The sequence below is a fragment of the Janthinobacterium sp. EB271-G4-3-2 genome (assembly GCF_020858035.1).
GTDB classification, from domain to species: Bacteria; Pseudomonadota; Gammaproteobacteria; order Burkholderiales; family Burkholderiaceae_D; genus Janthinobacterium; species Janthinobacterium aestuarii.
Map to the genome: position 1 here is coordinate 217,616 of NZ_JACYMG010000001.1, position 461,373 is coordinate 678,988.

The 461,373-nt window shown below is 64.5% G+C and carries 364 protein-coding genes, 3 tRNA genes and 5 pseudogenes (2 of these 372 only partly in view); 199 read left to right on the top strand and 173 right to left on the bottom strand.

Annotation, left to right across the window (positions count from 1 at the left end):
- Both IGS55_RS00955 and IGS55_RS00960 read left to right on the top strand, forming a co-directional pair.
- Positions 1-12,834, top strand: partial view of a hemagglutinin repeat-containing protein gene (locus IGS55_RS00955; RefSeq protein WP_230516581.1) — the 3' portion only. It extends 5,055 nt beyond the left edge of the window; only the last 12,834 of its 17,889 coding nucleotides appear in the window; the start codon falls outside the window, past its left edge; the stop codon is at positions 12,832-12,834.
- A 3-nt stretch (positions 12,835-12,837) separates the two neighbouring features.
- Positions 12,838-13,188, top strand: a complete 351-nt coding sequence (locus tag IGS55_RS00960) for a hypothetical protein (RefSeq protein WP_230516580.1) — start codon at positions 12,838-12,840, stop codon at positions 13,186-13,188.
- Between the two features lie 280 nt (positions 13,189-13,468).
- Here the strand turns inward: IGS55_RS00960 and IGS55_RS00965 are convergent, their stop codons facing one another.
- The gene (locus tag IGS55_RS00965; protein ID WP_230516579.1) at positions 13,469-14,398 is read right to left on the bottom strand and encodes a transposase; all 930 of its coding nucleotides are present in this window, start codon (positions 14,396-14,398) and stop codon (positions 13,469-13,471) included.
- Between the two features lie 105 nt (positions 14,399-14,503).
- Between IGS55_RS00965 and IGS55_RS00970 the strand changes: the two genes are divergently transcribed.
- The 3 genes from IGS55_RS00970 to IGS55_RS00980 are packed head-to-tail and all read left to right on the top strand — an operon-like array spanning position 14,504 to position 15,891.
- Positions 14,504-14,986, top strand: coding sequence for a hypothetical protein (locus tag IGS55_RS00970; protein ID WP_230516578.1), 483 nt, complete (start codon positions 14,504-14,506; stop codon positions 14,984-14,986).
- A 56-nt stretch (positions 14,987-15,042) separates the two neighbouring features.
- Entirely contained in the window at positions 15,043-15,534 is a 492-nt protein-coding gene (locus tag IGS55_RS00975; RefSeq protein WP_230516577.1) for a DNA/RNA non-specific endonuclease, read from the top strand.
- 9 nt (positions 15,535-15,543) lie between these two features.
- Positions 15,544-15,891 (top strand): hypothetical protein, encoded by a 348-nt coding sequence (locus IGS55_RS00980; RefSeq protein ID WP_230516576.1) that lies wholly within the window; start codon positions 15,544-15,546, stop codon positions 15,889-15,891.
- Positions 15,892-16,650: 759 nt separating this feature from the next.
- Here the strand turns inward: IGS55_RS00980 and IGS55_RS00985 are convergent.
- A complete protein-coding gene (locus IGS55_RS00985; RefSeq protein ID WP_230516575.1) occupies positions 16,651-17,043 on the bottom strand; it encodes a GtrA family protein in 393 nt (130 codons plus the stop codon).
- Entirely contained in the window at positions 17,040-17,975 is a 936-nt protein-coding gene (locus IGS55_RS00990) for a glycosyltransferase family 2 protein (RefSeq protein WP_230516574.1), read from the bottom strand. Before IGS55_RS00990 ends, IGS55_RS00985 begins: the two co-directional genes overlap by 4 nt.
- A gap of 175 nt (positions 17,976-18,150) precedes the next feature.
- On the opposite strand from IGS55_RS00990, the gene IGS55_RS00995 reads away from it, so the two are divergent.
- The 3 genes from IGS55_RS00995 to IGS55_RS01005 all read left to right on the top strand — a co-directional run bounded on the left by IGS55_RS00995 (position 18,151) and on the right by IGS55_RS01005 (position 21,310).
- Positions 18,151-19,959: an ArnT family glycosyltransferase gene (locus IGS55_RS00995; protein WP_230516573.1), complete on the top strand. Its 1,809-nt coding sequence runs from the start codon at positions 18,151-18,153 to the stop codon at positions 19,957-19,959.
- A gap of 318 nt (positions 19,960-20,277) precedes the next feature.
- Positions 20,278-20,442, top strand: coding sequence for a hypothetical protein (locus tag IGS55_RS01000; RefSeq protein ID WP_230516572.1), 165 nt, complete (start codon positions 20,278-20,280; stop codon positions 20,440-20,442).
- Between the two features lie 517 nt (positions 20,443-20,959).
- On the top strand, positions 20,960-21,310 hold the full coding sequence (locus tag IGS55_RS01005; RefSeq protein WP_230516571.1) for a hypothetical protein: 351 nt from the start codon (positions 20,960-20,962) through the stop codon (positions 21,308-21,310).
- 149 nt (positions 21,311-21,459) lie between these two features.
- On the opposite strand, the gene IGS55_RS01010 is transcribed toward IGS55_RS01005, so the two are convergent.
- The gene (locus IGS55_RS01010; protein WP_230516570.1) at positions 21,460-21,993 is read right to left on the bottom strand and encodes an ankyrin repeat domain-containing protein; all 534 of its coding nucleotides are present in this window, start codon (positions 21,991-21,993) and stop codon (positions 21,460-21,462) included.
- Positions 21,994-22,220: 227 nt separating this feature from the next.
- Between IGS55_RS01010 and IGS55_RS01015 the strand changes: the two genes are divergently transcribed.
- Positions 22,221-22,580, top strand: coding sequence for a cupin domain-containing protein (locus IGS55_RS01015; protein WP_230516569.1), 360 nt, complete (start codon positions 22,221-22,223; stop codon positions 22,578-22,580).
- A 23-nt stretch (positions 22,581-22,603) separates the two neighbouring features.
- Here the strand turns inward: IGS55_RS01015 and IGS55_RS01020 are convergent, their stop codons facing one another.
- The gene (locus IGS55_RS01020) at positions 22,604-23,803 is read right to left on the bottom strand and encodes a YbfB/YjiJ family MFS transporter (protein WP_230516568.1); all 1,200 of its coding nucleotides are present in this window, start codon (positions 23,801-23,803) and stop codon (positions 22,604-22,606) included.
- Between the two features lie 264 nt (positions 23,804-24,067).
- Between IGS55_RS01020 and IGS55_RS01025 the strand changes: the two genes are divergently transcribed.
- From IGS55_RS01025 to IGS55_RS01045, 5 genes are all read left to right on the top strand, one after another.
- Positions 24,068-24,742: a CsgG/HfaB family protein gene (locus IGS55_RS01025; RefSeq protein ID WP_230516567.1), complete on the top strand. Its 675-nt coding sequence runs from the start codon at positions 24,068-24,070 to the stop codon at positions 24,740-24,742.
- 8 nt (positions 24,743-24,750) lie between these two features.
- Positions 24,751-25,119, top strand: a complete 369-nt coding sequence (locus IGS55_RS01030) for a DUF4810 domain-containing protein (protein ID WP_442908127.1) — start codon at positions 24,751-24,753, stop codon at positions 25,117-25,119.
- Positions 25,116-25,778 carry a DUF799 domain-containing protein gene (locus IGS55_RS01035; protein WP_139091932.1) on the top strand — a complete coding sequence of 221 codons (663 nt, stop codon included), beginning with the start codon at positions 25,116-25,118 and terminating at the stop codon, positions 25,776-25,778. Before IGS55_RS01030 ends, IGS55_RS01035 begins: the two co-directional genes overlap by 4 nt.
- A 254-nt stretch (positions 25,779-26,032) precedes the next feature.
- A complete protein-coding gene (locus IGS55_RS01040; RefSeq protein ID WP_230516566.1) occupies positions 26,033-26,698 on the top strand; it encodes a response regulator transcription factor in 666 nt (221 codons plus the stop codon).
- Positions 26,692-28,002: an ATP-binding protein gene (locus IGS55_RS01045; protein ID WP_230516565.1), complete on the top strand. Its 1,311-nt coding sequence runs from the start codon at positions 26,692-26,694 to the stop codon at positions 28,000-28,002. Before IGS55_RS01040 ends, IGS55_RS01045 begins: the two co-directional genes overlap by 7 nt.
- Positions 28,003-28,058: 56 nt before the next feature.
- Here IGS55_RS01045 and IGS55_RS01050 read toward each other — a convergent pair whose 3' ends face one another.
- Both IGS55_RS01050 and IGS55_RS01055 read right to left on the bottom strand, forming a co-directional pair.
- A complete protein-coding gene (locus IGS55_RS01050; RefSeq protein WP_230516564.1) occupies positions 28,059-28,697 on the bottom strand; it encodes an NAD(P)H-dependent oxidoreductase in 639 nt (212 codons plus the stop codon).
- A 123-nt stretch (positions 28,698-28,820) separates the two neighbouring features.
- Positions 28,821-29,822 (bottom strand): aldo/keto reductase, encoded by a 1,002-nt coding sequence (locus IGS55_RS01055; protein WP_230516563.1) that lies wholly within the window; start codon positions 29,820-29,822, stop codon positions 28,821-28,823.
- A 101-nt stretch (positions 29,823-29,923) separates the two neighbouring features.
- Here IGS55_RS01055 and IGS55_RS01060 point away from each other — a divergent pair, with 101 nt between their 5' ends.
- Positions 29,924-30,808 (top strand): LysR family transcriptional regulator, encoded by an 885-nt coding sequence (locus IGS55_RS01060; RefSeq protein ID WP_230516562.1) that lies wholly within the window; start codon positions 29,924-29,926, stop codon positions 30,806-30,808.
- Here the strand turns inward: IGS55_RS01060 and IGS55_RS01065 are convergent, their stop codons facing one another.
- Positions 30,809-31,894, bottom strand: a complete 1,086-nt coding sequence (locus tag IGS55_RS01065) for an ATP-binding protein (protein ID WP_230516561.1) — start codon at positions 31,892-31,894, stop codon at positions 30,809-30,811. It lies immediately after the preceding gene.
- A complete protein-coding gene (locus IGS55_RS01070; protein ID WP_230516560.1) occupies positions 31,894-32,643 on the bottom strand; it encodes a response regulator in 750 nt (249 codons plus the stop codon). Before IGS55_RS01070 ends, IGS55_RS01065 begins: the two co-directional genes overlap by 1 nt.
- Before the next feature lie 134 nt (positions 32,644-32,777).
- On the opposite strand from IGS55_RS01070, the gene IGS55_RS01075 reads away from it, so the two are divergent.
- Genes IGS55_RS01075 through IGS55_RS01085 form a run of 3 tightly spaced genes read left to right on the top strand, consistent with a single transcriptional unit; the run spans position 32,778 to position 38,478 of the window.
- Positions 32,778-33,941 carry an efflux RND transporter periplasmic adaptor subunit gene (locus IGS55_RS01075; RefSeq protein WP_230516559.1) on the top strand — a complete coding sequence of 388 codons (1,164 nt, stop codon included), beginning with the start codon at positions 32,778-32,780 and terminating at the stop codon, positions 33,939-33,941.
- Positions 33,942-33,967: 26 nt separating this feature from the next.
- The gene (locus IGS55_RS01080) at positions 33,968-37,114 is read left to right on the top strand and encodes an efflux RND transporter permease subunit (protein WP_230516558.1); all 3,147 of its coding nucleotides are present in this window, start codon (positions 33,968-33,970) and stop codon (positions 37,112-37,114) included.
- Positions 37,114-38,478: an efflux transporter outer membrane subunit gene (locus IGS55_RS01085; RefSeq protein WP_230516557.1), complete on the top strand. Its 1,365-nt coding sequence runs from the start codon at positions 37,114-37,116 to the stop codon at positions 38,476-38,478. Before IGS55_RS01080 ends, IGS55_RS01085 begins: the two co-directional genes overlap by 1 nt.
- 9 nt (positions 38,479-38,487) lie before the next feature.
- Here IGS55_RS01085 and IGS55_RS01090 read toward each other — a convergent pair whose 3' ends face one another.
- Positions 38,488-39,057 (bottom strand): Hcp family type VI secretion system effector, encoded by a 570-nt coding sequence (locus IGS55_RS01090; protein ID WP_230516556.1) that lies wholly within the window; start codon positions 39,055-39,057, stop codon positions 38,488-38,490.
- Between the two features lie 21 nt (positions 39,058-39,078).
- A complete protein-coding gene (locus tag IGS55_RS01095) occupies positions 39,079-39,426 on the bottom strand; it encodes a DUF6150 family protein (protein ID WP_329958188.1) in 348 nt (115 codons plus the stop codon).
- Positions 39,427-39,560: 134 nt separating this feature from the next.
- Here IGS55_RS01095 and IGS55_RS01100 point away from each other — a divergent pair, with 134 nt between their 5' ends.
- The 9 genes and pseudogenes from IGS55_RS01100 (at position 39,561) to IGS55_RS01140 (ending at position 47,897) form a co-directional block, all read left to right on the top strand.
- Positions 39,561-41,210, top strand: coding sequence for a DUF4394 domain-containing protein (locus tag IGS55_RS01100; RefSeq protein ID WP_230516554.1), 1,650 nt, complete (start codon positions 39,561-39,563; stop codon positions 41,208-41,210).
- Positions 41,211-41,327: 117 nt separating this feature from the next.
- Positions 41,328-42,608 (top strand): arsenic transporter, encoded by a 1,281-nt coding sequence (locus IGS55_RS01105; RefSeq protein ID WP_230516553.1) that lies wholly within the window; start codon positions 41,328-41,330, stop codon positions 42,606-42,608.
- A 59-nt stretch (positions 42,609-42,667) separates the two neighbouring features.
- Positions 42,668-43,252, top strand: coding sequence for a TetR/AcrR family transcriptional regulator (locus IGS55_RS01110; RefSeq protein WP_230516552.1), 585 nt, complete (start codon positions 42,668-42,670; stop codon positions 43,250-43,252).
- 74 nt (positions 43,253-43,326) lie between these two features.
- A complete protein-coding gene (locus IGS55_RS01115) occupies positions 43,327-44,427 on the top strand; it encodes an alkene reductase (protein ID WP_230516551.1) in 1,101 nt (366 codons plus the stop codon).
- Between the two features lie 31 nt (positions 44,428-44,458).
- Positions 44,459-44,842 carry a nuclear transport factor 2 family protein gene (locus tag IGS55_RS01120; protein WP_230516550.1) on the top strand — a complete coding sequence of 128 codons (384 nt, stop codon included), beginning with the start codon at positions 44,459-44,461 and terminating at the stop codon, positions 44,840-44,842.
- Positions 44,843-44,900: 58 nt separating this feature from the next.
- The gene (locus IGS55_RS01125; protein ID WP_230516549.1) at positions 44,901-45,530 is read left to right on the top strand and encodes an NAD-dependent dehydratase; all 630 of its coding nucleotides are present in this window, start codon (positions 44,901-44,903) and stop codon (positions 45,528-45,530) included.
- 47 nt (positions 45,531-45,577) lie between these two features.
- A pseudogene (locus IGS55_RS01130) lies at positions 45,578-46,000 on the top strand (GNAT family N-acetyltransferase); the annotation flags it as partial.
- Positions 46,001-46,003: 3 nt separating this feature from the next.
- A complete protein-coding gene (locus IGS55_RS01135; RefSeq protein ID WP_230516613.1) occupies positions 46,004-46,612 on the top strand; it encodes a flavin reductase family protein in 609 nt (202 codons plus the stop codon).
- Entirely contained in the window at positions 46,596-47,897 is a 1,302-nt protein-coding gene (locus IGS55_RS01140) for a glycosyltransferase (RefSeq protein ID WP_230516548.1), read from the top strand. Before IGS55_RS01135 ends, IGS55_RS01140 begins: the two co-directional genes overlap by 17 nt.
- A gap of 9 nt (positions 47,898-47,906) precedes the next feature.
- Here IGS55_RS01140 and IGS55_RS01145 read toward each other — a convergent pair whose 3' ends face one another.
- The 8 genes from IGS55_RS01145 to IGS55_RS01180 form a co-directional block, all read right to left on the bottom strand.
- Positions 47,907-48,854, bottom strand: coding sequence for a DUF2145 domain-containing protein (locus IGS55_RS01145; protein ID WP_230516547.1), 948 nt, complete (start codon positions 48,852-48,854; stop codon positions 47,907-47,909).
- Positions 48,851-49,282 (bottom strand): hypothetical protein, encoded by a 432-nt coding sequence (locus IGS55_RS01150; RefSeq protein WP_034754765.1) that lies wholly within the window; start codon positions 49,280-49,282, stop codon positions 48,851-48,853. Before IGS55_RS01150 ends, IGS55_RS01145 begins: the two co-directional genes overlap by 4 nt.
- 92 nt (positions 49,283-49,374) lie before the next feature.
- Positions 49,375-50,172 (bottom strand): HDOD domain-containing protein, encoded by a 798-nt coding sequence (locus IGS55_RS01155; protein WP_230516546.1) that lies wholly within the window; start codon positions 50,170-50,172, stop codon positions 49,375-49,377.
- 169 nt (positions 50,173-50,341) lie between these two features.
- Positions 50,342-51,439, bottom strand: a complete 1,098-nt coding sequence (locus IGS55_RS01160; protein ID WP_230516545.1) for an acyl-CoA dehydrogenase — start codon at positions 51,437-51,439, stop codon at positions 50,342-50,344.
- Positions 51,440-51,500: 61 nt separating this feature from the next.
- Complete coding sequence (locus tag IGS55_RS01165; RefSeq protein ID WP_230516544.1) at positions 51,501-53,057, bottom strand: FAD-dependent monooxygenase; 1,557 nt, start codon at positions 53,055-53,057, stop codon at positions 51,501-51,503.
- 286 nt (positions 53,058-53,343) lie between these two features.
- Positions 53,344-53,958, bottom strand: coding sequence for a glutathione transferase GstA (gene gstA, locus IGS55_RS01170; RefSeq protein WP_230516543.1), 615 nt, complete (start codon positions 53,956-53,958; stop codon positions 53,344-53,346).
- A 112-nt stretch (positions 53,959-54,070) separates the two neighbouring features.
- Complete coding sequence (locus IGS55_RS01175) at positions 54,071-54,211, bottom strand: hypothetical protein (RefSeq protein ID WP_230516542.1); 141 nt, start codon at positions 54,209-54,211, stop codon at positions 54,071-54,073.
- A 405-nt stretch (positions 54,212-54,616) separates the two neighbouring features.
- On the bottom strand, positions 54,617-55,477 hold the full coding sequence (locus IGS55_RS01180) for a LysR substrate-binding domain-containing protein (RefSeq protein ID WP_230516541.1): 861 nt from the start codon (positions 55,475-55,477) through the stop codon (positions 54,617-54,619).
- Positions 55,478-55,624: 147 nt separating this feature from the next.
- Between IGS55_RS01180 and IGS55_RS01185 the strand changes: the two genes are divergently transcribed.
- The 6 genes and pseudogenes from IGS55_RS01185 to IGS55_RS28005 form a co-directional block, all read left to right on the top strand.
- On the top strand, positions 55,625-57,136 hold the full coding sequence (locus tag IGS55_RS01185; protein WP_230516540.1) for an MFS transporter: 1,512 nt from the start codon (positions 55,625-55,627) through the stop codon (positions 57,134-57,136).
- A 47-nt stretch (positions 57,137-57,183) separates the two neighbouring features.
- A complete protein-coding gene (locus tag IGS55_RS01190) occupies positions 57,184-57,978 on the top strand; it encodes a TOTE conflict system archaeo-eukaryotic primase domain-containing protein (RefSeq protein WP_230516539.1) in 795 nt (264 codons plus the stop codon).
- Between the two features lie 116 nt (positions 57,979-58,094).
- A pseudogene (locus IGS55_RS01195) lies at positions 58,095-58,913 on the top strand (transposase); the annotation flags it as partial.
- A gap of 220 nt (positions 58,914-59,133) precedes the next feature.
- A complete protein-coding gene (locus IGS55_RS01200) occupies positions 59,134-59,424 on the top strand; it encodes a hypothetical protein (protein WP_230516538.1) in 291 nt (96 codons plus the stop codon).
- A 138-nt stretch (positions 59,425-59,562) separates the two neighbouring features.
- Entirely contained in the window at positions 59,563-60,804 is a 1,242-nt protein-coding gene (locus IGS55_RS01205) for a hypothetical protein (protein WP_230516537.1), read from the top strand.
- 226 nt (positions 60,805-61,030) lie between these two features.
- Positions 61,031-61,129: pseudogene (locus IGS55_RS28005) on the top strand (DUF7014 domain-containing protein); the annotation flags it as partial.
- A 116-nt stretch (positions 61,130-61,245) separates the two neighbouring features.
- Here IGS55_RS28005 and IGS55_RS01210 read toward each other — a convergent pair.
- Positions 61,246-62,307: an NAD(P)H-dependent flavin oxidoreductase gene (locus IGS55_RS01210; protein ID WP_230516536.1), complete on the bottom strand. Its 1,062-nt coding sequence runs from the start codon at positions 62,305-62,307 to the stop codon at positions 61,246-61,248.
- A gap of 87 nt (positions 62,308-62,394) precedes the next feature.
- Between IGS55_RS01210 and IGS55_RS01215 the strand changes: the two genes are divergently transcribed.
- Both IGS55_RS01215 and IGS55_RS01220 read left to right on the top strand, forming a co-directional pair.
- Positions 62,395-63,270, top strand: coding sequence for a LysR family transcriptional regulator (locus IGS55_RS01215; RefSeq protein ID WP_230516535.1), 876 nt, complete (start codon positions 62,395-62,397; stop codon positions 63,268-63,270).
- Positions 63,267-64,397: a YbfB/YjiJ family MFS transporter gene (locus IGS55_RS01220; protein ID WP_230516534.1), complete on the top strand. Its 1,131-nt coding sequence runs from the start codon at positions 63,267-63,269 to the stop codon at positions 64,395-64,397. Before IGS55_RS01215 ends, IGS55_RS01220 begins: the two co-directional genes overlap by 4 nt.
- A 3-nt stretch (positions 64,398-64,400) precedes the next feature.
- Here IGS55_RS01220 and IGS55_RS01225 read toward each other — a convergent pair whose 3' ends face one another.
- Genes IGS55_RS01225 through IGS55_RS01235 form a run of 3 tightly spaced genes read right to left on the bottom strand, consistent with a single transcriptional unit; the run spans position 64,401 to position 67,254 of the window.
- Complete coding sequence (locus IGS55_RS01225) at positions 64,401-65,444, bottom strand: serine hydrolase domain-containing protein (RefSeq protein ID WP_230516533.1); 1,044 nt, start codon at positions 65,442-65,444, stop codon at positions 64,401-64,403.
- Complete coding sequence (locus IGS55_RS01230; protein ID WP_230516532.1) at positions 65,435-66,241, bottom strand: alpha/beta fold hydrolase; 807 nt, start codon at positions 66,239-66,241, stop codon at positions 65,435-65,437. The genes IGS55_RS01225 and IGS55_RS01230 overlap by 10 nt, the downstream gene beginning before the upstream one ends.
- Positions 66,238-67,254, bottom strand: coding sequence for a M14 family zinc carboxypeptidase (locus IGS55_RS01235; protein ID WP_230516531.1), 1,017 nt, complete (start codon positions 67,252-67,254; stop codon positions 66,238-66,240). Before IGS55_RS01235 ends, IGS55_RS01230 begins: the two co-directional genes overlap by 4 nt.
- Before the next feature lie 209 nt (positions 67,255-67,463).
- Between IGS55_RS01235 and IGS55_RS01240 the strand changes: the two genes are divergently transcribed.
- The 12 genes from IGS55_RS01240 to IGS55_RS01295 all read left to right on the top strand — a co-directional run bounded on the left by IGS55_RS01240 (position 67,464) and on the right by IGS55_RS01295 (position 93,988).
- A complete protein-coding gene (locus tag IGS55_RS01240; protein ID WP_230516530.1) occupies positions 67,464-68,207 on the top strand; it encodes a hypothetical protein in 744 nt (247 codons plus the stop codon).
- On the top strand, positions 68,204-68,779 hold the full coding sequence (locus IGS55_RS01245) for an RNA polymerase sigma factor (protein ID WP_230516529.1): 576 nt from the start codon (positions 68,204-68,206) through the stop codon (positions 68,777-68,779). Before IGS55_RS01240 ends, IGS55_RS01245 begins: the two co-directional genes overlap by 4 nt.
- An 8-nt stretch (positions 68,780-68,787) precedes the next feature.
- On the top strand, positions 68,788-69,759 hold the full coding sequence (locus IGS55_RS01250; RefSeq protein WP_230516528.1) for a FecR family protein: 972 nt from the start codon (positions 68,788-68,790) through the stop codon (positions 69,757-69,759).
- Between the two features lie 153 nt (positions 69,760-69,912).
- Positions 69,913-82,512, top strand: a complete 12,600-nt coding sequence (locus tag IGS55_RS01255) for a filamentous haemagglutinin family protein (RefSeq protein WP_230516527.1) — start codon at positions 69,913-69,915, stop codon at positions 82,510-82,512.
- Positions 82,509-83,213, top strand: coding sequence for an RNA polymerase sigma factor (locus tag IGS55_RS01260; RefSeq protein ID WP_230516526.1), 705 nt, complete (start codon positions 82,509-82,511; stop codon positions 83,211-83,213). The genes IGS55_RS01255 and IGS55_RS01260 overlap by 4 nt, the downstream gene beginning before the upstream one ends.
- 76 nt (positions 83,214-83,289) lie before the next feature.
- A complete protein-coding gene (gene paoA, locus IGS55_RS01265; protein ID WP_230516525.1) occupies positions 83,290-83,949 on the top strand; it encodes an aldehyde dehydrogenase iron-sulfur subunit PaoA in 660 nt (219 codons plus the stop codon).
- A complete protein-coding gene (locus IGS55_RS01270) occupies positions 83,946-84,905 on the top strand; it encodes an FAD binding domain-containing protein (protein WP_230516524.1) in 960 nt (319 codons plus the stop codon). Before paoA ends, IGS55_RS01270 begins: the two co-directional genes overlap by 4 nt.
- A 4-nt stretch (positions 84,906-84,909) precedes the next feature.
- Positions 84,910-87,108, top strand: coding sequence for an aldehyde oxidoreductase molybdenum-binding subunit PaoC (gene paoC / locus IGS55_RS01275; protein WP_230516523.1), 2,199 nt, complete (start codon positions 84,910-84,912; stop codon positions 87,106-87,108).
- 116 nt (positions 87,109-87,224) lie between these two features.
- Positions 87,225-88,862 carry an ATP-binding response regulator gene (locus tag IGS55_RS01280; RefSeq protein WP_230516522.1) on the top strand — a complete coding sequence of 546 codons (1,638 nt, stop codon included), beginning with the start codon at positions 87,225-87,227 and terminating at the stop codon, positions 88,860-88,862.
- A complete protein-coding gene (locus IGS55_RS01285) occupies positions 88,859-89,887 on the top strand; it encodes an ABC transporter substrate-binding protein (protein ID WP_230516521.1) in 1,029 nt (342 codons plus the stop codon). The genes IGS55_RS01280 and IGS55_RS01285 overlap by 4 nt, the downstream gene beginning before the upstream one ends.
- A 10-nt stretch (positions 89,888-89,897) precedes the next feature.
- Positions 89,898-92,414, top strand: a complete 2,517-nt coding sequence (locus tag IGS55_RS01290; RefSeq protein ID WP_230516520.1) for an ATP-binding protein — start codon at positions 89,898-89,900, stop codon at positions 92,412-92,414.
- A 296-nt stretch (positions 92,415-92,710) separates the two neighbouring features.
- Positions 92,711-93,988, top strand: a complete 1,278-nt coding sequence (locus tag IGS55_RS01295; RefSeq protein ID WP_230516519.1) for an OmpA family protein — start codon at positions 92,711-92,713, stop codon at positions 93,986-93,988.
- Between the two features lie 72 nt (positions 93,989-94,060).
- Here IGS55_RS01295 and IGS55_RS01300 read toward each other — a convergent pair whose 3' ends face one another.
- From IGS55_RS01300 to IGS55_RS01310, 3 genes are all read right to left on the bottom strand, one after another.
- Positions 94,061-96,475 (bottom strand): TonB-dependent siderophore receptor, encoded by a 2,415-nt coding sequence (locus tag IGS55_RS01300; RefSeq protein WP_230516518.1) that lies wholly within the window; start codon positions 96,473-96,475, stop codon positions 94,061-94,063.
- 62 nt (positions 96,476-96,537) lie between these two features.
- On the bottom strand, positions 96,538-97,494 hold the full coding sequence (locus IGS55_RS01305) for a FecR domain-containing protein (protein WP_230516517.1): 957 nt from the start codon (positions 97,492-97,494) through the stop codon (positions 96,538-96,540).
- Between the two features lies 1 nt (position 97,495).
- Entirely contained in the window at positions 97,496-98,008 is a 513-nt protein-coding gene (locus IGS55_RS01310) for a sigma-70 family RNA polymerase sigma factor (RefSeq protein ID WP_230516516.1), read from the bottom strand.
- A gap of 185 nt (positions 98,009-98,193) precedes the next feature.
- Between IGS55_RS01310 and corA the strand changes: the two genes are divergently transcribed.
- A complete protein-coding gene (gene corA / locus IGS55_RS01315; RefSeq protein ID WP_230516515.1) occupies positions 98,194-99,180 on the top strand; it encodes a magnesium/cobalt transporter CorA in 987 nt (328 codons plus the stop codon).
- Positions 99,181-99,189: 9 nt separating this feature from the next.
- Here corA and IGS55_RS01320 read toward each other — a convergent pair whose 3' ends face one another.
- Positions 99,190-99,888, bottom strand: coding sequence for an alpha/beta hydrolase (locus tag IGS55_RS01320; RefSeq protein WP_230516514.1), 699 nt, complete (start codon positions 99,886-99,888; stop codon positions 99,190-99,192).
- Positions 99,889-100,120: 232 nt separating this feature from the next.
- Here IGS55_RS01320 and IGS55_RS01325 point away from each other — a divergent pair, with 232 nt between their 5' ends.
- Positions 100,121-100,498 (top strand): c-type cytochrome, encoded by a 378-nt coding sequence (locus tag IGS55_RS01325; RefSeq protein ID WP_217494666.1) that lies wholly within the window; start codon positions 100,121-100,123, stop codon positions 100,496-100,498.
- 57 nt (positions 100,499-100,555) lie between these two features.
- Here the strand turns inward: IGS55_RS01325 and IGS55_RS01330 are convergent, their stop codons facing one another.
- The 9 genes from IGS55_RS01330 to IGS55_RS01370 form a co-directional block, all read right to left on the bottom strand.
- Positions 100,556-101,020, bottom strand: coding sequence for a hypothetical protein (locus IGS55_RS01330; RefSeq protein WP_230516513.1), 465 nt, complete (start codon positions 101,018-101,020; stop codon positions 100,556-100,558).
- On the bottom strand, positions 101,001-101,741 hold the full coding sequence (locus IGS55_RS01335; protein ID WP_230516512.1) for a hypothetical protein: 741 nt from the start codon (positions 101,739-101,741) through the stop codon (positions 101,001-101,003). The genes IGS55_RS01330 and IGS55_RS01335 overlap by 20 nt, the downstream gene beginning before the upstream one ends.
- A 75-nt stretch (positions 101,742-101,816) precedes the next feature.
- A complete protein-coding gene (locus IGS55_RS01340) occupies positions 101,817-102,662 on the bottom strand; it encodes a universal stress protein (RefSeq protein WP_230516511.1) in 846 nt (281 codons plus the stop codon).
- 35 nt (positions 102,663-102,697) lie between these two features.
- The gene (locus IGS55_RS01345; RefSeq protein ID WP_230516510.1) at positions 102,698-104,503 is read right to left on the bottom strand and encodes a PHA/PHB synthase family protein; all 1,806 of its coding nucleotides are present in this window, start codon (positions 104,501-104,503) and stop codon (positions 102,698-102,700) included.
- Between the two features lie 62 nt (positions 104,504-104,565).
- A complete protein-coding gene (locus IGS55_RS01350) occupies positions 104,566-108,063 on the bottom strand; it encodes a PAS domain S-box protein (RefSeq protein ID WP_230516509.1) in 3,498 nt (1,165 codons plus the stop codon).
- Positions 108,060-109,202: an FIST signal transduction protein gene (locus IGS55_RS01355; RefSeq protein WP_230516508.1), complete on the bottom strand. Its 1,143-nt coding sequence runs from the start codon at positions 109,200-109,202 to the stop codon at positions 108,060-108,062. Before IGS55_RS01355 ends, IGS55_RS01350 begins: the two co-directional genes overlap by 4 nt.
- Before the next feature lie 14 nt (positions 109,203-109,216).
- On the bottom strand, positions 109,217-110,275 hold the full coding sequence (locus IGS55_RS01360; protein WP_230516507.1) for an HD domain-containing phosphohydrolase: 1,059 nt from the start codon (positions 110,273-110,275) through the stop codon (positions 109,217-109,219).
- A 52-nt stretch (positions 110,276-110,327) separates the two neighbouring features.
- The gene (locus IGS55_RS01365; RefSeq protein WP_230516506.1) at positions 110,328-110,831 is read right to left on the bottom strand and encodes a chemotaxis protein CheW; all 504 of its coding nucleotides are present in this window, start codon (positions 110,829-110,831) and stop codon (positions 110,328-110,330) included.
- 60 nt (positions 110,832-110,891) lie between these two features.
- A complete protein-coding gene (locus IGS55_RS01370; protein ID WP_230516505.1) occupies positions 110,892-111,794 on the bottom strand; it encodes a GGDEF domain-containing protein in 903 nt (300 codons plus the stop codon).
- A gap of 356 nt (positions 111,795-112,150) precedes the next feature.
- On the opposite strand from IGS55_RS01370, the gene IGS55_RS01375 reads away from it, so the two are divergent.
- Complete coding sequence (locus IGS55_RS01375) at positions 112,151-112,384, top strand: hypothetical protein (protein WP_230516504.1); 234 nt, start codon at positions 112,151-112,153, stop codon at positions 112,382-112,384.
- On the opposite strand, the gene IGS55_RS01380 is transcribed toward IGS55_RS01375, so the two are convergent.
- Entirely contained in the window at positions 112,381-113,283 is a 903-nt protein-coding gene (locus IGS55_RS01380) for a LysR substrate-binding domain-containing protein (protein ID WP_230516503.1), read from the bottom strand. The genes IGS55_RS01375 and IGS55_RS01380 overlap by 4 nt on opposite strands.
- Positions 113,284-113,408: 125 nt before the next feature.
- Here IGS55_RS01380 and IGS55_RS01385 point away from each other — a divergent pair.
- A pseudogene (locus IGS55_RS01385) lies at positions 113,409-113,953 on the top strand (glutathione S-transferase).
- 18 nt (positions 113,954-113,971) lie between these two features.
- Complete coding sequence (locus IGS55_RS01390; RefSeq protein ID WP_230516502.1) at positions 113,972-114,997, top strand: LLM class oxidoreductase; 1,026 nt, start codon at positions 113,972-113,974, stop codon at positions 114,995-114,997.
- Between the two features lie 6 nt (positions 114,998-115,003).
- Here IGS55_RS01390 and IGS55_RS01395 read toward each other — a convergent pair whose 3' ends face one another.
- From IGS55_RS01395 to IGS55_RS01430, 8 genes are all read right to left on the bottom strand, one after another.
- On the bottom strand, positions 115,004-116,290 hold the full coding sequence (locus tag IGS55_RS01395) for a DUF445 domain-containing protein (RefSeq protein ID WP_230516501.1): 1,287 nt from the start codon (positions 116,288-116,290) through the stop codon (positions 115,004-115,006).
- A gap of 59 nt (positions 116,291-116,349) precedes the next feature.
- Positions 116,350-117,747, bottom strand: a complete 1,398-nt coding sequence (locus tag IGS55_RS01400; RefSeq protein ID WP_329958127.1) for an amino acid permease — start codon at positions 117,745-117,747, stop codon at positions 116,350-116,352.
- A gap of 211 nt (positions 117,748-117,958) precedes the next feature.
- On the bottom strand, positions 117,959-119,752 hold the full coding sequence (locus IGS55_RS01405; protein WP_230516500.1) for an MFS transporter: 1,794 nt from the start codon (positions 119,750-119,752) through the stop codon (positions 117,959-117,961).
- A 38-nt stretch (positions 119,753-119,790) separates the two neighbouring features.
- Positions 119,791-120,885 (bottom strand): N-acetylglucosamine-6-phosphate deacetylase, encoded by a 1,095-nt coding sequence (gene nagA / locus IGS55_RS01410; protein ID WP_230516499.1) that lies wholly within the window; start codon positions 120,883-120,885, stop codon positions 119,791-119,793.
- A gap of 3 nt (positions 120,886-120,888) precedes the next feature.
- A complete protein-coding gene (locus IGS55_RS01415) occupies positions 120,889-121,656 on the bottom strand; it encodes a DeoR family transcriptional regulator (RefSeq protein ID WP_230537130.1) in 768 nt (255 codons plus the stop codon).
- 35 nt (positions 121,657-121,691) lie between these two features.
- Positions 121,692-123,035 carry a D-tagatose-bisphosphate aldolase, class II, non-catalytic subunit gene (locus IGS55_RS01420; RefSeq protein WP_230516611.1) on the bottom strand — a complete coding sequence of 448 codons (1,344 nt, stop codon included), beginning with the start codon at positions 123,033-123,035 and terminating at the stop codon, positions 121,692-121,694.
- Positions 123,036-123,040: 5 nt separating this feature from the next.
- The gene (locus tag IGS55_RS01425) at positions 123,041-123,988 is read right to left on the bottom strand and encodes an ROK family protein (protein WP_230516497.1); all 948 of its coding nucleotides are present in this window, start codon (positions 123,986-123,988) and stop codon (positions 123,041-123,043) included.
- Positions 123,975-125,135, bottom strand: a complete 1,161-nt coding sequence (locus tag IGS55_RS01430; RefSeq protein WP_230516496.1) for an SIS domain-containing protein — start codon at positions 125,133-125,135, stop codon at positions 123,975-123,977. Before IGS55_RS01430 ends, IGS55_RS01425 begins: the two co-directional genes overlap by 14 nt.
- A gap of 116 nt (positions 125,136-125,251) precedes the next feature.
- On the opposite strand from IGS55_RS01430, the gene IGS55_RS01435 reads away from it, so the two are divergent.
- From IGS55_RS01435 to IGS55_RS01460, 6 genes are all read left to right on the top strand, one after another.
- On the top strand, positions 125,252-125,446 hold the full coding sequence (locus tag IGS55_RS01435; RefSeq protein WP_230516495.1) for a hypothetical protein: 195 nt from the start codon (positions 125,252-125,254) through the stop codon (positions 125,444-125,446).
- A gap of 37 nt (positions 125,447-125,483) precedes the next feature.
- Positions 125,484-128,834 (top strand): TIM-barrel domain-containing protein, encoded by a 3,351-nt coding sequence (locus IGS55_RS01440; RefSeq protein ID WP_230516494.1) that lies wholly within the window; start codon positions 125,484-125,486, stop codon positions 128,832-128,834.
- Between the two features lie 99 nt (positions 128,835-128,933).
- Positions 128,934-131,879, top strand: a complete 2,946-nt coding sequence (locus IGS55_RS01445; RefSeq protein ID WP_230516493.1) for a TonB-dependent receptor plug domain-containing protein — start codon at positions 128,934-128,936, stop codon at positions 131,877-131,879.
- A 493-nt stretch (positions 131,880-132,372) separates the two neighbouring features.
- On the top strand, positions 132,373-135,414 hold the full coding sequence (locus IGS55_RS01450) for a TonB-dependent receptor (RefSeq protein ID WP_230516492.1): 3,042 nt from the start codon (positions 132,373-132,375) through the stop codon (positions 135,412-135,414).
- A gap of 66 nt (positions 135,415-135,480) precedes the next feature.
- The gene (locus IGS55_RS01455; protein ID WP_230516491.1) at positions 135,481-136,872 is read left to right on the top strand and encodes a Gfo/Idh/MocA family protein; all 1,392 of its coding nucleotides are present in this window, start codon (positions 135,481-135,483) and stop codon (positions 136,870-136,872) included.
- Positions 136,873-137,001: 129 nt separating this feature from the next.
- Positions 137,002-138,321 carry a DUF3472 domain-containing protein gene (locus IGS55_RS01460; protein WP_230516490.1) on the top strand — a complete coding sequence of 440 codons (1,320 nt, stop codon included), beginning with the start codon at positions 137,002-137,004 and terminating at the stop codon, positions 138,319-138,321.
- 10 nt (positions 138,322-138,331) lie between these two features.
- On the opposite strand, the gene IGS55_RS01465 is transcribed toward IGS55_RS01460, so the two are convergent.
- Positions 138,332-138,844 carry a hypothetical protein gene (locus IGS55_RS01465; protein ID WP_230516489.1) on the bottom strand — a complete coding sequence of 171 codons (513 nt, stop codon included), beginning with the start codon at positions 138,842-138,844 and terminating at the stop codon, positions 138,332-138,334.
- Positions 138,845-139,093: 249 nt separating this feature from the next.
- Here IGS55_RS01465 and IGS55_RS01470 point away from each other — a divergent pair, with 249 nt between their 5' ends.
- From IGS55_RS01470 to IGS55_RS01480, 3 genes are all read left to right on the top strand, one after another.
- Positions 139,094-139,606 (top strand): sigma-70 family RNA polymerase sigma factor, encoded by a 513-nt coding sequence (locus IGS55_RS01470; protein WP_230516488.1) that lies wholly within the window; start codon positions 139,094-139,096, stop codon positions 139,604-139,606.
- The gene (locus IGS55_RS01475; RefSeq protein ID WP_230516487.1) at positions 139,606-140,580 is read left to right on the top strand and encodes a FecR domain-containing protein; all 975 of its coding nucleotides are present in this window, start codon (positions 139,606-139,608) and stop codon (positions 140,578-140,580) included. Before IGS55_RS01470 ends, IGS55_RS01475 begins: the two co-directional genes overlap by 1 nt.
- Before the next feature lie 85 nt (positions 140,581-140,665).
- Positions 140,666-143,128: a TonB-dependent siderophore receptor gene (locus IGS55_RS01480; protein WP_230516486.1), complete on the top strand. Its 2,463-nt coding sequence runs from the start codon at positions 140,666-140,668 to the stop codon at positions 143,126-143,128.
- A 15-nt stretch (positions 143,129-143,143) separates the two neighbouring features.
- Here IGS55_RS01480 and IGS55_RS01485 read toward each other — a convergent pair whose 3' ends face one another.
- Entirely contained in the window at positions 143,144-143,521 is a 378-nt protein-coding gene (locus IGS55_RS01485) for a SirB2 family protein (protein WP_070223635.1), read from the bottom strand.
- Positions 143,522-143,606: 85 nt separating this feature from the next.
- Entirely contained in the window at positions 143,607-144,053 is a 447-nt protein-coding gene (locus IGS55_RS01490; RefSeq protein ID WP_230516485.1) for a GNAT family N-acetyltransferase, read from the bottom strand.
- Between the two features lie 288 nt (positions 144,054-144,341).
- Here IGS55_RS01490 and IGS55_RS01495 point away from each other — a divergent pair, with 288 nt between their 5' ends.
- The 3 genes from IGS55_RS01495 to IGS55_RS01505 all read left to right on the top strand — a co-directional run bounded on the left by IGS55_RS01495 (position 144,342) and on the right by IGS55_RS01505 (position 147,734).
- The gene (locus tag IGS55_RS01495) at positions 144,342-145,586 is read left to right on the top strand and encodes an MFS transporter (protein WP_230516610.1); all 1,245 of its coding nucleotides are present in this window, start codon (positions 144,342-144,344) and stop codon (positions 145,584-145,586) included.
- The gene (locus IGS55_RS01500; protein ID WP_230516484.1) at positions 145,583-146,980 is read left to right on the top strand and encodes a NarK family nitrate/nitrite MFS transporter; all 1,398 of its coding nucleotides are present in this window, start codon (positions 145,583-145,585) and stop codon (positions 146,978-146,980) included. The genes IGS55_RS01495 and IGS55_RS01500 overlap by 4 nt, the downstream gene beginning before the upstream one ends.
- 61 nt (positions 146,981-147,041) lie before the next feature.
- Positions 147,042-147,734 carry a carbonic anhydrase gene (locus IGS55_RS01505; RefSeq protein ID WP_034751250.1) on the top strand — a complete coding sequence of 231 codons (693 nt, stop codon included), beginning with the start codon at positions 147,042-147,044 and terminating at the stop codon, positions 147,732-147,734.
- Positions 147,735-147,860: 126 nt separating this feature from the next.
- On the opposite strand, the gene IGS55_RS01510 is transcribed toward IGS55_RS01505, so the two are convergent.
- A complete protein-coding gene (locus IGS55_RS01510) occupies positions 147,861-148,232 on the bottom strand; it encodes a ribonucleotide reductase subunit alpha (protein WP_099376993.1) in 372 nt (123 codons plus the stop codon).
- A 245-nt stretch (positions 148,233-148,477) separates the two neighbouring features.
- Here IGS55_RS01510 and IGS55_RS01515 point away from each other — a divergent pair, with 245 nt between their 5' ends.
- The 9 genes from IGS55_RS01515 (at position 148,478) to IGS55_RS01555 (ending at position 161,116) form a co-directional block, all read left to right on the top strand.
- The gene (locus tag IGS55_RS01515; protein ID WP_070305906.1) at positions 148,478-152,176 is read left to right on the top strand and encodes a nitrate reductase subunit alpha; all 3,699 of its coding nucleotides are present in this window, start codon (positions 148,478-148,480) and stop codon (positions 152,174-152,176) included.
- A gap of 1 nt (position 152,177) precedes the next feature.
- Entirely contained in the window at positions 152,178-153,728 is a 1,551-nt protein-coding gene (gene narH, locus IGS55_RS01520; protein WP_230516483.1) for a nitrate reductase subunit beta, read from the top strand.
- Between the two features lie 9 nt (positions 153,729-153,737).
- Positions 153,738-154,406 (top strand): nitrate reductase molybdenum cofactor assembly chaperone, encoded by a 669-nt coding sequence (gene narJ / locus IGS55_RS01525; RefSeq protein ID WP_230516482.1) that lies wholly within the window; start codon positions 153,738-153,740, stop codon positions 154,404-154,406.
- Positions 154,407-154,433: 27 nt separating this feature from the next.
- Positions 154,434-155,120 carry a respiratory nitrate reductase subunit gamma gene (gene narI, locus IGS55_RS01530; RefSeq protein WP_230516481.1) on the top strand — a complete coding sequence of 229 codons (687 nt, stop codon included), beginning with the start codon at positions 154,434-154,436 and terminating at the stop codon, positions 155,118-155,120.
- 104 nt (positions 155,121-155,224) lie between these two features.
- Positions 155,225-155,971: a peptidylprolyl isomerase gene (locus IGS55_RS01535; RefSeq protein ID WP_230516480.1), complete on the top strand. Its 747-nt coding sequence runs from the start codon at positions 155,225-155,227 to the stop codon at positions 155,969-155,971.
- 102 nt (positions 155,972-156,073) lie between these two features.
- Positions 156,074-157,060, top strand: a complete 987-nt coding sequence (moaA, locus tag IGS55_RS01540) for a GTP 3',8-cyclase MoaA (RefSeq protein WP_139091857.1) — start codon at positions 156,074-156,076, stop codon at positions 157,058-157,060.
- Positions 157,061-157,182: 122 nt separating this feature from the next.
- Positions 157,183-159,084, top strand: a complete 1,902-nt coding sequence (locus IGS55_RS01545) for a type IV pili methyl-accepting chemotaxis transducer N-terminal domain-containing protein (protein ID WP_034751230.1) — start codon at positions 157,183-157,185, stop codon at positions 159,082-159,084.
- A 23-nt stretch (positions 159,085-159,107) separates the two neighbouring features.
- Entirely contained in the window at positions 159,108-159,770 is a 663-nt protein-coding gene (locus IGS55_RS01550) for a response regulator (protein ID WP_034751227.1), read from the top strand.
- Positions 159,771-159,904: 134 nt separating this feature from the next.
- Positions 159,905-161,116, top strand: coding sequence for an NnrS family protein (locus IGS55_RS01555; RefSeq protein ID WP_230516479.1), 1,212 nt, complete (start codon positions 159,905-159,907; stop codon positions 161,114-161,116).
- Here the strand turns inward: IGS55_RS01555 and IGS55_RS01560 are convergent.
- The 8 genes from IGS55_RS01560 to IGS55_RS27935 all read right to left on the bottom strand — a co-directional run bounded on the left by IGS55_RS01560 (position 161,113) and on the right by IGS55_RS27935 (position 172,315).
- Entirely contained in the window at positions 161,113-164,556 is a 3,444-nt protein-coding gene (locus IGS55_RS01560; protein ID WP_230516478.1) for a response regulator, read from the bottom strand. The two genes, IGS55_RS01555 and IGS55_RS01560, sit on opposite strands and share 4 nt — an antisense overlap.
- A 57-nt stretch (positions 164,557-164,613) precedes the next feature.
- Positions 164,614-166,305 (bottom strand): sensor histidine kinase, encoded by a 1,692-nt coding sequence (locus IGS55_RS01565; RefSeq protein WP_230516477.1) that lies wholly within the window; start codon positions 166,303-166,305, stop codon positions 164,614-164,616.
- Between the two features lie 122 nt (positions 166,306-166,427).
- Entirely contained in the window at positions 166,428-167,939 is a 1,512-nt protein-coding gene (locus tag IGS55_RS01570) for a response regulator (RefSeq protein ID WP_230516476.1), read from the bottom strand.
- A complete protein-coding gene (locus tag IGS55_RS01575; protein ID WP_230516475.1) occupies positions 167,936-168,298 on the bottom strand; it encodes an Hpt domain-containing protein in 363 nt (120 codons plus the stop codon). Before IGS55_RS01575 ends, IGS55_RS01570 begins: the two co-directional genes overlap by 4 nt.
- Before the next feature lie 45 nt (positions 168,299-168,343).
- Positions 168,344-168,970 carry a response regulator gene (locus IGS55_RS01580; RefSeq protein WP_070306043.1) on the bottom strand — a complete coding sequence of 209 codons (627 nt, stop codon included), beginning with the start codon at positions 168,968-168,970 and terminating at the stop codon, positions 168,344-168,346.
- A 74-nt stretch (positions 168,971-169,044) separates the two neighbouring features.
- Positions 169,045-169,959, bottom strand: coding sequence for an HDOD domain-containing protein (locus IGS55_RS01585; RefSeq protein ID WP_230516474.1), 915 nt, complete (start codon positions 169,957-169,959; stop codon positions 169,045-169,047).
- Positions 169,956-170,582: a hypothetical protein gene (locus IGS55_RS01590; RefSeq protein ID WP_230516473.1), complete on the bottom strand. Its 627-nt coding sequence runs from the start codon at positions 170,580-170,582 to the stop codon at positions 169,956-169,958. The genes IGS55_RS01585 and IGS55_RS01590 overlap by 4 nt, the downstream gene beginning before the upstream one ends.
- Positions 170,583-170,635: 53 nt before the next feature.
- On the bottom strand, positions 170,636-172,315 hold the full coding sequence (locus IGS55_RS27935; protein ID WP_329958126.1) for a methyl-accepting chemotaxis protein: 1,680 nt from the start codon (positions 172,313-172,315) through the stop codon (positions 170,636-170,638).
- Between the two features lie 789 nt (positions 172,316-173,104).
- On the opposite strand from IGS55_RS27935, the pseudogene IGS55_RS28010 reads away from it, so the two are divergent.
- The 3 genes and pseudogenes from IGS55_RS28010 to IGS55_RS01610 form a co-directional block, all read left to right on the top strand.
- Positions 173,105-174,226 (top strand): annotated as a pseudogene (locus IGS55_RS28010) (outer membrane protein assembly factor BamB family protein); the annotation flags it as partial.
- Positions 174,227-174,317: 91 nt separating this feature from the next.
- Positions 174,318-175,079, top strand: a complete 762-nt coding sequence (locus IGS55_RS28015; RefSeq protein ID WP_329958128.1) for a hypothetical protein — start codon at positions 174,318-174,320, stop codon at positions 175,077-175,079.
- A gap of 110 nt (positions 175,080-175,189) precedes the next feature.
- Positions 175,190-175,801, top strand: coding sequence for a hypothetical protein (locus IGS55_RS01610; protein ID WP_230516472.1), 612 nt, complete (start codon positions 175,190-175,192; stop codon positions 175,799-175,801).
- Positions 175,802-176,013: 212 nt separating this feature from the next.
- On the opposite strand, the gene IGS55_RS01615 is transcribed toward IGS55_RS01610, so the two are convergent.
- The gene (locus IGS55_RS01615; RefSeq protein WP_230516471.1) at positions 176,014-179,472 is read right to left on the bottom strand and encodes a DUF748 domain-containing protein; all 3,459 of its coding nucleotides are present in this window, start codon (positions 179,470-179,472) and stop codon (positions 176,014-176,016) included.
- A gap of 239 nt (positions 179,473-179,711) precedes the next feature.
- Between IGS55_RS01615 and IGS55_RS01620 the strand changes: the two genes are divergently transcribed.
- The 4 genes from IGS55_RS01620 to IGS55_RS01635 all read left to right on the top strand — a co-directional run bounded on the left by IGS55_RS01620 (position 179,712) and on the right by IGS55_RS01635 (position 184,924).
- Positions 179,712-181,856: a TonB-dependent siderophore receptor gene (locus IGS55_RS01620; protein WP_230516470.1), complete on the top strand. Its 2,145-nt coding sequence runs from the start codon at positions 179,712-179,714 to the stop codon at positions 181,854-181,856.
- Positions 181,857-181,911: 55 nt separating this feature from the next.
- Positions 181,912-182,307 (top strand): DUF2946 domain-containing protein, encoded by a 396-nt coding sequence (locus tag IGS55_RS01625; RefSeq protein WP_230516469.1) that lies wholly within the window; start codon positions 181,912-181,914, stop codon positions 182,305-182,307.
- A 93-nt stretch (positions 182,308-182,400) separates the two neighbouring features.
- Entirely contained in the window at positions 182,401-184,479 is a 2,079-nt protein-coding gene (locus tag IGS55_RS01630) for a TonB-dependent receptor (protein ID WP_230516468.1), read from the top strand.
- Positions 184,480-184,702: 223 nt separating this feature from the next.
- Positions 184,703-184,924, top strand: a complete 222-nt coding sequence (locus IGS55_RS01635; RefSeq protein WP_230516467.1) for a hypothetical protein — start codon at positions 184,703-184,705, stop codon at positions 184,922-184,924.
- 43 nt (positions 184,925-184,967) lie between these two features.
- On the opposite strand, the gene IGS55_RS01640 is transcribed toward IGS55_RS01635, so the two are convergent.
- Positions 184,968-185,156: a hypothetical protein gene (locus IGS55_RS01640; protein WP_139142897.1), complete on the bottom strand. Its 189-nt coding sequence runs from the start codon at positions 185,154-185,156 to the stop codon at positions 184,968-184,970.
- A 288-nt stretch (positions 185,157-185,444) separates the two neighbouring features.
- On the opposite strand from IGS55_RS01640, the gene IGS55_RS01645 reads away from it, so the two are divergent.
- Genes IGS55_RS01645 through IGS55_RS01655 form a run of 3 tightly spaced genes read left to right on the top strand, consistent with a single transcriptional unit; the run spans position 185,445 to position 188,558 of the window.
- On the top strand, positions 185,445-186,776 hold the full coding sequence (locus tag IGS55_RS01645; protein WP_230516466.1) for a D-serine ammonia-lyase: 1,332 nt from the start codon (positions 185,445-185,447) through the stop codon (positions 186,774-186,776).
- Between the two features lie 20 nt (positions 186,777-186,796).
- Positions 186,797-187,699: a DNA-binding transcriptional regulator DsdC gene (gene dsdC, locus IGS55_RS01650; RefSeq protein ID WP_230516465.1), complete on the top strand. Its 903-nt coding sequence runs from the start codon at positions 186,797-186,799 to the stop codon at positions 187,697-187,699.
- A 43-nt stretch (positions 187,700-187,742) separates the two neighbouring features.
- The gene (locus tag IGS55_RS01655) at positions 187,743-188,558 is read left to right on the top strand and encodes a ferritin-like domain-containing protein (RefSeq protein ID WP_230516464.1); all 816 of its coding nucleotides are present in this window, start codon (positions 187,743-187,745) and stop codon (positions 188,556-188,558) included.
- A 6-nt stretch (positions 188,559-188,564) separates the two neighbouring features.
- On the opposite strand, the gene IGS55_RS01660 is transcribed toward IGS55_RS01655, so the two are convergent.
- On the bottom strand, positions 188,565-191,948 hold the full coding sequence (locus IGS55_RS01660) for a hypothetical protein (protein WP_230516463.1): 3,384 nt from the start codon (positions 191,946-191,948) through the stop codon (positions 188,565-188,567).
- 263 nt (positions 191,949-192,211) lie between these two features.
- Here IGS55_RS01660 and IGS55_RS01665 point away from each other — a divergent pair, with 263 nt between their 5' ends.
- The gene (locus IGS55_RS01665; protein ID WP_230516462.1) at positions 192,212-192,442 is read left to right on the top strand and encodes a hypothetical protein; all 231 of its coding nucleotides are present in this window, start codon (positions 192,212-192,214) and stop codon (positions 192,440-192,442) included.
- Here IGS55_RS01665 and IGS55_RS01670 read toward each other — a convergent pair.
- Positions 192,396-193,511, bottom strand: a complete 1,116-nt coding sequence (locus IGS55_RS01670; RefSeq protein WP_230516461.1) for a DNA topoisomerase IB — start codon at positions 193,509-193,511, stop codon at positions 192,396-192,398. The genes IGS55_RS01665 and IGS55_RS01670 overlap by 47 nt on opposite strands.
- 92 nt (positions 193,512-193,603) lie before the next feature.
- Between IGS55_RS01670 and IGS55_RS01675 the strand changes: the two genes are divergently transcribed.
- Positions 193,604-193,987, top strand: a complete 384-nt coding sequence (locus IGS55_RS01675; RefSeq protein WP_046685558.1) for a YkvA family protein — start codon at positions 193,604-193,606, stop codon at positions 193,985-193,987.
- On the opposite strand, the gene IGS55_RS01680 is transcribed toward IGS55_RS01675, so the two are convergent.
- The 4 genes from IGS55_RS01680 to IGS55_RS01695 all read right to left on the bottom strand — a co-directional run bounded on the left by IGS55_RS01680 (position 193,984) and on the right by IGS55_RS01695 (position 198,005).
- A complete protein-coding gene (locus tag IGS55_RS01680; RefSeq protein WP_230516460.1) occupies positions 193,984-194,163 on the bottom strand; it encodes a hypothetical protein in 180 nt (59 codons plus the stop codon). The two genes, IGS55_RS01675 and IGS55_RS01680, sit on opposite strands and share 4 nt — an antisense overlap.
- A 91-nt stretch (positions 194,164-194,254) precedes the next feature.
- Entirely contained in the window at positions 194,255-195,433 is a 1,179-nt protein-coding gene (locus IGS55_RS01685; protein ID WP_230516459.1) for a serine hydrolase domain-containing protein, read from the bottom strand.
- Between the two features lie 109 nt (positions 195,434-195,542).
- Positions 195,543-196,838 (bottom strand): cation:proton antiporter, encoded by a 1,296-nt coding sequence (locus IGS55_RS01690; RefSeq protein ID WP_230516458.1) that lies wholly within the window; start codon positions 196,836-196,838, stop codon positions 195,543-195,545.
- Between the two features lie 51 nt (positions 196,839-196,889).
- Entirely contained in the window at positions 196,890-198,005 is a 1,116-nt protein-coding gene (locus IGS55_RS01695) for a mechanosensitive ion channel family protein (protein WP_230516457.1), read from the bottom strand.
- 259 nt (positions 198,006-198,264) lie between these two features.
- Here IGS55_RS01695 and IGS55_RS01700 point away from each other — a divergent pair, with 259 nt between their 5' ends.
- The 3 genes from IGS55_RS01700 to IGS55_RS01710 are packed head-to-tail and all read left to right on the top strand — an operon-like array spanning position 198,265 to position 203,134.
- Positions 198,265-200,529 carry an alpha,alpha-trehalose-phosphate synthase (UDP-forming) gene (locus IGS55_RS01700; protein ID WP_230516456.1) on the top strand — a complete coding sequence of 755 codons (2,265 nt, stop codon included), beginning with the start codon at positions 198,265-198,267 and terminating at the stop codon, positions 200,527-200,529.
- Positions 200,529-201,296 carry a trehalose-phosphatase gene (otsB, locus tag IGS55_RS01705; RefSeq protein ID WP_230516455.1) on the top strand — a complete coding sequence of 256 codons (768 nt, stop codon included), beginning with the start codon at positions 200,529-200,531 and terminating at the stop codon, positions 201,294-201,296. Before IGS55_RS01700 ends, otsB begins: the two co-directional genes overlap by 1 nt.
- The gene (locus tag IGS55_RS01710; RefSeq protein WP_230516454.1) at positions 201,293-203,134 is read left to right on the top strand and encodes a glycoside hydrolase family 15 protein; all 1,842 of its coding nucleotides are present in this window, start codon (positions 201,293-201,295) and stop codon (positions 203,132-203,134) included. Before otsB ends, IGS55_RS01710 begins: the two co-directional genes overlap by 4 nt.
- Before the next feature lie 176 nt (positions 203,135-203,310).
- Here the strand turns inward: IGS55_RS01710 and IGS55_RS01715 are convergent, their stop codons facing one another.
- Positions 203,311-203,487 (bottom strand): hypothetical protein, encoded by a 177-nt coding sequence (locus tag IGS55_RS01715; RefSeq protein ID WP_230516453.1) that lies wholly within the window; start codon positions 203,485-203,487, stop codon positions 203,311-203,313.
- Positions 203,488-203,624: 137 nt separating this feature from the next.
- Here IGS55_RS01715 and IGS55_RS01720 point away from each other — a divergent pair, with 137 nt between their 5' ends.
- Positions 203,625-204,530 carry a hypothetical protein gene (locus IGS55_RS01720; protein WP_230516452.1) on the top strand — a complete coding sequence of 302 codons (906 nt, stop codon included), beginning with the start codon at positions 203,625-203,627 and terminating at the stop codon, positions 204,528-204,530.
- 155 nt (positions 204,531-204,685) lie between these two features.
- Positions 204,686-204,871: a hypothetical protein gene (locus tag IGS55_RS01725; protein WP_230516451.1), complete on the top strand. Its 186-nt coding sequence runs from the start codon at positions 204,686-204,688 to the stop codon at positions 204,869-204,871.
- A 124-nt stretch (positions 204,872-204,995) separates the two neighbouring features.
- Here IGS55_RS01725 and IGS55_RS01730 read toward each other — a convergent pair whose 3' ends face one another.
- Positions 204,996-205,913 carry a LysR family transcriptional regulator gene (locus IGS55_RS01730; protein ID WP_230516450.1) on the bottom strand — a complete coding sequence of 306 codons (918 nt, stop codon included), beginning with the start codon at positions 205,911-205,913 and terminating at the stop codon, positions 204,996-204,998.
- Positions 205,914-206,032: 119 nt separating this feature from the next.
- Here IGS55_RS01730 and mdcA point away from each other — a divergent pair, with 119 nt between their 5' ends.
- Genes mdcA through mdcH form a run of 9 tightly spaced genes read left to right on the top strand, consistent with a single transcriptional unit; the run spans position 206,033 to position 213,323 of the window.
- Positions 206,033-207,706 carry a malonate decarboxylase subunit alpha gene (gene mdcA, locus IGS55_RS01735; protein WP_230516449.1) on the top strand — a complete coding sequence of 558 codons (1,674 nt, stop codon included), beginning with the start codon at positions 206,033-206,035 and terminating at the stop codon, positions 207,704-207,706.
- Positions 207,707-207,723: 17 nt separating this feature from the next.
- Positions 207,724-208,593 (top strand): triphosphoribosyl-dephospho-CoA synthase, encoded by an 870-nt coding sequence (locus IGS55_RS01740; RefSeq protein ID WP_230516448.1) that lies wholly within the window; start codon positions 207,724-207,726, stop codon positions 208,591-208,593.
- On the top strand, positions 208,580-208,888 hold the full coding sequence (locus tag IGS55_RS01745) for a malonate decarboxylase subunit delta (RefSeq protein WP_230516447.1): 309 nt from the start codon (positions 208,580-208,582) through the stop codon (positions 208,886-208,888). The genes IGS55_RS01740 and IGS55_RS01745 overlap by 14 nt, the downstream gene beginning before the upstream one ends.
- Entirely contained in the window at positions 208,885-209,739 is an 855-nt protein-coding gene (locus IGS55_RS01750; protein ID WP_230516446.1) for a biotin-independent malonate decarboxylase subunit beta, read from the top strand. The genes IGS55_RS01745 and IGS55_RS01750 overlap by 4 nt, the downstream gene beginning before the upstream one ends.
- The gene (gene mdcE / locus IGS55_RS01755; RefSeq protein WP_230516445.1) at positions 209,736-210,548 is read left to right on the top strand and encodes a biotin-independent malonate decarboxylase subunit gamma; all 813 of its coding nucleotides are present in this window, start codon (positions 209,736-209,738) and stop codon (positions 210,546-210,548) included. Before IGS55_RS01750 ends, mdcE begins: the two co-directional genes overlap by 4 nt.
- A gap of 55 nt (positions 210,549-210,603) precedes the next feature.
- Positions 210,604-211,023 (top strand): malonate transporter subunit MadL, encoded by a 420-nt coding sequence (gene madL / locus IGS55_RS01760; RefSeq protein WP_230516444.1) that lies wholly within the window; start codon positions 210,604-210,606, stop codon positions 211,021-211,023.
- Positions 211,016-211,780: a malonate transporter subunit MadM gene (madM, locus tag IGS55_RS01765; protein ID WP_230516443.1), complete on the top strand. Its 765-nt coding sequence runs from the start codon at positions 211,016-211,018 to the stop codon at positions 211,778-211,780. Before madL ends, madM begins: the two co-directional genes overlap by 8 nt.
- The gene (locus IGS55_RS01770; protein WP_230516442.1) at positions 211,780-212,388 is read left to right on the top strand and encodes a malonate decarboxylase holo-ACP synthase; all 609 of its coding nucleotides are present in this window, start codon (positions 211,780-211,782) and stop codon (positions 212,386-212,388) included. Before madM ends, IGS55_RS01770 begins: the two co-directional genes overlap by 1 nt.
- A complete protein-coding gene (gene mdcH, locus IGS55_RS01775) occupies positions 212,385-213,323 on the top strand; it encodes a malonate decarboxylase subunit epsilon (protein WP_230516441.1) in 939 nt (312 codons plus the stop codon). The genes IGS55_RS01770 and mdcH overlap by 4 nt, the downstream gene beginning before the upstream one ends.
- Here the strand turns inward: mdcH and IGS55_RS01780 are convergent.
- Together IGS55_RS01780 and IGS55_RS01785 are read right to left on the bottom strand one after the other, a co-directional pair.
- Positions 213,320-215,623 carry a TonB-dependent receptor domain-containing protein gene (locus IGS55_RS01780; protein WP_230516440.1) on the bottom strand — a complete coding sequence of 768 codons (2,304 nt, stop codon included), beginning with the start codon at positions 215,621-215,623 and terminating at the stop codon, positions 213,320-213,322. The genes mdcH and IGS55_RS01780 overlap by 4 nt on opposite strands.
- Positions 215,624-215,921: 298 nt before the next feature.
- On the bottom strand, positions 215,922-217,169 hold the full coding sequence (locus tag IGS55_RS01785; protein ID WP_230516439.1) for a PepSY-associated TM helix domain-containing protein: 1,248 nt from the start codon (positions 217,167-217,169) through the stop codon (positions 215,922-215,924).
- Between the two features lie 249 nt (positions 217,170-217,418).
- On the opposite strand from IGS55_RS01785, the gene IGS55_RS01790 reads away from it, so the two are divergent.
- The 5 genes from IGS55_RS01790 to IGS55_RS01810 all read left to right on the top strand — a co-directional run bounded on the left by IGS55_RS01790 (position 217,419) and on the right by IGS55_RS01810 (position 221,530).
- Complete coding sequence (locus IGS55_RS01790) at positions 217,419-218,249, top strand: alpha/beta fold hydrolase (protein ID WP_230516438.1); 831 nt, start codon at positions 217,419-217,421, stop codon at positions 218,247-218,249.
- An 11-nt stretch (positions 218,250-218,260) separates the two neighbouring features.
- Positions 218,261-219,796 carry a hybrid sensor histidine kinase/response regulator gene (locus IGS55_RS01795; RefSeq protein WP_230516437.1) on the top strand — a complete coding sequence of 512 codons (1,536 nt, stop codon included), beginning with the start codon at positions 218,261-218,263 and terminating at the stop codon, positions 219,794-219,796.
- A gap of 25 nt (positions 219,797-219,821) precedes the next feature.
- Positions 219,822-220,343: a hypothetical protein gene (locus tag IGS55_RS01800; RefSeq protein ID WP_230516436.1), complete on the top strand. Its 522-nt coding sequence runs from the start codon at positions 219,822-219,824 to the stop codon at positions 220,341-220,343.
- A gap of 13 nt (positions 220,344-220,356) precedes the next feature.
- Positions 220,357-220,761, top strand: a complete 405-nt coding sequence (locus IGS55_RS01805; RefSeq protein ID WP_230516435.1) for a hypothetical protein — start codon at positions 220,357-220,359, stop codon at positions 220,759-220,761.
- A gap of 67 nt (positions 220,762-220,828) precedes the next feature.
- Positions 220,829-221,530 carry an aspartate/glutamate racemase family protein gene (locus IGS55_RS01810; RefSeq protein ID WP_230516434.1) on the top strand — a complete coding sequence of 234 codons (702 nt, stop codon included), beginning with the start codon at positions 220,829-220,831 and terminating at the stop codon, positions 221,528-221,530.
- Positions 221,531-221,643: 113 nt separating this feature from the next.
- Here the strand turns inward: IGS55_RS01810 and IGS55_RS01815 are convergent, their stop codons facing one another.
- The 3 genes from IGS55_RS01815 to IGS55_RS01825 form a co-directional block, all read right to left on the bottom strand.
- Complete coding sequence (locus IGS55_RS01815) at positions 221,644-222,192, bottom strand: NADPH-dependent FMN reductase (protein WP_230516433.1); 549 nt, start codon at positions 222,190-222,192, stop codon at positions 221,644-221,646.
- 75 nt (positions 222,193-222,267) lie between these two features.
- Entirely contained in the window at positions 222,268-223,815 is a 1,548-nt protein-coding gene (locus IGS55_RS01820; RefSeq protein WP_230516432.1) for a GMC family oxidoreductase, read from the bottom strand.
- A 127-nt stretch (positions 223,816-223,942) separates the two neighbouring features.
- Entirely contained in the window at positions 223,943-225,052 is a 1,110-nt protein-coding gene (locus tag IGS55_RS01825) for an NAD(P)-dependent alcohol dehydrogenase (protein ID WP_230516431.1), read from the bottom strand.
- Between the two features lie 160 nt (positions 225,053-225,212).
- Between IGS55_RS01825 and IGS55_RS01830 the strand changes: the two genes are divergently transcribed.
- Positions 225,213-226,193 carry a LysR substrate-binding domain-containing protein gene (locus IGS55_RS01830; RefSeq protein ID WP_230516430.1) on the top strand — a complete coding sequence of 327 codons (981 nt, stop codon included), beginning with the start codon at positions 225,213-225,215 and terminating at the stop codon, positions 226,191-226,193.
- A 97-nt stretch (positions 226,194-226,290) separates the two neighbouring features.
- On the opposite strand, the gene IGS55_RS01835 is transcribed toward IGS55_RS01830, so the two are convergent.
- The gene (locus tag IGS55_RS01835; RefSeq protein ID WP_230516429.1) at positions 226,291-227,508 is read right to left on the bottom strand and encodes an MFS transporter; all 1,218 of its coding nucleotides are present in this window, start codon (positions 227,506-227,508) and stop codon (positions 226,291-226,293) included.
- 443 nt (positions 227,509-227,951) lie between these two features.
- Between IGS55_RS01835 and IGS55_RS01840 the strand changes: the two genes are divergently transcribed.
- Positions 227,952-228,410, top strand: coding sequence for a DUF421 domain-containing protein (locus IGS55_RS01840; protein ID WP_230516428.1), 459 nt, complete (start codon positions 227,952-227,954; stop codon positions 228,408-228,410).
- Between the two features lie 9 nt (positions 228,411-228,419).
- Here IGS55_RS01840 and IGS55_RS01845 read toward each other — a convergent pair whose 3' ends face one another.
- The 3 genes from IGS55_RS01845 to IGS55_RS01855 form a co-directional block, all read right to left on the bottom strand.
- A complete protein-coding gene (locus tag IGS55_RS01845) occupies positions 228,420-228,893 on the bottom strand; it encodes a DUF6328 family protein (RefSeq protein ID WP_128139403.1) in 474 nt (157 codons plus the stop codon).
- A 73-nt stretch (positions 228,894-228,966) separates the two neighbouring features.
- Positions 228,967-229,674, bottom strand: a complete 708-nt coding sequence (locus IGS55_RS01850; protein WP_230516427.1) for a hypothetical protein — start codon at positions 229,672-229,674, stop codon at positions 228,967-228,969.
- Positions 229,675-229,783: 109 nt separating this feature from the next.
- Positions 229,784-229,996 (bottom strand): hypothetical protein, encoded by a 213-nt coding sequence (locus IGS55_RS01855; RefSeq protein WP_034751103.1) that lies wholly within the window; start codon positions 229,994-229,996, stop codon positions 229,784-229,786.
- Between the two features lie 291 nt (positions 229,997-230,287).
- On the opposite strand from IGS55_RS01855, the gene IGS55_RS01860 reads away from it, so the two are divergent.
- The gene (locus IGS55_RS01860) at positions 230,288-230,674 is read left to right on the top strand and encodes a YidB family protein (RefSeq protein WP_230516426.1); all 387 of its coding nucleotides are present in this window, start codon (positions 230,288-230,290) and stop codon (positions 230,672-230,674) included.
- Between the two features lie 50 nt (positions 230,675-230,724).
- On the opposite strand, the gene IGS55_RS01865 is transcribed toward IGS55_RS01860, so the two are convergent.
- Positions 230,725-231,750, bottom strand: coding sequence for a LacI family DNA-binding transcriptional regulator (locus IGS55_RS01865; protein ID WP_230516425.1), 1,026 nt, complete (start codon positions 231,748-231,750; stop codon positions 230,725-230,727).
- A gap of 238 nt (positions 231,751-231,988) precedes the next feature.
- Complete coding sequence (locus tag IGS55_RS01870) at positions 231,989-234,043, bottom strand: Ig-like domain-containing protein (RefSeq protein ID WP_230516424.1); 2,055 nt, start codon at positions 234,041-234,043, stop codon at positions 231,989-231,991.
- Positions 234,044-234,222: 179 nt separating this feature from the next.
- Here IGS55_RS01870 and IGS55_RS01875 point away from each other — a divergent pair, with 179 nt between their 5' ends.
- The 5 genes from IGS55_RS01875 to IGS55_RS01900 all read left to right on the top strand — a co-directional run bounded on the left by IGS55_RS01875 (position 234,223) and on the right by IGS55_RS01900 (position 238,711).
- On the top strand, positions 234,223-235,473 hold the full coding sequence (locus IGS55_RS01875; protein WP_230516423.1) for an Hsp70 family protein: 1,251 nt from the start codon (positions 234,223-234,225) through the stop codon (positions 235,471-235,473).
- A gap of 39 nt (positions 235,474-235,512) precedes the next feature.
- Positions 235,513-236,142 carry a 3'-5' exonuclease gene (locus IGS55_RS01880; RefSeq protein ID WP_230516422.1) on the top strand — a complete coding sequence of 210 codons (630 nt, stop codon included), beginning with the start codon at positions 235,513-235,515 and terminating at the stop codon, positions 236,140-236,142.
- Positions 236,143-236,318: 176 nt separating this feature from the next.
- Positions 236,319-237,707 (top strand): tetratricopeptide repeat protein, encoded by a 1,389-nt coding sequence (locus IGS55_RS01885; protein ID WP_329958125.1) that lies wholly within the window; start codon positions 236,319-236,321, stop codon positions 237,705-237,707.
- A gap of 102 nt (positions 237,708-237,809) precedes the next feature.
- Positions 237,810-238,286, top strand: a complete 477-nt coding sequence (locus IGS55_RS01895) for a DUF4262 domain-containing protein (RefSeq protein WP_230516421.1) — start codon at positions 237,810-237,812, stop codon at positions 238,284-238,286.
- Entirely contained in the window at positions 238,283-238,711 is a 429-nt protein-coding gene (locus tag IGS55_RS01900; RefSeq protein ID WP_230516420.1) for a DUF6386 family protein, read from the top strand. The genes IGS55_RS01895 and IGS55_RS01900 overlap by 4 nt, the downstream gene beginning before the upstream one ends.
- A gap of 18 nt (positions 238,712-238,729) precedes the next feature.
- On the opposite strand, the gene IGS55_RS01905 is transcribed toward IGS55_RS01900, so the two are convergent.
- Both IGS55_RS01905 and IGS55_RS01910 read right to left on the bottom strand, forming a co-directional pair.
- The gene (locus IGS55_RS01905; RefSeq protein ID WP_230537131.1) at positions 238,730-239,698 is read right to left on the bottom strand and encodes an IS1595 family transposase; all 969 of its coding nucleotides are present in this window, start codon (positions 239,696-239,698) and stop codon (positions 238,730-238,732) included.
- A gap of 105 nt (positions 239,699-239,803) precedes the next feature.
- Positions 239,804-241,591 (bottom strand): GGDEF domain-containing protein, encoded by a 1,788-nt coding sequence (locus IGS55_RS01910; protein ID WP_034751085.1) that lies wholly within the window; start codon positions 241,589-241,591, stop codon positions 239,804-239,806.
- Positions 241,592-242,005: 414 nt separating this feature from the next.
- Between IGS55_RS01910 and IGS55_RS01915 the strand changes: the two genes are divergently transcribed.
- Complete coding sequence (locus IGS55_RS01915; protein WP_230519359.1) at positions 242,006-244,204, top strand: prolyl oligopeptidase family serine peptidase; 2,199 nt, start codon at positions 242,006-242,008, stop codon at positions 244,202-244,204.
- Between the two features lie 84 nt (positions 244,205-244,288).
- On the opposite strand, the gene IGS55_RS01920 is transcribed toward IGS55_RS01915, so the two are convergent.
- The 6 genes from IGS55_RS01920 to IGS55_RS01945 form a co-directional block, all read right to left on the bottom strand.
- Positions 244,289-245,185 carry an STM4011 family radical SAM protein gene (locus tag IGS55_RS01920; RefSeq protein ID WP_230519358.1) on the bottom strand — a complete coding sequence of 299 codons (897 nt, stop codon included), beginning with the start codon at positions 245,183-245,185 and terminating at the stop codon, positions 244,289-244,291.
- The gene (locus IGS55_RS01925) at positions 245,179-246,558 is read right to left on the bottom strand and encodes an STM4012 family radical SAM protein (protein ID WP_230519357.1); all 1,380 of its coding nucleotides are present in this window, start codon (positions 246,556-246,558) and stop codon (positions 245,179-245,181) included. Before IGS55_RS01925 ends, IGS55_RS01920 begins: the two co-directional genes overlap by 7 nt.
- Positions 246,555-247,397, bottom strand: a complete 843-nt coding sequence (locus IGS55_RS01930) for an STM4013/SEN3800 family hydrolase (protein WP_230519356.1) — start codon at positions 247,395-247,397, stop codon at positions 246,555-246,557. The genes IGS55_RS01925 and IGS55_RS01930 overlap by 4 nt, the downstream gene beginning before the upstream one ends.
- Complete coding sequence (locus tag IGS55_RS01935) at positions 247,390-248,466, bottom strand: STM4014 family protein (protein WP_230519355.1); 1,077 nt, start codon at positions 248,464-248,466, stop codon at positions 247,390-247,392. Before IGS55_RS01935 ends, IGS55_RS01930 begins: the two co-directional genes overlap by 8 nt.
- 6 nt (positions 248,467-248,472) lie before the next feature.
- Complete coding sequence (locus tag IGS55_RS01940; protein ID WP_230519354.1) at positions 248,473-249,399, bottom strand: STM4015 family protein; 927 nt, start codon at positions 249,397-249,399, stop codon at positions 248,473-248,475.
- A gap of 91 nt (positions 249,400-249,490) precedes the next feature.
- The gene (locus tag IGS55_RS01945; RefSeq protein WP_070218654.1) at positions 249,491-250,066 is read right to left on the bottom strand and encodes a helix-turn-helix domain-containing protein; all 576 of its coding nucleotides are present in this window, start codon (positions 250,064-250,066) and stop codon (positions 249,491-249,493) included.
- Positions 250,067-250,284: 218 nt separating this feature from the next.
- Here IGS55_RS01945 and kbl point away from each other — a divergent pair, with 218 nt between their 5' ends.
- The 3 genes from kbl to IGS55_RS01960 are packed head-to-tail and all read left to right on the top strand — an operon-like array spanning position 250,285 to position 253,941.
- Complete coding sequence (gene kbl, locus IGS55_RS01950) at positions 250,285-251,508, top strand: glycine C-acetyltransferase (protein ID WP_230519353.1); 1,224 nt, start codon at positions 250,285-250,287, stop codon at positions 251,506-251,508.
- 20 nt (positions 251,509-251,528) lie between these two features.
- Positions 251,529-252,494: an NAD-dependent epimerase/dehydratase family protein gene (locus IGS55_RS01955; RefSeq protein ID WP_230519352.1), complete on the top strand. Its 966-nt coding sequence runs from the start codon at positions 251,529-251,531 to the stop codon at positions 252,492-252,494.
- Positions 252,495-252,540: 46 nt separating this feature from the next.
- Positions 252,541-253,941 carry an L-serine ammonia-lyase gene (locus IGS55_RS01960; RefSeq protein ID WP_230519351.1) on the top strand — a complete coding sequence of 467 codons (1,401 nt, stop codon included), beginning with the start codon at positions 252,541-252,543 and terminating at the stop codon, positions 253,939-253,941.
- 127 nt (positions 253,942-254,068) lie between these two features.
- Here IGS55_RS01960 and IGS55_RS01965 read toward each other — a convergent pair whose 3' ends face one another.
- A complete protein-coding gene (locus tag IGS55_RS01965; protein ID WP_230519350.1) occupies positions 254,069-254,809 on the bottom strand; it encodes an AAA family ATPase in 741 nt (246 codons plus the stop codon).
- Between the two features lie 269 nt (positions 254,810-255,078).
- On the opposite strand from IGS55_RS01965, the gene thrC reads away from it, so the two are divergent.
- The 3 genes from thrC to IGS55_RS01980 are packed head-to-tail and all read left to right on the top strand — an operon-like array spanning position 255,079 to position 258,051.
- A complete protein-coding gene (gene thrC / locus IGS55_RS01970; RefSeq protein ID WP_230519349.1) occupies positions 255,079-256,560 on the top strand; it encodes a threonine synthase in 1,482 nt (493 codons plus the stop codon).
- Positions 256,560-257,786, top strand: a complete 1,227-nt coding sequence (locus IGS55_RS01975) for a molybdopterin molybdotransferase MoeA (protein ID WP_230519348.1) — start codon at positions 256,560-256,562, stop codon at positions 257,784-257,786. The genes thrC and IGS55_RS01975 overlap by 1 nt, the downstream gene beginning before the upstream one ends.
- A 10-nt stretch (positions 257,787-257,796) precedes the next feature.
- Positions 257,797-258,051 (top strand): MoaD/ThiS family protein, encoded by a 255-nt coding sequence (locus tag IGS55_RS01980; protein ID WP_230519347.1) that lies wholly within the window; start codon positions 257,797-257,799, stop codon positions 258,049-258,051.
- A 46-nt stretch (positions 258,052-258,097) separates the two neighbouring features.
- On the opposite strand, the gene IGS55_RS01985 is transcribed toward IGS55_RS01980, so the two are convergent.
- On the bottom strand, positions 258,098-258,331 hold the full coding sequence (locus IGS55_RS01985) for a hypothetical protein (RefSeq protein WP_230519346.1): 234 nt from the start codon (positions 258,329-258,331) through the stop codon (positions 258,098-258,100).
- A 152-nt stretch (positions 258,332-258,483) separates the two neighbouring features.
- Here IGS55_RS01985 and IGS55_RS01990 point away from each other — a divergent pair, with 152 nt between their 5' ends.
- Positions 258,484-259,734 (top strand): TIGR03862 family flavoprotein, encoded by a 1,251-nt coding sequence (locus tag IGS55_RS01990; RefSeq protein ID WP_230519345.1) that lies wholly within the window; start codon positions 258,484-258,486, stop codon positions 259,732-259,734.
- Here the strand turns inward: IGS55_RS01990 and IGS55_RS01995 are convergent.
- From IGS55_RS01995 to hpnC, 6 genes are all read right to left on the bottom strand, one after another.
- The gene (locus tag IGS55_RS01995; RefSeq protein ID WP_230519344.1) at positions 259,721-260,527 is read right to left on the bottom strand and encodes a head GIN domain-containing protein; all 807 of its coding nucleotides are present in this window, start codon (positions 260,525-260,527) and stop codon (positions 259,721-259,723) included. The two genes, IGS55_RS01990 and IGS55_RS01995, sit on opposite strands and share 14 nt — an antisense overlap.
- 10 nt (positions 260,528-260,537) lie before the next feature.
- Complete coding sequence (locus IGS55_RS02000; protein ID WP_230519343.1) at positions 260,538-261,326, bottom strand: DUF1700 domain-containing protein; 789 nt, start codon at positions 261,324-261,326, stop codon at positions 260,538-260,540.
- Between the two features lie 28 nt (positions 261,327-261,354).
- Positions 261,355-261,510, bottom strand: coding sequence for a hypothetical protein (locus IGS55_RS02005; protein WP_161781480.1), 156 nt, complete (start codon positions 261,508-261,510; stop codon positions 261,355-261,357).
- Between the two features lie 124 nt (positions 261,511-261,634).
- Complete coding sequence (hpnE, locus tag IGS55_RS02010) at positions 261,635-262,993, bottom strand: hydroxysqualene dehydroxylase HpnE (protein ID WP_329958186.1); 1,359 nt, start codon at positions 262,991-262,993, stop codon at positions 261,635-261,637.
- 7 nt (positions 262,994-263,000) lie between these two features.
- A complete protein-coding gene (gene hpnD / locus IGS55_RS02015; protein WP_230519363.1) occupies positions 263,001-263,834 on the bottom strand; it encodes a presqualene diphosphate synthase HpnD in 834 nt (277 codons plus the stop codon).
- A 46-nt stretch (positions 263,835-263,880) separates the two neighbouring features.
- Positions 263,881-264,762, bottom strand: a complete 882-nt coding sequence (gene hpnC, locus IGS55_RS02020; RefSeq protein ID WP_230519341.1) for a squalene synthase HpnC — start codon at positions 264,760-264,762, stop codon at positions 263,881-263,883.
- Positions 264,763-265,050: 288 nt separating this feature from the next.
- On the opposite strand from hpnC, the gene IGS55_RS02025 reads away from it, so the two are divergent.
- The 3 genes from IGS55_RS02025 to IGS55_RS02035 all read left to right on the top strand — a co-directional run bounded on the left by IGS55_RS02025 (position 265,051) and on the right by IGS55_RS02035 (position 269,576).
- Positions 265,051-266,214, top strand: a complete 1,164-nt coding sequence (locus IGS55_RS02025) for an efflux RND transporter periplasmic adaptor subunit (RefSeq protein ID WP_230519340.1) — start codon at positions 265,051-265,053, stop codon at positions 266,212-266,214.
- On the top strand, positions 266,211-269,309 hold the full coding sequence (locus IGS55_RS02030) for an efflux RND transporter permease subunit (RefSeq protein ID WP_230519339.1): 3,099 nt from the start codon (positions 266,211-266,213) through the stop codon (positions 269,307-269,309). Before IGS55_RS02025 ends, IGS55_RS02030 begins: the two co-directional genes overlap by 4 nt.
- 184 nt (positions 269,310-269,493) lie before the next feature.
- Positions 269,494-269,576, top strand: a tRNA-Leu gene (locus tag IGS55_RS02035).
- 59 nt (positions 269,577-269,635) lie between these two features.
- Here the strand turns inward: IGS55_RS02035 and IGS55_RS02040 are convergent.
- Both IGS55_RS02040 and IGS55_RS02045 read right to left on the bottom strand, forming a co-directional pair.
- A complete protein-coding gene (locus tag IGS55_RS02040) occupies positions 269,636-271,183 on the bottom strand; it encodes a hypothetical protein (RefSeq protein WP_230519338.1) in 1,548 nt (515 codons plus the stop codon).
- A 14-nt stretch (positions 271,184-271,197) separates the two neighbouring features.
- Positions 271,198-271,380: a hypothetical protein gene (locus tag IGS55_RS02045; protein WP_230519337.1), complete on the bottom strand. Its 183-nt coding sequence runs from the start codon at positions 271,378-271,380 to the stop codon at positions 271,198-271,200.
- Positions 271,381-271,981: 601 nt separating this feature from the next.
- Between IGS55_RS02045 and tig the strand changes: the two genes are divergently transcribed.
- The 8 genes from tig to IGS55_RS02085 all read left to right on the top strand — a co-directional run bounded on the left by tig (position 271,982) and on the right by IGS55_RS02085 (position 281,284).
- Complete coding sequence (gene tig / locus IGS55_RS02050) at positions 271,982-273,322, top strand: trigger factor (protein WP_139092814.1); 1,341 nt, start codon at positions 271,982-271,984, stop codon at positions 273,320-273,322.
- 84 nt (positions 273,323-273,406) lie between these two features.
- The gene (gene clpP / locus IGS55_RS02055) at positions 273,407-274,024 is read left to right on the top strand and encodes an ATP-dependent Clp endopeptidase proteolytic subunit ClpP (protein WP_374106865.1); all 618 of its coding nucleotides are present in this window, start codon (positions 273,407-273,409) and stop codon (positions 274,022-274,024) included.
- Between the two features lie 200 nt (positions 274,025-274,224).
- The gene (clpX, locus tag IGS55_RS02060; protein ID WP_034787303.1) at positions 274,225-275,493 is read left to right on the top strand and encodes an ATP-dependent Clp protease ATP-binding subunit ClpX; all 1,269 of its coding nucleotides are present in this window, start codon (positions 274,225-274,227) and stop codon (positions 275,491-275,493) included.
- A 273-nt stretch (positions 275,494-275,766) separates the two neighbouring features.
- Positions 275,767-278,178, top strand: a complete 2,412-nt coding sequence (lon, locus tag IGS55_RS02065) for an endopeptidase La (protein ID WP_086138046.1) — start codon at positions 275,767-275,769, stop codon at positions 278,176-278,178.
- Between the two features lie 204 nt (positions 278,179-278,382).
- On the top strand, positions 278,383-278,655 hold the full coding sequence (locus IGS55_RS02070) for an HU family DNA-binding protein (RefSeq protein WP_010398442.1): 273 nt from the start codon (positions 278,383-278,385) through the stop codon (positions 278,653-278,655).
- A 125-nt stretch (positions 278,656-278,780) separates the two neighbouring features.
- A tRNA-Asp gene (locus tag IGS55_RS02075) sits at positions 278,781-278,857 on the top strand.
- Positions 278,858-278,874: 17 nt separating this feature from the next.
- Positions 278,875-278,951 (top strand) — tRNA-Asp (locus IGS55_RS02080).
- A gap of 410 nt (positions 278,952-279,361) precedes the next feature.
- A complete protein-coding gene (locus tag IGS55_RS02085; RefSeq protein ID WP_268992073.1) occupies positions 279,362-281,284 on the top strand; it encodes a SurA N-terminal domain-containing protein in 1,923 nt (640 codons plus the stop codon).
- A 167-nt stretch (positions 281,285-281,451) separates the two neighbouring features.
- Here IGS55_RS02085 and IGS55_RS02090 read toward each other — a convergent pair whose 3' ends face one another.
- Positions 281,452-282,141 carry an arylesterase gene (locus IGS55_RS02090; protein ID WP_329958170.1) on the bottom strand — a complete coding sequence of 230 codons (690 nt, stop codon included), beginning with the start codon at positions 282,139-282,141 and terminating at the stop codon, positions 281,452-281,454.
- Between IGS55_RS02090 and IGS55_RS02095 the strand changes: the two genes are divergently transcribed.
- A complete protein-coding gene (locus tag IGS55_RS02095) occupies positions 282,140-282,892 on the top strand; it encodes an ABC transporter ATP-binding protein (protein ID WP_268992072.1) in 753 nt (250 codons plus the stop codon). The genes IGS55_RS02090 and IGS55_RS02095 overlap by 2 nt on opposite strands.
- Positions 282,893-283,009: 117 nt before the next feature.
- Here IGS55_RS02095 and IGS55_RS02100 read toward each other — a convergent pair whose 3' ends face one another.
- Positions 283,010-284,554 carry an NAD(P)H-hydrate dehydratase gene (locus tag IGS55_RS02100; protein WP_230519335.1) on the bottom strand — a complete coding sequence of 515 codons (1,545 nt, stop codon included), beginning with the start codon at positions 284,552-284,554 and terminating at the stop codon, positions 283,010-283,012.
- Between the two features lie 132 nt (positions 284,555-284,686).
- Between IGS55_RS02100 and IGS55_RS02105 the strand changes: the two genes are divergently transcribed.
- Entirely contained in the window at positions 284,687-288,259 is a 3,573-nt protein-coding gene (locus IGS55_RS02105) for a hydantoinase B/oxoprolinase family protein (RefSeq protein ID WP_230519334.1), read from the top strand.
- On the opposite strand, the gene IGS55_RS02110 is transcribed toward IGS55_RS02105, so the two are convergent.
- A complete protein-coding gene (locus tag IGS55_RS02110) occupies positions 288,241-289,188 on the bottom strand; it encodes an AraC family transcriptional regulator (RefSeq protein ID WP_230519333.1) in 948 nt (315 codons plus the stop codon). The two genes, IGS55_RS02105 and IGS55_RS02110, sit on opposite strands and share 19 nt — an antisense overlap.
- A 179-nt stretch (positions 289,189-289,367) precedes the next feature.
- Between IGS55_RS02110 and IGS55_RS02115 the strand changes: the two genes are divergently transcribed.
- The 3 genes from IGS55_RS02115 to IGS55_RS02125 all read left to right on the top strand — a co-directional run bounded on the left by IGS55_RS02115 (position 289,368) and on the right by IGS55_RS02125 (position 293,938).
- Positions 289,368-290,414, top strand: coding sequence for an NAD(P)-dependent alcohol dehydrogenase (locus tag IGS55_RS02115; protein WP_230519332.1), 1,047 nt, complete (start codon positions 289,368-289,370; stop codon positions 290,412-290,414).
- 444 nt (positions 290,415-290,858) lie between these two features.
- On the top strand, positions 290,859-293,285 hold the full coding sequence (locus tag IGS55_RS02120) for a membrane-bound PQQ-dependent dehydrogenase, glucose/quinate/shikimate family (protein WP_230519331.1): 2,427 nt from the start codon (positions 290,859-290,861) through the stop codon (positions 293,283-293,285).
- An 11-nt stretch (positions 293,286-293,296) separates the two neighbouring features.
- Complete coding sequence (locus IGS55_RS02125; RefSeq protein WP_230519330.1) at positions 293,297-293,938, top strand: TetR/AcrR family transcriptional regulator; 642 nt, start codon at positions 293,297-293,299, stop codon at positions 293,936-293,938.
- Positions 293,939-294,281: 343 nt separating this feature from the next.
- Here IGS55_RS02125 and IGS55_RS02130 read toward each other — a convergent pair whose 3' ends face one another.
- The 3 genes from IGS55_RS02130 to IGS55_RS02140 all read right to left on the bottom strand — a co-directional run bounded on the left by IGS55_RS02130 (position 294,282) and on the right by IGS55_RS02140 (position 297,228).
- The gene (locus tag IGS55_RS02130) at positions 294,282-295,748 is read right to left on the bottom strand and encodes an aminotransferase-like domain-containing protein (protein WP_230519329.1); all 1,467 of its coding nucleotides are present in this window, start codon (positions 295,746-295,748) and stop codon (positions 294,282-294,284) included.
- Positions 295,749-295,757: 9 nt separating this feature from the next.
- Positions 295,758-296,342 carry a LysE family translocator gene (locus tag IGS55_RS02135; protein WP_230519328.1) on the bottom strand — a complete coding sequence of 195 codons (585 nt, stop codon included), beginning with the start codon at positions 296,340-296,342 and terminating at the stop codon, positions 295,758-295,760.
- A 166-nt stretch (positions 296,343-296,508) separates the two neighbouring features.
- Positions 296,509-297,228 carry an aspartate/glutamate racemase family protein gene (locus IGS55_RS02140; RefSeq protein ID WP_230519327.1) on the bottom strand — a complete coding sequence of 240 codons (720 nt, stop codon included), beginning with the start codon at positions 297,226-297,228 and terminating at the stop codon, positions 296,509-296,511.
- Between the two features lie 89 nt (positions 297,229-297,317).
- Here IGS55_RS02140 and IGS55_RS02145 point away from each other — a divergent pair, with 89 nt between their 5' ends.
- The 5 genes from IGS55_RS02145 to IGS55_RS02165 all read left to right on the top strand — a co-directional run bounded on the left by IGS55_RS02145 (position 297,318) and on the right by IGS55_RS02165 (position 301,801).
- Positions 297,318-298,130 carry a helix-turn-helix domain-containing protein gene (locus IGS55_RS02145; protein WP_230519326.1) on the top strand — a complete coding sequence of 271 codons (813 nt, stop codon included), beginning with the start codon at positions 297,318-297,320 and terminating at the stop codon, positions 298,128-298,130.
- Between the two features lie 462 nt (positions 298,131-298,592).
- A complete protein-coding gene (locus IGS55_RS02150; RefSeq protein ID WP_230519325.1) occupies positions 298,593-298,895 on the top strand; it encodes an HNH endonuclease in 303 nt (100 codons plus the stop codon).
- A gap of 213 nt (positions 298,896-299,108) precedes the next feature.
- Positions 299,109-300,077: an IS1595 family transposase gene (locus IGS55_RS02155; protein ID WP_230537132.1), complete on the top strand. Its 969-nt coding sequence runs from the start codon at positions 299,109-299,111 to the stop codon at positions 300,075-300,077.
- A 56-nt stretch (positions 300,078-300,133) separates the two neighbouring features.
- On the top strand, positions 300,134-300,634 hold the full coding sequence (locus IGS55_RS02160) for a MarR family winged helix-turn-helix transcriptional regulator (RefSeq protein WP_230515777.1): 501 nt from the start codon (positions 300,134-300,136) through the stop codon (positions 300,632-300,634).
- Positions 300,635-300,706: 72 nt separating this feature from the next.
- Positions 300,707-301,801, top strand: a complete 1,095-nt coding sequence (locus IGS55_RS02165) for a S41 family peptidase (protein WP_230515778.1) — start codon at positions 300,707-300,709, stop codon at positions 301,799-301,801.
- A gap of 180 nt (positions 301,802-301,981) precedes the next feature.
- Here the strand turns inward: IGS55_RS02165 and IGS55_RS02170 are convergent, their stop codons facing one another.
- A complete protein-coding gene (locus tag IGS55_RS02170) occupies positions 301,982-303,607 on the bottom strand; it encodes a tetratricopeptide repeat-containing response regulator (RefSeq protein WP_230515779.1) in 1,626 nt (541 codons plus the stop codon).
- A gap of 352 nt (positions 303,608-303,959) precedes the next feature.
- Between IGS55_RS02170 and IGS55_RS02175 the strand changes: the two genes are divergently transcribed.
- Complete coding sequence (locus IGS55_RS02175) at positions 303,960-305,024, top strand: GGDEF domain-containing protein (RefSeq protein ID WP_230515780.1); 1,065 nt, start codon at positions 303,960-303,962, stop codon at positions 305,022-305,024.
- Positions 305,025-305,217: 193 nt separating this feature from the next.
- Positions 305,218-309,267, top strand: coding sequence for a phosphoribosylformylglycinamidine synthase (gene purL / locus IGS55_RS02180; protein WP_230515781.1), 4,050 nt, complete (start codon positions 305,218-305,220; stop codon positions 309,265-309,267).
- A gap of 136 nt (positions 309,268-309,403) precedes the next feature.
- Here the strand turns inward: purL and IGS55_RS02185 are convergent, their stop codons facing one another.
- Both IGS55_RS02185 and IGS55_RS02190 read right to left on the bottom strand, forming a co-directional pair.
- Positions 309,404-311,815 (bottom strand): P-loop NTPase fold protein, encoded by a 2,412-nt coding sequence (locus tag IGS55_RS02185; RefSeq protein ID WP_230515782.1) that lies wholly within the window; start codon positions 311,813-311,815, stop codon positions 309,404-309,406.
- Positions 311,816-311,938: 123 nt separating this feature from the next.
- Positions 311,939-312,526, bottom strand: coding sequence for a lipid II flippase family protein (locus IGS55_RS02190; RefSeq protein ID WP_268991823.1), 588 nt, complete (start codon positions 312,524-312,526; stop codon positions 311,939-311,941).
- Positions 312,527-312,888: 362 nt separating this feature from the next.
- Here IGS55_RS02190 and IGS55_RS02195 point away from each other — a divergent pair, with 362 nt between their 5' ends.
- Positions 312,889-313,344 carry a tellurite resistance TerB family protein gene (locus IGS55_RS02195; RefSeq protein WP_035818589.1) on the top strand — a complete coding sequence of 152 codons (456 nt, stop codon included), beginning with the start codon at positions 312,889-312,891 and terminating at the stop codon, positions 313,342-313,344.
- Positions 313,345-313,376: 32 nt separating this feature from the next.
- Here IGS55_RS02195 and IGS55_RS02200 read toward each other — a convergent pair whose 3' ends face one another.
- The 5 genes from IGS55_RS02200 to IGS55_RS02220 form a co-directional block, all read right to left on the bottom strand.
- Positions 313,377-313,901 carry a hypothetical protein gene (locus IGS55_RS02200; protein WP_230515783.1) on the bottom strand — a complete coding sequence of 175 codons (525 nt, stop codon included), beginning with the start codon at positions 313,899-313,901 and terminating at the stop codon, positions 313,377-313,379.
- Positions 313,902-313,996: 95 nt separating this feature from the next.
- Positions 313,997-314,440: a hypothetical protein gene (locus IGS55_RS02205; protein WP_230515784.1), complete on the bottom strand. Its 444-nt coding sequence runs from the start codon at positions 314,438-314,440 to the stop codon at positions 313,997-313,999.
- Positions 314,437-314,856 carry a hypothetical protein gene (locus tag IGS55_RS02210; RefSeq protein WP_230515785.1) on the bottom strand — a complete coding sequence of 140 codons (420 nt, stop codon included), beginning with the start codon at positions 314,854-314,856 and terminating at the stop codon, positions 314,437-314,439. The genes IGS55_RS02205 and IGS55_RS02210 overlap by 4 nt, the downstream gene beginning before the upstream one ends.
- A 51-nt stretch (positions 314,857-314,907) precedes the next feature.
- Positions 314,908-315,357: a hypothetical protein gene (locus IGS55_RS02215; RefSeq protein ID WP_230515786.1), complete on the bottom strand. Its 450-nt coding sequence runs from the start codon at positions 315,355-315,357 to the stop codon at positions 314,908-314,910.
- A gap of 185 nt (positions 315,358-315,542) precedes the next feature.
- Complete coding sequence (locus IGS55_RS02220; protein WP_230515787.1) at positions 315,543-316,277, bottom strand: helix-turn-helix transcriptional regulator; 735 nt, start codon at positions 316,275-316,277, stop codon at positions 315,543-315,545.
- 276 nt (positions 316,278-316,553) lie between these two features.
- On the opposite strand from IGS55_RS02220, the gene IGS55_RS02225 reads away from it, so the two are divergent.
- The 5 genes from IGS55_RS02225 (at position 316,554) to IGS55_RS02245 (ending at position 323,031) form a co-directional block, all read left to right on the top strand.
- The gene (locus tag IGS55_RS02225; protein WP_230515788.1) at positions 316,554-317,237 is read left to right on the top strand and encodes a vWA domain-containing protein; all 684 of its coding nucleotides are present in this window, start codon (positions 316,554-316,556) and stop codon (positions 317,235-317,237) included.
- Positions 317,238-317,240: 3 nt separating this feature from the next.
- Positions 317,241-318,008, top strand: a complete 768-nt coding sequence (locus IGS55_RS02230) for a PP2C family serine/threonine-protein phosphatase (RefSeq protein ID WP_230515789.1) — start codon at positions 317,241-317,243, stop codon at positions 318,006-318,008.
- A 74-nt stretch (positions 318,009-318,082) separates the two neighbouring features.
- Positions 318,083-320,326, top strand: a complete 2,244-nt coding sequence (locus tag IGS55_RS02235; protein ID WP_230515790.1) for a hypothetical protein — start codon at positions 318,083-318,085, stop codon at positions 320,324-320,326.
- A 9-nt stretch (positions 320,327-320,335) separates the two neighbouring features.
- A complete protein-coding gene (locus IGS55_RS02240; RefSeq protein ID WP_230515791.1) occupies positions 320,336-321,682 on the top strand; it encodes a toxin-antitoxin system YwqK family antitoxin in 1,347 nt (448 codons plus the stop codon).
- The gene (locus tag IGS55_RS02245) at positions 321,667-323,031 is read left to right on the top strand and encodes a toxin-antitoxin system YwqK family antitoxin (protein WP_230515792.1); all 1,365 of its coding nucleotides are present in this window, start codon (positions 321,667-321,669) and stop codon (positions 323,029-323,031) included. The genes IGS55_RS02240 and IGS55_RS02245 overlap by 16 nt, the downstream gene beginning before the upstream one ends.
- 480 nt (positions 323,032-323,511) lie before the next feature.
- Here the strand turns inward: IGS55_RS02245 and IGS55_RS02250 are convergent, their stop codons facing one another.
- From IGS55_RS02250 to nadB, 4 genes are all read right to left on the bottom strand, one after another.
- The gene (locus IGS55_RS02250) at positions 323,512-324,075 is read right to left on the bottom strand and encodes a hypothetical protein (protein ID WP_230515793.1); all 564 of its coding nucleotides are present in this window, start codon (positions 324,073-324,075) and stop codon (positions 323,512-323,514) included.
- A gap of 127 nt (positions 324,076-324,202) precedes the next feature.
- Positions 324,203-325,000, bottom strand: a complete 798-nt coding sequence (locus tag IGS55_RS02255) for a hypothetical protein (RefSeq protein ID WP_230515794.1) — start codon at positions 324,998-325,000, stop codon at positions 324,203-324,205.
- A gap of 274 nt (positions 325,001-325,274) precedes the next feature.
- Entirely contained in the window at positions 325,275-325,787 is a 513-nt protein-coding gene (locus IGS55_RS02260; protein ID WP_230515795.1) for a hypothetical protein, read from the bottom strand.
- Between the two features lie 32 nt (positions 325,788-325,819).
- Entirely contained in the window at positions 325,820-327,433 is a 1,614-nt protein-coding gene (gene nadB, locus IGS55_RS02265) for an L-aspartate oxidase (RefSeq protein ID WP_230515796.1), read from the bottom strand.
- Between the two features lie 206 nt (positions 327,434-327,639).
- Between nadB and IGS55_RS02270 the strand changes: the two genes are divergently transcribed.
- The 6 genes from IGS55_RS02270 to IGS55_RS02295 all read left to right on the top strand — a co-directional run bounded on the left by IGS55_RS02270 (position 327,640) and on the right by IGS55_RS02295 (position 334,759).
- Complete coding sequence (locus IGS55_RS02270) at positions 327,640-329,028, top strand: TIGR03013 family XrtA/PEP-CTERM system glycosyltransferase (RefSeq protein ID WP_230515797.1); 1,389 nt, start codon at positions 327,640-327,642, stop codon at positions 329,026-329,028.
- Complete coding sequence (gene prsK / locus IGS55_RS02275; protein WP_230515798.1) at positions 329,028-331,076, top strand: XrtA/PEP-CTERM system histidine kinase PrsK; 2,049 nt, start codon at positions 329,028-329,030, stop codon at positions 331,074-331,076. The genes IGS55_RS02270 and prsK overlap by 1 nt, the downstream gene beginning before the upstream one ends.
- A 12-nt stretch (positions 331,077-331,088) precedes the next feature.
- Entirely contained in the window at positions 331,089-332,459 is a 1,371-nt protein-coding gene (gene prsR, locus IGS55_RS02280; protein ID WP_230515799.1) for a PEP-CTERM-box response regulator transcription factor, read from the top strand.
- A gap of 90 nt (positions 332,460-332,549) precedes the next feature.
- Entirely contained in the window at positions 332,550-332,993 is a 444-nt protein-coding gene (locus IGS55_RS02285) for a hemerythrin domain-containing protein (RefSeq protein WP_230515800.1), read from the top strand.
- Positions 332,994-333,029: 36 nt separating this feature from the next.
- The gene (locus IGS55_RS02290) at positions 333,030-333,989 is read left to right on the top strand and encodes a hypothetical protein (protein WP_230515801.1); all 960 of its coding nucleotides are present in this window, start codon (positions 333,030-333,032) and stop codon (positions 333,987-333,989) included.
- A 206-nt stretch (positions 333,990-334,195) separates the two neighbouring features.
- Positions 334,196-334,759, top strand: a complete 564-nt coding sequence (locus tag IGS55_RS02295; RefSeq protein WP_230515802.1) for a DUF1439 domain-containing protein — start codon at positions 334,196-334,198, stop codon at positions 334,757-334,759.
- A gap of 1 nt (position 334,760) precedes the next feature.
- Here IGS55_RS02295 and IGS55_RS02300 read toward each other — a convergent pair whose 3' ends face one another.
- Positions 334,761-334,997, bottom strand: coding sequence for a DUF7661 family protein (locus tag IGS55_RS02300; protein ID WP_230515803.1), 237 nt, complete (start codon positions 334,995-334,997; stop codon positions 334,761-334,763).
- A gap of 144 nt (positions 334,998-335,141) precedes the next feature.
- On the opposite strand from IGS55_RS02300, the gene IGS55_RS02305 reads away from it, so the two are divergent.
- The gene (locus tag IGS55_RS02305; RefSeq protein WP_230515804.1) at positions 335,142-335,909 is read left to right on the top strand and encodes a hypothetical protein; all 768 of its coding nucleotides are present in this window, start codon (positions 335,142-335,144) and stop codon (positions 335,907-335,909) included.
- Positions 335,910-336,028: 119 nt separating this feature from the next.
- Positions 336,029-338,062 carry a M13 family metallopeptidase gene (locus IGS55_RS02310; RefSeq protein ID WP_230515805.1) on the top strand — a complete coding sequence of 678 codons (2,034 nt, stop codon included), beginning with the start codon at positions 336,029-336,031 and terminating at the stop codon, positions 338,060-338,062.
- 32 nt (positions 338,063-338,094) lie between these two features.
- Here IGS55_RS02310 and fdx read toward each other — a convergent pair whose 3' ends face one another.
- The 3 genes from fdx to lpxO form a co-directional block, all read right to left on the bottom strand.
- Positions 338,095-338,427 carry an ISC system 2Fe-2S type ferredoxin gene (gene fdx / locus IGS55_RS02315; protein ID WP_230515806.1) on the bottom strand — a complete coding sequence of 111 codons (333 nt, stop codon included), beginning with the start codon at positions 338,425-338,427 and terminating at the stop codon, positions 338,095-338,097.
- Between the two features lie 61 nt (positions 338,428-338,488).
- Complete coding sequence (locus IGS55_RS02320) at positions 338,489-338,887, bottom strand: DUF6331 family protein (RefSeq protein ID WP_230515807.1); 399 nt, start codon at positions 338,885-338,887, stop codon at positions 338,489-338,491.
- Between the two features lie 86 nt (positions 338,888-338,973).
- The gene (gene lpxO, locus IGS55_RS02325; protein ID WP_230515808.1) at positions 338,974-339,873 is read right to left on the bottom strand and encodes a lipid A hydroxylase LpxO; all 900 of its coding nucleotides are present in this window, start codon (positions 339,871-339,873) and stop codon (positions 338,974-338,976) included.
- Between the two features lie 143 nt (positions 339,874-340,016).
- On the opposite strand from lpxO, the gene IGS55_RS02330 reads away from it, so the two are divergent.
- The 3 genes from IGS55_RS02330 (at position 340,017) to IGS55_RS02340 (ending at position 342,921) form a co-directional block, all read left to right on the top strand.
- Entirely contained in the window at positions 340,017-340,451 is a 435-nt protein-coding gene (locus IGS55_RS02330) for a hotdog fold thioesterase (protein ID WP_072453709.1), read from the top strand.
- A gap of 270 nt (positions 340,452-340,721) precedes the next feature.
- Positions 340,722-342,302 carry a methyl-accepting chemotaxis protein gene (locus IGS55_RS02335; protein ID WP_230515809.1) on the top strand — a complete coding sequence of 527 codons (1,581 nt, stop codon included), beginning with the start codon at positions 340,722-340,724 and terminating at the stop codon, positions 342,300-342,302.
- 82 nt (positions 342,303-342,384) lie between these two features.
- On the top strand, positions 342,385-342,921 hold the full coding sequence (locus IGS55_RS02340) for a hypothetical protein (RefSeq protein WP_230515810.1): 537 nt from the start codon (positions 342,385-342,387) through the stop codon (positions 342,919-342,921).
- On the opposite strand, the gene IGS55_RS02345 is transcribed toward IGS55_RS02340, so the two are convergent.
- Positions 342,903-344,402: an MFS transporter gene (locus IGS55_RS02345; protein WP_230515811.1), complete on the bottom strand. Its 1,500-nt coding sequence runs from the start codon at positions 344,400-344,402 to the stop codon at positions 342,903-342,905. The two genes, IGS55_RS02340 and IGS55_RS02345, sit on opposite strands and share 19 nt — an antisense overlap.
- Positions 344,403-344,510: 108 nt before the next feature.
- Here IGS55_RS02345 and IGS55_RS02350 point away from each other — a divergent pair, with 108 nt between their 5' ends.
- Together IGS55_RS02350 and IGS55_RS02355 are read left to right on the top strand one after the other, a co-directional pair.
- Complete coding sequence (locus IGS55_RS02350; protein WP_230515812.1) at positions 344,511-345,404, top strand: LysR family transcriptional regulator; 894 nt, start codon at positions 344,511-344,513, stop codon at positions 345,402-345,404.
- Positions 345,401-346,045, top strand: a complete 645-nt coding sequence (locus IGS55_RS02355) for a DUF6000 family protein (RefSeq protein WP_230515813.1) — start codon at positions 345,401-345,403, stop codon at positions 346,043-346,045. Before IGS55_RS02350 ends, IGS55_RS02355 begins: the two co-directional genes overlap by 4 nt.
- A 43-nt stretch (positions 346,046-346,088) precedes the next feature.
- On the opposite strand, the gene IGS55_RS02360 is transcribed toward IGS55_RS02355, so the two are convergent.
- Positions 346,089-347,096 (bottom strand): serine hydrolase domain-containing protein, encoded by a 1,008-nt coding sequence (locus IGS55_RS02360; RefSeq protein WP_230515814.1) that lies wholly within the window; start codon positions 347,094-347,096, stop codon positions 346,089-346,091.
- A gap of 3 nt (positions 347,097-347,099) precedes the next feature.
- Positions 347,100-347,231, bottom strand: coding sequence for a hypothetical protein (locus tag IGS55_RS27845; protein ID WP_268991825.1), 132 nt, complete (start codon positions 347,229-347,231; stop codon positions 347,100-347,102).
- Positions 347,232-347,548: 317 nt separating this feature from the next.
- On the opposite strand from IGS55_RS27845, the gene IGS55_RS02365 reads away from it, so the two are divergent.
- The 9 genes from IGS55_RS02365 (at position 347,549) to IGS55_RS02405 (ending at position 359,422) form a co-directional block, all read left to right on the top strand.
- Positions 347,549-350,569 (top strand): calcium-binding protein, encoded by a 3,021-nt coding sequence (locus tag IGS55_RS02365; RefSeq protein ID WP_230515815.1) that lies wholly within the window; start codon positions 347,549-347,551, stop codon positions 350,567-350,569.
- Positions 350,570-350,660: 91 nt separating this feature from the next.
- Positions 350,661-352,847, top strand: coding sequence for a type I secretion system permease/ATPase (locus tag IGS55_RS02370; protein WP_230515816.1), 2,187 nt, complete (start codon positions 350,661-350,663; stop codon positions 352,845-352,847).
- Complete coding sequence (locus tag IGS55_RS02375) at positions 352,844-354,190, top strand: HlyD family type I secretion periplasmic adaptor subunit (RefSeq protein WP_230515817.1); 1,347 nt, start codon at positions 352,844-352,846, stop codon at positions 354,188-354,190. Before IGS55_RS02370 ends, IGS55_RS02375 begins: the two co-directional genes overlap by 4 nt.
- Entirely contained in the window at positions 354,180-355,556 is a 1,377-nt protein-coding gene (locus tag IGS55_RS02380) for a TolC family protein (protein WP_230515818.1), read from the top strand. Before IGS55_RS02375 ends, IGS55_RS02380 begins: the two co-directional genes overlap by 11 nt.
- 81 nt (positions 355,557-355,637) lie before the next feature.
- Positions 355,638-356,135: a VOC family protein gene (locus IGS55_RS02385; RefSeq protein ID WP_268991826.1), complete on the top strand. Its 498-nt coding sequence runs from the start codon at positions 355,638-355,640 to the stop codon at positions 356,133-356,135.
- A 105-nt stretch (positions 356,136-356,240) separates the two neighbouring features.
- A complete protein-coding gene (purT, locus tag IGS55_RS02390; RefSeq protein WP_230515819.1) occupies positions 356,241-357,470 on the top strand; it encodes a formate-dependent phosphoribosylglycinamide formyltransferase in 1,230 nt (409 codons plus the stop codon).
- 42 nt (positions 357,471-357,512) lie between these two features.
- Complete coding sequence (locus IGS55_RS02395) at positions 357,513-358,226, top strand: DUF6058 family natural product biosynthesis protein (protein ID WP_230515820.1); 714 nt, start codon at positions 357,513-357,515, stop codon at positions 358,224-358,226.
- Positions 358,223-358,669, top strand: coding sequence for a DUF6678 family protein (locus IGS55_RS02400; protein ID WP_230515821.1), 447 nt, complete (start codon positions 358,223-358,225; stop codon positions 358,667-358,669). Before IGS55_RS02395 ends, IGS55_RS02400 begins: the two co-directional genes overlap by 4 nt.
- Positions 358,670-358,684: 15 nt before the next feature.
- The gene (locus IGS55_RS02405) at positions 358,685-359,422 is read left to right on the top strand and encodes a hypothetical protein (protein WP_230515822.1); all 738 of its coding nucleotides are present in this window, start codon (positions 358,685-358,687) and stop codon (positions 359,420-359,422) included.
- Here IGS55_RS02405 and IGS55_RS02410 read toward each other — a convergent pair.
- The 6 genes from IGS55_RS02410 to IGS55_RS02435 are packed head-to-tail and all read right to left on the bottom strand — an operon-like array spanning position 359,409 to position 364,122.
- Positions 359,409-360,110: an ABC transporter permease gene (locus tag IGS55_RS02410; RefSeq protein WP_230515823.1), complete on the bottom strand. Its 702-nt coding sequence runs from the start codon at positions 360,108-360,110 to the stop codon at positions 359,409-359,411. The genes IGS55_RS02405 and IGS55_RS02410 overlap by 14 nt on opposite strands.
- Positions 360,107-361,411 carry a glycosyltransferase gene (locus tag IGS55_RS02415; protein WP_230515824.1) on the bottom strand — a complete coding sequence of 435 codons (1,305 nt, stop codon included), beginning with the start codon at positions 361,409-361,411 and terminating at the stop codon, positions 360,107-360,109. Before IGS55_RS02415 ends, IGS55_RS02410 begins: the two co-directional genes overlap by 4 nt.
- Complete coding sequence (locus IGS55_RS02420) at positions 361,405-362,292, bottom strand: hydrolase 1, exosortase A system-associated (RefSeq protein ID WP_230515825.1); 888 nt, start codon at positions 362,290-362,292, stop codon at positions 361,405-361,407. The genes IGS55_RS02415 and IGS55_RS02420 overlap by 7 nt, the downstream gene beginning before the upstream one ends.
- Complete coding sequence (locus IGS55_RS02425) at positions 362,289-363,146, bottom strand: hydrolase 2, exosortase A system-associated (protein WP_230515826.1); 858 nt, start codon at positions 363,144-363,146, stop codon at positions 362,289-362,291. Before IGS55_RS02425 ends, IGS55_RS02420 begins: the two co-directional genes overlap by 4 nt.
- Positions 363,143-363,388, bottom strand: a complete 246-nt coding sequence (locus IGS55_RS02430) for an acyl carrier protein (protein ID WP_230515827.1) — start codon at positions 363,386-363,388, stop codon at positions 363,143-363,145. The genes IGS55_RS02425 and IGS55_RS02430 overlap by 4 nt, the downstream gene beginning before the upstream one ends.
- Positions 363,367-364,122, bottom strand: coding sequence for a GNAT family N-acetyltransferase (locus IGS55_RS02435; protein WP_230515828.1), 756 nt, complete (start codon positions 364,120-364,122; stop codon positions 363,367-363,369). The genes IGS55_RS02430 and IGS55_RS02435 overlap by 22 nt, the downstream gene beginning before the upstream one ends.
- 209 nt (positions 364,123-364,331) lie before the next feature.
- Here IGS55_RS02435 and IGS55_RS02440 point away from each other — a divergent pair, with 209 nt between their 5' ends.
- From IGS55_RS02440 to IGS55_RS02450, 3 genes are read left to right on the top strand one after another with little or no spacing between them, the layout of a single operon-like run.
- A complete protein-coding gene (locus tag IGS55_RS02440) occupies positions 364,332-365,924 on the top strand; it encodes an acyl-CoA ligase (AMP-forming), exosortase A system-associated (protein ID WP_230515829.1) in 1,593 nt (530 codons plus the stop codon).
- On the top strand, positions 365,921-367,180 hold the full coding sequence (locus IGS55_RS02445) for a pyridoxal-dependent decarboxylase, exosortase A system-associated (RefSeq protein ID WP_230515830.1): 1,260 nt from the start codon (positions 365,921-365,923) through the stop codon (positions 367,178-367,180). The genes IGS55_RS02440 and IGS55_RS02445 overlap by 4 nt, the downstream gene beginning before the upstream one ends.
- On the top strand, positions 367,177-369,120 hold the full coding sequence (locus IGS55_RS02450; RefSeq protein WP_230515831.1) for an asparagine synthetase B family protein: 1,944 nt from the start codon (positions 367,177-367,179) through the stop codon (positions 369,118-369,120). The genes IGS55_RS02445 and IGS55_RS02450 overlap by 4 nt, the downstream gene beginning before the upstream one ends.
- Here the strand turns inward: IGS55_RS02450 and IGS55_RS02455 are convergent.
- Together IGS55_RS02455 and IGS55_RS02460 are read right to left on the bottom strand one after the other, a co-directional pair.
- Positions 369,029-369,964 (bottom strand): polysaccharide deacetylase family protein, encoded by a 936-nt coding sequence (locus tag IGS55_RS02455; RefSeq protein WP_230515832.1) that lies wholly within the window; start codon positions 369,962-369,964, stop codon positions 369,029-369,031. The genes IGS55_RS02450 and IGS55_RS02455 overlap by 92 nt on opposite strands.
- Complete coding sequence (locus IGS55_RS02460; RefSeq protein WP_230515833.1) at positions 369,961-371,259, bottom strand: putative O-glycosylation ligase, exosortase A system-associated; 1,299 nt, start codon at positions 371,257-371,259, stop codon at positions 369,961-369,963. The genes IGS55_RS02455 and IGS55_RS02460 overlap by 4 nt, the downstream gene beginning before the upstream one ends.
- A gap of 138 nt (positions 371,260-371,397) precedes the next feature.
- Here IGS55_RS02460 and IGS55_RS02465 point away from each other — a divergent pair, with 138 nt between their 5' ends.
- From IGS55_RS02465 to IGS55_RS02495, 7 genes are all read left to right on the top strand, one after another.
- Positions 371,398-373,482 carry a glycosyltransferase gene (locus IGS55_RS02465; RefSeq protein ID WP_230515834.1) on the top strand — a complete coding sequence of 695 codons (2,085 nt, stop codon included), beginning with the start codon at positions 371,398-371,400 and terminating at the stop codon, positions 373,480-373,482.
- A 15-nt stretch (positions 373,483-373,497) separates the two neighbouring features.
- Complete coding sequence (locus tag IGS55_RS02470; RefSeq protein ID WP_230515835.1) at positions 373,498-374,979, top strand: oligosaccharide flippase family protein; 1,482 nt, start codon at positions 373,498-373,500, stop codon at positions 374,977-374,979.
- A 2-nt stretch (positions 374,980-374,981) separates the two neighbouring features.
- The gene (locus IGS55_RS02475) at positions 374,982-376,055 is read left to right on the top strand and encodes a glycosyltransferase family 4 protein (protein WP_230515836.1); all 1,074 of its coding nucleotides are present in this window, start codon (positions 374,982-374,984) and stop codon (positions 376,053-376,055) included.
- On the top strand, positions 376,045-377,601 hold the full coding sequence (locus tag IGS55_RS02480; protein WP_230515837.1) for an MBOAT family O-acyltransferase: 1,557 nt from the start codon (positions 376,045-376,047) through the stop codon (positions 377,599-377,601). Before IGS55_RS02475 ends, IGS55_RS02480 begins: the two co-directional genes overlap by 11 nt.
- Positions 377,602-377,603: 2 nt before the next feature.
- A complete protein-coding gene (locus IGS55_RS02485; protein WP_230515838.1) occupies positions 377,604-378,794 on the top strand; it encodes a hypothetical protein in 1,191 nt (396 codons plus the stop codon).
- Between the two features lie 28 nt (positions 378,795-378,822).
- Complete coding sequence (locus IGS55_RS02490; RefSeq protein ID WP_230515839.1) at positions 378,823-380,016, top strand: hypothetical protein; 1,194 nt, start codon at positions 378,823-378,825, stop codon at positions 380,014-380,016.
- 88 nt (positions 380,017-380,104) lie between these two features.
- Complete coding sequence (locus IGS55_RS02495) at positions 380,105-381,109, top strand: 2-hydroxyacid dehydrogenase (RefSeq protein WP_230515840.1); 1,005 nt, start codon at positions 380,105-380,107, stop codon at positions 381,107-381,109.
- Here IGS55_RS02495 and IGS55_RS02500 read toward each other — a convergent pair.
- Positions 381,098-381,460 carry a TfoX/Sxy family protein gene (locus IGS55_RS02500; RefSeq protein ID WP_230515841.1) on the bottom strand — a complete coding sequence of 121 codons (363 nt, stop codon included), beginning with the start codon at positions 381,458-381,460 and terminating at the stop codon, positions 381,098-381,100. The two genes, IGS55_RS02495 and IGS55_RS02500, sit on opposite strands and share 12 nt — an antisense overlap.
- Positions 381,461-381,557: 97 nt before the next feature.
- Between IGS55_RS02500 and IGS55_RS02505 the strand changes: the two genes are divergently transcribed.
- The 3 genes from IGS55_RS02505 to IGS55_RS02515 all read left to right on the top strand — a co-directional run bounded on the left by IGS55_RS02505 (position 381,558) and on the right by IGS55_RS02515 (position 382,596).
- A complete protein-coding gene (locus tag IGS55_RS02505; RefSeq protein WP_230515842.1) occupies positions 381,558-381,791 on the top strand; it encodes a hypothetical protein in 234 nt (77 codons plus the stop codon).
- Positions 381,788-382,255: a MepB family protein gene (locus tag IGS55_RS02510; protein WP_230515843.1), complete on the top strand. Its 468-nt coding sequence runs from the start codon at positions 381,788-381,790 to the stop codon at positions 382,253-382,255. The genes IGS55_RS02505 and IGS55_RS02510 overlap by 4 nt, the downstream gene beginning before the upstream one ends.
- 140 nt (positions 382,256-382,395) lie before the next feature.
- On the top strand, positions 382,396-382,596 hold the full coding sequence (locus tag IGS55_RS02515; RefSeq protein ID WP_230515844.1) for a hypothetical protein: 201 nt from the start codon (positions 382,396-382,398) through the stop codon (positions 382,594-382,596).
- A 168-nt stretch (positions 382,597-382,764) separates the two neighbouring features.
- Here IGS55_RS02515 and IGS55_RS02520 read toward each other — a convergent pair whose 3' ends face one another.
- The 14 genes from IGS55_RS02520 to IGS55_RS02585 all read right to left on the bottom strand — a co-directional run bounded on the left by IGS55_RS02520 (position 382,765) and on the right by IGS55_RS02585 (position 399,826).
- Positions 382,765-383,118, bottom strand: coding sequence for an RES domain-containing protein (locus IGS55_RS02520; RefSeq protein WP_230515845.1), 354 nt, complete (start codon positions 383,116-383,118; stop codon positions 382,765-382,767).
- Positions 383,057-383,482, bottom strand: a complete 426-nt coding sequence (locus IGS55_RS02525) for a hypothetical protein (RefSeq protein WP_230515846.1) — start codon at positions 383,480-383,482, stop codon at positions 383,057-383,059. Before IGS55_RS02525 ends, IGS55_RS02520 begins: the two co-directional genes overlap by 62 nt.
- An 84-nt stretch (positions 383,483-383,566) precedes the next feature.
- The gene (locus IGS55_RS02530; protein ID WP_230515847.1) at positions 383,567-386,002 is read right to left on the bottom strand and encodes a glycosyltransferase; all 2,436 of its coding nucleotides are present in this window, start codon (positions 386,000-386,002) and stop codon (positions 383,567-383,569) included.
- Complete coding sequence (locus IGS55_RS02535; protein WP_230515848.1) at positions 385,999-387,222, bottom strand: TIGR04063 family PEP-CTERM/XrtA system glycosyltransferase; 1,224 nt, start codon at positions 387,220-387,222, stop codon at positions 385,999-386,001. Before IGS55_RS02535 ends, IGS55_RS02530 begins: the two co-directional genes overlap by 4 nt.
- A 4-nt stretch (positions 387,223-387,226) precedes the next feature.
- Positions 387,227-389,179, bottom strand: a complete 1,953-nt coding sequence (locus IGS55_RS02540) for an XrtA/PEP-CTERM system amidotransferase (RefSeq protein ID WP_230515849.1) — start codon at positions 389,177-389,179, stop codon at positions 387,227-387,229.
- 10 nt (positions 389,180-389,189) lie between these two features.
- On the bottom strand, positions 389,190-390,392 hold the full coding sequence (locus IGS55_RS02545) for a TIGR03088 family PEP-CTERM/XrtA system glycosyltransferase (protein WP_230515850.1): 1,203 nt from the start codon (positions 390,390-390,392) through the stop codon (positions 389,190-389,192).
- Positions 390,382-391,956, bottom strand: coding sequence for an exosortase A (gene xrtA / locus IGS55_RS02550; RefSeq protein WP_230515851.1), 1,575 nt, complete (start codon positions 391,954-391,956; stop codon positions 390,382-390,384). The genes IGS55_RS02545 and xrtA overlap by 11 nt, the downstream gene beginning before the upstream one ends.
- A complete protein-coding gene (locus IGS55_RS02555) occupies positions 391,953-393,242 on the bottom strand; it encodes a TIGR03087 family PEP-CTERM/XrtA system glycosyltransferase (protein ID WP_230515852.1) in 1,290 nt (429 codons plus the stop codon). Before IGS55_RS02555 ends, xrtA begins: the two co-directional genes overlap by 4 nt.
- Positions 393,243-393,256: 14 nt before the next feature.
- A complete protein-coding gene (locus IGS55_RS02560) occupies positions 393,257-394,351 on the bottom strand; it encodes a FemAB family XrtA/PEP-CTERM system-associated protein (RefSeq protein ID WP_230516151.1) in 1,095 nt (364 codons plus the stop codon).
- Complete coding sequence (locus IGS55_RS02565) at positions 394,351-395,202, bottom strand: XrtA system polysaccharide deacetylase (RefSeq protein WP_230515853.1); 852 nt, start codon at positions 395,200-395,202, stop codon at positions 394,351-394,353. Before IGS55_RS02565 ends, IGS55_RS02560 begins: the two co-directional genes overlap by 1 nt.
- Positions 395,199-395,921, bottom strand: a complete 723-nt coding sequence (locus IGS55_RS02570; RefSeq protein ID WP_230515854.1) for a UDP-N-acetyl glucosamine 2-epimerase — start codon at positions 395,919-395,921, stop codon at positions 395,199-395,201. The genes IGS55_RS02565 and IGS55_RS02570 overlap by 4 nt, the downstream gene beginning before the upstream one ends.
- Positions 395,922-395,933: 12 nt before the next feature.
- Positions 395,934-397,463 carry a TIGR03016 family PEP-CTERM system-associated outer membrane protein gene (locus IGS55_RS02575; protein ID WP_230515855.1) on the bottom strand — a complete coding sequence of 510 codons (1,530 nt, stop codon included), beginning with the start codon at positions 397,461-397,463 and terminating at the stop codon, positions 395,934-395,936.
- A complete protein-coding gene (locus IGS55_RS02580; protein WP_230515856.1) occupies positions 397,447-398,280 on the bottom strand; it encodes an XrtA-associated tyrosine autokinase in 834 nt (277 codons plus the stop codon). The genes IGS55_RS02575 and IGS55_RS02580 overlap by 17 nt, the downstream gene beginning before the upstream one ends.
- A 16-nt stretch (positions 398,281-398,296) precedes the next feature.
- Complete coding sequence (locus tag IGS55_RS02585; protein WP_230515857.1) at positions 398,297-399,826, bottom strand: XrtA system polysaccharide chain length determinant; 1,530 nt, start codon at positions 399,824-399,826, stop codon at positions 398,297-398,299.
- A gap of 254 nt (positions 399,827-400,080) precedes the next feature.
- Between IGS55_RS02585 and IGS55_RS02590 the strand changes: the two genes are divergently transcribed.
- Entirely contained in the window at positions 400,081-400,704 is a 624-nt protein-coding gene (locus IGS55_RS02590) for an XrtA/PEP-CTERM system exopolysaccharide export protein (RefSeq protein WP_034748384.1), read from the top strand.
- 200 nt (positions 400,705-400,904) lie between these two features.
- Entirely contained in the window at positions 400,905-401,651 is a 747-nt protein-coding gene (locus IGS55_RS02595; protein ID WP_230515858.1) for an N-acyl amino acid synthase FeeM domain-containing protein, read from the top strand.
- Positions 401,652-401,655: 4 nt separating this feature from the next.
- Here IGS55_RS02595 and IGS55_RS02600 read toward each other — a convergent pair whose 3' ends face one another.
- Genes IGS55_RS02600 through prsT form a run of 3 tightly spaced genes read right to left on the bottom strand, consistent with a single transcriptional unit; the run spans position 401,656 to position 407,693 of the window.
- Positions 401,656-402,432, bottom strand: coding sequence for a S1 family peptidase (locus tag IGS55_RS02600; protein WP_230515859.1), 777 nt, complete (start codon positions 402,430-402,432; stop codon positions 401,656-401,658).
- Positions 402,429-404,906, bottom strand: coding sequence for a hypothetical protein (locus IGS55_RS02605; RefSeq protein WP_230515860.1), 2,478 nt, complete (start codon positions 404,904-404,906; stop codon positions 402,429-402,431). The genes IGS55_RS02600 and IGS55_RS02605 overlap by 4 nt, the downstream gene beginning before the upstream one ends.
- A gap of 3 nt (positions 404,907-404,909) precedes the next feature.
- Positions 404,910-407,693: an XrtA/PEP-CTERM system TPR-repeat protein PrsT gene (prsT, locus tag IGS55_RS02610; protein WP_230515861.1), complete on the bottom strand. Its 2,784-nt coding sequence runs from the start codon at positions 407,691-407,693 to the stop codon at positions 404,910-404,912.
- A 235-nt stretch (positions 407,694-407,928) separates the two neighbouring features.
- On the opposite strand from prsT, the gene IGS55_RS02615 reads away from it, so the two are divergent.
- Together IGS55_RS02615 and IGS55_RS02620 are read left to right on the top strand one after the other, a co-directional pair.
- A complete protein-coding gene (locus tag IGS55_RS02615; RefSeq protein WP_230515862.1) occupies positions 407,929-409,251 on the top strand; it encodes a nucleotide sugar dehydrogenase in 1,323 nt (440 codons plus the stop codon).
- Positions 409,251-410,519 (top strand): SDR family oxidoreductase, encoded by a 1,269-nt coding sequence (locus IGS55_RS02620; protein ID WP_230515863.1) that lies wholly within the window; start codon positions 409,251-409,253, stop codon positions 410,517-410,519. Before IGS55_RS02615 ends, IGS55_RS02620 begins: the two co-directional genes overlap by 1 nt.
- A gap of 98 nt (positions 410,520-410,617) precedes the next feature.
- On the opposite strand, the gene IGS55_RS02625 is transcribed toward IGS55_RS02620, so the two are convergent.
- From IGS55_RS02625 to IGS55_RS02635, 3 genes are read right to left on the bottom strand one after another with little or no spacing between them, the layout of a single operon-like run.
- On the bottom strand, positions 410,618-412,108 hold the full coding sequence (locus IGS55_RS02625) for a SpoVR family protein (RefSeq protein ID WP_230515864.1): 1,491 nt from the start codon (positions 412,106-412,108) through the stop codon (positions 410,618-410,620).
- Positions 412,105-413,322 (bottom strand): DUF444 family protein, encoded by a 1,218-nt coding sequence (locus tag IGS55_RS02630; RefSeq protein WP_230515865.1) that lies wholly within the window; start codon positions 413,320-413,322, stop codon positions 412,105-412,107. Before IGS55_RS02630 ends, IGS55_RS02625 begins: the two co-directional genes overlap by 4 nt.
- 2 nt (positions 413,323-413,324) lie before the next feature.
- The gene (locus tag IGS55_RS02635) at positions 413,325-415,280 is read right to left on the bottom strand and encodes a serine protein kinase (RefSeq protein WP_230515866.1); all 1,956 of its coding nucleotides are present in this window, start codon (positions 415,278-415,280) and stop codon (positions 413,325-413,327) included.
- Positions 415,281-415,536: 256 nt separating this feature from the next.
- Here IGS55_RS02635 and IGS55_RS02640 point away from each other — a divergent pair, with 256 nt between their 5' ends.
- Both IGS55_RS02640 and IGS55_RS02645 read left to right on the top strand, forming a co-directional pair.
- Entirely contained in the window at positions 415,537-416,718 is a 1,182-nt protein-coding gene (locus IGS55_RS02640; RefSeq protein WP_230515867.1) for a S1 family peptidase, read from the top strand.
- Between the two features lie 166 nt (positions 416,719-416,884).
- Positions 416,885-417,217 carry a hypothetical protein gene (locus IGS55_RS02645; RefSeq protein WP_230515868.1) on the top strand — a complete coding sequence of 111 codons (333 nt, stop codon included), beginning with the start codon at positions 416,885-416,887 and terminating at the stop codon, positions 417,215-417,217.
- An 86-nt stretch (positions 417,218-417,303) separates the two neighbouring features.
- On the opposite strand, the gene IGS55_RS02650 is transcribed toward IGS55_RS02645, so the two are convergent.
- The 7 genes from IGS55_RS02650 to IGS55_RS02680 form a co-directional block, all read right to left on the bottom strand.
- Positions 417,304-418,740, bottom strand: a complete 1,437-nt coding sequence (locus IGS55_RS02650; protein WP_072453664.1) for a catalase — start codon at positions 418,738-418,740, stop codon at positions 417,304-417,306.
- Positions 418,741-419,022: 282 nt separating this feature from the next.
- Positions 419,023-419,715 carry a tetratricopeptide repeat protein gene (locus IGS55_RS02655; protein WP_230515869.1) on the bottom strand — a complete coding sequence of 231 codons (693 nt, stop codon included), beginning with the start codon at positions 419,713-419,715 and terminating at the stop codon, positions 419,023-419,025.
- Between the two features lie 56 nt (positions 419,716-419,771).
- Complete coding sequence (locus tag IGS55_RS02660; RefSeq protein WP_230515870.1) at positions 419,772-421,868, bottom strand: bifunctional 2',3'-cyclic-nucleotide 2'-phosphodiesterase/3'-nucleotidase; 2,097 nt, start codon at positions 421,866-421,868, stop codon at positions 419,772-419,774.
- 83 nt (positions 421,869-421,951) lie between these two features.
- Positions 421,952-422,407: a TlpA family protein disulfide reductase gene (locus IGS55_RS02665; RefSeq protein WP_230515871.1), complete on the bottom strand. Its 456-nt coding sequence runs from the start codon at positions 422,405-422,407 to the stop codon at positions 421,952-421,954.
- A complete protein-coding gene (locus IGS55_RS02670) occupies positions 422,404-422,871 on the bottom strand; it encodes a DUF3299 domain-containing protein (RefSeq protein WP_230515872.1) in 468 nt (155 codons plus the stop codon). Before IGS55_RS02670 ends, IGS55_RS02665 begins: the two co-directional genes overlap by 4 nt.
- Before the next feature lie 12 nt (positions 422,872-422,883).
- A complete protein-coding gene (locus IGS55_RS02675; RefSeq protein WP_230515873.1) occupies positions 422,884-424,062 on the bottom strand; it encodes an ABC transporter permease in 1,179 nt (392 codons plus the stop codon).
- Positions 424,059-424,721 carry an ABC transporter ATP-binding protein gene (locus tag IGS55_RS02680; protein WP_230515874.1) on the bottom strand — a complete coding sequence of 221 codons (663 nt, stop codon included), beginning with the start codon at positions 424,719-424,721 and terminating at the stop codon, positions 424,059-424,061. The genes IGS55_RS02675 and IGS55_RS02680 overlap by 4 nt, the downstream gene beginning before the upstream one ends.
- Positions 424,722-424,857: 136 nt before the next feature.
- Here IGS55_RS02680 and zigA point away from each other — a divergent pair, with 136 nt between their 5' ends.
- The 4 genes from zigA to IGS55_RS02700 are packed head-to-tail and all read left to right on the top strand — an operon-like array spanning position 424,858 to position 428,450.
- Positions 424,858-426,084, top strand: coding sequence for a zinc metallochaperone GTPase ZigA (zigA, locus tag IGS55_RS02685; protein ID WP_230515875.1), 1,227 nt, complete (start codon positions 424,858-424,860; stop codon positions 426,082-426,084).
- Between the two features lie 19 nt (positions 426,085-426,103).
- The gene (locus IGS55_RS02690) at positions 426,104-427,102 is read left to right on the top strand and encodes a CobW family GTP-binding protein (RefSeq protein ID WP_230515876.1); all 999 of its coding nucleotides are present in this window, start codon (positions 426,104-426,106) and stop codon (positions 427,100-427,102) included.
- Positions 427,099-427,887, top strand: a complete 789-nt coding sequence (locus IGS55_RS02695; RefSeq protein WP_230515877.1) for a HoxN/HupN/NixA family nickel/cobalt transporter — start codon at positions 427,099-427,101, stop codon at positions 427,885-427,887. Before IGS55_RS02690 ends, IGS55_RS02695 begins: the two co-directional genes overlap by 4 nt.
- A gap of 44 nt (positions 427,888-427,931) precedes the next feature.
- Positions 427,932-428,450: a GNAT family N-acetyltransferase gene (locus IGS55_RS02700; protein WP_230515878.1), complete on the top strand. Its 519-nt coding sequence runs from the start codon at positions 427,932-427,934 to the stop codon at positions 428,448-428,450.
- Positions 428,451-428,456: 6 nt separating this feature from the next.
- Here IGS55_RS02700 and IGS55_RS02705 read toward each other — a convergent pair whose 3' ends face one another.
- From IGS55_RS02705 to IGS55_RS02745, 9 genes are all read right to left on the bottom strand, one after another.
- Positions 428,457-428,882 carry a Fur family transcriptional regulator gene (locus tag IGS55_RS02705; RefSeq protein WP_070218730.1) on the bottom strand — a complete coding sequence of 142 codons (426 nt, stop codon included), beginning with the start codon at positions 428,880-428,882 and terminating at the stop codon, positions 428,457-428,459.
- Between the two features lie 103 nt (positions 428,883-428,985).
- A complete protein-coding gene (locus IGS55_RS02710) occupies positions 428,986-430,335 on the bottom strand; it encodes an alpha/beta hydrolase (protein ID WP_230515879.1) in 1,350 nt (449 codons plus the stop codon).
- A gap of 108 nt (positions 430,336-430,443) precedes the next feature.
- Positions 430,444-431,322 carry a peptidase gene (locus IGS55_RS02715; protein WP_230515880.1) on the bottom strand — a complete coding sequence of 293 codons (879 nt, stop codon included), beginning with the start codon at positions 431,320-431,322 and terminating at the stop codon, positions 430,444-430,446.
- 91 nt (positions 431,323-431,413) lie between these two features.
- Entirely contained in the window at positions 431,414-432,223 is an 810-nt protein-coding gene (locus IGS55_RS02720) for a transglutaminase family protein (RefSeq protein ID WP_230515881.1), read from the bottom strand.
- A complete protein-coding gene (locus tag IGS55_RS02725; RefSeq protein WP_230515882.1) occupies positions 432,223-433,167 on the bottom strand; it encodes an alpha-E domain-containing protein in 945 nt (314 codons plus the stop codon). Before IGS55_RS02725 ends, IGS55_RS02720 begins: the two co-directional genes overlap by 1 nt.
- On the bottom strand, positions 433,161-434,615 hold the full coding sequence (locus tag IGS55_RS02730; RefSeq protein ID WP_230515883.1) for a circularly permuted type 2 ATP-grasp protein: 1,455 nt from the start codon (positions 434,613-434,615) through the stop codon (positions 433,161-433,163). Before IGS55_RS02730 ends, IGS55_RS02725 begins: the two co-directional genes overlap by 7 nt.
- Before the next feature lie 174 nt (positions 434,616-434,789).
- Positions 434,790-435,917 carry a sensor histidine kinase gene (locus IGS55_RS02735; RefSeq protein ID WP_230515884.1) on the bottom strand — a complete coding sequence of 376 codons (1,128 nt, stop codon included), beginning with the start codon at positions 435,915-435,917 and terminating at the stop codon, positions 434,790-434,792.
- A gap of 83 nt (positions 435,918-436,000) precedes the next feature.
- Positions 436,001-436,876 (bottom strand): hypothetical protein, encoded by an 876-nt coding sequence (locus IGS55_RS02740; protein WP_230515885.1) that lies wholly within the window; start codon positions 436,874-436,876, stop codon positions 436,001-436,003.
- 97 nt (positions 436,877-436,973) lie between these two features.
- A complete protein-coding gene (locus IGS55_RS02745) occupies positions 436,974-439,181 on the bottom strand; it encodes a TonB-dependent receptor (protein WP_230515886.1) in 2,208 nt (735 codons plus the stop codon).
- 232 nt (positions 439,182-439,413) lie between these two features.
- Between IGS55_RS02745 and IGS55_RS02750 the strand changes: the two genes are divergently transcribed.
- Complete coding sequence (locus IGS55_RS02750; protein WP_230515887.1) at positions 439,414-440,091, top strand: hypothetical protein; 678 nt, start codon at positions 439,414-439,416, stop codon at positions 440,089-440,091.
- Positions 440,092-440,403: 312 nt separating this feature from the next.
- Positions 440,404-441,354 (top strand): 2-hydroxyacid dehydrogenase, encoded by a 951-nt coding sequence (locus IGS55_RS02755; protein WP_230515888.1) that lies wholly within the window; start codon positions 440,404-440,406, stop codon positions 441,352-441,354.
- Positions 441,355-441,369: 15 nt separating this feature from the next.
- On the opposite strand, the gene IGS55_RS02760 is transcribed toward IGS55_RS02755, so the two are convergent.
- The 4 genes from IGS55_RS02760 to IGS55_RS02775 form a co-directional block, all read right to left on the bottom strand.
- Positions 441,370-451,914, bottom strand: coding sequence for a LysM peptidoglycan-binding domain-containing protein (locus IGS55_RS02760; RefSeq protein ID WP_230515889.1), 10,545 nt, complete (start codon positions 451,912-451,914; stop codon positions 441,370-441,372).
- A 67-nt stretch (positions 451,915-451,981) separates the two neighbouring features.
- Positions 451,982-453,481, bottom strand: a complete 1,500-nt coding sequence (locus tag IGS55_RS02765) for an endonuclease/exonuclease/phosphatase family protein (protein WP_230515890.1) — start codon at positions 453,479-453,481, stop codon at positions 451,982-451,984.
- On the bottom strand, positions 453,478-457,158 hold the full coding sequence (locus IGS55_RS02770; protein ID WP_230515891.1) for a hypothetical protein: 3,681 nt from the start codon (positions 457,156-457,158) through the stop codon (positions 453,478-453,480). The genes IGS55_RS02765 and IGS55_RS02770 overlap by 4 nt, the downstream gene beginning before the upstream one ends.
- Positions 457,159-457,340: 182 nt before the next feature.
- Positions 457,341-457,718: a hypothetical protein gene (locus IGS55_RS02775; RefSeq protein ID WP_230515892.1), complete on the bottom strand. Its 378-nt coding sequence runs from the start codon at positions 457,716-457,718 to the stop codon at positions 457,341-457,343.
- Positions 457,719-457,809: 91 nt separating this feature from the next.
- Between IGS55_RS02775 and IGS55_RS02780 the strand changes: the two genes are divergently transcribed.
- The gene (locus tag IGS55_RS02780; protein WP_230515893.1) at positions 457,810-458,130 is read left to right on the top strand and encodes a hypothetical protein; all 321 of its coding nucleotides are present in this window, start codon (positions 457,810-457,812) and stop codon (positions 458,128-458,130) included.
- A gap of 46 nt (positions 458,131-458,176) precedes the next feature.
- On the opposite strand, the gene IGS55_RS02785 is transcribed toward IGS55_RS02780, so the two are convergent.
- Positions 458,177-458,722: a hypothetical protein gene (locus tag IGS55_RS02785; RefSeq protein WP_230515894.1), complete on the bottom strand. Its 546-nt coding sequence runs from the start codon at positions 458,720-458,722 to the stop codon at positions 458,177-458,179.
- Between the two features lie 81 nt (positions 458,723-458,803).
- Between IGS55_RS02785 and IGS55_RS02790 the strand changes: the two genes are divergently transcribed.
- A complete protein-coding gene (locus tag IGS55_RS02790; protein ID WP_230515895.1) occupies positions 458,804-459,994 on the top strand; it encodes a low temperature requirement protein A in 1,191 nt (396 codons plus the stop codon).
- Positions 459,995-460,001: 7 nt separating this feature from the next.
- Here IGS55_RS02790 and IGS55_RS02795 read toward each other — a convergent pair whose 3' ends face one another.
- Positions 460,002-460,532: a GNAT family N-acetyltransferase gene (locus IGS55_RS02795; protein WP_230515896.1), complete on the bottom strand. Its 531-nt coding sequence runs from the start codon at positions 460,530-460,532 to the stop codon at positions 460,002-460,004.
- A gap of 80 nt (positions 460,533-460,612) precedes the next feature.
- Between IGS55_RS02795 and IGS55_RS02800 the strand changes: the two genes are divergently transcribed.
- Complete coding sequence (locus tag IGS55_RS02800) at positions 460,613-461,179, top strand: helix-turn-helix domain-containing protein (RefSeq protein ID WP_230515897.1); 567 nt, start codon at positions 460,613-460,615, stop codon at positions 461,177-461,179.
- Positions 461,180-461,181: 2 nt separating this feature from the next.
- On the opposite strand, the gene IGS55_RS02805 is transcribed toward IGS55_RS02800, so the two are convergent.
- A protein-coding gene (locus tag IGS55_RS02805) for a LysR family transcriptional regulator (protein ID WP_230515898.1) crosses the window boundary here: on the bottom strand, positions 461,182-461,373 show its 3' end. Its footprint extends 705 nt past the window's final position; only the last 192 of its 897 coding nucleotides appear in the window; its start codon lies beyond the right edge, outside the window; the stop codon is at positions 461,182-461,184.

Sequence of the window (461,373 nt, forward strand, 5' to 3'; positions counted from 1 at the left end):
GCCAAGCTGACGGGTGCCACGCTCGACATCGGCGGCAGCCAGACCAGCGCCGCCAACATCGGCCTGATGGCAACACAGGGCGATGTCAGCACGAACAAGGCGGTCGTCACGACGCCAGGCACGTTGACTGTGACGAGCGCCGCGACCCTGCATAACACGGATGGCACTTTGCAGGCAGGCCAGCTCGACCTGCACGTGGAAAATCTGGACAATGCCAAGGGCACGGTGCTGCAGACGGGCACGGGCGATACGAGCATCGTTACCGGCAATCTGGACAATACAGCTGGGCGCATCGCTGTCAACAGCACAAACTTGAACATCGATGCCGTCAAGGTCACGAACCAGGACGGCAAGATCGAGCACGCGGGTGCGGGTACGTTGAATCTGCAAGCAGGCGTGTTGGACAACAGCAAGGGCCGCATCACGTCCGCTGCCTCGGCCGATATCGTCAGCAAGGGTGTACTGAATAACACCGAAGGCGTGATTGCCGCCACGCAGGCGCTGCAGTTGACGGGTATTGGGCTCGACAATACCCGAGGCGTGTTGCAGGCAGGCAATTTACGTCTGGATGCCGTTACCTTGCTGAACCAGCAGGGCACGCTCAGCGCCGGCACGGACCTGACGGCCAAAATCAGTGGTGACCTGAACAATTCCGGCCTGCTGTATGCGGGCCGCAACCAGCAATTGACGGTCGGCGGCTTGCTGAACAACACGGGGTCGATTGCCTCCGTCAACAACACCCATGTTACGGCCGGCAAAGTGACCAGCAGCGGTTTGCTGGGTGCCGGCGTGAAAGCCGATGGCAGCCTGGGCACGGCGGGCGATCTGACCATCAATAGCGATGGCGTGCTGCAAGCGAGCGGGCAGAACCTGGCGGCGGGCAGTGCCATGCTGACGGGGGCCAACGCGGACCTGTCTGGCAGTCAGACGGGCGCTGGCAATATCGCCATCACCGCGCGCAGCGGCGATGTCATCACCAACAAGGCAGTGATTTCCGCCAGCAATTTGCTGGCCATCACGGCGAATGCAAACAACGCCCAGTCACTGGTGAACAACCAGGGCCAACTGGTGGCGGGGCAGTTGCAGCTGAACGTGGCCAACCTGAACAACGCCAGCGGCGACATCGTGCAGACGGGCACCGGCGACACCGTCATCACGACAGGCAAGTTGGACAACACGGCCGGCCGCATCGCCGTCAACAGCAATAACCTTGCCCTGAACGCGACCGTCTTGACGAACATGAATGGCAAACTGGAACACGCGGGTGCCGGCATCTTGGCCATCAACGCGGGCCGGTTCAACAACCAGTTCGGCAAGATCACGGGCAATGGCAAGCTGGACATCACGGCAGTCGCCTTCGACCACCGCAATGCGACGACGGTGGCGAATCAGCTGACGGTCAACGCCGGCACGCTGGATAACCGCAGCGGCAGTCTGGCGCAGACGGGCACTGGCTTGATGACGGTGGCGGCTACCGGCCAGCTGGACAATACGGGCGGCAAGATCGAAGGTAACGGCGATGCGCTGGTGAAGGCAAACACTTTGCTGAACAATGCGGGCCGTATCGTGGCGGCGCAGGATGCCGAGCTTACAGGGGGCAGCCTGGATAATACGCAAGGCACGGTGGCGGCAGGGCGCAACCTGGCATTGAGCAGTGGCGATATCAACAATACCAAGGGTCAATTGCAAGCCGTGACCGGCAATGCCAGCTTGACCGTGGCGAACTTGAACAACACCGCAGGCAACGTGTTTGCCGGCGCCAACCTGAACGCGACATTGGCCAGTCTGAACAATACGGGCAGTCTGTATGCGGCCGGCAACCAGACCTTGACCGCCAGCGGCGCCATTGTGAACACGGGTGTCATCGCGGCGCAGGGCAACACCAGCCTGACGGCGAAAACCCTCGACAGCAGCGCAAGCAGCTTGCTCGGCGCCGGCATGCAGGCTGATGGGAAGCTGGGGGCGGCCGGCGACCTGACGATCAGCACTACACAAACGCTGGCCGCGCATGGCCAGAACCTGGCGGCGGGCAAGGCGACCCTGACAGGAGCCAGCGTGGATCTGGCCGGTAGCCAGACCAGCGCGGCGAATATCGGCCTGACGGCAACACAAGGTGACGTCAGTACGAACAAGGCGGTCGTAACGACGCCAGGCGCGCTCAACATCACGACCAATGCCGCCTTGCACAACACGGAAGGTACTTTGCAGGCAGGCCAGCTCGATCTGCACGTGGGCAACCTGGACAACAGCAAAGGCACCGTGATACAGACGGGCACGGGCGATACCGTCATCGAGACAGGCAAACTGGACAACAGCGCCGGACGCATCGCCGTCAATAGCAATCACCTGACCCTGGGCGCGGCCATCTTGACGAATGCGGGTGGCAAGATCGAGCATGCGGGGGCCGGCACCCTGTCCATCACGGCTGCGAGCTTACAGGGCGCAGGCGGCAACATCATCGGCAACGGCGCCGTTGATCTCAAGGCCGGCATGCTTGACCACGCCAACGCGACCACCACGGGACGGTCCCTGAACGTGCAGGCTGACAGCCTGAGCAACCGGGGCGGCCATTTGCTGCAGACGGGCGCGGGTGGCATGACGGTCGCCGTTACCGGCCAGCTCGATAATACGAGTGGGGAAATCGCTGGCAACGGCGTGTTGTCGGTGCAGACCGGCAGCCTGGACAATACCAAGGGCAAGATCACCTCGGCCACTTCCGCCGACATCGTCAGCACCGGCGCACTCGTCAATACCGACGGCGTGATCGCGGCGGCGACGGATCTGCACTTGGGCGGGGCCATCGACAATACGCGCGGCTTGCTGCAGGCAGGCACGGGCGCCTTGAGCCTAGATGCGGCCAGCCTGCGCAATGCGCAGGGCACGCTCAGCGCGGGTACGGATATCACGGCCAAGGTCGCCGGCGACGTGCTCAACGCTGGCGTGCTGTATGCGGGGCGCAACCAGAGCCTGGAGATCGGCGGCTTGCTCAGCAATACAGGCTCGCTGGCCGCGCTGGGCAATACGACGATCACGGCGGGCAGTCTGAGCGGCAACGGCCTGCTGGCAGCGGGCATGCGCGCCGATGGCAGCTTTGCCTCGGCTGGCGACCTGACGGTGAAAACGGCCGGCGCCTTGCAAGCTGGTGGCCAGAACATGGCGGCGGGCCAGTTGCAATTGACGGGCGCATCGGTCGACGTGACCGGCAGCCAGACCAGCGCGGCGAATATCGGCTTGACGGCCATGGCGGGCAATGTGACGACCAGCAAGGCCGTCGTGTCGACCAACGGCTTGCTCTCCATTACGGCCAATGCCGCCAATGGCCAGGCACTGGTGAACCAGGGCGGCAGCCTGAGCGCGGGGCAACTGGCCCTGCGCGTGGCTAACCTGGACAACGCCAAAGGCACCGTGATCCAGACGGGCACGGGCGACACCGTCATCGAAACGGGCAAGCTGGACAATACGGGCGGGCGCATCGCCGTCAACAGCGCCAACCTGCGCCTGCAGGCGGGCGACTTGACGAATATCGATGGCAAGATCGAACATGCGGGCAAGGGTGTGCTGGACATCCGCGCCACGAATCTGTATGGCCAACGTGGCCAGCTGACGGGCAATGGCGCGCTGCAGGCGGCGGCCAATTACATCGATCATCGCAACGCCAGCCTGCTGGCGCAGCAGGTGAACGTCTCCGCCGGCATCCTCGACAATCGCCAGGGACAGATCACGCAGTTGGGCACGAGCGCGGCAACCGTGCTGGCCAGCACGCGCCTGGACAATAGCGGCGGCAAGATCGAGGCAAATGGCAATGTGCGCGTGGAAACGGGCGCCTTGCTGAACGACCATGGCCGTATCGCGTCCGCGCAAGATGTCAGCGTGGCAGCGACGGGCAAGCTGGACAATACCAGCGGCGTGCTCATTGCCGGCCGCGATTTGACCGTGGCCGGCGGCAAGGTAGACAACACCTTGGGCCAGTTGCAGGCAGCGGGCGGCAATGCGCAATTGACTATGGACGAGCTGCTCAATGAGCAGGGCAGCATCGTTGCCAGCGGCAATCTGACGACGACGGTGGGCAGCGTGCGCAACAGCGGCAGCCTGTTTGCCGGCACAGAACAGGTACTGACCGTGACGGGGGCGCTGGAGAATGCCGGCGTGATCCTGGCCCAGGGCAACAACACGATCAGTGCCAAGAGTATCGATAGCGGCGCGGCCAGCCTGATCGGCGCGGGCGTGAAAGCCGACGGCAGCCTGCAGGCGAGCGGCAACCTGCAAGTCACGGCGCAGCAGGCATTGGGAGCGCATGGGCAAGTGCTGGCGGCAGGCAATGCCGTCGTGCGCGGTGGCAGCGTCGACCTTGGCGGCAGCCGCAGCAGCGCCGGCAATATCAGCCTCACGGCGACGACAGGCGATGTCAGCACTAGCGGCGCCGTGGTCACCACGCCGGGCGTCCTGACGATCACGGCCGGTGCGAATAGCCAGACCTGGAACAACCAGCGCGGCGATATCAGTGCCGGCCAGCTGAATGTTGGCGTGGGCAACCTGAACAACCAGCAAGGCAGCATCGTGCAGACGGGTGCCGGCAATACGGCCATCGAACTGACGGTGCCAGCGGGCGTGCTGGACAACACGGGTGGACGCATCGCCGTCAACAGCGCCAACTTGACCCTGAAGGCAGCCACGCTGACGAATACGGATGGCAAGATCGAACACGCGGGCAGCGGCACCTTGAGCCTGCAAACCACGCAGCTCAACGACTTGCGCGGACAAATCACGGGCAATGGCGCCCTGGTCGTCACAGCCAATGTCATCGACCACCGCAACGCCAGTACCATCGCGCAACAATTGAGCGTGACGGCCGCTACCCTGGACAATGGGGGAGGCAACCTGACGCAGCTGGGTAAAGGTGATACCAACATTCAATTGACGACCAGCCTGGATAACCGTGGCGGCACGATCGCCAGCAATGGCAACACGACGATTGTCGCCCCGAGCCTGAACAACCAGGGGGGCAAGCTGCAGGCGGCTGGCACGGCCAACCTGACGGTGACGGCAAGCAATGTGCTCGACAACCGCCATGGCGGCGCCATCGCCGGCGGCGGCAATGTCGTGCTGAGCGCAGGAAATCTGCTGAACCAGGGCGGCAGCGCCACGGCGGGCGGGCAGCTGACAGCGAACGTGGCGCAGGCATTGAGCAATGCGGGCGGCTTGCTGGCGGCCACAGACAATATGACCGTGAACGCAGCCAGCGTCGACAACAGCGCCGGCGGCAAGCTGGCCTCGGTACAGGGCCAGTTGCAAGTGATCTCCACGGGTGCGACCATCAACAATGGCGGCACCCTGCAAGCGGGTGGCGACATCATCCTGCGCAATGGCGGCCTGTGGAACGGGCAAGGCACCATTGCGGGCGCGAACGTCACGCTCGACACGCACGGCCAAGTCTTCAACAACACCCAGGGCACCTTGGCGGGCACGGGAAGCGTCAACTTGCAGACAGGCATCCTGGACAACGATGGCGGCTTGCTGCAGTCGGGCGGCGCCATGACCATCGATACGCACGGCAACGCCTTGCTCAACACCAATGCGGGCGCGTATGCGGTGCGCCATCCGGGCAGCGCTGGCGGCATCAGCAGCGGTGCCGGATTGACCCTGCAAACGGGCAGCTGGAACAATGCAGGCGGTTACCTGGGCGCTGCCGGCAACATCACGGGCAGCGTCGGCCAGCTGGATAACCGTGGCGGCCAGGTCGTCGGCAAGTCGGCGCTGGACCTGGCCCTGAGCGGCTTGCAGAACCAGGGCGGGCAAATCCAGGTGCTGGGCAATATCGGCTTGAACGCCGGTGGCGGCAGTATCAACAACCAGCAAGGCTTGATCCGCTCCGGCGCGGCCGTCACCGTGAGCGGCGGCGCGATCGACAATGCCAGCACCATGGGCGCCAACCAGGGCATCGAAGGCATCCATGTGACCCTGAACAGCGCCAATGTCAGCAATGTGCAGGGCGCGGTGCGCGCCGATGGCAACCTGGCGATCAACAGCGCAGGTATTATCAACAACACACTGGGCATGCTCAGCGCCGGCGGCGCGCTGGCGCTGCAGGACACCGGCCCCGGCCGTGGCCTGGCCATCACCAACACGGGCGGCACCATCATCGGCGGCCAGCGCACCGACATCCGCGCAGGCAGCCTGAGCGGCGACGGCAAGGTGCTGTCACAACAAGATATGGCGCTGGACCTGGCCGGCAACTTTACGCTGAACGCGGGCGCCGAGATTATGGCCAATGGCAATGCCGGTATCACTATCGGCGGATTGCTGACCAATGCTGGCAAGATCCAGGCGCGCAGCACCCTGACTCTGGGCGCCGCGAATTTTGAAAATACGCTCACGGGCGACATCAACGCGGGTACGACGCGCGTCAACGTCGGCGGAGTATTGAACAACCGTGGCGTGATCGATGGCATCAACACGGAACTGAACGTGGGGACGCTGAACAACATGGGCACGGGCCGCATCTATGGCGACCATCTGAGTATCGGTGGCGGCACCGTCAACAACGACGTGGAAGGCGGCGTGGCGGCCACCATCGCGGCGCGCGAGCGGCTCGATATCGGCGTCACGACACTCAATAACCGCGAACACGGCCTGATCTTCAGCGGCGGCGACCTGGCCATCGGCGGCTACCTGGACGGCAACCGCATCGCCACGGGCTGGGCTGGCTCGGTGACGAATGCCAGCGCGACGATCGAGGCGTTGGGAAATTTGGATTTGGCTGCGGGGCAGTTCCGGAACTTGAATGTGCCATTCCGTATCGAGAAGCTCGATAGCGGATCTGAAACAGTGGTTGAGTATTCTGTATTGGGGGCAGGGGACGCGGATAAGCGTTATCGTTCTGATGATCCCAATTTCTCCTTTAGCAACGGTTATCCCGTCATTAATGGGTTTGCGCAGAAAGAATATAAAAAATACGAAATTACTCGTACTTTCCGCAAAGATACTGTTGTTGCCTCCGATGCAGCAAAGCTGGTCGCGGGTGGTAATTTGACAATACATTCATATGATGCTCTTAATCAGCAAAGTCACGTTATTACGGGAGGCAAGCTAACAGTGCTAGGAACGACCCTCGTCAATCCGGTACTGGAGCTGGAAACCTACTTCCAAGAAACGGGAACGGTCACGAACTACCTGTATGTGCCTTCGGGGCCATCCGGCGGCTTTATCAACAAACCAGTCACGATGAGATACGAACCAGTTGAGAAGCGTTCCAAAGACCTTGTCAACCAGGTTTATGAAAGAAAGACCTATACTTTGCCCTCGGCAACTGGAGCAGGCGGAGTCAAGGTCGGCACCAGCGCTGCTGGGGGCGCAAGTGTCGACATGCTGCAGACCTCGGTAAGCAAGACCCCCGGCGAGATTGCTGGGGTGCATGCAGCCGGTGGGAACGGCGCGAAGACGGCGAGTGGAACCGGCCCGCTTGATGGTGCCAGCGGTATCGCTGGCGTAGGACCGGCCGGCCGCGTTGATGCAGTTATCGGGACAGCGCTTGTCGCTGCCAGCGGCAACGGCGTTAAAACATCGTCGCCTGGCGTCGGCGGCAATGGCGTTAAGGTTGGCGTTAATGGTCAAAGTGTCACTGCGGTTTCTGGCGGAACGGAACAGAGTGGCAGTGCTCGCCTTGGAAATGCGGGCAAGATGGCAGCGCACGATGGTGTGCAAGGCGGCGCCATCGATACCATTCATAGGGACGGTACTGCAAATGGAATCGATGCGGGGTTGCTGGCCACGGACTTGCAGGGACATTCTCAGTTAGTCGTCGGCGGTGATGGCGTATCAGACAGTAGCCGGCTTGGCGGAGCGGCTCAAACGGCATGGCATCAGGCCGTGCAGGGCGATGCGGTTGGCGCTGTCAATGGAACCGGCGCTGCGGGTAAGGTCGATGCGGGCTCGCTGGCTACCAACCTGCAAGGAGTTTCACGGACAGTGGGCGGTAGCGGAGGCTTGCAAGGCAGCGACCGTGCAGGGAATGCGGGCCAGGCTGTCAATCTTTGGGACGTGGCAAATGTGACTGTGGGGAATGCAAGCGGTCCAGGTGCCATGGCGCCAGCAGACATGGCAGCGCCAGGCAGCACGTCTGTCTCGCAGGCCATGGGCAAAGCGTCGCGCGTTACCAGTGCAGGTGGTGCATCGCAGGCCAAGATGAACGAGTTTGCTCAAGTGGCACTGAGTAATCCTGGTGGCCGTGCACAAGTTGTGCGTACGGCGTCGCCTTCAATGCAGTTGCCCAACGCCAGCCTGTTTCGCACCAGTCCAGCTCCTTCGTCGCGCTTTCTCGTTGAAACCGACCCCCGGTTTGCCAGCTACCGTGATTGGACAGGCTCGGACTACCTGACCAGCAAGGTTCAGTTGGACCCGGCAGTGACACAGAAGCGCTTGGGTGACGGCTTCTATGAGCAACGCCTGGTGCGGGAGCAGATTGCCGAGCTGACTGGCCAGCGGTTTGTCGGCGACTACAGCAATGATGATCAACAGTATCGGGGTCTGATGGATGCCGGGGCGGCGTATGCCAAGACGTGGGATATTCGGCCTGGCGTTGCATTGACCCCGGAGCAGATGGCAGCATTGACCAGCGACATCGTCTGGCTGGTGGAGCGGGAGGTGGCACTGGCCGACGGTAGCACGCAGAAGGTACTCGTGCCGCAAGTATATGTGCGTGTGCGGGAGGACGACCTTGATGGATCGGGCAGTTTACTTTCCGGTAAAGAAATTGATATCAGCCTGTCTGGTGACTTGATCAATGGCGGCACGATCGCCGGCCGCGAGCTTGTCAGGCTCAATGCGGAGAACGTCGAGAACCTGCAAGGCCGCATTCACGGTGATGCAGTTTCGGTGGCGGCTAAAAATGACCTGAATAACGTGACAGGCACGATTTCGGCAAATAGTACATTGTTGGTTTCCGCTGGCCGCGATATCAATATAAAGAGCACCACCGCAACGACATCCTCGCAATATAACTATACGAATTCATCAAGCACTGCAGTCGATCGTGTTGCAGGACTTTATGTCACCGGCGACGGGGCAAGTGGCGGTGGCACGCTGTTGGTCACTGCTGGACGAGATTTGACTATGGTTGCGGGGGTCATCGGAAATGCTGCCAGCGGTGGTGCAACGCTTGTTCAGACCGGTCGCGATATACAGCTCGGGACGCTTGCAGTGGGCAGCAGCGAAAATACGCTGTACGACACCGATAATTTTTTCAAGAAGAACAGCACTAATGAAGTAGGTAGCCAGATTGTGGGCGAAGGCCATATCACTGTTCAGGCGGGCAACAACTTGGTAGCCAAGGCCGCCAGTATCCAGGCCAGCGAGACCTTGACACTAACGGCGGGTCATGATGTTAGTCTGATCAACGGTGTATCGACGTCAAGTTACGATAATGCCGTCAAGCACGAATCGAGAGGTCTTCTTTATAGCGTCACCACGACGACGCGCGACACGCTAGAGTCAAGCGGAACTATAGGCACCAGTGTAGGCGGGAAGACGGTGGTGATAAAGGCTAATAATGATGTGCATGTGACGGGATCGGATGTGCTTGCCGATCAAACGGTCAGCATACTGGCTGGTAATAACTTGACTATTGATGCCGCTGTCAATACCAGCCGTGAGACGCATTATAGAAAAGTTGACGAAAACGGTCTTCTGGGAGGGGCGGGATTTGGCTTCACTTACGGTAAGCGCACGACCACTACAGACCAGGAGCGTGATGCGCAGACCCAGAGTGGTTTGGCAGTCAGTAAAGTGGGAGCGATCGGCGGCGACCTCGTATTGAGCGCAGGCAATGCGATCAAGATAAGTGGTAGCGAGGTGATGGCAGGCCAGGACATGAATTTGATCGGCCGTAGCGTAACGGTAGATCCGGGCAAGGACGATGTCAAAGGCAAGTTTGAGTCCAAGATGACGCAGGATGGCTTTACGGCGGCCTTGGGTGGAAGTGTGGTCAGTGCCTTCCAGACCCTGCAAACCATGAGTTCTGCGGCCAGTACGGCCAAGGATGGCCGCGTCACAGCCATGGCGGCGGCGACCACGGCCATGGCCGCCAAGGACGCTGCCAAGGACATGATGAAGGAAGGCGGTCCAAGCATCAGCATCAGCCTGACGGCGGGCCATTCGGAAAGCATCCAGACGCAAACGACGGCCAGCACCACGCATAGCGGCAGCGTATTGACAGGCAATAATATCAATATCACGGCCATGGGCGGCGGCAGGGATAGCAACATCAATATCCTGGGCAGCGACCTGAACGCGAAAAATGATATTCGCCTGCATGCCGATAACAACGTCAATCTGCTGGCCGCGCAGGACACGGAAAGCCAGCACAGCAAGAGTTCGAGCCTGAGTGCGTCGGCAGGCGTGGCGGCCAGTGTCAGCAGCAAGGGCATGTCTTTCGGCTTCACGGCCAGCGTCAGCGGCAGCAAGGGGCATGAGGACGGAGATGGCACGACGCAGCTCAACACGCATGTGAATGCGGGCGACAAGCTGGTGATCAGCAGTGGCGGCGATACCAACATCAAGGGCGCCGTAGCCAGCGCCAACCAGGTAATTGCCGACATCAAGGGCAACCTGAACCTGGAAAGCCTGCAGGACACGGCCAAGTTCGACAGCAAGAGCCAGAGTTTCTCCGCCAGCGGCACGGTCGGCTATGGCGCCAGTTTCAGCGCCAGCTATAGCCAGAGCAACATGCACAACGACTATGCCAGCGTGCAGGAGCAAAGCGGCATCAAGGCGGGCGACGGCGGCTTCCAGATCAAGGTGGGCGGCAATACGGACTTGAAGGGCGCCGTCATCAGTGCCACCGAGGCGGGTAAGCTTGACAGCAGCTTGGTCACGGCCACCTTGACGCATAGCGATATCGCGAATCATGCGATATCGAAGGGGAGCAGTGTGGGGGTGTCGGGTGGCATGTCCTTTGCTGGCACGGGAACACGAAATGAGAACCTGACGGATGTCGCTGGCAAAAAAGATGCTACGACAGTGGGCCTGCCAGCTATCGTTTCCCTCAGTGAAAATTCCACCAGCACGACCCGCAGCGGCATCAGCGGCGGCACAATCGTCATCACAGATGATGCGGCTCAGCGCGCGGCGACGGGCAAGGGAGCGGATGAAGCTATCGCCGATCTGAACCGCGATGTGACGACTGGAGTGGATTCCAGCGGTAAGATTGGCAATAATTTTGACAAGGCTGCGCTGCAGGCGTCAATGGATGTGACGGCGGCGTTTGCGGCAGCGGCGGCAAAGGAGGTAGGAGACTATGCCTCCGCTAAGCTGAAAGAGGCGGCACTGTTAGAGCGTAAATCGGGTGAGCTTAGTCAATCTGATCCTGAGAGAAGCAAAGAGTTAAAGCGTCAAAGTGACGAGATCAGGAATAACTGGAAAGAGGATGGGCTAGCGCGAGTGGCCTTGCATGCAGCGGTTGGTGGGCTTGCCGGCGGTACCGACGGTGCTTTGGGCGCAGGTGCCGCGGCGTTGTCGACGGATACTATTGCCAAGCAACTTAAGGAATTGGACATGCCGGAAACGCTGCGTAGTGCGCTGACATTGGCAGCGGGTGCAGCGGTGGGGGGCGCAGCTGGCGGTGCGACGGGAGCGGCTAGTGCAGCGAATGAAGTGGCGAATAATTACCTTAAACATGAAGAAATATTAAAACTAGAAAAGAAAAATTCTGAGTGTATGGCAGGAAAAGCTTCTTCGTGTACTGAACGAGATGAGTTGCAAGCAGAGAGTGAGCAGCGAGACCGTATCCTGGATGACTGTCGAGGAAATGCAAGTGCCTATTGCAATGGAAAAAGGCAGGAGGTACGTTTTGCATACTCAGAAATCATTCGAAAATCTGATGATGTATTTGGAACGTTTGGCGTGCCGAGACTTACGTATTCTATTGAGGCAGGAAATACTCAAAATCAGGCTAATTCGACATTCGGACGATTGGACTTGTTGAGGGCAAGAAATTCTGGATTCGCTGATAATATTCTGGATGGTGCTATATATTCGTTTAAAACTTTTCTTACGACACTCAATGCCTTAACTTTTGATGTTGATGCTCAAAAGAGGGTTATGGATTCAGCATCTGGAATTTTTGAGGCGGCAACCAATCCAGAGAAAACGTTCTCAGAATTGGGGAAATCCATTCGGGCACGAAATAATGAACTTGCATTGGCTTATGAACGGGGGGATGTCGAGACAATTGGAAGAATTGGAGGCGGGAAGGCAGGTGATTTTGTCGGGCTCTTCGTTGGATCGGTAGGGAAGGCAGGTAAGGTAGAGAAGGCACTTGATGATACGTTGAAATCGGCTGGAAAATATGAGCAGACTCTACTGCGAAATGCAGATGGTTTTTTGGAGACAGAGGTTAGAGTTACGCCGTTAGATGCCCAGAAAAAACTTAATACCAAGGATGTTTTGGGGAATGGTGGGTTTAAGCCAACCGAGGCAGCGATGGCTGCCCAGTTAGAGTCTGTGTTGGGTACAATGGATCGCTATCCGGTTCCAGCAGGGGGAAGGGGAGGAAAGTCTCCAGATTTTGTCATTTTAGATGGTCCTAATGCAGGAAAAACTGTTGATGCAATGTATACGACTGACAGGTTGACGGCCAAGGAGATCGATGGCCTGAATAAGTTTTATGAAAAATCTTTTAAATCAGGTAGTGCGCAAATTGGAATTATGGAACATTTGTCGAAGGCGGATTTTGTTCCTATTGATTTTAGAATTTTGAATTCTGAAAATCAAAAGATATTTATGGATTACGCTAAGACTTTACCTATTGATTCGCGTAAAAAAATTATTATAGTGAGGTGATTTATGGGTGTTATTATTGTTGGTTTTGTTGACCCGGAGAAGCCGGTGTCGGTAGAGAATTTATCTTGGGCTAGTATAAATGATTCTATCTGGAGTGTTTTTGGTGATATTTTTGATGAGGTTTTGATTTTCAATAATCGGATATTGTCTAACGTGAAGAGTGAAGAGTTTATTTATCAGGAGGCTTATTCATTTCAGATGCTTGATCGGGATGACTTTATTTTGTTGGTCGAAATTATGCGTGATTATTTTTCCAAGCTTGAGGGCGGGGGAGGTGCTAGAGAAATAGCGGCGGAAATATGGGTGAGTGATATTGAACCTTTGATTGTTAAGGATTTTAGATATATGGAATGAAAACATAATGGTTTAATTCGGGTTGTTACTAATATCTGAGTAATTTTATATAGTGACTGTCTAGCTAGGGAGTCTAGGGCCAGATACCGTCTTGAATGGAAAGTCCTTTTTCAAAATAATGCGCATCAAAGGGCTTGTCAGTATGGATCACGCTTTAGATCAGATGTGTTAGTTTGTGCGTGAGCGCGCCAATCACGGCTTTTTTCCCATGTCCGTTGGGCAGGATCGTGGAGCCGGGGTCATGTGGGGCCGGGGTCAGGTCCGCTATTTGTACACGATCTCAGCCTTGACCGTATCGATTTGCAGCAAGTTGCGCCTTATTAAATGCCGATACGGCTCGACTGACTGTCTTGCTCGAGACGTGAAAAGCGGCGGCGATATGGGACATGGTAAAAGCGGTAGACAGATACGCGCGTGCCATTGCCTCGTCTCTGTCTGCATAGCGGGCCTGATATTGCGCGAGTGACAGTGTGACTGCGCGGCGCTGCTGCCTTGGCGTATCTTTGAATGCATTGGAACGCTGCGATTGCTGATGTGCCGAAACGAAGGTGTCATCGCCCAGTAGCACTTGGTGGCAGGTATGGGCGAGCGGACTAGTTTCGCCCATCCCGGCCGCGACAAACCGAGCATAGTTGGCGACCGCCTCGTCGCGCGTGGCGCCAAATTGGCTCAAGAGCCAGTCACGCGCCAACCAGCATGGAGGCACTGCTTCGTCCAAAACGTAGTGATGGCTGCTCCAGTGCCAGTCGTCGGGTGATGCCACCATGTGCGCCCGGACTGGATTCAAGACGCTGTAGCGGGCCAATTCCAACAGATACTTTTCTTGCTGCACCAAGATGGCTTGATAGCGGCCTTGCAATACGTGCCCGACAAGCTTGTGGCGCCGATTGAAATGCTGGGTATAAACGCCATTCAGTTGGCGCATGCCCTGCGACAGATTCGCTTCCGCCGTTTCAACGAGTAGATGATAATGATTGCTCATCTGGCAGAAACTGTGCACGACAAAATGGTGCCGTTCACACACATGTTCTAATACTTCTTGCCAAACAAAGCGATCAGTATCGTCCCGATAAATTGCGCCACGCCGGTCACCGCGCGAAGTAACGTGGTAGAGGGCACCGGCGAACTCAAGTCTTAGTGGTCGCGTCATGCGGTAGACGATACCTGAGCTATGTGCATTGGCGCTGAGATTGCGCAGAGGTTTGGACATTGGCATGGCTGAGGTCGTGTCTGAATACTGGACCTGACCCCATCCCCCGACCCCATCCCCCGTGTGGAGCAAACTCTTTTGGGGGCGGTGGCGTCACCAGGCGACGTGGGGGAGTATGACTATTCGCCAGACAATGCTCAGCCGAATGTTTTCCTGGGGACCAAGGTCATTGATAAGGGGACGCAGGGCGTCGGCGAGGTGGTCACCAAAATTGGGAAGTTGATCGATAGCAATATCGGTGCAAAGTATACCCTTGAAGCGCTTGATTTTGCGTCTGGGGCGATCATTTATGGCGTCAATAAAATACCAGCAGTGGAGAAATTGAAAAATCAAGCTGCGGATCTGGTTAGCTCTTTCTTCGGTGAAGGTTTCAAAGACGCGGGATATGGCCAGTCGGGGATTGATAACGGTGCAGTTGGTGGTACGTCGATTTCGATGGTTGGGCTGGGCGGATTTGCTGGCATGATAAAAAATGCCGGGAAGATAGCCAAAGTTTTCCCCAATACCCATGTAAATCTGAAAGATGGGGCCCCAGATGTCCCGGCGCCACATAAGGGGGCAGCGAAAAGCCACATGAAAATAAAGTAGTCAATGAAAAGGCTGGGAATCCGAATGCAAATAATTCGGAAAATCCCAATAAGAATTTGGAGATTGATGCCAGGCCGGTCAAGGATATAGAATCAGGAAAAAAAGGTGAGTGGAACAAGGAGTTGAATAAGCCTCAGCCAAATACCGTTTATGTGGTGGATTCAAATCATACCTATCGTACGGATGAATTTTCACGCGTTGTCCATGTCGAGGGTGAACTTACCCTGAACAAACATGATAGGAATGGATATCAGCAGTGCAAGGCAGGCAAGTGTGGCGTTGCTGGTGATGAAGGCGGGCATCTGATTGGCGCACAATTCGATGGCGCAGGGGAGAAAATTAACCTTGTGCCAATGAACTCGAGTTTGAATCAAGGTCAATGGAAAGCCATGGAGCAGACATGGGCTGTTGCGTTAAAAGACGGAAAGAAAGTAAGTGTTGATATTCGGCCTACGTATGTGGGTGCTGACGCTAGACTCACCTCGTTTATGGTAGAATATAAGGTGGATAATGTGAGGTGTAAAGTTATTTTTAATAATAAGGCTTAAGGATAAAAAATGGAATCGAAAGATATTGAAATATCTAAAGAAGTTGGAAAATATTTATATAATATCGCTCCGGAAGATGCAAAAATAATTTTGATGATTGCAGTCCTTTCTCCTGAAGGTGATGTTGGTCGATTTGAGTTTTATTCAAATAACGGAGTCGCCGAAAGCAATTTCTCCATCAGTGATTTGGAGAATCAGAAACTTCTTGATTTGGTTGGTGAACATCAGCAATTCATGGTCAGCAATAATCAGCCTGCATGGACACGTTGCGAATTTACGGTAAATGTTGATGCCGGTAAATTCTCTATGGATCTGGGTTATGAGGGGGATTTATTTAAAGAAGGTTCGTTGCGATAATCGATAGGTGATTTTTCATCGGTATGGTGAGGTTTCGTCGAAATGGCGAAGCCTCATTCCGTCCGTGAAATTGTTACTGATCCTGGGTACCGCAACACCGGGGCACCTCAAGCCGCCGTACTCAGGAGCGGGTTCCGATCCGCCATTTGGATACGATCTCAGCCTTGGCCGTTGCGATCTGCAGCAAGGTGCCCTTTATTAAATGCTGATACGGCTCGACTGACTGTCTAGCTCGAGACGTGAAAAGCGGCGGTAATGTGGGGCATGGTAAAGCGGTAGATAGATAAGTGCGTCCCATTGTTTCGACTTTGTCGCTATAGCGGGCGTGATATTACGCGAGTGACGGTGTGACAGCGTGGCGCTGAAGATCGGCGTATCCTTAAATTTATCGGAGCGCTTCGATTGCTGCTGTGCTGAAATGAATGCGTTCTCGCCCAGAAGAATCGGATGACAGGTGCGAGCAAGCGGACTGGTGTCTCCTATCCCGACCGCGACAAACCGGCAGTAGCGGATTTTGTAGGTGAGGGTATTTTTTGAGGGTATCGGTAACTGAATAGTTTGGAAATCACCGAAAAATCAACCGCTTAGCCACCTCGTTGACCATCGAGTGGGAATAATTTCCCGTCCGGCACCAAACGTGGCGCCGGGCTAAGAAGCAACCAAGCTCCTGATATTTTTTTCAGAGGCTTTTTTGTCCGGCATGTCCTGCGGTAAAGTGGCGGGCATTGGACCGCATCAGGCAGCTTCGTCCCGTCTGCATCAGTTGCCGGACGATTTCGGCCGGTACAGCAAACGAGATAGCGTAAAATTAACTCCCAGGGCGGCAATGGAACCTGCCGCTACCGCGGCCCATGGCTGCGCCCGTGCGTACGCCACTGTGGTGATGCACAGGGCATATATCGCGTAGTTGACCAGTGCGCCCAACGCCATCAGGCAGATATAATGCAGCCATTCGGCGGGGCTGGCTAGGCTGGCGGTGCGGAAGGTGTAGTGCCGGTTGCAAAACCAGGTGAAACTGGCGGCCGCCAGGAACGAGAAAATGCGCGCCTTGTATGGATTAGTGGCAACCGTCTGCAGCAATAATTGCAGCACGCCCGCATCGATGACGAAGCCCAGCGCACCGATCAGGCAAAAGCGGACGAATTGGCTCATCGCGGGCGTTGTGGTGGGGCGATTTGCAGGTAGATCAGACGTTTGATTTCCTGGCGGCCACGGGTGACGGTATCGAGTATGAGTCCACAGGCGACCGATAGCGCTGCCGTGATACCCATGCCCGTTACCAGCACGGCGGTTGGGAAGCGCGGCACCAGGCCCGTTTCCGCGTAGGTGACGAACAAGGGTATGGCCAGCATGGTCGCCAGTACTGCCAACAGCGCGGCGATGCCGCCAAAGAATGCCAGTGGGCGCTCTATACGGAACAGCTTGACGATCATCAGCAGGATGCGCACGCCGTCGCGATAGGTGTTCAATTTGCTGTGCGAGCCAAGGGGGCGCGATTTGTACGCGGAGGCGATCTCATCTACCGACATGCGCAGTTCAAGCGCGTGCACCGTCAGTTCGGTCTCGATTTCAAAACCGTTGGCGAGGGCAGGGAAGGACTTCACGTAGCGCCGTGAAAACACGCGGTAGCCGGACAGGATGTCGCTGAAGGAACGGCCAAACAGGCGCGCCACGCACTCGGTCAGCAGCCAGTTGCCGAGCCGGTGTCCGGCCCGGTACGCCGCAGTTTCTTTGGTGATGCGGCGCGCCACCACCATGTCGAGCTGATTGGCGAACAGGCTGTGCAGCATTGCCGGTGCGCTCGCGGCCGCGTAGGTGTCGTCGCCGTCGACCAGTACGTAGGCGTCCGCTTCGATGTCGGCAAACATGCGCCGCACCACGTTGCCCTTGCCTTGCAGGGGCACGCTATACACCACCGCACCATTTTCCCTGGCAATTTCGCTGGTGCGGTCGCTGGAGTTATTGTCGAAAACATACACGGTAGCGCTGGGGAGGGCCGCAACAAAATCACGGACCACGGCACCGATGGCGACTTCTTCGTTGTAACAGGGAATGAGTACTGCGATTTGCTGCTGGTGGATCATTAAGTTGTTCCTGTGGGGGATAGCCATGGGGCGAAAGCGTACCGAGGGAAGCCGGCCAGTGTGCGAGGGCATCGTGCACCGAGCTTGACGCGATGATACGCATCATCAATAATTATAGTTGATAATTTTAGTGTATTGGTGAGCATACGATGACCCATCTAGTTGTGGCACATTCATGATGGACAAAATCGGCTATGCCGCCCTGCATTACCTGACGCTGCTGGCCTTCCTGTTCTCAAGCTGGGGTTATGGCCATTTCCTGCTGCGGCGTTTCACGCGACCGTCATCGCCATCGATACCGGCCTCCGAATCAACCGTTTCTGATGCCCCCTTCCTGCACGCGTACAGCGCTATGATCGGCATCGGCATTTCGATCTGCTTCTTGCAATGGCTGGCAATTGCCGGTCAATTTCGCCAAGTGCCAGCGCTCGGCATCGTACTGACTGGCGCGTTGATGGGTGCCGTGCAGCTAAGTGCGCTACGCCCATTGGCCTGGCCGTCATGGGGCAAGCGCTGGCGCGACGCCAGTTGGCCCTTGCGTGGCGCCGGACTGATCATCGCATTGCTGCTGTTGCCCACGCTGATCGCCCCCCTGTGCCCGCCACTGGAGTGGGACGAAGTGATGTATCACTTGCCGCATGCCCAGCAGTGGGTACTCAACGGCAAACTCACGGTCAACGCGTGGCTGCGCTATCCATGGTTTCCCTACAATATCGATGTGCTGTATGCCGGCGGCATGCTGATGCAGGACGACGTGATACCACACATGCTCAACGCGCTGATGGGCTGGCTGACCACCTTCCTGGTGTACCAGACCGGCAAGCGTCATGGTGGCGCCGGACTGGCTTGCCTGGCAACCATCATTTTCCTGTTACTGACGCGCTGGGACTATGACAGCGCGATGATCGACCTCGGCGTGACAGCCTTCATGTTTGCCGGCTGCCTAGGCTTTGTGCGCTGGATGGAACAGCAGCGGCAACTTGGCTGGCTGGCCAGCGCGGCATTTCTGTTCGGCGTCGCAGTGGGCGCAAAATATCAGTCGCTGATGGTGCTGCTGCCGCTGGCCGTGGCCTTGCTGTTGCGGACCCGCAAGCCCGGGGCCTGGATGGTTGTCAGCATCAGCCTGCTGCTACCTTGCATTTACTGGTACGTCCGCAATTATCTGATGACGGGCGATCCGTTCGCGCCTGTCGGCGGCAAATTGTTCGGCTTCACGGACTGGAACCCGGGGGATTATGCCGGACAATTCAACGACCTCAAGATGCATGCGAACTGGCCGCACTTCGTGCTCTGGTCAGCCTTGCTCGCGCCCCTGATTCCCGGCCTGCGGCAATTGCCTGCGGCGCGCGCGGCAATGATGCTGAGCGCATATGCGATGGTGGTCTGGTATCTGACATCGCATTATGCGCGCTATCTGATGTCGTATTTCCCGATCCTTGCATTGCTCGCGGCGGCCGTGTGGCGCTGGCTGTTCATGGCCGGACTTGAGAAGATCGGCGGGCTGGCAAGATCGCCGGCACCTGCGCGCATCGCTAATATTCAGCGCCGCGCGGCTGCGACCCTGGCGGTGTTGACGCTGCTGGTGTTGCTGCCGAATGTCGCCAACAAATGGGCGGGCAACTGGGCTCTGATCGCACCGACCCCTGCGTCGCGCGAGGCGATCCTGGAGCGCAAGATCACCGGCTATCCTGTGCTGGCGTATTTGCGCCAGCATCCGATGCTGAAAACTTACCAGTTCGGTCTGGAAGATGCGCTGTACTACGCGCCACTGCAGACGTCGGGTGACCATTTCGGGCCGGGCCGCTACCGCGATTTCGCCACGCTGGCACCCGCGGCCTTGGCGGCAGCTTTGCGCGAGCGCGGCAACGACAGCATGCTGGTGCATGTCACGCGCTGGCCGGGCATTACCACCCAGGCGGGCTTCGGCCAGTCGTTTGCGCTGGTGTATCAGGACGGGCCGGTGGCGCTGTATCGAATTTTATAGGTCTTCAAAGCCTTAGCCTGGCGCTTGATTGTCCAGTTCTTTCTTTGCGGTGCACGCGGTGCGCAAGTCAGGGCTGGGACTAACAGGCCGGCGCAGGGCCAGGCCATGTGGCATCCATGAGCATACGGATTACGCTTCGCTTTTGCCTTCCAACCTTTCAATGAGCGCCTTGCGGCAGGCCATCTTCGCCTGGCCGCCGCGCGAATCGCGAGCGCGCATTCTGCACGGCCAGCCGCTGATCGAGCGCACGGCCACCACCCTGATGCACGTGGATGCGCTGCTGCTGTGCCTCGCAACAGTGCGCGGAGTTGGCTACCAGTGTCGGATCCGGAAGACGCTTCCGGCGTGTGTGTGGTGGTGGCGCCCGTGTCCGATATCGACGGCTTTCCCATCGCTGGCCTCGGCGTGGCCGCATCCGTCTGGCAGACCAGCTTTCAGCAGTTCGAGATAACACCGTCGCCACCGCGCAGCAGGCCACGTTGACCCCGGATGAGGCGCTGCAGGCAACGGGGGGGGCTATGCCTACATTGTGGCCCAGTAATTGCAGCATGAGTACGGTCGCACACGAGGATGTGGCCATCATCGTGGGGATGGTGGCGGCTGCACATCGTTTTCACGGCATGGCTGACGGCCCGTTCGCGCAGCCGCACGGCCAGTGGACGCTTTGGCCAAGGCCAGGCGTGGAGCGATAAGAGCCGCGGGCGTTCCCTATGCGCTGTCGGTGATGCACTATTGATGCAGGCGCGCGACGGCATGCAGGACCTGATGCTGGCCATGCTCTGGCGCAAGAAAATAGCTGAGCCAGGAATGTCGCTACATTGACTACCCGCCAAAGCCCGGGCATTGCAGGTTTTTAAATGCCTGCGGCGCCTCTTGGAAGTCGCCGGCACTTTTAATGCGCTGCAGAATTTCAAACAGAGCAAGGGTATGGACGCATCCGCTTCTGAAATACATATTGGCGCATTGTTGCAAGATTGAACAGCGAACCGGAGGACGAAGCGTGGAATCGAAAGACATTGAAATATGCAAGGAACTTGCCCTGTATTGGTACAGTATCGCGCCAGGCAAGGCCAAGATCATTTTGCTGATCGTGGCACTTTCGCCGGTAGGGGATGTCGGTCAGCAGGAATCGTATTTACACGACGTTGTCAAGGAAGAGCAATTTTTTACGAGGGATGAGGAGATGATGAATATGTATAAATTGCTGAGCTCGCATCAGCCGTTGATGGTCAGCCAGAGTCAACCCGCGCGGAAGCGCTGCGATTTCACGGTCGCAGTTGCAACTGGAAAATTCTCCATGCAATTGGGGTATTTGGACAATATGTTCAGCGGGGAATCGTTGCGCGCATGACATGAACAAGTTGCAGACATAATCAGTTTATAGGAGGCTATGGCATGCTCGCACTTGCACTGTGGTGCGGCGGCATGCACCGCCGCGCAGTAAGACCGATCAGGGCCATGCCACGGCAATAATGCCAGGTTGCCAGCGGGGCGCGAAGCCTAAGCCGTCTGCCCCAAGCTGATCAGCCGGGCCAAGGTTTCCTGCGCATTCATGCTCTTGGCCAGCTTGACGGCGGTCATGCCCCGGCTGTCCACGGTATCGATGCGGGCGCCGTGTTGCAGCAGCAGGTCGAGGATGGCGAGGCGGTTGAACATGGCGGCCATCATCAACGGTGTCTTGCCATCCGGGCTGGCGCCTTCCACATTCGCGCCGTGCTTGAGCAGCAGTTCGGCGATTTCCAGGTAGCCCTTGTAGGCCACGCCGGCCAGCGGCGTCTGGCCCTGGTCGTTGGGGACGTTGGCGTCGGCGCCCGCTGCGAGCAGCAGGCGTGACGTTTCCAAGTGGCCATGGTAGCTGGCCAGCATGATCAGGCTGTCGCCTTTTTCGTTGCGGAAGTTGACCGGCACGCCTTGGGCAAGCATGGCGCCCAGTTGCTGCGTATCGCCTTCGCGCACGAGGGCAAACAGGCCCTGGATGAATTCCAGGGTTTCGGCATCCATCGTTGGCGGGAGTTTTCGTGGATCGGTGTTCATCGTGTTCTTTCTGCGAAGGTTAAGTGGATATTGAAGTAGTGGTCGGGAAGTGTCAATTGTACGAGTCCGGCTTCTCACTTGAGGTAAATGCAACAAGGTGCCTCGCTTGTAAATTTCCATTATTAATCTATATTGGAAAATGATGTGATTTTTATATCATGTCAGTTATTCCGATTCGGAATTGAATACTTCCAGAAAATCCAAAGGGGGGACGAGTCATGAGTGCAATGTTAGAAAAGAAATCCATCGATACGCCGGACGAAGTGCGCCCATTCAAGGACGGGGCAGGCCGGATGGCTGTCTTTACGCTAGGCGAGCAGACCATGGGGCGCGGCGAATTTGAGCCTGGCTGGCGCTGGAGCCTGCATGTCAAACCGATTGCGGGAACCGATTCGTGCCAGGCGGCGCATACCGGCATGGTCCTCGAGGGGCGGATGGTGGTACGGATGAATGATGGCGCCGAAATGGAGTATGGACCGGGTGACGTCTTCTATATGCCACCGGGACATGATGCCTGGGTGGTTGGAAACCAGCGTTGTGTCCTGTTCGATGTCACCGGTGTCGCAAGATATGCCAAACCGCAATAAGGGCGGCAACTGAAGACAGCCGCTCACGCGCCCGCCGCCAGCGCCTTTTGCCGCGATGCCAATGCGGCGCCGATGAAGAGGGCGATGGCCGAGGCGATCAAGCCCCGTTCCAGTCCGGCGGGGCCGTCGGCGATCCAGCCGACGACGATGGGGCCGACGATCTGGCCCAGCGCGAACACCGTCGTATAGGCGCTGATGCCGGCCGTCCAGGATTGCTGCGGCAAATTATGCCGCACCAGGGCCGTGGTCGAGGCCACCACCGACAGGAACACGGCGCCGAAGACCAGGCCGGAGATGAACACGACGGGCACAAAGCTCGTCAGTGCGGGCAGGATGGTCACCGCGCCCAGCACGCCATTCAATATCGCCAGCGATTCGCCGCCCTTGTAGCGGTCGAGCATGCGCGCCCAGATGCGGGACGACGCCACCACCGCCAGTCCCAGCAAGGTGTAGAACACGGTGATGAGCGTGGGCGTCATGCCTTGCTGCTTGAGCAGGGCGATGACGAAGGTCATGTAGCCGATGTAGCCGACGCCAAACATGAAGTAGCCGGCCAGGCTGGGTGAAAAGTCGCGCCAGGCGAAGCGCCGCGGCGTGTCGACGGCGCGCGGCGCTTCGCCGATCGCCTTCGCCGGCACGGCCATGATGGCGGTGGCGGCCAGGCAGGCGATGCCGAGCGCCAGCCATGGCCATTGCCAGGCATGTGCGGCGCCGTGGTCTTGCGCGGCGGCCAATGCTGCCGGCACCAGCAGGGCCGACAGCGCGATGCCGAAGCCCGTGCCGCCGTAATACAGGCCGATGTAGAAGCCGGCGCGCTGGCTGTGCATGGAACCGAGCCGCGCCGCCAGCACGCCGCCGGCGATGAAAATGAAGGCGCTGGCCACGCCCGCGCATACGCGCTGCAGGAACAGGGTAGCCGTACCGCTGACCAGGCCCGACATCAGCATGAAGATGCTGGCCAACACGGAACCGGCGATCAGCAGGCGCCACACGCCCAGGCGGCGCATCAGCGCCGGCGTGGCCAGGGCGCCGAGAAAATAGCCGAGCGCATTGAATGTGTTCATGGCCCCGGCCAGCAGGTAGGACCAGCCCAGGTCGTCACGCATGGGCGGCAGCAGCAAGCCATAGGAAAAGCGCGACAGGCCCAGGGCGATGGCGGCGCCCAGCGACAGCGCCAGCGCGGTGAACAGCGGATGGGACGGGGAGTGATCGTGTGTCGGCATGGCCTGAGACCCATCCTGGTTGGGGAAAGCGTACGGTGGCAGTGGCGCTGGCGGCACGCTTTTTTGCTACCAAGTTAATGAATTGGGCGTGGGAAGTCAAGCCGGGCCGCACTTGTATGTGGCAGGCAACAATGCAATCTTTATCATCGTTACTTTTGGAGAGAATTGTGAGACATGCAATCCCATATAATTGCAATTAGGAAATTAACTTGCCAAAATTCAATTTTGCGGGTTGCTCCTGATCCTCCATATCTTAAGGGCACTATGAACAAGAATAAACCTGGCGCGTTGTTGATTGCAGCGCTGATTGGTGCGGCGTTGGCTGGCTGCGCTTCCGAATCGTCGCAAGCCGTGGCTGTTCCCACAGTCGCCAGCGCGGCCCGACCTTACGTTGGCCCACGTACCCTGATCGCTGTCGGCAAGTTCGACAACCGTTCCAGCTTCATGCGCGGCATCTTTTCCGATGGCGTCGATCGCCTGGGCAGCCAGTCGAAAACGATCCTGATTGCGCACCTGCAGACGTCCAACCGTTTCAACGTCCTCGACCGCGACAACATGGCCGAGCTCAAGCAGGAAGCCGACTTCAAGAAACAAGGCCAGAACATCAAGGGCGCGGACTTCGTCGTCACGGGCGACGTGACCGAATTCGGCCGCAAGGAAGTGGGCGACAAGCAATTGTTCGGCATCATGGGCCGCGGCAAGACGCAAGTGGCGTATGCCAAGGTCACCTTGAACCTTGTCAACATCGCTACGTCTGAAGTCGTGTTTTCGGCCGGCGGCGCCGGCGAATACAGCCTGTCGAACCGTGAAGTGCTGGGTTTTGGCGGCACCGCCAGCTATGACGCCACCCTCAACGGCAAAGTCCTGGACCTGGCCATGCGCGAAGCTGTCGAGCGCCTGGTGGCCGGCGTCGAAGCGGGCGCATTGCGCAAACAATAAGGTATCCCATGAAAACAATGATGAACAAGGGCGCAGCCCTGCTGGCCCTGCTCGCCTGTGCCGCCCTGACCGGTTGCGCCACGCAATCGAAGACCCTGTACCAATGGGAAGGCTACCAGCCGCAAGTGTACGAATACCTGAAGGGCGAAAGTCCGGAGCAGCAGATGGCCGCCATGGAAAAAGACTTGCAAGTGATCGCTGCGAAAGGCAATCATGCGCCGCCGGGCTTCCATGCCCACCTGGGCATGCTGTACTCGATCGCCGGCAAGCCGGAGCAGGTTGCCGCGCAATTCGAAGACGAGAAAAAACTTTTCCCGGAATCGACGCCGTACATGGACTTCCTGTTGGGTAAATTGAAAAAAGGCGAGAAATTATGATGTCGCGCATGTTGAAAATGGCCCTGTGCCTGGGCCCCGCCATCTTCATGGTGGGCTGTGCCACCAAGCAGGCCGCGTATGACTATACGGCCTTCAAGGCGGCCAAGCCCCGCTCGATCGTGGTCTTGCCACCGTTGAACAACTCGCCGGAAGTCAATGCCGGCAACAGCGTCTACGCGCAAGTGACGTATCCGCTGGCCGAAGCGGGCTACTACGTGCTGCCGGTGGCCGTGGTCGGTGAAACCTTCAAGCAGAACGGCTTGACGAACGCCGCCGATATCCACGGCGTCGATGCGAAAAAGCTCAATGAGATCTTTGGCGCCGATGCGGGCCTGTACGTGACGATCTCCAAGTACGGCACGACGTACGCCGTGATCGACAGCGTGACGGTGGTGTCGGTCGATGCCAAGCTGGTCGATCTGAAAACGGGCGCCTTGCTGTGGCAGGGCGCCGCCAGCGCATCTAGCAATGAAGGCAACAATAACAGCGGTGGCGGCCTGATCGGCGCCCTGGTGACGGCGGCGGTCAAGCAGATCATCAACACCAGCACCGATGCCAGCCATCCTATCGCCGGCACGGCGAATGCGCGGCTGCTGTCGGCCGGCGTGCCGAACGGCCTGCTGTACGGTCCTCGTTCGGAACGCTACCTGGCGCAGTAAGCGTCCTGCCGCACCCGCACAGGCCCTGCATCCGCCAGGGCCTGTCGCACGCCTGCCAGGCCCGTGTCGAAAGGCATGCCTGGCAGCGCCGAACCGTTCGTCCACGATCATCACATCCCGACCGGCCTGCGCGATGCGCACCCCGACATGACGCAGCCCGCAGTCCGCGGGGCCTGTGAGACTTCGACTGGCCCCAGCCCACTTTCCCCAGCCACGTTAAGATAACGGTATTTTCAAGACTGCGAGAGGCCCAGGTGCGCGTGTTGCTGGTGGAAGACGATCCGATGATCGGGGAAAGCCTGGTCGAGGGCTTGCGCGGCGAGTGCTATGCCGTGGACTGGGTGCGCGACGGCCACGATGCGGAGCTGGCGCTGGCCGGTTTCGCCTACGATTTGATGCTGCTGGACCTGGGCTTGCCCGGCAAGCAGGGCATGGATGTGCTGCGCGCCATGCGTGCGCGGGGCGCCGAGTTGCCCGTGCTGATCATCACGGCGCGCGACGGCACGCCGGCCCGCGTGGAAGGGCTCGACAGCGGCGCCGACGATTACCTGGTCAAGCCGTTCGACCTCGACGAGTTGCTGGCGCGCATACGTGCGCTGCTGCGGCGCCGGGTCAGCCGTTCGCGCTCCGTCATCGAGCATGGCGCGCTGATCCTCGATTTGGCCAGCCACGACGTGACGTTCGAGGGGGAACTGATCAAATTGCCGCCGCGCGAGTTTTCCGTGCTGCGCGCCTTGCTCGACCATCCGGGCAAGGTGGTGTCGAAGCGCCAGCTGAGCGAAAAACTGTATGGATGGGATTGCGAAGTGGAAAGCAATACCGTCGACGTGTACGTGTACCAGCTGCGCAAGAAATTCGGCGCGGACTGCATTCAGACCGTGCGCGGCGTGGGCTACAAGATGCGGGTGGCGGCATGCTGACCATCCGCCGCCAGTTGCTGCTCGGTTTGCTGGCCGCCACCTTGCTGTGCGTGCTCGGCGCCGGCATTTCGCTATTCCGCTCGCTGCTGGAAGAAACCAATGAACTGGCCGACTTGCAATTGCGCCAGCTGGCCGTGGCCTTGCCAGACGAGTTCGAGCCGCAGGCGGGCCTGGTCGCCGCGCAAGACCCGGAAGAAGCGTTCGTGCTGCAGGCGTGGGACGAGAACGGCCAGCCATTGCCCGTGCTGCAGGGCCAGCCGGCATTGCCGCGCTATGCGCTGGCCGGCTTTGCCGATGTCGCGCTGCACGGCGAGGACTGGCGCCTGTACGGCGAAACGCGGCGCGGCCGCTACGTGCAGGTGGCGCAGGCGCAGGCCGTGCGCGACCAGCTGGCCTGGCAGATGACCATGCGCGCCGGCGCACCGCTGCTGGTGTTCGCGCTGATCCTGGCGCTGCTGATCGTCGTCGTCGTGGGGCGCGCGCTGGCGCCGCTGCACCGGCTGGCCGAATCCGTGGCGGGACGTTCGCCGGATACATTGACGCCGCTGGCGGCCGACGACATGCCGCCCGAACTGCGGCCAGTGGCGCTGGCGCTCAACAGTCTGATGGGGCAGTTCGAGGCGGCGCTGACGGCGCAGCGTACCTTTGTCGCCGATGCCGCGCACGAATTGCGTTCGCCGCTGACGGCGTTGAAACTGCAGCTGCAGGTGGCCGAGCGGGCCGGCAGCGAGGAAGAACGCCGCGTGGCGCTGGCGCGGCTGCACGAACGGCTGGACCGCAGCACGCACCTCGTGCGGCAACTGCTCAGCCTGGCGCGCCATGAAACGGCACTGACGGCCAGCCAGCTGCACACGGTGGACCTGGGACAGTTGCTGGAAGCGGCCGTGGCCGACCACAGCGCTCTGGCCGATAGCCGCGACATCGACCTGGGCGTGGTGGACGCCCCGCCGGCCAGAGTACTGGTGCAAGCCGATCCAGACGGCCTGCAAGTGTTGCTGAATAACCTGATCGACAACGCCTTGCGCTACACGCAGCAGGGCGGCAGGGTCGATTTACAGGCGGCGCTGGAAGAGGGCAGACCGCTGCTGCGGGTGTCCGACAACGGCCCGGGCGTGCCGCAACAGCACCATGCGCGCCTGTTCGACCGCTTCTTCCGTCCCGACGGCAACGACGCCTGGGGCTGCGGCCTGGGCCTGTCCATCGTGCGCCACATCGCCGAGCACCACCAGGCCGACATCGCGCTGGACGAAGGCGAGGCGGGACGGGGACTGCAGGTGACGGTGCGTTTTCCGCAGGCGGCCTGACAGAAAAAAAGCGGATGCCGGTCAAGGCATCCGCTTTTCAGTCACGGGCGAAGCGCTTAGGCCAGCTCGGTGATGAATTGCGCGCGCGCGGGGCGCACTTTTTTCAGGTCCACCAGCCAGTCGCCTTCGCCGGCGCGGTAGCCGAGCGGCAGCATGACGACGGAACGCAGGCCTTTTTCGCGCAAGCCCAGGATCTCGTCGACCTTGGCCGGATCAAAACCTTCCATCGGCGTCGAATCGACTTTTTCCTGCGCCGCGGCGATCAGGGCCGTGCCCACGCCGATGTAGGCCTGGCGCGCCGCGTGCTGGTAGTTGGTTTCCGCATCGCGCTGCGGGTACGTGGCGAGGATTTGCTGGCGGTACGCTTCCCAGCCTTCATTCTTGAAGCCGCGCACGGTGTTGACCAGGTCAAACATCTTGTTGATGCGCTCGACCGTGTAATTGTCCCAGGCGGCAAACACCAGCAGGTGCGAGGCGTCCGTCACTTGCGACTGGTTCCACGCATGCGGCTTGATCTGCTCGCGCAGGGCCGGATTCGTCACGACGAAGACTTCGTAAGGATGCAGTCCGCTGGAGCTGGCCGTCAGGCGCACGGCTTCCAGAATGCGCTCGACCTTGTCTTGCGGCACCGTTTTCGTCGGGTCCATTTTCTTGGTGGCGTAGCGCCATTGCAGTGTTTCGAGCAAATCGGACATGTAAATCCCTTTCATAATGAATAGTTCAGACTGGAAATGATAGCGGATTCCGCCATTTCAAGTGCGCCGGGCCAAAAACAACTGGTATAGCGTACTCAACTTAGCGCACGCATGACGCCTTGTCTACAGGCCAACCATGGCAAGCTCCACGTCCGGGTAGCGCGCGCCTTGCACGCTGGCGGGGGCGATGGCGGCGCCGATGGCGGCCAGCTCGGTGTCGCTCAGTTTGATTTGCGCGGCGGACACATTCTCTTCCAGATGCACCAGGCTGCGGGCGCCCGGTATCGGCACGATGTCGGTACCTTGCGCCAGCAGCCAGGCCAGCGCCAATTGCGCCGCCGTGGCGCCGCGCGCGGCCGCCAGACGCTGCAGTTCGGCAACGAGATGCCCGTTGGCCGCCATCGCGGGCGGCTGGAAGCGGGGCAGGCTGTGGCGGTAGTCGTCTGGCGCCAGCGCGGCGCTGGAGTTCAGCTGGCCCGTCAGGAAGCCCCGGCCCAGCGGGCTGTAGGGCACGAAACCGATGCCGAGCGCGCGGCAGGCGGGCAGCACGTCCGCTTCCACGTCGCGGCTCCACAGCGAATATTCGGACTGCACGGCCGCGATCGGGTGCACGGCATGGGCGCGACGCAGGGTGGCGGCCGACACTTCCGACAGGCCCAGGTGGCGCACCTTGCCGGCCCGCACCAGATCCGCCATGGCGCCCACCACGTCTTCGATGGGCACGGCGGGGTCCACGCGGTGCTGGTACAGCAAGTCGATGCACTCGATGCCCAGCCTCGACAGCGACGCTTCCACGGCCTGGACGATGTGCTCGGGGCGGCTGTCGACGCCCGCCATGCGTTCCACGCCTTGGCCGTGGGGCAAGATCTTGAAGCCGAACTTGGTGGCGATGTGGACCTTGCCGCGCAGTTCCTTCAGGGCGCGGCCGACTAAGTCCTCGTTGGCGTAGGGGCCGTAGACTTCCGCCGTATCGATCAGGGTCACGCCCAGTTCCACGGCGCGGTGCAGCACGCGCAGCGAGGTGGCCTCGTCCGCGCCGCCGTAGGCAAAGCTCATGCCCATGCAGCCCAGGCCGAGGGGGGCGACGCGCAAGCCGGAGTTGCCCAGTGTTCTGTGATTGTCCATTGCATTCCTCGTTAATAGTTGGAACACAGAGTATGGGCGGACGCACAGCATGCGATAAGATAGCTTATCCTGCATGTATTGCTGAATGAATCTCATGAATAATGGCTGACCTCAATGAATTGACGGCCTTTGCCGCCGTCGCCCGCCTGCGCAGTTTTCGCAAGGCGGCCCTGGAACGGGGCGTGTCCGCCTCCGCCCTCAGCCATGCGCTGCGCGCGCTGGAAGAGCGGCTGGGCGTGCGCCTGCTGAACCGCACCACGCGCAGCGTCACGCCGACGGAGGCGGGGCAGATGCTGCTGGCGCGGCTGGCGCCGGCCATGCGCGAAATCGATGATGCCTTGCTGGACCTGAGCACCTTGCAGGATGTACCTGCAGGCAAGCTGCGCCTGAACGTGCCCCGTCCCGCCGCCCGGCTGCTGCTCGCGCCCATGCTGGCCAGTTTTGTCGCCCGTTATCCGCGCGTGCAGGTGGAAGTGGTGACCGATGACGGCATGATCGATATCGTGCGCGATGGTTTTGACGCGGGCATCCGCTTCGGCGAGCAGGTGGCGGCCGACATGATCGCCGTGCCTGTCGGCGCGCCGCAACCGTTCGTGGTGGTGGGCTCGCCCGCTTACCTGGCCGTGCATGGCGCACCAAGCACGCCGCGCGCGCTGCTGAGCCACGCCTGCATAGGCCGGCGTTTTCCCAGCGGGCGCCAGTATGCGTGGGAGTTCGAGCAGGCAGGCGAGGGCTTCAGCATCGCCGTCGGCGGGCCGCTCGTGTTCGACGACGATGAATTGATGCTGCGTGCGGCCCGCGATGGCGCGGGGCTGGCGTATGTGTACGAAGCCGATGCGCGCGCCGATATCGCGGCGGGCCGCCTGGCGTGCGTGCTGGCGCGCTGCATGCCGCCGCCGCCCCGTTACTTCCTGTACTACCCGAGCCGGCGGCAGATGCCGGCCGTCCTGCGCGCCTTTGTCGACATGCTGCGCGCGCCGGCGTAGTCAGCCGGCGGGCGGCGGCGCCGCATGTTCGACCGGCCACTTGATGGTGAACAGGCTGCCACCCGCCTTGGCGCGTGTGCAGACGGCGCTGCCGCCGTGCGCGCGCGCGATGGCTTCGACGACGGCCAGGCCCAGGCCGCTGCCCGCATTCAGGTCGACCCTGGTGCTGTCGCCGCGGCGGAATGCTTCGAACACGTGCGGCGCCAGGTCTTCCGCGATGCCGGGGCCCGCGTCCTCGACGCTCAGGTAGTACTGGCCGGCCAGCACGCGGGTGCGCACGCGCAGCAGGCCCGGATGCGCATAGCGGCGCGCGTTGTCGAGCAGGGCCAGCACGATTTGCCGGATGCGCGCCGCGTCGCAGCAGACGGGATGGTCGGACAGGTGCAGCTGCAAGGTAAAACCGGCCGCTTCCATTTCCTGCGCCAGCAACCGGCCCACTTCCTCGATTTCCAGGGTCAGGTCCGTCCACGCCATGCGCAGCTGCATGTGGCCGCTGTCGGCCAGGCTCAGGGTGCGCAAGTCCTCGATCAGGCGGCCCAGGTCCTCGACTTGCGCCAGCAGGCTGGAAAACGGCACTTCCTCGGGCTTGAAGACGCCATCGACGACGCCCTGCAAGGTGCCGCGCAGGATGGTCACGGGCGTGCGCAGTTCGTGCGCGATGGCCGCATTCCACGTTTCGCTTTCCTTGGCGCCCCGCTGCAGGCGCTCGGCCATGCTGTTGAAGTTGTCGACCAGCATGGCCGTTTCGCCCAGGCTGCGGTCGCCGGCAAACGCGCGCGCGGACAGGTCGCCATGGGCCACGCGGCGCACGCTGTCCATCACGGAATTGATCGGTTTGAGGATGCGCGCGGCCAGCTTGAGGGCGAAAAAGGCCGCCAGGCCCAGGCCGAAGATGGTGATGGCGAAGATCCATAGCCATTCGACCGTGCTGGGCGACCAGTCGTCGGGCTCGGACAGCATGCCGGGATCGATCTTGAAGGCGATGGCGAAGAAGGTCCAGGAACCGATCCAGATGATCAGGATGCTGCACACCATCAGCACGGACATCGACAGGATGATCTGCCGGTTCAGGCCAGTGAAGCGCATCAGAGCTCGCTTTCCAGGCGGTAGCCCACGCCGCGCAGGCTGGCCGGCATGTTCATCACGCCCGCTTCTTCCAGCTTCTTGCGCAGCTTGCTGACGTGGCTGTCCACCGTGCGTTCCATCGAATTGCTCTCGGGCATGCACGACTCGAGCAATTCCAGGCGGCTGCAGACGCGGCGCGGCGTGCGCGCCAGGTGCGCCAGCAGGCGAAATTCCGTCAAGGTCAGGCTGAGCGCCACGGCCATGCCATCCTGCAGCACGCTGGCCACGTACGTTTCCTGGTCGATTTCGATGGGGCCGCAGCGCAGGCGCTGGCCGCCCACCGGGTGGTGGCGCACGCGCGAGCGGCGCAGCACGGCGGCCACGCGCGCCACCACTTCGGCCGGATTGAATGGCTTGATGATGTAGTCGTCGGCGCCCACGCGCAGGGCGGCCAGCTTGTCGGCATCCTGGTCGCGGGCTGTGAGCATGATGACGGGCGTCTCGCCGCGCCGGCGTACTTCGGCCAGCACGCCCCAGCCGTCGACCCTGGGCATTTGCACGTCGAGCAGCAGCAGGTCCGGCGCCAATGCCAGGTGCTGGTTCAGCGCTTCCTGGCCATCGAGCGCGAAGGCCGTGCGGTAGCCGTCGCGCTCGAGGTAACCGGCGAGGATGCGGGCGATTTGCGGTTCATCTTCGGCGATCAGGACGAGGGCGGAAGGCGGCGTGGTGGCAAGGAAGGAGGGCTGGCTGGCGCTGTGATGATAGTTCATGCAATTAGTCTAGCATTCTTCGCTGTCTCCATCGAATCTCCACATTTCTTTGACGGAACATCCACGCAAGGCTTTTATGCTGCGGCCTATCTGTCGACCGGACCGCCGGTTGGGATCTGCCATAGAGAAAGACCATGCATCCGAGCCACCTCACCAAGAAAAACATGTTGATCGCCGCGGCACTGTTCAGCCTTGCCGCCTGTTCCAAACCCGCGCCGGAAGAAGGCGCCGCGCCGCCCGCCGCCGTCACTGTGCTCAAGCTGCAGGCGGCGCCCGTCGTCCTCCGCGACGAATTGCCGGGCAGGGTGGCGGCTTTCCGCACGGCCGACATCCGCCCGCAAGTGGGCGGCATCGTGCTGCGCCGCCAGTTCGAGCAGGGCGCCGAAGTGAAAGCGGGGCAGAAGCTGTTCCAGCTGAACCCGGCGCCATTCCAGGCGGACGTCGATTCGGCCGCCGCCGCCCTGCAGCATGCGGTGGCCACGGCGAACCGCGCCAGCAGCCAGGCCGACAGGTTAAAACCGCTGGTCGAGGCGGACGCCATCAGCCGCCAGGCGTATGACGACGCCGTGGCCCAGCGCGAGCAGGCCGTGGCCACCGTGGCGCAGGCGCGGGCCAGCCTGGCGCGGCGCCGCCTGGACCTGGCCTTTGCCAGCATCGAGGCGCCCATTGCCGGGCGCATCGGCTCCGAACTGGTGACGGAAGGCGCGCTCGTGGGCCTGGCCGACGCCACGCCGATGGCGCGCATTCAGCAGATCGACAAGGTGTACGTCGACGTGCGCCAGCCGGCCGCCGCGTTGGCCGCCTTGCAAGCCTCGGGCAACGGCGGCGCGGACAAGCTGCCCGTGACCATTTTAGGCGCCGATGGCCAGCCGCATCCCGTCACGGGGCGCATCCTGTTCTCCGGCATCAGCGTCGATGCGGGCACGGGCGACGCCGTCGTCCGCGTGCTGGTCGACAATCCGCAGCGCCAGCTGCTGCCGGGGATGTTCGTGCGCGCGCGCATCGCCCGCGCCGTGCAGGAAAATGGCGTGCTGCTGCCGCAGCAGGCCGTCTTGCACAGCAGCGGCGGCCAGGCGCAGGCCTGGGTGCTCGACGGCACGAACAAAGCGAGCCTGAAAACGATCGCCGTGGGCGACGTGATCGACCACCAGTACGTGGTCAACGGCGGCCTGAAAGCGGGAGAAACCGTCGTCATCGAAGGCCAGGAACGCTTGCAGCCGGGCGCCACGGCCGCACCGCAGCCATGGAAGCGCGCCGCCGCCGTTGCCACCGCACCTGTCGTCAGTGCCGTGCGCTGACTCGTACATATTGAAAGTTTAACGACATGCCTCAATTTTTCATCAACCGCCCCGTCTTTGCGTGGGTGGTGGCGGTCTTCATCGTCCTGTTCGGACTGATCGCCATACCGCAATTACCGATTGCGCGCTTCCCTTCGGTGGCGCCGCCCAGCGTCAGCATCAGCGCCAACTACCCCGGCGCCACGCCGCAAACCATGAACGATTCCGTGGTCGGCTTGATCGAACGCGAACTGTCGGGCGTCAAGCACCTGCTGTATTTCGAGTCGTCCACCGATACGTCGGGCTCGGCCTCGATTACCGTCACCTTCCAGCCCGGCACCGATCCGGAAATGGCGCAGGTGGACGTGCAAAACCGCCTGAAAGCCATCGAACCGCGCCTGCCGCAAGCCGTGCGGCAAAATGGCTTGACGGTGGAATCGGCGTCGTCCGGCTTCCTGATGATCGTCAGTCTGATCTCCGACAATGGCCAGCACGATGAAGTGGCGCTGGGCGACTATCTGGCGCGCAACGTGACGGAAGAACTGCGCCGCATTCCCGGCGTGGGCAAGGTGCAGCTGTTCGGCTCCGAGCGGGCCATGCGCATCTGGGTCGATCCGGCCAAGCTGGTGTCGTACAACATCGCCATGGGCGAGCTGACGGCCGCCATCGCGCAGCAAAATGCGCAGATCGCCCCGGGCCGCCTGGGCGATTCGCCCGCCGTGCACGGCCAGCGCGTGACGATTCCGCTGACGGTGCAGGGCCAGCTGCAAACGCCGGCCGAATTTGCCGCCATCGTGCTGCGCGCGAATGCGGATGGCTCGAAAGTGACGATCGGCGACGTGGCGAAAGTGGCGCTGGGCGCGCAAAGCTTCAACTTCAGCATCCGTGAAAACGGGCAAGCCGCGTCGGGCGCCGCCATCATGCTGTCGCCCGGTGCCAACGCCGTGCGGACGGCCAGTGCCGTGCGTGCGCGCATGGCCGAACTGGCGCACACCATGCCGGCCGGGATCAAGTACTCGGTGCCGTTCGATACGGCGCCGTTCGTGAAAATCTCGATTGAAAAGGTCGTCGTCACCCTGCTGGAAGCGATGGTGCTGGTCTTCCTCGTCATGTATCTGTTCCTGCAAAAGATACGCTACACCCTGATTCCCGCCATCGTCGCGCCAATCGCGCTGATGGGCACCTTCACGGTCATGCTGATGGCCGGCTATTCCGTCAACGTGCTGACCATGTTCGGCATGGTGCTGGCCATCGGCATCATCGTCGATGACGCCATCGTCGTGGTGGAAGCCGTCGAGCGCCTGATGGCGACCGAGGGCCTGTCGCCGAAGGAAGCGACGTCGAAAGCCATGCGCGAAATCACCGGGGCGGTAGTGGGCATCACCCTGGTGCTGACGGCCGTGTTCATTCCGATGGCGCTGGCCAGCGGCTCCGTCGGTGCCATCTACCGCCAGTTCACGCTGGCCATGGCCGTGTCCATCCTGTTCTCGGCGTTCCTGGCCTTGACCCTGACGCCGGCCCTGTGCGCCACGATGTTGAAACCCATCGGACCGCATGACCATGATAAAAAAGGCTTCTTCCTGTGGTTCGACCGCGGTTTTGAGCGCATGACGGCGCGCTATGAAAAGGGCGTGGTGGCGATGGTGAAACGCGCGGGCCGCTCGATGGTGCTGTATGGCGCCATCGTCGCGGCGCTGGGCGTGGCTTTCATGCAGTTGCCGTCGGCCTTTTTGCCGGAAGAAGACCAGGGATACTTCATCACCTCGATCCAGCTGCCGTCCGACGCGACGATGGAGCGCACGCTCGACGTCGTCAAATTGTACGAGCAGCACGTGGCCACGCGGCCCGGCATCGAAGTGAACCAGTCTATTCTTGGCTTCAGCTTTTCCGGCGCAGGGCCGAACGCGGGCCTGGCGTTCACCATGCTGAAGGATTGGAAAGAGCGCAACGGCGCCACGGCGCAGGAAGAAGTGGCGCTGGCGCAGGCGGCCATGTCGCAGGCGAAGGAGGGCATGATCATGAGCCTGATGCCGCCCGCCATCGATGAACTGGGCAACTCGTCCGGCTTTTCCATGCGCCTGCAAGACCGCGCCAATCAGGGCATCGCGGCCATGCAGGCGGCGCAGAACCAGTTGCTGGGACTGGCCGCGCAAAGCAGCAAGGTGGCGGGCGTGTATCCGGACGGCTTGCCGCCCGGCGCCAGCGTGCGCCTCGACATCGACCGCACCAAGGCCGAAGCGCTGGGCGTGTCGTTTACGGCGATTGCCGACATGCTGACGGCGGCCATGGGCTCGACCTATGTCAACGATTTCCCCAACGCCGGCCGCATGCAGCAGGTGATCATCCAGGCCGATGCGCCGTCGCGCATGCAGTTGAACGACGTACTGGCCCTGCGCATCCGCAATAACGCGGGCGGCATGGTGGCGCTGGGTGAACTGGTGCGGCCCGTGTGGAGCGAATCTCCGCTGCAGCTGGTGCGCTACCAGGGTTATCCGGCGGCGCGCATTTCGGGCAGCGCGGCGCCGGGCGTATCGAGCGGCGACGCCATGCTGGAAATGGAACGGCTCGTGAAACAGCTGCCACCGGGCTTTGCGCTGGCGTGGACGGGCCAGTCGCTGCAAGAGAAGGAATCGGCCTCGCAGGCGCCCATGCTGATGGCGCTGTCGATGCTGGTGGTCTTCCTCGTGCTGGCGGCCCTGTATGAAAGCTGGTCGATTCCCGTCTCCGTGATGCTGGTCGTGCCTTTGGGCTTGCTGGGCGCCGTGCTGGCCGTGATGTTGCGCGGCATGCCGAACGACGTGTTCTTCAAGGTGGGCATGATCACGATCATCGGCCTGTCGGCGAAGAATGCGATTCTGATCGTCGAATATGCGCGCCAGCTGCAGGCGCAAGGCAAGGGCTTGGTCGAGGCGACGGTGGAAGCGGCCCGCTTGCGCTTGCGCCCGATTTTGATGACGTCATTGGCGTTCGCGCTGGGCGTGGTGCCGCTGATGCTGGCCACGGGCGCCAGCGCCGAGACGCAGCACGCGATCGGCACGGGCGTGTTTGGCGGCATGATCACCGCCACCGTGCTGGCCGTGTTTTTCGTGCCCGTGTTCTTTGTCGTGGTGCTGGGCGCCGTCGACAAGATGAGTAGTTATTTCAACAAACGCAGTCATCGCATCGCCGTCAAGGCGGTGGAAGGAGAGTTGTAATGCGTTTATTCTTTATTGCGCCGCTGGCCGCGCTGGCCTTGTCGGCGTGTTCCCTGACGCCGCCGCTGGTCAAGCCGGCGGCGCCGATACCGGCCAGCTATGGGGAAGTCTCCGCGTCAGATAGCGCCGCGGACCTGGGCTGGCGCCAGATGCTGCTCGATGCGCGGTTGCAGCGCCTGGTCGACATCGCGCTGGAAAACAACCGCGATTTACGCGTGGCGGCCCTCAACGTGGAGGCCGTGCGGGCCCAGTACCAGATCCAGGATGCGGGCCGCTATCCGGCCATCGGCGCGAATGCGGGCGGCGTGCGCCAGCGCGGCGCCGATGCGGTAACGCAAAACCAGTTCACGGCCGGCATTGCCATGAGCGCGTTCGAGATCGACTTGTTCGGCCGCCTGCGTTCCCTGTCGGATGCCGCGTTTGCGCGCTACCTGGCCACGCAGCAGGGCCAGCGCGCCGCGCGCATGGCCCTGATCGGCGCCGTGGCCGATGCGTATCTGGAGCAGCGGCTGGCGGAAGAGCAGCTGGCGCTGGCGCGGCAAACCCTGCTCGACTGGCGCCAGGCCTTGCTCCTGACGCAGCGCCTGCACGGCGCGCAGCAGGGCAGCGGCCTGGATGTGGCGCAGGCGGAAGGGCAGGCCGCGACGGCGGAAGCGGACGTGCAGGCGCGCGAACGGGCCAGTCTACTTTCGCGCAACAACCTGGAATTGCTGCTGGGCGCGCCGTTGCCCGTCGATTTGCCGGCTGGCCGCGCACTTGATGGGCAGCCCGTGCTGACGCAGCTGCCGCCCGGCCTGCCGTCGGACTTGCTGGCGCGCCGGCCCGACATCCTGCAGGCGGAATATGCGCTGGTGGCGGCGAATGCGGAAATCGGCGCCGCCCGCGCCGCCTTCTTCCCGCGCCTGTCCCTGACGGCGTCGCTGGGTTTTGCCAGCCCGGAGCTTGGTGACCTGTTCCGCGGCAGCGCGCGCAGCTGGTCGTTCGCGCCGCAAGTGACGCAGCCGCTGTTCCAGGGCGGCCAGCTGCGCGCGGAACTGCAACTGTCGCGCTTGCGCAAGGACGTGGCCGTGCTGCAGTACGAGCAGGCGATCCAGGCGGCCTTCCGCGACGTGCGCGACGGCCTGGCCGGCAGCGCCACGTATGCGCAGCAGATCGATGCGCAACAGCGCGTGGTGGTGGCGGCGCAGCAGCGCCAGCGCCTGTCGCAGCTGCGCTACGACGCGGGCCAGGACAGCCGCCTGGAATTGCTCGACGCGCAGCGTCAGTCGTATGCGGCGCAGCAAGCCTTGCTTGACGCACGGCGCGACCAGTTCAAGTCGGCCGTGGCCTTGTACAAGGCGCTGGGGGGAGGGCTGGAGGAGTAGGCGCCTTGCTTAGCCCGTGAAGGCGCCGATGGGCCGGTTGCGCGCCAGGCTCCAGCCCGTCGTGTGTTGTGGGCCGGGCTTGCCGTCGGCCTGCTGCACGCTGTGGCTCCAGAGGATTTCCGTGAAATTCAGCTTGAACTGCTCGGTCGGCATGTCATCGGGATGGGTTTGCAGCTGGATTTCGCTGATGATGGCGTCGCGCAGCCAAATGGTCATGATGCTGGCCGTCTTGTCGCCCGAGTCGCGGGCGATATACAGTTTGGTTGGCTGGTCCGCGCCCGTGCCCAGCGGCTTGGCTCGCAGGCACAGGTCGTACAAGTTGACCGAGGTCCGGTCGACATATTTGACACAGGTAAATTCCGTGATCACGGGCCGCCCCGACGTGCGAGCAGAATTGCTGACGTCCGTCGTTATTTGCTGCTTCATGCCCTGGTGCAGCGAGACCAGCTCGATGCATGGTCCCATGCCCTGCAGCGCAGCGGCGTCGCGCCAGATGGCGACGATGCCGGCATTGTCACCATCCGGCGTCTTGCCGAACACGAGTTCCCCGTTGCCGGGTTCCAGCAAGATCAAATCCATGACGAGCTCCTCCGCTTGATGTCAGCTGCCGCCGTGCGACAGGCAGCCCTTGAGCCGATGTGGCCGGGTCCAACCCGCTTCGCTGGCGTGGTCGACAAAACTGATGGTCAGCTGCGCGAAGCCTTGCGAGGTGAAATACACGCTGGCCGTTGCATCCTGGCGCTCACGGGTGATGAACCACTGTGCGTCGCCATGCGCCAGGCCCCAGCTGGCCACGCGGTGCACCAGCAAGTCGGCATTGCCACGCTGCGCGATGGCCACCCGCACGTCGGCTTCGCCCATGTTGTTTGTCTGATAGATGCGCGCCACTTTCCTGACCCCAGTTTCAATCGTGCCTGCGACTATACACCGATTAAGTTGCCTAAACACAAGCATAAATTGCGCCGAAATAATTTATTTTGCATCACTGCATCCAAACGCGGGCACGGCGAGTAGTACAGGGGTGCGCTCGCCGCAACGGCGGCATGAGCGGCACCTCCACTCACTCTATCGGGACCACGACCATGTCACCACTGCCAACCTTGCCATACGCCAAGCTGCTGCTTGTTTCCGCCGTCGCCATGACCCTGTCCGCTTGCGGCGGCGGCAGCGACCACGACGATGTTGTCGTCACGCCACCGCCGCCCGTGGTGGCGGCTGGCGATGTCTTCGTGCTCACCGCCAGCAACAAGCTGCTGTCATTCGACCGCGCCACGCCGGCCACCATCCGCACCACGGCCACCGTCACGGGCTTGCAGGCCGGCGAAAACCTGCTGGGCATCGATTTCCGTCCCGCCGATGGCCAGCTGTATGGCGTCGGCAGCACGGGCCGCATCTACACCCTGAATGGCGTGACGGGCGCCGCCACCGTCAAAGCCACCCTGGCCGCCGATGCGGGCGATGCGACGGCGCCTTACACGGCGCTGGCCGGCACGGAGTTCGGCGTCGATTTCAACCCCGTCGCCGACCGCCTGCGCATCGTCAGCAACACGGGGCAGAGCCTGCGCATCAATGTCGATACCGGCGCGACCACGACAGATGGCAATATCAACGGCGGCGCAGCGAATACGGCCATCACGGCGGCCGCCTATACGAACAGCTTTGCCGGCACGGCCAGCACCACTTTATTTGTCATCGATGGGGCCAATGCCACCCTGTACACGCAAAATCCGCCCAATAACGGCACCCTGGCCAGCGCCGTGCCGCTGGGCGTGGCGGCCACCGGCGTGGCCGGCTTCGACATCGATGCGCGCACGAATACGGGCTACGCCGTCATGACGGTGGCCGGCGCGCGCAATCTGTACACCTTGAACCTGGCCGCGGCCACGGCGCCGGCGACCCTGGTGGCGGCCATCGGCGTGGCGGAAGAACTGCGCGGCATCGCCTTGAGAGCGCCGGCCGCGCCCGTCGCCTACGGCTTGACGGACGACGCCCGCATCGTCACCTTCAAGACGGCCACGCCGAACACCCTGGACGCCAACGTGGCCGTGACGGGCCTGGCGGCGGGCGAGCGCCTGCTGGGCTTTGACATCCGTCCCAAGGATGGCTTGCTGTACGGGATATCGTCGACGGGGCGCATCGTCACCATCGACCCGGCGACGGGTGCGGCCGCCGTCAAGGCGGCGCTCACCGCCGATGCGGCGGACACGAGCGCGCCGTACACGGCCATCGCCGGCACGGCCTTTGGCGTCGATTTCAACCCCGTCGCCGACCGCCTGCGCGTGATCGGCAACGCGGGGCAAAGCCTGCGCATCAATGTCGACACGGGCGCCACCACCACCGACGGCGCCGTCAACCGCGCGGGCGCGGCGCCGAGCGTGACGGCCGCCGCCTATACCAACAGCTTTGCCGGCACCACGGCGACCATGCTGTTCGATATCGACACGGCCAGCGCGGCGCTCGCCCTGCAAAATCCCCCCAACGACGGCACTTTGGTGAATGTCGGCGCGCTGGGCGTGGCTGTGGCGGGCGACGTGGGCTTCGATATCGCCGGTGGCGCCAACGGCCTGGCCCTGGCGGCCTTGCGCACGTCGGCCACAGGACCGAGCTCGCTGTACCGCATCGACCTGGCGACGGGTGTCGCCGTGCTGAGCGGCGGTGCGGCCACGCCGGCCGCTTCCGCCATCGGCAATGGGGCGGTGGGGCTGGTCGATATCGCCATCGCGCTGAAGTAAGGAAGTACGCCGCAGCTTTGCTTTGATTCAATAATTCCAGTATTATAGAATTATTGTTGATATTCAATGGCTGCGGCGCATGGTGCCCGCGATGCCGCATACACGGGACCTCGCCCCATGCTCACCGCTTTCCTCATCTTTCTCGCCACCTTAATCCTCGTCATCTGGCAGCCGCGCGGCCTGGGTATTGGCTGGAGCGCCGTCATCGGCGCCTGTGTCGCCTTGCTGGCCGGCGTGATCCACTGGGGCGACATTCCCGTCGTCTGGCATATCGTGTGGAACGCTACGGGCACGTTTGTTGCCGTGATCATCATCAGCCTGCTGCTGGACGCGGCCGGCTTCTTCGAGTGGGCCGCGCTGCATGTGGCGCGCTGGGGCGGGGGCAGCGGCAGAAAACTGTTCGTGCTGCTGGTCTTGCTGGGCGCGCTCGTCTCCGCCGTGTTCGCCAATGACGGCGCCGCGCTGATCCTGACGCCCATCGTCATCGCCATGCTGCGGGCGCTGAAATTTTCCGCCAGGGCCACCCTGGCCTACGTGATGGCGGCCGGCTTCATCGCCGACACGGCCAGCCTGCCGCTCGTGGTGTCGAACCTGGTGAATATCGTGTCGGCCGATTTTTTCAAGATCGGCTTTGCCGAGTACGCTGCCGTGATGGTGCCCGTCAACGTCGTCGCCGTGCTGGCGACCTTGGCCGCCTTGCTGCTCTTTTTCCGCAAGGATATCCCCCGCGACTACGAAGTCGCGCAGCTGAAACGCCCTGACGCCGCCATCCGCGACCTGGGTACCTTCCGCGCCGGCTGGCTGGTGCTGGCGCTGCTGCTGGTGGGATTTTTCTCGCAGGAGCACCTGGGCGTGCCCATCAGCCTGATCGCGGCCGTGGGCGCCGCGCTGCTGCTGGTGGTGGCCGGCAGGGGCCATGTGATTTCCACGCGCCACGTGCTGCGCCATGCGCCGTGGCAGATCGTCGTCTTTTCGCTGGGTATGTATCTGGTCGTGTACGGCTTGCGCAATGCGGGCTTGACGGCTTACCTGACGGGCATGCTGAACCACTTCGCCCAGTACGGCGTGTGGGGCGCGGCCATGGGCACGGGCGTGCTGACGGCCTTGCTGTCGTCCGTGATGAACAACTTGCCGACGGTGCTCGTGGGCGCGCTGGCCATCGACCCGACGACGGCGCAGGGGGCCGTGCGCGAAGCGATGATTTACGCGAACGTCATCGGCAGCGATCTGGGGCCGAAGATCACGCCCATTGGCAGCCTGGCTACCTTGCTGTGGCTGCACGTGCTCGACAGCAAGAATATCCACATTTCCTGGGGCTACTATTTCCGCGTCGGCATCGTGCTGACCGTGCCCGTGCTGCTCGTGACCCTGGCCGCGCTGGCGCTGCGCCTCGGGTGATGGCGGAGTAGGGGATAGTTTACTAGACGACCGGTCAGATTTTTTGCTATACTGGCCGCATGAGCAAAAAATCCTCCGCCGACATGCGCCAGCACCTGATCGACATCGCCAAGGCCCTGATGGCCGAGAAGGGCTATACGGCCGTGGGCCTGGCCGAACTGGTGGCGGCGGCCGGCGTGCCGAAAGGCTCGTTCTACTATTACTTCAAGTCGAAGGAAGAGTTTGGCCAAGCCTTGCTCGACGACTATTTCACCACCTATCTGCAAACGGTCGACGCCTTGCTGGACGGCCCGGGCACCGCCCGCGAGCGCCTGCTCGCGTATTTTGACTACTGGAGCGCGACCCAGGCCGGCAGCGCCCCGGAAGGCAAATGCCTGGTGGTCAAGCTGGGCGCGGAAGTGTGCGACCTGTCCGTGGACATGGGCGCCGTGCTGCAGCAGGGCACGGGCGCCATCCTGGATCGCCTGACGCAGTGCGTGAAAGCGGGTCACCTCGACGGTTCCGTGGCGGCGGCAACGCCGGCGCGCGTGCTGGCCGAATCGCTGTATCAGCTGTGGCTGGGCGCTTCCCTGATGGTCAAGGTGGCCAGGAACGGCGGGCCGTTCGACGCGGCCATGTTAACCACGCAACGGCTGCTGGCGTAGCCGTTTTTTTAATCATTAGCTAGACGACCGGTCAGTTATTTCCGGTTTTTCTCATGGAATATGAAAGCAATACGATGACCGAACAGCATGAAAGCGATTTATTTTCTCCCCTCGAGCTGGGTGCGCTGGCCCTGGCCAACCGCATCGTCATGGCGCCGCTCACGCGCAGCCGCATGGGCGACGATGGCGTGCCGAACGCCATGCACGCCGAGTACTACGCCCAGCGCGCCAGCGCCGGCCTGATCATCAGCGAGGCGACGAATATTTCGCCGCAGGGGCGCGGCTACGCCCTGACACCGGGCATCTGGTCGGACGAGCAGGTGGCGGGCTGGAAGCTGGTCACGGATGCCGTGCATGCGGCCGGCGGCAAGATCGTTTGCCAGCTGTGGCATGTGGGGCGGTTTTCGCATACGAGCCTGCAGCCAGATGGCGCCGCGCCCGTCGCGCCTTCCGCCATCCGCGCCGAGGGCAGCACCTATACGGCCAGCGGCATGCAGCCCGTGTCGATGCCGCGCGCGCTGGAGACGCAGGAAATCGCCGGCATCGTCGCCCAGTATGCGCATGCGGCCGCATGCGCGCTGCGCGCCGGTTTCGACGGCGTCGAGGTGCATTCGGCCAATAGCTACCTGCTCGACCAGTTCCTGCGCGATTCCACCAACCGGCGCACGGACGCTTATGGCGGCAGCATCGACAACCGCGCGCGGCTGACGCTGGAAGTGACGCAAGCCGTGGTGGACATCTGGGGCGCAGCGAGGGTGGGCATCCGTTTGTCGCCCGTCACGCCCGACGCGGGCAACACGCCCGTCGACAGCGGCGTGATGGCCACCTATGGCTATTTGATCGGACAGTTGAACCGTCACGGGCTGGCCTATCTGCACTTCGTCGAGGGCGCCACGGCCACCTCGCGCGACGTGCCCGACGGCGTCGACCTCGACGCGTTGCGGGCGCTGTTCGATGGCCCCTACATCGGCAACAACCATTACGACCTGCAGCTGGCGCTGGCGCGCCGCGCCGCCGGCAAGGTCGATGCGGTGGCCTTCGGCCGTCCCTTCATCGCCAACCCGGACCTCGTGGCGCGCCTGCGCCATGGCGTGGCGCTGGCCGTGGCGCCGCGCGCGGCGTATTACGGCGGCGGCGCCGTCGGCTACACCGACTGGCCCGCCAGCCAGTGCTGATTTTTCTTTTCACCCACCCAAGGAGCGCAACATGAACAACACCACTTATGTGCAGGACTACCAGGCCATCGTCGCCGTGCTGAATCAATACAATGCGGGCGGGGCGCAGGCCGACAGCGGCATCATGCGCCCGGCCTTCAGCAGCGAGGCCACCATGTTCGGCGTCGACGGCGAAGACAAGCTGACGGGCGGGCCCATCGAAGGCCTGTTCGAGATCATCGACAGCGCGTTCCGGCCATCGCCGCAGGCAAAGGCGGCCATCGCGCGGATCGATATCGTGGGCACGGCGGCCAGCGCGCGCGTCGACACGGATGATATTTCGGGTTTCCGCTTCACCGACTTTTTCAATCTGCTCAAAGTGCAGGGCGAGTGGACCATCGTGAGCAAGATCTATCACACGCACGCGGGCGCCTGATGCGCTGCCTGGGCGCCCGATGCTGTATCGTGTGGCGTCCGGCATGCGGGGAGAATGAATGAAACTGATACTGATAGGCGCCACGGGCCTGGTGGGCCGCGAAGTGCTGCGCCTGGCGCTGATGGATAAGCGCGTCACGGCCATCGTCGCGCCCGTGCGCAAGCCCTTGCCGGCGCATCCCAAATTGGACGCGCCGCTCGTCGATTTCGACCGCTTGCCGGCGGACGCGCCCTGGTGGCAGGCGGACGCCGTCATCTGTACCCTGGGCACGACCATGAAGGCGGCGGGCACGCGGCAAGCGTTCCGCAGCGTCGACCATGACTATCCGCTGGCCGCGGCGCGGCTGGCGCTGGCGACCGGCACGCGCGCGTATGCGCTCAATTCCGCCGCCGGCGCCAACGCGGCCTCGCGCTTTTTCTACAACCGCGTCAAGGGAGACTTGGAAGGCGACCTCGAAGCGCTGGGCTTTGCATCGCTGACCCACGTGCGGCCGGGACTGATCGGCGGCGAACGCGAGGAGGTGCGGGCGGGCGAGGGCGCGGCCCTGCGCGTCCTGCGCGTGCTCGGTCCCGTGCTGCCGCGCCGCTGGCGCATCAATCCCGCGCCGCGTATCGCCAGCGCCTTGCTGGAAGCGGCGCTGGCCGGCACGCCGGGCGTGCACGTCGTCGGCCCGGAACAGCTGGCTTGAGCGCGCGCCCCTTATAATTGCCATTCATGTTTTTTTAAGTACAAAAAATGCAAACAGTGCGTCCTTACCAGGCCGGCGACCGCGACGCCTGCCTGGCCCTTTTCGACGGCAATACGCCGCGCTTTTTCGACCCGTCCGAGCGCGCGGACTTTGCCGCCTGGCTGGAAAATTCGACACATCCGTATCTGGTCATCGAACGCGACGGACGCATCGTCGCCTGCGGCGGCCATGCGCTGGACGGGGGCGGCACGGTGGCCAGCCTGTGCTGGGGCATGGTGGCGCAGGATCTGCACGGCCAGGGCCTGGGCCGCGCGCTGACGCAGGCGCGCCTGGACGCCATCCGCGCCGTGCCGGGCGTGACCGAGGTGAGCATGAACACCGGCCAGCACACGCAGGCCTTTTATGCGCGTTTCGGCTTTGAGACAGTCAAGGTGACGCCGGACGGCTTCGGGCCCGGCATCGACCGGTGGGACATGGTTCTGTCGCTGAAAAACGGGGACGATGCCCATCTCCACGTCGCCGCCGTGCCGCTGGAAAAAGCCTATCGCCTGCTCAATCACGGCCCGTCCATCCTCGTCTCGGCCCGCCATGGCGGCATCGATAACGTGATGGCCGCCGCCTGGGCCTGCGCCCTCGATTTCGCGCCGCCGAAACTGACCGTGGTGCTGGACAAGGCAACGCGCACGCGCGCGCTGGTCGAAGGCAGCGGCACGTTCGTCATCCAGGTGCCGACGGCGGCGCAGCTGCAACCGACCCACGCCGTCGGCACGCACAGCCTCGATGCGCAGCCCGACAAACTGGCGCGCGCCGGCGTGCGGCTGTTTCACATGGACGGCTTTGATTTGCCGTTCGTGGCCGGATGTTCGGCCTGGCTGGCCTGCCGTTTGATCCCCGAGCCGCACAACCAGACCGCATATGACCTGTTCATCGGCGAAGTGGTGGGCGCCTGGGCCGACACGCGCGTGTTCCGAGACGGGCACTGGCATTTCGAAGACGCCGATCCCTCCTGGCGCAGCCTGCATTACATCGCCGGCGGGCGCTTCTATGCGATCGGCGAGGCGCTCGATGCTGTCCCGAGCTGACGCGCTGGCGGACCAGGCCGCCGCCACGCCGCTCGTCATCGTCGCCAGCAGCGGCACCGGCGGCGACATGCAACCGTTTATCGCGCTGGCGCAGGGTTTGCAGCAGCGGGGGCGGCGCGTGCTGCTGCTGGTGCCGGGCTGGCAGGAAGCGGCAGCGCAGGCGTCAAGGCTGCCGTATCACACCTTTGGCAGTGCGGCAGAGGGCCAGGCCATGCTGGGCGACCCGGGCCTGTGGGATGAACGCAAGGGCTGGGGCTTGGTGTGGCGCGGCCTCGTGCCGCACCTGGGCGCCGTGCGCGGCATCGTGCAAGGCTTGCCGGATGCTGAAGATTGCGTGGTGCTGTGCCACCCCTTCCTCGTGCCGATGGCCGCCCTGGCACGCTCGGCACGCCCGGGTCTGCGCATCGTCGCGGCCTATCTGGCGCCATCGAATTTGTGCAGCAGCCATGATTTCCTGGCGGCCGGCTCGCTGCGCGTTCCCGCCTGGGTGCCGCTGGCCTGGCGCCAGGCCCTGTGGCGGCTGATCAACCGCAGCATGGTCGACCCGGTGCTGCTGCCTGGCCTGAACGGGGCGCGCGCGCAGCACGGACTGCCGCCCGAAGCGCATTTTTTTGCGCACATGCTGGCCGCGCCGGATGCCTCGCTGGGGCTGTTTCCGGCCTGGTTCGCCGCCCCGCAGGCGGACTGGCCGCCGCATTTCGTGCAAACTGGTTTCGCCGGCGCCGCCACGCATGGCGCTGCGGCCCTGCCGCCGGAGCTGGAACGCTTTCTGGGCCAGGGCGAGCCGCCCATCGTGTTTACGCCCGGTACCGGGCACCAGCACGCGCAGCGCTATTTCAGCGTCGCCCTGGAAGTGTTGCGGCGGCTGGGGCGGCGCGGCCTGTTCCTCACGCCGCATGCGGCGCAAGTGCCGCAGGATTTGCCGGCCAGCGTCATGTGGCAGGCGCACGTGCCGTTTGCTGCCCTGTTGCCGCGCGTGGCGGCCGTGGTGCACCATGGCGGCATCGGCACCAGCGCGGATGCTTTCCGCGCGGGCATTCCGCAACTGATCGTGCCGTTCGCGTACGACCAGTTCGATAATGGCTGGAGGGTCAAACGGCTCGGCGTGGGGGATGTCTTGCTGGCCAGGCGTCTGTCGGCGGGACGCATGCAGCGGCAGCTGGCTCGCCTGCTTGCCGCGCCCGGGGTCCAGCTGGCGTGCGGCGAGGTGGCTCGCAGGATGGGGCAGGGGCTCGAACCATCGCGCCTGCTTGACCAGGTCGAAGCGGCGCTGGCCGCTGCTTAGGGACTGTCGTCAGGGACTGTCGTGCGGCGTATCGTCGAGGGCGATGACCCGGTCGTTCGCGCCGGGCACGCAGCCGTCGGCGATCGCATCCCAGCCCCGGTGCACCACGACCTGCTTGCCGTCGTGGCAGATTTCCACGCGTTCGCTGGCGGGCAGGCGCTGGCGCGCGAACGCTTCCAGGCTGGCCGGCAGGCTCACTGCCAGCCGCATCGTGCCGATGGCTTCCGGCGGGTGGTCGTCCATGTGCACGAGGGGCACGAAGATGGAACCGAGCATCAGCCAGCGCGCACCCACGTCGACGGGGGCGGGCGCATACGGCGCGGCGCGCAGCCAGTCCTGGGAGCGGGCGCGCAAGTCGCCGCCCGCGTCCAGTTCGCCCCAGGCGGCGGCCAGCATTTCCACCACCCACTGATTGCAATTCTGGTATTTCAGGCTGTAAGCATAGGCATTGGCGCTGTAGCGGCCCGCCAGCAACTGCTGCACGCGCACGGGGTCGAGCAGGGCGCGGCGCAGGGGCGGCACGGTTTCCGCCGGCAGTTTCACGAGCGAGATGTAGCCGAGCGATGGATTTTCCGTGCCCATGGCGAAACCGGCCGTGCCCTGGTCGAAGATGCGCGGGCGGCCTTCGTCGCAGGCGTAGTACAGCTGGCGCGCGGACCAGCCGCTGTCGTTGTCGTGGCGCCAGGCCAGCGCGGCGTGCGAATAGCGGATGCCGAAGCGGGCCAGGTCCAGGCCCGAGCGGCTGATCAGGGCCACGCCGCCTTCGCTGGCGGCCAGTTCTTCGCGCACGACGGCGGCAAAGCGCAACAGGCGATCCTGTTCCGTGGTCGTGAGTTCCTGCGCGCGGTCGCAAAAGCGTGATGAGGCGAGCGAAGTGCCCGCCTGCGCGGCGCCGGCGCTGAAGATGGCGCAAACGCCCAGCAGCAGTGCCGGGCGGCGCGGGAGAAAACGAATCAAAGGCTGACGGGACGCGTGGCCATTTCGCCGTACCAGTCGTCGGCCAGCACGAGGAAGAAGGCGGCGCGCGTGTCGTTGCGCGAGAATTCGATGCCGTAGGCGCGGTTTTGCGCATGCACCACGTCGCCCTGCGCCAGCTGCTGCTTGTCGAGCGCCGCTTGCGGCAAGTCCAGCACCAGCGGCGTTGCCGTGGCGTCGGCCTGCATGGTCAGGCGCGTCATGCCGTTGCGGCCCGGCAAGGCGGCCACGTCGATGATGCGGTAGGGGCCATTGGCGACCTTGTTGTCGCGCGACGAGCTGTTGCTCGAACCGTTGAGCGAATCGGAAATGCTGCCGCTCGACTGGGAGCCGGCGCTGGAGGCCGAGGAAACGAAGCTGTCGGCGTTGGCGTTGCACGCCATGGTCAGAGCTGCGGCCAGGCCGAGCATGCGTAAGGAGGTAGTCAAGGCAGTTTTCCAGTGGACATCAATGAAAGCGGACCGGGTCCATCCCGGCCCGTCCCATCATAGCAGATCGGCCATCAACTGAGCAGCACTTCAATCAGGGCCTTCGCTTCGGCCGACGGCTGCGTGCGCAGCGCCTGCAGCACGGGATCATTTTCCAGGTAGGCTTGCAGCGGCGCGCTGACGGTGATGCCGGCCTGCGGCAGCGGCGAAGGCACGGGCGCCAGCGCCTTGGCCAGCAGCAGGGTGTCGCGCAAGCCTTCGGGCGGCAGCATGATGGTCGAGCCGGGCAAGGTATTGACGGCATCGGCCACCGCCTGCGGCACGCCCAGCTGGCGCATCAGCGCGCGGCCGATCACTTCCAGGGCGGACGCCATCTGCGTTTCCAGGTGGGCGTACAGGCCAGGGGTCTTGTCGGCCTGGGCCAGCAGATAAAAGCCCGCCACTTCATGCACGATGCCGGCGAACAGCGCCGTATCGGCATCCGTCTGCGTGACGGCGCCCGCCAGCGCATGCGCCAGCGCCGCCACATGCACGGTGTGCGCCCACAGCTGGGTGGCGCGGGCGCGCAAGGCTTCGTCGCGGATGCCCGCGTTCAGCTGGCGGATGACGGCTGCCGTCGCCAGCGCATACAGGTTGCGGTGGCCCAACCGCTCGACGGCGGCGCGCACGCTGGTGATGGCGGGCGTGTGGCCGGACGCGAACATGGCCGAATTGGCCAGCGCCACGGCGCGCGCCGACAAGGTCGGTTCGCACAGCAGCAGCCGGCTGATGTCGGCCGAGTGGCAGTCGGGGTTGGCCAGTTCCTTTTGCAGGAGCAGAGCCGTATTGATGCTGGTGGGAAAGGCCAGGGTTTCCGTTTCGGCGCTGGCCAAAAGTTGCGCAAGGCTGCTGAGCGTGTTGACGTGCATGGATAGGGGAGCGAGAAGTAGCAATGTCCCATAGTATCAGGCAATCCGATCTGCATGGCGTCCGCCAGCCTTTTCAGTCATGCGGCTGCCAGGGGAGGGCAAGTTGTCGCGCGGCGAAGCGCGCTTGGCAATATCAGGGCAGCAGCAATGAATGCTGGCTGGCCGTGTGGAAGTCGCGCCAGACGCGGTTGATGGTGCTGTCTTCGCGGGCCGCGTACAGGCCGCAATACGGATACAGGCCATCGACGGCGGCGCGGCAGGCGGCCACCATGTCCAGCGAACGTTCCTGCACGGCTTGCATGGCGTCCTCGTCGAGCGCCGCGCCGCCCGCCACCTGGGCCCAGCTGTCGTCCAGCACGGCATAAAAACGGGCGCGGGCGGCCGTGCAGGCATCCTTTTTTCCTTGCAGCATGGCGGCCACTTCCGGCGCGTCCAGCAGCGGCAAGCCGGCGCGCGCATGGCGGCGGTGGCGCATGCATTCTTCGGCCAATTCCATGAAATGCGCGGCCATGCCGGCCACGTTGGCGGCCAGGGTCACGTAGGCGAGCGCGTAAAACGGGTAGCGGTACAGGGGGGCGCCGGCCGTCGCGGTGTCGGGACTGATCGTGAAGCCATGATCTTTGCCGAGCCACTGGCCGTCGATCCGGTAACTGTGCGAGGCGCTGGCGCGCATGCCGATGCTGTTCCACGAGGGCACCAGCCGCACCAGCGCGGCGGGCACGAGGAAGGCGCGGATGCGCGGCTTGCCTTCGTCATCTAGCAGGGGCTGGCCATCGCGCCGCAGCCGGGCGTTCAGGGTGAAGTGGGTGGCCATGGGCGCGCCGCTGGCGTAGTCCCAGCTGCCCGTGATGCGGTAGCCGTCGCCTTCTTCCTCCGCGTAGCCGGTCGCCGCGCCGCTGCCGCCCAGGCAGACGCGCGGTGTGCCGATGATGGCCTGCGCCATGCCGGGCGCCAGAAAGCCCGCGAACCAGCCCGCGCCCGCGCACAGGGTCAGCACCCAGCCCATGCTGCCGTCGACGGCGGCCACGGCTTCTTCCAGACGCACCACCTGCGGCAAGGGCAGCTCGGCGCCGCCCGCGCTGCGCGGCGCCAGCATCGTCAGCCAGCCGCGCCGGTGCAGCAAGGCTTGCTGCACCGGATGCAAAAAGCGGGCCGCGTCGGCCGCCTGGGCGTGGCGGGCGATACGGCGCGCGTCGCGTTCGGAAAGGGTAGCAATGGCAGCGTGCGGCATGGGCAATGTCCGGCAATGGTGAAGGCGGGCATTTTCGCACAGCGCGGCGGCGCCGTTGCCGTCAGCCGTGCGGCAAGGCGATTTTTTCCATGACGGCGCGCAGCAGCATGGCATCCGGTATTGCCGCCGGGGCCGAGCGCCAGGCGATGATGCCGTCCGGCCGGACGATCACGGCGCCGTCATCGCCTGCGCCGAAAGTATCGTTGAAGGCCTGGTCGGCGGGGAAAACCACGTCGGCGCCGGCCAGCAAGGTTTTCAACGATAGGTGCGCGGCGGCGGCGGACCAGCGCGGATCGGCTGTCAGCAGCACGAAATCCTCGGTCAACAGGTCGATGCTGGAGATGCTGTTGCCGCGATGCCGTACCCATGCGTGGGGTGCGCGCGTGCCTGGCTGGCCGTTCCAGTCGCGCGGGTGGGCGGCCGGCGGCAGTGCCGCGTCCGCGCCGAGGATGGCGCCGGAGCGCGTCAACTGGCCCAGTTCCATCGCCAGGTTGCCATACAGTGGCGCGTCCTGGTAGCCGTCGCCGACCCATTTCGCATAGTCCGGCCGGGCGAAGGTTTGCTGGTGCCGCAGCCAGGCGATGGGCCGGCGCTCATCCGTATAGGTGTCGAGCAGGGCGGGGCGCGACTGCCGCCGCACGACCCTTTGCAGCTTCCATGCCAGGTTGTAGGCGTCGTCGATGCCCGTGTTGGCGCCGTAGCCGCCGCGCGTGGGCGGCAATTGATGGGCCGCATCGCCGGCCAGGAAAATGCGCCCCTCGCTGAACCTGTCCGCGATCAGGCCGGCCAGCTCCCAGCGCCCCGTCGTGATCAGCTCGAAGGCCATGTCCTTGCCCAGGGCCTGGCGGACCAGCGCCCGCAATTGCTCGTCGGTGCTCTCGCTTTGCTCTTCAAACATGAGGAACCAGCGCCCATCGGAATACGTGCCCAGGAAACCCTTGAAGCCTGGCTGGTCGATGTCGAACTGGCGGATGTCCCGTTCCAGAAAGGCCTCCGCCTCCGCGCAGCGGAACAGCACGCTACGCAGCACGCGCAGGGGACCGGCACCCTGGCGCGCGATGCCCAGCTGTTCGCGGATGGGGCTGGCCGCGCCATCGGCGGCGATCAGGTAGTCGGCTGTGACGGCATAGCATGCGCCCGTGTCGCGCTGGCGCAGCTGCGCCGTGACGCGCTGCGCATCCTGCTGCACGGACAACAGTTCCACGCCCGTGCGCAGGTCCGCGCCGCGCGCGCGGGCGGCCTCGCGCAAGATCGGTTCCAGCAAGTCCTGGGCGATGGCGGCACCGGCCATGGGCGAGGCTTTGCCGTCGCGCTCTTCCGGCTGGCCTGGCGTCCACGGCAATTCCTCGTAGTGCTGACCCGCCAGGCTTTCCACGCGGGCGCGGCGCACGGTGGCGCCGGGCGGCACCTGGGGGATGCGTTCGGCGATGCCGGCGGCGCGGAAAAATTCCAGCGTGTGTTCCGTAAAGCCCGTGGCGCGGGGATGCGCGGCGCTGCCGTGGTGTTTTTCAACGAGGATATGCGGCACGCCCCGCCATGCGAGGAAGAGCGAGGCTGAAAGCCCGACGAGGCTGCCGCCGATGATGAGTACAGGGGTGTGGATTGAAGCTGGGTTCATGATGTCGTCCTGGAGGTTGTGCAGAGCACACTTGGTCAAGGACGTGGTGAATTTTCGCGGCAGGCGGAACGCCGTTCAGGCAGCAGGGTGACGGAACGCACGCCGACGAAAAAACGGCGCACGTCCGCTTTTCGTCGTGGTCCGCGGCCCCCAGGGCTGGAATATGACCGTCCGCAGGCGGACGGCTGACCGGGGCTCACCACGCCGGTCCACCTTTTTCGACGCCACGATCTTAGCACGGGACTGTCGCGCGCCGCCAGCCCAGGGAAACTCCATGCAACGGCGTTCAGGCGGCCTTGGCCAGTCCTTCCGCTGCCAGCGCCGCCTTGACGCTGTCGCGCTCGGTCATGCGGCCCAGGAATGCCTGCAGATTGGCCAGCTGCGACAGGTCCACGCCCAGCTGCGGCGCCCAGCCCGTCACGGCGAACAGATAGGGATCGGCCACGGTCATGGTGTCGCCGGTCAGGTAGGCCTGGCCTTCCAGGCGGCTGTTGATCCACGCATATTTCTTGCCCAGTTCCTCGATGAACAGGGCCTTGGTGGCCGCGTCGATGCGCGAATCGAACAGGGGGCTGAACGATTTGTGCAGCTCGGACGTGATGTAATTCTGCCATTCCATCACCTTGTAGCGGGCAAAGTCGCCCGCGGGCGGCAGCAGGTCGCGCTTGCCGGCTTGCTCGGCGATGTACTGGGCGATGACGGGGCCTTCGCTCAAGGTCCTGCCATCGTCGAGCGCCAGCAGCGGTACCTGGCCTTTCGGGTTGAGCTCATAGTAACTGCCGCCTTCCGGCGTCTTGTGCTGGCCCAGGTCGACCTTGACGAGTGTGAACGGCGTGCCCGTTTCGCGCAGGATGATGTGCGGTGCCAGCGAGCAGGCGCCCGGCGAGTAAAAGAGTTTCATGGCGGTCCTGTCCTTGAAAAGGTGGGGAGATGCCACTATAGACCTGCGCCGCCGCGCGGTAAACGCGTGTTCGTGTGGTGATCATTGACGCCCGGTGTCGCCTTGCGCTGGCTCAAACCCCACGATTGCGCAAGGTGTCGAGCAGCAAGGTAAACGCGGTAGGAGGGGCCGCCGTGCGCAGCAGCTGTTCGCCCGCTTGCGTCGGCGAGACGCTGCGCGTGCTGTGCACTTGCAGGCGCAGGTCATCGCGCATTTTCCTGGCCTGCTGGCTATGCTTTGCTACCGGGGCGGCAGTGCTGGCGGTTCGGCTGGCCCGTTGATACTGGCTCCACGCAATCATTAGTTTGGCTAACAAGTTCATGCGGACTTTGGCATTTCTTGCCATCATCCTCGTCAGCCAGGCGATGATCGTGCTCGACACGTCCATGGTGCAGCTTGCCTAAAATCCACCAGGAACTGGGCTTTACGGATAAAGGTCTGGCCTGGGTGCAAAGCGCCTACACCCTGACTAGGCGGTGCGGTTCACGGTGCCGTGGATGGCGCGGCTGCAAATATCCACGATCCGGTCCTACCGGTGCCGCTTCATCGCCGCCATGAACTGCTGGGTCACCTGGATGGCGGCGCGCACGATCGCATGTATCGTGGCCTGGCGTTGCTGTCATGCCGCCGCGGCGGCTGACCATTCGCGCAGCAATTGTCCGAGCGCTTCAGCCGCCGCCGTGGTGCCGGCGGTGCGCCAGACGAGCTGAAACTGGGCCGCGGGCAGGGCAGGCAAGCCATGCTGGCCATCGATGACCACCATGCCCGGCTCCAGGTCGCCTTGCGGCAGTGCCGTGATGGCCAATCCCGCCAGCACGGCGGCGCGCAAGCCCTGCTGGCTGGGCGAGGTGAACGCCACGCGCCAGTCCAGACCGGCGGCATCGAGGGCATCGACGCCGACTTGCCGGTGCATGCACGGCGCGGGCGAAAACGCCAGCGGCAGGGGCGGCGCGCCATCGTGCCTGAAATCGTGCGCCGCCGCCCAGACGAAGCGCGTGCGGCGCAGCACGGCCGCCTCATCCTGGCCGCCGGCCAGGGCCATGACGACGGCCAGGTCTAGCGCATCGGCCGCTACTAGTTTCTGCAAGTCAAGATAGGTGCCCACCGTCACATCCAGTCGCACGGCGGGAAACAAGTGCGCGAACTGCGCCAGCAGGGCGGGCAGGCGAGCGCCCATGAAATTTTCCGGCACGCCAAAGCGCACGGCGCCGGCGATCGAGGAGCGCTGGAAGCGCCGCGACAGCGCATCCTGCGCGGCCAGGATCTGCCGCGCGTGGCGCAGGAAATCCTCCCCATCTTCCGTCAGGCGCAGGCTGCGCGTCGTGCGCAGCAGCAGCGCGCTGCCCGCTTGCTCTTCCACGCGGCGGATCTGGTGGCTGATGGCGGACTGGCTCAGGTGCAGCCGTTCGGCGGCGCGCGTAAAGCCGCCCGTGTCCGCTACGGCGACAAAGGCGCGCAGCAGGGCGGTATTGAAGTCCATGGGGTGAGGCTCCTGCGATTCATGATGAAAATGAATGAATTGTACAAAATTTTATCATTTCCCTCATGAGTCGAGCTTTTCTAGAATGGCCGCTTGCAGTGCCCCGGCACCACGCATCCTTCCATGACTACCGAAAGCAAGGCTTCGATGCTACTGACTACTTCGCAACAAAACGCACTCACCCTGGCCGCCGTCTGCCTGGCCTCGCTGATGTTCGGCCTGGAAATTTCCAGCGTGCCCGCCATCCTGCCCACCCTGGAAACTGTGCTGCATGGCGACTTCAAGGACTTGCAGTGGATCATGAACGCCTACACCCTGGCCTGCACCACCGTGCTGATGGCCACGGGCACACTGGCCGACCGCTATGGCCGCAAGCGCCTGCTGCTCGCCAGCTTGGCCCTGTTCGGCGCCAGTTCCCTGGTGTGCGGCTGGGCCGGCGGCACGGGCGTGCTGATCGCGGCGCGGGCGCTGCAGGGCGTGGCCGGCGGCGCCATGCTGATTTGCCAGGTGGCCGTACTGTCGCAGCAGTTCCCGGCGGGCGCCGCGCGGGGCCGGGCGTTCGGCGCCTGGGGCATCGTGTTTGGCCTGGGCCTGGGTTTCGGGCCCATCATCGGCGCCGCCATCGTCGCGCTGTCAAGCTGGCAGTGGGTATTTCTCGTGCACGGGCCGCTGGCGCTGGCGGCCCTGCTGCTGGCGGCGCTGGGCGTGAGCGAGTCCCGCGATCCGCAGCGGCGCAAGCTGGACGTGGCTGGCATCGTCACTCTGTCGCTGGCCGTGTTCAGCCTTGCCTGGTGCATCACGCAGGGACCGGCGCTGGGTTTCACGGACCCGCGCACGGTGGCCAGCCTGGCCGTGGCGCTGGCCAGCCTGATGCTGTTTGTCATGATCGAACGGCGCCAGGCCGAACCGATGGTCGATTTTGCCGTCTTTCGCATCCGTCGCTTCTCGGGCGCCTTGCTTGGTTCGGCGGGCATGAACTGCAGTTTCTGGCCGCTCATGATTTATCTGCCCCTGTACGTGCAACATGGCCTCGGCTACGGCAGCCTGGGCACGGGCCTGACCTTGCTGGCCTATACCTTGCCTACCTTGCTCGTGCCGCCGCTGGCCGAGCGGCTGGCGCTGCGCTACCGGGCCGATGCGGTGATCCCTGCCGGCTTGCTGGCCATCGGCGCGGGCTTTCTGCTGATGCTGTGGGGCAGCCAGGCGGACGCCGCCAGCTGGCTGGCGATCCTGCCCGGCTGCCTGCTGGCGGGCACGGGACTCGGTCTGACGAATACGCCCGTGACCAACACGACCACGGGCGCCGTGCCCGGCGAACGGGCCGGCATGGCGTCCAGCATCGACATCAGCGCCCGCATGGTCAGCCTGTCCATCAATATCGCGCTGATGGGTTTTATCCTAGTTGAAACCATCCAGTCCGCCTTGCGGCCGCATCTGCCCGGCGGACTGGACGCGGTCACCTTGCGCGCCATGGCCGAGGATTTGTCGGCGGGCAAGGGTGCCGGTGCGCTGCCGGCCGGCGTGGCGAAGCTTGCATTGGCACAAGGATTTGGCGCCGTGATGCTGTACGGCGGCGTCGCCGCCTGCCTGTTTGCCGCGGCCAGCCGGCTGGCGTTCGGCGCCGGGCGGGAGGGTGCGTCAAGGGCGGGGAGGCTATAATCTGGGCACGTTGGCAAGTGTTGTCCAACGTCATTACGAGGCCGCCCATGCATAAACTGATTTCCGAACTCACCCGCTTGTATCTGTTCGAGGAACAGCAACAATACATTGATGCGGAGGGCGGTGCGCAGCCGCTGACGCCGGCCGTGCTGGCGCGCCATCTGTCGGGCGAGCAGACGGTGGCCGTGCAACTCGTGACCGGAAGCGGCCTGACGCGCGCGCTGGTGCTGGAGTTTGGCGGCAAGGGCGGCGGCGAAGCGCACTGGAGCGCGCTGTGCACGATCGCCAACGCCGTGCAGCACGAGCTGGACTTGCCGGCGCCCGCCGTCAGCATCTCGGGCACGGCGTTCCAGTTATGGCTGTCCCTGGCCGCGCCCGTGCCCGTCGCGCAGGCGCGCCAGTTCGTGCAGCTGCTGCGTTCCACCTTTTTACCTGCCTCGACCGACATCCTCGCCACCGCGCCGCCGGCCGACGTGGAGCAGGCGGCGCTGCCGCCATGTCTGCAGCCATCTGGCAAGTGGGCCGCCTTCATCCACCCCAGCATGGGCGCCGCCTTCGTCGACGAACCGGGCCTGGACATGCCGCCGCCCCCGGCTGCCCAGCTGGGCTTCCTGGAAAGCTTGCGCAGCATCAACCCGGGACAATTCGCGCAGGCGCTGGCCAAGTTGCAGGGGCATGTGGGGCTGGCTGACGCCAAGCCCGCTCCTGTCGCAGCCCCATTGCCCTCGGTCACGCCAGCCATCGCGCCAGGCTTGCTGCTGCAGGACGCCACCCTGGAAGACATCGTGCGCTGGCTGCATGCGCGCAACATCGAGCCGACGTTCCGGTACCGGTTGCCGTAGCGGGGCGCTTGCAGGCGCTGGCAGCTGTCGGCCCAGGCTGTGTAAAAACGCAGTTTTGTGTAAACGGATGCCGTTGGGTAAACGTTATGCCAGTATCTCATCAATACGAGCGCCAGATGAAACGACTTATCGAGGGTGAATACCGGGGCCAGGGTACGTTGCTGCCTGAACTGCTGGACGATTACGTTGCCGAGAACAATCCGGTTCGGGTGGTCGATGTATTTGTCGACCAACTTGACCTGGGCGAACTCGGCTTCGATGGTGTGCCGCCGGCAAAAACGGCACGGCCTGCCTGTCACCCCGCCGTGCTGCTCAAGCTCTACCTCTACGGTTACCTCAATCGTATCCAATCAAGCCGTCGGCTTGAGCGCGCAGCGCAGCGCAACGTCGAACTGATGTGGCTGACACAACGCCTGACGCCGGACTTCAAGACGATCGCGCACTTCCGCAAGGACAACGGCAAGGCAATCCGTCATGTCTGCCGACAGTTCGTCGTCCTGTGCCAGCAATTGGATCTGTTCGCGGACGCGGTCGTTGCGATTGATGGCAGTAAGTTCAAGGCCGTCCATCGCAGTGATCGCAATTTCACCCAAGCGTAGCTCAAGCGCAGGATGGAAGAAATTGAGGCTAACGTCAGTCGCTATCTGGGCGAACTGGACACGGCTGACAGGCAGGAAGCGGCGACGAGACAAACGCGCAGCACCCGACTGAATGACAAGATTGTGGCCATGAAATCGCAGATGGCTGCCAAGGAAATCGAAGCGAGGCTGGAAGCGCCTGGCGAAACTCAGATATCGCTAACCGATCCAGATGCCCGCTCAATGATGACGCGAGGCTCAGGCATCGTCGGGGACAACGTCCAGACCGTGGTCGATGCGAAGCATCACCTGATCGTGGAGCACGAGGCAACCAATATCGGCAACGACCGCGATCGTCAGGGCGCATGCTCTTATACTGGATCTACAGCGCCTGTTTGGAGCGGTTACACCGAATCCAGAAAACAGAAACGGCTCTCCTAACGCCTCGTCAACCCGCGACACGGCAGCAACCACGCGCAGTTCGGCCACCTGCAGCTATATTTGAGTTTTTACACAGCCTGGGCCCGAAGCGGATGCCGCGTTAGAGCGACACCCGGCCGCGATTGACTCGATAGATATGTGCAACAAGCAAGTAACGATAGATTTTACCTACGCGAAGAATGCATTGTTCGTTCGTCAATCCGTTGCGGTCGCTTTTGGCGTGCCAATCGACAGGGAAATAACTTGGGTCTTCCTTCAAGATCTGCTCTGTAATTCCAGCGAGTGTGCATTACCTGCGCGGGTGTTGGTCTGTGGCCTGCCAAGTGCCAGTGGCGCGATTGGAGATGAGATTCGAATGCTCCGCACCTTTTTCCGCGCGCTTGCGACAACGCGAAGCATCGAAGTCAAGATTGTTTTGCACGATTAAACATGTAGCGCTTTCTGCCACTCTTGGGACGACAGTTGCCGTACACTGTATGGCTGAGATTGGCCAGAAGCCGACCTTCCTGGCGACAGTTTAAACTGTTGACTCATTCACTGACCGCCCTAATCGGCCCACACCACTATGTTCTTCCGTCTCGCCTTCCTTGCCGCCACCCTGACGCTGGGCTTCGCCGATTCGGCTGTCGCCGATACCCCCGTCCTGGAAAAACTCACAGCTAGCCGGCTCGCTATCACTCTTGACAAAGGCACGTTATCGGGACCCGGTGCGGCACTGCTGCTGCAGGCTTCGCGCCAGGCGCAGTACGTCCTCCTCGGCGAGGATCATGGTGTCGCCGAGATCGCCCAGTTCTCATCCGCCTACTTCAATGCCTTGCCCCCTGCCGGCTTCACGACCTTGGTCACTGAAAATGGTCCAGCCGTGACGAGTGCGCTCGAAGGGATACTCAAGGGTGCCGACGCGGTTGCTGCTATCGCCAGATTCGACGCCATCTATCCGGACTCCGTTGCTTTCTACACCATGCGCCAGGAAGCAGAGATGCTCGCCGGCTTTGCCCTGGCCGCAGGACCGCGCTTCCAGCACTGGGGCATCGATCAGGAATTCGTGGGTGCGGCCAAATACCTGATCACCCTGATGCTGGCCCAGCCGGTTAATCCGGCCGCCCGCGCGAAGCTGGAAGCCTTGCGTCAAATGGAAGCTGTCGCGTCTCAAAAGGCGGTAGCCACCGGCAATCCCTTAGAGTACTTTATGCTGTCGGCCTCAACCGAGGAACTGACCTCCTTGCGCCCGCTACTTGCCGGCCCCAAAGAGCAAACCGCGCTAGGCCTGCTCGATGCATTGCTGGCCACACGCGCCATCTATCAGAAAAGCGCTTCTCAAGTGCCCGGCGATCGTGACCTGTCCAACCGCTTGCGTTTGACGCTGTTAAAGCGGACCCTGGAAACCCGGCTCGGCATGCAAGAGCAAAAGCTGGTGGTCAAGGTCGGCGCAAATCACGCATACAAGGGCATTAATCCACTCAACAATCGTGACATTGGCAACTTTCTGGCTGAACGCGCCGAAGGCCAGGGCCATACCACGCTGCACCTGATCGTGATGGCGGCGAAGGGTACGCAACTGACATTTGCGGGAGCGGGCAAGCCATATCAGCCGGCACAAATCAAACTTGACAGCCCGGCCTTTAAACTGCTGGCCAGTGCAGGCGCCACCGACGGCAGCTGGTCTCTATTTGATCTGCGTTCACTGCGGCCAGGCTCGCGCAAACTGGCGGGGGGCGACATTGAAATGTTCAACCTGATCAACGGCTACGATTTTGCCCTGATTATCCCCGAAGGCAGCGCTTCTGCGCCGCTCGTGACACCGTAGAAGGGGTGGCGGGAATTTAATAATTGCAATTATGTAATTGTACTGATTCCCCGCTGCGAAACGGCCAAGCGTGCACGGAAATGCCGCCCTTTCGCTGCATGGCGGCGCCAGCCTGGAGTGAGAATCAGTGCGTTTTACAGATGGGCAAGCCGCTATCCTGAACGCCGTCGGCCGGATTGGGCCATTTACAGACGAAGAACAGACAAAGACTACTTAACAAAAAGGAATTTGCGGGGCTCAGGACGAATTTTTAAAGGCCCATGAGCACTATCGCCACGGAAATGAAAAGGAAGCGCTCAATGAATGTTTAAAAGCCTTTGAGCGCTTGATGAAAGCCATGAATCGCCACGAGTTCGCTAGACGCTCGACAGCCTCTGAAAGTATTGCTTCTCGTAGTTTGCCGGCGACATCTGGCCGCACGCATGTCAGCGGCATCCTGAGTCAGCGCGCCATTTCCTGTGAGAGCGTGGCCACCAACCGCGCCGCCCCCATCTCCCGCGCCAGCGGCGCCCCCTGGCCGGCCCACTGCGCGGCGAATTCGCTGTTGCCGTGCTGGCTGGCCAGCGCGTTCAATTGTTTGGCGGCATCGTAGGCGACGGGGTAGTCGGCTGGCGGCGGGCTGCCTGGCGCTTCGCCGTGTTCGATCAGACGGTTCACCATGCCGCGCGCCAGGCGGCCCGATAGCACGCTGGTCAGGCGCGTGCTTGCGGCACGTTCGCTTTTCAGGTTGGCGCGGTAGCCGGCATTGGCCGACGATTCCGGGCATAGCACGAACGCCGTGCCCAGTTGGGCGGCTGCGGCGCCCAGGTCCAGCGCGGCGCGGATGCCGGCACCATCCATGATGCCGCCGGCGGCGATCAGGGGCAGGGCGGTGCTGCCTGCCAGCAGGCGCAGCAGGACGCTGGTGCTGTGGCGCTCGTCCGGCGCTTGCGGATCGAAAGCCCCGCGATGTCCGCCCGCTTCCACGCCTTGCGCCACGATGGCGTCGATACCGGCCTGTTCGATCAGCGCCGCTTCGCGCAGATTCGTGGCCGTGGCCAGCGTGTAGATGCCGGCCTGGCGCAAGGCGGCAATCCGCTGATGCGTCGGCAAGCCGAAATGGAAGCTGACGACGGCCGGGCGCTGTTCCAGCAACAGGGCAAAGGCCGCGTCATTGCCGAGAAACGTATCGTAGATTTCGTCGAGCGCCACGGGCGCGGCCGCGCCCAGTTCCGCAAACAGGGGCGCCAGGTGGGCCAGCCAGGCCGCTTCGCGCCGCGCATCCCTGACCGCCGGCGCATGGCAAAACACATTCACATTGAAGGGGCGGTCCGTCAGCGCGCGCGTGTCGGCGATCATTTGGCGCGCCTGCGCCACGGTGCCAGAGCCGATGGCCAGCGAACCGAGGCCGCCCGCGTTCGAGACGGCGGCGGCCATGCGCGGCGTGGAGATACCGGCCATCGGCGCCTGGATGATGGGCAACTGCAAGCCGAGGCGGTCGAGGAAGCGCTGGATTGAAGTCATGGTGTTTCCTTCACAAAGTTGAGGACATTGTGCAATGTTCGTATTTGAAGAATATAATAGCATAATCATTTTCAAATAGAGAATACGATGGACATGGAATCGCTGACGATTTTTTGCGCCGTGGCCAGTGAACTGAGCGTCACCCAGGCCGCAGCCAGGCTGGGGCGCGCGCCGTCCAGCGTCACCACGCGCATCCAGCAGCTGGAAGCCGATATCGGCGCGGAACTGTTCGTACGCACGAATAAACGCATGGCGCTGACGGCGGCCGGCGAGCGCTTTCTCGAGTATGCGCAGCGTTTGCTGGCGCTGGCGGAAGAAGCGCGGCACGTCGTCACAGGCGGGCGCGAAGGCGGCACCTTGCGCGTCGGCAGCATGGAAAGCACGGCGGCCAGCCGCTTGCCGGCGCTGCTGGCCGCGTATCACGCCCGCTATCCGGCGACGCGGCTGGCGCTGAGCACGGGGCCGTCGCGTCCCCTGATCGAGCAAGTGCGCACGGGCTTGCTCGACTGCGCTTTTGTCGCCTTGCCGCCAGCGTTCGGCGGCGCCGCCGCATTGGCGGAGCTGGGCCTGGCATCGATGCCCGTGTGGCGCGAGGAATTGTGTCTGCTGCTGCCGGCCAGCGAAGGGCAGGCGCGCAGCGCCATGGACGTGCGCACGCGCTCGCTGGCGGCCTTCCCGCAGGGCTGCACTTACCGCGGCATCGCGGAAGAGGTGCTGGGCGTGGCCGGCAGCACGCAGTGGCGGGTGCAGGAAATGAGTTCGTATCACACCATGATCGCTTGCGTGGCGGCCGGCGCTTGCGTGACCTTGCTGCCGGCCAGCGTGCTGGCACTGTCGGACGCGCCGGCTACCTTGACAACGCTGCCCGCAGGGGAGATTGACACCGTGCTGGTGTGGCGCGCGGGATTCGACGTGCCCGCTTTCCAGCATTTGCTGGCGCAAGTGGGCGAGGCGGCGCTGTGAGCGCGCCGGCCAGGCTGCGCGCCGCCATCGCGGCGGCGGTCATCCTCGCCATCGGCATGGGCTTTGGCCGCTTTGCCTTCACGGCCATCTATCCGCACATGGTCAGGGAAGGCGTCTTGAGCTTGCGCGACGGAAGCCTGGCCGCCTCGGCCAACTATGCCGGTTACTTGCTGGGCGCCATTCTGGCCATGCGCGCGCGGGCCCACAGCGCGCACCGGCTGTGCCTGTGGTCGGTGGCCGGCACGGCGCTGTGCCTGGGCGTGCTGGCCTTGCCGATGCCCGTCTGGCTCATCGTGGCGGTGCGCGGCGTGGCGGGCGTCTTCAGCGCCCTGGCCATGGTGGCGGCCTCGCTGTGGCTGCTGGTCCAGCGCGGGCATGGCCGCGGCGCGCCGCTGCTGTATGCGGGCGTGGGCGCGGGCATCGCCGTCTCGGCCGAATTGCTGGTGCTGGCCTCGCACCTGGGCTGGCACAGCGCCGGCATGTGGCTGCTGCTGGCCGGCGTCACCGTGCTGGCAGGGCTGGCGGCCGCGCCCGCCATTGCCGCCAGTGGCCAGGAAACCCTGGCTGCACCGGCGCAAGCCGCCGCAATCGCCTTGGCGCCCGTAGCGCCGTGGCCGCTGGTGCTGATCTACGGACTGGCAGGATTTGGTTATATCGTCACGGCCACGTATTTGCCCGTGCTGGTCGGCGCCGCCTTGCCGGGGCTGAACTCCGCCCATGTGTGGGCCGTGTTCGGCCTTGGCGCGGCGCCGTCGTGCTTCCTGTGGCACCGGCTGCACGAGCGACTTGGCACGCGCCAGGCCCTGAGGTCGAATTTGCTGCTGCAGGCGCTGGGCGTGGCGCTTCCCGTGCTGGCGCCCACGGCCGCCGGCTACCTGCTCAGCGCCATCCTCGTCGGCGGCACGTTTGTCGGCACGGTGACCATCGCCATGCCGGCCGCGCAGCGGGTCGCCGTCAAGACAGGGACCAACATGATGGCGATCATGACGGTGGTGTATGGCATCGGACAGATCATCGGCCCCGTGCTGGCCGGCAGCCTGTATGCGCAGTCGCACAGCTTCAACAGCGCCTTGCTGGCCGCCGCAGGCGCGCTGCTGCTGGCGATTCTCGTCAGCCTGCGGCTGTGAAACTCAGAGATCGAATGCGCAGCGCATGAAGTCGCGCCGGATGTCGTTGATCCTGTCGAACTCGCGCGTGTAATACAGCTTGTTCGTCAGCAGCACCGCATAGCGGCCGCGCCGGGGGCTGAGCCACATGGCCGTGCCCGTGAAGCCCAGGTGGCACCAGACGTCGTCTTGCGCCCCTGTGCCTGCCGCCGGATGCCAGAACAGGCCGCGCGACGGATTCAAGGACCCCGTCCGCACCGTCAGCGATTCCCTCACCCAATCGGCGTCAAACACCTCGCCGTGGCTGCCCGGCGTCAGCATCGCCCGCAGGAAGCGCCGCAGGTCCGGCACGTTGGAAAACAGGCCGGAAATGCCGCACACGCCGCCCAGCAGCCGGGTTGAAAAGTCATGCACCGTGCCGGCAAGATGGGCGCCTGCTACGTCGCAGTATTCGGTCGGTGCGACCAGCTGGCCGTGCCGTGGCGCCACAGGACCGTAGCCCGTGGCGGCCATGCCCAGCGGCCGCAGCACATGCTCGGCAAGGGCCACGTCCAGCGGCATGCCCAGCAGCCGCTCGATGACCAGGCCGAGGATCAGGGCCGCGCGGTCCGTGTATTCGACGGCTCGACCTGGTATGCCTTCCAGCGGCTCGCGCAGCACGCCGCGCACGATATCGTCGTACACGTCGCCATAGCTGGCGCGCAGGCGGGCGCGCAGCGGCAGGCCGGCCGTGTGCGTGAGCAGCTGGAAAATCGTGACCGGTGCCAGCGCGTAGCCTGCCGTGCCGGGCAAGACGTCGACCAGCCGGCTGTCCAGGCGCAGGCGATTCCGCTTCACCAGCCTGCCGATGAGCGACCAGACGCTGATGATCTTGGTCAGCGAGGCGATGTCGAACAAGGTGTCGACCTGTATCGCGGCGCTGGAAGGATCTGGCGTGAGCCGCCCGGCCGCGCCCATTGCGTGGTGGTCGACGGTGCCCACGGCCCAGGCCGCGCCTGGAAAAATCTGTTCGTGTACGCCGGCTTCCGCCAGCGCTGCCAGTTGCTTGGAATGGTCGCTTATCTGCATATTGATTGTGTCGTGGATGTCTTGTTATCGTCTGCCGCCGCCACACCCACCCACCTCGCCACCGACTGCGCCACCCATACCCCCTCGTCGAGCGGCAAGTCGTGGCCCGCGTCGCCGTGGATCAGGCAATCGGCCTGCCACGCGCGGGCCAGACGCTGCGAGCAGCGGTGGTCGACCAGTCGGTCTTGCGCGCCGGCCATCACCAGCACGGGCATGGGGGGGCGGCTTGCCGGGGCGCGGTAGCGGGCGGCCGACAGCAGCTGGCGCAGCGCGTTGCGCCGGCTGACGGGGTATTGCTGCTGGTAACTGAGCCAGTCGGCCAGCAGGGCCGGGTTGCCATGGGCATGCCTGCGGCTGGTCAGGCGCAGGATCAGTGCTTCCTGGCTGCCTGCGTCGCCCAGCAGCAGCTGGCGCAGCAGGGCGCCATAGTTTTGCCAGCGCAGGCGCCGGTAAAACGGGCTATAGGGCCGCATGCTGGTGTTGATCAGTACGCAGCGGGCGATTTCCTGCGGATAGCGGCTTGCCCATTCGACGGCCACCATGCCGCCCAAGGACAGGGCCAGCAAGTGGTAGGGCGCGGGGATGCCCCGCGCCAGCAAGTCCTGGCGGCAGCTTTCGACCATGGCGGCCACGCGGGTGGCGCTGTCCTGCGCGTGACGCGTGCCGTTGCCGGGCAAGTCGGGCGTGACGATGCGGGCGCCGGGCAGGGCGCCTGCCAGGGTGGCGGGGAAGCTGCCCCAGTGGCGCTGTTCGCGCATCAGGCCGCGCAGCAGGACCCAGGTGGGCGATCCGCTCATGATTCGTACCATTGCGCCAGGGCGCGCCGGCGCTGCGCCTTGCGCAGCAAGCCTTCGGGCATCCAGCGGCCGTGGCTGCTGGCGGCGCGCATGAGGAAATCGAACCACACCAGGTGCCGGCGCAGCACGCGCTGCAAGCGGTGCGCGGCCGTGGGGTTGAAGATGCTGACCCGGTTGAACAGCTGGCGCGGGTTTTTCTTGACCCAGCGCCACGAGCCCATTTCCAGGGTCAGCGGCAGGAACACGCGCCCGCTGTAGCTGGTGCCGTTCAGGTACAGATAGTCCCACAGGTCGCCATGCGTGCGGTATTGCCGGCTTTGCGGCTCGAACACATAGTTGTGGTTGGGGTAGCTCTGGCTGAACAGTTCTTCCAGCGCGCCGATCTCGGCCAGGTGTTCGATGGGCACCTTGGTATGCGCATGGGGAAACCAGATGCGGTCGCGCAAGCCGAAGCCGGAATGGCAATCGAGGGCGATGCTGAACTGGCGCGACAGCAGTTCGCGCTCGACGAGGTCGCACACGGCCTGGCTTTCCGCCTCCATCGGCCCCCCGGCAGCGCCCCGGTACCAGGGCAAGCGGGGGCTGTAGCGCTGTCCACCGAGCATGAACGGCACTTTTTCGCGCGCGCTCAAGGGTGCGTTGCGCATCAGGTCGACGCCGCGCGGATTGCTGCGCGTCGCTTGCCACATGCCGCCGGGATTGACCAGCGGCATGAACACGAGGCGCATGGTTTCCAGCTGCTGGTGCAAGGTGGCGTCCCAGCGCAGGCGCGCGACCAGGCTTTCCAAAAAGGACAGCAGCACTTGCGTGCCGATGCGTTCAAGGCCGTGGATGCCGCCGAAAAAGCCCAGCACGGGCACGTCCGGGCCGGGATTGCCCATGGCGATCGAATACACGGGAAATGTGCGCCCATCGATGGCGATGCGGCAGGGCGCGGCCACTTCCAGGTGGCTGCCGCCCTCGTCGATGAGGCGTTTCAGCATGACCAGCTCGGGCAGATTCTTTTCGATCATCAGGCGTCTGAAAGGGAAAGTAGCAGCCAGTGTAGCCGAAATAAGCGCCACGCCCGACGTCCCGCATGGCGAAATTTATTGATGGCAAGCATGTCACGAAGCCGTCATTTTTTGTGTGTAGGCTATTGCAGTTGATGCAAGAATTATTACTTGGCAATGCCTTGTTGCCACGCAGTTTTCCCCACACACGATAGCGACTCGATAGCGATATGACAGGCAGCCCGGCATCCGTCCATGTGCTTGCGCTGGCGGGATACCTGGTACTGCTGGGTTTCCTCGCCACGGTGGGGCCCGTGCGGGCGCAGCCGGCCGATGGTGCCGTCTGGCAATTCGATATCGCCGCGCAAAATCTCGGCGACGCGTTGGACCTGTACAGCCGCCGCACGGGCGTCGCCGTGCTGATGGACCAGCGCTACGCGCAGCGCCAGTCGGCCGCCGTGCGCGGCCCGTATGCGGCCGGCGCGGCCCTGCAAGCCTTGCTGGAGGGCACGGGCCTGCTATCGCGCCTGTCCGACGCGCAAGCCGTCATCGTGTATGCCCCGGCTGCGGCTTCGGCGGCCGCCGCCGCGGACCTGCCGCCGGCCGCCATGCTGGCCGCCGCCGACATCCCGGGCGCCACGCAGGGCGGCGGCGACCATGCGGCCTATGTGGGCCGGCTGCAGCACGTTCTGCTGGGGCTGCTGTGCCGCGCCGCGCAGACGCGTCCCGGCGGCTACCGCCTGGCGCTGCAGCTGTATCTGAACCGCGCCGGCGTCGTCGACCGCGTGCACCTGCTCGACAGCACGGGTTTGCGCGCGCGCGACACGGCCATTGCGCGCGTGGTGCTGGGCATGCGCGTGGGCGCCGCGCCGCTGCCGTCAATGCCGCAGCCCGTCTCCATCCTGCTGCTGCCGCAAGGGCCGGGCAGCGAAGTCGATTGCGCCGCTGGCGCGCAAGGAATCTCCGCGCCATGAGCATGCCCGACCTGCGCACCAAGCTCAAAGGCCACCTCAGTGCGCGCTACGCCGTGCTGCGCTGGCGTCTCGAGCGCGTCGTCGGCTGCAAGCACCATGCGGCCGATGCGCTGCAGGAAACCTGGCTGCGCCTCGAAGCGATGGTGGCGCCGGGGCCGGCCGCCGCGCCCGTCCACAATCCGGACGCTTATCTGCTGCGCATGGCGGCCAATATCGCCACCGATGCCTACCGCCGCGACCGCATCATCGTCACCGAGCGCGAACGCGAGGAGCTGATGGGCATGGCCGACGAGCCCGGCGACGACATCGGCGACCCCGCGCGCATCGTCTCGGCGCGGCTCGACGTGCAGGCGCTCGACGCGGCGCTGGCGGGCCTGTCGCCGCGCCGCCGCGCCATCCTGACGGCGGCGCGCATCGATGGCATGCTCAATGCGGAAATCGCCGCACGCTTCGGCATTTCCGTGGCGATGGTGAAGAAAGAATTGCAGGCCGCCCTGCAACACTGTAAAACGTGCATGGCCGACGCCGATGCGGCCCAGCGCAGCGATGTGTCGGGCCGGCGTAAATATTGATGAATCCCATGACCGCTCCCGACCGCGATCCACGCGCCCCTTTAGATCATGCCGACACGGCCATCGGCCGGCAAGCCGCTGCCTGGTGGGCGCGCCTGCGTGCCGACGATTTTACGCAAGCCGACGCCGACGCCTTGCGCGCCTGGTGCGCGCTTAGCCCCGACCATGCGCGCGCCTGGCGCGAGCTCAAGCAAGTGTGGCAGGCGCTCGACCCCGCCTTGATCCGCGCCGCCGCACCGCGGCAGGCGGCCGTGCTGGCGTTCCCGGCGCGTCCCGGGCGCCGTGCTTTTCTTGGTGGCGCGCTGGCGGCCGGCGTGGCCGTGCTGGCCTTGCGTCCGCCCTTGGGCGCCTGGCCGTCGCTGCAGGAGCTGAGCGCCGACTACCGCACGGGCACGGGCGAGCAGCGGCAAGTGGCCCTGTCGCAGCAGATGACGGTGCAGATGAATACGCAGACGCGCATCAATGTGCGGGCGCCGGAAGCGATCGAACTGCTGGGCGGCGAAGCGGAAATCGTTGCCAGCGGCGCGCGCCAGCCCGTATCTGTGGTGGCGGGCGCCGGGCGTTTATTGGCGCAGTCGGCCCGCTTCAATGTGCGCCACACGGACGACGCCGTGTGCGTCACCTGCCTGGCGGGCGCCGTGGACGTGGTCTGGCAGCAGCGGCGCCTGACCCTCGATGCGGGGCAGCAAGTGGTCTACGACGAGCGGGACGTGCAGGCGGCCACGGCCGCACCGGCCGAGGAGGCCAGCGCCTGGCGCACGGGCGCGCTGTCGTTTGCCGGCCAGCCGCTGTCCCGCGTGGTCGAGGAAATCAACCGCTACCGGCCGGGACGGGTCGTGCTGCGCAATGCCGAGCTGGGCCGGCGCCTCGTGCGCATGCGCTTTTCCATCAAGCAAACCGATGGCGCGCTGGCGATGATACGCGACCTGACGGGCGCGCAAATGACCAGCCTGCCAGGCGGCATCGTGCTGCTGAGCTGATTTCAGCGGAAGAGGGATGCCCCGGCGGCAGGGGAATCCAAATATTTTTCAAAAAACATTATCCCTTCCGCCGCCCAGCTACGTCATGGAGGCATGGACGCCTGCGCTACCGCCAGGCTCCGTTCCCTTCTCTCTAGCCAGGAAACCATTGCCATGACCAAGCTTCACACTGCCCAGCGCCCAGTCCCCACGTCCACGCTGGGCAGCCGCTTGCGGCTCACGCCGCTCGCTTACGCACTGACCACCATGCTGATGGCGGGCGCTTTCAGCACGCCGGCGCGCGCGCAGCAGGCGTTCAGCGGCGGCTGGTTCGCGGCCAAGGGCGCGGCACAAAATACGGCGGCCACGTCGGGCCGCTTGCCGAATGGCCAGCCGCTGCCGCCGGGCAGCCGCCCAGAGGGCCAGCAACAGCAGGCGAACCAGCAGTTGCAGCGCTCGCTCAACAACCTGAACCTGGCCGCGCGCGCCATCGCCGCGCAGCAAGCGGCCCAGGCGCAGGCGCGCCAGGCAGCTGGTGGCGGCGCCAGCGCGCCGAACGGCCTGGCGCAGGGCGGCTTGCAGGTCGACACCAACAGCCTGACGGCCGGCTGGCTCAACGCCCAGGCGCCCGTGCAGACGGTGGCGGCGGGCAAGACGGCCGTGGTGGTGCAGCAGACGGCGGACAAGGCTGTCCTGAACTGGGAAACGTTTAACGTTGGCAAGGACACGACATTGACGTTCCAGCAGCAAAAGGACTGGGCCGTGCTGAACCGGGTCAACGATCCGCAAGCGCGTCCCAGCCAGATACAGGGCCAGATCAAGGCCGACGGCACGGTGCTGATTGCCAACCGCAACGGCATCGTGTTTAGCGGCACGAGCCAGGTCGACACGCGCAGCCTGGTGGCGGCCGCGGCCCGCATCAGCGATGCGCAATTCCAGAAGAACGGCATCTACAGCCCCGGCACGGCCGGCGCCGCGACGTTCACGGAGGCGGATGGCAAGGTGCTGGTGCAGGCCGGCGCGCGCCTGGCCAGCAACGTGCCCAAGGGCAGCACGGAAGGCGGCGGCTACGTGATGTTGCTGGGCAAGGAGGTCCAGAATGCGGGCGAGATCAATACGCCCAAGGGCCAGGCCCTGCTGGCGGCCGGCGACGGTTTTGCCATCAAGAAGGGCGTGGGCACGGACGGCAACCCGCTGTCGACCACGCGCGGCAGCGAAGTCACGCCGCAGTTCGCGGCCGGCAGCACGGCGGGCAAGGTCGTCAACACGGGCCTGATCCAGGCGCGCGAAGGCGACGTCACCCTGGCCGGACGCGACGTGCGCCAGGAAGGCGTCGTGCTCGCCTCCACCACGGCGGCCACGCGCGGCACGATACACCTCAACGCCCTGGGCGGCGACGCTGCCGTGACTCTGGGACGCGGCGCCACCACGGCCATCCTCGTCGAGGACGACGGCAAGACGACGGCGCTCGACAGCCAGCGCGACGCCATGCGCGGCCCGGCCGTGACGTCCACGGAAAATATCCTCGCCGTCAACGACCGCCGCGACCAGTCGCGCATCGAGATCGGCAGCACCGGCACGGTGGAATTTCTCGGCGACTCGCTGACCCTGGCCACGGGCGGCCAGCTCGCCGTCAACGCAGCCAGCCGCAGCCTCGTGCGCGACGGCGCCCAGCTCGACGTTTCCGGCGCCGTGGGCGTCAAGGTGGCGATGTCTGCGAACAATGTCGAGATCAACGTGCAGGGCAACGAACAGCGCGACGCGCCCGTCAACCGCGACGGCAAGGCCCTGATCAACAGCAGCATCTGGGTGGACCGCCGCAAGCTGGTGTTCGTGCCGAAAGGCACGAACGGCTACGACAGCGACCGCTGGTACACGGCCGGCGGCTTGCTGGAAGTGGCCGGCTACCTGGGCACGCAGGGCCATTCCGTCAGCGAGTGGATGGCGCAGGGCGGCACCGTCAGCTTCGGCGGCAAGGATGTCGTCACGCAGCTTGGCTCCGGCATCAACCTGTCGGGCGGCACCCTGGACGTGCAGACGGGCGCCGTGCGCCAGACCTGGCTCAAAGGCGCGGACGGCAAGCTGCATGAAGCGGGCAGCGCGCCCGCCGACCTCGCGTATGCGGGCGTCTACAAGGGCTACGAGGAAGAACACGCGCGCTGGGGCAAGGATGCCAGCGCCTTCTACGCCAATCCATTGATCGCCGCGCAACTGCGTCTGGAAAACGGCTACACGGCGGGGCGCGACGCGGGCAAGCTGGTGGTCGCCACGGAGTCGGCCGTGCTGGAAGGCGGCATCGCCGGCGACGTTTTCCAGGGCGAGCGCCAGACCCAGGCGCCGCAGGCGCTGCTCGACGGCTATCAGCAGTCGCAGTTCGCGGCCGCGCAGCGGGGACAATTGATCGTTGGCCAGTATCAGCCCATGTTCGACAAGCGCACGGGCGTGCTGCAGCATGCGCTGTCGGCCGTCATGGACGAGGTGCGCCTGACGCGTGTGCAGGACGGCATTGCCGCCGGCCTCGACGTGACAGGCATGCTGGACGCTGAACGCCAGGGCAAGCTGCTGCTCGACACCACCTTGCTGAACAGCCAGCAGCTGGGCGCCATCCGCATCGCGGCCAAGGGCGCGGTCACCGTCGACAGCGCGCTGCAGGTGGCCGATGGCGGCAACATCACCTTGTTCGGCAATGACGTGGCCATCAATGCCAGCCTGCGCAGCCATGGCGGCAGCATCGCGGCCGGCAATGTGCTGAACCAGGTCGGCGCGCTGGGCATGAACGACACGGTCGTCATCCCGGGCGGGCCAGAGGGCAAGCTGGTGCTGGCCGATGGCGTGAGTCTCGACACGAGCGGCTTGCTCAGCAATGTGCTGCGCGACCCGCTGGCCGCCGCCGGCCTGCCCTACATGAATGGCGGCAATGTGTCCCTGCGCGCGAGCGGCGACGTGCGCATCGGCAATGGCAGCCTGATCGACGTGAGCTCGGGCGCGGCCATCCTGTCGCAGGCGAAACAGCAGGGCGGCAAGGGCGGCAACGTGAGCCTGGCCAGCTATGGGCCGAAGGCCGACCTGGTGCTGGGCGAGGGCGCGCAAGTGCGCGGCCATGGCGTGCAAGGCGGCGGCAAGCTCGAATTGCAGGCGAACAAGATTTTGATCGGCCAAACTGAAAAACCCGAGGCCGGCACACTGCACTTGGGCGGCGACTTTTTTGAGCAGGGTTTTTCCAGCTACAGCCTGGTCGGCAAGCAGGGCTTGACGGTGGCGGACGGCACGCAGGTGGACGTGCGCATGCCCGTGCTGCGCGTGGTGGACAACGAGAAACTGGCGCTGTGGACGCCGGAACAGGTCACGGAAAACGCGCTCAAGGGCACCTTGACGCAGCGCAAGGGCGCCAGCCTGGCCCTGCAGGTGGGCGATATCCAGTCCGGCGCGGCCGACATGGCCAGCGCCGAATTGCTGGTCGGCAAGGGCGCCGTGGTGAGCGTCGATGCGGGCCAGTCCATCAAACTGTCCAGCGTGGGCCAGCTGACGGTGGACGGGCGCCTGAACGCGTGGGGCGGCAAGATCAGCCTCGGCGGCGTGGGCGTCGGCGTCAGTGTGTCCGAAGCCGTGGAAGCGGCCGGCCATGGCCGTTCGCTGTGGATAGGCGAGAACGCCGTGCTCGACGTCGCGTCGCGCGCCGTCACGGCCACGGATGCGCAGGGCCGGCGCTACGGCAAGGTGATCGATGGCGGCAGCATTGTCGTCGGCGGCGAGATCGACCATGCGCAGGGCAGCACGTCGGCGGCCAGCCTGTTCGTCGTCGTGCGCGACGGCGCCGTGCTCGACGCTTCCGGCGCGCACGCGGTGCTCGACGTCAATGGCGCGGCTGTCGACGTGGCCAGCGCGGGCGGCAGCATCGCGCTGGCGTCGAACAATGGCTTGTACCTCGATGGCCAGCTGCTGGCCAGGGCGGGCGGCGCGGGCGCGGCGGGCGGCAGCCTGTCCGTGGCCACGGGCACGCCCGAGTACCGCAAGGAGCTGGCGACGGAGCAGGTGCTGCAGGGCCGCCAGCTGATCCTCTCGCAGCGCCAGCTTGCCAGCGACCTGGCCGCAGGCAGCAGTGCGCAGGAAGGCCAGCAGGCGCTCCAGTACGGCCATGGCCGCCTGTCGGTGGAACAGGTGGCGGCGGGCGGTTTCGGCAACCTGGCCCTGCTGGGCGCCGTCACCTTCGGCGGCGACGTGGCGCTGAACATGCAACAGAGTTTCCAGCTGTATGGCGCGCCGGCGCTGGCGCCCGGCAGTTCGCCCGACGCGAAGGTCAAGGTGGCGGCGCCGTACGTGCGCCTGGCCAGCGTCAAGCCGGTCGCACGCGACTTCTATGTCAGGCCAGGCACGGCGGGACCGGCGCCCATCGCCAGGCAGATCGGCTTTGAAGGCGAGCTGATCGACGTGCGCGGCCTGGTCAATATCGTTGCCGACGACGTGCGCCTGAGCAGCCGCGGCGACCTGCGCTTCCTGCTGTCACCGCTGGGCTGGGACGGCAACCAGCCGACGACGGTGCTGTCCACGCCGGGCGACATGACCCTCAGGGCGGCCCAGCTGTATCCGGAGACGGGCGCCGGCGCCGCCGTGCGGGCCGGCTATGGCATCGTCGACGGCAAGATTGGCTACGATCCGGCCCACAGCCTGAACATCGCCCGCAGCACGGCTGACGTGCCGGCCATGCCGTATTCCGCTTTCGGCTCGCTGGAGCTGGCCGCCGCGCATATCGAGCAGGGCGGCGTCGTGCGCGCGCCGCTGGGGCGCCTGTCGGTTGGCGCGGCTGGCTATGAGAACGACAGGAGCCTGACCGTTAACTTGTTGCCAGGTAGCATCACCTCCGTCAGCGGCGCCGGCCTGGTCATGCCGTATGGCGGTACCGTCGATGGCCAGACCTGGAACGTCAACGGCAAGCCGGCCACCTTGATGGGCGTGGGCGGCATCAATGTGCAGGGCGGCCTGCGCATCGGCGTGGAAATGGCGGGCGCGGCCGTGGATGTGCGGCCGGGTGCGCTGCTCGACCTGTCCGGCGGCGGCGAACTGACGGGTGCAGGTTTCATTTCCGGGCGCGGCGGCTCCACCGACGCGCGCACCCATCCGCTGGTGCAGGTGGGCGCGAATGGCGGCTTCGTCCTGCCGGGCCTGGCAACGAATCCCGTGTACGCCATCGTTCCGGGCGCGCAAACGCCGCAGGCGCCGTCGGGCGGCGACAAGGCGGCCTCCGATCCGGCCGTGGGCCGGCAGGTGACGATAGGCAGCGGCGTGCCGGGTCTGCCCGCCGGCACCTACACCCTGATGCCGTCGACCTATGCCTTGCTGCCGGGCGCCTTCCGCGTGGAACTCAACGGCCTGGCGGGGCAAGGCGGGGCCGGCTCGCTGGCGCAGCCGCTGCGCAACGGTTCCTGGGCCGCACCGGGCACCCTGTCGATCGCCGGCACGGACATCCGCGCGCCGCTGGCCAGCCAGCTGATACTCACGCCGGCCAAGGTCTTGCGCACGTATTCCCAGTACAACGAAACCGGCTATGCGGCGTTTGCCCTGGCCGATGCGAAAACGCGCGGCATTCCCCGCGCGCTGCTGCCTGCCGATGCGAAAACGCTCAAGCTGACCCTGGCGCAAGGGGGCGGCCCGGACACGTTCCAGTTCAAGGGCACGGGCAAATTCTCCACGGCCGAGGGCGGCTATGGCGGCACCGTGGTGCTGATGTCGAACGACAGGTCCGCCGGCGAGATTGAAATCCTCGCCGACGGCGCGCCGGCCACCAGCGGCGCCGGGCAGGTCAGCGTGCGTGCCTCGAGCCTGAACAATATCGGCGCGGCCCGTATCGTGGTGGGCAATGCGCCGTCCGTGGAATATGGCCAGGGCGGCAACTACGTGAACTTCGGTTTCAACTCGGCGCGCGCCGTCTACCTGCGCGCGGGCGCCATCCTGTCGGCGCCGGAAGTGTTCCTCGTCGCCCAGGACCCGGGCAATGACCAGCTGGGCGATGGCTTGATCGATATCGCGCCCGGCGCCGGCATCAGCACCCTGGGGCGCGGCAAGGCCGCGTACGACGCCAACGACGGCTTTATCTACCAAAAGGGCCGCGCGGACGTGCACATGCTGGCCGCCTCGAACGGCTTGCTCAACGTGGCGCCCGTCAGCGGCACGGCGCGCGGCGGCATCCGCATCGGCGTGTGCGGCGACGCCTGCACCGACAAAGGAACAGCGAGCCTGTATTCGGAAGGCACCTTGCTGCTGTCGACGAACGGCAGTTTCGCGCTGGACGACACGGCCCGCTACGGCACGCGCAACCTGAGCCTGGCCGTGGGCGCCATCAATATGGGCAGCAGCGAAGCGCTGGCGGCGGCCCAGGCCAACGGCACGCGCTCGAGCGGCCTGGCCATGAACCAGGAGGTGCTGGACCGCCTGCTGCGCGGCGACACCAGCACGGGCGCGCCTGCGCTGCAGGCGCTGATGCTGAGCGCGGCCGATGGCGTCAATTTCTATGGCGACGTGGTGCTCGACACCTACGACAAGGCGAGTGGCAAATCGAACCTGGAGCGCCTCGTGCTGACCACGCCGGCCATGTATGGCCAGGGCGGCGCCGATACCGTGGCGACCATCCGCACGGCCAATCTGATCTGGGGCGGGGCCCTGTCGCCGGCCGGCAATGTCATCACGCATGGCGCCGGCACGGGCAGCGGCACCCTGAACCTGGAAGCGGAACGCATCGATTTCGGCTTCGGCCCGTTCACGCAGCCGGCCGGCGTCGCCTCGTTCGACCGCCTGGCGCTGGGTTTTGGCAACGTCAACCTGAAGGCATCGGGCCAGGTGACGGCCAACCACAAGGGCAGCCTGTCCGTCTACCAGGCGCAGGGCGCCTACGAGGCGGGCAAGGGCTACCAGTACAGCGGCGGCAACCTCAATATCAGCACGCCGCTGCTGACGGGCGACGCCGGTTCCGCGCACAGCTACACGGCGGGCGCTGCGCTGAAGGTTGCGGCGCCGGCCGGCGCGGCGCCCGCTGCCCCGGTCAAAAATAACGCGGCACTGGGGGCCCAGCTGGCCTTGCACGGCGACAGCGTGAGCGTGGCGACGGCCGTCGTGTTGCCGAGCGGTAAGTTGACGATCAGCGCGCAGCGCGACATCAGCCTGGCCGACGGTGCGCGCATCGACATGGCGGGCCGCAAGTCTACCTTCTTCGATGTGGATAAATACAGCTGGGGCGGCGACGTGAGCCTGGACAGCCGCGCCGGCGATATCCGCCAGGGCGCGGGCAGCCTGATCGACCTGTCGGCCGAGAACAACCGTGCCGGCAGCCTGAAGGCCGTGGCCCTCGATGGCGCGGCCGGCATGGTCGACTTGCAGGGCAAGATACTCGGCGGCGCCAGCGGCAGCTACGACGCGGGCGGCACCATGGTGCCGTACAAGAAGGGCAGCGTGGACGTGCGCGCGCAAACGCTGGGCGCGGGCGGCGCGCCGGACAGCCAGTTCGCGTCGCTCAACACGCGCCTGAACGAAGGCGGCGTGACGGGTGCGCGCAGCTTCCAGCTGAAACAGGGCGACTTGACCATTGGCAATGAACTCAAGGCGGGCGAGGTGCAGGTGTCCGTCGACAACGGCCGCCTGACGGTGGCCGGCACGATAGACGCCAGCGGCGAGCGCGTGGGCAGCATCCGCCTGGCCGGCAAGCATGGCGTCACCCTGGCCGGCAACGCCGTGCTCGACGCGCATGGCACGCTCTTGCGCGTCGACAGCTACGGCAAGATCATCGACAGCCCGAACCGGGCCATGGTGGAACTGAACGCGGGCGAGGGCGTGCTGGACCTGGCAGGCGGCGCGCAGATCGACGTGCGCCATGCCACGGCGGCCGTGGCCGGCAAGGGCAAGGGCGAATACGACGGCGCCGCGCGCGGCACGGTGGAATTGACGGCGCCGCGCCTGGGCAGCGGCGGTACAAGCACGGACGTCGATGCCGCCACCTTTGGCGATATCGGCATCCGTGCTGGCGGCGGTTTCACCATCCGTGGCGCGAAATCGATCGCCATCAACGCCATGCGGCGCTACGACGATGCGGCCTACGCCGCGGACCTGTCTGCCAGCGGCCGTCCGTACCAGGTGATCAACCAGGCCTACCTCGACAGCAAGCATGCGGACAGCACGGCCTTCATCGACGCGGCGCTGGCCAATACGAACTTGCGCAACGGCAAGCTGGCGGGCCTGGCCACGTCCGCGTATGCCGACGCTTTGCATCTGCGTCCCGGCGTCGACATCGTCAGCAAGACGCCTGACGGCGACCTGGTGGTGCAGGGCGACCTGGACTTGTCGGGCATGCGCTACGCCAGCCTGAATCCGCGTTTTCAGCAAACGGCCGTGCGCGGTTCGGGCGAAGTGGGCAGCCTGCTGCTGCGCGCCGGCGGCGACTTGAGCATCTACGGCAGCATCAACGACGGCTTCGCGCCGCCGCCCGCCACCAGGGATGACGGCGGCTGGGTACTGCTGCCGGGGCGCGACATCAATGGCGGCGACGTCATCGTCCCGGGCCAGGGCGTGACCCTGGCCGACGGCACCTTGTTCCCGGGCGGTATCGCGCTCAATTACGACGTGCCCGTCAAGGGTTTCAATCTGCTGGCCAATACGCGCCTGCCCGTGGCCGTCGTCCTGGACCAGGCCATGACGGTGCGGGCCGGCACGGTGCTGGCCGCCGCCGTGCGCGACAGCGCGGGCAATATCGTCCATCCTGCCGGCAGCCTGCTGGCGACGGAACAAGTGTTTACGCCCGGCATGCGCCTCGACGCGGGCAGCGTGCTGGCGCAAGCGGTCAAGGTGCGCGCCATGACCTGGCCCAAGGGCGTGCCGCTGCCCGGCGTGGCTGGCGAACGCTCCGTCTTTGCGCTCGATGGCCAGCTGGCGCTGGCCGTGGGCGCATTGATCCCGTCCGGCACCGACGTCAAGCTGATGCCCGATGTGAAGTCGATTCAGCTGCGCCCGGAAGTGGCGGGCAGCCAGGGCAAGCTGTGGGCCATCGCGCCCATGCTGGCCGAAGGCTCGCAAGCGTGGGGCATGCGCCTGGTGGCCGGTGCCGACCTGGATGCGGCCGACACGCGCGGCGTACAGGCGCATCCGGACCACGGCACCCTGCGCCTGGCCGACAGCCATTACGGCATGTATGGCATCCTCGTGCCGCCGAAGGGCGTGCAGTACTGGAGCGAAGCGGCTGCGGAACTGGGCGTCGAAGGCATCGTGGCGGGCGAAGTCATTACCGAGGAATTCACCAGCCAGTTCGGCCAGACCGTGGCGGAGCTGTGCGCCAACGACCCGTCCCTGTGCGTGCTGAAGGTGGCTTATGTGTGGACCAAGGCAGGTGCGGAAGAGTTTGCTTCCCCCGACGTGAAGGCGGGCGACGTGCTCGACCCCGTGGCGCTGCAGTGGCCGACGATTTGCGAGGAGAATCCCACCTGGTGCGGCACGGCCAACCCCACGTTCGACTACAAGGCCTCGAGCCTGCGCCACAGCGTGCTGCGCACGGGCACGGGCGACCTGGACCTGGTCAGCGGCGGCGACCTGCGCATGGACAGCCTGTATGGCGTGTACACGGCAGGCATGTCGTCCGTGGCGACGTCGGCCGGCGACCCGTACAACCAGGCGCGCGGCCGCAATGCCAACGGCAAGGTGCTGAGCAATCCTGACGGTGCGCACGAACACCTGGTCGACGGCGGCGCCGACAGCGTGTACCGCGCCTGGTACCCGGACCAGGGCGGCAACCTGCTGTTGAACGTGGCGGGCAGCCTGACGGGCTCGCTGATGACGGGCAGCGGCGCGATCAATCTGCGTCCCGTCAGTTCGGACAGCGGCCACGACAGCACGGCCGTCGGCAACTGGCTGTGGCGCCAGGGCAGCGGCGCGGTCGCCACGGGCGGCCCGGCGCAGCCGGTGGCGTGGTGGATCAATTTCGGCAGCTATGTGGGCGATGCCACCGGCAACTACGGTGCCGACAAGCTGCTGGGCTTTACGGGCTTCGGTACCCTGGGCGGGGGCAACGTGCGCGCCGACGTGGCCGGCGACGCGGGCGTGCAGGCGCTGCTATCCGGCAGCAGTTTTGACGATAATATCAATACCCGTTCGCAGGGCTTGCTGCTGGCCGTGGGCGGCACGGGCCGCGTGCAGGCCGATGGCAGCCTGCTGCTGACGGGCGGCGGCGACCTGGATCTGCGCGTCGGCGGCGTCCTCAATCCGGCCGGCACGGCAGGCCTCAACCACATGAATGGCGCGCTGGTCGACTTGCGCGGCCACGCGGCAACGTCGGCCGCGCAGCTGGGCAGCGTGGCGCTGGAATACGGCTCGCAGCATACCCAGCACGTGCCGCTGGAAACGCGGGCCTACGATGCCTTCACCGCGACGCGCGCCGCGCCGAGGGGCGGCATGACCCTGGTGCCGGGCGACGCCACCTTCACGGTGGCGACCCTGGGCGACCAGGTGTTGCAGGACGTGGCCGACCCCGGCCGCGTGCGTTTGCTCAGCGCATCCCCGTTCATCAGCGCCGCGGGCGAGGCGGGCGTCGGCTACAGCTGGTTCAGCCTGTGGACGCCGCGCACGGCGCTCGACCTGTTCTCCGCCGGCGGCAACATGACGCCGCTGACGGCACCGGTCGGCACGGCCACCGACCTGGCCATCGTTTACCCGTCCATCGTGCGCGTCGCGGCGCCGAATGGCAGCTTGTACTACGGCAAGGCAACCGCCAACTGGAATAGCGCCAACAGCTATGCCGACCCGCTGGTGCTGGCGCCATCGCCGAATGCCCAGCTGGAATGGCTGGCTGGCGATTCCATCTATGCGGGGGGCTATGCCGTCAGCCAGTCCGGCGCCGGCGCGGACAGCATGGCGACGCCGTTCAAGCCGGCCTTCGCGGGCTGGAGCGCGAATGCGGCCGATGCTAATCCCGTGACGGGCAACATTTCCAGCACGGGCGCGCCGGCGACGCGCTCGAACTTCCCGCTGTTCGCCTTCGGCCCCGATTCCGCCGCCGGTCCCGCCAACAGCGGCACGCAAGCGGCCCGCATCTATGCCGTGAAGGGCGATTTGATCGGCGTCAATAGCGGCCGCATGGTCGCGTTCTACGACGCCAGGCATGCGGGCACCACCTGGTATGAGGGGGCGCAACCGGTATGGATGAAGGCGGGCCGCGATATCGTCGGCAGCGGCACGGCATTGCTTGAGGGTATAGACGGTAGCGAGAACACGAGCGGCATGATATTCAGGAATTACAGCAATCTGTTCGTGCACAACAATGCGTTTGACGTCTCGGTGGTCTCGGCCGGGCGCGATATCCTGAACAGCTCCTTCAACGTGGCCGGCCCCGGCACGCTCGATATCAGCGCCGGACGCAACATATTGATGCAGGACAAGGGCAGCGTCGTCAGCCTCGGTCCCGTCGTCGCCGGAGATAAACGCCCGGGCGCCGGCATCGCCATGCAGGCGGGCGTGGGCGCGGCCGGTCTCGACTACCTGCGCTTCGTCAAGCCCTATCTTGACCCGGCCAGCGTGGCGCAGGCGGGCGTGCCGCTGGCCGACCAGGCCGGCAAGGTGGTGAAATCGTACGAAGGCGAACTGACGAGCTGGCTCGGCGAGCGCTACGGCTTCAAGGGCACGGCCGCCGAGGCGCAGGCCTTTTATCTCGCCTTGCCCGAGCCGCAGCAGCGCGTCTTTGCCCGCCAGGTGTATTTCGCGGAACTGAAGGCGGGCGGGCGCGAGTTCAACGATGCCGACAGCGCCCGCTACGGCAGCTTCCTGCGCAGCCGCAACGCCATCGCGGCCCTGGCGCCGGCCACGGACGCCAGCGGCAAGGCCATCGATTATGCGGGCGACATCGTCATGTACCGCGGGCTGTACGCGGTGCGCAATGACGGCGAGCAGCGCTGGGACTATTTCCCCCGCAGCGGCTACGTGCACACCAACTTCGGCGGCGGCATCCAGTTGCTCACGCCGGGCGGCAAGCAGATCTTCGGCATCGAAGGCGAGGCGCCGCCGTCGACCTCGGGCGTCATCACCAAGGGCGGCGGCAATATCGAGCTGTTCTCGCACGGCAGCGTCCTGCTGGGCCAGAGCCGCGTCATGACGACGTTCGGCGGCGATATCCTCGGCTGGTCGTCGGAGGGCGACATCAACGCGGGCCGCGGTTCGAAGTCGACCATCGTCTACACGCCGCCCAAGCGCGTGTATGACAACTGGGGCAACGTGACCCTGTCCTCCGATGTGCCGAGCACGGGCGCCGGCATCGCCACCCTGGCGCCGATCGCCGAAGTACCGGCCGGCGACGTCGACCTGCTGGCGCCGCTGGGCACCATCGACGCGGGCGAGGCGGGCATCCGCGTCTCGGGCAGCGTCAACCTGGCCGCGCTGACGGTGGTGAACGCGGCGAACATCCAGGTCAAGGGCGAAGCGAAGGGCATGCCGACGGTGGCCTCCGTCAACGTGGCCGCCATGACGAACGCCAGCGCGGCCGCCACGCAGGCGACGGCCGCCGCCCAGGACGTGGTGCAGCGCGAGCGCGCCGCCACCCGCGCGGCGCAGCCATCCGTGTTCACGGTGCGCGTGCTGGGCTTTGGCAACGACGCGCCGCCCGACAGCGCGCAAGCGGCGCCGCAGGATGGCGCGCGCACCGAGGCGGCCGACTACAACCCGCGCAGCGCCGTGCGCGTGCTGGGCCTGGGCCCGCTGCCGGAATCGGCCACGCGCCAGCTGACGGCGCAAGAGCGCAGCAGGCTGTCGCCATGATGGCCGGCCTGGTGAATACGACCGCTGCCTTGTCTTTGCGCATGACGGGCATGGCTTGGTACCGCCCGGCCATCCGCCCCCGGCAGCAGGCGGCCAACGACGTGGCGCCAGGGCAGGGCGCCCGCCTGCAGGCTGTGCTGGAGGGCAATTACGCGGCCCTGCACCGGCGCCTGGCGCGCCACCTGGGTTGCGCCGAGCTGGCCAGCGACAGCCTGCACGACGCCTGGCTGCGCCTGGGCGGGCTGGCGGCCGGGGAAGACGTCGCGCTGGCGCACAATCCCGTCGCCTATGTGTTCCGCGTCGCGTGCAATGCGGCCATGGACAGCCTGCGCCGCAACCGCGCCTGGCTGTATGCGGACGAGGGCGACGGGGACGGCACCGCCGGCCTGGTCGATTTCCTCGCCGATACGGCGGCGGGGCCGGAGCGCCTGGCCGAGCTGCAGGCCGACGTGCGCCGGCTGGCGCACGCCGTCGACTTGCTGCCGCGGCGCCACCGGCAAGTGCTCGAAGCGCTGCGCGTGGACGAGCTGACCCGCCAGGAAGTGGCCGAGCGGCATGACATGTCGCTGCGCAACGTCGATACGGCCTTGCGCCAGGCGCTCGACCACTGCGCCCGCCACACGGGCTACGCGGCGCAGGGCGGCGTCGGCACGACCCGGCGCGGCCTCAGGCTGAACGTTCGTTCGCGTACAGACGCGTAGGCATCGGGCCGTCAGACTGCTGCTTCGGGCCTGCATGCGCCCACCCAGCCAGTCCACAGCCAGGAGGAAGCGCGAGATGACAGACTGTAATCACATCAATGCCGGCAGGCGCGGCTTGCTGATCGCCGGCGCGCTGTCGGCCACGGCGGCGGCCGTGCCCAGTGTGGCCGGAGCGGCGGGGGTGGTGAATACGGCCGCCCAGGCCCGTGTTTCTCCGCCACCCGTGCTGATGAAAGTCAGCCTCGACGTCAACGGCCGGCGCCACAGCCTGGAACTCGACACGCGCACCACCTTGCTCGACGCCTTGCGCGAACACCTGCAGCTGACGGGCACGAAGAAGGGCTGCGACCACGGCCAGTGCGGCGCCTGCACCGTCATGCTCGACGGCCAGCGCATCAATGCCTGCCTGACTCTTGCCGTGATGCACGACGGCGCCAAGGTCACCACCATCGAGGGGCTGGGCACGCCGGAGAAATTGCATCCGATGCAGGCCGCCTTCATCGCTCATGACGGTTATCAATGCGGCTATTGCACGCCGGGGCAGATATGCTCGGCCGTCGCCGCGCTGGGCGAGATCCGCCAGGGCATCCCCAGCCACGTCAGCGCGGACTTGAACGCGCTCCCCTCGGTGACGCCCGAAGAACTGCGCGAGCGCATGAGCGGCAACATCTGCCGCTGCGGCGCCTACTCCAACATCATCGAGGCCATCACCGAGGTGGCGGGGAGGCCGGCATGAGAGTGTTCAGCTACCAGAAGGCCACTTCACCGGCCGAAGCGGCGGCCGCCGCCGTGAACACGCCGGGCGCCCGCTTCATCGCGGGCGGCACGAATCTGCTCGACCTGATGAAGCTGGAAATCGAAACGCCGGCGCATCTGATCGACGTCAATGGCCTCGCGCTGGATACGGTGGAAGCAACAAAGGACGGCGGCTTGCGCATCGGCGCCCTCGTGCGCAACACGGCGCTGGCCGCGCACGCCACGGTGCGGCGCGATTATGGCGTGCTGTCGCGCGCCTTGCTGGCCGGCGCCTCGGCGCAATTGCGCAACAAGGCGACGACGGCCGGCAACCTGCTGCAGCGCACGCGTTGCCCGTATTTCTATGACACGAACCAGGCCTGCAACAAGCGCGTGCCGGGCAGCGGCTGCTCGGCCATCGGCGGTTTCAGCCGGCCGCTGGCGATTCTGGGCGGCAGCGATGCCTGCATCGCCACGCACCCGAGCGACATGGCCGTGGCCATGCGCGTGCTCGACGCGGCCATCGATACGGTGCGGGCCGACGGCAGCACGCGCGGCATCCCCATCGCCGACTTTTACCGCTTGCCGGGCAACACGCCGCACGTGGAAACCGTGCTGCAGCCCGGTGAACTGATTACCAGCGTCACCTTGCCCCCGCCCGCTGGCGGCACGCACGTCTACCGCAAGGTGCGCGACCGCGCCTCGTACGCGTTCGCGCTGGTGTCCGTGGCGGCCATCATCTTGCCCAATGGCACGGGCAGGCTGGCCCTGGGCGGCGTCGCGCCGCAGCCGTGGCGCGTGTCCGCCGCCGAGCAGGCGCTGCCCGATGGCGCCGCCGCCGTGAGCGAACGCCTGCTGGCCGGCGCCCATCCCACTGACGACAATGGCTTCAAGGCGACCCTGGCGCAGCGCACGATTGCCGCGGTGCTGGCGCAAGCACAAGCGAAGAAAGGCTAGGGCCATGAAATTTTCGACACCGGCGACCACCAATCCCATCGACCAGCTGAAAGTCGTGGGCCGCCCCACGGACCGCATCGACGGCCCCCTGAAGACCACGGGCACGGCGCCGTACGCGTACGAGCAGAACAAGGCCGCGCCGCATGCGGCCTACGGCCATGTCGTCGGCGCGGCGATTGCCAAGGGGCGCATCGCCTCGATCGACACGAGCGCGGCGCGGCGCGCGCCGGGCGTGCTGGCCGTGGTGACGGCCGAATCGGCGGGGAAATTGGGCAAAGGCAAGATGAACACGGCCACCTTGCTGGGTGGGCCCGATATCGAGCATTACCATCAGGCCATCGCGCTGGTGGTGGCGGAAACCTTCGAGCAAGCCCGCTCGGCCGCGCAGCTGCTCGACGTCAAATATGTCGAGCAACAGGGCGTGTTCGACCTGGCCAAGGCCAAGGGCGGCGCCGCCAAGCCGAAGGATGGCAAGCCCGACAGCAAGACGGGCAACTTCGCCGGCGCCTATGCCCATGCTCCCGTGCGTCTGGACGCCACGTACACGACGCCGTACCAGTCGCACGCGATGATGGAGCCGCACGCCTCGATTGCCGCCTGGGAAGGCGACAAGGTGACGGTGTGGACGGCGAACCAGATGGTGGACTGGGGCCGTGGCGACCTGGCCCGCACCCTGGGGCTGTCGAAAGACAAGGTGCGCATCGTTTCGCCGTATATCGGCGGCGGTTTCGGCGGCAAGCTGTTCGTGCGCGCGGAAGCCTTGCTGGCGGCCTTGGGGGCGCGCGCGGCCCAGCGTCCCGTCAAGGTTGCCCTGGCGCGGCCCCTGATGATCAACAACACGACGCACCGGCCCGCCACCATCCAGCGCCTGCGCATCGGCGCCACGCGCGACGGCAAGATCACGGCCATCGGCCACGAATCGTGGTCCGGCGACTTGAAAGGGGGCCAGCCGGAAACGGCCGTGATGCAGACGCGGCTGCTGTATGCGGGGCCAAACCGCATGACGGCCATGCGCCTGGCCGTGCTCGACTTGCCGGAAGGCAACGCCATGCGCGCGCCGGGCGAGGCGCCGGGCATGATGGCGCTGGAAATCGCCATGGACGAGATGGCGGACAAGCTGAAAATGGACCCCATCGTCTTCCGCATCCTGAACGACACGAAAGTGGACCCGGAAAAGCCGAGCCGTCCATTCTCCCAGCGCCGTTTGATCGACTGCCTGCGCACGGGCGCCGTGGAATTCGGCTGGAAAGAACGGCAAAGCCAGCCCGGCACGCGGCGCGACGGCCGCTGGCTGGTGGGCATGGGCGTGGCGGCAGCCTTCCGCAACAACCTCGTCATGCAGTCCGCCGCCCGCGTGCGCCTCGACGGCAACGGCATCGTGACGGTGGAAACGGACATGACGGACATCGGCACGGGCAGTTACACCATCATCGCGCAGACGGCGGCGGAAATGCTGGGCGTGACCTTGAACAAGGTGGACGTGCGTCTGGGCGACTCGGATTTTCCCGTCTCGGCCGGTTCGGGCGGACAGTGGGGCGGCAACAGTTCCACGGCCGGCGTCTACGCGGCCTGCGTGCGCCTGCGCCAGGCCATCGCCGTCAAGCTGGGCTTCGATGAGAAAGAGGCGCGCTTTTCCGATGGGCAAGTGAGCCAGGGCGAGCGCAGCGTGCCGCTCGCCGCCGCCGCCCACCATGGCGACGTCGTCGCGGAAGACCATATGGAATACGGCGACCTCGATAAAAAATTCCAGCAATCGACTTTCGGCGCCCATTTCGTGGAAGTGGGCGTGGACGGCGACACGGGCGAAGTGCGCGTGCGCCGCATGCTGGCCGTGTGCGCGGCCGGGCGCATTTTGAACCCGAAAGCGGCGCGCAGCCAGGTCATCGGCGCCATGACCATGGGCGTGGGCGCGGCCCTGATGGAAGAACTGGTGGTCGACCAGCGCCGCGGCTTCTTCGTCAACCACGACCTGGCCAGCTACGAAGTGCCCGTGCACGCCGACATTCCGCACCAGGATGTCATCTTCCTCGATGAAACGGACCCCACGTCTTCGCCCATGAAAGCCAAGGGCGTGGGCGAGCTGGGCATCTGCGGCGTGGCGGCGGCCATCGCCAATGCCGTCCACAACGCGACGGGGGTGCGCGTGCGCGACTATCCGCTGACGCTCGACAAGCTGCTGCGGGGGCTGCCCGTGACGGGCTGACATCTTCCTGGCGCGCGTGACAATGCGTGTATTTTTGGTAATTTCCAAGTGCTATGCTCGGAACGCATGTTGCGGGAAAATTTCCGGTCCGCAAGGCCATGCCGCCAGGAGAATGCATGAAGAGCTCATCAATGCCGCCGCGGTTACTGATCGTCGATGACGAGCTGGCGCATGTGCGCGCGCTGTGCGACACCTTGCGCGGCCAGGCGTACGACACGACGGGGCTCGCTTCGGGCGAGACGGCGCTGTCGCTGCTGGCCGTCGAATCGTTCGACCTGCTGCTGGTCGACCTGATGATGCCGGGCATGAACGGCATCGCCGTGGTGGAAGCGGCGCGCAAGATCGATCCCGACCTGGCCTGCATCGTCATGACGGGCGAAGGCACGATCGCCTCGGCCGTGCAGGCCATGAAGGCGGGCGCGCTCGATTACGTCGTCAAGCCGTTCAAGGTGTCGGGCATCCTGCTGATACTGGCGCGGGCGCTGGAAACGCGCCAGCTGCGCATCGCCAATGCGCGCCTGGAGCTGTTGCTGCGCCAGCATACGGCCGAACTTGACGCCATGAACAAGGATTTGCAGCTGGCCCGCGAAGTGGCCGAGCGGGCGAACCAGGAAAAGACCAATTTTCTGTCCAGCATGAGCCACGAGCTGCGCACGCCGCTCAACGCCATCATGGGCTTTTCGCAGATGCTGATGTCCGATTCCATTCCCTCGACGGCGCAGGAAAAGAAAACCTTTGCCTCGCACATCTTCGGCGCCGGCCGGCATTTGCTGACCCTGATCAACGATATCCTCGACATCGCCAAGATCGAGTCGGGCAAGATGTCGCTGTCGATGGAACCCGTGAGCCTGGCCGACATCTACCACGAATGCTGGCAAATGATGGAACCGCTGGCGCACAAGCGCGGCATCACCCTGACGTTCGTCGAAGCGGGCGGCGTGCATGTGCTGGCCGACCGCACGCGCCTCAAGCAGGTGCTGATCAACCTGCTGTCGAACGCCGTCAAGTACAACCGCGAGCAGGGCGAGATCCACGTCGATTGCCAGCCCGTCGACGCGCGCCAGCTGCGCCTGTCCGTGCGCGATACGGGCGGCGGCATGAGCGCCACGCAGCTGGAGACGCTGTTCCAGCCTTTCAACCGCCTGGGACGCGATGCGCGCGACGAGGAGGGCACGGGACTGGGGCTGGTGGTCAGCAAGCGCCTGGCCGAAGCCATGCAGGCCAGGCTGGGCGTGGCCAGCACGCCCGGGCGCGGCAGCACCTTCTGGCTCGATATCGCCAGTTGCCCGGCGCGCCAGCCGCCGCAGGAAAGCGCGCGCCTGCCCGTCATCGCCCGTCCCGCCGAAGCGGTACGGCTGCCGGACCGCAAGACGCTGCTGTATGTGGAAGACAATCCCCTGAATGTGACCCTGGTGGCGGGTTTGATCCATTTTCGTCCCGATCTCGACCTGCTGTCGGCCGGCGACGGGCAGACGGGCCTGGACATGGCGCGCCGCCACGTGCCGCAGCTGATACTGATGGATAGCGACCTGCCCGACATCAGCGGCACGCAAGTCATGCAGCTGCTGCGTGCCGATGCCCGCACCGCGCATATCCCCGTCATCGCCCTGACGGCCTTGGCCGGGCCCGGTGATATCCGCCAGGGCCTGGCGGCGGGCTTTTACCGCTATCTCACCAAGCCGATCGACGTGGCGGCGTTTTCCGAAGCCATCAACAGCGCGCTGGAGCCGGCCACGGCGCAGTGCAGCGCATGAGCGGCCTTGCACCGCGGCGGTGGATGGCCAGGCTGGCGGTCATCGCGTTGTTGCTGGCGCTGGTTGCCGTGGCCATCTGGCAGTTCCATGCCCGTCCCGCCGCGCCGCCCGGCCCCGTGGAAGTGCTGCGCCTGGCCGTGAATGCGGAATACGTGGGCAGTTGCCCCGTCCTGGCCGCGCACGGGCAGGGGCATTTCGCGCGCGAAGGCATCGATGCGCGGCTGCAGCCGTATTCGTCGGGCAAGGCCTCGATGGAAGCCGTGTTGCAGGGCAAGGCCGACCTGGGCACGGTTTCCGATATTCCCGTCGTGCTGGCCAGCCTGCAGAAGCAGTCCGTCGTCATCATCGCCAGCATCTTCGAGGCCGAGCGCGACCACGGCATCGTGGGGCGCCTGGACCGCGGCGTGTCCACGCCCGCCAGCCTGAAGGGCAAGCGCATCGGCGTGACCTTGGGCACATCCGGCCAATTCACGCTGGATGCCTTTTTGAACCGCCAGAAGCTGCAGTCCGCCGAAGTCACCTTGCGCAACTACGCGCCCGAGCAGCTGGCCGGGGCGCTGGCGCGGGGCGAGGTCGACGCGGCGGCCGGCTGGGAGCCGTTCCTGACGGGCATGACGCATGCCATCGCCGGCAAGGCGGCCATCTTCTATGGCGAGGATGTCTATGCGGGCCTGTTCAACGTGGCCGGCACGGGCGGCTATGTGCGCAGCCACCCGGCCACGGTGCGCAAGGTGCTGCGCGCGCTGATCGCCGGCGCCCGTTTTTGCCGGGACGAGCCCGACGCCGCGCGCGCCCTGTTTGCCAAGGCATCGGCCAGCGAGACGGCGCGCCTGCAGGCGGCCTGGCACGGTTACCGCTTCGGCGTCGTGCTCGACCAGGGCTTGCTGCTGGCGCTGGAAGACGAGGCGCGCTGGGCCATCAGGAACCGGCTGGCCGAGCGCGGCGACATGCCGAACTTCCTCGACGCCGTCTATCTGGACGGCCTGGAAGCCGTCGCGCCATCGGCCGTGACGGTCATTCATTGAGAAGGCCACCGTGAAAATCGTAACGCGTTTCAAGCTGGCCGAACTGTTTTGCGTGGTGCTCGTGGCCATTATCGTCGCCATGCTGTTTTCCACCACCATGGCGATGCAGCGCGAACTGGCGAAGAACAAGGCGGCGGCCGATATCCTGCAAGCCGTCACGTCGCTGCGCTACCTGTCGATCGAATATGCGCTGCACCATGGCGAGCGCACGCGGGCCCAGTGGCAGCTGCGCAGCGAATCGCTGTCTTCGGGCCTGCTTGCCACGCCCGCCTTCAGCACGGACGAGGAGCGCGCGCTGCTGCTGCAATTGCAGGGCGACCTGGCCGGCGTGGGCGGCCTGTTCCACCTGTTTGTCGCGAACCACCGCGAGCTGGGGCAGGACCCGCAGCGGCGCGAAGTGCTGGATGAACTGGAGTCGCGCCTGTCCGGCCAGATCATGGGCAAGGTGCAGGGCATGATTTCGGAGGCGATGCGGCTGTCCGAATTGAGCCGGCAAGGCGTGCTGGAGGCGCAGCAGCGGGCCAACGTGGCCGTGGTGCTGTTTGGCGGCATGATCATCGCGCTGGTGGCCGGCCTGATTTACTTCACCATGACCAGCGTCACGGGACCGCTGGAAAAACTGCGCCAGGGTACCCTGATCGTCGGCGCCGGCAAGCTGGACTTTTCGCTCGGCGTGCACACCAAGAATGAAATCGGCGACCTGGCGCGCGCCTTCGACGGCATGACGGAAAAGCTGCGCCGCACCACCGTCTCGCGCGACGAGCTGGCGCACACGAATGCCGCGCTGGAAACGCAGATCGCCGAACGCCAGCTGGCCGAGCGCAAGGTGCATGAACAGCTCGAGCGCCTGAATCTGCTGCAGCAGATCACGCGCTCGATCGGCGAGCGGCAGGACTTGCGCAGCATCTTCCAGGTGGTGGTGCGCAGCCTGGAAGAGCAGCTGCCCATCGATTTCAGCTGCATCTGCCTGTACGAACCGTCGCAGCACGCGCTGCAGGTGACGTGCGTGGGCGTGCGCAGCGAGGCGCTGGCGCAGTCGTTCATGATGAGCGAACACGCGCACATTCCCATCGACGAGAATGGCCTGTCGAGCTGCGTGCGCGGCAAGCTCGTATATGAAGCCGACATCGCCGGGGTGGCGTTTCCGTTTCCGCAGCGCCTGGCGCAAGGGGGACTGCGCGCCCTCGTCATGGCGCCGCTGCTGGCCGAAAACACGGTCTTCGGCATCCTGATCGTGGCGCGCCGCGCCGCAAACAGCTTTACCAGCGGCGAGTGCGAATTCCTCAGCCAGCTGAGCGAACACGTGGCGCTGGCCGCCAACCAGGCGCAGCTCTACGGGGCGCTGCAGCGCGCGTATGACGATTTACGCCAGACGCAGCAGTCGGTGATGCAGCAGGAGCGCCTGCGCGCGCTGGGGCAGATGGCCAGCGGCATCGCGCATGACATCAACAACGCCATTTCCCCCGTGGCCCTGTACACGGAATCGCTGCTGGAGACGGAAACCAGTCTCAGTCCGCAGGGCCGGCATTGCCTGGAAGTGATCGAACGCGCCATCGACGACGTGGCCGCCACCGTGGCGCGCATGCGCGAATTCTACCGCCAGCGCGAACCGCAACTGGCGCTCTCGCCCATCGATGCCAACCTGGTGGTGCAGCAGGTGCTGGACCTGACGCGCGCGCGCTGGAGCGACATGCCGCAGCAGCGCGGCATCGTCATCGCCCTGCGCACGGAGCTGGCCGACGGGCTGCCTATGCTGCCCGGCAGCGTGGGCGAACTGCGCGAAGCGCTGACGAACCTCGTCTTCAACGCCGTCGACGCCATGCCCGATGGCGGCACCCTGACCGTGCGCACGGCCAGCGTGGGCGCGCCCGGCGAGCTGACGCGCCAGGTGCTGATCGAAGTGGCCGACACGGGCGTCGGCATGGACGAGAACACGCGCCGCCGCTGTCTGGAACCGTTTTTCACCACCAAGGGCGAGCGGGGCACGGGCCTGGGCCTGGCCATGGTGTACGGCATGATGGAGCGCCATGGCGCCAGCATCGATATCGTCACGGCGCCGGGGCAGGGCACGGCGGTGCGCCTGGCGTTTCCCGCCTGCGCGGCGGACGCGGGGGAGCCGGTGCCCGACGCGGCCCACGCCGTGCCGCCGCGCCTGCGCATCCTCGTCGTGGACGACGACCCGATGGTGCTCAAGTCCCTGCGCGACATCCTGGAAATCGATGGCCATGACGTGGTGTCCGCCGACGGGGGCCAGGCCGGCATCGACTGTTTCCTGGCCGCGCGCGACCGGCACGAGGATTTCGAGGTGGTCATCACGGACCTGGGCATGCCCCACGTGGACGGGCGCAAGGTGGCCAGCGCCGTGCACCAGTGTTCGCCGGCCACGCCCATCATCATGCTCACGGGCTGGGGCCAGCGCCTGGCGGCCGACAGCGACTATCCCGAACACGTCAACTGCGTGCTGGGCAAGCCGCCCCGGCTGAAGGAATTGCGGCGCGCCCTGAATGCGGTCATGTCGACGGGGTAGCGCCGCCGAGTCGTTCAACCCCGATCATCCTTGTTTAATCCGTATCAAGCTTCACTGCGATGTCCGCACAGCCGCGTGACGACTCACTAGACTTGCATGGATGGACCCGTCATTCCAGCCTTTGCCAAAGGCGTGATGAGAATGTCTGTTGTCTGTGCAAGCGCGTCAAACGAGTTGTCGTAAATTAGGGCGATACTGTGATCATACCAAGACCCCCGCCAGGAGCAGCACCTGTCCCGACGTACAGCAGCGATTCGCTGAGCAAGAAAATAGCGATCCTCGATCTCGTGACGACCTTGACATATAAACTGGCCGTTGCAGCGGGTGCCATCGTCACGCTGACCTATCTGTTTGACATTCAGTTTTTCCCCAGTGGCCTGACGCCAGGCGAAGTGGTGTTCTTTATCTTTGCGGCACTGATGTTCGGTTTTCTGTACTGTATCTTTTTGTTATACGGCGCCATGTCTGCACTGTGGTTGCTCAAACTACTTTCTTTGCTGGAAATGCGGGTTGCCAGACGGCGCGGCGCCCATGCGCAGGCGACCCTGTTTGTCGTTCCTGCCGGGCTGCGTGGAGTTGGCTATTTTCTAGTATCGCTTTCCTTTTTTTTGCTGTCCTTGCATTTTGCTTTCGCCGGCGCACTACCTTCCTTGTTTTTGCTGATACTGATCTTTTTTTGTTCCGGTTTTCTTACCCTTTTTATAAGCACGGCTGGTACGCAAGCGGGTATCACGGTCGCAGGCGCGCAGCCGAAGCCGCAGCGCAGATTGGCGCAGCTTGCCGCAGTGTTCGTGGCACCGCTGGTACTCGTGCTGTTCTTCGGGCCGTTCATGAAGATGGTGCATATGGCTTTCCAGCTATTGGGTGTGCGTATTCCCGACGTGAGCATCGAAGTGCCCGATAGCGAGCTCGGTGAAATCGAGCGCGTCACGGAAGTCGTCGGCCGCCCCATCCTTGACTGCCGCAGGGGCGCCGGGGGGCGATTGCTGGTACATCATGCCGATGTCTTGTGGACTGGCGTTGGCGGCGTGTCGCTTGTCGCGTTCAGTGTACGCACGAAGCCGGAGGTCGGCATTTTCAGCCCCGAGCCAACCATTCTCCGGGTTGCCACCTTGCGCCTGGACGCGGCCACGATGCGCATCATCAAGAGCCGGCCTGCGCTGAATCCCTGTTTCGACCTTTCCAACGACTTGCTGTTCAAGACTGGCAGCGATCAATTGTTGCCAACGGCACAACCGCGTCTGCGGGCTCTTGCCTCAGCCATTCTGGCATCGGGTACGCCGCGTGACATTCTGGTACGAGGTCACAGCGACACCCGTCCTTTCTCCAGGAACCTGACAGGAAAAGGCGTGGATAACCAGCGTCTTTCGGAGTTGCGTGCAGAGGCGATTGTCAATGTGCTCAGAACGACGCTGGAGGGAAAGAACCTGACATTTACCTCGGAAGGTGCGGGTGCGCGGGAACCGCGCGTGAAATGCCCTGTCGAGGCAAGTACTACCTCCTATGAAACGGAACAGTGCAATGCCTTGAACCGCAGGGTGGAAGTGCGCGTGATGTACGAAAGAACCCAGTAAGACGAATTGTGGCAACGGAATTTTTCAGCCGTTGCCACCGCTCGCCTGGCGTTTATGCCGGTACAGCTTGCATCAGAACCGGTACGTCAAGGTCCCTCGCACGCTGCGCGGCGCGCCATATGTGCCTTGCGCATAGGTGTTGATGTTGATGTATTTCTTGTCGAGCACGTTTTCCACGTTCAGCTGGGCCGTCAGCTGGCGTGACAGCTGGTACGTGGCCATCAGGCTGACCGTGCTGTAGGCTTGCTGCGTGACGCGCTCCTTGCCGCTCGGGCCCGCATCGTCAAAGTAGAACTTGCTTTGCCAGTTGACGCCGCCGCCCACGGTGAGGTCGGGTCGTACTTTCCAGGTGGTAAACAGGCGCGCCGTCGAGCGGGGCGACAGGGTGTTGATATCCTGCTGTTCGCGGTCCTTGGCGCGGAAGTGGCTGGCGCTGGCCGTCACGTTCCAGCCCGGCGCCAAACGGCCCGACAATTCCCCCTCGATGCCGCGGCTGGTGGCGCCGCGCGCCGCGTAATACGCTTGCGTGGTGGTGCCGGGGACCCGGTGTGCGCCGTCGGGCTGGGCCAGCTTGTCCTGTTTGATCTCGAAGAGGCCGATGGAGCCGTTGGCCTGGCCGCCGGCCCATTCTCCCTTCATGCCCACTTCCATGCTTTGTCCCGTCAGCGGGTCCAGCCAGGCGCCCGCGCGGTCCTGGTTTTCCTGCGGCCGAAAGATGTCCGTGTAGCTGGCATACGCGGAATACGTGTCGTTCAGGTCCACCACCACGCCCGCGTAGGGCACGAACTTGCTCTTGGCGAAGGCGAAGCGGGCGCTGCCGTCATAGCCGATGCGGTCCTTGTCCCAGCGGCTCAGGCGTCCGCCGACGATCAGTTTGGTGTTCGCTGCCAGGTTCAGGCGCGCCGCGCCATACGCGCCGTATTGTTTCGTCGTGTATTTTTCCGACAGCACGGGCTCGCCCCAGGCCGGCTGCGGGTAGCTGCCATCCCAGGCGAGGAAATTGCCGATCGGTTCGGGATCGAGCGCTTCCTTGACGCTGAATTGCGCGTGCTGCACGGTGTAATTGGCGCCCACGATGACTTCATGTTCGCGTCCGCCCAGGGTAAACGGGCCGGACAGTTTCACGTCGGCGCTGCTCTGGTCGCGCGAGCCGATGTAGCGGTTCGGGTAGCCCAGCATGCCCAGGCCCGTGATGCGGTCGGGCCGCTCGGCCAGGAACAGCAGCGGCGTGTCTTCCGTGTGCTTGCTGTACATGGCTTGCGCCTGCGCCTTCCAGCCCTGGCCCAGCGCGTGTTCCAAGGTGGCGTGCACATTGGTCTGCTCCGTGGCCCAGGCGGCCCAGCGGGGCGCCGTGGTGACGGAACGGTCGAAATCGGTGCGCGAACCGTCGCTGTACCACAGGGGGAAGCCGCCCCAGTTGCTGCCTTTCGGATCGTTCTTCTGGTAGCTGGCGCCCACCATGATCACGCTGCCGGGCGCCAGGTCCGCCTCGGCGGTGGCGTAGACGAGCTGGCGCTGGTTCGAATAGCCATTCGTAAACGACTTGCGGTCTTGCCAGGCGCCCGCCACGCGGCCGCGCACGGAGCCGTCTGCGTTCAGCGGCGCGGCCAGGTCGACGGTGCCCCGGTAATCGCTCCAGGAGCCGGCCGCCAGCGACCATTGCCCCTCGAACTGCCTGGCGCTGGCCCGCTTGCGCACCAGGTTGATCGAGGCGGACGGGTAGCCGGCGCCCGTCAGCAAGCCCGTGGCGCCCCGTGTCACTTCCACGCGGTCGTAGATCAGCGAATCCATTTCCGATTCGCCGCCCGAATACTGCACTTTATAGGTGGTAGGCACGCCATCGTACTGGAAATTGTCGACGTCGAAACCGCGCGCGGAAAATGTGTTGCGTTCCGTGTCGAACTGGTTGACGGCGATGCCGGGCGTGTTGCGCAGCACATCGCGCACCGTCAGCAAGTCCTGGTCATCCATGCGCTGGCGCGTGATGACGCTGACCGATTGCGGCGTCTCGCGCAAGGACAGCACCAGTCCCGTCGCGCTGGCCGTGGCCGGCGTCGTGTACGAATGCGTCCCTTCCGTACTGGTGCTGCGCTCGGCCGTGGCGCGCACGGCGATGCCGGGCAGGGTGGCTGCCTCGCTGGCGGACGGCAGCTTGCGCACGGCGTAGTTGCCGCCGCCCTGGTCGACGGCAATGAGGCCGCTGCCATCGAGCAGGCGGGCAAAGCCGTCGGCCACCTGGTAATTGCCGCTCAAGCCCCGGCTGTTCAAGCCCGTGTACAGGCTGGCGGCGCCGGAAATGCTGACGCCCGCCTCGGCCGCAAAGGCGGACAGGGCGGTACTGAGGGGGCCGGCTGCCACCTGGTAGTGGCGCGCGGGCGCTTCCTGATGCTGGGCGAATGCGGGCGGCGTCAGGGCCAGGCTGCCCAACAGGGCCAGGGTCATGCTGGTGTTGCGGTAATGCTTCATTGCTTGTTTCCCTTCGTTCATGTGTTGGTCCTGTGTGGATTGACGGGGCACATGCGCGAAAGGGACATTATTTTTTAAAATAGTTATGCAGGTTCGACGGAAATCCACCAGCGGCTGTGGCGCTGCACGCGGATGGGCAGCGATGCTTGTAATAGTGATAATAATTGATCCGTATCATGCAATTGGTACACGCCCGACACGCGCAGCCGCGCCACGGCCGGGTCGCAGCGCACCACGCCGTGGCGGTAGCGGCTCAGCTGCGCCAGCACGTCGGCCAGCGGCGTGTCGTCCGCGTACAGCAATCCTTTGGTCCACGCGGACGCATGCGGCGCCAGCGGCTGCGGCGCGCTGGCCGCCGCTTCGTCGAAGCTGGCTTGCCAGCCCGCCTGCACGATGACGGGCAGGCTTTTCCCGGGCCGCACTTCGACGGCGCCCTGCGAAACGGCCACCTGCGTGCGCGCGCCGAACAGGCTGTCTTCCTGGCGCACCGTGAAGCGCGTGCCGAGGGCACGGATGCTGCCGTTGCTGGTGCGCACGATGAACGGACGCTGGAGCGGATCGGGGCTGGTCGCCACGTGCAGTTCGCCGGCGCGCAGCTGGACCAGGCGCAGCGCGTCGCTGAAACCGAGGTCGGCGGCGCTGGCCGTGTTCAGGCTCAGGGCGCTGCCGTCGGGCAAGGCAAGATGGCGGATTTCGCCCGTCGCCGTGCGCAGGTCCGCCGTCCATGCCTGCCATGGCGGCACTTTCAGCATGGACCAGCCCGCCGGCCCGGCGGCGATCAGCAGGGCCAGGGTTTTCAGGGCGGCGCGGCGCGGCGCGCCGGCCGGGCGGTCGAGCACAGGCATGGCCAGCGGCGGTGGCAGCATGCCGAAGGTGCGGCATACCTGCTCGGCCCGTTGCCAGGCCGTTTCATGGTCGGGGTGGGCGGCGCGCCAGCGGGCCAGTGCCTGCCGCGCATCAGCGTCCAGTTCGCCGCCTTGCAGACGCATCATCCAGTGCGCCGCCACGCGCGCGGCGCGCGCATCGAGGGTTGCGCCCATGTCAGGCCAGCAGCAGGATGCATTGCGTCAGCGCCTGCACCATGTAGCGCTTGACGGTGCGCTCGCTGACATGCAGGCGCGCGGCGATGTCCGCATACGCCATGCCTTCCAGCTGCGACAGCAGGAAGGCCGTGCGCACCTTCGCGCCGAGGCCGTCGAGCATGGCATCGATCTGGTGCAGCGTTTCCAGGATCAGCAAACGCTCCTCCGCCGATGGCGCGGCGGGCGCGGGCAGCTGCGCCAGGGTGGCCAGCCAGGCTTGCTCCAGCGACTGGCGGCGGTAGTGGTCGATCAGCAGGCGGCGCGCCACCGTCGTCAGGTAGGCGCGCGGCTCGCGCAGGGTGGCGGCGCGTTCGCCGGGCGTGGCCAGCAGCTTGACGAAGGTATCCTGCGCCAGATCGGCCGCGTGATCGGTGCACGACAATTTGCCACGCAACCAGCGCAGCAGCCAGGGATGATGCTGGCCATACAGCAGTGCGACAGGATCGGCGGCAGGGGATACGGCATACGTCACGGCACACTCCAGGTTGGCGCGGAAGTCCCGTGCCGCTGGCGCATGCAGGCTCTTCTTAAATGCGAATGGTTCTCATTTTACATTGGCGTGCCTGAATGTCAATGTGCCAGCTGCTTTGGCATGGATGGCGTGGCATTTCCGCTATACTGGCCCCCCAATATTGCCGCCACTAGCCGAAAACCACCATGGACTTGAGTACCCACGCCGCCGTCGTCAATTGCGAAGCGTATCGCGACGGCAGGAAGATCGCCCACTTCGACATCGACAAGGTGGGCGACTTTCTCGGCGACCCCGATTGTTTCGTGTGGATCGGCATGGCCGGCCCCGACGCCACGGCCATGCAGGCGCTGCAATCGGCCTTCGGCTTGCACGAACTGGCCGTCGAGGATGCGCAGGGTGCGCACGAGCGGCCCAAGCTGGAAGAGTACGGCGACACCCTGTTCATGGTCATGCACACGGCCACCCTCGACGGCGAGGCCATCGTCTACGGCGAAACCCACGTCTTTCTCGGCCCCCGTTTCATCATCACGGTGCGCCATGGTCCCTCGGCCGGTTATGCGAAGCTGCGCGAGCGCAAGGAAAGCGTGCCCGAGAAGCTGGCCAGCGGTCCCGGCTACGTGCTGTATTCCATCATCGATTTCATCGTCGACCAGTACCAGCCCTGCATTGACCATCTGCAGGCCCGCTTCCAGCACTACGAACTGCAGCTGTTCAAGCCCAGCCTCTCCGAAGACAAGCTGCAGGATTTCTACCAGCTCAAGACGGAGCTGCTCAAGCTCGACGCGGCAGTCAACCCCCTGCACGATATCTGCACCCAGCTGATCCGTTTCCATGGCGACATCGTGCCCAAGGAAAACCGCATCTATTACCGCGACATTCTCGACCACGTCAAACGGGTCACGCACACGGCGGGCCAGATGCGCGAACTGGTCAATTCGGCCATGCAGGTGGCGCTGGGGCAAATCTCGATCCGCCAGAACGAGGTCGTCAAGCGCCTGGCCGCCTGGGCCGCCATCCTGGCCGTGCCCACCATGGTCTTCAGCCTGTACGGCATGAACTTCGAATTCATGCCGGAACTGAAGTGGCGCGGCAGCTATCCGGCCGTGATCGCCGTCATCATCGCCGGCTGCTTCTGGCTGCACCGGCGCCTGAAGCGCGAAGGGTGGCTGTAGCCAGCAGGTTTAGCCGCCGGCCACCGCGCCTGCCGCCTCGAGGATCAGCGCCGCCACTTCGATGGGGCGCGAAGCCAGCGAGGCGTGGCTGGCGTTGAGCGTGATGATCTTCCTGGCGTTCAGGCGCGCCGCCATGCGTTCCTGGTTGACGGGGGAAATCATGCGGTCGGCGCTGGAAATCTGGTACCAGCTGGGTTTGTGCTTCCAGGCCGGGTCGCTGACGGTGTCGCCGAAGGTGCTGGCCAGCGGCGCTTTCTGCACCACGCCCAGCACGGCGCCTTCTTCCGCGTCGAGGTCCTGGCAAAAGCTGTTATGGTATTGCTCGGGCTTGACCCACAGATAGCCGTCGCTGTCGCCCTCGAGGTTGGCCGCGCCGATGGGCGGGTGTTCCTGCGTGATGCTGCCCGGGCTTTCGCCCGCGTCGGGCGCGAAGGCGGCGATGTAGACGAGGCCCGCGACATTCGGCGTATTGCCGGCCACGCTGATGACGGCGCCGCCGTAGGAGTGTCCTACCAGCAAGACCGGGCCATCGACTTGCGCCACCATTTTGCGCGTGCGCTCGGCGTCGTCGGCCAGCGACGTCAACGGCAGTTCGACGGCACGGATGGCCGTGTGGCCGTGGCGCCGCAATTCGACAATGACGCGGCTCCAGTGGGCGGCGCCGCCCCAGAAACCGTGGACGAGGACGATGGTGGCTTGCTTGCTCATGCGAATACTCCTTGTGGCGGTGGCGCCGACGGGGTGCGACACAGGCCGCGCGGCCCGTCAGCAGGCGGCCGCGCAGTGTCCAGCCTGGTTATTGTAGGCCGTTCCCCGGCTGCACGCATCGCTTATCGAATGAGCAATCCCGGTTAAAATATGATCTGGAGCGTTGCAGCGGCACTCACCGGGTTTTGCCCTGAAGCAGCTCCGATTGATATCAATAACAAACTACATGACAATGAAATTAGTATTCACCGCTACGCTGGGCCTTTTATCGCTGCTTCACACATCGTCCTCCTTCGCGGAGAATGTGAATGGAAAAAATCTCTACATGCAGCGATGCGCCGTGTGCCACGGAGCCGAAATCAGAGGAACAGGGCCGTTGGCGAATAAAAGCAATCCCCGTACCCCCGATCTGACCACCGCCGCTTTCAAGAAACGGCTCAATGATTATCCCGGCGTGATCGTCTCGTCGGTCATCCTTCGTCCGAATGGCGACCTGATTCCGAAAACCTTGAAAGAAAATGGCGTCAAGATTGCGCCGCACGCCTGGAGCGTGAAGGATTTTCGCGATCTGAATCAATACATGAGCGGCGTGATTTTAAAAAACCGGTGATGCGGGGATGAGCGGCGGGCATGGCAATCCGGAGCCATTCCGGATTGTCGACATGGCCTATTCTTTTGCCGCGGTTGCCCACGTCGTATCCGCAAATTTGCTGGCATGCGCCTTGGTCATGTCGGCGATCTTCAACGCCGTCATTTTAAACACCATGCCTGCCGGCGAGAAAGTGAATATCAAGGCCACGCCACAGCCTTCCTGCGAACTTGAGTATCCCTCATATAGTGTGGGGTCGGCCGAGTTCATCACTTTTTTTTCGCCACGAAAATAGCCGTCCACATACACCAGGACGTCTTTGCGTTCTTCCGCCAGGTAGGTCGCGAAGAACGGCGCTCCGAGCACGGCAATGATGTCATTGGAATTCCTGGCATTTTTCGGCAATTCAAAGCCCTTCAAGGGCCTGCCGACGGTGGTTTCTTCACATGCGCTGGTCGTCGCCGCATACGTATGCGGCACAACGACGCTCAATGCGCCGATGAGTGCCAGCGACAGTTGCCATTTATTTTTTTGAAAGACCATATAGCCGCATTCCCTTGTCAAAAGCTTGTTGTACATCGTGCATGCCGGACGTCGCCAGTTCATAGCCGCTTGACATGGCGTGCCTGCGCTGCTCGGGCGTACCATGATGGTCGCGATCGTTGAAGTTGGTATCGCCCATGGCGAAAAATTCCTGCTTTAATTCTTCATACGCAATTTTCATTCGTTGGCCTTTCATCCCCATGTACCAGCCGGCCAGAAAGTCCGCGTGTAGCTCCGATGGCGTGACGGGGGATGGAAATATCAGGCCCTGTTTGAATTGCAATACATGGGCCCACTCATGTGCGATGACGCCGCCCATTGCCCCTTCCCACACTTCAGGGAATTTTTGCGGAATTTTTTTGTCCTCGACCGGGTTCAAGGTCCCGCTCATGCGGTGCAGCATGCGGATCCCGAACATGACGCGATAGACGTCATGGCCCGGAGAGGCATAGGCATTCGCACCATCCAGATCGTTAATAAAACCAAAGTCCGCGCGAACGCCAAATGTGCTGGCGAGTTCTTCGATTTCATTCTTCACCCCTGAATCGACGCGAAACAGGCCACTTTCTTCCATTTTAAGGCGGTTTTCCCACATGGCGCCGCCTTTTGCCGCGCTGACAAAGCAGCCGGTATCAAGGTGATTGCCGGGGCTTGCAGAACTGGCGCCAGTGCTTGCTGCCAAAGCCAAGGCCAGGTGGAAAGTCAAATAGTGTCTGAACATGCGTTCGCCAAGTTTGTTATTGATTGCCAATCATATTACATGGTCAGATCATGATGAAAAATGACCGCACTGCGCCTAGTGCGACACCAGCACCGGTAACGTCATCTCTTGCAGCACCGTGCGCGTGACGCCGCCCAGCAGCGCTTCGCGCAGGCGCATGTGGCCGTAGCAGCCCATCACGAGCAGGTCGCAGCTGCGCTGGGACGCCATGGCCAGCAAGGCCGTGCCCACGTCCTGGCCTGGCGGCGTGTCGTGCTGCACCACCTCGACGTTGATGCCGTGGCGCGCCAGGTACAGGGCCAGATCGGCGCCCGGCTGCTCGCCATGCGCGGCCGGCTGGGCGTGCGAATTGACGACGGCCAGGGTCACCTGCCGCGCCCCTTGCAGCAGCGGCAGCGCATCGGTGATGGCGCGCAGCGCTTCGGCGCTGCCGTTCCAGGCCAGCAGCGGATGCTGCGCGATGCCCGCTGGCGCGGCGCAAGGGGCGTGCGGCACCATCAGCACGGGCCGGCCGCAATGGAGCATCAGGTATTCGGGCGTGCCGGCGATGACGCGCGACGGCGTATCCTGCGCATCCGTCTGGCCCAGGATCAGCAAGTCGCAATAACGGGCCTGCAGCAGCAGCGCGCCTTGCGCGTCGTCGTCGACGAAGCGCGTTTCGTAGGTTCCCAGGCCTTCCTCGCGGGCGATGCGCTCGAAGTCGTGCAAGGCCTCGCTGGCCTGGGAGCGCAGCGCCTGCATCTGCGCCGGCGCAAATTGCAGCGCGTTGACGCCGCCGCCATACGCGTAGCGCGAGATGCCGCTCATGGCCGAGCCGATCAGGTGAGCGCCTTCGGCAACGGCCAGGCGCACGGCCAGGCGGATGCGCTGGGCGCAGTGGCGGGAATTGTCTACGTGGACCAGCAGGGTGGTGTAGGGCATGGCGTTTTCCTCGGTTGTCGTTTGGTTGTCGGTGGTCAGGTTTGCAGCACGTAGCTGCCAGGCGCATCGCCCAGGGCAGCTCCCATGGGCGGCGGCGCCACTTGCGCGTCGGAGTGCTGCGCCAGCCACGCCTGCCAGGCGGGCCACCACGAACCGTCGTGGTGCGGCACGTCGCGCTGCCAGCTGTCCGCGTCGATGTAGGGCGCGTCGTGGCGGTGCGTGGCCAGCTGGTAGCTGCGGCGCGGCTGGCCCGGCGGCGAGACGACGCCCGCATTGTGGCCGCCCGAGGTGAGCAGGAAGGTGACGTCCGTGTCGGTCAGCAGCTGCAGCTTGTACACGGAGCGCCACGGCGCCACGTGGTCCGTCAAGGTGCCGACGGCAAAGATGGGGGCATCGATGTCGGGCAGGGCGATGTGGCGGCCCGCCGCGCGGTAGCGGCCTTCGGCCAGGTCGTTGTGCAGGAACAGACGGCGCAGGTATTCCGAATGCATGCGGCAGGGCATGCGCGTGGCATCCGCATTCCAGGCCATCAGGTCGCTGTCCTGCTCGTCTTGTCCCAGCAGATAATGGCGCAGCTGGCGCGACCAGATCAGGTCGTTCGAGCGCAGCAGCTGGAAGGCGCCCGCCATTTGCTTCGTATCGAGGTAGCCCTGCTTCCACATGGCCGCTTCCAGGAAGCTGACCTGGCTCTCGTCGATGAACAGCGCCAGTTCGCCCGGCTCCTTGAAGTCCACCTGCGACGCCAGCATGGTGAGGCTGGCCAGGCGCGCATCGCCGTCGCGCGCCATCGTGGCGGCGGCGATCGCCAGCAGGGTGCCGCCCAGGCAGTAGCCGGCCGCGTGCACCTGCGGCGCGCCCGTGATGCGGACAACGGCGTCGAGCGCCTCCATCACGCCCAGCTGGCGGTAGTCTTCCAGCGACAGCTCGCGGTCTGCCTCCGTGGGGTTTTTCCAGGAAATCATGAACACCGTGTGGCCCTGGCCCACCAGATAGCGCACCAGCGAATTGTGCGGCGACAGGTCGAGGATGTAGAACTTCATGATCCACGCGGGCACGAACAGCAGGGGCGTCGCATGCACCTTGGCGGTCGTGGGCGCGTACTGTATCAATTCGATCAAGTCGTTGCGGTAGACCACCTTGCCCGGCGTGACGGCCACGTTCCCGCCCACCTTGTAGCGGCGCGTGTCGGCTGCATACGGCCCCATGGCGGCGCGCCGCCAGTCTTCGGCCAGGTGCCGCGCGCCGCGCGCCAGGCTGGCGCCGCCGCTCTCGAGGGCCGCTTGCTGCACCACGGGATTGGTCAGCATGAAGTTCGACGGCGCCAGCATGTCGAGCCACTGGCGCACGGTAAACGTGACGACATCCTCGTGGTGCGGCGCGACGCCGCGCACGCCCGTGGTGGCGCGGTGCCACCATTGTTGCTGCAGCAAGAAACCCTGGTAGACGAGGTTGTACGGCCAGCGCCGCCAGGCCGGATCGTCGAAGCGCCGGTCCTGCGGCAGCGGCGCGATGCATGGCGGCTCTGAGGCGCCGCCGGCCATGGCCGATTGCAAGGCATATTGCTGCCAGCGGCCGATCTTCTTCCAGGCTTCTTCCTGCAGGGTTTGCTGCTTCGACGGCGCCAGCGCCAGGTGGCCGAGCCAGTCGGCATAGGCGTTGCCCAGCGCGGCCGGCGAAATGCCGCCCGTGAACTTGCCCAGCCAGGCGTTCAGCAACAGGTCCAGGGTGGCGCCCTCCGGCGCGCTTTCCGGATAGCCGGGCGCCGGCCCGCCTTGCCAGGCGCTGCCCAGGCGCTCGTGTTCCACTGTTTGCTGTGCATCGCTCGGCTGCGTCTTGCTCATCCAGGGCTCCTGTCATTTTTTTACAGGATAGCAAGAGCTTGTTTAAAAAATTATGATCTACATCAAGTTTGGCCGGATGCGTGCAGCGTGTGGCTTGCCGCCTGGATGGCCGTGTCCGTTTCCTGCACAAACAGCCGCAGCTGCTCGTCCAGCGCATCAAGCCGCGCCAGCAACGCGCCCTGCGGCGCCTTTGCCGCTTCGCGCTCGATGGCGGCGGCGATGGCGACGGCCGGCGCGGCGCGGAAGTTGGCCAGCAAGCCGGCCAGGGTGTGCGCCTGCCGGCTGACGGTGGCCCGGTCGCCCGCGCGCAGGGCCGTGCGCAGGGCCTCCAGCTGCGCCGGCAAGCCGGTCAGGAATGATGCGCCGATGATGCCGATCACGTCGGCGTCGGCCTGGGCCAGCGCGGCGCCGTAGCCGAAGCGCGGCGTCTGCTTGTTTATCTGCGACACATGCCGCTCGATCAGGCTGTGGAAGGCGGCCGTGCGGAACGGCTTGGAAAGGTAGTCGTCCATGCCGCCGGCGATGCAGCGTTCGCGGTCGCCTTCGAGGGCGCTGGCCGTCATGGCGATGATGACGCTCCTCGGCATGCCTTGCGCTTCGCGTGCGCGGATCTGCGCGGTGGCTTCGAAACCGCCCATCTCCGGCATTTGCAAGTCCATCAGTATCATGTCGAAATGGCCGGCGGCCTGGCAATCGAGGGCGATGCGGCCGTTTGCCGCATGCGTGACGCGGTGGCCCGCATTCGACAGCAGCACGGTGGCCAGTTCGCGGTTCATGGCGTTGTCCTCGACGAGCAGGATGTCCAGGCCGGGCATGCTTTCGCGTACGGCCTGGCGCGTCGCCACGGGCTCGGCGCTGGGCATGCCGCGGCAGGTGCCCAGCACGCTCATGGCGACGGCCAGCAATTCCTCGGAGCTGGCAGGCTTGAGCAGGTAGCCGCCGATGCCCAGTTCGCGGCAGCGCGCCGCGTCGCCCAGGCTGCCGCAGGACGACAGCATGACGATGGGCGCCTGGCTCCAGTGGGGCAGGGCGGCCAGCGCCGATGCCGTGTCGAAGCCGTTCATGCCGGGCATGGCGAAGTCCATGATGATGCAGTCCGCCGGCAAGGCGCCGCGGCAGTGCGCCAGCGCCGCCTCGCCCGACTCGCAGGCGGTGACCGTGGCGCCGCTGTGCTCGAAGATCCGGCGCAGGATGGTCAGGCTGCTGGGATTGTCGTCCACCAGCAGGATGTTGCGCGCGGCCAGCGAGGCGTCGGGCGGCGGCGCCAAGGGCTGCTGCTCGCCGATGGGCAGGGCCAGGTCCACGGTGAAACAGCTGCCCTTGCCCAGTTCGCTCGTCAGGCCGATGCCGCCGTCCATCATCGTCACCAGGCGGCGCGTGATCGACAGGCCCAGTCCCGTGCCGCCGAAGCGCCGCGTGGTCGACCCGTCTTCCTGCTGGAAGGCGTCGAAGACGGCCTCCTGCATGTCGGCGGCGATGCCGATGCCCGTGTCGCGCACGCTCAGGCGCAGGCTGGCCACGCCATCGCCGCTGGCGCGCAGCCGGGCGCTGACGACCACTTCGCCCTGCGGCGTGAACTTGATGGCGTTGCCCGCCAGGTTGGTCAGCACCTGGCGCAGCCGGCCCGGGTCGCCGAGCAGGGTGTGCGGCAGCGCGGGATCGACGTCGAGCACCAGTTCCAGGCCGCTGGCCCGCGCCCGCATGGCGTGCGCGCGCATGGTTTCCTGCAGCAGCTGGCGCAGGTCGAAGGGAATGCTTTCCAGGGTCAGCATGCCCGCCTCGATCTTCGAGAAATCGAGGATGTCGTTGATGATGCACAGCAGGGCGTCGGCCGAGGCCTTGACGATTTCCAGGTATTTGCGCTGGTGGGCATCGAGCTCGGAATCGAGCACCAGGTCCGTCATGCCGAGGATGCCGTTCATCGGCGTGCGGATCTCGTGGCTCATGTTGGCCAGGAATTCGCTCTTCGAGCGGCTGGCCGATTCGGCCACTTCCTTGGCCAGCAGCAGCGCGCGCTCGGCCGCCTTTTGGCTGGAAATGTCGACGATGGTGCCTACCAGACCGTGCAGGCTGCCGTCGGATTTCAGCAGGGCCGCCTTGCTGCACAGGACATCGACCTGGCGCGTGCCGACGCTCAGCCGGTCTTCATACGACTGGTTGCCCCGGTCCTGCAGCAGCGCCAGGTCGTGCTGCAGCGCTTGCCGCGCCTGCTGCTGCGGCAGGATGTCGGCCACCGTCAGGCCCGGGATGCGCGCCTGGTCGAGCTGGAAGAAGGCGCAGAAGGCGCGGTTGGCGCGCAGGTAGCGGCCCTGCACATCCTTCAGGTATAAGGGGATAGGGATGGTTTCGATCAGCGCGTCGACGAAGTTGAGATTGTGGCGCAGCTCGCGCGCCGCCTGGCGCCGCTCCGTGATGTCCGTCAGGCTGCCCGTGATGCCGGCCAGCTGCCCCTGGCCATCGCGTTCGGCGCGCGCGCACACGTCGATCCAGCGCACGTCGCCGTCGCGGGTGACATAGCGCGCTTCATGGCGCATGCTGTCGACCTGGCCGCCCAGCAGCTGGGACAGGCCGGCCGCGGCGCGCTCGCGGTCGCGCGGGTCGACGAATTGCAGCACGCTCTTGCCCAGGCTGTCGGCGGCGCCGAAGCCCGTGATGGTGTGCCAGGCGGGATTGAGGAAGGTCCAGGCGCCGTGCAGGTCCGTGCGGAAGACCACTTCGTTGAGGCTGTTGACGACGTTGCGGTATTCGCGCTCGCTTTTCGCGATGGTCTCGGCCATGCGCTTGCTGTCGCTGATTTCCGTGCGGATGGCGATGTACTGATACGGCTTGCCGGCCGCGTCGAGGAAGGGCACGATGGTGGCGTCGACCCAGTATTGCCCGCCATCCTTGGCATGGTTGCAGATTTCGCCGTGCCACACGTGGCCGGCCGTAATGGTTTGCCACATCTGCGCAAAGAAGGCGTCCGGATGCGCGCGCGAATTGATCAGGCGGTGCGTCTGGCCGACCAGCTCTTCGCGCGCGAAGCCGCTGATGGCGCAGAACTTGTCGTTGACGTAGATGATGACGCCGGCCGTGTCCGTGATGCTGACGATGGCATGCTGGTCCATCGCGAAGCGCTGGTTCTGCAATTCGATGCGGCGCAGTTCCTGCTGCGACACCAGCTCGGCCAGCAGCACCGACAGGCCTTCGATATCGTCTTCCTGCGGCAGGCGCAGGCCGGAATCGTTGTTGTCGAGCAGGCGCACGGCCGCCACGCGCAGCGACTGGATCACGCGGTTGCGGCTGGCCAGTTCCGTGCGCAGCAGGTCATTCGTCATGCTCAGTTCATTCGAACTCAGTTCCAGGCTGCGCGAGCGCAGGTCCAGGTCGCGTTCGAACTGTTCGTAGGCGCCGTCGATGCGCTGCAGCAGGGCCGGCAAGCCAGCCAGGAAACCGGCCAGTTCGGGCGGCGTGTCCGCCTGCCCGCACAGCGTTTGCGCCTGTTCCAGCAGGGCGGTGCAGGCGGCGTCGGAGTCGATATCGCAGACGCGGTTCAACTGGCGTGCCAGGGTGCGGTTCATGCTTCGCTCAATACAGTCACGGTCATCGTCTGGTTGTGCAGCTGGCAGGCGCCATGCGGCTGGGCGATGCCGATTTCGCCGTTCGAGTAAAAGCCGGCGATGCAGGGCGCGCCGCCCAGCAGGTCGGCCACGGCTTCGACCTCTTCCTCGGCCCGGTCGCCCATCACCAGCTTGCGCCCCACGCAGCTGACCAGCAGGGCCAGCTGGTCGCCCTGCGCATCGGCGTGGGGGGCGACGCCGCGCGCGGCCGTCTCGGCACCGTCGATCAGCCGGTTGGTACTGGAATGCATCAGCCTCAGGTAGCCGTCTGCGAGGATGTCGCCGGCCAGTGTCAGCGAACCTTGCTCTTCATCGACGGCGAGGATGGTGCGAAAGACATTGCTTTTTTCATGCGCCGCCGTGAGCATTTCAAACGGGAACAGCAGGCCTGAAGCGGGCAGATCGCGCGCATGGTCGCCCAGGTACAGCTTGTAAATGTCGAGCGCCCGTGCGCCATCGAGGCCATACAGCACGTTGTCGACGCAGCGCGTCACCTTGCGAGCGGGGCCGAACGCTTCCCAGCCCGCATGGCTGCCGTAGCCGAGGCGGATACGCTCGCCGTACAGGCCGACGGCGACGATGGTGTTGTCGGCCGCGCCGCGCGGACCCAGGGTCCATGTCTGGCGGAAGGCGCCGCCGTCCGCCGCCAGTCCGCCCGACACCGTCACGCCAGGCGGCAGGTTCGCCTGCAGGCCCGCGATCAGGGCGCTGCCGTTGATGGCCACGCCTGTACCCAGCATGAAGACGGCCGTCAGGCCATCGTGCGGCAGGGCCTGCGCCAGGCGCTCGCCCGTGTCGTGCGAATCGGCCATGTCGCAGATGATGGCGTCGGCGATCGCCACCGTGGTGTGGGCAAAGCGGATGGCCGTGATGACGCAGCTGTCGTCGTAGACGCGCTTGCCGGCGATCTCGCCCGCCGTGGAGCAGCCGGTGATGATGGCGCCGGGCAGCTGGCGGCGCAGCGCCGCCGTGAGGTCGGGCGTGGCAAAGTAGGGGCAGGCGCCGAAGACCAGCACCAGGTCGGGGCTCATGGCGGCCAGCGGCGCCAGGGCCGCATCGATGTCGGCACGGTTTTTCAGGATCAGTTGTTGCACGCGCATGGCAGGCTCCTCGCTTACAGTGGGTGGGCGTGTTGCTGGACGGGGTCGGGCAGGCTGTCGCGGATGGCGAGCACCTCGTCCCAGGCGCCCAGGAAGGCGTCGAGGCACAGCGGGCAGAAATGGCCGCCCCGGTTTTCCTCGAGGTACTGGCGCGCCTGCGCCAAAGGCCAGGCCGGCTTGTACGGGCGCTCCGAGCTGAGCGCGTCGAAGACGTCGGCCACGGCGACGATGCGCGCCGACAGCGGTATCTGCTCGCCCGCCAGGCCGTCCGGATAGCCGCTGCCGTCATATTTTTCGTGGTGGCCGCAGGCGATTTCCTCGGCCAGGCGGATCAGCGGCGAATCGCTGCCGGCCAGGATATGGCCGCCGATCTTCGCATGCAGGCGCATGATGGCCATTTCATCGGGATCGAGCCGCCCCGGCTTGAGCAGGATATGGTCGGGCGTGGCCAGCTTGCCCACGTCGTGCATGGGCGCCGCCTTGAGCAGCAGCTCCTGCCACTGCGCATCCATGCCCAGGTTCCCGGCGATCAGCGCAGAGTAGCGCGCCATGCGCATGATGTGGGCGCCCGTTTCCGGGTCGCGGAATTCGGCCGCCCGCGCCAGGCGCGTGACCAGTTCCATCTCCCTGGCCGTGACGTTGGCGATGGCCCGGGCCACTTCATGTTCGAGTAGCTTGGCGCGGTCGGCCAGCATGGTTTGCGCCGTGCGCAGGGCCAGCAGGTTGCGCACGCGCAGGCTGAATTCGATGGTGTCGACGGGCTTGGTGAGAAACTCGGTGACGCCCAGCGAAAAGGCCTGCTTGCGCACGGCGCGGTCGTTTTCCGTGGTCACCATGATGATGGGGATGTCGGCCATGCCGCCCATCTTGCGGAAAATGCCGAGGAACTCATTGCCCGACAGGCTGGGCATCCGGTAGTCGAGCAAGACCAGGTCCGGCACGTGCGATTCGCACCAGTACAGCGCATCGACGGGATCGCTCATGCAGACCGTCTCGATGCTGCAGGCCTTGCACGCCAAGGTCGATAGCAGGCTCAGGTTGGTGTCGTTGTCATCGACGATCAGGATGCTCATGGTGTCTCCGGCGGATGGCGGTCAGGTGGCGGACGGGACGGCGGTGGCTGGCTCAGGCCGCCAGCTCGCCCGTGGCGTGCATGCCCAGGCCCGCCAGCAGGCTGTCCATGTCGAGCACGATCAGCATGCGCTCGTCGAGGGCGCCGATGGCCGTCACGTGGCCGGCCATGGCCGAGCCGTGCAGCTGCGGCGGCGGCTTGATCTGCGCCGGCGCCAGCGGCACCACGTCGGCCACGCGGTCGACCACGATGCCGGTGGCGCCATGCGCGAAGACGAGGATGATCACCACCGTCGAGGCATCGTACGCGGGCTCGGCCTGGCCCAGCGCGATGCGCAGGTCGACCAGCGGCACGATGCTGCCGCGCAGGTGGATGAAGCCCTTGAGGAAGGCGGGCGCGTTGGCGATGCGGGTGACGGCGCCGTAGCCGCGGATTTCCTGCACCAGGCCGATGTCGATCGCGTATTCCTCCTTGCCCAGTCCGAAGACCAGCAATTCGCGGGCGCCCGCTTGCGCCGGTTGACCCGCTGCGGCGGCATGTGTCGTGGTCGTTTCCATGTGCTTGCTCCTGTCAGGTGCTGCGTACTGCATGAGACTGCGAGGATCGCCGGGCGGGGTTCAAGCCTGCTCGACGCGGTTGCGGCCATTCTTCTTGGCCTGGTACAGGGCGGCGTCGGCCTGCGTGAAGCCGGCTTTCCAGTCGCCGTCCGCCGGCAGCGGCGACAGGCCGATGCTGATCGTCACCGCGATGGGCGCGTGCTCGAACTCGACCTGCGCCGCAGCCACGGCAAGGCGGATGCGCTCGGCCACCTGGCGCGCCCTGGCCAGGTCCGTATGGGGGAACAGCAAGCCGAATTCCTCGCCGCCCACGCGGGCGACGACATCGGCGGCCCGTGCCTGGGCCAGGATGATGGCCGCGATGGCTTGCAGCACGGCGTCGCCGGCGGCGTGGCCGTGCTGGTCATTGACATGCTTGAAGAAGTCGATGTCGGCGATGCCGATGGTCATCGGGTGGCCCGAGCGCCTGGAGCGCGCCGCCGTGCGCACGGCGTCGATCTCGAAGGCGCGGCGGTTGGGCAGCTGGGTCAGGGGATCACTGAGGGCGATGCGCTGCAACTGCTGCCAGCGGGCCGCGTTCTGCTGTTCGATGGCCAGTTCGCGGCGCTGGTCGATGAAAAAGGCGCCCATGAAGTTTTCATCATCCAGGGTGCCCAGGTCCATGGCCTTGAGCACGATGGGCAGCATCGTGCCATCGCGGTGGCGAATGGCGAAATGGCGCTTGTGGCCCAGCACCCTGGACTTCTTGTAGCCGGCCAGATATGCGCCGATCCGCGCGCCATGCTGCTCGCGCACGGCGTCGGGCAGCAGCGCCTCGATCGGCTGGCCCGGCAAGCTGCCCGCGGCATAGCCGCTCAGCGCATACATGGCGTCGTTCGCATAGCGGATGCGCGAGCCCGCATCGATGATGACGGCGGCGTCATCGGCGGCGTCGAGCAGGCGCAAGGCCAGGATTCTGTTCATCTGCTTGTCCCCTACAAAGAAGGTGGAGATGCCGGGCGGTCGAGGCAAAGAGGTCTGCCGAACCGCCGTGGGCGCTCCTTTACAATCATCATACATCAAATAAAAATGATTTCAACGAATATTGTGATTTTCATGATTTAATTTGGATTTTCGACACAAGACAATCAGGAGCCGAGTGGCGTAAAAAGCAGGTGGCGCGTCATTTTTCTCTATGGCGAGCAGAATTTTTGCCTTCGTTCTTGTTGCCGCCGAAAAGAAAAAACGATTTTTTCGTGAATTTATTTATTGTATTCGGTAAATTTATGTAGCAAAATGCAGTGAAGCAACATCATTCACTGTGGATAGAGGAGACGGACATGCATACGAAGATGTCGGCAAGAGGCAGCGTAGAGGCTGGCAAGGGCTATCCACACGGGGCGCAGGTGCGCCATTTATCCATGCGGCGCCTGAAGGCGATCGCTTACCTGGCCCTGCTGCTGGCCGTGGTGCCGGCCGCGGCCTGCATCGCCACGGGACGCGCCGGCATGCCGGCGCCGTTCAGCGCCATGTGCGGCGTGGTGTCGTGCGCGGCAGGCGAGCATGGACTCTAGCGCGCGGCCTGCGCCTCCTCGCGGATCCATGCCATGAATGCCTGGACGGCAGGGCGCGTGGCCGCGTCGGGCCGCGTCACCAGGTAGTAGGCAAAGCGCGCGGGCCAGGGCAAGTCCAGCACTTGCACCAGGCGTCCCGCGGCGATTTCCTTCTGCGCGTACAGCTGCGGCACCAGGGCCAGTCCCTGTCCCGCCTCGGCCGCGCGTATCAACAGAAAATCATCTTCGAAGGCCGAGCCGCGCAGCGCCCGCGCCGCATCCGCGCTGCCGTCCGGGGCGCCATGCGCGGCCAGCCACAAGGGCCAGTCGGCGCGGTCCGTATCGTGCAGCAGCGGGTAGCGCAGGCAATCGCCGGGCGTGGTGATGGGCGGCTGGCCTGCCATCAGGGCGGGGCTGGCGACGGGCACCAGCACGGGCGCCATCAATCGCGTCACCTGCAAGCCCGGATACTCTCCCAGGCCGTGACGCAAGGCCACGTCGACCCTGTCGCGGCGCAGGTCGACCAGCGCCGACGTGGCTTCCACGCGCACCTCGATCTGCGGGTGGCGCTGGTTGAAGCGGCCCAGGCGCGGCACCAGCCACGCGGCGGCAAAGGTGGCGACCGTGCTGACGGTGAGCGTCTGGCGCCCACCCATGTCTTCCAGCGCCTGGCTGGCAGCGGCGATCTGCGCGAAGGCACCCAGCAGGGTGGGGTGGACCATGGCGCCCGCTTCGGTCAGGCGCAAGCCCTGGCGCTCGCGCGTAAACAGGGGCATGCCGACCCGTTCTTCCAGCAGGCGGATTTGCTGGCTGACGGCGCCCGACGTCACGTGCAGCGCTTCGGCGGCGGCCTTGATGCTGCCGCGCTGGCCCACTTCGACAAAGGCGCGCAGCGCCTGGAGCGGTAATGGATGTTTCATGGATATAGTTTTTCTATAGTAAGACAGCAAAAATCATCGTTTCCATTCTCCGAAAATAAGAGCGAGGATAGCGGTGTTTGCAACGCTTATTTTACTTCAGTAAAACTATATCGACAGGATACTCCATGCACAGCATCACATCCCCCGCGGGTTCGCTTGAACTCTACACCGACAGTTCGCCCAACGGTTTCAAGGCCACCATCGCGCTGGCCGAACTGGGCTTGCCGTATCAATTGCGCCATGTGCGCATCGAGCAGGGCGAACACCGGCTGCCCGCTTTCCTGGCCCTCAATCCGCACGGGCGCATTCCCGTGCTGGTCGACCACGACACGGGCATTACCGTGTTCGAGTCGGCCGCCATCTTGCTGTACCTGGCCGAGAAGACGGGGAGGCTGCTGCCCAAGGCACCCGCGCAGCGCTGGTCCGCCATCACCTGGCTGCAATTTCATGCTGCCAGCATGGGGCCGGTGCTGGGCCAGCGCGTGCATTTCGAGATCGCCGACGCGGGCGCGAACGTGCCCGCCACGGCGCACTTTCGCCGCTTGTGCGACGCATCGTCGGCTTCGATTTATCCGCCTGGCCCCACGTCGGCAGCTGGTACGCCCGCGTGGCGGCCCGCCCGGCCGTGCGGCTGGGCGTCACTATCCCCGCGCCCGCCACGGGCGCCTGATTTTTATCGAGGAACAGCATGAGCAATGACATCACGGAAGGCGCCTCGTCGCAGGCCTTCACGCTGCACCGCGGCTACCGCCGCATGTTCGCGCCCGGCGCGCTCACCCTCGGCATTTATCTGCCGCTGCGTTTTTACCAGGGAGACATGCGGGCGCTGGCCGGCCAGGCCGACCTGGTCGCCGCCATGGACAGGCAAGGCTTCGCCGCCGCCTGGGTGCGCGATATTCCCCTGTTCGACCCGCGCTTCGGCGATGCGGGCCAGCTGTTCGACCCGTGGGCCTATCTCGCCTACCTGGCGGCGCGCACGGACTCGCTGGCCCTGGCCACGGGCAGCGCCATTTTCACCCTGCGCCATCCCATCGACCTGGCCAAGGCGGCCGCCAGCATCGACCAGTTGTCGGGCGGGCGCCTGGTGCTGGGCACGGCCTCGGGCGACCGCGCCAGCGAATTTCCCGCGTATGGCGTGCCGTACGATACGCGCGGCGAACGCTATGCGCAGGCCGTGCACCTGTTCCGCCAGCTGCTGCGCCCTGGCCCCGCGCATGTCAGCAGCCCGCTGGGCAGGATTGAGGGTCTCGAACTGCTGCCCAAGCCCGTGGCGGGCGCCATTCCCCTGATCGTCACCAGTTCCTCGGGCCAGCCGCTTGAGTGGATAGGGCGCCACGCCGATGGCTGGCTGACGTATCCGGAAGCGACCGGTACGCCGGACGGGCCGCGCCGGCTGGCGGAAAAGATCCGCGCCTGGCGCCAGTGCATCCCGGATGGCGGCTTTCGTCCGCATATGTGCAATGAGTGGCTGGATCTGGTGGACGACCCCGACTATCCGCGCACGCCCGTGCGCAGCGGCTATGTGCTGCGCACGGGACGCAAGGGCTTGATCGATCTGCTGGGGGAATGGCAGGAAGCGGGCGTCAACCATGCGGCACTGGGCATCCAGCATGGCCGGCGTCCGGCCGCCGAGGTGCTGCAGGAACTGGCGCAGGAAGTGCTGCCGCATTTTCCGTCGCATGCGGCGCCGGCCAGCGCCGTGCCGCGCTGGTAAGTATGGCTAGAACGCCTGGCTGGCGGCGTAAATGAGCAAGCCGGCCAGGCCGCCCACGACGGTGCCGTTGATGCGGATGAATTGCAGGTCGCGACCGATGGCCAGTTCGATGCGCTCGCTCATTTCTTCCTTGCTCCACAGGTCCAGGCGGGCGGCGATGAAGGCGCCCACTTCGCCCCGGTAGCGGCGCACCAGCGAGCCGCTGCCGGCGATGATGGCGCCGTTCAGCCATGCCCGCGCATGGTCGTCCGTACCCAGCACCCGGCCCGTGTTGCGCGCCAGACTGGCGATGGCTTGCGCCAGCACGGGCTGGTCCGCGTGCAGATCGGCCAGCACGCGCGTGCTGATGTGCTTCCACACGTCGCCCAGCATGGCTTGCACCGTGTCGCTGGCGATCAGCTGCAGCTGGTAGCGGCGCACGGTGTCCTGCCACTGCGGGTCGGCCTTCAGGTGCAGCGCGCTGTCGGCGATCCAGCCGGCGATGCGCTGGCGCAGCGGGTGGTCGGGATCGAGGCGCACGGCAAGGGCGAATTTTTGCAGCGAGGCGATCATGCGCGGCTCGTATGCTTTCACGGCTTTTTTGATCAGCGCGTTCTCGATCTGGAAGGCGCCCAGCACGAAGTCGCCGATGGCCGCGTGGTGCGCCTCGTCGTCGAGGTAGGCGGCGCCGCGGTCGAGCAGGAAGTCCAGCAGCTGCTGCGGCTTGCCGTCGGCGATCAGCGCATCGATGCAGTCGGCCGCCACGTCCGACAGATTCAATTGACCGAGGTAGTTGCTGGCCTGCTGGCGCAGCAGCTGCCCCAGCTTGTCGTGGTCGGCCATGGCCAGCAGCTGTTTCGCCACGCCGGCGCCGGCCATGCCCAGCTGCCGCGCGTGCGCTTCGTCGGCCAGCCAGGCGCCCAGGCGCGCGGCGGGATCGGCTTGCGCGATACGCTCGGCGATGCCTTGCTCGGTAATGAAATGGTTTTCCACGAAGGCGCCCAGGCTGCGCCCGATCTCGGCCTTGCTGTTCGGGATGATGGCCGTATGCCACAGGGGGATGCCGAGCGGGTGGCGGAACAGGGCGACGACGGCGAACCAGTCGGCGATCGCGCCCACCATGGACGCTTCGGCGAACGCTTCCACATAGCCCCAGGCCGGGTGGCCGCCCCGCTGCGAGCGGGCCACGGCGAAGACCAGCGCGGCCAGCAGCAGCAAGCCAACGGCCAGCCACTGCATGCTGCGCAGGCGCGCGCGCTTGAGCTGGTCCGTGCTGTGGTCCAGCTGTTTGATGAGGTCGGGGGAGCGTTGCATGGATGGCGGTCTGCGGGGTTGCGAGACCGCCATCTTACTGCGATGGCGCAGTGGAGGGATTACTGTTGCGGATGCAGCAGCGAACGGCGGCGCGCGTAGCCAAAGTAGATGGCCAGGCCGATCACGAGCCAGATGGAAAACGCCATCCAGGTGACCCAGCTCAGGAAGCTCATCAGGCCCACGCACAGGATCACGGCCAGCGCCGGCACGTACGGCACGCCAGGGCAGCGGAAGGCGCGCGGCAGGTCCGGGCGCTTCTTGCGCAGCACCACGACGGCGACGGAGACCATCGTGAAGGCGGCCAGCGTGCCAATGTTGATCAGCTCAGCGAGGATGTTGAGCGGGATCGTGGCGGCGATCAGGCCGAACACGATGCCGACCAGCCAGGTGGCGAAGAACGGCGTGTGGAAGCGCGGGTGCACGGTCGACAGGCGCTTGGGCAGCAAGCCGTCGCGCGACATGGCGAAGATGATGCGCGTCTGGCCGAAAGCCATCACGAGAATCACGGTGGTCATGCCGAGGATGGCGCCCAGGTCGACGAAGCCGGCGATCCAGTTTTCGCCCGCATATTGCAGGGCCAGCGAGACGGGATGGTCGACGCCGAGGAATTTTTGATACGGCACGATGCCCGTCATGATGGCCGACACCACCACGTACAGCACGGCGCACACGGCCAGCGAGCCGATGATGCCGATCGGCAGGTCGCGCGACGGCTTCTTGACTTCCTCGGCGGCCGAAGTGACGGCGTCGAAGCCGATGAAGGCGAAGAAGACGAGGGCGGCGGCGCTCAGCATGCCGTGGTAGCCGAAGGGCATGTAGGGCTGCCAGTTGGCGGGCTGCACGTGGCGCGCGCCGAAGATGATGAACAGCAGCACCACGCCCACCTTGATGGCGACCATGATGTTGTTCAGGCGCGCCGATTCGCGCACGCCCCAGCCCAGCATGGCCGTCAGCAGCAGCATGATGACGAGGGCGGGCAGGTTGATGAAGGTGGTCACGCCAGGCAGGGCACCGGGTGCGGCCGTCAGAGCCACGGGCAGGGCGATGCCAAAGCCCGACAGCAGCGACTGGAAGTAGCCGGACCAGCCGACGGAGACGGCGGCCGCGGCCAGGCCGTACTCGAGCAGCAAGTCCCAGCCTATCATCCAGGCGGCCAGCTCGCCTAAAGTGGCATAGCTGTAGGTGTAGATGGAGCCGGCGACCGGCACGGTGGAAGCGAATTCCGCGTAGCACAGGGCGGCGAAGCAGCAGGCGACGGCCGCCACGACAAACGACAGCGACAGGGCGGGCCCGGCCGTCAGGGCGCCCGTGCCGGTGAGCACGAAAATGCCCGTGCCGACGATGGCGCCTATGCCCATGAGGACAAGGTCGAAGGGCCCCAGCACTTTCGCCAGACCTCCCGGTTTCTTGCTGTGGGCGATCATGTCATCCAAATTCTTGGTTCTAAATAAGCTCACTGTGTCTCCTGGTGGTTTTTGTCATGGCGCCATTGCCGCCTCGTGAGTAGCACGACGCAGCCAGATTCTAGCCCACGCGGCCTTGATTCCAGAAGGAAAACCGTACGGTGCCGTGCGCGCCAGCCCCGCAAACTTGTCCGGCAGGCAAAAAAACAGCCCCGGACGGTGGTCCGGGGCTGGAAAGGAGACTGCTACAGTTGGTTACTCTGGCTTACTTGGCAAAGTGCGCTTCGATCTCTTCCAGGGTCTTGCCCTTGGTTTCCGGCAGCAGGAAGGCGGCCGCCAGGAAGTACAGCACCGTGCAGCCGGCGCCAAAGAAGAACAGGGTCGAATAACCGTGCAAGCCCACGGTCGGCAGGAAGATGGCGGCGATCACGGTCGAGACGAACTGGTTGACGAGCAGCGCGATGCTCATGCCGTTCGAGCGGATGCGCGTCGGCATCAGTTCGGACAGGGCCAGCCACACGCACACGCCGGGCCCCACGGCAAAGCTGGACACGAATACGCAGATGGCGATGGCCACCAGCCAGCCGTGCGTGGACGAGGGCACGGGGCCCAGGCTGGCCTTTTCGATGCGCAGCGGCGCTTCTCGTCCGGCGGCCGGATCGGCGAACGGATTGAGGTGCAGCTTGCGGAAGAACACGCCGATCACGCTGTCGGGCTGCACGGCGTCGTCGCGGGCGATCGTCACCTGGCGCAGCACGGGATCGTCGCTGCGCAGGCTTTTCACGTTGGTGAACGGGCCGTAGGCGTAGGCGATGGTCAGCTGCTGCGGCGTGCCGTCGGCCGCCGCGCCCAGGGTCGCCAAGGTGGCCGCATCGAGGTTCAGGCTCAGGCCATCGGCCTGCACTTGGGCGGCGATGGCGGGGCGCACGTCGGCCAGGTGGGCTTCGGCGCCGCGGAACAGCAGGCCGGCCGCCAGCAGCGAGACGACGATGCCGCCCGTGCCCAGCATCAGCAGGAACTTGCGGCCCTTGCGGTCGACCAGCAGCACGGCCACCACCGTCATCACGGCATTGAGCACTTTCAGCAAGACGTCGGCCATGTTGGCCGAGGCGCCCGACAGGCCTGCCTGGTTCAGGATATTGACGACATAGGCGAGGATGGAGTTGATGCCCGTCGCCTGCGTGCAGGCGAGGATCAAACAAGCGAGCAGGAAGGGCAGCACGTAGCGGCGGCTCAAGAGCGGGTCTTTTGCCCTGGCATTGCCGCTGGCCTTGGCCGCGTTCTCGGGCGTATCGAGCATTTCGCGCAGTTCCAGGTCGGCGGCGGCGGGCAGGCGCGTGCGCAGCAGCGACTGGCGCGCCTGCTCGATGCGGCCCCGTTGCGCCAGCCAGCGCGGCGACTCGGCCAGCAGCAGGGCGCCGACGGTAAACACGAGGCCCGGCGTCAAACAGACCCAGAAGATGCCGCGCCAGGCCTGGTCCTTGGCCGCGAAGATGGCGGCGACGCGGCCCGCTTCCGGCAACGCTTGCGCCGCCTGCGTGGCCGTTTCCACCGTCTGCGCCTGCAGCAGGCCGATCAGGGCGGCCGCCACCAGGCCGATGGTCAGCAGCAGCTGGAACAGGGCGGCGCCGCGTCCGCGCTGCTGCGCGGGCAGGCATTCGGCCAGGTACAGGGGCACGACGACGCCGATCAAGCCGCCGCTGATGCCTTGCAGCAGACGGCCCAGCAGCAGCGGCGTGTAGCCGTCGGCCAGCGCGATCAGCGGGATGCTTGCGCTGAACAGGGCGCCGGCCAGGAACATCACCCAGCGCCGGCCCAGCAGGTCGGCCAGGGCGCCGGCGAACAGCGACGACAGGACGGAACCCAGGAGCACGGCGGCGACGATAAAGCTCAGCTGCTGGGCCGTCAGCTTCCAGGCCACCGAGGCCGTCGATTCCAGGTAGGGCAGGGCGCCGGCGATGATGCCGATGTCTATGCCGTACAGCAATCCCCCCATGCCGGCAATAAATAGCAGGTAGCGCATGGCCCACACGGGGGCCTTGTGTGACGTGTCGTGCATGGTAACTCCGGGGCTGGGGTTGAAGTGGGTGAAGTGGTCTAGCGGGTGGAAAGATCGATGGCCGCGCCTTCGACGAAGACGGACACTGGCTGTAGCGTGGAATCGAGGACGACGATGTCGGCCCAGGCGCCCGGCGCCAATCGGCCCCGGTCGGACACGCCCAGGTAGTCGGCCGGGTACAGCGACAAGCGGTTCGCGGCGTCGGCCAGGTCCAGGCCCAGGTCGACGAAATTGCGCAGGGCCTGGTCCATGGTCAGCACGCTGCCGGCCAGCGAGCCCGTGGCCAGGCGCACGCAGCCCAGGCATTTGTAGACGCGCTGCGTGCCCAGGCCGTACTCGCCATCGGGCATGCCGGTGGCCGAGGTGGCGTCCGTCACGCCGTACAGGCGCGGGATGGCGCGCAGGGCCGCGCGCAGGGCGCCCTTGGCCACGTGCTGCAGGTCGGGGATGATTTCCGCATATTCGGCATGCGCCAGCGCCGCGCCCACCATGCCCGGGTCGTAATGCGTCATGCCCGTCATGCCGTTGTACAGGTGGGTAAAGCCGGACACGCCGGCCTTGAGCGCGGCCACGCCATCGTCATACGTGCCGGCGCTGTGGCCGATCTGCACGCGGATGCCCATCGCCGCCAGCTGCGGGATCAGTTCCAGGTGACCGGGAATTTCCGGCGCCATGGTCAAGACCTTGATCGGGGCGATGGCGTGGAAGCGCTGCACCAGCGCCAGGCTCGCCTGCACCACGTCGGGCGGCTGCGCGCCCAGGCGGTGCAAATTCAAAAACGGGCCTTCCAGGTGCACGCCCAGCATGCGCGCGCCGTTGGCGGGGCGTTCGGCGATGACGCCGGCCAGGCCTTGCAGGGCGCGCAGGATCGACGGTTCTTTCGCCGTCAGGGTGGTGCCCAGCAGGGCCGTGGTGCCGTGGCGCGCGTGCACCTGCGCCACGGTGGCGCCCGCGTTCCCGCCTTCCATGATGTCGACGCCGGCGGCGCCGTGCACGTGCAGATCGATGAAGCCGGGCAGGATGGTCAGCGCGCTGTCGGCGGCAGGGTCTTCTTGTATCCGGACGATGCGCTGGTCAAAGGTGATGGTGCCCGTGATCCAGCCAGATGGGGTAAGGATTCTGCCGCTCAGCATGTGTTATTCCGCTATAAAAAGTTCGATGCCCAGCTTTTGCAGCCCTTCGCGGTATTCCTGGCTGATGCTGGCATCGGTGATGACGGTATCGACCCGGTCCAGCTGCACGATGCGGTGCAGGCTGACGCGGCCGAACTTCGAGGCGTCCGTGAGGACGATGATTTTCTTCGCCCGTTCCACCATCTTGTGGTTCAGGCTGGCTTCCGCTTCGTGGTGGGTGGTCACGCCGAACTGCAGGTCGAAGCCGTCGACGCCCAGAAACAGCTTGTCGAAGCTGTAGGCCTGCAAACAGGTTTCCGCCTGGCTGCCCTGGATCGACAGCGATTGCTTGCGCAGCAGGCCGCCCGTCAGGATCAGGTCCACGCCGGGCGCGTCGGCCAGTTCCCAAGCGATGTTCAGGCCATTCGTCGCCACCGTCACGCCGGTGGCGTCGCGCAGATGGCGCGCCAGCGAGATGGTGGTGGTGCCCGAGTCGATGATGATGTTGTCGCCCGGTTCCACCAGCCGCGCCGCATACGCGCCGATGCGCTCCTTCTGCTCGTGGTTGATGGCGTCCTTCTGGCGTATCGTGTGTTCAAGCGGCGGCGTGCGCGTCAGGGTCGCGCCGCCGTGGCTGCGCGTGGCCATGCCTTGCGCTTCCAGCGCATTCAAGTCGCTGCGGATGGTGACCGCGGACACGCCGAGCTTTTCCACCAAGTCGGTCACTTGCACCGAGCCCTGCCGGGCAAGCATTTGGAGGATGGATTCACGGCGTTGGCTGGTATTTCGCATGGTGGCGGGCTCGGTAAAAAATGAAAATACCGAGCTTAACAGATTGCCGCTTCGGCAATGACGGGGACTGCCGCATTGCGGTTGCAGGCGCGCGCATATTGCGCCAGCAAGCTGCCGATTTTGTGCTCGATCAGGGCCGGCGCCTGTGCCTGCAAGCTGCCCTGCACCACGGCCAGATATTGCTCCGGCAAATGCTGGCTCAGGAGCGGCAGCGGAATGGACACCGTGTCCAGGTTGGCCAGCAGCTTGGCGACGGCGGCCGCCACTTCCGGCTCGCCCCAGTAATAGCGGCAACGGTCGCTCAAGCCGTAGCGGCGCATCAGGCGCTGCTCGTCCGGCGTGCCCAGGTAATGCTTGATCCAGTTCTTCGGCTTGGCCACCATCACGTCGTCGAGCACCTGCATCAGCTGCGAGGTGGCGTGCGCCGGCAGCAGTTCCTCCTCGATCTGGCACAGGGCGAACAGCGCCTCGCGCAGGGCGAAGGTGGCGGCCGGACCCACTTTCAGGATGGCGAAATGGTCGCGCACCATGGCGTGCAGCGCCGTTTCGCGCTGGTAGTCGGTGGAATGGGCTTCGAACACGAGGCCGGGCTGCTCGGCGACAAAGGCCGACAGCTCGGTGGCGGCATCGGCATCGTAGTGCTGGATGCTGCTCTGGTCGAAATCGACACCCGGCTGCACCACCATGGCGATGACCCGGCGCCAGGCGCCATGCAATTCCTTGTCGAGGAAGGCGCGGCGGTGCACGTCCAGCGTGCGGCGCGCCGCTTGCGGGCTGGTGACGGCGCCGGCCTGCGCCAGCGACGCTTCGCCGCCGGGAACCGGCACTTCCGTGCCGATCACGTAGACGGGCGGCGCGAAGCCGGCGGCCGCCGCCGCTTCCTCGGCGACGATGCACAGGCGCGCCGAACGGGCGGCCACGGTTTCATCGTCGAGCTGCAAGGGATCGTCCGCACAGCGCATGCTGCAATCGAGGTGGATCTTATGGAAGCCGGCCGACGCATATGCGGCGATCAGGGTTTCGGCGTGGTTCATCGCGGTGGCCGCATCGAGGTGCTGCCAGGCGTTCGGGCCCAGATGGTCGCCGCCCAGCACCAGGCGGCTGGCGGGGAAACCCTGTTCGCGGGCCAGTGCCAGCATGGTGTCGCGGAAAACGGCCGGCGTCATGCCCGTGTAGCCGCCGAACTGGTCGACCTGGTTCGACGTCGCCTCGACCAGCAGCACGGTGTCGTACTCGCTGGCCACGCGCATGGCGGCGCGCAGCACGCTCGGGTGGCTGCAGCAGACGGCGTACAGTCCCACGCGCTCGCCGCGGCGGTGCGCCTTGATCACTTGCTGGATCGGGGACAGGGTAAAAGTCGGGTTTTCCGCTTGCTTCATCATGTTTACGCCTTTGTATGTTGTCGTATCAAAAGGGCCGCGCCGCGCGCGCCGCCGGCGTCGCCAAAGCGGGGCGGCAAAATCGGCGGCACGTGCACGCCGGGGAACAGATGGCGCTTCACGGCGGCCGGCAGCTTGTCGTACAGGTGCGGCAGCTTGGACAGGCCGCCGCCAAGCACGATGACGTGCGGGTCGTAGGCCAGCACGAGGCCGGCCAGCGCGTGGCCCAGCACGTCGAGGTGCACGGCCACCGTGCGCCGGGCCACGGCGTCGCCCATGTTGGCGCGCGCGACAATGGCCAGCGGCTCGGCGCCATCGCCGCCGAAGTGGGCGTGGAGTTTGCGCATGGCGGGGCCGGAGACATAGCGTTCCAGGCAGCCCGCCTTGCCGCACGGGCAGTCGTAACCGGCCAGGCCATGTTGCGCGAGCAGGGTGGCGGGCAGGCTCCAGTGTCCCCATTCGCCGGCCACGCCGTTAAAGCCGCGCAGCAGCTGGCCGCCCACGCAATAGCCGCCGCCGGCGCCCGTGCCGAGGATGGCGCCGAACATGCTGGCGGCGTTGTCGGCCGCACCGCCTTGCGCTTCCGACAGGGCGAAGCACTGGCAATCGTTGCCGATGGCGACAGGGCGCTGCAAGGCTTGCTGCAGGGTTTGCGCCACGAGGCGGCCGTTCAGGGCCGGCACGTTGGAACTGAGCTGGCGGCCGCTGGCGCTGTCGATCACGCCGGGCAAGCCGATGCCGACGGGCGCCGTCGTGCCCAGTGCCGCGTCGCCGCGTGCCACCAGGCCGGTGATCGCCTGCACGAAAGCGTTGAAATCGTCGCCGGGCGTGGCAACCCGTTCGCGGAACACTTCTTCCAGCGCGCCATCGCGGTCGGCAAAGGCGACCAGCTCCATCTTGCTGCCGCCGATGTCGATGCCGTGGTATCCGGCTGTAGGATTAGAATTGGTCATGGCCATAGATGGTGACGCCTTGCACGACACGGTTGACGATGCCGCCGGCGAATGGATTGTCGGGGCGCAGTTGCAGCAGTGCGGACTGGTGCAGCGCATATTGCTGCGCCATCAGCAGCCACAGCGGGGCCAGCCAGGCGTCGGGCCAGGCTGCTAAGTCGGCAGATAAGTCGGCCTCCAAGTTGACAGATAAGTCGCCGCCGATGCCCACCGTGAGGCAGCGCTGCGCAACGCTGTCGCGCTGCAGTTCTTTCAATAGGTCGTCTTCGTACTGGCGCGCCAGCGGCTTGCCGCTGCGTAGCAGGATCACCAGGGACTCCGTAGTGACGGCCGATTTCGGGCCGTGGCGGAAACCCAGCGGCGTATTGGCCATCGCCATCACTCTGCCGCCCGTCAATTCCAGGATTTTCAATGCCGCTTCCTTGGCCAGCGCTTCCAGCGGGCCGCTGCCCAGGTAGACGACGCGCTGCACCGGCGTTGATCCCAGGTCCGCCACGGGCGCCGACCAGTCGCGCAAGGCCTGTTCGCCCAGCTGCGCCAGGGTGTCCAGGCGGGGCAGATCCGTGTCCTTGCCCAGTACCGACAGGGCCGCCAGCAGCATGCTGCTGAAACTGCTGGTCATGGCGAAGCCGCGGTCGCAGCTGCCTTCCGGCATCAGCAGCTTATAGGTGTTGGCATCGTTCGCGCCCTGGCGCGCCAGCTTGCCTTCGGCGTTGCAGGTGATGTTCAAAAAGCGCGCGCCGGGCACGACCTGGCGCAGCAGTTCCACGGCCGCCAGGCTTTCCGGGCTGTCGCCGCTGCGGGCAAACGAGACGAGCAGGGTGGGCGCGTCCGCTTCCAGGTACAGCTCATGGTGGGTCAGCAAAGTCGTGGTGGCGATGGCGCGGATCTGCGCGGGCCAGGCCGCATTCAGGGTATCGACAACGATTTCGCCCACATAGGCCGAGCTGCCGGCGCCCGTCAGGATGACACGCTGCCGCGGATTGGACAGCGCGTCGCCCAGGAAGGCGGCCAGTGCTGCCTGCTCCTTGCGCAAGATGCCGGCCAGCGCGCGCCAGATGGCTGGCTGATGGGCGATTTCCTCGGCCGTGTGCAGGCCGCCGATGTCGCGCCAGGTTTGAATGTCACGCTGAAGAAGGGTAGTCATGAGAGCTCAGTAAAGTGTTTGTTGTGAGAAAGCATAAATACTAAATTTCGAAAAGTCAAATACGAAAGTAAAACGAAAGTAAATAGTTGGGCGGCTTGCGAAATAATGTCGTTTTGATGGCGCTGAAGCATGCTGCGGTGCAGCGCAAAAGCCAGTGGCGGCGCGGTATGTCGCTGAAATGCCACGATAACGAAAGTATGTTTTGTGACATTTTGGTGAAACGTAAGAAAAATGCGCCAATTCTGGGCATTTTATTAATAAATTGCCGCTTTAACTTTCTTTTGATTGACGATATTTATTTTTCTTCTTAAAGTATTTCCATCACTTCGATTTTCTGAAAGCCGCCTGATGAAACCTCTCCCGCTTCCCCGCCGCGCCCTTGCCGCCTGCGTCCTCGCTGCCCTTGCCACTCTGGCCGGACCTGGCCTGCAGGCCGCGCCTGTCGGTAACCTGGCCAGCTTGAGTGCCGTGCATGCGGCCGACGTGGCCAAGGGCGAGGCGCTGGGCTGGGATCTGCGCAGCGACACGGGCATGCAACTGCGTATCATCCTGCCGCAGGCGGACGTGCTGCGCATCCAGGCGGGCGGCAAGGCAGGCTTGACGGGGCCCGGCGACAAGGCCGCGCCCATCGTCGTGGGCCAGCCTGCCGCGCAGGTGGCGTACCAGATCAGGGAACAGCCCGAGCATATCCTGATCAGCACCGAAGCCCTGAGCCTGCGCATCGACCGCAAACCGCTGCGCTTTACCCTTTTCCGCAACGGTGATGCGGTGCCGCTGTGGCGCGAGGTGCAACCGCTGTCGCTCGACGGCAAGCAGGGCGTGCAGGTGCTTTCCAGCCTGCCGGGCGAGCGTTACTTCGGCGGCGGCCAGCAGAATGGCCGCTTCGAATTCAGGGGCAAGCAGGTGCCCGTGTCGTATTCGGGCGGCTGGGAAGAGGGCGACCGGCCGAATCCCGCGCCATTTCTCATGAGTTCACGGGGCTGGGGCATGCTGCGCAATACCTGGTCCGACGGGAACTACGACTTGCGCGACGCGCAGCAGATCTCGCTGCAGCACGCGGAAGGCCGCTTCGACGCGTATTTCTTTGTCGGCAAGGACTTGCGCGACGTCGTCGCCCGCTACACGGACTTGACGGGCCGCGCGCGCATGCTGCCCCGCTGGGCGCTGGAATACGGCGACGCCGATTGCTACAACGATGGCGACAACGTGAAAAAGCCCGGTTCCGTGCCGAAGAGCTGGACGGACGGCCCGACGGGCAAGACGCCGGACGTGGTGGAAACGGTGGCGCGCCAGTACCGCGAACACGACATGCCGGGCGGCTGGATTTTACCTAACGACGGCTATGGCTGCGGCTACACGAATTTGCCGGAAACGGTGAAGGGCCTGGCCGGCTATGGCTTCCGCACGGGCCTGTGGACGGAAAACGGCGTCGACAAGATCGCCTGGGAAGTGGGGCAGGCGGGCAGCCGCGTGCAAAAGCTGGACGTGGCGTGGACGGGCAAGGGCTACCAGTTCGCCATGGATGCGAACAAGTCGGCCTACGACGGCATCCTGAACAACTCCGACAGCCGGCCGTTTTTATGGACGGTGATGGGCTGGGCCGGCATCCAGCGCTACGCCGTGGCGTGGACGGGCGACCAGAGCGCCAGCTGGGATTACATCCGCTGGCACATCCCGACCCTGATCGGCTCGGGCCTGTCCGGCCAGGCGTATGCATCGGGCGACGTCGACGCCATCTTCGGCGGCAGCCCGGAAACCTATCTGCGCGACTTGCAGTGGAAGAGTTTTACGCCCGTCCTGATGGGCATGTCCGGCTGGGCCGCTGCCGAGCGCAAGCATCCGTGGTGGTTCGAGCAACCGTACCGCGACATCAACCGCCGCTACCTGAAACTCAAGATGCGTTTGACGCCGTATATGTATACGCTCGTGCGCGAAGCGGAGCAATCGGGCGCGCCGCTGGTGCGCGGCCTGATGTGGGATTACCCGCAAGACCCGGCCGCTTACACGGAAGCGTATAAATACCAATTCCTGCTGGGCCGCGACGTGCTGGTGGCGCCCGTGTACCGCAGCCAGGCCGTCAGCGGCGGCTGGCGCAAGGGCATCCACCTGCCGCAAGGCACGTGGTACGACTACTGGGACGGCCGCCAGGCCACGGCCGGCGCCAAGGGGCGCGACCTCGATCTGCAGGTCACGCTCGATAAATTGCCCGTGTTTGTCCGTGCCGGCGCCATCCTGCCCATGTATCCGGAAATGCTGTACGACGGCCAGAAGCCGAAGGACCAGCTGACCCTCGATATCTACCCGCACGGCGATTCCGACTACACCCTGTATGAAGACGATGGCAACACGCGCCAGTACCAGGGCGGCGCCTTCAGCCAGCAAGTCATCCGCATGCGCCAGACGGGCGCCGACGTGCAGATCGACATCGGCGCCGTCGATGGCCGGTACCAGGGCCAGGAAGCGCGCCGCGGCTATGCGCTGCGCATGCTGGCGGGCCAGGCGCCGGCCGCCGTGCGCGCCGGCGAACGCCTGATTGCGCCATCCGCCGATCGCACCGCCTACGACAAGGCGTTTGATGCCTGGTATTTTGATGCGGCGGACAGGCAAGGCACCCTGCACGTGAAAGTGGCGGCGCAGGACATTCGCCAGCACTTGATGCTGCAGGTCGCCGGCGCGCTGGCCGTGGCCAGAGTCGACGCCGACTTCCCGGCCGCTCCCGTGCCGGGCCGCGCCTTGCCGGCCGACGCCATGCGGGTGGTGGCGCGTCCTGCGGAGGAAAGCGGCTATCCGCTGGAAAACGCCTTCGATGGCAAGCCGGAGACGTGGTTCCGCACCGTGCGCAGCCCATCCGTGAAAAGCGGGCCGCACGAATGGGTGATCGGCTTCACGGAGCGCCGGCTGGTCGATGGCATCGAACTGGCACCGCGCAACGACCAGCACTGGAAGCATGGCCAGGTGCGCGATTACGAAATCTACATCGGCGACAACAACGGCGAGTGGGGCGCGCCACTGCAGCGGGGCACATTGAAACTGCAGGAAGGCACGCAGACGATCAACTTCCCCGCCACGGCCGGGCGCTTGCTGCGCTTTCGCGTCATGAGCACGCAAAATCCGGAAGGCGACGGCGCGGCGTCCCTGGACCCGATGGTGACGGCGGCGCAGGCCGGGCCGGTGGCGCGCGCGTACGACGCGGCGCTGGCGACCGACGTGGCGCCCGTCACCCTGTCCGCATTCCGCGTGCTCGAGCACAGAGTGGCCGACGGCGAGGAAGTGCAGCGCTACCTGTCGGACCTGGCGCTGCCGAAGACTATCGCGAAAGACCGGCCGGCCGGCAAGGCGGCCGAGATGCGCATGAACGGGCTGTGGTTCCGCAAGGGCCTCGGCGTGGGACCGGCCAGCCGCATCGACTTGCAGCTGGCGGGCAACTGGAATCTGCTGCGCGCCGACCTGGGCGTGGACGATAGCTGCCGCGGCGCGGGCGGCTTGCAATTCCAGGTCTGGAGCGGTGAGCGGCTGCTGTACGACAGCGGCCTGGTCACGGCTCCCGGGGTGGTCAAACCCGAAATCGACGTGCGCGGCCTGAGCCAGCTCAGTTTGCGCACCCTGGGCGCGCGCGGCGCCCACCCGGCCCAGGTCTGCGGCAACTGGGCCAATGCCGTACTCACCGGCACGGAAGGCGCGACAGTCAAGCCGCGCTAACTACTTCAATCATTTCACTAAAAAAGAGCCCCTCTTCGGACCGGGGAGGGGCTCTTGCAACCTGACGAAAACAAATCACTTATAAAAAGGGAGTTGAGAATGCACTTGAAAAAACTGATGGCCGCCATGGTGGCGGTGGGGTTGGCTTCAACGGCGCTGGCTGCGGAGGAGGAGAAACTGCAGCGTGTCGAAGTGACGGGATCGAGCCTGAAGCGCATCAACGCGGAAACGGCGTCGCCCGTGCAGGTGATCAATGCCAAGCAGATCGAGAACATGGGTGCGCTCACCTTGCTGCAAGTGCTCGACAACCTGCCCGCCGCCCGCCCGGCGCAGCAGGACTTCCGTTCGATGTTTACGGGTTCCGATGGCGGCTCGCAAGCGAACTTGCGCGGCATGGGCGCGCAGGGCACCCTGGTGCTTTTGAATGGCCGTCGCCTGTCGTTCTATGGCGCGCCGGCCGGCTTCCAGACCATGTTTGTCAATATCGACGCCATCCCGGCCGCCGCCATCGAGCGCATGGAAATTTTGACGGATGGCGCCTCGGCCGTGTATGGTTCCGATGCCGTGGCCGGCGTGATCAACGTGATCACCAAGAAATCGTATCAAGGCCTGGAGGCGCGCGCCAACGGCGAGTTTTCACCGAGCGTGAAAGCCTATGGCGAGCGCCAGGCCAGCGTGCTGTATGGCCTGGGCGACCTGGCCAGCGATGGCTACAACATCTACGGTTCCGTGAACGTCTACCAGCGCGACCGCATCGCGCTGGCCGACACCTGGCGCAAGCGTCCCTCGTATTTTTATGTGAACAATCCCAATTTCATCCCGAACATGCGCGTGGGCGTCGGCAGCGAACCGGGCGTGATGAATCCCGGGACCTTCTTTGTCTTCGACAAGGCGAAGAACAATGCGCGCACCCAGCGCGCCGTCAATGGCTGCAACACCGGCATCACCGAAGCGTCGGGCACGCGCTGCGTGTGGAATGCGCTGCCCAACCAGCTCGACACGGGCCCCACCTCGGAGCGCGCCACGGCCTACGTGAGCGGCCGGCTGAAGCTCGGCGGCGACATGGAAGCGTTCGCGGAAGGCGCTTTCACCCACATCAAGATGCGCGGCGAGAATGGCCCGTCCAGCTTCAATAGCGGCAGCACGAACAACTGGTTTGCGCGCAATACGGGCAATACCCTGAACACGTTTGCCACGCCTTTCCTGAGCCCGAATAATGTCTACCTGAAAGGCAAGCTCGATGCCGACATGGTGGCCAAGATGGGCGGCGCGGCCGGCTTGAATTACCTGCTGCAGGATGCACAAGGCCACTTCGGCCAGAAGAATGTCGATGAAAACTACCGCGCACTCGTCGGCCTGCGCGGCAGCATCGGCGGCGGCTGGGATTTTGAAACAGCGCTCAGCGTGGCGGGCAGCCATTCGACCCTGTTCCAGACGGCGAACATCAACATCAAGGGCTTCGAGCAGGCGTTCGGGCCGTTCACGAAAGACCCTGTCAGCGGCCGCACGTATATCTCCGACAATCCCGCCTACCAGTTCGGCGAAATCAGCGAGGCGAATGCGGCGCTGGTGCGCGCCGCCTATCCGACGTTTGCCATCGAATCGTGGACCAAGCTGATGACGTGGGACGCCAAGCTGGAAGGCACCCTGTTCAAGCTGGGCGAGCGCGAAGTGCGCGCCGCCGTGGGCACCAACGTGATGCGCGAGAGTTTCCTCACGCCCGGCAACGCGGATGCGGCCAATGGCCTGATCACGCAGCAGGGCGGTTCCTGGTTCGATGGCCGGCGCACCATCGCGGCCGTGTTTGGCGAAGTGGTGGTGCCGCTCAGCGACACCCTGGAAGTCAACGCGGCCGCGCGGCTGGACAAATACCCGCATTTCTCGGCCAACCTGGCGCCCAAGCTGGGCGTGATCTGGCGCGCGCGTCCCGACCTGATGCTGCGCGGGACGTATTCGGAAGGCTTCCGCGCGCCCAATCTGGCCGAATCGGGCACGGGCGGCGTCTTTGCGCAGGTGGGCGGCATCCGCGACACGGTGCGCTGCGATGAAACGAACGCGATGGCGCGCGCGCTGATGAAGTCCACGGTGGCGACGGATGCGGACCTGGGCAAGAGCTTGCTCAATTCGAACTGCTCGACGACGGTGGGCGGGCTGACGCCGCCGAACCAGAACCTGCGTCCGGAAAAGGCGAAGATTTCCACCGTAGGCCTGGTGCTGCAGCCGGCCAAGGACGTGAGCATCTCCATCGATTACTGGTTCATCAACCGCCGCGACGAAATCGTGCGCCAGGACTTCAACGAGCTGTTTACGGAACTGGTGGACAAGTACGGCCCGACCCTCGCCGGCACGCCCAGCGCCATCCGCAACGACTTGACGGATACGGACCGGGGCAACGTGGCGGCGGTGGCGGCCATGTGCGCCAATCCCGCCAACGCGGGCGTGTGCGCGGGCGGCGTGCCCGGCTACTCGGTGGGCAACCTGGGCGGCTTGATCAACTCGTATTCGAACCGCGGCCGCACCTTGATGGATGGCGTGGACATCGATGCGCGCACGCGCTTTGGGCTCGGCGACTGGGGCAAGCTGAGTACCGGCATCGCCGCCACCATCCGCAAGCGCGACACCCACGACAGCGAAGACGGCAGCGACATCAAGGGCAATACCGTCGGCTACTACGATTCGCCGCGCTACCGCGCCACCGTCAACGCCGACTGGAGCTACCGCAACTTCGTCAGCAGCGTCTTCATCAACTACTCGGGCAAGACGCGCTGGGCGTATGGCCCTTGGGACAAGGACAACACGCCGGAAAACTGCACCGCCGCCTCGGTGGCGCTGCCGGCCGGCCAGTGCAAGGGCGCGCCGTCGTACACGACGGTCAACCTCGCCTTCAGCTGGAAGCCGGTGAAGAACCTGGACGTGGGCCTGAACGTGAAAAACGCGTTCAACAAGAAGCCGTACTACGACCCGAACGGCTGGGAAGGCTACAACCATAGCCAGGACCTGTTCGGCCGCCAGTTCGCCCTGTCGGCCAGCTACAAGTTCTTTTAATACGTGACGCTGCCCCGGCCTGTCTATGCGGGCCGGGGTATTTGCATGAAAAAGAAAAGACAATATTCCGAAATGCGCAATACGAAAGATAAACGTAAGTGAAAGGACAGTGACGTGTCTTCTTTCGCGTATTTATCCCCAGATTTCTGCGCCGGTTCTGTGCTCATGGCCATCTTCGTGCCTACGTGTGTATCCGTCATACCACGATAACGAAAGTTATCTGCCGCGCGATAGATTTAATCGAAAGATAAAATGCCTTTATTTGCCGGATTTGGCGATAAATTGCCGTTATAACTTTCTTTTTGTTGACGATACTTATTTTTCTTTTTAAAGTAATCCCAAGAAAACGAAAATCAGCCGATACGGACTGATTTCCCGGAAGGTGCAACTGCCTGGAGCTACCTTCCGACGACCACCATAAAAATTGCGTCCCCCGGCTTCGCCCTGGAGCGGGGAGGGCGCGCATAACCCTCGATATAGACGGAGAGACACCATGCATACCACCCGACTCAAATTGCGCGACATCAGCCGCGCCGCCGCGATCGTGATCGCCCTGGCGGCCGGCGTGCCAGGCCAGGCCTGGGCACAGTCGAACGCCACCAGCACCATTTTCGGCGAAGTGAGCGCGCCGGCCGGCGCCACCGTGGTGCTGGAAAACCTGGCGACGGGCGTACAGCGCACCTTGACGCCCGACACGTCGGGCCGCTATGTGGCCAACTCCATGCCGCCGGGCCGCTATGCGGTGCGCGTGCTGCGTGCCGGTTCGGTGGAAGCGTCGCAGGAAGTAGAAGCGCTGATCGGCGCGGGCGCGGAAGCGAACTTCGGCCCGGCCAGCGCGGCCGGTCCCGTGGGCCAGGAGCAGACCGTCGTGGTGAAGGCGTCGCGCAATCCGATCGACGTGTCGAACACGAACAACGGCGTGATCTTCACGGCCAAGGAATTGAAGGCGCTGCCGGTCGGCAATGACGTCGCCTCCATCGTGCAGCTGACGCCGGGCGTCTCGCGCGGCACCAACAGCGTGTACGGCAATGCGCCATCGATCGGCGGCTCGGGCCAGTCGGAAAACGCGTTCTACGTTAACGGCTTCCCCATCACGAATATCCTGACCCAGGTGGGCGCGTCGGAGCTGCCGTTTGGCGCGATCTCGAACCTGCAGGTGCTGTCGGGCGGTTACGGCTCGGAATTCGGCCGCTCCACGGGGGGCGTGATCAACATCACCACCAAGAGCGGCGGCAACAAGGTCGAATTCGGCGGCAAGGTCTCCATCATCCCCCGTTCGCTGAAGGGCGAGCCGGAAAACACCTATTACCCGAACACGGGCGCCAATCCCAAGACGGACGGCAATCTGCTGTACTGGAACCGCGACAATGGCAGCACCAGCAAGGTGGTGGGCCTGTATGGCAGCGGTCCCCTGATCAAGAACAAGCTGTTCGCCTTCGTGGCGCTGGAACAGACGCGCACGGACAGCCAGTCCGTTGCCGCCGCCGCCGACTCGGGCACGGCCCTGGCGCGCGGCTGGAGCACGAGCCAGAGCAAGGTGGACCGCATGATGGCCAAGCTCGATTACAACCTGACGGACGACCATCACTTCGAATACACCAAGCTGTATGACCGCACGAAAACAGACAGCCAGGCGTATGGCTACAGCTACGCCACGCATGCGAGCAATGGCGTACAGGCAGGCAAGGGCGAGACGACGGTCAACTGCTGCGGTTCATCGGCCGCGCCGGGCGCCAACATCGACATCTTCAAGTACACGGGCTACCTGACGGACAACCTCACCGTGACGGCCATGATGGGCGAGTCGCGCACCTCGCACACCCGCACGCCGAACGGCTACAATCCGCTGCTGGCGCAAACGTCGTCGAATACGTCGACGCAGGTGCCCGGGCTGACGTACGCCAATCCGCAAACGGTGACGGGCACCCTGGTCGACCCATCGTCGGAAGACCGCCAGAAAGCCAAGCGCCTCGATCTCGAATACAAGCTGGGCAAGCACTCGCTGCGCGGCGGCATCGACCGCATCGACGTGGAGTCGAAAGTGGGCCTGAGCCTGGCCGGCGGCCACCGCTGGAGCTACCAGCGCGCGACCGATCCGAACCGGGCCATCAACGGCGCGTTTGAGACGCCGGCCCAGGGCGGCGGCTACGGTACGCAGGGCTATTACGTCAGCAAGGACTTGAACGCCAACCTGGCGCGTCCCACCAGCGTGCAATCGGCGCAATACATCCAGGACCACTACCAGGTGACGGAGCGGGTGCTGCTGGACCTGGGCCTGCGCCGCGAGCAGTTCACCAACTACAGCACCGATGGCGTGGCCTTCATTTCGCAGCGCAACATGATCGCCCCGCGCGTGGGCGCCACCTGGGATTACCTGGGCGACGGCACCCTGAAATTCTTCGCCAACGGCGGCCGCTACCACCTGCCGGTGCCGTCGAATTTGTCAAGCAACATGGCCAGCCCCTTCCTGGCCACCAGCGAGATGTATACCTACACGGGCGTCGATCCCGTCACGGGCGCGCCGACGGGCCTGCACGCGATCAGCAAGCCGTATTCGGCCAACAACGCCTATGGCCAGAGCCGCGACGCGCGCGAGGTGACGGCCGTCGGCCTGAAGCCGCTGTCGCAGGATGAATTCTCGCTCGGCTTCGAACGGGCCCTGAGCAAGAAGCTGGTGGTGGGCGCCAGCGTCCTGTACCGCAAGCTGAACGACACCAACGACGACACCTGCGACGCGCGTCCGCTGCAAGCCTGGGCCACGCGCAACAGCGTCGACACGAGCAACTGGGGCGGCTTCCAGTGCGCCATCATCAACCCGGGCCGCGACAACAGCCTGATGGTGGACTTCGACGATGGCAAGGGCTTGCGCCGCGTGGATATTTCGGCGGAGGAGTGGGGCAATCCGAAACCGGCACGCACTTACCGCGCCCTGAACCTGTTCATCGAACACCCGTACACGAACGGCTGGTACGGCAAGCTGACCTACACCTTGTCCGGCCTGAAGGGCAATATGGAAGGCCAGACGGACAGCATCGGCGGCGGCGACGTGGGCCTGACGGTCAGCGACGACCACAAGGAACTGATGTACAACGCGTATGGCTACCTGCCGGGCGACCACCGCCACGCCTTCAAGGCCTACGGCTTCATGCAGGTCATCCCGGACGTGACGGTCGGCGCCAACCTGTCGCTGACGTCGGGCGCGCCGCGCAACTGCATCGGCGCGCTGCCCGACAACCTGAAGTTCGAGAACGACTACGGCGATTCCTACTTCTATTGCGATGGCAAACCGGCGCCGCGCGGCAGCCAGGGCCGCCTGCCTTGGCAAGCCCAGCTGGACATGAATTTGGCCTATACTCCCAGCGCCGTCAAGGGCCTGAGCCTGAAAGTGGACGTGTTCAATGTGTTCAACAGCCAGACCGTGACCCGCTACAACGAAACGCGCGAAGACCATGGCGCCATCGCCCGCAGCTATCTGCAGGTGGCCGGCCGCACGGCGCCGCGTTCCGTGCGCTTCACGGCGGAATACACTTATTAAACTGCAACCGGCCTGCCGTGCGGCGGGCCGGCGACGATCATTACCAATGGAAGCGAGAAGAGACCAATGACGACACAAATCAATCGACGCAATTTCCTGTCCGCCAGCGCCGCGCTGGCCGGTGGCGCCATGGCCGGCAGCGCACTGCTGCCTGGCGAGGCCAACGCCGCGCCCGCCGCCGGCCGCGACAAGGTCCGCCTGGGCCTGATCGGCACGGGCATGCGCGGCCAGGTGCTGCTGGCCGAACTGGTGCGCCGCGACGACGTGGAAGTGGTTGCCCTGTGCGATATCGAACCGATCATGCTGAAACACGCGCTGGGCCAGGTGGCCAAGGCCGGCAAGCCGCGTCCGCGCACGTATGGCGAAGACCGCGACCAGAAAGCGTACAAGCGCATGCTGGACGCGGGCGGCCTCGATGGCGTGATCATCGCCACGCCGTGGGAGTTCCACGCGCCGATGGCGATTGCCGCCATGCAGGCGAAGATCGCCGTCGGCTGCGAAGTGGTGGCCGGCATCACCCTGCAAGACCACTGGGATGTCCTGAACACCCAGCTGAAAACGGGCACGCCGTACATGTTGCTGGAAAACGTGTGCTACCGCCGCGATGTGATGGCCGCGCTGCAGATGGTGCGCGCGGGCCTGTTTGGCGAACTGCTGCACCTGCAGGGCGGCTACCAGCACGATTTGCGCGCCGTGAAATTCAACAGCGGCAATCCGGCCAAGCCGTATGGCGGCGGCGTGGAATTCGGCGAGAAGGGCTGGTCGGAAGCCCATTGGCGCACGCAGCACTCGGTCGAGCGCAATGGCGAGCTGTATCCGAGCCACGGCATCGGTCCGTGCGCCATGTACACGAACATCAACCGCGGCAACCGTTTTACGCGCATCAACGCCTTCGCCACCAAGGCGCGCGGCTTGCACGACTACATCGTCAAGCAGCCGGGCGGAGCCCAGCATGCGAACGCCAAGGTGAAATTCAAGCTGGGCGACGTGGTCACCACCACGCTGGCATGCGAGAACGGCGAAACCATCATCCTGCAGCACGATACGAGCCTGCCGCGCCCGTATTCGCTGGGCTTCCGCGTGCAAGGCACGGACGGCCTGTGGATGGATTTGAACAATTCGATTCACATCGAGGGCGTCAGCAAGCCGCACCAGTGGGACGACTTCAAGGCTTACCAGGACAAGTATGAGCACCCGGTGTGGCGCAAATACGCTGCGCAAGCCGAGGGCGCGGGCCACGGCGGCATGGACTTCTTCGTCATCCACGCCTTTGTCGAAGCGCTGAAAGCCAACGCGCCGATGCCGATCGATATCTACGATGCCGTGACGTGGAGCGCCATCACGCCGCTGTCCGAGCAATCGATCGCGGCCAACTTCCAGACCCTGGACTTCCCGGACTTCACGGGCGGGCAGTGGAAATCGCGCAAGCCGATCTTCGCCCTCGACGGCAAATACTAAGCCCCATTCGCCCGCTACCGCACCAGTTGCCGTAGCGGGTTTTTTCTGTCCCGATCCGTTTTTCAACCGCGGCGCAGGTGCGCAGGCACGTGTTCGCCCGCCGCAAAGCTGTACCACCAGGAGACGTCGATGAAACACAGAAGTGCAGTACTCTACGCAGTTCTTTCCACCGCACCGTTGTTGCTGGCCGCCTGCGGCAGCGGTGGCGGCGGCAGTGCCGGCGCCACCGCGATCCATGCCGCGAGCAGCCTGCCGTCCGTGACCGGCACGCCTGCCACCGTGGCCCTGGCCGGCAATGCCTTCATCACCAGCGCCGACGCCAGCGCGCAAGAAATCATCAATGACAACGGCCTGGCTAACTGGACCAGCCCGAACACGGTCACCAGCGCGTATTTCCGCGTCGGCGCGGCCGGTCCCGTGACGGTGGCGCTCGACGCCAGGCTGGCCGGCAGCACCAGCAGCGTGGTGCGCGTGACGGTCAACGGCCAGCCCTTCGACGTGGCCCTGGCGGGAACGGCCAGCAAGACCTATGCGGTGGGCACGGTCAACGTGGCCGCGCCAGGCTACGTGAAGGTGGACTTGCGCGGCGTGAGCAAGGCGGGCGGCTATTTTGGCGACGTCTCGGCGCTGAAGGTGACGTCGAACGCCACGCTCAATTACGCGAATGACCCCGCCAATTACTACTGGTCGCGGCGCGGCCCGTCCGTGCACATGGGTTATACGGTGCCGGCCAATACCGAGTATTTCTATAACGAGATGACGATTCCCCAGGGCCAGGACGCCATCGGTTCCTATTTCATGGCCAACGGCTTTGGCCAGGGATACATGGGCATCCAGGTGAAATCACCGAGCGAGCGCTGGATATTGTTCTCCGTGTGGGACGCCGACAATGGCGCCAAGACCACTCTGGTCAGCAAGGGCGCCGGCGTGGTCGATAATGCGTTTGGCGGCGAGGGCACGGGCGGCCAGACCTATCTGTCGTATAACTGGACGGCCGGCACGACGTACCGCTTCATCACGCGCGCGCGGCCCGACGGCAATGGCGGCAGCGATTACTCGGCCTGGTTCTTCGCGCCCGAGACGGGCAAGTGGCGCTACATCGCCACCTGGAAGCGCCCGGCGATATCCACGTATTTGACGGGCGTGCATTCCTTCCTCGAAAATTTCATCGATACCCTGGGCTACACGGAGCGCCGCGTCCAGTTCGGCAACCAGTGGGCGAGGAACGTTGCCGGCACCTGGTCGGAGGTGACGGCGGGAAGGTTCACGGGCGACGCCACGGCCACGCATGCGCAGCGCATGGATTATGCGGGCGGGCTGGAAAACGGCAAGTTCTACCTGCATAACGGCGGCTTCTTCGCAAATTACGTGCAGACCAGCCAGAACTTCACGCGCCCGGCCACGGGCCAGGCGCCGGCCGTCGATGTGAGCGCCTTGCCGATGCAATAGGCGTGGGTTCTTAGCCCGGCCGCTTGCCTACCATCGCGTCGATGCCGCGATAGTAGGTGAGCGGCCGGCCTATCGTCACGCCCATCAATGCCGCCGCCTGGATGATGTCGTCCGTGTCGCGCCTGTAGACGATCAGCGCATCCATTTCGTCGGAGCCGTTGCCGTCGATCTGGATCAGGTCATAGCCGCCTTCGTCCACGGCGCGCTGCGCCAGTTCCGTATCGAGCCACTCGAAATAGGGCAGCACGCTGCCGCCGCTTTCCTTGAGCAGTGCGTACGGGAAGTCGGGGAATTCGTCGAACATGTCCTGTATCTGTTCGTGCAGTTCATCGATCTTGTCGCTCGACGCCATATAGCCGCCCAGTTGCGAGAGGATCTCCAGCGCATAGGCCTGGGCATCGCTGTCGATCCACTCGTCGCGTGGCGCGGAAGGCGCGGCGGTGATGGCGGCGACGGCCTCGTCGAGCTCCTCGCCTTCCAGGTCACCGCAGGTCAGTTTGGTCAGCAATTCGGATAGCAGCATGTTCGCCTTTCAATGGGGGATGCATGGCCAGGGTGGCCGGCTTGTCGATGATGTTGCCGATACTATCATTGCCGCGTAGCCGGGAGCGTTCTGCTGAATTTGCAATGCAGGCTACGCCACCGGATACGATCAGCAAGGAAATTTTGGAAAGAAGCGCGTCAAACAAGCGCTGGCAGGGCGCTTGCGCCGCAGCAGCGCATGGATATAGAATGCGAATCATTATTATTTGTGAATCAGGGAGTATGCGACGTGTCGGCTGCCCAACCCGGCGTCCACCAGGAGGTGGGCAGCCTGTATCACGAACACCACCGGTGGCTGCAAGGCTGGCTGCGGCACAAGCTGGGCGACGCCTTTGACGCGGCCGACGTGGCGCACGACACCTTCATGCGCCTGCTCAATCGCGACGAAGCCATCGCCGCGCGCGAGCCTCGCGCCTTTTTGACGACGGTGGCCAAGGGCGTGCTGGGCAATCTGTACCGCCGGCGCGACCTGGAGGCGGCTTACCTGGAAACGCTGGCCAGCCTGCCGGCGCAGCACGCGCCCGATCCCGAGGCGCAGGCAATTCTGCTCGAAGCCCTGTTCGACATCGACCGCCGCCTGGACGGCCTGGCGCCGGCCTTGCGCCGCGCGTTCCTGCTGTCGCAGCTCGATGGCATGCCGCAGGCGGCCATCGCGCTGGAATTGAATGTTTCGCTGGCGACCGTGCAGCGCTACCTGGTCAAAGCCATGCATCAGTGTTTCTTTGCCCATCCGGCATCGTGATGGGCGCCTTCACGCCGGAAGCGGCCAGCCTGCAAGCGGTGGAATGGCTGGTGCGCCTGCAGGCCGGCGACGCCACGCCGGAAGTGGAGCAGGCCTGGCGCGCCTGGCGCGACAGCGACCCCGAACATGAGCAAGCCTGGCAGCATGTGGAGGGCTGCATGGCGCGCATGCGTGCCTTGCCAGCGCCGCTGGCGCACGGCACGCTGGCGCGCAAGCCGGTCCATGCGCAGGCGAATGCGGCGCGCCGGCAGTCGCTCAAGCTGCTGGCGTTGCTGGCCGTGGGCGGCGGCGCCTGGCTGGCGGGCGGCGATGAGCAGGCGCGCTTCTGGCTTGCCGACTACCGCACGGGCACGGGAGAATTACGCCACGTCGTGCTGGACGACGGCACGCGCATCGCGCTCAATACGGCATCCAGCATCGACGTGCGCTATGACGCGGGCCAGCGCCTGGTGACGGTAGTCAAAGGCGAGATCATGGTCAGCACGGCGCGCGATCAGGCCGGCCGGCCATTTGTCGTGCAAACGGCGCAAGGCCGCTTGCAACCCGTGGGCACGCGCTTTGCCGTGCGCGTGGACGGAGAGCGCACGCAGCTGGGCGTGTTCGCCGGTGCCGTCGACATTCAACTGGAACAGGCGCCCGATGCAGCGCGCAGGCTGCAGGCGGGCCAGCAAACCAGCTTTACGGCGGCGCAGATCGGCGCCGTTCGGACCTTGGCCGCCGGCGCGGATGCGTGGACGGCCGGCATGCTGGTGGCGCACGACATGCCGCTGGCGGAGTTTATCGGCGAACTGGCCCGCTACCGCCATGGGCGCCTGGCCTGCGATCCGGCCATCGCCCACTTGCGCGTGTCCGGCATCTACCCGCTGGCCGACACGACGCAAGTGCTCGACATGCTGACGCGCACCTTGCCCGTCGACGTGCGCCAGACCACGCGCTTCTGGGTGACCGTGACGGCACATCGGCAGCATCCATAATTATTTTCCGAAAAACTGAGGGGTTTTCGATTTTCGCGTGACATAGCGAGTGAACCCCCCATTCACTTTCAGGAAAACAGTCCGCATGCCCAGCACAACACCTATTTCCCCATCTTCCGCTTCCCGCACATGCCGCCGCAGCGTGGCGGCGCTGGCCGTCAGCCACGCCCTGTGGCTGCTCGCCGCCGGCGGCGCCACCATCTTCGCTCCTGCGGCCCAGGCCGCGAATGCGGTGCGCATCGCGCTGGCGATACCGGCCGGCTCCCTGGAACAGGTGCTGGTGCGTTTCGGCCAGGAGACGGGCACCATGATTTCCTACCAGGCCGCCGCCTTGGCGGGCAAGCGCAGCGCCGGCCTGACCGGTAGCTACAGCGTGCCTGAAGCGCTGGGCGCCATCGTCGCCGGCTCGGGCTTGCGCGCCGTGCCGCAGGCAAATGGCGGTTATGTGCTCGACGCGGCAGCGGCCGATGGCGGCCAGACCATGCCCGAGATGAAGGTCAGCGCCAGCTTTGATGCGAACGGCGCGACGGAAGGCAGCGGCGCCTATACGACGCAGACCATGCGCTCGGCCACGCGCCTGGGCCTGTCCGTGCGCGAGACGCCGCAAGCCGTCAGCGTGGTCACGCGCCAGCAGATGGATGACCAGAACCTGCAAACGGTGGAAGAGGTGCTGCAAAACGCAGCCGGCATCGCCATCAACCGCTACGACAGCGACCGCACCTCGTTCTTCGCGCGCGGCTTTTCCATCGCCAGCTACCAGTACGACGGCATTCCCACCACGGTCGACAATGCGTTCAATGTGGGCGACAGCACGCTGGACATGACGGCCTACGACCGGGTCGAGATCGTGCGCGGCGCCACGGGCCTGTTGACGGGCGCGGGCGAACCGTCGGCCACCATCAACCTGGTACGCAAGCGCGCATCGTCGGCGCAGCTGGCCGGGAATGCGGCCCTGAGCCTGGGTTCCTGGCAGAATGCGCGCGCCAGCGCGGACCTGTCCACACCCCTGAGTGCTGATGGCAAGGTGCGCGGAAGAGTCGTGGCCAGCTACCAGGACAGCGAATCGTATGTGAATCTGTATCATGGCAAGAAGGCCATGGCTTACGCCACGGTGGAGGCGGACCTGGCGCCCGGCAGCGTGCTGATCGCCGGCTATGAATACCAGGACAACCGCCCGCGTGGCGGCATGTACGGCGGCCTGCCGCTGTGGTACGCAGATGGCGAACGGGCCACGTTTTCCCGCTCCACCACCACGGCCACCACCTGGAGCCGCTGGTTCAGCACCAGCCAGACTGCCTTCCTGCGCCTGGAGCAGCAACTGGGCAAGGGCTGGAACCTGATGGCCATGCTGAATCACGGCTGGGGCAATTACTCGGCGGCCGAACTCTTCGCCAATACCTGGCCGGACAAGGCCACGGGCCAGGGCGTGACGGGCTACGCCGGCTTTTACTCGGGCACGCGGCGCCAGGACAGCGTCGACGCCTATGTGCAGGGGCCGCTGCAGCTGTTGGGGCGCACGCACGACCTGGCGTTCGGCGTTTCGGGCAGCAACCAGTTCGCCAGCAACCCCGGCATTGCCGGCGGCAGCGTCGACTACGGCAATTTTCATCAGTGGCAGGGCGTGACGCCGGAGCCGGACTGGAACGACCCGAATTTCTCGCGCTGGAAGCTGCTCGACACGGTGCAGCAGCGCGGCATCTATGGCACGGCGCGGTTTTCGCTGGCCGATCCCCTGAAGCTGATCGTCGGCGCGCGCTACAGCCGCTACAAGGCGGACCACGTCGATGACTGGGGCGGCGGCTACGCCTATGCCAAGCACGCCGTCACGCCATATGCTGGCCTGGTATGGGATATCGATGCGCAGCATGCGCTGTACACCAGCTACAGCAAGATCTTCAAGCCGCAGGGCTACCAGGACCGGTTTGGCCGCTATCTCGACCCCGTGCAAGGCAAGAATGTGGAAGCGGGCGTGAAGGGCGAGTATTTCGGCGGCAAACTCAATGCGGCGCTGGCCGTGTTCCGCATCGCGCAGGATGGCCTGGCGCAGGAAGACACGGGCCATTTTGTCGGCAATTCGCTGACGCAGGCGTACTACGCGGCCTCGGGCACCACCAGCAAGGGGGTGGAACTGGACGTGTCGGGCGAGCTGGCCAAGGGCTGGAACGTCTCGGCCAGCGTGTCGCACGCGGCGGCCGAGGACAACACGGGCGCGCGCCTGAACAGCTATGTGCCGCAGACCCTGGCGCGCGTGTTTTCCACGTACCATCTGCCTGGCGGCTGGCGCGCCTTGTCCGTGGGCGGCGGCGTGAACTGGCAGAGCGGCGCCTACCGCGACGCCACGGGACCGAACGGTGTCGAGCGCGTGGAGCAGGGCGGCTATGCCGTGGCCAGCCTGATGGCGAAATACGCGCTGTCGCGCCAGCTGTCCCTGCAGGCGAACATCAACAACGTGTTCGACAAGCATTACTACAGCCAGCTCGGCATGTACAACCAGGGGTACTGGGGTGCGCCGCGCAACGCCAGCGTTACCCTGCGCTACCTCTTCTGATGCGCTTGCCTGGTGCTACAGCGGCCAGGCCTGCTTGGTGACGGCCACGGCGACGATGTAGGCGAAGACCAGCACGGCGAGGGCGAAGGCGGCGCCGCGCACGGCCGGCGTCTTGCCCCGCTTCAGGGCGATGGTGCCCAGCGCGATGTAGGCCACCAGCGCGCACAGCTTGGCGGCCAGCCAGGGCTGGCTGCCCGGCGACTGGCCGCTCCACACGGCCAGGGCGATGGCGCTGGCCAGCAGGGCCGTGTCGACCAGGTGCGGCAGGATTTTCACCCAGCGCTGCTGCAAGGCGGGCGAGGCGCGCAGCATCCAGGCGCCGCGCAACAGGAAAAGACAGCCGCTGGCGGCGGCGCAGCCCATGTGGAAATGTTTGAGGCTCAGATAATCCATGCGTGATGTTGTGCGGTGATTGATGGTGGCGCCAGCATAGCCGCCTTTGGCCTTCCGCACCATACGCCGTCGGGATGAGACGAGCCTAAGGCAGGAATTTCACGTACACGAACTCCGGATCGCCCTCATCGAGATGGTCGATCCGGCCGCTGCGCACGAAGCCCGCGCCGGCGAACAGCCGTTGAGCGGCGCCGTTCGACCGGTTCGTCGAGGTGAATAGCTTCCCTGTCTGGCACGCGTCCGCGGCGGCCGCCAGCAGGCGCAATGCCACGCCGCAGCGCTGGTGCGCGGGCGAGACCACCACCAGCGAGACAAAATCGTAGCCGAAGAAGTCGTCGTGCGTGAGGACATAGCCGGCCACGTGGCCGGCCCGGATGGCCACCTGGCAGCGGCCCTTGCCGACGGCGGCGCGCACGGCCTTGCCACGCTCCGGGTGCGTCTGGGCATAGGCATCGCAAGCCAGCATGGCTTTCACATCGCCAGCTTGGGCCACGCGCGTGATGATCTCGTCTGTTTCGTGCCTGTTCTGCATGCCGCTCCTTTTCTCCAGGCGCCGAGTGTGCCAAAAATGCGCCGGTTTGTAAAACACCCGCCATCCAGGCTAGGCGCGCACCCCGTCATCTAGTCACTTTTGCCGATGCGGCTATCCAGATTGCCTTCCCGGAATCACCCTGTGGCCGATAGTGCCTTTCGCCGCTGCCACGTAAGCTGGTCGGGACGGCTGGCCAGACGGCCAGTGCATTCATGGAGAAACATCGTGGCTACCCTAGATGGCACTAACAAGAACAGTAACAGCAGTAACAAGGCAGTCGAACCGGGCATGCGGCGCAAGCAGGCGTCCGTATTAATCAGCAGTACCTTCGCATTTACCATCTGCTTTGCAGTCTGGATGATGTTTGCCGTACTGGGCATCCCCATCAAGACCAGCCTGGGCTTGACTGAAACGCAATTCGGCCTGCTGGCCGCCATGCCCGTGCTGACGGGCTCCCTCGTGCGCGTGCCGCTGGGCATCTGGACAGACAAATACGGCGGACGCCGCGTCTTCTTCCTGCTGATGCTGGCCAGCGTGGTGCCGATCTACCTGATTTCCTACGCCACCGCCTACTGGCATTTCCTCGTGCTGGGCATGTTCGTGGGCCTGGCGGGCGGTTCGTTTTCCGTCGGCACGCCGTACGTGGCGCGTTGGTACGAAAAAGAGCGCCGCGGCCTGGCGATGGGCATTTTCGGCGCCGGCAACTCCGGTTCCGCGCTGACCAAGTTCGTCGCGCCGGGCATCGTCGCCGCCTTCGGCTGGCAGATGCTGCCCAAGGTGTATGCGGTGGCCATGCTGGCCACGGCCATCATCTTCTGGCTGTTTTCGTACACGGACAAATCGCACCTGGCGCCATCGGGCGAAAGCTTTTCCGCGCAGATGAAGGTGCTGAAGGACCCGCGCGTGTGGCGCTACTGCCAGTACTACTCGGTGGTGTTCGGCGGCTACGTGGCGCTGGCCCTGTGGATGACGAAGTACTACGTGGCCGAATACGGTTTTGATCTGAAGCACGCGGCGCTGCTGGCCGCCTGCTTCTCGCTGCCGGGCGGCGTGCTGCGCGCGGTGGGCGGCTGGATCTCCGACAAATACGGTGCGGCGAAAGTCACCTGGGCCGTGATGTGGGTGTGCTGGGTGTGCTTCTTCCTGCTGTCGTATCCGCAAACGCAGATGGTCGTGGAAACCGTCACGGGGCCGCTGGCCTTCCATATCGGCCTGTCGCCGCTGTGGTTCACCGTGCTGCTGTTCATCGTCGGCATCGCCATGGCCGTCGGCAAGGCATCCGTCTTCAAGTTCATCGGCGATGATTTTTCCGACAACATCGGCGCCGTCTCGGGCGTGGTGGGTCTGGCCGGCGGCCTGGGCGGCTTCATCCTGCCCGTGATGTTCGGCGCCCTGGTGGACTTCACGGGCGTGCGTTCGAGCTCCTTCATGCTCCTGTACGGCACCGTCTGCGTTTCCCTCGTCTGGATGCATTTCTCGTTCAAGCCGCTGCGTGCGGCACCAACCAACCAACCCGCAGGAGTACAAGCATGAGCCGCTATATGATCAATACCTGGGAGCCTGAGACTCCCAGTTTCTGGCAAAACACGGGCAAGGCCACGGCCGCGCGCAATCTGTGGATCTCGATTCCCGCGCTGCTGCTGGCATTCGCCGTGTGGATGGTGTGGAGCGTGGTGGTGGTCAACCTGCCCAACATCGGCTTCACCTACAGTAACAACCAGCTGTTCTGGCTGACGGCCTTGCCGGGTTTGTCCGGCGCCACCTTGCGCATCTTCTATTCGTTCATGGTGCCGATCTTCGGCGGACGCCGCTGGACGGCCATTTCCACGGGTTCCTTGCTGATTCCCGCCATCGGCATCGGCCTGGCCGTGCAGGATGTGAACACCGGTTATCCGACCATGCTGATCCTGGCGCTGCTGTGCGGTTTCGGCGGCGGCAATTTCGCCTCGTCGATGGCCAACATCAGCTTTTTCTATCCGAAGGCCAGCAAGGGCTTCGCGCTGGGCATGAATGCGGGCCTGGGCAACCTGGGCGTGTCGGTGGTGCAGTTCGTTGTGCCGCTGGTGATTACGTTTGCCGTCTTCGGCGCCTGGGGCGGCGACTCGCTCACCTGGGTCAAGAACGGCGTGAGCAAGGACATGTGGCTGCAAAACGCGGGCTTCATCTGGGTGCCGTTCATCGCGCTGTCGACCTTGCTGGCCTGGTTCGGCATGAATGACCTGGCGTCGGCGAAAGCGTCGTTTTCCGAACAGGCCGTGATCTTCAAGCGCAAGCACAACTGGCTCATGTGCTGGCTGTACACGGGTACCTTCGGCTCCTTCATCGGTTATTCGGCCGCGTTTCCGCTGCTGATCAAGATCCAGTTCCCCGACGTGAACCCGCTCGATTACGCCTTCCTGGGCCCCCTCGTCGGTGCCCTGGCGCGCGTCGCCGGCGGCGTGATTTCCGACAAACTGGGCGGCGCCCGCGTTACCCTGTGGTCCTTCCTCTTGATGATCGGCGCCGTGCTGGGCGTGCTGTACTTCATGCCGCAAGCGGGCGGAAGTGTGCACACTGCGGGCAGTTTCAACGGCTTCTTCTGGATGTTCATGCTGCTGTTCGCCGGCACGGGCATCGGCAACGCGTCGACCTTCCGCATGATCCCCGTGATCTTTTTGACGGAACACCAGCGCGCGGCGGCCGGCAAGGGCAAGGCGGCGCAGGAGCAAGCCATCGTCGACGCCAACAAGGAAGGCGCGGCCGTCCTGGGCTTCACCTCGGCCGTGGCCGCGTATGGCGCCTTCTTCATCCCGAAAAGCTATGGCACCTCGATCGCGCTGACGGGCAGCCCCGACGCGGCCCTGTGGTGCTTCATCGGCTTTTATGTCAGCTGCATCGCGATCACCTGGTGGTGCTATGCGCGCAAGAACGCGCCGATGCCTTGCTAGTCAGCGTCAGAACGCCGGGCGAGTCCTGCTTGCCTGGCGTTGAACACAGTAAGAGGTAGTCATGGAAGAACTGGAAAAATTCGTCAACGGCTTCAGCCTGTTTCAGCAGCAGTATTTCAGCGAGCCGCAAACCCTGTACGACAGCCTGCGCGACGGGCAGCGGCCCTCGACCTTGCTGATCGGCTGCTGCGATTCGCGCGTCGACCCCATGCTGCTGACGGGCAGCGACCCGGGCGACATGTTCGTCGTGCGCAATATCGCCAACCTCGTGCCGCCGTGTACCCCGGACGCGCCGCCCGGCGTCAGTTCGGCCATCGAGTTCGCCGTCTGCAAGCTCGAAGTGGCCAGGGTCATCGTGCTCGGTCATGCGCGCTGCGGCGGCATCCGCGCGCTGCTGGAACCGCAGCCGCGCGCGGAAGGGCAGGAAACGGACTTCGTGGGACAGTGGATGCGCATCGCCGAACCGGTGGCGCAAAGAGTGCGGCGCGAGCTGGCACACCGTTCGTCGGCGGAACAGCACCACGCGTGCGAGCTGGCCAGCATATTGCAGTCGCTGGACAACCTGCTCACCTACCCGTGGCTGAAGCGCAGGGTGGAGCAGGGCGTGTTGAAATTGCATGGATGGTATTTCGACATCGACAGCGGGGCGCTGATGGCGTATTCGGCGCGCCAGCAGCAGTTTTTGCCTCTGGTCTGTCCAATAGAAAGGGCGCGCCATCTGCATGAGCGCCCGTGGCCGGATGCGGGCAGGTAATCTGAAACGTGTCCCCAACATTGTGTCGGATTACGCTACGCTAATCCGACCTACGTCGCGGCATTCTTCCGCCAATTACGCAAGGTAGGTCGGATTAGGCCGCAGGCCGTAATCCGACAACTTCCCTCAGCTGAACCGTAACAAATCCCCGCTGCGGTCAAACGCCAGCAGGCTGTCGATGCGGCCTTGCTCGATGGCCGTCACCATGGCCCGCAGGGGCGCCTCGCATTCCTGCGCGGCGGGCGGCTGGCCCTCGCGGCCCGCCAGTCCCGCCACGAAGACCACGTCCCAGTGCGTCTGCATCTGTTTCGACTCCTCCTTCAACGTCTCGAAGCTGTCCAGTTCCTCGGGCAGCTTGTCGGCGCACATCACGGGCGTGAGGGACTTGCCCTGGCCGCCAGGCTGGGCCTGCGCCTGGGTAAAGGTGAACAGCAGGCGTTGCGGCTGCTCCTGGTTGCGGGCGCTGCGCAGCAGGCTGGCGTAATCGGTAATCGGCATGATGCTCTTTCTCTGTGTTGAACGATGACGACAGGTATACCGCAGCGCCGCCTTGCCGCCCATAGGCAATAGTGACTATCCGGGTGACTACGCGCCTATGCATTCCTGGTGCCGGAAACCGACTTCTTGCCAATACCGCCGGGCACGGCGCATCGATAGACTGTTTGTATCGACGCTTGAGCCATCGTGCTTGCAGCGTTTTTTAAGACCTGGCGTCGCTGTCGGCGGCGCAATGTGGAGGTAGCATGAGTCACTTTCTGGACCGCCTGAAATTTTTTAGCAAGCCCGCCGAGCCGTTTTCAAACGGCCATGGCACCGTGGTCGATGAAGACCGTACCTGGGAAAACGCCTACCGCCAGCGCTGGCAGCACGACAAGATCGTGCGCTCCACGCATGGCGTGAACTGTACCGGCTCGTGCAGCTGGAAGGTGTATGTCAAGAATGGCCTGATCACCTGGGAAACCCAGCAAACCGATTACCCGCGCACGCGGCCCGACCTGCCCAACCACGAGCCGCGCGGCTGCCCGCGCGGCGCCAGCTATTCCTGGTACGTGTATTCGGCGCAGCGCGTGAAATACCCGATGGTGCGCGGCCGCCTGATGGAAATGTGGCGCGAAGCGCGCAAGACCATGGACCCCGTCACGGCCTGGGACTGGATCAGCCAGGACCCCGTGCGCTCGCAGCAGTACAAATCCATCCGCGGCCTGGGCGGCTTCGTGCGCGCCACGTGGGAAGAATCGAATGAAATCATCGCCGCCGCGAATGCGCTGACGATCAAGAAATACGGCCCGGACCGCATCGTCGGCTTCTCGCCGATTCCCGCCATGTCCATGGTCAGCTATGCTTCCGGCACGCGCTACCTGTCCCTGATCGGCGGCGTGGCCCTGAGTTTCTATGACTGGTACTGCGACTTGCCGCCGGCCAGCCCGCAAGTGTGGGGCGAGCAGACGGACGTGCCGGAATCGGCCGACTGGTACAACTCGACCTACCTGATGGTGTGGGGCTCGAACGTGCCGATGACGCGCACGCCGGACGCCCACTTCTACACGGAAGTGCGCTACAAGGGCACGAAAACCGTCGCCATCTCGTCCGACTACGGCGAAATGGTGAAGTTCGGCGACATCTGGCTGGCGCCGAAGCAGGGCACGGACGCCGCGCTGGCGCTGGCCATGGGCCACGTCATCCTCAAGGAATTCCACTCGGAAGGGCAGAGCGCCTACTTCCGCGACTATGCGCGCCAGTACACGGACTTCCCCATGCTGGTCCTGCTCAAGGAACATAACGGCACCCTCGTGCCCGACTACTTCCTGCGCGCTTCGCACCTGGACAACAACCTCGACGAAACCAACAACCCTGAATGGAAAACCCTGGTCATCGACGAGACCACGGGTGCCATCACCGCGCCGGCCGGCTCCATCGGCTTCCGCTGGGGCGAGTCGGGCAAGTGGAACCTGGAACAGAAGGCCGGCGGCAGCGGCGCGCCCATCGTGCCGATGCTCTCCATGATCAACGACAGCGACGCCGTCACGGAAGTGGGCTTTGCCTACTTTGGCGGCAAGGATGCGTCCGACATGTTGCTGCGCAAGGTGCCGGTGAAAACCATCCGCCTGGCCGACGGCACGACGGGCCTGGTGACCACCGTGTTCGACCTGACCCTGGCCAACTACGGCATCGACCGCGGCCTGGGCGGCGAAAACGTGGCGGAAAGCTATGACGACGACGTGCCGTACACTCCCGCATGGCAGGAAAAGCACACGGGCGTGAAACGCGCCGACGTCATCACCGTGGCGCGCCAGTTCGCGGAAAACGCGGACCAGACGCGCGGCAAGAGCATGGTCATCGTGGGCGCCGGCCTGAATCACTGGTACCACATGGACATGACCTACCGCGGCATCATCAACATGCTGATGATGTGCGGCTGTATCGGCCAGTCGGGCGGCGGCTGGGCCCATTACGTGGGCCAGGAAAAATTGCGTCCGCAAACGGGCTGGACGCCATTGGCCTTCGCCCAGGACTGGGTACGTCCGATGCGCCAGATGAACGGCACCTCGTTCTTCTATGCCCACACGAGCCAGTGGCGCCATGAAAAGCTGGAAACGGGCGACATCGCTTCCCCATCGGCGGCCGGCGGCACGGGCGACCTGACCCTGCTCGACTACAACGCCAAGGCTGAACGCATGGGCTGGCTGCCATCGGCGCCGCAGCTGCAAACGAATCCGCTGGAAGTGGCCAAGGCCGCCGCCGCCGCAGGCCAGAAGCCGGCCGCGTATGCGCTCGACCAGATCAAGGCGGGCCAGCTGCAGTTCTCGTGCGATGACCCGGACAACCCGGCCAACTTCCCGCGCAATATGTTTGTGTGGCGCTCGAATATCCTCGGCAGCTCGGGCAAGGGCCACGAGTACTTCCTGAAATACCTGCTCGGCACGCAAAACGGCTTGCTCAGCGACGAAGAAGACTGCCTCACGCCGAAACAGGTGAAAGTTCGCCCGGCCGCCGAAGGCAAGCTCGATCTGCTCGTGGTGCTGGACTTCCGCATGTCGACCACGTGTCTGTATGGCGACGTGGTGCTGCCGACGGCCACCTGGTATGAAAAAGACGATCTGAATACGTCGGACATGCATCCGTTCATCCACCCGCTGTCGGAAGCCGTGCAGCCGCTGTGGCAATCGAAGTCGGACTGGGAAATCTACAAGGGCATCGCCGAGAAATTCTCGGAAATCGGCGGAGAACTGCTGGGCACCCAGCAAGACATCATCCTCACGCCGCTGATGCACGACACGCCGGGCGAACTGGGCCAGCCTTTCGATCCCAAGGACTGGCGCGCGGGCGAATGCGAAGCGATTCCCGGCAAGACCATGCCGAACATGACGGTGGTCGAGCGCAATTACCGCGACGTCTACAAGAAGTTCACCTCGATCGGCCCGCTGCTGGAAACCATCGGCAACGGCGGCAAGGGCATTTCCTGGAAAACGGGGCATGAAGTGGACGTCCTGCGCGGCATCAACCGCACGGTGCTGGACGAAGGCGTGTCGCAGGGCCAGCCGCGCCTCGATACGGCCATCGATGCGGCCGAAATGATCCTGTCGCTGGCGCCGGAAACGAATGGCCACGTGGCCGTGAAAGCCTGGGCCGCGCTGTCCTCCATCACGGGACGCGACCACACGCATCTGGCGCTGCCGCGCGAGCATGACAGCATCCGCTTCCGCGACGTGCAGGCGCAGCCGCGCAAGATCATTTCCTCGCCCACCTGGTCGGGCCTGGAAAGCGAAGAAGTCAGCTACACGGCCGGCTATACCAACGTGCATGAACTGATCCCTTGGCGCACCCTGACTGGCCGCCAGCAGTTCTACCAGGATCACCTGTGGATGCGCGATTTCGGCGAGGGACTGTGCGTCTACAAGCCGGCCATCAACACGAAGACGACGGAAGCGCTGCTGGGCACCAAGCCGAACGGCAACAAGGAACTGGCGCTGAACTTTTTGACGCCGCACCAGAAGTGGGGCATCCACTCCACGTATTCGGACAACCTGCGCATGCTGACGTTGTCGCGCGGCGGACCGCACGTGTGGCTGTCGGAAACGGACGCGCAAGCTGCCGGCATCGTCGACAACGACTGGATCGAAGTCTTCAACGTCAATGGCAGCCTGACGGCGCGCGCCATCGTCAGCCAGCGCATCCCGGCAGGCATGACGATGATGTACCACGCCCAGGAAAAGATCATCAACGTGCCTGGCGCGGAGATGACGGGCAAGCGGGGCGGCATCCATAACTCGGTGACGCGCGCCGTGCCCAAGCCGACGCACATGATCGGCGGCTACGCCCAGCTGGCGTACGGTTTCAATTACTACGGCACGGTGGGCTCCAACCGCGATGAATTCGTATTGGTGCGCAAGATGAACAAGGTCGACTGGCTCGAAGGCCCGTTGCAGGAACAAGGAGCATAGTATGAAAATCAGAGCGCAAATCGGCATGGTGCTGAACCTGGACAAGTGCATCGGCTGCCACACCTGTTCCGTCACCTGCAAGAACGTATGGACCAGCCGCGACGGCGTCGAGTACGCATGGTTCAACAACGTGGAAACCAAGCCCGGCATCGGCTATCCGAAGCAGTGGGAAAACCAGGACAAATGGAACGGCGGCTGGCGCCGCACGGATGCGGGCAAGATCGAGCCGCGCCAGGGCAGCCGTTTGAAGATTCTGGCGAATATCTTCGCCAACCCGAACCTGCCCGCCATCGACGAGTACTACGAGCCGTTCACCTACGACTACGAGCACCTGCAAAGCGCGCCGCTGTCGCAGACGCCGCCGACGGCCCGTCCGATCTCCGTGCTGACGGGGAAAAGGATGGAAAAAATCGAGTGGGGTCCGAACTGGGAAGATGACCTGGGCGGCGAGTTTGCCCAGCGCAGCAAGGATAAACTGTTCGACAACATGCAGAAGGAGATGTACGGCACGTTCGAAAACACCTTCATGATGTACTTGCCGCGCCTGTGCGAGCATTGCCTCAATCCGACGTGCGTGGCGTCTTGCCCGTCCGGCTCCGTGTACAAGCGCGAAGACGACGGCATCGTGCTGATCGACCAGGACAAGTGCCGCGGCTGGCGCATGTGCATCTCCGGTTGCCCGTACAAGAAGATTTACTACAATTGGTCGTCCGGCAAGGCGGAGAAGTGCACGTTCTGCTTCCCCCGCATCGAAGCCGGCCAGCCTACCGTGTGCTCGGAAACGTGCGTGGGCCGCATCCGCTACCTGGGCGTGCTGCTGTACGACGCCGACAAGATCGAAGCCGCCGCCTCCGTGCCGCAGGAGCAGGACCTGTACCAGGCGCAGCTCGACCTGTTCCTCGATCCGCACGACCCGGCCATCATCGCCGAGGCGCGCCGCCAGGGCATCCCCGACCTTTGGCTGGAAGCGGCCGTCAAGTCGCCCGTCTACAAGATGGCCGTCGAGTGGAAAGTGGCGTTCCCGCTGCATCCCGAATACCGCACCTTGCCGATGGTGTGGTACGTGCCGCCGCTGTCGCCGATCCAGGCTGCTGCCGAATCGGGCAAGCTGGGCGTGAACGGCATGCTGCCGGACACCCAAAGCCTGCGCATTCCCGTGCAGTACCTGGCCAATCTGCTGACGGCCGGCGACCAGCCGCCCATCGTCACGGCGCTGGACCGCATGCTGGCCATGCGTGCCTACATGCGCAGCAAGACCGTCGAGAAGGTGGAAAACCTCACGGTCCTGAAACAGGTGGGCTTGACCAAGGCGCAGGTGGAGGACATGTACCACATCATGGCCATCGCCAATTACGAAGACCGCTTCGTCATCCCCAGCAGCCACAAGGAAATGGCCGAGGACAGCTTCAACGAGAAGGGATCGTGCGGCTTCAGCTTCGGCAACGGCTGCTCGGACGGCACCAGCGAACCGACCTTGTTCGGCAAGAAAAAACACGGTTCGGCCATCTTCATGCAGATGCCGAAGTCGCGCAAAACGGCGCCAGGCGCTTAAGGAGCTGATATGGAACACGCTATGCATCACTACCAAGTTCTCTCGCGCCTGCTGCTGTATCCGGAGCCCGAGCTGATCGCGCATCTGCCGCAGCTGGACGCCGCGCTGGCGGCCGTGCCGCAGCAGCACGCGCTGCTGCGGCCCTTGCTGGCGCACCTGGAAAGCAGCAGCCTGATCGACCTGCAGCAGCAGTACGTGGCCACGTTCGACCGCAATCCGTCGCACTCGCTGCATCTGTTCGAGCATATCCACGGCGAATCGCGCGACCGGGGCCAGGCCATGGTCGACCTGATGGAGGAATACAAGCGCCACGGCCTGCAAATGGTGGGCGACGACTTGCCCGACTTCGTGCCGCTGTTCCTGGAATTCCTCGCGCAGCTCGACGAGGAAGCTTCGGCGCCGCTGCTGGGCGACGCCGTCCACGTGCTGGCGCACATCGGCCGCAAGCTGACGGCCAACGGCAGCCCGTACGCGCCCGTCTTCACCTTGCTCGAACGCCTGAGCCCCGTGGCGGCGGAAATGCTGGCCGAACCGCCGGTGCGCGACATGGATGAAGCGCTGGAAACCTTCGGCCCCGGTGCGGACGGCGTCGAGCCCTTGCTGCGCCAAGGTTTGGGCCAAGTCGCAGGCGGCGTCCATCCCGTGCATTTTCACCCGCAGCCGCGGCGCGCCGCTTGAAGCGCGTCCGCATGAGGAGAGTACATCATGAGTAATTACTTGCATCAATTTGTGTATGGCATTTATCCATACATCGCGCTGGCCATCTTTTTCCTCGGTAGCCTGATCCGTTTCGACCGCGAGCAATACACGTGGAAGTCCGATTCCAGCCAGCTGCTGCACCGCGGCAGCCTGCGCCTGGGCAATATCCTGTTCCACATCGGCATCATCGGCCTGCTGTTCGGCCATGCGGCCGGCTTGCTCACCCCCGTCTGGGTGTGGGATACCCTGGGCGTGTCGCACAGCCTGAAGCAGGGCGTGGCCATGGCGGCCGGCGGCGTGATGGGCGGCCTGTGCCTGGCCGGCAGCCTGATCCTGCTGGTGCGCCGCTTCAGTAACGACCGGCTGCGCGCCGTCACCACGGCCGGCGACAAGCTGGTGATGGTGTGGATACTGCTGACCTTGCTCCTGGGCCTGTCCTCGATCTTCGTCTCGGCGTCGCACATGGATGGCCACATGATGGTCTTGCTGATGAACTGGGCGCAGCACATCGTGACCTTCCGCGGTGACGCCGCCAGCTTCATCGTCGATGCGCCGCTGGTGTTCAAGCTGCACCTGTTCATGGGCATGTCGCTGTTCGTCATCTTCCCGTTCACCCGTCTGGTGCACGTGTGGAGCGGCTTCGGCGCCATCGGATACCTGGGCCGCGCCTATCAACTGGTACGCCGCCGCTAAAAAACGCCATGAAAAATCTACTGCGTCCGCACAGCTGCGCTTCTCAGCCGCAACTCATCTCCGCTCGCTACGATTTTTCAGGCTATTTATGGAAGGAAAGTAAGATGGGAATCTCCGTCAATGGCATCGATATCGACGATGCCGACATCGCGCAGGAACTGCCGCATCACGACGGCGCCGGCAACCCTTTGAAGCAGGCCGTGCATGAACTGGTGCTGCGCCGGCTGCTGCTGGAGGAAGCCGAACGCCTCGGCGTGCAGGGCGGCAGTATTGATGACCGCATCGAAGCGCTGTTCGCGCAGGAAGTACGCGTGCCGCCCGCCGACGATGCGGCTTGCCGCACCTTTTATGCGCAGCGCCCGCAGCTGTTTTGCAGCGGGGCGCTGGTCGAGGCGCGCCACATCCTGTTCCAGGTGACGCCCGAGGCGCCCCTGGGGCTGCTGCGCACGACGGCGCAAGCCGTGCTCGACGCCTTGAAACTGGCGCCCGAGCGCTTCGGCGAACTGGCGGCGCAGTATTCGAACTGCCCGTCGGGCGCCCTGGGCGGTAGCTTGGGCCAGCTGTCGCCGGGCCAGAGCGTGCCGGAGTTCGACGCGCTGCTGTTCCGCCTGGAAGCGGGCGCGCTGGCCGGCCATTTGCTGGAAACGCGCTTCGGCTACCACATCGTGCAAGTGCTGCGCCGGGTCGAAGGCCAGCCCATCGCCTACGAGGCCGTGCAGGCGCAGATCGCCGACCGCCTGTCGCGCGCCGCGTGGCAGCGGGCCGTGCACCAGTATCTGCACTTGCTGGTGGGGCGCGCCGAGATCGCCGGCATCGAGCTCGAAGGCACGGCCAGCCCGCTGGTTCAGTAGGTGGAAATGCGTAGGCCGAAAGGCGTAGGCCGCTAGGCCTTCTGGGGCACAGCCAGATCGTGCCCCAGCCTTTACAATCAAGTAAGAAACAGGAGTAGCGTCATGGGTAGCGTCAAGTTGCAGGACCGTTTTGGCCGTTCGATCGATTATGTGCGGCTGTCCGTCACCGACCGCTGCGACTTGCGCTGCAGTTACTGCATGCCCAAGGGCTTTCGCGGCTTCGAGGAGCCGAAGGACTGGCTGACGTTCGACGAGATCGAGCGCCTGCTGGGCATCTTCGTTCGCCTCGGCACGCGCCGCGTGCGCCTGACGGGCGGCGAACCGCTGTTGCGGCGCAACTTGCCGGAACTGGCGCAGCGGCTGACGGCATTGCCTGGTTTGCAGGACTTGTCGCTGTCGACCAACGCCACCCAGTTGGGCAAGCACGCCGTGGCTTTGCGCGCGGCGGGCGTGGACCGCATCAACGTCAGCCTCGATTCGCTCGACCGCGCCTGCATGCAGCAGATCACGGGGCGCGACAGCCTGCAGCCGATTCTCGATGGCCTGATGGCGGGCAAGGCGGCCGGTTTCGACCCGATCAAAATCAATATGGTGGCCATGCGCGGCATCAATGACGGCCAGATCGAGGCCATGGCGGCGTTTTGCATCGAGCAGCAGTTCATCCTGCGCCTGATTGAAGCCATGCCGATGGGCAGCACGGGCCGCAATGCCAGTTATATGCCGCTCGGTCCCGTGCGCGAGCGCCTGGCGGCCCGTTTTGGCCTGGTGCCGCAGGCAACGGAGCTCGGCGGCGGGCCGGCGCGCTACATGGCGACAGCCGATGGCCGATCGAGCATCGGTTTCATTACGCCCATGTCGCAGCATTTTTGCGCCACCTGCAACCGCGTGCGCCTGTCCGTCGATGGTACCCTGTACCTGTGCCTGGGCCAGGAAGAGAAATTCGCCCTCGGCCCCATGCTGCGCGGCGGGGCCACGGATGCGGAGATCGAGGCGGCGATCCGCGCCGCCATCGAACTGAAGCCGCAGCAGCATGATTTCAATACGCAGCCGGACAAGATTATCCGGTTCATGGCCCAAACCGGTGGCTGAGTGGAGGTGTCACTGCTGGGGTCAGACCCGCCGGGTCTGACCCCGGATCTTTGCCTGTGGGTGGAGTGATGTCGCTGACTTGACTGCATAGGGGCCACAAACAGGCATTCATTAGGGGTAGTATGAAATTCAAGGCGATGTTTTCCTCCTGGCAGAAGCTGTCGACCAAGATCGTCGGCGCGCTGCTGCTCATGCTGGTGCTGGCCTTGAGTGCCATCGGCTGCACCCTGTTCCTGTCATGGCAGCTCGAAGGCAGTTCGGCCGCCATCAACGAGACTGGCCGGCTGCGCATGCAGACCTACCGCCTGACCCTGCTGCTTGCCAGCGACGCGCGCGAACAGGCGCGCCAGCAAGTGCTGCTGATCGACGAGACCCTGGCCAAGATCGGCCACGGCGACCCGCAGCGCCCCCTGTTCCTGCCCCCCAGCACGGCCATCAAGTCCGAATTCGAACGCATCGGCACGGCCTGGCGCGGCGCCTTGCGCCCGGCAGCGCTGGCCGCCGATTCCACCGCGCGTGCGCGCCAGTTCGAGCATGACGCCGATACCTTCGTCGGCCAGGTCGATCAACTGGTGCGCCTGATCGAGCACGATAGCGAACAGCGCACCTTCTGGCTGCGCGCCTCGCAGCTGATCCTCGTCGGCATGGCCGTCATCGGCACGGTCAGCATGATTTACCTGATGTTCATGCTGATCATCGAACCGGTGACGCGGCTGCGCCTGGGCATGCAGCGCATGAAGGAGCGCGATTTCAGCGTGCGCCTGGCCGTTGAGAGCAATGACGAATTCGGCCAGCTGGCCAGTGGCTTCAACCAGATGGCCGACCGGCTGCAGGCGCTGTACGGCAACCTGGAAGAGGGCGTGCGCAGCAAGACGGCCACCCTCGAATACCGCAACCGCGAACTGGCGCTGCTGTACGAAAGCGCCGCCTTTTTGCAGCGCCCGCAGCCGCTGGAAGACATCTGCGGCGGCTTCATGCAGCGCATCGTCGATTATTTCGAGGCGGACGGCTCCACCGTGCGCGTGCTCGACGCCGAGCGGGGCAACCTGCACATGGTCGTGCATACGGGCCTGTCCGAAGAACTGGTGGCGTCCGAGCATTGCCTGAAGGTGGGCGACTGCCTGTGCGGCACGGCCGTCGAGATGAAGGTGGCGAAGGTGCACGACATGCGCCGCATCGACAAGGCGCACGAGCTGCGCTGCCACCGCGAAGGCTTTGCCACCGTCTCCGTCTTCCATATCCATGCGCACGAACAGCACCTGGGCTTCTTCAACCTGCACTTCCGCCATGCGCGCGTGTTTTCCGCGCGCGAACTGGCCTTGCTGGAAACCCTGGGCCAGCTGCTGGGCATCGCGCTGGAAAACCTGCGCCTGGCCGCGCGCGAACGCGAAATGGCCATTTCCGAAGAGCGCAACCTGGTGGCGCAGGGCCTGCACGACAGCATCGCGCAAAGCCTCAATTTTCTCAACCTGCAGGTGCAGATGCTCGACGACTCCGTGCGCAACGCGCGTTTCGACGAGGTGGCGGGCATCGTGCCGGCCCTGCATGCTGGCGTGAAGGAAAGCTATGAAGACGTGCGCGAATTGCTGGCCAACTTCCGCAGCCGCCTGATGGAGGACGATCTGATCGGCTCCCTGCGCGCGGCCGTGGACAAATTCCGCCGCCAGACGGGGATCGACGCCGAGCTGCTGGCCGATGTGGACGGCGCGCCGTTCCCCCGCGAGCAGCAATTGCAGTTATTATTCATCGTGCAGGAAGCGCTGTCGAACATCCGCAAGCACGCCCAGGCCAGTCACGTCGAAGTGCGCCTCGCCGATCACCAGGACTTTACCCTGACGATCAGCGATAATGGCGTCGGCTTCGACGCTGCCGCCGTGCTGGAAAAGGGCGACAGCCATGTCGGCATCCATATCATGCGCGAGCGCGCGCAGCGCATCGATGCCACGTTCGACGTGCATGCCTGCCAGGGCGGCGGCACCACGGTCGAACTGCATCTGTCGCGCGAGCAGCGCCGTGCCGCCTGAGTAACTACCTGAAAGTATAAAAAATGGAGACACCCGATAAACCGATCACCGTCATGCTGGTGGACGACCATGCGCTGTTCCGCAGCGGCATACGCTCGCTGCTGCAGCGGCATACGGATTTTGCCGTCGTGGGCGAGGCGGCCGATGGCGTGGAAGGCATCAAGCGCGCCATCCAGCTGCAGCCCGACGTGGTGCTGCTGGACCTGAACATGGCCGGCATGTCCGGCGTCGAGGCGCTGCAGCTGATGCAGCACGACTGCCCCGATACGGCCATCGTCATGCTGACCGTGTCGGAAGACGCGGAAGACCTGGCCACGGCCCTGCGCGCGGGCGCCTGCGGCTATCTGATCAAGAACATCGACGCCGACTACCTGGTGCGCGCCATCCGCCGCGCTGCCGCCGGCGAAGTCGTCATCGCCGAAGCCATGACGGGCAAGCTGGTGGCGCAGCTGCAGGCGGGCACGCGGCGCGAGGAACCCGTGTCGGAACTCGACAAGCTCACGCCGCGTGAAAAGGAAATCATCGACTGCCTGTCGCGCGGCGAGAGCAACAAGGGCATCGCCCGCACCCTCGATCTGGCTGAAAGCACGGTCAAGATCCACGTGCAGAACGTGCTGAAGAAACTCAACCTCACCAGCCGGGTGCAGGCGGCCGTGTACGCGGTCGAGCACCGGCAAGGCAAGTAGCCGCATAGTTGGGGGCAGGCCCGCCGGGCCGGCCCCATGGCCGCTACCATCCATTCTTCTAGTCCTTTTTGCCGATGGCCGCCATCGCGCTTTTAAAGTAGTATATTGAATATATCTTTAAAAGAGAGCCCATCATGGCCATCACCCCGATCAGCGAACCATCTTCTCCTCCCGCCGCCGCCAGTGCCGCGCCCTGGCATGCCGGCCACGCCGTCTGGCAACTGGGCTTCCGCCCGTTCTACCTGCTGGCGGCCGTGTTTGCGGCCCTCGGCATTCCCCTGTGGCTGGCCAGTTATGCGGGCTGGCTGACGGGCGGCCTGCAGGTGGGGCTGGGCTGGCACATGCATGAAATGGTGTTCGGTTTCGCGCTGGCCGTCGTCGTCGGTTTCCTCTATACGGCGGGGCGCAACTGGACGGGCTTGCCCACGCCGCACGGCGCCCAGCTGATGGCGCTGGCGGGGCTGTGGCTGGCGGGACGCGTGGCCATGCTGTGCGGCCCCGGATTCCTGGCGGCGCTGGTCGACTGGCTGTTCCTGCCGCTGGCCGCCTGGCCTTTGTACCTGGTACTGCGCCGCTCGGGCAATACGCGCAACCTGTTTCTCGTCGGCTTGCTGGCCTTGCTGGCGCTGGCCAATGGCCTGTTCCACGCGGCCGTGCTGGGCTGGCTGCCGCTGTCGCTGTTTGTGCCCGTGCAGGCGGCCATCTTCATCATCGTGCTGATCGAGTCGGTGATCGGCGCGCGCGTGATCCCCATGTTTACGCGCAATGGCGCACCGGGCAGCACGCCCGTGGCCAGTCCGAAACGGGCGCTGGCGGCCGTGGCCTGCATGGCGGCCGCCGCGATCGCGTGGCTGGCCGGCGCGCCGGCCTGGCTGACGGCGCCGCTGGCCTTCTGCGCCGCCGGCGTGTCGCTTGCCAACCTGCTGGCCTGGCAGCCGCAGCGTACGGTGCGCGTGCCGCTGCTGTGGATTTTGCACCTGTCGTATGCGTGGATAGGCATCGGCTTTGCGCTGCTGGCGGCCGCCAGCCTGGGCCTGCTGCCGGCCAGCGCCGCCTTGCATGCGCTGACGGTGGGCTCGATGGCGGGCCTGATCATCGGCATGATGACGCGTACCACCCTGGGCCATACGGGTCGGCCGCTCAAGGGCGGGAAGGCGGAAGCGGCGATGTACTGGCTGATCCAGCTGGGCGCGCTGGCGCGCCTGCTGGCCGCCGTCGGTCCCGCCGCGCTGTCCATGCCGCTGCTGCTGGCGGCGGGCGCCTGCTGGTCGCTGGCCTTTGGCCTGTATGTGTGCGTGTATGCGCCGTATCTGTGGCGCGCCAGGGTGGATGGCCGCGAAGGCTAGGCTGGCAAGTTTGTCATTGGCACGGTCGCCTGGCCGGGCGGCGTCTGTGCCGTGAATGCGGCGGCGGCCTCGATGGCCTGCGCCAGCGCCTGTTCCAGTGCATCGAGCGCGGCCGACGCATCGTCGCCCGCGTGCAGCAGCTGTTCGGCTTGCCGGGCCGCGTGCACGGTGGCGGGCAGGGCCAGGCTGCCGGCCACGCCGGCCAGCTTGTGCGCGAGCGCGGCGGCGTCGGCGCGTGCATCGGCCGCCAGCAGGGCGCGCATGGCGCCCACCGTGTTGCGGTAGGTGCTGCCGAAGTGCGACAGGTGCTGGCGGTAGGGTGCTTCATCGAGCCACTGCTCCATGCCTTGCGCCAGGTCGATCACGGGCGCCGCGCCGCCTGTCCGCACGGGCATCGCCGCTTCGGCCACGACGGGCGGCAGGGCCGGCAGCCCTTGCGCATGGCGCCGGTGCGCGCGCGCGATCAGGGCGATGGTCTGCGGCACGTCGAACGGTTTGCTGATGAAATGGTTCACGCCCGCTTCGAGCGCCGCCGCGCGCTGCGTCTGGAACGCCCCGGCCGTCAGCGCCACCACGGGCAGGTCCTGGAACTGCGGCAGCTGGCGCAGCGCGCGCGTCGCCTGCAAGCCGTCCATGACGGGCATCTGCACATCCATCAGCACGATGTCGACGTCGGCCGGGTGGGCCAGCAGCCAGTCCAGCGCCTGCTGGCCGTCGCAGGCGAACGAGGGCAGGGCGCCCTGGTCGCACAGGATATGGTTGACCACGTCGCGGTTGATGTCGCTGTCGTCGACCACCAGCACGCGCACGCCGGCCAGCACGCGCTCGCCCAGCGCCCCATGACCAACGTCCAGGCCGGCGTCCAGGCCGGCCGCTTCGGCGCGCCGCTGGCGCGCTTCCATCGTCGCGTTATACAGGCTGGAAGCCGTCACAGGTTCATTGAGGATGGCATCGGCCGGGTTGGCCGGGTCCGTACGGCGGCGCGCGGGCGCTGTCGCCGGCGTGCCGCTGGCCGCCAGGATGACGATGGGGCAATCCTGCGGCGGCAGGTACTCGCGCAGGGCGCGCGCAGTGCTTTCGCCGTCCATGTCGGGCATGCGCGCGGCCAGTACGATGACGCCGGGCCGCGCGTCTTCGGCACAGGCCAGCGCATGCTCGAGCGCCGCCTGGCCGCCGGAGACGGCATGCACGCTCCAGCCCAGGCCCTGCGCCACGGCGGCCACGGCGCCGCGCGCGTCGGCCTTGCCATCGGCCAGCAAGACGCGCAAGCCCCGCATGTCGGGCGTGGACGGGACGCTGGCGGCCATCAGCTGCAGCGGCACCGTGAAGCTGAAGGTGCTGCCCTGGCCCGTGACGCTGGTCAGGCGCATGGAGCCGCCCATCAGGCGCACCAGCTGGCGGCATATGGTCAGGCCCAGGCCCGTGCCGCCGAAGCGGCGCGTGGTGGACGTGTCGGCCTGGGCGAAGGCGGAAAAGATCGCTTCCTGCACTTCGGGAGCGATGCCGATGCCCGTGTCGCGCACGCTGAAACACAGCACCGCGGCGTCGCCGTCGCGGCTTTCCAGTGCGCTCGTCAGCTCGACCGTGCCCTGCGTCGTGAACTTGATGGCATTGCTGGTCAGGTTGACCAGCACCTGTTCCAGCCGCAGCGCGTCGCCCATCACCTGGTCGACGCCGTCGGGCAGCGCTCCGATGCGCACCTCGATCGGCTTGTCATGCGCGGCAACGCCCATGCTGGCGGCGATCTTCTCGATCACGTCGGCCAGGCGGAACGGCGCCTGTTCGATGGTCATGTGGCCCGCCTCGATTTTCGACACGTCGAGCACGTCGTTGATGATGCCCAGCAGGGACTGGCCGGCGGCGCGGATCTTGCGCGCCATCTGCAGCGCTTCGCCATCGAGGCCGTCGCGTTCCAGCAGCCAGGCCATGCCGAGGATGGCGTTGAGCGGCGAACGGATTTCATGGCTCATGTTGGCGAGGAATTCCGCCTTGCTGCGGTTGGCCGCTTCGGCCGCGTCGCGTGCCAGCAGCATGGCCTCTTCGGCCTGTTTTTGCGCGCAGATATCCTGGGCAAAGATCAGGGTGGCCGGTCCATCCTTGAGCAGCACGCGCGTGGTGGTCTTGAACATGGGCACGGGCAGGCCCTGCTTGCCCAGGCCGACGGCCTCGAACACCTGTTCACTGGGCGAATCGGCCTCGATCAGCGCTTCGTTGGCGGCCAGCGCCGCCAGCGATGGCGGGGAAATCATGGCGGACCAGGGCAGGCCGTTCAGATTGTCTTCCATCGTATAGCCGTGCAGCTTGCGGTAGCGGGGATTCGAATAGATGAAGCGGCCGTGGCGCAGGATGGCGATGGCCACGGGCGCATCTTCGATCAGGGTGCGAAAGCGCGTTTCGCTGTCGGACACGGCTTGCATGGCCTGGCGCTCGCTTTCCTGTTCCGCATGCCAGGCGGCCTGCTGCCGGCGCCGCCGCTGGCTCCAGAACAGCAGGCTGGCCGCGGCCAGCGCCAGCACGGCAAAAGAGAGGACGTAGCCGAGCGCCTGGCGCCGCAGCGGGGCGGTGATGGCCGCTTCTTCGCGGCTCAGGCCGATGATCAGGGCGCGGTCCATGTGCAGGGCCGTGGGGGCGATGGTCGCCATGGCCATGATGCGAGGGGCGATGTGGGCGCCGGCGCCGGCAATCTCGACGCCGCTCAGAACGCCGGCCTGATAGCCGCTGTCGCGAAAGCGCCGCAGGAAGCTGCCGGGGACGTCCATATTGCCGCCATTGGCAGTCCTGGCCGGGTAGTTGAGAAATTGCTGGCCGTCGCCATGCAGCACCACGGCCCAGACGTCGGGGGCGTACATGGCGGTGCGGAACTTGGCCGTGAAGTATTCGGGGGCGAAGGTGGCCACCACCACGCCGGCAAAGCGGCCCTGTTTGTCCTGCACCATGCGCGACGCCGTGATGACCAGGTCACCCTTGAAGGAATGGAAGGGCGCCGAGATGTACAGCATGCGCGCATCGGGGGCGTCGCGCGCCGTCTGGAAGTAGCCGCGGCGCGAAAAATCCTGGTCTGCCAGTTCCGCGATGTTGGTGGCGACCGCCTTGCCGTGCGCATCGATGACGAGCATGGTGCGCACGCCCGGCATGGCGTCGACCAGCGCGGCCAGGCGCCGGGGCAGCGCTTGCCCGGCGTCGGGTGCGGGGCCGGCGGCCAGATAGTCGCGGATCACGCCGCCGAGCACCAGGTTGGTCGCCGCCAGGTCGACTTCGATGTTTTTTGCCAGCAGCGCCGTCAGCACGCTCAGGCGCTCGCGTTCGGCCTCGTCGTGCCGCGTCGCTTCGGCCAGATGCGCGTAGGCGAGGGCGGCAGCGACGATCAGCAGCCCGAGAAGCAGGAACAGCCACTCGATCCATCGTCTGCGCAATGCCGCCGCCTCTGTGTGATAGCTCATGTGGCGATGCTATACCCGATAGGGATGGAGAACAACTTTTGCGCACAACTGGCACAACTATGCATGTGATAGTGTGGTCAATTTGCCGCCTAGCGGCAGCCGCAGGCGGAAGACGGCGCCCTGGCCCGGCGCGGACGCCACGCCGATGCTGCCGCCCATCAGCGCGACGAGCTGGCGCGCGATGGCCAGGCCCATGCCGGCGCCGTCATGGGCGCGGCTCGGCGAGTCGTCGGCCTGCGAGAATTTGTCGAAGATGAGGCCCTGCTGCGCCTGCGCGATGCCGATGCCCGTATCGCGCACCTCGATCTGCAGGTCCGCGCCGCTGTGCGTGACGTGCACGTCGACCCGCCCCGCAGCCGTGTAGCGGATGGCGTTATCCAGCAGGATGTCGAGCACGCGCACGAGGCGGACGCGGTCGCAATCGATGCTGGGCGGCGTGGCGGGCGCCACTTGCGCGGCCAGCTGCAAGCCCTTGTGCGCCGCGCGCGGCCGGTGCGGCGCCAGCGCCAGTTCGAGCAGCTGGTCCAATGGCGCGGCGGCGGATTCCAGCCGGACCTGGTCGTGCTCGAGCGCGCTCAATTCCATCGCCGCCTCGACCATGGACAGCAGCTGGCGGCCGCTGTCCTGTATCGTTTGCGCGTAGGCGGCGTGTTCCGGCTCGCGCAGCTGCTCTTGCAGCAGCTCGGAGAAACCGAGGATGCCGTTGAGGGGCGTGCGCAATTCATGCGACATGTTCGACAGGAAGCGCGACTTGGCTTCGCTGGCCGCGATGGCCCTGGCACGGCTGTCGACCAGTCGGCCGATCAGCAGCACCAGCGCGGCCCACGACAGCACGATCAGCACGCTCGTGATGGCCGCCATCAGCAGGGCCTGGTTGCGGCGCGAGACGTAGTCGGCCAATACCGTGTCGCGGTCCAGCCCGACCAGCATGTACAGCGGGTAGCCGGCCAGTTTCTCAAATGCGTAAAAGCGCACGATGCCGTCGACGGGGCTGCGCTCGGTGAAGCCGCCCCGCGTTTTACCTTGCATCAAGGAAAATACCTTGCTGGCGCCGATATCCTGGCCGATGGTGTCGGCGGCGCCGACCCGGCGCGCGCGCACCACGCCGTCGCTGCCGACAAGCTCGGTGGAGCTGTTGTCGCCGAGGTCGACTTCGTCGTACAGGCGCGTGAAGTAATACGGGTCCATCGAGACCACCACCACGCCCTTGAACCGGCCATCGGCATGGTTGATGCGGCGCGTCATCTGGATTGACCATTTTTTCGACACGCGGCCCAGCACGGGCTTGCTGATATACAGTTCGCCGCTGTCGCGCCGCATGTGTACGCGGATGTGCTCGCGGTCGGCCAGCCTGGTCGGCTGGAAGGGGCGGCTCGACAGCACCATGTCGCCCTGTTCGTCGACGATGGTAAACAGGTTGTACAGGGGGCCGGGCCTGAGGCCTTGCCGCAGGTCCGTTACGATGTCGAGGCCGCTGCCCAGCGCCTGGTAGCGGCTGCGCAAGTACGTGGCCGCCTGGTCCGCCGCCTCGATCGTGCGGATCGCGTGCTCGTCGAAGACGCGCGCCATGCTGCGCGCATCGCGCCCGGCGCCGGCGATGGCGGCGTCGCAGGCGTGCCGCAGTTGCAGCACGGTGATGCTCCACAGCCCCGCCAGCAGGATGGCCATGAAGAGCGACAGCAGGGTGCGCGTATCCCAGCGTTCCCAACGCCGCCAGATCATGGCCTGCCCGTATCTGTGCTGTTGCATGCTGCCTCCGCAAGGGTTGTCATTCTGCGCGCGATATATCAATTATATCGAATATAATTGAATTTATCGAATAAAATGATTTTTATGCGGGGGGAGTGTTGTATTGAGCGCCGGCCGTGCGGCTAGCGTGTCGCCGCCTGGCGCGTCAGCCAGCGCTCGACCATGTCGCGCAACTGGGCGGCCGTGAACGGCTTGGACAGGTAATCGTCCATGCCGGCCGCCACGCAGCGCTGCCGGTCGTCCTCGGTGACGCCGGCCGTGAGGGCGATGACGGGCAGGCGCGGCGCGCCGCTGGCCGCTTCGCGGGCGCGCAGGGCCTCGCACGCCTGGTAGCCGTCCATGACGGGCATCATGCAATCCATCAGCACCAGGTCGTACTGCCGTTCGGCCAGCGCCTGCAAGCCCAGCGCGCCGTTCTCCGCCGTGTCGATGCTGTAGCCGCGGGATCCCAGCTGCAGGCATACGAGCTGGCGGTTCAGCGCCGTGTCCTCGACCAGCAGGATGCGCGCGCCCGGTTCCGATGCGGGTGCAGGCGGGGGTGCGGGTGTGGATTCGGATGGCGCTGCTGTCTCCGGCTCCGGCGATGTGGCGGCCGGCGGCCGCGGCGCCAGCGCCAGGGCCGCCTCGTGCTCCTGGCGCCGCAGCAGGGACATGATCAGCGCGATGGCGCCGGCCAGCACGAGCAGGCTGACCACGGCCGCGCCGCCCATGGTGCGCAGCATGCGCCGCCAGCCCGCCAGGTAGACCTCGTCCGTCACGGTCACGTTGACGGCCAGCGGATAGTCGCGCACCAGCCGTATGCCGGCCAGGCGGTCGACGGTGCGCCCCTGTTCGGCCGCGCGCGGCGAGTCCACCTGCAGCACGCCGTCGGTCTTGCCCTGTTCCAGCAGGCGGTAGGTGCTGCCCGTCAGGTTGCGCTTGCCCATCATGGCGGGCACGGCCGGCCAGCGGGCCAGCAGCGTGTAGTCGCTGCGGTACAGTGAGAAGGCCGTGTGTTCGCCGATGCTGGTGCTCTGGAAGAATTTGCTGAAGAAGTCGCACGACAGGCCGACCAGCACCACGCCCAGGAAGCGGCCGTCCGGCCCGCTGATGCGCCGGCTGATATAGAAGGTCCAGGCGCCATTGCCCTTGTTTTGCACGGGTGCGCTCACATGCATGCCGCCGTCCGGGTGGCGCCGGTGATACTCGAAATAGTCGCGTTCGCCGAGGCGGATGGGCGGCGCGGGAAAGGCGCGGCTGAAGGCCAGCACGCTGGCGTCGCTGCCGACGATGGACACCACGTCCACTTGCGGCACGCCGCCGATCTTGTGCCGCAGCATCTGGTGCATGGCCGGGGTGCCGACGGCGGCGGCCAGCGCCTGCGCGTCCGCGGGGGCGGCGGCCTCGATCTCGTTGCTGACGCTGTCGAGCACCAGGCTGGCCGCCGTCATGCTCTGCGCCGTGTTTTCCGCCAGCAGCAGCGACAGATTGGACAGGTCCTGTTTCCAGTCATCGACGGCTTCGCGGTGCAGCACCACGCCGGAGACGACGATGCGCAGCGCCAGCAGGCACACCAGCACCAGGCCGACGATGGCCGCCGTGGTGCGCGGCCGATAGTGGTGCACCAGGCGCAGGACGGCCTGGCGCGCGTTCATGCCTGCGCGCCCGGGTATTCGAGCATGCTGCGGCGTACTTCCTGCTCCACTTCGCCGATCAGCGCCGCCGTTTCGGCCAGCCAGTCCGGTGCCGCCACGCCCTGATGGCGCACCAGCTGCTCGAGTGCCGCCAGGCGCGCCACGAGGGCGCCGGCGCCCAGCAGGGCCACGGTGCCGCGCAAGGTATGGCAGCTATGCACGATGGCTTGCGCCGCGCCGCCGCGCACGGCCTGCTCGACGCGCGCAAACATGGCCGGCGACGTGTCGAGGTAGGTCTGCGACAGGGCGCGGAACATCTCCAGGTCGTGGCCGGTGGCGTGGAACAGCACGGCAGGATCGATGTGGCGATAGGCTGGCATGGCGGCTCCGTGGCGAGGGGAAAGCGGTGGCGGGAAGGTGACGCGCTAGGCGGCCAGGCTGTTGCGCCGCGCGTGGCCGGCGCAGCAGGCGCGCAGATAGCCGCGCAGTTCGTCGTAGTTGACGGGCTTGGCAAAGAACACCACGCCTGGCGGCACGCCGCCCCGTTCTTGCAGCTCTTCCTGTGTCAGGCTCGACAGCATGGCGATGTGCATGTCCGCCAGCAGCGGGTCGGCCAGGATGGTGCGGATCACTTCGTAGCCGTCGATGCCTTCCATGACGATGTCGGCCAGCAGTATGTCGGGCTGGTCGCGGGCGATTTCCATCAGCGCCTGGTAGCCGTTCTCGCAAAAGCGCAAGTCCGCCTGCAAGCCCCATGAACCGATCTGCTTTTCATACAGCGCGCGCTCGATCGGATTATCTTCGATGACCAGGATGGACGGCGGGCGGCCCGATGGGGCGGGGCGGCTGGCGCGTGCCGCGCGCTGGTCCTGGCCCGGCTGGCCGGGATTGCCCTTGTAGGCTTCGACGGCCGCGAGGGGAATGCGCCGGTGGCCGCCCTTGGTCTTCCAGGCTTCGATCACGCCGGCCTCGACCAGTTGCTGCACTGAGGTGACCGAGATGCCGAGGATTTCGGCGGCCTTTTGGGTGGTGCAGACGTCTGCAGTGTGCATGATGGGCTTTATGGTCGCGGATGTAGTTGAAGGGAATGATACGCAATCGGGCTCAAAAAATCAATTTCAACGAATTAGATGAATTCACTAAAAACCTGGCGTGCGGCTGGCCGGACCCGCGTGCGCGTACGGCAGGGGGCGAGATGGCTGTGCGGTTCCAGGATATCGCGCCATTCGCTCCACTCCGCATTGCTGTGGCGTAGCAGGGTTTCCATGTGGCCTGCGTCCAGGCCCAGTACCCGCGCGGCGGCCAGGGCGGGCTCGCGCGGCCCCGCGCCGTTGCGCAGTATCAGGTCGGCGAAGCCGCTGGCCAGCTTCAGCAGCCAGGCCAGGTCCGTCATGCGCCCGGCCCGTCCGAAGCCGGGCGGCGCGGCATGGCAGAGCACGGCGTCGCACAGGATGTCCGGCATGCCCCAGCCCCGCATGAGGATGGCCGACAGGGCCAGCTGGTGGTGGCCGAAGCGCTGCGATTCTTCGCCCAGCAGCCGGGCCGTGGCGCCATTGCCATACTGGCCCAGCAATTCTCCATATTCCTGCGGATGCACGCTGGCCAGGGCCAGCTGGCCGCAGTTGGCCAGCAAGCCGCAACTGTACAGCTCATCGGCCGGCGCCAGCTGCAGCGCGTCGCCTGCTACGCGGGCGGCGCACGCCATGGCCAGCGAGTGCGACCAGTAGCGCTGGGCGTCGAAGTGCGCGCACGTGGGCGCCGGCGGGACCGGGGCGGCGCACGCCTGGCGCAGGGCGGGCAGGCCGATGGCCGCCAGCATCGCGGCGCTGACGGCCGCATGCCTGCGCCCGCCCGGCGGCACGCCCGCATTCGCCAGGCCGATGAGCTTGCCGGTCATGGCCGGATCGCAGCCCAGCTGTTCCGCCAGTTCATCGAGCGCCACCTGCTGCTGCCACAAGGTGGCCAGCCAGTGGCGCCGCCAGGCGGGCGAAGGCAGGATGGCGCCGCCGGACAGGCGCGCCAGGTCGATGCGCGCGCTCATGGCCGGCTCCCTACGCCGCTGCGTTCATCGGCTTGCGCCGCGCCCGCCGTCTGCAGGACCGTGACGGCCTGCGACAGCGCGTCGAGCGCCATCAGCAGTTCCGCATGCAGGCGGCGCAGCGCGCCGATATCGTTGGAAAAGCCCGCGTGCACGGCCTGGCGCGCCAGCGCCTGCAGCGGGAGCAGGCCCATGGACTGGCTGCCGTCGAGGATTTCCTGCGCCAGCACGCGCGCCGGCGCGGTCCGTTCGCAGCGCAGCGCATGGGCGATGCCGGCGAGGCGGTCGCGCGTCTCGGCCACGAACAGGGCCAGAATCTCGCCCTGCAGGCGCCGGTCGTAGCCGAACATGGCGTCCAGGCGGGCCGCGTCGAACGGCGGCGTGTCCGGCGCCCTGGGCGCTGGCGCCGGTGCGCTGTCCGCCACCTTGGCCGCCGGGGCCGTCTTGCGCATCTGCAACAGTGCATGCAGATCGGCCGGTGCCGCGCGGCCAGCCTGGCGCCCGCGGGTACGGCGCCAGAGCAGGGCGGCCAGCAGCAACAGCAGGCCTGCCAGCGCCAGCGCCGGGCGCATCAGCGACAGGTTTTCGCAGCGAAGGAAGGGGTGAATGGCGAAGAGGGTGTTCATGACCGTGCTCCAATGAATGCTATCTAGGCAAGTGATGCTGCGTGATGGCGGACCTAAAAGACGTCCCAGTCGCCCGCATCGGCGGCGGCCGGCGCCGCTTTTCTGGCCTGGCCTGCCGGGCGCGTGGCGACCAGCTTGAGCGTCGCCCTGTGCTGTGCGGGCCGCGGGGCGGCAGGCGCGCGCGGCGCCGCGCCGGCCTGCCCATGCGCCAGCTTGAAGGCGCCCACCACGCCGGCCAGCCTGGCCGCCTGCTCCTGCAGCGATTGCGATGCCGCCGCCGCTTCTTCGACCAGGGCCGCATTCTGCTGCGTGGCTTCATCCATCTGCGTGATGGCGCGGTTGATTTCCTCGATGCCCGTGCTTTGTTCCACGCTGGCGGCCGAGATTTCGCTGACGATGTCGGTAACGCTGCGCACCGTGTCGACCACTTCCGTCATGGCCGCGCCGGCCTGCTGCACCAGCTTGCCGCCTTGCTCCACTTGCGCCACGGAGTCGCCGATGAGGACCTTGATTTCCTTGGCGGCCGCGGCCGAACGGTGCGCCAGGTTGCGCACTTCGGTGGCCACGACGGCAAAGCCGCGGCCCTGTTCCCCGGCGCGCGCCGCTTCCACGGCCGCGTTCAGGGCCAGGATATTGGTCTGGAAGGCGATGCCGTCGATGACGCCGATGATGTCGGCGATCTTGTTGGACGAGCTGTCGATCGCTTCCATCGTGCGTATCACGTCGCCCATCACCTGGCCGCCCCGCTGCGCCTTGTCCGAGGCGCTGATGGCCATTTGCTGGGCCTGGCGGGCATTGTCCGAGTTTTGCCGCACGGTGGCCGTCAGCTCTTCCATGGCCGAGGCGGTTTCCTCCAGCGAGCCCGCTTGCTGTTCCGTGCGCGCCGACAGGTCCAGGTTGCCGGACGCGATTTCGCCCGAGGCCGTGCTGATGCTGTCCGTGCCGGCACGCACTTCGGCCACGATGCGCACCAGGCTGCCGCTCATGTCCGCCATGGCCGTCATCAGCTGGCCCACCTCGTCGTTCGACGTGGCAGTCACTTGCACGCTGAGGTCGCCGCCCGCGATGGTGCGGGCCACGCCGATGGCGCTGGCCAGCGAGGCGGCGATGCGCCGCGCCAGCAGCAGGCCAATGCCGGCCACCAGCAGCGTCACGGCCAGGGCCAGGCCGATGGAAACCCAGCGCGCGCTGGCAGCGGCGGCGGCGCCGTCGGCGGCCCCCCTGGCGGCCAGGCTTTCGTTGTGGCGCTGGTGGGTGGCGAGGGCCTCGACCAGTTCCTTGATGATGGGCTGGTTCTGCATCAGCAAGTCGCGCGCCGCGTCGTGCTCATCGGCCTTCGACAGCGCCAGTACCTTGTCGCGCACGGCGTCGTAGCGCAGCAGCACGGCGCGCTCCGCGGCCAGCAGCGCCTTGTCTTGTTCATCGGAAATATTTTCCTTTTCATATTTGTCGAGCGCCTGGCCGACCGCCGCGCGCGCTTCCCGGATGCCCGCTTCCAGCTGGTCGCGCGCGGCGGCATCCTTGCTGGCCATGTGCTGCCAGACTGCCGTGCGCATCTGCGCGAACGGCACGAAAGCCTGGTTCAGGGTCAGCAGGCTGGGCACCGTGTTGACGGTGGCATAGCTGGCCGCCGTGTACACGCGGTTCATCTGGTAGATGCCAAAACCCGCGAGGGCGGCCAGCCCGAGGACGACGGAAAGGATCAATGCGTACAGCCGTTTAGCGATGGTCATGATGGGCCAGCTCCAATGAAGTGAAATTCAAGAAAAATGTTTGGCTTTGGTGGTTTTTTTCCATTTTACGATAAAAATTTGTTTTATTCGAGAAATTTGTTGTTTATTTATTTGATTTAATTATTTCAATCAAAATTGCGTGCCTGTAGCGGGCTGGACGCTCAGCTCGTGTATAAAAAGCCACACGGCGCGCACCGGGCGCGCTGGCGTGTGCCACGCTTTGCCGATTGGTGAAAAGATGCAATTTCTTTGATTACCATCAAAGACGGTGCGCAGGCGCGTGCCGCCGACTGACTCTTGTAAAGGAGCATCATGACTGCCTCTGCCCGGCCTGGACCCTTGCTTGTCATCACCGCAGTCATCTTCATCTTGCTGGGCCTGGCGCTTGCCGGCGGCGGCGCCTGGCTCGTCAGCCTGGGCGGTTCCTGGTATTACGTCGTGGCCGGCATCGGCATGCTCGTCGCGGGCGCGCTCGTGTGGAAGGGGCGGCGCCGCGCCCAGCTGTTTCTCGCGCTGCTGCTGTTCGCCACCCTGATCTGGTCCGTGATCGAAGTGAAGTTCGACTGGTGGCAATTGCTGCCGCGCCTCGATATCTGGTTCGCCGCCGCCGTCTGGCTGCTGCTGCCCTTCGTCGACCGCCGCCTCGATCCGCCATTGACGGCCGGGGCCAAACCGCGCGATGCGGGCAAGAGCGCGCTGGCCGCCGCCGTGGTACTGACGGCCGCCGTGGGCGTGTTCTCGCTATTTCAGGATTACTACACCTTGCATGGCGAAGTGCCGGCCGAGAACATGGCCGCCACGCCGCAAGGCGATTTCGCGCCCGGCGTGGCGCCCAACGACTGGGCCGCGTATGGCCGTTCCGGCTATGGCGACCGCTACGCGCCGGCCGCGCAGATCACGCCGGCCAACGCGTCGCAGCTGAAACAGGCGTGGGTGTACAACACGGGCGACTTCAAGGGCCCGAACGACCCGGGCGAGATCGCCAACGAAGTCACGCCGCTGAAAGTAAACGGCATGCTATACCTGTGCACGCCGCATAACATCGTCATCGCGCTCGATCCGGACACGGGCAAGGAGATCTGGCGCCACGATCCGAAGATCAACCGCGACGCATCGAGCTACCAGCACATGATCTGCCGCGGCGTGGCCTACTGGGACGTCAACGCGGGCCGCGCCAAGGGCGACCCGGCACCCGAGGCGGCCGGCATGGAGTGCCCGCGCCGCATCCTCGCGCCCACCATGGATGCGACCCTGATCGCCGTCAACGCCGATACGGGGGTAGCCTGCAAAAGCTTTGGCGAAAACGGCGTGATCGGCCTGTACCACGGCATGGGCATGAAGAAGCGTGGCTTCCTGATGCCGACGTCGCCGCCGGCCGTGGCGCAAAACGTGGTGGTGATGGCCGCCAGCGTCACCGATAACTTTTCCACGGAAGAGCCGTCGGGCGTGATCCGCGGCTACGATCCCGTCACGGGCAAGCTGATGTGGAACTGGGATGCCTCGAACCCCGACGACACGGCGCCGATTGCCGATGGCAAGACCTACACGAACAATTCGCCCAATTCCTGGGGCGTGTCCAGCGTCGATGAAAAGCTGGGCATGGTGTACATCCCGATGGGCAATGAAACGCCGGACACGTGGGGCGGCAACCGCAATCCCCATGGCGAGAAATACAATAGCGCCATCGTCGCGCTGGACCTGGCGACGGGCAAGGTGCGCTGGGTCTACCAAACCGTGCACCACGATATCTGGGACATGGATATCGGCGGCCAGCCCACCCTGGTCGACATCGACACGCCGAAAGGCAAAGTGCCGTCCGTCGTGGCCACGACCAAGCGGGGCGACATCTACGTGATCGACCGGCGCGACGGCAGCCTGGTCGTGCCGGCGCCGGAAAAACCGGTGCCGACGAACAACCCGGCTCCCGGCGACCGCCTGTCGCCCACGCAACCGTTTTCGGCCCTCACTTTCTTACCTGAAAAAAAACATCAGCGAAACGGATATGTGGGGCACGACGCCGTTCGACCAGCTGGCGTGCCGCATCATCTTCCGCCAGCACCGCTACGAAGGGCCGTTCACGCCGCAAACGGTGGCCGAAGGCAAGATCAAGGGCGCCATCATTTCGCCGGGCCCGCTGGGTATCTTCGAGTGGGGCGGGGCGGCCGTCGACCCGGGCCGGCAATTGCTGCTGGTGAACCCCGACTACATGGGCTTTCTGGAACGCCTGGTGCCGCGCGCGCAAGCCAATGCGAAGGGCGGCACGGGATCGGAAATGGGCTTGCAGCCGCAGACGGGCGTGCCGTTCGCCGTGGAAATCAAGCCTTTTCTTTCGCCGCTGGGCTTCCCATGCCAGGCGCCGCCATGGGGCTATATCGCCGCCGTCGACTTGCGCACGATGAAAAAAGTATGGATGCACAAGAACGGCACCACGCGCGACAGCGCCCCCGTGCCCATCGCCTTGCCGCTGGGTGTACCCAGCCTGGGCGGCATCAGCACGACGGGCGGCGGCGTGGCCTTCCTCAGCAGCACGCTCGACTACACCATCCGCGGCTACGACGTGCGCAACGGCAAGACCGTATGGAAAGCCCGCCTGCCGGCCGGCGGCCAGGCCACGCCGATGAGCTATGTCTCGGACAAGACGGGCAAGCAGTACGTGGTCGTCATGGCCGGCGGCCATGGTTCGCTGGGCACGAAGATGGGCGATAGTCTGGTGGCGTTTGCGTTGCCGGATGAGGTGGTGAAGGGGGCGGAGAAAGCGAAGTAGTTAATACATGTGGTGCTGCGGCATTGCTCGATGATGTCGTAGCCAAATAGAATACGATTTTTTGGGGTACGCGATGATTGTAACTATAGTAGTGCCGAGCAAGTGACAGTATGACGGTTAAACGAGGATGGTATCGCTTGTGGGTGATATGCACCTTTTTTTGGATAATATTTGCATTGGTTCGCTGGAACGCTATATATGAGTTCACATATGCCGTAAGGTATTATTTTGATCCTAAAGATTTTGCAATTGATGAGGCTAATTCGTTTTGCCCTATTCATATAACTTTACGTCCACAGGAGGAAGAACCTGAAGTCATGCCCGAACGCAGTCAGTTAGCGGACATTCTGATGTGGGAACGCGAGATGGCAACCCAGACAGCTAGTGATAATATCGTTTGCAATCCGCCTATCTTGCTTGGTAATGGTGGTCAAGAGAGATCTACTGATGAAATCCATCAATGTCTTCTCAAAGGCATCGAAGCAAGGGCGAAAGAAGCTGCAGCGGCAGATGAAAAAAAGAATTTAGAGAAAAAGCAGATTGCTGTCGAGCTTGAGAATTCACGGATCAAGCAATGTATTCGTGAGTTTAAGCTTTCCGAGCCTAGTTGGACGGCACTGGCCCTTACATTTTTACCACCGACCATAGGTGTGATACTTGTCTTGCTAATGCTGCGAGGTTTGTATGTTGCTTTTCGCTGGGTTTGGCGTGGCTTTCAATAAAACACTGGATAGGAGGTAATGTCATTAAGGTAAGCGAGCAAGAATAAGCGAGCAAAAGCATTGGGTACTTAAGCAATACCGCGAAAATGCTGGGGTCGGACCCTGAGGGGCCGACCCCAGAACTTTAAAGGCTTGTCCCGTGAGCGCGATGGGATGAATGGAACCCACAGGCAAAGAGCCGGGGTCAGACCCGACGGGTCTGACCCCAGATCTTATTGCGCCGCCAATCCCAGCTTCAAGCCCACCAGCTTGCCCGGCGCGGCCTCCGTTTTTTCCGGCGCACCGGCGCTGACCCTGGCCGCCGGCGTGCCGTCCTGTTGCAGGGCAGCCAGAATCGCCGCGCTGCGCTGGGCACCCAGCTTGCTCAAGGCATCGGCCGGCAAGGGCTGCTTGGCTTCCAGCTGCTCGCGCAAGCCGTTGTAGAAGGCGCCCGTGTCGGCCACTTGCGGCTCGCCTTCGATCAGCTTGCCCAGGCGTTGGAATACGGGGATTTTTGCCGGAGCCGGAGTGGAAGCCGCCGCTGCGGCAGGTGCGGCCGACTCCGCCGCCTTTTTCTGCTTGTCCAGTTCGGTCTTGCCGAAGCGCTCGCCGTACAGCTCGCGCAGGGCGCCACGGATCTTGCGTTCGCCCAGGTTCAGCGGCCCCGGTTCTTCGCCCGCTTCCAGCTTGATGCCGGCCTTGGCGGCGACGGCGCGGCGCACGGCCTGGGCGCGCAGGGCGGCCGCATCCGTATCGCTGTACTGGCCAGGCACGGCCAGCTTCAGCTGTTCGCGCTTGGCGAGGATTTGCGCCACCTGCTTGAGTTTTTCCCGCTCGGGCGGCAGCAGCACGGCGCTGCCCGCGTCGAAGTCGATGGATTCGAGCTTGTCGGCGCTGATGCCGAGCAAATTGCCCAGCGCGCGGAACGGCGCCGTGACGATTTTCGTCAGCACATTGCCCACGGCTTTCCAGACCAGGGCGCCATAGCTGAATTGCGGGTCGTTCATGTCGCCCGACACGGGCAGGCCCAGGTCGATGCGCCCGTCGCTATCCTTGAGGATGGCCAGTGCCAGTTCCAACGGCAGCTTCAAGGCGTCCGGGCTGTCGATGCGCTCGCCCAGGGTCAGCTTGTCGAGCACGATCTGGTTGGTGCCGTCGAGCTGGCGGTTGCGCACCTTGTATTGCAAGTCCAGCGAAATCTTGCCTTCTGCCACCTTGTAGCCGGCGAACTTCATCGTGTACGGCGAGGCGGACACCATGTCGACATTCTTGAAGACGACGTTCAAGTCCGTGTTGTCGGTCGGGGCGAAGGGATTTAATTGGCCACGCACGCGGGCCAGGCCGAATTCGTCGATGCGGCCATCGAGTTCGATCTGGCTGCGCGCATCGCGTTTCGTCGACAGGCCCGTGACGACGCCATTGAGTTCATAGATCTTGGCGGCGAACTGGGGCCGCAAGCTGAGGTCGGCAAAGTCCAGCTTGGCGTTTTGCAGGCGCACGCGGCGCACACGCACGGGGAAGGCGGCGTCGGCCGCCGGCGTGGCGGCGGCCGCAGGAGCGGGGGCCGTTGCCGTGGCAGGCTCGGGCGCCTTCACCAGCAAACGCTGCGCATTGAGGCTGCGGTCGTTTTCGATGATCAGCTGGGCGTTCGGTTCCACCACGCGCAGTTCGGGGATGTCGACGAAGTCGGGGCCCACGCTGGCCGTCAGCTTGTCGGCGCGCACGCTTTTCCAAGAGGCAAAGCGCTTGCCATCCGTTTCATTGAGCACGAGGCCGGCGATATCGACGCCGCCCACATAGCGGACCTTGGGCGCTTTCGGCGCGCCGCCGCCCGTCGTCAGGCGGCCGCTGCCGGAGAGCGACCCGCTTGCCAGTTTCAGTTTGATATGCTGCGCCAGCAACGGTTGCACGGGCGCCAGGGGCAGCTGTTTCAAATTCAGCTGCGCATCGACGGCGCCCGTTCCCGGCACGAACTTGCCATTGGCCGTCAATAGGCCGCCTTCGCGCAGGCCCACGCCCAGCTCGAACGGCAGTGCCTGTTTCATATCGTTGCTGACGTTTTGCAGCGACAAACGGGCATCCTGCACATTGACCTTGATGCCTGTGCCCGCGTCATCGAAACGGGCGCCGAACTTGCCCAGTTCTACCCTGTCTATCTTGGTGGACCATGGCGCGGATGGTGCGTCCTTGGCAGTGTCGGCTTTGCTGGAGGCAAACACGGGCAGCTTTTGCGCAATCGCAAATTCGCCCTGGCGGTTGCGCGCCAGGTCGATCTGCGCGCCGCTGGCCGTCACGGCGCCCAGGTGCACAGTGTGCGCGGCCAGGTCGATCTTGCCTTCGGTAAAGCCCAGTTGGGCCAGCTTGAACGGCGTTTGCGCGCCCCGCTGCATGGTGAGGTCGGCCAGGCCGAACTGTGCGCCGTCGATGACGGTGGCCATGCCCGATGGGCCTTGCTGCAAGGCCAGCTGCAAGTTCAGCTGCAGCTGTTTGGCGCTCAGCTGCAAAGCCGGCGAGACGGTTTCATCGATGGCGGACACGTCCACATTGGCCAGCGCCAGCTGTTTCAAGTCCACTTTCCACTTGCCGGGCGTGGCTGGTGCGGCAGGCGCGGCGGTGGCCGATGCTGCGGGTGCGGGATTGCCCGGCAGCATCAGGGTCGCCACGTCGATCTCGCCCTTGCTGTCGCGCCGCACGGCTACCTTGCCGCCGACCAGGTTGACCTTGTCGACCGTGACGCTTTGGCGCGCCAGGTCCACGTTCACGCCGGCGATACCCAGGGTGTTCAGCGACGTAAAGGCGTCGCTCTTGCCGCTTTGTACCAGCGCCAAATCGCGCAAGGCGAGGCCCGCGCCTTTGACGGTCGCTTCCAGCTTGCCGTCGGCATAGGAAAAGGCGTAGGGCAGGCGCGCCGACAGCTTGCCGCTGGCGACAGTCGCGCGCGTATAGCCTTTCAAATACGCGGCCAGGCCGGGCAGGGAAGCGTCGTTCAGTATCAGTTCGCCTTCGCCGCGAATGGGGCTCAGCGAGGCCGTGCCGCGCCAGTGCAGCTTGCCGCCGCGCGCCGCATCGGCGCTGAGGCTGTAGCTGCCGTTGGCGTCGGGCAGGGTGGAGATATTATCGAGCGTAAAGTTGATCGGCGTGAAGTTGTCCGCATAGCCGGCCTTCTGGTCTTGCCAGTCCACTTTTCCTTGCTCCAGCGCAAAGTGGGCGATGACGAGGCGCGGCATGCCGCCTTCGCTTTTTCCCGGATGGTTGCGTTGCCAGGTGGCCAGCACTTCGGCCAGGTTGAACTTGCCGTCCGGCGTGATCGTCAGCTGCGCTTGCGGCGCCGTGATGCGGATTTCCGCCAGGCTCCAGGCGCGCCGCACGATGGATTTCCATTCCAGCTGCACGGCCAGGGCGCCGATGGACAGCAGCGGTGCATTGTTTGCGCTGGCCGCTTCCTTGAAAGCGATCTTGTCCGCTTCCAGGCGCAGGGTAAACGGGTTGAAGCGCACGTCGGCGATGCTGGCCTGGCGCGCGAGTTCTTTTTCTGCAAATTTGGGCAGCTGGTTTTTGATGACGTAGGGCACCAGCCAGAAGCCGGCCGCGCTGTAGGCGGCCAGGGCGCAGCCCGTGCCCAGGGCCCAGCGCTGCCAGCGTTTCCAGCGAAATGTTTTCGTCTGCACGCTTTTGTTGTCGATTGTGTTCACGAACTTACCTTTTAGTATCTTGTTAGGCGGCACGTCTTGCGCGCCGTGACTGTCAGTATGCCTCTTTGCGGCCTCGTCTGCAAAATCCAAACGTGTTCAAGTGATAACAGGCGCCAGAGGGAGCTAGTTTCTCCTGTAAAACTCACACAAACTCACCTTTTCTTGATAATGATTCTCATTAACGGTATCATGGCCGCTCACCAGAAGTTCCCATTTGCACATATTGAAAGCCTGTACTCATGCCTGCCGTTTCTCCCCGCACCCGCTTACTTCCAGTTGCCGCCGCCCTGGCGCTGGCCTTCGCCTCCCACGCAGCCTGCGCCGCGAATGGGGCCGGCGGCCAGGACGATCCGGCCGCCGGCGATGAGAGGATCATGCAAGCCGTGCAGGTGACGGGCGCCCGCGCGCAAGGCTTGGTGCCCGTCACGACGGAGGCGGGCAGCTTTCGGGGCGCCAGCATCATGGACGTGCCGTCGACCGTCAACGTGATCACGCGCGAATTGCTGGAGCAGCAAGCCGTGTCCGGCCTGTACGACGCCGTGCGCAATACGGCCGGCGTGACGCGCCAGCAAAATGGGGGCGAGACGTGGGATCAGCTGGTGATACGCGGCATCGCCGTGGAAAACCGCACGAATTACCGCCTCAACGGCTCCCTGCCCATCATGAACTTCTCGCAAGTGCCCATGGAAAACAAGGAGCGGGTGGAAGTGCTGAAGGGCGCCTCGGCCCTGTACTACGGCTTTACGTCGCCGGCCGGCGTCATCAACTTCGTTACCAAGCGGGCCGGCAGCCGGCCCGTCACCAGCATGGGCTTGAGCGTCGACGACCGTGGCAGTGCCGTGGCGAACGTCGACGTGGCCCGCCGCTTTGGCGCGCAGCAGGAATTCGGCGTGCGCGTGAATGCGGCCGGCGGCACCCTCGGTTCCTACCTGGAGGATGTCGGCAACGGCAACCGCCGCTTCCTTTCCACGGCGCTCGACTGGAGAGTCACGAACAAATTGCTGCTGAAAGCCGACCTCGAGTACGAGCGCCGCAGGGTGACGGAGCAGGTGGGCGTGGCCTTGCCCACGGCCGTGAAAGGCGTGATCAGCTTGCCGCGTGCCGTCGATCCGCGCAAGCTGATCGGCCCGGACTGGTCGAATTTCGAAGCGCAAACGAAAAACGCGCAATTGCGCGCCGACTACGCTATCGCCGATGGCTGGGCCTTGACGGTGGAGGCGGGCCACGCGGAAACGGCGCGTGACCGCCGCCTGGCGATCTTCCGCTTGAATAACGCTGCCGCGCTGGCCACGGGCGCGGGCCGCATCACGGGCAATATCCAGCACAGCGTGATGGCGTCGGACTTGCTGCGCGCGGAACTGGCCGGTAATTTCAAGACGGGTTCCATCGCCCATGAACTGACCCTGGGCGCGTCGCGCACGGACAAATCGCAAGACCCGATTTACCAGAGCAATTACACGATCGCGTCGCAAAACCTGTACGACCCCGTGCCCGTGACGACTGTCGTGTTCGGTCCCAAGCCCACGGCGCCCACGACGGCCGGGCTCGAAACGCGCGACACGGGCTTGTATGCGCTCGACCGCATGGTTTTCAGCCCGCAATGGCAAAGCGTCATCGGCGTGCGCCGCAGCAGCTATCAAAGCGACCAGGGCGCCAGCCACTACGACGTCAGCAAGACGACGCCGATGGCCTCATTGATCTACAAGGCCACGCCCGAGCTGTCGTTCTACGCCTCCACGGCGCGGGGGCTGGAAGAGGGCGAAACGGGCCCGACGGGCACGGCCAACCAGGGCGTCAAGATGGCGCCCGGGGTCAGCAAACAAAAGGAGCTGGGCGCACGCTGGCTGACGCCGGGCGGCAGCTTGCTGTCGGCGGCGCTGTTCGACATCACGCGCCCCGGCTACTACACCAATGCCAGCAATGTGTTCACGTCGGACGGCGAACAGCGCTACCGTGGCCTGGAACTGTCGACCCAGGGCAAGCTGACGCGGCAGTTGTCGTGGCAGACGTCGGCCCAGCTGCTCGACCCCAAGTTTGCCAACATCAACGCGGACTACAACGGCAAGGCGCCGGAGAACGCGTCGAAACGCACGGCCAGCGTCTTCCTCGCCTACGCGTTTGACACCGTGCCGGGCCTGTCCGTCAACGGCGGCGCGTATTACTACAGCGCCCGTCCCGTCAACGACCTGAACCAGGCCTTCCTCGGCGGGGTGAGCCTGTTCAGCGCGGGCGCCCGCTATGCGAGCCGCGTGATGGACAAGGCCGTTGTCTGGCAACTGAACGTGGAAAATGCGGCCGACAAGCGCTACTGGGCCGGCGCCGGCACGCGGCTGGCGTCCGGTGCGCCGCGCGCCATCAAGTTGAGCATGAAGGTGGATTTGTAAGCCAGGCTTGACTTGCGCCCTGTGCGCAGGGGCCTTGCCCTGATACAATGTTGCCATGTTCATCAGCAAAGGCAAGGCCGGCATCGTCCTGTGGATCGCGTGTATCGCCATCTTCCTGGCCACGCTCGCCCCTACGGTGTCGCGCGCGCTGACGGTCGCCAGCGGCCTGGCCGTGCCCAGCCTGGAAATCTGCTCGGTGGCGGGCGGCATGAACATGCTGCCCGCGACATTCTCCACGGACGCGCCCGACACCTCCAAGGGCGGCATGCGCATGGGCGATTGCCCGTGCTGCAGCATGCATGCGGCCACCCTGGATGTGCCGCCCACGACCCTCGTGCTCGCTTCCGGCGAACTCATCACGGGCTTGCTGCCTGAGCTGTTCTACCAATCCGCCACACCGCTGTTCGCCTGGACGCCCGTCCAGCCCCGCGGGCCGCCTGCCGCTTTCTGATTTTTTCATTTCCCGTGTGAATGGCTTTTTTGCCGCGCCGATTGTGCGCGCGCCGCCGTTCGCCTTGTCTACTCAGAATTTGAAAGCAGCATCATGAAACATTTGCCAATATTGATTTCCCTCGCCATCGCCATGCCCGCCGTGGCGCAAACGCGCACTGAACAGGTCCTGCCCGAGATGAAAGTCATCGTCACGGCCATAGGCGACGGCTACCGTCCCGCCGCCGACACGGCGCTCATGTTGTCCAGCACGCCCGGCTACAGCGTGGCGGCCGGTGGCGGCGTGTCCGGCTTGCCGGTGGTCAATGGCTTTGCGGATGACCGGCTGAAAATACGCATCGACGGCATGGAACTGACGTCGGCCTGCGCCAATCATATGAATGCGCCGCTGTCGTATATCGATCCGCAGCAAGTGCAGCGCATCCGCCTGATCGCGGGCGTGACACCCGTCAGCGCGGGCGGCGACAGCATCGGCGGCACCATCGAAGTGCAGTCGAACGCGCCCGTGTTCGCCGAGCCCGGCGCGGGCCTGCTCACGCACGGCGGCTTTGCCGTGTCGGGACGCAGCGTCAACAACAGCGTGGCGACCAGCGTGAACGCGTCGGCCGCCAGCGACAGCCTGAGCGTCGGCTACAGCGGTGCTTATACGCGCGGTCACAGCTATGAAGATGGCCACGGCAACAAGGTGCTGGCCAGCATGTACGAAAGCATCAACCAGTCCATCGTGCTGGCGGCGAAGCGCGATGGCCAGCAGCTGACCCTGCGCGCCGGCGTGCAGCATGTCCCGTACCAGGGTTTCCCGAACCAGTACATGGACATGACGGACAACCATGGCCAGTTCGCCAACCTCGCCTACCAGGGCACATTTGCCTGGGGCGTGCTGGACGCGCGCGCCTACTGGCAGCAGACGGACCATGAAATGGGCTTTTTCACGCCCGAGCGCAAAGGTTCGATGCCGATGATCACGCACGGACGCAACACGGGCTATGCGCTGATGGCCAGCTTGCCGACCGCCGCGGGCGAGTTGCGCCTGGGCCAGGAGTGGCACGGCTTCCGCCTTGACGATTACTGGCCGGCCGTGCCCGGTTCCATGATGATGGGACCGCGCACCTACCTGAACATCAACGACGGCAAGCGCGATCGCACCGTGCTGTTTGGCGAACTGGAAACGCGCCACGATGCGCGCTGGACGAGCGTGCTGGGCGTGCGCGGCGAATCCGTGCGCATGGACACGGGCGACGTGCAATCGTACGGCACCAACATGATGAACATGCCGGACGTGATGGCCGCCAGGGCCTTCAATGCGCGCAGCCGCAGCCAGCGCGACACGAATATCGATGTCTCGGCGCAAGCGACCTTCACGCTAGACGCGGCCAGCAGCTATGCATTCGCGCTGGCGCGCAAGGTGCGCTCGCCCAACCTGTACGAGCGCTACTCGTGGGGCCGCGGCTCGATGGCCATGACCATGACCAACTGGTTTGGCGACGGCAACGGCTATGTGGGCAGTATCGACCTGAAGCCCGAGACGGCGTACACGGCGGCGTTCACGGCCGACTGGCATGGCGGCGGCGAAGAGGGCTGGTTCCTGCGCGTCAACCCGTATTACAGCAAGGTCGACAATTACGTCGACGTCGACGTGCTGGCGCCTTTCCACCCGTATATGAAAATGGGCGCGAACGGCAACTTGCTGCGCTTTGCCAACCAAGACGCCAAATTGTACGGCGCGAATGTGACCTGGCAGTTGCCGCTGGCCAGTAGCGCGCGCTGGGGCCGCTTCATGGCGACGGGCAACGCCGCTTACACGCGTGGCAAGCGCAGCGATGGCGGCGACCTGTACCGCATGATGCCGTTCAACGCCTTGCTGGCCGTCGAGCACAAGCTGGGCGCCTGGAGCAGCCGCATCGAAACGAAGATCGTGGCCCGCAAGGACAAGGTCGATGCGCGCCGCTTCGAACCGGAAACGGGAGGCTATGCACTCGTCAACCTGCGCAGCAGCGTGGCATTGAACAAGATGGCCAGCCTGAGCGCCGGCGTGAGCAACCTGTTCAACCGCGCGTATGCGGACCCGCTGGGCGGCGTGTATTTGTCGGGCTTGAAGGCGAACGGCGGCGCGCTGCAAGCGTTGCCGGCCGAGGGGAGGTCGATTGATCTGGGGCTGCAGCTGAAGTTCTAAGGCTGGCAATCAGCGGGCGCCTTCCTGCCGCCGAAGCGGAAGGCGCCTGCTGGCATCGCCGCATCGGCGAGCGCCAGGTGGTCGTGACAATGTGCGCATGTTTCTCGAAGGTAATTTGTTATGCTCTCTGGCGCCAGCTTCAGGCGTTTGGCGCACATGGGTGCGATAGCGGAGGCTGAAGGCTGTATCTGCTCAAATGAAGCTGACTGAATAAAAGGTGTCCATGATCGCATTTAAAGATTTTCGTTCGACCACCGTGGGCAGTCCGCTTTCCGATGGCATGGACCGGTCGCTGGTATTGGCCAATGAATGGCTGCTAAAAACCGGCGTTCGTCCGGTCAACATCGAAACCATCACGGAAACGCGAGGCTGGACGGCGTTAGCCAAGGTTGAGCGAGGGATACGGGTTTGGTATGAAGTGGCGCCTCCTCCCTTGAAGTCCTGAGCTGTTCAGGCAGACCAGTCCCCGCTCACCTGCCGCAGAGCCATCAACTTCCGCCTCCGCTCTTTTTTCGCCGTGACCCCGTCAGCACGCGCAGCGCGGTGGCGATCGGCACCTTGTTCTTGGCGAGGTAGGCGGCGGCCGTGGCGGTATCGAGCATTTCCTGGAAAATAATGCCGACTTCGACCTTTTGGGCCGTCAAATCGTCCTGCCTTGCGCAGTCGAGGATATCCATATTCGTAGCAGTAACTTTGTCATTCTTGGAGCGCATTTTTGCCTCGGTAGAAAAGAGAAAAAATGTCTCCTTTATTTGCCTTTAAGATAACTTATTTTTGTGACTTTGTGGAAATTTTTCTTTAATCGATAGTGCTTTCAAGAATTAAATTTAGCTATGGGCCAAGGTCGGTGTCTGGGGATGAATGCGGGATAGATGACATTCCCTCATGCATTGCCTGATCAACCATCGTTTGCCAGCGGCGACCGGATGCGCTCTAATCATGGCTTGTTCCTACACGAGGTTGCCATGCTGCCCATTCCCGCCATCGCCGCGCTGCGCGAAAAATTTCCCCTGATTACAGAACTGATGGCCTTGCAGCCCTTGAGCTGGTTCAATCCCCGCATCGCCCCGGCGGCCGAGGGTTTGAAGGACGTGGGCTTGACGGCCGATGACGTGGCGCAGGCCAGTGCGCGCCTGGCGCGCTTTGCGCCGTATCTGGCCAAGGCTTTCCCGGAAACGCAGGCCAGCGGCGGCATCATCGAGTCGCCCGTCGTGCCGTTGCCCGCCATGCAGGCGGCACCAGGTTTGGCGTTAGACATGACAAGCGGTCAGCTGTGGCTCAAGCAGGATAGCCATTTGCCCATTTCCGGCTCCATCAAGGCGCGCGGCGGCATCTATGAAGTGTTGAAACATGCGGAAATGCTGGCGCTGGACGCGGGCTTGCTGAACGAGGGCGATGACTACAGCCTGCTGGCCAGCGACGCCGTGCGCGCCTTCTTTGGCCAGTATGCGATCGCCGTCGGCTCCACGGGCAATCTGGGCCTGTCGATCGGCATCATGAGCGCGCGCCTGGGCTTTCGCGCCACCGTGCACATGTCGGCCGATGCGCGGCAATGGAAGAAGGATAAATTGCGCAGCCACGGCGTCACCGTCGTCGAGTACGCGACCGACTACAGTGTGGCCGTGGAAGCGGGGCGCAAACAGGCGGAAAACGATCCCACCTGCCACTTCGTCGACGATGAAAACTCGCATGACCTGTTTCTCGGCTATGCGGTGGCGGGCCAGCGCCTGAAAGCCCAGTTCGCCGCAAAGAACGTCACGGTCGATGCGCAGCACCCCTTGTTCGTGTATCTGCCGTGCGGCGTGGGCGGCGGCCCCGGCGGCGTGGCCTTTGGCTTGAAGCTGGCGTTTGGCGACGATGTCCACTGCATCTTCGTCGAGCCGACCCATTCGCCATGTATGCTGCTGGGCGTGTACACGGGCTTGCATGATGGGATCAGCGTGCAGGAGATCGGCATTGACAACCTCACGGCCGCCGATGGCCTGGCCGTGGGACGCCCGTCCGGCTTCGTCGGACGCGCCATGCAAAGGCTGATCGACGGCTACGCCACCGTCAGCGATGAGGAACTGTTCCGCTTGCTGGCCTTGCTGGAGCAGACGGAGCAGCTACGTCTGGAACCGTCGGCCGTGGCCGGATTCGCGGGCATTCCTGCCGTGCTGGCCGCGCCGCAATACCAGGCGCAGCTGGAGACGGCCACGCACCTGGTGTGGGGCACGGGCGGCAGCATGGTTCCCGAGGCGGAAATGGCCGCTTACGTGGCGCGTGGCCGCGCCTTGCCGGCGGCTGGCGCCGCCTGATGCGGGCCGGCGCGCCGCGCATGGCGACGCTGACGGCCAGCCAGTTCGCCAACCTGCACACGTTTCTCGTGGCGGCGCGCCATGCCAGTTTCGCGCTGGCCGCGCAGGAACTGGCGCTCACGCCCAGCGCCGTCAGCCACCGCATTGCGCGGCTGGAAAGCAGCCTGGGCTTGCGGCTGTTCGAGCGCCTGACGCGGCAGGTAAAGCTGACGCAGGATGGCGAACGCATCTTCGCCGCGCTGCAAATTGGCTGGGATGGTTTGCATGCGGCGCTGGCCGGCGGCGATGCGCTCACGGGCAGCATCACCGTGCATGCGCGCCCGTCCATCGCCCAATGCTGGCTCGTGCCGCGCCTGGCAGGTTTCACGCTGCAGTATCCGGACGTGTCGATCGATTTGCGCGTGGGGAACGACGCCGTCGACTTTCGCGCGGGCCAGGTCGAGCTGGCCTTGCATTACGGCGACGGCAACTTTCCCGGCCTCGTATCGCGCAAGCTGATGGACGAATGGCTGGCGCCCGTCTGCAGTCCGGACTATGCGCGCGACCATGGCTTGCTTGATATGCCGCAACACTTGCGCGACGCGACGGTGCTGCATGACACCCTGGCCTGGCCCGCCTGCGCGCCCGATGCCGAGTGGCGGCTGTGGCTGGACGGGCAGGCGCCAGAGGTGAGTTTGCCCGCGCGCAGCCTGCGTTTCGACCGCGCCGACCTGTGCGCGCAGGCGGCCATCCACCACGCGGGCGTGGCCATGGGCAGGCGCCAACTGGTGCAGCCGTGGCTAGACAGCGGGCAGCTGATCCTGCCGTTTGGCGGCTTTGCCTTGCCCAGCCCGCAGGCGTATTACCTCGTGCACAGCGGACGCGCCGCGCTGCCGGCAAGAGTGCAGGCGCTGCTGGAGTGGCTGCTGGGGCAGGCAATTTGATACACTGCGCCCCTTGTTCAAGAAAGCGCACGAAGGAAGCACCATGCATGCATCATCCCCACCGGCCTCCACGCCGCCGCAGGAATTGCGCACGACCGCGCTCGCCTGCCTGCTGGAACCTGACCCGGCAACCAAGGTGGCGATGGTGGCGGCCATGGCCGAAGCCCAGCTTTCTCTCGATGCGCACTTGCCTTTGGCGCCGACCGGCCCCGTGCCGGGCCGTCCCGAACGGCCGGAACTGGTGCCGCCGCGTCTGGTGGGGCGGCGGTCGATGATCACGCCGGAAGGGCGCGCCATGCTCGTGCACGCGCTCGCGCACATCGAATTCAATGCCATGAATCTGGCGCTGGACGCGCTGTGGCGCTTCCCGGATTTGCCCTTTGACTACTACACGGACTGGCTGCGCGTGGCGAAGGAGGAGGCCACGCACTTTGCCATGCTGCAAGCGCACCTGCAGGTGCTGGGCCACGCGTATGGCGATTTCCCCGGCCACGACAGCCTGTGGGAAATGGTCGACAAGACGCGCGGCGACGTGCTGGCGCGCATGGCGCTGGTGCCGCGCACCCTGGAAGCGCGGGGGCTCGATGCGATTCCGCCGCTGCGCGCCAAGCTGGCGCAGGCGGGCGACATGGCCGCCGCCGCCATCCTCGACATCATCCTGCGCGATGAAGTGGGGCACGTGGAAATCGGCAACCGCTGGTATGGCTACCTGTGCGATCAAAGGGGCCTGGAGCTGCGCGCCACCTATGCCGAGCTGGCGCAGCGCTACGAAGCCCCGACCCTGCGCGGCCCGTTCAACTTGGAAGCGCGGCGCCGGGCGGGGTTTTCGGAGCTGGAACTGTCCGATCTGCCCGCCTGACCATGCTTACGGATGGGCCGTGATGCTGATGTGCCAGTGGCTCAGGTGTCCCGCCTCGATGTGCACTTTTGCCGGCTTGGTCCAGGCCCCGGCGCCGGGGATATTGTCGGTAGGGGCGGCGGAAAAACGCCCGTCGACGAGGGCCCGCTTGATGAAACTGGGGCCGATGTAGATGACGCGCGTGCTGGCCTGCGCCGCTTCCAGGGCCAGCATGGCCCGGTTTGCCGCGATCCACGCCAGCAGGGCTGCCAGTTTCGGCTTTTGCGCGGGGTTGGCCACCACTTCCGCCTTGGCGTCATTGATCAGATTTTGAATCGCTGCGCCATCGTTCTGGCCGCCCAGCGCGTCCGTGTAGCCACCCGCGCCATCCGCGTAGCGCAAGTCGATCTGCTGGCCGTCGCTGTGGCCGCTGTGGCCGAGGATGGAGCGGCCCGTTGCCGTCTGCGTCACGTGCTGGCCGCTGATGTCGTCGAAACGGTAAGCCTTGCCCGCCAGCCAGGCGATGGCCAGGCGCGTGGCCCACGAATCGCCGCCAGCATCACGCGTGCCGTAGCGCCGCCCCGCCAGCGCCGCCTCGTTGTTGGCCAGGTACAGGGGAATGTAGGCCGTGTCGCCCTTGAACTCCACTTGTCCCCCTTCGGCCGGGTCCGAGCTGGCATCGACATTATCGATGCGGCCTTTCAGGCGCAGCGTGACGACGGCCTTCTTGTCGAGCTTGGCGCCGGCAAAGGCGGGCAGCACCAGGCCGGGAAATTTTACGCTGCCGGCGGTCTTGGTATTAGTCTGAGACAATAGATTCTCCGCGCTGAAGGCGGGATTGCCGCCGCCGGACGATATGCCGATATTGATTTCCGTAATCTTTGCCGCCGCCGGCGTGTAGTGCAATTCCAGCGGCAAGGTGTGCGTGGCCGTGGCCGTTCCTTGCGACACGGAAACATACGGCCCCGCCAAATTGCCCGTCAGCTTGATCGGCTGCAGCACGGGATGGGCGGCCTGGTTCGGCGAGCTGAACTTCGCCTGCGTCACCTTCAAACCCTTGCACGCGAGACTCAGTTCCACCGTCGTCACGGTGGCCAGGGCGCTGTCGCCGATATTCGTGGCGCTGACGTTGCCGCCCAGGTTCAGCGCGCCATTGCTGGTCTGCTTGCTGACGTCGACGCACTCCGTCCTGACGATGGTGCCTTGCGTGAAGTGCGACTGGTTGACGGCGCCCGTGGCGGCCAGGCTGACGCCGGGCAGCCCCGTCACGGCATACGACCAGGTATCGTTGTACTGGCTTTGCGCCGTCGTGTAGGTGGGATACTCGGCCGTGCTGACGGTGATTTTCACGCCCACGTTTTTCGTGTTCTGGGGTACGGTGAAGGCGATGGGCGAGGTGATGGTCTGGTTTTGCGCGGCTGCAATGGCCGTGAAGGTCTTGCTGCCCGCGTCATCCTGCGGCGTGGCGTCGCCCGCGGCGCGGGGGCTGGCGGGCAGGTCGCGCGCTGGCGGCCCGGCGCCATCCTGCGTGACGCTGCCGGCCGCATAGGTCTGCGCCCCGGCGCGCAGAGCCAGGCTAGTCCCATACGGATAGACGATGTCGACATTGACGTTGCTGCTGTTCTCGAAAACGACGGCGCTGACGCTGACCACGTTCGGGTGGACCAGGTCGTTCAAGGTCAGCTGGTAGGTATCGGGCAGTACGCCGTCGAAGTGGAAGGCGCCCGTGGCGTCGACCACGGCCACCTGGCGCTGGTGGTTGTTGTAGCCGGCCAATAGCATTTTCTTGCCGGCCAGTCCCGTGGCATTGCCGCCCGCCGGCGTGCGCAGCTGTCCTTGCAGCACGATGCCGGACTTGATGACGATCAAGGCATAGCTGGCCGTGAACTCGCCATCCTGCGAGACGAAATTGAGGTTCAGGTCGTAGCTGCCATTGGGCAAGGATGCCAGCAGTTGCTGCATGGCCGTGGCGCCGATGCTGAAGGTGCCGCTGGCCGCATCGAACGTCCAGTAGCTCTTGAGGCTGATGGCCACGTCATTCGGGCCGGACAGCAGGCCGTCGCTGTCATCCTGCAAGGCCATGGGGGCCGCATCCACGAGGCGGAACGCGAGGCCGCCCGGCTGCAGGCGGTTGTTCGGCCCCAGTCCCGTGATGGCCAGCATTGGCGCGGTGGTCGGTACGCTGCCGTCGTCGCGTGGTTCCACATAGGTTTCCACGGCCGTGGGCAGTGCCGTCTGGATCAGCAGGTCCAGGGTCGTGACCTTGCCGCCCTTGCTGAGGGAAAATTGCGCGTGCTGGTCGACACCCGTGTCGCCCGGCGTGGAAAAGCGCAGGCTGCCTTCCTGCAGCAGCACGTCCGTGACGGCGCCGCCGACCTTGACGCTGTCGGCGCCGTCGGGAAAGCCCAGCTCGGCCAGCGGCAGCACGACCACTTGCGCGGGCCGCACGGGGTCGAGGACGATGCCGTCGCCGGTGCTGAAGGTCCACGTCAGGCCCGTGCTCTGGAAGGCGATGCTGCGCTCGATGCGCACGGTGATGGTATCGGCGGGCGTGACGGTGGCGCCCGCGCCGATGCTGCCGGCCAGCACGTCGCCATCGATGATGGTGCTGCCTGCGGGCGCGCTGGCCAGCACGGCGTGCACGTTGACGGCCGCTTCGCTGCCATTGTTGCGGATGTGCACGCGGTAGGTGTAGTCCCAGGCCGTGCGGTTGACGCGCTGCTCGGCCACTTTTTCCAGCAAGGTGACTTCCAGGTCGCCGGCGGCCTGGGTGGTGCCGCTGGTGGTCGCGGCGGCGGCCAGCATGACCTTCGGCGCGGCCGGCTGCGTGGGATCGTTCGGTCCGCCGCAGGCGCACAGGCTCAGTGCCAGCCCCGTGACCAGCGCGGCGCCCGCCAGCTGCCGGCGCCGCAGGCAGGCCATGGCCAGTACGCCCGCCAGCAGCAGCCATGGCGTGGACGGCAGGGCGACGGCGAACGGCTGCGTGATGCCCGTGTCGAGTTCGATGAAGGAGACGGGGTCGAGGATGGAAAACGGCTGGGCGCCTGGGCTGCCCGGGCCCAGATAATCGAAGGTGACGGAAAAGCCCGTGGCCGTGGCGCCGGGAGCGATGCCGCCGGCCAGCGCCAGCGCGTCGAGGTAGCCGCTGGCGGGAATGGCGGGATCGGGCTGCACCACCAGCACGTCCCAGCCTGGTAGCGTGAAGCCGCTCTGCAGGTTGGCGTACTGGCCCACGCTGAAGAACAAGGTGAATTCCTCGATGGGCACGGCCAGGGTGGTGTTGCTGACCGTATAGTCGTAGCGCCACTGCGTGCCGCCCAGCGATGTTGCCGTGTAGCCGATGCTGGCGGCGTGCGCGGCGGACATTACGCATAGCAGCAGCGCCAGCAGCGCCTGTTTGATAAAGCTCATGATCGTTCCCCCATAGACTGGCGCCAAGCGTGCCCAGGCGAGAGGTCAAGCAGGAAACGTTCCAGTATGGATTATGCTGGAAAAACAAGGGCTTGGCTGGGACGGGCCGGAGCAGGTGTCAAATCTGCCGACACCGGACTTTATGGCTGAGCCTGTCAGCGCTGTCCTACCCATCTTGTCGAAACCGTCTGATTGTATGCCTTGTGGAAACACGCGATGATCGTGTCCATGCTGCAACAGCCAACAGTCCGACGGAGTATGCGATGCAAAAGCCAGACCAGTCTATCCACGTGAACAAGCCGTTTCTGCTGATCTGCCTGTTTACCTTTTCGACCCTGGCGGCCACCTGGATGACTGCGGGCGAGGCGCAGAACAGCGATGCCGCACCGGCCCCCGTTGCTCGCGAAGCGGGGCACGGCGCCTTGCCCGTCTGCAGCAGCGATGCTCTTACACTGTCGGCACAGTGCCCGCGCCAGCCCGCGCGCCAGGCTTGACCGCCGCCTTGCTGGCGGCCTGCGCTTGCAAGCGCTGCTGCAGCAAGGCCAGCACTGCCGCTTCCTCCGGCGCCAGCGCCGGCAGTTCTTCCCGTAATTGCTCTTGCGCCCGCGCGCGCATGCCTTCCAATAAACTGCCCTCCAGATACGATTCCAGCACGGCCGGGTGCACATAGCACTTGCGGCAGATCGTCGGCGTGTTACCCAGCTTCTTAGCCACGGACTCGATCGCCTGCACGATGTTTTTCTTCGCTTGCGCATCGGAATCGACCTGTTCGAACGCCTGCAGGGCCAGCGCGGCCAGCAGGGTGCCGGACCAGGTGCGGAAATCCTTGGCCGTGTAGTCTTCGCCCGTTACCTCGCGCAGGTAATCGTTGACATCGCCCGAATCGACGCCGTGGCGCGCGCCATCGTCATCGATGTATTGAAACAGTTCCTGGCCCGGCAGTTCGCGCATGCGCCGCAGCACTGTTGCCAGGCGCCGGTCACTCAGGCGGATATCGTGGCGCACGCCGCTCTTGCCCTTGAAGTGAAAGGCCACGGCGCTGCCGTCGACCTGCACGTGGCGCGTGCGCAGGGTGGTCAGGCCGAACGATTTGTTCGTGCGCGCATATTCTTCGTTGCCAATGCGCATCATCGTCAATTCCAGCAGGTGCACGATGGTGGCCAGCACTTTTTCACGGGGCAAGCCGGGCAGCTGCATGCCGCGCGCGACGGCGGCGCGGATGGCGGGCAGGGCGCGGCCAAAGCTGAGCATGCGCTCATATTTCACTTCATCGCGCACCTGGCGCCAGCGCGCATGGTAGCGGTACTGCTTGCGGCCCCGCGCATCGCGTCCCGTAGCCTGCAGGTGGCCATTCGCGTGCGGGCAGATCCACACGTCCGTCCAGGCCGGCGGGATGGCCAGCGCCTTGATGCGCGTCAAGGCGGCGCTATCGCGCACGATCTGGCCGTCCGCGTCGCGGTAGCGGAACTTGCCGGGCTTGCCCGATCGGGCGATGCCGCTCTGATGGTCGCCCGTGTAGCGCAGGCCGGCGGCGCGGGCCGTGGTGGTGGCGGATATTTCCATGGATATAACGTACCTTGTACGCCGCGCACCTGCCGCGCCGTTATGCTAAGGTGCGCATTCGTAACGCCGTGCGCGGCAGACAGGAGCAGCAGATGTTTGGCAGAAAAAAGAATCTGGAAGAAGACCACGCCCCCCAAGCCGACAAGCAGTATGAAAAGAAATACACGGATGACAGCTTCTGGGACAAGGTCGTCAAGTTCGCCAAGACGGCGGGACGCGAAGTCATCGAGAAAGCCCTGTGGCTGTACTACGCGGCGCAGCAGCCGAATACGCCGCTGTGGGCCAAGACGGCCATCTATGGCGCGCTCGGCTATTTCATTTCGCCCATCGATGCGATTCCCGACATCACGCCCGTGGTCGGCTACGCGGATGACCTGGCCGTACTGGCGGCGGCCGTCGCCACGGTCGCCACCTACATCACGGCGGAGGTCAAGGAACGCGCCGCCGAAAAACTGCGCGGCTGGTTCGGCGCCTAGCTTGCTGGGGTGGTTTGGCCCGGCTGGCCCGGTTGGCCCTTGATGGCGTTGTGGTATTTGGCCCTGGCCTCGGCCTTCTTGACCGCCTCGTTGGCGATGTTCTGCGCCTTGATGCGGGCTTTTTCACTCTTGCTGCGCTGCTGCGCCACGTCCTTGTTGCCGATGCGGTTCGTCATGCCGGTCTCCTTGTTGAGTGTCAAATCTGACCAGCACAGCATACGTTCTTGCCCGGGCGCCACCGTGCGCCCGCTCACACAAGCGGCATGCCTATCGCGCTTGCGCGCCGCCGCCATGGGCCAGCAGGCGCAGCACGACTTCTTTCTGGAATGAGCGGAACTCCTTGTCGGCGCTGACGTTGGCGAAGGCCAGCACGGCCGTCTTGCTGGCCCGGTCGACGCAGACGACGGATGTGGCGCCCGGGTCGCCGCCGCTGTGCGTGGCCAGCGGCCTGCCGTTGACGTCGCGCAGCAGCCACGCCAAAGCCTGGCGCACGGATGAATCGGCAGGCACGACGGGGGCCGCTTGCGGGGCGAAAAACAATTGCAGGGTGGAATCTTGCAGGTAGCGGTGGCCATCGACCCGGCCGCCATTGCTGAAGATGGCCAGGAAACGGGCAAAGTCATGCGCCGAGCTGCGCAGCAGACCGGCCGGCCAGTCCGGATAGCCGACGGGCGGCAGCGCTTGCAGGCCCGGTTCCTTGTGCGCATACGGCTGGGCAACGACGGTGCGCCGCGGCAAACCGGCCAGATTCCACGCCGTGCTGTCCATGCCCAGCGGTTCGAACAGATGCTCGTGCGTAAAGGCGTCGAGGCCATCGGGGTTCAAGCGGCCCACCAGATAGCCGAGCAGGGCGATGCCGACATTGCTGTAGCGCCATTCCGTGCCGGGCCGGGCCGCGAACGACACGTCCGCGTCATACCAGGCGCCGCCGCGCGACAGGTAACCCTTGACGAAGTCGCGCAGCGGTAATCGCGGGTCGCCCTGCACGGCAAACGTCGTCGTCTTTTCGTACACGGCGTCGGAAATGCCCGAGGTGTGGCTGAGCAAATGGCGAAAGGTGATGGGCACGTCGGGAAACTTCGGATGCATGAGCGGGAAGTCCAGGTAGGCCGCCACCTTGTCGTCGAGCTGGAAGGCGCCTTGCTCCAGCAGCATCATGACGGCCGTGGCCGTGACGAGCTTGCTGACGGAGGCGACATGGAACACCGTGCTGGCGTCGGCCTTCTTGCCGGCCTGGATGTCGGCCCAGCCATAGCCGCGCGCGAAAATCGTTTGCTCGCCGCGCACCACGGCCACGCTCATGCCCGGCGTTTCCGTACGGGCCAGGCCATCGCGCATGAAGCCGTCAAATGCCGTTTCCCACGCCAGCCTGGCCGGATCGGTGGCGCAGCCCGTTTGCAGCAGGGCCATCGAGACGCCCAGTCCCAGCACGCTTCTTCGTTTCATTGCTTCTCTCTTTTGCCATTTTTAATGATCTTAACAATATTTCCGTCCGCCATAGGGGCAATTGACAAAACATTGCTGCGGAGCAATGACAAACAGGCGCCGCCGGCGCTTATTTGCGCCAGTAGCGTTCCAGCAGCGGTTTGACTGTCAGGCCGTGGGCGACGATGGACAGGATGACGACGACCAGGGTGATGTCGGCCAGTTCGCGCGCCAGGCCGTCCGCCAAGCCATGCGCGATGGCATAGCTGAGGTAATACAGCGAGCCGATGCCGCGCACGCCGAACCAGGCGGCCAGCCCGCGCAGGCGCACGCTGGTGCCCGAGGCCAGCAAACCGAGCATCACACTGGCCGGGCGCGCCACCAGCAGCAGGAACAGCGCCACGCTCCACGCCTGCCAGCTCCAGGCGGCGGCCGTGACGGCGCCGCCCAGCAGCAGCACCAGGGTCAGTTCGGACAGGCGTTCCAGATGTTCCTTGAAGACGAGGGATTCGCCGCTGACCGTCAGCGTCACGTCGCTGTCGCGCGGCTTGGCGGCGGACACGGCATGGGTTTCCTCGGCCTGCAGCAAACCGTGCCGGTCTTTCGGCGCGCCGGCCAGCCGCAGTTCCGTCTGGCGCAAGGCCACGCCGGCGAAGAACACGGCCAAAAAGCCCCACGCGTGCAGCCACGTGGATACGCCGTACACGAGGGCGATCAAGCCCAGGGCCGCCAGGTCGTCCAGCATCGCGTGTTTCGGCTCCTTGGCGCGCACCTGCCAGCCCAGCCAGGCCAGCAGCGCGCCGCCCGCCGCGCCCAGGGCGATGGCGCCCGCGCTGGCCCAGACCAGATCGCGCCACAGCCAGGTGACCCCGTGCGGCCCCAGCTCATGCAGGCCCAGCAAGCCCAGGCCCAGCATGACGATGGGAAATCCGCTGCCATCGTTCATACCCGCTTCGCTGGTCAGCATGAAGCGCAATTGCTCGCGGTCGCCCGCATGGCGCAGCTGCACGTCGGTGGCCAGCACGGGGTCGGTGGGCGCGAGGATGGCGCCCAGCAGTATGCCCGCGCCCAGGGGCAGGCCCAGCACCAGGCAGGAAAAGGCCGCCACCAGGGCCACGGAGATGGCCATCGACAGCCACGCCAGGCGCAGCGACGGCAGCCAGCGCGCCAGGCTGAAGGGCACGGGCATCTTGACGCCGGCGGAAAACAGGGAGATGAGGACGGCGATTTCCGTCAGGGTTTCCAGCAGTGGCGCTTGCCGCACCAGGTCGAACGAAAACAGGCCGAGGAACATGGGCCCCAGCAGCAGGCCCACGCCCAGGTAAGCCATGGCCGAGGTCAAGGGCAGGCGCGCGATGCCGTCGGCGCCCAGGCCACGCGCCAGCATCAGGCAACCGATCAGGATGAACCAGGCGGTGGTGCTCATGCGAACCATTGTAGCGGCGCACGGGCAAGGGCAGCGCGCCGCACGGTTTTTTTATGCTTTGTGCAGCGACACGCTGTCGTTCTGCGCCTGCATGCCATGCAGCTCGATGGGGTCGTGCGTGGAGCGCAGGCGGGGCAGGCCGTGCGGATAGCGGGTGGTGATAAAGGCCAGCATCTGTTCGCGTACCATGCAGCGCAATTCGAACGCCTTGCCTGAATCCACCGCGCTGATGAGGAAACGCACGCGCACGGCCCGCTCGTTCGAATCCGTCGCCTGCACCGTGCAGACCCGGCCATCCCATTGGGGTGCCGCTTCGCAGATGCGCGTCAGTTCCGCGCGCAGCGGCTCGATCGGGATGCTGAAATCGAGCCACAGGAACACCGTGCCCAGGATCTCCGAGGAGGTATGCGTCCAGTTCTCGAACGGATTTTCAATGAACCACTGCAGCGGCACGATCAGACGGCGCTCGTCCCATACGCGCACGACCACGTAGGTGCCCTTGATTTCCTCGACCGTGCCCCATTCTCCGTTGACGATCAGCACGTCGTCGATGCGGATGGGTTGAGAGAAGGCAATTTGCAGGCCTGCGATGAAATTGCCGAGCACGGGCCGGGCGGCGATACCGGCCACCAGGCCAGCCACGCCGGCCGAAGCGAGCAGGCTGGCGCCGATCTGCCGCGCGCCGGGCAAGGTCAGCAGCACGAAGGACAGGCCCAGGAGGACCACGATGGCGTGCGCGCTGCGCGTGAGCACCCGGGCCTGGGTGATCCGGCGCCGCGCGCGCAGGTTGTCGGCCGCGTCGACGGGATTGATCTGGGAAATCGTGATGCTGAGCGACTCGATGCATTGCATGGCCAGCCAGGTCAGCGCGATGATCAGCGCCACGCTGGCCAGGTGCGACATGGCGACCAGGCCCGGCGTGTCGTCGGGTGCGCTGGCCAGCACCATGCGCAAGCCGAAGACGATCAGGCACAGCTGGCTGGCGCGGAAGGCCACGCGCGCGACGTTGCTGGCAAGCGGGTGGCCATTGGCCAGTCTTCTCAGCAAGCCGATGCCGGCCCGGTGCGCGCCGATGGCAACCAGGGTGACGAGCAGGGCGGAAACGAGCACGGTCAGCGCCGAGCGCAGCGGGCCTCCCATCAGCGAGTGGAACGTGCTGAGATCCATAGGCGAAAACTCCTTGAAATTGGTGAAATGGATGTCGGAAGCGGCTATTTTACGGGCAGATGACGTCGCGGGGGCGTGCGTTGCCGTACGGATAAGACTTCGGTCAAGGCGGATACTGGAAGAAATTGCTGCGCTGCGCCATGCCACGTTGACGTTTCAATACGGAAAGCAAACGGGCGTCGCCGCAGTGGAAACATAGTCATACTTGCCATGCTTTTTGTTTTTGCAAAGGAAAACGATGATAGTACGATCACTCCGAATGTCCTTGCGCTTCATCCTGCCACTGGCTCTGGTGCTGGGACTGTTTGCTTATATCGTGGTACCCCTGCTCGACAACATCACCCTGCGCTGGTATGTGCGCGACCTCGACAGCCGGGCAGAATTACTCGCCGGAACCCTCCGGCCTTCGCTCACCGAATACCTGCCCGCGCAGGACGCCACCCGCATCAGCGAACTGTTCCAGGGCGCCACGCGCGACGAGCGCCTGATCGCCATCGGCTTTTGCGACAATGCGGGCCATTTGCTGTACCAGTCCGCGCAATACCCCGCTTCCATCGGCTGCTGGAGCACGCCTTCCACGGGCGGCCTGTACAAATCCCTGGCGCAATTGCCGCAAGGGCAAGTCCATATCAGCGAAACGCCCGTGATGCAGGATGCGTCCCAGCTGGGCCGTCTGGTGCTGGTGCAGGACATGAGCTTTGTCGAACGCCGCAATACGGATACCAAACGTTTTATCTTTGCCTTCCTGGCCGTGCTGGCCGTGCTCATTTCCCTGATGACCGTGTTCGTTGCGCACCTGAGCTGGCGCGGCTGGCTGGCGGCCGTCAAGGATATCCTGCGCGGCGAGTTGCTGCCGAAAAGCAATGGCGCAGTGGCCGCCGCCGCACCGGCCGCCGCGCCCGCGCCGCCGCCGGAAATGCAGCCGCTGATCGGCGACTTGCGTGAATTGCTGCAGGAATACCATCTGGAACGCCAGGGCGATAACGGCTGGTCGTCCGACTGGACGCCGGACAAGCTGCGCGCCTTGCTGGAAGCGGACTTGCAGGGCGACCAGGTGCTCGTCGTATCGAACCGCGAACCGTATATCCACACCAAAACGGAGACTGGTGTTGCAGTGCAGCGTCCGGCCAGCGGCCTGGTGACGGCCGTGGAAGCCGTGATGCGCGCCTGCTCCGGCACGTGGATCGCGCATGGCGCCGGTTCCGCCGACCGCGAGACGGTCGACAAGCTCGACCACGTGCCCGTGCCGCCCGACAATCCCAGCTATACCTTGCGCCGCGTGTGGCTGACGCAAGAGGAAGAGCAGGGCTATTATTATGGCTTCGCCAATGAAGGCATGTGGCCGCTGTGCCATATCGCCCATGTGCGCCCCGTGTTCCGCTCGTCCGACTGGGAGCAGTACGTGAAGGTCAACCGCCGCTTCGCCGACGCCGTGATCGCCGAGGCGAAGACGGACAACCCCGTCGTGCTGGTGCAGGATTACCATTTTGCCTTGCTGCCGCGCATGGTGCGCGAAGCCTTGCCGAAGGCGACGATTATCACTTTCTGGCATATCCCGTGGCCGAACTCGGAATCGTTCGGCATTTGCCCATGGCGCGAGGAAATCCTCGACGGTTTGCTGGGCAGCACGATCCTCGGCTTCCACACGCCATTCCACCGCAAGAATTTCCTCGAAACGGTGGACCGCTACCTGGAAACGCGCATCGAGCCGGAAGCGTCGACCATTTCCTATGGCGGCGAGATGACGCAAGTCGAGGATTATCCGATTTCCATCGCCTGGCCGGAAGACAACCCGGACCAGCCCGACGTGGCCACCTGCCGCGCACAGATTCGCAGCGAACTGGGCGTGACGCCCAACCACTTGCTGGGCATCGGCGTGGACCGCCTTGATTACACGAAAGGCATCGTCGAGCGCTTCCAGGCCGTCGAGCGCATGCTGGAACAGCAGCCCGGCATGGTGGGCAATTTTACTTTCGTGCAAATCGCCGCTCCCAGCCGCGCTTCGCTCGATGAATACCAGAGTTTCGACGCCCGGGTGCGCAAGATGGTCGAGCGCATCAACCGCCGCTTCGGCAGCGGCAACTACGTGCCCATCCTGCTGAAAGCGGAACACCATGGCCAGGACGACTTGCAGCGCTATTTCCGCGCTTCCGAGGTGTGCATGGTGACAAGTTTGCATGACGGCATGAATCTGGTGGCCAAGGAATTCATCGCCGCGCGCGACGACGAGATGGGTGTCCTTGTTCTAAGTCAATTCACCGGCGCCGCGCGCGAGCTGCATGAAGCGCTGATCATCAACCCGTATCACATCGAGCAGGGCGCCGACGCCCTGTACCGCGCCCTCGTGATGCCGCCCGTGGAACAGCGCGAGCGCATGAAGAGCATGCGGGCCCGTGTGAAACATTTCAATGTCTACCGGTGGGCCGGGCGCATGCTGCTCGATGCGGCCCGTTTGCGCCAGCGCGACAAGGTCATGACCAAGATCGATGCCCACAGCCGCATCAAGCGGCGCAAGGGGATCTGATGGCGGAGATTCCTGACGATAGCGCAGCCTTGCTGCAACTGCTGAGTACGCCCGGCAGCGCCGTCTTTTTCGACTTCGACGGCACCCTGGTCGACCTGGCGCCCACGCCCGACGGCGTGCGCCTGGAAACGGGCGTGGTCGATGCGCTGATACTGCTGGCGCGCTGGCATGGCGGCGCGCTGGCCCTCGTTTCCGGCCGCCCCGTGGCGCAGATCGATGCCATGCTCGCGCCACTGATCTTGCCCGTGGCCGGCGTGCATGGCGTGGAGCGGCGCGGCGCCGATGGCACACGGCATGTGGCGGCCACGCCCGACGTATCGCTCGTGCTGGCGCATGCCCGCGCGCTGGCGGCGATGTACCCCGGCTTGCTGGTGGAACACAAGCGCGGCGCCGTGGCCCTGCATTACCGGTTGGCGCCGGAACTGGAGCAACTGTGCCTGCAGGAAATGACGCTGGCCGTGCAAGCGTGCCCCGGTCTTTTGCTGTTGCATGGCAAAATGGTTCTGGAAGCCAAGCCGGCCGCCACGGACAAGGGCGGCGCCATCGCCGCCTTCATGGCCGAGGCGCCGTTCAAGGGACGCCGGCCCGTGTTCGCGGGTGACGATACCACCGACGAGGCAGGCTTTGCCTATGTTCAACAAATTGGGGGGCAGGGCGTGAAAGTGGGCAGCGGCCCCAGCGCCGCCAGCCTGCGCCTGGCCAGCCCGGACGTGCTGCGCACCGTGTTGCTGGCCGCGTCCGTATCCCCTTCAAGGAGTAGCCGATGACGACATCCTATGACACCCCCAGCGGCGCCCACGCGTCCGCCGCCACTGCGCCGCCGGCGCAAGCGTCCCTCAACTGCGGCGTGGTGGGCAATTGCGCCTTCAGCGCCCTGATCGACCAGGCGGGGCAGGTCGTCTGGTCGTGCCTGCCCCGTTTCGATGGCGACCCCGTCTTCAATACCTTGCTGGACGACACGGAAAACGGCAGCGTGTGGGCCATCGACATCGAGAATTTTGCCCGCAGCGAACAATTCTACGAGCCGAACACGGCCGTGCTGCGCACGCGGCTGTACGATACGGATGGGCGCGGCGTGGAAATCACGGATTTCGCGCCCCGCTTCCTCAGCCGCGACCGCATGTTCCGCCCGCTGATGCTGATCCGCCGGGTGCGCCCGCTCGACCACGCCGTGCGCATCCGCGTGCGCCTGCGTCCCCGCTACGACTGGGGCAAGCTGGCGCCGCAGGTCACGCAGGGCAGCCACCATATCCGCTACGTGGGGCCGGATCAGACCTTGCGCTTGAACACCGATGTGTCGCTGAACTATGTGCTGAGCGAAACGTATTTCGTGCTGGGCGGCACGGCCAACTTCCTGCTGGGCCCCGATGAAACCCTGGCTGGCGGCATCGACGAGACGGCGCGCATCTTTGAAAAGGAAACCATCAACTATTGGCGCACCTACACGCGGCGCCTGGCCGTGCCGCTGGAATGGCAGGACGTGGTCATCCGCGCCGCCATCACATTAAAACTGTCTTTATATGAAGACACGGGCGCCATCATCGCCGCCATGACGACGAGCATCCCGGAAGCGCCGGGCAGCAGCCGCAACTGGGATTACCGCTATTGCTGGCTGCGCGACGCCTTCTTTGTCGTGCGCGCACTCAATAGTTTGTCCGAAGTGGGCACGATGGAAGAGTATTTGCGCTGGCTGACGAATATCGTCGCCCGCTCGAAAGGCGGCCACATCCAGCCACTGTACGGCATCGGCCTGGAAGAGCAGTTGCCCGAATCCATGCTCGACCACTTGCCCGGCTACCGGGGCAATGGTCCCGTGCGCGTCGGCAACCAGGCGCAGGAACATTTCCAGCACGACGTCTATGGCAACATCGTCCTGGGCGCGGCGCAGGCTTTCCTCGACCACCGCTTGTTCCACCGGGGCGGAAAAGCCGAGTTCGCCGCGCTGGAAGCCGTGGGCGACCAGGCCTTCAAACTGCACGCGGAACCGGACGCGGGCATGTGGGAGCTGCGCACGCGGGCCAGGGTCCACACCTCGTCCATGCTGATGAGCTGGGCCGCCTGCGACCGCCTGGCCAAGGTCGCCCATACACTGGGCTTGCCGGACCGGGCCGACCACTGGAACAGCCGCGCCGTGCTGATCCGCGAGAGGTTGCTGCGCGAAGCGTGGAGCGAGGAGCGCCAGGCCTTCGCGGAAAGCCTGGGCGGGCGCGACCTGGACGCCTCCGTGCTGCTGATGGCGGAAGTCAACTTCATCGACCCCATGGACCCCCGTTTCATCGCCACCGTCGACGCGCTGGAAGCATCGCTGTGCGACGGCCCCTACATGCGCCGCTACGAAGCGCCCGACGACTTCGGCAAACCTGAGACGGCCTTCAACATCTGCACCTTCTGGCGCATCGACGCCCTGGCGCGCATCGGCAGGAAGGACGAAGCGCGCAAGATCTTCGAAACCATGCTGCTGGCGCGCAATCACCTGGGTTTGCTGTCGGAAGATACGCACCCGGTGACGGGAGAGATGTGGGGGAATTTTCCGCAGACGTATTCGATGGTGGGCCTGATCAACTGCGCGGTCAGGTTGTCGGCGCCTTGGGATAGTGCTATTTAAGTGCGGGCCTGAATCGCGGGCCTGAGAAAATGTCCATGGCTGCGTTGCTTGGGCTTGCCGTACATTCGTACTGTCTGCGCCCGCGCGCCTTGCCCTGGGCATTTTTCAGGCCCGCTGGGCCCGGTGTGCCCGGGTTGGAGACCCGGGCCTTGGTTTGATTTGCCATTGTTTAGATATCAAGTCAAAGTTTTGGGTAAAGCAGGCTCGCCACGCCCATACAATCTGCACTCCGCCGCCAGCGCCAGCAGGGTGATTTGCTGGTGCGAGCCGTAGCGGGCGTCCAGCGGCAGCAGTTCGATGCGCGAGCTGAAGGCACGGACCCGGCCGGGCAGCAGGCTGAGAACTGCTCGCAAGAACAATCTAAGTTTTCTACTACACCACGTTACAGTGCGGACCAAGCAGGCTAATACTCCGCTAAATCACATGGGTGCTGTATACTTCGCCTTAGATCGAGCTAGTTCAACACTGTAACAAACTGATTGTATGAACCATGAAAACTAGATCCACACCTTTGCGCACGAGCGTTAAGCAAGTTGCCTCTCAGCCAATTTTCGCGTTATCTCCAAACACGACAGATGTCCTCGACATATATGCGCGCACAAAAAGAAAACAGCGCGATACGACAACTTGGTTCTCAATGTGCATGGGGGCACCAGCGGCTGCTGTATTTTTTAAAGGTTCGCGCGACAGTGTAGTTTTCAGGCTCACAGCCTGTGACGTAATTGCGGAGGCATACCGCGAGCTGCGAGCTGGGATTGAAGTTGAAATAATTAGCCCTTCCATGGTCTACAAAGTGCGAGAGCGAGCTAACTCGCTGCTTAACGAACTTCCTGCGGCGCAATATCTTCCCTCAACCGCTGCGACATCTGATTTTCTGTCAGGACTGCAAGCATTATGTGTCTACGCGCCGCCGATCTTCGTTCCGACCAATCGATCAGGAGACCCTACCAGACGTTCTCTCACGCTCACACTAGCAAAAAAATTCGCGAAAGCTTTTAGTTCAGTACCGGTCGATTACGTGCACTATCTTATTACCCTAGCTTGGCCCACGGTAAGCGTTAGTGCAACGCGACGTGTACTTACGTCCGAGGTAACAGAGAAGATAAAGCGGCAGTGCGAGATTGATAGAAAGGCTGAGAGCACTGCTCGTACGCACACGCACTTGGCCCTACAGGCTGCGAGTAGTACAAGGCGAATTATTTCCCCTGAAAAAGCAGATGCAATCGAGAACCTCGAAGAGCAAATTGATCGAATTAAGCGAGGGCTGCGGCGCTTTCCAACAGATGCGTCGTCCCTCCGGGCAATGCTTGAAATCGTTAGCGACATCCAAGACCCAAGTCTGGCCTCAGAACTTAAGGCAGTTTTAAGTACCCAACTCAAAGAGTATGTGGCGTAAGGGTTGGACTAGCGCAAATCATGTGTTTTCAATGAATTTGCGCTAGAGCGCGAATTCATTCAAACGTTATGTAACTGCGCTAGGGCCTGCTACAGCATAAAATCTATCGGTATTCTCCATCCAACTGCCCACATAGCATAGATTGGAGAATAGTCATGAGCATCATAGTCAAGCGCAGTACCTCATCTGATTTTACAAAACCGAGAAGCAACATGCGCGCCATTACAGTCATTGGCCGCAGTGCTTTGAAACGGATCACCATGTGGGCTTACAACCATGGATGGTTGTCATTGTCTTTAACTCAATGGATATTTGATAATTTTTCGATTCATTCTGCCTAATCGATGGACACTTGTATGCCGATTTCGCTACATACCCGCGATTTTGGTTTTATCATGCATGTGGCGACGGTGGTGGCGACCCGTTCCAAAACCCTTCACCATCGATTTGACCTAGCTCAGCAACTTACTTGGCTGGCTCCCTGCGCCCATACAACCTGCACTCCGCCGCCAGCGCCAGCAGATTCGGGTCGCGCTCGCGGCTGCTCTGCATCAGCAGGGTGATTTGCTGGTGCGAGCCGTAGCGCGCGTCCAGCGGCAGCAGTTCAATGCGCGAGCTGAAGGCGCGCACGCGGCCGGGCAGCAGGCTGTAGCCGATGCCGCCGCTCACCAAGTTGATCAGCGAGAAGATGTCGCCGACCCGCATGGCCGTGTCGGGCACGAAGCCCGCCAGGTCGAACGCGTGGTTGAAGCTTTGCGAGGTGACGAAACCTTCGTTCAGGGTGACGAATTTGTCGTTGCGCAGCTGCTGCAAGTCCACCGAGGCGGCGCCCGCATAGGGCGAAGCCAGCGGTGCGGCCAGGTAGACGTCGTCCTGGAACAGGGGTACGGCCACCAGCCCGGCATGCTGTTCTTCTTCCTGCACGCCGACGATGATGGCGTCCAGGCGTCCATCGGCCAGGCTTTGCAGCAGTTCGCGGTTCGACCCCAGGGTCAGGTCGATGTCGAGACCGGGCCGGCGCAGCTTCAGGGCGATCACCAGCTGCGGGATGCAGTGCAGGGTCAATGAATACAGCGAACCGATCTTCAGGCGCACGGGGTTGATGCCCGACATTTCGCGCACCTTGCGCACGCCTTCCTCGCATTCGGCCAGCGCGCGCCGCGCCGATTCGGCAAAAGTGTAGGCCGCATGCAGCGGGATCAGGCTGCGGCCCTCGCGCTTGAACAGGGGACAGCGCAAGCCGTCTTCCAGCGAGTGCAGGGCGCGGTGCACGCTGACCGTGCTCTGGCCCAGCGCATCGGCCACCCTGGCCAGGTTGTTCAATTCCATAAAGCTGAGAAAAACCTCGAGCTTTTTCAGCGTGATTTCTTCATTGATGGCCATGAGCACCGTGATTATCGTGAGTTCATTAACTTCAGGGTAATGAACATGGTAGCAGGTTGATTGTCGCGCCTCCGTTTTCGTTCTATCGTCAGGGTTCGATAGCTTAATTCGGAGGCAAGATGTCAACCGCCACAGCAGCGCCAGGGCAGCAGCAGAAACAATGGGACACGCGGCGCACCGAGAAACGCCGCCGCCTCGACGCCGTGCGCCACTACGCGAGCGGCCCCGTGCTGCAACAGAGCGACATGGTCGCCGTGCTCGAAGCGCTGCTCGCGCCGGGCGACCGCGTCGTCCTCGAAGGCAATAACCAGAAGCAGGCCGACTTCCTCGCCCGCATGCTGACCCAGGTCAACCCCGACAAGATCCACCATCTGCACCTGATCATGCCCAGCGTCAGCCTGCCCGAGCACCTGGACCTGTTCGAACGGGGCATCGCCCGCAAGCTCGATTTTTCGTTTGCCGGCACGCAAAGCCTGCGCATCGCCCAGTTCCTGCAGGATGGCTTGCTCGAGGTGGGCGCCATCCACACGTATATCGAACTGTATGCGCGCCTGTTCGTCGACCTCACGCCCAACGTCGTCATGGTGGCCGGCTACATGGCCGACCGCCAGGGCAATCTGTACACGGGCCCCAGCACGGAGGACACGCCGACCCTGGTGGAATCGGCCGCCTTCCGCGACGGCATCGTCATCGCCCAGGTCAATCAGATCGTCGACGACGTCAGCGACTTGCCGCGCGTCGACGTGCCCGGCTCGTGGATCGATTTCGTCGTGCAGTCCGACAAACCGTTCTTCATCGAACCGCTGTTTACCCGCGACCCGCGCGTGATCAAGCCCGTGCACGTGCTGATGGCCATGATGGCGATCCGCGGCGTGTATGAAAAACACCAGGTGCAGTCGCTGAACCACGGCATCGGTTTCAATACGGCCGCCATCGAGCTGATTTTGCCCACGTATGGCGAGCAGCTGGGTCTGAAGGGCAAGATTTGCCGCAACTGGGTGCTGAACCCCCATCCGACCTTGATCCCTGCCATCGAGACGGGCTGGGTCGAGAGCGTGCACTGCTTCGGCGCGGAGCTGGGCATGGAAGGCTATGCGGCCGCGCGGCCCGACGTGTTCTTCACGGGCCGCGACGGTTCCATGCGCTCGAACCGCGCCCTGTGCCAGCTGGCGGGCCAGTACGCGGTCGACCTGTTCATCGGCGCCACCTTGCAGATGGATGGCCTGGGCAATTCGTCCACCGTCACCAACGGCCGGCTGGCGGGCTTCGGCGGCGCGCCCAATATGGGTCACGACCCGCACGGCCGGCGCCACCCGACGCCAGCCTGGCTGGACCTGATCGAGACGGACGACACGCTGGCGCGCGGCAAGAAGCTGGTGGTGCAGATGGTAGAAACGTTCCAGGACGGCGGCCAGCCGACGATCGTCGAATCGCTCGACGCCGTCGCCGTGGGCCAGGCCAGCGGCATGCCGCTGGCGCCCGTGATGATATATGGCGACGACGTCACCCACGTGCTGACGGAGGAGGGCATCGCCTACCTGTACAAGGCCCGTTCGCTCGATGAGCGCAAGGCCATGCTGGCGGCGGTCGCCGGCGTGACGCCGATCGGCCTGCGCCACGACCCGAAGACCACGGCAAAGCTGCGCGCCGATGGCCTGATCGCGCTGCCCGAGGATATCGGCGTGCAGCGCGGGGCGGCGAACCGCTCGCTGCTGGCCGCGAAAAGCATCGCCGACCTGGTCGAGTGGTCGGACGGCCTGTATCAACCCCCCGCCAAATTCAGGAGCTGGTAATGATTGCAATGAGCACAATGATGACAATGACACCGGTGCGGGAACGCGCCGCCGCGCTGGGACGGCAGGTGCTGCAGGCGCTGCTCGATGAAGCGACCCTGACGCCGAAACCGGGCCTGGTCGATTTGCGCAGCCGTGGCGCCCACTCTGACTTGAACTGGGCCCTGATGTGCCATTCGGCCTGCGTGCTGGAACCCGTGTTTGCCGCCATGGCCGACGCCGGCGCGCAGAGTGAAGACGACGACCTGCTGCGCCAGCGCATCGGCGCCATCGGCCGCGATGGCGAGGCGCTGATGCTGGACGCTACCGGCGGCGTGAACACGCACCGTGGCGCCATCTGGGCGCTGGGATTGCTGGTGACGGCGGCGGCGCAGCAGGGCGCGCGCGGCGGATCGCTGGCGCCGCAGGCCGTGGCGGCGCGGGCCGGTGCGCTGGCCCGCTTGCACGACCGCGGCGCGCCTGGCGCCACCGGCAACAAGGGCGAGCTGGCGTGCCGCCAGTATCAGGTCGACGGCGCGCGCGGCCAGGCACGCGCCGGCTTTCCCCTGGTGACGGGCGCCGGATTGCCGGCCTTGCACGCTTCGCGGGCGCGCGGCGACAACGAGACGACGGCGCGCCTGAATGCCTTGCTGACCATAGTCAGCACGCTGGACGATACCTGCGTGCTGTCGCGCGGCGGCGAGGCGGCTTTGCTGGCGGTGCAGGCAGGCGCTGCGCGGGTGCTGGCGGCCGGCGGCGCGGCCACCGCCGCCGGCACCGAAGCATTGCTGGCGCTGGAAGCCGTGGCGCTGGCGCGCGGCGTCTCGCCGGGCGGGGCGGCCGATCTGCTGGCGGCCACCCTGTTCCTCGACCGATTGACAGAAGGAGACGCGCATGGAAACGCGTGACTATACATTCCCGGCCAGGCAGCCGGCGTCGGGGCGCGCGCTGGCCGGCGTCGTCGGCTCGGGCGACCTGGAAGTGCTGCTGCAGCCGGGCAGCGATGGCGTGACCCGCATCGTCGTCAACACCTCCGTCGATGGCAAGGGCGCCGTGTGGGATGCGCTGTTGCAGCGCGTATTCGGCGGCGAGCCGCTGCCGGCGGCGCGCATCGTCATCAACGATTGCGGCGCCACGCCGGGCGTGGTGCGCATGCGCATCGAACAAGCGTACGAAGAATTGCAAGCGGGGAGGGCGGCATGAGCACATTGAAGCAATTACTCGAGCGTGACAGCTTCATCGAACGGGGCGCGCGCAGCCGGGCCAAGGCCTTGCTGGATGCGGGCAGCATGCGTGAACTGCTCGATCCGTTCTGCGGCATCGCTTCGCCGTGGCTGCCGCAACAAGGCGTGACGGCCCAGGCGGACGATGGCGTGGTGGTGGCCAAGGGCTTGTTCGACGGCCAGCCGGCCGTGGTGCTGGCCATCGAGGGCGCCTACCAGGGCGGCAGCATGGGTGAAGTGGGCGGCGCGAAGATCGCCGGCGCGCTGGAACTGGCGGCGCGCGACAACCGCAACGGCATACCGACGCGCGCCGTGATCCTGTTCGAGACGGGCGGCGTGCGCCTGCAGGAAGCCAACCTGGGCCTCGCTGCCATTGCCGACATCCATGCGGCCATCGTCGACCTGCGCCGCTACCAACCTGTCATCGGTATCACGGCCGGCACGGTGGGCTGCTACGGCGGCATGTCGATCGCGGCGGGCCTGTGCAGCTATCTGGTCGTCACGCGCGAGGCGCGCCTGGGTCTCAACGGTCCCGCCGTGATCGAGCAGGAGGCGGGCGTGGACGAATTCGACTCGCGCAACAAACCGTTCATCTGGAGCCTGACGGGCGGCGAACAGCGCTTCCACAGCGGCCTGGCCGACGCCTACGTGGAAGACGACACGGCGCAGATGCGCGCCACCGTGGCCGAACTGTTCGCACGCGGCGTGCCGCCGCAGCACCGCAGCAGCCAGGCCGACGATTTTCTCGCCCGCCTGGCGCAAGTGGACGCCGGCCCGCAAGCCACGCCGCAAGCCGTGCGCAGCATCTACAGCAAAGGAACCGCAGCATGAACGCCATCACCGATACGAGCCGGGGCGCCGTCTGGCTCGCGGCCCTGACGCAGCATGCCGCGCCGCTGCCTGATTACCCGCCTTCCGTGCGCGTGGTCGACGCGCCGCTGGCGGGCGAAGCGGCGCGCTACCTCGCCGTGCTGCCCGACCCGGACAACCGTTTTACGCGCGCCCGCACAGGTGAAGTCGGCCTGGTCGAGGCGTGGCAGCTGGCCCGCGCCGTGCGGCAGGTGCTGGTCGAGGACCAGGCGCTGGCCGTGAAACGGCCCATCGTCGCCGTCATCGACGTGGCCAGCCAGGCCTACGGCCGGCGCGAAGAGGCCTACGGCATCCACCAGGCGCTGGCCGGCGCGGCGGGCGCTTATGCCGAGGCACGCCTGGCCGGCCATCCCGTGATCGGCCTGATCGTCGGCAAGGCCATGTCGGGCGCCTTCCTTGCGCACGGCTACCAGGCCAACCGCCTGATCGCGCTCGACGATCCGCAAGTGATGGTGCACGCGATGGGCAAGGCGTCGGCGGCGCGCATCACCTTGCGCACGGTGGAAGCGCTCGAAGCGCTGGCCGCCAGCATCGCGCCGATGGCCTACGACGTCAGGAACTACGCCACCCTGGGCCTGCTGTGGCAAACCTTGCAGGTGGCGCAGCCGGACGCGCCATCGGTGCAGGACACGGCCGCCGTCGCGGCCTGCCTGCGGGCGGCCCTGGCCGATATCCGCGCCGATCCGCTGCCGGACTTGTCCAGCCGCCTGGGCGCGCCGCACCGCCAGGCGTCGGCAAAAGTCAGGGAGGTGCTGGGGCAGCAGTGGTAGGGGAAACAAACAGAGAAGACAGCAAGTCATTCCTATTCCTATAACGGAGACAATCATGATCATTTACGGAACCGCACTGCTGGCGTTATGCCATTTGCTCGGCATCTTCCTGGGCGACCTGCTCGGGCAGCTGATGGGCGTCAAGACCAACGTGGGCGGGGTGGGCATCGCCATGCTGCTGCTGATCTGCGCCCGGCTCTACATGCAGCGCCGATCCTGGCTGCCGCAGATGACGGAGCGGGGCGTCGAATACTGGGGCGCCATGTATATTCCCGTGGTGGTGGCCATGGCGGCGCAGCAGGACGTGGTGGCGGCGCTGCGCGGCGGGCCGGTGGCCGTGCTGGCCGCCATCGGTTCCGTGGTCGTCTGCGGCGCCGTGATCTCGCTGATGAACCGGATGGAAAGCGCGCGCATGGAAAACCCGGCCGCCGCCGAAGCGGAGTCGATGCTGGTCAAGGAGCACCGTCATGCTTGAGCTCTTTGAAAAAGCGGCCATCCACAATGGCCTGGTGACGGCGTTCGCCTTTGTCGGCCTGATCATGTTGCTGTCGATGGCGCTGTCGAAATACCTGACCCTGGGCCGCGTGCATGGCTCGGCCATCGCCATCGTGATCGGCCTGGGGCTCGCTTACTGGGGCGGCGTGCATAGCGGCGGCCACAAGGGCCTGGCCGATTTGTCGCTGTTCGGCGGCATCGGCCTGATGGGCGGCGCCATGCTGCGCGACTTCGCCATCGTCGCCACCGCCTTCGAAGTGCAGGCGACCGAGGCGCGCAAGGCGGGCCTGATCGGCCTCGTGGCGCTGCTGCTGGGCGTGGTGCTGCCGTTTCTCGTCGGCGCGGGAGTCGCTTACGCGTTTGGCTATTCGGACGCCGTCAGCATGACGACCATCGGCGCCGGCGCCGTCACCTACATCGTCGGCCCCGTCACGGGAGCGGCCATCGGCGCCAGTTCCGACGTCATGGCCCTGAGCATTGCGGCGGGTCTCATCAAGGCCATCCTGGTGATGGTGGGCACGCCCGCCGCGGCGCGCTTTTTGCGCCTGAAAACGCCGCGTTCGGCCATGGTGTTCGGTGGCCTGGCCGGCACCGTCAGCGGCGTATCGGCGGGCCTTGCCGCCACGGACCGCAAGCTGGTGCCGTATGGCGCGCTGGTGGCCACGTTTCATACGGGCCTGGGCTGCCTGCTGGGTCCATCGTTGCTGTTCTTTGCCGTCAAGGCGGTGGTGGCCTGATGGAAGCCTGGCGCGCGCATGATCTGTTGTGGCTGGACGGCTTGCCGGACGGCGCATCCTTGCCAGCTTGGGCCGATGCCAACTGGCTGCAGGTCGCGCCGCTGGTGGTGCGGCGCGCCAGCACGGCCCCCGGCCGCATCCCCGTGGGTATGCGCGGCATGCTGCGCAGCGAGCGGCATGCATGCGAAGTGGCTGCGTCGGCGGTCGTGCACCGCGTCACACCGGAAATGCTGGCGCATGCGCCAGTGCCGGATTTTTCCTGCGCCGCGCTCGACGCGCTGCGGGAAGTGGCGCCGCTGCTCGACGCCACGGGCTGGCCATGGGGGCCGACGGGCGGTGTCGGTTTCGCGCTGGCCAGCGGCTTGCCCGTGCTGCGCGCCGACAGCGACCTCGATCTCGTGCTGCGCATCGGCGCGCCGCCGGATCCCGCCCAGGCCGACGCCCTGCGCGCCATCGCGGCCACTGTCACGGCGTGCCGGCTGGACCTGCAGATCGACACGGGCCGTGGCGGCTTTGCGTATGCGGAGTGGGCGGCGGGGCGGGGCCGGGTCTTGCTGAAAACGGATCGTGGCCCCGTGCTGACGGCCACGCCATGGGAGCTGGCATGAGCGTCTTGTTTACCTTTCCGGGCCAGGGCGCCCAGACTCCGGGCATGCTGCATGCGCTGCCTGGCGATCCTGCCGTGGCGGCGGCCCTGGCCGAAGCGGCTGAAGTGCTGGGCCACGATCCGTTGGAACTGGACACGGCTGACGCGCTGGCGTCGACGCGGGCCGTGCAACTGTGTTTGCTGATCGCCGGTGTGGCGATGGCGCGCTCCCTGGCCGCGCGCGGCGCGCTGCCCGACATGGTGGCCGGCTTTTCCATCGGAGAATATGCGGCGGCCGTCGTCGCCGGCGCGCTCGATTTCAGCGACGCCGTGCGCCTGGTGGCGCGGCGCGGCGAGTTGATGGAGCACGCGTATCCGGCCGGCTACGGCATGGCGGCCATCATCGGCCTGGACCTGGCGCAGCTGGAACCCTTGCTGGCGCGGGTGCACGGCGCAGCAACCCCCGTGTATGTCGCCAACCTGAACGCGGCCCGTCAGATCGCCATTGCCGGCAGCGAACCTGCCTTGGAGGCCGTGATGGCGCTGGCCCTCGCGCACGGCGCCGGCAAGGCCAAGCGCCTGGCCGTCAGCGTGCCGTCGCACTGCCCGCTGCTGGACGGCGCCGCGCTGGACTTGCGCGCGGCTTTCGACGGCGTGGCCATGCGCCGGCCGTCGCTCGTCTACCTGAGCAGCAGTGCGGCGCGTGCGCTGTTCGACCCGGCCCGCATCCGCGACAGCCTGGCCGCCAACATGGCCCGGCGCGTGCAATGGGCCGCAACCGCGCGGCTGGCGTGGGAACGGGGCGCCCGGCTGGCCCTGGAACTGCCGCCCGGCAGCGTCCTGACGCGGCTGACGGCGCCCGACTTCACGGATGGCGTGGCCGTCTGCTGCGACGGCAACCGGGGCGACAGCCTGCTGGCGCTGGTGAGGCGGGAGCGGGATGGCGCCGCGCCTTAGAGTCTGGCGCTCAGTCCAATCTGGAAGCCACGGCCCGGCAAGGGCGCGATGTATTTCAGTGGAGAGTTGTGCGGCCTGGCATCGTCATCGAGCAGGTTGCTGCCGCTGATGAACACGTCGATGGCTGCAAACGGCGAATTGGGCACCTGCAGTGCGCGGCTCACCTGGAAGTTCACCATGGTGTAGCCGTCGAGCGGCACTTCCTCGCTGACGCTCTTGCCCAGGTACTTCTGCTTGTCGTACCAGGTGCTGGAAAGCCTGGCCTTCCACCCCTTGTTTTCCCACAACACATTCGCGCCGTAGCGGCTGGTGGGCATGTTGGGCAGGTAGGCGCCGTCGTTGTGCGCGCGCAGTTTGTCCGGATTGTCCGCCTTGTTCTTGACCAGGTCGGCAAATGCGGAGAGGTTCAGCGTGCCGTAGCCGTCAAGCTGAACGACCTGGGAGGCGTCGATCTCGAATCCCTTGACCGTCGTATCGGTCTGCTTCCAATATTTCAATGGCAGGCGATTGGCCGTCTGCAGGCCCGAGTGGCCAAGGAACAGAAAATTTTCATACTTCATGACGTAGCCGGTGGCGGACAGCTGGAAGCCGCGATGGCCGAGCAATCCGGTAAGCTCGGTATTCCGCGCGCGCTCGGCCTTCAAATCCTGGTTGCCTTCTTCCTGGGTCATGATCGAATAGTGGCGGTTGCTCGCATACAATTCATTGACGTCGGGCGCTCTTTCCGACGAGGCATGGCGCAGCTTCGCACCGAAAAGCTGGCCCAGCTTGGCCCAGGCCCCCAGGCTATAGCTGTTCAGGCTGAACGACCTGTCCTCGAGTTTGGCGTTTTTCGCATTCCTTGACGTCTTGAAGCCGCTGTTGCGGATGTCGTGCTCGACTTTTTCATGGCGAAAACCGGCATCGAAGGTGGCCCAGCCGACATCGAGGCTTTCCTTGACGAACAGCGCGCTGCTGGCCGTGCTCGCATCGGGCAGGTAAAGCTGCGGCCCGCTGGCGATGATGTCGCGGGATTGATGGCTCAGGCCAAGCAAGCCGCTCAAGGGGCCCGCGCGCCGGTGCGCCAGCAGGAGCTCGGCTTGATTGGTGTCGAAGCGGTAGTCATTCGCCTTCGCCGCTCCCAGGCGTTCTCCCGACGTATTGTTCAAGCGGGACACGCGCAGTTGCGCGCTTTCCATATACGCGACGGGGTCGCGCAGAGTGGCTTCCAGCGCATATTTATCCTGGCTGATCACGACGCCGACGGGCAACCCCTCGTCATGATTCGATCCGAAAGACTTGTTTTCCATGGAAAAGCCCGGCACGCCATAGTCGCTATTCTTGGTGTCGAGGCTGACGGCCACGTAACCGCGATCAAAAAAATAGGTGCTGCCGACGGCAAAGTGGGAATTGCTGGCATAGCTGTTGCCCAGGGTGCCGTGGTAATCGGGTGTCACGTCCTTGTTGATCTTGTTCTGCACCGTCTTTGGCGTGCCCGGCACGTAAGCGGGGTTGGCCGGATTGACGTAGGTCTTGCGCTGCCAGACGGACGTCGGCTGATTGGTATAAAAGGAAAAATCGCCGTCCGCCCAGTCCGGATTTTCCGTCATGAACTGGTCGATAAACGGTTGCGAAGCCTTGTTGTAGACCTGCTGGATCCTCGCCTCTTTCTGGCAACTGTCGGCCAGAAAGGTATTCACGCCGCCCCTCGCAGGGAACAGCTGGCTGTTGCACACGCCGGCCTTGCTGTTGCCGGGAATAGCGTAGTGCCCGATCTTCTGGAAGGACATTTGCAGATTCGTCGAGAAATGTTTGCCATCGTTGAAATTCATGCGCAAGCCTTGCGCGTCGGCATCGTTGAAGCCTTTGCGCAGCACCAGCTCCAGGTCTTTCTCCTTGCTCTCCATCTTCCTGGAAATGAGGCCGGAATCGACGTCCACGCTGCCGCCGATCGCATTGCCGCCGAAACGTACGCTGTCGGACGATTTGTTCACGCTCACGCTGCGCGCGAACAGCGGGTCGAACGGGATGTTGATGTCGCCGCTGAGCGCATTCATGCCGAGGATGGACTGGCCATCCTCGAGAATTTGCACGCGGCTGCCACTGAGGCTGCGAATCACGGGGGCGCCGGCATTCGGGCCGAAGGCGCTGCTTTGCACGCCCGATACATGCTCGAGCATGCCGCCCAAGGTCCTGTTCTGGGCTTGCGTATTCTCGACGACGACGACGCTGTCGATGCTGGCAGGCCTGTCCGCGCGGACTTTGATGGTTTGCAGGGTGACGTCGTCCGCCGCGTAAGCGAGCGGGGCAGTGGACAGCATGGCGGCTGCGAATACATGATGGCGCATAGGACTCTCTAAAGGCGAGTGGGGGGCTGGCGCTGGACGCAGGCGCAGCGCGGAGGTGTAAATGCAATTGAGTTGCGATAATAGCTCGCGCCCAATGCTATTGCAAGTAAACTGCATTAGTCGAGCGGAAAGCGCAGCGCGGACAGCCGGCATGCGCCGGCTACCGTGTAGCAAAGTGAGGAGGTGGGTTGGCGTTACGCGTTGCGCGTGTGCGGCGCAGGCTGAAGGAGTCCGCCTGCGCCCCTGTGGAGCCGCTGCTTCAGGTGGATGGCTAGGGCTTTTTCGCCTGCAGGCGGCGCGAACGGCGTTTTCTTTCCCAGATGACGATGCCCGTCACCGACAGCATGGCCACCATCACGCCCATGAAGGACATCATGATGCGTCCCGGCATGCCGAGGATGCGGCCCGAATGCAGGGGGAATTGCAGTTGCACGAAGACGTCGGCGGCCGTGCCTTCCCATGGCTTGTGCTGGCCGATGATGCTGCCGTCCATGCCATCGACGTACAGGTTCGACAACCCCATGCCGGCCGCGCCGAATTCGTCTGCCGGGTCGAAGAACGAGACGTTGTAGAACGAGTAATTGCCGCCGTAATAAATGCCGCCGATGGGGGAGGTGATGCCGCGCTGCACGGCCTGCTTTTTGGCGATGGCCACGGCTTGCTCGAAACCGATCGCGGGCGTGATATACGTGCCGTACGGCGCCGGCGTCTGCGTTTCGTACGGGCCCGGCGTGGTGGTCGAGACGAGCGACATGACGGGATAGAACACTTCGCGGTACAGGTTCAGCGAGAACGACGTGAACGCGACGACGATGATGATGGCCCACACCCACAGGCCGCCCGCGCGGTGCAGGTCGAAATTGAGCTTGTAGCCGCCGGCCGCCCAGCGCACCACCCACGACGGTTTCCAGCGCTGCCACCAGTTGGCGGCGTCGCGGTGGCGCGGCGCCTCGTCATGCGCGCGCGGGCGCAAGCGGCGCGGCGTGGTCAGATAAAACGCCACCATGCTGTCGAGCAGCCAGATGAGGGCGACCGTGCCCATCAGCCAGTAGCCCCAGCGGTCCGTGCCCCAGAAGGCGGGCACGTGCAGGCTGTAGTGCAGGTGGCGCAGGAACGGCATCAGGCTGCGGCGCGACAGGGAAATGGCCGTCGAATCGCGCGTGCCCGTGATCTGCGCCGTGACGGGATCGATGTAGACGGTGTTGTAGTCGAGCACGAACGGTTTACCGGTGGCCGTATCGGTCAATGGGCGCACCATGAAGGCGGCCGCATGGCCTTCTTCCAGGCCCAGGGTCATGTAATTGACTGCCACGCGCGGGTCGGCGGCCGCGACCTTGTGCGCCAGCGCGAACGGCGCCTGCAGGGGGCCGCGGCCCGGGGTGTCCATGATGTCGGCGTTGAGCCATTCATCGAGTTCGTGGTCCCACGAGGTGACGGCGCCCGTGAGTCCCGCAACGATGAGGAAGAGGGCGATGGTCAGGCCGGCCCAGCGGTGTATGACAGTCCAGAAAGCGCGCATGCGGTACAAACCTTCAACATGAAACCGGCTTGTTGCCGCCAGCGGGCGCCATCGGGGCGCATAGGGAAAAGCCCAGTATGGGCCTAGGATAGGCCTGGTATTTTGATAATGGGAATCGTTCTCATTATCCGCCGTGGCGTGGCATTTGTCCAGCGCCAATGGTGTTGCCTCGAGTCAAATGGCGCATGCTAAGATGCTAGCAAGAAGTTAATTTACATTCCACATGGAAATATTCAAGGTTGAAGCGGCATGCGTATAGAAGATCGGAACAATGTCCGCGTGAACGAACGCAACGGTGCGTCGCTGGCGGGCGCGGCAGCCACCATGGTATTCATGCATGGTTTTGGCTGCGATCAAACCATGTGGCGCTATCTGGAGCCCCTGTTTCGTCCGCACTACCGCACGGTGCTGTTCGACCTGGTCGGCAGCGGCGCTTCGGACCTGGGCGCCTATGATTTCGATCGCTATGCGCGGCTCGACGCGCATGGCGCCGATTTGCGCCAGGTCATCCATGCCGTCGGCGGCGGCCCCGTCATTTGCGTGGGCCATTCCGTCAGCGCCATGAGCGCCTTGCTGGCCACGATCGCCGAGCCGGGCCTGTTCGCCGCGCAAGTCATGCTGGCGCCGTCGCCGTGCTATGTCGATGATGCGGCGGCCGGCTACCGGGGCGGCTTCAGCCGTGCCGATATCGACGACTTGCTCGATGCCATGGACAGCAATTACCTGGGCTGGTCCGCCGGCATGGCGCCGGCCATCATGGGCGCGCCCGGCCAGCCGGCATTGGGCGAGGACTTGGCAAGCAGCTTTTGCCGCACGGACCCCGCCATCGCCCGGCATTTCGCGCAAACCACGTTTTTGTCCGACCACCGCGCCATCTTGCCGCACAACCGCACGCCGGCCCTGATCGTGCAATGCAGCGACGACTTCATCGCGCCGCCTTCCGTGGGCGAGTACCTGTGCGACATGCTGCCGCGCAGCAGCCTGCACATGGTCGAGAACGTGGGCCATTGCCCGCACATGAGCGTGCCCGATGCCAGCTTCCGCGCCATCCGCCACTTTCTTGACGGCCTGCACCTGTAATGCGGGACGCGATGCCTTCCCTGCCTGATACCGGTACCCTGTTCCAGCACGCGGCCTGCGGCTTGCTGCTGTGCACTGCGGATGGCACCATCGTGCAGGCGAACGCCACTTTTTGCGGCTGGCTCGGCTATGGCGCCGACGAGCTGTTCGGGAAAAAGAAGCTGCAGGACTTGCTGACCATCGGCGGGCGCGTATTCCACCAGACGCACTGGCTGCCCTTGATGCAGGTGCAGGGCAGCGTGTCGGAAATCCTGCTCGACATGCGCCAGCGCCAGGGACAGTCGATCCCCATGCTGTTCAACGCCGTGCGGCGCGTGCACGAGGGTGTGCGTTATGACGAGATCGCCGTCTTTGTCGCCAGCGACCGGCGCAAATACGAGCAGCAGCTGCAGCTGGCGCGCAAGGAGGCGGGCGAGCTCAACGAACGGCTGGCGGCCGCCGACCGGCGTAAGGACGAGTTCCTGGCCACCCTGGCGCACGAGCTGCGCAATCCGCTGGCGCCCATGCGCAATGTGCTGGAAGTGCTGCGCCTGGCGCAGCTGGACGATCCGCAGCTGCGCTGGGCGCGCGACGTGCTGGGCCGGCAAGTGGCGCACATGACGCACCTGGTCGACGACTTGATGGAAGTGTCGCGCATCACGCAGGGGCGTCTGGAATTGCGCCGCGCCAGCGTGGAGCTGGCGCCCTTGGTGGAAGCGGCCCTGCACAGCGTGGCGGAACTGGCCGCGCAATCGGGCCACGCGGTGCACGTGGAGCAATGGCCGCAAGCCATCTGGCTCGACGCCGACGCCACGCGCCTGGGGCAGATGATCGCCAACCTGCTGACCAACGCCGTCAAGTACACGCCCGCCAACGGCGTCATCGGGCTGGAAGTGGCATGCACGGAAAACGACGTGCACATTACCGTGCGCGATTCGGGCATCGGCATCGCGCCCGAGCATCTGGACACGGTGTTCGACATGTTTTCGCAGCTGGAACCGGCCCTGTCGCGGGCCCAGGGCGGCTTGGGCATTGGCCTGTCGCTGGTGCGGGGCCTGGCCGAATTGCATGGCGGCAGCGTCAGTGCGCGCAGCGATGGCGTGGGGCAGGGCAGCACGTTCGAGCTGCGCCTGCCGCTGCCCGCCGTGCCGCTGCAAGCGCCGCCCGAGCCCAACCGCCGCCTGCTGGCCGGCACGCGCGAGGGCAAGGTGCTGGTCATCGACGACAGCGCCGACGCGGCCGAAAGCCTGGCGCTGGCGCTCGACATCCTCGGTTATGAAGTGCGCACGGCTTACGACGGCACGGCCGGCATGGCGGCGGCGCAAAGTTTCATGCCGCAAGTGATATTGCTCGACATCGGCTTGCCGCACATGAATGGCTACGACGTGGCACGGCTGTTGCGCAGTGAACCCTGCGGCAAGGACGCCATCCTCGTGGCCGTCACGGGCTGGGGCCAGGACAAGGATCGCCAGATGGCATCCGACGCGGGCTTCGATCTGCACCTGACCAAGCCTGTGGATTTTTATGAGCTTGATGCGGTGCTGCAAAAGATGCTGCGGGCGCAGTGAGGAGGGCATCAGCAAAATGAAAGACATGGAACAACTGACAGAATTGGAAATCGCCGTTTTCCAGCTGCGCATGGGTTTCGCCCCGGCGGACCGCTGCGTGGATTGGGCCGTGGAACGCCTGCGCCTGGATGAGGAAGGCGGCGACCTCGAGGTCGTGCTGCTGGCCAGCGCCCGGGGTGTTGACGAGGTGCTGCCGCTGGCCGACGTGATCATTGAGCGCTACCGGGGCGCGCAGCGGCTCGATCAGCAATTCCTGGCTGGCAAATACATCGTCGAGTTGCGCGCCGCTTATCTGGCAGGGCGCGAAAGCGTGTCGTCGCTCGATGCCATCTTGACACGCTTGTACCCGGCGCTCGATTATCCCGACTGGCTGGTCATGCTGAGCCGCAATTGCGAGTATGCGACGGACGTGCCCGATTTTGAGCAGCCGTTCGAGCGGGAGTTCGATTACGTTGCGGGCTTATGGTCCGAGGCCGGAAGTGCTGCCGAGTTTGAGCAGCGATACTCCCGCGTGACGTCGAACCGGCACGATGTGAGCGCTACCTGATGCAGAACCCACCATGAAGAAAATCGATATCTTTGTCTGTTCCGATGCCGAGATGCGCGCATGTGCCAGCTGGCAGGATGCCTTCAATGCGTTTCCCGTCACCGGCATTACCTTGCCCGGCGATCTGGATTTTATGTCACTTGGGCAATTGTTGACGCAGTCGACAGCGCCGGCCCTCCGGCCTGCGCCGATGCAGGGCCGGGAACTTTACGTGTTGACGGACGCCATAGGGCAGGCGATCGGGGGCATGGCGGCCGACGACTTGTCGGATATCGCCGTGGCGTGGTCGAAGACGGCACCTTGGGCCGGTTCGGATATCAATCCCTTCGACCTGGCGGGATTTCTCATGGAGCTGCAGTCGGCCTGGCATCAATCCGTGACACCGGACAAGGCGCTGTTTGCATGGATCGACGCGTAATGTCGGCATACTCATGGCGGGTTACCACTATCGTATAATTTGCGCAATTCTTTTCGCTGGGAATAATGTGCAAAACAAGACGATAGGACTCATCGGCGGCATCGGCTGGGCTTCCACCCTGGAATACTACCGCCTGCTTAATGAAATGCTGGTGGCGCGCATCGGTCCCGCGCACAGCGCGCGCATCATGCTGGTCAGCATGGACCAGGCCGACTTTGTCGCGCATGCGGCGCAGCCCGATTCCCGCGCCATCGAGCAATTCCTCGTGACGGAAGGGCAACGCCTGCAAGGCATGGGCGCGGATTTCTTCCTGCTGTGCGCGAATGGCGCGCACCGTTTCGCCCCGGCCGTCGTGCCACGCATCGGCTTGCGTTTTATCAGCATCGTCGAGGAAACGGCGAATCGGGTGCGGGAGTCGGGCCTGCGCAAGGTCGGCTTGCTGGGTGTCAAGCAAACGATGGCGGGCCGCTTTTATCACGAGGCGCTGGAACAGCTGGGCATCGCGACGGTGACGCCCGATGCGGCCGACCAGGAAATCCTGCACGACATCATCTATACGGAACTGGTGCAGAATATTGTTACCGACGCCAGCCGGGAAATTTTTCTGGAGATCATCGGGAAACTGCGGCGGCAAGGCGCGCAGGGCGTGATCCTGGGTTGCACGGAGATTCCATTGCTGGTCAAGCCCGGCGATGTCGACTTGCCGCTATTTAATACCACGGCCATTCATTGTGAGGCCGCCGTCAAATTTTCCCTGAGTCTTGAATAATGTGTCGCTATTGGGATGTTTATTTTCATAACTAGCTCATGAAAATGAATGATCTGGTAATTCCATATGAAACATACGAAGATTTGACCACCCATCCGCGCTGGCCGGCATACTTAAGTGTGTTTTTTCACCCACGCTATGTATTGATCCATCCAGTTCAGGAGGAACACTCGTGCACTGTCGCCGAGCTCCCCTGTCTCGTTGAAAAATCCGTCTTTGGCTTGAAGGAATATTTCAGGTTGGCACAATGTGGGCATGTTTAGATAGGACAAAACGTTGCGTAAATGCTGTTGAGCCAATGCAGTGCCTATGGCACCAATCGATACCCCCATCACCGCTGCTGGCTTACCGTTCCAAACGCTTTGCCCATAAGGGCGCGAACCGTGATCAAGCGCGTTTTTAAGTACGCCTGGAATCGATCGATTATATTCCGCAGTTATAAAAAGTAAGCCATGCGCCATCAGCACTTCGTTTTTCATGCGCTTGACAGAAGCACTCTGGTTTGCGTCGTCGTCCTGGTTGTAAAGCGGCAAGTTATCGATTTCGACCATGCTGAAGGTGAATGCTGGCGGAGCCAGTTTTGCCAGGGCGTAGGCTAATTTTCGGTTGAGAGATTCTTTTCGCAGACTGCCTACGACAACTGCAATACGGTATTGATGCATGCGATTTCCTGTTAATGTCATGCCTTGAGAGAGGTGCATGCCGGCGAAATTGGCAGACACCTCGTGGTGTGGCTTTTATGTTGTTCGGGTGGCTTTTTTGATCGCGTCGGACAACTTTTCCGCCATCATGATCACGCTCGGATTCAAGTTAATCAGAGGAATTTCTGGGAAAATGGATGCGTCGATAACGCGTAGCCCTTGTATGCCGTACACGCGCCCCTCCTCATCCACTACCGCGCCGGGATCATCCGGCAATCCCATCGGAGCAGTCGAGCAAGGGTGCTGCAAGGTAGCGACGCCTTTTGCCAGCGCTGCACGAATTTGCCCATCACTATCGTCAGTGGACGGACCTGGATACATCTCTTCCACAATCATGCTCTTGAGTGGTTCCGTGCTGGCCAGTTTTCTCGCCAGGCGGAAACATTCGACCATCCTGTTCATATCATCTTCCGTGTTCAGGTGATTCAATTCAATGACAGGCGCATCTTTTGGATCGCGACTCTTCAAACGGATGCGGCCATGGGAAGTGCAATGCATCAATTCCAGGCCGAGAGAGAATGCAACGCCCGTAGGGCTGCTTGCGGGATCCAGCAGATGTGATGGGGAAATGCCGATGTCGAGCTCCTTGTCCGAGCTTGCATAGGATGAGTTGGTCCACAATTGGGAACCGACGACCGGGTGATCCTGGCCTTTCAATTCCTCTTTTCCGCTGAAATTCATCCAGAAGAAAGCATGGTCAAGCAGTCGTATGCCGACCGGGGCATCTTTGACCAACGGGATATCCAGTGCTTCCAGATCCGCCTTGGGGCCGATTCCCGAACGCAGCAAGATTGCAGCAGAGCCATACGACCCAGCGCTGAGAATGACTTCTTTCCCATGCACCTTGTCACCGCCAGCCAATAACACGGATTGCACTCTGCCGTCCTTGCACACCAGTTTATCGATGACGCTTTGATCCAGAATGGACAAGTTCGGGCGAGCCCGCACTGCGCGAGTAAGATAGGCCATGCCCGTGTTGACGCGTATGCCATTGATGACGTTCATCGGGTTGGGGCCGGCGCCATTGTTTGCTTCGGGATCGTTAAAGTCGTCGACTTTTTTCGCCCCTGTCGCCCATGCTGCCTCGACCATTGCGCGTTGCACTGGCGTGATGTACTCCCATGACATCTGATGAATCGGGAACGGCCCGCTACGACCATGCCATTTTTCGTCGCCATGTGGAGCGCTCTCCATTTTTTTATAATATGGCAAAACCTCGTCAAAGCTCCACCCCTTCAGGCCTTTGGCAGTGAAGCGGGCGAAGTCAAACGGTAATGCACGACACGCAACGGCGCCATTGATGGCAGAGCTACCACCAAGGACTTTTCCACGCGGAGCATATATCGCTTGAGGTTGATCAACCGGGGTGGCGAAATAACCCCATTCATAACGTGCATCGCCGTTGGCTGCGATGATATTGCCGCTGTAAATTTTCTCCGGATATTCATCCGGGTCAAACGCCTGGCCAGCCTCGATCAGCAGGACCTGATATTGAGCATCTTCCGATAAGCGCGTGGCCAGTACGGCGCCGGCAGAGCCGCCGCCAATAATGACAAAATCGAAAACCTTGTTATAAAAAGTCATTTTATTTTTACTCTTATTGATTCAGTTGCATTAATTAATGCTTGCTGAGATTTACGGTGCTCTTTGCTCTTTGCTCGAATGCCTGAATGGGCACGGAGTATGCGGCAAGCCGTTTGTATGATATTTATTATTGATGGGGCATGACGACGATGGCTTTCACCACTGCTCCAGAAATGCCGTCTTCGACTGCTTGATTGATTTTTTCCAATGGATAAAGCGTGGAAATTTTTTCCAAAGGTAATTGCCCCTGGCGATAGAACTCGACCAGACGCGGAATGAACACGGATGGCAGGCAGTCACCCATTACACTGCCTATTATCGTGCGCCCCCGCAGCAGGTTCCACGCGTCAAATTCAACGCTGCTCCCTTTTGGTAATACGCCCGTCATCACGCATACGCCGCGTTCCCGAATTGAATTCAGCGCGGTGGCAATCACGCTTTTGACGCCGCTTGATTCGAAAGCATAGTGCGCACCCCGTCCATTGGTAATTTTCTGGATTTCTTGTGCGACGTCGGTTTCGGGGGTGGAAAGTATGGTGTGCGTGGCCCCCAATTCTTGCGCTAGAGCAAGACGTGCCGGTTTGTTGTCCACAACGATACGCATGGAACAGCCAACGATTTTGCTCGCCATCAAAGCGCTCAATCCCACTGTGCCGGCACCGAAAATGGCGACACTGGTGCCAGCTTCGGGCTTCAATGTATTGATAAGGCCACCCGCGCCGGTCATCACGCCACAGGCGAGCGGTCCCAGCAAGCGCAGATCCACATCCTTTGGCACTTTGACCAATGAACTTTGATGGGCGACAGTGAAAGTTGCGTGCGACGACTGAGAAAAGAAATGACTGTGTATGTCGATGTCATTTTCATGCATGCAGACGGAGCCATCCAGGCGCGAACCCATAAAATTCATCGATATATGGTTGATGCAGAAGGCCGGCAGCCCTACATGGCAAGACTCGCACTCGCCGCAAGACCCCATGGATAGGACGACGTGATCACCAACTGAAAAATGGCGAACGCCACCGCCGACTTTTTCCACGATGCCTGAGCCCTCATGGCCGAGCACGACAGGAACAGGTGTCGGCATATAACCGTCCCGAACGTCAATATCGGTGCGACAAATGCCACTGGCGATCACACGCACGAGCACTTCGTCGTCGCGGGGCTCATCCAATTCCAATTCGGTGACATCGAGCGCTTGTTTTGCTTTTCTGGCAAGCGCGGCAGTTATTTTCATGATTTCCTTGAACAATTATTTTTAATATGCGTAACGGCTCGTATTTGATTGTCGACGAGCGAAGTCGCTTTTCTTATTTACTGAATAAATAAAGGCAATAGTCTACGTCGCAGATTGATGGGCAGACTAGTCCCCAATATTGGTTTCACTTTCCCGTAGAATGGACGATCTTGTTTGTATAATTCGCTTCTTTTCACCGAGTGAGTGTCGAGCCGTGCTAGATCTTAATGACCTTCAGTATTTTGTTATGGTGGTGGACCACGGTGGCTTCGCGGCAACTGCGCGCGCTTTGAGCATTCCAAAGTCCAATCTGAGCCGACGGATCGCACTACTTGAACAACGATTGGGCGTGCGGCTCATCATCCGCAATACGCGAAATTTCAACGTGACAGAATTGGGACAGACGTATTACGCTCACTGCCGGGCCATGCTGAAGGAAGCATCCGCCGCCGAGGCGGCTATCGCCATGACCCGCGTGGAGCCGGCTGGATTGCTGCGCGTCACTTGTCCTGTTGTGTTGTTGGAAGAGTGTGTCGGCGGGATGGTTACGCGATTCATGGCCGTCTATCCGCAGGTCGAGGTACATCTGGAAGCAAGCGACCGGAATGTGGACGTGGTGGCTGAAGGGATCGATATTGCGTTGCGAGTGCGGGCGCCGCCTTTTCAGGATTCGGGCTTGGTTACCAGGGTGTTGTCGCAGCGGCAGCAATGTCTCGTGGCCAGCCCGGCGCTATTGAATCGGCTGGGTAAGCCCTGCGAACCGGCCGATCTGTCACGCTTGCCAAGCGTACATCATGGCAAACCACAACGTGACTACACATGGACATTACTTCACCAACAGGGCGAGGAAACCACAATACATCACCGCCCACAGCTGATCACCAAGGGGCTGCCCATGTTGCGTTCGGCGGCGGTAGACGGCATCGGCGTGGCACAGATGCCGATGTCCCTCGTGCACGACTATATCGCCAGGGGGGAGTTGGACGTGGTTTTGCCCGATTGGACGCCAAGAACTGAAATGATCCATGCGGTGTTTGCAACAAGAAATGGAATGTTGCCGTCGACGCGTATTCTGCTCGATTTTATGGTGGAGCAATTTAGTACGCTGGATGATGCCGTGCGGGGGATGCGGGTGACTTAAGAGAGGTGCTGCAAAAAAGTCAATAGACGGGTGATTGCGGTGATCGCCGGATGCGGGAGCGTAGCAGCTGGAGCCAGCCGCTACGCCTGTAAAAAAATCAAGCCGGCTGCACACCGCCCACATTGCGGCTGCGGTTCTCCACCAGCACGGAAATGCCGAGCACGACGATGCCGCCGCAGGCCAGCATGGCGCCCACCCAGCCCGTCGAGCGCAAGCCCATGCCCATGGCGATGGCGATGCCGCCGGCCCAGGCGCCCAGGGCGTTGGCGATGTTGAAGGCGGAATGGTTGAGGGCGGCGGCCACCGTTTGCGCGTCGCCGGCCACGTCCATCAAACGCGTCTGCACGGCCGGGGCGACGGCGATGCCGGCGCCGATGGCGAACAGGTTGACCGCCGTCAGCCAGACATTGCTGCTGGTATAGGTAAACGCGGCCAGGGCGGCCACGTTCCACAGCAGCACGCCGAAGATGGTCCACAGGCGCGAGCGGTCGGCCAGCCAGCCGCCGATCAGATTACCCACCGTCATGCCCACGCCGATGATGGCCAGCAGGATGGAAATGACGAGGGGCGAGACTTTCGTGATTTCCAGCAAGGTGGGAGTAATAAACGTGTAGACGGCGAACATGCCGCCGAAGCCGATCGCCACCATCAGCAGGGTCAGCCACACTTGCAGGCGGCGGAACACGCCCAGTTCGCGGCGCGGACTCGAATCGCCGGCGGCGACCATGGGCACGAAGATGCGCACCATCAGCATGGTCAGCAAGCCCAGCGCGGCGACCAGCAAAAAGGCCGAGCGCCAGCCCAGGGTCTGGCCGATATACGTGGCCAGCGGCACGCCGAAGATATTCGCCACGGTCAAGCCCATCAGGACACGGGCCACGGCCTGGCCCCGCTTGTCCGGTTCGGCCAGGGCGGCGGCCACCAGGGCCGCCACGCCGAAATAGGCGCCGTGCGGGATGCCGGCGACAAAACGCGCGACGACCAGCAAGCCGTAGTTGGGGGCGATGGCGCTGAGCAAGTTGCCGCCAGCGAACATCAGCATCAAGCAGATCAGCATCAAACGGCGCGGCATGCGGGCCAGGAAGATCGTGATCAGGGGGGCGCCGACGACCACGCCCAGCGCATAGGCGCTGATCATGTGGCTCATCTGCGGCAAGGTCGTGCCCAGGTCGTCGGCCACCACGGGCAGGATGCTCATGGAGGCGAATTCGCCCGTGCCGATGGCGAGGCCGCCGATGGCCAGGGCCAGGTCGGCATAGCCAGCGCCAAAAGGCGCGGTGACGCGCGGTATCAATGGGTCTACGGATGCGTGCATGTTCTTGTTAGTTGGATAAGGATATGACAGGGTGGAGAGGCGTGCTGTGACTCAGCCGGAAGCGGCAACGCGCCGCCAGAATCGACGGCTGGCCGGTATTTTCGGGCTATATGAGCTGCCCAAAGACAACATTGTAAAAGATTCGGGCAAGTTTTGCCGGGAGCTGGCCAAAATATGCTGCACTGCACCCAACCACGCCTGCGCTTGTTGTTAACGATAACACGGAATCTGTCCGATTCCGTCACAGGCGGGCGAAGAATGCACGGCTGTGGTGGAATTGGTTCTTGCTTGCTGTAATGCAGACTAGGTTTGCTGCAGCGCTTCGCCCATAAGTGCTGAGCGACCCCATGCCCGCCGCGCACCCGCTGGAACAGGCCACCGGTGTGGCCATGCCGGTGCAAAAAGACGTATAAATAAGGCAATCACGTGTAGGGAGGATTGCCATGTTCGATATGGATGTGCCGGTGTGGGAACTGGTGGCGCGCGCCGTCATCATCTACCTTGCCTTGCTGCTGATGGTGCGCATGACGGGCAAGCGGACGGTGGGGCAATTCACGCCGTTCGACTTGCTGGTTGTCATGCTGCTGAGCGAGGCGGTATCGAATTCCCTGTCCGGCGGCGACGAATCCGTTCCCGCCGGCCTTGTACTGGCGTTGACTTTGATCTGCCTCAATATGCTGATCGCATGGCTGAGTTCGCGCAGCCGCAAGTTCGCCGACCTGGTCGACGGCACGCCCGTGCTGCTGGGGCGCGACGGCAAGATTTTTGATGATGTCGTCAAGAAATGCCGGGTGGCCGGCGGCGATGTCGAGCAGGCGCTGCGCGAGGCTGATTGTCCGTTGGCGGACATGAAATGCGCGTTCCTGGAAGCGGACGGCAAGATTACCATTTTGCAAAAGTAAGCGGCCGAATCAGATTTTCTTGCTGTTCTTCAAATGCAGGGGCAGCCACCACCACATGCAAATGATGAGTGACCCCATCAGCACGCCGGCGATGATGCCGGCGATATGGCCGAACACTTCCGACATCACCAGGTTGGTGCCCAAAATAAACGCCAGCGCCAGGGAAAAGGCGCCGCACATCATGATGCGGTCGGCCACGCGCTTGAAACGTTCGCGGTCTTGCAGCGGGCGCATCACGCGATGCTGGATGGCTGGCGCGCTGAGCAGTACCAGACTCGTCATGGAAAGGAAGAACGTCAGCAGGAAGACGACTTTTTCCGCCTGCACGATCTTCGCGAAGCCGCCGTTGAAGGGCAGAATGATGAGGAAGGCCGTCAGCATCTGCGCGCCCGGCAAGAGGATGCGCAATTCGCTGAGCAGGTCGGACAAGTCGCCTTCGTCGCCTGGCTGGCCGTTTTCGTCCTGGTGTTGCGTTTGTGGCATGGGGCCGTCCTCGTGGTGGTGATGGGGCCAGTCTACGCACAAGCGGCCAGGCCGACTGTGGGCGGGCGCACCTTCAGAACCATTGCGCGTAGCGCAGGCGCAGCCGCCACAGCGGCGTCGAGACGATGGCAGCTGCGGTGTGCGAGGCGTCATGGCCGCAATGGCCGCAGCTGTGGCGCCTGTGCGGCGCCAGCGCGAAGCTGCCCAGGTCCAGGTGCGGATGGCCGCAGCGGGCGCAGTCGCTGCAGTCCAGCGGTGTGCCGGCCTGCAAGGCGGCGGTAAACGCTTGCGCGGCGGGCGGCGTGATGTTCAGCTGCACGACGTCGGGCGGGAACAGGCCGGGCAGGGCGCGGCAGTCGATGGCCAGCGCGGCCGCATCGCGCGCCAGCAGGGCGCCGCCGTCATCGGCCTTGGCGCGCAGTTGCAGCAAGCCATCCTGCCCCGTGCGCAAGGCCGTGGCGTGAAACTGGCTGGGATCGAACAGCGCCGGATACAGCACATAGCCCATGGGACTGGCGTGCTGGCGGCAACGCATCTGCCGCGTTGACTGCCAGTCGGCCACGTCGTCCTGCGCGCCCCAGTAGCACTGATGCGTGCGGCACCAGTGGCGCGCCGCGCCGTTGCGGAACTTTCCGGCTGCCAGCAGATCGCACACGATGATGGCGTCTTCGCCCGCGCCGGCGCGAAAGTGGCCCGTGATGTGCCGCGTGGTGACGGCAAGATGGCCCGTGCTCGCTTGCAGGGGCCAGCAGATGCCGGGCAGAGTCAGCGGCGTGGTCAACGGCTTCTCCGCGCGGCTATCGGCTTGCGAGCCGATAGTGGGTCGGAATGAAAAAGCCCGCCGACTGGGGCGGGCTGTGCTGAGGGGAATGCCCGCGGCATGGCCCGGCTTATTCTTCCGTATCGGCCAGGGTGACGATGGCGCGCGCCCACTTCGAGTATTTCAGATTCGCCAGATCGCGCACGGTCTTGATATTGAACGCTTGCTTGAGGAGCTCCGCATCCTTCTCGCTCACGCCTTGCAGCGCATCGACGGGCGCATCAGCGATTTCCTTGAAGGTCTTTTTTTCGTAAGCCTTGTCTACCGCTTTATTGATGTTCATGTGTTGATACTCCTCAGTAAGTGGAAAATTAATTCTACACGTTTTTGCAAACTGTCAATTTACGCTTGCAAGTTGTGTTGAACTAAATATGATGGAGGTGGATGCCTCGACAGTGAGGCGATCTGTGCGTTCGCCTCAAGATTGTAATTATAGCATTGTTATTATTCATAGTATAATGATTTCCATGGCGCAGAATGGTCTGCTCCATACCGTAGCCGCAGTCACGCGGCACCAATCGATAGCGTTCAGGAGAATACGATGAGTTTGCTAGATCAACTTGCAGGACAGGCGATGAGCGCTTTGGGCAATAAAAGTGCTGACGAGGAAGCCCCATCGGGATTGATGGCCAGTGTGATGGACCTGGTCAACCAGCACGGCGGCTTGCCCGGCCTGCTGCAGAAATTCCAGGAAAGCGGCCTGGGCGACCAGGTAGCCAGCTGGATCGGCACGGGTGCCAATGCGCCCGTCTCCGGCGAACAGATCAAGGATGCACTCGGTAGCGACACGATCACCCAGATCGCGGAAAAAGCGGGCGTCGCACCGGACGCGGCCTCGGGCGGTCTGGCCGCCTTGCTGCCCCAGCTGATCGACAAGCTGACCCCCGACGGTCAGGTACCGGAAGGCAATGACCTCGTCAGCCAGGGTTTGAATATGCTCAAGGGCAAGATCTTCGGTTGATCAGACGATACAGCAACAAAAAACCTCGCAGCGATGCGAGGTTTTTTGTTTTAAGCGGCGGCCATCATGCCGAAATATGGCTGTGCTCCAGTGAGCCTCGCCGTACTCCCTTCCACCAGATACGAGCAATAGCGGCGCCGCTCGGCGATGCCGCCGCGCCGTTCCATCAGTTCGCCCAGCATGGCGACGGCATCGGTGGCCATCTTTTGCACGGGCTGGCGCAGGGTGGTGATGTCGTAGCTGAGCCAGCCCGATGCTTCCAGCGCGTCGAAACCGGCCACCGACATCTGCAGCGGCACCTCGATGCCCATCTGGTGGCGCGCCGTGTCCAGGCAGCCGATGGCCATGATGTCGTTGCCGCAAATGACGGCGTCCGGCACCCGGCCCAGGCGGTCGATGACCTTGCGCAAGCCGCGTCCGCCGCTGGCGTAATCGTAGTTGCCGCTGACGACGATGGGCGCGGGCAAGCCCAGGGTCAGCAAACGGTCGAGCATGCCGGCCTTGCGTTCCTGCGCGACGGCCGAGTCGCCGGGGCCGTCGATGATGGCGAACTGGCGGTGGCCCGCCTCGGCCAGGCGCGACACGAGCAGGCGCGCCGCTTCGGCCTGGTCGCACAGCACGGCATGCACGGCGTGTTCGCGCGGGCTGCGGTTGAACAGCACCAGCGGCACGTCGCGCCGGCCGAATTCGGCCATCTGTTCGTCCGACAGGCAGGCGGCCACGATGGCGCCATCGACCTGGTATTGCCACACATCACACAAGGCCTTGCCGATGTCCGCTTCGCGCTCGAGGGTAAACAACAAGAGACGCTTGCCCTGGCGGGCGATTTGCTGGCTCAGGTCGGACAATACTTGCGGATAGTACAGATTGGCCAGGTTGGAAATGATGACGGCCACCAGGTTCGAGCGTCGCGTGATCAGGCTGCGGGCGGCCGCGTTGGGGATGTAGTCGAGGCTGATGGCCGCCTGCATGACCTTGGCGTGGGTGGCTTGCGAGACGCTGGCGCCCGGCTTGAAGCAGCGCGACACGGCCGATTGCGACACGCCGGCCAGCAGGGCCACGTCATACGAGGTCACGCGCCGTCCGGCGCCGGATACGGGGCGGGCGGTGGTGCTGGGTGTCCGGGCTACAGTATTCTTTTTTCGCATATTGGTCTGGCAAGCAACCTGTCTCAAAGTATTCCTGCAGGCCCGGCCGCTTGTGGCGGCCTGGGCGGGAAAAATGAGCATAGCGAAAATATTTCCATGTGGCAAGACTGTTTTCTTATCCATGTTGCAAATAATTTGATTTAATGGCAAGTGGTATGTTTGCTCCTCAATCCGGATTGTCGCAGGGGCCGCTGCCATAGGGGCTGGTGCGTCCCGGCGGGTCCACGCGGCGCGCGCTGAAATCGCTGGCAAGGACAGGTAATGGAAAATCCGCCGTGGCGCTCGCTTCCGTGCCGCTCACCGTGCCCTGTACAGTCAATGCGATGCGCACCCAGGAAGCGAAGTTGCGCGGATAACTGACGGTGACGGTGGCCATGCCCAGCGCGTCGCTCAGGCCGCTTGCGCTGACGGTCAGGGGAATGCCCGGGTCGAGCACGCCATTGCCGTTGCCATCGTAGGCGGCATCAAAAATACCATTGCGCAAGACGTCCTCGTTGGCACAGCTGTAATTGGGCAGGGCCAGGCGCCAGACGCCCGTGTCGGGGAACTCGGGCTTGTCCGCTTGCCATACATAGTATCCCTTGGCATAGCTGCCGGGCCAGGCGGCGGCCGTGATGGCGACGCCGGGCACGGCGTTGCCTGCGCTGTCGGACGCGAACACGGCAAAGTCCTTCTGCAGCACGCTGGCCGAATACTCGCGCAGCAGGCTGCCCGTGCCCAGCTTGATCGACAGCGCTTGCCGCGCCACCGTCAAGCGCACGAGGGCCGTGGCCGCCGCCTGCGCAACGCCCTCGATGCGGGCCTGGATCAGCACGCCGTCGCGGCCGCTGTCGGCCGGTCCCGCCACGTACTCGGCGCGCGCCAGGCCGTCGCTGCCCGTCAGTACGCGGCCCGCCTGCCGCAGGTAGCCGCCGCTGGGATCGCTCAAGATGGTAAACAGCACGGGCGCGTTCTTGACCAGGTTGTTGGCCGCGCCATCGCGCACCACGGCGCCGATGGTGCTGATGCTGGCATTGTCGGCCGATGCCGTCATGTTGGCGCGCAGCACGGCCTGATCCGCTTGCACGGCCAGCTTGCTGGCAGGGCTCAATGGCGCGACGAATTCCAGCCGCGTCTGCGCCGAGGGACCGCCGGCCACGGTCGCCGTGATGGTGGCCACGCCCGTGTTGGCCGACTGGACATAGCTGCGCGGCAAGTTGCCATTGCTGAACATCAAGCTGGTGGGCAAGGCCTGGCTGCAGGCGCTGTCCGCAAACAGGCTGCCGCGCGAGGTCGACAGGCTGGCGCTGCCCGTTTGCGCCACGCCCGCCTTGTCGTAGCGTGCGTCGATGGGCTGGCATGCCAGGGTGGCCACTTCCGCCAGCACGTCCGCGCCGCTGGCATCCTGGCCCACGGCCGGGCTCAGGCGCAGGTCGCTGCCCGCCACGGCGTACGCTTGCGTGGCGGCGGCGCCCAGCGCATTGACGGACACGGCGTCCCTGCCCAGGCTGCTTGCCGTCAGGCGCAGCACCAGCTGGCCTTGCGCATTGCTGAGCGCAGCGCCGCCATCCTTGACACGTACGCCGTTGCCGGCGCCCGTGCTGTAGGCGATGGCGGCGCCGGCCACGGGTTTGCGCGCCGAATCGCGCACGGTGACGGTGAGGTCGGCGCCCTGGCCCAGCATCAGGGCGGCCGGCCCCAGCAGCTCTACCGTACTGCCCGTGACGGCCACCGTGCCCTTGCCGCTGCGCGTGCCCACATTGGCCGTTACGGTGATGCTGCGGTTGCTGTTGGCGCCTCCCGTGCCCAGCAAGGCGCGCGCCTGGCCATTCTTGTCCGTCACGGCGTCGACGCTGCCGAGGATGCCGGAATCGGCGGCAAAGGAAATCTTCGCGTTGGGCAAGGCGAGATTGGCGCCGTCCTTGACGAGGGCCGTGACGGCCACTTCGCCGCCGGCCAAGCCCGCCGAGGCCAGTTCCGTGCTGGAAAACACGAGGTTGACGGCGCTGGCCAGGCTGGCCGGTTCGGGCGGCGTGACGGGTGGAATCACGGGCGGCGTCACCGGAGGCGTCACGGGCGGATTGACGACCGGCGGCGGGCTGCCGCCGCAGCCTGCGGTGCTGTGCAGCCCGCAACCGGCGCCGGCCTGGGTGTCGGCCGAACCGCCGCCGCAGCCGGCCAGGGAAACGAGGAAGGCGGCCAGCAAAGCTGCTGGCAGGTGGCGCAGGGGAGGATGGGGCACGATGGGTCTCCGGGGGCTGGCCGAGTTGCTCGGCGTTAATTTCCCAAGAGTATCTTTTGCGTGCGGCTGGTACTTGATGCAAAGCAAGCTTATGTTGTTGAGCCCGTCGGACGGGTTTTGCTGGTGCAAAAGCCTGCCTTCTGATAACATAACGCCCCTTTATTCAGGGAAGGGTCGACATGGCCAATGCTTGCGGCGTCGATTTCGGCACGTCAAATTCCACGGTAGGCTGGGCACGTCCAGGGCAGAGCACCATGCTCGGCCTGGAAGATGGCAAGACGACCTTGCCGTCCGTCGTCTTCTTCAATGCGGAAGACGAGGAAGTCAGTTTTGGCCGCGCGGCGCTGGCCGGCTATCTGGCTGGTTACGAGGGGCGCTTGATGCGCTCGCTGAAAAGCCTGCTGGGCACGAGCCTCATCGATGGCCAGACGGAAGTCGGTGGCCGTGCGCTGCCATTTCGCATGTTGTTGGCGCAATTCATTGGCGAAGTGAAACGCCGCGCAGAGCAGTCCGCCGGCCGCGAATTCTCGTCCGCCGTGTTCGGCCGTCCCGTCTTCTTTATCGACGACAATGCGCAAGCGGACCAGCTGGCGCAGGACACCCTGGCCGAAGTGGCCCGTTCCGTCGGCTTCAAGGACGTCGCCTTCCAGTTCGAGCCGATTGCCGCAGCGTTCGACTACGAGTCGCAGATAGCCAGGGAAGAGCTGGTGTTGATCGCCGACATCGGCGGCGGCACGTCCGACTTTTCGCTGGTGCGTTTGTCGCCGGAACGGGCGAAGAAGACCGAGCGACGCGAGGATATCCTCGCCACAGGCGGCGTGCATATCGGTGGCACGGACTTCGATAAATACCTGAGCCTGTCGTCCGTCATGCCCTTGCTTGGCTATGGCAGCCGTTTGCACAACAATAGCGAAGTGCCTTCCAGCTATTATTTCAACCTGGCGACGTGGCACACGATCAACCTGGCCTATACGAAGAAAATTTGGGTGCAACTGGCCGACGTGTGCCGCGATGCGCGCGAGCAAGACAAGATGGGGCGTCTGCAAAAGCTGATCGACGAGCGCGCCGGCCACTGGCTGGCCATGAAAGTGGAAGAGGGCAAGATCGCCCTGTCCGACGCGGCCGAAGTGCGGCTGGAGCTGGACCGTTTGTCGCCCGCGCAAAGCCTGTTGCTCAAACGTACGCAGTTCGACGAGGCCATCGGCCACCTGTGCGGTTCCGTGGAAGAAACCGTGCTGCGTCTGCTGCGCGACGCGGGCGTGGCGCCGGAAGCCGTCGATACCGTGTTCTTCACGGGCGGCTCCAGCGGCGTGCGCCTGCTGCGCGAAAAGATCGCGGCCCTGGTGCCGGCCGCGCGCAAGGTCGAAGGCGATTTGTTCGGCAGTATTGGCGCGGGTCTTGCGCTGGACGCCGTACGTAAATTCGGTTGATAATCGTCACCCATTGCCGCACCCACGAAAGAACGCCCCATGCATGTGTTTGACAAACCGATCGTCATGATCGACTTCGAGACGACCGGACTGTCGCCCGAGATGGGCGACCGCATCACGGAAGTGGCGGCGCTGCGCATCGAGGGCGGGCGGATCACGGACCGTTACGTGACCCTGATCAACTGCAATGCGCGCATTCCCTCGTTCATCACGGGCTTGACGGGCATCACGCAGGCGATGGTCGACAAGGCGCCGCCCGTGGCCGAAGTGGTGCCGCAATTGCTGGACTTCATCGGCAGCGATGCCTTGTCGGCGCACAATGCCAGCTTCGATGAAAAATTCCTGCGCGCGGAAAGCGCCAGGCTGAACCTGACACCGGCGCACCAGTCGCTCGTGTGTTCATTAAAACTGTCGCGCCGCGTGTTTCCTGGCATGGCCAGCTACAAGCTGGGCTTGCTATCGAGCCAGCTGGGCATCGCCTTCAAGAGCGCCGCCCACAGGGCCGAGTCCGATGCGGAAGTGGCGGCGCAAGTGCTGATCCATATCGGCCGCCATTTGCGCAGCAGCTACGGCATCGCCGATGTCGACGCCGACTTGCTGGTGTCGCTGAACAAGCTGGCCGCCGCCAAGGTGCCGCAATTCCTGCAAAAGCATCCATCGCGCCGCTGAGCGCCGTTTGCCCTCTAAGCGGGCTCATCAAAACGATATAATTTTATTATTTCCATTGAGCCTGCTCAAGTCCTTCCCCCGCAGCGAATTTAAAATTTAAGCAACACACGATTTCGCCGCCCTGGGCCGCCGTTTTGCGCGTGCTGCCGGCAAGCGCAATGTGGATGGGGGCGCACATGGACAAGCACCATACTGCCAGAGATAGCCACCAGGCGTATATCTGGTTCCGCACGGCTGCCGAGCAGGGCAATGCCTACGCCCAGTTCAACCTGGGATTGATGTGCAAGAAGGGCGAAGGCGTGGCGCAGGACGACGCGCGTGCCTTTGTCTGGCTACGCCTGGCAGCGCTGCAAGGGCTGGCGTTCGCGCAGAACCACCTGGGCGCCATGTATTACCACGGCCGCGGCGTGGCGCAGAGCGATGCCGACGCCGTGCTGTGGTTTCGTCGCGCCGCCGCCCAGGGCGATGCCTCGGCCCAGCAAAACCTGGGGCAGATGTACCGCAAGGGACGCGGTGTGCTGCAGAGCGACGAGCTGGCGCTGGCGTGGTTTTACCGCGCTTCCGAGCAGGGTGTCGCCAGCGCGCAATCTCTGCTGGGTGAAGCGTATGCGCAGGGTCTGGGCGCGAAAAAGAACGATGCGCTGGCCCTGGCGTGGTTCCGCAAGGCAGCCTTGCAAGGCGATGCGCAGGCGCAGCTGAACCTGGGACTCGTCTACAAACGGGGGCAGGGCGTGGTGCAGAGCGATGCGCAGGCGCTGGCCTGGTTTCGCCAAGCCGCGGCCCAGGGCTTGGCCGTGGCGCAGCGGCAACTCGGCGTGGCGTATGCGGAAGGCCTGGGCGTGGCGCCCGACCAGTTGCGCGCCTATGCCTGGCTGCAGCGGGCGGCCGAGCAGGATGACGCCGACGCCCAGTTCAACCTGGGCCTGATGCTGGCGCGCGGCCAGGGCGTGGACAAGGACGAGGCGCGCGCCGTCGCGTGGTACCGGCGCGCCGCCCTGCAAGGCCATTGCATGGCGCAATACAATCTGGGCGGCATGTTTGCGGGCGGGCGCGGCGTCATCCGCGACTTGCGCCTGGCGCTCGACTGGTATGCCCGGGCGGCGGCCCAGGGCGCGTCGAATGCGCAGTTCAACCTGGGCGTGATGTATGCGAATGGCCAGGGCGTGGAGCGCGACGAGGTGTGCGCCGTGCGCTGGTACCGCACGGCGGCCGAGCAGGGCGACGCCAGCGCGCAAAACAACCTGGGCGTCATGTATGCGAACGGCCATGGCGTGCCGCAAGACGATGGCCAGGCCGTGCTATGGTATGCGCGCGCAGCGGGCCAGAGCCATGCGCTGGCGCAGTACAACCTGGGCGGCATGTACAACAGCGGGCGCGGCGTGGAGAGGGACCCCGTCTGCGGCTACATGTGGCTGGCGCTGGCGGCCGAGGGTGGCGATGGCGGCGCGGCCAGGGCCAGGGAGGCGGCTGCCACCAGGCTGGAACCGGCACAGCTGCAAAAGGCGCAGCAGCGCATGCGGCAATGGCACCAGGTGCGCTTCCCGCCGCTGCAGCCGCCTGACTGAAGCGCCGCCGCCGCGCGCGCATGGACGCGCTCCGCATGCGATAATTGCCGGCAGGCATGTCGCCAAGGCGGCACGGTTTTTCGGCACGGTGAAAGGTGAAACATGGTAAGGCAGGCGGGCGAGGATGCATCAGAGCAAAAAGTCATCGACGACATCGCCACGCATGGCTGGCATGGCGTGCATATCGGTGCCGATGAAGAAGGTCCCGGCTATGCCTTCACCATAGGCGCTTGCCACAGCTTCGGCCAGCCTGAATTCCTGATCATGGGCTTGCCCCATTCCATGGCCCACCGGATACTCGACGTGGCGCTGGACGCCGCGCGCAGCGGCGCCATCACGGATTTCACGACTACCACGGACGTCTTGCTGGAAGGCCATCAGTGCGCCTTCGTGCGCGTGCCCGTCGAGCAATACCGCGACTATGTCGGCTATGCGCGCTGGTATTACCAGGGCGATGATTTTATCTTGTACCAGATCGTCTGGCCGTCGCGCGATGGCCACTTCCCTTGGCAGGCGCAAGCGAGCGCGCAATATGTGGAAAGCCAGCCCCTGCTGGGACCGGCGCCACTGGCCACATGACGAACATTGTGACCGGGACGGCTACCCTGTGCGTGTTCGACCCTGCGCTCTTGCGCCACAAGCTGGAAGATGACTGCGATTGGTGGAGCATCCCCAGCGAGGAACTGGCGGCCGTGAATGCGGGGCAAGTGGCGTTTTTCAACGTGGGTGGCGATGGCGCGTATGAACTTGCCTTGCACGAGGAACTTGCCGAACCGCAGGTGATCGTGCATCTTGCCGTCGTTTCGGGCCGCGTCTTCATCGGCGCGGGGGAAGACGTCACGGGCGGCGGCCTGGAACCGGACACGGCGTATGGAGGACTGTTCGTGGCCCTGCCCGCAGGCAGCTACCGCGTGCAGGCGCGCCGCGATGGTGCGCACATCAGCCTGGCATTCGTGCCCGATGCGCGCAGCGGCAATGCGTTTGTCGATCTCGTGCGTATTTGATCTTGCGTATTTATATAGCTATGTCACCGTCAGGTGTGGGAATGCGCCTAAAGTTGCTTTCAACAATGTTTCCGGTGAGCGGATGCGCCCGGCGTCGAGTATCCAGCGCCAGCCCAGGTAGTTCGGCAGGTAGCGCGTCGCCACGCCATGAAACGGCCGTAGCCAATCCCGCAAGCGGCTATGATAGGCGTTGACGTTCTGCACGTGGGCGGCGCCCCGCACGCGGATGCCGGCGCGCAAGTTGACGGCCTGGTGGCTGATGCCGGTTTCCCTGGCAAAAGCCCGGTAGGCCGCATGGCCGTCGGTGACCAGCAGCACATCCTTGTCGATCATGGGCAACAAACAATGGTGCAGCTGCGCCTTGGTCAGCGCTCCTTTGCCCGTGACGAAATCGAGGGTCTGTCCCGTGCGGTCGCGCGCCACCAGGATGCAGACCTGTTCGTTCGATATGCCGTGTTTATGGGCATGGCCGCCCCGGCGGCGGGGCGGACGCGTCATCTGCCGCGCTCCCTTTTCCGATTCCAGCAGATACAACTCGTCCGCTTCGGCGATGCCATGCAGGCCATGCGGCCGGTCCGTCTTGGCCAGCGATAAAAACCGGTGACGCCAGCGAAACGTGGTGTTGCGGTGCACACCCAGCTGTAACGCCGCCTTGCGCACGGAATCCGATGCCAGCAGACAATCGGCATAGTCGAGCCACAGCGATTTATGACGCAAGCGCGCCAGCGGCGTGCCGGTGAGCGCATTGAAGGTGCGCCCGCACGGCACGCAGCGGTAGCGCTGCAAGCCGTGCGCATGGCCGTGCCGGTGCAGGTGCGCCGAGTGGCAGGCGGGACAGGCCAATCGCGGCTGCGCCACACTTTCCAGCAGCGCGACGGTCGCGTCGTGTGGCGCGTTGCCATGCAACAGGGCAATGCCAGCCTGTCGCTGGCGTCGGTTCAACTGCGCAAACTGCGCAACAAAGCTGATCCATTCGGCTCGCCGCATGATCTGCTCCTGCAGGTAAGTATGCAGAGTCAGACAACACAACCAAGGGAAGATTCCGGCATTTCCCCTATTTGCCGATGACAGAGCCATTTATATTGCCCCAGGCTAGGCATCCATGCGCGCCACTGCCGCGCCTTGCCGCCGGTCCAGGAACAGGCTGTTGCCGTGGATTTTCTTTGCCTGCTTCTTCGCTTCGGCCGCTTGCGTGGCGATCTGGTGGTGCGTGTAGTACTGGTGCGCCTCGACCTTGATGACGCCCAGCGACAGGCTGATCAACGAATAAAACACTTTCTTGCCTTGCCGGTCTTCGCTGATGTAGCCGCCCCGTTCGCAGTCGCCCGTGCTGTAGTAGGCGAGGATGGCGGCCGCGAAGTCGTCGAGCATGGCCTGGCAGCGCGTTTCCCAGTCTTCGCTCTGGAACAGAATCATGAAATCGTCGCCGCCGATGTGGCCGATGAAGTCGCGGTTCGGGTCGCAATGGCTGCTGAGGATTTCTCCCGTCAGCTGGATCACGTCGTCGCCCTTGCGGTAGCCGTACACATCGTTGAAGGGCTTGAAGTGGTCGAGGTCGCAATAGCAGACCCAGAAGCGGCTGCCGCTGTGCAGCAGGCGGTCGATATGCTCGTTGATGGGCACATTGCCGGGCAGTTGCGTCAGCGGGTTGGCGTAGCGGGCCGCGTTGATCTGCATCTGCGTGATTTCACGCATCAGGTCGTGGCCGGTGCCCATGCCCAGGTAGCGGCCGTGCTCGGTGATGATGAAGCCGTTGAACAGGTGGTGGGCATCGGACTGCACCATGGTGTAGCTAAGTTCCTGCAAGCTCGTCTCGTGGTCGGCGATCAGGGGCGTGGCATCCATGAACAGGCTGCATGATTTCTTGCCATAGAGTTCGCGCTGGTAGGGACGGGCGAAGTGGTCGATCATTTCGAAGCGGCTGATCAGGCCCAGCGGCACGCCGTCGTCGACGACGGGAATGATCATCAGCTTCGGTTCCTTCAGGAAGATGTCGTAGACCTCGTTATTGTTGAGCTGTGGCGACACGGCCGCCACCTTGTGCAGCAGCTTGCGGATGCTGGCGCCATTCTTTTCCAGGCTGCTGCGCTGCGGATATACGGCCACGCCGTTGCGCCCCAGCGCCTGCACCACTTCGGCCGGCAGCGCGCGCGCGGGCACCGCGTTGGGCCGCCCCAGGTGATAGCCTTGCCCGAACGCCACGCCCAGGTCGCGCAAGACCAGCAATTCCGTCTGCGCCTCGATGCCTTCGGCGATCACCAAGGTGCCCGATTTCTCCGCGATTTCCTGGATCGAACGCACGAACTGCAGTTTCACGGGATCGTTGTTGATGCCCTGGATGAAATGCATGTCGATCTTCACGTATTCCGGGCGCAGTTCCGACCACAGGCGCAGGCTGGAAAAGCCTTCGCCCAGGTCGTCGATGGCGATCTGGAAACCCATGTTACGGTAATGCAGCACCGCTTCGCGCATCAGCTCGTAGTCATACGTGGGCTGGTTTTCCGTCAGCTCGATGATGACACGGTCCGGGTTAATGCCGATGTGCTCGATATATTCGAGGGTTTCGCCATGGCGGGCATTGCGCAGCAGCAGGCATTCGGGGCTGACGTTGAGGAACAGCTTGCCCGGCAGCTGCAGTTCGGCAAAGCGTTCGAGCACCACTTGCCGGCACAGGTGTTCCACTTCCAGGGTCAAGTCATGCGCGCGCGCCACCTTGAACAGATTCATCGGCGCGTGCAGGGGGCTGTCGGAGGGCCCCCGTATCAAGCCTTCGTAGCCGATGATGTCGCCGCTGTGCATGTGGATGATGGGCTGAAACAGCGCGCTGAGCTTGCGGCCCGCCAGAATGTCGTGCAAGGCGTCCGTCCCTTCGATGGTCATGGTTGCCGATGGCGGCTTCAGGTAAGCCACGTTCGATGGCGTCGCGGGGGCAGGCGCGGCATTGGCGGAAGGGAGGGCGAGAGTGTGCATAGGAGGCTGTGGCGGCACGGCCTCTGGACGGGCCATGAACATGTTGCCGATAGTAAAGAAGATTTATGACAACTTGATGAAACGACTTTACTTTTGATAACGTTTCTTGCATGAACGTCAGTTTGCCGATTCCGCCGAAAGCGAGATTTATCATGGCGATTCATGCAAACTGTCCAAACAAAAGACGGCAAATCCATCAGATAACTGTGCTTTAAAAGTGGCAATCCGCGCTATGATTTCTCTTGGCGAAAGTCAACATGGGCAGCCGCGGCGTGTGTTTGAGCGGCCTGCTTTCCTCGACATCCAACAATGAGACAACAACCCATGCAATTACGTAGTGCAACCCTCATATTCAGCTTGATGGCCGCTTTCGGTGGCAATGCCCTGGCGCAAAGCGCCGCGATGCCATCGTGCCCGGCCGGTGACGGCGCTGCCGTGACGTATCCGGTCAGCAAAAAAGTCGACCAGCAAGACAGCTATTTCGGCACCACCATCGCCGACCCGTACCGCTGGCTGGAAGACGCCAACAGCGCGGAAACGGGCGAGTGGGTCACGGCGCAAAACAAGCTGACGCAGTCGTACCTGGGCACCATCCCCGAGCGCGCCGCGATCAAGCAGCGCTTGACCAAGCTGTGGAATTATGAGCGTTTCTCTACGCCAACGAAGCAGGGCGGCCGCTATTTCTATAGCCGCAACGACGGCTTGCAGAACCAGGCCGTGCTGTACACGGTGAAAAAACTGACGGACGAACCGCGTCTGCTGCTCGATCCGAACACCCTGTCCACGGATGGCACGGTGGCGTTGGCCGGCACCTCGATCAGCCCGAACGGCAAATACCTGGCGTATGCCACGTCCGCTTCCGGTTCCGATTGGAACGAGTGGAAAGTGCGCGACATCGAATCGGGCAAGGATTTGACAGACCACATCAAGTGGGCCAAGTTCTCGGGCGCCTCGTGGACCAAGGACAACACCGGTTTCTTCTATAGCCGCTATGACGCGCCGAATGAAGCCACCAAGTTGGCCGATATCAATTACTTCCAGAAATTGTATTTCCACAAGATCGGCACACCGCAAAGCGACGACGTGCTCGTCTTCGACCGTCCCGACCAGAAGGAATGGGCGTTCGGCGGCAGCACCGTCAGCGACGACGGCAATTATCTGATCATCACGGCCACGCAAGGCACGGAACGCAAGAACCGCGTTTTTTATAAAGACTTGCGCCAGAAGAATGCCAAGGTCGTGGGCTTGCTGGAAGCGTTCGACGCTTCGTACTCGTTCATCGACAATGACGGCCCCGTGTTCTTCTTCAAGACGGACAACAAGGCGCCAAAGTCGCGCGTGATCGCCATCGATACGCGCAAGCCTGCCCCTGCCGACTGGAAGGAAATCGTGCCGCAAAGCGCGGAAACCCTCGTCGCCGTCAACCTGATCAACAACCAGCTGGTGCTCGACTACTTGAAAGATGCGCAAACGCAAATCAAGATCGTCGACCTGAACGGCAAGCTGGTGCGCGAAGTGGCCTTGCCGGGCATCGGTTCGGCCGGCGGTTTTGCGGGCAAGCGTGGCGACACGGAAACGTTCTACTCGTTCACCAGCTTCACGACGCCAGCGACCATCTACCGCTACGACATGAAGTCGGGCAAGAGCACGGTGTACCGCCAGCCGAAGGTCGATTTCGACCCGAACGCCTTTGAAACGCGCCAGCAATTCTTCACCAGCCGCGACGGCACCAAGGTGCCGATGTTCATCGTCTCGAAAAAAGGCATGAAGCTCGATGGCTCCAACCCGACCTATCTGTACGGCTATGGCGGCTTCAATATTTCGCTCACGCCTAGCTTCTCCGTGGCGAATCTGGCCTGGGTGGAAATGGGCGGCGTCTACGTGATGGCCAACCTGCGCGGCGGCGGCGAGTACGGCGAAGCCTGGCACCAGGCCGGTACCAAGCTGAACAAGCAAAACGTGTTCGACGATTTTATTGGCGCGGCGCAATGGCTGGTGGACAACAAGGTCACCTCGCCATCGAAGCTGGCGATCGGCGGCGGCAGCAATGGCGGCCTGCTGGTGGGCGCGGCCATGACGCAGCGTCCCGACCTGTTCGCTGCAGCCATTCCGCAAGTGGGCGTGCTAGACATGTTGCGCTTCCACAAGTTCACCGTGGGCTGGGGCTGGGTGCCTGACTACGGTTCGTCGGACGACGCCGAACAGTTCAAGGCGCTGGTGAAATACTCGCCACTGCACAACCTGAAGGCGGGCGGCTGCTATCCGGCCACCATGATCACGACGGCCGACCACGATGACCGCGTCGTACCTGCTCACAGCTTCAAGTTCGCCGCCGCCGCCCAGGCAGCGCAAGGCGGCGCGGCGCCCGTGCTGATCCGCATCGACAGCAAGGCCGGCCACGGCGCCGGCAAGCCGACGACCAAGCAGATCGAAGAAGTGGCCGACCGCTGGGGCTTCCTCAGCCGTTCGTTGAAGATGACGCCGGCAGCAACGCCGGAACCAGCGAAGGTGGCAGCACAGTAAAACACGGTAGGTCGGATTAGCGCGCAGCGCGTAATCCGACACCGCCAGCGCCAACAAAGTGTCGGATTACGCGGCGTGCCGCCGCTAATCCGACCTACGCTGGCTTATCCGATCTACAGTGACTATCCTCGCCAGCACCCCCTCCCCAAACACCGTTTGAAACGGCAAATCCTTGCGCTGCGCATAGCCGATATAGCAATCGCACTTGAAGCGCGGGCAGCGGCGTTCCTGCAGCATATCTTCCAGTGCATTCACGTACAGATTCCCCAAGCGCTCGGGCACGAAATGGCAGCGCGTGAGTTCCCCATCGCCATCGACGGACAGCGACGCTTCGCCCGCCAGGCACGGTTTGCCGCGCGAGGGTGATGGGCGGCGGTTGACGGCGAACCACGGGTCGGCTGCGTCGAGCCAGGCCAGGTCTTCCCCGCTGTAGTAGCCGGGGCCACGCCGGTCGTAGGCGTTGAGCCACAGGTAGACGTGCGCCGGCAGGGCCGCGCGCAGGGCGCGGATGGCGTCCAGGTGTTCGTTCATGGCGACGACGCCGACGGAATAGCGCACGCCCATGGCATCGAGGCGCGTGCAGCGTTCGAGAAAACGGGCCAGTGTCGTCTGGTCCGGGTGGTAGGTGCACCACAGTCCGATCTTTTCCAGCCCTTCCATTCCCTCCAGCCAGTTCAGGGGGGCGGACAGATTCGTCTGCAGCGCCACCTGGCGCACGTGGGGCAGGCTTGCCAAGGTTTGCATGGCCGTGCGGTAGTGGCGCCGCACCAGCGCTTCGCCCCACGGCGTGAACAGGACGCTGATATCCCGGTTTTGTGTCGTCACCCAGCTGGTAAAACGCGCCACCTCGCGCGCGTCGCGGGCCAGGGTGGCGCGGCTGTCGCGCTTCTTGGCGAACGGGCAGTAGCCGCAGGCGTAATTGCAGCTCGCCAAGGTGCCCCGGTATAGCAGGGACAAAGTACCCGGCTCCGTTGTCAGCACGCCTGGCCGCCTTCGGCCATCAGCGCGCGCACCGTCTCGGATGCCAGCCACGGGCCGATGGTGTCGGCGTAGCTGTAGCCGCGGTCATTGAGGCGCAGCAGCGGGCCGTTTTCTTCCACCAGTTCCAAGGCGTGCAGCTCGGCCAGCTGCGGCAAGTCTGCTTCGCAGCGCGTACCGAAGCGGGCCGTGTAGGCGTCGCGGTCCAGGCCCGGTTCCGTCAGCAGCGACTGGATCACGTAGCGGCGGCGCTGTTCTGCATCATCGAGCACATAGCCGTGTTCGGCCTGCGCGAAGCGCGTTTCGTCGAGCGCCAGATACTGTTCGATGATGCCGATGGTCTCCGTTCTCGCCACCGCGTACTCGCTCGAATAATGGAGGTTCGCCGTGTAGGAGCGGGCGCCCGCGCCCAGGCCCACCATGCCATCGTTCTGGCAGCAGTACGACGGCCCGTTCTGCTCGGGCGCATGCGGCGCGCGGAACATGCGCATCGAGACCTGCTCATAGCCCTGGGCGCGCAAATGGTCGCGCGCGGCCGCGTACAGGGCCAGACGGCTGTCGCCATCGCGGGCCAGCATGATGGGGTTGAGCGATTCCGCGCCCTGGCGGCGCGCCACTTTTCCAAGACCCGTCTGCTCCCGCACGTACAGCGGATACAGATAGATTTCCTCGGGCCGGAAGGCCAGCGCGCTGTCGATGGACGCGAGCAGGCTGGCCACGGTTTGCCCGGCGATGCCGTAGATCAGGTCGAGGTTCAGGGTGGGAAAGCCGGCCGCGCGTATCAGGCCGATGGCGTGATGGACGGTGGCGTTTTGCTGGGGACGGGCCAGGGCGCGCATCTCGCCGGCGGCGAAGCTCTGGATGCCGAGGCTGACCCGGTCGATGCCATGCGCGCGGCAGACGGCAAGCCGCTCGGCCGTGATGGTTTCGGGCGACGCTTCGATGCCGGCCGGCGTGGTTTGCAGGTCGATGCCGAGAATGTCGCGCGCGCCGCACAGCAAGGTGTCGAGCTGCGCTGGCGACAGATAGGTGGGCGTGCCGCCACCGAGCGCGAAGCGGGCAAAGCGGCGTTCGCCCAGCGCGCCGTTGAGTGCGCGCATCTGCACCAGCACTTGCCGCACATAGCGCTCGACCATGTCGGCGCTGGGGCGGGCCATGGCGAACAGGTTGCAAAAGCCGCAGCGCATCTCGCAGAACGGGATGTGGATGTAGGCGAAGAGGGCGGCGCGGTCCTGCCGCGCCCACAGGGGCGCGAGCGGCGCCGCCTGCGGCAAGGCGCGGTAGGCCGCCTTGTGCGGATACGAGTACGAATACGCCTGGTAGGGCGTGTGGCGCATGCGCTGCGCCAGGGTGCCCGGCTGTTCGGATGGGTTCACGGTGGGGACTCCTGGGAAATGGTATCTGGCGTGAGGAAGAAGTGCGCGTACGGCACTTGCCACACGCTGTCATGGGCCACCCTGTGGCCACGGTAGCCGTCTTCGCCATACGCGCCGCCGTGGTCCGAGCAGACGATGGCAAACGTGGGCGCGCGCGCGGCGCATGCCGTAAACAGGGGCGCCAGCGCGCCATCGACATAGCGCAGGGCCGCCGCATGGCTGTCCAGGTTGTCGGCGCGACAGCCGGGCAGGTAGGCGCGGTTCGGCGTGTGCAGGGCGGCCACGTTGATGAACAAGAAGGTGCGCTCGTCGTTTTGCGCCAGCAGCCGGGTCGCCAGCGCCACCTGCTTTTGCGTCGAATGGCGGCTGGCCACGCCCATGCCGGCGCTCCAGTGGCTTTCCTGGAACAGCGACGGCAGCACCGTGCCCAAGGCGGTCTGTTTATTGAAGAAGCCTACGCCGCCGATGCAGATCGTACGGTAGCCGCGAGCGGCCAGCGCGGCGGGAAGGTCCGCTTCCTCGAATGTAAAGGTGTGCGGCGAGGTGGTTTCGCTGCCAGCAAAGGCGCTCGCGAACAGGCGCGCATGGCGGCCCGGTGCGGCCGGCGTGGGCAGAAAGCCGGCAAAAAAAGCCTGGTGCGCCGCATACGTGAACGTGGCGGGCGAGTGGCGCTTGTTCCAGCCGCCCGGCGGCAGAAAACGCCCCAGCACGGGCAATTCGCCCGCCTCATACAGGGCTTGCGCCACGTCGTAGCGCAGAGTGTCGAGCGTGATAAAAACGATGTCGTGGCTGCCGACGATGGCGTGCATGTCGGGGATGGGGGCTGTGTCTTTAAACATGGGTCAGTTGCGCTGCGTAAGTGTCCGCGTCTTGCCACAGCAGTCCTGGCAGCAGGTCGCCGAAGGCGTTCGCTTCGAGCACGTGGGCCAGGCCCTGGCGCACGACGAGGTCGTAGCCCGTCACGTGGCTGTGGGGGAAGGCGCGCGCGGCCAGGGCACTGGTTGTTTCCAGCACCGCCATGTCGGCTGCGTTCAAAAGGCCGGCCGCGTCGCCGCGCCGGTTGTCGAGGTGCAGATTCGTCATTATCTGGGCGCCGATGCGCGCCACCCGGTGCGCGGGCCGGCCGGCCACGGTCACGACTCGCAGGTCGTAATGGCTGTCGCCGCAGCGCGGCTTGTTCAGCCACGCTTCTGCGTACAGCTGTTGCGCGGCCAGCGCATCGACGAGGGCCGTGATGTCGTGCCGGGTCTCGTAGCGGGCCATGCGCTTGACGTTGAACAGGCGCGCCGCGCCGGCCCCATGGTGCAAGGCGGCCGAGGTGGTGGCTTGCTGGCGCCCGGCCTTGTTCCTGCGGTAGGCGACGACACCGGACGCGGACGAGCCGTAGCGCGGTTTCAGATAGACGCGGTCAAGCTGGTGTTCGTGCAGCAGCGACTGCAGATGCTCGTAGCTCGCCACTGGTCCCAGCAGGGCAGGTATGGGCACGCCATGCGCGGCCAAATGGCGCTGGCAAGCCAGCTTGTCCGTCATGAGACAGATTTCGGCTGGCGCATTGACCACGCGCGTCTGCGGCAGGTCGGCCAGCTGCGCCGCCAGGGAAGCCATGGCGGATGCAAATCCTGCAAACCACGCATCCATGGCCAGCAGCTCGCCAAGCGCGGGCGCCTCGACCGGCGGACGATCCAGCAGCCGGCAGCCCGCATGCAGCAACAGCAGGTGGGTGGCGGGATCGTCGCCGGGCGGCTCGATCTTGAGCAGGCCGGTCTGGCGCAATGAAGCCTCGAGCAAGGCAGGCTGACGCAGCCAGTCGCGCCATTCCAGCACTTGCGCGGGCGGCAGGTGCAGCTGTGCGCGCGCCGCCTGCATCAGGCGCACGCGCTTGCTGCCCTGTGTCGCCAGCAAAAGCATCGGTATTTATTCGCCGACGGCGACATAACGATAGCTTTCGCCGTCGTCTTCATCGGCTTCCTGTGGATCGTCCAGCACCACCTCGAACGGCAGCGCCTTCAATTTCGCCTGATTTTCTTCCGAGATGTAATGGTGCGACAGGTCCAGGCGCTTCAACTTGCCCAATTGTGTGTGATTGAGTACCGCCACCGCGCCCAGGTCGCCGATGGTGCCCAGCGACAGGTCCAGGGTGTCAAGTTGCGCCACCAGTGGCTCTTCCGCCAGCCAGACGGCCAGGTCGTCGGCGATTTCCGCGTCGCGCAAGCCCAGGTAGCGCAAGGTCGGCACGGTCAGTTGTGCCAGCACCTTGCGGTACAGGTCGACGTCGCCGGAAAAGCCGTAGTCGTCCGTACCCAGCCACAGTTCCAGGTGTTCCAGCTGCGGCATGCTCGATTGCGCCAGTGCCTCGGCGATCTTTTGATCGAGGCCGCCCGCTTCGATGGTGAACCGGCGCAGGTGCTGGTGCGCGAACGGTTCGATGACGAGTTCATTGCCACCGCGGATGCGCAGCTCTTCCAGCTGCGGGAAGGCGTCCAGCAGCGGCTTGTAGCTGCCTTGCACGATCCACGAGATTTCGCATTCCTCGTAAGTCATGTCGCCGATAAACAGGGCGCGCAAGTTCGGCAGCTGCGGCGCGTGGCTGATCAGTGCGGCGATCACCTCGTCGGCGCCCGCTTCGTACGGGTCGCCCCACATGCCGATGATCAGCGCCTCAAGCGCATTCTTGTCGGTTTTTTCCAGGAAGCCGGCGATCAGGTCCGGCATCTTGCGCTTGTCGTCATACTCGAGCGAGAGGCGGTAGACGATATCCTGCCCGGATTGCAGCGCAATATCAGGATCGTACTGGACGACCTTTTTTTGGTGGAAGAGGGTGGTGCTTTCGGAAATCGTCATTGCTAAGGCTCCATGAAAGACAGTGAAAATCTTGTCTAATCCAAAATCTTAGCATGGGCGAAAGAGCCTATTGCACACCGCTGAAATGCAACTATCTATGGATGACCACCAATAAGGCCTTGCCTTCCGTCTTGCCCAGGTTGCGTATCGTATGCGGCTGGTCCGCCGGATAGCGCGCCGTGCCGCCATTCTTGACCTTTTTCTTCGCCGCACCCACTTCCAGCTCCAGGTTGCCGTGGATGACCGTCAAATGTTCGGTGGTGCCCGGGTCGTGCGGCTGCGACGCCAGTTCGCCGCCCGGCGCCAGGGTCACTTCATACCATTCGTATTTGCCGGCCAGTTCCATCGGCCCCAGGATGCGCAGCACGTAGCCCGCGTGGTCGCCGGGCAGGGTGGGGGTTTCGTGGGCATCCGTGATGCGGATGGTTTCCACGGCTTTTTCCGCGCTCGACAGCAATTCGCCGATCTGCACGCCCAGGGCGTTGGCCAGGCGCCACGTGATGGCGATGGTGGGATTGGCTTTTTCGCGCTCGATTTGCGACAGCATGGACTTCGAGACGCCGGCGATGCGCGACAAATCCTCGAGTGTCAGGCCGCGCGCCAGGCGCAGCCGTTGCAGGGTGGCACCCACTTCAGGGGGAGAATTGGTCGAAACGCTGGTTTTCATCGGCAGGTGGCTTGCAAAGTTCAAAAGGCTTGGGTAATATCCACTATATTGAATTTCAGTTCGAAATAGTGGATTTTGAGGAAAAACACGGAAACGTGTAGACTTCAAACAGCGCTTCACGGTACAGCATTGTGCGCGCACCGGTCAAGCGGCCGCTTTTCCCTATGGCGGCTGAGGTCACACGGATACCACAAACGCAGGGACACACAAGGATCATCATGAGCGAGCAAGCGAAGAACACCTTTTTCAGCGGTCTGCAACAGAATCTCGATCAACTGCGCCAGCAGGGCTTGTACAAGCCCGAACGCGTGATCGCCTCGCGCCAGGGCGCCGAAGTGGTGTGCGACGATGGCCGTACCCTGATCAATATGTGTGCGAACAACTACCTGGGCCTGTCCGGCGACCTGCAGACGCAGGAAGCATCCATTGCCGCCACGCAAAAGTACGGCTACGGCCTGTCGTCCGTGCGCTTCATTTGCGGCACGCAAACCGTGCACAAGGAACTGGAACAGGCGATCTCCGCTTTTCTGGGTACCGAAGACACGATTCTGTACGCGGCGGCCTTCGACGCCAACGGCGGCGTGTTCGAACCGCTGTTCGATGAAAGCGACGCCATCATCTCGGACGCGCTGAACCACGCTTCCATCATCGACGGCATCCGCCTGTGCAAGGCTGGCCGCTACCGCTACGCCCACAACGACATGGCCGACCTGGAAGTGCAGCTGAAAGCGGCGATTGCCGCCGGCAAGCGCCATAAAGTCATCGTCACGGACGGCGTGTTCTCGATGGACGGCACGATCGCACAGCTCGACAAGATCTGCGACCTGGCCGACCAATATGGCGCACTGGTGATGATCGACGAATGCCACGCTTCCGGCTTCATGGGCGCGACGGGCCGCGGCACGCACGAACACCACAATGTGATGGGCCGCATCGACATCATCACGGGCACACTGGGCAAGGCCCTGGGCGGCGCCATGGGCGGTTTCACCTCGGCGCGCAAGGAAGTCATCGACACCCTGCGCCAGAAATCGCGTCCTTATCTGTTCTCGAACACCCTGGCGCCATCGATCGCCGGCGCTTCGCTGTCGGTTTTGGAACGCCTGGCCAAGTCGACGGAACTGCGCGACCGCCTGCATGACAACACGGCTTTCTTCCGCAGCGAGATCGAGCGCATCGGCTTCACCATCAAGCCGGGCACCCATCCGGTCGTGCCGGTGATGCTGTTCGACGCGCCCGTGGCGCAAAAATTCGCCGCCCGCCTGTATGAGCTGGGCGTGCTGGTGACGGGCTTCTTCTACCCGGTCGTGCCGATGGGCCAGGCCCGTGTCCGCGTGCAGCTGTCGGCCGCCCACACCCGCGAACAGCTGGTGCAAGTGCTGGCCGCTTTCGAACAGGCTGGCAAGGAACTCGGTTTGCTGACCACTACCACTACCAATTAACAGGATTTCAGGAAAATAGCATGGAACGCATCTTAGTCATTGGCGCAAACGGCCAAATCGGTAGTGAACTGGTGGGCGCGCTGGCGCTGCAGCATGGCGCGGACAACGTCATCGCCAGCGACATCGGCACGAACAATCTGTACCAGGCCAAGCGCTACGCCCAGCTCAATGTGCTGGACAAGGACGCCCTGGCGAGCATCATCGCCGACGAGAACATCACCCAGGTGTACCAGCTGGCCGCCATGCTGTCGGCCACGGGCGAAGCGGCGCCGTTGAAGGCGTGGAGCCTGAACATGGATGGCTTGCTCAATATCCTGGAACTGGCGCGCGAGCGTGGCGAGGCGGGTAAACCGCTGCGCATCTTCTGGCCATCGTCGATCGCCGCCTTCGGCCCGAACACGCCGCAAGTGAACACGCCGCAAATGACGGTGATGGACCCGACGTCGATGTACGGCATCAGCAAGCTGGCCGGCGAGCGCCTGTGCGAGTATTACTTCAACAAGTATGGCGTGGACGTGCGCAGCATCCGCTACCCGGGCATCATCAGCTACAAATCGCCTCCGGGCGGCGGCACCACCGATTACGCCATCGCCATCTTCCATGCGGCCTTGCGCGGCGAGCGCTATGACTGCTTCCTCGATGCGAACACCACTCTGCCGATGATTTACATGCCCGACGCGATCCGCGCCACCATCGAACTGATGGACGCGCCAGCGGCACAGATCAAGATCCGCTCGTCGTACAACGTGGCCGGCGTGTCGTTCAACCCCGAGCAGCTGGCCAAGGCCATCGTGCGCATGGTGCCGGACTTCAAGATCGGCTACAAGCCGGACAGCCGTCAGGCCATCGCCGACAGCTGGCCGCAAAGCCTGGACGACAGCAAGGCCAGCGCCGATTGGGGCTGGAAGGCGCGGATCGGCGTCGAGCAGATGGTCACGGACATGCTGGCCAATGTCGACGTGGGCCATGCCGCCAAGGCGGCCTGAGTTCAGCAGCAGTACTAAAAAAACATACTAAATAAAGAGACACTACATGGACATGAGCGTATTTGACCTGTTTAAAATCGGCATCGGGCCGTCGAGTTCCCATACCGTGGGACCGATGGCGGCGGCGCGGCGCTTTCTGGTCGAATACGGTCCGCTGGACCAGGTAGTGGGCGTCGAGGCGGCCCTGTATGGCTCGCTGGCGCTGACGGGCGTGGGCCATGCCACGGACAAGGCCGTCATTCTTGGCCTGATGGGCGAAACGCCGCAGGACGTGGTGCCCGATGAAGTCGACAGCAAGCTGGCCGCCATCGAGGCGGCCGGCGAGATCGCGCTGCTGGGCACGCACGTGGTGCCGTTTACGGCGGCCACGGGCCTGGTCTGGCACAAGAGCGAATCCCTGCCCGAACACCCGAACGGCATGCGCTTTACACTGAAACTGGCGGACGGCAGCCGCGTCGACAAGGTGTATTACTCGATCGGCGGCGGTTTTATCCGCGAGGCGGGCGAAGCCCAGGCGGAAGCTGCCGTGGAATCGGCCGCCAGCGCTAGAGTCGTCTTCCCCTTCGATACCATGGAGCAATTGCTGGCGCATGGCGTGGAAAGCGGCCTGTCGATCCCGGAAATGCTGCGCGCGAACGAGTGCGTCAAGCGCAGCGACGAGGAATTGAACGCGGGCCTGGACCGCATCTGGCACGTCATGCGCGACTGCATCGCGCACGGCCTGGAAACGACGGGCAACCTGCCGGGCGGCTTGAACGTGAAGCGCCGCGCCGCGAAATTGTGGCGATTGGCGCAGGAGGCGAAAGCGTCCGATAACCGCGCCAACGACTTGCCGCACGACGCCGTGCACCTGGTCAGCCTGTATGCGATGGCCGTCAACGAGGAAAACGCGGCCGGCGGCAGGGTCGTGACGGCGCCGACCAATGGCGCCGCCGGCATCATCCCGGCCGTGCTGCGCTACTACGCGCAGGATTGCCGCCCCAGCGACCCGGTGGGCGGCGTGCGCCGCTTCATGCTGACGGCTGCCGCCATCGGCATGCTGTGCAAGCGTAATGCGTCGATCTCGGGCGCTGAAGTGGGTTGCCAGGGCGAAGTGGGCGTCGCTTGCGCCATGGCGGCGGCCGGCCTCGTGGCGGCCCTGGGCGGCACGAACGAGCAGATCGAAAACGCGGCCGAAATCGGCATCGAACACCACCTGGGCATGACGTGCGACCCCATCGGCGGCCTGGTGCAGATCCCATGCATCGAGCGCAATGGCATGGGCGCCGTGAAAGCCATCACGGCCGCCTCGCTGGCGCTGAAGGGCGACGGCACGCATTTCGTCAGCCTCGACGAAGTCATCGAAACCATGCGCCAGACGGGCGCGGACATGCAGGACAAGTACAAGGAAACGTCGCTGGGCGGGCTGGCCGTGCATGTCATCACGGTGAACCACGCCGCTTGCTGATGCGCCGGTGGTGTTGTCGGATTACGCGCTCACGCGCTAATCCGACCTACGGTGAATGGCAATGTCGCAGGTCGGCGTAGGTCGGCTTAGCGCAGAGCGCGTAAGCCGACAAGCACCATCCAATACCTCACTCCTCCTCAAACAACTGCTCCAGCCTGCGCGGGTAGTTATTCAAGAAATCGCGCGTCACTGCATAGTGTTCCGTGTCTTCATACGCCACTTCGTGGATGCCGCCGCCAGTAAACATGAGGATTTTCGCGTTCGGGTAGGCGAGCAAAATCGGCGAATGGGTGGCGATGATCAGCTGCGAGTCGTCCTGCACCAGCTGGTGGATCACGGACAATGCCGCCATCTGGCGGCTCGGCGACAGGGCCGCCTCGGGTTCGTCCAGCAGATACAAGCCTTTGCCCCGCAGCTTGTTGATCAGGGTCGCCATGAAGGCTTCGCCGTGCGATTGCGCATGCAGGGACTTGCCGCCGTAGCTGCCCAGGTACTCGGGCATGCCGTCCATGTAGGTGGCGACGTTGAAAAAGCTCTCGGCGCGCAGGAAATAGCTGTCTTCGGGTTTTTTATAGCTCTTGCTCAGGCGCAAGTGCGCGTGCAAGCCCGATTCCTCGTCCGACGGCAGGGCGATGCGCACATTGCGCGTGCCGCCATCCTTGCCGAAGCCCAGCCCCACGGCCAGCGCTTCGAGCATGGTCGACTTGCCGCTGCCATTCTCTCCCACGAAAAACGTTACATCCCGGTGGAAATCCATGTGCACGAAGTCGCGGATGGCGGGGATGGTGAACGGATAGTGGTCCAGGTCGACGACGGCGTCGGAGCGCAGCGCTGCGCTTTGCAGATACGGTTTTTTACTCAGCGACATGGCCGGTTCTCGACTCCAATATTGATCATGGCAAGGGATACTCAGCACAGTGTGACGTAAATCGCCGGCGCGCGCCAGTGCGTACGCCAGCCATGTTCGCCTGGCTTGATCTCATGCATCATGGCTTGTTTGATAATATTCAAGCTCTCCAATTGTCACATCTTGATCAGGCTGGCGCCACGCGATTCGCCTTGGACGGCGGCTGGCACTATAATATCCGCTGCCATTCATGATCAACCGCACTCAGCTCAACTGGACTCTTCAAATTTATGCACTACGTGTCTACCCGCGCTGATAAAGCGCCATCGAATCAGCAGCAATTCTCCGACATCCTCCTGGGCGGCCTGGCCCCCGATGGCGGACTGTATCTCCCAGAACACTACCCGCAAGTCACTGGTGCCGAGCTCAACGCCTGGCGCACATTGTCGTATGCCGACCTGGCATTCGAAATCCTGAAGAAGTTCGCCACCGATATCCCGGCCGCGGACCTGAAGGCACTGACGGCGAAAACCTATACCAAGGCAGTCTACAAGAACGCCCGCGCCGGCGAAAACGCGGCCGACATCACGCCGCTGCGCGTGCTCGAAGAAAACGCCGTCAAGGGCGGATCGACCACGCTGATGCTGCAGGCGCTGTCGAACGGCCCGACCCTGGCCTTCAAGGACATGGCCATGCAGCTGCTGGGCAACCTGTTCGAATACACCTTGGCCAAGCACGACGCCGAACTCAATATCTTCGGCGCGACGTCGGGCGACACGGGCAGCGCGGCCGAATACGCGATGCGCGGCAAGAAGGGCATCCGCGTCTTCATGCTGTCGCCGCACAAGAAAATGAGCGCCTTCCAGACGGCGCAGATGTTCAGCCTGCAAGACCCGAACATCTACAACATCGCCGTCGAAGGCGTGTTCGACGATTGCCAGGACATGGTCAAGGCCGTGTCGAACGACTTGCCGTTCAAGGCCAAGCAGAAGATCGGCACCGTCAACTCCATCAACTGGGCGCGTGTCGTGGCGCAGGTCGTGTACTACTTCCGCGGCTACCTGGCGGCCACCACCAGCAACGAGCAAAAAGTGTCGTTCACGGTGCCGTCGGGCAACTTCGGCAATATCTGCGCCGGCCATATCGCCCGCATGATGGGCTTGCCGATCTCGAAACTGGTGGCCGCGACGAATGAAAACGACGTGCTCGACGAATTCTTCCGCACGGGCGTGTACCGCGTGCGCAAGTCGGCCGAAACGTACCATACAAGCAGCCCGTCGATGGATATCTCGAAAGCGTCGAACTTCGAGCGCTTCGTCTACGACCTCGTGGGCCGCGACAGCGACCGCGTGCGCGCCCTGTTCACGAAAGTGGAAACGCACGGCGGCTTCGATTTGTCCGGCAAGCCCGGCAGCGACGGCGACGAATTCAAGCTGGTGGCCAAGTACGGCTTCAAGTCGGGCAAGTCCACGCACCAGGACCGCCTCGACACCATCCGCGACGTGGCCGACGACTACGGCATCACCATCGACACGCACACGGCCGACGGCATCAAGGTGGCGCGCGAGCACCTGGAACCGAACGTGCCGATGATCGTGCTGGAAACGGCGCTGGCGGCCAAGTTCAACGAAACCATCCTCGAAGCGCTGGGCGTGGACGCGGAACGGCCAAGCGGCTTCGAGAACATCGAAGACTTGCCGCAAAAGTTCGTCGTGATGGCTGCCGATGTCGAGAAAATGAAGGCGTATATCGCCGCCAACACGGGACTGTGATGACAGACGCCAGCACAGTACGCAAACCGATGCTGTCGGTGGCCGAGGCGCAAGCCTTCATGCTGGGCGCGGCGCGCCCGGTGGCCGAGGTGGAGCTGGTCGACACCATGCGCGCCAACGGCCGCGTGCTGGCCACGGCGCAGACGTCGACCCTGAACGTGCCCGAGCGCGACAACACGCAGATGGATGGCTACGCCGTGCGCGCCAGCGATTGCGCCAGCGGCGCGGCCAGCCTGCCCGTGTCGCAGCGCATCGCGGCCGGCCACGTGGGCCAGCCCTTGCAGCCGGGGACGGCGGCGCGCATTTTCACGGGCGCGCTGATCCCGGAAGGCGCCGATTGCGTCGTCATGCAGGAGCAGTGCACGGTGGCGGACGGCGTGGTGACGGTCAACCACGTGCCGGCAGCGGGCGAATGGGTACGCCGCCAGGGCGAGGATATCCGCGCCGGCGGCGAAATCCTCGCTGCGGGCCGTCGCCTGCGCAGCCAGGAAATGGGCCTGGCCGCCTCGGTGGGCCTGGCGCAGCTGCCCGTGCTGCGCAAGCTGCGCGTGGCCGTATTTTTCACCGGCGACGAGCTGGCCATGCCCGGCGAACCCCTGGCGCCGGGTGCCGTCTACAACTCGAACCGTTTTACCTTGCGCGGTTTGCTGGAAAACCTGGGCTGCGAGATCACGGACCTGGGCATCGTGCCCGACAGCCTGGACGCGACGCGCGCCGTGCTGCGCCAGGCGGCCCAGGGCAATGATCTGATCATCACCTCGGGCGGCGTGTCCGTGGGCGAGGAAGACCATATCAAGCCGGCCGTGGAGGCGGAAGGGCGCTTGAACATGTGGCAGATCGCCGTCAAGCCGGGCAAGCCGCTGGCGTTTGGCGAAGTGCGGGAGGCGTTCTTTGTCGGCTTGCCCGGCAATCCCGTGTCCAGCTTCGTCACGTTTTTGCTGTTCGTGCGCCCGTTTATTTTGCGCCTGCAAGGCGTGGCGGGGAACCTGGCGCCGCGCAGCTACCAGCTGCCGGCCGCGTTCGAACGCCTGAAGGCGGACAAGCGCAACGAGTTCTTGCGCGCCAAAATCAATGACGAGGGCGAGCTGGAACTGTTCGCCAACCAGAGTTCGGGCGTGCTGACGTCCACCGTGTGGGGCGACGGCTTGATCGATTGCCCGCCGGGGCTGTCGATTGCGCGCGGCGACATGCTGCGTTTTATCCCGTTTAACGAATTGCTGTACTAAGGAAGCATCGATGAAGATCAATCTGCGATTTTTTGCCAGCGTGCGCGAGCTGGTGGGAACCGGCCATGAAGTGCTGGAAGTAGCCGGGCCGCTGACGGTGGGCGCGGTGAGAGCGCTGCTGATCGCCCGCGGCGGCAACTGGGAATACGCGCTGGCGCAGGGCCGCGCGCTGCGCATGGCCCACAAGCAGGTGATGTGCGATGCCGACACCGTGATCGGTGACGGCGACGAGGTGGCGTTCTTCCCGCCCGTGACGGGCGGCTGATCCCGCTTGCCAGTGAGACGGCCACTTCATCGAAGTGGCCGTTTTTTCATGAAGACTTGGTTTTCGGTTTGTCGCCGCTGCACGTGGCGCAGGTGACGGCTTTCCGGTAGCGCCAGTATTTCGAGCCGATGAAGATGGCCGAGGCCACCAGCGACCAGGCCAGCGCGCTGAGGATGTCGGCCTGGCTGGTCGTGCCCTTGCTGTACTCGACCACCGTCAGGATGATGAATAAAATCGAACTGGCCAGCAAATAGCGGGAAATCCAGAATCCTGCGCCCATGTGTTTCTCCTCTTGTCGTCTCGTTGTCTCGTGAAGTCAAAGCTGATCGTTGCAGCATGTCCGCGCAGTATGCATCATTTTTCGGCATTCTTGCCATCCCCATGCCTTATCTCGACTAAAATGCCGGGGTTTTCACCGTCTTCCAGCATGCCATGACCCATTCCAGCCTTCCTCCCTTTCACATCGCCGTCATCGGCGGCGGCCCCGCCGGCCTGATGGCCGCCCAGGCTGCGTCCGGCCCGGGAGCCAGGGTGGAACTGTTCGACGCCATGCCGTCCGTCGGCCGCAAATTCCTGCTGGCGGGGCGCGGCGGCATGAACATCACGCATGCGGAAGGCTACCAGCCCTTCGTCTCGCGCTACGGCAGGCAGGCGCACCGGGTGAAACCGGCGCTGGACCAGTTTGGCCCGCAAAAGGTGCGTGACTGGGTGCACAGCCTGGGCGTGGAGACCTTTGTCGGCTCCTCGAACCGCGTCTTCCCGACGGACATGAAGGCGGCGCCCTTGCTGCGCGCCTGGCTGCACCGCCTGCGCGAAGCGGGGGTGCAATTTCACATGCGCCACCGCTGGACGGGCTGGCGCGACGGCCAGCTGGCGTTTGCCACGCCGGACGGCGAACGCCTGCGCTCCTTCGACGCCGTGATCCTGGCGCTCGGTGGCGGCAGTTGGGCGCGCCTGGGATCGGACGGCGCCTGGGTGCCGCTGCTGCAAGGGCAGGGCGTGGCCGTGACGCCCCTGGCGCCGGCCAATTGCGGCTTCGACGTGGACTGGAGCGCGCATTTCAGCAGCCGCCATGCGGGCGAACCGCTGACGACCGTTGCCATCACGGCGCATGACATCGACGGCTTGCGGATCAAGCGCCAGGGCCAGTTCGTCATCACGGCGGGCGGCGTGGAAGGCAGTCTGATTTATGCCTTGTCGGCCGCGCTGCGCGAGCAGATCGCACGCGACGGCAGCGCCACCATCTGGCTCGACCTGGCGCCCGACCACAGCCATGAACGCGTGTTCGAGGAAGTGACGCGCCCCCGTGGCGCCCGCTCCATGTCCAGCCACCTGAATAGCCGGCTGGGCATCAAGGGCGTGAAATCGGGCTTGCTGCGCGAATGCCTGAGCGCGGCCGACTTCGCCGACGAAGCGAAACTGGCTGCCGCCATCAAGCTGCTGCCCGTCACCTTGCGGCGCCCGCGCCCCATCGATGAAGCCATCAGCAGCGCCGGCGGCGTGGTGTTCGACGGCGTCGACGGCAGCATGCTGCGCGCCATGCCGGGCGTCTTCGTGGCGGGGGAAATGCTGGACTGGGAAGCGCCGACGGGCGGCTACCTGCTGACGGCCTGCCTGGCGCAAGGCAAGGCGGCCGGCGAGCAGGCGGTCAGCTGGCTGGAAGAGAAGGTCAATGCCAGGTGATATCGCCTGAGCCGCTCTTCTGAGTCTCGCGCTGGCGCGGGTTGCCGTGGACGTTAATGTCGCCGCTGCCGCGCAGGGTCAGGTTGGCCGCGTCGCGCACGAAGACGGTGCTCGTGCCCGAGCCTTGCAGGCTGACGCTGGCCTTGTCTGCGGCCAGGTGCTCGGCATCGATGTCGCCTGATCCGCTCAGGTCGGCACGCAGGAATTTCGTGTTGCCGCTGGCGGCGATGCGCCCGGAGCCCACCATTTCCAGCACCACGCTGTCGCTGTTGCCGGCGTTGATGTCGAGGTCGCCACTGCCGTTGACGGTGGCTTGTACCTGCTTGTAGCGTCCCGTGAAGCTGACGTCGCCCGAACCCGTCAATTCCAGGATAAAACTGTCGCCAGAAAATCCCGTGATCTTGCTGTCGCCATTGCCGTGCACTTCCACGCGCACGAGGGCTGGCAGCACCAGTTCCACCTGCAGCGGCTGGCGATGGTGGAACAGCATGCCTTTCGGGCCGATATGCAGGGTCGTGCCATCCTGCGTCGTGTCGACGTTCGACAGCAAGCGCTGCTCGCCGCTGACCTTCAGCGATGGCGTGGCGCCGCGGCGCAGCACCAGGTCGATGGGGCCGGCCAGGTCGATGCTGTTGATATTGGCGGCAACCGGGCGCGTTTCGCTGCGCACGGCGCGGCCGGCGGCGCTGCTGGGATTGCTGATACCCTTGGCGCGCAGCGCCGCATACGACATGGCGATCAGGACCAGTGCCAGCAAGAGCATGGACAGGCCAACTTTGAGCAAGCGTTTCATGGCAGCCTTTCTAGTGACCTTTGAGCAGGGAAACATTCATGGCGACATAGCGCTTGATACCGATCAAGGTATAGCGCGTGACCACCAGACTGAGCAGGAAGATGGCGATGCCGCCGAGCAGCATGCCCACGCCGAAGACGGTTTGCGTGGTGCGCGCATCGCGGTCCATGTCGGTGGAGATGCGGATGCCGCCACCGGCCAGCGCTTCGGCCCGCTCCATCACGCGCGAGGAAGCGCCCGGCGCCTCGGGCTCGGGCTCGGCTTTGACGGGGCCGGGCAGGTGATCGACTTCGATGCCTGCGTCGCCGATGGTGATGCGCGTTTCGCGCCGTTCGCCGCCTTCGCCGCCGTCATCGTCATGGATGAAGACGTGGCGCAGCGGGCCCTCGAGCACCAGTTCGTTGGCGCCGGACAAGCCGCTGGCCGTGATGGCGATGCCGGCCAGGTAAAAGCTCAGGCCGGCGGCATACAGGGCGGCCAGCAGGGCCGCGTACACGGCGGCAGGCACAACCATGAACAGGTTGAAAATGGCCAGGCCCACCAGCGAGACGAGCAGGCGCAGCAGGTTGACGGGGGTCTTCTTTTGCTCGAAAGCCTGGCGGTGGGTGCTGCTGCGCAAGGTGAGGGCGATTTTTTTCGGGTCGCCCAGGTCGTCGGCGATTTCGTGCTCGCTGCGGCCGGCCGCAGCGCCTTCGATGAAGGTCTGTTCGTAATAATCGAGGGTCTTGGCCACCAAGTCCGGTGGCAAGCCTTCCAGCGCGCGCCGCAGTGCGTCGAGATAATCTTGCTTGTTCATCATATTCTTCCTGTCAGTCCGCTTTGCCGCTTCAGCCCATTGCCGGCAGCAGCATGCTTGCCTGGCTCAGCAGCAATGGCGCATGGGATGCCTGCTGTACGCTGACGACGATCAAGGTGGCCAGTGCCACACAAGCGAGCAGCGCCACGGCTTTCAAGCTGTTTTTCAAGTGCAAGGTGGTGTGCATGGTATTTTCCGTGGCATGGACGTTGTCGATGATCAGACTGTACCCAAGCGCACGCGAGCGCACCAGCGCGGTGCGACAGAATGCAATTTCGCGGGGGCGAGCGACACCAGGGCAGGATGCACCGTCAAGGCTGTTTTGCCGCCCTGCCCGTGGTCACCATCCTCGCTGCCGCCACGCCGCTGCGCACGGCCGCCTCGATGGTGGCCGGATAATCTTGCGTCCGGTCATCATTGGACGTGTAGTCGCCTGCCAGCAGCAAGCCCGGCACGCCGCTGGCGTTGCCCGGGCGGGCCAGATCCGGCGTGCAGGCAAACGTGGCGCGCTTTTCCGTGATCAGCTGGGTCCAGGCAGGTTGCGCCAGTTCCGGGCGCTGCAGCACCTGCGCCAGCTGCGCGGCGATCGCTTGCGTCAGCGGTCCATGACCTTGCTCGGCGGCAGCACTTGACGCGCTGATGACGACGGCCAGCAAGCCCGCCTGATTGCTGTCGAGCTGGCCCCGGTCGAAGACGAACTGGCCCCAGTGCTGCCGCTCCGGCGCATCGACGAGGGCGTAGAACGGCAAGTCCAGGCGCACCGAGGCGTCGTATTGCAGGTAGCAGGTGCTGATGGCTTCCGGCGTGAAAGCTTGCATGCGGCCAATAGCCTCGTCGAGGCGCGCATCGTGCAAGCCTTGCAGCAGGCTGATGGCCTGCACGGACGAGGTGGCGATGATGACGGCGTCGTAAGTGCCAGTCTCATCAAGCTGCCAGCAACCATCGGACAGCGCTTGCAAGGTGTCGACCTTGGCGCCCGTGCGCACTGTGCCGCCATGCCGTTCCACATAGCGGGCGGCCGCGTCGGGCAGCAGGCTACTCAAATCCGCTTTCGGGATCAGCATGTCGGATGCCCGTCGGCGCGATGCGCCCAGGCTGTCGCGCAGCACGTTGATGAAGACGCGGGCCGAGGCGCGCTCGGGCGGCGTATTCAGTGCGGCCAGGCACAGCGGATACCACATCAGCCGGTTCAAGCGCTCCGTCTGGTCGAAGCGCTGCAGCAGTTCGCTGACCGTGCAATCGTTGTACAGCTGCCAGCCCATCCAGCGCATGGCCGTGGAAAAACGCATCAGGGCCAGCTTGTCGGCGCGTAATAATCCCTTCGCGCGCAGCAGGGCCCACGCCAGGTGCAGCGGCGCGGGCAGGCGCGGCGCGATGAAATCCATGCCGCCCGAGTCAGCCGGATAGCGCATCTGCAGGGGCAAGGTGAGGATCGGTTCGCCAGGGTCTTGCCCCGCCAGCTTGATCAGGCGCAAGGTTTCGGTGTACGCGCCCAGCAGGATGTGCTGGCCGTTGTCGAGTAGCGTATTTTCTCGCTCGACGCGGCGCGCGCGTCCGCCCAGGGTGCGCGCCGCCTCGAACACGGTCACGGCGTGACCGGCGCGCGCCAGTTCCATGGCGGCCGCGCAGCCGGCCCAGCCTGCGCCGATGACGGCGTAGCGTTGCTTCACGGCCTTGTCAGCCACGAACCCAGGTCTTCCAGGCCAGCCACAGTTTGCGGATCGGCGTGAGCGAAATGCGCTGTTTCAGCACGTGGTAGCCGTCGCGCTCGACTTCGTTGAGCAGGGTGCGGTAGATGGCGGCCATGATCAGGCCCGGGCGCTGGGCGCGGCGGTCCTCGGCAGGCAAGAGCGCGAATGCCTCATCGTAGGCCTTTTGCGCGCGCGCCACCTGGAAACGCATGAGGTTTTCAAAGTTTTCGCTATGGCGCGCATTCAGCAGGTCGGCCGCCGTCACATTGAATTGCTGCAATTCGCTGATCGGCAAATAGATGCGCCCCTTGCGCGCATCTTCGCCCACGTCGCGGATGATGTTGGTCAGCTGGAAAGCATGGCCCAGCTTTTCCGCGTACAGCAGGGTTTCCGGGCGGGTCGCGCCGAAGATGCTGGCCGACAAAATGCCGACCACGCTGGCCACATGCCAGCAATAGCGGCTCATGGCCTGGTAGTCGAGGTAGCGGGTCTGGTTCAAGTCCATTTCCATGCCGTCGATGATGGCCTGCAAATGCTTTTCTTCCAGTTTATAGATGTCCAGGTGCGGCTGCAGCGCGCGCATCACGGGATGCGTGGGGTTGCCCTCGTACATGGCCTTGACTTCCTCGCGCCACCAGACCAGCTTGGTGCGTGCCACGGCTTCGTCCGTGCATTCATCGACCGTGTCATCGACTTCGCGGCAGAAGGCATACAGGGCCGTGATGGCCTTGCGGCGCTCGGCCGGCAGGAACAGGAAGCTGTAGTAGAAGCTGGAGCCGCTCTGGGCGGCCTTTTGTTGGCAGTATTCGTCGGGAGACATAGTCAAAAGAGCAAGGGTTGCAGATCGAAGCCGCTATTCTATCGTCTTACAGAGTGGGCGACGGGGGAAAAGCCGTTTTTACTTGTGTCTCTTGATGCAAGCTTTTGCGCGACATGCGCAGGGCGCGCCAGAAAATGATCAGCCAGTCGCGTTTCTCCAGCTTGGGACGGCGCCGGAACACGTCGTAATTGACGGCTTCGATGCATTCGAGAATGCGCAATCCCCCTTGTACCACCAGGCGCAGTTCCCAGCCGATGCGCCCGCGCAAACGCAGGGCCAGCGGCGCGCCGGACAGCATCAGCGCGCGCGCGCGGGCCACTTCGAAGCGCATCAGGGCGCTCCACTTGCCGTGCGCCTCGGGCCGCTCGAAGGCGGCGGCGGAGACGGCAAAGCGGCTCAAGTCTTCCATCGGCAGGTAGATGCGCTCTTTTTGCTGGTCGATGGCGACGTCTTGCAAGAAATTAATTAGTTGCAAAGCTGAACATATGGCATCGGAATCGCGTACATTCTGTTCATCGGCCGCGCCATACAGGTGCAGCATCAGCAGCCCCACGGGGTTGGCGGAGCGGGCGCAGTAATCGAGCACATCGTCGTAGCTGGCGTAGCGCGTCGTTTCCACATCCTGCTTGAAGGCGGATAACAGATCGTAAAACGGCTTCAGCGGCAGCTGGTGTTTGGCAATGACGGCGGCCAGGCGTTCGAACATGGCGGCGTTTTCGCCGGCATGGCCTTCCTGGCGGTCGATGCGGCCCAGCGCTTCTTCGTAGGCGTGCAGGGCCACGAGGCGTTCGGCCGGCGTGGCGTCGCCTTCATCGGCCAGGTCGTCGGCGCTGCGGGCGAAGGCATAGATGGCTTCGACGGCGGGCACCAGGCGGCGCGGCAGTAAAAATGATGCAACAGGAAAATTTTCGTAATGGTCTACAGGCATGAACACACTTCTCTAGTCTTGCGTTTGTCCGGCACCCCAAACGCTGGAGTGTGGCCGGACGTTGTACGTCTCAAGATTAATGACGCAAAAGTCACTAAAAACTTTTACGCACGATTATAATTAATAACCAGAAAGTCAGTAGGCGAAGAATATTCCCCGTCACGACCAAGCTGATATTGTCACAAATTTAAGGATATCGCGTGCGAAAAAGTTTGGCTTGGCCCAAAGGACGAGCAAAAAGTTTCTCCGCATAAAAATATTGCAGCCCGCATAGTAAAGGAAAATACCTTGTTTGCCCTGAAAACCCTGCGCCGCGAGACCGGCGCATTCGCACTTCCTGCCCTGCGGCTGACCGCCGCCGCGGCCCTCGCGCTGACTCTGGCGGCCTGTTCCAAGCCTGCCGTCAAAGTGGAAGACGTGCGCCCCGTGCGCGCCATCGTGTTGTCTAGCAGTAATGTTGACGTGAGTGCCGAGCTGTCGGGCGAGGTCGTGCCCCGCGTCGTGTCGCAGCTGGGTTTCCGCGTGGGCGGCAAGATCGTCGCGCGCAAGGTCGACGTGGGCGCCACCGTCAAGAAGGGGCAAGTGCTGATGCAGCTCGATCCCGTCGACTTGCAGCTGTCGCAGGCGCAGGCCAAGGCTTCGCTGGTCAGCGCGGAAACGAGCCGCGACCTGGCGCGCGCGGAATTGAAACGCTACCAGGATTTGCGCGAGAAAAATTTCGTCAGCCAGGCCGTGCTCGATGGCAAGGATGCCACCTACAAGGCGGCGCAGGCGAACGTGGAAGCTGCCCAGGCCCTGTACCGTGGCCAGGCCAACCAGTCCGGCTATGCCAGCCTGCTGGCCGACGTCGATGGCGTCGTCACGCGCATTGAGGCTGAAGTGGGGCAGGTGGTGGCGCCCGGCGCGCCCGTCGTGCAAGTGGCCAGGAGCGGCGAGAAGGAAGTCGTGATCGGCATTCCGGAAGACAAGGTCGAAACTTTGCGCGGCGTCAAGGATGTGGTCGTGCGCCTGTGGGCCGATCCGAAGCAGGCGCTGCCGGGCAAGATCCGCGAAGTGTCGCCCGTGGCCGATGCCGCCACGCGCACCTATACCGCCAAGGTCAGCATCCCGGACGCGCCGCAAGTGCGCCTGGGCATGACGGCCGTGGTGCAGTTCGCCTCGCAGACGGCCACGCCGCAGATCAAGGTGCCGTTGACGGCCCTGTTCAATGAAAAGTCGCAAAGTTCCGTGTGGGTGGTGGAAAACGGCGCGGTGAAGCTTGTGCCCGTGACGGTGGGTGGCGTGGCCGGCAATGAGTTGCTGCTGGCGTCGGGCGTGAAAGCGGGCCAGACGGTGGTCACGGCCGGCGTCAATCTGCTCAAGCCGGGCCAGAAAGTGACCATCCTCGGCGCCGACGTGGCCAGCAAGCCGGCTGCCGCCGCTGCCGCCGTCACCGTGGGTGCGGCCAAATGAAGGGGGGCTTCAATCTGTCGCGCTGGGCGCTCGAACACATCCCGCTGACGCGCTACCTGATGGCCGTGCTGCTGATCGGCGGCATGCTCAGCTATGCCAGCCTGGGCCAGGATGAAGATCCGCCGTTCACCTTCCGCGCCATGGTCTTGCAAGCGTACTGGCCCGGCGCCACGGCCTTGCAGATGGCCGAGCAGGTGACGGACAAGCTGGAAAAGAAACTGCAGGAAACGCCGTACATCGACGAGATCACCAGTTATTCGAAGCCGGGCGAAACCTTGATCCTGCTGGAATTGCGCGAATCGGCGCCGCCCAAGGAAACGGCGGCCGCCTGGTACCAGGTGCGCAAGAAGATCGGCGACATCCAGGGCACCTTGCCGTCCGGCGTCGTGGGCCCGTTCTTCAATGACGAGTTCGGCGACACGTACGGCTCCATCTTCGCCCTGTCCGGCGACGGTTTTACCTACGCGGAAATGAAGGATTACGCGGACAAGGTGCGCCAGGAGCTGCTGGCCGTGGGGCAGGTATCGAAAGTGGAACTGTTCGGCGTGCAGGATGAAAAGATCAATATCATCTTCTCGCACAAGAAATTTGCCCAGCTGGGCATCCCTTTCGACGCCATCGTGGAGCAACTGTCCGCGCAAAACAGCATCAACGCCACGGGCGTGCTGGTGACGCCGACCGATAATCTGCAAGTGCGCGTGACGGGCGCCATGGTGACTGTCAAGGACCTGGAAAACCTGGAACTGCGCGCCAACGGCACCACCTTCCGCCTCGGTGACTTTGCCACGGTGAAACGCGAATTTGTCGATCCGCCGAAGGACAAGATGCGTTTCAACGGCAAGGAAGTGATCGGCCTGGGCGTGTCGATGGAAAAGGGCGGCAACATCATCGACATGGGCAAGGCCTTGCAGGCCACCGTCACGCGCATGAAGAGCGAATTGCCTGTCGGCATAGAATTGCAGCGCGTGTCGAACCAGCCGGAAGCCGTGTCCGCTTCCGTTGGCGAGTTCGTGCATACCCTGATCGAAGCCATTCTGATCGTGCTGGCCGTCAGCTTCGTTGCGCTGGGCTTGCACACGAAGCCGCTGCGCATCGACGTGCGGCCGGGCCTGGTGGTGGCGCTGACCATCCCGCTCGTGCTGGCCGTCACGTTCCTGTTCATGCGCCTGCTCGACATCGACTTGCACAAGATTTCGCTGGGCGCCCTGATCATCGCGCTGGGCTTGCTGGTCGACGACGCCATCATTGCCGTCGAGATGATGGTGCGCAAGATGGAAGAGGGTATGTCGCGTTTCGACGCTGCCACGTTCGCCTACACGTCGACGGCCATGCCCATGCTGACGGGCACGCTGATCACGGTGGCGGGCTTCCTGCCCATCGGCCTGGCCAAGTCGGCCGCTGGCGAATACACGTTTTCCTTGTTCTCCGTCAATGCGCTGGCCCTGATCATTTCATGGGTGGTGGCCGTGGTGTTTACGCCGTACATCGGCTACATCTTGCTGAAAGTCAAACCGCACGCGCATAACGACCATGAATTGTTCGATACGCCAAACTTCCGCCGCTTCCGCCGTGCCGTCACCTGGTGCGTGGAATGGCGCAAGACGACGATTGCCGCCACCCTGGCCATCTTTGCGCTCGGTATTTACGGTTTCAACTTTATCGAAAAGCAGTTCTTCCCCGATTCCAGCCGTCCGGAACTGATGGTGGAACTGTGGTCGCCCGAGGGCACGACGTTTGCCGCGAATGAAAAGCAGGTGAAGAAGTTCGAAGCGTTTGTGGGCAAGCTCGACGGCGTGGAAAGCGTGACCAGCTATGTGGGCACGGGCAGTCCCCGTTTCTATTTGCCGCTGGACCAGATTTTCCCGCAGACCAATGTGTCGCAAGTGGTGGTCTTGCCGAAGAGCCTGGCGGACCGCGAACGCTTGCGCCAGCAAATCGTCGACGTCTTCAAGAAGGATTTCCCGGAAGTGCGGGGCCGGGTCAAGCTGTTGCCGAATGGGCCGCCGGTGCCGTATCCCGTGCAATTTCGCGTCCTGGGGCCGGAAGTGGCGGGTGTGCGGGCCATCGCCGACCAGGTCAAGGACATCATGCGCGCCAATCCGAACACCTTGGGCGTGAACGACAACTGGAATGAGTCGGTGAAAGTGCTGCGCCTGGACCTGGACCAGGACAAGATGCGCGCGCTGGGCGTCACCTCGAAAACGGTGATGCAGGCGGCCAATACGATTCTGTCGGGCACGGTCATCGGCCAGTTCCGCGAGGACAACAAGCTGATCGACATCCAGGTGCGCCAGCCTCTGGAAGAGCGGGCGACGATTTCCGTGTTGAATGACACGAATATCCCGACGGCAACGGGCAAGTCCGTGCCCATTTCGCAGCTGGCCCGCGCGCATTTCGTGTGGGAACCGGGTGTCGTCTGGCGCGACAAGCGCGCATGGGCCATTACCGTGCAGTCGGACGTGATCGATGGCATCCAGGGCGCGACCGTGTCGACGCAGCTGGCGCCGCAGCTGGACGCCTTGCGCGCCAAGTTGCCGTCCGGCTACCGCATCGTGGTGAAAGGCGTCGCGGCCGACAGCGGTGAGGCGGAGGCGTCGATCTCGGCGAACCTGCCGCTGGCCATCTTCATCATCTTCACCTTGCTGATGCTGCAGCTGCACAGTTTCTCGCGTGCCTTGCTGGTCTTCCTGACGGGGCCGCTGGGTGTGGCGGGCGCCGCCTTTGCCTTGCTGGCGCTGGGCCGGCCACTTGGTTTCGTGGCCAACCTGGGCATCATCGCGCTGTTCGGCATGATCATCCGCAACTCGGTGATTCTCGTTGACCAGATCGAGCAAGACATCAAGGATGGCTCCGCCCCGTGGGACGCCATCATCGACTCGGCCGTGCGCCGCTGCCGCCCCATCGTGCTGACGGCCGCCGCCGCGGCGCTGGCCATGATCCCCCTCTCGCGCTCCGTGTTCTGGGGGCCGATGGCGGTGGCCATCATGGGCGGCCTGATCCTGGCGACGGCGTTGACTTTACTGTTCCTGCCGGCCCTGTATGCGGCCTGGTTCCGGGTCAAGAGGCCGGAGCCGGTGAGCGCAAAAGAGGGCTAAGAGTCAGCGCCACGGTGCTGGCATAAAAAAGGCGGCATTCCTCTGGGAAATCCAGTAGAATGCCGCCTTTGCTTTGCCGAGCGTTTGCTCCGGGCTTGCTCTATAAGTCCACGGTAGCCAGATCGCTCCCGAGTTGTTAAAATCAGGAGCAGGCTGCAACAAGTAGCACAAAGTAGTACCAAATGCGGATGTGGTGGAATTGGTAGACACGCTGGTCTTAGAAGCCAGTGCTTCGGCTTGGGAGTTCGAGTCTCCCCATCCGCACCAATCCGGGTTGTTCCAGCCCGGACGTGCAGCGCCATCAAGATTTTCTCCAAAGCAGTCAATTAAGCGAGTGCGCCCAGCGCGCCCAATTGCCGGCTCGACTGTTGCACCATCTGCGCAATCAATGCCTGTGCCTGCGGGTAACCGCTTCTTTCCATTAATTTGTCATCTTCAGTCAGCGGCCAGAGTGCCCGCAAGACGCGTTGCCGTGCCTGTGGCCAGTTGTGCTCGTGCGCCTGTGTTGATGGCGGCAGTTCCTTGTCCAGCAGCTGCAGCGCCTCGCGCGTCATCGTCAGCTCTTGCTGCGCCTGCGCTGCCAGCGTGTCGCTGCGCGGTGGTGGCTGCTGCGCCAGATAAGTGTCGAGCTTGCGGCTCTGGCGCTCGTACAGGTCGAGCAGCAAATGCATGGTGGCGCCGCTTGGCCGCCGTTGCGCGTCGAGCGCGTCGAGCACATCGAGCAGCCAGTGCGTCATCTGCCGCCCGGCCAGTCCCAGTTCCGGCCAGGTCGTGCTTTGCAACTGTTCGCCCAGGTAGCGGGCGCGGTCGATGGCGCGCCGGCTGCCGCTCATGTGCTGGCCGATGGGGCCGTACTGGGGTGACAGCGCCGCCTCCTGTTGCTCGGCCAGCAGGCACAGCAAGGCCAGGTGGACATACACATGAAAGGCGGCCAGGGTGCGGTGGGCATCCCAATAGTGATTGCCCTCATCATCGGGCGCATTCCACAGCGAGCAGACCTTGGCGCCATCCTCGCGCGCATAGTCGGGCGCCAGCAGGCTGTGGCCGTGGCGGAAGTCGTACAGTTTCTGGTGCAGCGACTCGTGCAGCAAGTGCTCGGCCAGCCACCAGGGGTTGGCTATCAATTCCTGGTTCAGGAACACGCTGCCATTGACGCGGAATTGCGAGCTGGACGCCTTGCCGCGCCACGTGCCCAGCTTGGGAAACAGGGCGACCAATTGCACGTGAGAAAGCGCGCTGGCCGTCAAGCGGGGCAGCAAGGCTTCCAGCAAGCGCAGCCCGCGGCGCAGCAGGGCCCGTTCCTGCGGCGTGGGCGTGGCCAGCGGTGCGCCGTAGTTATCGTCCATCACGGCAAGAAAGGCGCGCGCATACGGCGTGTCTTCCTGCCATGCATGCCAGATGTAGGTGTCCGTTTCTGCGGCATCATCGCCGATGGATGGCCGCTCCTGTCGCTCCTGCTCTTCGTGCAGCCGCGCCATGGGCGGCAAATGGGCCACCAGCGGCCCGCCGGGCAAGCCCGCGCGCAGATGCGCGCGGGCCGCCTCGAACAGGGCCGCGCATTGCGGCAGGGGCAAGCCGTAGTCGTCGCCCAGGTGCAGTTGGCGCATGGCGTGCTGGACGGCGCAGCGCAGCACCGTGTCGCCCAGCAGCTGGCGCTGGCGCGCGGGCGGCGCCGCATCGAGCTCGCTGGCCAGCCGTTCAGCCTCGGGCAGGGCGCCACCGAGCTTGTGCAGCCGCCGCCGGTAGGCGACGGCCAGCTGGTCGCGGATGTAGCCGCTGTCGCCAAAGGCGCGGTGGCTGGCCAGCGCCGTTTCCACGGCGCCGAGCACGTCGGCGTCCGGGGGAGCGGCGCGCAAGCTCTGCACGGGCTGCATGGGTGGGCGCCGGGTCAGACGACGGTGGGGTGGTCGTGGTCGTGGTGGCCGTCGCCCTTCATGCGCAACTCCATTTCATCGACTTCCGTCTGGATTTTTTGCAGATCGTCATCGGATACGCCGTCGAGCAGGCGGCTGAGGACCATTTGCAGCTTGGCTTTGGCGTTGCTGGAACTGCCGGGTGTGCTATCGCTCATGATGTTTTCTCCATTTAAATTCACTTGGAGGAGGGCGAGGCGACTTAGGTTTGCCTGAAAAATGGCCAAATTGAGGTAAATCAAAGGTTTTTTGCCCGAAATCTTCGCCAAGAGCGCATTTCTTTGTTTCGGACGGGGCGCCAGTTCGCATATACTAATGAACGAAGCAGGCTGGAAAGCCTGTCTCTGGCGAAATAAAGAATGCCGGGGCAAGAGTAAAGACAGGGCACCCCCAGGCTGTGGCGACTCGTTCGCCGCCGCTGGTATCCTCTGTGGCCGGGCTGCAAAGCCAGCCACTTTCCCGAAGTCCTTTGTTATAATGCCACGCTTTACCGAATGATGGCCGGCCCTGCATTGACTTAGAAGCATGGCTGGACGCTCGGAGCCCTGTCGCAGTACTGGAAGCGGCGGATTGTTTGGTGCCTGGTGCGGGTTTTCCCTCCGCCGGGTAGACCAGGTCCATCGTCCTGTTTTCAGTACTTTTACAGATGAATATGCGAGCGAGTGAAGCTGGACCCAGGTCTTGCCGCCAGTGATGGCGCAAGGGGTCGGGTCTTCTTTTCTCGCACCAACAGTGTTTATTTTTTGGACGATTTTTTACATGGCAACTGCAGTCGAAACCTTGGGCAAACTCGAACGTCGTATCACGATCTCCTTCCCGCTGACGGACGTCCGCACGGAAGTTGAGAAGCGCCTGAAAGTGCAAGCCCGTACGGCTAAGGCACCGGGCTTCCGTCCGGGCAAAGTGCCGTTGAAAATGGTCGCAGCACAATACGGCTACCAAATTGAATCGGAAGTGCTGAATGACAAAGTCGGCCGCGCGTTCAACGACGCCGCCAACGAAAACAATCTGCGCGTGGCCGGTTTTCCGAACATCGTGCCGAAAGAAGAAGCAGCCGAAGGCCAGCTGGCTTTCGACGCAACGTTCGAAGTGTATCCGGAAGTCGCCATCGGCGACCTGACGGCCGTTGAAATCGAAACCGTGCAAGCCGACGTGTCGGAAGCCGAAATCGACAAGACCATCGACATCCTGCGCAAGCAGCGCGTGCACTTCCACACCAAGGGCGAAGCTGGCGAACACGGCGACGGCGGCGAGGCTATCGCTGCCAACGGCGACCGCGTGACCGTCGACTTCGTCGGCTCGATCGACGGCGTTGAATTCCCAGGCGGCAAAGCTGAAGGCTACGCATTCGTGCTGGGCGAAGGCCGCATGCTGCCGGAATTCGAAGCAGCCACCCTGGGCCTGAAAGTTGGCGAAGCCAAGACTTTCCCATTGTCGTTCCCAGAGGACTACCATGGTAAAGACGTTGCCGGCAAAACCGCATCGTTCACCATCACCTTGCAAAAGCTGGAATGGGCGCACCTGCCGGAAGTCGATGCGGAATTCGCCAAGTCCCTGGGCGTTGCCGATGGCGACCTGGCCAAAATGCGCGAAGACATCAAAGTCAACCTGCAGCGCGAAGTCGCTGGCCGCGTGAAAGCACGCAACAAGGAAGCCGTCATGGACGCGCTGATCAAAGTTGCTGAGCTGGAAGTGCCAAAAACGCTGATCGCTCAAGATTCCGAGCGCCTGGCCGAAATGACCCGCCAGGACATGGCGCAGCGCGGCATGAACGTCAAGGACGTGCCTTTCCCAGCTGAACTGTTCGCAGAAAAAGCCGAGCGTCGCGTACGCCTGGGCCTGATCCTGTCGCAACTGGTGGGCGACAACAACCTGCAGGCAACGCCTGAGCAAGTCAAGGCGCAAATCGAAGATTTCGCCCAAAGCTACGAAGATCCACGCGAAGTGCTGAAGTACTACTACAGCGACCGTCGTCGTCTGGGTGAGATCGAAGCCCTTGTATTGGAAGAAAACGTCGTCACTTACGTGTTGGGCCTGTCGAAAGTCACGACGAAAGCAGTTGCTTTCGACGAACTGATGGGAAGCAACGCACAAGCGTAAACCAGTTGGTATTGGGATGCCGTCATTGCTGAAAAGTACTGATGGCTTCCCCTAACTGCTTCACAAGGAAATGAAATGACAGGTATGAACCGTAATCCGGCGCTGGACACAGAGATGCTCGGCCTGGTGCCGATGGTGGTGGAACAAAGCGGTCGCGGCGAGCGCTCGTATGATATTTACTCGCGCCTGCTGAAGGAACGCTTGATTTTCATGGTCGGCCCGGTCAATGACCAGATGGCCAACCTGGTTGTCGCCCAGCTGCTGTTCCTGGAAAGCGAAAATCCGGAAAAGGAAATCTCGCTCTACATCAACTCGCCAGGTGGTTCGGTCTCGGCCGGCATGGCCATCTACGACACCATGCAGTTCATCAAGCCGGACGTCTCGACCCTGTGCACGGGCATGGCTGCTTCGATGGGCGCCTTCCTGCTGGCCGCTGGCGCCAAGGGCAAGCGTTTCTCGCTGCCGAACTCGCGCATCATGATTCACCAGCCGTCCGGTGGTTCGCAAGGCATGGCGTCCGACATCGAGATCCAGGCGAAGGAAATCCTTTACCTGCGCACCCGCTTGAACGGCATCATGGCCGAGCGCACGGGCCAGTCGATCGAACAGATCGCCAAGGACACCGACCGCGACCGTTTCATGTCCGCCGACGAGGCCGTTGAGTATGGTTTGATCGACAAAGTGTTGACCAGCCGCGCTTGATGAGCCCCTACCGGTATTGCTAAGCATGTAAGTAAACGCCCGGGCGATCAAACGTTCGGGCGTTTCGCTTTTATTTCGGGTAGCATGGAGCTTGTGCACGTTGTTGACTTGCGCCATGGGTAATAGCCTTTGCGGGCAACTACCGCACTCCGGCTTGCGATTTTGCAATATTGTTAATGCAGTTCCAACCAAAATGCCTTATGTCAGACAAAAAATCCTCTAGCGGCGAAAAATTACTGTATTGCTCGTTCTGCGGCAAAAGCCAGCACGAGGTGAAGAAACTCATCGCCGGCCCGTCCGTATTCATTTGCGACGAGTGCATCGACTTGTGCAACGACATCATCCGTGATGAAACGTCGAGCATCGAGACGGTGACCGGTACCAAATCCGACCTGCCGACGCCGCAAGAAATCGCCGCCTTGCTCGATCAGTACGTGATCGGCCAGCAGACTGCCAAGCGCATCCTGTCGGTGGCGGTGTACAACCATTACAAGCGCCTCAAGCACCTGGGCAAGAAAGACGACATCGAACTGGCCAAGAGCAACATCTTGCTGGTCGGTCCTACCGGCTCGGGCAAGACCCTTCTGGCACAGACCCTGGCGCGCATGCTCAACGTGCCGTTCGTGATCGCCGACGCCACCACCCTGACCGAAGCCGGTTACGTGGGTGAGGACGTGGAAAACATCATCCAGAAGCTGCTGCAAAGCTGCAACTATGACGTCGAGAAAGCCCAGCGCGGCATCGTCTACATCGATGAGATCGACAAGATTTCGCGCAAGTCCGACAATCCGTCCATCACGCGCGACGTGTCGGGCGAGGGCGTGCAGCAAGCCTTGTTGAAATTGATCGAAGGCACGATGGCTTCCGTGCCGCCACAAGGCGGGCGCAAGCACCCGAACCAGGACTTCGTGCAGATCGACACGACCAACATCATGTTCATCTGCGGCGGCGCCTTTGACGGCCTGTCGAAAGTGATCGCCAACCGTTCCGAAAAGAGCGGTATCGGCTTCTCGGCCACGGTGCGCAGCAAGTCGCAAAGCACGGCCAGCGAACTGATGCTGCAAGCGGAACCGGAAGATCTGGTCAAGTTCGGCCTGATCCCGGAACTGGTCGGCCGTCTGCCCGTCATCGCCACCCTGGCGGAATTGACGGAAGAGGCGCTGATCCAGATCCTCGTCGAGCCGAAGAATGCGCTGATCAAGCAATATTCGAAGCTGCTCGAGATGGAAGGCGCGGAACTGGAGATTCGTCCGGCCGCCCTGCATGCGATCGCCAAGAAGGCGCTGGCGCGCAAGACCGGCGCCCGTGGTCTGCGGTCCATTCTGGAACATGCTTTGCTGGACGTGATGTACGAACTGCCGAGCGAACAAAATGTGGTGAAGGTCGTCATCGACGAAAATACCATCACCAGCGGCGCCAAACCTTTATTGATTTATCAAGAGACTGCCAAGGCTTCCGGAGAAAATTGAATACTGCTGAGACAAATGCATAAAAAGGGTTTTGATTCCTTAATGCATGGCAGTACAATTTAAATCAATGAGTGCAGGCTTCAATCGTAAAGCCACTCGCGGCGCTTAGCTGCGCGTGGCTTTTTTACTGTGAAAACTGCATTTGTTACAGTCATGCGGGTGTGTTTTGCGAAATAGACTTTATGTTTGTTTCACAGAATTATTTATTCTCGCCGGTCTTGTGTTTTGGCAGCGAGCGCCAACATCGTAAACACGCTTTCTATAAGGTACGCCATGACAACTTCCAAATTAACTGAGCAAACTCAACTGCCGTTATTGCCGTTGCGGGATGTCGTCGTTTTCCCGCATATGGTGATACCGCTGTTCGTTGGCCGTCCAAAGTCGATCAAGGCGCTGGAAGCTGCGATGGAGCAGGGCAAGAGCATCATGCTTGCCGCTCAAAAAGCAGCCGCGAAGGACGAGCCGTCGCCTTCGGACATCTATGAAATTGGCTGCGTCGCCAATATTCTGCAAATGCTGAAGCTGCCCGATGGCACCGTCAAGGTGCTGGTCGAAGGCGCGCAGCGTGCCCGTATCAACCACATCAGCGATGCGCCGACGCACTTCATCGCCGACCTGACGCCGCTTGAGTCCGAGCCGGGCGACGAGTCGGAAGTCGAAGCCATGCGCCGCGCGATCGTGCAGCAGTTCGACCAGTACGTCAAACTGAACAAAAAGATTCCGCCGGAAATCCTCGCTTCGCTGTCGGGCATCGACGATGCCGGCCGCCTGGCCGACACGGTGGCCGCGCACCTGCCGCTGAAACTTGAGCAAAAACAAGTCATCCTGGAAATTTTCAGCGTGGCCAAGCGTCTCGAGCACCTGCTGGGCCAGCTCGAAGGCGAGCTCGACATCCTGCAGGTGGAAAAGCGCATCCGTGGCCGCGTGAAGCGCCAGATGGAGAAGTCGCAGCGCGAGTACTACCTGAACGAGCAAGTCAAGGCGATCCAGAAAGAACTGGGTGAGGGCGAAGATGGTGCCGACCTCGACGAGCTGGAGAAAAAAGTCGCTTCGGCAAAAATGCCGAAGGAAGCGCTCGACAAGGCCACCAACGAGTTGAAAAAACTCAAGCTGATGTCGCCGATGTCGGCCGAAGCCACCGTCGTGCGCAATTACATCGACACCCTCGTCAACTTGCCTTGGAAAAAGAAATCCAAGGTCAATAACGACCTGTCGAATGCGGAAAAAGTGCTCGAAGGCGACCACTACGGCCTCGACAAGGTCAAGGAACGCATCCTGGAGTACCTCGCGGTGCAACAGCGCGTCGACAAGCTCAAAGCGCCTATCCTGTGCTTCGTCGGTCCTCCGGGCGTCGGTAAAACCTCGCTGGGCCAGTCCATCGCCCGCGCGACGAACCGCAAGTTCGTACGCATGGCCCTGGGCGGCGTGCGCGACGAAGCCGAGATCCGCGGCCACCGCCGCACCTACATCGGTTCGATGCCGGGCAAGATCCTGCAATCGCTGTCGAAAGTCGGCGTGCGCAATCCTTTGTTCCTGCTCGATGAAGTCGACAAGATGGGCGCCGATTTCCGCGGCGATCCATCGTCGGCCCTGCTGGAAGTGCTGGACCCGGAACAGAACCACACGTTCTCCGACCATTACATCGAAGTCGATTTCGACTTGTCCGACGTGATGTTCGTGGCCACGTCGAACTCGTACAATATTCCGCCAGCCTTGCTTGACCGCATGGAAGTGATCCGTCTGTCCGGTTACACGGAAGACGAAAAGACCAGCATCGCGCAGCGTTATCTGCTGCCGAAGCAGATCAAGAACAATGGCTTGAAGGAAGAGGAAATCTCGGTGGCCGAGTCGGCCCTTCGCGACATCATCCGCTACTACACGCGGGAAGCCGGTGTGCGTTCGCTTGAGCGTGAAGTGTCGAAGATCTGCCGCAAGGTGGTCAAGATGCTGCTGCTGAAGAAATCCGACAAGAAAGTCATCGTCAACTCGAAGAACCTGGACAAGTTCCTCGGTGTGCGCCGCTATGATTTCGGTGTCGCAGAGAAAGAAAACCAGGTGGGCCAGGTGGTCGGTCTGGCATGGACGGAAGTGGGCGGCGATCTGCTGACCATCGAAGCCGTGTCGATGCCGGGCAAGGGCGGCGTGATCCGCACGGGCACCCTGGGCGACGTCATGAAAGAGTCGATCGAGGCAGCCCGCACGGTGGTGCGCAGCCGGGCACAGCGCCTGGGCATCAAGGCGGACGTGTTCGAGAAGAGCGATATCCACATCCACGTGCCGGAAGGCGCGACACCGAAGGATGGCCCTTCGGCTGGCGCGGCCATGACGGTGGCGATGGTGTCGGTCTTCACGGGCATCCCCGTGCGCGCCGACGTGGCGATGACGGGCGAGATCACCTTGCGCGGCGAAGTGTTGCCGATTGGCGGCCTGAAAGAAAAGCTGCTGGCGGCCCATCGCGGCGGCATCAAGACGGTCCTGATTCCCGAGCAGAATGTGAAAGACCTGGCCGACATTCCGGACAACGTCAAGAACAAACTGGAGATCGTCCCGGTGCGCTGGATCGACAAAGTGCTGGAAATCGCCCTTGAACGCATGCCTGAAGCGTTGGCGGACGTCGCTGCGGTGGAGGCTGTCACGGCCGCCGCGGCCAAGCCTGACGCGGCCGGCGAGGTAGTAAAACACTAACGTTTTACCCCTGTTTTCCCCAAACAAGCGCTTTTAGAGCGCTTGTTTTATATTGAAACGTGAATTGCGCCCCCAAAGCGCTTGACACATATACAGTGTGGCTTGTTTAATACGCCTGCACATTTTTTTCGCCGAACAGCTGTGGTGCCAAAAGTGCCGCAACGATACGGTAAACGTTTTATACCTTTGTAATTGGGGATGCTAGTGAACAAGACTGAATTGATCGACCACATTGCTGAAAAAGCTGACATTTCCAAAGCCGCCGCTGCGCGCGCACTCGACGCTGTTATCGGCGGCGTGACGGAAACTTTGAAAAACAACGACAGCGTGACGCTGGTTGGTTTTGGCACTTTCTCGGTCAGCGAACGTGCTGAGCGTACCGGCCGCAATCCGCGTACCAAAGAAGCGATCACGATCGAAGCTGCAAAAGTTCCAAAATTTAAAGCTGGTAAAGCTTTGAAGGATGCTGTAAACTAACGGACTTCGGTGAGGTGACAATCACCGGAAACATTTGGCGGCGCCTCCGGGTGCCGCGATTTCAGGGTTGAAGTTCTACGAATCGCAACCCTGAATGCAAATGCAAGTAGTACTGTGTATTTTTCGGAGTGGTAGTTCAGTTGGTTAGAATGCCGGCCTGTCACGTCGGAGGTCGCGGGTTCGAGTCCCGTCCGCTCCGCCAAAAAAATACGCTCTTAAGGAGTGGTAGTTCAGTTGGTTAGAATACCGGCCTGTCACGTCGGGGGTCGCGGGTTCGAGTCCCGTCCGCTCCGCCAGAATATAGAAGCCCGCGCTGCTGAATAAGTAGCGCGGGTTTTTCTTTTTCAGCGCCAGATTATCTCGGCGCCCCGTCTTTTAAAATTCCATCGTGCCGTTTTGAATAAAAACGCCCGCGTTTAAATCCGCTTTAAGCTGCGCCGTGTTAAATGATCGAGCCCGGCGCCTTGCCCGCCATGCGGCGCCAGGGCAGGGCGCGCGCCCTGATTTACTCTTGCTATAGCGCTATGGGCATTGTAGAATCAGGAGATAATGGCTTGGGCGTCAGAATCCTGCTTTAGTTCCAGCGCCAAGTTGTTGAATCTAAAGGGGAAGTGGACATCTGTCCCGTCCATTCCGCCGAAGAAATCAAGGCGAACGCATGTTCGCCTTTTTTTATAGTGATCCACTCATCCCGAATTGGCTGACCATGTTTGAATTTATTCGTACCCATCGACGCTTGATGCAGTTTCTCCTGATGCTGGTCATCGTCCCGTCTTTTGCACTGGTCGGTATCAGCGGCTACCAAAGCTTCGGCGATGGCGCGAACACCATCGCCAAGGTCGGCGACCAGGTCGTTACGCAGCAGCAATATGAAGAAGCGCAACGCCAGCAGATCGACCGCTACCGCCAGATGATGGGCGAGCAGTTCGACCAGAAAATGTTCGATACGCCGGAAGCGCGCCAGAGCATCCTCGACAACCTGATCGCCGAGCGCGCCGTGGCCGCCGAAGTGGGCCGCAGCCACCTGGTCATCAGCGATGCCGTGCTGCAAAAGGAAGTGCTGGAAATCCCAGGCTTGACCTTGCCGGACGGTAAATTCGACCTGGAACGCTACAAGGCAATGCTGGCCGCCCAAGGCATGACGCCGCAGATGTACGATGCGCGCCGCCGCAGCGACCTGGCCCTGCAGCAACTGGCCGGCGCCGTGCAAGGCACCGCCTTCGCGCCGAGCACCGTCTCCAAGCGCCTGTCCGACATCACCTCGGAAGAGCGTGAAGTGCAGGAACTGCTGCTGCCGATCGCCCAGTACGTGTCGGAAGTCAAAGTGACGGACGCCATGATCAAGGCTTTCTATGACAAGAACAGCAAGTTCTTCGAAATCCCGGAACAAGCCAAGGTCGAGTACGTCGTGCTCGACGACAGCGCCGCCGGCGAGCAGGTCGACGTTACCGACGCCGACGTGACCGGCTACTACGCGAAGAACCAGAAAGCCTACACGACGGAAGAAGCGCGCCAGGCCAGCCACATCCTCGTAGCCGTCAAGAAAGACGCGTCGGCCGCCGACAAGGCAGCCGCCAAGGCCAAGGCCGAAGCCATCCTCGCGGAAGTCCGCAAGGCGCCAGCCAGCTTTGCCGCCGTGGCGAAAGCCAAGTCGGAAGACCCGGCGTCCGCGGAACAGGGCGGCGACCTGGGCGTGATCGGCAAGGATGGTTTGCCGGCACCGCTGCTGAGCGCTGTCGCGAAACTCAAGCAAGGCGAAATCAGTGACGTCGTCGCTTCCGATTTCGGCTTCCACATCCTGACCGTCACCTCGCTCAAGCCACAGCACGTCCGTGCGCTGGACGAAGTGCGCGGCGAAATCACGGCCGACCTGCGCAAGCAATTTGCTGCCAAGAAATACTCGGAAATGGCCGAAACGTTCACCAACACGGTCTACGAGCAATCGGACAGCCTGAAACCGGTGGCCGACAAGCTGAAGCTGAAAGTGGAAACCGTCGCCAACCTGTCGCGCACGCCGTCGCCAGCACTGGGCAAGGCGCCGTTCAACAACGCCAAGTTCCTGACCGCCATCTTCTCGAACGATTCGCTGAAAGACAAGCGCAACACGGAAGCCGTCACCGTCGCGCCCAACGTGCTGATCGCCGGCCGCGTGGTGGAATTCAAGCCTGCCTCGAAGCGTCCGCTGGCCGAAGTCGAAGCGATGATCCGTCAGCGCGTGACCATGGAAGAAGCGGAAAAGCTGGCCAAGAAAGCGGGCGAGACCAAGCTGGCCGCCTTGAAGGCTTCGGGTGACGCCACCGGTTTCGGCGCGGCGCAATGGGTATCGCGCAGCAAGCTCGACGGCATCAACCGCGCCGCCATCGCGCAAGTCATGAAAGCGGACACGAGCAAGCTGCCAGCCTATGTGGGCGTGGACCTGCCAGCCCTGGGTTACGGCATCTACCGCATCGCCAAGGTGCAGCAGCCGGCGCAAGTGGACGCAGCGCGCCGCCAGCAAGAGAAAGACCAGATCAGCGGCATCCTGGCACAACAGGAAATGTTCGATTACGTCGAATACCTGAAAGCCAAGGCCAAGGTGAAGATCGTCAAGCCGGTGACCGCGCCAGCGGCCCCAGTGCCAGCACCGTAAGATTTAGTTTCCACTCATAAAAATAGCCGCTTTCGAGCGGCTATTTTTTTGTCTGCGAGTCGGGAACTTTATTTAACCCACCGGCGTAAGACTGGGGTCGGACCCTCAGGGTCCGACCCCGGCAGTTCGTCCTTCGGGGTGAAAATTGAGTGAGCTTATGAACCGGCTTACTTCGCCCCCAGCAACGGCGCCAGCCGCGGCCAGATATTCCTTAAAATCGTCGGATGCGCATTCGCATTCGGGTGCATGCCGTCGGCCTGGAACAGCTGCGGCTGGTCGGCGATGCCTTCAAACATGAAGGGCACCAGTGGCGCCTTCCATTCCTTGGCCAGCTTGCCGTACACGCCGTAAAACTGTTCGCCATAGGCGCGGCCATAGTTGGGCGGCATGCGCATGCCCACCAGCACCACCTGCGCGCCCGTTTTTTTGGCCGCCTCACCCATGGCGCGCAGATTCGCCTCGGCGGCCGCCACGGGCAAGCCGCGCAAGCCGTCGTTGGCGCCCAGTTCGATCAGCACGACGTCGGGCTGGTGCTTGGCCAGCAGGGCAGGCAGGCGCGCGCGCCCGCCGCTGGTGGTCTCGCCGCTGATGCTGGCGTTGACGATGCGCGTATCGTTCTTTTGCGCTTGCAGCCGCTGTTCCAGCAGCGCCACCCAGCCCGTGCCCCGTGCCAGCCCATACTCGGCAGACAAACTGTCGCCGAGCACCAGCAGCGTTTTTGGTGCAGAATAGGCGTTCGTCATGCCTGACACCAGCAGCAGGGCTGCCGCAGGAAGCAAGGACAGGGTGCGCCGCCGCATGCGGCTGCCGCCCTCGACACTTATTTGTTCACGAAATTTTTTAAGATAGATCAGCATGCCCGAATTCCCTAAAGCGACTTCCACCAGTTTTCTCCCATCAGACGCGGCGGCCCAGCGGCCCGCCGCACCCAACAGCCAAAATGCCCAGCCGGCCATCGAAGTGGTCCAGCTGGCCAAGCGCGTACCCGATGCCGATGGTGAGCTGACCATCCTGCATCGAGTCGATTTTACCGTGCAAACGGCGGAGACGCTGGCCATCGTCGGCGCCTCCGGTTCCGGCAAGTCCACCTTGCTGGGTTTGCTGGCCGGCCTGGACACGCCCAGCGACGGCAAGGTCATGCTCGACGGTACCGATATCTTCGCGCTGGACGAAGACGGCCGCGCCGGCTTTCGCAAGGAAAAGCTGGGTTTCGTGTTCCAGTCCTTCCAGCTGCTGGCCCATTTGACGGCGCTGGAAAACGTCATGCTGCCGCTGGAGTTGCGCGGCGACCCGGACGCGAAGGAAAAGGCGCAAGCCATGCTGGGCAGGGTCAACCTGGGCAGCCGCCTGAAGCATTATCCGAAATACCTGTCCGGCGGCGAGCAGCAGCGCGTGGCCCTGGCCCGCGCGTTCGTCACGGAACCGCCGCTGCTGTTTGCCGATGAACCGACGGGCAGCCTCGATGCCGCCACCGGCGAAGCCGTGATCCAGCTGATGTTCGAGCTGAACCGCGAACGGGGTTCGACCCTGGTGCTCGTCACGCACGACAGCTCGATCGCCGCCCGTTGCGGGCGGACGATTACCATTGCGGCGGGTCGGCTGGTGTGATTGCTGATGGTGGTTGTCGGATTACGCGTTCCGCTAATCCGACCTACCCGACGTCCGCTATCCTCAAGCCGTAGGTTGGATTAGCGCAGCGTAATCCAACGCCACCACACAGCATACCTATGCCGACAAGGCATTGATCAACCGGCGTATCGCCGGGATCAATTCCCCGGCCGTCAGCCCGATCGGGCCGCTGCCGGCCGCCACCAGCGCATCGGCCGCCGCGCCGTGCAGCCACACGGCGCCTATCGCCGCTTCCCACTCAGGCCAGCCTTGCGCCAGCAGGCTGCCGCACAGGCCGGACAAGACGTCGCCGGTGCCGGCCGTCGCCAGCGCGGGGCCGCCCGTGTTGTTGACGACGACCTGACCGTCGGGCGCGGCGATCACCGTGCCCGAACCTTTCAATGCCACGATCACGCCCAGCTGCGTGGCCAGCTGGCGCGCCGCGCCCAGGCGGTCGGCCTGCACCTCGGCCACCGTCATGTCGAGCAGGCGCGCCGCTTCCAGCGGATGCGGCGTCAATATCGTCGCTCCCGCGCCCGTGCGCACGGCCAGCGCCGATTGCAGTTCCGGCTCGGCCGCCATCAGGTTCAGCGCATCCGCGTCCAGCAGCAGCGGGCTGTCGCTGTCAATGGCGCGCTGCAGCAGTTCCACCGTGCCGGCCTTGTCGCCGAGACCGGGTCCTGCCACCAGCGCGGCGAAGTGCAGGCCCGAGAAATCCACGTCCCTGGCGTGCCGGCACATCAGCTCCGGCTGGCCGCTGTCGAAGGCGGGCGGTGCGTCGGGAAAGGCGACGTACACTCGTCCCGCGCCCGCATGCAGGGCCGTGCGGGCCGCCAGGATGGGCGCGCCGGCCATGCCTTGCGCGCCGCCGATGATGGCCACGCTGCCGTAGCTGCCCTTGTGCGTGTTCTGCCGGCGTGGCAGCAAATGGCGGGCGAACAGATGCAGGCCGCCCAGCTGGGCCCTGGCGGGCGGCAGCAGGGAAGGATCGATGGCCAGCGCCGCCACTTCCACGTCCCCCGCATGGTCGCGGCCATTCGCCGTGTGCAGGCCCGGCTTGTCGCCGATGAAGGTGAGCGTATGCGTGGCGCGGATGGCGACGCCGTCGATGGCGCCCGTGTCCGCGTGCAGGCCGCTGGGCACGTCGAGCGCCAGCACGGGGCAATCGAGATTGTTGACCAGCTGCGCCATGTCGCGGCATTCGCCGTCCAGAGGGCGCGACGCGCCGATGCCGAACAGGCCATCGATGACGAGGTGCCATGGCGCCGCGCCCACGGCGGCCGACGCCATCGACGTTGCCGCATCCATGAAGCGCGCGGCGCTGTTGTGGGCGCGGCTCAGCGCCTGCTCGCGTTCGGGCGACGTGGCTTGCGCTTCGGGCGCCAGCCAGACGAGTACCTCGGTGCCGCTGCCGGCCAGGTGCGCGGCCGCTTCCAGCGCGTCGCCGCCGTTGTCGCCGGGGCCGGCCAGCACCAGGACCCGCCGGTGGCCCGCGTCTTCGCCATCGTCCTGGGCATGCAGCAGCTTCAGGGCGGTACTGGCGGCAGCCTGGCCCGCGCGCTGCATCAGCAGCCCTTGCGGCAGGTCGCGCATGGCCGCCTGTTCGATGGCGCGCAGTTCGGCGATGGAATACAAGGGGGCGGCAGAGTCGATCAGGTTCATGGAGCGTGTTCCGTTAGTCAGCATATCTTCAACATAAGGCCGAAGCGGGCGAAAGGCAAGCCGCGCACGCCTGCGGTGCGCCGTAATTGTGCGGCTACAATAGCCATCTCACATAAGTACGGGGGCAAGGCGATGGACTGGCAATTCTGGATCGACCGGGGCGGCACCTTTACGGACATCGTGGCGCGCCGTCCTGACGGCAGCCTGGCCACGCATAAACTGCTGTCGGAGAACCCGGGCCAGTTCCGCGACGCGGCGCTGGCCGGCATGCGCCAGCTGATGGATCTGGCGCCTGGTGCGCCGCTGCCTGTCGAACTGGTGGGCGCCATCAAGATGGGCACGACGGTGGCGACCAATGCGCTGCTCGAACGCAAGGGCGAGCCGACCGTGCTGGCCATCACGCGCGGTTTCCGCGACGCCCTGCGCATCGCCTACCAGAACCGCCCGCAGCTGTTCGCGCGCCAGATCATCCTGCCCGAACTGCTGTATGGCGACGTGATCGAGATCGATGAAAGGGTGGGCGCCCACGGCGACGTCGTGACCCCGCTCGACGAGGCAGCCGCGCGCACGGCGCTGGAACAGGCCTATGGACGCGGCGTGCGCGCCATCGCGGTCGTGCTGATGCACGGCTACCGCCATCACGCGCACGAGGCGCGGGTGGCGCAGCTGGCGCGCGAGGCCGGTTTTACGCAGGTGTCCGTGTCGCACGAAGTGAGTCCCATGATGAAACTGGTGGCGCGCGGCGACACGACGGTGGTCGACGCCTATCTTTCGCCGATTTTGCGCCGCTACGTCGACCAGCTGGCGGCCGAACTGCCCGGCGTGCAGCTGCAATTCATGCAGTCGAACGGCGGCTTGACGGATGCGCGTGCCTTCCAGGGCAAGGACAGCATTCTGTCCGGCCCCGCCGGCGGCATCGTCGGCATGGTGCGCGCCAGCGCGCTGGCCGGTTTCGATAAAGTCATCGGCTTCGACATGGGCGGCACGTCCACCGACGTGTCGCATTACGCGGGCGAGTTCGAACGCGTGTTCGAGACGCAGATCGCCGGCGTGCGCATGCGCGCGCCCATGATGAGCATCCACACGGTGGCCGCGGGCGGCGGCTCCATCCTGCATTTCGACGGCGCCCGCTACAAGGTGGGGCCGGACAGCGCGGGCGCCAATCCCGGCCCCGCCAGCTACCGGCGCGGCGGCCCGCTGGCCGTCACCGACTGCAACGTCATGCTGGGCAAGCTGCAGCCCGCGTTCTTTCCCCGCGTCTTCGGCCCCGACGCCAATGAAGCGCTGGATGCAGCCACGGTGCGGGCCCAGTTCGAAGCGCTGGCGCGCACGGTGAACTCGACGCCGGAACAGGTGGCCGAAGGCTATGTCGCCATCGCGGTCGGCAACATGGCCAACGCCATCAAGCAGATTTCCGTGCAGCGCGGCCACGACGTCACCGAATACACCCTGACCAGCTTTGGCGGCGCGGGCGGCCAGCATGCCTGCCTGGTGGCCGATGCGCTGGGCATGCGCACGGTGTTCATCCACAGCCTGGCGGGCGTGATGTCGGCCTACGGCATGGGCCTGGCCGACCAGAGCGCGATGCGCGAGCGCGCCATCGAAGCGGCCTTGGGCAAGGACCTGGCCGGCGACTTCGCGCAACTGGGCGAACTGGCGCGTGGCGACTTGCTGCGCCAGGGCGTGGAAGGGAAGCGCATCGCGCTGGTGTCGCGCGTGCACCTGCGATACGAAGGCACGGATTCGGCCCTCGTCGTGTTGTTCGATACGGTGGCCAGCATGCAGGCGCAGTTCGAAGCGGCCTACAAAAAACGCTTTTCCTTTCTGATGCCGGCGCGCGCGCTGATTGTCGAAGCCATTTCCGTGGAAGCCATCGGCGCGTCCGATGCGCCGCAAGTGGCCGCGCCGGCCCATGCGGCGCGCGCGGGCGGGCTGGCGCCCGTGCGGACGGTGGACATGTACTGCGCCGGCGCGTGGCGGCCAAGCGGCCTGTATGCGGCGGATAGCTTGCGGCCCGGCGACACCATCGATGGCCCGGCCATCGTCAGCGACGCCAACGCCACCACGGTCATCGAGCCGGGTTGGCGCGCGGAAGTGACGGCGCACGGCCATCTGGTCTTGCGCAGGGTCGCCGCCTTGCCCGAGCGGCGCGCCATCGGGACCAATGCCGACCCCGTGATGCTGGAAATTTTCAATAAGCTGTTCATGTCGATCGCCGAGCAGATGGGGCTGCGCCTGCAAAATACGGCCCATTCCGTCAACATCAAGGAGCGGCTCGATTTCAGCTGCGCCATCTTCGACGCGCAAGGCCATTTGATCGCCAACGCGCCGCACATGCCCGTGCACCTGGGTTCCATGGGCGAGAGCATCCGCACCGTCATGACGCGCAATGCGGACGCCATGCGGCCGGGCGACGTCTACATGCTGAACGACCCGTATCACGGCGGCACGCATCTGCCCGACGTGACGGTGATCTCGCCCGTGTTCGACGAAGCGGGCGGCGCCATCCTGTTCTATGTCGGCTCGCGCGGCCACCATGCCGATATCGGCGGCACGACACCCGGTTCCATGCCGCCCGACTCCACGCGCATCGAGGAAGAGGGCGTGTTGATCGACAATTTCAAGCTGGTCGACGGCGCCACGGGTTTGCTGCGCGAGGCGGAAACACTGGCCCTGCTGGCGGGCGCCAGCTGGCCGGCCCGCAATCCCCGGCAAAACCTGGCCGACCTGCGCGCCCAGGTGGCGGCCAACCAGAAGGGGGCCGAAGAATTGCACAAGATGGTTGCGCATTTCGGTTTGCCGGTCGTGCAAGCCTACATGGGCCACGTGCAGGACAATGCCGAGGAAGCCGTGCGCAGGGTCATCACGACCTTGAAGGATGGCCGCTACGCGCTGGACCTCGATAACGGCGCGCAGATCAAAGTGGCGATCAGGGTCGACGCAGCTGCACGCAGCGCCGTCATCGATTTCACGGGCACGTCCAGCCAGCTGCCGAACAACTTCAACGCGCCGTCCGCCGTCTGCATGGCGGCCGTGCTGTACGTGTTCCGCACCCTCGTCGACGACGATATACCGCTGAACGCGGGTTGCCTGAAGCCGCTCACGGTGATCATTCCGCCCGGCTCCATGCTCAACCCGCAGTACCCGGCCTCCGTTGTCTCGGGCAACGTGGAAACATCGACTTGCATCACCAACGCCCTGTATGGCGCGCTGGGAGCGATGGCCGCATCGCAGGGGACGATGAACAATTTCACGTTCGGCAGCGCCAAATACCAGTATTACGAGACGATATCGGGCGGCTCGGGCGCCGGCCCCGGTTTTGACGGCACGGACGTGGTGCAGACGAACATGACCAATTCGCGCCTGACGGACCCGGAAATCCTCGAGTGGCGCTTTCCCGTGCGGCTCGACAGCTACAGCATCCGCGCAGGTTCGGGCGGGGCGGGGCGCTGGCGCGGCGGCAATGGCGGCGTGCGCCGGGTGCGCTTTTTGGAACCGATGACGGCGGCGATCTTGTCGAACAACCGCATCCACCCGCCTTTCGGCATGGACGGCGGCGAGGCAGGCGCGCTGGGGCGCAATTACGTCGAGCGGGCTGACGGCACGGTGGAACACTTGCCCCATATTGGCAAGACGGACATGTGCCCCGGCGACGTGTTCGTGATCGAGACGCCGGGTGGCGGCGCTTACGGCAAGACGGAATAGGCCGTGCCGCCGTTGGCACCGCTGAGCTGCGCGCGTACCTGGCCCACGTCGCGCATGGGCGCGCGGCCGAACTGGCGGCTGTATTCGCGGCTGAACTGCGATTCGCTGGCGTAGCCGACCCGGTAGCCGGCCGTGCCCGCGTCGATCTGCTCGACCAGCATCAATCGCCGCGCTTCCTGCAGCCGCAGCAGTTTCTGGTACTGCATCGGCGTCATGGCCGTAATCGCCTTGAAGTGGTGGTGCAGCGACGAGATGCTCATGTTCGCCATGCCGGCCAGGTGCTCGATGCGCAGCGGCTCGCAATAATTGTGCTTGATCCAGTCGATGGCTTGCCCCACCTGATGCGACTGGCTGCTGGCCAGCGCCATGTGGCGCAGGCGCGCGCCGACGGGGCCATTGAGCAGCCGGTACGTCAGCTCGCGGCGGATCAACGGCGCCAAGGTGGCGATTTCCGCCGGTTTGTCGAGCAGGCGCACGAGACGCAGCATGGCGTCGAGCAGCTCGACCGAGACGTCGCTGACGGAAATGCCGCGCGTGGCGGGCAGGATTTTCTGCTGCGCGGTGCTACTGCCGTCGCTTTCGCTGTCGAGCAGCGCGGCCACGTCGGCGATGTCGATGCCCAGCACCACGCACAGGTGCGGCTTGTCCACGCTCGCTTCCACCACGCGCACCTGCACCGGCAGGTCGACGGACGTCAGCAGATACTGCATGCGGCTGTAGTGGAAGGTTTCCATGCCCAGGGTGACGTCTTTCGCGCCCTGCGCGATGATGGCCACGCTGGGGCGCGCCGCGTGGAACAGCGATTCCGTGACCGAAGACTGGCGGTGGAAACTGAGGTTGCCGATGGCCGTCGTGTAGTCGCCCGTGCGCGGCGCGTGGCGGCTGATCAGGGCGGCGATTTCATCTTGCGGAGTAAGTGGCGTGGACATGGCGTTCAGTATGCGTGAGGCGAAGAAGGGCAGGGGCTGATCTTACGCAGATTTGGAGGATCGTGCAAAGGTCTTGCAGGATCGCGGTAACGGCGGCCGGGCATCTCGGGCACACTTGTGCAATCGCATGCATGGCACGCGTCACCCCTCGCCACACACATCTAGATACAGGAGTTTTCATGACCACCATCGCCAAAGGCTACGCCGCACTGGGCCCGACTTCCGCACTGCAACCGTTCACGTTCGAGCGCCGCGCCCCGCGCGAAGACGACGTGGCCATCTCGATCAAATACTGCGGCGTGTGCCATTCCGATATCCACCAGGCGCGCGACGAATGGGGCGGCGCCGCTTTCCCGATGGTGCCCGGCCATGAAATCGCCGGCGTCGTCACGGCCGTCGGCGCCAACGTCAGCAAGTTCAAGGTGGGCGACCACGTGGGCGTGGGCTGCTTCGTCGACTCGTGCACCACTTGCAAGACGCGCAACGTGGACCTGGAACAGTACATGCCAGGCCTGATCCAGACTTACAACGGCCTGGAAGCGGATGGCAAGACGGCCACGCAGGGCGGCTACTCGGACAGCATCGTCGTCAAGGAAGGCTATGTGCTGTCGATTCCCGACAATCTGCCGCTGGACGCCGCGGCGCCGCTGCTGTGCGCCGGCATCACCCTGTATTCGCCGCTGAACCACTGGAAGGCCGGTCCTGGCAAGCAGGTCGCCATCCTGGGCATGGGCGGCCTGGGCCACATGGGCGTGAAAATCGCCCACGCCATGGGCGCCGAAGTGACGGTGCTGAGCCAGACTTTGTCGAAGCGCGAAGACGGCCTGCGCCTGGGCGCCGACCATTACTACGCCACCAACGACGCGGAAACGTTCAGCAAGCTGGCCGGCACCTTCGACCTGATCATCTGTACCGTGGGCGCATCCATCGACTGGAACCAGTACATCAACCTGCTGAAAGTCGACGGCAATATGGTCATCGTCGGCATCCCCGATGGCGCCGTGCCGCCCGTAAACGCCTTCGGCCTGGTGGGCGCGCGCCGCAGCCTGTCCGGCTCCATGATCGGCTCGATCAAGGAAACCCAGGAAATGCTGGATTTCTGCGGCAAGCATAATATTGTGTCGGACATCGAGATCATCCGCATCCAGGATATCAATGAGGCGTTCGAGCGGGTAGTGAAGAGCGATGTGCGCTATCGTTTTGTGATCGACATGTCATCTTTGTAACGCTCGAGAAAAAGCCCGGGGCGTTGTTGCCGCGTCTCGCCGTACTATTCGTACTGTCTTCGACGCGGCGCCTAGCCCTGGGCATTTTTCGGGTGTTCCAACCGGTATGCTTTAAAAGCAAAACCGGCTGTTATCTGCTTGACCTGTGTTTGTCGGATTACGCGCCTTGCGCTAATCCAACCTACGCACTACGCATATCCAGCAGTCCGGTAGGTCGGGTAGGTCGGATTAGCGGGGCCGCCGAGGCGCACAAGCGCGTACTCCGACACTCCCGCCAGCTCCCCCATCCCCGCCAAAAATCAAGCTCCCGCGTCAATTTTTCTTTCCTTGCATCAAAAATCGGCATAAAATGAAACCGTACAGTACAGTTTCACTACGTAGATTTGAAAAAACCAGCCATCCTCGGCGTATTTGCCTGGGCAGGGGAGGCGTCATGGATAAAAAATGGACACTTCAGTAAATAAAGGAGCGCCGGCGATCCCGGCGGTCTTCAGGGGCAAGCGGCTTGCCTTGACGGTTTTCGGCATTTTTCTCGGATTTTCCGGGCTGGCCCTGGCCGCCGGCGGCATCGAACTTATTACCCTCGGCGGTTCCTGGTACTACCTGCCGGCCGGTCTCGGCCTGCTCCTCGCCGGCGTGCTGTATCTGCGCCGCAAACCGCTGGCGAGCGGCATCGTCGCCGCGCTGGTCATCGCCACCCTGGTCTGGGCCGTGTGGGAAATCGGCTTCGCCTTCTGGCCCATGGTGCCGCGCCTGGCGCCGTTCCTCGTCATCGGCCTGGTGGCCGCCTTGCTGCATCCGTGGCTGGCGGGGCGCAAGCACACTGGCCAGTCGCGCGGTTTCGCGGCCCTGCTTGCCGTCGTGCTGGTGGCCGGTTTCGCCGCCATGTTCAAGCCGCACGGCGTGCAGGACGCCACCGTGCAGCCGCAGCAGGATGCGATCGCGGCGGTGAATGGCGGCAGCGCCAACTGGGCGCATTACGGCTATGGGCCGAAGGGCACGCGCTTCGCGCCCTACACGCAGATCGACATGCAGAATGTCGACAAGCTGCAGGTGGCGTGGACCTACCGCTCGGGCGAACTGGCCGAGGGCGCGTCCGAATCGCAAAACACGCCGCTGCAGATCGGCGACACCATCTATACGTGCACGCCGACGAGCAAGGTCATCGCGCTCGATGCGGACACGGGCAAGGAACGCTGGACCTTCGACCCGAAGCCGGCCAACATCAAAACGTGGAACCGCTGCCGCGGCGTCGGCTATTACGAGCCGGCGAAGGTGACGAATCCGTTCCGTTTTGACGGCATGCAGGCGGCCAGCGCGCCTGTCGCGGGAGCGTGCGCCAAGCGCATCGTGCAAGTGACCATGGATGCGCGCCTGATCCAGATCGACGCGCAGACGGGCAAGCAGTGCGAGGGCTTCGGCGACAAGGGCTCCGTCGATCTGACGGTCGGCCTGGGCAAGGTCAAGATGAACGTGCCGTACTACGCCTACACGTCCGCGCCCACGGTGGCGGGCAACCTGATCATCCTTGGCGGCTGGGTGTTCGACGGCCGCTCCACCGATGAGCCGTCTGGCGTCGTGCGCGCCTACAGCGCCGACACGGGCGAACTGGTGTGGGCCTGGGACCTGGGCAATCCAGCCATCACCAAGCTGCCGCCGGAAGGGCAGACGTACACGCGCAGCACGCCGAACATGTGGTCGGCGCCCGCGTTCGATGATGAGTTGGGTCTGGTCTACCTGCCGACGGGGAACGAGCAGCCCGACTTCTGGGGCGGCAAGCGTCCGCCGCTGACGGAAAAATACGCGTCGGCCATCGTCGCCCTCGACATGGCCACGGGCCGCGAGCGCTGGACGTATCAAACCGTCCATCACGATATCTGGGATTACGACGTGGCCGCGCAGCCGGCGCTGTACGACGTCCCGGACGGCAAGGGCGGCAAGATCCCCGCGCTGGTGCAGCTGACCAAGCGTGGCCAGATCTTCATGCTGGACCGCCGCACGGGCAAACCGATCGCGGAAGTCGTGGAAAAACCCGTGCCGCAAGAGCACGCGGCCGGCGACTGGGTGGCAAAGACGCAGCCATATTCCACCGGCATGCCGTCACTCGGCGCGGATACGCTCACGGAGCGCGACATGTGGGGAGCCACCTTCTTCGACCAGCTGGCCTGCCGCATCAGCTTCCGCAAGCTCAATTACCAGGGCGAGTTCACGGCGCCAAGCACGAAAGAGACCTTGATCTACCCGGGCTACTATGGCGGCTTCAACTGGGGCGGCGCGGCCGTCGATGAAAGCAATGGCTATATGTTCGTCAACGATATCCGCATGCCGCAAGTGGTCAGGCTGGTGCCGCGCGAAACGGTGGACGTGGCCAAGCTGACGTCGGGCCACGGCGTGGGCAGCACTTATCCGATGGATGGCACGCCGTTCGTCATCGACCACAAGGCCTTCAATTCGCCGCTGGGCATACCGTGCCAAAGCCCGCCGTGGGGCGTGTTTGCCGCGATCGACCTCAAGACGAAGAAAAAAGTGTGGGAGCGTCCGGCCGGGACGGTGCAGGATGCTGTCGTCAACGGCATGCGTGCGCGGCTGCCCATCCCGCTGGGCATGCCGACCCTGGGCGGCGGCATGAGCACGGCGTCCGGCCTCGTGTTTTATGCGGGCACGCAAGATTACTATCTGCGCGCCATGGACATCGCCACCGGCCATGAAGTGTGGAAGGCGCGCATGCCCGTCGGCTCGCAAGGCACGCCGATGACCTATGTGTCGCCCAAGTCGGGCCGCCAGTACGTCGTGGTCGTCGCGGGCGGCGCCCGCCAGAGCCCGGACCGTGGGGATTACGTGATAGCATACGCGCTTCCCAAGACACAGTAAGAGTTTGCTTCATGCCCCAGTTGCGCACCGTTCCAGCTTCCCCGAGTACCCGAAGCGAGGAGCGGCGGCGCAAGCTGCTGGTGGCGGCATCCAGGCTCTTTCTCGACTCCGGCTACGACGGCGTCAGCATGGACGCCATCGTGGCCGAGGCGGGCGGCTCGAAAGCCACCGCCTACCGCTACTTCGGCAGCAAGCAGGAACTGCTGGTGGCCGTGGTCGAATACCTGTGCGCCGACTTCATCATCGCGCTGCGCCAGCTCGATACCTCGCAAGCGGGCCTGGAACAGGGCTTGCAGCTGATTCTCGATGAACTGGTGGCCGTCGTCACCAGCCCCCGCCACGTGGACTTCTACCGCCTCGTCGTCACGGGCGCCGCCGCCGTGCCGGCCGTGGGCCAGACCTGGTACGAGCACGGCCCGCAAGTGTGGCACGCATTGATCCTGCGCCTGCTGGAACAGCAGCGCACCCGGGGCCGCATCGCGCCCGACGCCTCGTTTTCCAACCTGCCGCAAATCCTCTTCGATGCTGTCTTCTCACACCTGACCACGCGCACCGTCATGCTGGGGCAGGGCGGCAATGCGGCCACCTTCAGGCCCCTTATCGCGGAGCTGATCGAACTGGTGGTGGCGCGGGTGGAACGCAGGTCCGACTAGGCCCGGCTCCCTGAAGCTATGTGTTGTCCCTCGTTCCCGTAGTCCACGATTGAGCGAGACGCCGGCCATCTTCGCTACCAACGATACGGTCGATTGCCGCCACTTTTCTCAGCGCAGCATTCACGTCGAAACCAGTCCCTGCTGCTAACGCTAAGGCTTCGTTGTGCAAGGCATACGCAAGATGAGCCGCAACGCGCACGTCAGTTGCAGCGTCATTTTCGCTTCCCAAGTATGAACTTAAGAGCAAACGTCTTTCGTACAGCGCATTGGCAATAAGTTTCGCTTCGGACTGAGTGCGTTGCGCTGTCACGACGAAGCGCAAGGAAGGGGCCGTAGCCGATACTCAGGACTTGCCCTCGATGCTCGCGGCGCGGCTGGCGCGGGCCAGGCTTGAGCGCGCGCCGGCCACCGCGCGCAGGCGTTCTTCAAGGTAGGCGCTCACGCGGGGATGCTGGCTGAAGGCGACGTTGAAGCGGATGTGCTGGTCGGGCGTGTCGTTGGCCGAAAACGCGGCGCCGCGCATCAGCAGGATCTTGTTGCGGTAGGCGTCCTGCACCAGCAAGTCCACGTCCAGCCCTTCGGGCATGCTGCCCCACAGGAAAATGCCCGCATCGCCTGGCTGCTCGAACAGCACGCCGGCCGCGCTCAGTTGCCGCGTGCTGGCGTTGCGCGCCACCATGATCTTGCGTTGCAGCCGCTCCAGGTGCTTGCGCAGGTTGCCGGCCTTGAGCACTTCCAGCAGCACGTATTCGTTCAGCGCGGGCAAAGTCATGATGGAATGGATCTTGGTGCGCATCAAGGGCTTGAGCAGGGCCGGCGCCGCGGCCAGGTAGCCCATGCGCAGGGCCGGGCTCAGCGCCTTGCACAGGCTGGAATAGTAGATCACGCCATCGAGTCCGGACAGCGATGCCAGCCGCGTGCTGTGGCCCGGCTGGAAATAGCCGTGCACGTCGTCTTCGGCGATCAGGAAGCCATGCTGCTGCGCCATGATCAACACCTTGTGCAGGTTGGCGGCGCTGCTGCTCCAGCCGGTGGGATTGTGCAAGGCCGTCTGCACGAACAGCAGGCGCGGACGGTGCGCGCGGCAGGCCGCTTCCAGTTCGTCCAGGTCGAGGCCATCGGGGCGGCGCTTGATGGGCACCAGGCGCACGCCGTCCTGGCGCAGCCTGCCGAACATCAGGAAGTATCCGGGGTCTTCCACCAGCACCGTATCGCCGGGCTGCAAGAACGTGCGGCAGATCAGATCGATTGCATGGGTGGCGCCGAACGTGGTGAGGATGTGGCTGGCGTCCGCAGCGATGCCGATGCCGCGCAACAGCAGCGCGATCTGCTCGCGCAGTTCGGCCAGCCCTTGCGGCGGACAGCGCGAAGCCATGCCGGCCGCGCTGCGCGCCAGGCCACGTTGCACGGCCGCCGCCGGCAGCGCATCCTGCAGCCAGGTGGGCGGCAAGGCGCCGCTGCTGGCCAGCAGCACGCCCGGCCGCTGGTCGTTCACCTGCTGGCTCAGCCAGACGGGCTCCTGCTCCTGGCCCGCTTCCAGCGCCACCTCGTCGGGAATGGCGCGGCCGGCGTCGGCCGGTGCGCAGACGAAGAAGCCTGTCGTACCGTGCGTATCGATGACGCCTGCAGCCACCAGCCGGTCATACGCCACCACCACGGTGTTGGTGCTGACCGCGAGCTGCATGGCGAGCTGGCGGATCGACGGCAGCCTGGCTCCGCCAGGCAGGACGCGTTGCGCGATCTGCTGGCGCAGTGCGGCCTCGATCTGCTTGAACAGGGCGATGGGTGAGGAGCGGTCGATGGCGAACATGGCGCAAGTCTAGCGTAAAAACGTCAGGGCGAGGACCAGCAGGACGGCGCCCATCGCCAGATTGAAGATGCGCTGGTTGCGCGGCGCTTTCAGCACGCTGCGGATCGAGACGCCAAACAGCGCCCACATGGCGTTGCACGGCGTGCCCACCACGGTGCCGGTCACGGACACCAGCAGCGCGTTGGCGAGCATGCTGCCCTGCGCAGGCATGAAGACCGACGCCATGGTGACCGCCTTGAGCCAGCTCTTGGGGTTCAGCGCCTGAAACAGCGCCGCCTGCGCCAACGACACGGCCTTCGGCGCGCTGCTTCCCGCCACCGAGGCGCCGGCAAGCTTCCAGGCCAAATACATCAGGTACAGCGCGCCCGCGATCCGCAGTACCTGCTGCGCCATCGGGTACGCGACGAACACGCTGCCCAGTCCCACGCACATGAGCATGGTCTGCACAAAGATGCCGGCCTGGATGCCGAGGATGACCGGCAGCGCACCGCGATAGCCGAAATTGGCGCCGGTGGTGGCCAGCATGACGTTGTTCGGCCCGGGCGTGGCGGACATCACAAAGCAATAGCTCATCAGGGGCAGGAGTTCGGTCATGGCAGGCAGTCGCAGCGTGGAGAAGCCCCCAGTCTAGAAGCGCAGCACGGCAGCGACAAGGCACAAGGCGCCGGGTACAAGCACATGCTGTATCAGTCGAACGACTGCTACAGCGGCGATACACGCGTCCCCGCCCGGACTAACCTCAGAAACGTCGTTTCAGCTGTTACCGCGTCAAGCCATGCGGGTATGCCTCGCCCTCCAGGATGAAATCGATTGCGGCGCATGCATGCAGTCTGGTGCTGTCGAGCAAGGGCAGGTCGCTGTGCTCCTGCTGCAGCAGCAGGCTGATTTCCGTGCAGCCGAGGACGACAGCTTGCGCGCCGCGTGCGGCCAGCGCATCGATAGTGCGCTGGAAGACGGCGCGTGAGCCAGCCCGCATAATGCCGGCGCACAGTTCGGTATAGATTATGCCGTGCAAGGCAGTTTGCTGCGCGTCGGGTGGCACGAGGACTTCCAGGCCGTGCCGCTCCAGCCGGTCGCGTAGAAAGCGTTGCTGCATGGTGAACGATGTGCCGAGCAGGCCGACCGTACGCAGCCCCAGCGCCTGTGCCGCGCTGCCAACGGGATCGGCGATGTGCAGGAACGGCAATGGCGTGGCCGAAGCGATTTCATCGGCGAGCACGTGCATGGTGTTGGTGCATAGCACGATGCCATCGGCGCCCCCTGCATGCAGACGTACCGCCGCATCGCGCAGGATGGTGCCGGCATCGTGCCAGCGGCCTGCATGCTGCGCTTGCGCGACGGGGCCGAAATCGACGCTGTACAGCAGGACGGGCGCAGAGCGAAGCGACCCCAGGCGGGCGCGTACGCCCTGGTTGATGATGCGGTAATATTCTGCACTGGATTCCCAGCTCATGCCGCCGATCAAGCCGATTGTTCGCATATATTGTCCTGTCGTGTGTGGTGGATATACTGCTGTGAGTCCGGCCAGTATCTCCATACTCGAGGTTTTGATCTATCAGGAAATTTCACATGGCACGGCCACTTGTCAAGGAGAGCGCAGGGCGCGCGATGCCTGCCGTCACGCACGCAGCAGGCGGACTGTGCCTGCAGCTTTTGCCGAGCGCGCCGTACAGCGCGCGCGACCCCGTGCAGTCGCAGAGCATGGGCGTGTCGCTGCAGCGTCAGCGGGGCGTGCATGCGATAGGTTCCGACCGGCGCGTCGATTTCGATACCTGGCCCGGCGTGCTCGCTTGTACGCCAGCCGGGATAGATGTTTTTTCCGAGTCTGCGCAGGGTGGCGAATATCTGGTCCTGCGCTGGCGTGGCGCCGCGTTGAATGACGTGCCGGATCAGCCTGGGAGGCGCGTGGAAATGGCCGGGCACCGGCAGGCTCTCGCTCTGGCGCTACGCCTGCGGCGGCTCATGCTGGCTACACAGGCCGATCCACTGGCGCTGGAACACGCGGCGTTGGCATTGCTGTCGCTGCGGCAGGTATGCCAGGAGACACCCCGACGCACGGCGCGGCCCGACATGGCGCGGGTGCTGGAGCGGATCGCTTGCCAGTTCGGGCAGGGACTGACCCTGGAACAGCTGGCTGCCGACGAAGGTTTGCCGGTCCTGCGCTTCCTGCGCGACTTTAGCCGGGCGACAGGCATGACGCCGCATGCATACATTGTGGAAACGCGCATCCAGGCGGCGCGGAGCATGCTACTGGAGGCCGATCGGCCGCTGGCGGACATTGCCTGCGCCAGTGGTTTTGCACATCAGTCGCACATGGGCAGTGCCATGCGCGCCGCCCTGGGCATGACGCCGACCACGTATCGCCAGTTGCTGGCGACTTGAATATCCGCGTTTGAGGCGTTTGAGGGTCACGTTTTAGGGTCAGGTTGCCATTTCGACACAAGCCCAGCTAGGCGGATCCCACGCTAAACCCTCCGCTTAAGATCAGCGCCCATACGCAGCATAGTTAGTTGTGCCGTATTGACACTTAATACATCTCAGTTTGCCGCGAGTCTAGACACCAAGGCTGAGATCGTGTCCAAATGCCCCCTGTGTCAGGTGCCATGTCGCACCGGTCGTGACGGACACTCCATCTCCAGCGTGCAAAATCCCCGATCTCATTAGCGCTCCAGGCAGAAAGCGGGGGCAGGCTGCCGTCGCCAACTGTTCCGTTGTAACGCTCAAAAGCAGGTGTTCAGCCGCGGCAGCCCCTGTCGGATGTGATAGCGTCGCTCCGCCCCTGGTCGCGTTGCGCCAGGGGCGAATGATATAGTGGCGAAAATTTATTTACTGAAAGAAACTGCCATGAAAAACGACGCAACCACTCGCCCGCAAGCAAACCAGGCGCCTGCCAGGCTCAGCAAGGGGGATTTCGTCACCGCACTGCGCAAGCTGCTGCAAGAAGAAGCAAAGGCTGGCAAGTCCAGCGTGGACGTACGCGCTGCGAACCTGCACACCGAGGTTGGCGTTTATCCGGCGCGCGGCCACTCGATGCCGACCTGTTGCACGGTGATGTATGAAGAGATGCAGCCGGGTGACGAGATACTGCTGACGCCACCTGGCGGCAAGGGAGCTACGCTGCTGGTACGGTATAAATTCCCTCGCTGATGCAGGCGCTGCAGTGGCGGCGAACTCATTGCCAAGTACCAATCGTCGCTAACTTATAACGTGCACAAGCAGGCGCTTCGCTGAGGCCACCTTGATTGGATGGTGGCCCGCTTCAATAGTTTTGGCTCTGTCATCGGCAAATAGGGGAAATGCCGGAATCTTCCCTTGGCCGTGCTGTCTGACTCTGCATATCAATCACGCAGGGAGCAGATCATGCGGCCAGCCGAATGGATCAGCTTTATCGCGCAGTTTGCTCACCTGAGCAGACGCCAGCGGCAAGCAGGCATTGCCCTGCTGCATGGCAACGCGCCACACGACGCGATCGTCGCGCTGCTGGAAAGTGTGGCGCAGCCGCGATTGGCCTGTCCCGCCTGCCACTCGGCGCACCTGCACCGGCATGGCCATGCGCACGGTCTGCAGCGCTACCGTTGCGTGCCGTGCGGGCGCACCTTCAATGCGCTCACCGGCACGCCGCTGGCGCGCTTGCGCCATAAATCGCTGTGGCTCGATTACGCCGATTGTCTGCTGGCATCGGATTCCGTGCGCAAGGCCGCGTCACAGCTGGGTGTGCACCGCAACACCACGTTTCGCTGGCGTCACCGGTTTTTATCGCTGGCCAAGACGGACCGGCCGCATGGCCTGCATGGCATTGCCGAAGCGGACGAACTGTATGTACTGGAATCGGAAAAGGGATCCAGAAACATGACGCGTCCGCCCCGCCGCCGGGGCGGCCATGCCCATAAACGCGGCATATCGAACGAACACGTCTGCATCCTGGTGGCGCGCGACCGCACGGGACAGACCCTCGATTTCGTCACGGGCAAAGGAGCGCTGACCAAGGCGCAGCTGCGCCATTGTTTATTGCCCATGATCGACAAGGATGTCTTGCTGGTCACCGACGGCCATCGCGCCTACCGCGCCTTCGCCCGTGAAGCAGGGGTTAGCCACCAGGCCGTCAACTTGCGCGCCGGCATCCGCGTGCGGGGCGCCGCCCACGTGCAGAACGTCAACGCCTATCACAGCCGCTTGCGGGATTGGCTACGGCCGTTTCATGGCGTGGCCACGCGCTACCTGCCGAACTACCTGGGATGGCGCTGGATACTCGACGCCAGGCGCATCCGTTCACCGGAAACGTTATTGAAAGCAACGCTGGGCGCATTCCCACATCTGATGGTGACATAGCCATAGTTTTCAAATATTTATATAAGCTCTTATATAAATAGTGCTACGATGGTTGCATGAAACCAGGACTGGGCACGCAGTTAAGACATCTCATCGAACTGCTCGACGGCGCGGTCGAGCAGGCCTACGTGGAAGCGGGGCTCGATTACCGGCCGCGCTACACGCCGGTGATGCGGGTGCTGGCCGAGCAGCCGAGCGCGACCATTGGGGAGCTGGCTGCCCTGGGCGGCCTCACGCAGCCCGCCGCGACCCAGACAGTGGCTTTGATGGTGAAGAAGGGCCTGCTGACGGTAGCCGCCGGCGGCGAAGACGGCAGGCAGCGCGTGGTGCGCCTCAGCGCCGCTGGCGCAGCGCTGCTGCCGCGCCTGCGGTTGTGCTGGCAGGCAACCAAATCCGCGGCCGACAGCCTCGATGCGGAACTGGCGTTTCCCTTGTCCGACTGCCTCGCACAGGCGATCGCCGTACTCGAGACGCGTTCCTTCGGCGCGCGCATCCGCGATGGCAGGCTGCGCCTGGATGCCCGCTCTGACGCAGGCACGACAACACCTGACGAGTAACCCGAATGATGCAGCCTTGCGCACTTTTTCACACAACGATCAAATGCTTCGTAGTCCAACTTGGAGGAATGTATGTCAGGTAGAAAGAAGTTTGTCGCGGCAGTCGTATTGGGCACGCTGTTGTCGTTGCACGCCTTTGCGGCGGAGGATACCGCCTTGAACGCGGCCGATCGCACGGCGATCGTGCAGACACTCGCAGTGAAAATGAACGCGAATTACATCGAGCCAGCGGTGGCCGAACGGGTCGGCATTGCGATCGCCAGGAAGAATGCCGAAGGAGGCTATGCGACCGCCGCCAGCGTGAAGGCCTTCAGTGCGGCACTCGCGAAGGACTTGCGGGAATTGAGCGGTGACTTGCATTTCGGCGCCGCGTTTTACGAAGGTCTTCGTGAGCGCAGCGGTGCCGACGAACTGCCCAGCCGCGCCAAGATTGACGAATGGCGCGACCAGACCGCGCGGCGCGGCTATGACATCGAGAAGATCGAACGCCTTCCCGGCAACGTCGGCTATATCGAGCTGCGCGGTTTCGGCGGTCCGGAATTCGTCGCCGCGGCGTACACGGCGGCGATGTCGCTCATGGCGGGGACGGATGCGCTGATCCTCGACCTGCGCCGCAACGGTGGCGGCAGCCCGGCCAGCGTGGCTTACCTGATGAGTCATTTCTTCCCGTTCGGCGACGAGCGTCACCTGATCGACATGTACGATCGCCCGACCAATACGACGCGTCAGTTCTGGACCGTGAAGACGGTCGCACAGCGGTACGACAAGCCCGTGTACGTGCTGACCTCGGCCCGCACGTTTTCCGGCGGCGAGGATTTCTCCTATGGCATCCAGGCGCAGAAGCGCGGGACGGTGGTGGGAGAAACCACCGGCGGCGGTTCCAATCCCGTGAGCTGGTACAACGTGGGGCGGGACATCATTGTCGCGATCCCGACCGCGCGCACGACCAATGTCGTCACCAAAACCAATTGGGAGCACGTCGGCGTGAAACCGGACATCGCCGTGCCGGCGGCGCAGGCGCTGCAGACGGCGCATGTCGCCATCCTGCGCAACCTGGTGTCATCGGCCAAGGAGGGCAACGAGCGCAAGGAACTGCAGCGCGTGCTGGCGATGGCGGAGAAAGGGGAGTCCGAGAAGCCGGTCTACACGCTCAGGGGCGAGCGTTAATATCGCGGAGCTGATCAAGTTTCTGGCGGTACCGATGGTGCGCAGGTCGGATTGGCGGCGGCACGCCGCGTAATCCGACACTACGGAGCCAACAATGGTGTCGGATTACGCTCCGCTAATCCGACCTGTGTGACTGATCGGAAATGGGCGGCGCAGCAGGTTTGCAGTGCGTCCCTCAGCTCAGGTCGCAATACCATACTTGTGCTGCGTCGCCTCGTACTGCTGCTTGAGCGACTCCAGCTTCGGATGCCTGGGGTCGATCTTGCGGATCACCTGCATCTGGTGCTGCGCCTGTTCGGCCAGCGGGGCTTCCCAGCCCAGCATGTTGAGCTGGCGCAGGATGGCGTCGACGGAGGCGAACAGCACGGGCAGGTTGCCCGGGGTTTTGCGCAAGGCCTGGCGCAGCACGAATACGGCTCCCTTGAGCTCTCCGCTTTCCGCCTTGCTGGCAGCCTCCTGCATCAGTTCCTGCACCTGGTTCGTGATCTGCTGGCCCATGCCTTGCGCCAGGTCGTGGCGGCCCGCCTTTTCAAAGACGTCCACGGCCGCTTCCATCGTCACGTCGCTGTCCGCTTCGTTGACGAGCTTCATCATGACGTCGGACGCGGCCTGTTCCAGGTTGTTTTTCAGGCAGCTTTGCACGAGGCCCACCTTGAGCTGCGTCGACAGGCCGCGCGCCTCGTCCAGGGCGGCGGCGGCCAGCTGCAGCTCGGTGGCGGCGGCGATGTCGTTGCCCGACAATTCATGCAGCATGGCGGCCGAGATGGCGCGGCACGCTTCCACGTTGGCGCCGCCGCGCAGCGAGCGCTCCATGTCGCGCAGCACGCCGCTGGCCTGCGGCGCGTCGCCTTTCTTGACCAGCGTTTTCACCAGGTTGACGTGGTCTTCCGGGTCGCGGAATTCCGAGTATTTTGCCTTCGTCACCACCTGCTTGTAGGCCCGTTCGGCCGCGCCGATGTCGCCCGTGTCGAAGGCGATGCCGCCCAGGTGGCGCAGCCGGCGCACCATGTGCGGCGAGATGGCCACCGCGTCCTCGAGGATTTTCTTCGCCTGCAGCTGCTGGCCCATGGCTTCATGGTTTTGCGCCAGCAGGTCGTAGGCGGCCATGAAGCGGGGATAGACCTCCACCAGCTCCAGCAGCGCATCCTGCGCTTCCTCGTGGCGCTGCTGTTCGAACAGGGTGCGCGCCAGTCCCAGGTGGGCCCAGGCCATGGGGCGCGTGGCCAGCATGTCGGCGTACAGCTGTTCCGCTTCCTTCCATTCGTCCAGGGCGATGTGCAGCTCGGCGCGCAGGCGGGCGAAATCGGCCGCCAGGCGCGGGTGCTGCAGTTCGGCCGCGCGGCAGCTTTTCACGGCTTCGCGCAAGTCGCCCTTGTCGATCAACTGATACGTGGGCAAGAAAATGGCGCGCCGCTCGATGGCGCGCGCGATGCGTCCGCTGAGCACGTCGACGGTGAACGGTTTCAATATGTAGTCGGACGGGGTCAGTTCGGCCGCGCTGATCACCTTGCTGTGGATGGCTTCCGAGGTCAGCATGATGAAGATCGTCCACAGGCCGATCAGCTTATGGTGGCGCAAGTCTTCCAGCAATTGCTGGCCGTCCTGGCCGTCCGTGCCGCTGCCAAGATCGTATTCGCACAGGATGATGTCGAACGGTTTTTTGGTCAGCAAGCGGATGGCCGTGCCGGCATTGACGGCATATTCCACCTTGGTGATGGCCGCCTGGTTCAGCATATTGTGCAGATTGCCCCGCATGCTGGGGTTCGGGTCGACGATCAGGACAGATAAGTCGCTAGTTTCTGGCATTGTTCAGCTCTCGTTCATCTGTTCGGTCATTTACGGGAACTCTTCTTATATATATGTCTCGGCCTGGCGGTATTATTTCTTATCAGCATACTGCAAAGCTGGCCGGCACTGCCAGCAAAATGCGTGCAATCGGGTGCAGGGCAGGGTGTAGGGCGCATCCGGTGGCGCGCAGCGTTGTATTTCATGGCGCCGTTGTGCTGTGCGCCAGTGCCGGTGCCGCAAATTCCAGCACATAGTTGACTAGCATGATAGTATCCTAATTACAACTAATGTTGGATGCCGCACAAGCTTGCGGCCAGGCATGCGCAAGGCTGTACCGGGCGCTTTTCTTCTTTCTGGTGTCGATACCCGTATGCGTGTTCCTGATCTTTCCTCCCTGCGGCGCGTTGCCGTTCCCCTCGCATTTGGCGGCAACAGCGAACAGCAGCATACCTATTTTGCGGAATTGCACCGGGTCGGCATGGTCACGCAAGCGTTGGGCGTCATCGCTTTCAGCCTGACGTGGCTGCTGATGCCGCCCGCTTACCACCCGAACCTCACGCATGCCGTGCTGGCGCTGCTGGGCATGCTGATCAGCCTGGTCGTGCGCTACCGCTGTACCACCTTGCCCGTGCTGACCGTCACGGGTGCCTGCGCCGTGCTGGCCCTGACTTTTGGCTTGCGTACCATGGCCGACGCCGTCCATCACGCCAGCTTCTGGGTCTTGCCGGTGGGCGTCTTCATGACCCTGGCCATCGCCTCCATCTTCAATGGCGGCCTCAGCTATCTGGCCGTGGTGGCCGGCGTGTGGTGGAACGTGGGCCATGGCCTGTATCCCGTCAACGCGGGCTTGCCCGACCAATCCTGGGTGCCCTTGATGATCGCCGTCAGTGTGCTGTTCGGGCTGGCGCTCAATGTCAGCTTCAGTTTATTACGCTTGCGCAACTATCACTCCAAGGTGGAATTGACGCGGCTGGCCTTCCAGGACAGCCTGACGGGCCTGAACAACCGCCGCATGTTCACGCAGCGCGCCCAGCAGATGCATGGCGGAACTCATGGCGGCAAGCTGCATTTCCTGATGATCGACATTGACAATTTCAAGATCATCAACGACCAGCAGGGCCACGATGCGGGCGACGCGGTGCTCGTGCGTACGGCCGCCGTCATCGCGGACAAGGCCCAGGGACATTTGTGCGGCCGCCTGGGCGGCGAGGAATTCGGCATCGTCTACGCGGGCGACCGGGAAGACGCGCGCGCCTTTGCCGGCGCCCTGGTCGAGGCCGTCAGCCAGGCTTTCCTGGCTGCACAGTTTGTGTCGATCAGCGTGGGCGTGGCCGAGCTGGACCGGAGCAAGGAGCTGGGCCATAGCTACCGGCTGGCCGACGAGGCCCTGTACCTGGCCAAGCGGCAAGGCAAGAACCGCTATGTGATCGCCTGATGACCGGCTGAGGGTGTTGCTGCAGTGTCAAAAACTGCCGCTGTGAGGGGCAAAACGGTGGCAAAGGGCCAAGTTCCGGTCATAAGGCAGGGGTAAAACGGGTATAATGCGCGCAAAGGAAATTTGCCGTACGAAAGATATTGTCATACCTACCTTTAACCCGCAGCCACGCTGCATCAACCACCTTCCAATCATGTTGATACTGCCGGGTTCCAATGCCCTGTCCGTTTTCCGTAGCCACCGTCTGTTAAGCCAACTGCAAGCCGTCTCGCCTGCGATTGTTGCCGTACAAGCACGCTATGTCCATTTCATCGATGCCAGCGCGCCTCTCACCGACGACGACAGCACGCGCCTTGGCGCCTTGCTGACGTACGGCGAGCCGGCCCAGGCTGACAATACGGAAGGCGCTGCCGAAGAATTCTTCGTCATCCCCCGTTTCGGCACGATTTCGCCGTGGGCTTCGAAAGCCACCGACATCGCGCACAACTGCGGCATGGCGCACATCAAGCGCGTCGAACGCGGCATCGCTTTCCGCATCAACCTGAAATCGGGCATCCTGGGCAGCGCCATCGGCGCCGGCAAATTGACGGACGAGCAGGTACAGGCCGTGGCCGACCTGCTGCACGACCGCATGACGGAATCCGTGCTGCGCAGCGCAGACGACGCCAAGGACCTGTTCCGCACCCTGGAAGCGCGCCCGCTCGAATCGATCGACTTGCTGGGGCAGGGCAAGGCCGCGCTGGAAACGGCGAACACGGAACTGGGCCTGGCGATGTCGGAAGACGAAATCGACTACCTGGACGCCGCCTTCACCAAGGCCGGCCGCAACCCGACGGACGTGGAACTGATGATGTTCGCGCAGGCGAACAGCGAGCATTGCCGCCATAAGATATTCAACGCCGACTGGACGATCGACGGCGTGGCGCAACCGAAGTCGCTGTTCGGCATGATCAAGAACACGCACGAACTGCAGCCGAAGGGCACCGTCGTCGCTTACAGCGACAACTCGTCCATCATGGAAGGCGCCACGGTCTCGCGCTTCTACCCGCGCGGTGCGAACCACGAATACGCGGCGTCGACGGAACTGACGCACACCCTGATGAAGGTGGAAACGCATAACCACCCGACGGCCATCTCTCCTTTCCCTGGCGCCTCCACGGGCGCGGGCGGCGAGATCCGCGACGAAGGCGCAACGGGCCGCGGCGCCAAGCCGAAGGCTGGCCTGACGGGTTTCACCGTGTCGAATCTGTCGCTGCCGGACGCCGTGCGCAGCTGGGAAACGGCCGCTTCCGTGACGGCGCCGCTGGCGGGCCGTACCGAGGCGGAGCAATACGGCAAGCCGGAACGCATCGCGTCGCCGCTGCAAATCATGATCGAAGGCCCATTGGGCGGCGCCGCGTTCTCGAACGAATTCGGCCGTCCGGTCCTGGGCGGCTACTTCCGCACGTATGAACAGAACGTCGGCGCAAAGGAAGCGGGTACTGCGGATGCCGTGTTCGGTTACCACAAGCCGATCATGATCGCCGGCGGCATCGGCAATATCTCGGCGCAGCACACGCACAAGAACGACATCCCCGTCGGCAGCCTGCTGGTGCAGCTGGGCGGCCCCGGCATGCGCATCGGCATGGGCGGCAGCGCCGCTTCGTCGATGACCACCGGCAGCAACACGGCCGACCTGGACTTCGATTCCGTTCAGCGCGGTAACCCTGAAATGGAACGCCGCGCCCAGGAAGTCATCAACGCCTGCTGGCAAATGGGGCTTGATAATCCGATCATCTCGATCCACGACGTGGGTGCGGGCGGCTTGTCGAACGCGTTCCCGGAAATCACCAACGACGCCAAGCGCGGCGCGATTTTCGACCTGCGCAAAGTGCCGCTGGAAGAGTCGGGCATGGCGCCGAAGGAAATCTGGAGCAATGAGTCGCAGGAACGCTACGTTCTCGCCATCGCGCCGGAAAGCCTGCCGCTGTTTAAAGCCATGTGCGAACGCGAACGCTGCCTGTTCGCCGCCGTGGGCGTGGCCACCGAAGAGCGTCAACTCAAATTGATCGACCCGGAACTGGGCAACGAACCGGTCGACATGCCGATGGACGTCTTGCTGGGCAAGCCGCCGAAGATGCAGCGCGACGTGGTCCACGTGGCCAACGATTTCCCTGCCATCGACCTGACGGGCATGGACTTGAAGGACGTGGCGCAAAAAGTGCTGCTGCTGCCGACCGTGGCCGACAAATCCTTCCTGATCACCATCGGCGACCGCAGCGTGGGCGGCATGACGGTGCGCGACCAGATGGTAGGGCCATGGCAAGTGCCGGTGGCCGATTGCGCCGTCACCACCATGAGCTTCGAGGGCTACCTGGGCGAAGCGATGGCCATGGGCGAACGCACGCCGCTGGCCGTCATCGACGCCGCCGCCTCGGGCCGCATGGCCGTGGGCGAAGCCGTCACCAACATCGCCGCCGCGGCCATCAGCGATATCAGCGACATCAAGCTGTCCGCCAACTGGATGGCCGCCTGCGGCCAGCCTGGCCAGGACGCGGCCCTGTACGACACGGTGAAAGCCGTCGGCATGGAACTGTGCCCGGCGCTGGGCATCAGCATCCCCGTCGGCAAGGATTCGCTGTCGATGCGCACGACGTGGAAAGACGAGGGCACGGGCGCGGCGAAATCCGTCACGTCGCCGGTGTCGCTGATCGTTTCCTCGTTCGCGCCAGTGACGGACGTGCGCAAGTCGCTCACGCCGCAACTGAAAACGGACCAGGGCGACACGTCCCTGATCCTGATCGACCTCGGTCGCGGCAAGAATCGCCTGGGCGCCTCGGCGCTGGCGCAGGTCATGGGCCAGCTGGGTAATTCCACGCCGGACGTCGACAGCGCGGAAGACCTGAAAGGCTTCTTCGCCGCCATCCAGAAGCTGAACAGCGACGACAAGCTGCTGGCCTACCATGACCGTTCGGACGGCGGCCTGTACGCCACGCTGACGGAAATGGCCTTCGCCGGCCACACGGGCATGTCCGTCAACCTGGACATGCTGACCATGGAAGGCGAGCATTCGAGCGACTGGGGCGACGCCAAGAATTGGACGGGCCAGGTGGCGGAACGCCGCAACGAACTGACGCTGCGCGCCTTGTTCAGCGAAGAGCTGGGCGCCGTGATCCAGGTGCGCGCGGAAGAAAAATCGTTGGTGATGGACGTGCTGCGCACCTTCAATCTGGGCGCCTGCAGCCATATCATCGGCAAATTGAACGACCGCGACGTGATCGAATTCACGCGCGACGCCAAGCTGATTTACACCCAGCCGCGCGCGGAGCTGCACCGCCTGTGGAGCGAAACGAGCTGGCGCATCGCCCGCCTGCGCGACAATCCGGCCTGCGCGGACGCCGAATACGACCGCCTGCTGGACGTGCAAGACCCGGGCATGTCGCCGATCGTCACCTTCGACCAGAACGACAACATCGCCGCGCCATTCATCGCCACCGGCGTGCGTCCCCGTGTCGCCATCCTGCGCGAGCAGGGCGTCAACTCGCATATCGAGACAGCCTACGTGATGCACCAGGCAGGTTTTACGGCCGTCGACGTGCACATGAGCGACCTGATTGCGGGCCGCGTGAAACTGGACGACTTCCAGGGCGTTATCGCCGTGGGCGGCTTCTCGTACGGCGACGTACTGGGCGCGGGCGAAGGCTGGGCGAAGACGATTCTGTTCAACGCCAGCCTGGCGGAACAGTTCGCCCGCTTCTTCAACCGCACGGACAGCTTCGGCCTCGGCATCTGCAACGGCTGCCAGATGATGAGCAATCTGAAATCCATCATCCCCGGCGCCCACGCCTGGCCGAAATTCACGCGCAACAAGTCGGAGAAATTCGAAGGCCGTTTTGCCATGGTTGAAGTGATGGACTCCCCATCGATCTTCTTCAACGGCATGGCCGGCACCCAGGCCGGCATCGCCATCGCCCACGGCGAAGGCTACGCCGACTTCTCGCAAACGGGCGACATCACCCAGGTCACGAAAGCCATGCGCTTCGTCGACAACAAGGGCGCCGCCACCGAAGCCTACCCGTACAACCCGAACGGCTCGCCGGAAGGCATCACCTCCGTCACTACGCCAGACGGCCGCTTCACCGTGCTGATGCCGCACGCGGAGCGCGTGTTCCGGTCAGTCCAGCAGTCGTATCACCCTGAAGCATGGGGCGAGGATTCGCCATGGATGCGCATGTTCAGGAATGCGCGGAAGTTTGTGGGGTAATTAGTTCGCTTTCAGCGCGGCGTCTTGGTTCAAGGCGCTGTTATTGGGATGGAAATGAGAAAGCCGCTGTCGGGAGACAGCGGCTTTTGTTTTTTTATTCGTTCTTGTGGTAATAGTTATTTATGAATTTATCTTATTAAGAGAGTTCGCTTATAATGCTGTTTATCTTTGCAATATTTTCTTTTTCGAATACTTCGCGAGTGAATATTTTGGGAAATTTAATCCAGATACTGTGAAAAAGTAACGCTACGTCTGAATTTTTTAAGTCTCCCGAACTAATATCTTCAATATCCCAAATGAAAAATTTTGTCATTAAATATTTTTCCAGTATCGAATTCGATAAGTTGGAGTATTTTTTGTTGTTTTCACTGAGTTCTAAAAGAAAGGCAAGGATAGGTAATAAATCACTTTTTCTAGAGGAAGTGTCTTGCATCATTCTGTCACCTAACGACTCAATTGCGCTCTCCATTTCTACATCTTCTTTTCTTATTAGATAGTTTAAAATGAAAATCACCTCGAATGCTTCAAGCGTATCGCTGCCACGAGTAATCCACAAGTAGAGCTCTTTATTATTGAAGCTTGTGGTGAATTTATCAAAATCTATCTCATTTTTTAATTTTCTGGAACGAACATATAGTTTTATCCATTCGCTTTCAGTCGCTGGAATTAGGAATCTCGGCATATGTGATTCGTTGAAGTATTTAATCAAGTATTCGTTTGATAAAAACTCCGAGGCAATTCTCATCAGGTTAAATATTTGCTTATTTTCGATTGTTATTTTATTTATTACAAACCAGTCTGTAGTTCTTTTGATGCAGGATATTAATTCCCTATTAATTTCTTTGTTGTCGCCAATTTTTATTAGTGACTCAATAGCTGCAATGGAATTCTTTTCTGTGATAGGCCATAGTTTTATTTTTGAAATTAAGTAACCTAGCGAATTTTCTATTTGCAGTTTCGTTTGATTGCTACCCTTTGTAATGTTGCTATTTAATATTGAGAATATTGAATTTATGAAATCATTGTTGTTTTGTTCGGAAATTATATTGAATTCGTTGCGTATCTCCAATGCGAATATTTCAGGAAAGCCAATTTGTAGATAGTTGTTTTTTAAAAGTTCCCCGCTACTATCTTGTAGTGATATTTTTATTTTTTCTCTAAATAAAATTTGCCTTGCTATTTCTTTCTCTACATTGAAAAATAAAACTGAAATTGAATTGCTTATCTCTTCGCCAAGACTTTGTCGGTTATTTACTGACGGCACTTCTCCTGAAACCATTTTGGTAAGCAATGAATTTGATTTATATTTCTCGCGCAATATTATATAGAGAGCTTTATGTGATATTGGAATTTCTGGCCATTGCAGATCGACCGCCACAATGCTATTGACGAAGGTTAGTAGTCTTCGTGGACTCGGTGGAGTTATTTCTGCAGCCATTTCTTTGGCGAACAGTATAAATATTTCATGTTTTTCTACGAAGTCAATTTTTACACCAAATGCCGCATCCAAAAGATAGGATAAGTGATTTTTCCAAGCAGATAATGTTAGCGGAGGGACATAAAATTTAACTTGAAATAATTTTTCCAGAAAATTCTCATCTAAAGTTGGTTCCTCATCGCCATCTTTAATTTTCAATTTCTCTTTTGAGTAGGGGATAATCACCCATAATTTCTTGAGCCAAACTTCTTTGCTAAATTCGGAATTTGCAATAAAAGACCTTAATACTGCCCATATTTCTTTTAATTCGTCGCTGTCAGCCCTATCGAGATTGTCAAGTATTATTACTATCTTCCTTTTTTTGTATCGAAGTCCTATTTCCAAAAGTTTCTTGAAGTTATCCTGAAATTCGATTGATGTTGGTTCCTTTTCTCCTGTAATTTCTGCCGATTCTATTGTTTCCGTTTTCTTTAAAAAAATGTTCCATATTTCCTCATTGCTTTCTTTTTTCATCTTCGTCCAAATTAATGAAATTATTATGAGAAAGAATGGGGCTGTTGTTAGAAGTATTCCTAAATTTAATGCTAGACTATCAAGGCTCCATGATTTTATTGTCGTTTCCCTCGCTCCAACTGAAATAAGTGAAAAGCCTAATGGTAACAGGAGAATTGAAATCAAGAATGTTTTTAATAAATATGAGAATTTAGATGTACTTTTTTTTGTTACTTCTCGCAAATTTCCTGATAATTTATTTTTTAAAGTAATCCAAAAATTAAGATTGACAAAATTTTCTTCATCTTCACTCATTGTCAACCATCCTAAATTTAATAAGTGGTTGATTAATGATTCTAGGAAAACTCGCCGAAGAGGTTCGCCTTGATGAACCCATGTGTCAAAATTAAATACGGTGGTCTTAGTAAGGCCTGAGTACCTTGAGGAAAATATTTCCACAATAGTGGACTTTCCAGAACCCCAATCTCCCTCCAGTCCAATAGTTTTTCCTCCTTCCTGATTCTCTATAATTTCATGTAACGCATCAGAAATTTTTTCATGAGTTGTGAATTTATCATTATTGCTCGGTGAGTCGCTTAATATTTCAGAAATCTTCATCTGTTTTATTTGAAATTAATTAAAACTCTATTGTTGGATTATTTTATTTTGTGCTGCGAAGTCTATTTTTTAAACTTTAATTTATTTCCATCCTAGTAAAAGAGCTGAACTTTAATAGTTTATTTATGCTGGCGCAGTGCGCACCAGCCACACCACCGCGCACCGGAATTGCGATTCTTCGATCTTGCCTTCGATGACGTCATCCGTCATGCCCGACACCACGTGCCGATGAAGACGGCCATCATGATGGTGGTGCCGCCGTTGATGAACGATGACAGGGTGCTGGAGGTGACGCGCACGCTGGGGTTCAGTACCCCGGCGTACAGTGCGGCGGTGTAAGGTGGACAAAGATGCGCCCACTGTCCACAGGGCCGTGGCGATGACGATGGAGACGGAGACGCCGGATTTTTCGCGCAGGCCAGTGGCGTTGGCAGGCTTGGGCAGGCTGGCGGAGGTCCTGAGGTAGGGCAAGCCGCCCTTGAAGACGGCGTGCAGCAGCAGTTTGGTCACGGAGCGGTGCACTTGAAAATGTTCGACGGCGAGGCAGGAGGCGCGTTGGAAGGAATTCAAGGGACGCGATAGCAGCATCAGAATGCTGGACAGGGCGAGCCGCTGCGTGCGGCTGCCGGCGATGCGCCCCGAGCAGGCCAAGGTGCCGATGAGGTGGATGATGAACGTCAGTGCGCAAATCAGCAGCAATTGCTTGTCCATCACAACCTTGCAGTATGGAAAATGTAATTCCATGCTGCCATGAAATTATTTATTTTTCAACTGCAAATAAGGCAATTTTCAAGTTAATTCGTTTTCGTCGTGTTTTGTGTGTTTGTATGCTGACGGCAGTTTTTCACCCCAAGGCAGAAACTGGGGTCAGACCCTACAGGGGTAATGTCCCCCAATGGGGGGCATTACGATCACGAAGTGACTGACCCCGGCTTTTTGCCTGTGGGTGAGGTCAATACCGCTGGCTCACTTAAGCTTATCCCTTGCTTGTATTTCAAGCTTGCACCCTCAACTATCCCTGGTGGCGGCAAGACTTGCCGCTCGATATGAATCAACCAACCCGGAGGTACACCATGAGTTTCGATTCCTTTCTGTCCAAACTGAAGACCAAGGCCAGCGAACTGAAAACCGAGGCACTGAAGTACAAGAACAAGGATTTCCTCAACGCCGCGATGGCGGGATCGGCCCTGATCGCCATGGCCGACGGCAGCGTCAGCGCGGAAGAGAAGCAGAAGATGGTGAAGTTTATTGAAAGCAATGACGCGCTGTCGGTGTTTACCACCACGGACGTGATCAAGGCTTTCCAGGATTATGTCGGCCAGCTGGAATTCGACAAGGATATCGGCGAAGCCAAGGCGTATCAGGCGCTGGGCAAGATGAAGTCGAATGTCGAGGCGTCGCGCCTGCTGGTGCGCATGATCATCGCCGTCGCTTCGTCGGACGGCAATTTCGACGCCAACGAGCAGCGCGTGGCCAGCAAGATCGCGCGCGAACTGGGTTTGAATCCCGGCGAGTTCGAGTTGCAGTAACTTTCAAGCCAGCCGGCCACGGCTGGCCAGACTTAACTCTTGTCCCACCACGGCGGCGTGCCCGACGACCAGGGGCACGCCATTTGCACTTCGCTGATCCTGTAACGGATCTCGATCACCTGGCCGGGGCTGAAGGGACCGCGTTTCCAGTCGCCGGAATCAAAGACGTAGCCTTTGCCCTTGACGCAAAGACTGGTCGGATTGTTGCCGATGGGGCCGGTCGAGTGCAGGGTCACGCGCACTTCGCCGTTGGCGTCCAGCGGGGCGTCGCCGCCCATGAAGAGTGGATCCGAGCCGATGTCGCAGACAGTGGTGCTGCCTATCTTGCTGCAGTGCTTGATATACGTTTGCTGGCGCGCCTGGGCCAGGTAATCGTCATGCCGCATCGGCTTGCCATCGTCATAGGTAAAGCGCAGGACGACTTGCGTGGGCTCGCTGGGCGGATGGCGCGTGGTGCTGGTGCAGGCGGCGCCGGCCAGGGCCAGCAAGGGCCAGGCCAGCAGGCGCAGGCCGCCGCGCAGCACGGTGAGTATCGGATTACTGCGAGGTGTCTGCATTGCGCTCCATGGGCCGTTGCCATTCGTTTAAGGAATTTGGCGGCGATGATAGCACGCGATGGCGGCGCCTATGCCTGCCGCGCCTGTACGCCGCCTCAACGCGACGCCAGGCCGATGTGCTGCACGTGGGAAGGCACGATGCCGCCGCTCGACACCTTCTGCGACGGCACCACCATGACCAGTTCGCCATCCACGCTGCCGTCATCGTTGTGGTTGATGCGTACTTTCAGCTGGCGGTCCAGCGCGACGAAGGCGTTGCGGTCGGTGGCGACGATGCGGTGCTCTTCCTGCTTGCCGATACGCGCATACTTGACGGCGCCAGCGAGGCGCAGTTCCAGGGTGTCGCCGTTCGACAGCTCATAGGTGCCGACGAATTTCTTGAAATCCTGGCGCATCATGTAGCGCGGATGTTCGGGCACATCGATGCGCAGCGCGTTGCCGGGCACGGTGACGGTATGCTCCGGCGGCAGGGTTTGCGCGGTGGTTGCCGTGCTGGCGGCGGCGAGGCACAGCAGTGTGCCCAGGATGATGGTTTTCATGTTGTTGTCCTCGTTGGTTGATGGCTTCTGGCGCATGGCGCCTGCCATCCGCCCTGATTCAATTCCTGCAGCACTTGCTTGCACAGCACCCCATAGCCGACGCCCGTGCCGCGCTTGTGTGCGGCCAAGTCAAATCTGGCGCTGATGTCGTCCCAGGCCACGCTGCCGGGCAAGGGGCGCAAGTTCTCGTCCAGGTCCATCTCGAAATGAATGAAGCGGCCGTCTGCGCTCAGCAGCTTGCCGTACACGGCGGGCATGCCGGGCCAGGCCAGTTGCAGCTCGAGCATGAGGGCCGTGCCCAGCGCCACGCCATGGCTGGCCGCGCACTGCCGCAAGGCGTCGGGCAAGGGGCGGGCGCGCCACCAGGCCGCCGTCTGTCTGATGGCGGCCAGGGTCAGCGCGTTTTGCTGTTGCACAGAATACTGTCTGCTCATGGCTGCCACCCTTGCGGAAGGCGGCTTGCCGCGTCAACGCGATGCCAGGCCCATGCTTTGCACGTGGGCCGGCACGATGTCGCCGCTGGCCAGTTTTTCGGCCGGCATCCGCATCAGCACTTCGCCGCCCACGCTGCCATCGTCGCGCAAGTCGATGCGCATGGCCAGCTGCCGGTCCAGCGCCACGAAGCTGTTGCTGCCGCTGGCGACGATGCGGTGTTCTTCCTGGTTGTCGATACGCGCATACATGATGGCGCCGATGCTGCTTGCATTGCGCAGGTGGAGCACCTGGCCGTTCGACAGCTCATAGCCGCCGCGGAACGGGGCAAACCTTTCCGCAGTCATGAAATGTTTGTGTGCCGGCACTTCGATCGTCTGCAGGCGTCCGCCTGGAACGACGACGGTCTGGCTGTCGGGAAGCGATTGTGCATTTGCCAGCAGGGCGCAGATGCCCAGAGTGCCGGCCAGGATCCATGTTTTCATTTTTTTACCCATCCTTGAACTTTGGCGCCGTCCGCTGCCGGCGCGGCGATATTGTTGTCGATACCTGGGAAACCGAAGCGGCCGTCCGCACGCGCCGTGGTGACACTGACAAGGTGCGGGCGACCGGTCTTGCCAGTGTAGACAGGCAAGTTGTCCTGCACATCATCCGATCGGATGAGGCAGCCTCATGCGTCGAGGACGGCCAGGTGCGCCGTGGCGCCGTGGATCAGCGCGATCAGCTCGCCCTGGCGCCGCGTGTCCGTTTTCAGATAGGTATGGTGCAGATGCGTCTTGACGGTGTTGACGCTGATGCCGCTGCGCGCGGCGATTTCCTCGATGGTGGCGCCTTGCGCCAGTTCCTTGCCCACCAGCGCTTCGGCTTGCGTCAAGTCGAACAGCTGGCGCAAGGCGGGGACGGACGTGCTCGCCTGTGCAGGATCGCGCGCAATCAGCAGCGCACATGGGGGCTGGCAGGCGGCGAGCAGGGTGACAGTCAGGGCCAGCGGCGTTTGCTGCTTGCGCGCCAGGCGCAGCGACTGGCATTGCGGCGTGCCGCCGGCGCCAGCGATGACGAGGCGCACGGCGCGCATGAGGGCGGGCGGCGCAGCGTGCGCCAGTTGCGCCGCATGCAGGGCGTGGCCGGCGGGCGTGGCGAAGCGCAGCCCGAGATCCGCGTCGAGCACCAGTACGGCAGCGCCCATGGCGTCGAGCGCCGCCAGCGCGCAGCGGCTGGCCAGTTGTGCCTCGCGCAGGCGCTGCTGCAAGCACAGGGCGCGTTGCAGATGCGGCAAAAGTTCCTGCCATTGCTGGCTGTTCAGGGCGGCGCTGTCGAGCTGCGGCCAGTCGTCCGTGCCGCAAGCCGTCTCGTACAAGGCGGCGATCAGTTTGCCCACATCCGCGTTTACTGTAGCTGTGCCCATGCTTGTCCCCATAACCTGATTAGATCAGCGTGCCGCAGGCGTGCAGGTGCGGAACTGGGTAAGGGCGGTGTTGCGCAGCGATCCACCCCGCCTTTGTGAGGAGGGGCTGGCCGTGCCATCTGGCCTGGGCAACTATCAAGATAGTACAAAGATATCAGTGCTGCAATGGTTTGCAATAATATGGTGGGATAGTGTTCTGTAGGAAACTTGCACAGGCAAAACACGTCGATGATGTAAGATTCGCACTATGACCGATTTCACATTTACCGATTGCCCATGAGTTCAATAATGATCCCCGACGTCGCCCTCGTCGACAACACCGAACAACGCACGCCATTGGTGCTCGTGCTCGACTGCTCCGGCAGCATGGATGGCGAGCCCGTCGCGCTGCTGAACGAAGGCCTGGCCTTGCTGGAACAGGAACTCAAGTCCGATGTGATCGCCGCCAAGCGCGTGCGCATCCTCGTGATTCAATATGGCGCCCACGATGAAGCCGTGGTGGCCAGCAACTGGTGCGACGCCATGGATTTCACGGCGCCCCGGCTGGAAGCGAACGGCACCACGCCGACCGGCGCGGCCGTCGAACTGGCGCTGGCCGAGATCGAGCAGGAAAAGCAGCGCTTCCGCCAGGCGGGCGTGGCGTACACGCGGCCGTGGCTGTTTCTGATGTCGGACGGCGAGCCGACGGACCGCTGGCAGCATGGCGCCGAACAGGCGCGCGCGGCCGAGCAGGCCAATAAGGTGGCGATCTTCCCCATCGCCGTGGGCGACAACGCGAATACCGATACCCTGGGGCAGTTTTCCAGCCGTGGCGAGCGGGGCGTGAAGCAGCTGAAAGGCTTGCAGTTCCGCGAACTGTTCCTGTGGCTGAGCGCCAGCATGCAGGTGGTGTCGCAATCGCGTCCCGGCGCGCAGGCCCAGCTGGCCTCGACGGACGGCTGGTCTGTCGTGAGCACCTGATCGATGGCAGCAGTGCAAGCAACACAGGATTGCTGGCGCACGTTCGGCGCCTCCGTCACGGGCAAGGCGCATCTGGATAAAGGCATCCCTTGCCAGGATGCGCATGCGCATGCCGTCGTGAACGGCGTGCTGGTGGCCGTCGTTTGCGATGGCGCCGGTTCGGCCCGGCTCAGCGAGCAGGGCGCGCAGTTTGTCGCAACGCACACCGTGCAGGCGCTGGCCGGGCGGCTGGAGCAGGGCGCCACCGTGCAGGATTTATACGACGGCGCGCTGGCCGGCGCCCTGGCGCAAATCCGCGCCGCGCTGGACGACATCGCCCGTGCCGCCAGCGCCACCCTCGATGACTACGCTGCCACCGTCGTCGGCGTGGTCATGGGGCAAGATACCGGCTTCTTCTTCCACTTGGGCGATGGCTTGGGCGTGGCGCAACTGCTTGATGGCGGCGAACTGATCTCGCTGCCCGCCAACGGCGAATACGCCAACGAAACGTACTTTATCAGCGGCGCGCGCTGGCGCGAACAGCTGCGCCTGCTGCCGATACCCCAGTCCGTGCGCGGCGTGGTGCTGATGTCCGACGGCTGCATGCCCTTTGCCATGGGCAAGAACAACGCTGCCCTGTACGCGCCGTTCATGGATGCCGTGCAAGGCTATCTGCGCGCGGTCGAGAGCATCGAACTGGGCAATACGGCACTGGCATCCACCCTGGCCGACCCGCGCACGCACCAGATCACCGGCGACGACAAGACCCTGTTGCTGGCCTTGCGCGCATGAGCCGGAAGCAGGGAGTCACACCGGGCCTGAGTCCGGGCGGAAAAATTTGGCTCGATACAGTCCGCAGCCTGGTCTTGGGTAAACTCGTCAAGAGCGGCGGTGCGGGCAGCGTGTATCTGCTGCCGGGCGCGCCCGCGCAGGTTGCCAAGCTGTACCACCCGCATCTGGACCGGACCGCCAACCGGCGCAAGCTCGAAGCGATGCTGGAACTGACGCCCGAGCTGCCCGACCAATTGGAAAACGGCAAGCGCTACGTGCAGATCGCCTGGCCGCAAGCGGCCGTGTTCGATGGCCAGGGCGGCTTCGCCGGTTTCGTCATGCCCCTGCTGGACATGGCGCAGACGGCCGAGCTGGAACAAATCATGCAGGAGCGGCAAGCGCGCGCGGCGGGCTTGCCCACGGGACTCGGTCCCAAGCTGACCCTGGCCGCCAACCTGGCCGCCGTCATCGATGCGCTGCACCAGCAGCGGCATTACGTGGTCGATCTGAAACCCGTAAACCTGCGCTTTTACCGCGATTCGCTGTACATCGCCATGCTCGATTGCGATGGTTTCAGCATTCAGGGTCATGCGGAGCGTTTTCCTGCCGAACAATTCACGGCCGACTACCTGGCGCCGGAATTCCAGCGCAAGGGCATGCCGGCGGGCACGGAAATGGCGCAAGACCGCTTTGCGCTGGCCGTCGTCATCTTCCAGCTGCTCAACTTTGGCATCCACCCGTACAGCGGGCGGCCCGCCAATGCGCAGGTGGCGACAGATATTCCCGGCCGCATCCGCGACGGCTGCTATGCGTATGGCGTCAAACGCCACAAGCAGCTGGCGCCGAACGCGACCAGCGGCCACGCGCTGATGCCGCCCGAGTTGCGCGCCATGTTCGACCGTGCCTTTTCGCCTTCACCGAAGCCTCAGCGGCCCTCGGCGGCCGACTGGGCGCAGTTGCTGCGCGGCTATGCGCAGCGCAGCGGCGGCAAGCTCGTCGTGTGTACCGCGAATGCCGAGCACCAGCATTTTGCGGGGCTCGGCTGCGCGGCCTGCGCGCGCGACAAGGTCATCGCCGCCGCCGGGCAGGCTTCGGCGCAAGCTTCGGCCCAGGCCCGGCAGGCGGCGCCGCAGCGCCCGCGTAGCTTGCCTGGCAACGCCGCGCCGGCGCCGGCCGCGCAAGGACAGTCCGCCGTGTCGGACACGGGCTGGGTGGTCATCATCATCGTGATCGTGCTGTTCGTGATCGGCTTTGCGCTCTGGACCGCCGTACCGGACGATGCGGAAGAGAAGACCGGGCAGCAAGCCACGACGGTGCCCCTGTCCGGGGTGGAACAGCTGGACTGGCATGCGCGCAAGCCCGGTGCATTGCAGCAGTCGGACGTGCGCCGCGCCGTGCGCAGCCTGTCGCAAGCCATGGGCAAGGGCGACGATGCCGCCGTCGTGCGGGGCCTGCAGCTGCTGTACCGCAGCGAGCGGGAAAAATCGTCGGGCTACAGCGGCGACCTGGCGCGCACGCGCCTGCGCACCTCGATGATGGAGAGCATGGGTTGGCTGCCCGGCTACCAGTCCAGCCTGTCCGATACCTACCTCGATTTGCTGCAAGCCAATCCGCGCGACCACCTGGCCGCGGCGGCGCTGGCCCGCACGCACCTGAGCCTGAACGAGCCGCAAGCGGCGCGCCAATACTTCGAGCAAGCCGTGTGGGCCCGCCCGACCGATGGCGTGGCCTGGCTCGGCATCGCCGCCACGGCGCTGCTGCGCGGCGGCGGGGGCGAGCAGGATGCGGCCAACCTGGTGGCGCTGGCGCAAGTGACGGCGCAGCGCCATGCGGCGCAGAATGCCATGCCGGCCGAAGAAGGCGAAGCGGTCGACAACGGCGTCGAGCGCACGGCCAGCCGGATGGAACGCGCGGCCAATATGCTGCGCCTGGTGCAGCCGGGCGCCTATCCGAAACGCTGGGACAAGGCGCTGGCCGACGGCGCCGTGCTGGCAAAGAAGCTGGCAGCCTTGCCGGCGCCGCCAGACCAGGGCGCCAGCGTGCAGCGCGACACGATGGCCTCCGTCGCCTACCAGGTGCTCAATGCCGCGCAGGCCAGCGGCGAAAGCCGTTTGACCCTGTCCATCGCTGCCGATGGCAGCCTGACCGCCGCGCGGGCAGAGCAATTTATGGAGCCCATGCTCAACAAGGTCATCCTGGATAGCCTGAAGAGCTGGACTTTCAACCCGTCCGTGAAAAATGGACAATTCCAGGACGCCAAGGTGAACGTGCTGGTGCGCTACCGCGATGGGCGTGCCAGTTTCGTGCCTGCCGACGCGCCCGCCACGGCGGAAAATTAAAGGAATAGCATGAAAATCAAGACCCTATGCGCACTGCTGGGCGCATCCTTGCTGTACCCAGGCATGGCGCAGGCGGACATCGTGCAGCGCCAGGTGCTGGCCAGCATGGCCAGCGAACCCGATAGCGAAGGCGGCGACGTGTTCACTATCGCGGGCACGACGGCCTGCGGCGGCAAGCAGATCCGCATGGATGCGCGTTCAGTGAACCTGGACGAGGCGCCGTACGATGCGTTGAAGGCCCAGCTTGCCGAGCGCATGCGCGCCAGGACGCCCATGCTCGTCACCCTGAAAAAATGCCCCGAGGATGCAAGCGTGCCCATCGTGCGCCAGATCTCCGCCTGCATGCCGGCCACCTGCGCCGATGGCCGGGCGCGGCTGTACCTGCACGAGCGCTTCTTCCCCATCGAGCAGGAAAAGGCGCCGAATGTGCTGCTGCTACCTCTGCCAAAAGGCAAGCAGCCTGGCACGTGGAAGGTCGATATTTACAGCGTCGCCGACCACAAGCTGCGCCTGTCCGGCCAGGTCAACCGCGCCGATTATGCACAGGGTGAGCTGGTGGGCGGCTATGTCACGTATTACCCGAATGGCAAGGTCGAGAAACAGGTGGCGCAGGATGGGCAGGGCCGCCAGCATGGCATCGGCAGCAAGTATTTTCCCGATGGCACGCTGGAGCTGCGTGGTGACTGGCGCCATGGCATGCCCGAGGGAGAACACCAGCGCTATCACGCGACGGGCAAGCTGAGCGAAACGAGCATCTACCGCGACGGCAAGCAGCTCGACGGGCCAGTGCAGACGTTCGATGAAAATGGCAAGTTGAGTAGCAGCTACACTTTGCGCGGCGGCAAGATGGAAGGCGAGATGCTCACGTATTTCCCGGATGGAAAAATCTCCAGCCGCTCGGAAATGCACGATGGCAAGTCCAATGGCGTGACGACGCATTACTACCCCGATGGCGCCGTGCACGCCAGGATGACGCAGGTCGACGATTTACCGGTCGGGGAAGCGCTGGAGTTCTATCCCGACGGCAAGGTGCAAAGCCGCCAGCGGTACGGCGACAAGGGCGGGCTGCTGAGCCTGCAGCGCTACAGTCCGCAGGGTGTGCTGGTGCTGGAACGACGCTGGGATGCGCAATGGCGCGAGCAGGGCACATCGCGCTCGTGGTACGAAAATGGCAAGCCCGAGCAATCGATCGAGTATGTGAACGACCGGCGCGACGGCTGGAGCCGCAGCTGGCACGAGGATGGCAGCCTGAAAAGTGAATGCCAGTATGTGGCCGGCAAGGCCCAGGGCGGCTGCGGCGAGGCGCCGCCGGCGCCGGAACTGCAGCGCAAGGAGCAGGCATGGCGCGCCTTGTGAAGCATGTGCTGCTTGCAACGCTGCTGTGGCCGGCGCTGGTCCACGCCGAGATCGAACAGCGGCAAGTGGTCAGCGCGATCAAGGCCGAGGCCGGCAAGGGCGGCGGCGATGTACTGACACTGGCCAGTGACAACGGTTGCGGCGGGCGCCAGGTGCGCATGGATGCCTTGTCCGTGCATCTTGACGCAGCGCAATACGCGGCCATGAAGCAGCAGCTGGCGCCGTTGATACGCGAGGCGACGCCCTTGCTGATGCGCATCAGATCGTGTCCGGCACCCGGTGCAGCGCTCGCCATGCCCGAAGTCAGCAAGCTGGGCGGCTGCGAGCCGCAAGCGTGTGCGGACGGCAAGGCGCGCCTGTATTTGAATCACCATCTGTCGCGCGGCGAAGTGAAGGAACATGCGCGCTATGCGCTGGTCGTTCCGCTACCGCCCGGAAAGACGCCGGGCACCTGGCAAGTCGAGATCTATCACGTGCGCGAAGGCGAGCCGAAGCGGCTGACGGGCCAGGTCGACGCCCCCGATTACCTGCGCGGCAAGCTGGTGGGCAACTACAGCATGTATTACCCGCATGGTCAGCTGGAAATGCTGGTGGAGCAGGACGGGCGCGGCGTGCAGGAAGGCGTGCAGACCCGCTATTACCCGGACGGCCAGGTTTCCATGCGCGGCAGCTGGCGCAATGGCGTGCAAGAAGGCGAAGAGCAGACTTATCACCAGAGTGGCAAGCTGATCGAGTCGCGAACCTACCGCAACGGCGCCCGCGCCGATGGTGTGGTGGAAACGTTCGATGAAAACGGCAAGCTTCGCACGCGCATGACGCGGGTCAAGGGCGAGACGGACGGTGAGTTGCTGCTGTTCTATCCCGATGGCACCGTGGAAAGCCGCAGCCAGTATGTGAATGGCATCATGACGGGCCCCAGCACCGGCTATTTTCCGGATGGCAAGGTACGCAGCACGGTAAGCTATGTGGACGGCAAGCCCGCCGGCGACAGCGTCGAATATTATCCGGACGGCAAGGTCGCCAGCAAGCGCACGCACAGCGGTCATTACGTGCTGCGCAGCGAACAGCGCTTCAGCCGGGCCGGCGTATTGCTCTTGGACAAACGGTGGAACGCGGGCGGGCGCGAGGAGGGCGCCTTGCGCTCGTGGTATGCGGATGCCAAGCCGCGCCAGCTGATCGAATACGTCGATGGCGAGCGCCAGGGCTGGACGCGGCACTGGCACGAAGATGGCAGTATGGAAAGCGAATGCCGCTATGTGGCGGACGAGCCGCAGGGGGAGTGTACGGGCGCGTCCGCCAAGTTTTCCTATACGGAAGATGGCATCGAGCCGCTGGTGCCGGAACCGTGATCCGGGAAAGTCATCGCCGTTCGATCACGGATGCATGGCCAGCCTTTTTGCCAGGCGTGTACAGGTTAATGCAGGGATACCGGATGGTGGATGGCATCCACGATTCGTCCGGTCGCGGCACCGTGCCGGTGGCGTCAAACACTGTTGCCAGCCCGGACTGAACCGTGGCGCATGGCTACTTGCGCCGAGCAGGGCCCTTTGTGGTCGGCTGCTTTTGCCCTATTGTGTTGAAAATGTCGAGCGGCAACCATTTCGGGATGTCTCAAATCTCCAAGCAGTCGGTGATCGTTCAATCGCGGCGGTTCTGGCCAGTCCAGGCTGGCAGGAATTCTATCTACAGGTCAACGTACCCGCGTTTTTCAACACAATAGGCCGGTTGCTGTCGTTGACAGCTCCCGCCCCATAGCAGACAGTCGGGGTAGGTCTCACGCTCGAGTCGAGCAGCACGTTGCTTTACTGTGTGGAAGATGCGGTTAAGTATCACTTACTCCCAGTGACGAGAAAAAGCTGCCATATAAAGGTTGCAGCACACGCGCCGAAGAAGAATACGCACAGCAGGCCAGTTATCCATTCGTCGAAGAACAAAGCCATAGCGCCGCCAGCGAACACGAATAAGCAAGAAATAATCAGGAATATCCAGAGTACTGGGCGGCCGATTGATTGGGAGTGCGCTGCCATGGCTATGCGCCGTTGCATTGGTGTTGGACGAAGCGGCTTTTCGGTCTTTGGCAGGCCAATGGAGAACAACCAGAATAGAACGTAATTAAAGGATGCAAAGGCCACAGCAAAGGTGACAAGATTCGGCATTGTTACAGTAATAAGAGGTATGAACCAGAGCGCGCTGAGGGCCAGACCGTAGAACGCGAGTTGAATCCAAGCTCGAGAAGCACGCTGCTGCGCCGACAACAAATAGCATGGGCCGCTAGCACCCCATGGTCGAAAGATATACCGCCCGTCCGGTAGTTGGGGTGAAAAGGTGCGGGCGACAAATTCTAAAATGGTCATAGGTGCGCAATGGTAGAAAAAAACTTTGAGAAATTTCAAGGTACATCAACGTCCGCTCCTGGCCGAAAGCGGAACTTCCCGAGAGCATGTCTACCTCGGCCTCCTGTGTCAAACACTGTTGTTTTGTGTCTGACTTTAATAAGCGCGCTCCAGTGAGGCTGCCGGATTAATCCACTGAATCGTTGAGCAGCGCATCCATCAGTGAAATAGCGTGACCGCATCCGGCGCAACATGCGCTGCCAAACAGGAAAGGCAGGCGAAACGCGATGTCATCCAGAAATGGCAAAGCGTCCGCTTGCGCCTGCAACCAGGCAAAGGCGGCAAGGTGGGGTGAATTGTCGGCAGGGCCGGCAATCACCAGCAGCGTTTTCGCTGTTGGCGTAAAGACGGGATCCTCGGCGGCGACCGACAGCCCTTGCGCTACCGGCCACACATAGAGCTCTACGCCGCAGGCAGGGCATGCCAGGCAGAACTCCTCGTTGGCAAAGCCGCCCAGCACTCGCGCCACGCCGGCAAATCCGGCGAATGATGCGGCGGCCTTAAGCAGGTAGATGCCGCTCACCGTGTCCTCGACCTGCCGCAGGTCGGCGGTTGCCATGACGAGCGCTGCCGGGACTGCGGCATTAAAGGCCGCGACATAAGGGGATGCCTTCAATTCCTCGTCGAGGCCGGCGCCTTCATAAATCGACGCAGCAAGCGACAGCACGCCGGCGCGCAGGTCCGGCGATGTCACCGTCGCCGCCAGGGAAACCAGGTGCGGGAATGCGGCGACCGAAGCCGGATAAATCGAGCCCTGGTGACAAATATGGCCATACAAATCGTCCAGGGCCTCGGCGTCTCCCCGCCGCAGGTCCTGCAGCAGCGCGGGAATTTTTTCAGCGCCGCCGTAACCATCCGTCAGGCTTTGCCCATACGGCAGAACGCAGATCGAGTGGCGTCGTTTCAGTCTGTTTTTCCATTGCATCAACTTAAACGATGGACGACAGGCAGTCAAGCCTGACGCTACGTGACCGTGTACTGCCCGGGGCCGGTCCAGGCACTGATCCTAAACGGGTCGGTGATATGGCCTTGATCCCTGTAGTACGTTACCACCTCGGACGACAAGGATTTCATAGGAAAGGGCTTGATATTCATAGATTTTCGCGTAGAGGGTTGCAACAGCCAGAACCGCCGCTGTTGAACGATTAGCGACTGCTTGGTGGTCTTATATTTCCCGAAATTGTTGCCGCTCGATTTCTTCAACACGATAGGCTACTTGAAGCCACCTCAAATTCCATACCTGTTCCGAGCAACGGTCTGAAGCTCAGCCTGCGCCAAGCCTGCTTGTTGCCAAAATTCAAAAAATACTCCAATGTTTCGGCAGAAGCAGCAATATCCATGGGATGCAGGACGCATATGGCAGTTCTTATTTTCAAAACGTCTGGCGCGTCCGATTGGTCTCGCCCTTCAATTGCTCGCCAGAGACGTACACGCTCAGCGATGACTTCCTCAGCCGTTGCCGCACCGGTGATGTATCGATTCGCCACCGCTGCCGCTGACCTGGCAACCTCAGGCAATTGTGCAGTCACTCTGCCAATGGCCTCAATCATGAATCGCTGCGCTAAAGATTGTTCTGCAGGGTCATCCAGGTCCACTGCGGATGCAATGGCATCAAAAAGTTTTTTATTTAATATGTGCATTAGTTTCGGTGATTGCGCGATGCCTGCAGCGGGGCCGCCTGTGGCAAATGGCGGCACACCGCCGTGATTCATCGCACGATGCAGCAGGCGGTCCTGCTTGTCGACTAGCGGTGTGGCGGCGTCAGCACGCTGGCGATGGCCTTCGGCAAGGTTTCCGGATAGTCTCTGCTGAAGTGCAGGCCACGGCTTTCACGGCGGGACAGGGCGCTGTTGACGATCATCGAGGCCACGTCGACGAGGTTGCGCAGTTCCAGCAAATCGTGCGTGATGCGGAAGTTGCGGTAGTACTCGTCGATTTCCTCTTTCAGCAGGGCGATGCGGTGCTGGGCCCGTTCCAGGCGTTTCGTCGTGCGCACGATGCCCACGTAATTCCACATGAAGCGGCGCAGCTCGTCCCAGTTGTGGGAAATCACCACTTCCTCGTCCGCATCGGTGACCCGGCTCTCATCCCAGTCGGGCAGATACGGCGTGCCCAGCTTTTCCTTGCTTTCGATGTCTTGCGCGCAGGCGCGGCCGATGACGATGCATTCGAGCAAAGAGTTCGATGCCAGGCGGTTCGCGCCATGCAGGCCCGTGCATGCCGTCTCGCCGACCGCGTACAGGCCAGGCAAGTCGGCGCGGCCCGCCAGGTCCGTCACGACGCCGCCGCATGTGTAGTGGGCGGCCGGCACGATGGGGATAGGCTGCTTGGTGATGTCGATGCCCAGTTCCAAACAGCGCGCGTAGATGGTCGGGAAGTGTTCGATGAGGAAGTCGGCCGGCTTGTGGCTGATGTCCAGGTGCACGTAGTCGAGGCCCCGTTTCTTGATCTCGAAGTCGATGGCGCGCGCCACCACGTCGCGCGGCGCCAGTTCGGCCCGCTCGTCGTGGGCCAGCATGAAGCGCGTGCCAGCGGCCGCGCCCGCCTCAGGCGGCAGTTTCAGCAAGCCGCCTTCGCCACGGATGGCTTCGGTGATCAGGAACGATTTGGCATACGGGTGATACAGGCAGGTCGGGTGGAACTGGATGAATTCCATGTTCGACACGCGGCAGCCGGCGCGCCAGGCCATGGCGATACCGTCACCGCTGGCCGTGTCGGGATTCGTTGTATATAAGTACACTTTGCCGGCGCCGCCCGTGGCCAGCACGGTGTGCTCGGCGGCAAAGGTGAGCACCTTACCGGTTTGCTCATCCTGCACGTACAGGCCGTGGCAATGCGGTTGCGCGTTGCGCTGGGCCGGCTTCATGCCCAGCTTGTCAGAGGTGATCAGGTCGATCGCGCAATGGTGTTCGAACAGGCTGATGTTCGGGTGGGCGCGGACCTTTTCTTCCAGGGTCACTTGCACGGCGTGCCCGGTGGCGTCGGCCGCGTGGATGATGCGGCGTTGGCTGTGTCCGCCTTCGCGGGTCAGGTGGAATCCCAGCTCGGCCGTGGCGTCGCGCGTAAACGGCACGCCTTGCTCGATCAGCCATTCGATCGCTTCGCGGCCGTGTTCGACGATGTAGCGCGTGGCGCTCTCATCGCACAGGCCGCCGCCGGCGATCAGGGTGTCTTCGATGTGCTGCTGGTGGCTGTCGCCCGAGTCCAGCACGGCCGCGATCCCGCCTTGCGCCCAGTTGCTGGCGCCATCGAGCAGCGCGCGTTTGGAAATGATCGCGACGGTGCGCGTCTCAGCTAAATGCAGTGCAACCGATAAACCCGCCAGGCCACTGCCGACAATCGCTACATCAAATTTCATGACATTTATCTTTTTTTAGGGGAAGCATACTATATGCCATTTCCCCTCATTCGGTAATGTATTGAGATAAATTCTGCCAGCGAAAGATAGCTGGGGCTGTAGCTTGTGGCGCATCAATGTCTTCTTGGAACAGTTCGCCATGATGGCAAGACCAGCAGCAGGCCGCCTTGCGCGCGGCCCGATGCTTTTTGCCGCAGGGGGGAACCATGATCCGCATCTTCAGCCACTATGTCTCGAAAACAGCGTTTATCCTGCTGTTGCTGGAAATCCTGATCCTGCTGCTGTCGGCCACCCTGACATCCTTGCTGTGGTTGGCGGATGGCAGCCGCGTGGTGCGGGCGAGCGAGGTCTACCTGTCGTCCTCGATCTTTGCACTGGTCATTGTCTTGAGCATGAGCGCGCTGGGCATGTATCAGCACCGCTCGCGCGAAGACATCCGCAACACTTTATTACGCATCCTGCCGTCGTTCGCGCTGGGTTTTGCCGTGCTCAGCGTGTTGATACGCTTCATTCCAGCCCTGCATTTCGGACGCGGCAGCGTGCTGATCTTCGGCCTGGGCGCCATCGGCGTGCTGCTGGCGCGCCTGTTGGTATTCAAATCCTCGCAATCGGCGCTGATGAAAGGCCGGCTGATCCTGGTGGGCGGCGGGGCGCTGGCGCGCGAATGCATGGATTTGGCGGCCAGCAAGATCGGATTCCACCAGTTTACGGTGGTCGGCTGCATCGATGTGGCGGGCGAGCAATGCTGCGTGCCGGCCTCGGCCTTGCTGCCGACCGGACCTTCCTTGCTGGCCACGGCCCAGCGCCATGCCGCGCATGAAATCGTCGTGTCCGTCAGCGACCGGCGCAATGGCGCGTTTCCTGCCAAGCAACTATTGGAATGTGCGCTGGGCGGCGTCAAGGTGATCGATGCGGCCACGTTTTTCGAGCGCGAAGCGTGCCAGATCCGCATCGATTCCTTGCAACCGAGCTATCTGATCTATGGCGGCGGCTTCGACCAGAGCTTTTTCCGCGCCACGTCGAAGCGTTTGTTCGACCTGGCGGCCAGCGCAGTCATCTGCCTGGCGTCGCTGCCCGTGATGCTGGTAACAGCCCTGTGCATCCGCCTGGAAGACGGCGGCCCCGTGTTCTATCAGCAAGAACGGGTGGGGCGCGACGGCCAGCCATTCAAGGTGCTGAAATTTCGCAGCATGCGCTGCGACGCCGAGCGCGACGGCACGCCCATCTGGGCCTTGGCCAACGATGCGCGCATCACGCGCGTGGGCAATCTGATCCGCAAGCTGCGTATCGACGAGCTGCCGCAGATGCTCAATGTGTTTCGCGGCGAGATGAGTTTTGTCGGCCCGCGCCCCGAGCGCGCGTATTTTGTCGAGCAACTGAAGGAGCAGGTGCCGTACTACAACATTCGTCACAGCATCAAGCCGGGCATCACGGGCCTGGCGCAGGTGCGCTATCAATATGGCGCCTCCGTCGACGATGCCGTCAAGAAGCTGCAATACGATTTGTATTATGTGAAAAACAATAGCCTGTTCCTCGACTTGCTGATCCTGCTCGACACGGTGCAGGTGGTGCTGTTTGGCAAGGGCAGCCGGTGATGCGGGACCAGTCGGACTGGCTGGCGGCGCCCGACGCGGCGGCTCTCAGCCATGGCCTGGCATCGCTGGCCTTTTTCGTGCTGGCGCTGCTATTGATCAGCAACTGGCGCGCGCGGCAAAACGTGCGCGCCTTGCTGGTGGCGTGCCTGGCGACGGGCGGCTGGGCCACGGGCACGGTGGTGCTGGTGCTGGTGGGGCAGCGCATCGCGCTGGCCGGCGACGCGCTCGAATTGCTGCGCACCCTGGCCTGGCTGGTATTCCTGCTGCTGTTGATCGAACCGTCGCGGCCCCGTTTGCGCCTCGTGCTGGCCGGCATCGTCCTCACGGCGCTGGCACCGTGGCTGCTCTCCATGGCCTCATCCTGGCTGGCGCTGCCTTTGCCGGCGCGGCTCATCGCCAGTGTCTGCCGTTTGCTGCTGGCCGTGCTGGGCATGTTGCTGGTGGAACAGTGGTACCGCAACACGCCGCCCTTGAAACGCTGGGGCATCAAGTTTGCATGCCTGGGCGTGGGCGGGCTGTTCGCCTACGATTTCTATCTGTACAGCGACGCCTTGCTGTTTCGCGCGGTCAACGATGACATCTGGGCCGCGCGCGGCATCGTCGACGCCCTGTGCGCGCCGCTGCTGGCCATCTCGGCCGCGCGCAATCCCGGCTGGGCGCTGGGCTTGTCCGTGTCGCGCCAGATGCTGTACCGCTCGGCCGCCTTGCTGGGCTCGGCCATCTATTTGCTGGCCATGGCGGCCAGCGCCTATTATCTGCGCTACTTCGGCGGCACCTGGGGTTCCCTGATGCAGATGGCTTACCTGGGCGGCGCGGCCTTGCTGCTGGCGGGCGTGCTGTTTTCCGGCAGCCTGCGCGCCAAGCTCAAGGTGACTATCAATAAACATTTTTACAATGCCATTTTCGATTACCGCGAGGAATGGCTGAGATTTACGCGCGCGCTGTCGGAAGACGGGCCAGCCCTGGGCGAACGCACGATACAGGCCATGGCGCAGCTGGTGGAAAGCCGCGCCGGCGCACTGTGGATCTTGCGCGAACAGGGGCAGTTCACCCCGGCCGCCAGCTGGAACTGGCCGCCGGGCACGTGGAGCGAGCCGGCGCTTGGCCCCCTGTGCCAGTTCCTGGAGGCCCGGCAGTGGGTGATCGACGTGCCCGATTGCCGGCACAACCCGCGCCAGTACGGCGGCTTGCGCTTGCCGCCCGCGCTGCTGGCGCTGCCCGATGTGTGGCTGCTGGTGCCATTGATGCTGCATGGGCAGCTGTTCGCCTTTGTCGCACTGGCGCGGCCCCGCACGCACATCAGCTTGAACTGGGAAATCCTCGACGTGCTGAAAATTGCCGGCAGCCAAGCCGCCAGCTACCTGGCGCACCGCGAATCGCTCGATACCCTGACGGTGGCGCGCCAGTTCGACTCGTTCAACCGCATGTCCACTTTCATCGTGCACGACTTGAAAAACCTCGTGTTCCAGCTGTCGCTGCTACTGAGTAATGCGGAAAAGCACCGCGCCAATCCGGCTTTCCAGGAAGACATGCTGGGCACCCTCGACCATTCCGTGCAGAAAATGAAGACCTTGCTGCAGAAACTGGCGCGCGGCGAGGCGCCGGAAGCGCCTGCGCCGCTGCTGCTCGACGGCTTGCTGCGCCAGGCCGTGGCCGCCAAGGCCAGCCTGGCGCCGGCGCCCCGGCTGGAAATCGTCGATGGCGAGCTGACGGTACTGGCCAACCGCGCGCGCCTGGAGCGGGTGCTGGGCCACTTGATCCAGAACGCGATCGAGGCCACGGCCAGCGATGGCAAGGTGGCCGTGCGGCTGCGGCGCGAGCAGCACACGGCCGTCGTCGAGCTCGACGATACGGGGCAGGGCATGAGCGAGCAATTCATCCGAGAACGCCTGTTCAAACCGTTCGACACGACCAAGACGGCGGGCATGGGCATCGGCGTGTTCGAAAGCCGCGAATACCTGCGCGAAGTGGGCGGCAGCCTGGAAGTGCGCAGCGAACCGCAGGTGGGCACGACGTTTCGCGTGGTCCTGCCGCTGCACGCGGCATAGCAAAGGAGTGCCATGGGCAAGCAAAAACTGCTGGTCATCGAAGACGATCCCGGCCTGCAAAAGCAGTTGCACTGGAGTTTTGACGGCTACGAGGTCTTGCTGGCGGGCGAGCGCGAGGCGGCGCTGGCGCTCGTGCGGCGCCACCAGCCGGCCGTGGTGACGATGGACCTGGGTTTGCCGCCCGACCCGGACGGCGCCACTGAAGGCCTGGCCACCCTGCGGCAAATCCTCGCGCTGGCGCCGGACACGAAAGTCATCATCCTGTCTGGCAACCAGGAGCGCGCGCATGCCTTGAAAGCCATCGCGCTGGGCGCCTACGATTTCCACCAGAAGCCGTTCGAGGCCGACATGCTGGGCCTGGTCATCGCCCGCGCGTTTTATCTGCACGCGATGCAGCAGGAAAACCGCCGCATGCTGCAGACGCAGGCGGACTCGCCGCTGGCCGGTATCGTCAGTCGCGATCCGGGCATGCTGAAACTGTGCCGTAGCGTGGAAAAAGTGGCGCCTTCGTCGGCCAGCGTGATGCTGCTGGGCGACTCGGGCAGCGGTAAGGAACTGATCGCGCGGGGACTGCATGCGCTGTCGAGCCGCCATGCGCAACGTTTCGTTGCGATCAATTGCGCGGCCATTCCTGAAAATCTGCTCGAGAGCGAGCTGTTCGGCTATGAGCGGGGGGCGTTTACGGGCGCGGCGCGGCAAACCCTGGGCAAGATCGAACTGGCCCACGGCGGCACTTTTTTTCTCGATGAAATCGGCGACATGCCGATGGGGCTGCAGGCGAAACTGCTGCGCTTCCTGCAGGAGCGGGTCATCGAACGCGTCGGCGGCCGTGCCGAGATCGCCGTCGACGTGCGCATCGTCTGCGCCACGCACCAGGATTTGAAGGTGCTGGCGGAACAGGGACGTTTCCGCGAAGACCTGTTTTACCGCCTTAGCGAAATCGTGCTGCGCATTCCGCCGCTGCGCGAGCGGCCTGGCGATGCCGCCTTGCTGGCCCACCATTTCAAGAACAAGTTCTGTGCCAGCGAAGGCCGCAGCAATCTGCATTTCAGCACCGGCGCGCTGCAGCTGATCGAAAGCTACGGCTGGCCCGGCAATGTGCGCGAAGTGGAAAACTGCATCAAGCGGGCCGTCATCATGAGCGACGGGCCGCAGATCGCCGCCGACGACCTGGGCCTGCCCGCCAGCGCCCAGGCGGCGCCCCAGGATGAACCGCTGAACCTGCGCCAGGCCCGCGACGGGGCCGAATACAAGGTCATGGTGCGCGCGCTGGCGCGGGCCGACGGCAATATCGCCAAGGCGGCCGAACTGCTGGGTGTGAGCCGGCCCACCCTGTATGACCTGATGGGCCATCACGGCATCAAGTCGCAGGTGAATAGCTGAGTGTATTAAAAATCAAGATTGTGTAAGGCGTCGCACATACGCTGGCGCCGCCATGGCGCATCCTAGCCTCATCTACAACAAGGAGGCGCCATGAACGCGATCAATTTATTGCTGCAGGACCATAAGGCCGTGAAGGCCCTGTTTGCCCAATATGAAAGCTTGAGCGACCGCTCATTTGCCAGCAAGAAAAAGCTGGCCGACCAGATCTGCCAGGAACTCACCGTGCACACGCAGCTGGAAGAAGAAATCTTCTATCCGGCCGTGCGCCGCCCCATCCACGACGGCGACCTGATGGATGAAGCCCTCGTCGAGCACGCGAGCGCCAAGGAGCTCATCGCGCAAATCGCCGCCATGGACCCGGCCGACGACCTGTACGACGCCAAGGTCAAGGTGCTGTCCGAGCAGATCGAGCACCACGTCAAGGAAGAAGAGGGCGACATGTTTCCCAAGGTGCGGGAGACGGCCGTCGACCTCGACGCGCTGGGCCAGGAAATGGCCGCGCGCAAGGAACAGCTGACGGGCGTGGCCGCCTGAACGGTTTAAAAAAATCAATAACCAAGGGAGTATTCCATGCAAGCTACACAATTGTCCGTGTCGGACCTGAACAATCCGGGCGTCTCCTGGGGCGCCGTGCTGGCGGGCGCGGCCGCTGCGGCCGCCTTGTCCTTCATCCTGCTGATCCTCGGCGTGGGCCTGGGTCTGTCGTCCGTGTCGCCATGGTCGTTCAACGCGACGGCCATCGGCGTGTCGACCATCGCCTGGCTGGCCTTCATGCAACTGGCCGCCTCCGGCATCGGCGGCTACATGGCGGGCCGGTTGCGCGTGAAATGGAGTGCCATCCACACGGATGAAGTGCACTTCCGCGATACGGCGCACGGCTTGCTGGCCTGGGCCGTGGCCACCCTGATCACCGTGGCCGTGCTGGCCGGCGGCACGCGCGCCGTCCTGAGCGGCGCCATCGATGCGGGCAGCGGCGTGGCGGCGGCCGTTGGCCCGGCCGCAGGGGCGGGCGCGGCGGCAGCGGGCGCAGGTGCCGCCGGTGCTGCAGGCGTTAATGCAGGCGAGGGCGGCGGGGCCAATCCGCTCGATTATTTCTCGGACATGCTGCTGCGCGCACCTGCCGTGCCTGCTGCCACCACCACCGGCACCCTGGCGGCGCCTTCAGCCAATGCCAGCACGGCCGACCAGCGCGTGGAAACCGGCAGGATCTTCGCGACAAGCCTGTCCGCAGGCAGCCTGGCCGCCGATGACCGAGCCTACCTGGGCCAGGTCGTGGCCAGCCGTACGGGCTTGACGCAGGCCGAAGCGGAAGCCCGGGTCGACGCCGTCTACGGCCGCGCCGCCAAGGCCGCCGCCGATGCCAAGGCGCGTGCCCAGCAAGCGGCCGAGACTGCCCGCAAGGCCGGCGCCCACACGGCACTGTGGATGTTCGTCGCCTTGCTGCTCGGTGCTTTCGTGGCCAGCCTGGCGGCAACGTTTGGCGGCCGCCAGCGCGACCACGAGCGCGTGCTGCGCCATGTGACCATTTAATCCACCGATACAATCTAGGAGAGTCCGATGCGTTCCATCCTCTTGCTGCTGCTGGGTATTCCATTGCCCATCGTCATACTGATCGCCCTGTTCGTACGCTGACAAGGCCAACACAAGAACCGGCGCCCGCTGCAAGGTGGGCGTCGGTTTTTGCGTCAAAGCGGGCGCATGTGTAAGATGGCGCCATCTTTCCACCGAGACTATCCATGACCTTGACCGCCATCCGTCCCTTGCTGAAAACCGCCGCCATCACGGCCTGCACTGTGCTGGCCGCGTGTTCCACCCTGATCGGCCCGCGCGACGTGAATGTGTCGCTGAGCAAGATGCAGCAAGGCCTGGAACGCCGCTTTCCCATCGACAAGCGCGTGCTGTCCGTGCTGGATGTCAAGCTGACCCACCCGCAACTGTCCTTGCAACCCGAGCGCGAACGGGTGGCCCTCAGCGTGGACGCCAGCGTCTTGCCGCCTTTCATCCGCCAGACCTGGCGCGGCAGCCTGGCCATGTCGGGCCGCCTCGTGCTGGACGCCCAGCGCAACGCCGTCTACCTGAGCGAGGCGAGCGTGGACAAGGTGACCATCGACGGCATGGATGAAGCCCAGCAGCGCCAATTCGCCAAGGTCGCCAGCCTGGTGGCCGACCAGCTCATGCATGAAACGCCGATCTACACGTTCAAGCCCGACGAACTGCGCTATGCCGGCGTGCAATTCGTGCCCACGCAGCTCAGGACCACCAGCAATGGATTGACGGTGACGTTCGAGCCGGTGAAGTAGGCTAGTCCCGCAACGCAGGCGTGGCCAGTTGCGTGGCCGTGTGATTGCGCGGCGTCGCCTCTTCATGGAACAGGTCCGCCAGGTATTCGCACAGCGCATCGTCCTGGATATCGTCGGGGACAATGAAATCGGCGGGCCGGCGCTTGCCTTCCGTGCCCAGGTAGAAGGCGCGCCAGGCGCCCGGGTTGCCCCGGATGGCAATCAGGGTGCCGAAGATATTGAACCGCAATTCCTGCATCTGGCTGCTCCAAGTACGAAAAATGGCTGAATAGATGTGCGAAATGGCCGCCGCCGAAGAGGGGCGACGGTCTTGGATACCCTTCGGTACTTCTTGAATATCTATTGTGCTATAGTAACATTTACTTAACTTGGGGCGGCGATGATGCATATCAACACTGCGGGAATCCGGTCCGGGGCGCTGCCTGGCGCAGAAGACAGTAAAACGTCATCGGACAAGGCGCCGGCCCCGCAGGCGCCAGTCGCCGCTGGCGCCGTGGCCGACGACGTCGTGATTTCGACCCTGGCCGGGCGCCTGTCGAAGGCCGCGACGGCCACCAGCGCCACCGTCCAGGGCTACGATCATGCGGCGCTGGGTGTGTGGGTGAAGGACAATACGACGGAGATTCTCTATCCGCTGGACGCGGAACACAAGGCGGCCGCCGCCGGGCAGCTGCCGCAGCCGAATGACGCGGCCTCGGCGAAGTCGGCCGCCGCCGCCACCGCGTTGATCGACAGGAAGGGGCCCAATCCCTTTGCTGGCTTGTCGCGCGAGCAATTGTCCACCATTTCGAACGATGACAGCGGGACCTTTACCATCAACGAGCGGCGTGCCGCCTTTACGCAGGCATACGATGAAGAACAGGCCTGGCGCACCCAAGTCGTGGCGCAAGCCATGCAGGAATACAATACCACCGGCAAGATGACCAATTTCTTCAAGTCGGTGCTCGCGCATTTCAATACATTGCCCCAGCTGGAGCAATCGCAATACCCAGCCAGTTATGCGAGCGACCTGGAAGACAAGATCAAGCTCGATTTTAATTATTTCAATCATGCGGCCGGCGAGGGGGGACCAACGCCGGGTTCGCTTGCAGACATGCTGAAAAATCAGGGTAAAAAGACCGTGGACCTGTTCGATCTCCTGATCCGCTGATACCTGGAATTGTTCAACTGTCATTGTTGCGCGGCAGGCTGGCGGACTATAATCCGGCCTCCCATGCCTGGACAAGCATGTTCCCCCAACATGAAGTGAAAACAATTAAAGGAATCTTCGTGAAACGTTCACTTATCAGCGCCGCCTGCTGCGCCTTGCTCGCCTTATCTTCGCCCTCGCTGTACGCCCAGCAAGCACCCGTCTCCGGCATCGACATGAAAACCCTGGACCCGGCAGTGAGCCCCAGGGATGACTTCTACGGCTACGTCAACGGCGTGTGGACCCGCAATACGGAAATCCCGGCCGACAAATCCGTCTGGGGCACGTATATCGAATTGCGCGAAATCGCCCAGGGCCAGTTGCGCGGCCTGATCGACGCCACTGTGAAAAACCCCGGCAAGCCCGGCAGCGAAGCGCACAAGATCGCCGACCTGTACACGAGCTTCATGAACGACAAGGCGCGCAATGCGGCCGGCTTCAAGCCCCTGCACGCCGAGCTGGCCCGCGTTGCCGCCATCAGGGACAAGAAAGCCTTGCCGGCGCTGCTCGCCTACCTGCAAGGCAATGGCGTGGCGACGCCGTTTTCCGCCTATGTGGCGCCCGATGCGCAAGACCCCGAGCAGTACACGGTCAACATCAGCCAGTCCGGCCTGGGTTTGCCCGACCGCGATTACTACCTGAAGGACGACGACGCCAAGCTGCAAGCCGTGCGCGCCAAATACCTCAAGCATATCGAGACCATGCTGGCCATGAGCGGGGACCAGGCCGCCGCCGAACACGCGGCGCAGATCCTCGACATCGAAACGCGCCTGGCGGCGGTGCAGTGGACGCGCGTGCAGATGCGCGACCCCGTCAAATCGTACAACCGCGTCGATTTCGACAAATTCGCGGCACTGGCGCCGGCCTTCGACTGGAACGCCTACTTTACGGCCGCCGGCCTGGCGCCGAAGGCCTCGTCGGCCGTGGTGCGCCAGCCCAGCTTCATGGCAGGCTTTGCCGACACCGTGGCCGCCGTGCCGCTGGCATCGTGGAAGAGCTATCTGAACTGGCGCATCATCGAAAGCTACGCTTCCTACCTGGACAGCGCGACAGTCAAGGAACGTTTCGCCTTCGACGGCACGGTGCTGCGCGGCGTGCCGCAAAGCGAACCGCAGTGGCAGCTGGCGCTGCGCTTCACGGATAACGCCATCAGCGACGCCGTCGGCAAACGCTATGTGCAAATGTATCTGCCGCCGGAAACCCGGCCCCGCGTGATGGCCATGTTCGACAATTTCGTCGCCTCGTTCAAGGATGGCATCGAACAGCTCGACTGGATGGGTCCGGAAACCAAGAAGGAAGCCCAGCTCAAGCTGGCGGCCTTGAAGCCGAAGATCGCCTACCCGGATACCTGGCGCGACTACAGCGGCATGAAAACGCAGCCGAATGACCTGATCGCCAACGTGCGCGCCGCGCGCGCGTGGAGCCGCCAGCAAAACCTGGCCAAGCTGGGCAAACCGGTCGACCGCGACGAATGGTCGATGACGCCGCAAACCGTCAATGCCAGCTACAGCCCGGCCCTCAACGCCATCACGATCCCGGCCGCCATTTTGCAGCCGCCATTTTTCAACGTGAAGGCGGAAGACGCCGTCAATTACGGCTTGCTGGGCATCACGTTTGGCCATGAAATCAGCCATGCCTTCGACGATTCGGGCAGCCAATATGACGCCAAGGGCCGTCTGCGCAACTGGTGGACGGCGCAAGACCGGGCCGCCTTCAAGGCGCTGGCCGCCGGCCTCGTCAAGCAATACGGCGCCTACAGCCCCGTGCCGGGCTACCATATCAATGGCGAGCTGACCCTGGGCGAAAACATCGGCGACAATTCCGGCCTGTCGATCACCTACAAGGCCTATCAGCGCTCGCTCGGTGGCAAGCCGTCGCCCGTCATCGATGGCCTGACGGGCGAACAGCGCCTGTACATCGGTTTTGCACAGAAATGGCGCGCGAAACTGCGTCCCGAAGCGGCCATCGCGCAAATCAAGAGCGACCCGCATTCGCCGGGCGAATTCCGCGCCAAGGGCACGGTGAAGAACCAGCCCGGCTTCTACGAGGCGTTCGGCATCAAGCCGGGCGACCCGATGTATCTGCCGCCCGAGCAGCGCGTGATCATGTGGTAAACCCGTAGGGCAGTCGCGCACCGCGCCGGGGACTATTCCTTGGCGTGGTTCAGCGTGTACCGGGGCAGCTCGACCGTCAGGTCTTCCTGCGCCAGGCGCGCCTGGCACGACAGGCGCGAGTGGGGCTGCAAGCCCCAGGCCTGGTCGAGCATGTCTTCTTCATTGTCGCCCAGCTCGTTGAGCGAATCGAAACCCTGCACCACGACCACGTGGCAGGTGGAACAGGCGCCGACCTGGCCGCAGGCATGTTCGATGTCTATCTTGTTAAGCAGCAAGGCGTCGCAAATGCTCATGTTTTCCGGCGCGTCGAAGACGGCGCCTTTCGGGGCCAGCTCGGGATGGGGCAGGACGGTGATTTTTGGCATGCGGGATTCTCCTTGGTTATCCTTCAATGCCGTCACTGTGGACCTTCCCGCCTTGGCAAGGTCAAGCCCCTGCGCGATCCTGCGCGGTGATGCAGCCGTCCAGATGCTCGATTAATTGCAGGAACACGCGTTTATCGGCGTAGTGATTCATCGTGTTACTCAGCAATACATCGCTGGCCGCCGCCGCCACGGCGCTGTGGGCCTGCGCGCAGGCGGCGTGCAGTTGCGCCCGATCAACTTCCAGCAGCGCCGTCTCGACGGCTTCGCGTGTGAAATCGTAGGCATCCATGCCGCAGCAGCCGGCGACACAATGGGTTTCCAGCAGGCAGATCAGCTGCCACAGTTCCCCCAGCAAGGCATCGATGTCGATCGCTTGGTCATAGCGGCCGTCAAGATCGATGAATTCGATCCAGGCGTCGTCGCCGATCTGGATATCGTACTGGCGGTCGCGTTCGGTCATTTTTCAACATTCTCCGGGTCGGTGGCATCGCATTATAAAAAAAACCGCCCGCAGGCGGTTTTCTTATGGGAACGACAGCCCGGCAGCTAGATAAAGTAGATCAGCGCGATCACGCCCACGACGAGGGCCACGCGGGTGACCTGGTACGCCGTCTTGTTCCACGCCTTGAAGCGGCGGCGATACTGGCCCATGGTCCAGGAGATCTGGAACAGTTTGCTCACGCCGCCCACCTGGTCGCCCAGTTCGTTTGGCGAGGCGGCGGCCGTCATCAGGGTGCGGCCCAGCCAGCGGTTCAAGCCTTGCGCCCAGCGGTAGCGCATCGGACGCTCGATGTCGCAGAACAGGATGATGCGGTCGCTGTCGGCATCGTTGCGTGCCCAGTGGATATACGTTTCATCGAACATCACGGCCTGGCCGTCGCGCCAGCTGTGGCGTTCGCCATCGACGTCGATGAAGCAGCGGTCGTCGTTCGGCGTCTGCAAGCCCAGGTGGTAGCGCAAGGAGCCCGCGAACGGGTCGCGGTGCGGGTTGAGCTTGCCGCCTTGCGGCAGTTCCGCGAACATGGCGGCCTTGATTGACGGAATCGATTGCAGCAAGGCATAGGTTTGCGGGCACATCTGCTGCGCCGACGGGTGGTTCGCGTCATACCATTTCAGATAGAAACGCTTCCATCCATACTTGAAGAAGGAATTGAAACCGACGTCATTGTTCTTTTCGGCCGCCTTGATCTTTTTCATTTCCTGCATGCGCAGCGCTTCATCGCGGATGATCTGCCAGTTCTGCTGCAGCGGCGCCAGTTCCGGGAATTGATCGACGGCCAAATACGGCGTGGCCGGCACCTTGGAAAAAGTGTGCATGAACAGGTTCAGCGGCGCCATGAACGAGGAGTGATCGAAAATCTGGCGGCGGAACGGCAGGCGCACCTTGCCCCGAAAATGAATATGTAAAACCGAAAACACAAAAATGCCCAGCAAGGCCCACTTCATACACAACCTCGTTTTTTAAGAATGGGGCAATTATAACCAGTTAATGCCATCGCCACCCCGGGCCACGGTGAAGGAAAGATGAAGCGGCACGCGCGGACGCTCTGTCCTACAATGGCCTTTTCTACACACTATCCGAGGTAACAATGGAAATCTGGCACGCACCGCTCGACCTGGCCATCCTCAACGCCGCCAGCGAGGGCACGGCCATGCGCCACCTGGGCATTGAATTTACGGCCTTCGGCCCCGACTGGATCGAAGCGACCATGCCCGTCGACCACCGCACCATGCAGCCATTCAAGCTGCTGCATGGCGGCGCTTCCGTCCTGCTGGCCGAAACCCTGGGCAGCATGGCCGCGAATGCCTGCCTCGATTCCAGCCGGCACGTCAGCGTGGGCCAGGAAATCAATGCCAACCACCTGCGCGGCGTGCGCGGCGGCCACGTGACGGGGCGCGCCACGCCGATCCACCGGGGCCGCACCAGCCAGGTCTGGGAAATCCGCATCACGGGCGACGACGGCAAACTGTGCTGCATCTCGCGCATCACGATGGCCGTCATCGACGCCCCGGGCGCGGGCTGATACGGCAGCTCTTGACTTGCATCAAGGCATGAAAAGCGAGCGCGTGAAATCATAAAAAACGCTGTTCGCTTATAATTCAGTGTGCTGTTGTATGGCGTGAGGGTGTCCCCCCGCACGCCTGCATTGCCCGACATTAGAAGCTGACTGCCCAAAAAACGCCAGTTAGAGACCCATCCTGCGGCATGCGGGAAAGGCACCACGACGGCGAGCAGATCGCCCGGTTCTAGCGGAACCGGCAAAAAATCAACTTTACACAGGGCAATAAGAACAATGATGTCATTCAATCGTTTGACGATAGGCGCGCGCCTGAGCGCAGGCTTCGGGCTGCTGGTCTTACTCATGCTGGTGCTGGCGGCCTTCGCGCTGCTGCGCATCGGTGCCATCTCCGGCGCCATGGACGCGCAGGAAAAAGTCCAACTGGAAAAACTCGAACCGCTGTATGTGGCGCGCGAAGCGCTCGACCAGACGGGCCTGGCCGCCCGCAACGCGTATATCTTCCACGACCAGGCCGCCGCCGAGAAAGAGCTGGCCATCCTCGACAATCAGAAGGCCCTGTACCTGGACGCGCTGGCCCGGCTGGCGCCGCAGTTCGCCGGCGATCCGCAGTTCGAGAAGGTCAGCACGGGCTTGACCGCCATGGCGCAGGAATTGCAGCGTCCGCGCCAGTTTCGCGCCGCAGGGCAAATGGACCAGTACGGCACCTTCCTCGTTGAGGAATGCAGCCCCTTGCGGCGCCAGATCGTCGCCGACATCGATACGGTCCTGAAAAACGTGCAGCGCGAATCGGAGCAGGCCAGCGTGGCCGCGCGCGCCATCTACGGCCAGTCCTTGCGCTGGATCGGCGTGCTGGCCGCGCTCAGTGTGCTTGTTTGCATCGCGGTCGCCACCGTCATCACGCGCGGCCTGTTGCACCAGCTGGGCGGCGAACCGGCGTATGCGGCCGCGATTGCCGGGCGCATCGCGCTGGGGGAGTTGGCCATCGACGTGCACACGCGCCACGGCGACGACAGCAGCCTGCTGTTTGCCATCAAGACCATGCGCGACAACCTGGCCGCCATCGTTGGCAAGGTGCGCCATGGAACGGAAAGCATCGCCACGGCGTCGACCGAGATCGCCACGGGCAACCGCGACCTGTCGCAGCGCACGGAGCAGCAGGCCGGCTCGCTGGAAGAAGTGGCGTCATCGATGGAGGAACTGATTTCCACCGTGCGCCAGAATGCGGACAACGCCCAGCAGGCAAACCGTCTGGCGCGCGAAGCGTCGACCGTGTCGGAGCAGGGCGGCAAGGCGGTGGCCGAAGTGGTGCACACCATGGGCCTGATCAATGCCTCGTCGAACAAGATCGTCGACATCATCGGCGTGATCGACAGCATCGCCTTCCAGACCAATATCCTCGCCTTGAACGCGGCCGTGGAAGCGGCACGCGCCGGCGAACAGGGACGCGGTTTCGCCGTCGTCGCCACCGAGGTGCGCAGCCTGGCGCAGCGGTCAAGCGCCGCCGCGCGCGAAATCAAGGCCCTGATCGACGATTCCGTCAGCAAGGTCGGCACGGGCACGGTGCTCGTCGAGCAGGCCGGCGCCACCATGCATGACGTGGTGGCCGGCATCGGCAGGGTCACGGGCATCATGGCCGAGATCAGCCACGCCACGCAGGAGCAGGGCGCCGGCATCGAGCAAGTCAACCGCGCCATCGTCGACATGGACAGGGTGACCCAGCAAAACGCGGCCCTGGTCGCGCAGGCGGCGGCCGCCGCGCACGAACTGCAGCAGCAAGCGGCGCAGCTGGAACAGGAAGTGGGCATCTTCAAGCTGGCCCCGCCGGCCAACGGCCCGCTGCGCCTGGCGGCCTGAGGCCGATGGCGCTTTAGCGCGGCGCGCGCCAACCGGCATATTCCGCGCTACAATGAGCGCTGGATCACCGCCAGGACGAGTCATGCAAGTGCGCAGCAGCCATGATCTATCCAGCCCGGACGACGACAAACCGGCGCCGCCCGTGCTGCAGCTGGCCCTTGCCGGTCTCGGCTGGGGCTTGCTGACCTGCATGCTGTGCTTTGCCATCCTGTTCGTGACGAAATGGCTGTTGCCGCCCGAATACTGGGGCGCCCACACGGGCCTGTCCAAGTTCAAGCGCGAAATGTCGCTGCCCCTGCTGGTGTTCTGGGTCGTCATCTATTCCCCCATCCTGGAAACCTTCCTTGGCCAGCTGCTGCCGCTGGAAATCCTCCGGCGCCTGGGCGCCAGCCGCCAGCTCAGCATTTTTATCGGCGCCATCCTGTGGGCCATCGTGCATTTCATCAGCGGCGGCCTGCTGCACGCCATCGTCGCGCTGGGGTCGGGCGCCATGTTCAGCTTTGTCTACCTGCGCTACCGCGCTCCCAGTGTGGCCGTTGCCTACGCGACAACGGCGTTTGCGCGCGCCTGCAACAATATCGCCATCCTCGTTGCCGTATTTTATGGCCTCGACGCCTGATTTCCATCCTTCCTGAGCAGATACGGCACCAGCGCGGCCAGCGCCACGGCCAGCACCGCCAGGCCGACCAGCAACTGGCGGAAGGCGGCGTCATAGCTGGCGCGCAGCAGCGCTTCCTGGCCGCCCAGCAGCTGTGTTGCCTGCTGGATATCGCCGAGCGCGGCGCGGCTGGCGGCCGCCAATAGCGGCAGATCGGCGGGCAACTGCCGCGCCAGGCCCGCGCCGATCAGGCCTGCCAACAAGGAGCCCGCCAGGGCCAGCGCCACGCCATCGGCACTGACGCGCACCGTATTGAAGATACCCGTCGCCATGCCGGCCCGCTGGGTTTCCACCACGCTCAGGGCCATGCCATCCATCAAGCCCCACGGCAAGCCGATACCCACGCCGATCAGCAGCAGGGGGCCGGCCAGCGCCGCGGTGCCGCCATGGCCCAGCACTTGGGCCAGCCAGGCCAGGCCCGCCGCCGCCAGCAGCAATCCCGCTGCGCACAGGGCGCCCGTCTTGACCCAGCGCGACAGCAGCGCCGCCAGCACGGGCACGAGCAGCAGCGGCGCGGCCAGGGCGATCATCAAACGGCCAGCGGCCAGCGCGGACATGTTGTCGATGCCGATGAAGCGCCCCGGCAGCATGACGATGAGCACGATGAACAGGAAGGCGGGCGAGGCGGCCAGCACTTGCACGGCGACAAAGCGGCGCCGGCGGAACAGCGACAAATCCAGCATGGGCCGCGCCGTCCTGCGTTCGATCGCGCCAAAGGCGAGGAACAGCAGCACGGAGGCGGCGACGGACAGCAGCACGGCGCCGTTGCGCCAGCCGTGTTCGGGCGCCAGCAGCATGCCCAGGGTCAGCAGGCCCAGCGCGGCGCTGAAGCTGATGGCGCCAGGCCAGTCCAGCCGGCCCTGGCCGCGCGCCGGATCGGCCGGCACGCTGACCCATACCAGCAGCATGCCGATGGCGCCCAGCGCGGCCGTGGCATAAAAGATGGCGGGCCAGCGGGCCAGCGCCAGCATGGCGCCGGCCGCCAGCGGACCGAAGGCCAGGCCCAGGCCGAACGTCGTGCCCAGCACGCTCATCACGCGGTTGCGCGCCGCGCCGTGGAACAATGGCGCCAGCGACGACATGGCGGCGGCGAACGCGGCCGCGCCGCCCAGGCCCTGCACGAAACGCAGCGCGGCGATCCATGCCACCGATGGCGCGACGGCGATGGCCAGGGTCGCCACGCAAAACAGCGCCAGCCCCGCCAGCCAGACGCGGCGCCGTCCCAGCACGTCCGTCAGGCTGCCGGCCACCATCATGGCGCTGCCATAGCTGAGGATATACGCATTGACGACCCAGTTCAGGGCGGCGGCGCTGCCGTGCAATTCGGCGCCGAGGGCGGGCAGCGCCACGGCCGGGCCCGTGAAGCACAGGGGTATCAGTAAGCCCGTCAGGCAGGCGGCCAGCACTTGCAGCGGGAGTGAAAGAGGTGAGGAAGAGGGCATCGGTATCGGATATGAAAGAAAGAGGGCGAGTATGGCGCGCCCGTCATTGAAGAAAAATGGGCTAAACTGATCAACATATCGGACAATAATGTCTTCAATGGAGTGCGCATGGATAGCTTGGGTGGCATCGCCATGTTCGTGCAGGTGGCCGACAGCGGCAGTTTTTCGGCCACGGGACGGCTGCTGGGCCTGTCATCGTCGGCGGTGGGCAAGAGCGTGGCGCGCATGGAGGCGCGGCTCGGCGCGCGCCTGTTCCAGCGCAGCACGCGGCACCTGGCCCTGACGGCGGAAGGGGAAAAATTCCTGCAGCGCTGCAAGCGCATCCTGGCCGAGGTGGAAGCGGCCGAGCGCGAACTCGGTGAATCGGGCGGGGCGCCCAGCGGCCGCCTGCGTATCAGCCTGCCACGCTACAGCGGCCTGTTCGAAGCGGCCATCGCTGCGTTCATGCACGCCTATCCCGCCATCGAACTCGACCTCGATTTCTCCGACGCCATGGTCAATATCGTCAGCGACGGCTTTGACGCGGCCGTGCGCACGGGTGAACTGGCCGATTCAAGCCTGATGCGGCGCAAACTGTGTACGTTCCGCCGCCTGCTGGTGGCGTCGCCCGCCTACCTGGCGCGCCACGGCCGGCCCGCCGATGGCAGCGAACTGACGCGGCATCAGCGCTTCGATTACCGCTTTCCCGCCACGGGCCGTTTGGAACAGTGGCCGCTGATGGACGAGGCTGTCCAGCCAGCGCCCGGCATGGTGTGCAACAGCGTGGAAATGCGCGTCTTCCTGGCCGTGCAGGGGCAGGGCATCGCCTACCTGCCCGCATTTGCCGTGCGGCGCGAGCTGGCGGCGGGGCAACTGGTCTCGCTGCTGGACGAGCATACCCAGGCGCGCACGGCATTCTGGCTGCTGTGGCCGGCCAGTCGCCACCTGCCGCCGCGCCTGCGCGTATTTATCGATTTCCTGGTACAGCAATTACAGGATCAAACTTTTGGAGCTTTGCCATGACGGCGGATTCTTCCCTGACACCATTGCAATTGCATGTGGCTGGCGCCACCGTGCGCCATGCGCACCCGTTTGCCGTGCCGGTGCTGCCGCCGCAGGAACCGCTGACGGCGGTCCTGCGCGACGACTGGGTGCGGCCCCTGTACATGGGCTTGCACCAGCCCCAGGCGCTGGCGTGCGCGCAGCGTCTGGGACAGGCCGACGCCGCCGTCATCGCGCGCCTGCTGGGGCAATTCGACTGGCGCAGCCGCACGGCGGGCGCCTACCTGGCCGCATTGACCGGGCAGTCCGCTTTCACGGGTCAGCTGGGCGGCCTGCTGCTGGCCAGCGAGGTCTGCTACGCGGGCAGCGCATATTGCCTGGCGCTGGCCGTTTTCGACACGCCAGCCAGCCGCGATTTCCTGCACCGTTATCTTGCACATTACCTTTGCCAGCCGCAGCTGCACTTTGATCAGGAGCACGCGATGGCGGCCATTGCCTATCTCGACGGCCAGCATGGCCGGGATGAGGCTGCCCGCCATGCGCCAGCCTGGACCGGTTTCGCCGCCAGCCGGCCGGGCCTGGCGCTGGACGACGCGCTCGCGCAATTTACTTCCCGCATGGCCGCCTTGCGCGCCTTGCAGGCCTCAGCGGCTGGCAAATAAGCGCCGTCTCCCAAACTGTGGCGCCGTGCGTCTTGTTGGCGGCCTATTTCGCGCCGTCCATGGATTCCACCGTGTCGAAAATAGGCGCCAGCGCGCTTTCCATGGCGCCGGCGGTCGCGTCGCCGCTCTGGTTGGTGATGATGAAGACCCCAAGCTGATATCGAGGAACGATGTAGGCGTAGCTTTGCGCGCGCGGCACGCCGCCATGGTGCACATAATGCGTACCCAACTGGCGATTGCTGCCGATGTTCCAGAAATAGCCGATGCTGAAGTCGTCCTGAAAGCGCATCAGCGGCTTGTGCGATTCGGCGACCGCGCGATGGGCGCTCAATTGCAGGCGCAGGTATTTCGCCATATCGGGCATGGTCGACTTCAGGTTGCCGGCCGCCCCCCAAGGCAGTTGCGGCATCGGTGTCGTGATGACGGGATTGTCGCTGTGGTAGCCGGGCGCCAGCCGGCCGCTATCCTGGGCTGCGATGTTCAGCCTGGTATCGCGCATGCCGGCTTCGCGCGCGATGAATTGCGCGAGCAGGTCTGCATAGGGCATGGCGTAGATTGTTTCGAGCGTGTGCGCAATGAGTTCGGTACCGGCGCTGGAATAGGCGTAGTCCTTGCCAAGCGGACCCGTGATGCTGACTGCATGTAAATCCTGCCAGAATTGCTGTTGCCCGTAGTTGGCATACGCTGCATTGAGCTTTGCCGGCGTGGCGTGTGCCGTGAAATCCTGCAATATGGCGTTCACCTGCAATGGCAGCATGCCCGGCATAGTGCTGGTGTGCGTGATCAAGTGGCGCAAGCGTACTGGCTGGCCTTGCCACTGCAGGTTCGGGTAGGCCTGCGGCAGGTACTGTTGTATGGGATCGTCGAGCGTCGCCTTCCCGTCCAGCACGGCGTTCGCCAGTAGCAGGCCGGCAAAAGTCTTGCTGACTGAGCCGATTTCATACAGCGTTGTATCGTTCGGCGGATTGGCTTTGCCGGTCTCGAGCTCGCCCTGATGCAGCATGAATTCCTTGCCGCGATAAACGACGGCAATCGAGGTCGCGTGCAGCAATGGCTACTGCAGCAGGGTGGTCGCGGTCTGGCGCATTGCCGCAGGAATGTCGTGCGCAGGTGCCGTGGCTGCTGGCTTGCAAGCTGCCAGCGCGAGTGTCATTGCAGAGATGCTTGCGGCGAGTTTGGTCATCATGCGCACCATCGAGGGGGAGGGGCATTCTCGCACAATGGCTACAGCGGTGACAGAAAAAACTGGGCAAGGTTGCTCTTCTTTCCTCCATGCAGTGTGACATTTGCATGACAAATAGCAGTGCCTGTTCCGATTGCGCGTCATTAAGGCGTGCATGCGAGGCGACGCTCAGGCGCGCGCCGTCCATGCGCCAAAAGTGCCGGACCGTCGAAGGTGCGCGTTGGACTGCAAGTGGATGCGGCCGGGACTTTTGCCTTGCATGCCGGCCTGCGCCGGCATATTCAATCTTGGTTTTAAGTTTAACGACAGGAAACTGCAACATGACTGAAAACAATGCATCTGGCTCCAGCGTCTCCGCCATCGACGCTTACCTGAACAGTTCCGCAGCCACCGCACAGCGTTTCACGGGCACGCCGAACGCCGATATCCTCACCGGCACCACGGGCGCCGACGTGCTCGAAGGCCTGGCTGGCGACGATACGTATTACGTCAACCACAGCGGCGACGTGATCGTCGAACTGGCCAACGGCGGCAGCGATACCTTGTATACCAGCGTCAGCTACACGGTGCCGGACAATGTCGAGAAAGTGTACCTGACGGCCACCGGCCTGACGGTGAAGGGCAGCGCCACGACCAACAACGTCTTTTACGTCGATGTGCCCGGCGGCCACGTCATCGATGGCGGCGGTACGGGCAATGCAGTCACTTACGTCAACGCCAGCGCGGGCGTGACGGCGTCCTTCGCGCCGGTCAACGGTCCCGTGGTGGCGCGCCCGGGCGCGGACGTGGTGACGAATGTCGCCAGCATCGTGGGCAGCAAATTCAACGATGTACTGACCGGCAATGAAATCAGGAATCTCCTCTTCGGCGGTGTTGGCAACGATACCTTGCAGGGCGGGAAAGGCGACGACACGCTGGCCGGCATGCAGGGCGACGACACCTATATTTTTGCCCGTGGCGATGGCGCCGATTCCATCATCGAGGTGGAAGAGGCGGGCAGCCACAACGTCATTTCCTTCCTGGCCGGCGTCAGCGCGGACCAATTGTGGTTCCGCCAGGTGGGCGTGAACCTCGAGGTGAGCACCATCGGCACGGCCGATAAAATCACCATCAACGCCTGGTTTTCCAGTGCCGGGCCGCGCATCGAACAGTTCCGCACGGCCGAAGGCCGCGTGCTGCTGGGCAGCGACGTGCAAAACCTCGTGCAGGCAATGGCGGGCCTGGCGATGCCGGCGGCCGGCCAGCTGACCTTGCCGGCGGCAACGGCCGCCGCCCTGGCGCCGGCGCTGGCGCGGAACTGGCGTACGGAAGGACCGAACCAGCCCGGCAATGGCGTCTTTACCGGCACGGCGAACCCGGACATCATCCAGGGTACGGCGGGCGCCGACGTGATGGCGGGCCTGGCCGGCGACGACACGTATTACATCAACCACAGCGGCGACGTGGTGGTGGAACAGGCTGGCGGCGGCCGCGATACCGTCTATGCCAGCGCGAACTACACGCTGGCCGCCAACGTCGAAGAGGTGCATGTGAGCGCCGCCGGCCTGACGGTGACGGGCAACGGCAATGACAACGTGTTCCACGTCGATGTCGCCGGCGGCAACGTGCTGCGCGGCACCGGCACGAACAGCACGGCCACCTATGCGGGTTCCAAGGCGGGCGCGACGGCCAGCATCGTTTCCATCAACGAATCCCATGCGGCCCGCCCCGGCAGCGATGTGCTGGTCAATATTTCCAGCGTGACCGGCAGCGGCTATGACGACGTACTGTCCGGCAACGAGCTGGCCAATACCCTGGCCGGCGGTCTCGGCAACGATACCTTGCAAGGCGGCAAAGGCAGCGACGTGCTGACGGGCGGCCTCGGCGACGACACCTATGTCTTTGCGCGCGGCGACGGCGCCGATGTCATCACCGAATCGTCCGCCGATGCCAATTACGACACCATCGCCTTCCTGGCCGGCGTCAACATCGACCAGCTGTGGTTCCGCCAGGTGGGCAATGACCTGGAAGTGAGCACCATCGGCACCACGGACAAGATCACCATCCGCGCCTGGAACGCGGCTGTGCCGAACATCGAGGAATTCCGCACGGCCGCCGGCCACGTCATGCGCGGCGCCGACGTGCAGCTGCTGGTGCGGGCGATGGCGAACCTGGCGCCGCCGCCGCTGGGCCAGCTGACCCTGCCGGCTGGCACGGCCGCCGCCCTGGCGCCCGCGCTGGCCCAGGCCTGGCACTTCAACGGTCCCACGCAGCCGACGGAGCAAACATTCGTCGGCACGGCGAATGCCGATGTCATCAACGGCACGGCCGGCGCCGACCTGCTGCAAGGCCTCGGTGGCGACGACACGTATTACGTCAACCACAGCGGCGACTTCATCGACGAACGTGGCAATGGCGGCAACGACACCGTGTACACCAAGGTCAACTACACGGTGGCCGACAACGTGGAAAACGTGCGCCTGGCCGCTGCCGGCCTGACGGTGACGGGCAGCGCCTACAACAACAACGTGTTTTTCGTCGATACCGCTGGCGGTAACGTGCTCGATGGCGGCGGGGCGGGCAACACGCTCAGCTACATCAATGCCGGCGCGGGTGTGACGGTTGCCTTCGCCCCCGTCGGCGCCGCCCTGGCGGCGCGTCCGGGCGTGGACGTGGTGGCCAACTTCAATGCCGTCATTGGCAGCAAGTTTGATGACGTTCTGGTGGGAAATGAGATCAAGAATATCCTCGCCGGCGGCCTCGGCAACGATACCCTGCAAGGCGGCAAGGGCGACGATATGCTCGCTGGCGCTGCGGGCAACGACACCTATGTCTTCGCCCGCGGCGACGGCGCCGACATCATCAACGAGCCGAACGAGGCGGGCAGCCGCGACGTGGTGTCCTTTCTGGCCGGCGTCAGCGCCGAGCAGCTGTGGTTCCGCCAGGTGGGCACGAACCTGGAAGTGAGCACCATCGGCACCACAGACAAGGTCACCGTCAATGGCTGGTATGCGGCAGCGGGGGCGAGCATCGAGCAATTCCGCATGGCCGACGGCCGGGTCTTGCTGGGCAGCCAGGTGCAAAACCTCGTGCAGGCGATGGCGGGCCTGACGCCGCCGGCGGCTGGCCAGCTGACCTTGCCTGCAGGCACGGCGGCCATCCTGGCGCCGGTGCTGGCGCAAAACTGGCGCGCCGCGCAGCAATTCAGTGCCGCCAGCCAGGACGGACTCGGCGGCTGGCAGGCCGATTCCGCGCAGCTGGTGCAAGCGATGGCCGGCTTTGCCGTGCCGGCGGCCGCCTCGGCGCCATGGTCAGGCCACGGTAATCCGTCGACGCAGCTCCAGCTGGCGGCAGTCCATTAATACGTTGACATAGCTGGAGCCACCCTCACGCAGCCGGGCCGGGGCGACCTGCCACGGCCTGGCTGCGCCATTGAATCTCTGATATTGCCCGATGACAGTCCTCTCCCACCGCAACGATACGCCGTCCATAGAAAAAACTGTGCCCGACACGGGCTTGCTGTCGCTGCTGCTGATGGCCAGCCTGCACGGCATCGCCGCCGATGGCGCCCAACTCAAGCATGCTTTCGGCCAGGCCGTATTCACGCGGCAAACCGTGCTGCTGGCCGCCAGGCAACTTGGCTTGACGGCCAAACTGGTGCGCCAGGCGCCCGAACGGCTGGGGCAAGCGCCGCTGCCGGCCATCGCCATCGATACGGACGGCCGTTACTTTATCCTCGGCAAGGTCGAGACGGACGCTGACGGCGTGAGCAAGGTGCTGGTCCAGCATCCGGGCCAGCCGCCGCAAATCCTCGGCCGCGAAGCCTTCCTTGCCGCCTGGACGGGCGAGCTGATCTTTTTCAGCAGCAAGGCCAGCTATGCGGGCGAGACGGCACGTTTCGACTTCAGCTGGTTCATTCCCGCCGTCATCAAATACCGCAGGCTGCTGGGCGAAGTGCTGCTGATCTCCTTCGTGCTGCAGCTGATCGGCCTGGCCACGCCCCTGTTTTTTCAGGTGGTGATGGACAAGGTGCTGGTCAACCACGCGATGAAAACCCTGCACGTGGTGGCCATCGGCCTCGTGTGCGCCATCGTCTTCGAAGCCGTGCTTGGCCTCATCCGCACCTATGTTTTCGCGCGCACCAGCAGCAAGATCGACGTGGAACTGGGCGCGCGCCTGTTCCGCCATTTGCTGGCCTTGCCGATCGCGTATTTCCAGGCGCGCCGCGTGGGCGATTCCGTGGCGCGCATCCATGAACTGGAAAATATCCGGTCTTTTCTCACCGGCAACGCCATGACCCTGGTGCTGGACTTGCTGTTTTCCTTCATCTTCATTGCCGCCATGCTGTGGTACAGCGCGGCGCTCAGCATCGTCGTGCTGGCTTCGATTCCCGCCTACGCGGCCCTGTCGATGCTGCTCACGCCCGTGCTGCGTGGCCGCTTGAACGACAAATTCAACCGCAGCGCGGAAAACCAGTCTTTCCTGGTCGAAACCATCAGCGGCGTCGATACGCTCAAGGCCATGGCCGTCGAGCCACGCTGGCAGCGGCAGTGGGAAAAGCAGCTGGCCGGCTATGTGTCGGCGGGCTTGTCGGCAAATAACATCGGCATGCTGGCCAGCGGCGGCGTCACTCTGGTGAGCAAGCTGGTGACGGCGGCCATCATGTGGTGGGGCGCCACCCTCGTCATCGACGGCAAGATGACGGTGGGCGAACTGGTCGCGTTCAATATGCTGGCCGGGCAGGTGGCGTCGCCCATCTTGCGCCTGGCGCAGCTGTGGAACGATTTCCAGCAGGTGGGCATCTCGATGAGCCGGCTCGGCGACATCCTCAACGCGCGCGTGGAAGCGGGCAGCCAGAAGGCGCGCCTGCCGCGCATCGCGGGCGCCATCGACTTCCAGCAAGTGGGTTTCCGCTACCGGCCCGATGCGGCCGAAGTGCTGCGCAATGTATCGATTTCCATCGCGCCTGGCGAAGTGATCGGCATCGTCGGGCGTTCCGGCTCGGGCAAGAGCACGCTGACGCGGCTGGCGCAGCGACTGTATATCCCTGAGCGGGGCAAGGTGCTGATCGACGGGCAGGATATCGCCGTCATCGACACGGCTTCGCTGCGGCGCCAGATCGGCGTCGTGCTGCAGGAAAACATCCTGTTCAACCGCTCCGTGCGCGACAACATCGCCCTGAGCGACCCGGCGTTACCGATGGAAGCCGTCATCGCCGTGGCGAAACTGGCGGGCGCCCACGATTTCATTTGCGAACTGCCGGAAGGCTACGACACCATGGTGGGCGAGCACGGCACGGGCTTGTCGGGCGGCCAGCGCCAGCGCATCGCCATCGCCCGCGCCCTGATCGGCAATCCGCGCATCCTGATTTTCGATGAGGCGACGAGCGCGCTCGACTATGAATCGGAAAAAATCATCCAGGACAATATGCGCGGCATTTGCGCGGGGCGCACCGTGCTGATCATCGCCCACCGCCTGTCGGCCGTGCGCGAAGCACACCGCATCATTGTCATGGAGCGGGGGCAGGTGGCCGAACTGGGCACGCATGACGCGCTGCTGGCGCAGCCGGGCGGCATCTACGCCCATCTGTACAGCCTGCAGCAGGGCACGCACGGGAGCGCAACAGGGGACGCGACATGAGGAGCGCCGGCCACCGTGTCGCCGCGTATGGCGAGCTGTTGCAACGCTATGGCCAGGTGCTGAGGCATAGCTGGCGCAACCGCGCCGCCTTGAGCGGCCCCGTGCTCAGCGAAGACGAGGCGGCTTTCCTGCCGGCCGCGCTGGCGCTGCAGGAGCGGCCCGTGTCGCCATCGCTGCGCCTGACGGCCAGGGTGCTGATGCTGCTGGTCGGCTGCGTCGTGCTGTGGGCGGTCTTCGGCCAGGTCGACATCATCGTCAACGCGGCCGGGAAGATCATTCCGTCCGGCAACATCAAGACCATCGCCTCGGTCGACGTGGCGGCCGTGCGCGCCCTGCACGTGCGCGAGGGACAGGCCGTGAAGGCGGGCCAGCTGCTGGTGGAACTCGACAGTCGCGGCCCGGACGCCGAGCGCGACAAGGCCGCCGGCGACGCCGTGGCGGCCGCGCTGCAAATGGCCCGCGCGCGCGCGCTGATCGCCGCCATCGACAGCTTGACGCTGCCGAGGCTGGCGGCGCCCGATGGCGCCTCCGCCGTCCAGCGCGAGGAAGCGCAGGGCCATCTCGATGGCCAGTATGCGAATTTCCGCGCCAGGCTCGCGCATCTCGATGGCGAGATTGCCCGCTATGCCCAGGCGCTGCCATTGGCGGCTCAGCGCGCCGGCGACTACAAGGCGCTGCTGGCGACGCGCGACGTGGCCGAACACGCGTGGCTGGAAAAGGAGCAGGCGCGCATCGACCTGGCCGGCCAGCTGGCGTCGGCCCGCGGCGAGCGCGCGGCCCTGGTGGCGCAGACGCGCAAGGACGCCTACGACGCGCTGACGGAAGGGGCCAGGGTGGCGGCGGCCAGCGGCCAGGACGCGCGCCGCGCCGGCGCCCGCGGCAGCCTGCTGCGCCTGACGGCGCCCGTCGACGGCACGGTGCAGCAGCTGAAGCTGCACACGGTGGGCGGCGTGGTGCCGGCCGCGCAGGCGCTGATGCAGATCGTGCCGCGCCAGGGCAAGCTGGAAATCGACGCCGTGCTGGAAAACCGCGACGTCGGCTTCGTGCAGGAAGGGCAGGCGGTGGCCGTCAAGGTCGACGCCTTCGATTACACCAAATACGGCACCGTGCCCGCCGTCGTCAGCAGCGTCTCGCGCGACGCCGTCGAGGACGAAAAGAAGGGCCCCGTGTATGCCGTCAGGATCACGCTGCGGCAGCCGTCCATCGTCATCGACGGCAAGACGGTGCCCTTGACGGCCGGCATGGCCGTGCGCGCGGAAATCCGCACGGGGACGCGCAGGGTGATCGAATACGTGCTCTCGCCGCTGGTGCGGCACCAGAAGGAGGCGCTGCATGAACGCTAGATGCCGCGCCATGGCCGCCATCGCCATCGCCGCCAGCTTGCTGCTGGCCCGTGTTGCGGCGCAGGCGGGCGAGTTCGAGGCCGCGCCATGCCCGTCCGCGTCCGAGGCGGGCGTGCCCTTGACCCTGCCGGCGGCCGTCGACCTGGCCCTGTGCCACAACGCGCAGGTGCGCGGCGCCTGGGCCGGCATACGGCTGCAGGCGGCCGGCGTGGGCGAGGCCAGGGCCGCCTTTCTGCCGACCTTGAATGCGGGCGTGAGCCGGGTGCACGACCGCACGGCTTATCCGGGCGCCAGCACGCCGTCAGGCAGCTTGAACAGCAATACGGGCTCGCTGAATCTGTCCTGGCGTCTGTTCGACTTCGGCGGGCGCGCGGCGGGCCGGCGTTCGGCGCAAGCCTTGCTCGACGCGGCCCTGGCCAACCGCGACGCCGTGCTGCAAAAGACCCTGGCGGCCACCGTCAGCGCGTATTTCGACGCGCAGACGGCGCGGGCCAACGTGCGGATGCGCGAGCAATACCGGGCGCTGGCCAATGAAACGGTGCTGGCCACGCAGCGCCGCGCCCAACGGGGACTCGGCTCTCACAGCGACACCCTGCAGGCGGCGAGCGCGCTGGCCAAGGCGGCCCTGGGCGCCAGCCGCGCCGACGGCGAGTTTCAGAAGGCCCGTGCCGTGCTGGTCTACACCCTGGGCTTGCCGGCCGAGGCGGGCGTGATCCTGGACGACGACGGGGACGACGCGGCGGCGGGCCTGCGCGAGGGCTTGCAGGATGAGCTGCATGCCTGGCTGGCAAGGGCCAGGGAGCGGCACCCGGCCATCGTGGCGGCCCAGGCGCAGCTGGCGGCCGCGCGCGAACGGGTGGCCGTGAGCGAGTCGGAAGGCCGTCCCAGCATCGACCTGACGGCCAATATCTACCAGAACGGCCGCCCCAACCAGGGCTTGTCGCCGGCTTCCACGCGCGAAACCCTGGTGGGCATCTCGCTCAACATCCCCCTGTTCGACGGTTTTGCGCGCCACTACAAGGTGCGCGGCGCGCTGGCGCAGGCCGGGCAAAGGGAAGCCGAGGCGCAAGACGTAAAGCAGCAGACCCTGATGGAACTGGTGAAAACGCATGCGGAGGCGAGCACGGCGCTGGCCAACCTGGCCGCCTCGCAAGCGTGGCTGGACGCGGCGCGCGATGCCCAGGCCAGCGTGCGGCGCAAGTTCGGCCTGGGCGCGGCCGATATCCTGGAAATGCTGAACACCCAGTCGGCGCTGCTCGAGGCGCAGCAGGAGCGCATCCGTTGCCAGGCGGAATGGCGCTCGGCCCGGCTGCGGCTGCTGGCCAGCGCCGGCGTGCTGGGACGGGAGGCCATTGCAGGGCGCTAACAGGCGCATTCCGCGCGCCATGCCGGCGCAATTGTGATTATATTAGCGTAGCTAATCCACACACCGGCCAAGGGAGACATCATGCACAGCATACAAAAGATTACCCCGTGTTTATGGTTCAACGGCCACGCCGAGGCGGCGGCCCTGTTTTATACGGGGATCTTCCCCAATTCGAAGATCGGCCAGATCCTGCGCTATGGCGAGGAGGGCAAGGAAATCCACGGCCAGGAACCGGGCAGCGTGCTGACGGTGGCGTTCGAGCTGGACGGCCAGACGTTCACGGGCTTGAATGGCGGGCCGCTGTTCCAGTTTTCCGAAGCGATCTCGTTCCAGGTCAATTGCGAAACCCAGGACGAGGTCGACCACTACTGGAAGCAGCTGTCCGAAGGCGGGGCGCCGGAAGCGCAGCAGTGCGGCTGGCTCAAGGACCAGTTTGGCGTGTCCTGGCAAATCGTGCCCACCATCATGGTCAAGCTGCTGGGCGATCCCGACCCCGTCAAGGCCCAGCGCGTGATGAAAGCCATGATGGGCATGAAAAAGATCGATATCGACGAGATCAAGCGGGCGTACGCGGGCTAGCCTGGCCCGTCAGGCAGCGGAGCGCCCTGTCCAAGATGGCCGGCATTTGCTATAGTCCCGTCCATCTTGTCCCTGCCATCATTCCATCCGCCTACAGACCCTGCCATGACCACTAGCACCAGCAGCACCATCGCGCCCCGCACCTTCGGTACGCCCCTGTCTTCCACCGCCATCAAAGTCATGCTGCTGGGCTCGGGTGAACTGGGCAAGGAAGTGATCATGTCGCTGCAGCGCCTGGGCGTGGAAGTGATCGCCGTCGACCGCTATCCGAACGCGCCGGGCCACCCGGTCGCGCACCGTTCGCACGTGATCGACATGAGCGACGGCGTGGCGCTGGCCGCCCTGATCGAACTGGAAAAGCCCGATTTGATCGTGCCGGAAATCGAAGCCATCGCCACCGATACGCTGGCGGCGCTGGAAGCGGCCGGGCAAATCACGTGTATCCCGAACGCGCGCGCGGCCGTGCTGACGATGAACCGCGAAGGCATCCGCACCCTGGCGGCCGAAACCCTGGGCGTGGCGACGTCGCCGTACCGCTTCGCCAGCAGCCTGCGGGAGTTGCAGCTTGCATGCCAGGAGATCGGTTTTCCGTGCGTCGTGAAACCCGTGATGTCGTCGTCGGGCAAGGGCCAGTCCAAACTCGATGGCGCCGCGGACGTGGACGCGGCATGGGCGTATGCGGCCAGCGGCAGCCGTGTCGATACGGGCCGGGTCATCGTCGAGGGTTTCATCGACTTCGACTACGAAATCACCTTGCTGACGGTGCGCGCCGTCGGCGCTTCGGGACAGATCGAGACGCAGTTCTGCGAGCCGATCGGCCACTTGCAGGTGCATGGCGACTACGTGGAATCGTGGCAGCCGGCGCGCATGGCGCCGCTGGCACTCGAGCGTTCGCGCGACATCGCGCGCAAGGTGACGGACAACCTGGGCGGCCTGGGGCTGTTCGGCGTGGAGCTGTTCGTCAAGGACGACATGGTGTGGTTCTCGGAAGTGAGCCCCCGTCCGCACGACACGGGCATGGTCACCATGGCCAGCCAGGTGCAGAGCGAATTCGAGCTGCACGCGAAAGCCATCCTCGGCTTGCCCGTCAACGTGGCCCTGCGTTCGCCCGGCGCCTCGGCCGTCATCTACGGCCAGCTGGAAGCGAAAGGCATCGCCTTCGAAGGCGTGGCCGACGCCTTGCGCGTGCCGGGCGCCGATTTGCGCCTGTTCGGCAAGCCGGAATCGTTCGCCCGCCGCCGCATGGGCGTGGCGCTGGCCACGGCCGACGATATCGACACGGCCCGCGCGCGCGCCGTGCTGGCCGCATCGAAAGTCAAGCCGGTGGCAAAATAAGCCTGCCTGCAAATACAACATCATCAACATGGAAGCAGGAACATGACGGAACTCGATCATTATCTCGCGCAGCACTATCTGGACGAGACGCAGCTGGCGGCAGCCGCCGCCATGAGCATGGCGGACATCGACGCCCTGATCCAGGCCCGCCTCGTTCCCGCACCTGCATACGTGGTCGATGACGGCGGCAATCTGAGCTCGTTCGTCTTTGGCGCCATGGCGGCGCCCGGGGCCAGGGCCGGCCGCTATTTTCCGCCGTCCCAGCTGGCCTGGATCGCCGTGGCGCGGCACGCGCTCGCCGAAGGGGCGGAAACGGCGCCAGCACGCCTGCAGGCGCAATTTACTGCCCGCTATGGCGCCGCGCTGGCGACCTTGAACCTGACGACCTGGCGCCTGCGCGACAGCTTCGACGACAGCGGCGCGCCGATCGCGGAGGGCTTGCGCGCCCGCACCGACAGCGCCTGGACGTATTTTTTGAACGGCACGTTTTCCCTGTGCGTGGCCAATCCCATGTCCGAGGCGCACATCGCCTGGAAGGAAGTGCTGCAGGAAAAGCTCGCGCAGCAAAGCGCGAATGGCAGCAAGACGCTGTTGCCGCAAGCGCAGGCGCGGCAGATGCATGCGCTGATCGATGCCTATGCGGCGGCCGCCATGCCGTTTTCACCCATCGAATATGCCTCGAGCAGCCGCAAGCGCCTGGTCGAGGATCTGCGCGCGAACATCCGCGCAAGCGACGAAGAGGGGACGCCCGCATGACGGCATCGGCCACGCACAGCCTGCCGCTGGCCGACGCCGGCGGCGACGACATCAAGCGCAAGCTGCGCGGCCATATCGCGCGGCGCAACCTGGCCGGCGCCGCCAACGATTGCAAGTGGAACGAACTGCTGGCCTTCATGCGCGGACGCACCGACTGGGCGCCGTCGTACCGTTACGGCTCCGTCACCGGCTATGTGTCGCGCTGGGATACGGAATGGGATTACCACCCGCCGTTCCCGTTCCTGGGCGTGGAATGGTTCGATATCAGCCTGTACTCGGAAGAACACGTGGCCATGCTGCTGCCCAAGAAAATCATCGACCACGGCGTGTGGATCGTGCCGGAGCTCGAGCGCATCGGTTTCGATTTCGAAGTGCGGGACCGGGTTGCGCGTATCTGGGGCTATTTGCCCCGCAATTATCACGACTTCCCAACCGCCGACTAATTCAAAGACTCTCTCATGCCTGAAAACGTTATTCCCCAGGTGCCGCAACCGGACGACGCCGTCGTCGGCAAGGAAGCGGGCGCGCAGATGCTGGCCACGGCTTGCGCCGCGCGCGACGCCTTCTATGCCACTTTGGGCGCTGTCGACGCCGACGTGCTGGCGCCGCTGGTCAACCCGGCCTTCATGGGTGGCCCGCGCTGGCCATCGTTGCGCCAGGCCTGGCGGGTGATCCGCCGCAATGATTCCATCCTGATCGCCAGCGATGGCTTGAGCGATCCGTTCGAGGATGACGACGACGTGTTTGTCCCGCGCGGCCACCTGCTGGAAGTGTGCATCGAGGCGCCGCTGTCCGCCTTTGACGGCAAGGACGTGGCGCATTCCTGGCTGTTCGACCTGGTCTACCAGGTCAGCCAGAACGTGGCCGACCATGGCTCCATCGATTTGCTGGTGCAGCGCCACGGCAGCGTCTCGATGGTGCTGGACTTGCAAGACGCGCCCAAGGGCCTCGAAGACGAGAATGAACAGGTGGGCGTGCTGCTGGCCCAGGGCGCGAGCACCATTGCGCCTTCGTTCGACACGCCGTATGGCGAAGTGATGCTGCTGACGCTCACCGCGCTGCAGCCGGCCGAACTGGCATACATCAGCGAGGCGGAAGACAAGGCGCAAGCGCGGCGCGACCTGGCCGCCGCGCTGGCCGCATCGCCGGCCGGGCATTGGAACGTGGCCCAGCGGCCTGCCGTCATTCCCCGCTAGGTTCTTCGACCGGCGGCACAGCCGGTTCTTCCGCTTTCGGCGCTTCCTTCGCTTCCACGACGGCCGGCGCCGGCGGCGGCTCGCGCCACTTGCCCGCCGCCTTCAGCTTGTTCTTCAGCCCCGGCAAGGGAAAACCCAGCGCATAGGCTTTTTGCGCGTGCGCGCTGGCTTTCTCGTATTCCTTCTTCTTTGCATACATCAGGCCCAGGTTGTACTGGATGGTGGCCTGGTCCGGCGCCAGGCGGCTGGCAGCGTCCAGCTGTTCCAGCGCCATCGCATCCTGGCCCGTGGACAGCAAATAGCTGCCATACACCATGCGCGCCGTCACGTCGTGCGGCGCGAAGCCGATGGCGCGCTCGAAAAAGCAGCTGACCGTGTAGCGGGCGCCCACCGGCTGCGCGCTTTTCAGGCGCAATCCCAGCTTGGCCATCGACGCCAGCGCCCGGTGGTGGTTCGGGAAGTGTTCGAGCGTGTAGCTGATGTCCGCGCCCAGGCTGCCCGTCATGCCTTGCGTGAGCGTTTCCACGGCGCGTGAAAAATGGAATTTCTCGACCACGGACAGACCGTCGCGGTCTTCCGCGCTCGTGTAGTCGCCGCCCGGCGTGCGCTTGACGTAGGGCGGACACTCGGCGGCAGTAGCGCTGGCGCAGCAGGCGGCGAGGGTGCAGGCTAACAAGCAATGCTTCATGTCGGACTCCTGTGGCTGACCTGGTCGAGCAAATCGGCCAGGGCGCTGCTGCGGGCTTGCCGCGATTGCAGGGCGATGGCGGTGGGGCTGGCCAGCGGGGCGCGGCCCTGGCGCGCCAGTTCAAGGAAGCGCAGCAGCGCGCGTGCGCAGTCGCCGCTGGAAGCCAGCTGGCCGATGGTATCGATACCGCAGTGGCGCAGCTTGGCCGCGCTGTCGCCGGCCAGGTCGGTCAGCGCGAGGATGGGCCGGCGGCAGCGCAGATATTCATACAGCTTGGCGGGAATCTGTCCGTTGCAGTTGGCCGCCTGCAGCAGCAGCAAGCCGTCGGCGGCCAGCATTTCCCGCAGCGCCGCGCCGTGCGGCTGCAACGGTTCCAGGCTCACCAGATCCAGGATGCCGTATTTCGCCAGCAGGCCCGCCAGCCACGCATCGTGGCCTGTGGCGCGCAGCACCATCTGGAAATTGCGGGCGTGCAGCACGCCGTCGTGGCGCAGGCGGGCCAGGGCTTCGAACAGCGGCTGCGGATCGCGCTCGGACGGGTAGATCACGCCGCTGTGCAGCAGCAGGAAGCGGCTGCGGTGGCCGCGCGGCCCGTCCGGCGGCGCCGCGCCGTCGTCATCGTCGTGGCCATTTTCGATCAGGTGGAAGCGCTCGCGCCCCACTTGCGCCAGGCGCCGCTGGTGCGCCGCGATGGCGCCCGGCGTGGTGCAGACGATGGCCGCGCTGCGCGCCGCGATGCGCTGTTCGATCCACGCATGCATGCGGTGCAGGCGCGGCTCGGGCGGATACGGCGCCAGCGGGTCGCTGTCGTCGAGCATGGGGTCGCGCTGGTCGGCGATCCACGGCAGGCCGCTGAGTTTTTGCAAGGTCATCGCGATCAGGTGCGCCGTGGCGATCGGGTACGTCGACCAGATGGCATCGGGGCGGTATTCGCGGATCATGCGCAGGCCGGCCGGCACGGCGCTCAGCCACCAGGAACTCCAGCGGTCGGGCAGCGCCAGGCAGCGCGGATAGCGCCCGGCGATGGACAAATGACGCGCCGCGTCCAGCGCCAGGGTGCGCCGCACGGTCGCCTGCGCGCCGATCTGCGCCAGTTGCGTATTGCCCCGCTGCGCATACGCGAGCGGCGACGGGCTGAGCACGAGCGGCTGCCAGCCGCAGTCGGGCAGATGGCGGGCAAAGCCCAGGGTGCGCAGGATGCCGCTGCCGCCGGCAAACGGCGGAAAATGGTAGGCGACCATCAGCACCCGTTTTGGTCGGGTTGCGTTCAGTCGGGCCGCGTTCGGCGAGGTCATTACCATGACCGCAGCCACCGTGCGCACAGCTGTTCGACCTCGCCGCGCCAGGCGGCGCTGGCGAACGTGTGGTTGGCGCCAGCGACCTGCGCCTGCGTCCATTGCGCGCGGGCGGCCACGGCGCGCCAGGCTGTGTCGCCATCGAGCAGGGCTTGCCACTCGCGCGCACCGAGGTCGTCGCCGCTGAGGATCAGCAAGACCTTGCCCTGGAATTGCGCCAGCGCCCGCAGCAGGGCCGGCGCGGGCGCGTCGTCTTCCTGCGTTGCCGGTGTCTGCGTGGCGGCCGCCACCTGCCGCAGCGACGCCAGGCTGGCGCCCAGCCGCAGTCCGCCGCCGGCCAGCTTGCGCCAGAACGCGCCTTGCAGCAGGCGCGGCAGATAATAATGGCGCAAGGTGGCGCGCGCCAGGCCGGCGCTGCTGCGCACCCAGGGGTTGAGCAGCACCAGCGCGGCGATGCGCGCGTCGCGTGGCGCATGGCAGGCCGCGGCCGTGGCGCCGTCGCACAAGCCCCACAGCGCCACTTCGCGCAAGGACGGCACGGCGTCGAAGAATTGCGCCAGCGCGCCGGCGATGTCGGGACCGGCGGCGCGGTAATCGCGCGCGCGGCCCTCGCTGTCGCCCATGCCGCGCAAGTCGAAACGCAGCACGGGCCAGCCTTGCGCGGCCAGGGCGCGGGCCAGCAGGACGAACTGGCGGTGGCTGCCGATCCGGTACTGCGGCCCGCCCGTGACGATCAATACGCCGCGCGGACCCGGTGCGTCGGGCAGGCTGAGGACGCCGATCATGCGCGCCTGCGCCTCGCCGTCCTCAGCGGCGCTGCGAAAGCGCAGCGCCAGTTCGCGCACGGCGTGCGCCGCGAGGTGCTGCTGGCCGCTGTCGCGTTTCATGGCGGCGTCCTTTCCTCGTCGAGCCAGTCGCGGCACAGCGCACGCGTCGCGTCCAGCAGTTGCGGACACGCGAGCAGCTCGCCGCTGTGCCAGAACGGGCCATCGCCAAAGCTGGCAACGTGGACGGCGGCGCCCTGGTCCCGCCATTGCCGCGCCAGTGGCGGCAAGGGCGCGGTTGCCTGCTCCGGCCCCTGGTAATCGAGCCAATAGACAGGAACGGCGGGCTGCAGCGCGGACGCGTTGACGTCATCGATGGCGTGCGCCAGCGCGGGCGCCAGCAGGTAGCCGGCCACTTCCACAGCTTCACTTTCCGCCAGTGCGGCGCGCGCATGGCCGGGCGCTTCCTGTCCGCCGCCGGCCAGCATGCCGGCCGCCAGGCGCAGGCGCAGGAAGCGGTCGATGACGCGTCGTCCATCGAGTTCCGGTTGCCAAAGCAGCAAACGCGCCAGGGGCAACGGCGGGTTGCTGGCGAAATCGAGGGCCAGCAGGGCGCCCAGGCGCAAGCCCCACACGGTCAAGGGGCCGTTGACCCGCTGCGCCAGCCACGCGCACGCCAGGTGCAGGTCGTTGTGCCAGATGTCCCATCGCGCTTCGCCAAAGTCGCCGCTGCTGTCGCCGCAGCCGAACAGGTCGATCTGCAGCACGCTGTAGCCGGCCGCGGCAAAGGCGCGCGCCTGCGCGGCGGCCACGTGGCGGCTTTTATTCAGTTCTTCCGCGAACGGATGCACGTAGAGGATGCCGCCGCGCGCGGCCTGTCCCGGCGGCGGCAGGTGCAGCAGGCAATAGCGCTGGCCGCCGCTGGCGGGCAGGAAGAAGGGCAGCAGCGGCAGCGCGTCGGTGAGGGCGCGGTTCATGCTCGCAGCTTTGCAAACACGAAATCGTGCAAGGTGCCCACGGTGGCGAAGTGGCGCGCGTGGATGTCGTCGTCGGCGACGATGATGCCGAAATGGTCTTCCAGCGCGGCGATCACGCCGATCACGGCCATCGAGTCGAGTTCCGGCACGCTGCCCAGCAGCGGCGTGTGGGCTTCCAGCACGCGCCCGTTCAAGCCCAGGGTGGTGTCGAGGATGTGCTTTACTGCTTCAAGATGCGGCATGTCAGCTCCAGGGAAGGGTAGTGCGGCAGGGACGACGTATCGAAGGCCAGGCAGGGGATAGCGTCGGGACGGCGCGACAGGTGTACATAGGGCGGCAGGCTGGCGGCCATCCATTGCCAGCGCCCGCAGCGGATAAAGGTGGCCGTGCCCAGCGCGTGCGTGCCCAGGCGCGCGTGGGCGCCCAGCGAGGCGCGGTTGAAACGCGAGATGCGGCTGCACGACCAGCGCACGCCCTGCGCGTACAGCACGGCGTTGGCTTCTTCCCACAGGCGCGCGAAGACGAGGCCGCCGCGCTGTTCGGGATGCACCCACACGTCGAGGTCCCACGACGACTGGTTTGAGGCCAGCGCATAGCGGGCGCGCACCTCGTCTTCCTGGCAGCCGTGGCGCAGCAGCCAGATCCAGCCGACCATGCCGGACTTGTCGCGCGCCACCAGGCATTGCGCGCCCTGGCGGTAACGCTCGCGCAGCGCGCCGGGCCGGCGCTCGGGTCCGGGCGGCAAGTCCGCTTCCGCCACGCAGGGCGTGACGGCAATCGACTGGCCGCGCCCGCGGCAAAGGGAACCGGGCGCCACGGCCTGTGCCACGAATTGATAACGGTACAGCGCGCAACGTCCGCCCGGCACCGTTGCCAGCAGCCGGGCCACGGCCAGCCAGGCGCTGTCGCGCCAGCCCAGCTGGGCGACGCTGGCGGCCAGCCGTTGCAGCAAGGGAAATTGCGGGGACAGGGCCATGGTAGTAACGGACCGGGCGGCTATGCAGCCAACGCTGTCCATTAGAGCGCAGCGGCCAGTGGCCGATGTTGCGCGGCCTCAAGCATTGCGCCTGACGGGCCGCCGTCCGCCGGGCGAAGTGCTTGCTTGATAAAAATCAACACTGCCGCGCCCGTTTGTCCCAATCATAGGGGAATGCATGGCAATCATGGCAACCTTGGGGCGACACGATGGCGACACTGATACACGATCTGATTTTTGAAACGGCGCAGCGCGCCCCCCACGCGCCGGCCCTGTCGTGGCAGGGCGAGGAGCTGAGCTATGCTGCGCTGGCGCAGTCCGTGCGCGAGGCGGCCGCGACCCTGCTGACCCTGGGCATGCAAGGTGGCGCGCGCGTGGCCGTGTACCTGGAAAAACGCCCGGAAAACGTCAGCGCCATGTTTGGCGCGGCGGCGGCCGGCGGCGTCTTCGTGCCCGTCAATCCGCTGCTCAAGCCGGACCAGGTGGCGTACATCCTGGCCGACTGCAACGTGGCCATCCTCGTCACCTCGCGCGAACGCCTGGCGCAGCTGGGCCCGGCGCTGGCCGCCTGCCCGGACTTGCGGACGGTGCTGCTGACGGGCGAAGGGGAGGCGGAGTCCAGCCTGGGCAAGCTGCGCGTGCTGCCGTGGAACGCTGCGCCCGCCTTTGGTGCGCCCCAGCCGCACGCGGCGATCGACATGGACATGGCCGCCATTTTATATACCTCGGGCAGCACGGGGCGGCCGAAAGGCGTGGTGCTGTCGCACCGCAACATGCTGGCCGGCGCGCTCAGCGTGTCGGGCTATCTGCGCAACACGCCGGAAGACCGGATTTTGTGCGTCCTGCCGCTCAGCTTTGATTACGGCCTGAGCCAGTTGACGACGGCGTTTGCCAGCGGCGCCTGCGCCGTGCTGATGAATTATCTGCTGCTGCGCGATATCGTCGAAGCCGTCGAGCAGGAAGCCATCACGGGCCTGGCCGCCGTGCCGCCGCTATGGGTGCAGCTGTCGCAGCTGAGCTGGCCCCTGTCCACGCCCTTGCGCTACATCACCAATTCGGGCGGCGTGATGCAGCGCTCCACGCTCGACAAGCTGCGCCAGTCGCTGCCGCGCACGCAGGTCTACCTGATGTATGGCTTGACGGAAGCGTTCCGCTCGACCTATCTGGCGCCGGAACAGCTGGAGCGGCGCCCCGATTCCATCGGACAAGCGATTCCCAACGCGGAAGTGCTCGTGTTGCGTCCGGACGGCAGCGCGTGCGACGCCGACGAGCCGGGCGAGCTCGTGCACCGCGGCGCGCTGGTGGCGCTCGGCTACTGGAACGACGCGGCGCGCACGGCCGAGCGCTTCAAACCGCTGCCGCCGCAGGCAAGCGGCCTGGTGCTGCCGGAACTGGCCGTCTGGTCGGGCGACACGGTGCGCCGCGATGCGGATGGCTATCTGTATTTCGTCGGGCGCAGCGACGACATGATCAAGACGTCCGGCTACCGGGTCAGCCCGGCCGAGATCGAGGAAGTCGCGTATGCAAGCGGGCTGGTGGGCGATGCCGCCGCGCTGGGCCTGCCCCATGCCGTGCTGGGCCAGGCCATCGCCTTGCTCGTCACGCCCGCGCCCGGTGTGGAATTGCAGCGCGACAGCGTGCTGGCGGCCTGCCGCGCACGCCTGCCCAGCTATATGGTGCCGCTGTGGGTGGAGATCCGCGACGGCGTGCTGCCGCGCAATCCGAACGGCAAGATCGACCGCCCCTTGCTGGCCCGGGAACTGGCGCGCGCGTATGCGGTCCAAACAGGAGACGCGGCATGAAGGACTTGATCCGCTCGAACAGTACGGAATTGCCCTTGCACGCGGCCCTGGGCCAGCAGTTTGCCATGGACGGCGACATGCTGCAGGTCGGCGGTATTTCTTTGCGCCAGTTGGCCCAGAGGGTGGGCAGCACGCCGTTCTATGCCTATGACCGCTCGCAGATCACGCGCCGCGTGGCGGAATTGCGCGCCGCCTTGCCCGCCGGCGTGCATGTGCATTACGCGATGAAGGCCAACCCCATGCCGGCCGTGGTGCAATGGCTGGCGGGCCTGGTCGACGGCATCGACGTGGCCTCGGGCGGCGAACTGGCCACGGCGCTCGATACGCCGATGGCGCCGGAGCGCATCAGTTTTGCGGGGCCGGGCAAGAGCGATGGCGAACTGGCGCGGGCCGTGGCCGCTGACGTACTGATCAACGTGGAGTCGGGCGCCCAGTTGGAGAGGGTGGCGCTGGCCAGCGAACGGCTGGGCGTGACGGCCAGGGTGGCCGTGCGCGTGAACCCCGATTTCGCCTTGCGCCGCACGGGCATGCGCATGGGCGGCGGCGCGCAGCCGTTTGGCGTCGATGCGGCCCTCGTGCCGGCGCTGCTGGGCCGCATCGGCCAACTGGGGCTGGATTTTCAAGGCTTTCACCTGTATGCGGGTTCGCAAAGCCTGTCGGCGGTGGCCCTGGCTGAAGCGCAGGCCCTGAGCGTGCAACTGGCCCTGCAACTGGCCGACAGCGCGCCGTCGCCCTTGCGCACCTTGAATGTCGGCGGCGGCTTCGGCGTGCCGTATTTTCCCGGCGACCAGGCGCTGGACCTGGCGCCCGTGGCGGACGGCTTGCAGCGGCAGCTTGACCTGCTGGCCCAGGCGGCGCCGGGCGCGCGCCTGAATCTGGAACTGGGCCGTTATCTGGTGGCCGAGGCCGGTATCTATGTGTGCAAGGTGATCGAACGCAAGGTGTCGCATGGACAAGTGTTTCTCGTCACGGATGGCGGCTTGCACCACCACCTGGCCGCCTCGGGCAATTTCGGCCAGCTGATCCGCAAGAATTACCCGGTCGCCATCGGCAACCGGCTGCATGGCGGGGCGCGCGAAGTGGCGTCCGTCGTGGGACCGTTGTGCACGCCGCTGGACTTGCTTGCCGATCAGATGGAGATGGCGCGCGCTGAAGAGGGCGATCTGGTGGTCGTGTTCCAGTCGGGCGCATATGGCTTGACGGCCAGCCCGACGGCCTTTCTCGGCCATCCGCTGCCGGCCGAGGTGCTCGTATGAGCGGCCTGTGCGGTTGGCTGGCGGCGCCTGGCGGGGCAGCGGGCTCTGTCGTCGCTGATACCGATACCAGTGGCGCCGCGCTGGCCAGCATGGCCGCGCCCCTGTCGCGTTTCGATAGCGCCCCCCTGATTGCCTGCGTGAGCGAAGTGGGTGGCGTGGCCGTGGCCGCCATCGACGGCAGCCGCCATGTGTATCAGCAGGATGGCTTGCAAGTGGCCATCTGGGGCCGGCCCATGCTTGACGGCTCGGCCGACGACGTGGCAGGCCGCCTCGCGTCCCTGTGGCTGAGCCGGGGCGTGGCGGCCTGCGCCAGCCTGTCCGGGCCATTTGCTGTGGCCATCCTCGACGCCTTTTCCGGCTCGGTCCTGCTGGCCGTGGACCGCGCCGGAATCCACCCCCTCAGCTATGCGGGCAATGCGCAAGGCCTGTTCTTTGCCTCCTCGCATGACGCCTTGCTGGCCCATCCGTCCGTGCGGGGCGCGCTCGATCCGCAGGCGCTGTATCACTACCTGTTCTTCCACATGGTGCCTGGCCCGGCCACGGCTTACCTGGGCCAGCAGCGCTTGCTGCCCGGCGAATACCTGCATGTGCGCGGCGGCAAGCAATGCAAGGGCAGTTACTGGCAACTGGCCTTCCAGGAGCCGGGCGCGGCGCGCACGCGGGCCAGCTTTGCCAGCAACAAGCAGGAATTCCTGCGCCTGCTGCGCCAGGCCGTGGAAAGCAGCCTGGGCGCGGATGGGGCGGACACGGGCGCGTTTCTCAGCGGCGGCACGGACAGCTCCACCGTGGCCGCCATCATGGGACAAGTGACGGGCCGGCCCGCGCGCACGTATTCCATCGGTTTTGACGCGCCCGGCTACGACGAAATGGCCTATGCGCGCCTGGCCGCCAGCCACGCGGGCAGCATCCATCACGAGCGCTACGTGACGCCGGACGACGTGCTGGCCGCCATTCCCGCCATGGCGGCCATCTTCGACCAGCCTTTCGGCAACGCCTCGGCCATTCCCGCCTTTTACTGCGCGCAGATGGCGCGCGAGGATGGCGTGATCCGCTTGCTCGGCGGCGACGGCGGCGATGAGCTGTTTGGCGGCAATGAGCGCTATGCGCACCAGGCCTTGCTGTCGCAGTACGAGCGCTTGCCGGCCATGCTGCGCCAGGCCATTATCGAACCGCTGCTGTTCCGCGCACGCGCGGGCAAGTCGTGGCGGCTGGGCGACAAGGCGCGCCGCTACATCGAGCTGTCGAGCCTGCCGCTGCCGGCCCGGCTCGACAGCTACAACCTGCTGCTGCGCCATGGCCACCGCACGGTGCTGGAAGCGGGTTTCATCGACACCATCGACCCGGCCATGGCGCCCGGTTGCGTGAATGGCGCGTATTGGGAGCGCCAAGGCCAGGGCTTGAGCCAGATCAATGAGCTGCTGGCGCTCGACATGCGTTTTACCTTGGCCGACAACGACCTGTTCAAGGTACGCAAGGCGTGCGAGCTGGCTGGCGTGGAAGCGGCGTTTCCCCTCCTGCACGATGCGATGGTGGCGTTTGCCGCCCGCCTGGCGCCGCGGGACAAGCTCGACGGCATGCGGCTGCGGCCTTTCTTCAAGCGGGCGCTGGCGGAAATCCTGCCGCCCGCCATCGTGCGCAAGAAAAAGCACGGCTTCGGCTTGCCCTTCGGCCTGTGGCTGCACAGCCATCCTCCGCTGCGCGAGTTTGCGTTCGACAACCTGACGCAGCTGCGCGGGCGCGGCATCGTGCGGCCCGCCTTCATCGACGATCTGCAAGGGCGCCTGCTGGCGGAACACCCGGCCTATCACGGCACCATGGTCTGGCTGCTGCTGATGCTGGAACAATGGCTCAGCCAGCATCCGGGCGCGCTGGGTGCGCTTGCCGGCGGTTTTGCCGCATGCGCCACAGAAACGCCAGCCGTCCTCGATCCCACGGCGTAAAGCGGGGCAGCTGCAGCAGGTCGAGCTCCGCGCCGGGGCGCGCCACGCCCCAGTCCGTGGCCACGGCCGCCTTGAAACCGAAGCTCCTGACCATCGCCACGTGCGGCGCGCCATAGTCGCGCCCGGCCTTGCCGTTCGGATACGCAAACAGGGTGACGGGCGCCTGGATCAAACTTTCCAGCTGGCGCTTGCCGTCGGCGATGTTTTGCCGCGCGGCGTGGTCCGGCAAGGTGGACAGAATCGGGTGGCTGTCCGTGTGCGCGCCCACCTCCATGCCGGCCGCATGCAACTGGCGCAGCTGCGCCGTGCTCAGCATGGCGGGCGGACCTGCCAGAACGCCCGCCTGGCGGCGTATCCGCATGGCCAGCTGCTGGCGCCTGGCGAACGGCAGGTATTTGAGCTGCCCCAGCAGGGTGGCGATGGCAGCTTGCCGCTGCGCCAGGCTGGCGACGGGGAACGTCCCCAGCTCGTGTTTGCGCAAGTCCAGCACGGGCCCGGCCGCCTGGCGCACGGCGTCGATCACCGTGTCGTTCCACATCTGTCCGCCGTCCAGGTAGCCCGTGGCGATGAAAAACGTGGCGTGCATGCCATGGCGCTGCAGCAGCGGCAGGGCGACTTGCGCATTGTCCGCATAGCCGTCGTCGAAGGTGATGCAGGCGGCGCGTTGCGGCAGGTTGCCATTCTGCAAGCGCTGCACGGCATCGCTCAGCGATAGCGGCGTATAGAAACATTTCAACAAGCGCAGCTGGCGTTCGAACAGCACGGCGTCCACTTCGCCGGGAAACAGCGGGTCGGGCCGCGCCAGCACGCGGTGGTAGATCAGGATGGACAAGGTGGCCGTCATGGCTGCTCCACAATGGCGGCCCGGGGCCTGGCCTGGCGGGAAGCAGAGGTGAGCGTGGGCACCTGCCGCTCGACGATGATGCGCGTGGCGATCAGGGCGGCCATCAGGTAATACGGCATGTCGAAGTACAGCAGGCTGAGGAAGGCGCCGCCCACGGCAAAGCCGATCAGGCTGGCCTGGCTCATGGTGGCCAGGCCGTGCGCCCAGCGTAGCTCCGGCTTGCCCCGCGTGCGGCGGATGATGGCGGCGGCCGTGCGCCAGGTGGCGATGCCCAGCGCCAGGTAAATCAGCAAGCCGACAAAGCCGTGTTCGCCCAGCGCCTGGAAATAAATGCTGTGCGCCGCATGCACGTCCATGGGGTTGGGCGCATAGCGGGCAAAGATGGCGGCGTCGGAAACGTCGAAGCCGCCGCCGGGAAAACGGTCGCGCGCCAAATTCCAGGCCATGCGCCAGGCATTCAGGCGGCCCATGGCGGAGACGTCGTCCTGATACGTGTTGATGGTGTCCATGCGTTCGGCCCAGCGCTCGGGCATGAAGGCCAGCAGCAGCGGCGCGACGGCGCCGAGCAGCGCGCCCAGCACCATCTTGCGGTCGCTTTTCAGCCACATGAACAGGCCCATGGCGGCAATGGCCAGCAGCCCGCCGCGCGAATACGAGCCCAGCGCCGCCAGGGCCGACAGCAGCATCGCCGCCGTCAGGCCATGGCGCACCCAGCGTCGGTGTTTTTCCGTGTTTTGCTGCAGATAATACATGAGGGGGATGGTGATGATCAGGGCCAGGGCCAGCGCATTGTTATCCCCGATAAACGTTTCTTCCGGCCCCCAGACCCGGTCCGTGCCGCCGCTGCGGATGGTGAAGATGCCGCCTTTCACGCCGTAATAGCCGATCGACCCCACCAGCACCCACACCAGGCGCACGATGTCGCGCCGCGTGCGTATCACCATCATGATGACAAAGCTCATCAGCATGATCTTCATCACCTTGTTCCACTGCACCCATGACGATTCCGGAATCAGGGCGAACGGGGCCGTGACATTCATCCACATGACGAACAACAGCAGCAGCACGCTGACCGGCGTGAGCGGCAGGTTTTTCGGCTCGCGCGTCATCACGAGGCTGACCAGGGTGGCGATGGCGATGATGAAGGCGAACGGCATGTGGGTGGCAAAGCCCCAGCCCTGCGTGTGCGGGTTCATCACGCTGACCCAGACCCACATCAGGCCGCCGGTGGCCGGTGTCTTCAGGATGAAGGGCAGGGAGCCCAGGATGATGATGGTAATCAGTATGTCGCGCATGAAGGGAGACGCTCCTGGTTGTGCCCGGGTTGGCAAGGTCTTGATGCCTGTCAACGGGCTGGCGGGCAGGCTCAGTACACTGGATCAACACTGCTTGAGTACATCGTTTTGTCATGGTAAGACCAAGGAGGCATGTCCTTGTTGACCGTTCTCATGGCGACCTACAATGGCGCCGGCACCTTGCCCCAGGTATTGCGCGCCTACATGGGGTTGCGAGCCCCCGTGGGCGGCTGGCGCCTGATCATCGCCGACAATGGCAGCACGGACGACACGGCCCAGGTGATCGCCGCCTTTCGCGGCCGCTTGCCCTTGCGTTCCATCTACGTGGCGCGGCGCGGCCGCAGTCCCGCCCTGAACGGGGCCGTCGAACATGCCTTGCGTTCAAGCGGCGATGGCGGCGAGCTGTTCGTGTTTGGCGACGACGATGCCATGCCCGCATCGGACTGGCTGTGCCGCCTGCAGGACTGCGCGCGCGCTCACCCCGGCTACGCCCTGTTCGGCGGCGCCATCGTGCCCGCCTGGCGCGAGCAACCGCAAGACTGGCTGCTGCGTCTGACCCCCGTTGGCCTGACGTGGGGCATCACCAGCCCCGATTTGCGCGACGCGCCCATCTATCCGGGCCTGGTCTGGGGCGCCAACATGGCGATACGCCGCCGCATCTTCGAGGCGGACGCCCGCTATGACGAAAGCATCGGCCCGCAGGGGGCCAACTACGCCATGGGCAGCGAAACCCGGCTCAACCTGGAGATGCATGCGGCCGGCAATCCTTCCTGGTTCTGTCCGCAAGCCAGAGTGGCGCACATCATCCGCGCCCCGCAAGTGCAGCGCGCCTGGATACTGCGCCGCGCCATGCTGTTCGGCCGGGGCCAATGCCGTCTGGCGACATTGGCACCGAGCGTGGAGTTGCTGGGCGTACCGCGCTGGATGCTGGGCAGATACGTGCGCGACTCCCTCGGCGCCGTGCGGGCCTGGCTGCGGCGCGACCGTGCCGACCTGTTCCTGCGCCAGTGGGAACGGGCCTGGCTGCGCGGTTTCTTCCATGAAGCGTGGCGCGGACGGCGCAAACGCTTGCCGCGCATCGTCATCAGCAGTTATTCGGGTGAACTGGGCGGCATGGAGCTGCGCATGGCGCAAGAGGCGAAAGTGCTGGGCGCGAGCGGCTATGACAGCGTGCTGGCCCTGCGCCGCTTTCCCGGTTTTACTGCCTGGGTGCAAGGTTTGCGCGCGCAGCACCTGCAAGTGCGCGTGTACGAGCCGCCCTTGTTTCTCGAACACTGGGCCTGGCGGCGCTGGAACTGGCTGCGCGCCAGGGTCACGGGGGCGTGGCGGCTGCGGCGGCTGCGGCCCGACCTCGTCCACGTGGCGTTTTGCTGGACCAGCTATGGCGCTTCCATCCTGTGGCTGGCGCGGCAATGCCGGCTGCCGGCCGTGATCAGCGTGCACAATGCGTTTCCTCTGGAAGCGTTCAGCGACTGGCAGCGGCCCCGGCTGCAGGAAGCGTTCCGCACCGTCAAAGGCGTGTATGCCGTGTCGCCGTCGGCCATGCGGCATTTCCTCGAGCTGTATCGCGGCATGCTGAACCCGGAAACGCGGCTGGCCGTCATTCCCAATGGGGTCGATACGGATACTTTTATCGCCTCTCCCGAACGGCGGATACTGGCGCGCAAGCAGCTGGGGCTGCCGCCGGACGCGCTCGTGCTCGGCTGCGTGGCCCGGCTCTCCGCGCAAAAGCGCCCGCAGGCGCTGCTGGCCCTGTTCGCCAGGCTGGCCGCGCAGTTTCCCAATCTATATTTAGTGCTGCTGGGCACGGGGCCGCTGGAAGCCATGCTGCGGCTGCAGGCGCAGCAATCGGGCCTGCAGGACAGGATCGTGTTTGCCGGCTTCCAGCAGCGTGTCGAGTTGCTGATGCCGGCCTTCGACCTGCATGTGCTGCTCAGTAAAAACGAGGGCTTCGGTATCGCCACGATCGAGGCCATGGCGTGCGGCGTGCCGGCCGTGGGGACGGACGTGCCGGGCACGCACGATATCCTGCACGATAGCGAAGGCGGGCTGCTGCTGCCGCTCGACGACGAGCATGCCGCCTGCGCGGCCGTGGCGCAACTCTTGATGGACGCGCCCCGGCGCGCCCGCATGGGACGGCTGGCGCGCGAGGAAACCGTGCAGCGTTATTCGATGCCGCGCCTGGAACGCCAGCTGCGCGCGTTTTACGCCGGCCTCGTGTAGGCGCGGGCGGCCCGCATGAGCGCCACCCGCCACTCGTTTTTCTTTTCGTTCGCCGAAAAATACACGGTGCTGCTGCTGGGCATCGTCGCCACCATGGTGCTGTCGCGTTTGCTGACGCCAGCCGAAGTGGGCGTGTATTCGCTGGGCGCCGTGCTGGTGGCGCTGGCGCAAGTGGTGCGCGACTTTGGCGTGGGGCAATACCTGATCCAGGAAAAGCAGCTCAACGCCGTGAAATTGCGCGCGGCGCTGGCTGCCAGCCTGCTCGTCGCCTGGCTGCTGGCCGGTGTGGTGCTGCTGGCCAGCGCGCCGCTCGCCCATTTCTATGGCGAACCGCGGCTGACCCTCGTGCTGCGCTTGCTGGCGATCAATTTCCTGTTGATACCGTTCAGCGCATTAACGTTACCGATGTTGCGCCGGCAACTGCGCTTTCGCGCCATCTACGCCATCAATGCGGCCAATAGCGTCGTCAACCTGCTGGTGGCCGTGCTGCTGGCGCTGCAGGGCTACAGCTACATGAGCATGGTGTGGGCGGCGCTGGCCGGTTCCTGCGCGTCGCTGCTGGTGAGCCTGCTGGTGCGGCCTGCGGAGCTGCCGTGGCTGCCGGGGCGGCGCGGCATGGGCGATATCGCCCGCTTTGGCGCGTATGCGACGGGGGGCGGCCTCGTCGACGAGGCGGGCGTGGCGGCGCCGGACCTCATCATCGGCAAGCTGATCGGCATTGAAAGCCTGGCCCTGTTCGGCAAGGCGCAAAGCGTACTGAATATCTTTAACCAGGCCATCACCAGCGCCATTTCTCCCGTCGTGTTTCCCCTGTTCGCGGCGCGCGCGCGCGAAGGTGGGGAACAAGGGGGGCAGGGTGGGGCGGAGCTCGTGTATTTGCGCACGATCAGCTACATGACGGCGCTGGCGTGGCCGTTTTTTCTCTTTCTCTCCTGCATGGCTTTGCCCTTGGTCAAGGTGTTGTATGGCACGCAATGGCTAGGCTGTGCGCCCTTGATACGCATCATGTGCCTGTCCTCGGCCGTGTATAGCATGTTCAGCATGGCCCGCTACCTGTTCGTGGCGACGGGCCAGCTGCATGCGCAGGTGCGGCTCGATGCCTGCGCCGGTGTCATCAAAGTGGCGCTGCTGCTGGCCGCGGCGCCGTTCGGCCTGGTGGCCGTGGCCTGGGCCGTGGTGCTCAGCAATGTGCTGCGCAGCTGGCTGAACTACCGCTGCCTGCGGCGCTTGAGCGCGCTGGACTGGCGCATCCTGGCGCGCGCCTTGCGCAAGAGTCTGTTGCTTTGCGGTGTCAGCGCCGTCGCGCCCGTCGCTTCGCTGCTGTGGCTGCCAACGGACACCCCGGCGCTGCTGGCGCTGCTGGGCACGGCGTTGGCCACCTTGCTGTGCTGGCTGGCCGGTCTGTTCCTGTTGAAGCATGAGCTCGCTGGAGAATTTCTGTTGTTGCAACGCAAGCTGGCTGGCCGTTGGCTGGCAGTCAAATGCACGAAAGGATGACCATGCGTGTCGGTATCTTGTCCTACCCGATGCTGTTCCAGCGCGACGGCGGCTTGCAGATCCAGGTACGCGAAACCATTGCCGCGCTGAAGCGGCTGCCCCAGCAGCCGGCGCGTCCGCTGGAAGTGGAGCTGGTTGACGCCAACCATCAGCGGCTGGCCGATTTCGACGTGCTGCACGTGTTTTCAGCGAGCAATGGCACTTACCGCATCATGGAAATGGCCAGCGAGCAAGGCGTCCCCGTCGTGCTGTCGCCGCTGTTGTCGCCGGGCTGGGGCCGCGCCAGCGCCTGGCGCGCGCGCCTGGCCGACCGGCTGGCGGGGCGCCTGACGGAATGGATGGTGCAAACGAGCTATGCGCAAACGCGGCGCGCCTTGCAGCTGGCCGATGTGGTGATCGCGCTGGGCGAGGCCGAGCGCGACGCCATCGTGCAAGGTTTCGGCATGCCAGCCGACGCCATCCGCGTCTTGCCCAATGGAATCAACCCGCATTTTTTCACGGCCAATGGCGACCTGTTCCTGCGCGAAACGGGTATCGCCGGGCCGTTCGTGCTGATGGTGGGCAGCATTTCGCCGTATAAAAACCAGCTGGGACTGGCCCAGGCGCTGGCGGGCGCCGGCTTGCCCCTGGTGCTGATCGGCGCCGCGCCGCGCGAACAGCAGGCGTATCTGCAGCTGCTGCTGGACTTGCCGCACGTCAGCTGGCTGGGCGCGCTCGACCATGCAGACCCGCTGCTGGCCAGCGCCTACCATGCGGCGGCCGTGGCGGCCTTGCCCAGCCAGGGCGAGGTGTTTCCCCTGAGCGTGCTCGAAGCGCTGGCGGCCGGCACGCCCGTCGTCATGACGGCGCAAAGCGCGCTGGACTTGCCCGACTCCATCTTTGCGCTGCGCAAGGTGCGCTGGGACGATGGCCCCGCGCAGCGCCAGGCCATCCTCGAACTGCTGGCGCTGCCGCCCGAGCGCTCGCGCGTGCAAGCCCTCGTGGAACGCTTTACGTGGGAACGGGTGGCGGCCCAGATTGCCGATTGTTACTACCAGGCGCAGTCGCTGCCTGCCAGGAGGCAACATGCTGTTTAATTCCTTCGCCTTCCTGTTCGGCTATCTGCCCATTGTGCTGGCCGGCTATTTTCTGCTGGACCGCCTGGCACCTGCCGCCGGCACGTCCGCCAGCTGGCGCCGCCTGGCCCCCGCGACGTGGCTGGCGCTCGCGTCTTTGTTTTTCTATGCCTGGTGGGACGTGCGCTACCTGCCGCTGCTGCTGGCGTCCATCTGCGTCAATTACGGCGCGGGGCGCATGATCGGCGCGCGCGCGGGCGCGGCCCGCAAGCGCGCGCTGGTCGTGGCGCTGGCGCTGAATCTGGGCCTGCTCGCCTACTACAAATATGCGAATTTCTTCATCGACAACGTCAATGCCGTCGCCGCCAGTGCCGGCGCTGCCAGCGAGCCCCTGTCCGGCCTCGACATCATCCTGCCGATCGGCATCTCGTTTTTTACCTTCACGCAGATCGCCTTCCTCGTCGATTGCTACCGGGGCGAGGTGCGCGAATACCGTTTCATCCATTACGTGCTGTTCGTCAGCTATTTCCCCCACCTGATCGCCGGCCCCGTGCTGCACCACCGCGACATGATGCCGCAGTTCGCCGACCCGGCCAACGCCCACCCGCGCGCCGCCAATTTCGCCATCGGCCTGTCGATCTTCACCATCGGCCTGGCCAAGAAGGTGCTGATCGCCGACAACCTGTCGCCGCTGGCCATCCCCATCTTCGCGGCAGGCGCCGAGCCCACGCTGATCGAGGCGTGGATCGGCGTGCTGGCCTACACGTTCCAGCTGTATTTCGACTTTTCCGGCTATTCCGACATGGCCATCGGCCTGTCGCGCCTGTTCGGCGTGAAATTGCCGCTGAACTTCAATTCGCCCTACAAGGCCGCCAATATCGCCGACTTCTGGCGCCGCTGGCACATGACCTTGTCGCGTTTCCTGCGCGACTATTTATATATTCCGCTGGGCGGCAGCCGGCGCGGCGAAGCCATGCGCTACCGCAACCTGATGCTGACCATGCTGCTGGGCGGCCTGTGGCATGGCGCCGGCTGGACGTTTGTCATCTGGGGCGGCTTGCACGGCCTGTACCTGGTGCTGCAGCAGGCGTGGCAGCGGGTGTTCGGCGCGGCGCGCTCCCGCTGGTGGCCCACCTTGCTGACCTTTCTTGCCGTCATGCTGGCCTGGGTCTTCTTCCGCGCGCCCGACGTGGCCACGGCTTGGGATATTACGGGCGCGCTGGTGGGCGCGAACGGCGTGAGCCTGCCGCGCGGCCTGGCCAGCCAGGCATCGAGCCTGGCGCAGTGGGGCATGCATCCCGCGTTCGACGGCATCCGCTGGATCGAACTGGCCGGTCCGGGCTTGCCCGTGCTGCTGGCGGCGATGCTGCTGGCATTCAAGGCGCCCAATACGCAAGAAATATTCTTTCTCTACGAGCCTGCGATTGAAAGAATCTTTCAGCCCGCAGGGCGCTGGGTTTTCAGCTGGCGACCCACGTCGCGCTGGAGCGTGGGCTTGGCCGCGCTGTTCGTCGCCTGCATCTTCGGCATGAACCGGGTCACCGAATTTCTTTACTTCCAGTTCTGAGCATGGACACCGCCGGCCGCCGCTATCTTGCCTGCTTTCTTGCCTGCGTGTTCCTGGTGTTGGGCGGCATCTCGTTGCTGAACTACCAGGTCGATCCCTATTTGCTGCACCAGTGGGACAGTCCCCTGGTGCAGCGCCCGCGCCAGTTGAATGAAAAGCTGGGCGCCTGGGCCAAGACCTATGCCGTGGCGCGCTACCGGCCGGCCATCATCTACATCGGCAATTCGCGCACGGAACTGGGCTTGCCGACGGGCGTGCGCGCCTTGTTCGGCGGCAAGAGCATCTTCAACAGCGCCGTGTCCGGCGCCTCGATCGGTGACGCCATCCGCCTGGCCGAGCATGCGGCCAGGGTCAGCCGCGTCGAGACCATGGTGTGGGGCATCGACGCGCCCACGTTTTCCCTGGACATGGGCGCGGCGCGGGTGGAAGACAGCCTGACGGGCGCCCGGCACGGCTTTTTCGCCCAGCGCGCCCTCGTCAACCTGAAGCGCGGCCTGACCCTGGACATGACGGAAGACAGCGTGCGCATCCTCACCGGCAATGCGGGCGATGTCTGCCGCTCCAACCTGGCCCGGTATGGGCAGCGCGACGAGACCTGCACCCTCAAGGGGATACAGCATTGGCTGGGAACGCAGGACGCCATTCCCGTGCGGCTGCAGGAGTTTGGCGATGGCCTGGGGCCGACGCCACCCTCGATACCCGCGTTTGACGCCAGCATAGGGAAGCTGTGCAGTAGCGGCGTGCGCCTGCGCATGTACATCAATCCCACGCACGCGCTGACCTTGTACGCGCTGCACTGGCGCGGCAAGTGGGAGGCCATGCAGGCCTGGCAGCGCGGCCTGGTGCAGATCACCGAGCGCCACCGCCAGCAGGGCTGCGACGTGCGGCTGTATGATTTTTCCGGCTTTAACAGCATCACGACGGAAGCGACGCCGCTCGTCAGCGGCAAGCCCGACATGCATTATTACTGGGAAGTGTCGCACTACCGGGACAATGTGGGCCGTTTGATCCTGGCGCGCCTGTTTGGCGGCGACACGCCGGCGCCAGCCGATTTCGGCGTGGAACTGACGCAGGCCAACGTCGACGCCCACCACGCGGCCACGCGCGCGGCGCGCGACCGCTATCGCGTGGAACATGCGCGCGAGGCCGCCTATACGGAGCGGGTGCTGGACGGGCCGCTGATCCGGCGTTGAACGCCATTTTTCACTTCCAATGCCGACCATGGATACCAACGCCCGCCGCTACCTCGCCATCTTCCTTGCCTGCGCGCTGGCCGCGCTGGCCGCCGTTTCCGCCGTTAATTACCATGTCGATCCGTACTTGTTGCACCAGTGGGACAGCCCGCTGCTGCAGCGATTGCGGCCGACGACCGAAAAACTCAGCGTGTGGAGCAAGACATATGCCGTGGCGCGCTACCGGCCCGCCATCGTCTATATCGGCAATTCGCGCACGGAAATGGGCTTGCCTACGAGTAGCATGCGTACCTTGTTCGATGGCAAGAGCGTCTTCAACAGCGCCGTCTCGGGCGCCTCGATCGGCGAGGCCATCCGCCTGGCCGAGCACGCGGCCACGGTCAGCCATGTCGACACCATGGTGTGGGGCATCGACGCGCCCTCGTTCTCGCTGGAACTGGGCTCGGCCGGCGTGGAGCCGGGTTTGACGGATCCCGCTCCCGCGTTTTTCGCGCGCCGCGCCTTGCTCAACATCAAGCGTGGCCTGACCGTGGACATGACCCAGGATAGCTGGCGCATCCTCAGCGGTACCTATGATGGCGTCTGTCTGTCCAGCCTGGCCCTGTACGGCCAGCGCGACGAGTCCTGCCTCACCAGCCGCAACCGCGTCTGGGTCGGCACGGCGCGCGCCTTCAAGCCGCGCCTGCAGGAATTCGGCGACGGCCTGGGCCCGACCGCACCCGCGCTGCAAGCCTTCGATGCCAGCGTCGGCAAGCTGTGCCGTGGCGGCACGCGCCTGCGCCTGTACATCAATCCCACGCACGCGCTCACGCTCGACGCCCTGTACTGGCGCGGCAAGTGGGACGCCATGGAAGCCTGGCAGCGCGATCTGGCGCAGATGGCCGGGCGCTACCGGCGCCTGGGCTGCGACGTGCGCCTGGTTGATTTTTCCGGCTTCAACAGCATCACCAGCGAGCCGATCCCGCAGGTGACGGGCGCGGGCGCGATGCGTTATTACTGGGAAGCGTCGCACTACCGCGACAATGTGGGCCGGCTCATCCTGGCGCGCCTGTTCGGCGGCCCCGAGCAGCCGCCGGCGGACTTCGGCGTCGAGCTGACGGAAAGCGGCATCGCGGCGCACCAGGCGGCCACGCGCGCCGCGCGCGAGCGCTACCACGCGCAGCACGCCGAGGAAACGGCGTATCTGCGCCACGTGCTGACCTTGCCGCGCGAACCCCAATAGGCGATCAACGGTGCCAGGCGGACGCCGTGGGGCAGGGCGCTTGCGCTATGATGATGTTTTGCCATTCAGCAAGTTCCAGGACGCCCCCATGAAAATCGCCTTCTTTGCCAGCCAGCCCTACGACCGCCGTTTCTTCGATGAAGCCTTGCCGTCCCAGCCCGAGTCCGCCGGCATCGAACTGGTCTACCACAGCGCCTTGCTGAGCCAGGAAACCGTGGTCCTGGCGCAAGGCGCGGACGCCGTGTGCGTCTTCGTCAACGACGTGCTCGACGCGCCCGTGCTCGAAGCCCTGCATGGCTACGGCGTGCGCGCCATTGTGCTGCGCTGCGCCGGCTACAACAACCTCGACCTCGAAGCGGCCAAGCGCCTGGGCCTGTTCGTCGCCCGCGTGCCCGCGTATTCTCCGGAAGCCGTGGCCGAATATACGCTGGCCCTCGTGCAAACCCTGAACCGCCATACGCACCGCGCCTACGCCCGCGTGCGTGAAGGCAATTTCTCGCTCGATGGCTTGCTGGGTGCCACTTTGTTCGGCAAGACGGTCGGCATCGTCGGCACGGGCAAGATCGGCCTGGCCACGGCGCGCATTTTCAAAGGTTTCGGCTGCACGGTGCTGGGCCACGACCCGTATCCGGCGCCCGCGTTCGCGGAGCTGGGCACGATGGTGGAACTGCCGCGGCTGCTGGCCGAGTCCGACATCGTCTCGCTGCATTGCCCCTTGATGGACAGCACGCGCCACATGATCAGCGAAGCAACCTTGCCGCTGATGAAGAAGGGTGCCATGCTGGTGAATACCTCGCGCGGCGGCCTGATCGACACGGGCGCCGTCATCGAGGCGCTCAAATCGCGCCAGCTGGGCTCATTGGCCATCGACGTGTACGAGCAGGAAAGCAATCTGTTCTTCCAGGACCGCTCGTCCGACATCATCGACGACGACGTTTTCCAGCGCCTGATGACGTTCCCGAACGTGCTGGTGACGGGCCACCAGGGCTTCTTCACCATCGAAGCGCTGCGCGAAATCGCCGCCATCACGTATCACAACCTGCAATGCTTCCGCCTGGGCAAGCAATGCGAAAACAGCGTACTAGCTGCTTGACGCCGGTTTCTTGGGCTTGGGCGGCGGCTTGGGTTTCGGCAGCGGCAAGGCGTCGGCCGTGCGCCGCGCCAACTGGCTCAGCCAGTCGCGCTCATCCCACAGCCCGCCATCAATGAGGAAATACGGCTTGGCTTGCGGATAGGGCGGCGCTTCCTGCGGCGTGCCTTGCGCGGCTATCCAGGCGCGGCCCGCGTCCGTCGGCTTGATGAAGAGCTGGTCGTCGGCGACGATGGCGAACATCTTGCCGTCGCAATACAGGCCGTACTCGCCAAACATCTTTTTCGCGCTGATACTGCCCGCGCCCGCCATCTGGTCGAGCAAAAAATCCACCGTGCCTTGCTGTGATGCCATGTCGTCCTCCTTGTGAAGGAAGAGTGTAGCGCACTGGCGAGGATGGCCCGGTGCGGCTACACTACGCCCATTGATTTTTTTGCATGACCTAATTCCCATGACACCCCAGCATATTGTTCACCGCGGCATCATCATCGTCACCCTGGCCGCCAGCGACGCCATCGAAACCCATTGCGCACCGGGCCAGACGGCCATCCGCGAGCAGGACGACGGCTGGTGGCTGTATTTTGTCGACGAAGACGGCAAAGTCGATGGCTACGACAGCCCGTTCGCCAGCCACGCCGAAGCGCTGTGGGCGGCCAAGGCCGCAGCCGAGTTCAGCGCGCAATGAAGGCCAGTCCCTGGGCTTTCCTGGGCTTGCCGCAAGCGCCCGTGCCGGAAGCGGAAAGCGCGGAATACGGCGCCTGCCGCGCCGACCTGCACGGCAAGCGCCTGGTCTTGCGCGTGGCGAAAACCACGCCGACGAAAACCGGCCAGTTCGTCACCGTCTGGAAGCGCCCCCATCCCGACGCCGAGATCGCCCCGCTGGACGAAGCGGACCCCGTCGATGCCGTCATCATCGCCGTCACTGACGGTGCGCAGCACGGCTTCTTCATTTTGCCGCGCAGCGTGCTGCTGGAACGGGGCGTGATGTCGCGCGCCGGCCAGGGCGGCAAGCGCGCGCTGCGCGTATATCCGCCGTGGTGCGCGCCGGAAGCGCCGCAGGCGCAGCGCACGCAGCGGTGGCAGGGAGAGTGGTTTGTGGCAGCGGGGGATCAGTTGCGGCTGGGGTGGCTGCTGGAGCCGGCTCTCTAAATGTCAGTTTTCAGGCAAATCAATCCCGGCGGCAGCCAGTTTGCAACTATTGGATAGTTTCCGAGTGGAATTTATCTGTATAGTCTTGCAACGTTATGGCAGCCAGCGCTGTCATTTTTTGAATCATCTGGGAGAAAAAGATGGGTAGCCTCAGTATCTGGCATTGGCTGATTGTTTTGGTAATTATGTTCACCGCTATTTTTCCCGCTTGGAAGATCGTCTCCAAGGCTGGGTTTTCTGGCTGGTGGAGTTTGTTGTCATTCATTCCAGTCGTCGGTTTTTTTGCCCTGTGGGCATTTGCACTGATCGAATGGCCTGCTAAGGTACGCAACGAGAAGTAATGTGATTATTTGTCAGGCCTGCGCTATGGCCCCGTGCATATGAGAAATCGATCTCGACGGAGTGCCATGTCTATGGTGAGCGGCAATTTTGGCGCCGCACGTATATGATGAAACAGACCTGTTGCGCAGTAAGCAGGGCTTTGCGTTTTTATTGGACGGCTGGCGATCTCACGCAGGAATGATATTAAACAGTCGCATGGCATCCGGCATTTCCGGTGCCGCTATAAGCTGGACAGGTCCACCAACGGCCGTGAGATAGGACCTGGCGCGATCAAATACCACGACCGCCTTTTCGTTGCTGAAATGACGCGACATATATAGGAAGCCATCGACCTGGAGCGGATTGCAATACACGGCCAGCGCCCATTGTTGCGGCAGCGTGTAACTTGAGGTGCCGGTCAGGCCAGCATGTCCGCCCATCTGCTTGATCAAATGGCCGGTCAGGTCAAACAGTCGCAAACTACCAATGCTCGGCCAGTGTTCTTGAATCGACCAATTCTCCTTTCTTTTCCAGGCTCGCATATCTTTGCATTTCCTGGCGGGAAAACTGATCGAGGAATGCCTGGTTTTCTGGCGGAATCGTGCTTATACCGGCTTGCATTGTATGTGTGCGCTGGAATCGCTGGATCAATTCCTGGAGATCTGCACTAGAAACCACAGGCACTCCCGGCAGCTGTTGCGGTACAAACGCCACTTCCTCCCCGCGCGCATGTCGGGCTGCCCGCTTGGTGCGTCGTATCTTGACCAATACGTAGCCATCGCCAAGGTCGATGCCTCTCGCCCCGATTTTCCGGATCGAATCACCCAAGGCCTCGCTCGGGTCAGGTAGCGCCATTCGATGCGTGCTCTTCGCTTTCTCCGGCTTTGGAACTTCCAACTTTGCCATGACACCCTCCAGTTGCGATACCAAATTCTACTCCAGAACCTGATATTGACAACCAAAGCAACTTTTTGTCGTAGCGTATCGGCGTCAAGCCACCTTGCTCACCACATACCGGTACTTGCCCGACGCCTCCGCCGCGATCTCGTCGACTTCCTCGACGGCGATGTCGACCTGCGCGCCCAGCCTGGCCTGGAAGCCGGTGACGATGGCGCTGCGCGTGGCGTCGTCCAGGCGCGGCAGGCAGACCAGCAGCACCCGCGTGCGCAGCAGGCTTTCCTGGATGATTTTAAAACTGCGCACTTGCGGCAGTTCGCGCACGATGTAGACGAGGGCCAGGCCGTGCATGACGGTGCCGTCGGCCGCCGTGAGGAAATCCGTGCTGCGCCCTTCGATTTTCTGCAGCAGGGGCAGGCCGCGTCCGCAGGCGCACGGTTCGCTGCCCAGCGCGCCCACGTCGCCCGTGGCGTAGCGGATGAACGGGTAGTCTTGCGTGGCCAGGTGGGTGACGACGATGTCGCCCGTGGCCCCTGGGGGCAATGGCCGGCCCTGGCCATCAAGGATTTCCACGATGATGTCTTCGGCCGTGATGTGCATGCCGCCGTCCGGGCATTCGTGGGCGATGAAGCCCGCGTCGCGCCCGCCGTAGCCATTGGCCACGGGGCAGGCGAAGGCGGCCGCGATCTGTGCGCGTTGTTCGTCGTACAGGCGCTCGGCCGTGACGAATGCCACTTTCACGCCCAGGCCGTCGAGCGGCAGGTCGCGTGCCGCGGCATGGCTGGCGATGCGGCACAGGGCCGACGGGTAGCCGAACAGCATGCGCGGGCGCCAGCGGCGCAATTGCTGCACGTAGCCGTCCAGGCGCGCGGGCGACATGGCAAACGCGGGCAGCAGGGTGGTGCGCAGCAGCGCATCGCGCAGGCGGCGCACGCGGTCTTGCGCATGCAACTCGATGGGGGAACCCCACAGCACGGCTTCGCGGTCGCCGATGTCGACGCCCCACCAGCGCGTGGCGCGCCACTTGGCGGCGATGTCGTGGCTGACCCTGCGCCGGCCGAGGAAAAACTGCAGCGGCTCGCCGCTGGAGCCGCCCGTGGCGAACGGGCGCAGGCCCACGGCGCGGGTGGACTTGAAGCTGTCGCGCGCGGCGGCGATGTCGCGCTTCCTCAGCAGCGGCAAGCGGGACAGGTCGGAAAGCTGGCGCACCTGATCCGGATCGAAACCGCTGCGGGCGAACAGGGCGCGGTAGTAGGGCACGTGATCGGCCGCGTGGCGCAGCAGCGCGCGCAATCGCGCCAGCTGCCACTCTTGCAGTTGCTCGGTGCTCCACCATTGCGAGCGTTCCATCCGGCGCAGCAGGCGCGCGCTGTGGTGGCCCTTGCACCATTCATGCAGGGGAAACAGCCAGCGGGCGACGAGGCGCGTGTAGGCGCCGGGGCGCGGCGCGGCGCGGATGCGGCGGTAATGGGCGGCCAGCTTGGGCGCGATGTCGGGCCAGCCGAAGGTGGCGGCGTGCGCCAGGCCCGCCTGCACTTGCTGCCGCGTGCGCGCCGGGTCGCGCAGCAGCGCCAGGATGGCGTGCGCCATGGCGGCAGGGTCGCCGGGCGGCACGAGCAGCGCCGTCACGCCGTCCTGCAGCAGGGCGGGGATGCCGCCCACGTTGGTGCTGACGACCGGCACGCCGCAGGCCAGTGCTTCGAGCACGGAATTGGGCATGTTGTCGGCCAGGCTGGGATTGAGGACGATGTCGCTGGCCTGGTACAGGGCCGGCATGGCGGCGTTGTCGACGGGGCCGGTGAAGCGCACGGCGTCGGTCACGCCGAGCGACCTGGCCAAGCGCGCCAGCGCCGCGCGCTCGGGCCCGCCGCCGGCCAGCACCAGGCGCGCCGCGGGAAACGCCTCACGCACGATGGCGAAGGCGCGCACGGCGCTGGCGTTGTCGTACAGGCTTTCCAGGTGCCGCGCCACGAGGATGCACGGGGCGTCCGCGGCTGCTGTGCGTGGCGTGGCTGGCCTGAATCGCTGCAAGTCGACCATGTTCGGCACGATGTGGGCCGTAAGGCCGTATTGTTCGAAGACGCCGGCCAGATAGGCCGACGGCACGACGATGGCGCTGGCGCGGCGCAGGCTGAACGCCACCAGGCGCGGCGAACGGGCGAAAAAAACGGCCGCTTCGCCGCCCCGGTAATTGAGCAGGGCAGGCTTGCCTTTCAGGCTGGCGATCCACAGCGCCGGCGCGGCTTGCAAATGCCAGGACCAGCCGGAATTGGCCATGATATGGAACAGGTCGACCGTATTGGCCGTGCGCCACAAGCGCCACAGCAGCAGGGGCAGGCGCAGCGCGGCGCGCAGGTAGCGGATGCGCGCCAGCCACGGCGGCAGATGCGGTCCGTTGACGGCCAGCAGCTGCACTTGCGCGCCGTCCTCGCGCAGCTTGTGCGCCAGCTGCGCCGTCTGATTCGCCATGCCGCCGGCCGGCGGCGGCAGCGGGCCGACCAGCGCGATGCGCAGGCCCGTGAAGATCATGGCGCGGCTCCCGCCGCTTCCGCCGACACGCGCGCATACACGGGCGCATAGCGGCCCACGCTGGCGCCCCAGCTGCGCTCCGTCTCGACAAACGCGCGCGCCTGCCGCCGCAGCGCCGGCCAGCTGGCGGGCGCCAGCAGCAGGGCCAGTATGGCTTGCGCCAGCGCTTCGGCGTCGCCGGCGCGAAACAGCATGCCTGTCTTGCCATGGTCGACCAGTTCGCGGTGGCCGCCCACGTCGGACGCCACCACGAGGCGGCCCTGCGCCATCGCCTCTAACGGTTTCAAGGGCGTCACCAGCTCCGTCAGGCGCATCGGCAGGCGCGGATACACGCAGATGTCGACCAATTGATAATAGGCGGCCACCTGCGCATGCGGCACTCTGCCCGCGAAGACCACGGCGTGGGCTATGCCCAGTTGCTCCGCCAGCGCCCGCAGCGCCGCGTCCTGCGGACCGCCTCCGGCCAGCAGCAGCCGCAATGCCGGCTGCGCCGCCAGCAGGCGCGGCATGGCGCGCAGCAGCAGGGCCAGTCCCTCGTAGGCATAGAATGAGCCGATGAAGCCGAGAACCAGATGGCCATGCAAGCCCAGTTTGTGCGCCAGCCAGAGGTCGTCGGGCGCGGTGATGCTGAAGGCCCCGGTATCGACGGCGTTCGGAATCACGGTGATTTTATGCGCGGGCACGCCGCGCGCGCACAGCTCGCGCCGCAGGCCGTCGCAGATGGTGGTGACGGCATCGGCGCGGCGCAGCGCATAGGTTTCCAGCGCGCGCGTGAGCCGGTAGCGCAGACCGCCTGGCCGGCTGCTGCCATGGTCGGCGGCCGCGTCTTCCCATAAGGCGCGTACTTCATACACGACGGGGATGCCCAGCGCGCGACCCGCGTTGAGGGCGGCGATGGCGTTCAGCGCCGGTGAATGCGCATGCAGGATGTCGGGCTTGAGGCGTTGCGCCAGTTGGCGCAGGCGCATGGCAAGGCCGATGATGACGGCCACTTGCCGCAGCACGGGCAGGCGCGCCCACCAGCGCGCATCGGGCGCCGTGCGGTAGAAATGCCAGCCGTCGACCAGCTGTTGCGGGCCATCGGACGGGCCCTGTTTGGCACTGGTGAGCTGCGTCGTGTGCCAGCCCAGCGCGCGCTGCTGCCGCAGGATGGCCAGGGTGCGGAAGGTATAGCCGCTGTGCAGGGGCAGCGAGTGGTCGAGGATGTGCAGGATGCGCATGGCTTCAGTCCATGGCCATGGCCGGTGCGGGCGCCGGCACCTGGCGGCCATCAATGGGCAGCACCTGGCGCAGGAACGCTTCGAACATCAGCAGCGACCATAACGGCGCGCTGTAGTCGCGCCGCCCGCTCGCATGCTGATCGAGCAGCAGGCGCACGTAATCCATGTCGAACAGGCCGCACTGCGCCAGGGTGCGGCCCAGCAGCCGCTGTTGCAGGCGCTGGCGCAGCGGGCCGCGCAGCCAGTCGGCCAGCGGGATGGAGAAGCCCATCTTCTGGCGGTACAGCAGGGTATCGGGCAGCAGCGGGCGCAGGGCTTTTTTCAGCAGGTATTTGCCTTCGCCGCGCCGCAGCTTGAATTGCGGCGGCAAGCCCGACATCCACGCCACCAGTTCATGGTCGAGCAGTGGCGAGCGCACTTCCAGCGCATGCGCCATGCTGGCCCGGTCGACTTTGGTGAGGATGTCGCCGGGCAGATAAGTTTTCAAGTCCAGGTACTGCACCTGCGACAGGGGATCTTGCGCGGGGCTGGCCAGCGCGTGGCGGCGCAGCACCTCGACGGCGCGGTAACCGTGCAGGCTGCGCCGCAGCTCTGGGCTGAACAGGCGCGCGCGCATGGCGTCGCCCAGCAGGCTGACGCCGTGAAAATACGCGTCCGTCGTGTCGCGCGCCAGACCCTCGAACGTGGTCTTGGCGCGCAGGAAGCGGGGCGCCCAGTCGGCCTTCGGATACAGCCGCCCCAGGGTGCCGAACAGCGACTGGCGCAAGCCGGCCGGCAGCAGCGGGTCCATCGCCTTGCGCACTTTTTCCTCGCGCGTGTGCAGGCGGTAGCGCCGGTAGCCGGCCAGGCTTTCATCGCCGCCGTCGCCGGACAGGGCCACCGTGACACGCTGGCGCGCCAGCTGGCAGACGCGGTAGGTGGGCATGGCGGAACTGTCGGCGAACGGTTCGTCGTACAGGTTGGCCAGCAGGTCGATCAGTTCGAAGTCATCCTGCTCGACCTGGCGCGCATGGTGCGCCGTGCCGTAGCGGCGCGCCACCAGGTCGGCGTAGCGCGCCTCGTTGTATGCCGGGTCGCCGAACGAGATGGAACAGGTGTTGACGGGCGTGCTGCTGACGCCGGCCATCAGCGCCACGACGGCGCTCGAATCGACGCCGCCGGACAGGAATGCCCCCAGCGGCACTTCGGCCACCATGCGGATGCGCACGGCTTCGCGCAGGCGCGCCAGCAGTTCGTCGGCCGCCTGCGCCTCGCTGGCGGGGGGATTCGGTGCGAAGGGAATGTCCCAGTACGATTGCGGCGCCGGCAGCGGCTGGCCCGCGCGGATGGACAGGGTATGTCCGGGCGGCAGCTTGCGCGCGTGCTGGAAGATGCTGCGCGGCTCGGGCACGTAGCCGTAGGCGAAATACTCTTCCACCGCCAGCGGGTCGAGCGCGCGCGGCATGGCCGGATGCGCGAGCAGGGCTTTGAGTTCGGAGCCGAACAGCAAGGTGCCGTCCTGCGCCTCGCCGTAGTACAGGGGTTTGACGCCGAGGCGGTCGCGCGCGAGGAACAGCAGGTGGCGGCGGCGGTCCCACAGGGCGAAGGCGAACATGCCGCGCAGGCGCCGCACGCATTGTTCGCCCCATTGTTCCCAGGCGTGGACGATGACTTCCGTGTCGCTGCTGGTGCGGAACTGGTGGCCGAACTGGCGCAGTTCCGCCATCAGGTTGCGATAGTTGTAGATTTCGCCATTGAAGACGATGGCGATGCTGCGGTCGGCGTTGAACAGCGGCTGCTGGCCGCTGGCCAGGTCGATCACGGACAGGCGCCGGTGCGCCAGGCCCAGGCCCGGCTCGCGGTGCAATCCCCCTTCATCCGGCCCCCGGTGGCGCAGGCTGTGGTTCATGCGCGCCAGCAGCAGCACGTCGATGTCGCGCTGGCCCTGCAAATCAAAGATGCCGCTGATGCCGCACATGGAAGGCCTTTCAGGGAGTGGTGGACAGGGGGGAGGGCTGGCGTGCGCCCGTCAGGCGGTCGTACACGGCCAGGTAGGCGCCGGCCATGGCGGGCAGGCTGTGCTCGGCCAGCACCTGGCGCCGCCCGCGCGCGCCGTGACGGGGGCCCAGTTCGGGCATGCTGTAGTAGTCGAGCATGGCGTCGGCCAGCATCTCGGGCGAACCGGGCGGCACCAGGGTGCCGCTCCAGCCCGACTGCACCAGTTCCGCATTGCCGCCCACTTGCGTGGCGACGATGGGCAGCCCCGTCGCCATCGCTTCGAGGATGGTGTTCGAGCTGCCTTCGGCCAGCGAAGGCAGCACGAACAGGTCCATGGTGCGCAGCAGTTGCGCCACGTCGTCGCGCGCGCCGGGCAGCCAGGCAAGGTGGGCCACGCCGGCCTGCTGCAGCAGCTCCAGGCAAGCCTGGCGGCACGGCCCGTCGCCGATGATGATAAGGCGCAGGCGCGCGCGGGCGCCCGGCTGCGCCAGCAACAGCAAGAACGCGCGCACCAGCGAGGCATGGTCCTTGACGGCCGCCATGCGGCCCACGCTGCCGATGACGAAGGCGCCGTTGCACAGGAAGCCGGGCGGGCCCACGGCGGCCGGCGGCCCCAGGCGCGGGTGGAATTGCACGCTGTCGACGCCATTGCCGATGTGCGACACCTGCGCGGGCGCCGCGCCGATGGCGTCCACCAGCCAGTGGCCCAGGTCGGCGCTGACGGCGATGAAGTGCTGCACCAGCGGCAGCATCAATTTGCGCAGCAGCCGGTATTTGCGGCGGGTGCCGTGCAAGTCGCTCATGTCGCGCCCGTGTTCGCCATGCACGCGCAGGCGCACGCCGGCCAGGCAGGCCAGCAGCTGCGCTTCGAGGCAGCCCAGGTTACGCGTGTGCACCACTGCCGGCCGCAGCTGTTTCAGTACGCGGTACAGGTGCAGGTAGTGGCGCCAGTCCTTGCCTTCGCGCTTGTCCAGGCTGATCACATCGACACCGGGCGTGGTCAGGCGCAGGCGAAACGCGGTGGCGTTCTTCATGCAGACGATGGTGTGCCGGTAGCGTTCCGGCGGCAAATGGTTGATCAGGTTGACGAGGCCGTTTTCCAGCCCGCCCACGTCGAGCTGGTGGATCACGTGCACGATCAGGGGCGCGATGCTGGCCGCTTCCGTGTCGCCGGTGTCGAAGTCAAGGGCCATGCGGCAGCTCCTGCAAGCGTTGTTCGATGACGGGCAGCGCCGCCTGCAGGAACGCTTGCAGGCGCGCGCGCGGCGGCGGCGCCAGCTCGTCGTAGGCGGCAAAGACGATGATGTCGGCGCCATCCTGGCGCCTGCCCAGCAGCTTGGCTTGCGCCAGCAGCAGTTTCACCAGCATGGGCCTGGCCGTGACGATGCCGCCCTGGCGGTAGAGGCGCCACACGAGCAGCCGTTCGCCGCCGTACGCCAGTACGCTTTCGCGCACGGCCGGCTCGCCGCTGGCCAGCTTGACGTGCCGCACGCGCTGCGCCAATGGCATCCAGCGGGCGCCATACGGCAAGGCCTGGTGCGTCAGCAGTTCGGCGTCGCGCGCCTGGCGCGCATACCAGTGCAGTTGCAATCCCACCGGCGCGCCGTCGCCGTCCAGGCGCGCATACGTGGCGGCAAACCGCGCGGGCGTGCCCGCATACGGCGCCTGCCAGTCGGGTACCGCGTCGTGCAGGCGCCGCCAGGCGGGCGGATCGGGCAAGGCCAGTACCATGGCGGGCAGCGTGGCGCCATCATCGCGCTGGCTGGCCAGCGCCAGTGCCGGCCACACGGCCGCCAGCAGCAGGCAGGCCACGCCGGCGCGCACGACGGCGCGCGGGCTGGCCGCGCCGGCGCTCAGGCGCACGGGCTGGGCAGACGGCACGGCCCGTGGCGGCGGCAATTCGCGCCAGCGCGCGGCCAGCCAGAACAGCAGCAGCGCCACCAGGCCGAAGAACAGCCAGCCATAGATCAGGTGGTCGACACCGACGGCCAGGCGCATGTCGCTCAGGTGGCCCAGCATCACGATCAGGTAGGCGCGCACGCCATTGGCGAGGATGGGCACGAGCAGGGCGGCGGCCATGACGGCCACGCGCCGCCGCGTGCTGTGGCAGTTCACATGGGCGTACAGGGCGCCCAGGGCCAGCGCGGCGATCAGATAGCGCAAGCCGCTGCATGCCTCGACCACCGACCAGTTGCCGGTAGGCAGAGAAAAATTGCTGCCATCGCGAAACACGGGCACACCCGACCATTGCAGCGCGGTCACCGTGAAGGCGGCCGTGAAGTCGATCAGCGGTTCGATGAAGACTTCGCCAAACGGCACGGCGAGAAACAGATACGCCAGCGGAAAGGCCAGCAGGCGCACGGCCGGCCAGCCGAGGATGGCCAGCACGCAGGCGGGCAGCATGGCCGTGGCCGCATATTGCTCCACCACGGGCACGTTGGCGGCGTCGGCCAGCAGCCAGGCCAGGCCCAGCGCACCGAGCAGCAGCAAGCCCTGGCGCGACGGCCGGGGCGCCAGCGCGGCCAGGCGGGTACGCTGGCGCCAGGCCAGCCAGCAACTGATGGGCACGATCAGGAAACCGTGCGCGAAGGTTTGCGAGCGGGCCCACAGTTCCACCATCGACCAGAAAGTGGCGTGGTACAGCAGCACGACGGCGGCCAGGGACAGCAGCAGCGCCACCAGCGCGGCCTGGCGCCGGTGCTGAGGCAAAACGGCCGCATCCGTCAAGCGGGCCAGCTGGCCGAGCTGCAAGCTCATGTGGACGGCTCCCGCACGGGCTGCAAAGGTGTGGCGGCGCCGCTGGTGGCCGCCTCGGCTGCGGCTGGCAGGCCCAGCATGGCGCCCAGGCCGTGCAGATTGCGTTCCCAATCGTAATCCTGCAATACCAGCTGGCGCGCCGCCGCGCCGATGGCCGCGCCGCTCCCTTCGGCCGCGCCACTTTGCGCATTGCGCAGCACGCGCGCCGCGTGGTGGATGAATTCGACGTCGTCGCGCGCCAGCAGCAGTTCCAGGCCCGGCTGGGCCGCGATGCCTTCGAGCGCCTGCGGCGTGGCCAGCACGATCTTGCCCATCGCCATCGCTTCGAGCACCTTGTTTTGCACGCCGCGGGCGATGCGCAGGGGCGCCACGGCCAGCGCCGCGCCAGCCAGGTAGGGCCGGATATCGGGCACCTTGCCCGTCACCACCACGCCAGCCACCCTGGCCAGCGCCGTGACGGCGGGCACGGGCGCGCTGCCGACGATATAGAACTGCAGCTGGGGAAACTGGCGCCGCAGGGCGGGCCAGACGTGGCGCACGAACCATTGCACGGCGTCGACGTTCGGCCAGTAATCCATGGCGCCTGTAAACACCAGCGTCTGCACGCCCGCCGGATACACGCCAGGCTGGGGCGGCATGGGCGTGAAATACGCCGTGTCGACGCCGTTGTTGAAGTAGCCCGTCTTGCGCCGCGCCATCGGGGCGCACTGGCGGAACAGGGCCGCCTCGGCCGGCGAGACGAAGCTGGCGGCCGTGAACTGCTGGGCGATATGGCGCTCGTACTGCAGCAGCAGCTGCGCTTCGCGCCGGTACAGCTGCGACATGGGCCAGGGCTTGCTGTCGCCGTACTGGCGCCACTTGTCGGAATCGACATCGACGAAATCGATCACGCGGTGCAGAGCGCGGCCGGCGCTGCCGTCGATGTATTGCGCCATGGGCCCGGAAAAGGCCAGCGCGTGGCGCACCTTGCCGCTGGACAGCAAACCGTCGACCCATTGCAGCAGGCGCGTATCGCGGTAGTACTGCACGCTCATGGCCTGGCGGGACAGCAGCGCCTGCATGGCGCGCCAGCGGGCCGGGCCCCGCCGCAAGTCGATGAAGCGCGTGCTGGCGCACAGGGCGGCCACGGTTTTCGCGTGCTGCCAGTCGTCGTCATCGTCGATGAAGCAGCCCAGGTGCACGTGGAAATGCCGGCTCAGGTATTGCAGCATGTGCCACGAGCGTATCTTGTCGCCCTTGTTGGGCGGATACGGCAGGCGGTGGGCGAGGAAGAGCAGTTCGCGCATGGTGGGTCCTTTGCTTAGCCCAGTTGCCGCACGATGTGCGGCCCCAGCAGGTTGGCCAACGGCAGCGGCAGGCGGCGCCAGGCGCGGATGAACAGCGCGTATTTCGGATTCAGGGGATTGACATCCGGCAATGCCTTCGCGCGCACGAGCTTGTAGGCATATGGCAGCGGCTGCGGCGCAAAGCCCCAGTTCTTCTTGAAATCCCAGGCGCCGGTCCCCAGCTTGCTGCGGCCGAAATCGAACAGGCGGTAGCCGCGCGCGCAGGCGCGGCGCATCGCTTCCCAGTACATGAAATCGTTGGCGCCCGTGCTGCGCGCCAGCACGCTGCCGCCGCCGTAGTATGGCAGCACTTCATCGCGGAAATAGAACAGCAGCACGCTCGCTTGCGCCTGCTGGCCGTGGTAGACGGTGAGGATGTCGCAAGCGTCACCAAACACCGTGCGCAGCAGGGCAAAATGGCGGCGCGCGAAGACCGGCGTGCCCAGCCGGTGCACGCTGGCCGCGTAGATCGGGTAGAAACGGCTGATGTCATAGTCGATGGCGCTGTGCAGGCCGGCCGCCATGGCCTTGCGCACGACGGCGCGCTGCTTGCGGGGAATGGCCAGCAGATTCTGCTCCGCGTCGGGGAGCAAGGGGCGGCGGAAGGTCGCGTACAGGGGTTTCTGCAGCCAGGAGGCGTCCAAGGTTTCCGGCGCATTTTCGTACACGTCGCGCCAGCGGTATTCCAGGCGCCCCACGCCGAGGCGCCGGGCCAGCGCCAGCGCGGCACTGTCGAGCGCCTGGCGCACGGCCGCGCTGCCGCCGGCGATGCCGCCGTACACGCAAAAGGGCAGCGACACGAGGGCGGAGCCGAACAGCCGGCTGCGCAGGTGGGCCAGCGGCAGCACGCCGGCGATGCGCCCATCCTGTTCCGCGTACAGGAAATAGCTGTCGTGTTTGAAACCTTGCTCCATGATGGTTTGCCAGCCGGCCCGGTGAAAGAAGGTCGCTTCCGGACACGTGTCGACAAAGGCGTCCCAGCGCGCATGCTCGTGCGGCTGCAGAGGCAGCACGGCGATGGCGTTGCTGGTGGACTGTGTCGGGTCGGGAGCAAGGCTGGCCTCGTGCATCATGTGCTTTCCAGAAAAATACGGTCCATGCGGTCCCAGGCGAAGTCGCCCGTTAAACGCCCCAGCCGTGCTTCCATGCGCCCCAGGTTCAGGTAGTGGCGAAAGCGCGTCCTGGTGCTGAGGCCTGGCGGGCGCGGCTGGCCGGGATCGAGTTCCCAGGGATGAAAATAGAATATGCCAGCTTGCCCGTCGCGCGAATTGATGCGTCGCAAAAGCCAGCGCGACAGTGCATACGGCATCAATCTGAAGTAGCCGCCGCCGCCGGCCGGCAAGTTGCGCCCGCGCAGGCGCACGGTGCTGACGGGCAATTCCAGCACGCCGTGCGGGCCGCGCGGGCGCCAGGCGAAGCGGGGAGCATCGGGCATGCCGTAATGGTCATGGCGGATCGGGTAGATGCTGGAACTGTAGCGGTAGCCCGCTTCCTGCAGCACGTCGAAAGCCCACAGGTTGGCCGCGCCGATGGAAAAGCTGGGCGCCCGGTAGCCGCGCACGGCCAGCCCCGTCAATTGTTCGAGGATGCTCTTGCTGCGGCGCACGTCGTCGGCGAACTGCGCGGGCGACTGGTCGCTGGCGCGCAGGTGCGCATAGCCGTGGCTGGCCACTTCATGCCCGGCGTCGGCCACGCGGCGCAGCATGGCCGGATAGCGCTCGGCGATCCAGCCCAGGGTAAAAAACGTGGCGTGGATGCGCCTGCTGTCGAGCAGCAGCAGGATGCGCTCGATATTCGCCTCGACCCGGCATTCCAGGCGGGGCCAGTCGGCGCGCGCGATGTGCGGCGCGAAGGCGGACACCTGGAAGTAATCTTCCACGTCGATGGTGAGCGCGTTGCGCAATATCACCGGCGGCGTCACGGCGTGCTCCGGCGCGCCGCCAGCCAGGGCGCGATGACGGCGGCGATGCGCGTGGCCGCGTGGCCGTCCCACAGCGGCGGAATGCGGCCATGCTTGCCGCCCGTCTCCAGGATGTCCCGCGCCAGCGCCAAAATGGCGGCCGGGTCTGTGCCTGCCAGCGTATTCGTGCCTTCGCTCACGGCGACGGGGCGTTCCGTATTGTCGCGCAGGGTCAAACAGGGCACGCCCAGGGCCGTGCTTTCTTCCTGCACGCCGCCCGAATCCGTCAGCACCAGGCGCGCGTCCCGCATCAGGCCCAGCATTTCCCAATAGCCCAGCGGCGGCAGGCGGACGATGGCATGCCGCGCCAGCAGCGGTTCCAGGCCCGCCAGGCGCAGGCCGGCCAGGGTGCGAGGGTGGATGGGAAACAGCAGCGGCAGTTGCTGCGACAATTGTCCCAGCGCCCCAAGCAGCGCTTCCAGTTGCGCCGGCGCATCCACGTTCGATGGCCGGTGCAGGCTCAACAGGCCATACGCGGGCGGGCAGGCCTGGCCGTGGGCGCGCAGGGCGGCGGCGGGCGGCACGGCGCGCGGCAGTTGCCGCCGCAGGCTGCCGATCATGACGTTGCCCGTGAAGTGGATGCGTTCCGGGGCGATGCCTTCGCGCAGCAGGTTGGCGCGCGCGGCCACCACGCACAGCAGGTGCGCCGGCGCGGCGGACGCAAGAGAGGGGTCGGACATGCTGCGGCCTCCTTAGAATTGCATGGTGAGCGTGGCGCTGACGCCGTTTTCGCGGTAGTCGCCGCCACGGTTGCTGGCGTGGCGCGTGTGCCGCACGTCGATGCTGGCCGTCATGTTCTGCCGCAGGAGGCGCGTGTAGCCGGCCGTCAGGGTGATGTTGTTGTCGCGCCGGGGCACGCTCAGCGAGCGCACGCTGGCGTAGCCGGCATTGACATTCACGCTGGTGCGCGAACTGGCTTGCCAGCTCCAGCCCACATTGCCGCTGATCTGGCGCGTGCGGTCTTCGCTGCCGAATTCCACGCCGGGCAGCAAGCCGCTGTCGATGCCGCTGGCCGTTTGCGCCGTGCGGTCGACGGCCGTGATGCCGGCGATCATCGTGCTTTTCGCCGTGGCGCGCGCCATCGTCAGCTTCAGCTGCTTTTGCAGGAAATAGCGGTGGCTGAAGTAATTGATGGCGCCCCGTTCCGGCCCCAGGCTGTTGGCGTAGCGCAGAAAGGCATCGATGCGCAGGCGCCGGTCGCGCGCATTGGGAAAGATGCCGCGCCACAATTGATCGAGCAACTGGCCCGCGTCGCGGTTGCCCAGGCGCGAAAACTGCGTGGGCATGGTGGTGATGTTTTCGCTGTAGTTCAGCTGCCAGTTGGTATGGCGCTGCAGGAACGTGGCGTCCAGGCTGTAGGTGGTGCCAAAGAAGCGCTTGCCCGTGCTGAAGGCGACGCTGGTGCGCGGCGACGGCGTCCACACGCCGCCCAGCGACCAGAAGCGGCCCTCGGGCGCCTTGCCGCTGGCCGAGATATAACCTTCCTTTTCCATGCCGCCGCTGGCCGTGGCCGACCATTTGCTGCTGAACGGATAACGCAGGCCCACGCTGCTGCGCTGCATGCGCACGGGCGCCAGCTTGCTGTCCTGCGTGCGGCGCACGTCGTGGCTGGCGTTCCAGGTCCAGCCGTTGCCGCGCGGCTCGCCGCTGAGCAGCAATTCCATTTCATCGCTGTGTACGGACAGCAAGTCGCCGCCGCTGTCGACCGTGTTGCGCGTGTAGCGCAGCTCGGCCGTGGCCAGGTCGCGGAAACGGTGGCGCAAATAGGGGCTGATGCCCGTGGTGCGCACCGTGCTGGCATTGTCCGTGTCGGGCAGGTCGTCGATCAATTGGGGGCCGAACGGCGAGATGTTGCGCCGGCTTACGCTGGCGTTGGCATCGATGAAGAACCAGTCCTTGACCAGTTCGGCGTCGGCCGAGGCCTGCAGTTCGTGGTTGTCGGTATCGGCCCGTTGTCCGGACAGGTATTTATGCCAGCTGTAATCGAGGTGCACGCGCAGGCGGGGTCCCGTGCCGATGAGGGCGATGGCGGGCGCGATTTCCGTGATGAAATCCGATTGCGCCTTGCCGGGCGGTGCGCGCAAGGCATTGTCCGTATAGCTTTCGCGCAGGCGCAGCGACGGTTTTGCCAGCCAGTCGATGGCACTGGCCGGCATGGGCAGCAGCAGGGACAGCAGCAGCGGCAGCGGTAGCGAGCCCCGGCGGCTAATCGTAATGGCCATAGCCGTAGTAGTCGTTGCCGGGGAACGATTTGGTCTTGTTGTAGATCAAATGAATGTGTTCGCACGATTCAATCTGCCGCAGCGCTTCCTTCACGGCGTGCTGGGTCGTCGTTTCCGCCTCGACCACCATCACCACTTGCCCCATCTGTCCCACCAGCGCGTGCGCTTCGCTGGTGATCAACAGGGGCGGCGAGTCGAAGACGACGATGCGGTCGCCATAGCGGCTGGCGATCTCGGCCAGCAGCCGGCTCATGGCGCGGCTGGCCAGCAATTCCGTCGCATGCTTGTTGCTGCGTCCGGCGGGCAGGATGCTCAGGTTGGCCACGTTGGTTTTCAGTATCACGTCGGCCATGGCCAGTTGCGGGTCGAGCAGCACGTCCATCAGTCCCGGCTCGGGCGGCAGGCCCAGCACTTTCAGCACGGATGGGCGCGCCACGTCGGCATCGACCAGCAGCACCGTGATATCCAGTTCCATGGCGATGCTCATGGCCAGGTTGATGGCGCAGTAGGTCTTGCCTTCGCCCGGCATGGCGCTGGTGACGACGATCAGGTTGCCGTGACGGATGGCCTCGCTGCCGCTGGCGCGCGCCTGGCGCAGCAGCGGGCGCTTGATGATGCGGAAATCCTCGGCCACCGCGCTGCGCCCCCCATCGTGCGTGAGCATGCCTTGCTCGGCCAACCGGGCCAGGTTCAGGGCGCGGTAGCGGGACGACCGGGCCGCGTCCGCGCCATCCGTACCGTTCACCTTATAGGGCACGCTGGCCTCGGCCACGTCGAGGATGGTGGGTTCGTGCTTGCCGCTGTCCTTGCTGCTCATCGTCGCTCCCTTGGATCTAGAATTTCAGCAGCGCGGCCGTCATGACCCCGCCGTACAGGACGAACAGGCTGCCCAGGCAGGCGCCAAAGCCATAGCGCGCGCGGCGGCGGCGCACTTGCTGCAGCGGCGTCCAGTTCATCGATACCGTGCCCAGCACGTTCAAGCCCGTGGCGTCGCGCAGTTCGGAGGGGCTGAGGAAGGTGGGGCGCACTTGGCTGATGAGCAAGGCCGTGGCGACGCCGGCCACCAGGGCCGCGCCCAGCGCCGCGCTGAACAGCAGCGGGCGGTTCGGGCCGACGGGCGCATATTGGACCGTGGGCGGGTCGATGATCTTGAAGGCCATCATGTCGGTGGTGGAACTGAGTTCGCCCGACAGCTTGGCCGCTTCGCGCCGGCCGATCAGCTTTTCATAGTTTTCCTTGTTGATGATGTAGTCGCGGTTGAGCTGCGCCAGCTGCGATTCCACCTCGGGCACGGCATTGCTTTGCGCCAGCAGGCGCTCGTTGCGCGCGCTGTATTCCTGCACGCGGGCGCGGATGGCGGCCACCTTGGCGTCCGCGTCCGTCAGCGCCACCTTCAGCTGCTGCAGCATGGGGCTGTAGTTCTTGCCCGGGTCGCCGGACGCCGCTTTCAGCTTGCTTTCCTCGATCTTGCGTTCTTCCAGCTGGGCCACCAGGCGTTTCGAGGCGATGATGTCGGGATGCAATTCCGTAAATTGCATGCGCAGGTTGTCGAGGTTCTTGTTGATCGAGGCGATGCGCTCGTCGAGTTCGGGATTCGTGATGGATGAGGCGCTCGGCTCCATGTCGAGCACGGGTTCGTCGCCCTCGATCTGGCTCTGGATGGCCTTGCGCGCCTGTTCCGCCTCGACCAGTTCCAGCTTGGCATTGTTCAGGCTATCGGACGACATCAGCAGCTGGCTGCCATAGTCGATGCCCTGGCGCGGCAGCAGCAGGTTGTTGCGGATCTTGAATTCCTTCACCAGGTTTTCCGCCGCGCTCAGCTTGTCTTCGTAATTCTTGATCTGCTCGTCGATGAACTGCACCGCCTTCTGTGAATCGCCTTTCTTTCCCTGGAAACTGCCTTCGACAAAGATCGTCAGCAGGCTTTGCACGACGTCGCGCACGAGTTTGGGATCGCGTCCGCTGTAGCTGATGGTGTAGATGTCATACGCGTTGGTGCCCGTGATCTTGATGCGGCTCATCAAGTTATCCAGCTGCGCTTCGTGCTCGCGCACGGTCTTCGAGTCCAGGTCGAGGTCGACCATGCGCATGACGCGCTCCACGTTCGGGCGGCTGAGCAGGGTGCGGCTCATGATGGCCACCTGCTGTTCCGTGTTCGGTACGCTGGTCATGCCGGCCATCAGCGGTTTGAGGATGGTTTGCGTATCGACAAACACGCGCGCCGACGTCTGGTAGTCGTCGGGCAGGGTGATCACCTTGATGAAGCCGCCGATGGCCACCAGCCACGCCACCAGCACAGCATGCCAGCGGTACTTCCAGATGCCTTTCAAGCCGGAAAGCAGTTGCTGTATCAATTCTTCCATGTCGCTTCCTTCAGGTGACGATGCTGCCCGGTAGATGGGTTGGCGGCGCGGACAACGACGGCGTCTTGCAAGAAATACTTGCTTGTTGAGTAAGCAAAGTATAGGGCGGCTGTGGAGCAAGATTTCCCAAGATGATTGCTTCTTGATACGCCTCAAGGTTCACTTGCCGGGTTTTAATAATCATAGGAAGTTCGCGGCCCAGGCTGGTTCTGCGGGGCCGGCCATGGACGCGCATCGACTCGAAGAGGCTCCGCATGAATCCATTTCGCCGTGCATTTGTCTGCAACACGCTGGTCCTGGCGGGCGCCGCCAGCCTGCTGGGCGCCTGCCGCACGCGCCATCCGCTGGCGCCGTCCGACGACAGCGCCCCCATGCACGATTACCTGATCGGTCCGGGCGACTCCGTCAACATCATCGTCTGGCGCAATCCGGAAGTGTCGCTGACGGTGGCCGTGCGGCCGGACGGCAAGATCACCACGCCGCTGGTCGAGGATTTGCCCGCCAGCGGCAAGACATCGACCCAGCTGGCGCGCGACATCGAGCAAGCCTTGAGCAAGTTCATCCAGCAGCCCGTGGTGACGGTGATCGTCACGAATTTCTCCGGGCCGTATGGCGAGCAGATCCGGGTGATTGGCGAGGCGGCCAAGCCGCAGGCGCTGCCGTACCGGCTGGGCATGTCGCTGATGGACGTGCTCATCGCCGTGGGCGGCATCACCGATTTCGCGGCCGGCAACAAGGCCAGCATCATCCGCGTGCGCGAAGGCAACCAGCAGCAGCTGAGGGTGCGGCTCGACGATTTGCTGAAGGAAGGCGATATTTCCGCCAACGTCATGATGCGCCCGGGCGATGTGTTATTGATACCGGAAAGTTTTTTTTAACAGCAAGCTCGTCAATATCAAAACAGCAATTATATTTGCCATTTTGTACTTATAGACAAATTTCATCGTATTATTTTGCTATCCAAAGGTAAATTTCTTCTGTTTTTTTAGCTATTGCAGGGAACTTCTCCAGTTTTTCTCTTGTCACAAGGCATTGGCTTCAGTCCGTCTCGACGGCTGCCGATGAACGTGAGGACAAGATGAGCTTTGAAGATGAACCCATAATTTCCTTCGACACGCCAGGCACCTTCAGTGACCTGGTGGTGGGCGAGGGGCAGATCGACCCGGCCATGGAGCACGAGCTCGACCTGCAGCGCTTTCATATCCGCATGGCCAATTCGCGTGGCCGGCGCGAAGCGGCCAGTTTGCTGATCCGCAAGATGTACGGCTGGCGCGGCTATGCAGTCGATCCCTGCACGGCGCATGCGCTGAATAAAATCACGCTGTTCGCGGAAACGTCCGGCACCACCGTCGGCACCATGACCTTGTGCCTCGATAACGACGAGACGGGCTTGCCCGCCGATGAAAACTTCCGCGACAAGCTCGACGTCCTGCGCGCGCAGGGCCGGCGCCTGTGCGAACCATCGCGCCTGGCCATCGACAAGGGCGTGAGCAAGCGCGTGTTTGCGGCGCTGATTCATATTTCTTATATCTATGCCCACAATATTCACGGCTTTACGGACTACGTGATTGAAGTCAACCCGCGCCATGTGGTGTTTTACAAGCGCATGCTGGGTTTCCAGGACTTCGGCGGCGAGCGCGAGTGCACGCGCGTGGGGGCGCCGGCCGTGCTGCTACGGCTGGACCTCGACTACATGGGGGCCCAGATCCGTAAATTCGGTGGCCTGATGGAACAGCATGGGGGTGAACGGTCGTTTTACCCCTTTTTTTTTCCGACATGGGATGAGCCCGGTATTACCGGCCGGCTGAGGCAGGGGCGCAACTGACGATTCATTTATTCTTCAGCAAGATCGCCTGCATGTGGCTGCCCGGAATCGCGTAAGTGATGCCGCTGGGCGCGCTGATGGCCGCCTCCTTGAGGCCCTTGACGTACACCATGTTGACGATGCCGTAGACGAGACCGGTCTCGGGATCGAACAAGGGGCTGCCGCTGCTGCCCGGATACGCCGTCGCGTCCAGCTGGAACACGGTGTACGGCGCCTTTTGCAGCTGCGCCAGGCGCCGCACGTCGAGGCGCTGCGCGTTTTCGCTGGGCATGACCACGGGTGTCAGCGATGACACGGTGGCGCGGTGCGTCACGTGGCGCAGCCCGAGCAAGGTGCCTAATGGAAATCCCGTAAAGGCCATGGCCTGGCCTTCGCGCACCGTGGCCGCGTCGCCCAGCGCCAGGGCGGGCAAGGGCGCGCCCGCCAGGCGCAGCAAGGCCAGGTCGTGTTCCGTGTCCAGCGCCTGGACCTTGGCGGGGCGAAATTGCGTTACGTCGCCCTGGCCCGTGAGTATGCCGATGATCTCATTCGGATTGGCGTCAAGCAGTTTCTGGATCACATGGGCGCAAGTGAGCACGCTCAAGCCGTCACCGGTCACGAAACCCGTACCGATGAAATTCATCTGCGGCGTGCGCGTTTTTTGCAGGTTGCCCACGCCGACGATCGATGGTTTGATGCGCGCGATGGTTTGCGCCAGCGGCGCATCGGCGCGGCACGGCGCGCTGGCCAAGGCCAGGCAAAACAGGAGGGTGGAAAAGACGGTAGACGACAGGGCTTTCATGGCGGCGCACTTTCAACGTGAGGAGGTGGCACGGGCTGCAGCAGCGCGCACAGCAGCATCAGGTAGCACAGCAGGGCGATGCGCGGCACGTCGAGCAGGCTGTCGAACAGGCCGACGACGAGAAAACCCAGCAGGGCGGCGGCGCAGGCCAGCGCGCCTGCATCGCCGCGTGCGGCCTGACGCAGCAGGCGCTGGCCCGCCAGAACCAGCAGGGCCAGCATGGACAGGGCGCCGCACCAGCCCGTTTCTATCAGCAAATGCAAGGCCATGCTCTTGATATGCCATGGCAAGTGGTGGTGGTCGCTGCTGAAAAACCAGTAATTGTTGGCTTGCGTAAAGCCCCCGTTGGCGATCAATTCCTCGCCGCCCGGCGCGCGCAAGCTCAGATTGTCGACTTCGAGCACCGACGAGGTGGCCGTGCCACTGGCCGCCAGTTCCAGCTGCACGGGCGGACGCGGCAGCCAGGCACCGGCGCCCAGCCAGGCGCTGTCGAACGGTACTTCATAGTGTTGCCAACCGCCGGGCTGCGTGCCAGGCGGCACAGGCCGCAGGCGCAGCGGAACGTTCACGCAGCCCTGGGCATACAGCAATTGCCGCTGGCACAGGCGCACCAGCAGCACGGGCATGGGTCCCGTGCGCCGCACGTCGACCGCCAAAGTGTAGTGCGCGGCGGGCTGCACGGGCAGCCGCTGCAGCAGCCGCAGCAATTCGCCATAGCCGGCGCTGTAGCCGGGACTGGCCAGGCGCGCATACCGGTTTTCCCCGTCTTCCGCATACGCGATGCTGGCCGGCACCTCGCGCTGGGGATTGTGCCAGTAATAAGTAGCGGGAAAGCTGCCGCTACCCATGCCGAACAGACGGTTGCCCCAGTCGGACGGCTGCATGGCCAGCGCCTGCCGCCAATGGCGCAAGCGGCCTTGCATGTCGAAGGCCGTGGTGGCGAAACGTTCGGTGGCGTAATAGCTGGCCGACACGGGTATGGCCAGCAGCAGCAGGATGCCGGCCGCGCCCGCGATGCTGAGGCTGGCGCGGTCCAGCCGCCACAGCGGCGGGCGCAGGCGTCCATTGCACAGCATCAGCATGGCCAGCAGTACGACCAGGCCGGCCGGCAGCAGGGCCGGCGGTCCCGCCCAGTGCCAGCCTATCCAGGCCAGATTGCATGCCAGCATGGTCCACGCCATCATCGCCAGCCCCAGCCTGGCGGGTCCCTTGCCGCCGGCGCCGCTGGGCCACAGGGGGCCGGGCAGCAGCACGATCGCCAGCAGCACGGCCGCCAGCAGGAACAGGAAATACGGGCCTTTCAGCCAGCCGGCCGCCTGGTGGCCGGACGGTTCCGGCCACCAGGCGGCCAGCAAGCCTTGCAGGCACAGCGCGCACAGCACGCTGGCAGGCGCCAGGCGCCACGGCAACGGTCGCGCGGCCAGCACGAAGCTGGCCGCGAGCAGGACGACGGCGGCCAGCAAGCCCCGGTAGCCGGCCAGGCTGAACATGTACACGAGCAGGACGGTGCCCAATCCGGCCAGTAGCAGCCTCAGCAACACTCCGCGCGTGGGCGACTGGGAAGGGGCGCGCCGCGCCACGCCGGGCGCCGTCCGCAGGGTTTGCCAGAATCCCAGCAGCATGGCCGCGGCCAGGGCCGCGTACAAGCCCCGCGAAAAGGTCGCGAACGCCGCGTGCAGGGCCAGGGCCAGCAGCAGCATGGCCAGTACCGCCTGCCAGCGGCTGCTGGCGCGCGCCAGCCACAGTGCGGCAAACGGCAGGCTCAGGGCCAGGTAGCCGTCCAGCGCGGCGCCACCCGTGTGCATGGCGGAAAACGGCGCCGTGATGCGGTAGTCGCTGGACAGGTTCGACAGGCCGGGAAACACGGCCCGTTCCCATAGCGCGAACAGCGACACCATGGCCAGCCCGGCCAGCATGCCCGGCAGCGCGTAGCGGCGCAAGGCGGCAGGGTCCGCGTCGCGCAGCAGCAGCGGCAAGAGCAGCATGCTCCAGGCCCAGGCCTTGCTCAGCCGTAAGCTGTTGTAGGGACTCAGGTAGTTATCCCAGGCATTCAGGTCGAGCGGCGCCAGCGGCAGGACGCCGCGCAGCAGCGCCGCCAGCCAGGCCAGGCTGCACAGCAGCAAACAGGCGCGGGCGGCGGGCGAGAGCCGCGCCGCCGCCGGGTGGGCCGGTCCGCCCAGGCGCCAATAGCCGCAGGCCACGGTCAGCAACAGCAGCACGTCGATTTCTTCGAGGAAGAACCAGCCCGTCCACGGCGCCAGGTCCAGCACGGGCAGCAGGGCGGGCACGCAGAACAGCCAGCAGGCGGGACGCCAGCACAGCAGCAGGAAATACGCGGGCAGCAGGGCGGCAAACAGCAGGCCGGGCCAGCCGTGGCCCAGCGGATAGTGGCGCAAGGCCAGCATGCAGGCCGCGCCCGCCAGCAGGGCCAGCGGCCGCGCTGCCAGGCCAGGCATGGCAGCGTGCACAGCCATGGCTTACAGCTGGGTCAGCAAGGCCTGCGCCTCGGCCCGCTGTGGAAAGTCCTTGTTGGCGGCAAGCAGTTGTTCCAGCTGCTTGCGCGCGCCGCCCTTGTCGCCCGATTTCGCCAGGGCCGCGCCCAGGTGGTACTGCACTTCGGGCGACTTCGGCGCCAGCTCCGCCGCCTTGCGCAGCAGCACTGTGGCGCGCTTGACGTCGCCTTGCTGCAGCACGATCCAGCCCAGGGTGTCGAGCACGGCGGGATTGCCGGGCGCCAGCTTGAGTGCCTGCTCGGCCGTGGCCTGCGCGCGCGGATCTTTTTCCTGCTGATACGCCCACGCCAGGTCGTTCAGCGCCACCACGTTATCCGTGTCCTTGGCGACCACATACTGGAAGTGCTCGATGGCGGCGCGGTATTGCTTGGCCGCCAGCCGGGTGCCCGCCAGGTAGGTGCGCGTCGGCAAGTCTTCCGGATGCTCCTTCAGCCAGGTGGCCATGCGCGCATCGGCTTCGCGCTCTTGCCCGGAAGCCTGCAAGGCGCGGTACAGCTGCACCTGCAACGGGCCGATGGGGCTGATGCCGAACGCGTGCTGGTACAGCTTGACGGCTTGCTGCGGCAGTTTTTGCTCCATCAGCACGTCGCCCTCGAGCTTGTAGCCGGCCGCCAGTTTCGGCTGCTGTTCCTGCACTTGCCGCGCCACGGCCAGCGCCTCGCGCTGGCGGTTCAGGTTCAGCAGCAGTGCCACTTCGACGACGCGCGCTTCGAGCAGGCTCGGGTCAATCACTTGCGCCCGCTTGACGGCTTGCAGCGCATTCTGGTGGTCGCCCAGCGCCAGATGCAGGCTGGCGATGCGCATCTGCAAGGGCGCGGACGTGGTCTGTATGCTGGCCAGCTTGTTGTAACTGTCGAGCGCTGCCGGCGCCAGGCCGGCGCTGTACTCCACTTGGGCGCGCAGGGCCAGCGCATCGGCGTCGCCCGGGTGGCCCGTTTGCAGGGTGCGCGCCAGTTCCAGCGCCTTGTCGGGCGCGCCCGTCTTCAGGTAGAAGTTACTGAGCAGCAGGGCTGGCGCGACGGCATCGGGATTGTCGCGGTGGCCCCGCTCGAGCCAGCGCCGCGCCTCTTCCGTCTTTCCCTGCGACGCGGCCAGCTTGGCCAGCGCCGCGCACAGGTCGGCATTTTTCGGCGCTTTCGCCAGCGCCTTCTCGAAGCGCTGTTTCGCCTGCTCCGGCTTTTTCTCGGCCAGGTCGATCTGCGCCAGGTTGTTCAAGGCGGGCAGGTAGACGGGGTCCATGCTCAGCGCCTGCTCGAAACTGGCGCGCGCGGCAGGCAAGTCGCGCAAGGCCAGGTAGACGCCGCCTTTCAGGTTCAGCAGCAAGGGATTCGTGCCTTTCTGCTGCTGTTCCATCATGTTGACGCTGGCCAGGGCCTTGTCGTTCTGCTTGTTGCGCAGCAAGGTCATCACCAGCATGGTGCCCGCTTGTGGCGTGCTCTTGTCGAGCATGCTGGCGCGTTCCAGTTCATTGATGGCGCGGCTGTTTTCGCCCATGCCCAGGCGGCTGATGCCCAGGGCCGCATGCAGCCTGGCCGTGTCCGGCGCCAAAGTACTCGCCTGTTCGAAATATGCGGTCGCCTTGTCGTACTGGCGCGCGCGCAAGTGGGCTTCGCCGGCCAGCGACAGCAATTCCACGTCTTCCGGGAAGGCGGCCAGCATCGGTTGCAGCAAGTCGATGGCGGCGTCGGTCTTGCCACGCATCAATTCGATCGACGCCATCATCTTGACGGCATACAAATGCCTGGGATACACGGCCAGGAAGCGCCGCAGATAGTTTTCCGCCTGCGGCGGCGAGCCGAGCGCCAGTTGCACGGCGCCGGCCAGCAGGATGGACGGCATGTGGTCGGGCGCCGCCTTGAGCACCAGCTGCAAGGCTTGCAAGGCCGCCTTGTGCTTGCCTTGGCGAAAATCGAGCAGCGCCTGGGCTTGCAGCAGGCCCAGGCTGTTGGGCGCCGTCTTGCGCGCCGTGGCCAGCTGGGCCGACGCTTCCGCGTAGCGGTTCTCCACGATATCGAGGTTGGCCAGGTCGATGTGCGCCTGGGTATTGTCCGGTTTGATCTTGAGGATCTGCATGTAGGCGAGCCGCGCCGCGCCGTTCTTGCCTTGCAGGCGCAGCAGGTCGCCCTGCAGGCGCAAGGCGTCGAGGTTGGCGGGCGCGCTTTTCAAGGCTTGCGCCAGCAGCAGCTCGGCCGCCGGCACCTGGTGGTCGAGCGCCGACAGGCGCGCCAGGCCCAGCAAGGCCTCGACCTGGTCGGGATGGGCTTCGAGCAGGCGCGAGTACAGGGCGTGCGCCTCGTCCTGGCGGCCCAGGGCCAGCAAGGCGTCGCCGCGCAGGGCCAGCACGCTGGCGGGCTGCGCCGCATCGTCGGCGATCTCGGCCAACACCTTGTCGAACTGGCCCAGCATCAGCCAGGCCTTGCCCAGCAGGGGCATCACTTGCTGCGGCGCCAGGCCCAGCGATTTTGCCTTGCGCAATTCCTTCTCGGCAGACAGCGCTTCGCCCGTGTCGATATAGATGCTGCCCAGCAGCAAGCGCGCGGCCGCGTTGTCCGGTTCCTTTTGCAGCAGGTTTTTCAACTGGATGATGGCGGCCCGCGCCTCGCCTTTCTGCCGGTACTGCTGCGCATCGGCCAGCAGGGATGCACTGCTCTGCGTGCCGTGGCAAGCCGTCAGCAGGGGCAGCAGCAGGGTACAGCACAGTGCGGCGGCCGGCAGGCCGGGGAAAGGGCGGGGCAGGGAACGGGCCATGGAAGTCTCCGGTAGCGGCGTGCGTGGACGATTAGCCGATTCGCGATGGGCGATGGGCATGGCCTAGCTTAAAAAGATGGCCGCCGTTCTCCTTGATTGCGCTCAACAAGCCGCTGATTGTCCGCGCGCATGCCGGCTGCCGGTCCGTGTTTCTTGTTCCCGCTCAAGAATGACCCGATTGGCAACCGTAGAATTTCCCGGACGGCGATGCTCGTGCCGCAACCATTCGGAGCACATGCATATGGACAGCAAGGTGGAGAGCAATGTGAATAGCAAGGCGGGTGTGGTGGCGGTGGTGGGGCTCGGTTACGTGGGCTTGCAGCTTGCCGTGGCGTTTGGCGTGCGCCAGCGCACGATCGGCTTTGACTTGTCGGCACGCAAGGTGGAAAGCTACCGCAGCCATGTCGATCCGACCGGTGAAGTGAGCACGGAACAGCTGCGCGCGGCCCAATGGCTGAGCGTCGGCTGCGATCCGGCCGAGCTGGAACTGGCCGATTTCATCGTCGTGGCCGTGCCCACGCCCGTCGATAGCGCGCACAATCCCGATTTCTCGGCCCTGGCCGGCGCCAGCGCGGCTGTAGGCCGGCACATGCGACGCGGCGCCATCGTCATCTACGAGTCCACCGTGTATCCGGGTGCCACCGAGGAAATCTGTATCCCCATCCTCGAGCAGCATTCGGGCCTGCGCTGGAAGGAAGACTTCCATGTGGGCTTTTCACCCGAGCGCATCAACCCCGGCGACAAGGACCATACCCTGCACAGCATCCGCAAGGTGGTCTCGGGCGACGACGACGCCACCCTGGACAAGGTGGCCACCCTGTACGAAGGCGTGGTCGAGGCGGGAGTGCACCGGGCATCGAGCATCAAGGTGGCCGAGGCGGCCAAGGTGATCGAAAACACGCAGCGCGACCTGAACATCGCGCTGATGAACGAACTGGCCATCATCTTCGACCGCATCGGCATCGACACCCTGGAAGTGCTGCAGGCGGCGGGCACGAAATGGAATTTCCTGCCGTTCCGGCCCGGTCTGGTGGGCGGGCACTGCATCGGCGTCGATCCATACTATTTGACGCACAAGGCGGAAATGCTGGGCTACCACCCGCACGTGATCCTGGCCGGGCGCCGCATCAACGATGGCATGGCCAAGTTCGTGGCGGAAAAGACCATCAAGGAAATGGTGCGGGCCGGCTTCAAATTGAAAGGCTCGCACGTCAACGTGCTGGGCCTGACCTTCAAGGAAAATTGCCCGGACCTGCGCAACTCGAAAGTGGTCGACATGATTCACGAACTGCAATCGTACGGCGTGCAGGTGCACGTGCACGACCCCGTTGCCGACGGCCGCGAAGCGCTGGAAGAATACGGCCTGACTCTGGAAAGCTGGGAACAGCTGCCGCAGGCCGAGGCCATCATCAGCGCCGTCTCGCACCAGGCCCTGCTGGCTCGTCCGCTGGCCGACTTCCAGGCCAAGGTGCTGGAAAACGGCTGCTTCATCGACATCAAATCGCATTTCGACCCCCGGCCGCTGGAAGACGGCGGCCTGCACGTGTGGCGGCTGTGATGGCGGCCGATACCTTCGATCGGGCCGCGAATCCGGAGCGCAGCGCCTCCTCTGGCGATCCGGCTGCCGGCGCCTATGCGCAAGCCTGCGCACAATTGGCCAAGGAGCCTCGGCGCTGGCTGGTGACGGGCGTGGCCGGCTTCATCGGCTCGCACCTGCTGGAAACCCTGCTGAAGCTGGGACAGGAAGTGCGCGGCCTCGACAATTTCATGACGGGCCACCGCCACAACCTGGAACAGGTACGCGCCAGCGTGGGCGAGCAGGCGTGGCGCCGCTTCACCTTCATCGAAGGCGATATCCGCGACCCGCAAACGTGCGCGCGCGCGTGTGGCGCGCCGGCGCAGGCCGCCAGCCGGGCCGCCAGCGCAGGCGATGGCGATGACGAGGCAGACGGCGAGACAGATGCGGCCGATGGTGGCCGCGACAGCGGCAGCGGCAGCGGCGACCACAGCTTGGGCGAGCGCGGCCGTGGCTGTGCGGGCGGCCCCGTCGCTGACACCGCCGTCGATTTTGTGCTGCACCAGGCGGCGCTCGGTTCCGTCTCGCGTTCGCTGGAAGACCCGCTGCTGTGCCACGCCGTCAATGTCAGCGGCTTCCTGAACATGCTGGCCGCTGCCCGCGACGCGGGCGTGCGGCGCTTCGTATATGCGGCATCGAGCGCCACGTATGGCGACCATCCGGCCCTGCCGAAAGTGGAACAGCACATCGGTGCGCCGCTGTCGCCATATGCTTTGAGCAAATATGTCAACGAGCTGTATGCGCAAGTGTACGCGCGTTGCTACGCCATGCAGACGGTGGGGCTGCGCTATTTCAATGTCTTCGGTCCGCGCCAGGACCCGCTGGGCGCCTACGCGGCCGTCATTCCCCGCTGGATCGCCGCCATGCTGGACAAGCAGGCCGTGCACATCCATGGCGACGGCGCCACCAGCCGCGACTTCTGCTTCGTGCACAATGCCGTGCAAGCCAATATCCTCGCCGCCACGCGCGCCGACCCGGCAGCCGTCAACCAGGTCTACAACGTGGCCGTCAACGCCCGCACCAGCCTGACGCAGCTGCACGCCACCATGCAGCAGATGCTGCTGGCCGCCCGCCCGCAGCACGTGCCGCTGGCGCCGCACTATGGCGAATTTCGCGCCGGCGACGTGCGCCATTCGCAGGCGGACATCGCCAAGGCGGGCCGCCTGCTCGGTTATGTCCCCACGCACAACCTGGCGCAAGGCTTGCGGCAGACCATCGCCTGGTATGTGGCGCAGGCTGAACGGGCTTGAATGGCAAGCTTGCCACGCGCGAGGCACAGTTGGCCGGGTACACTCCGATATCCGCCCGATCGCCTGCCGTTCAGTGTTCAGCATTCAGCATTCAGCGTTCAGTGTTGCGCAGGCGGCGCTGCCGGCATGGTTGACGCAGGCGACGCGGGCGGCTCCGGTACGCCATCGATCTTGCTGCGCAGAACCCGGGGGGTACCGCGGAAATCGGCCGTATGCAGGGTGACGGGACGGCGCCAGACGCGGGCGATGTACGCCAACACCTGTTCCGCCCGCTCCAGGTCGAGGCCGCGCCCGTCGCGCTGGTGATCGTGGCGCAGTACCAGGCTGCCGTCGTCGTTGAGCAGGGTGGCGGCGATGCATGGCGCGCCATAGTTGTATTTGGGGGCCAGGATGGCTTCGCGAACGGCCAGCAAGTCGCGGCTGGCCAGGCGCACTTCGCCGTCGCGGTGGCTTTCATGCACGAACAGGCCCAGGCGGTCCGCCAGTTCCCCATCCAGATAGTTGCGAATGAAGCTGCAGTCGTCGTCGTCGCGGCAAATCTGGCGCGCCCGCGCCAGTCCTTGGCGCTCGATGATGTGTTCCCACATGCAAAAACCCAGGTGATAGGGGTTGACGGCCAGCGCCTGCTGGTGCTCGCCCGCGTAAGGGCGGACAACGTCCGAATGCGACTTGATGGCGGACAGGTACAGGGCCGGCGGCAGGAAGTCGGCTTCGCGCAGCAGCCGCGCGTGCCAGTACGAGGCCCAGCCTTCGTTCATGATCTGGCAGGCATACACGGGATAAAAGTAAAACGACTCTTCGCGCACGGCCAGGAAAATATCGCGCTCCCAGTCGGCCAGTTCCGGCCCATATTGCGCAATGAACCACAGCAAGTCGTATTCGGGCTGCGGCGGCACGAGCGGGCGCTGCGCCAGCCGTGCCCGCGCCGCCTCGTGCGCCGCCAGCGCGGCCGCTTCACCGGGCAAGCGCTGGTAACGCCGCGTAAACGGATCCGCAAAAGGATCGTTTGCGCCAGCCCCGTCTTGCGTGCCGGCCACACCGGCTGGCCCGGATAGCGCGGCATAGGGCGGGCGGTGCAGCTCGGCGTGGATGTCCACGTGCTGCTCCAGCGCCAGTGCGGCGTCGAGCACGGCTTCCACCTGCTCCTGTCCGTGCCGTTGCAGCGCCATTTCGAGACTCTGCGCCCGCGCCGCGCTTTGTTCCAGGATGTGCTGGCCGGCCATGGCGCCGAAACGCAGAAACAGGGCATTGCGGCTGGCGAAGTCGGCGTGGCCCAGCACGTGGGCCGTGACGAGGGTGTTTTCGGCCACGGAATTGTGCTCGGCCATGTAGGCATGGCAAGGGTCGCCGGGAAACATGACTTCGAACATATGCGAGTTGCCCATCTTTTGATGCACGAGCTGGTGGATGTAGCGCACGCCGAACGACCAGTGGCGCATGCGCACGGGCAAGCCATAGATGGCGATCTCGGCCATGAAGCTGTCCGGCACCAGCTCGAACTCGACGGGCGCAAACTCCAGTCCCATTTCCCGCGCCAGCGCTTCGATGCGCGCCGCGTAGCCGTCCAGGTTGGCTGTGTCAGGCGTCATGCCGTGTCCTCCGTATCGGCCGCCTCGTGCTGGAAAAAGGTGCGGATGGCCGCCCAGATATCGTCATTCCTGCTGAGGATGCTGCTGTGCAAGGGCAAGCCGCGCCGTTCCTGCTCGGCAAACAAGCTGTGCATTTCCGTTTCCAGGCTGCGCGGCACGCCGGGCACGGTTTCCACATAGCCCATATAGTTGAGCAAGGCGGCCAGTTCACCGAGGGCCAGGCTGGTCGCCCCCCGGTCTTCGCTGAAATTCTCGCCATCGGAGGCATAGAACAGATAGGCGTTGTAGCGGCCCGGCGCATAGTGTTCCTGCAGCAGCTCGCGGCTCAGGCGAAAGGCGGTGGAAGCCATGGTGCCGCCCATGCCATTGACCTGGAAGAACTCGGCTTCGGAAAATTCCCAGGCCCGCGTCGTATGGGCGATGAAGCGCGTTTCCACGCGCGCATACCTGCGGCGCAAGCCCTGCAAGGCAAAGAAAAAGAAGGATTTGGCCAGCTTGCGCTCGGTCTGCGCCATGCTGGCCGACACGTCCAGCACGAAAAACACGACGGCATTCGTGCTGGGCCGGGGCAGTGGCTGCACCTGGCGGTAGCGCAAGTCCTCATTGGTGAAAGGCACGGGTTGCGCTTGCAGGGCGCGCCGCTTGATCGCTGCCTTGACGGTGCGCCGCCGGTCCAGCCGCGAACGGGCGCCATGTCGGTCCAGGCCGCTACGCACGAGCCGTACGTCGTCGATAGCGCCCAGGTGGCGCGGTTTCAGGTGCGGCAGCTCGAAAGCGTCCCACAGCCAGTCGAGTATGTCGTCGATGGCAAACTCGAGCAGCAGGCGCACGGCCCCCTCGCCATCGCCGCCTTCGCCTTGCGTTCCTGTCCCGCCCGTGGCGCCGGGACGGGCCGCGCGCAGGATATCGCCGGGCTGGCCGTCACCCTGGCCCGCGCCCACGCTGTTGCGCGCGGGCGCCAGGCGGAAACGCGCATGTTCGAGCAGGTGCATGGGTACTTGCACCGTGCGCTGCTGCGGGCCGCCGATCAGGTCAGGCGTGGCGATCAGCTCGGGCAAGTACGCCTGCACGGCGTCGCGCACTTTCTGGTTGTGGCGCAGCCAGTCGCGCGCGCCGCGCGAGAACAGCCCGTACCAGGGTTGGGCAAGGGCCGGCGCGGACGATCCCACAGGGTTATCGTGCTTGCCGCTGCCTGGCGAGGTCGTGGCGGCCATGGTTATTCCTGCGCCAGCAAGGTGGTCACGTAGTTGAGCGCTTCGCGCGCGCTGTGGGCGTCATAGCCATATTCGTCGACCAGGCGCTGCTCGACGGCGGAGATCCTGGCCCGCACGTCGTCATCGGGCCGCTTGGCCGAGCCCACCAGGCGCAGCACGTCGCGCCGCTGCTCGAACAGATATTGCTGGACGGCGTCGTGCAGTTGCGCATGGCTGCCCAGGCCAAACGCCTCGCCCCGCTTGAAGGCGCTCATGGCCTTGCGTACCACTTCTTGGCGGAACGATTGCTTGCCCGAGTCGCTGATGTGGATTTTCTCTTCCACGGCGCGCAGGAAGCGCTCGTCGGGACGGCGTTCTTCGCTGGTAATGGGGTCGCGGATTTGACGATTGTCGAGCATGGCTTCGACTTCATCGAGATATTTGTTCAGCAAGTCTTGCGCTTCCTGCTCGAACGACACGAACAGGGCCTTGTGCACGTCGGCCTTGACCCAGCGGTTATAGAAATCCTTGCGCGTGAGCACCAGGTAATCGACCCACTTGCGCTTGCGCCGCGGTTCGATGCGCGCATCGTTTTCGATGCCGTCTTTCAGGGCCAGCAGCACGTCCATGGTGGACAGGCTGTTGCGCTGGGCGGAAATGATGGCGTGCGACAGGGCATTGATGACGAAACGGGGCGATACGCCCGACAGGCCCTCGTCGGGCGCCTTGTCGCGTTCGCGCAGGCGGCGGATGTCGGCATGCTGCAAGTCGTCGACGTCTTCGTCGGCGTATACGCGCAGTTTCTTGACCAGTTCGGCTTCCTTGTCGTCGCCCTCGGGCAAGCGGCTGAGGATGGCAAACACGGCCGCCGCATGCAGCACGTGCGGATCGAGGTGCACATCGCGGAAGGCGGGCGCGGCCGCCTGGATCAGCTTGCGGTATATGCGCGCTTCTTCGCGGTAATTGAGCGTATACGGCACTTGCACGATGACCATGCGGTCGAGCAAGGCCTCGTTTTCGCTTTCTTGCAGGAATTTGCGAAATTCGGCCAGATTCGTGTGCGCGAGGATGGTCTCGTCGAGGTAAATCAGGGGAAAGCGCGACACCTTGACATTTTTTTCCTGCGTCAGGGTTAGTAGTAAATAGAGGAATTCCCGCTTGACCTTGAGGATTTCGATCATTTCCAGCATGCCGCGGCTGGCCGCATACACGGCGCCGGACCACGACCAGGCGCGCGGATCGCCTTCGTCGCCGTACTGCGCCACTTTCGACAGGTCGACGGAACCCACGAGGTCGGCCAAGTCGGCCGTGGTGGGATCGTGCGGCGCATACGTGCCGATGCCGCAGCGGCCCGCTTCGGACAGGTGGATGCGCTCGACGGGCATGCGCAGGAAGTCGCCCGCATATTGTTCTTCCAGGCGGGCGCGGCAATGGGGGCACAGTTCGCCGTGCAGCTCGGCATCATAGCTGGCGCGAAAGTCGGCGCGCATGCTGTGCGGCACCAGATGCAGCGGCGATTCGTGCACGGGGCAGCCGGCGATGCCGTACAGCGCGCCTTCGCTGCTGTGGCTGTATTCTTCCAGCCCCCGCTTGAGCAGGATCACCATGGTCGACTTGCCGCCCGACGGCGGGCCCAGCAACAGCAGCATGCGCCGGCCCACTTCGGAGCCGGCGGCGGCCGCCTTGAAATAGGCGGCGACCCGGTCGATCGCCTCGTCGATGCCGAACAGCTCGTCGTCGAACAGGCGGCAGCGGAAACGTCCGGCATCGTCCGTCTGGCCGTTCCAGCGCATCATGTCCCACAGGTACTGGTGCGCGCTGCGTGTCAACAGGGCCACGCGGCCGGGCAGGATCTGCTCGATGAAGTCGGCAAAACTGCCGCGCCAGGGACTGATGCGGTGTTTTTCCGCCCAGGCCGCCATGCCGTGCATAAAACCGGCATGTTGGTCCGCAGGCGCGTCGTCGGATTGGCGTGTCATACCAGGGCTCGTCATTGTTCCCCCATCCATACCGTTGCTGCCGTGGAGCAGACCCAATTCCAGTCTGCCAGCCAAGTATACGGCGCCGCCTCTGCCCACACGCCTGATCTCGCTCAACCTTGACGAGGGAACTATTTTTATCCTCGCTGCCCCCGTTGGGCCAAGGCATCCGCGTGTCGGCACCATTCAATCCAGATCAATACCGGCCCGCGCGGCCAGCCCACACTGGTGTTTCGGAATGACCCACGAGGAGAGCATGATGATCGGCAACGAGAACGGTTTCAGCGCCCCGCCTGGCGGCAGCGGCAGGGGACAAAGCGCGGACGATGAAGAGGCCGTCGGCCAATTTGCCGTCCCCGGCGAAGACGACAATACGATCGAGAGCGCGTCCGTCTCGGACATGCCCGACGCCTTGAGCGGCGTCAGCATGGAATTGCTGGAAATCAAGCGCAGCATCGAAGACGGCATGCGCCAGTCCATCTCCCAGGCGGGCGGCGTGCGCGCGGCCGATGCCTTCAGCGACGGCGGCAATATCCAGGGCGTATCCATCGGCCTGGGCGAGGGCGCCAGCGACAGCTCGTCCGGCGAGCCGGGCTTGCCGGCCCTGACCCTGTACGTGGCCGAACCCACTTCCGTCGACCGCGCCAAGGCCGCCATCGTGGGCGCGATGGGCGTGCGCGCCGTGTCCAGCGACAGGGTGCCCGTCAATATCGTCGTCACGGGCGTGATCGATGCGCAGCCGCACCGTTTCCGCTTGCGCCCGGCGCCGGGCGGCGTGTCGGTCGGGCATTTCCGCATCACGGCCGGCACCATCGGCTGCCTGGCCGTCGGGCGCAGCGCGCCGCGCAATAGCCGCTTGATGATTCTTAGCAATAATCACGTGCTGGCCAATTCCAACGGCGGCGTGTTCAACGACTGCATCGTGCAGCCTGGCCCCATCGACGGCGGCCGCTGCCCGCAAGACCAGGTGGCCGTGCTCGAACGTTTCGTGCCCATCAATTTCAGCGGCGGCGTCAATTTCGTCGATTGCGCCACCGGCTGGGCCTGGCCAGACAGGGTGCGTCCCGAACTGGTCTATCTGAGCGGCGGCGTGCCCGCGTACTTCCGCATCAGCAATGCACTGGTGGCGCCCGCGCTGGGGATGATGGTCGGCAAGTCCGGCCGCACGACGCAATTGACGCAAGGCCGTATCACAGGCCTGGGCGCCACCATCAACGTCAATTACGGCGGCGGCAGGATCGCGCTGTTCCAGGACCAGATCGCCATCACGGGCGTGAGCGGGGCGTTCAGCGCGGGCGGCGATTCCGGCTCGTCCATCTGGACGTGGAACCAGCAGCGCAATCCCGTCGGCCTGCTGTTTGCCGGCGGCAATAACATCACCTTTGCCAACCAGATGCGGCGGGTGGTGGTGGCGCTCGACATCAATTTGTATACTTGAACGCTCGAGGAGACGGCGCGGCGCTGGCGTCGCGTCGCCTCGTCCTTGTATAACGCTGTTTTTTGCACGATGATGATGGTATGAGCGGCCGCAGCCATGTGCCCGGCGAACGGCGCTGCGGCGTCCGATGGCCGGGTGTATCATGAGGGCATCAGGAGGGTTGGTCATGTCAAACAGTAAATTCGCACAATCGCCGTATGGCGTCTTCGAGGACGCCGCCATGCCGTATTTGCCGGATGAAACTCCTGGACAGGGCATGGACCAGTACGCCCATGCCGCGCCCCAGGGCCGCCTGGAAGCGGCAAAGCGGCGCAACGAACGGGCGCTGATGGCCATCGACGGCGTGGAAGGCGTCAGCGTGGGGCACACGGCCGTGGGCAAGGATGCGCTCGTCGTGTATCTGCGCGACTCGTCCGTCAAGCGGCGCGTGCCGTCTCAGGTCGAGGGTTATCCGGTGGAAACGAGCATCACGGGCCAGATCGATATCCAGCGCTGGTAGACAGCAAGCGGGCCTGGCCGCCTTGCCGTGGATCGCTGCGGCGGAAGGCCTGTTGCCAGGTCTTCCGCATCGTTTCTCAGCTTGCCTTACTTGCTCAGGCGGCCGATCGCTTCGGCCACGCCCGCGCCATAGGCGGGATCGCACAGGGTGCAGTTGCCGATGTGGCGTTGCTTGACTTGCTCCGACGCGCCCGAGATGGCGCGCGCCGTGTTGTCGAACAAGGCTTGCTGCTGCGCCGCGGTCATCAGGCGGAACAGGGCGCGCGGCTGCGAATAGTAATCCTCGTCAACGCGGTGGTTCCAGTGGTCGGCCGCACCTTCCAGGCTCAATGGCGGTTCGCGGAAGTCGGGCTGCTCGGCCCATTCCTGCTCGCTGTTCGGTTCATAGCCCAGGGTGCCGCCCATGTTGCCGTCGACCCGCATCTGGCCGTCGCGGTGGTAGCTGTGGAACGGGCATTTCGGCGCGTTGACAGGGATATGGCTGTGGTTGACGCCGAGGCGGTAGCGCTGCGCGTCGCCATACGAGAACAAGCGGCCTTGCAGCATCTTGTCCGGCGAAAAGCTGATGCCTGGCACCACGTTGGCCGGGTTGAAGGCCGCCTGTTCCACTTCCGCAAAGTGGTTGTCGGCATTGCGGTTCAGTTCCAGCACGCCCACTTCGATCAGCGGATAGTCGCCGTGCGGCCATACTTTCGACAGGTCGAACGGATTGAGGTGATACGTGCCTGCCTCTTTTTCCGGCATGATCTGCACGTACAGGGTCCAGCGGGGGAAATCCTTGTTTTCGATGCTTTCGTACAGGTCGCGGTGCGAGCTTTCGCGGTCCTTGCCGACCAGTTCTTCCGCTTCGGCGTCCGTCAGGTTTTGAATCCCTTGCTGGGTTTTCAAGGTGAATTTGACCCAGAAACGCTCGTTTTGCGCATTCAGGAAGCTGAAAGTATGGCTGCCGAAGCCATGCATGTGGCGGAAGCTGCGCGGCAAGCCACGGTCGCTCATCACCACCGTGACCTGGTGCAGGGCTTCGGGCAGCGAAGTCCAGAAATCCCAGTTGCTGTTGGCGCTGCGCAAGCCGGTGCGCGGGTCGCGCTTGATGGCGTGATTCAAATCGGGAAATTTCAAAGGGTCGCGCATGAAGAAGACGGGCGTGTTGTTGCCGACCAGGTCCCAGTTGCCTTCTTCCGTGTAGAACTTCAGGGCGAAGCCGCGGATATCGCGTTCCGCGTCCGCCGCGCCCCGTTCGCCGGCCACCGTGGAAAAGCGCGCGAACATCGGCGTTTTCTTGCCCACTTCACCGAAGATTTTTGCCCGCGTGTAGCGCGTGATGTCGTGCGTGACGGTAAACGTGCCGTACGCGCCGGAACCCTTGGCATGCATGCGGCGCTCGGGGATGACTTCGCGGTCGAAGTGGGCCAGCTTTTCCAGGAACCACACATCTTGCAGTAGGGCGGGGCCGCGCGGGCCGGCCGTCTGGATGTTCTGATTGTCGGGAACAGGCGCGCCAAAGGCGGTGGTCAGCTTTTTCATTGGACTCTTTCTTTCATGGCTAGGCAGAGCAATGGACGCACCGGCGCTACTCAAACACTGGCTGGGTTGAATGAACACTCACCGGGGCTGGTCCAGAGTAAAATTTCTAAAATGCAAACCAGTGTAAACTTTTTTATGCGGGATGGCTTGCCGCGCCGCCCGAGCAAGCTCAGGCGGCGTCCTTGCATCATAAGCGCTGAATAGCTGCCGCTCCCGCACGCTTGCAAGTTGCAAGTATATAAAGGCAGGTTACGATCACGCCACTGGCCTTTTGCCCAGTTTTTAAAACTTGTTCCAGTTGTTATGCCGGTGCTCCGTCGCTTCCTTCATCAGGTGGCCGGCGCGCAGCGCGTCGTCCGCCTGCACCGTCATGGCCAGTTCCTGGATGGCGGGCGGATATTCGTGGTGGGCCGCTTCTTCCAGCAGCGCATGTCCCTTGGCCAAGTCGCGCGGCACGCCGCGGCCTTCGCGGTAGGCGTTGTACAGCAAAAACATGGCGTGCGGATTGCCCAGTTCGCTGGACCTGGCCAGCCAGTGGGCGGCTATCACGGGGTCTTTGGGCACGCCTTCGCCATTCGCCGCCAGCAAGCCCAGCATCAGGGCCGCCTTCGCATGGCCTTGCTGCGCCGCTTGCCGGTACCACAGCCACGCCTGGCCCGGCGTGGCCGCGCGCAGCATCTGTCCCAGCTCGAATGCCGCTTCCGTGTCGCCCGCGCGGGCCGCCTGTTCGAACAGGCTCAAGGCATCGGCGCGGCGCTCGGGCCGGGCCTGGTAAATCAGCGCCAGTTCGCGCTCGGCGACGGGCATGTCCTTGCCGGCCCAGCTGCGTACACGGCGTTCGGCCTGGTGGTCACCCGTCTGGCGCGCATGCATGGCGACGGCTTCGATTTCCGCCGCCGTGGGCGGTGGCGACGACTGGCAGGCGGCCAGGACAGTGGCCAGCACGACGGCGGGCAGGGAGAGTGCATGTTTCATATTGATCACCTTTCATCAAGACAGGCCGGAACCGCCGCAGTCCCGGCCCATGGACCTTATTTGCTCAGGTCGATGCGGTACTTGGCGAAACCGCTGGCGTCGAGGCCGCCTTCGGCCGCCACGTTGGTGATGCCGCTGCCTTGCGCCAGCGCCAAATGGCCCGGCGCCGAGCGCAGGATCACGGGACCTGCCGTGGCCGTCTTGACGAAGCTCCAGCTGCGCGCGCTGCCATTCGCCGCCAGAGTCACCTTGCCGCCCTTGGTGCTCAGCGACGCCAGGTAGTTGCTGACCACGGCCTGGTTCGCATCGGGCGACTTGATGATGGTCTTGCTGCCATCGATGCCGGGCACGGCGCCGCCGCCACCGGCGCGGTAGTCGTTGGTGGCGACGATGAAGTCATCGCCATCGGCCACGGGCGCACCCTTGTACGTGAGGTTGACGATGCGGCTGCCCGGTTTTTTCGTCACGTCGATCTGGTACGTCAGCGCATTGTTTTCCGCGTAGAACACGTCATAGTTATAGATCGTGCCATACGACGGCACCAGGTCCTGCTCGGCGCTGCTGGCCGGGTCGATCTGGGCAAATTGCTTGGCCGACGTTTCCAGCCAGGCCTTCAAGTCCGATCCCTTGATTTTGACGGCTTGCAGATTGTTATTGCTATATAAATACAAGTCGCCCGGATTGCGCACCTGCAAGCCGACCGGCGCGGCCGGCGTCGCACCCGCGGCCACGTCCGTGAAGTCGGACGGCCCGTTGCGGCCCGCCTTGAACGGCGCGCTGCACGAAATGACGGGGATATTCTTGTAGCTGGCCAAGGTGGCGTCCGTGCTGGTGGCGATGAAATTCTTCACGTAGTCGAGCTGCGCCTGGTTCACCAGCTGGATGGCGCTCACGTCTCCGACCAGCGCGAAGTAGGCCGACATCTCGAAATCCGTGCTGATGCCCAGCGGCTGCTTGGCGTAGGCGATGGTGGCCGCGTGCTCGGTGGCCACCAGCGGCGCGATGGCCGGATCGGCTTTCACGAGAGTCGTGCCATCCGTGTACTTGAAGCCGCGCGATTCCACCGTCGTCTTGGCCGGCTGCACCACCCATTTATTGCCCTGATACACCATCGTCAGCTTGATGATGCCCAAGCGGCGGCCCCAGCTTTGCGCCATGACGGTCGGCACGCCGTTCACAAAGCCGTTGACGGCGTCGATCTTCGCGCTGGCGGGGAAGGCGGCGAACGAGGCGTCCAGCGCGGCCGCGCCAGTTTCCTTGCCTTTCGGGAAGATCAGGTGCGAATGGCCGATCATCAGCGCGTCGATGCCCGTGGTGGTCAGGTGATAGCTGCCGTTTTCCATCTTCGGGCTGTAGGCGCTCGTGTCCAGGCCGCCATGCGACAGGGCTACGACGAGGTCGGCGCCCTTGCTGCGCAATTCCGGCACGTACTGTTTTGCCGCTTCCTGCACGCCCGTCACGCTGACCTTGCCAGCGAGCACTTTCTGATCCCATTCGAGGATTTGCGGCGGTACAAAGCTCAGTACGCCCACATTGATTTTCACGGTCAGCTTGCTGCCATTGGGCGCCGTGGCGGCGAATTCGCGGGGCAGTACCGTGTAGGGCTGGAAGATGGGCTTGCCGCTGGCCACGCCGACGACATTGCTCAGCACGGAAGGGAAGGCGGGCGCGCCGCACGTGCCCGTCGGCTTGGCCACGCCGGGAATGCCGAAATCCGTGTTGGTGATCTGGCTCAGGTAGGGCAAGCCATAGTTGAATTCATGGTTGCCCATGCCGCCCGCGTCGTACTTCAGCGCGTTCATGGCCTTGTGCACGGCCAGCGTGCCGGAACACGGCACGGGCGCGGCCACGGCCTGCAGGTCGGCCAGCAAGGTGCCCTGGATGACGTCGCCATCGTCGAGCAGCACATTGTTCGGATTTTCCGCGCGCGCCGCCTGGATCAGGGTCGACGTGCGTTCCAGGCCCAGGCTCGTGTCTTCGGCCAGCGCGTAATAGTTGTAGCTCAGGACGTTCGAGTGGATATCGGTCGTTTCCAGCAATGCCACGGTGACCGTCGTGCCTTCGGGAATGGCCGGCGCCGTGTTGGAACTGCCGTTGCAAGCAACGAGACCCGCACTTGCCAGCGCCGCCAGCATGACCCTATTTGTTTTCATTACCGCCCTCGCAGAGATTCAAAGGACGCGACTGTAACGCCGCCATGTGACGCGGCGATGACAGTCGTGCAAGGCGCATGGATTCAGGGGAGCGCGCAGGCGGCCACGGCCTTGGCCAGCCAGGCCGCATCGACGGGTCCCAGGCGCCGCGTGCAGATCCGATGTTGAGAAGTGAGGATCACTGTGTACGGCAAGCCCTTGATTTGATTGCCAAAGATGGGCAGCAAGGCGGGCGAGGCCAGGGCCTGGGGATAGCGGGCCCGGTGCTGCCGCAGGAACGCTTGCGCGGCCGCCCGCGTGTCGATGGCGATGCCGATGAAGGGAAGTTTCGGCTGCTTGGCGGCGTGGGCATGCAATATCGGCAGCTCCTGGATGCACGGCAGGCAGTTGCTGGCCCAGAAGTTCAGCACCACAGACTGGCCCTGGAACTGGCCGAGCTTCAGCCGGCCATTCCCATCGAGCCGGGGCAGGTCGAATGACAGTGGCGCGGCGTGCGCATGGCAGGCGCACACCAGCAGCAGCGCCGGCCAGCGCGTCATTGCGGCACCACGGCCGCATCCGTCATGCGGTAATACAAGCCCATGGGATCGTTGGCCAGCACTTTCAGCTTGCCCTGCACGATGAACGGCGCATAGCTGAATTTCACGGCTGTGCGGCTTTTGATCTCCACCACGCCTTCCGGACCGGCCGGCAGGCAAAAGGGGCAACTGGCCGAGGTGACGGTCAGCAGGAAGTGTTTCTGCTTTTGCCCCGGTTCCAAGGGCATCATGAAGCCTTGCACTTTCACGTCCGTATTGTCGAGCGCGCTGATTTCCGGCGTGTATTTCGGCACCATGCGGCCCTTTTTCGCCTTGACCGTCGTGGCCTTGCCCAGCAGTTTCCACGACACGACGCCGGGCAAGTCCGTCAAGGGCGCGAAAAAGGACGGCGGTTCGTCGGCGGGGGCGGCGCAGGCAGAGCCGGCCAACAACAGTCCAACACTCAATAGCATGATTTTCAGCATGTTCGTTTCCTTTCAGGGACGCGCCAGGGTGGCGGCGATATCGGTGCGGTAGGCGCGCGCGGCGGGAATGGCGGCGGCCAGCAAGCCCACCGCCACGGCAATGACGGGCAGCCACGCCTCGCCGGGCGCGATGCGCCACGCTTGCAGATGCAGTTGCTGCATCGATTCCAGCAAGCCAACACCGGCATGGCCCAGCAGCCAGCCCAGCGCCGCGCCCGTCAGTGACAGCAGCAAGCCTTGCGCCAGCAGCAAACGCAGCAGTTTGGCCGGCGAGGCGCCCAGGGTGCGCAGGATGGCCAGGTCTGTCTTGCGCTCTTCCAGCGCGCCATACAGCGCCACGAACAGCGACAGGGCCGCCACCAGCAGCACGCCGGCGGCAATCGCCCGCAGCACGGCGATGCCCACGCCCAGCAAATTGAATAGCCGTGCCGCCTCGAAAGCGGGCTGGGCCGCCTGCAGGCGCGGCTGGCCATTGACCCAGCGCGGCAGGCTGATGGCGGCCAGGGGCGATGTGTATTGCACCAGCACGGCCGTCAGTTCGCGTTCGGGCGCGCTGGCGGGGAGTTCATCCGGATCCGTTTCATGTACTTGCCACACGGAAGCGACGGGCGTGACGATCAATCGATCAAGCACCGTGCCCGTGGGCGCCAAAATGCCCACCACCGTGTAGGGCGCGTGCGCGTGCACTTCACCGCCGGCCGCCAGCCCGTGCGAGCCGGCAAAGCGGGCGCCCAGGGTGGCGCCCGTGTCGCGCGCCGCCTGGGCGCCGAACACGGCCTGCATCGGCTGCGTGAACAGTTTTCCATGCGCCAGCTGCGCGCCGTAATGGTCGAGCAGCGCCGTGGTGCTGCCGACGATGCGGAAACCGTGGAAATTGTCGCCCAGCGCGAGCGGGATCGCCGCTTGCACCAGCGGCTGCGCGGCCAGCGCCGCCAGCGTGCCTTCGGGGACGTTGCCGGTTGGAACATCGGCGTGATACACGGACGACAAAATCAGCTGCAGCGGCGAGCCTTTCGCGCCCACCACCAGATCGATGCCCTGGGCATCGCGTTCGGCGTGCTCCTCCAGCTGGCTTGATACGCCGAGAATGAAGGTCATCATGGCGATGCCGATGGCCACCAGCAGCAGATTCAGGCTGGACGCCAGCGGCTTGTGGCGCAGGGCGCGCCAGGCCAGGGTGGCCGCGTTCATGCCACCGCTCTGGAGCTGGAGCGCGGCATGCGCAGCACGAGAGCATCGGGCAAAGCGGCCAGCACCCTGGCGTCGTGGCTGGCAATCACCAGCGAGGCGCCAACTTGCGCAGCCTGGCTGGCCATCAGGTTGACGACGGCGGCACAGGCGTCGTCGTCGAGGTTGTCCGTCGGCTCGTCGGCCAGGATCAGCCGCGGGCGCATGACGACGGCGCGCGCGATGGCGGCCCGTTGCCGTTCGCCGCCGCTCAAGGCATGCGGGTAGGCATCGAGCTTGTTGGCCAGGCCCAACTGGTCCAGCAAGCTGGCCGCGCGGACCGGATCGGCGCGCTGGCCGCTGGCGTAGGCGGGCAGCAAGACATTGTCGAGCACGTTCAAGCTGGGCACCAGCGCCAGTTGCTGGGGCAGCAAGCCGATGGTGCGGCCGCGCCAGCTGTCGCGCTGGCGCGGCGTGAGGCCGGGCAGGGACCTGCCCGCCACTTCAAGGCGGCCCGCTTGGGGCGCCAGGATACCCGCCAGCAAATGCAACAAGGTCGATTTGCCGGAGCCGGACGGCCCCAGCAGCAGTGCGTGCTGCTGGGCGGGCAAGTGAAAGGCGTCGATATCGAGCACGGGGCTGGCATGGTCATAGCCATAGGTCAAAGAGGCGAGGTGGAGCATGGAATTCTTTCGGAAGTCAGGCCGGCAAAGTTTGCCGCACAAATGCAACTGAGCTGCATTATAATTCAAACGCAATAGACTTGCATTTAAAATCCAAGGCCCATTGCCTCCTTAATTGCCCATTCGAAAGATACCCATGACCCAGCGCAAACTCCCCGTCACCGTCCTGTCCGGCTTTCTCGGCGCCGGCAAGACCACCTTGCTCAACCACATACTGCGCAACCGCGAAGGCAAGCGCGTGGCCGTCATCGTCAATGACATGAGCGAAGTCAATATCGACGCCTCGCTTGTCAGGGATGGCGCCGCGGCGGCCGGCGCGGCCCTGTCGCGCACAGAAGAAAAACTCGTGGAAATGTCGAACGGCTGCATCTGCTGCACCTTGCGCGACGATCTGTTGCTGGAAGTGCGGCGCCTGGCCGCGGAAGACCGCTTCGATTATTTGCTGATCGAATCGACGGGCGTGGGCGAGCCGATGCCCGTGGCCGCCACCTTCGACTTCGAAGACGAGCACGGCGACAGCCTGAACGACGTGGCGCGCATCGACTGCATGGTCACCGTCGTCGACTGCGCCAGCCTGCTCAACGATTTCCATAGCGAAGACAGCCTCGAGCAGCGCGGCGAGATCGCGGGCGAGGGCGACGACCGCCAACTGGCCAACTTGCTGACGGAACAGATCGAGTTTGCCAATGTCATCGTCCTCAACAAGGTCGACATGGTCGATGCGGCCGAGCGCCTGCGCGTGCTGGCCGTCATCAAGGCTTTGAATCCCGGCGCGCGCATCATCGAAACCAACCAGTCCGTCGTGCCGCTCGACGCCATCCTGGGCACGAATCTGTTCAACCTGGAACAGGCGGCCAGCATGCCGGGCTGGGCGCAGGAGCTGGCCGGCATCCACACGCCGGAAACGGACACCTATGGCATCAGCAGTTTTGTGTACCGGTCGAAGGAGCCGTTCCACGCGCAGCGCCTGCATGACTACATTGCCCAGCCGATCAAGGGCGTGGTGCGCAGCAAGGGATATTTCTGGCTGGCCAGCCGCCCCGAATGGGTGGCCAGCCTGTCCGGCGCGGGCAAGCTGATGAATATCGAACCCGTGGGCCTGTGGTGGGCGTCCGTGCCGAAGGAGCGCTGGCCAACGGATGCGGCCTCGCTGGCGGAGGTTAACGCGGGCTGGAACGAAACGTATGGCGACCGCTACCAGGAACTCGTCTTCATCGGCCAGGACATGGACCAGGCCGCCATTGAGGCGGACTTGAAGAAATGTCAACTCAACCACACGGAAACGCGCCAGGGCATGGCCGCCTGGCGCAAGCTGCCGGACCCGTTTCCCCAATGGCAGCGCATGGAAGAACTCGAAGATTAACCACCGACAGGAAAGCAATATGACAGAACTGATCCCCGTTACCATCATCACGGGTTTTCTCGGCAGCGGGAAAACCACCTTGCTCAAGCGCATATTGCAGGGCGATCACGGCGTGCGCATCGCCGTGATCGAAAACGAATTCGCCGCCGAAAGCATCGACCATGGCTTGCTGGTGCAAGATAGCGACGAACAGATCGTGGAAATGAACAATGGCTGCATCTGCTGCAGCGTGCGCGGCGACTTGATCCGCATCCTCGGTGAATTGCAGGCCAGGCGCGCGGCAGGAATTATTGCCTTCGACCACGTGATCATCGAAACGACGGGCCTGGCCGCGCCTGGGCCCGTGGCGCAAACCTTCTTTGCGGAGCCCAGCGTCAGCGAGTTTTACATGCTCGACGCCATTTTGACGGTGGTCGATGCGCGCCATGCGCAGCAGCAATTGACGGCGCACAAGGAAGCGCAGGAGCAGGTGGGCTTTGCCGACCGCATCCTGTTGTCGAAGACGGATCTGGTCAGCAAGGAAGAGCTGGCCGCGTTGCGCCGGCGCCTGGTCGCCATCAATGGCCGCGCCGGCATACAGAAAGTACGCTTTGGCAATGTGCCGCTGCGCGACATCCTGAATATTCGCGGCTTCAATTTGAACGCCATCGTCGAGCTGGAGCCGGATTTCCTGGGAGAACTGGGACACCGCCATGGCGACGGCGTGCAATCGTTCGTCTACCACCAGTCCCAGCCCCTCGATCTGCTGCAGGTGGAAAATTTTCTCGATGCCGTGGTGCAGCTGTTCGGCACTCAGCTGATGCGCTACAAGGGCATCCTGCACGTGGCCGACCTGGATTGCCGCGCCGTGTTCCAGGGCGTGCACATGCTGATGGGCTCGGAGCTGGGCGCGCCGTGGCGCGACGGTGAGACGCGCGCCAGCAAGATCATCTTTATCGGCCGCGACTTGCCGCAGGAGATGCTGATACGCGGCCTGGACCGCTGCGTGACGGCCAGCGTAAGCGAGGTGGCGGCATGAGCGTGGAAGCGGGCTTGCCCGCCCTGGCGCTGATCTTCCTGCTCGGCATGCGGCATGGGCTGGAACCCGATCACCTGGCCGCCGTCGATGGATTGACCTTGCGCAGCCAGGCCGCCGCGCCGCGCTGGGCACCGTGGATGGGCGCGCTGTTTGCGCTGGGGCATGGTGTCACCGTGCTGGCCATCGTCGCTGTCGCCGCCGTGGCGTCGCAGCAATTTTCGCCATCGGAAACCGTGTTCGGCTGGCTCGAATGGCTGCCCATCGTCTTGCTGCTGTTGATCGCCGGCATGAATGCGCGCAGCTTGCTGGCCGGCGCGCAACTGGCCGAGGTGCGCGGCCGGCTGCTGCCGCGGGCGCTGCGGGGCGCTTCGGGGCCGCTCGCCGCCATCCTCGTCGGCATGCTGTTCGCGCTCGTCTTCGACACTGCCCTGCAGGCGGCCGCCTGGGGCTACGCGGCCGTCGCGCTGGGCGGCATGCAGCCGGCCTTGCTTACGGGCACGGTGTTTGCCGTCGGCATGGGCGTGACCGATACCTTCGATGGCTGGGTCACGGCGAAAGTCATGCGCACCGGCAAGATGGACATCGTGCGCGCCTTCCGGCGCCGCCTGGGCTGGCCCATCGTCGCCATCTGCGTGGCCATGGCCGCCTACATGGCGGCCGGCAAGCTGGAACCGGCCTGGTCGCTGCCGGAAAGCTGGACGGCGGCCCTGGGCGCGGCCATGGTATTGCTGATGGCGGCCCTGTACGGCTGGACCTTGCTGGGCTTGCGCCGCGTGCGTGCCTGAGATGGGGGCATGGGTATAATGGTAAAAAACTGCAGAGTCTTCCCATGCCCGCATCCGATATCGTCATCCGCCTGCTGACGCCAGCAGACACCGCCGCCTTTTGCGCGCTGCGCCTGCGCGCCATTCTTGATTCTCCCACGTCGTTTTCCTCGTCGCGCGAGGATGAACTGGCGCGTACGCCGGCGGAACACGCGCGGCACATCGCCGGCGGTTCCATGCATCGCGGCTTTGGCGCCTTCGATGGCGAACGGCTCGTGGGTTTTGCCGGCCTGCGGCGCGAGGCACTGCGCCAGCTGTCGCACAAGGCTTTGCTATGGGGCGTGTTTGTCGACGTGCCCCAGCGGGGCAAGGGCGTGGCGCGGCGCTTGGTGAACGCCTGCCTTGAACAGGCCGAGACGGATCCTGCCATCATGCAAGTACACCTGAGCGTGAATGCGGAAAACAATGCCGCATTGCGCCTGTATGAATCGCTGGGATTTATCGCCTATGGCACGGAGCCGCGCTCGATGCGCGTCGGCGAGCTGTTCTATGACGAGCACCACCTGACCTTGCTGCTGAAGTGACGCCCGCTATTTGCAGCGCGGGCACAGGCCCTTGATCAGGTAATCGACTTCGCCGCCGCTGAAGCCTTCCGGCAAGAGCACGGGCGGCGGCAGCTTGACTTCGTTGAAGCAGGTGACGTTCGCGCATTTCGTGCACTGGAAGTGCGCGTGCTCGTGTGCCTGGTGGCCGGCGCCCGCGCTGAAGCGCCATACCTGGTCGGCGCCCGCGATGCGGTGCACGAGTTCATTTTCCGTCAGCCATTCCAGCACCCGGTACAGGGTGACCGAATCGATATCGCTGTCCTGCGACAGCGCCTGCTGGATTTCATGGTGGGTCAGCGAACGGCTTTGCGCCATTAAAAAGTCGAGCACCTTCACGCGCGTCTTGGTGACGCGGGCGTTGGTGTTGCGGATCAGCGATTCGGCGTGCGGTGTAGAAGATGATGTCAACATGATAGGCCTGCTTGCGGGGGATCGGCTGGCGGCGTCATCGCCGTGCCCGTTGCCACCCTCTGGGCCGTATCTTAGCATGCGTGCCGCACCGGATGGAACGGCGTCACGGTTTGAACGTCCAATAGCGGCCGGCCACCGTGTCGACGGGGTCGAGAAAGCGCTGGTCGGCGCGTGCATGGTTGCGTATCAGATAAAACATGTCGGACAGGGCGGAGCGCTTTTCCGCGAAATACGTGTGTTTCATGAAGCTCGTATCGACCCCGGTGGCGTCGATGGTTTCCACGCCCGCCACGATCAGCATGCCCGCGCCGCTGTCGCCCGCGCGCGCGTAGCCGTGCACGGCTTTCGAGGCGGCCAGGGCCAGGTCTTGCGACGAGGCATATAAAGTGACGGGGTTGCGCGCGCCGGCCAGTTTCGGCGCGATGTCGTGCTTGAAGATGGCCGCGTCGATATCGGGCGCGGACAGGATGATTTCCGTGATCTTTTGCGCCAGTTGCGGCTGCGCGGCCAGCAAGTCGGCCACGGCCCGCGCCAGGCCACGGCTGCCCATGCTGTGGCCCACCAGATAGACTTGCGCCGCTTCCGTGCTGGCAAGAAAGTCGGCCAGGAAGGCCGTGATGTGGGGCGTGCTCCATTCGATATTGTTTTCATCGATGGTGTAGCCGGCCACGCCGCCGCGCGACGGCCAGCTGTAGAACACGGGCGCGCCATCGAAACCGAGGTCGTAGGCCATCTGTCCCGTGCGCCGCGCCGCATCCTCGAAACTCACGTTATAGCCGTGCACGAAGAGAAAGGCGCTTTTATCGGCCGAGGCGCGGATCTGGGTTTTGAGTGCGGCAAAGAAGTTGTCGCGGTCCTGCACCTCGGCGGACAGCAGCACCACGTGCTTGGCCGGGTCGTCGCGAAATTCCAGGCGCCACAGCGACGGCGATTCCAGCTGGCCCATGCGGTGGTCGCGGGGGATGCTGATGTCGCAGCTGCCATAGCTGAGCGGGCCATTGCCTCCCAGGATGTTGCGTTCGCCGCTGAAGCGCTGGGCCGGCGGCTTGCCCACGTCGCGCTGGCGGTCCGTGGCGAAATACACTTTGACGACCGCGTAGTTCGACACGACGGCGCTTTTGTCGGCGGGGGCGGGCGCCGTTTGCGCCGCAGGCGCTGCCGGCGGCAGGGCTACGGGCGGACGCAGCGCATCGAGCAAGCCTTGCGCGGCGAACAGGGTTTCCATGTCATCGGGTACTTTCGCCGCGGAGAGGGCGGCAGACAGGGCCAGTTGCAGCTGGGTATTGGCGGGCTCGGCTTCCAGCGCGGCGATGGCGGCCAGGATGGCGGCGGCGCTGTCGAACTTGGCGATGGCCTGCTTGAGCCGCTCGTAGTGGCTGGCGACGGCTTCGGGCGCATGGCCGGGCGCGCCATGCCCGATGGCCGCCACGACGGCGGAAGTGATCAAGTCCATGCGCTACCTGCCTTTCAGGTCAATCTGGATTAAATATCAACCCATATTGCCATAAAAGCACGCGAAAAGCGACTTGTCCAGCACCGCGCACAGGCGGTGCGCGGCAGATCAATGCTGCTTGTCGTCGCTGAACTGCTGCGCCAAGGATTGCAGCGGCGCCACGGTCAGGCCGCCGCGGCTCACGTGCTCGGGGAGGGCCACCCGCACGGGCTTGCTGTGCATGTTGGCGGACGACAGCACGTTTGTCGTCGTTTCCGGCGCCGCATTCCACACGGGATCGACGATGCCTTCGAACACCTGTTTCAATTGTTCGCCCCAGGTGTCGCGGATCATGCGGAAATACTGGTTCTTTTCATCGATGGTGACGAAGCGCGTGACGGCCAGGCTGCCCGTCTCGTAGACGAGCAGGTCGAGCGGCAGGCCGACGGAAATGTTCGAGCGCAGAGTGGAATCCATGGAGATCAGCGCGCATTTGGCCGCCTCGTCCAGGCGCGTGAACGGGTTGATGACGCGGTCGATGATGGGCTTGCCATATTTCGCTTCGCCGATCTGGAAATACGTGTTTTCATCGTGCGATTCGATGAAATTGCCGGCCGAATACACCTGGAACAATCGGCAGCGCTCGGCGCCGATCTGGCCGCCCAGAATGATGCTGACGTTGAAATCGATGCCGCAATCGGCCAGGGCCTTCGCTTCGCGCAGGTGCACGGTGCGCACGGCTTCGCCCACGATGCGCGCCGCATCGTACATGCTGGCCACGTTCCAGATGCTGCGTCCGTCCGCATCCACGTGTTCGGAGACGATCTGGCGGATCGCCTGCGAGATCGACAGGTTGCCGGCCGTCATCAGGACCAGCATGCGGTCGCCCGGGTTCTCGAACACGCTCATCTTGCGGAAGGTGCCCACCTGGTCCACGCCGGCGTTGGTGCGGGAGTCGGACAGGAAGACCAGGCCTTCGTTCAGGCGCATGCCTATGCAATAAGTCATCGTCGTAAATCAAATCCAAAGGGGGAGCATTCTACACCAGCCGGGGCTTGAGTATCCGCCGCAAGCCCCGGCCAGCCTCATTCCTGCCTATTTACACGGGCACGATCTGTACATCCACGTGCAGCGTTTCCGTGCCGCCGCCCTGGCGCACGCCGCGCACGGGCGCCGCCGAATCGTAGTCGCGCCCGATGGCCAGGCGGCAATACGCATCCGTCATCAAGCGCGCATGCGTGACGTCGATGCTGACCCAGCCCGCGAAATCCGTGTCTTCCGTCCAGGCGTCGACCCAGGCGTGGCTGGCCGCGTGGCCCGTCGTGCCCGGGTCGATATAGCCGGACACATAACGGGCCGGGATGCCCCAGGCGTGGCAGCAGGCGAGGAACAGGTGCGCGTGGTCCTGGCACACGCCGCGTCCCAGGGCCAGGGCGTCGCCGGCCGTGGTGGTGACCATGGTGGCGCCGCTTTCATAGGCCACCTTGCCGACGATGTGCTCGGCCAGGCGCAGCAAATGGCCCGTGCCGGCCGTCACGCGGCGGTCCGGCAGGCTGGCGGCCGTCAGTTCCACAATGGCGGGGTTGGCCTGCGTCAGCGGCGTCGGCATGGTAAACAACAGCGGCGACAGGGTATCGACCAGGTTCAGCCGCCCCTTGTGCGGGTAGATGGTTTCCACCACGCCCTGGGCGACCAGGCTCAGCGATTGATGGCTGCCGTTAATGGTCAGCATGTGCGACAGATTGCCGTAGGCATCCGTATAGGCGTGGCACTGGCCCGGCGTCGTGATTTGCCAGGACAGGGCCCGCTGCTGCGGCTCGATACGCGGCGTCAGGTGCAGCTGCTGGATGGTATAGGCCAGCGGTGCACTGTAGGCGTAGTGGGTAGCGTGGCGGATGGTGAGCTGCATCAGGCCGCCAGGGGAACGAGGAAGTCGCGGCTGACCCGGTTGCCCAGCTCATAGATGTTTTCCAGAAACTCCGTCAAGGTATGGTGCAAGCCCGCCTTCATGATGTCGTCGATATGGCCGAATTTCAGTTCCGCATGCAGCTTGCCGGCGAACCGCTCCGTATCGGCCGACACGTCGTTGCGGATATGTTTCAGATTTTCCACCACGTCATCCATGCAGGCAAGCAGGGACCTGGGCATGTCGCCGCGCAGCATCAGCAATTCCGCCACGCGCGCCGGCGTGATCACGTCACGGTACACCTTGCGGTAGATTTCGAAGCCGGAAACGGAGCGTAGCAGGGCCGCCCAGTAGTAAAAGTCGCGCTGGTTGATGTCTTTCGAGGTGTCGCGCGCGCCGTGGAACTTCACGTCGAGGATGCGCGCCGTGTTGTCGGCCCGCTCCAGGAAAGTGCCGAGGCGAATGAAGTGGATGGCTTCGTCCTTGAGCATGGTGCCCAGAGTTACGCCGCGCGACAGGTGCGAGCGGTATTTGACCCATTCGAAGAAGGCGCTGGGGTCCGTTTCCAGCAGATTGCTTTTCAGGCGCTTCTGCATGTCGAGCCAGGTGGCGTTCTGGATTTCCCACACTTCCGTCGTCAACGTCCCCCGCACGGCGCGGGCGTTTTCGCGCGCGCCCGTCAGGCAGGCCAGGATGGACGAGGGGTTGTTCGGGTCGCGCACCATGAAGTCGAGCACGTCGCGCGTATGAAAGTGGCCATATTGGTGGTCGTACGCGCTTTGCAGCTCGGAAATGCCCAAGGTGGCGCGCCAGCCTTGCTCCGCGTCCTGCTCGGACTGGGGCAGCATGGACGTTTGCATGTTGACGTCGAGCATGCGCGCCGTGTTTTCCGCCCGCTCCGTGTAGCGGGCCATCCAGAACAAATGATCGGCAGTGCGGCTCAGCATGTTTTCTCTCCTGCAAAGGCGGATGTGGCTTCCAGTACCCAGGTATCCTTGGTGCCGCCTCCCTGCGAGGAATTGACCACCAGCGAGCCTTCGCCCAGCGCCACGCGGGTCAGGCCGCCCGGTACCATGGAAATGGTCTTGCCCGACAGCACGAACGGGCGCAGATCGATGTGGCGCGGTGCGATGCCGGCATCGACATACGTGGGGCAGGCGGACAGGGCCAGGGTCGGCTGGGCGATGTAGCCGTCCGGATTGGCCAGCAGGCGCTGGCGGAAGTCCTCGATCTGCGCCAGACTCGACGCGGGCCCCACCAGCATGCCGTAGCCGCCCGCGCCATGCACTTCCTTGACGACGAGTTTCGCCAGGTTGGCCAGCACGTAGGACAGGTCGGCCGCCTTGCGGCACTGGTAGGTGGGCACGTTGTTGAGGATCGGTTCCTGCGACAGGTAAAACTTGATCATGTCCGGCACGAAGGGGTAGATCGACTTGTCGTCGGCCACGCCCGTGCCGATGGCGTTCGCCAGGGTGACTCTTCCCGCGCGGTACACGGACAGCAGGCCCGGCACGCCCAGCGAGGAATCGGAGCGGAAGGCCAGCGGGTCGAGGAAATCGTCGTCGACGCGGCGATAAATGACGTCGACGCGTTTGGGCCCGCGCGTGGTGCGCATGTAGACGGAATTGTCGTTGACAAACAAATCCTTGCCTTCGACCAGTTCCACGCCCATCTGCTGGGCCAGGAAAGCGTGCTCGAAGTAGGCGGAGTTGTACATGCCGGGCGTCATGACGACGACCGTCGGGTCATCGACGCCCATGGGCGCGACGGAGCGCAGGTTGTCGAGCAGCATGTCCGGGTAATGGTCGACGGGCGCGATGCGGTTGCGCGCGAACAGTTCCGGGAACAGCCGCATCATCATCTTGCGGTCTTCCAGCATGTAGGATACGCCGGACGGCACCCGCAGATTGTCTTCCAGTACATAGAATTCGCCCTGGCCCGCGCGCACGATGTCGACGCCGGCGATGTGGGCGTAAATGTCGGAGGCGACGGCAATGCCCTGCATTTCCGGGCGGTATTGGGCATTCTTGTAGATTTGCTCGGCGGGAATGATGCCGGCCTTGATGATGTTTTGCTCATGATAAATATCATGGATGAACATGTTCAAGGCTTGCACGCGCTGCACCAGGCCCGTCTGCATCTGCGCCCATTCGGCGGCGGGGATGATGCGCGGGATGGTGTCGAACGGAATCAGGCGTTCCGTGCCGGCATCGTCGCCGTAGACGGCGAACGTGATGCCGACCCGGCGGAACGTCAGGTCGGCTTCGGCCCGCTTGCGGGCGATGGTCTCGGGGGATTGCTGCTCCAGCCAGTTGCTGAATTCACGATAGTGTTCACGTACCTTGCTGTCCGTACCCACTTCATTTGCAGTCATTTCATTGAAAAAATTTGCCATGTTGTGATTTCCCTTGAGCCGTGTCTGACTATAGCTCAGCAGAAATCGTGCCAGTGCCGCGTACCCGAAAGTATGTAAAGAATGACCATTTTTGTGGCGTAACACCGTCATCCGCACCGCTTTGGTGCGCTACGGCAGCGATTTTGCAGGCGGATGGGGCGCTGGATGGTGAAGTCAGGCGTCCGGCGTGACGAAGGGCCGGCAGTCGATGGGCAGGTCGATGGTAAACGTGGTGCCCGTTTCCGGCGCGCTGTCGACCAGCGCGCTGCCGCCATGGCTTTCCGCCACGTTTTGCACGAAGGGCAGGCCGATGCCCCAGCCGAGCGCGCTGCCCTGGTGTTCGCGGCGCAGGTATTCGAAGATGCGCTCGGTCTGCTCCGGGGCGATGGTGCTGCCCGTGTTGTGCACGGTGAGTATCATGCGTTCGCGCAGGGTGTTGATGTGGATATGGATGGGGCCGTCGTCGCCGTACTTGAGGGCATTGCCCACGAGGTTTTCCAGGGCGCGGCGCAGCGAATTTTCGCACCACCAGCCGGTGACGGACGCGCCCGTCACCAGGCATTTGCCCGGATGGCCGGTATTGACGCTGTCGCCCACCTTTTGCGCCAGCGGCAGGATATCGAAGCGATGCAGGACCAGCGGCAGCTTTTGCCCCCGGTGGTAGCTGAGCGTATCAAGCAATTCCTGGATCATTTCGTCGAGGCGCTTGCCGTGTTCGATGATTTTCGACGCCAGGGCCGGCACGTCGAGCTGCTGTGGGCACCGTTGCAGCAGCTGGGCGCTGTTGAGCATGACGGAGAGGGGATTGCGCATGTCGTGCGACAGCCCGGCCGCGATGCGTCGCTGGAAGCTTTCATGCATGGCGGTAAATTCCAGGATGGCTTCGCGTATACCCGTATCGATCGAGGCATTGATCACCTGCCAGTCGCGGCGCCGCAGCGGCACGCCCGCTTCGAGGGCCGCATCGGCGAAACAGTCGCGGAAGATCTGGTATTCCTGGATCACCTGTTCCGGGCCATAGCTGGTCATGCGCGCCCGTTCGTTGCCGTGCACGGCCGGGGCGTTGGTATTGCCGGTGGCATCGTCGCGCGGATAGCCTGGCGTCAGCGCTTCGGCCAGGTTGTCGAAGAAGGCGGGCAAGGTATTGATCAATATGGGTGTCAGCAGGGCATCGGCGCCGCGTACCTTGGCGCGTACCTCGTGTTCCCATTGCGTCAGCACGGCATCGCGCATGCTGAAGATGCGCCGCGTGCGCGCGGGCATGTCCAGTACATGCATTTTCTGGTCAGAGGCATAGGTCATCGCAGCTCTCCATCGACAGCTCGGCATCCGCGCGGTGCGGCCGGGGAGCTAAAGTATCCTCCAATTCGGCATGCGGGGGGTGTTCAATTTGCCGCGTCGGCGCCTGTCATGACGGCGCTCAAATGACCGAGGGCCGTATCCCATTGCTCCAGCGAAAAGTTCTGCGGATCGTCATGCCCATTCGCAAAGCCTGTGTCGAGCACGGCATGGAAGGCGGGGATCAGCCATGTTCCCTTGCGCACGCTGGCGGCGATGTACAGCAGGGCCAACCGTTCGTATTGTGCGGACGTAAAGCCGGGATCGGGCGCCAGGCCATCGTTGCCCTTGCCGCCGCCGGGCACGGAGTTGCGTGGCTGCACCAGTTCCACGTGCAGGAACAGGCCAGTCAGCGATGGCTTGTCTTTTTCCAGCTTGCTGGCGTAGCTGGCCGTGCCGAAGTCGCGCACTTGCAGCGAGCCGCCCAGGCGGTTCACGTAGACATGGCCTTTCGGACCGCCGCCCAGCGCGGGGTTACGTAGATTGAAATCGTTGAAATCCCAGCTGGCGTCGTTGATGTGGCCGGGAATGGGCTCCAGCAGGAAATTCGGGTAGCTGGTGTCGTGGATGACGAAATAGCGGGCCATGGGCGCGGCCAGCCGGCCCACGGCGCGCGACAGCGGTGCATCGACGGCGCCGCCCACGTCGGCCTCGCTGATCGATTGCTGTGCCAGCCAGGCACGCAGCCTGGCAGGCGCGATGTCCGTGCGCTGGCCGATGCGGGCGGCAAGAAACTCGGGCAGCGGCGCGCTCTCGCCCAGGCGCGCATACAGTTTCACAGGACGCAGCAAACACGTGGCTTGCGCCCGCGCATCGCCCTTGAAGCCGCTTTTCCAGGCGGCATACGGGCAGGCCGCTTGCTTCTGGGCCATGGCGGGCAGGGACAGGCAGAGCAAGAGCAGCAGGGCAGGGAGTCGTTTCATGCGGGCATTGTCGCCGAAGCACGGCTTGCGGCACAGGCGCACACGTGAAAAAAGCTGCCAGAAGGCAGCTTTTCTTGTGCGGCAGGGACATGCCAAGTTAGAACGCCACGCTGCCCGACACGACGAAGGTGCGCGGCGCGGCCAGCACCAGGCTGCCGGCGTCGAACGAGGAGACTGCCGAGGCCCAGTAGCTGCGGTCGGCCACGTTGTCGATGCGCGCGCGCAAGGTCACGTCATGCCCGGCCACCTGCGTCAGATAGCGTGCGCCGATGTCGACGCGGGTCCACGATGGCAGTTGCTTGCTGTTGGCCAGATCCGCATACTGCGTCGACGTGTAGACAGTGCGGGCATTCAGGCTCAAGCCGGGCGCACCGGGTACGTCCCATTCGCCGCCCACGCTGAGCTGTGTTTTTGGCGCGCCGATGGCGTTCTTGCCGTTGTTGGCCGGCTTGTCCGTCTTGCGCTGTTCCGTATCGAGCCAGGTCAGGCCTCCCAGCAGGCGCACGCCCGCCATGGGCGAGCCGAAGACGGACAGTTCCAGTCCCTGGTTGCGCTGTTCGCCCGCCAGGGTGGCGCGCGTGCCGACGATGGCCGGCAGGGGCTTGGCCGTCGAGAACAGGGCGGCGCTCATGCCCAGCCTGCCGCCGTCATACTTGATGCCGATTTCCTTCTGCTTCGACTTGTAGGGCGCGAAGACTTCGCCATTGTTGCTGACCAGCTGGTTCTCCTTGCCATCGAAATAGGTGCCGCTGGCCACGGGACCCTTGACCAGCGCCTCGATATAGTTGGCGTACAGCGACACGTTCTTGCCGGCCTTGTAGACGATGCCGGCCACGGGCGTCGTGGCGCTCTTGTCATAGCTGGAATATTGCACAGCCGTGCCGTAGGCATACGCCGCGTCGCGGATCTGCTGGCGGCGCAGGCCCACGGTCAGCAGCAGCCGGTCGTCGAGGAAGGCCATGGTATCGGCCAAGGCGTAGCTGTTGAGGATAGTCTTTTGTGTCAGGCGCGGGTCGCTCATCACGCCGCCCGAGTTCGCGGGCAGGGTGGGCGGCATGGCCACGTCCAGCGGATGGTAGATATTCGTCGGCAAGCCTGCATAGTCGCTGATCGCATACGCATTTTTCGCCTCGTTCCAGTGGCCGGACCAGCTGGCCACCAGGGTGTGCTTGACGGCGCCCGTAACGAGCTTGCCGCGCACGCCCAGTTCTCCCGTGCGGATTTCCTGCTTGCGGGCATTGTCGAAGCGGTACACGCTGGCATCGCCATTGAGCGAGCTCAACGTCGGTTGGGCCAGGCTGTTCGATTCCTTCGTCGAACGGCTGCCGAACGCGGCCCAGGCCACGACATCCTTGGCCAGGTCCACTTCGGCGCGCGCCGTGCCGAACACGTCGTGCTCCTTCGAATAGCTCCACGGCTGGGCAAAGTTCTTCGATGCATCGGGCGCGCCAGGCAAGGCCGTCAGGCTGCCCGTGTTGATGGAAGGGCGCGGCGCCGTCAAATCGAAGTTCTGGTAGCCGGCATCGGCAGACAGGCGGTAGCCGCGGCCGCGATAGTCGAGGCCGACGGAAAACATGCCCACGTCGTGGTCTTCGCGCTTGATGCCGGTCTCGCCCTGGCGCTTGGCGGCGTTGACGCGCACGCCGAATTCCTTGTTCTCGCCAAAGCGGCGCGCCACGTCGATGGCCGCGTAGGCATGGCCGCCCGATTCCACGCCCACCGTCAATTCCGTCAACGGCGTGTTGCCAGCGCGCTTGGGCATCAGGTTGATGGCGCCGCCGATGCCGCTACCGCCCGGCGCCGCGCCGTTGAGAAAGGCGCTGGCGCCACGGAACACTTCCACGCGCTCGAGCAATTCCGGCGATACATATTGACGCGGCAACACGCCATACAGGCCGTTATACGCCACGTCGTCCGAATCGAGGGCGAAGCCGCGGATTACATATACTTCCTGGAAATTGCCATAACCGCGCGACATGCGCACGGCCGCATCGCTCTGCAGCAAGTCGCCCACGCTGCGCGCCTGCTGGTCGGCAATGAATTGCTGCGTATAACTGGTGCTGCCGAATGGCGAGTCCATCATGTCCACGGACCCTAGGATGCCCATGCGCCCGCCGCGCGCCACCTGGCCGCCCGCATACGCCTTCGACAAGCCTTCCGCCGACGCATCGGCCGAGGCATTGACGACAACGGTCGGCATGGTTTGCGCGTCGCCAGCCGGCGTGGTCTGGGCATGTGCGGCGGTACTGGCCAGCAGGAAGGCGGCCAGGGCGAACGGAGTAGGGACGAGGTGGAAGGAGCGCATGGTGTTGTCTGGATATTAATGAGAATGATTATCATTATATTCCAGCGTGGCGCACGGCGTGGGAAAGTGTGAGAAAGCGATCAAAAAGTCGTCATTTGTACAACACCGGGCAAGCCAGGCACTGGAATCCGGCGAAAAAAGGCGCGCCAGGCGATACCTTGTGGATTTATTAATTCCTATGGTCAAGTTTCGCTAGAATGGGCCATCGCGCCCGGCGCCCACAGGAAACCGCATGCCATTGCTCCGCCATCTACCGTCCGCTTCCATGCGCCTGCGCATACGGCGGGGCTTGAGCCTGAAAGGCGCGGCCGTCGCGCTGATCCTGGCCATGCACGCGCTGGGCCTGTATTTCCTGCTGTTGCCAGCGCGGCAACTGAAGCAATACACGGAAGTGGCGTTCATGACCTTGCTGCCGCCACGGCCAGCGCCGCAGGCGCCACCGCTGGCCTTGCCGCTGCCGGTGCCGGTTCCCATGCCGCGCGCGCGGGCTACAGCGCCGTCCGCAATTGCCGCGCCGCCCGCCGTGGCAGCGGAAATCATCACCGTTCCCGCCGAGGAATTGCCTGCGGCACCCGCCACGGTACCGTCCACCGCAGACTTGCGCACGCGCGCCCGGCTGGCCGCAGGCGCCGCCGACAAGGCCCTGCGCGGCGAGCTCAACCAAGACAAACCCTGGCTGGCCACGGCCGACCTCAAAAGCGACAGCACCTTCCAGAAGCTGGTCGCTTCCGCCTGGCGCGGCGGCCCCGTCATCCGCGTGGAGGAATACCTGACGGCCGACGGCCGCCCCGCCACGCGCGTCGTCAGCGCCGGCGGCGCCACGTGCTTTGGGCTCGACGCGAACCCGGGCGCGGGCGCCGACCCGTTCAAAACGGGCGGCAAGGTGAAAAGAGTGCCTTGCCCGGGGTAAGCGGAATTGACTGTAGGTCAGATTAGCGCAGCGTAATCTGACAGGCTGCGTGGCTGCGCTTGTCGGCTTACGCCCGTTGGGCTAAGCCGACCTACGATTGAACCGGGCTTGAACCGGGCTGCGGCGCGGATATGTACGGAGACCGTCCCCTGTAGGTCAGATTAGCGCAGCGTAATCTGACAAGCTGCGTGGCGGCGCCTGTCGGTTTGCGCCCTGCGGGCCAAGCCGACCTGCTATTGAAGCGGGTCCCGGCCGGGTCTCAAATATGCTAAGTTGCGTCTGCAAATCTTGTCGACACGACCCAGGACGCCCATGCCCCCCGACCTCCTCATCCTCGCTCCCAGCCCTTCGGCTGCCGTCAACGCGCAGCTGGAACAGCAATACACCTGCCACCACGCCTGGCAAGTGCCGGCGGACGAGCGCCACGCCTGGCTGGCCGAGCGCGCGCCATCCATCCGCGCCGTCGTCACGACGGGCGCGCTGGGTTTGAACGCCGCCGACATGGGCTTGCTGCCGAATCTGGAAATCATCGCCGTCAACGGCGTGGGTCTCGACGGCCTGGCGCTCGACGTGGCGCGCGAACGGGGCATCGCCGTTACCACCACGCCGAACGTCTTGACCGATGACGTGGCCGACGCGGCGCTGGCCCTGCTGCTGGCCAGCGCGCGGCACATCGTGGCGCTCGACCGTTTCGTGCGCGACGGCGGCTGGGAACGCCGCGAGGCCATCGCCCCCGCATCTAGCCTGCGCGGCAAGACGGCCGGCATCTTCGGTTTCGGCCAGATCGGCCAGGCCATCGCGCTGCGCCTGGCCGCTTTCGGCGTCCACGTGCGCTACTTCCAGCCGCGTGCCATTGCGGAGACTCCTGTGCCGCGCGCGGAATCCCTGCTGGCCCTGGCGCAGGAAAGCGATTATCTGATCGTCTGCGCGCCAGGCACGCCCGCCACGCGCAAGATCATCGACCGCGGCGTGCTCGACGCGCTCGGTCCGCAAGGCACCCTGATCAATATCGCCCGGGGCGCGCTGATCGACGAAGACGCCCTGATCGCCGCCTTGCAGGATGGCCATCTGGGCGCGGCCGGCCTCGACGTGTTTGCGGACGAGCCGCGCGTACCAAACGCCTTGCGCGCCTTGCCCAACGTCGTGCTCACGCCGCATGTGGGCAGCCTGACCGTGGAAACGCGCCACGCGATGGGGCAACTGGTGGTCGATAACCTGCAAGCCCATTTTGCCGGCTTGCCGCTGCCCACGCCCGTGTCCTGACGCCGCGCCGCCGCGTCAGGGCCGCACCACCCAGCGCACGTCTTCGAGCGACAGCAGCAGTTGCTCGGGCGCGCCGTCCGTAAAGAAGTTCAGGCGGAAATCCATGGCGGCGCCGCCATCCGTGGTCGGCTGCTGCGTGTCATACCATTGCTGCACCTGGGCCACCAGCGCCATGGGCGCGGCGGGCGGCTGGGCCGCATCGATGGGCGCGAGCACGGCCGGCAGCAGGCTGACCGGCAGCGAGGTGCGGGGAAAGCCCGCCACGGCCGGCATCACGCTGTAGGAATAGCTGCCATCCATGGCGATGCGCACGCTGCCCGAGGCGCCCGTGAAGAGGGCGTTGAAGAAGCCCCGCATGTAGGCCGCCACATCGCTGCCGCCCACCGGTGCGACTTGCCGCAAATCATAGCCTTGCCAGCTCAGGCGCGGCAGGATGGGGTCGCTGAACTTGACGACCGGCGTCTGGTACAGGAAGGCGGGCATGGTCGACACCTGGGTCTGGCTGGGCGGGCACAGGTAGCGGTTGCGCTGCACGTACAGCGAGGCCTGGGCATTCTGGTACACCATCACGTTCAGCCCCGGCATGCGCACCTCGCGGCCGGTATTGGCCAGCGCGGCGGCAAACGACAGGTCGGGCGCGCCGGCGGCGCTAGCCGCGTAGCGGTAGGCCAGCAGCGCATCGGGCGGCGTGGGCGTGGCCGGCGTGGCCCGGTACTGCTGCGCATCGATGTCGAGCACGGGCACGGGCACGCTGACGGCGCCGTTGCTCAGGGTGCCGGCCTGCGGGTCGTAGGTGGCGGGCGCGCCGCCGACGGTGACGTTGAGCAGCGCATACCAGGCGTCGCCGTCGTGGTCTTCCAGGCGCGCGTCGAATTCCACGGCCACGCTGGCCTCGCCTTGCGCCGCCGCCAGCCGCGCCGCGCCGAAGTGCTCGCCATAGCTGGCCGCCACCTGGGTCACCAGCTGCTGGAAGGCGGTGGTGGCCAATGTTGCCTTGGCGATACTATCGGCCGTGTCCTGCTTGCCGTCGAGAGGCGCGAGGAACGCGTCGAGGTCGGCCGAGATGAGCGGATAGTTGCTGACGAAGGCGGCCAGCGCCGTGAACAGGTCGGGACCGGCCGCCGCGGACAGCCTGGCCGCCTGCGGCGGCACGTTGAGCACGACGCTGACGTGCACGGCATCCTGCGCCGCCTGGCGATAGGTATAGCTGAAGCCGTAATCCCACTGGGCCAGCTGGGCCGGCTGCAAGCCATCGGCGGCCAGGCGCATGCGGCCGGCCTGCGGCGCGGCGGAAGCGGTGGCGGTCTGCCGGTTGACCGTCGGCGGCACGGGCAGGGCGCGGTTCAGCACGGGGATATACTGCGTGCCATTCCCCAGCGCCACCTCGAACGGTCCGGTGATGAACAGCAGCCACTGGCTTTGCGCGTAGTTTTCGATGCCGGGCACGAATTGCTGGTCGAATTCCATGTGCGTGATCTGATAGCGCAAGTCCAGCGGCACATAGGCCTGGCCTTCGACATTCTTCGAGATGAAGTTGAATGACAGCCGGCTCTGGTCGGGCGCGGCCGCGCCTTGCAGCGGCAGCCGGGTCGGGAACAAGGTGTAGTTCTGATTGCCGTCGCCGGCCGCGCCGTCCGCGGTGCCGTCGGCTGCGCCCGTGCCGGCGGGCTGGCCGTACAGGGCGGGCGGCCCGGCCGCGTAGATGCCGTCCGCGCCCGTGACCTGGTCCACGCCGTACACCACCACGGCGCCGGCGGCAAAGGCCGGCCCCAGGGTGGTCAGCAGCTGCTGCCGCATGGTGGCGGCCGCGCTGGCGCGCGTGGCTTCGTCCGCGGCGCTGCTGCTGAGCACGGGGCTGACCGTCGCGCTGATGGCGTCGGCCAGCGTCTGTTTCGCCTTGAGCACGAGGCCCAGCTGGCCGCTTTGCAGCGGATCGGCGATGCCGTTGAGGCGATCGAGGATGTAGGCGGGCGGCGCATAGGTGGCCGAGAGGAACTTGTCGATGGCGTCGAGACAGCTTTGCAGCCACAGGTTCAGGTCGACGCTGTTGAGCGTCAGCGCATGCGGCGTATTGGCCGGATAGGCGCCGATGCTGACCGTGCGGCTTTCCAGGGAATTGGCGACGGGCAGCGGCGCGTAGTAGCTGGCTTGCTGGCCCAGGCGGAAATGGATGCCCAGGCCGGGCGTGTCGCTGAAACGCACGGCGAACAACTGCTGCGTTTGCTGGCCGGCGCTGCCCACGCGCGTCAGCCCCGCGCCCGCGCGCATCGACCATTGCGGCGTCTTCAGGCTCGCTTCGAGCGCCTTGGCAAACGTGGTGTAGCTGGACGCGCCGCCATCCGTGTCGGCCTGCGGCAGCACGGCGCTGACCACGCTGGCGCCGTCCGGCAGGGCCGCCAGCACGGGATCGAGCAGGATCGCCTGGCGCGTCAGCACCAGTGCCACGTCGAGCGCGATGCGGTTGGCGCCGGCCAGTTGCGCCAGCGGCACCGGCACCGACAGCGTGACGGCGGGCGCCGTGGCGCTGCCGCCATCAACCAGTGCCTGCAGGTAGATGGCGCAGGCGGCGACGAAGTCGCGCACCTGCCGCGACCGGGCCTCGTCCAGCGGCCGCAGCGGCGTGGCCAGCAGGGAGTTGCTGAGGGCGATGCTCACCGCATTGCCGCTCAGTCCGGGCACGCCCAGGCCCGTATAGTCCTGGTGCAGCTGGAAGTACAGGCGCTGGTAGGCGGGCAAGTCCTGCGCCGCGTCGGCTGGCGTGGCGTAGGCCAGGCCATCCATGCGCAAGGTCAGCAGCAGCGCGGGCGCGCCGCCCGCATCCGTGCCATACAGGTAGCTGGCCTGGACTTTCGGCCAGGCGGACAGGCCCAGCAGGCGATCCGTGTAGCGCAGCGCGGCGGGGGCCTGATCCAGCGCACCCGTGTAGCCGGCCGGCGGCGCCTCGAACGGCGTGACGGTGGTGTTGCCGAACAGGTCTTGCCAGCGCAGGGCCAGCGACGCATGGCCGCCCACGCCCAGGTAGGGATTGTCGGCGGCGGGCGGCAGGCCGGCCGGCGGATTGGCCGGCGCCGCATTGAGCAGGGCGAACGGCCGTCCCTCGCTGTTGTTGCCCAGGTAGCCCAGCGCCTGGCGGTAGTCGTAATCGGCCAGGGCCGCGGCCGCATAGCGCCGGCGGTGGGCTTCGCCATCGCCGCTGCCGCCGCCGTCGCTGTCGTTCGCATGGTCCTGCGGTCCGAAGGGCAGGCTGTAGGGACTGGGCAGGAAGTACGGGTTGGCGCCCAGGCCGGCCGACAGCGTGTTGTACAGCGCAGACAGGGTCGCTTGCGCATATTGCTGCCGCTGCTGCGGCGTGGGATCGGGCGGCAGCACGGGCACGCCGTCGTTGGTACGCTCGAGCTGGAACGACAGGTTGCCCGGCGCCAAGGTCGCTTGCGCATCGAGGGCCAGGCTGTCGACGTCGAGCACGGCGCCATCGGCGTACAGGCCTTCGGTGTCGGCCGCGCCCAGGGCGAGGGCGTCCACCGACAAGCCATAGTAGGCGGCCAGGGCGGCGAAGGTGTTGCCGGGAGCGTCAAAAGTGGCCGGCACGCGATAGACGAGCGGCGGAATGCGCATGGTCGCGCCCAGCGCCACCGTCACGCCGGGATTGTAGGCGGCAATCTGCGCCGCGCTCAGCGGGGTGGCGCCGGCCGAGTAATACGCGGCCAGCCGCTCGAGCGCTTGCGCGGGCGCGGCCATGTCTTGCTGGTTCAGCTGGTGCAGGATGCCGGCCACGGGCACGCTGGCGCCGGCGCGCAGCGGCAGCACGGCGTTTTGCCGCGCCAGCTGTCCCACGCCCATGCCGTACGTGGCGGCCAGGGCGGCCAGGGTAGCCGTGGCGGCCCGCGCCAAAGGCTGGGTCCTGGCCGGCTTGCTCAGCGATTCGAACACCAGCACGTCCTGCTGCGGATCGATCGCCTGGGTCGTCAGCAGGGCGTTGACGAAGTTCGGCACGGTGCCGGCGGCGCCCGCCGCCTGGCGCGCCAGCGGAACCACCAGGGTCAGCGTGGCCGTGCCCGTGGCGTCGAAGACGGAAGGGGGCAGGCCGGCGCCCGACACCATGTCCTCGAAATACAGATAGTAGCCGCCGCCGCGCACCACCGATTGCTCCCACAGCAGCTTGATGAATTGCGAGGGGCTGTTGGCTATGCCGCGTGGCAAGGCGGTATTCGCCGCGTCCAGCAGCATGCGGCTGGCCGGCGGATGGCTTTCCGTGGACAGATTGGTTTGCGTCAGGAAGCACAGGTAGTCGGCATCGGCCTGGCCCGTCAGCGCCACCTGGTCGCTGCCGCCTTCGCTGTACAGCAGGAACAGGCCGGCTGCCAGGGTTTCGCCCACGGCGGCCATGCCGCTCAGCAGGTATTGCAGGCGCTGGGCATCTGCGGCCGACGGTCCCACCAGCTCGTAGACGTGGGCCAGGGTGGCGGCGCTGGCCAGCGCGGTGCCGCTGGCGTCGTTGGTGGCCACGGTGGCGGCCGGCATGCGCGTGATCTGGAAGTCCACGCGCGTGGCGTAGGCATAGCCGCTCACGTCCTGGAACACCGTGCTGCCGCTGTTGGGCGGCGTGTTGCCGATGCGGGGACGATAGGCGGGCATCAGGGCCAGCATGTCCGCGTATTGCGCCTCGGTGTACAGCGCCTGCAGCGTATCCTGGCGCTGGGCGATGCTGGCCAGCATGGCGTCGGGCAATTGCCACAGATACGGCGCGGGCGTGGCCTGGCTGGCGGTGGCGAACGCCGCTGAAGCGTCGCCTGACGTCACGGCCGTCAGGCGCGCCAGGTCGGCGGTGATCCAGGCGGCGTAGCCTGCCGCAGGGAACTGCCGCGGCTGCAAGGAAGCCAGCGGCAGGATGTGCAGCGCAGGCGACGGCATGAAACTGCCCGCCTGCGCATATGCCAGCACGCCCGACAGCAAGCCGTACGCGGCGTCCAGGTCGATGGGCAGGCTGGTGCCGGGCGCGCCGGCGAAGGTGATGAAATCGAGGGCGACGCCATGCGACATGGCATTGCGTCCCAGGCCGATGCGGTAGCCGCCGGCGGCGCTGGCGGGCGTGGGGAATTGCTGGCCCGTCAGCTGGTACAGCGCGTAGTCGGTCTGCGTCTTGCTGTACAGGAAGGATGGCGACAGGCTCAAGCCCTGCGCCACCGGCAGGCGCAAGCCATAGGTGATGAAGCGCGCGACCTGGCCGGCGGCCTGGGCCACGGCGCCGCTCGCCTGCACGCCGCTCCACAGCTGCTCCAGCGGCAAGGCGTCGAGGCGGGCGATGGCCAGCCGGCCCGGCGCTGCGGCGAACAGATTGGCGACACCGGCATTGTCGCGCCCGAGCCCGGCGGCCGTGGCGGCGAAGCGGCTGGCGATGCCGGCCAGGGTATCGCCGACGGCCGATGCATAGGCCAGCGGCGGTACGGCGAGGATGGCCGTCGGCAGCAGCAGGTCGGCGCGCGCATACAGCGATGCCTGCTGCGCCAGGGTGGCCAGCGGCACGCCCAGCGCGGCGGCGATGGCGCCGAAGCTGTCGCCGGGCGCGGTGACGTGGCTGACGGCGCCGGCGCCGAAGTCGAAGACCAGTGTCACGCCCGTGCGCAGCGCGCGCGGCGCCGCATTCGCGCCGATCAGCTGGGCGGCCGTGGTTTGCCAGCGCCCGCCGGCGCCGGCCGGATCCGTGTAGCGGGCGGCGATGGCCGCCAGCGTATCGCCGGTCTGGATCACGGCGGACAGGCCGCCGACCCGCAGCGGCAGCGCGCCGTTCAGCGGATACGCGGCATTCGGCAGCGACACGTCGTCCGCGTCGATGGCGTTGCCGGCCGCGTTGAAGGCGGCGACGATGCCGGCGATGCTGTCGCCCGGCTGCAGCGCATAGCTGTAATTGTCGAAGGCATCGATGGCCGATTGCAGCAGCGCGCGGCCGATCAGGCTGAAGACGTCGACGAAGATGAAGGCCGCCATCGATTCGGCGCCGGCGTCGTCCTGCGCCAGCAGCGCGGGCCTGGCGGGCGCCTTGCCCACCCTGGCGGCCACCTGGCGCAGCACGCCGGCCACCGTGCTGCGGTACTGCTCCGTCGCCGTCGCGTAGGTCTCGAGGTCGATCGCTTGCGTGCCGGCGCCGCCTTGCGGGTCGGGCACGTCGAGCCGCAGCCCGTCGAACAGGGGGAATAGCGTGGCGCCGTCCATATTGGCGCCCGGCGCGCTGATGTTCACGGTGAAGCTGTCGGCGAGCAATTGCAGCAGGTCGCCCATGCCGAATGGCTGCATGGCGGGGTCGGCCAGCACCTGGATGCCCGCCACCAGCTGCGCCAGCGTGACGCTGGCGGTCGCGGCGGCAGCCAGGTCCAGCGCCGCGCCGTCGGCCCGCGCCGCCGGCCGCAAGGCGTCGAGCAGCCACGGGAAATACGCTGTGCACAGCAGGTCGAACGAGGTTGTGCCGGTTCCCGCGCCGCCGGCGGCCGGGTCCGGCGCATCCATGGCGAACAGGCAGACGAACGCGCCTTGCTGCGCGCTGCTGGCGGTGGCGCCCTGCGGCGCCAGCACCGTGAATTGCGGCGCCGTCACCAGTTGCAGCACCGGCTTGGCGCCGGTGCGCAGCACGCGGCGCGGCTGGCGGCGCGGCCCGGCGCGCAGCATGGCGGCCTGCAATTCCATCGGCAAGGTGCGCGCGCGGCCGCGCGCCAGGCTGTCCAGGCGCAGCGCGCCGCCGCCATCCCACGGCGCGCGGCTGTCGCTGCCGATGCGGAATTGCGCGCTGACGGTGGCGGAAAAGCCGACGGAAATGGTAAAGCTGAAGATGCCCAGGTCGATCTTGACGCGCAGGCTGATGCGCACCGAGGCCGTCACGGACAGGGGGATGGCGCGGTAGGATTCGTAGCCGATCTGCACCGACACGGTGATATTGACGAGCAGCGAAGCGCTGATGATCTTCAAGTCCACTTCGCCGTACAGCATGCCGATCACGCCGAACGTGCCCGTCAGCTTGAAGTAGCTGCTTTCCTGGACGCTGCCGGACGCGCCGGCGCTGGCCAGCGCGACGGCGTTGCCGCGGTCGTACGGATGGTAGGTGGCGATCACGCCTTCGATGATGCCGAACACGGTCAGCGCGAAGCCCGCTTTCAGCGGCCCCTTGACGAAGTTGTAGCCCAGGCCCAGCTGCAGGCCCAGGCCGAAGACGATGACGGGATTGAAATACCCGAGCTCGGTTTTCGGCACCTGCGTCGCCGTCGCGCTCGACAGCTTGCCGAAATACACGCCGCCCGAGCCCAGCACCGGCACGCCGTAGACGATGGCGCTGAAGCTGAACGAGCGCGTAAAGTCCATATTGTAGGGAAAGCCGATGTCGATCAGGAAATCGCCATTCGTGTAGATCTTGATGCCGATCATCGGCAGCACCACGCTGACGGCGCCGAAGTTCAGGTTGCGTATGCTGTCGGGGAAGGTGAAGTCGATCTGGAACAGGCCCACGTCGTCGCTGATCTTCTTGTACAGGATATCGACCACCAGGCCGGCCAGGCCGCCCATCTTGGGGCTGCCCAGGGTCAGGCGCAAGCCGTACAGGTTGGGATCGTTGAAGACGATCTGCACGTCGACGGCCCACACGCCGGCGGTCTGCAGCACGCCGAAATGCGCGGCGATCAGCCAGTTGCTGTCCGGCCGGTAATACGGCTGGCCCTGCACGCCGCTGCCCGGGTTGACGGGATTGGTCTTGCCCGTGGTGGGCGGCACGCCGGCCAGCGCGTCGATGACGGCCTTGGTCGAGCTGAAGTCGGACGCGCCGTTGATGGCCACGCGCTGGCCCAGCATCAGCAGGAAGACCTTGAAATAGCTGGAACCGGCGCCCGGCACGCTGGGCATCTCTTCCACATCCTGTCCCTTGTTCGGGTCCAGCAAGTCGCCCATGCTGCCTTTGAGCAATGGCGGTACGCTGGCGTCCAGCGCCAGGGTCACCTTGCCGTCCGTATTGCGCTTGAAGACGAGGCTGCGGATGACGATGAAGCCGAGATTGAGCGGTGAACTGAGCGTGTAGGTAGCGCTGAGACGGTTCTTTTCGCCGCTTTTCAGCGACACGTTGACGGACAGGCCGTCCAGCGTGACTTGGTTCAGCAAGTCCCACGGCGACGGCAGCACGAAATACGGATCGCCCAGCGTGCGCACGAGGGCCTGGATCAGGCTGCCCAGCGACCAGCCCGCCAGGGTGAAGCTGAGCATCTCGTTGCCGCTGGTATAGGTTGCCGTGAAGCCTTCCCAGCTCACGTACAGCGTGTGGTTCGGCCCCTTGTCCGTCGGCTGGAACGCATAGCCGAAGCCCAGTTTCAGATTGATGGCGGTATAGATCCAGACGGCATCGGCCTTGCCCGAGAATTGCTGCGCGGCCGGCTTGGCGCCGTCATACCGCACCGAGAGCGTGGCTTTCTGCAAGCCGATCTCTTGCTGGCCGAGCAGGAACAGCCAGGTAAAGGTGGTGTCGACCGTATAGCTGGTGGCCAGGTCCGCGCTGGGCTTGCCGCTGGGAATGACCGCTTCGATGGCGAATGCGGAAATCTTCAGGTTGCCCGGCAAGAAGACCGGGAAATCATAGAGGCCGCCGGCGGCAAAGAATTGCTTGATCATCTCGCCCACGTCGAGTTCTTGCGCGAGCGAGGCGGAGAGGGTCCAGCGGGGCGGCGTTTCCTGGCTGCTGTAGGCCACGCTGACGGCCGCCTGCAGGCTGGCGCCCACGCCCAGCAAGCCGGAAATGGAACCGGCCCAGGCCGTGCCGGCGCCCGCCTTGCCGGTGTCGGCCAGGGCCAGCGCGCCTTCCTGCTTGTCCGCGGCCACCGTGGCGCTGATGCCCGACAGGCTGATCTGGCCTTCCGAAATGCTCAGGATGGGCGCGCCGCCCACCGTCAGGAAGGACAGGCTGATGGCGTAGTCGCTGGAAAACGCGAAGGACTGGGCCGCGCCGTCGATGCTCAGCGCGATATTCGACACTTCGGCCTCGATGCTGTCGGGCAGGCAGACGAGGCCGTTCGAGACGACAGACAGGAAGTCCGACAGCGTGGCCTTGCCGGGAAAGCTGGCCTGGAACAGCTGCGCCGAGTTGAACTGCACCTCGAATTCGCCGCCCGGCGTGCCGTCGAGGTTGCGAAATACCGCGGGCAACAGGGTGAAGGTGGTGCCGAACAGGTATTCGTAGCGCGACTTTCCGCTGGCCTTGCTCGCCAGCGGCTGGTACGCCGTCCAGTCGAGGAAGAACGAGGTGATGGTAAAGCTCAGCGCCGGCGTGGGCGCCGGGATGGGCTGCCAGCTGAGATCGCGCACGCTGCGCAGCTGCAGCGTGACCTGGTCCACCGTGGGCGCCGCCTTGGGCGGGATGCTGCCGCTGATGGTCATGCCGCCGAGGCCGAACGACGTCAGGAACTCCTGCAGCACGGCCGGGGTGGCGCGGAAATAGCTGGCGCCCCCGCCGATCAGGCTGATGGCGGCGCCGGGACTGAGGGGCGGCCCGTCGCTGCCCGCTTCCAGGCTGACCGCGTAGTTGCCGTCGCCTTCGGCGTTCGATGGCTGCAGCAGCAGCGACAGCGTGTAGTCGGCGGCGCCTGCGCCTTCCACGCTGAGCGTGGCCGTCAGGGCCAGCGTGGCGGCCTGGTCGCCGTCGGCCGCTTCCTCGTCGGCCGGTTCGCCGCCGCGCAGCAGCAGCTGCATGCCGTCGTCGAGCAGCAGGGCGTCGGGCGGCGGCGCATCGACGGGCGGCGGGATCGTCACGGTCAGGCTGGGCGCGGCCACGCGCAGGTAGCCGGCGAACGTGCAGTCGAGCTCGCTGAGCGTGGCCGACAGCACGCCGCTGGGCATCAGGCCGCCCAGTTCGAACGTCTTGCCGTCGTACAGCGCCATGTCCAGGTAGCCGCCGATCCGCAGCTTGCCCGGCGGCGCCGCCAGGTCGGAAAACAGTTCCAGAAAGGGCGTCACGAAGGCGGGCAGGGCCACACTGGCGCCGAGGTTCTGCTTGGCGCCGCCCGTGACGGACAGCGCGCCGTCGCCGCCCCATGGATAGACGCCGTCGGCGCTGGAAAACACCAGCAGCGCGTCCGACAGCGGCAACTCGCTGAACGGCCAGCCGCCCATGAAGGGAAAGCTGCTGTCCCAGTTCCAGCCGGCGGGACTGGCGGCCACCTGCACCACCAGCACGGCCGCGCCATCCCCGTCGTCATCCCCGTCGTCGCCCGGCGCGCGCGCGGCGGCAGGCTGCGTGGAAAACACCAGCGTGGCCGGGGTGTGCAGCAGGCCGCCGATGAAGGGCAGGCTCGCCTTGCTGACCGTAAACACGCCGTCGCTCACGGCGCCCACGTCGGCTGCCGCGCAGCTGACCAGGAACTGCGCCGCGTCGATCTGGAATGCCTGGCCGATGATGGCGTCGAATTGTTCGGGCGGCGCGACGTCCGGGTCGGCCAGGCCCGCTTCCAGGAAGGCGGCATCGAGGGCGAACGGGCCTTTGCCGGCGGCGTTGACGATGGCTTGCTGCAGGTTGTCCAGCGCGGTATCGGTGGTGGCCATACGGACTTGCTCCTTGAATCAGTCATGATGTCCAGGGCGGACGCTCGCACCCGCCCGGACGCTCTGTCTACAGCACGGCAAACAGCGCCAGGTGGTCGCTGGTGCTGCGCAGGTAGCCGTAATTGGCCCAGCCGTTCAGCGTGCGCGCCTGGCCTACGGCATACACGGCCGCCGGCGATTGCGGCCAGGCCATGCCGGCGGGCAGGTTCGTAAATTGCGCGGCCAGCGGGCGCGTGCCGGTGGGCACGCCCGCAGGCATGGCGCCCGCCCGCGCGAACGGCGTGCCCGACACGGGATTCATCACCGTGAACTGGTAGTTATTCGCCGCCACCAGCGGGTTGACGAGCATATTGTCGATCGAGAAAAAGTTGCTGACCATATCGCTGCCGATATAGTTATAGCCGGGATACGGCGACGCCAGCAGCGCGCCGCCGGCCGTATTGTCGGACCACAGGAAGCGCGATTGCTGCGTCAGCTGCTGCTTGGTGCGCTTGGGGCGGATATGCGTGGCCAGGTAGCCCTGATACGCGTCCAGCGTCAGGTTCGGTGCCGCCGGCATGGCAGGCGGCGGGTCCAGCAGCGGTATGTAGTTGATCCCGCGCAACTGATCGTAGGCCGTGGTCCGCCCGCCCGCCCCGGGCGGCAGCGCGTGGATGGCGTTCAGATTGAAGTCGCCGCAGATCAGCTTGATTTCATTGTGCGGCGCGCCGGCGGGCGCCGCTACCACGTCGAGCAGGCCGCGCAGCAGGATATTGATGAAATTGGTGGCACCGCCGTGGTTGGGCGGCGCATGCACGGCAAACAGGGTCAGGTTGCGCGTGATGACGTTGGCCTGGTTGGTTTCCACGAAACTGACCATGAAGGGCTGGCGCAAGCCGTTGAAATTGACCAGGCCGCCAACGACGGGCGGCACGGCCGGCGCCGGCGCGGGCGCGAAGGCGATGCGCGCCGCCGCCATGCCCTCGGCCAGGCCGCCGTTGTACTGCGCGCCGGCCGGGATGATGCGCGCCGGTTGGCCTGGCGGGTTGAGCAAATCCTGGATGTTGGGCGCGCCGGCGCCCCCGGCCGGGTAGGCGGCGGGCACGGCGCCGGCCGCCACAGCCGACACGCCGCCGCCCGTCCACACGTTCGGCCCCGTGAAATAGCGCCGCACTTCCGTGGCCGTGCCGGCCGTGCCCGATATGCCGCGGTACAGCACGGCGACCGATTCCGTGCGCCCGTCCGTGCCCACTTTCAGCGGCGGCACCATGCGCCAGGCAGCGCGGTTGGGGTCGGTGGCGTCGTTGCGCAGCAGTTGCAACAGAAAGATTGCGCCCTGCAGGCCGCCCGTGTCGGGCGCCAGGTCGCCGGCGCCGGCCGCGCTGGCCGACACCTCGATCAGGACGAAAATATCGGGCTGCGTTGCGCGCAGGATAGTCAGGATGTGATTGCGGCGCTGCAGCGCGGCCACGGCCGGCAGGTTGCCGCCGCAGCGGCCGCCTTCGCCATAGCGGGGCCGCTTGCGGCTGGGATTGTTGACCTTGTTGATGCCGAAGTTCTCGATATTCCAGTACACGACGTTGGTCATGCTGCGCTCCCCAATGAGATGGCGGGCAATGCCAGCGCGGCCTGCTCCTGCTCCTGCTTCGGCTCCTGTCGGGCGGCCGCATCGGCGATGTACGCGGCATACCAGCCCAGGCTGCCCGTATTCTTCGGGTCGCCAAACAGGAAGAACTGGATGTTCGCGTCGGGCGGCAGCTTGGCGATGCCGAGGAACTTGATGGCGATATTGTCGAGCCGCAGGCAATAATAGTAGGACTCTTCGTCGGGCACTTTCTGGCGCATCAGCCCGATATTGTCGATGGCCAGCTTGAAGATGCCTTGCAGGCTGATCAGCCTGGCGCCCGGGGCCGCGCCGGGCAGCGACAGGCCGACGAAGACGGCTTGCTCGTCGTCGCCGGCGGTGCTGGCGGGCGACCAGGCCAGCAGCAGGGTCGAATGGAAGCCGGCGGCCGAGACGAGCGCGCCCGGCCCGCCCATGGTGACGTCGTACACGACGCCGTGCCAGGGCCCGTCGAGCGTGCCCAGGTTCAGCGCCGTGCTGACGGGCAGGAAGCCGAAATCGGCCGGCTTTTGTCCGTCGGCGGCGGCGATAAAGCCCGACAGTTCCAGGCCGAAGCCCTTGAACAGGCTGTCCGGCCTGGCCTGGCTGGCGTCGAGGTCGTAGGCCAGGTTGGTCGTCACCTCGTCGAAGCGCACGGCCGACGGCGTCGTCTGCGGATAGCGCATGTCGATCACCAGGTTGGAAAAGGCCAGGCCTGCGCCGTCCGGCGGCAGGTCCGGCGCCAGCGCGCCGAACGACAGCAGGTCCAGCGCGGCGCCCGCGCGGTCGTCCAGGCTGGCGAAGTCCAGCGTGCCCCAGACGGAAAAACGGTTCAGCACGGTCGCGCCCGCGTCGGTGGTGCCCAGGCAGTTGAACTGGATGCGCTGGAAAGCCACGTGGCGCAGCAGGTTGCTGTCGAGGCTGAATATCGACGGCGTGGCTTGCTCGAAGATGTAGATGCCGGTGCCATTCTGGTCGATATAGCTGCCGTCGAGTACCACGCCGTTGTTCGGCATCGCATTGCCGCCGAAGGTGGTGGCCGTCACGCGCGAGCCGAGCAGGCCGTTGACGGCCAGCTGCACGTAGCTCTTGAAGGTCTTGATGACGGCATTGTCGAACAGCACCTGCAATTGCAGCACGCGGAACGCATAGTTGTCGGTGTCGGGCAGGGCGATCGGCGTATCGGGCGGCAAGCCGTTGCGCTGGCCTGCGGCGAAGGCCGGGTCCTGGTAGTCGACCAGGCCGAAGGTGCTGGAATTGCCGTCGAGGGTAATGCTGCCGTCGCCATGCACCGTCACGCGGCTGGCCGTGAAGCCGAAATGGTGGGCGACGAAGCGCGTCAGGTCGAGGCCGGCCGCGATGCCCTGCAGGCCGGCGGGCAGACTGGACGGATCCAGGTCCGCCTGCAGCACCAGCACGCCCGTCCAGGCGGGATCGCTGACCAGCTCCAGGAAGTGCCGGTACGGCGATTCGGGATTGTCCGCCGCCAGCGCCTCGGCCGCTTCGATGATGTCCTGCAGCCACTGCGACAGCCCCGTGTAGGCGATGCCCTGGACGCCGGGGCCGGCGTCGGCGGCCAGCGAAAAATCGGGCGCGCCCGACCAGGCGTTCGGATTGGCGACGCGTTCCCTGACACTGCCGCTGCAATACTTGAGCAGCATCACGTTGCGGTAGGACGTGGGGGTCACGCCGACGCCCACCTGCGCTTGCATGGTCCAGCCCGCGATGCCCACGGTATTGTCGAAGCGCGCGCCGCCGTCCGACAGGTGGGCCGCGTTGACGGCCACCAGGAACAGCTGGTTGGTCTGCAAGGCATCCTGCAAGATAGCGTCCGGGAAGCGGAAGCCGAACGGCAAGACCTGGCCGCCGGCGCCCAGGGTCTGGCCCAGGGTCACCGACAGGAAGGCGTCCTGGTCCTGCGCCTGGCTGGACACGGTGGCGACAGCGCCCTGCGGCGTGGTGCGGTAGTGCGGCGCTTCCGCCACCGCTTCGCCGGCGGCCAGCCCGCGCACGCGGCGGCTGGCGGCCGCGCGCGCCTGCCAGGTGGCGCCGGCGCCGCCGGAAATGACGGCCTTGCGCGTGGCGGCCACGATGCTGCTTTCAAAGCTCGACAGCAGGGAGGCGCTGATATCGAGCGGGCCGCCGCTGACGGTGCCGCCATACGGCAACAGGGGAAAGGCGTGCGCGGCGCCCTGCGGCACGGGCAGCGCGGGCGGGGTCGAGGCGAGCACGGTGTCGGCGCCCACGGCGCGCAGCAAGGCGGCCGCCCGGGCGGCAGGCGGCAAGCCGTACATGGGACTGCCCGCCGGCTCCGCATGGTATTGCGGCATGGCCGCGCCGCCCTTGAGCACGCTGGCCCAGCAACTGAGGTAATCGGCCGTCAGCGGCGTGGCGACGTTACCGGAATCGGGCAAGTCCAAGGTCGCGGCCTGGAACGGGAAGACGGCCGCGTAGGCGGGCGAGGCGGGCACGAACAGCAGGCTGTCATTCTGCGGCGCGGCGCCATCATAGGTGGCCATGCTCAGCTGTTCCGAGCCGAAGATGCCGCATAGCAAGTTTGTCGGCGTCCCGGCAGCCTGGCCGCTGGCGTTCAGGCCGAAGCGCCCGGCCGGCGTCAGCAAGGCCTTGCTGGTGGCGGGCTGAGACGGTGATGGCGCGGCGCAGCCAAAGGCCAGGGCGCCCGACTGCAGGCCGATCACGGGCGGCTGCCCGCTGGCGGCGCCCAGCGGCAGCAAGGCCGTCGCATGGCCCAGTGCCGTGCGGTAGGTGGACGGCAAGGCGGGCTGGCCGGCCGGCAGCAGGCCGCAGCGCAATACGCCTTCCAGCCTTGCCTTGGCGGACAGCTTCTGATTGTAGGGATCGAGCGGGTCGACCGTGCCGACCCAGGCCAGGCTGGCCGGCAGCGCGGCGGGCGCGCTCAGCGCCGGGTAGAACAGCTGCTGCAGCTGGCCGCTGGCCGTGTCGCGCGCGCTCAGGGGGAAGCCGACGGCCAGGCCGCGGGGGCCGAAGGTGGCGGCAGGGTTGACGGTGGCCGTAAAGGTCAGGCAGCCCGCATTCGCGCCCGCCAGCGGCACGAAAGTGCGGATCGTGTTGCCGCCGCCCGTGACTCTTATGCCGATATCGCCGGCGTTGCGCTGGAAGGCCAGCGCCGGCGGCGTCGCCAGCGGCGCGGACAGCCGCAGACTGCCGCTGGTGGCGTCGATGGACAGGCCGACGCCGGACAGTACGTTGAACAGCAGGTCCTGTCCCAGCAGGAAATTGACATTGGTGCTGGTGGCAAAGCCCTTGGTCAGCGGGTTATAGCTGTAGCTGCAGCCGTAGTTCTTGAAGGGATCGGCCGGCGCCGCATCGGTGTCGCGCAGCCACAGCAGCGCGTTCAGGTTCAGTCCCGGGGACGACGACTGTCCGTCGATATAGGCGGCGAGGGCGGCGATGAAGGGGCCGGGCGCCGCGTCCAGCGCCGCCGGGCGGGCGCTGGCAAACACGTAGCTGCCCATGCGCTGCGGCGACAGGCTGTCGGCATAGCTGATGCTGTCCGGAGGCGTGGCCGGCGGCGCGACGGGCGGCAGCAGGTAGCCGGCCCAGGCATGGTCCGCCTGCGGCGGCGATTCATACAGGCTGACCTTGCTGGCGGGATCGGTGGCGACGAAGCTGAAACCCATGACAACCTCCACTCAAGACGCGACTCGGGCTGCGATGCGGCGGCACGGCGCGCCGTGCGGCATCGCAATCGTTTACAACGGATGGGCCCGAAAAGGGCGTCGGATGGCCAGGCTGGCTGCCTGGATGCGGTGGCGGGCCGCCATCCAGGGCGCCCGCCCGCAGGCGGGCGTGGAGTCGCCGCTTACTGCGAGTTGGAGGTAAAGGTGGCCAGCACGAAGCCCGTATAGGTATACACGGTGCCGCTGTCGACGATGTCGCCGGAGAGCAGCACGTTGTACAGCCCCGTGCTTTGCGGCGAGTAGGTGACCGTCAGGCCGGCTTTCCACGTGACGACGCCATTGCCCGTGTCGCTTGCCAGCTTGGCCGTGGTGAAACCGGTGCTGACGCTGGGATTCCAGTACGTGGTGCGGCCCTGGAACTGGAAGGCGATGCCGGTCTGGTTGTTGCTGTCGCTGCTGGCGATGGATAGCGCGATGGTGTTCGGCGTGGTGTTGGTGGTGACGCTTTGGCCGGCGGCCAGCGTATGGTTGGTGACTTCGACGCGAGGTAAGTTGGACATGACATTCTCCATGAGGTGATATCGGCCTGCACTTGCGGTGGGCGCCCCGTGGCCGAAGGTCCGGGGCAGTTGGGTAAGTCGGTGGAAAACGGTGTTGCAACGGCTTGGCGGCCATGCCATAAAAATGTGGCAGGACAATATGCAATGTCAAATAAAGACAAGACATTTAATATTAATCAATCCCGAATTGATTAATATATTTTTGTATTTGCTTATTCAAAAAATGGTTTCCGGCTATTCGGAATATAACCATGCCGGCGCTTGCGAATCACGAGTAGCGATTCTATGCTTATTTTTTTGCGCGATTCTCTCGAATTGTCGCAAAGGCAGCAATGGCGCGGCATCCGGGCGCGGCGCGGGAATGCGCCGCCGCCAATTTCGCGGCGGCAGACAAACCGGACAGGGAATGTAATTGAATATAAACGGTTTATTGAATTAAATGGATGCCATGCGCGGCTTTAGCGCGCGGCCGGCGCGGGCAGGGCCGGGCAGCGTTCAAAAACGGCCACCACCTTGCCGGTCAGCGTGTACTGCGTGCCGTCATCGAGGATGGGACCATCGATGAGGATTTGATACTGCTGCGGACCGAGCGCCTGGAAACGCAGGGTCAGTCCTTTCTGGAACGTCACGACGGTATCGCCGCGGTCGGCGTCCAGCTGCAGCAGGATAGTCGCCGTCGACAATAAAACCGTCCAGTACGCGGTGCCGTTGGCGCGCAGCGCCACCAGGGTGTTGTCGTTGATATCGTTGCTGGCCGTGGCGACGGCGTCGCTGTTGACCGTCAGCGCCATGGTTTGCGGCGCCCGGCACGCGGGTGCCGGTTCGGCCAGCCGGCGCGCCAGCACCGGGGCGTCGCCACCGAGCGATAGCAGCAGCACGGCAGCCAGCCAGGGGCCGCGCCAATTCAGCTGATACATGGTGGAGGTGGGGTCCCGCGCATGCGGCCCATCGTAGCGAAATTCGGCCGGAAGAGCAAACGCCTGCCGGCCGCGGCGCATCGCCATGGCCGCCATCCCCATCTGCTATCATCGTGCCGTTTTGGCCGGCGCCGCGGGCGCCGCTCCGGTTTTTATGCAAGGAAAAAAATGAATAATCGCATTTCCCTGCTGCGCCAGCGCGGCGTGCAGGACAGCGGCAAGGTGGGCATGATCGAGCTGTTCTTCGATCTCGTCTTCGTGTTTGCCGTCACACAACTGTCGCACGGCTTGCTGGCCCACCTGAGCGCCATGGGCTGGCTGCAGACGGGCTTGCTGCTGATGGCCGTCTGGTGGGTATGGATCTTTACGTCGTGGATTACCAACTGGCTCGACCCCGAACGCATTCCCGTGCGCATCAGCCTGTTCGCGCTGATGCTGGGCGGCCTGATCATGTCGGCTTCGATCCCCGAAGCGTTCGGCACGCGGGGGCTGGCTTTTGCCGGCGCCTACGTCGCCATGCAGGTGGGCCGGCCCCTGTTTGCCTGGTGGGCCGTGCGCCATGAAGCGCTGTCGCGCCGCCGCAATTTCCAGCGCATCGCCCTGTGGGCCATGCTGTCCGGCATCTTCTGGATCGCCGGCGGCCTCGCGTCGCCCGAACAGCGCATCTTCTGGTGGGTGCTGGCACTGGCGATCGACCTGGCCGGTCCCTGGATGCAGTTCGGCCTGCCCGGCCTGGGCCGCTCGACGACGGCCGACTGGGACGTCGATGGCAGCCACATGGCCGAACGCTGCGGCCTGTTCGTCATCATCGCGCTCGGCGAATCCCTGCTGGTGACGGGCGCCACGTTCGCGGGCCTGGAATGGACGGCCGCCAACTGGCTGGGCTTCCTGTCGGCCCTGGTCGGCAGTATCGCCATGTGGTGGATTTATTTCGACACGGGCGCCGAGGCGGGCCACCACCGCATCGCCCACTCGAAAGACCCGGGCCGCATCGCCCGCAAGGCCTACACCTATATCCACGTGCTGATCGTGGGCGGCGTGATCGTCAGCGCCGTGGCCGATGAACTGGCCCTCGTGCATCCGGACGAAGCGAGCTTCGCCGGCATCAGCGCCTTGCTGGGCGGCCCGATCCTGTATCTGCTGGGCAATGCGCTGTTCAAATGGGTCAGCAGCGAGCGCGCCGCGCCGCCGCTGTCGCATCTGCTGGGCATCTTGATCATCCTGGCGCTGATCCCGATGGCCTACGGCCGCCTGTATCCGCCCCTGACCCTGGCCTGCATCACCAGCTGCGTGCTGGTACTGGTGGCCGTGTGGGAGCATATGGCGCTGCGCCGCCCGCCGCCGGAGATCGATCCTTGATGCTTGCTTAGCCGGGCGGCGCGATGCCGTCCGGATCGCTGCGCGCATCGAGCTGCAGCTGCAGGAACGCCAGGTCCAGCCAGGCGCCGAACTTGGTGCCCACCTGGCGCATCAAGCCCGCTTCCTCGAAGCCCAGCTGCTTGTGCAGGGCGATCGAGCCGGCATTGCCCGCCTCGATGCCCGCCACCATCACGTGCTTGCGCAAGCCGCGCGCCCGCGCTATCAATTCCACCATCAAAGCCTTGCCGACGCCGGCGCCCCGGCGATCAGCGCGCACATACACGGAATGCTCGACCGTATGCCGGAAGCCCTCGAACGGGCGCCAGTCGCCGAACGAGGCGTAGCCAGCGACAGTTCCTTCCGCATCGATGGCGACGAGCACCGGATAGCCGGCCCGCTGGCGGTCGGCCAGCCAGGCGGCGCGGTTGGCCGCATCGACCGTGCGTTCATTCCAGATCGCCAGGGTGTTGCTGACGGCGTCGTTGTAGATGGCCAGTATGGCCTCGATATCGCCCGCGTGGGCATCGCGTATCTGCATGTTGCTCTCCTCGTCAAGCGTCTACTATAATGGACAAATCATAGGTTGCCGCTCACCGCTTGTCCAATAAAATAATATAAATGTCCACTAAACCAGACGAATTGAACCAGCGCATCGGCGCCAGGGTGCGCCTCGAGCGGGAAAGCCTGGGCTGGTCGCTGACGGACCTGGCGGCCCGCTCGGGCGTGTCGCGCGCGATGGTGCACAAGGTGGAGCGGGGCGACTGCAGCCCCACGGCCACCTTGCTGGCGCGGCTGTCGGGCGCTTTCGACATGAGCATGTCCGAGCTGATCGCGCGCGCCGAGATGCGCGCGGGGCGCTTGTTGCGCAAGGCGGAACAACCGGTGTGGACCGACCCGCAGAGCGGCTATCTGCGGCGGCACGTGTCGCCCGCGTCCGACATGCCGCTCGACCTCGTGCATATTACCTTGCCGCCGGGCGCCGTGGTGGCCATGCCGGCCGCCGCCTATGTGTCGCGGCGACAACTCATATGGTCGCTCAGCGGCAGCCTCGTCTTCATCGAAGGAGACACGCGTCACGTGCTGGACGAGGGCGATTGCCTGGAACTGGGTCCGCCCGCCGACTGCGTGTTTCGCAATGAAACGGCCACAGCGTGCACCTACGCCGTGGCGGTATTGAAGAACTGAGGTCAATCCAGCGCCGCCACGCGCAGCTGGGCAATGAAGGCGCGCGCGGCGGGCGCCTGTTCGTGGCGACGGAAGGCCACGGCGATTTCCGAGCTGATCCGCGGCCCTGCCAGCTCGCGGAACACCACGCCGGGCAATTGCACGCTGGCCATTACCGAGTGGGGCACGATGGCGCAGCCCACGCCCAGCGACAC

What these genes read in the sequence shown, in the direction of transcription:
- IGS55_RS00960 (WP_230516580.1), top strand. Translation starts at nt 12,838, where the DNA reads ATGGGTGTTATTATTGTTGGTTTTGTTGACCCGGAGAAGCCGGTGTCG.
- IGS55_RS00965 (WP_230516579.1), bottom strand. Translation starts at nt 14,398, where the DNA reads ATGTCCAAACCTCTGCGCAATCTCAGCGCCAATGCACATAGCTCAGGT.
- IGS55_RS00980 (WP_230516576.1), top strand. Translation starts at nt 15,544, where the DNA reads ATGGAATCGAAAGATATTGAAATATCTAAAGAAGTTGGAAAATATTTA.
- IGS55_RS00985 (WP_230516575.1), bottom strand. Translation starts at nt 17,043, where the DNA reads ATGAGCCAATTCGTCCGCTTTTGCCTGATCGGTGCGCTGGGCTTCGTC.
- IGS55_RS00990 (WP_230516574.1), bottom strand. Translation starts at nt 17,975, where the DNA reads ATGATCCACCAGCAGCAAATCGCAGTACTCATTCCCTGTTACAACGAA.
- IGS55_RS00995 (WP_230516573.1), top strand. Translation starts at nt 18,151, where the DNA reads ATGATGGACAAAATCGGCTATGCCGCCCTGCATTACCTGACGCTGCTG.
- IGS55_RS01010 (WP_230516570.1), bottom strand. Translation starts at nt 21,993, where the DNA reads ATGAACACCGATCCACGAAAACTCCCGCCAACGATGGATGCCGAAACC.
- IGS55_RS01015 (WP_230516569.1), top strand. Translation starts at nt 22,221, where the DNA reads ATGTTAGAAAAGAAATCCATCGATACGCCGGACGAAGTGCGCCCATTC.
- IGS55_RS01020 (WP_230516568.1), bottom strand. Translation starts at nt 23,803, where the DNA reads ATGCCGACACACGATCACTCCCCGTCCCATCCGCTGTTCACCGCGCTG.
- IGS55_RS01025 (WP_230516567.1), top strand. Translation starts at nt 24,068, where the DNA reads ATGAACAAGAATAAACCTGGCGCGTTGTTGATTGCAGCGCTGATTGGT.
- IGS55_RS01030 (WP_442908127.1), top strand. Translation starts at nt 24,751, where the DNA reads ATGAAAACAATGATGAACAAGGGCGCAGCCCTGCTGGCCCTGCTCGCC.
- IGS55_RS01035 (WP_139091932.1), top strand. Translation starts at nt 25,116, where the DNA reads ATGATGTCGCGCATGTTGAAAATGGCCCTGTGCCTGGGCCCCGCCATC.
- IGS55_RS01045 (WP_230516565.1), top strand. Translation starts at nt 26,692, where the DNA reads ATGCTGACCATCCGCCGCCAGTTGCTGCTCGGTTTGCTGGCCGCCACC.
- IGS55_RS01050 (WP_230516564.1), bottom strand. Translation starts at nt 28,697, where the DNA reads ATGTCCGATTTGCTCGAAACACTGCAATGGCGCTACGCCACCAAGAAA.
- IGS55_RS01055 (WP_230516563.1), bottom strand. Translation starts at nt 29,822, where the DNA reads ATGGACAATCACAGAACACTGGGCAACTCCGGCTTGCGCGTCGCCCCC.
- IGS55_RS01060 (WP_230516562.1), top strand. Translation starts at nt 29,924, where the DNA reads ATGGCTGACCTCAATGAATTGACGGCCTTTGCCGCCGTCGCCCGCCTG.
- IGS55_RS01065 (WP_230516561.1), bottom strand. Translation starts at nt 31,894, where the DNA reads ATGCGCTTCACTGGCCTGAACCGGCAGATCATCCTGTCGATGTCCGTG.
- IGS55_RS01070 (WP_230516560.1), bottom strand. Translation starts at nt 32,643, where the DNA reads ATGAACTATCATCACAGCGCCAGCCAGCCCTCCTTCCTTGCCACCACG.
- IGS55_RS01075 (WP_230516559.1), top strand. Translation starts at nt 32,778, where the DNA reads ATGCATCCGAGCCACCTCACCAAGAAAAACATGTTGATCGCCGCGGCA.
- IGS55_RS01080 (WP_230516558.1), top strand. Translation starts at nt 33,968, where the DNA reads ATGCCTCAATTTTTCATCAACCGCCCCGTCTTTGCGTGGGTGGTGGCG.
- IGS55_RS01085 (WP_230516557.1), top strand. Translation starts at nt 37,114, where the DNA reads ATGCGTTTATTCTTTATTGCGCCGCTGGCCGCGCTGGCCTTGTCGGCG.
- IGS55_RS01090 (WP_230516556.1), bottom strand. Translation starts at nt 39,057, where the DNA reads ATGGATTTGATCTTGCTGGAACCCGGCAACGGGGAACTCGTGTTCGGC.
- IGS55_RS01100 (WP_230516554.1), top strand. Translation starts at nt 39,561, where the DNA reads ATGTCACCACTGCCAACCTTGCCATACGCCAAGCTGCTGCTTGTTTCC.
- IGS55_RS01105 (WP_230516553.1), top strand. Translation starts at nt 41,328, where the DNA reads ATGCTCACCGCTTTCCTCATCTTTCTCGCCACCTTAATCCTCGTCATC.
- IGS55_RS01110 (WP_230516552.1), top strand. Translation starts at nt 42,668, where the DNA reads ATGAGCAAAAAATCCTCCGCCGACATGCGCCAGCACCTGATCGACATC.
- IGS55_RS01115 (WP_230516551.1), top strand. Translation starts at nt 43,327, where the DNA reads ATGACCGAACAGCATGAAAGCGATTTATTTTCTCCCCTCGAGCTGGGT.
- IGS55_RS01120 (WP_230516550.1), top strand. Translation starts at nt 44,459, where the DNA reads ATGAACAACACCACTTATGTGCAGGACTACCAGGCCATCGTCGCCGTG.
- IGS55_RS01125 (WP_230516549.1), top strand. Translation starts at nt 44,901, where the DNA reads ATGAAACTGATACTGATAGGCGCCACGGGCCTGGTGGGCCGCGAAGTG.
- IGS55_RS01135 (WP_230516613.1), top strand. Translation starts at nt 46,004, where the DNA reads ATGGTTCTGTCGCTGAAAAACGGGGACGATGCCCATCTCCACGTCGCC.
- IGS55_RS01140 (WP_230516548.1), top strand. Translation starts at nt 46,596, where the DNA reads ATGCTGTCCCGAGCTGACGCGCTGGCGGACCAGGCCGCCGCCACGCCG.
- IGS55_RS01150 (WP_034754765.1), bottom strand. Translation starts at nt 49,282, where the DNA reads ATGCTCGGCCTGGCCGCAGCTCTGACCATGGCGTGCAACGCCAACGCC.
- IGS55_RS01160 (WP_230516545.1), bottom strand. Translation starts at nt 51,439, where the DNA reads ATGCCGCACGCTGCCATTGCTACCCTTTCCGAACGCGACGCGCGCCGT.
- IGS55_RS01165 (WP_230516544.1), bottom strand. Translation starts at nt 53,057, where the DNA reads ATGAACCCAGCTTCAATCCACACCCCTGTACTCATCATCGGCGGCAGC.
- gstA (WP_230516543.1), bottom strand. Translation starts at nt 53,958, where the DNA reads ATGAAACTCTTTTACTCGCCGGGCGCCTGCTCGCTGGCACCGCACATC.
- IGS55_RS01175 (WP_230516542.1), bottom strand. Translation starts at nt 54,211, where the DNA reads ATGCGCGATGACCTGCGCCTGCAAGTGCACAGCACGCGCAGCGTCTCG.
- IGS55_RS01180 (WP_230516541.1), bottom strand. Translation starts at nt 55,477, where the DNA reads ATGGACTTCAATACCGCCCTGCTGCGCGCCTTTGTCGCCGTAGCGGAC.
- IGS55_RS01185 (WP_230516540.1), top strand. Translation starts at nt 55,625, where the DNA reads ATGCTACTGACTACTTCGCAACAAAACGCACTCACCCTGGCCGCCGTC.
- IGS55_RS01190 (WP_230516539.1), top strand. Translation starts at nt 57,184, where the DNA reads ATGCATAAACTGATTTCCGAACTCACCCGCTTGTATCTGTTCGAGGAA.
- IGS55_RS01200 (WP_230516538.1), top strand. Translation starts at nt 59,134, where the DNA reads ATGTGCAACAAGCAAGTAACGATAGATTTTACCTACGCGAAGAATGCA.
- IGS55_RS01205 (WP_230516537.1), top strand. Translation starts at nt 59,563, where the DNA reads ATGTTCTTCCGTCTCGCCTTCCTTGCCGCCACCCTGACGCTGGGCTTC.
- IGS55_RS01210 (WP_230516536.1), bottom strand. Translation starts at nt 62,307, where the DNA reads ATGACTTCAATCCAGCGCTTCCTCGACCGCCTCGGCTTGCAGTTGCCC.
- IGS55_RS01215 (WP_230516535.1), top strand. Translation starts at nt 62,395, where the DNA reads ATGGACATGGAATCGCTGACGATTTTTTGCGCCGTGGCCAGTGAACTG.
- IGS55_RS01225 (WP_230516533.1), bottom strand. Translation starts at nt 65,444, where the DNA reads ATGCAGATAAGCGACCATTCCAAGCAACTGGCAGCGCTGGCGGAAGCC.
- IGS55_RS01230 (WP_230516532.1), bottom strand. Translation starts at nt 66,241, where the DNA reads ATGAGCGGATCGCCCACCTGGGTCCTGCTGCGCGGCCTGATGCGCGAA.
- IGS55_RS01235 (WP_230516531.1), bottom strand. Translation starts at nt 67,254, where the DNA reads ATGATCGAAAAGAATCTGCCCGAGCTGGTCATGCTGAAACGCCTCATC.
- IGS55_RS01240 (WP_230516530.1), top strand. Translation starts at nt 67,464, where the DNA reads ATGACAGGCAGCCCGGCATCCGTCCATGTGCTTGCGCTGGCGGGATAC.
- IGS55_RS01245 (WP_230516529.1), top strand. Translation starts at nt 68,204, where the DNA reads ATGAGCATGCCCGACCTGCGCACCAAGCTCAAAGGCCACCTCAGTGCG.
- IGS55_RS01250 (WP_230516528.1), top strand. Translation starts at nt 68,788, where the DNA reads ATGACCGCTCCCGACCGCGATCCACGCGCCCCTTTAGATCATGCCGAC.
- IGS55_RS01255 (WP_230516527.1), top strand. Translation starts at nt 69,913, where the DNA reads ATGACCAAGCTTCACACTGCCCAGCGCCCAGTCCCCACGTCCACGCTG.
- IGS55_RS01260 (WP_230516526.1), top strand. Translation starts at nt 82,509, where the DNA reads ATGATGGCCGGCCTGGTGAATACGACCGCTGCCTTGTCTTTGCGCATG.
- paoA (WP_230516525.1), top strand. Translation starts at nt 83,290, where the DNA reads ATGACAGACTGTAATCACATCAATGCCGGCAGGCGCGGCTTGCTGATC.
- IGS55_RS01270 (WP_230516524.1), top strand. Translation starts at nt 83,946, where the DNA reads ATGAGAGTGTTCAGCTACCAGAAGGCCACTTCACCGGCCGAAGCGGCG.
- paoC (WP_230516523.1), top strand. Translation starts at nt 84,910, where the DNA reads ATGAAATTTTCGACACCGGCGACCACCAATCCCATCGACCAGCTGAAA.
- IGS55_RS01280 (WP_230516522.1), top strand. Translation starts at nt 87,225, where the DNA reads ATGAAGAGCTCATCAATGCCGCCGCGGTTACTGATCGTCGATGACGAG.
- IGS55_RS01285 (WP_230516521.1), top strand. Translation starts at nt 88,859, where the DNA reads ATGAGCGGCCTTGCACCGCGGCGGTGGATGGCCAGGCTGGCGGTCATC.
- IGS55_RS01300 (WP_230516518.1), bottom strand. Translation starts at nt 96,475, where the DNA reads ATGAACGAAGGGAAACAAGCAATGAAGCATTACCGCAACACCAGCATG.
- IGS55_RS01305 (WP_230516517.1), bottom strand. Translation starts at nt 97,494, where the DNA reads ATGGGCGCAACCCTCGATGCGCGCGCCGCGCGCGTGGCGGCGCACTGG.
- corA (WP_230516515.1), top strand. Translation starts at nt 98,194, where the DNA reads ATGGACTTGAGTACCCACGCCGCCGTCGTCAATTGCGAAGCGTATCGC.
- IGS55_RS01320 (WP_230516514.1), bottom strand. Translation starts at nt 99,888, where the DNA reads ATGAGCAAGCAAGCCACCATCGTCCTCGTCCACGGTTTCTGGGGCGGC.
- IGS55_RS01325 (WP_217494666.1), top strand. Translation starts at nt 100,121, where the DNA reads ATGAAATTAGTATTCACCGCTACGCTGGGCCTTTTATCGCTGCTTCAC.
- IGS55_RS01330 (WP_230516513.1), bottom strand. Translation starts at nt 101,020, where the DNA reads ATGGTCTTTCAAAAAAATAAATGGCAACTGTCGCTGGCACTCATCGGC.
- IGS55_RS01335 (WP_230516512.1), bottom strand. Translation starts at nt 101,741, where the DNA reads ATGTTCAGACACTATTTGACTTTCCACCTGGCCTTGGCTTTGGCAGCA.
- IGS55_RS01340 (WP_230516511.1), bottom strand. Translation starts at nt 102,662, where the DNA reads ATGCCCTACACCACCCTGCTGGTCCACGTAGACAATTCCCGCCACTGC.
- IGS55_RS01345 (WP_230516510.1), bottom strand. Translation starts at nt 104,503, where the DNA reads ATGAGCAAGACGCAGCCGAGCGATGCACAGCAAACAGTGGAACACGAG.
- IGS55_RS01350 (WP_230516509.1), bottom strand. Translation starts at nt 108,063, where the DNA reads ATGAACCGCACCCTGGCACGCCAGTTGAACCGCGTCTGCGATATCGAC.
- IGS55_RS01355 (WP_230516508.1), bottom strand. Translation starts at nt 109,202, where the DNA reads ATGCGCGTGCAACAACTGATCCTGAAAAACCGTGCCGACATCGATGCG.
- IGS55_RS01360 (WP_230516507.1), bottom strand. Translation starts at nt 110,275, where the DNA reads ATGAGCATCCTGATCGTCGATGACAACGACACCAACCTGAGCCTGCTA.
- IGS55_RS01365 (WP_230516506.1), bottom strand. Translation starts at nt 110,831, where the DNA reads ATGGAAACGACCACGACACATGCCGCCGCAGCGGGTCAACCGGCGCAA.
- IGS55_RS01370 (WP_230516505.1), bottom strand. Translation starts at nt 111,794, where the DNA reads ATGAACAGAATCCTGGCCTTGCGCCTGCTCGACGCCGCCGATGACGCC.
- IGS55_RS01375 (WP_230516504.1), top strand. Translation starts at nt 112,151, where the DNA reads ATGCATACGAAGATGTCGGCAAGAGGCAGCGTAGAGGCTGGCAAGGGC.
- IGS55_RS01380 (WP_230516503.1), bottom strand. Translation starts at nt 113,283, where the DNA reads ATGAAACATCCATTACCGCTCCAGGCGCTGCGCGCCTTTGTCGAAGTG.
- IGS55_RS01390 (WP_230516502.1), top strand. Translation starts at nt 113,972, where the DNA reads ATGAGCAATGACATCACGGAAGGCGCCTCGTCGCAGGCCTTCACGCTG.
- IGS55_RS01395 (WP_230516501.1), bottom strand. Translation starts at nt 116,290, where the DNA reads ATGCAACGCTCCCCCGACCTCATCAAACAGCTGGACCACAGCACGGAC.
- IGS55_RS01405 (WP_230516500.1), bottom strand. Translation starts at nt 119,752, where the DNA reads ATGCACGACACGTCACACAAGGCCCCCGTGTGGGCCATGCGCTACCTG.
- nagA (WP_230516499.1), bottom strand. Translation starts at nt 120,885, where the DNA reads ATGCTGAGCGGCAGAATCCTTACCCCATCTGGCTGGATCACGGGCACC.
- IGS55_RS01415 (WP_230537130.1), bottom strand. Translation starts at nt 121,656, where the DNA reads ATGCGAAATACCAGCCAACGCCGTGAATCCATCCTCCAAATGCTTGCC.
- IGS55_RS01420 (WP_230516611.1), bottom strand. Translation starts at nt 123,035, where the DNA reads ATGAAGCAAGCGGAAAACCCGACTTTTACCCTGTCCCCGATCCAGCAA.
- IGS55_RS01425 (WP_230516497.1), bottom strand. Translation starts at nt 123,988, where the DNA reads ATGACCAATTCTAATCCTACAGCCGGATACCACGGCATCGACATCGGC.
- IGS55_RS01430 (WP_230516496.1), bottom strand. Translation starts at nt 125,135, where the DNA reads ATGACTACCCTTCTTCAGCGTGACATTCAAACCTGGCGCGACATCGGC.
- IGS55_RS01435 (WP_230516495.1), top strand. Translation starts at nt 125,252, where the DNA reads ATGGCGCTGAAGCATGCTGCGGTGCAGCGCAAAAGCCAGTGGCGGCGC.
- IGS55_RS01440 (WP_230516494.1), top strand. Translation starts at nt 125,484, where the DNA reads ATGAAACCTCTCCCGCTTCCCCGCCGCGCCCTTGCCGCCTGCGTCCTC.
- IGS55_RS01445 (WP_230516493.1), top strand. Translation starts at nt 128,934, where the DNA reads ATGCACTTGAAAAAACTGATGGCCGCCATGGTGGCGGTGGGGTTGGCT.
- IGS55_RS01450 (WP_230516492.1), top strand. Translation starts at nt 132,373, where the DNA reads ATGCATACCACCCGACTCAAATTGCGCGACATCAGCCGCGCCGCCGCG.
- IGS55_RS01455 (WP_230516491.1), top strand. Translation starts at nt 135,481, where the DNA reads ATGACGACACAAATCAATCGACGCAATTTCCTGTCCGCCAGCGCCGCG.
- IGS55_RS01460 (WP_230516490.1), top strand. Translation starts at nt 137,002, where the DNA reads ATGAAACACAGAAGTGCAGTACTCTACGCAGTTCTTTCCACCGCACCG.
- IGS55_RS01465 (WP_230516489.1), bottom strand. Translation starts at nt 138,844, where the DNA reads ATGCTGCTATCCGAATTGCTGACCAAACTGACCTGCGGTGACCTGGAA.
- IGS55_RS01475 (WP_230516487.1), top strand. Translation starts at nt 139,606, where the DNA reads ATGGGCGCCTTCACGCCGGAAGCGGCCAGCCTGCAAGCGGTGGAATGG.
- IGS55_RS01480 (WP_230516486.1), top strand. Translation starts at nt 140,666, where the DNA reads ATGCCCAGCACAACACCTATTTCCCCATCTTCCGCTTCCCGCACATGC.
- IGS55_RS01485 (WP_070223635.1), bottom strand. Translation starts at nt 143,521, where the DNA reads ATGGATTATCTGAGCCTCAAACATTTCCACATGGGCTGCGCCGCCGCC.
- IGS55_RS01490 (WP_230516485.1), bottom strand. Translation starts at nt 144,053, where the DNA reads ATGCAGAACAGGCACGAAACAGACGAGATCATCACGCGCGTGGCCCAA.
- IGS55_RS01495 (WP_230516610.1), top strand. Translation starts at nt 144,342, where the DNA reads ATGCGGCGCAAGCAGGCGTCCGTATTAATCAGCAGTACCTTCGCATTT.
- IGS55_RS01500 (WP_230516484.1), top strand. Translation starts at nt 145,583, where the DNA reads ATGAGCCGCTATATGATCAATACCTGGGAGCCTGAGACTCCCAGTTTC.
- IGS55_RS01505 (WP_034751250.1), top strand. Translation starts at nt 147,042, where the DNA reads ATGGAAGAACTGGAAAAATTCGTCAACGGCTTCAGCCTGTTTCAGCAG.
- IGS55_RS01510 (WP_099376993.1), bottom strand. Translation starts at nt 148,232, where the DNA reads ATGCCGATTACCGATTACGCCAGCCTGCTGCGCAGCGCCCGCAACCAG.
- IGS55_RS01515 (WP_070305906.1), top strand. Translation starts at nt 148,478, where the DNA reads ATGAGTCACTTTCTGGACCGCCTGAAATTTTTTAGCAAGCCCGCCGAG.
- narH (WP_230516483.1), top strand. Translation starts at nt 152,178, where the DNA reads ATGAAAATCAGAGCGCAAATCGGCATGGTGCTGAACCTGGACAAGTGC.
- narJ (WP_230516482.1), top strand. Translation starts at nt 153,738, where the DNA reads ATGGAACACGCTATGCATCACTACCAAGTTCTCTCGCGCCTGCTGCTG.
- narI (WP_230516481.1), top strand. Translation starts at nt 154,434, where the DNA reads ATGAGTAATTACTTGCATCAATTTGTGTATGGCATTTATCCATACATC.
- IGS55_RS01535 (WP_230516480.1), top strand. Translation starts at nt 155,225, where the DNA reads ATGGGAATCTCCGTCAATGGCATCGATATCGACGATGCCGACATCGCG.
- moaA (WP_139091857.1), top strand. Translation starts at nt 156,074, where the DNA reads ATGGGTAGCGTCAAGTTGCAGGACCGTTTTGGCCGTTCGATCGATTAT.
- IGS55_RS01545 (WP_034751230.1), top strand. Translation starts at nt 157,183, where the DNA reads ATGAAATTCAAGGCGATGTTTTCCTCCTGGCAGAAGCTGTCGACCAAG.
- IGS55_RS01550 (WP_034751227.1), top strand. Translation starts at nt 159,108, where the DNA reads ATGGAGACACCCGATAAACCGATCACCGTCATGCTGGTGGACGACCAT.
- IGS55_RS01555 (WP_230516479.1), top strand. Translation starts at nt 159,905, where the DNA reads ATGGCCATCACCCCGATCAGCGAACCATCTTCTCCTCCCGCCGCCGCC.
- IGS55_RS01560 (WP_230516478.1), bottom strand. Translation starts at nt 164,556, where the DNA reads ATGAGCTATCACACAGAGGCGGCGGCATTGCGCAGACGATGGATCGAG.
- IGS55_RS01565 (WP_230516477.1), bottom strand. Translation starts at nt 166,305, where the DNA reads ATGCAACAGCACAGATACGGGCAGGCCATGATCTGGCGGCGTTGGGAA.
- IGS55_RS01570 (WP_230516476.1), bottom strand. Translation starts at nt 167,939, where the DNA reads ATGAACGCGCGCCAGGCCGTCCTGCGCCTGGTGCACCACTATCGGCCG.
- IGS55_RS01575 (WP_230516475.1), bottom strand. Translation starts at nt 168,298, where the DNA reads ATGCCAGCCTATCGCCACATCGATCCTGCCGTGCTGTTCCACGCCACC.
- IGS55_RS01580 (WP_070306043.1), bottom strand. Translation starts at nt 168,970, where the DNA reads ATGCACACTGCAGACGTCTGCACCACCCAAAAGGCCGCCGAAATCCTC.
- IGS55_RS01585 (WP_230516474.1), bottom strand. Translation starts at nt 169,959, where the DNA reads ATGAGCGCGCGCATCGACCTGGCGCGCCTGTCCGGCGGCGCCATCCTG.
- IGS55_RS01590 (WP_230516473.1), bottom strand. Translation starts at nt 170,582, where the DNA reads ATGAACACCCTCTTCGCCATTCACCCCTTCCTTCGCTGCGAAAACCTG.
- IGS55_RS27935 (WP_329958126.1), bottom strand. Translation starts at nt 172,315, where the DNA reads ATGACCATCGCTAAACGGCTGTACGCATTGATCCTTTCCGTCGTCCTC.
- IGS55_RS28015 (WP_329958128.1), top strand. Translation starts at nt 174,318, where the DNA reads ATGTGGGGCACGACGCCGTTCGACCAGCTGGCGTGCCGCATCATCTTC.
- IGS55_RS01610 (WP_230516472.1), top strand. Translation starts at nt 175,190, where the DNA reads ATGACGGTTAAACGAGGATGGTATCGCTTGTGGGTGATATGCACCTTT.
- IGS55_RS01620 (WP_230516470.1), top strand. Translation starts at nt 179,712, where the DNA reads ATGCCTGCCGTTTCTCCCCGCACCCGCTTACTTCCAGTTGCCGCCGCC.
- IGS55_RS01625 (WP_230516469.1), top strand. Translation starts at nt 181,912, where the DNA reads ATGTTCATCAGCAAAGGCAAGGCCGGCATCGTCCTGTGGATCGCGTGT.
- IGS55_RS01630 (WP_230516468.1), top strand. Translation starts at nt 182,401, where the DNA reads ATGAAACATTTGCCAATATTGATTTCCCTCGCCATCGCCATGCCCGCC.
- IGS55_RS01635 (WP_230516467.1), top strand. Translation starts at nt 184,703, where the DNA reads ATGATCGCATTTAAAGATTTTCGTTCGACCACCGTGGGCAGTCCGCTT.
- IGS55_RS01640 (WP_139142897.1), bottom strand. Translation starts at nt 185,156, where the DNA reads ATGGATATCCTCGACTGCGCAAGGCAGGACGATTTGACGGCCCAAAAG.
- IGS55_RS01645 (WP_230516466.1), top strand. Translation starts at nt 185,445, where the DNA reads ATGCTGCCCATTCCCGCCATCGCCGCGCTGCGCGAAAAATTTCCCCTG.
- dsdC (WP_230516465.1), top strand. Translation starts at nt 186,797, where the DNA reads ATGGCGACGCTGACGGCCAGCCAGTTCGCCAACCTGCACACGTTTCTC.
- IGS55_RS01655 (WP_230516464.1), top strand. Translation starts at nt 187,743, where the DNA reads ATGCATGCATCATCCCCACCGGCCTCCACGCCGCCGCAGGAATTGCGC.
- IGS55_RS01660 (WP_230516463.1), bottom strand. Translation starts at nt 191,948, where the DNA reads ATGAGCTTTATCAAACAGGCGCTGCTGGCGCTGCTGCTATGCGTAATG.
- IGS55_RS01665 (WP_230516462.1), top strand. Translation starts at nt 192,212, where the DNA reads ATGCAAAAGCCAGACCAGTCTATCCACGTGAACAAGCCGTTTCTGCTG.
- IGS55_RS01670 (WP_230516461.1), bottom strand. Translation starts at nt 193,511, where the DNA reads ATGGAAATATCCGCCACCACCACGGCCCGCGCCGCCGGCCTGCGCTAC.
- IGS55_RS01675 (WP_046685558.1), top strand. Translation starts at nt 193,604, where the DNA reads ATGTTTGGCAGAAAAAAGAATCTGGAAGAAGACCACGCCCCCCAAGCC.
- IGS55_RS01680 (WP_230516460.1), bottom strand. Translation starts at nt 194,163, where the DNA reads ATGACGAACCGCATCGGCAACAAGGACGTGGCGCAGCAGCGCAGCAAG.
- IGS55_RS01685 (WP_230516459.1), bottom strand. Translation starts at nt 195,433, where the DNA reads ATGAAACGAAGAAGCGTGCTGGGACTGGGCGTCTCGATGGCCCTGCTG.
- IGS55_RS01690 (WP_230516458.1), bottom strand. Translation starts at nt 196,838, where the DNA reads ATGAGCACCACCGCCTGGTTCATCCTGATCGGTTGCCTGATGCTGGCG.
- IGS55_RS01695 (WP_230516457.1), bottom strand. Translation starts at nt 198,005, where the DNA reads ATGGATCTCAGCACGTTCCACTCGCTGATGGGAGGCCCGCTGCGCTCG.
- IGS55_RS01700 (WP_230516456.1), top strand. Translation starts at nt 198,265, where the DNA reads ATGTCCTTGCGCTTCATCCTGCCACTGGCTCTGGTGCTGGGACTGTTT.
- otsB (WP_230516455.1), top strand. Translation starts at nt 200,529, where the DNA reads ATGGCGGAGATTCCTGACGATAGCGCAGCCTTGCTGCAACTGCTGAGT.
- IGS55_RS01710 (WP_230516454.1), top strand. Translation starts at nt 201,293, where the DNA reads ATGACGACATCCTATGACACCCCCAGCGGCGCCCACGCGTCCGCCGCC.
- IGS55_RS01720 (WP_230516452.1), top strand. Translation starts at nt 203,625, where the DNA reads ATGAAAACTAGATCCACACCTTTGCGCACGAGCGTTAAGCAAGTTGCC.
- IGS55_RS01725 (WP_230516451.1), top strand. Translation starts at nt 204,686, where the DNA reads ATGAGCATCATAGTCAAGCGCAGTACCTCATCTGATTTTACAAAACCG.
- IGS55_RS01730 (WP_230516450.1), bottom strand. Translation starts at nt 205,913, where the DNA reads ATGGCCATCAATGAAGAAATCACGCTGAAAAAGCTCGAGGTTTTTCTC.
- mdcA (WP_230516449.1), top strand. Translation starts at nt 206,033, where the DNA reads ATGTCAACCGCCACAGCAGCGCCAGGGCAGCAGCAGAAACAATGGGAC.
- IGS55_RS01740 (WP_230516448.1), top strand. Translation starts at nt 207,724, where the DNA reads ATGATGACAATGACACCGGTGCGGGAACGCGCCGCCGCGCTGGGACGG.
- IGS55_RS01745 (WP_230516447.1), top strand. Translation starts at nt 208,580, where the DNA reads ATGGAAACGCGTGACTATACATTCCCGGCCAGGCAGCCGGCGTCGGGG.
- IGS55_RS01750 (WP_230516446.1), top strand. Translation starts at nt 208,885, where the DNA reads ATGAGCACATTGAAGCAATTACTCGAGCGTGACAGCTTCATCGAACGG.
- mdcE (WP_230516445.1), top strand. Translation starts at nt 209,736, where the DNA reads ATGAACGCCATCACCGATACGAGCCGGGGCGCCGTCTGGCTCGCGGCC.
- madL (WP_230516444.1), top strand. Translation starts at nt 210,604, where the DNA reads ATGATCATTTACGGAACCGCACTGCTGGCGTTATGCCATTTGCTCGGC.
- madM (WP_230516443.1), top strand. Translation starts at nt 211,016, where the DNA reads ATGCTTGAGCTCTTTGAAAAAGCGGCCATCCACAATGGCCTGGTGACG.
- IGS55_RS01770 (WP_230516442.1), top strand. Translation starts at nt 211,780, where the DNA reads ATGGAAGCCTGGCGCGCGCATGATCTGTTGTGGCTGGACGGCTTGCCG.
- mdcH (WP_230516441.1), top strand. Translation starts at nt 212,385, where the DNA reads ATGAGCGTCTTGTTTACCTTTCCGGGCCAGGGCGCCCAGACTCCGGGC.
- IGS55_RS01780 (WP_230516440.1), bottom strand. Translation starts at nt 215,623, where the DNA reads ATGCTGTCCACTGCCCCGCTCGCTTACGCGGCGGACGACGTCACCCTG.
- IGS55_RS01785 (WP_230516439.1), bottom strand. Translation starts at nt 217,169, where the DNA reads ATGCGCGCTTTCTGGACTGTCATACACCGCTGGGCCGGCCTGACCATC.
- IGS55_RS01790 (WP_230516438.1), top strand. Translation starts at nt 217,419, where the DNA reads ATGCGTATAGAAGATCGGAACAATGTCCGCGTGAACGAACGCAACGGT.
- IGS55_RS01795 (WP_230516437.1), top strand. Translation starts at nt 218,261, where the DNA reads ATGCCTTCCCTGCCTGATACCGGTACCCTGTTCCAGCACGCGGCCTGC.
- IGS55_RS01800 (WP_230516436.1), top strand. Translation starts at nt 219,822, where the DNA reads ATGGAACAACTGACAGAATTGGAAATCGCCGTTTTCCAGCTGCGCATG.
- IGS55_RS01805 (WP_230516435.1), top strand. Translation starts at nt 220,357, where the DNA reads ATGAAGAAAATCGATATCTTTGTCTGTTCCGATGCCGAGATGCGCGCA.
- IGS55_RS01815 (WP_230516433.1), bottom strand. Translation starts at nt 222,192, where the DNA reads ATGCATCAATACCGTATTGCAGTTGTCGTAGGCAGTCTGCGAAAAGAA.
- IGS55_RS01820 (WP_230516432.1), bottom strand. Translation starts at nt 223,815, where the DNA reads ATGACTTTTTATAACAAGGTTTTCGATTTTGTCATTATTGGCGGCGGC.
- IGS55_RS01825 (WP_230516431.1), bottom strand. Translation starts at nt 225,052, where the DNA reads ATGAAAATAACTGCCGCGCTTGCCAGAAAAGCAAAACAAGCGCTCGAT.
- IGS55_RS01830 (WP_230516430.1), top strand. Translation starts at nt 225,213, where the DNA reads ATGGACGATCTTGTTTGTATAATTCGCTTCTTTTCACCGAGTGAGTGT.
- IGS55_RS01835 (WP_230516429.1), bottom strand. Translation starts at nt 227,508, where the DNA reads ATGCACGCATCCGTAGACCCATTGATACCGCGCGTCACCGCGCCTTTT.
- IGS55_RS01840 (WP_230516428.1), top strand. Translation starts at nt 227,952, where the DNA reads ATGTTCGATATGGATGTGCCGGTGTGGGAACTGGTGGCGCGCGCCGTC.
- IGS55_RS01845 (WP_128139403.1), bottom strand. Translation starts at nt 228,893, where the DNA reads ATGCCACAAACGCAACACCAGGACGAAAACGGCCAGCCAGGCGACGAA.
- IGS55_RS01855 (WP_034751103.1), bottom strand. Translation starts at nt 229,996, where the DNA reads ATGAACATCAATAAAGCGGTAGACAAGGCTTACGAAAAAAAGACCTTC.
- IGS55_RS01860 (WP_230516426.1), top strand. Translation starts at nt 230,288, where the DNA reads ATGAGCGCTTTGGGCAATAAAAGTGCTGACGAGGAAGCCCCATCGGGA.
- IGS55_RS01875 (WP_230516423.1), top strand. Translation starts at nt 234,223, where the DNA reads ATGGCCAATGCTTGCGGCGTCGATTTCGGCACGTCAAATTCCACGGTA.
- IGS55_RS01880 (WP_230516422.1), top strand. Translation starts at nt 235,513, where the DNA reads ATGCATGTGTTTGACAAACCGATCGTCATGATCGACTTCGAGACGACC.
- IGS55_RS01885 (WP_329958125.1), top strand. Translation starts at nt 236,319, where the DNA reads ATGGACAAGCACCATACTGCCAGAGATAGCCACCAGGCGTATATCTGG.
- IGS55_RS01895 (WP_230516421.1), top strand. Translation starts at nt 237,810, where the DNA reads ATGGTAAGGCAGGCGGGCGAGGATGCATCAGAGCAAAAAGTCATCGAC.
- IGS55_RS01900 (WP_230516420.1), top strand. Translation starts at nt 238,283, where the DNA reads ATGACGAACATTGTGACCGGGACGGCTACCCTGTGCGTGTTCGACCCT.
- IGS55_RS01905 (WP_230537131.1), bottom strand. Translation starts at nt 239,698, where the DNA reads ATGCGGCGAGCCGAATGGATCAGCTTTGTTGCGCAGTTTGCGCAGTTG.
- IGS55_RS01910 (WP_034751085.1), bottom strand. Translation starts at nt 241,591, where the DNA reads ATGACCATCGAAGGGACGGACGCCTTGCACGACATTCTGGCGGGCCGC.
- IGS55_RS01915 (WP_230519359.1), top strand. Translation starts at nt 242,006, where the DNA reads ATGCAATTACGTAGTGCAACCCTCATATTCAGCTTGATGGCCGCTTTC.
- IGS55_RS01930 (WP_230519356.1), bottom strand. Translation starts at nt 247,397, where the DNA reads ATGTTTAAAGACACAGCCCCCATCCCCGACATGCACGCCATCGTCGGC.
- IGS55_RS01935 (WP_230519355.1), bottom strand. Translation starts at nt 248,466, where the DNA reads ATGCTTTTGCTGGCGACACAGGGCAGCAAGCGCGTGCGCCTGATGCAG.
- IGS55_RS01940 (WP_230519354.1), bottom strand. Translation starts at nt 249,399, where the DNA reads ATGACGATTTCCGAAAGCACCACCCTCTTCCACCAAAAAAAGGTCGTC.
- IGS55_RS01945 (WP_070218654.1), bottom strand. Translation starts at nt 250,066, where the DNA reads ATGAAAACCAGCGTTTCGACCAATTCTCCCCCTGAAGTGGGTGCCACC.
- kbl (WP_230519353.1), top strand. Translation starts at nt 250,285, where the DNA reads ATGAGCGAGCAAGCGAAGAACACCTTTTTCAGCGGTCTGCAACAGAAT.
- IGS55_RS01955 (WP_230519352.1), top strand. Translation starts at nt 251,529, where the DNA reads ATGGAACGCATCTTAGTCATTGGCGCAAACGGCCAAATCGGTAGTGAA.
- IGS55_RS01960 (WP_230519351.1), top strand. Translation starts at nt 252,541, where the DNA reads ATGGACATGAGCGTATTTGACCTGTTTAAAATCGGCATCGGGCCGTCG.
- IGS55_RS01965 (WP_230519350.1), bottom strand. Translation starts at nt 254,809, where the DNA reads ATGTCGCTGAGTAAAAAACCGTATCTGCAAAGCGCAGCGCTGCGCTCC.
- thrC (WP_230519349.1), top strand. Translation starts at nt 255,079, where the DNA reads ATGCACTACGTGTCTACCCGCGCTGATAAAGCGCCATCGAATCAGCAG.
- IGS55_RS01975 (WP_230519348.1), top strand. Translation starts at nt 256,560, where the DNA reads ATGACAGACGCCAGCACAGTACGCAAACCGATGCTGTCGGTGGCCGAG.
- IGS55_RS01980 (WP_230519347.1), top strand. Translation starts at nt 257,797, where the DNA reads ATGAAGATCAATCTGCGATTTTTTGCCAGCGTGCGCGAGCTGGTGGGA.
- IGS55_RS01985 (WP_230519346.1), bottom strand. Translation starts at nt 258,331, where the DNA reads ATGGGCGCAGGATTCTGGATTTCCCGCTATTTGCTGGCCAGTTCGATT.
- IGS55_RS01990 (WP_230519345.1), top strand. Translation starts at nt 258,484, where the DNA reads ATGACCCATTCCAGCCTTCCTCCCTTTCACATCGCCGTCATCGGCGGC.
- IGS55_RS01995 (WP_230519344.1), bottom strand. Translation starts at nt 260,527, where the DNA reads ATGAAACGCTTGCTCAAAGTTGGCCTGTCCATGCTCTTGCTGGCACTG.
- IGS55_RS02000 (WP_230519343.1), bottom strand. Translation starts at nt 261,326, where the DNA reads ATGATGAACAAGCAAGATTATCTCGACGCACTGCGGCGCGCGCTGGAA.
- IGS55_RS02005 (WP_161781480.1), bottom strand. Translation starts at nt 261,510, where the DNA reads ATGCACACCACCTTGCACTTGAAAAACAGCTTGAAAGCCGTGGCGCTG.
- hpnD (WP_230519363.1), bottom strand. Translation starts at nt 263,834, where the DNA reads ATGTCTCCCGACGAATACTGCCAACAAAAGGCCGCCCAGAGCGGCTCC.
- hpnC (WP_230519341.1), bottom strand. Translation starts at nt 264,762, where the DNA reads ATGCCTGTAGACCATTACGAAAATTTTCCTGTTGCATCATTTTTACTG.
- IGS55_RS02030 (WP_230519339.1), top strand. Translation starts at nt 266,211, where the DNA reads ATGAAGGGGGGCTTCAATCTGTCGCGCTGGGCGCTCGAACACATCCCG.
- IGS55_RS02040 (WP_230519338.1), bottom strand. Translation starts at nt 271,183, where the DNA reads ATGCAGCCCGTGCAGAGCTTGCGCGCCGCTCCCCCGGACGCCGACGTG.
- IGS55_RS02045 (WP_230519337.1), bottom strand. Translation starts at nt 271,380, where the DNA reads ATGAGCGATAGCACACCCGGCAGTTCCAGCAACGCCAAAGCCAAGCTG.
- tig (WP_139092814.1), top strand. Translation starts at nt 271,982, where the DNA reads ATGGCAACTGCAGTCGAAACCTTGGGCAAACTCGAACGTCGTATCACG.
- clpP (WP_374106865.1), top strand. Translation starts at nt 273,407, where the DNA reads ATGAACCGTAATCCGGCGCTGGACACAGAGATGCTCGGCCTGGTGCCG.
- clpX (WP_034787303.1), top strand. Translation starts at nt 274,225, where the DNA reads ATGTCAGACAAAAAATCCTCTAGCGGCGAAAAATTACTGTATTGCTCG.
- lon (WP_086138046.1), top strand. Translation starts at nt 275,767, where the DNA reads ATGACAACTTCCAAATTAACTGAGCAAACTCAACTGCCGTTATTGCCG.
- IGS55_RS02085 (WP_268992073.1), top strand. Translation starts at nt 279,362, where the DNA reads ATGTTTGAATTTATTCGTACCCATCGACGCTTGATGCAGTTTCTCCTG.
- IGS55_RS02095 (WP_268992072.1), top strand. Translation starts at nt 282,140, where the DNA reads ATGCCCGAATTCCCTAAAGCGACTTCCACCAGTTTTCTCCCATCAGAC.
- IGS55_RS02090 (WP_329958170.1), bottom strand. Translation starts at nt 282,141, where the DNA reads ATGCTGATCTATCTTAAAAAATTTCGTGAACAAATAAGTGTCGAGGGC.
- IGS55_RS02100 (WP_230519335.1), bottom strand. Translation starts at nt 284,554, where the DNA reads ATGAACCTGATCGACTCTGCCGCCCCCTTGTATTCCATCGCCGAACTG.
- IGS55_RS02105 (WP_230519334.1), top strand. Translation starts at nt 284,687, where the DNA reads ATGGACTGGCAATTCTGGATCGACCGGGGCGGCACCTTTACGGACATC.
- IGS55_RS02110 (WP_230519333.1), bottom strand. Translation starts at nt 289,188, where the DNA reads ATGTCCACGCCACTTACTCCGCAAGATGAAATCGCCGCCCTGATCAGC.
- IGS55_RS02115 (WP_230519332.1), top strand. Translation starts at nt 289,368, where the DNA reads ATGACCACCATCGCCAAAGGCTACGCCGCACTGGGCCCGACTTCCGCA.
- IGS55_RS02120 (WP_230519331.1), top strand. Translation starts at nt 290,859, where the DNA reads ATGGACACTTCAGTAAATAAAGGAGCGCCGGCGATCCCGGCGGTCTTC.
- IGS55_RS02125 (WP_230519330.1), top strand. Translation starts at nt 293,297, where the DNA reads ATGCCCCAGTTGCGCACCGTTCCAGCTTCCCCGAGTACCCGAAGCGAG.
- IGS55_RS02130 (WP_230519329.1), bottom strand. Translation starts at nt 295,748, where the DNA reads ATGTTCGCCATCGACCGCTCCTCACCCATCGCCCTGTTCAAGCAGATC.
- IGS55_RS02135 (WP_230519328.1), bottom strand. Translation starts at nt 296,342, where the DNA reads ATGACCGAACTCCTGCCCCTGATGAGCTATTGCTTTGTGATGTCCGCC.
- IGS55_RS02140 (WP_230519327.1), bottom strand. Translation starts at nt 297,228, where the DNA reads ATGCGAACAATCGGCTTGATCGGCGGCATGAGCTGGGAATCCAGTGCA.
- IGS55_RS02145 (WP_230519326.1), top strand. Translation starts at nt 297,318, where the DNA reads ATGGCACGGCCACTTGTCAAGGAGAGCGCAGGGCGCGCGATGCCTGCC.
- IGS55_RS02150 (WP_230519325.1), top strand. Translation starts at nt 298,593, where the DNA reads ATGAAAAACGACGCAACCACTCGCCCGCAAGCAAACCAGGCGCCTGCC.
- IGS55_RS02155 (WP_230537132.1), top strand. Translation starts at nt 299,109, where the DNA reads ATGCGGCCAGCCGAATGGATCAGCTTTATCGCGCAGTTTGCTCACCTG.
- IGS55_RS02160 (WP_230515777.1), top strand. Translation starts at nt 300,134, where the DNA reads ATGAAACCAGGACTGGGCACGCAGTTAAGACATCTCATCGAACTGCTC.
- IGS55_RS02165 (WP_230515778.1), top strand. Translation starts at nt 300,707, where the DNA reads ATGTCAGGTAGAAAGAAGTTTGTCGCGGCAGTCGTATTGGGCACGCTG.
- IGS55_RS02170 (WP_230515779.1), bottom strand. Translation starts at nt 303,607, where the DNA reads ATGCCAGAAACTAGCGACTTATCTGTCCTGATCGTCGACCCGAACCCC.
- IGS55_RS02175 (WP_230515780.1), top strand. Translation starts at nt 303,960, where the DNA reads ATGCGTGTTCCTGATCTTTCCTCCCTGCGGCGCGTTGCCGTTCCCCTC.
- purL (WP_230515781.1), top strand. Translation starts at nt 305,218, where the DNA reads ATGTTGATACTGCCGGGTTCCAATGCCCTGTCCGTTTTCCGTAGCCAC.
- IGS55_RS02185 (WP_230515782.1), bottom strand. Translation starts at nt 311,815, where the DNA reads ATGAAGATTTCTGAAATATTAAGCGACTCACCGAGCAATAATGATAAA.
- IGS55_RS02190 (WP_268991823.1), bottom strand. Translation starts at nt 312,526, where the DNA reads ATGGACAAGCAATTGCTGCTGATTTGCGCACTGACGTTCATCATCCAC.
- IGS55_RS02195 (WP_035818589.1), top strand. Translation starts at nt 312,889, where the DNA reads ATGAGTTTCGATTCCTTTCTGTCCAAACTGAAGACCAAGGCCAGCGAA.
- IGS55_RS02200 (WP_230515783.1), bottom strand. Translation starts at nt 313,901, where the DNA reads ATGCAGACACCTCGCAGTAATCCGATACTCACCGTGCTGCGCGGCGGC.
- IGS55_RS02205 (WP_230515784.1), bottom strand. Translation starts at nt 314,440, where the DNA reads ATGAAAACCATCATCCTGGGCACACTGCTGTGCCTCGCCGCCGCCAGC.
- IGS55_RS02215 (WP_230515786.1), bottom strand. Translation starts at nt 315,357, where the DNA reads ATGAAAACATGGATCCTGGCCGGCACTCTGGGCATCTGCGCCCTGCTG.
- IGS55_RS02220 (WP_230515787.1), bottom strand. Translation starts at nt 316,277, where the DNA reads ATGGGCACAGCTACAGTAAACGCGGATGTGGGCAAACTGATCGCCGCC.
- IGS55_RS02225 (WP_230515788.1), top strand. Translation starts at nt 316,554, where the DNA reads ATGAGTTCAATAATGATCCCCGACGTCGCCCTCGTCGACAACACCGAA.
- IGS55_RS02230 (WP_230515789.1), top strand. Translation starts at nt 317,241, where the DNA reads ATGGCAGCAGTGCAAGCAACACAGGATTGCTGGCGCACGTTCGGCGCC.
- IGS55_RS02240 (WP_230515791.1), top strand. Translation starts at nt 320,336, where the DNA reads ATGAAAATCAAGACCCTATGCGCACTGCTGGGCGCATCCTTGCTGTAC.
- IGS55_RS02245 (WP_230515792.1), top strand. Translation starts at nt 321,667, where the DNA reads ATGGCGCGCCTTGTGAAGCATGTGCTGCTTGCAACGCTGCTGTGGCCG.
- IGS55_RS02255 (WP_230515794.1), bottom strand. Translation starts at nt 325,000, where the DNA reads ATGCAATGGAAAAACAGACTGAAACGACGCCACTCGATCTGCGTTCTG.
- IGS55_RS02260 (WP_230515795.1), bottom strand. Translation starts at nt 325,787, where the DNA reads ATGAATCACGGCGGTGTGCCGCCATTTGCCACAGGCGGCCCCGCTGCA.
- nadB (WP_230515796.1), bottom strand. Translation starts at nt 327,433, where the DNA reads ATGAAATTTGATGTAGCGATTGTCGGCAGTGGCCTGGCGGGTTTATCG.
- IGS55_RS02270 (WP_230515797.1), top strand. Translation starts at nt 327,640, where the DNA reads ATGATCCGCATCTTCAGCCACTATGTCTCGAAAACAGCGTTTATCCTG.
- prsK (WP_230515798.1), top strand. Translation starts at nt 329,028, where the DNA reads ATGCGGGACCAGTCGGACTGGCTGGCGGCGCCCGACGCGGCGGCTCTC.
- prsR (WP_230515799.1), top strand. Translation starts at nt 331,089, where the DNA reads ATGGGCAAGCAAAAACTGCTGGTCATCGAAGACGATCCCGGCCTGCAA.
- IGS55_RS02285 (WP_230515800.1), top strand. Translation starts at nt 332,550, where the DNA reads ATGAACGCGATCAATTTATTGCTGCAGGACCATAAGGCCGTGAAGGCC.
- IGS55_RS02290 (WP_230515801.1), top strand. Translation starts at nt 333,030, where the DNA reads ATGCAAGCTACACAATTGTCCGTGTCGGACCTGAACAATCCGGGCGTC.
- IGS55_RS02295 (WP_230515802.1), top strand. Translation starts at nt 334,196, where the DNA reads ATGACCTTGACCGCCATCCGTCCCTTGCTGAAAACCGCCGCCATCACG.
- IGS55_RS02300 (WP_230515803.1), bottom strand. Translation starts at nt 334,997, where the DNA reads ATGCAGGAATTGCGGTTCAATATCTTCGGCACCCTGATTGCCATCCGG.
- IGS55_RS02305 (WP_230515804.1), top strand. Translation starts at nt 335,142, where the DNA reads ATGCATATCAACACTGCGGGAATCCGGTCCGGGGCGCTGCCTGGCGCA.
- fdx (WP_230515806.1), bottom strand. Translation starts at nt 338,427, where the DNA reads ATGCCAAAAATCACCGTCCTGCCCCATCCCGAGCTGGCCCCGAAAGGC.
- IGS55_RS02320 (WP_230515807.1), bottom strand. Translation starts at nt 338,887, where the DNA reads ATGACCGAACGCGACCGCCAGTACGATATCCAGATCGGCGACGACGCC.
- lpxO (WP_230515808.1), bottom strand. Translation starts at nt 339,873, where the DNA reads ATGAAGTGGGCCTTGCTGGGCATTTTTGTGTTTTCGGTTTTACATATT.
- IGS55_RS02330 (WP_072453709.1), top strand. Translation starts at nt 340,017, where the DNA reads ATGGAAATCTGGCACGCACCGCTCGACCTGGCCATCCTCAACGCCGCC.
- IGS55_RS02335 (WP_230515809.1), top strand. Translation starts at nt 340,722, where the DNA reads ATGATGTCATTCAATCGTTTGACGATAGGCGCGCGCCTGAGCGCAGGC.
- IGS55_RS02340 (WP_230515810.1), top strand. Translation starts at nt 342,385, where the DNA reads ATGCAAGTGCGCAGCAGCCATGATCTATCCAGCCCGGACGACGACAAA.
- IGS55_RS02345 (WP_230515811.1), bottom strand. Translation starts at nt 344,402, where the DNA reads ATGCCCTCTTCCTCACCTCTTTCACTCCCGCTGCAAGTGCTGGCCGCC.
- IGS55_RS02350 (WP_230515812.1), top strand. Translation starts at nt 344,511, where the DNA reads ATGGATAGCTTGGGTGGCATCGCCATGTTCGTGCAGGTGGCCGACAGC.
- IGS55_RS02355 (WP_230515813.1), top strand. Translation starts at nt 345,401, where the DNA reads ATGACGGCGGATTCTTCCCTGACACCATTGCAATTGCATGTGGCTGGC.
- IGS55_RS27845 (WP_268991825.1), bottom strand. Translation starts at nt 347,231, where the DNA reads ATGATGACCAAACTCGCCGCAAGCATCTCTGCAATGACACTCGCGCTG.
- IGS55_RS02365 (WP_230515815.1), top strand. Translation starts at nt 347,549, where the DNA reads ATGACTGAAAACAATGCATCTGGCTCCAGCGTCTCCGCCATCGACGCT.
- IGS55_RS02370 (WP_230515816.1), top strand. Translation starts at nt 350,661, where the DNA reads ATGACAGTCCTCTCCCACCGCAACGATACGCCGTCCATAGAAAAAACT.
- IGS55_RS02375 (WP_230515817.1), top strand. Translation starts at nt 352,844, where the DNA reads ATGAGGAGCGCCGGCCACCGTGTCGCCGCGTATGGCGAGCTGTTGCAA.
- IGS55_RS02380 (WP_230515818.1), top strand. Translation starts at nt 354,180, where the DNA reads ATGAACGCTAGATGCCGCGCCATGGCCGCCATCGCCATCGCCGCCAGC.
- IGS55_RS02385 (WP_268991826.1), top strand. Translation starts at nt 355,638, where the DNA reads ATGCACAGCATACAAAAGATTACCCCGTGTTTATGGTTCAACGGCCAC.
- purT (WP_230515819.1), top strand. Translation starts at nt 356,241, where the DNA reads ATGACCACTAGCACCAGCAGCACCATCGCGCCCCGCACCTTCGGTACG.
- IGS55_RS02395 (WP_230515820.1), top strand. Translation starts at nt 357,513, where the DNA reads ATGACGGAACTCGATCATTATCTCGCGCAGCACTATCTGGACGAGACG.
- IGS55_RS02400 (WP_230515821.1), top strand. Translation starts at nt 358,223, where the DNA reads ATGACGGCATCGGCCACGCACAGCCTGCCGCTGGCCGACGCCGGCGGC.
- IGS55_RS02405 (WP_230515822.1), top strand. Translation starts at nt 358,685, where the DNA reads ATGCCTGAAAACGTTATTCCCCAGGTGCCGCAACCGGACGACGCCGTC.
- IGS55_RS02410 (WP_230515823.1), bottom strand. Translation starts at nt 360,110, where the DNA reads ATGAAGCATTGCTTGTTAGCCTGCACCCTCGCCGCCTGCTGCGCCAGC.
- IGS55_RS02415 (WP_230515824.1), bottom strand. Translation starts at nt 361,411, where the DNA reads ATGGTAATGACCTCGCCGAACGCGGCCCGACTGAACGCAACCCGACCA.
- IGS55_RS02420 (WP_230515825.1), bottom strand. Translation starts at nt 362,292, where the DNA reads ATGAAACGCGACAGCGGCCAGCAGCACCTCGCGGCGCACGCCGTGCGC.
- IGS55_RS02425 (WP_230515826.1), bottom strand. Translation starts at nt 363,146, where the DNA reads ATGAACCGCGCCCTCACCGACGCGCTGCCGCTGCTGCCCTTCTTCCTG.
- IGS55_RS02430 (WP_230515827.1), bottom strand. Translation starts at nt 363,388, where the DNA reads ATGCCGCATCTTGAAGCAGTAAAGCACATCCTCGACACCACCCTGGGC.
- IGS55_RS02435 (WP_230515828.1), bottom strand. Translation starts at nt 364,122, where the DNA reads ATGGCCCTGTCCCCGCAATTTCCCTTGCTGCAACGGCTGGCCGCCAGC.
- IGS55_RS02440 (WP_230515829.1), top strand. Translation starts at nt 364,332, where the DNA reads ATGGCGACACTGATACACGATCTGATTTTTGAAACGGCGCAGCGCGCC.
- IGS55_RS02445 (WP_230515830.1), top strand. Translation starts at nt 365,921, where the DNA reads ATGAAGGACTTGATCCGCTCGAACAGTACGGAATTGCCCTTGCACGCG.
- IGS55_RS02450 (WP_230515831.1), top strand. Translation starts at nt 367,177, where the DNA reads ATGAGCGGCCTGTGCGGTTGGCTGGCGGCGCCTGGCGGGGCAGCGGGC.
- IGS55_RS02455 (WP_230515832.1), bottom strand. Translation starts at nt 369,964, where the DNA reads ATGACGGCCACCTTGTCCATCCTGATCTACCACCGCGTGCTGGCGCGG.
- IGS55_RS02460 (WP_230515833.1), bottom strand. Translation starts at nt 371,259, where the DNA reads ATGCGCGACATACTGATTACCATCATCATCCTGGGCTCCCTGCCCTTC.
- IGS55_RS02470 (WP_230515835.1), top strand. Translation starts at nt 373,498, where the DNA reads ATGAGCGCCACCCGCCACTCGTTTTTCTTTTCGTTCGCCGAAAAATAC.
- IGS55_RS02475 (WP_230515836.1), top strand. Translation starts at nt 374,982, where the DNA reads ATGCGTGTCGGTATCTTGTCCTACCCGATGCTGTTCCAGCGCGACGGC.
- IGS55_RS02480 (WP_230515837.1), top strand. Translation starts at nt 376,045, where the DNA reads ATGCTGTTTAATTCCTTCGCCTTCCTGTTCGGCTATCTGCCCATTGTG.
- IGS55_RS02485 (WP_230515838.1), top strand. Translation starts at nt 377,604, where the DNA reads ATGGACACCGCCGGCCGCCGCTATCTTGCCTGCTTTCTTGCCTGCGTG.
- IGS55_RS02490 (WP_230515839.1), top strand. Translation starts at nt 378,823, where the DNA reads ATGGATACCAACGCCCGCCGCTACCTCGCCATCTTCCTTGCCTGCGCG.
- IGS55_RS02495 (WP_230515840.1), top strand. Translation starts at nt 380,105, where the DNA reads ATGAAAATCGCCTTCTTTGCCAGCCAGCCCTACGACCGCCGTTTCTTC.
- IGS55_RS02500 (WP_230515841.1), bottom strand. Translation starts at nt 381,460, where the DNA reads ATGGCATCACAGCAAGGCACGGTGGATTTTTTGCTCGACCAGATGGCG.
- IGS55_RS02505 (WP_230515842.1), top strand. Translation starts at nt 381,558, where the DNA reads ATGACACCCCAGCATATTGTTCACCGCGGCATCATCATCGTCACCCTG.
- IGS55_RS02510 (WP_230515843.1), top strand. Translation starts at nt 381,788, where the DNA reads ATGAAGGCCAGTCCCTGGGCTTTCCTGGGCTTGCCGCAAGCGCCCGTG.
- IGS55_RS02515 (WP_230515844.1), top strand. Translation starts at nt 382,396, where the DNA reads ATGGGTAGCCTCAGTATCTGGCATTGGCTGATTGTTTTGGTAATTATG.
- IGS55_RS02520 (WP_230515845.1), bottom strand. Translation starts at nt 383,118, where the DNA reads ATGCGAGCCTGGAAAAGAAAGGAGAATTGGTCGATTCAAGAACACTGG.
- IGS55_RS02525 (WP_230515846.1), bottom strand. Translation starts at nt 383,482, where the DNA reads ATGGCAAAGTTGGAAGTTCCAAAGCCGGAGAAAGCGAAGAGCACGCAT.
- IGS55_RS02530 (WP_230515847.1), bottom strand. Translation starts at nt 386,002, where the DNA reads ATGATCTTCACGGGCCTGCGCATCGCGCTGGTCGGCCCGCTGCCGCCG.
- IGS55_RS02535 (WP_230515848.1), bottom strand. Translation starts at nt 387,222, where the DNA reads ATGCGCATCCTGCACATCCTCGACCACTCGCTGCCCCTGCACAGCGGC.
- IGS55_RS02540 (WP_230515849.1), bottom strand. Translation starts at nt 389,179, where the DNA reads ATGTGCGGCATCAGCGGCATCTTTGATTTGCAGGGCCAGCGCGACATC.
- IGS55_RS02545 (WP_230515850.1), bottom strand. Translation starts at nt 390,392, where the DNA reads ATGGCCCTTGACTTCGACACCGGCGACACGGAAGCGGCCAGCATCGCG.
- xrtA (WP_230515851.1), bottom strand. Translation starts at nt 391,956, where the DNA reads ATGAGCTTGCAGCTCGGCCAGCTGGCCCGCTTGACGGATGCGGCCGTT.
- IGS55_RS02555 (WP_230515852.1), bottom strand. Translation starts at nt 393,242, where the DNA reads ATGCGCGAACTGCTCTTCCTCGCCCACCGCCTGCCGTATCCGCCCAAC.
- IGS55_RS02560 (WP_230516151.1), bottom strand. Translation starts at nt 394,351, where the DNA reads ATGCACGAGGCCAGCCTTGCTCCCGACCCGACACAGTCCACCAGCAAC.
- IGS55_RS02570 (WP_230515854.1), bottom strand. Translation starts at nt 395,921, where the DNA reads ATGTCCGACCCCTCTCTTGCGTCCGCCGCGCCGGCGCACCTGCTGTGC.
- IGS55_RS02575 (WP_230515855.1), bottom strand. Translation starts at nt 397,463, where the DNA reads ATGGCCATTACGATTAGCCGCCGGGGCTCGCTACCGCTGCCGCTGCTG.
- IGS55_RS02580 (WP_230515856.1), bottom strand. Translation starts at nt 398,280, where the DNA reads ATGAGCAGCAAGGACAGCGGCAAGCACGAACCCACCATCCTCGACGTG.
- IGS55_RS02585 (WP_230515857.1), bottom strand. Translation starts at nt 399,826, where the DNA reads ATGGAAGAATTGATACAGCAACTGCTTTCCGGCTTGAAAGGCATCTGG.
- IGS55_RS02590 (WP_034748384.1), top strand. Translation starts at nt 400,081, where the DNA reads ATGAATCCATTTCGCCGTGCATTTGTCTGCAACACGCTGGTCCTGGCG.
- IGS55_RS02595 (WP_230515858.1), top strand. Translation starts at nt 400,905, where the DNA reads ATGAGCTTTGAAGATGAACCCATAATTTCCTTCGACACGCCAGGCACC.
- IGS55_RS02600 (WP_230515859.1), bottom strand. Translation starts at nt 402,432, where the DNA reads ATGAAAGCCCTGTCGTCTACCGTCTTTTCCACCCTCCTGTTTTGCCTG.
- IGS55_RS02605 (WP_230515860.1), bottom strand. Translation starts at nt 404,906, where the DNA reads ATGGCTGTGCACGCTGCCATGCCTGGCCTGGCAGCGCGGCCGCTGGCC.
- prsT (WP_230515861.1), bottom strand. Translation starts at nt 407,693, where the DNA reads ATGGCCCGTTCCCTGCCCCGCCCTTTCCCCGGCCTGCCGGCCGCCGCA.
- IGS55_RS02615 (WP_230515862.1), top strand. Translation starts at nt 407,929, where the DNA reads ATGCATATGGACAGCAAGGTGGAGAGCAATGTGAATAGCAAGGCGGGT.
- IGS55_RS02620 (WP_230515863.1), top strand. Translation starts at nt 409,251, where the DNA reads ATGGCGGCCGATACCTTCGATCGGGCCGCGAATCCGGAGCGCAGCGCC.
- IGS55_RS02625 (WP_230515864.1), bottom strand. Translation starts at nt 412,108, where the DNA reads ATGACGCCTGACACAGCCAACCTGGACGGCTACGCGGCGCGCATCGAA.
- IGS55_RS02630 (WP_230515865.1), bottom strand. Translation starts at nt 413,322, where the DNA reads ATGGCCGCCACGACCTCGCCAGGCAGCGGCAAGCACGATAACCCTGTG.
- IGS55_RS02635 (WP_230515866.1), bottom strand. Translation starts at nt 415,280, where the DNA reads ATGACACGCCAATCCGACGACGCGCCTGCGGACCAACATGCCGGTTTT.
- IGS55_RS02640 (WP_230515867.1), top strand. Translation starts at nt 415,537, where the DNA reads ATGATGATCGGCAACGAGAACGGTTTCAGCGCCCCGCCTGGCGGCAGC.
- IGS55_RS02645 (WP_230515868.1), top strand. Translation starts at nt 416,885, where the DNA reads ATGTCAAACAGTAAATTCGCACAATCGCCGTATGGCGTCTTCGAGGAC.
- IGS55_RS02650 (WP_072453664.1), bottom strand. Translation starts at nt 418,740, where the DNA reads ATGAAAAAGCTGACCACCGCCTTTGGCGCGCCTGTTCCCGACAATCAG.
- IGS55_RS02655 (WP_230515869.1), bottom strand. Translation starts at nt 419,715, where the DNA reads ATGAAACATGCACTCTCCCTGCCCGCCGTCGTGCTGGCCACTGTCCTG.
- IGS55_RS02660 (WP_230515870.1), bottom strand. Translation starts at nt 421,868, where the DNA reads ATGAAAACAAATAGGGTCATGCTGGCGGCGCTGGCAAGTGCGGGTCTC.
- IGS55_RS02665 (WP_230515871.1), bottom strand. Translation starts at nt 422,407, where the DNA reads ATGACGCGCTGGCCGGCGCTGCTGCTGGTGTGCGCCTGCCATGCGCAC.
- IGS55_RS02670 (WP_230515872.1), bottom strand. Translation starts at nt 422,871, where the DNA reads ATGCTGAAAATCATGCTATTGAGTGTTGGACTGTTGTTGGCCGGCTCT.
- IGS55_RS02675 (WP_230515873.1), bottom strand. Translation starts at nt 424,062, where the DNA reads ATGAACGCGGCCACCCTGGCCTGGCGCGCCCTGCGCCACAAGCCGCTG.
- IGS55_RS02680 (WP_230515874.1), bottom strand. Translation starts at nt 424,721, where the DNA reads ATGCTCCACCTCGCCTCTTTGACCTATGGCTATGACCATGCCAGCCCC.
- zigA (WP_230515875.1), top strand. Translation starts at nt 424,858, where the DNA reads ATGACCCAGCGCAAACTCCCCGTCACCGTCCTGTCCGGCTTTCTCGGC.
- IGS55_RS02690 (WP_230515876.1), top strand. Translation starts at nt 426,104, where the DNA reads ATGACAGAACTGATCCCCGTTACCATCATCACGGGTTTTCTCGGCAGC.
- IGS55_RS02695 (WP_230515877.1), top strand. Translation starts at nt 427,099, where the DNA reads ATGAGCGTGGAAGCGGGCTTGCCCGCCCTGGCGCTGATCTTCCTGCTC.
- IGS55_RS02700 (WP_230515878.1), top strand. Translation starts at nt 427,932, where the DNA reads ATGCCCGCATCCGATATCGTCATCCGCCTGCTGACGCCAGCAGACACC.
- IGS55_RS02705 (WP_070218730.1), bottom strand. Translation starts at nt 428,882, where the DNA reads ATGTTGACATCATCTTCTACACCGCACGCCGAATCGCTGATCCGCAAC.
- IGS55_RS02710 (WP_230515879.1), bottom strand. Translation starts at nt 430,335, where the DNA reads ATGGACTTGATCACTTCCGCCGTCGTGGCGGCCATCGGGCATGGCGCG.
- IGS55_RS02715 (WP_230515880.1), bottom strand. Translation starts at nt 431,322, where the DNA reads ATGACTTATTGCATAGGCATGCGCCTGAACGAAGGCCTGGTCTTCCTG.
- IGS55_RS02720 (WP_230515881.1), bottom strand. Translation starts at nt 432,223, where the DNA reads ATGCAGCTCACCATCCGCCACGCTACCCACTACGCCTACAGTGCACCG.
- IGS55_RS02725 (WP_230515882.1), bottom strand. Translation starts at nt 433,167, where the DNA reads ATGCTGAGCCGCACTGCCGATCATTTGTTCTGGATGGCCCGCTACACG.
- IGS55_RS02730 (WP_230515883.1), bottom strand. Translation starts at nt 434,615, where the DNA reads ATGGCAAATTTTTTCAATGAAATGACTGCAAATGAAGTGGGTACGGAC.
- IGS55_RS02735 (WP_230515884.1), bottom strand. Translation starts at nt 435,917, where the DNA reads ATGACCTATGCCTCTGACCAGAAAATGCATGTACTGGACATGCCCGCG.
- IGS55_RS02740 (WP_230515885.1), bottom strand. Translation starts at nt 436,876, where the DNA reads ATGAAACGACTCCCTGCCCTGCTGCTCTTGCTCTGCCTGTCCCTGCCC.
- IGS55_RS02745 (WP_230515886.1), bottom strand. Translation starts at nt 439,181, where the DNA reads ATGCGCTCCTTCCACCTCGTCCCTACTCCGTTCGCCCTGGCCGCCTTC.
- IGS55_RS02750 (WP_230515887.1), top strand. Translation starts at nt 439,414, where the DNA reads ATGCCATTGCTCCGCCATCTACCGTCCGCTTCCATGCGCCTGCGCATA.
- IGS55_RS02755 (WP_230515888.1), top strand. Translation starts at nt 440,404, where the DNA reads ATGCCCCCCGACCTCCTCATCCTCGCTCCCAGCCCTTCGGCTGCCGTC.
- IGS55_RS02760 (WP_230515889.1), bottom strand. Translation starts at nt 451,914, where the DNA reads ATGGCCACCACCGATACCGCGCTGGACAACCTGCAGCAAGCCATCGTC.
- IGS55_RS02765 (WP_230515890.1), bottom strand. Translation starts at nt 453,481, where the DNA reads ATGACCAACGTCGTGTACTGGAATATCGAGAACTTCGGCATCAACAAG.
- IGS55_RS02770 (WP_230515891.1), bottom strand. Translation starts at nt 457,158, where the DNA reads ATGGGTTTCAGCTTCGTCGCCACCGATCCCGCCAGCAAGGTCAGCCTG.
- IGS55_RS02775 (WP_230515892.1), bottom strand. Translation starts at nt 457,718, where the DNA reads ATGTCCAACTTACCTCGCGTCGAAGTCACCAACCATACGCTGGCCGCC.
- IGS55_RS02785 (WP_230515894.1), bottom strand. Translation starts at nt 458,722, where the DNA reads ATGGCGATGCGCCGCGGCCGGCAGGCGTTTGCTCTTCCGGCCGAATTT.
- IGS55_RS02790 (WP_230515895.1), top strand. Translation starts at nt 458,804, where the DNA reads ATGAATAATCGCATTTCCCTGCTGCGCCAGCGCGGCGTGCAGGACAGC.
- IGS55_RS02795 (WP_230515896.1), bottom strand. Translation starts at nt 460,532, where the DNA reads ATGCAGATACGCGATGCCCACGCGGGCGATATCGAGGCCATACTGGCC.
- IGS55_RS02800 (WP_230515897.1), top strand. Translation starts at nt 460,613, where the DNA reads ATGTCCACTAAACCAGACGAATTGAACCAGCGCATCGGCGCCAGGGTG.